Origin of the sequence: Paenibacillus sp. FSL H8-0259, assembly GCF_037963255.1 — a bacterium.
GTDB lineage: Bacteria > Bacillota > Bacilli > Paenibacillales > Paenibacillaceae > Paenibacillus_AQ > Paenibacillus_AQ phytohabitans.
This window is the reverse complement of the sequence record NZ_CP150147.1, coordinates 230,686-692,058: the sequence shown is the minus strand read 5'-3', so window position 1 is coordinate 692,058 and position 461,373 is coordinate 230,686. Positions and strand designations below refer to the sequence as shown.

373 protein-coding genes, 2 tRNA genes, 1 pseudogene and 6 riboswitches (2 of these 382 cut by a window edge) are annotated in these 461,373 nt (G+C 51.0%); of the genes and pseudogenes, 133 read left to right on the top strand and 243 right to left on the bottom strand.

Features of this window, described 5'->3' with window-relative positions; genetic code table 11:
- From NSU01_RS02965 to NSU01_RS02940, 6 genes are all read right to left on the bottom strand, one after another.
- A protein-coding gene (locus NSU01_RS02965) for an extracellular solute-binding protein (protein ID WP_052421646.1) crosses the window boundary here: on the bottom strand, nt 1–283 show its beginning. The gene continues 1,049 nt to the left of window position 1, outside the view; the window shows 283 of its 1,332 coding nt (coding positions 1–283); the start codon lies at nt 281–283; its stop codon lies beyond the left edge, outside the window.
- Nucleotides 284–408: 125 nt separating this feature from the next.
- The gene (locus NSU01_RS02960; RefSeq protein WP_042133259.1) at nt 409–876 is read right to left on the bottom strand and encodes a hypothetical protein; all 468 of its coding nucleotides are present in this window, start codon (nt 874–876) and stop codon (nt 409–411) included.
- Nucleotides 877–886: 10 nt separating this feature from the next.
- Nucleotides 887–1,198 carry a hypothetical protein gene (locus NSU01_RS02955; RefSeq protein WP_076246188.1) on the bottom strand — a complete coding sequence of 104 codons (312 nt, stop codon included), beginning with the start codon at nt 1,196–1,198 and terminating at the stop codon, nt 887–889.
- Nucleotides 1,198–1,500, bottom strand: a complete 303-nt coding sequence (locus NSU01_RS02950; protein WP_076246186.1) for a hypothetical protein — start codon at nt 1,498–1,500, stop codon at nt 1,198–1,200. Before NSU01_RS02950 ends, NSU01_RS02955 begins: the two co-directional genes overlap by 1 nt.
- Before the next feature lie 8 nt (nt 1,501–1,508).
- Nucleotides 1,509–1,742, bottom strand: coding sequence for a hypothetical protein (locus NSU01_RS02945; protein ID WP_144026146.1), 234 nt, complete (start codon nt 1,740–1,742; stop codon nt 1,509–1,511).
- Between the two features lie 184 nt (nt 1,743–1,926).
- Nucleotides 1,927–3,276 (bottom strand): extracellular solute-binding protein, encoded by a 1,350-nt coding sequence (locus tag NSU01_RS02940; RefSeq protein WP_076246181.1) that lies wholly within the window; start codon nt 3,274–3,276, stop codon nt 1,927–1,929.
- Nucleotides 3,277–3,481: 205 nt separating this feature from the next.
- On the opposite strand from NSU01_RS02940, the gene NSU01_RS02935 reads away from it, so the two are divergent.
- The 7 genes from NSU01_RS02935 to NSU01_RS02905 all read left to right on the top strand — a co-directional run bounded on the left by NSU01_RS02935 (nt 3,482) and on the right by NSU01_RS02905 (nt 11,190).
- A complete protein-coding gene (locus NSU01_RS02935; RefSeq protein WP_076246179.1) occupies nt 3,482–4,195 on the top strand; it encodes a response regulator transcription factor in 714 nt (237 codons plus the stop codon).
- Between the two features lie 40 nt (nt 4,196–4,235).
- On the top strand, nt 4,236–6,113 hold the full coding sequence (locus NSU01_RS02930; protein ID WP_076246177.1) for an ATP-binding protein: 1,878 nt from the start codon (nt 4,236–4,238) through the stop codon (nt 6,111–6,113).
- 107 nt (nt 6,114–6,220) lie between these two features.
- On the top strand, nt 6,221–6,904 hold the full coding sequence (locus tag NSU01_RS02925) for a response regulator transcription factor (protein WP_042133247.1): 684 nt from the start codon (nt 6,221–6,223) through the stop codon (nt 6,902–6,904).
- Nucleotides 6,905–7,254: 350 nt separating this feature from the next.
- The gene (locus NSU01_RS02920) at nt 7,255–7,965 is read left to right on the top strand and encodes an ATP-binding protein (protein ID WP_256703954.1); all 711 of its coding nucleotides are present in this window, start codon (nt 7,255–7,257) and stop codon (nt 7,963–7,965) included.
- Between the two features lie 139 nt (nt 7,966–8,104).
- Nucleotides 8,105–8,890, top strand: coding sequence for an ABC transporter ATP-binding protein (locus NSU01_RS02915; protein WP_076246172.1), 786 nt, complete (start codon nt 8,105–8,107; stop codon nt 8,888–8,890).
- A complete protein-coding gene (locus tag NSU01_RS02910) occupies nt 8,877–10,808 on the top strand; it encodes an FtsX-like permease family protein (RefSeq protein WP_076246170.1) in 1,932 nt (643 codons plus the stop codon). The genes NSU01_RS02915 and NSU01_RS02910 overlap by 14 nt, the downstream gene beginning before the upstream one ends.
- Before the next feature lie 25 nt (nt 10,809–10,833).
- Entirely contained in the window at nt 10,834–11,190 is a 357-nt protein-coding gene (locus NSU01_RS02905) for a YxeA family protein (RefSeq protein ID WP_076246167.1), read from the top strand.
- 82 nt (nt 11,191–11,272) lie between these two features.
- On the opposite strand, the gene NSU01_RS02900 is transcribed toward NSU01_RS02905, so the two are convergent.
- Nucleotides 11,273–11,464 (bottom strand): hypothetical protein, encoded by a 192-nt coding sequence (locus NSU01_RS02900; protein WP_076246165.1) that lies wholly within the window; start codon nt 11,462–11,464, stop codon nt 11,273–11,275.
- Nucleotides 11,465–12,661: 1,197 nt separating this feature from the next.
- Between NSU01_RS02900 and NSU01_RS02895 the strand changes: the two genes are divergently transcribed.
- Complete coding sequence (locus tag NSU01_RS02895) at nt 12,662–13,369, top strand: hypothetical protein (RefSeq protein WP_076246162.1); 708 nt, start codon at nt 12,662–12,664, stop codon at nt 13,367–13,369.
- Nucleotides 13,370–13,913: 544 nt separating this feature from the next.
- Here NSU01_RS02895 and NSU01_RS02890 read toward each other — a convergent pair.
- A complete protein-coding gene (locus NSU01_RS02890) occupies nt 13,914–14,753 on the bottom strand; it encodes a hypothetical protein (RefSeq protein ID WP_076246160.1) in 840 nt (279 codons plus the stop codon).
- The gene (locus tag NSU01_RS02885) at nt 14,750–16,876 is read right to left on the bottom strand and encodes an AAA family ATPase (protein ID WP_076246157.1); all 2,127 of its coding nucleotides are present in this window, start codon (nt 16,874–16,876) and stop codon (nt 14,750–14,752) included. Before NSU01_RS02885 ends, NSU01_RS02890 begins: the two co-directional genes overlap by 4 nt.
- A 192-nt stretch (nt 16,877–17,068) precedes the next feature.
- Between NSU01_RS02885 and tcmP the strand changes: the two genes are divergently transcribed.
- Both tcmP and NSU01_RS02875 read left to right on the top strand, forming a co-directional pair.
- The gene (gene tcmP, locus NSU01_RS02880; RefSeq protein WP_076246155.1) at nt 17,069–18,349 is read left to right on the top strand and encodes a three-Cys-motif partner protein TcmP; all 1,281 of its coding nucleotides are present in this window, start codon (nt 17,069–17,071) and stop codon (nt 18,347–18,349) included.
- 52 nt (nt 18,350–18,401) lie between these two features.
- A complete protein-coding gene (locus tag NSU01_RS02875; protein ID WP_076246152.1) occupies nt 18,402–19,145 on the top strand; it encodes a phage Gp37/Gp68 family protein in 744 nt (247 codons plus the stop codon).
- Nucleotides 19,146–19,389: 244 nt separating this feature from the next.
- Here the strand turns inward: NSU01_RS02875 and NSU01_RS02870 are convergent, their stop codons facing one another.
- The 4 genes from NSU01_RS02870 to NSU01_RS02855 are packed head-to-tail and all read right to left on the bottom strand — an operon-like array spanning nt 19,390 to nt 25,148.
- A complete protein-coding gene (locus tag NSU01_RS02870; RefSeq protein ID WP_076246150.1) occupies nt 19,390–21,363 on the bottom strand; it encodes a TniQ family protein in 1,974 nt (657 codons plus the stop codon).
- A 34-nt stretch (nt 21,364–21,397) separates the two neighbouring features.
- Nucleotides 21,398–22,324 (bottom strand): TniB family NTP-binding protein, encoded by a 927-nt coding sequence (locus NSU01_RS02865; RefSeq protein ID WP_179093575.1) that lies wholly within the window; start codon nt 22,322–22,324, stop codon nt 21,398–21,400.
- Nucleotides 22,325–22,330: 6 nt separating this feature from the next.
- Entirely contained in the window at nt 22,331–24,391 is a 2,061-nt protein-coding gene (locus NSU01_RS02860; RefSeq protein WP_076246144.1) for a Mu transposase C-terminal domain-containing protein, read from the bottom strand.
- Nucleotides 24,378–25,148, bottom strand: coding sequence for a TnsA endonuclease N-terminal domain-containing protein (locus NSU01_RS02855; RefSeq protein ID WP_076246142.1), 771 nt, complete (start codon nt 25,146–25,148; stop codon nt 24,378–24,380). The genes NSU01_RS02860 and NSU01_RS02855 overlap by 14 nt, the downstream gene beginning before the upstream one ends.
- 184 nt (nt 25,149–25,332) lie before the next feature.
- Between NSU01_RS02855 and NSU01_RS02850 the strand changes: the two genes are divergently transcribed.
- On the top strand, nt 25,333–25,848 hold the full coding sequence (locus NSU01_RS02850) for a helix-turn-helix transcriptional regulator (RefSeq protein WP_076246139.1): 516 nt from the start codon (nt 25,333–25,335) through the stop codon (nt 25,846–25,848).
- 92 nt (nt 25,849–25,940) lie between these two features.
- Here NSU01_RS02850 and NSU01_RS02845 read toward each other — a convergent pair whose 3' ends face one another.
- From NSU01_RS02845 to NSU01_RS02805, 9 genes are all read right to left on the bottom strand, one after another.
- Nucleotides 25,941–27,245 (bottom strand): TniQ family protein, encoded by a 1,305-nt coding sequence (locus NSU01_RS02845; RefSeq protein WP_076246137.1) that lies wholly within the window; start codon nt 27,243–27,245, stop codon nt 25,941–25,943.
- Nucleotides 27,246–27,447: 202 nt separating this feature from the next.
- On the bottom strand, nt 27,448–27,705 hold the full coding sequence (locus tag NSU01_RS02840) for a hypothetical protein (protein WP_076246134.1): 258 nt from the start codon (nt 27,703–27,705) through the stop codon (nt 27,448–27,450).
- Between the two features lie 1,089 nt (nt 27,706–28,794).
- The gene (locus tag NSU01_RS02835) at nt 28,795–29,805 is read right to left on the bottom strand and encodes a hypothetical protein (RefSeq protein ID WP_076246131.1); all 1,011 of its coding nucleotides are present in this window, start codon (nt 29,803–29,805) and stop codon (nt 28,795–28,797) included.
- 200 nt (nt 29,806–30,005) lie between these two features.
- Nucleotides 30,006–30,356: a hypothetical protein gene (locus NSU01_RS02830; protein WP_144026144.1), complete on the bottom strand. Its 351-nt coding sequence runs from the start codon at nt 30,354–30,356 to the stop codon at nt 30,006–30,008.
- A gap of 301 nt (nt 30,357–30,657) precedes the next feature.
- Entirely contained in the window at nt 30,658–31,239 is a 582-nt protein-coding gene (locus NSU01_RS02825; RefSeq protein ID WP_144026143.1) for a hypothetical protein, read from the bottom strand.
- Between the two features lie 400 nt (nt 31,240–31,639).
- Nucleotides 31,640–34,798: a type I restriction endonuclease subunit R gene (locus NSU01_RS02820; RefSeq protein WP_076246121.1), complete on the bottom strand. Its 3,159-nt coding sequence runs from the start codon at nt 34,796–34,798 to the stop codon at nt 31,640–31,642.
- Between the two features lie 13 nt (nt 34,799–34,811).
- Nucleotides 34,812–36,944 (bottom strand): type I restriction-modification system subunit M, encoded by a 2,133-nt coding sequence (locus NSU01_RS02815; RefSeq protein WP_083705636.1) that lies wholly within the window; start codon nt 36,942–36,944, stop codon nt 34,812–34,814.
- Complete coding sequence (locus NSU01_RS02810; protein WP_256703958.1) at nt 36,937–37,137, bottom strand: helix-turn-helix domain-containing protein; 201 nt, start codon at nt 37,135–37,137, stop codon at nt 36,937–36,939. The genes NSU01_RS02815 and NSU01_RS02810 overlap by 8 nt, the downstream gene beginning before the upstream one ends.
- A 48-nt stretch (nt 37,138–37,185) precedes the next feature.
- Entirely contained in the window at nt 37,186–39,525 is a 2,340-nt protein-coding gene (locus NSU01_RS02805; RefSeq protein WP_083705635.1) for an NACHT domain-containing protein, read from the bottom strand.
- Nucleotides 39,526–40,232: 707 nt separating this feature from the next.
- On the opposite strand from NSU01_RS02805, the gene NSU01_RS02800 reads away from it, so the two are divergent.
- Nucleotides 40,233–40,781, top strand: coding sequence for a colicin E3/pyocin S6 family cytotoxin (locus tag NSU01_RS02800; RefSeq protein ID WP_076246115.1), 549 nt, complete (start codon nt 40,233–40,235; stop codon nt 40,779–40,781).
- Nucleotides 40,782–40,797: 16 nt separating this feature from the next.
- On the opposite strand, the gene NSU01_RS02795 is transcribed toward NSU01_RS02800, so the two are convergent.
- The 5 genes from NSU01_RS02795 to NSU01_RS02775 all read right to left on the bottom strand — a co-directional run bounded on the left by NSU01_RS02795 (nt 40,798) and on the right by NSU01_RS02775 (nt 52,204).
- Complete coding sequence (locus tag NSU01_RS02795; RefSeq protein ID WP_339302491.1) at nt 40,798–41,109, bottom strand: hypothetical protein; 312 nt, start codon at nt 41,107–41,109, stop codon at nt 40,798–40,800.
- Nucleotides 41,110–42,390: 1,281 nt separating this feature from the next.
- Nucleotides 42,391–45,105, bottom strand: coding sequence for a DUF262 domain-containing protein (locus tag NSU01_RS02790; RefSeq protein ID WP_076246113.1), 2,715 nt, complete (start codon nt 45,103–45,105; stop codon nt 42,391–42,393).
- 4 nt (nt 45,106–45,109) lie between these two features.
- On the bottom strand, nt 45,110–47,830 hold the full coding sequence (locus NSU01_RS02785; protein ID WP_076246110.1) for a DUF262 domain-containing protein: 2,721 nt from the start codon (nt 47,828–47,830) through the stop codon (nt 45,110–45,112).
- A 406-nt stretch (nt 47,831–48,236) separates the two neighbouring features.
- On the bottom strand, nt 48,237–50,117 hold the full coding sequence (locus tag NSU01_RS02780; RefSeq protein WP_076246105.1) for an ATP-dependent helicase: 1,881 nt from the start codon (nt 50,115–50,117) through the stop codon (nt 48,237–48,239).
- Nucleotides 50,114–52,204 (bottom strand): AAA family ATPase, encoded by a 2,091-nt coding sequence (locus tag NSU01_RS02775; protein ID WP_076246102.1) that lies wholly within the window; start codon nt 52,202–52,204, stop codon nt 50,114–50,116. Before NSU01_RS02775 ends, NSU01_RS02780 begins: the two co-directional genes overlap by 4 nt.
- Between NSU01_RS02775 and NSU01_RS02770 the strand changes: the two genes are divergently transcribed.
- A complete protein-coding gene (locus tag NSU01_RS02770) occupies nt 52,119–52,382 on the top strand; it encodes an IS3 family transposase (protein ID WP_144026142.1) in 264 nt (87 codons plus the stop codon). The two genes, NSU01_RS02775 and NSU01_RS02770, sit on opposite strands and share 86 nt — an antisense overlap.
- Nucleotides 52,383–52,542: 160 nt before the next feature.
- Here the strand turns inward: NSU01_RS02770 and NSU01_RS02765 are convergent, their stop codons facing one another.
- The 7 genes from NSU01_RS02765 to NSU01_RS02735 form a co-directional block, all read right to left on the bottom strand.
- Nucleotides 52,543–52,740 carry a hypothetical protein gene (locus NSU01_RS02765; protein WP_076246100.1) on the bottom strand — a complete coding sequence of 66 codons (198 nt, stop codon included), beginning with the start codon at nt 52,738–52,740 and terminating at the stop codon, nt 52,543–52,545.
- A gap of 30 nt (nt 52,741–52,770) precedes the next feature.
- A complete protein-coding gene (locus NSU01_RS02760) occupies nt 52,771–53,115 on the bottom strand; it encodes a helix-turn-helix transcriptional regulator (RefSeq protein ID WP_179093571.1) in 345 nt (114 codons plus the stop codon).
- A 244-nt stretch (nt 53,116–53,359) separates the two neighbouring features.
- On the bottom strand, nt 53,360–54,649 hold the full coding sequence (locus tag NSU01_RS02755; RefSeq protein ID WP_042133235.1) for an ABC transporter permease: 1,290 nt from the start codon (nt 54,647–54,649) through the stop codon (nt 53,360–53,362).
- A complete protein-coding gene (locus tag NSU01_RS02750) occupies nt 54,642–55,544 on the bottom strand; it encodes an ATP-binding cassette domain-containing protein (RefSeq protein ID WP_039306699.1) in 903 nt (300 codons plus the stop codon). Before NSU01_RS02750 ends, NSU01_RS02755 begins: the two co-directional genes overlap by 8 nt.
- Nucleotides 55,545–55,547: 3 nt before the next feature.
- A complete protein-coding gene (locus NSU01_RS02745) occupies nt 55,548–56,477 on the bottom strand; it encodes an ABC transporter ATP-binding protein (RefSeq protein ID WP_042140701.1) in 930 nt (309 codons plus the stop codon).
- Between the two features lie 14 nt (nt 56,478–56,491).
- A complete protein-coding gene (locus NSU01_RS02740; RefSeq protein WP_039306744.1) occupies nt 56,492–56,887 on the bottom strand; it encodes a GntR family transcriptional regulator in 396 nt (131 codons plus the stop codon).
- 54 nt (nt 56,888–56,941) lie between these two features.
- The gene (locus NSU01_RS02735; RefSeq protein ID WP_042133233.1) at nt 56,942–57,670 is read right to left on the bottom strand and encodes a hypothetical protein; all 729 of its coding nucleotides are present in this window, start codon (nt 57,668–57,670) and stop codon (nt 56,942–56,944) included.
- A gap of 394 nt (nt 57,671–58,064) precedes the next feature.
- On the opposite strand from NSU01_RS02735, the gene NSU01_RS02730 reads away from it, so the two are divergent.
- Complete coding sequence (locus tag NSU01_RS02730) at nt 58,065–58,856, top strand: MBL fold metallo-hydrolase (protein WP_144026148.1); 792 nt, start codon at nt 58,065–58,067, stop codon at nt 58,854–58,856.
- Nucleotides 58,857–58,952: 96 nt separating this feature from the next.
- On the opposite strand, the gene NSU01_RS02725 is transcribed toward NSU01_RS02730, so the two are convergent.
- From NSU01_RS02725 to NSU01_RS02695, 7 genes are all read right to left on the bottom strand, one after another.
- A complete protein-coding gene (locus NSU01_RS02725; RefSeq protein WP_042133229.1) occupies nt 58,953–59,417 on the bottom strand; it encodes a DUF420 domain-containing protein in 465 nt (154 codons plus the stop codon).
- Nucleotides 59,418–59,435: 18 nt separating this feature from the next.
- Nucleotides 59,436–60,362 (bottom strand): cytochrome c oxidase assembly factor CtaG, encoded by a 927-nt coding sequence (gene ctaG / locus NSU01_RS02720; protein WP_076246324.1) that lies wholly within the window; start codon nt 60,360–60,362, stop codon nt 59,436–59,438.
- 27 nt (nt 60,363–60,389) lie between these two features.
- Nucleotides 60,390–60,713, bottom strand: coding sequence for a cytochrome C oxidase subunit IV family protein (locus NSU01_RS02715; protein ID WP_039306707.1), 324 nt, complete (start codon nt 60,711–60,713; stop codon nt 60,390–60,392).
- A gap of 4 nt (nt 60,714–60,717) precedes the next feature.
- Nucleotides 60,718–61,344, bottom strand: coding sequence for a cytochrome (ubi)quinol oxidase subunit III (locus NSU01_RS02710; protein ID WP_042232206.1), 627 nt, complete (start codon nt 61,342–61,344; stop codon nt 60,718–60,720).
- A 6-nt stretch (nt 61,345–61,350) separates the two neighbouring features.
- Complete coding sequence (ctaD, locus tag NSU01_RS02705) at nt 61,351–63,189, bottom strand: cytochrome c oxidase subunit I (protein ID WP_042140700.1); 1,839 nt, start codon at nt 63,187–63,189, stop codon at nt 61,351–61,353.
- 137 nt (nt 63,190–63,326) lie between these two features.
- Nucleotides 63,327–64,376 carry a cytochrome c oxidase subunit II gene (coxB, locus tag NSU01_RS02700; protein ID WP_042133221.1) on the bottom strand — a complete coding sequence of 350 codons (1,050 nt, stop codon included), beginning with the start codon at nt 64,374–64,376 and terminating at the stop codon, nt 63,327–63,329.
- A 407-nt stretch (nt 64,377–64,783) separates the two neighbouring features.
- Nucleotides 64,784–64,972: a hypothetical protein gene (locus NSU01_RS02695; protein WP_019913840.1), complete on the bottom strand. Its 189-nt coding sequence runs from the start codon at nt 64,970–64,972 to the stop codon at nt 64,784–64,786.
- A gap of 627 nt (nt 64,973–65,599) precedes the next feature.
- Here NSU01_RS02695 and NSU01_RS02690 point away from each other — a divergent pair.
- Nucleotides 65,600–65,938: a hypothetical protein gene (locus tag NSU01_RS02690; RefSeq protein WP_076246096.1), complete on the top strand. Its 339-nt coding sequence runs from the start codon at nt 65,600–65,602 to the stop codon at nt 65,936–65,938.
- Between the two features lie 86 nt (nt 65,939–66,024).
- Nucleotides 66,025–66,996 carry a diacylglycerol kinase family protein gene (locus NSU01_RS02685; RefSeq protein ID WP_339302483.1) on the top strand — a complete coding sequence of 324 codons (972 nt, stop codon included), beginning with the start codon at nt 66,025–66,027 and terminating at the stop codon, nt 66,994–66,996.
- Between the two features lie 830 nt (nt 66,997–67,826).
- Here NSU01_RS02685 and NSU01_RS02680 read toward each other — a convergent pair.
- The 4 genes from NSU01_RS02680 to NSU01_RS02665 are packed head-to-tail and all read right to left on the bottom strand — an operon-like array spanning nt 67,827 to nt 70,448.
- Nucleotides 67,827–68,402, bottom strand: coding sequence for a xanthine phosphoribosyltransferase (locus NSU01_RS02680; RefSeq protein ID WP_042133215.1), 576 nt, complete (start codon nt 68,400–68,402; stop codon nt 67,827–67,829).
- A gap of 42 nt (nt 68,403–68,444) precedes the next feature.
- Nucleotides 68,445–68,750: a hypothetical protein gene (locus NSU01_RS02675; protein ID WP_042133213.1), complete on the bottom strand. Its 306-nt coding sequence runs from the start codon at nt 68,748–68,750 to the stop codon at nt 68,445–68,447.
- A 42-nt stretch (nt 68,751–68,792) separates the two neighbouring features.
- Nucleotides 68,793–69,611, bottom strand: a complete 819-nt coding sequence (locus NSU01_RS02670) for a TrmB family transcriptional regulator (RefSeq protein WP_042133210.1) — start codon at nt 69,609–69,611, stop codon at nt 68,793–68,795.
- Between the two features lie 36 nt (nt 69,612–69,647).
- Complete coding sequence (locus NSU01_RS02665; RefSeq protein WP_042133207.1) at nt 69,648–70,448, bottom strand: zinc ribbon domain-containing protein; 801 nt, start codon at nt 70,446–70,448, stop codon at nt 69,648–69,650.
- A 190-nt stretch (nt 70,449–70,638) separates the two neighbouring features.
- Here NSU01_RS02665 and NSU01_RS02660 point away from each other — a divergent pair, with 190 nt between their 5' ends.
- Entirely contained in the window at nt 70,639–71,013 is a 375-nt protein-coding gene (locus NSU01_RS02660) for a hypothetical protein (protein ID WP_076246089.1), read from the top strand.
- A 304-nt stretch (nt 71,014–71,317) separates the two neighbouring features.
- The gene (locus NSU01_RS02655) at nt 71,318–71,989 is read left to right on the top strand and encodes a GTP pyrophosphokinase family protein (protein ID WP_042140699.1); all 672 of its coding nucleotides are present in this window, start codon (nt 71,318–71,320) and stop codon (nt 71,987–71,989) included.
- 75 nt (nt 71,990–72,064) lie between these two features.
- On the opposite strand, the gene NSU01_RS02650 is transcribed toward NSU01_RS02655, so the two are convergent.
- The 3 genes from NSU01_RS02650 to NSU01_RS02640 form a co-directional block, all read right to left on the bottom strand.
- Nucleotides 72,065–72,853: a hypothetical protein gene (locus tag NSU01_RS02650; RefSeq protein WP_052421645.1), complete on the bottom strand. Its 789-nt coding sequence runs from the start codon at nt 72,851–72,853 to the stop codon at nt 72,065–72,067.
- Nucleotides 72,854–72,887: 34 nt separating this feature from the next.
- Nucleotides 72,888–75,977 (bottom strand): DEAD/DEAH box helicase, encoded by a 3,090-nt coding sequence (locus tag NSU01_RS02645; protein WP_042133205.1) that lies wholly within the window; start codon nt 75,975–75,977, stop codon nt 72,888–72,890.
- 1,332 nt (nt 75,978–77,309) lie between these two features.
- Nucleotides 77,310–79,757: a TIM-barrel domain-containing protein gene (locus NSU01_RS02640; protein WP_042133203.1), complete on the bottom strand. Its 2,448-nt coding sequence runs from the start codon at nt 79,755–79,757 to the stop codon at nt 77,310–77,312.
- Between the two features lie 227 nt (nt 79,758–79,984).
- Here NSU01_RS02640 and NSU01_RS02635 point away from each other — a divergent pair, with 227 nt between their 5' ends.
- Nucleotides 79,985–80,749, top strand: a complete 765-nt coding sequence (locus NSU01_RS02635; RefSeq protein WP_076246086.1) for a tryptophan-rich sensory protein — start codon at nt 79,985–79,987, stop codon at nt 80,747–80,749.
- 181 nt (nt 80,750–80,930) lie between these two features.
- Here NSU01_RS02635 and NSU01_RS02630 read toward each other — a convergent pair whose 3' ends face one another.
- The 6 genes from NSU01_RS02630 to NSU01_RS02605 form a co-directional block, all read right to left on the bottom strand.
- Nucleotides 80,931–81,311, bottom strand: a complete 381-nt coding sequence (locus tag NSU01_RS02630; protein WP_042133197.1) for a RidA family protein — start codon at nt 81,309–81,311, stop codon at nt 80,931–80,933.
- Nucleotides 81,312–81,419: 108 nt separating this feature from the next.
- Entirely contained in the window at nt 81,420–82,082 is a 663-nt protein-coding gene (locus tag NSU01_RS02625) for an oxidoreductase (RefSeq protein ID WP_042133196.1), read from the bottom strand.
- Between the two features lie 32 nt (nt 82,083–82,114).
- Entirely contained in the window at nt 82,115–83,380 is a 1,266-nt protein-coding gene (locus tag NSU01_RS02620) for an MFS transporter (RefSeq protein ID WP_231575388.1), read from the bottom strand.
- A 126-nt stretch (nt 83,381–83,506) separates the two neighbouring features.
- Complete coding sequence (locus tag NSU01_RS02615; protein ID WP_042133193.1) at nt 83,507–84,904, bottom strand: ATP-binding protein; 1,398 nt, start codon at nt 84,902–84,904, stop codon at nt 83,507–83,509.
- 159 nt (nt 84,905–85,063) lie between these two features.
- Entirely contained in the window at nt 85,064–85,336 is a 273-nt protein-coding gene (locus NSU01_RS02610) for a hypothetical protein (protein ID WP_144026140.1), read from the bottom strand.
- Nucleotides 85,337–85,391: 55 nt separating this feature from the next.
- A complete protein-coding gene (locus NSU01_RS02605) occupies nt 85,392–85,595 on the bottom strand; it encodes a CsbD family protein (protein ID WP_042133189.1) in 204 nt (67 codons plus the stop codon).
- Nucleotides 85,596–86,077: 482 nt separating this feature from the next.
- On the opposite strand from NSU01_RS02605, the gene NSU01_RS02600 reads away from it, so the two are divergent.
- The 4 genes from NSU01_RS02600 to NSU01_RS02585 all read left to right on the top strand — a co-directional run bounded on the left by NSU01_RS02600 (nt 86,078) and on the right by NSU01_RS02585 (nt 90,612).
- Entirely contained in the window at nt 86,078–86,998 is a 921-nt protein-coding gene (locus tag NSU01_RS02600; protein WP_042133188.1) for a hypothetical protein, read from the top strand.
- Between the two features lie 49 nt (nt 86,999–87,047).
- Nucleotides 87,048–88,925, top strand: coding sequence for an FAD-dependent oxidoreductase (locus tag NSU01_RS02595; protein ID WP_039309805.1), 1,878 nt, complete (start codon nt 87,048–87,050; stop codon nt 88,923–88,925).
- Between the two features lie 238 nt (nt 88,926–89,163).
- Entirely contained in the window at nt 89,164–89,613 is a 450-nt protein-coding gene (locus tag NSU01_RS02590; protein ID WP_039309806.1) for a hypothetical protein, read from the top strand.
- Nucleotides 89,614–89,631: 18 nt separating this feature from the next.
- Nucleotides 89,632–90,612, top strand: coding sequence for a polyprenyl synthetase family protein (locus NSU01_RS02585; protein WP_042133185.1), 981 nt, complete (start codon nt 89,632–89,634; stop codon nt 90,610–90,612).
- 995 nt (nt 90,613–91,607) lie between these two features.
- Here the strand turns inward: NSU01_RS02585 and NSU01_RS02580 are convergent.
- The 12 genes from NSU01_RS02580 to NSU01_RS02525 form a co-directional block, all read right to left on the bottom strand.
- Nucleotides 91,608–92,492 carry a UbiA-like polyprenyltransferase gene (locus NSU01_RS02580; RefSeq protein ID WP_042133181.1) on the bottom strand — a complete coding sequence of 295 codons (885 nt, stop codon included), beginning with the start codon at nt 92,490–92,492 and terminating at the stop codon, nt 91,608–91,610.
- An 18-nt stretch (nt 92,493–92,510) separates the two neighbouring features.
- Nucleotides 92,511–93,806 carry an aspartate aminotransferase family protein gene (locus NSU01_RS02575; RefSeq protein ID WP_076246082.1) on the bottom strand — a complete coding sequence of 432 codons (1,296 nt, stop codon included), beginning with the start codon at nt 93,804–93,806 and terminating at the stop codon, nt 92,511–92,513.
- Between the two features lie 160 nt (nt 93,807–93,966).
- A complete protein-coding gene (locus NSU01_RS02570) occupies nt 93,967–95,892 on the bottom strand; it encodes a U32 family peptidase (RefSeq protein WP_076246080.1) in 1,926 nt (641 codons plus the stop codon).
- 21 nt (nt 95,893–95,913) lie between these two features.
- Complete coding sequence (locus NSU01_RS02565; RefSeq protein ID WP_076246078.1) at nt 95,914–96,705, bottom strand: energy-coupling factor transporter transmembrane component T; 792 nt, start codon at nt 96,703–96,705, stop codon at nt 95,914–95,916.
- Nucleotides 96,698–97,600, bottom strand: coding sequence for an energy-coupling factor transporter ATPase (locus NSU01_RS02560; protein WP_042133171.1), 903 nt, complete (start codon nt 97,598–97,600; stop codon nt 96,698–96,700). The genes NSU01_RS02565 and NSU01_RS02560 overlap by 8 nt, the downstream gene beginning before the upstream one ends.
- Nucleotides 97,576–98,442 (bottom strand): ATP-binding cassette domain-containing protein, encoded by an 867-nt coding sequence (locus tag NSU01_RS02555; RefSeq protein WP_052421644.1) that lies wholly within the window; start codon nt 98,440–98,442, stop codon nt 97,576–97,578. The genes NSU01_RS02560 and NSU01_RS02555 overlap by 25 nt, the downstream gene beginning before the upstream one ends.
- Before the next feature lie 19 nt (nt 98,443–98,461).
- Nucleotides 98,462–99,025 carry a Gx transporter family protein gene (locus NSU01_RS02550; protein ID WP_042133170.1) on the bottom strand — a complete coding sequence of 188 codons (564 nt, stop codon included), beginning with the start codon at nt 99,023–99,025 and terminating at the stop codon, nt 98,462–98,464.
- Entirely contained in the window at nt 99,009–99,398 is a 390-nt protein-coding gene (locus tag NSU01_RS02545) for a NusG domain II-containing protein (RefSeq protein ID WP_039309813.1), read from the bottom strand. The genes NSU01_RS02550 and NSU01_RS02545 overlap by 17 nt, the downstream gene beginning before the upstream one ends.
- Before the next feature lie 207 nt (nt 99,399–99,605).
- Entirely contained in the window at nt 99,606–101,120 is a 1,515-nt protein-coding gene (locus NSU01_RS02540) for an HD domain-containing phosphohydrolase (RefSeq protein ID WP_305954220.1), read from the bottom strand.
- Nucleotides 101,121–101,635: 515 nt separating this feature from the next.
- Complete coding sequence (locus NSU01_RS02535; protein WP_076246076.1) at nt 101,636–102,601, bottom strand: alpha/beta hydrolase; 966 nt, start codon at nt 102,599–102,601, stop codon at nt 101,636–101,638.
- A 212-nt stretch (nt 102,602–102,813) separates the two neighbouring features.
- On the bottom strand, nt 102,814–103,935 hold the full coding sequence (gene tnpB / locus NSU01_RS02530; protein ID WP_042138791.1) for an IS200/IS605 family element RNA-guided endonuclease TnpB: 1,122 nt from the start codon (nt 103,933–103,935) through the stop codon (nt 102,814–102,816).
- Between the two features lie 304 nt (nt 103,936–104,239).
- Nucleotides 104,240–106,165, bottom strand: a complete 1,926-nt coding sequence (locus NSU01_RS02525; RefSeq protein WP_083705633.1) for a choice-of-anchor A family protein — start codon at nt 106,163–106,165, stop codon at nt 104,240–104,242.
- Nucleotides 106,166–106,246: 81 nt separating this feature from the next.
- Nucleotides 106,247–106,336, bottom strand: a riboswitch (cyclic di-GMP riboswitch).
- Between the two features lie 869 nt (nt 106,337–107,205).
- On the opposite strand from NSU01_RS02525, the gene NSU01_RS02520 reads away from it, so the two are divergent.
- Complete coding sequence (locus NSU01_RS02520; RefSeq protein ID WP_339302473.1) at nt 107,206–110,022, top strand: hypothetical protein; 2,817 nt, start codon at nt 107,206–107,208, stop codon at nt 110,020–110,022.
- Nucleotides 110,023–110,892: 870 nt separating this feature from the next.
- Nucleotides 110,893–110,985: riboswitch (cyclic di-GMP riboswitch) on the bottom strand.
- An 848-nt stretch (nt 110,986–111,833) separates the two neighbouring features.
- Nucleotides 111,834–112,208, top strand: coding sequence for a hypothetical protein (locus NSU01_RS02515; RefSeq protein ID WP_042133162.1), 375 nt, complete (start codon nt 111,834–111,836; stop codon nt 112,206–112,208).
- A 466-nt stretch (nt 112,209–112,674) separates the two neighbouring features.
- Here NSU01_RS02515 and NSU01_RS02510 read toward each other — a convergent pair whose 3' ends face one another.
- Together NSU01_RS02510 and NSU01_RS02505 are read right to left on the bottom strand one after the other, a co-directional pair.
- Entirely contained in the window at nt 112,675–113,097 is a 423-nt protein-coding gene (locus tag NSU01_RS02510; protein ID WP_042133160.1) for an ASCH domain-containing protein, read from the bottom strand.
- A gap of 47 nt (nt 113,098–113,144) precedes the next feature.
- Nucleotides 113,145–114,023 (bottom strand): hypothetical protein, encoded by an 879-nt coding sequence (locus NSU01_RS02505; RefSeq protein ID WP_042133158.1) that lies wholly within the window; start codon nt 114,021–114,023, stop codon nt 113,145–113,147.
- 132 nt (nt 114,024–114,155) lie between these two features.
- On the opposite strand from NSU01_RS02505, the gene NSU01_RS02500 reads away from it, so the two are divergent.
- Both NSU01_RS02500 and NSU01_RS02495 read left to right on the top strand, forming a co-directional pair.
- Complete coding sequence (locus NSU01_RS02500; RefSeq protein ID WP_042133156.1) at nt 114,156–115,088, top strand: zinc-binding dehydrogenase; 933 nt, start codon at nt 114,156–114,158, stop codon at nt 115,086–115,088.
- Nucleotides 115,089–115,293: 205 nt separating this feature from the next.
- Nucleotides 115,294–115,545 carry an Atu4866 domain-containing protein gene (locus NSU01_RS02495; RefSeq protein WP_042133155.1) on the top strand — a complete coding sequence of 84 codons (252 nt, stop codon included), beginning with the start codon at nt 115,294–115,296 and terminating at the stop codon, nt 115,543–115,545.
- 76 nt (nt 115,546–115,621) lie between these two features.
- Here the strand turns inward: NSU01_RS02495 and NSU01_RS02490 are convergent, their stop codons facing one another.
- The gene (locus NSU01_RS02490) at nt 115,622–116,497 is read right to left on the bottom strand and encodes an AraC family transcriptional regulator (protein WP_231575271.1); all 876 of its coding nucleotides are present in this window, start codon (nt 116,495–116,497) and stop codon (nt 115,622–115,624) included.
- Nucleotides 116,498–116,657: 160 nt separating this feature from the next.
- Between NSU01_RS02490 and NSU01_RS02485 the strand changes: the two genes are divergently transcribed.
- On the top strand, nt 116,658–117,395 hold the full coding sequence (locus NSU01_RS02485; protein ID WP_042133152.1) for an SDR family oxidoreductase: 738 nt from the start codon (nt 116,658–116,660) through the stop codon (nt 117,393–117,395).
- A 160-nt stretch (nt 117,396–117,555) separates the two neighbouring features.
- Here the strand turns inward: NSU01_RS02485 and NSU01_RS02480 are convergent.
- From NSU01_RS02480 to NSU01_RS02465, 4 genes are all read right to left on the bottom strand, one after another.
- Nucleotides 117,556–117,627 (bottom strand) — tRNA-Thr (locus tag NSU01_RS02480).
- Nucleotides 117,628–117,710: 83 nt separating this feature from the next.
- Complete coding sequence (locus tag NSU01_RS02475) at nt 117,711–118,490, bottom strand: sugar phosphate isomerase/epimerase (protein WP_076248833.1); 780 nt, start codon at nt 118,488–118,490, stop codon at nt 117,711–117,713.
- A 50-nt stretch (nt 118,491–118,540) separates the two neighbouring features.
- On the bottom strand, nt 118,541–118,849 hold the full coding sequence (locus tag NSU01_RS02470) for an MTH1187 family thiamine-binding protein (protein ID WP_042133148.1): 309 nt from the start codon (nt 118,847–118,849) through the stop codon (nt 118,541–118,543).
- 340 nt (nt 118,850–119,189) lie between these two features.
- Nucleotides 119,190–119,421: riboswitch (cobalamin riboswitch) on the top strand.
- A gap of 115 nt (nt 119,422–119,536) precedes the next feature.
- On the bottom strand, nt 119,537–119,662 hold the full coding sequence (locus NSU01_RS02465; RefSeq protein WP_256704072.1) for a hypothetical protein: 126 nt from the start codon (nt 119,660–119,662) through the stop codon (nt 119,537–119,539).
- Nucleotides 119,663–119,758: 96 nt separating this feature from the next.
- On the opposite strand from NSU01_RS02465, the gene NSU01_RS02460 reads away from it, so the two are divergent.
- Together NSU01_RS02460 and nrdG are read left to right on the top strand one after the other, a co-directional pair.
- The gene (locus NSU01_RS02460) at nt 119,759–121,744 is read left to right on the top strand and encodes an anaerobic ribonucleoside triphosphate reductase (RefSeq protein WP_042133144.1); all 1,986 of its coding nucleotides are present in this window, start codon (nt 119,759–119,761) and stop codon (nt 121,742–121,744) included.
- Complete coding sequence (nrdG, locus tag NSU01_RS02455; protein ID WP_076248837.1) at nt 121,741–122,268, top strand: anaerobic ribonucleoside-triphosphate reductase activating protein; 528 nt, start codon at nt 121,741–121,743, stop codon at nt 122,266–122,268. Before NSU01_RS02460 ends, nrdG begins: the two co-directional genes overlap by 4 nt.
- A 105-nt stretch (nt 122,269–122,373) precedes the next feature.
- Here nrdG and ssuE read toward each other — a convergent pair whose 3' ends face one another.
- Nucleotides 122,374–122,928, bottom strand: coding sequence for an NADPH-dependent FMN reductase (gene ssuE, locus NSU01_RS02450; RefSeq protein ID WP_076248839.1), 555 nt, complete (start codon nt 122,926–122,928; stop codon nt 122,374–122,376).
- 406 nt (nt 122,929–123,334) lie between these two features.
- Here ssuE and serS point away from each other — a divergent pair, with 406 nt between their 5' ends.
- Together serS and NSU01_RS02440 are read left to right on the top strand one after the other, a co-directional pair.
- Nucleotides 123,335–124,612, top strand: a complete 1,278-nt coding sequence (serS, locus tag NSU01_RS02445) for a serine--tRNA ligase (RefSeq protein ID WP_076248842.1) — start codon at nt 123,335–123,337, stop codon at nt 124,610–124,612.
- Between the two features lie 307 nt (nt 124,613–124,919).
- The gene (locus tag NSU01_RS02440) at nt 124,920–130,328 is read left to right on the top strand and encodes an S-layer homology domain-containing protein (RefSeq protein WP_179093661.1); all 5,409 of its coding nucleotides are present in this window, start codon (nt 124,920–124,922) and stop codon (nt 130,326–130,328) included.
- Nucleotides 130,329–130,412: 84 nt separating this feature from the next.
- On the opposite strand, the gene NSU01_RS02435 is transcribed toward NSU01_RS02440, so the two are convergent.
- Nucleotides 130,413–131,552 (bottom strand): DUF4179 domain-containing protein, encoded by a 1,140-nt coding sequence (locus NSU01_RS02435; protein WP_076248846.1) that lies wholly within the window; start codon nt 131,550–131,552, stop codon nt 130,413–130,415.
- Nucleotides 131,539–132,141 (bottom strand): sigma-70 family RNA polymerase sigma factor, encoded by a 603-nt coding sequence (locus tag NSU01_RS02430; protein ID WP_256704073.1) that lies wholly within the window; start codon nt 132,139–132,141, stop codon nt 131,539–131,541. The genes NSU01_RS02435 and NSU01_RS02430 overlap by 14 nt, the downstream gene beginning before the upstream one ends.
- 221 nt (nt 132,142–132,362) lie before the next feature.
- Between NSU01_RS02430 and NSU01_RS02425 the strand changes: the two genes are divergently transcribed.
- Nucleotides 132,363–133,268: a winged helix-turn-helix domain-containing protein gene (locus NSU01_RS02425; protein ID WP_076248848.1), complete on the top strand. Its 906-nt coding sequence runs from the start codon at nt 132,363–132,365 to the stop codon at nt 133,266–133,268.
- 5 nt (nt 133,269–133,273) lie between these two features.
- Complete coding sequence (locus NSU01_RS02420) at nt 133,274–134,524, top strand: MFS transporter (protein WP_076248850.1); 1,251 nt, start codon at nt 133,274–133,276, stop codon at nt 134,522–134,524.
- A 452-nt stretch (nt 134,525–134,976) separates the two neighbouring features.
- Here the strand turns inward: NSU01_RS02420 and NSU01_RS02415 are convergent, their stop codons facing one another.
- From NSU01_RS02415 to NSU01_RS02360, 12 genes are all read right to left on the bottom strand, one after another.
- Nucleotides 134,977–135,615, bottom strand: coding sequence for a histidine phosphatase family protein (locus NSU01_RS02415; protein WP_076248852.1), 639 nt, complete (start codon nt 135,613–135,615; stop codon nt 134,977–134,979).
- Nucleotides 135,616–135,683: 68 nt separating this feature from the next.
- Nucleotides 135,684–136,487 carry an AAC(3) family N-acetyltransferase gene (locus NSU01_RS02410; RefSeq protein ID WP_076248854.1) on the bottom strand — a complete coding sequence of 268 codons (804 nt, stop codon included), beginning with the start codon at nt 136,485–136,487 and terminating at the stop codon, nt 135,684–135,686.
- A 39-nt stretch (nt 136,488–136,526) separates the two neighbouring features.
- Nucleotides 136,527–138,110 (bottom strand): response regulator, encoded by a 1,584-nt coding sequence (locus NSU01_RS02405; protein ID WP_076248856.1) that lies wholly within the window; start codon nt 138,108–138,110, stop codon nt 136,527–136,529.
- Nucleotides 138,111–138,112: 2 nt separating this feature from the next.
- Complete coding sequence (locus tag NSU01_RS02400; protein WP_042133126.1) at nt 138,113–140,005, bottom strand: sensor histidine kinase; 1,893 nt, start codon at nt 140,003–140,005, stop codon at nt 138,113–138,115.
- Between the two features lie 99 nt (nt 140,006–140,104).
- Entirely contained in the window at nt 140,105–141,802 is a 1,698-nt protein-coding gene (locus NSU01_RS02395) for an extracellular solute-binding protein (RefSeq protein WP_042133124.1), read from the bottom strand.
- Between the two features lie 100 nt (nt 141,803–141,902).
- A complete protein-coding gene (locus tag NSU01_RS02390) occupies nt 141,903–142,793 on the bottom strand; it encodes a carbohydrate ABC transporter permease (protein WP_042133123.1) in 891 nt (296 codons plus the stop codon).
- A gap of 18 nt (nt 142,794–142,811) precedes the next feature.
- On the bottom strand, nt 142,812–143,801 hold the full coding sequence (locus NSU01_RS02385; protein ID WP_039309713.1) for an ABC transporter permease subunit: 990 nt from the start codon (nt 143,799–143,801) through the stop codon (nt 142,812–142,814).
- A gap of 139 nt (nt 143,802–143,940) precedes the next feature.
- Nucleotides 143,941–144,075 (bottom strand): hypothetical protein, encoded by a 135-nt coding sequence (locus tag NSU01_RS02380; protein WP_256704074.1) that lies wholly within the window; start codon nt 144,073–144,075, stop codon nt 143,941–143,943.
- 1,238 nt (nt 144,076–145,313) lie between these two features.
- On the bottom strand, nt 145,314–148,541 hold the full coding sequence (locus NSU01_RS02375) for a cellobiose phosphorylase (RefSeq protein WP_076243564.1): 3,228 nt from the start codon (nt 148,539–148,541) through the stop codon (nt 145,314–145,316).
- Between the two features lie 327 nt (nt 148,542–148,868).
- Nucleotides 148,869–150,212, bottom strand: coding sequence for a glycoside hydrolase family 30 protein (locus NSU01_RS02370; RefSeq protein ID WP_042133113.1), 1,344 nt, complete (start codon nt 150,210–150,212; stop codon nt 148,869–148,871).
- Between the two features lie 102 nt (nt 150,213–150,314).
- Nucleotides 150,315–151,331 (bottom strand): LacI family DNA-binding transcriptional regulator, encoded by a 1,017-nt coding sequence (locus NSU01_RS02365; RefSeq protein ID WP_076243580.1) that lies wholly within the window; start codon nt 151,329–151,331, stop codon nt 150,315–150,317.
- A gap of 53 nt (nt 151,332–151,384) precedes the next feature.
- Nucleotides 151,385–151,867 carry a hypothetical protein gene (locus NSU01_RS02360; protein ID WP_042133111.1) on the bottom strand — a complete coding sequence of 161 codons (483 nt, stop codon included), beginning with the start codon at nt 151,865–151,867 and terminating at the stop codon, nt 151,385–151,387.
- Between the two features lie 291 nt (nt 151,868–152,158).
- Here NSU01_RS02360 and NSU01_RS02355 point away from each other — a divergent pair, with 291 nt between their 5' ends.
- Nucleotides 152,159–152,962: an HNH endonuclease gene (locus tag NSU01_RS02355; protein WP_076243579.1), complete on the top strand. Its 804-nt coding sequence runs from the start codon at nt 152,159–152,161 to the stop codon at nt 152,960–152,962.
- Nucleotides 152,963–153,072: 110 nt separating this feature from the next.
- Here the strand turns inward: NSU01_RS02355 and NSU01_RS02350 are convergent, their stop codons facing one another.
- Nucleotides 153,073–153,267, bottom strand: coding sequence for a YwbE family protein (locus NSU01_RS02350; RefSeq protein WP_042133109.1), 195 nt, complete (start codon nt 153,265–153,267; stop codon nt 153,073–153,075).
- 79 nt (nt 153,268–153,346) lie between these two features.
- Here NSU01_RS02350 and NSU01_RS02345 point away from each other — a divergent pair, with 79 nt between their 5' ends.
- Nucleotides 153,347–153,649 (top strand): hypothetical protein, encoded by a 303-nt coding sequence (locus NSU01_RS02345; RefSeq protein ID WP_039310552.1) that lies wholly within the window; start codon nt 153,347–153,349, stop codon nt 153,647–153,649.
- A gap of 38 nt (nt 153,650–153,687) precedes the next feature.
- Here NSU01_RS02345 and sdaAA read toward each other — a convergent pair whose 3' ends face one another.
- The 3 genes from sdaAA to NSU01_RS02330 form a co-directional block, all read right to left on the bottom strand.
- Complete coding sequence (sdaAA, locus tag NSU01_RS02340) at nt 153,688–154,566, bottom strand: L-serine ammonia-lyase, iron-sulfur-dependent, subunit alpha (protein WP_042133107.1); 879 nt, start codon at nt 154,564–154,566, stop codon at nt 153,688–153,690.
- Nucleotides 154,563–155,273, bottom strand: a complete 711-nt coding sequence (sdaAB, locus tag NSU01_RS02335; RefSeq protein ID WP_042133105.1) for an L-serine ammonia-lyase, iron-sulfur-dependent subunit beta — start codon at nt 155,271–155,273, stop codon at nt 154,563–154,565. The genes sdaAA and sdaAB overlap by 4 nt, the downstream gene beginning before the upstream one ends.
- Nucleotides 155,274–155,396: 123 nt before the next feature.
- Complete coding sequence (locus tag NSU01_RS02330; RefSeq protein ID WP_076243563.1) at nt 155,397–155,813, bottom strand: GNAT family N-acetyltransferase; 417 nt, start codon at nt 155,811–155,813, stop codon at nt 155,397–155,399.
- Between the two features lie 146 nt (nt 155,814–155,959).
- Here NSU01_RS02330 and NSU01_RS02325 point away from each other — a divergent pair, with 146 nt between their 5' ends.
- Both NSU01_RS02325 and NSU01_RS02320 read left to right on the top strand, forming a co-directional pair.
- On the top strand, nt 155,960–156,856 hold the full coding sequence (locus NSU01_RS02325; RefSeq protein WP_042133103.1) for an SDR family oxidoreductase: 897 nt from the start codon (nt 155,960–155,962) through the stop codon (nt 156,854–156,856).
- 67 nt (nt 156,857–156,923) lie between these two features.
- Entirely contained in the window at nt 156,924–157,379 is a 456-nt protein-coding gene (locus NSU01_RS02320; RefSeq protein WP_039310540.1) for a hypothetical protein, read from the top strand.
- Between the two features lie 146 nt (nt 157,380–157,525).
- Here NSU01_RS02320 and NSU01_RS02315 read toward each other — a convergent pair whose 3' ends face one another.
- The 3 genes from NSU01_RS02315 to NSU01_RS02305 form a co-directional block, all read right to left on the bottom strand.
- Nucleotides 157,526–159,508, bottom strand: coding sequence for an NAD(P)H-hydrate dehydratase (locus tag NSU01_RS02315; protein ID WP_339302459.1), 1,983 nt, complete (start codon nt 159,506–159,508; stop codon nt 157,526–157,528).
- A gap of 202 nt (nt 159,509–159,710) precedes the next feature.
- Nucleotides 159,711–160,343 (bottom strand): NAD(P)H-binding protein, encoded by a 633-nt coding sequence (locus tag NSU01_RS02310; protein WP_076243561.1) that lies wholly within the window; start codon nt 160,341–160,343, stop codon nt 159,711–159,713.
- 51 nt (nt 160,344–160,394) lie between these two features.
- Nucleotides 160,395–160,811: a GNAT family N-acetyltransferase gene (locus tag NSU01_RS02305; RefSeq protein ID WP_042133096.1), complete on the bottom strand. Its 417-nt coding sequence runs from the start codon at nt 160,809–160,811 to the stop codon at nt 160,395–160,397.
- Between the two features lie 271 nt (nt 160,812–161,082).
- On the opposite strand from NSU01_RS02305, the gene NSU01_RS02300 reads away from it, so the two are divergent.
- Nucleotides 161,083–161,391: a hypothetical protein gene (locus NSU01_RS02300; RefSeq protein WP_042232103.1), complete on the top strand. Its 309-nt coding sequence runs from the start codon at nt 161,083–161,085 to the stop codon at nt 161,389–161,391.
- Between the two features lie 127 nt (nt 161,392–161,518).
- Here the strand turns inward: NSU01_RS02300 and NSU01_RS02295 are convergent, their stop codons facing one another.
- The 4 genes from NSU01_RS02295 to NSU01_RS02280 form a co-directional block, all read right to left on the bottom strand.
- Nucleotides 161,519–161,740 (bottom strand): YezD family protein, encoded by a 222-nt coding sequence (locus tag NSU01_RS02295; protein ID WP_039299580.1) that lies wholly within the window; start codon nt 161,738–161,740, stop codon nt 161,519–161,521.
- A 110-nt stretch (nt 161,741–161,850) separates the two neighbouring features.
- Nucleotides 161,851–162,714 (bottom strand): sulfate ABC transporter permease subunit CysW, encoded by an 864-nt coding sequence (cysW, locus tag NSU01_RS02290; protein ID WP_076243560.1) that lies wholly within the window; start codon nt 162,712–162,714, stop codon nt 161,851–161,853.
- A gap of 137 nt (nt 162,715–162,851) precedes the next feature.
- Nucleotides 162,852–163,703 (bottom strand): sulfate ABC transporter permease subunit CysT, encoded by an 852-nt coding sequence (cysT, locus tag NSU01_RS02285; RefSeq protein WP_076243559.1) that lies wholly within the window; start codon nt 163,701–163,703, stop codon nt 162,852–162,854.
- 114 nt (nt 163,704–163,817) lie between these two features.
- Nucleotides 163,818–164,939 carry a sulfate ABC transporter substrate-binding protein gene (locus NSU01_RS02280; protein WP_076243558.1) on the bottom strand — a complete coding sequence of 374 codons (1,122 nt, stop codon included), beginning with the start codon at nt 164,937–164,939 and terminating at the stop codon, nt 163,818–163,820.
- A gap of 461 nt (nt 164,940–165,400) precedes the next feature.
- On the opposite strand from NSU01_RS02280, the gene NSU01_RS02275 reads away from it, so the two are divergent.
- Entirely contained in the window at nt 165,401–167,740 is a 2,340-nt protein-coding gene (locus tag NSU01_RS02275) for a hypothetical protein (RefSeq protein WP_076243557.1), read from the top strand.
- A gap of 241 nt (nt 167,741–167,981) precedes the next feature.
- On the opposite strand, the gene NSU01_RS02270 is transcribed toward NSU01_RS02275, so the two are convergent.
- Nucleotides 167,982–169,031: a lactonase family protein gene (locus NSU01_RS02270; RefSeq protein WP_076243556.1), complete on the bottom strand. Its 1,050-nt coding sequence runs from the start codon at nt 169,029–169,031 to the stop codon at nt 167,982–167,984.
- A 254-nt stretch (nt 169,032–169,285) separates the two neighbouring features.
- Here NSU01_RS02270 and NSU01_RS02265 point away from each other — a divergent pair, with 254 nt between their 5' ends.
- From NSU01_RS02265 to NSU01_RS02255, 3 genes are all read left to right on the top strand, one after another.
- A complete protein-coding gene (locus tag NSU01_RS02265; RefSeq protein ID WP_036732764.1) occupies nt 169,286–169,546 on the top strand; it encodes a GlsB/YeaQ/YmgE family stress response membrane protein in 261 nt (86 codons plus the stop codon).
- A gap of 198 nt (nt 169,547–169,744) precedes the next feature.
- A complete protein-coding gene (locus tag NSU01_RS02260; protein WP_042133080.1) occupies nt 169,745–170,251 on the top strand; it encodes a cytochrome c biogenesis protein CcdC in 507 nt (168 codons plus the stop codon).
- Between the two features lie 409 nt (nt 170,252–170,660).
- A complete protein-coding gene (locus NSU01_RS02255) occupies nt 170,661–171,623 on the top strand; it encodes an L-lactate dehydrogenase (protein WP_042133078.1) in 963 nt (320 codons plus the stop codon).
- A 106-nt stretch (nt 171,624–171,729) separates the two neighbouring features.
- Here the strand turns inward: NSU01_RS02255 and NSU01_RS02250 are convergent, their stop codons facing one another.
- Both NSU01_RS02250 and NSU01_RS02245 read right to left on the bottom strand, forming a co-directional pair.
- Nucleotides 171,730–173,622, bottom strand: a complete 1,893-nt coding sequence (locus NSU01_RS02250) for a methyl-accepting chemotaxis protein (protein ID WP_231575270.1) — start codon at nt 173,620–173,622, stop codon at nt 171,730–171,732.
- A gap of 353 nt (nt 173,623–173,975) precedes the next feature.
- The gene (locus tag NSU01_RS02245) at nt 173,976–176,300 is read right to left on the bottom strand and encodes a heavy metal translocating P-type ATPase (RefSeq protein ID WP_076243555.1); all 2,325 of its coding nucleotides are present in this window, start codon (nt 176,298–176,300) and stop codon (nt 173,976–173,978) included.
- A gap of 576 nt (nt 176,301–176,876) precedes the next feature.
- On the opposite strand from NSU01_RS02245, the gene NSU01_RS02240 reads away from it, so the two are divergent.
- Entirely contained in the window at nt 176,877–177,869 is a 993-nt protein-coding gene (locus NSU01_RS02240) for a cation diffusion facilitator family transporter (RefSeq protein ID WP_076243578.1), read from the top strand.
- Nucleotides 177,870–178,182: 313 nt separating this feature from the next.
- Here NSU01_RS02240 and NSU01_RS02235 read toward each other — a convergent pair whose 3' ends face one another.
- From NSU01_RS02235 to NSU01_RS02200, 8 genes are all read right to left on the bottom strand, one after another.
- The gene (locus NSU01_RS02235) at nt 178,183–178,548 is read right to left on the bottom strand and encodes a metalloregulator ArsR/SmtB family transcription factor (RefSeq protein WP_039299548.1); all 366 of its coding nucleotides are present in this window, start codon (nt 178,546–178,548) and stop codon (nt 178,183–178,185) included.
- A gap of 217 nt (nt 178,549–178,765) precedes the next feature.
- Nucleotides 178,766–179,503 carry an ABC transporter permease gene (locus NSU01_RS02230; protein WP_042133074.1) on the bottom strand — a complete coding sequence of 246 codons (738 nt, stop codon included), beginning with the start codon at nt 179,501–179,503 and terminating at the stop codon, nt 178,766–178,768.
- 2 nt (nt 179,504–179,505) lie between these two features.
- Entirely contained in the window at nt 179,506–180,222 is a 717-nt protein-coding gene (locus NSU01_RS02225; RefSeq protein ID WP_076243554.1) for an ABC transporter permease, read from the bottom strand.
- Complete coding sequence (locus NSU01_RS02220) at nt 180,219–181,130, bottom strand: ABC transporter ATP-binding protein (RefSeq protein WP_042133070.1); 912 nt, start codon at nt 181,128–181,130, stop codon at nt 180,219–180,221. Before NSU01_RS02220 ends, NSU01_RS02225 begins: the two co-directional genes overlap by 4 nt.
- 70 nt (nt 181,131–181,200) lie before the next feature.
- Entirely contained in the window at nt 181,201–182,634 is a 1,434-nt protein-coding gene (locus NSU01_RS02215) for a HAMP domain-containing sensor histidine kinase (RefSeq protein ID WP_076243553.1), read from the bottom strand.
- A complete protein-coding gene (locus NSU01_RS02210; protein ID WP_042133066.1) occupies nt 182,631–183,305 on the bottom strand; it encodes a response regulator transcription factor in 675 nt (224 codons plus the stop codon). Before NSU01_RS02210 ends, NSU01_RS02215 begins: the two co-directional genes overlap by 4 nt.
- A gap of 97 nt (nt 183,306–183,402) precedes the next feature.
- Complete coding sequence (locus NSU01_RS02205) at nt 183,403–184,440, bottom strand: EAL domain-containing protein (protein ID WP_076243552.1); 1,038 nt, start codon at nt 184,438–184,440, stop codon at nt 183,403–183,405.
- A 297-nt stretch (nt 184,441–184,737) separates the two neighbouring features.
- Entirely contained in the window at nt 184,738–185,175 is a 438-nt protein-coding gene (locus NSU01_RS02200) for a pyridoxamine 5'-phosphate oxidase family protein (protein WP_042133062.1), read from the bottom strand.
- Nucleotides 185,176–185,337: 162 nt separating this feature from the next.
- On the opposite strand from NSU01_RS02200, the gene NSU01_RS02195 reads away from it, so the two are divergent.
- The 8 genes from NSU01_RS02195 (at nt 185,338) to NSU01_RS02160 (ending at nt 193,616) form a co-directional block, all read left to right on the top strand.
- Nucleotides 185,338–186,546 carry an MFS transporter gene (locus NSU01_RS02195; protein WP_076243551.1) on the top strand — a complete coding sequence of 403 codons (1,209 nt, stop codon included), beginning with the start codon at nt 185,338–185,340 and terminating at the stop codon, nt 186,544–186,546.
- A 46-nt stretch (nt 186,547–186,592) separates the two neighbouring features.
- Complete coding sequence (locus NSU01_RS02190) at nt 186,593–188,053, top strand: hypothetical protein (RefSeq protein WP_076243550.1); 1,461 nt, start codon at nt 186,593–186,595, stop codon at nt 188,051–188,053.
- A 135-nt stretch (nt 188,054–188,188) separates the two neighbouring features.
- Nucleotides 188,189–188,782 carry a sigma-70 family RNA polymerase sigma factor gene (locus tag NSU01_RS02185; protein WP_042133057.1) on the top strand — a complete coding sequence of 198 codons (594 nt, stop codon included), beginning with the start codon at nt 188,189–188,191 and terminating at the stop codon, nt 188,780–188,782.
- A complete protein-coding gene (locus NSU01_RS02180; RefSeq protein ID WP_042133055.1) occupies nt 188,776–190,176 on the top strand; it encodes a hypothetical protein in 1,401 nt (466 codons plus the stop codon). Before NSU01_RS02185 ends, NSU01_RS02180 begins: the two co-directional genes overlap by 7 nt.
- 72 nt (nt 190,177–190,248) lie before the next feature.
- A riboswitch (TPP riboswitch) is annotated at nt 190,249–190,359 on the top strand.
- Nucleotides 190,360–190,490: 131 nt separating this feature from the next.
- Nucleotides 190,491–191,576 (top strand): ABC transporter substrate-binding protein, encoded by a 1,086-nt coding sequence (locus NSU01_RS02175; protein WP_076243549.1) that lies wholly within the window; start codon nt 190,491–190,493, stop codon nt 191,574–191,576.
- A 53-nt stretch (nt 191,577–191,629) separates the two neighbouring features.
- On the top strand, nt 191,630–191,923 hold the full coding sequence (locus tag NSU01_RS02170) for an MTH1187 family thiamine-binding protein (protein WP_042133050.1): 294 nt from the start codon (nt 191,630–191,632) through the stop codon (nt 191,921–191,923).
- The gene (locus NSU01_RS02165) at nt 191,920–192,681 is read left to right on the top strand and encodes an ABC transporter permease (RefSeq protein WP_039299509.1); all 762 of its coding nucleotides are present in this window, start codon (nt 191,920–191,922) and stop codon (nt 192,679–192,681) included. The genes NSU01_RS02170 and NSU01_RS02165 overlap by 4 nt, the downstream gene beginning before the upstream one ends.
- A gap of 89 nt (nt 192,682–192,770) precedes the next feature.
- Nucleotides 192,771–193,616: an ABC transporter ATP-binding protein gene (locus NSU01_RS02160; protein ID WP_081969800.1), complete on the top strand. Its 846-nt coding sequence runs from the start codon at nt 192,771–192,773 to the stop codon at nt 193,614–193,616.
- Between the two features lie 622 nt (nt 193,617–194,238).
- Here NSU01_RS02160 and NSU01_RS02155 read toward each other — a convergent pair.
- Genes NSU01_RS02155 through NSU01_RS02140 form a run of 4 tightly spaced genes read right to left on the bottom strand, consistent with a single transcriptional unit; the run spans nt 194,239 to nt 197,689 of the window.
- Nucleotides 194,239–194,841 carry a response regulator transcription factor gene (locus NSU01_RS02155; protein WP_042133048.1) on the bottom strand — a complete coding sequence of 201 codons (603 nt, stop codon included), beginning with the start codon at nt 194,839–194,841 and terminating at the stop codon, nt 194,239–194,241.
- The gene (locus NSU01_RS02150; RefSeq protein WP_076243548.1) at nt 194,838–196,034 is read right to left on the bottom strand and encodes a sensor histidine kinase; all 1,197 of its coding nucleotides are present in this window, start codon (nt 196,032–196,034) and stop codon (nt 194,838–194,840) included. Before NSU01_RS02150 ends, NSU01_RS02155 begins: the two co-directional genes overlap by 4 nt.
- Nucleotides 196,035–196,040: 6 nt before the next feature.
- Entirely contained in the window at nt 196,041–196,778 is a 738-nt protein-coding gene (locus NSU01_RS02145; protein ID WP_042140683.1) for an ABC transporter permease, read from the bottom strand.
- Nucleotides 196,779–196,780: 2 nt separating this feature from the next.
- Entirely contained in the window at nt 196,781–197,689 is a 909-nt protein-coding gene (locus NSU01_RS02140; RefSeq protein WP_042133046.1) for an ABC transporter ATP-binding protein, read from the bottom strand.
- Nucleotides 197,690–197,911: 222 nt separating this feature from the next.
- Between NSU01_RS02140 and NSU01_RS02135 the strand changes: the two genes are divergently transcribed.
- Nucleotides 197,912–199,411, top strand: coding sequence for a glycoside hydrolase family 30 beta sandwich domain-containing protein (locus NSU01_RS02135; RefSeq protein ID WP_076243547.1), 1,500 nt, complete (start codon nt 197,912–197,914; stop codon nt 199,409–199,411).
- Between the two features lie 102 nt (nt 199,412–199,513).
- Here NSU01_RS02135 and nfsA read toward each other — a convergent pair whose 3' ends face one another.
- Together nfsA and NSU01_RS02125 are read right to left on the bottom strand one after the other, a co-directional pair.
- Nucleotides 199,514–200,266: an oxygen-insensitive NADPH nitroreductase gene (gene nfsA, locus NSU01_RS02130; RefSeq protein ID WP_042133043.1), complete on the bottom strand. Its 753-nt coding sequence runs from the start codon at nt 200,264–200,266 to the stop codon at nt 199,514–199,516.
- An 82-nt stretch (nt 200,267–200,348) separates the two neighbouring features.
- Nucleotides 200,349–201,692 (bottom strand): PLP-dependent aminotransferase family protein, encoded by a 1,344-nt coding sequence (locus NSU01_RS02125; protein ID WP_042133041.1) that lies wholly within the window; start codon nt 201,690–201,692, stop codon nt 200,349–200,351.
- A gap of 207 nt (nt 201,693–201,899) precedes the next feature.
- Here NSU01_RS02125 and NSU01_RS02120 point away from each other — a divergent pair, with 207 nt between their 5' ends.
- Entirely contained in the window at nt 201,900–202,844 is a 945-nt protein-coding gene (locus tag NSU01_RS02120) for a DMT family transporter (RefSeq protein ID WP_339302445.1), read from the top strand.
- Between the two features lie 624 nt (nt 202,845–203,468).
- Here the strand turns inward: NSU01_RS02120 and NSU01_RS02115 are convergent.
- From NSU01_RS02115 to NSU01_RS02105, 3 genes are all read right to left on the bottom strand, one after another.
- Complete coding sequence (locus NSU01_RS02115) at nt 203,469–205,922, bottom strand: heavy metal translocating P-type ATPase (RefSeq protein ID WP_076243546.1); 2,454 nt, start codon at nt 205,920–205,922, stop codon at nt 203,469–203,471.
- Nucleotides 205,923–206,042: 120 nt separating this feature from the next.
- The gene (locus NSU01_RS02110; RefSeq protein WP_039299488.1) at nt 206,043–206,243 is read right to left on the bottom strand and encodes a copper ion binding protein; all 201 of its coding nucleotides are present in this window, start codon (nt 206,241–206,243) and stop codon (nt 206,043–206,045) included.
- Between the two features lie 355 nt (nt 206,244–206,598).
- Nucleotides 206,599–206,946 (bottom strand): metal-sensitive transcriptional regulator, encoded by a 348-nt coding sequence (locus NSU01_RS02105; RefSeq protein WP_144026055.1) that lies wholly within the window; start codon nt 206,944–206,946, stop codon nt 206,599–206,601.
- 208 nt (nt 206,947–207,154) lie between these two features.
- Between NSU01_RS02105 and NSU01_RS02100 the strand changes: the two genes are divergently transcribed.
- From NSU01_RS02100 to NSU01_RS02055, 10 genes are all read left to right on the top strand, one after another.
- Nucleotides 207,155–208,972 carry a diguanylate cyclase gene (locus tag NSU01_RS02100; RefSeq protein ID WP_076243577.1) on the top strand — a complete coding sequence of 606 codons (1,818 nt, stop codon included), beginning with the start codon at nt 207,155–207,157 and terminating at the stop codon, nt 208,970–208,972.
- 209 nt (nt 208,973–209,181) lie between these two features.
- Nucleotides 209,182–210,708, top strand: coding sequence for an MDR family MFS transporter (locus NSU01_RS02095; protein ID WP_076243545.1), 1,527 nt, complete (start codon nt 209,182–209,184; stop codon nt 210,706–210,708).
- A 5-nt stretch (nt 210,709–210,713) separates the two neighbouring features.
- Nucleotides 210,714–211,277, top strand: a complete 564-nt coding sequence (locus NSU01_RS02090) for a PadR family transcriptional regulator (RefSeq protein WP_076243544.1) — start codon at nt 210,714–210,716, stop codon at nt 211,275–211,277.
- Nucleotides 211,278–211,509: 232 nt separating this feature from the next.
- Nucleotides 211,510–211,728: a hypothetical protein gene (locus NSU01_RS02085; RefSeq protein ID WP_076243543.1), complete on the top strand. Its 219-nt coding sequence runs from the start codon at nt 211,510–211,512 to the stop codon at nt 211,726–211,728.
- Nucleotides 211,729–211,783: 55 nt separating this feature from the next.
- Nucleotides 211,784–212,761, top strand: a complete 978-nt coding sequence (locus NSU01_RS02080) for an aldo/keto reductase (protein ID WP_076243542.1) — start codon at nt 211,784–211,786, stop codon at nt 212,759–212,761.
- A 282-nt stretch (nt 212,762–213,043) separates the two neighbouring features.
- The gene (locus tag NSU01_RS02075; protein ID WP_076243541.1) at nt 213,044–214,333 is read left to right on the top strand and encodes a hypothetical protein; all 1,290 of its coding nucleotides are present in this window, start codon (nt 213,044–213,046) and stop codon (nt 214,331–214,333) included.
- A gap of 1 nt (nt 214,334) precedes the next feature.
- On the top strand, nt 214,335–214,931 hold the full coding sequence (locus tag NSU01_RS02070; protein ID WP_076243540.1) for a signal peptidase I: 597 nt from the start codon (nt 214,335–214,337) through the stop codon (nt 214,929–214,931).
- 99 nt (nt 214,932–215,030) lie between these two features.
- Entirely contained in the window at nt 215,031–215,627 is a 597-nt protein-coding gene (locus tag NSU01_RS02065) for a TasA family protein (RefSeq protein WP_042133025.1), read from the top strand.
- Nucleotides 215,628–215,696: 69 nt separating this feature from the next.
- The gene (locus NSU01_RS02060; RefSeq protein ID WP_042133023.1) at nt 215,697–216,287 is read left to right on the top strand and encodes a TasA family protein; all 591 of its coding nucleotides are present in this window, start codon (nt 215,697–215,699) and stop codon (nt 216,285–216,287) included.
- Between the two features lie 172 nt (nt 216,288–216,459).
- Complete coding sequence (locus NSU01_RS02055; RefSeq protein ID WP_042140681.1) at nt 216,460–216,792, top strand: helix-turn-helix domain-containing protein; 333 nt, start codon at nt 216,460–216,462, stop codon at nt 216,790–216,792.
- Between the two features lie 148 nt (nt 216,793–216,940).
- Here NSU01_RS02055 and NSU01_RS02050 read toward each other — a convergent pair whose 3' ends face one another.
- Nucleotides 216,941–217,090, bottom strand: coding sequence for an anti-repressor SinI family protein (locus NSU01_RS02050; RefSeq protein WP_083442555.1), 150 nt, complete (start codon nt 217,088–217,090; stop codon nt 216,941–216,943).
- 28 nt (nt 217,091–217,118) lie between these two features.
- Nucleotides 217,119–217,203: riboswitch (cyclic di-GMP riboswitch) on the bottom strand.
- Between the two features lie 518 nt (nt 217,204–217,721).
- Here NSU01_RS02050 and NSU01_RS02045 point away from each other — a divergent pair.
- The gene (locus tag NSU01_RS02045) at nt 217,722–220,589 is read left to right on the top strand and encodes a 2-oxoglutarate dehydrogenase E1 component (RefSeq protein WP_076243539.1); all 2,868 of its coding nucleotides are present in this window, start codon (nt 217,722–217,724) and stop codon (nt 220,587–220,589) included.
- Between the two features lie 58 nt (nt 220,590–220,647).
- The gene (gene odhB, locus NSU01_RS02040; protein ID WP_076243538.1) at nt 220,648–221,994 is read left to right on the top strand and encodes a 2-oxoglutarate dehydrogenase complex dihydrolipoyllysine-residue succinyltransferase; all 1,347 of its coding nucleotides are present in this window, start codon (nt 220,648–220,650) and stop codon (nt 221,992–221,994) included.
- Nucleotides 221,995–222,457: 463 nt separating this feature from the next.
- On the opposite strand, the gene NSU01_RS02035 is transcribed toward odhB, so the two are convergent.
- The 5 genes from NSU01_RS02035 to NSU01_RS02015 all read right to left on the bottom strand — a co-directional run bounded on the left by NSU01_RS02035 (nt 222,458) and on the right by NSU01_RS02015 (nt 228,312).
- Complete coding sequence (locus NSU01_RS02035; protein WP_144026053.1) at nt 222,458–223,441, bottom strand: hypothetical protein; 984 nt, start codon at nt 223,439–223,441, stop codon at nt 222,458–222,460.
- The gene (locus NSU01_RS02030; protein WP_076243576.1) at nt 223,402–223,983 is read right to left on the bottom strand and encodes a sigma-70 family RNA polymerase sigma factor; all 582 of its coding nucleotides are present in this window, start codon (nt 223,981–223,983) and stop codon (nt 223,402–223,404) included. Before NSU01_RS02030 ends, NSU01_RS02035 begins: the two co-directional genes overlap by 40 nt.
- 535 nt (nt 223,984–224,518) lie before the next feature.
- A complete protein-coding gene (locus tag NSU01_RS02025; RefSeq protein ID WP_076243536.1) occupies nt 224,519–225,787 on the bottom strand; it encodes an OFA family MFS transporter in 1,269 nt (422 codons plus the stop codon).
- A gap of 135 nt (nt 225,788–225,922) precedes the next feature.
- Nucleotides 225,923–226,654: a LytTR family DNA-binding domain-containing protein gene (locus NSU01_RS02020; protein ID WP_076243535.1), complete on the bottom strand. Its 732-nt coding sequence runs from the start codon at nt 226,652–226,654 to the stop codon at nt 225,923–225,925.
- On the bottom strand, nt 226,651–228,312 hold the full coding sequence (locus tag NSU01_RS02015) for a sensor histidine kinase (RefSeq protein WP_305954197.1): 1,662 nt from the start codon (nt 228,310–228,312) through the stop codon (nt 226,651–226,653). The genes NSU01_RS02020 and NSU01_RS02015 overlap by 4 nt, the downstream gene beginning before the upstream one ends.
- 149 nt (nt 228,313–228,461) lie before the next feature.
- Here NSU01_RS02015 and NSU01_RS02010 point away from each other — a divergent pair, with 149 nt between their 5' ends.
- A complete protein-coding gene (locus NSU01_RS02010; protein WP_076243534.1) occupies nt 228,462–229,040 on the top strand; it encodes a nucleotidyltransferase family protein in 579 nt (192 codons plus the stop codon).
- A gap of 138 nt (nt 229,041–229,178) precedes the next feature.
- Here the strand turns inward: NSU01_RS02010 and NSU01_RS02005 are convergent, their stop codons facing one another.
- Nucleotides 229,179–230,696 (bottom strand): methyl-accepting chemotaxis protein, encoded by a 1,518-nt coding sequence (locus NSU01_RS02005; RefSeq protein ID WP_076243533.1) that lies wholly within the window; start codon nt 230,694–230,696, stop codon nt 229,179–229,181.
- Nucleotides 230,697–231,254: 558 nt separating this feature from the next.
- On the bottom strand, nt 231,255–232,718 hold the full coding sequence (locus NSU01_RS02000; RefSeq protein ID WP_076243532.1) for an NAD(P)/FAD-dependent oxidoreductase: 1,464 nt from the start codon (nt 232,716–232,718) through the stop codon (nt 231,255–231,257).
- 123 nt (nt 232,719–232,841) lie between these two features.
- Nucleotides 232,842–232,941: riboswitch (purine riboswitch) on the bottom strand.
- Nucleotides 232,942–233,156: 215 nt separating this feature from the next.
- Here NSU01_RS02000 and NSU01_RS01995 point away from each other — a divergent pair.
- Nucleotides 233,157–234,251: a GGDEF domain-containing protein gene (locus NSU01_RS01995; RefSeq protein WP_042133009.1), complete on the top strand. Its 1,095-nt coding sequence runs from the start codon at nt 233,157–233,159 to the stop codon at nt 234,249–234,251.
- Between the two features lie 96 nt (nt 234,252–234,347).
- Here NSU01_RS01995 and NSU01_RS01990 read toward each other — a convergent pair whose 3' ends face one another.
- The gene (locus NSU01_RS01990; RefSeq protein WP_076243531.1) at nt 234,348–237,488 is read right to left on the bottom strand and encodes an EAL domain-containing protein; all 3,141 of its coding nucleotides are present in this window, start codon (nt 237,486–237,488) and stop codon (nt 234,348–234,350) included.
- Nucleotides 237,489–237,834: 346 nt separating this feature from the next.
- Between NSU01_RS01990 and NSU01_RS01985 the strand changes: the two genes are divergently transcribed.
- The gene (locus NSU01_RS01985; protein WP_171720322.1) at nt 237,835–237,978 is read left to right on the top strand and encodes a hypothetical protein; all 144 of its coding nucleotides are present in this window, start codon (nt 237,835–237,837) and stop codon (nt 237,976–237,978) included.
- Nucleotides 237,979–238,207: 229 nt separating this feature from the next.
- Nucleotides 238,208–240,529: a TPM domain-containing protein gene (locus NSU01_RS01980; RefSeq protein ID WP_076243530.1), complete on the top strand. Its 2,322-nt coding sequence runs from the start codon at nt 238,208–238,210 to the stop codon at nt 240,527–240,529.
- A gap of 130 nt (nt 240,530–240,659) precedes the next feature.
- Here the strand turns inward: NSU01_RS01980 and NSU01_RS01975 are convergent, their stop codons facing one another.
- Nucleotides 240,660–241,541 (bottom strand): LysR family transcriptional regulator, encoded by an 882-nt coding sequence (locus NSU01_RS01975; RefSeq protein ID WP_076243529.1) that lies wholly within the window; start codon nt 241,539–241,541, stop codon nt 240,660–240,662.
- Nucleotides 241,542–241,659: 118 nt separating this feature from the next.
- Between NSU01_RS01975 and NSU01_RS01970 the strand changes: the two genes are divergently transcribed.
- Complete coding sequence (locus NSU01_RS01970; RefSeq protein ID WP_076243528.1) at nt 241,660–242,112, top strand: rhodanese-like domain-containing protein; 453 nt, start codon at nt 241,660–241,662, stop codon at nt 242,110–242,112.
- A gap of 136 nt (nt 242,113–242,248) precedes the next feature.
- Here the strand turns inward: NSU01_RS01970 and NSU01_RS01965 are convergent, their stop codons facing one another.
- From NSU01_RS01965 to NSU01_RS01825, 29 genes are all read right to left on the bottom strand, one after another.
- A complete protein-coding gene (locus tag NSU01_RS01965; RefSeq protein ID WP_076243527.1) occupies nt 242,249–247,588 on the bottom strand; it encodes a glycoside hydrolase domain-containing protein in 5,340 nt (1,779 codons plus the stop codon).
- 25 nt (nt 247,589–247,613) lie between these two features.
- Nucleotides 247,614–249,470, bottom strand: coding sequence for an S-layer homology domain-containing protein (locus NSU01_RS01960; RefSeq protein WP_076243526.1), 1,857 nt, complete (start codon nt 249,468–249,470; stop codon nt 247,614–247,616).
- A gap of 23 nt (nt 249,471–249,493) precedes the next feature.
- Nucleotides 249,494–253,138, bottom strand: a complete 3,645-nt coding sequence (locus tag NSU01_RS01955; protein WP_076243525.1) for a PA14 domain-containing protein — start codon at nt 253,136–253,138, stop codon at nt 249,494–249,496.
- Nucleotides 253,139–253,546: 408 nt separating this feature from the next.
- Nucleotides 253,547–254,335, bottom strand: a complete 789-nt coding sequence (locus tag NSU01_RS01950) for a formate/nitrite transporter family protein (RefSeq protein ID WP_039299406.1) — start codon at nt 254,333–254,335, stop codon at nt 253,547–253,549.
- A 408-nt stretch (nt 254,336–254,743) separates the two neighbouring features.
- The gene (locus NSU01_RS01945) at nt 254,744–255,838 is read right to left on the bottom strand and encodes a toxic anion resistance protein (RefSeq protein WP_039299403.1); all 1,095 of its coding nucleotides are present in this window, start codon (nt 255,836–255,838) and stop codon (nt 254,744–254,746) included.
- A gap of 13 nt (nt 255,839–255,851) precedes the next feature.
- A complete protein-coding gene (locus NSU01_RS01940; protein ID WP_042132999.1) occupies nt 255,852–256,577 on the bottom strand; it encodes a hypothetical protein in 726 nt (241 codons plus the stop codon).
- 36 nt (nt 256,578–256,613) lie between these two features.
- Complete coding sequence (locus NSU01_RS01935) at nt 256,614–257,669, bottom strand: ATP-grasp domain-containing protein (protein ID WP_076243524.1); 1,056 nt, start codon at nt 257,667–257,669, stop codon at nt 256,614–256,616.
- Entirely contained in the window at nt 257,666–258,499 is an 834-nt protein-coding gene (locus NSU01_RS01930) for an HAD family hydrolase (protein WP_042132998.1), read from the bottom strand. The genes NSU01_RS01935 and NSU01_RS01930 overlap by 4 nt, the downstream gene beginning before the upstream one ends.
- On the bottom strand, nt 258,496–259,650 hold the full coding sequence (locus tag NSU01_RS01925; RefSeq protein WP_076243523.1) for a cysteine protease StiP family protein: 1,155 nt from the start codon (nt 259,648–259,650) through the stop codon (nt 258,496–258,498). The genes NSU01_RS01930 and NSU01_RS01925 overlap by 4 nt, the downstream gene beginning before the upstream one ends.
- Nucleotides 259,647–260,939, bottom strand: a complete 1,293-nt coding sequence (locus tag NSU01_RS01920) for a phosphoribosyltransferase family protein (RefSeq protein WP_042132994.1) — start codon at nt 260,937–260,939, stop codon at nt 259,647–259,649. Before NSU01_RS01920 ends, NSU01_RS01925 begins: the two co-directional genes overlap by 4 nt.
- A gap of 76 nt (nt 260,940–261,015) precedes the next feature.
- Nucleotides 261,016–262,224 (bottom strand): HpcH/HpaI aldolase/citrate lyase family protein, encoded by a 1,209-nt coding sequence (locus NSU01_RS01915; protein WP_042132993.1) that lies wholly within the window; start codon nt 262,222–262,224, stop codon nt 261,016–261,018.
- Nucleotides 262,225–262,456: 232 nt separating this feature from the next.
- Complete coding sequence (locus NSU01_RS01910) at nt 262,457–263,200, bottom strand: TerC family protein (RefSeq protein ID WP_042132991.1); 744 nt, start codon at nt 263,198–263,200, stop codon at nt 262,457–262,459.
- 27 nt (nt 263,201–263,227) lie between these two features.
- Nucleotides 263,228–264,550, bottom strand: coding sequence for a TerD family protein (locus NSU01_RS01905; protein ID WP_076243522.1), 1,323 nt, complete (start codon nt 264,548–264,550; stop codon nt 263,228–263,230).
- A gap of 93 nt (nt 264,551–264,643) precedes the next feature.
- Nucleotides 264,644–265,225: a TerD family protein gene (locus NSU01_RS01900; protein ID WP_042132987.1), complete on the bottom strand. Its 582-nt coding sequence runs from the start codon at nt 265,223–265,225 to the stop codon at nt 264,644–264,646.
- 51 nt (nt 265,226–265,276) lie between these two features.
- Nucleotides 265,277–265,852, bottom strand: a complete 576-nt coding sequence (locus tag NSU01_RS01895) for a TerD family protein (RefSeq protein WP_042132985.1) — start codon at nt 265,850–265,852, stop codon at nt 265,277–265,279.
- Between the two features lie 29 nt (nt 265,853–265,881).
- Entirely contained in the window at nt 265,882–266,478 is a 597-nt protein-coding gene (locus NSU01_RS01890) for a TerD family protein (protein WP_042132983.1), read from the bottom strand.
- Between the two features lie 123 nt (nt 266,479–266,601).
- On the bottom strand, nt 266,602–267,048 hold the full coding sequence (locus tag NSU01_RS01885; protein ID WP_042132981.1) for a tellurite resistance TerB family protein: 447 nt from the start codon (nt 267,046–267,048) through the stop codon (nt 266,602–266,604).
- A 256-nt stretch (nt 267,049–267,304) separates the two neighbouring features.
- Nucleotides 267,305–268,027: an amino acid ABC transporter ATP-binding protein gene (locus NSU01_RS01880; RefSeq protein ID WP_042140674.1), complete on the bottom strand. Its 723-nt coding sequence runs from the start codon at nt 268,025–268,027 to the stop codon at nt 267,305–267,307.
- 15 nt (nt 268,028–268,042) lie between these two features.
- Nucleotides 268,043–268,690 (bottom strand): amino acid ABC transporter permease, encoded by a 648-nt coding sequence (locus tag NSU01_RS01875; protein ID WP_039299378.1) that lies wholly within the window; start codon nt 268,688–268,690, stop codon nt 268,043–268,045.
- A gap of 110 nt (nt 268,691–268,800) precedes the next feature.
- Nucleotides 268,801–269,616, bottom strand: coding sequence for a transporter substrate-binding domain-containing protein (locus tag NSU01_RS01870; RefSeq protein ID WP_081969796.1), 816 nt, complete (start codon nt 269,614–269,616; stop codon nt 268,801–268,803).
- Between the two features lie 260 nt (nt 269,617–269,876).
- Nucleotides 269,877–270,752 (bottom strand): N-carbamoylputrescine amidase, encoded by an 876-nt coding sequence (gene aguB / locus NSU01_RS01865; protein WP_076243521.1) that lies wholly within the window; start codon nt 270,750–270,752, stop codon nt 269,877–269,879.
- Nucleotides 270,753–270,912: 160 nt separating this feature from the next.
- Nucleotides 270,913–271,944: an agmatine deiminase family protein gene (locus tag NSU01_RS01860; RefSeq protein WP_042132976.1), complete on the bottom strand. Its 1,032-nt coding sequence runs from the start codon at nt 271,942–271,944 to the stop codon at nt 270,913–270,915.
- 147 nt (nt 271,945–272,091) lie between these two features.
- Complete coding sequence (gene yfcE / locus NSU01_RS01855; protein WP_042132974.1) at nt 272,092–272,634, bottom strand: phosphodiesterase; 543 nt, start codon at nt 272,632–272,634, stop codon at nt 272,092–272,094.
- Between the two features lie 473 nt (nt 272,635–273,107).
- Entirely contained in the window at nt 273,108–274,592 is a 1,485-nt protein-coding gene (locus tag NSU01_RS01850) for a glutamate synthase subunit beta (protein ID WP_076243520.1), read from the bottom strand.
- 282 nt (nt 274,593–274,874) lie between these two features.
- A complete protein-coding gene (locus NSU01_RS01845) occupies nt 274,875–275,849 on the bottom strand; it encodes a permease prefix domain 1-containing protein (RefSeq protein ID WP_076243574.1) in 975 nt (324 codons plus the stop codon).
- A gap of 5 nt (nt 275,850–275,854) precedes the next feature.
- A complete protein-coding gene (locus NSU01_RS01840) occupies nt 275,855–276,181 on the bottom strand; it encodes a PadR family transcriptional regulator (protein ID WP_076243519.1) in 327 nt (108 codons plus the stop codon).
- Between the two features lie 156 nt (nt 276,182–276,337).
- Nucleotides 276,338–278,293 carry a type I pullulanase gene (gene pulA / locus NSU01_RS01835; RefSeq protein WP_076243518.1) on the bottom strand — a complete coding sequence of 652 codons (1,956 nt, stop codon included), beginning with the start codon at nt 278,291–278,293 and terminating at the stop codon, nt 276,338–276,340.
- 199 nt (nt 278,294–278,492) lie between these two features.
- On the bottom strand, nt 278,493–279,119 hold the full coding sequence (locus tag NSU01_RS01830; RefSeq protein ID WP_076243517.1) for a C39 family peptidase: 627 nt from the start codon (nt 279,117–279,119) through the stop codon (nt 278,493–278,495).
- Nucleotides 279,116–282,670: a PAS domain-containing hybrid sensor histidine kinase/response regulator gene (locus tag NSU01_RS01825; RefSeq protein WP_076243516.1), complete on the bottom strand. Its 3,555-nt coding sequence runs from the start codon at nt 282,668–282,670 to the stop codon at nt 279,116–279,118. The genes NSU01_RS01830 and NSU01_RS01825 overlap by 4 nt, the downstream gene beginning before the upstream one ends.
- Nucleotides 282,671–282,973: 303 nt before the next feature.
- Here NSU01_RS01825 and NSU01_RS01820 point away from each other — a divergent pair, with 303 nt between their 5' ends.
- From NSU01_RS01820 to NSU01_RS01810, 3 genes are all read left to right on the top strand, one after another.
- Entirely contained in the window at nt 282,974–283,795 is an 822-nt protein-coding gene (locus NSU01_RS01820; RefSeq protein ID WP_076243515.1) for a hypothetical protein, read from the top strand.
- 89 nt (nt 283,796–283,884) lie between these two features.
- Nucleotides 283,885–284,988 carry a glycosyltransferase family 4 protein gene (locus tag NSU01_RS01815; protein ID WP_076243514.1) on the top strand — a complete coding sequence of 368 codons (1,104 nt, stop codon included), beginning with the start codon at nt 283,885–283,887 and terminating at the stop codon, nt 284,986–284,988.
- Nucleotides 284,989–285,228: 240 nt separating this feature from the next.
- Nucleotides 285,229–285,555 carry a P-II family nitrogen regulator gene (locus tag NSU01_RS01810; RefSeq protein ID WP_039300108.1) on the top strand — a complete coding sequence of 109 codons (327 nt, stop codon included), beginning with the start codon at nt 285,229–285,231 and terminating at the stop codon, nt 285,553–285,555.
- 135 nt (nt 285,556–285,690) lie between these two features.
- On the opposite strand, the gene NSU01_RS01805 is transcribed toward NSU01_RS01810, so the two are convergent.
- Nucleotides 285,691–286,932 (bottom strand): DUF445 domain-containing protein, encoded by a 1,242-nt coding sequence (locus tag NSU01_RS01805; RefSeq protein ID WP_076243513.1) that lies wholly within the window; start codon nt 286,930–286,932, stop codon nt 285,691–285,693.
- A gap of 312 nt (nt 286,933–287,244) precedes the next feature.
- Between NSU01_RS01805 and NSU01_RS01800 the strand changes: the two genes are divergently transcribed.
- A complete protein-coding gene (locus NSU01_RS01800; RefSeq protein ID WP_042132957.1) occupies nt 287,245–288,108 on the top strand; it encodes a Cof-type HAD-IIB family hydrolase in 864 nt (287 codons plus the stop codon).
- Nucleotides 288,109–288,432: 324 nt separating this feature from the next.
- Here NSU01_RS01800 and NSU01_RS01795 read toward each other — a convergent pair whose 3' ends face one another.
- Complete coding sequence (locus NSU01_RS01795; RefSeq protein ID WP_076243512.1) at nt 288,433–288,600, bottom strand: aspartyl-phosphate phosphatase Spo0E family protein; 168 nt, start codon at nt 288,598–288,600, stop codon at nt 288,433–288,435.
- Between the two features lie 161 nt (nt 288,601–288,761).
- On the opposite strand from NSU01_RS01795, the gene NSU01_RS01790 reads away from it, so the two are divergent.
- Nucleotides 288,762–289,217: an Imm30 family immunity protein gene (locus tag NSU01_RS01790; RefSeq protein WP_042132955.1), complete on the top strand. Its 456-nt coding sequence runs from the start codon at nt 288,762–288,764 to the stop codon at nt 289,215–289,217.
- A gap of 483 nt (nt 289,218–289,700) precedes the next feature.
- Nucleotides 289,701–292,037, top strand: a complete 2,337-nt coding sequence (locus tag NSU01_RS01785; protein ID WP_042132954.1) for a UvrD-helicase domain-containing protein — start codon at nt 289,701–289,703, stop codon at nt 292,035–292,037.
- Nucleotides 292,038–292,124: 87 nt separating this feature from the next.
- Here NSU01_RS01785 and NSU01_RS01780 read toward each other — a convergent pair whose 3' ends face one another.
- Both NSU01_RS01780 and NSU01_RS01775 read right to left on the bottom strand, forming a co-directional pair.
- A complete protein-coding gene (locus tag NSU01_RS01780; protein ID WP_076243511.1) occupies nt 292,125–293,453 on the bottom strand; it encodes a 6-phospho-beta-glucosidase in 1,329 nt (442 codons plus the stop codon).
- The gene (locus tag NSU01_RS01775; protein ID WP_076243510.1) at nt 293,450–294,430 is read right to left on the bottom strand and encodes a BadF/BadG/BcrA/BcrD ATPase family protein; all 981 of its coding nucleotides are present in this window, start codon (nt 294,428–294,430) and stop codon (nt 293,450–293,452) included. The genes NSU01_RS01780 and NSU01_RS01775 overlap by 4 nt, the downstream gene beginning before the upstream one ends.
- Before the next feature lie 285 nt (nt 294,431–294,715).
- On the opposite strand from NSU01_RS01775, the gene NSU01_RS01770 reads away from it, so the two are divergent.
- Nucleotides 294,716–295,432 carry a GntR family transcriptional regulator gene (locus NSU01_RS01770; RefSeq protein WP_042132950.1) on the top strand — a complete coding sequence of 239 codons (717 nt, stop codon included), beginning with the start codon at nt 294,716–294,718 and terminating at the stop codon, nt 295,430–295,432.
- 84 nt (nt 295,433–295,516) lie between these two features.
- Here NSU01_RS01770 and NSU01_RS01765 read toward each other — a convergent pair whose 3' ends face one another.
- Together NSU01_RS01765 and NSU01_RS01760 are read right to left on the bottom strand one after the other, a co-directional pair.
- Nucleotides 295,517–298,060: a hypothetical protein gene (locus NSU01_RS01765; RefSeq protein WP_144026051.1), complete on the bottom strand. Its 2,544-nt coding sequence runs from the start codon at nt 298,058–298,060 to the stop codon at nt 295,517–295,519.
- A gap of 23 nt (nt 298,061–298,083) precedes the next feature.
- On the bottom strand, nt 298,084–300,060 hold the full coding sequence (locus tag NSU01_RS01760; RefSeq protein WP_083705465.1) for an S-layer homology domain-containing protein: 1,977 nt from the start codon (nt 300,058–300,060) through the stop codon (nt 298,084–298,086).
- Between the two features lie 730 nt (nt 300,061–300,790).
- Between NSU01_RS01760 and NSU01_RS01755 the strand changes: the two genes are divergently transcribed.
- The 3 genes from NSU01_RS01755 to NSU01_RS01745 all read left to right on the top strand — a co-directional run bounded on the left by NSU01_RS01755 (nt 300,791) and on the right by NSU01_RS01745 (nt 304,049).
- Nucleotides 300,791–302,086: an extracellular solute-binding protein gene (locus NSU01_RS01755; protein ID WP_076243508.1), complete on the top strand. Its 1,296-nt coding sequence runs from the start codon at nt 300,791–300,793 to the stop codon at nt 302,084–302,086.
- 93 nt (nt 302,087–302,179) lie between these two features.
- Nucleotides 302,180–303,064, top strand: coding sequence for a sugar ABC transporter permease (locus NSU01_RS01750; RefSeq protein WP_042132944.1), 885 nt, complete (start codon nt 302,180–302,182; stop codon nt 303,062–303,064).
- A 106-nt stretch (nt 303,065–303,170) separates the two neighbouring features.
- The gene (locus tag NSU01_RS01745; protein WP_218639442.1) at nt 303,171–304,049 is read left to right on the top strand and encodes a carbohydrate ABC transporter permease; all 879 of its coding nucleotides are present in this window, start codon (nt 303,171–303,173) and stop codon (nt 304,047–304,049) included.
- A 129-nt stretch (nt 304,050–304,178) separates the two neighbouring features.
- Here the strand turns inward: NSU01_RS01745 and NSU01_RS01740 are convergent, their stop codons facing one another.
- The 3 genes from NSU01_RS01740 to NSU01_RS01730 all read right to left on the bottom strand — a co-directional run bounded on the left by NSU01_RS01740 (nt 304,179) and on the right by NSU01_RS01730 (nt 306,060).
- Entirely contained in the window at nt 304,179–304,766 is a 588-nt protein-coding gene (locus NSU01_RS01740; RefSeq protein ID WP_042132942.1) for a 50S ribosomal protein L25, read from the bottom strand.
- 84 nt (nt 304,767–304,850) lie between these two features.
- Nucleotides 304,851–305,798, bottom strand: a complete 948-nt coding sequence (locus tag NSU01_RS01735) for a DUF1861 family protein (RefSeq protein WP_042132938.1) — start codon at nt 305,796–305,798, stop codon at nt 304,851–304,853.
- Nucleotides 305,764–306,060, bottom strand: coding sequence for a helix-turn-helix transcriptional regulator (locus tag NSU01_RS01730; RefSeq protein ID WP_042132936.1), 297 nt, complete (start codon nt 306,058–306,060; stop codon nt 305,764–305,766). The genes NSU01_RS01735 and NSU01_RS01730 overlap by 35 nt, the downstream gene beginning before the upstream one ends.
- A gap of 199 nt (nt 306,061–306,259) precedes the next feature.
- Here NSU01_RS01730 and NSU01_RS01725 point away from each other — a divergent pair, with 199 nt between their 5' ends.
- From NSU01_RS01725 to NSU01_RS01715, 3 genes are read left to right on the top strand one after another with little or no spacing between them, the layout of a single operon-like run.
- Nucleotides 306,260–307,441: a glycosyltransferase family 4 protein gene (locus NSU01_RS01725; protein WP_042132935.1), complete on the top strand. Its 1,182-nt coding sequence runs from the start codon at nt 306,260–306,262 to the stop codon at nt 307,439–307,441.
- On the top strand, nt 307,441–308,547 hold the full coding sequence (locus tag NSU01_RS01720; RefSeq protein WP_076243507.1) for a glycosyltransferase: 1,107 nt from the start codon (nt 307,441–307,443) through the stop codon (nt 308,545–308,547). The genes NSU01_RS01725 and NSU01_RS01720 overlap by 1 nt, the downstream gene beginning before the upstream one ends.
- Entirely contained in the window at nt 308,540–309,622 is a 1,083-nt protein-coding gene (locus NSU01_RS01715) for a mannose-1-phosphate guanylyltransferase (RefSeq protein WP_042132931.1), read from the top strand. The genes NSU01_RS01720 and NSU01_RS01715 overlap by 8 nt, the downstream gene beginning before the upstream one ends.
- A 193-nt stretch (nt 309,623–309,815) precedes the next feature.
- On the opposite strand, the gene NSU01_RS01710 is transcribed toward NSU01_RS01715, so the two are convergent.
- Nucleotides 309,816–310,052, bottom strand: a complete 237-nt coding sequence (locus tag NSU01_RS01710) for a hypothetical protein (protein ID WP_039300082.1) — start codon at nt 310,050–310,052, stop codon at nt 309,816–309,818.
- Nucleotides 310,053–310,233: 181 nt separating this feature from the next.
- Between NSU01_RS01710 and NSU01_RS01705 the strand changes: the two genes are divergently transcribed.
- Complete coding sequence (locus tag NSU01_RS01705) at nt 310,234–311,142, top strand: copper amine oxidase N-terminal domain-containing protein (RefSeq protein WP_083705464.1); 909 nt, start codon at nt 310,234–310,236, stop codon at nt 311,140–311,142.
- Between the two features lie 101 nt (nt 311,143–311,243).
- Here NSU01_RS01705 and NSU01_RS01700 read toward each other — a convergent pair whose 3' ends face one another.
- From NSU01_RS01700 to NSU01_RS01665, 8 genes are all read right to left on the bottom strand, one after another.
- Nucleotides 311,244–312,023 carry an ABC transporter permease gene (locus NSU01_RS01700; protein WP_076243506.1) on the bottom strand — a complete coding sequence of 260 codons (780 nt, stop codon included), beginning with the start codon at nt 312,021–312,023 and terminating at the stop codon, nt 311,244–311,246.
- A 16-nt stretch (nt 312,024–312,039) separates the two neighbouring features.
- Nucleotides 312,040–312,816, bottom strand: a complete 777-nt coding sequence (locus tag NSU01_RS01695; protein ID WP_042132928.1) for an ABC transporter ATP-binding protein — start codon at nt 312,814–312,816, stop codon at nt 312,040–312,042.
- A gap of 41 nt (nt 312,817–312,857) precedes the next feature.
- Nucleotides 312,858–313,886: an ABC transporter substrate-binding protein gene (locus tag NSU01_RS01690; protein ID WP_076243505.1), complete on the bottom strand. Its 1,029-nt coding sequence runs from the start codon at nt 313,884–313,886 to the stop codon at nt 312,858–312,860.
- A gap of 47 nt (nt 313,887–313,933) precedes the next feature.
- The gene (locus NSU01_RS01685) at nt 313,934–315,388 is read right to left on the bottom strand and encodes an aryl-sulfate sulfotransferase (protein WP_076243504.1); all 1,455 of its coding nucleotides are present in this window, start codon (nt 315,386–315,388) and stop codon (nt 313,934–313,936) included.
- 104 nt (nt 315,389–315,492) lie between these two features.
- Nucleotides 315,493–316,035: a MarR family transcriptional regulator gene (locus NSU01_RS01680; RefSeq protein ID WP_039300070.1), complete on the bottom strand. Its 543-nt coding sequence runs from the start codon at nt 316,033–316,035 to the stop codon at nt 315,493–315,495.
- 572 nt (nt 316,036–316,607) lie between these two features.
- A complete protein-coding gene (locus NSU01_RS01675; protein WP_076243503.1) occupies nt 316,608–317,729 on the bottom strand; it encodes a PD40 domain-containing protein in 1,122 nt (373 codons plus the stop codon).
- Nucleotides 317,730–317,822: 93 nt separating this feature from the next.
- Entirely contained in the window at nt 317,823–319,289 is a 1,467-nt protein-coding gene (locus tag NSU01_RS01670) for a HAMP domain-containing sensor histidine kinase (RefSeq protein ID WP_076243502.1), read from the bottom strand.
- Nucleotides 319,286–319,978, bottom strand: a complete 693-nt coding sequence (locus tag NSU01_RS01665; protein ID WP_042132918.1) for a response regulator transcription factor — start codon at nt 319,976–319,978, stop codon at nt 319,286–319,288. Before NSU01_RS01665 ends, NSU01_RS01670 begins: the two co-directional genes overlap by 4 nt.
- A 334-nt stretch (nt 319,979–320,312) precedes the next feature.
- On the opposite strand from NSU01_RS01665, the gene NSU01_RS01660 reads away from it, so the two are divergent.
- Nucleotides 320,313–320,723: a hypothetical protein gene (locus tag NSU01_RS01660; RefSeq protein WP_231575269.1), complete on the top strand. Its 411-nt coding sequence runs from the start codon at nt 320,313–320,315 to the stop codon at nt 320,721–320,723.
- Between the two features lie 613 nt (nt 320,724–321,336).
- Here the strand turns inward: NSU01_RS01660 and tnpB (NSU01_RS01655) are convergent.
- From tnpB (NSU01_RS01655) to NSU01_RS01630, 6 genes are all read right to left on the bottom strand, one after another.
- Nucleotides 321,337–321,684, bottom strand: a complete 348-nt coding sequence (gene tnpB, locus NSU01_RS01655; protein ID WP_076243501.1) for an IS66 family insertion sequence element accessory protein TnpB — start codon at nt 321,682–321,684, stop codon at nt 321,337–321,339.
- Between the two features lie 568 nt (nt 321,685–322,252).
- Entirely contained in the window at nt 322,253–322,447 is a 195-nt protein-coding gene (locus NSU01_RS01650) for a DUF4177 domain-containing protein (protein ID WP_042132911.1), read from the bottom strand.
- 3 nt (nt 322,448–322,450) lie between these two features.
- Nucleotides 322,451–323,806, bottom strand: coding sequence for a S8 family serine peptidase (locus NSU01_RS01645; RefSeq protein ID WP_081969794.1), 1,356 nt, complete (start codon nt 323,804–323,806; stop codon nt 322,451–322,453).
- The gene (locus NSU01_RS01640) at nt 323,803–325,968 is read right to left on the bottom strand and encodes a peptidase domain-containing ABC transporter (protein WP_256703814.1); all 2,166 of its coding nucleotides are present in this window, start codon (nt 325,966–325,968) and stop codon (nt 323,803–323,805) included. The genes NSU01_RS01645 and NSU01_RS01640 overlap by 4 nt, the downstream gene beginning before the upstream one ends.
- Nucleotides 325,965–329,078: a type 2 lanthipeptide synthetase LanM family protein gene (locus tag NSU01_RS01635; protein WP_081969793.1), complete on the bottom strand. Its 3,114-nt coding sequence runs from the start codon at nt 329,076–329,078 to the stop codon at nt 325,965–325,967. The genes NSU01_RS01640 and NSU01_RS01635 overlap by 4 nt, the downstream gene beginning before the upstream one ends.
- Nucleotides 329,079–329,304: 226 nt before the next feature.
- A complete protein-coding gene (locus NSU01_RS01630) occupies nt 329,305–329,517 on the bottom strand; it encodes a class II lanthipeptide, LchA2/BrtA2 family (RefSeq protein WP_076243499.1) in 213 nt (70 codons plus the stop codon).
- 137 nt (nt 329,518–329,654) lie between these two features.
- Here NSU01_RS01630 and NSU01_RS01625 point away from each other — a divergent pair, with 137 nt between their 5' ends.
- Entirely contained in the window at nt 329,655–329,900 is a 246-nt protein-coding gene (locus tag NSU01_RS01625) for a plantaricin C family lantibiotic (protein WP_042132907.1), read from the top strand.
- Between the two features lie 119 nt (nt 329,901–330,019).
- Entirely contained in the window at nt 330,020–333,163 is a 3,144-nt protein-coding gene (locus NSU01_RS01620; protein ID WP_042132906.1) for a type 2 lanthipeptide synthetase LanM family protein, read from the top strand.
- Nucleotides 333,164–333,266: 103 nt separating this feature from the next.
- On the opposite strand, the gene NSU01_RS01615 is transcribed toward NSU01_RS01620, so the two are convergent.
- The 5 genes and pseudogenes from NSU01_RS01615 to NSU01_RS01595 form a co-directional block, all read right to left on the bottom strand.
- Nucleotides 333,267–334,211 carry an ABC transporter permease subunit gene (locus tag NSU01_RS01615; protein WP_042132904.1) on the bottom strand — a complete coding sequence of 315 codons (945 nt, stop codon included), beginning with the start codon at nt 334,209–334,211 and terminating at the stop codon, nt 333,267–333,269.
- A complete protein-coding gene (locus NSU01_RS01610; protein ID WP_231575267.1) occupies nt 334,211–335,128 on the bottom strand; it encodes an ABC transporter ATP-binding protein in 918 nt (305 codons plus the stop codon). Before NSU01_RS01610 ends, NSU01_RS01615 begins: the two co-directional genes overlap by 1 nt.
- A 329-nt stretch (nt 335,129–335,457) precedes the next feature.
- Nucleotides 335,458–335,679 carry a helix-turn-helix transcriptional regulator gene (locus tag NSU01_RS01605; RefSeq protein WP_052421632.1) on the bottom strand — a complete coding sequence of 74 codons (222 nt, stop codon included), beginning with the start codon at nt 335,677–335,679 and terminating at the stop codon, nt 335,458–335,460.
- 150 nt (nt 335,680–335,829) lie between these two features.
- Nucleotides 335,830–336,773, bottom strand: a pseudogene (locus NSU01_RS01600) (5-methyltetrahydropteroyltriglutamate--homocysteine methyltransferase).
- Nucleotides 336,716–337,384, bottom strand: a complete 669-nt coding sequence (locus NSU01_RS01595; protein WP_156118511.1) for a hypothetical protein — start codon at nt 337,382–337,384, stop codon at nt 336,716–336,718. The pseudogene NSU01_RS01600 and the gene NSU01_RS01595 overlap by 58 nt, the downstream one beginning before the upstream one ends.
- A 116-nt stretch (nt 337,385–337,500) precedes the next feature.
- Between NSU01_RS01595 and NSU01_RS01590 the strand changes: the two genes are divergently transcribed.
- The gene (locus NSU01_RS01590) at nt 337,501–337,776 is read left to right on the top strand and encodes an IS3 family transposase (RefSeq protein ID WP_052421631.1); all 276 of its coding nucleotides are present in this window, start codon (nt 337,501–337,503) and stop codon (nt 337,774–337,776) included.
- A gap of 306 nt (nt 337,777–338,082) precedes the next feature.
- On the opposite strand, the gene NSU01_RS01585 is transcribed toward NSU01_RS01590, so the two are convergent.
- From NSU01_RS01585 to NSU01_RS01575, 3 genes are all read right to left on the bottom strand, one after another.
- A complete protein-coding gene (locus NSU01_RS01585; protein ID WP_256703813.1) occupies nt 338,083–338,205 on the bottom strand; it encodes a hypothetical protein in 123 nt (40 codons plus the stop codon).
- A gap of 651 nt (nt 338,206–338,856) precedes the next feature.
- Nucleotides 338,857–339,873, bottom strand: coding sequence for a S66 peptidase family protein (locus tag NSU01_RS01580; protein WP_042132899.1), 1,017 nt, complete (start codon nt 339,871–339,873; stop codon nt 338,857–338,859).
- 153 nt (nt 339,874–340,026) lie between these two features.
- Nucleotides 340,027–341,055 carry an AI-2E family transporter gene (locus NSU01_RS01575; protein ID WP_042132898.1) on the bottom strand — a complete coding sequence of 343 codons (1,029 nt, stop codon included), beginning with the start codon at nt 341,053–341,055 and terminating at the stop codon, nt 340,027–340,029.
- Between the two features lie 217 nt (nt 341,056–341,272).
- On the opposite strand from NSU01_RS01575, the gene NSU01_RS01570 reads away from it, so the two are divergent.
- Nucleotides 341,273–342,112: an SDR family oxidoreductase gene (locus NSU01_RS01570; protein WP_039300021.1), complete on the top strand. Its 840-nt coding sequence runs from the start codon at nt 341,273–341,275 to the stop codon at nt 342,110–342,112.
- An 8-nt stretch (nt 342,113–342,120) separates the two neighbouring features.
- Here NSU01_RS01570 and NSU01_RS01565 read toward each other — a convergent pair whose 3' ends face one another.
- Nucleotides 342,121–342,954, bottom strand: coding sequence for an MBL fold metallo-hydrolase (locus NSU01_RS01565; protein WP_076243498.1), 834 nt, complete (start codon nt 342,952–342,954; stop codon nt 342,121–342,123).
- A 435-nt stretch (nt 342,955–343,389) separates the two neighbouring features.
- Here NSU01_RS01565 and NSU01_RS01560 point away from each other — a divergent pair, with 435 nt between their 5' ends.
- The 3 genes from NSU01_RS01560 (at nt 343,390) to NSU01_RS01550 (ending at nt 344,810) form a co-directional block, all read left to right on the top strand.
- Nucleotides 343,390–343,698, top strand: a complete 309-nt coding sequence (locus NSU01_RS01560) for a hypothetical protein (protein ID WP_144026049.1) — start codon at nt 343,390–343,392, stop codon at nt 343,696–343,698.
- A 72-nt stretch (nt 343,699–343,770) separates the two neighbouring features.
- Entirely contained in the window at nt 343,771–343,953 is a 183-nt protein-coding gene (locus tag NSU01_RS01555; RefSeq protein WP_144026048.1) for a hypothetical protein, read from the top strand.
- A gap of 704 nt (nt 343,954–344,657) precedes the next feature.
- Complete coding sequence (locus NSU01_RS01550; protein WP_156118509.1) at nt 344,658–344,810, top strand: hypothetical protein; 153 nt, start codon at nt 344,658–344,660, stop codon at nt 344,808–344,810.
- Here the strand turns inward: NSU01_RS01550 and NSU01_RS01545 are convergent.
- The 9 genes from NSU01_RS01545 to NSU01_RS01505 all read right to left on the bottom strand — a co-directional run bounded on the left by NSU01_RS01545 (nt 344,807) and on the right by NSU01_RS01505 (nt 351,808).
- On the bottom strand, nt 344,807–344,971 hold the full coding sequence (locus tag NSU01_RS01545; protein ID WP_156118508.1) for a hypothetical protein: 165 nt from the start codon (nt 344,969–344,971) through the stop codon (nt 344,807–344,809). The genes NSU01_RS01550 and NSU01_RS01545 overlap by 4 nt on opposite strands.
- A gap of 87 nt (nt 344,972–345,058) precedes the next feature.
- Nucleotides 345,059–345,508 carry a hypothetical protein gene (locus NSU01_RS01540; RefSeq protein WP_042132890.1) on the bottom strand — a complete coding sequence of 150 codons (450 nt, stop codon included), beginning with the start codon at nt 345,506–345,508 and terminating at the stop codon, nt 345,059–345,061.
- Between the two features lie 71 nt (nt 345,509–345,579).
- Nucleotides 345,580–346,497, bottom strand: coding sequence for an ATP-binding cassette domain-containing protein (locus tag NSU01_RS01535; protein ID WP_076243497.1), 918 nt, complete (start codon nt 346,495–346,497; stop codon nt 345,580–345,582).
- Nucleotides 346,490–347,503 carry an ABC transporter ATP-binding protein gene (locus NSU01_RS01530; protein ID WP_042132887.1) on the bottom strand — a complete coding sequence of 338 codons (1,014 nt, stop codon included), beginning with the start codon at nt 347,501–347,503 and terminating at the stop codon, nt 346,490–346,492. Before NSU01_RS01530 ends, NSU01_RS01535 begins: the two co-directional genes overlap by 8 nt.
- Before the next feature lie 14 nt (nt 347,504–347,517).
- Nucleotides 347,518–348,363, bottom strand: coding sequence for an ABC transporter permease (locus NSU01_RS01525; RefSeq protein WP_039300005.1), 846 nt, complete (start codon nt 348,361–348,363; stop codon nt 347,518–347,520).
- A 4-nt stretch (nt 348,364–348,367) separates the two neighbouring features.
- A complete protein-coding gene (locus NSU01_RS01520) occupies nt 348,368–349,318 on the bottom strand; it encodes an ABC transporter permease (RefSeq protein WP_076243496.1) in 951 nt (316 codons plus the stop codon).
- A gap of 87 nt (nt 349,319–349,405) precedes the next feature.
- Nucleotides 349,406–351,025 carry an ABC transporter substrate-binding protein gene (locus NSU01_RS01515; RefSeq protein WP_076243495.1) on the bottom strand — a complete coding sequence of 540 codons (1,620 nt, stop codon included), beginning with the start codon at nt 351,023–351,025 and terminating at the stop codon, nt 349,406–349,408.
- 121 nt (nt 351,026–351,146) lie between these two features.
- On the bottom strand, nt 351,147–351,593 hold the full coding sequence (locus NSU01_RS01510; protein ID WP_042132882.1) for a peptidylprolyl isomerase: 447 nt from the start codon (nt 351,591–351,593) through the stop codon (nt 351,147–351,149).
- On the bottom strand, nt 351,590–351,808 hold the full coding sequence (locus tag NSU01_RS01505; RefSeq protein ID WP_042132881.1) for a hypothetical protein: 219 nt from the start codon (nt 351,806–351,808) through the stop codon (nt 351,590–351,592). The genes NSU01_RS01510 and NSU01_RS01505 overlap by 4 nt, the downstream gene beginning before the upstream one ends.
- A gap of 235 nt (nt 351,809–352,043) precedes the next feature.
- Here NSU01_RS01505 and NSU01_RS01500 point away from each other — a divergent pair, with 235 nt between their 5' ends.
- Nucleotides 352,044–354,206, top strand: coding sequence for a glycosyltransferase (locus NSU01_RS01500; protein WP_076243494.1), 2,163 nt, complete (start codon nt 352,044–352,046; stop codon nt 354,204–354,206).
- Between the two features lie 454 nt (nt 354,207–354,660).
- Here NSU01_RS01500 and clpB read toward each other — a convergent pair whose 3' ends face one another.
- The 4 genes from clpB to NSU01_RS01480 all read right to left on the bottom strand — a co-directional run bounded on the left by clpB (nt 354,661) and on the right by NSU01_RS01480 (nt 359,251).
- Nucleotides 354,661–357,303 carry an ATP-dependent chaperone ClpB gene (gene clpB / locus NSU01_RS01495; protein ID WP_076243493.1) on the bottom strand — a complete coding sequence of 881 codons (2,643 nt, stop codon included), beginning with the start codon at nt 357,301–357,303 and terminating at the stop codon, nt 354,661–354,663.
- A gap of 96 nt (nt 357,304–357,399) precedes the next feature.
- The gene (locus tag NSU01_RS01490) at nt 357,400–358,407 is read right to left on the bottom strand and encodes a DnaJ C-terminal domain-containing protein (RefSeq protein ID WP_052421629.1); all 1,008 of its coding nucleotides are present in this window, start codon (nt 358,405–358,407) and stop codon (nt 357,400–357,402) included.
- 162 nt (nt 358,408–358,569) lie between these two features.
- A complete protein-coding gene (locus NSU01_RS01485; protein WP_042231823.1) occupies nt 358,570–358,815 on the bottom strand; it encodes a hypothetical protein in 246 nt (81 codons plus the stop codon).
- On the bottom strand, nt 358,781–359,251 hold the full coding sequence (locus NSU01_RS01480) for an Hsp20/alpha crystallin family protein (RefSeq protein ID WP_042231820.1): 471 nt from the start codon (nt 359,249–359,251) through the stop codon (nt 358,781–358,783). The genes NSU01_RS01485 and NSU01_RS01480 overlap by 35 nt, the downstream gene beginning before the upstream one ends.
- Before the next feature lie 364 nt (nt 359,252–359,615).
- On the opposite strand from NSU01_RS01480, the gene NSU01_RS01475 reads away from it, so the two are divergent.
- A complete protein-coding gene (locus NSU01_RS01475) occupies nt 359,616–360,323 on the top strand; it encodes a DUF2569 domain-containing protein (RefSeq protein WP_042132875.1) in 708 nt (235 codons plus the stop codon).
- Nucleotides 360,324–360,403: 80 nt separating this feature from the next.
- Here the strand turns inward: NSU01_RS01475 and NSU01_RS01470 are convergent, their stop codons facing one another.
- The gene (locus NSU01_RS01470) at nt 360,404–360,958 is read right to left on the bottom strand and encodes a GNAT family protein (RefSeq protein WP_076243492.1); all 555 of its coding nucleotides are present in this window, start codon (nt 360,956–360,958) and stop codon (nt 360,404–360,406) included.
- A 104-nt stretch (nt 360,959–361,062) separates the two neighbouring features.
- Between NSU01_RS01470 and NSU01_RS01465 the strand changes: the two genes are divergently transcribed.
- Together NSU01_RS01465 and NSU01_RS01460 are read left to right on the top strand one after the other, a co-directional pair.
- On the top strand, nt 361,063–362,484 hold the full coding sequence (locus NSU01_RS01465; RefSeq protein ID WP_305954196.1) for a PLP-dependent aminotransferase family protein: 1,422 nt from the start codon (nt 361,063–361,065) through the stop codon (nt 362,482–362,484).
- A 43-nt stretch (nt 362,485–362,527) separates the two neighbouring features.
- On the top strand, nt 362,528–363,064 hold the full coding sequence (locus NSU01_RS01460) for a hypothetical protein (RefSeq protein WP_076243490.1): 537 nt from the start codon (nt 362,528–362,530) through the stop codon (nt 363,062–363,064).
- Between the two features lie 74 nt (nt 363,065–363,138).
- Here NSU01_RS01460 and NSU01_RS01455 read toward each other — a convergent pair whose 3' ends face one another.
- The gene (locus NSU01_RS01455) at nt 363,139–364,098 is read right to left on the bottom strand and encodes a YafY family protein (RefSeq protein WP_076243489.1); all 960 of its coding nucleotides are present in this window, start codon (nt 364,096–364,098) and stop codon (nt 363,139–363,141) included.
- 114 nt (nt 364,099–364,212) lie between these two features.
- On the opposite strand from NSU01_RS01455, the gene NSU01_RS01450 reads away from it, so the two are divergent.
- Complete coding sequence (locus tag NSU01_RS01450; protein ID WP_076243488.1) at nt 364,213–364,638, top strand: VOC family protein; 426 nt, start codon at nt 364,213–364,215, stop codon at nt 364,636–364,638.
- 113 nt (nt 364,639–364,751) lie between these two features.
- On the opposite strand, the gene NSU01_RS01445 is transcribed toward NSU01_RS01450, so the two are convergent.
- From NSU01_RS01445 to NSU01_RS01435, 3 genes are read right to left on the bottom strand one after another with little or no spacing between them, the layout of a single operon-like run.
- Nucleotides 364,752–365,651 carry a DNA-3-methyladenine glycosylase gene (locus NSU01_RS01445; protein ID WP_042132866.1) on the bottom strand — a complete coding sequence of 300 codons (900 nt, stop codon included), beginning with the start codon at nt 365,649–365,651 and terminating at the stop codon, nt 364,752–364,754.
- Nucleotides 365,632–366,210, bottom strand: coding sequence for a methylated-DNA--[protein]-cysteine S-methyltransferase (locus NSU01_RS01440; protein WP_256703812.1), 579 nt, complete (start codon nt 366,208–366,210; stop codon nt 365,632–365,634). Before NSU01_RS01440 ends, NSU01_RS01445 begins: the two co-directional genes overlap by 20 nt.
- A gap of 1 nt (nt 366,211) precedes the next feature.
- Nucleotides 366,212–366,781: an Ada metal-binding domain-containing protein gene (locus NSU01_RS01435; RefSeq protein ID WP_042132865.1), complete on the bottom strand. Its 570-nt coding sequence runs from the start codon at nt 366,779–366,781 to the stop codon at nt 366,212–366,214.
- A gap of 546 nt (nt 366,782–367,327) precedes the next feature.
- On the opposite strand from NSU01_RS01435, the gene NSU01_RS01430 reads away from it, so the two are divergent.
- From NSU01_RS01430 to NSU01_RS01410, 5 genes are all read left to right on the top strand, one after another.
- Nucleotides 367,328–368,185 (top strand): GNAT family N-acetyltransferase, encoded by an 858-nt coding sequence (locus NSU01_RS01430; RefSeq protein WP_076243487.1) that lies wholly within the window; start codon nt 367,328–367,330, stop codon nt 368,183–368,185.
- Nucleotides 368,186–368,340: 155 nt separating this feature from the next.
- Complete coding sequence (locus NSU01_RS01425) at nt 368,341–368,736, top strand: VOC family protein (protein WP_076243486.1); 396 nt, start codon at nt 368,341–368,343, stop codon at nt 368,734–368,736.
- A 273-nt stretch (nt 368,737–369,009) separates the two neighbouring features.
- Entirely contained in the window at nt 369,010–370,515 is a 1,506-nt protein-coding gene (locus NSU01_RS01420; RefSeq protein ID WP_076243485.1) for a patatin-like phospholipase family protein, read from the top strand.
- A gap of 647 nt (nt 370,516–371,162) precedes the next feature.
- Complete coding sequence (locus NSU01_RS01415) at nt 371,163–372,041, top strand: AraC family transcriptional regulator (RefSeq protein ID WP_042132859.1); 879 nt, start codon at nt 371,163–371,165, stop codon at nt 372,039–372,041.
- Between the two features lie 130 nt (nt 372,042–372,171).
- Nucleotides 372,172–373,158 carry a phosphotransferase gene (locus NSU01_RS01410; RefSeq protein WP_076243484.1) on the top strand — a complete coding sequence of 329 codons (987 nt, stop codon included), beginning with the start codon at nt 372,172–372,174 and terminating at the stop codon, nt 373,156–373,158.
- A gap of 380 nt (nt 373,159–373,538) precedes the next feature.
- Here the strand turns inward: NSU01_RS01410 and kdgT are convergent, their stop codons facing one another.
- From kdgT to NSU01_RS01395, 3 genes are all read right to left on the bottom strand, one after another.
- Nucleotides 373,539–374,543 (bottom strand): 2-keto-3-deoxygluconate transporter, encoded by a 1,005-nt coding sequence (kdgT, locus tag NSU01_RS01405; protein WP_042132857.1) that lies wholly within the window; start codon nt 374,541–374,543, stop codon nt 373,539–373,541.
- A 182-nt stretch (nt 374,544–374,725) separates the two neighbouring features.
- The gene (locus tag NSU01_RS01400; RefSeq protein ID WP_076243483.1) at nt 374,726–375,739 is read right to left on the bottom strand and encodes a tripartite tricarboxylate transporter substrate binding protein; all 1,014 of its coding nucleotides are present in this window, start codon (nt 375,737–375,739) and stop codon (nt 374,726–374,728) included.
- Nucleotides 375,740–375,910: 171 nt separating this feature from the next.
- Nucleotides 375,911–378,229, bottom strand: a complete 2,319-nt coding sequence (locus tag NSU01_RS01395) for a helix-turn-helix domain-containing protein (RefSeq protein ID WP_076243482.1) — start codon at nt 378,227–378,229, stop codon at nt 375,911–375,913.
- Between the two features lie 231 nt (nt 378,230–378,460).
- Between NSU01_RS01395 and NSU01_RS01390 the strand changes: the two genes are divergently transcribed.
- Both NSU01_RS01390 and NSU01_RS01385 read left to right on the top strand, forming a co-directional pair.
- Nucleotides 378,461–380,098 (top strand): SWIM zinc finger family protein, encoded by a 1,638-nt coding sequence (locus NSU01_RS01390; RefSeq protein WP_076243481.1) that lies wholly within the window; start codon nt 378,461–378,463, stop codon nt 380,096–380,098.
- Nucleotides 380,095–383,127 (top strand): DEAD/DEAH box helicase, encoded by a 3,033-nt coding sequence (locus tag NSU01_RS01385; RefSeq protein WP_076243480.1) that lies wholly within the window; start codon nt 380,095–380,097, stop codon nt 383,125–383,127. The genes NSU01_RS01390 and NSU01_RS01385 overlap by 4 nt, the downstream gene beginning before the upstream one ends.
- A 6-nt stretch (nt 383,128–383,133) precedes the next feature.
- Here the strand turns inward: NSU01_RS01385 and NSU01_RS01380 are convergent, their stop codons facing one another.
- Nucleotides 383,134–383,928: a hypothetical protein gene (locus NSU01_RS01380; RefSeq protein WP_042132852.1), complete on the bottom strand. Its 795-nt coding sequence runs from the start codon at nt 383,926–383,928 to the stop codon at nt 383,134–383,136.
- Nucleotides 383,929–384,588: 660 nt separating this feature from the next.
- Between NSU01_RS01380 and hflX the strand changes: the two genes are divergently transcribed.
- Nucleotides 384,589–385,866: a GTPase HflX gene (gene hflX, locus NSU01_RS01375; protein WP_076243479.1), complete on the top strand. Its 1,278-nt coding sequence runs from the start codon at nt 384,589–384,591 to the stop codon at nt 385,864–385,866.
- Nucleotides 385,867–386,007: 141 nt separating this feature from the next.
- On the opposite strand, the gene NSU01_RS01370 is transcribed toward hflX, so the two are convergent.
- The 10 genes from NSU01_RS01370 to NSU01_RS01325 all read right to left on the bottom strand — a co-directional run bounded on the left by NSU01_RS01370 (nt 386,008) and on the right by NSU01_RS01325 (nt 403,634).
- A complete protein-coding gene (locus NSU01_RS01370) occupies nt 386,008–387,738 on the bottom strand; it encodes a hypothetical protein (protein WP_144026047.1) in 1,731 nt (576 codons plus the stop codon).
- A gap of 11 nt (nt 387,739–387,749) precedes the next feature.
- On the bottom strand, nt 387,750–388,844 hold the full coding sequence (locus NSU01_RS01365; RefSeq protein WP_231575265.1) for a glycoside hydrolase family 88 protein: 1,095 nt from the start codon (nt 388,842–388,844) through the stop codon (nt 387,750–387,752).
- Nucleotides 388,841–390,562 carry a glycoside hydrolase family 3 N-terminal domain-containing protein gene (locus tag NSU01_RS01360; RefSeq protein WP_076243478.1) on the bottom strand — a complete coding sequence of 574 codons (1,722 nt, stop codon included), beginning with the start codon at nt 390,560–390,562 and terminating at the stop codon, nt 388,841–388,843. Before NSU01_RS01360 ends, NSU01_RS01365 begins: the two co-directional genes overlap by 4 nt.
- 361 nt (nt 390,563–390,923) lie before the next feature.
- On the bottom strand, nt 390,924–391,895 hold the full coding sequence (locus tag NSU01_RS01355) for a hypothetical protein (RefSeq protein WP_339302397.1): 972 nt from the start codon (nt 391,893–391,895) through the stop codon (nt 390,924–390,926).
- A gap of 218 nt (nt 391,896–392,113) precedes the next feature.
- Nucleotides 392,114–395,623 (bottom strand): carbohydrate-binding domain-containing protein, encoded by a 3,510-nt coding sequence (locus NSU01_RS01350; RefSeq protein WP_076243476.1) that lies wholly within the window; start codon nt 395,621–395,623, stop codon nt 392,114–392,116.
- A 134-nt stretch (nt 395,624–395,757) separates the two neighbouring features.
- Nucleotides 395,758–397,320, bottom strand: coding sequence for an ABC transporter substrate-binding protein (locus NSU01_RS01345; protein WP_076243475.1), 1,563 nt, complete (start codon nt 397,318–397,320; stop codon nt 395,758–395,760).
- A 54-nt stretch (nt 397,321–397,374) separates the two neighbouring features.
- Nucleotides 397,375–398,268 carry a carbohydrate ABC transporter permease gene (locus NSU01_RS01340; RefSeq protein WP_042132846.1) on the bottom strand — a complete coding sequence of 298 codons (894 nt, stop codon included), beginning with the start codon at nt 398,266–398,268 and terminating at the stop codon, nt 397,375–397,377.
- 16 nt (nt 398,269–398,284) lie between these two features.
- On the bottom strand, nt 398,285–399,271 hold the full coding sequence (locus NSU01_RS01335; protein ID WP_042132845.1) for an ABC transporter permease subunit: 987 nt from the start codon (nt 399,269–399,271) through the stop codon (nt 398,285–398,287).
- A gap of 224 nt (nt 399,272–399,495) precedes the next feature.
- Complete coding sequence (locus NSU01_RS01330) at nt 399,496–401,832, bottom strand: collagen-like protein (protein ID WP_339302394.1); 2,337 nt, start codon at nt 401,830–401,832, stop codon at nt 399,496–399,498.
- A 329-nt stretch (nt 401,833–402,161) separates the two neighbouring features.
- The gene (locus NSU01_RS01325; protein ID WP_076243474.1) at nt 402,162–403,634 is read right to left on the bottom strand and encodes an extracellular solute-binding protein; all 1,473 of its coding nucleotides are present in this window, start codon (nt 403,632–403,634) and stop codon (nt 402,162–402,164) included.
- A 129-nt stretch (nt 403,635–403,763) separates the two neighbouring features.
- Here NSU01_RS01325 and NSU01_RS01320 point away from each other — a divergent pair, with 129 nt between their 5' ends.
- Together NSU01_RS01320 and NSU01_RS01315 are read left to right on the top strand one after the other, a co-directional pair.
- Nucleotides 403,764–405,620 carry a sensor histidine kinase gene (locus NSU01_RS01320; protein ID WP_076243473.1) on the top strand — a complete coding sequence of 619 codons (1,857 nt, stop codon included), beginning with the start codon at nt 403,764–403,766 and terminating at the stop codon, nt 405,618–405,620.
- A complete protein-coding gene (locus NSU01_RS01315; RefSeq protein WP_076243472.1) occupies nt 405,595–407,214 on the top strand; it encodes a response regulator in 1,620 nt (539 codons plus the stop codon). The genes NSU01_RS01320 and NSU01_RS01315 overlap by 26 nt, the downstream gene beginning before the upstream one ends.
- 9 nt (nt 407,215–407,223) lie before the next feature.
- Here the strand turns inward: NSU01_RS01315 and NSU01_RS01310 are convergent, their stop codons facing one another.
- Both NSU01_RS01310 and NSU01_RS01305 read right to left on the bottom strand, forming a co-directional pair.
- Nucleotides 407,224–407,949 carry a protein-glutamine gamma-glutamyltransferase gene (locus NSU01_RS01310; RefSeq protein ID WP_076243471.1) on the bottom strand — a complete coding sequence of 242 codons (726 nt, stop codon included), beginning with the start codon at nt 407,947–407,949 and terminating at the stop codon, nt 407,224–407,226.
- 133 nt (nt 407,950–408,082) lie between these two features.
- The gene (locus NSU01_RS01305) at nt 408,083–409,804 is read right to left on the bottom strand and encodes a DUF4127 family protein (protein ID WP_076243470.1); all 1,722 of its coding nucleotides are present in this window, start codon (nt 409,802–409,804) and stop codon (nt 408,083–408,085) included.
- 238 nt (nt 409,805–410,042) lie between these two features.
- Here NSU01_RS01305 and NSU01_RS01300 point away from each other — a divergent pair, with 238 nt between their 5' ends.
- Nucleotides 410,043–410,387, top strand: coding sequence for a sigma-70 family RNA polymerase sigma factor (locus NSU01_RS01300; RefSeq protein WP_076243469.1), 345 nt, complete (start codon nt 410,043–410,045; stop codon nt 410,385–410,387).
- The gene (locus NSU01_RS01295; protein ID WP_144026044.1) at nt 410,333–410,560 is read left to right on the top strand and encodes a helix-turn-helix domain-containing protein; all 228 of its coding nucleotides are present in this window, start codon (nt 410,333–410,335) and stop codon (nt 410,558–410,560) included. The genes NSU01_RS01300 and NSU01_RS01295 overlap by 55 nt, the downstream gene beginning before the upstream one ends.
- Before the next feature lie 1,131 nt (nt 410,561–411,691).
- On the opposite strand, the gene NSU01_RS01290 is transcribed toward NSU01_RS01295, so the two are convergent.
- Together NSU01_RS01290 and ald are read right to left on the bottom strand one after the other, a co-directional pair.
- Nucleotides 411,692–412,960: a helix-turn-helix domain-containing protein gene (locus NSU01_RS01290; protein ID WP_052421626.1), complete on the bottom strand. Its 1,269-nt coding sequence runs from the start codon at nt 412,958–412,960 to the stop codon at nt 411,692–411,694.
- A 222-nt stretch (nt 412,961–413,182) separates the two neighbouring features.
- Nucleotides 413,183–414,316: an alanine dehydrogenase gene (gene ald / locus NSU01_RS01285; RefSeq protein WP_076243467.1), complete on the bottom strand. Its 1,134-nt coding sequence runs from the start codon at nt 414,314–414,316 to the stop codon at nt 413,183–413,185.
- 289 nt (nt 414,317–414,605) lie between these two features.
- Here ald and NSU01_RS01280 point away from each other — a divergent pair, with 289 nt between their 5' ends.
- The 5 genes from NSU01_RS01280 to NSU01_RS01260 all read left to right on the top strand — a co-directional run bounded on the left by NSU01_RS01280 (nt 414,606) and on the right by NSU01_RS01260 (nt 420,756).
- On the top strand, nt 414,606–415,937 hold the full coding sequence (locus tag NSU01_RS01280; protein WP_256703811.1) for an extracellular solute-binding protein: 1,332 nt from the start codon (nt 414,606–414,608) through the stop codon (nt 415,935–415,937).
- 262 nt (nt 415,938–416,199) lie between these two features.
- Nucleotides 416,200–417,972, top strand: a complete 1,773-nt coding sequence (locus NSU01_RS01275; RefSeq protein WP_144026043.1) for a sensor histidine kinase — start codon at nt 416,200–416,202, stop codon at nt 417,970–417,972.
- A gap of 27 nt (nt 417,973–417,999) precedes the next feature.
- Nucleotides 418,000–418,800, top strand: coding sequence for a response regulator (locus NSU01_RS01270; RefSeq protein WP_042132836.1), 801 nt, complete (start codon nt 418,000–418,002; stop codon nt 418,798–418,800).
- Nucleotides 418,801–419,034: 234 nt separating this feature from the next.
- Nucleotides 419,035–419,916, top strand: a complete 882-nt coding sequence (locus tag NSU01_RS01265; RefSeq protein WP_042132835.1) for a sugar ABC transporter permease — start codon at nt 419,035–419,037, stop codon at nt 419,914–419,916.
- A gap of 12 nt (nt 419,917–419,928) precedes the next feature.
- The gene (locus NSU01_RS01260) at nt 419,929–420,756 is read left to right on the top strand and encodes a carbohydrate ABC transporter permease (RefSeq protein ID WP_042132834.1); all 828 of its coding nucleotides are present in this window, start codon (nt 419,929–419,931) and stop codon (nt 420,754–420,756) included.
- 71 nt (nt 420,757–420,827) lie between these two features.
- Here the strand turns inward: NSU01_RS01260 and NSU01_RS01255 are convergent, their stop codons facing one another.
- Complete coding sequence (locus tag NSU01_RS01255; RefSeq protein WP_042132833.1) at nt 420,828–421,307, bottom strand: carboxymuconolactone decarboxylase family protein; 480 nt, start codon at nt 421,305–421,307, stop codon at nt 420,828–420,830.
- Nucleotides 421,308–421,600: 293 nt separating this feature from the next.
- On the opposite strand from NSU01_RS01255, the gene sigJ reads away from it, so the two are divergent.
- A complete protein-coding gene (gene sigJ, locus NSU01_RS01250; protein WP_076243466.1) occupies nt 421,601–422,464 on the top strand; it encodes an RNA polymerase sigma factor SigJ in 864 nt (287 codons plus the stop codon).
- A 157-nt stretch (nt 422,465–422,621) separates the two neighbouring features.
- Here sigJ and NSU01_RS01245 read toward each other — a convergent pair whose 3' ends face one another.
- The 6 genes from NSU01_RS01245 to NSU01_RS01220 all read right to left on the bottom strand — a co-directional run bounded on the left by NSU01_RS01245 (nt 422,622) and on the right by NSU01_RS01220 (nt 431,562).
- Nucleotides 422,622–423,752 (bottom strand): glycoside hydrolase family 88 protein, encoded by a 1,131-nt coding sequence (locus NSU01_RS01245; RefSeq protein WP_076243465.1) that lies wholly within the window; start codon nt 423,750–423,752, stop codon nt 422,622–422,624.
- Between the two features lie 18 nt (nt 423,753–423,770).
- On the bottom strand, nt 423,771–426,104 hold the full coding sequence (locus NSU01_RS01240) for a helix-turn-helix domain-containing protein (protein ID WP_076243464.1): 2,334 nt from the start codon (nt 426,102–426,104) through the stop codon (nt 423,771–423,773).
- A 52-nt stretch (nt 426,105–426,156) separates the two neighbouring features.
- Nucleotides 426,157–427,041 (bottom strand): carbohydrate ABC transporter permease, encoded by an 885-nt coding sequence (locus tag NSU01_RS01235; RefSeq protein WP_042132829.1) that lies wholly within the window; start codon nt 427,039–427,041, stop codon nt 426,157–426,159.
- Nucleotides 427,042–427,077: 36 nt separating this feature from the next.
- Nucleotides 427,078–427,995 (bottom strand): ABC transporter permease subunit, encoded by a 918-nt coding sequence (locus NSU01_RS01230; RefSeq protein WP_076243463.1) that lies wholly within the window; start codon nt 427,993–427,995, stop codon nt 427,078–427,080.
- Between the two features lie 82 nt (nt 427,996–428,077).
- Nucleotides 428,078–429,661 (bottom strand): extracellular solute-binding protein, encoded by a 1,584-nt coding sequence (locus tag NSU01_RS01225; RefSeq protein ID WP_076243462.1) that lies wholly within the window; start codon nt 429,659–429,661, stop codon nt 428,078–428,080.
- Nucleotides 429,662–430,332: 671 nt separating this feature from the next.
- Nucleotides 430,333–431,562 (bottom strand): Zn-dependent hydrolase, encoded by a 1,230-nt coding sequence (locus tag NSU01_RS01220; RefSeq protein ID WP_076243461.1) that lies wholly within the window; start codon nt 431,560–431,562, stop codon nt 430,333–430,335.
- Nucleotides 431,563–431,753: 191 nt separating this feature from the next.
- Here NSU01_RS01220 and NSU01_RS01215 point away from each other — a divergent pair, with 191 nt between their 5' ends.
- From NSU01_RS01215 to NSU01_RS01190, 6 genes are all read left to right on the top strand, one after another.
- Nucleotides 431,754–432,629, top strand: coding sequence for an aldose 1-epimerase family protein (locus NSU01_RS01215; protein ID WP_076243460.1), 876 nt, complete (start codon nt 431,754–431,756; stop codon nt 432,627–432,629).
- Nucleotides 432,630–432,824: 195 nt separating this feature from the next.
- Complete coding sequence (locus NSU01_RS01210) at nt 432,825–433,760, top strand: glycosyltransferase family 2 protein (protein ID WP_305954195.1); 936 nt, start codon at nt 432,825–432,827, stop codon at nt 433,758–433,760.
- A 30-nt stretch (nt 433,761–433,790) separates the two neighbouring features.
- Nucleotides 433,791–434,846 carry a glycosyltransferase family A protein gene (locus NSU01_RS01205; protein WP_076243459.1) on the top strand — a complete coding sequence of 352 codons (1,056 nt, stop codon included), beginning with the start codon at nt 433,791–433,793 and terminating at the stop codon, nt 434,844–434,846.
- Entirely contained in the window at nt 434,843–435,976 is a 1,134-nt protein-coding gene (locus tag NSU01_RS01200) for a polysaccharide pyruvyl transferase family protein (RefSeq protein ID WP_076243458.1), read from the top strand. Before NSU01_RS01205 ends, NSU01_RS01200 begins: the two co-directional genes overlap by 4 nt.
- Nucleotides 435,966–437,504, top strand: a complete 1,539-nt coding sequence (locus tag NSU01_RS01195; RefSeq protein WP_076243457.1) for a sugar isomerase — start codon at nt 435,966–435,968, stop codon at nt 437,502–437,504. Before NSU01_RS01200 ends, NSU01_RS01195 begins: the two co-directional genes overlap by 11 nt.
- 497 nt (nt 437,505–438,001) lie before the next feature.
- On the top strand, nt 438,002–439,321 hold the full coding sequence (locus NSU01_RS01190; protein WP_076243456.1) for a glycosyltransferase family A protein: 1,320 nt from the start codon (nt 438,002–438,004) through the stop codon (nt 439,319–439,321).
- 89 nt (nt 439,322–439,410) lie between these two features.
- Here the strand turns inward: NSU01_RS01190 and NSU01_RS01185 are convergent, their stop codons facing one another.
- Nucleotides 439,411–440,502: a beta-eliminating lyase-related protein gene (locus NSU01_RS01185; protein ID WP_076243455.1), complete on the bottom strand. Its 1,092-nt coding sequence runs from the start codon at nt 440,500–440,502 to the stop codon at nt 439,411–439,413.
- 192 nt (nt 440,503–440,694) lie between these two features.
- On the opposite strand from NSU01_RS01185, the gene udk reads away from it, so the two are divergent.
- The 8 genes from udk to NSU01_RS01145 all read left to right on the top strand — a co-directional run bounded on the left by udk (nt 440,695) and on the right by NSU01_RS01145 (nt 449,485).
- On the top strand, nt 440,695–441,324 hold the full coding sequence (udk, locus tag NSU01_RS01180; protein ID WP_039296931.1) for a uridine kinase: 630 nt from the start codon (nt 440,695–440,697) through the stop codon (nt 441,322–441,324).
- Nucleotides 441,325–441,817: 493 nt separating this feature from the next.
- Complete coding sequence (locus NSU01_RS01175; protein WP_231575263.1) at nt 441,818–442,711, top strand: sugar ABC transporter permease; 894 nt, start codon at nt 441,818–441,820, stop codon at nt 442,709–442,711.
- The gene (locus NSU01_RS01170; RefSeq protein WP_052421623.1) at nt 442,708–443,586 is read left to right on the top strand and encodes a carbohydrate ABC transporter permease; all 879 of its coding nucleotides are present in this window, start codon (nt 442,708–442,710) and stop codon (nt 443,584–443,586) included. Before NSU01_RS01175 ends, NSU01_RS01170 begins: the two co-directional genes overlap by 4 nt.
- Nucleotides 443,587–443,626: 40 nt before the next feature.
- On the top strand, nt 443,627–445,015 hold the full coding sequence (locus NSU01_RS01165) for a sugar ABC transporter substrate-binding protein (protein WP_083705460.1): 1,389 nt from the start codon (nt 443,627–443,629) through the stop codon (nt 445,013–445,015).
- Between the two features lie 108 nt (nt 445,016–445,123).
- A complete protein-coding gene (locus NSU01_RS01160) occupies nt 445,124–446,113 on the top strand; it encodes a LacI family DNA-binding transcriptional regulator (protein ID WP_076243454.1) in 990 nt (329 codons plus the stop codon).
- A gap of 101 nt (nt 446,114–446,214) precedes the next feature.
- Entirely contained in the window at nt 446,215–447,210 is a 996-nt protein-coding gene (locus tag NSU01_RS01155) for a BadF/BadG/BcrA/BcrD ATPase family protein (protein ID WP_076243453.1), read from the top strand.
- A gap of 6 nt (nt 447,211–447,216) precedes the next feature.
- Nucleotides 447,217–448,566 carry a 6-phospho-beta-glucosidase gene (locus NSU01_RS01150; protein ID WP_042132819.1) on the top strand — a complete coding sequence of 450 codons (1,350 nt, stop codon included), beginning with the start codon at nt 447,217–447,219 and terminating at the stop codon, nt 448,564–448,566.
- A gap of 103 nt (nt 448,567–448,669) precedes the next feature.
- On the top strand, nt 448,670–449,485 hold the full coding sequence (locus tag NSU01_RS01145; RefSeq protein ID WP_042132818.1) for a DUF2935 domain-containing protein: 816 nt from the start codon (nt 448,670–448,672) through the stop codon (nt 449,483–449,485).
- Between the two features lie 117 nt (nt 449,486–449,602).
- On the opposite strand, the gene NSU01_RS01140 is transcribed toward NSU01_RS01145, so the two are convergent.
- Both NSU01_RS01140 and NSU01_RS01135 read right to left on the bottom strand, forming a co-directional pair.
- A complete protein-coding gene (locus NSU01_RS01140) occupies nt 449,603–449,998 on the bottom strand; it encodes an HIT domain-containing protein (RefSeq protein ID WP_231575262.1) in 396 nt (131 codons plus the stop codon).
- A gap of 152 nt (nt 449,999–450,150) precedes the next feature.
- Nucleotides 450,151–450,966 (bottom strand): AraC family transcriptional regulator, encoded by an 816-nt coding sequence (locus NSU01_RS01135; protein WP_256703810.1) that lies wholly within the window; start codon nt 450,964–450,966, stop codon nt 450,151–450,153.
- Nucleotides 450,967–451,093: 127 nt separating this feature from the next.
- Here NSU01_RS01135 and NSU01_RS01130 point away from each other — a divergent pair, with 127 nt between their 5' ends.
- A complete protein-coding gene (locus NSU01_RS01130; protein ID WP_076243451.1) occupies nt 451,094–452,380 on the top strand; it encodes a Gfo/Idh/MocA family oxidoreductase in 1,287 nt (428 codons plus the stop codon).
- A gap of 113 nt (nt 452,381–452,493) precedes the next feature.
- Here NSU01_RS01130 and NSU01_RS01125 read toward each other — a convergent pair whose 3' ends face one another.
- Nucleotides 452,494–453,882 carry an MATE family efflux transporter gene (locus NSU01_RS01125; RefSeq protein ID WP_076243450.1) on the bottom strand — a complete coding sequence of 463 codons (1,389 nt, stop codon included), beginning with the start codon at nt 453,880–453,882 and terminating at the stop codon, nt 452,494–452,496.
- Nucleotides 453,883–453,991: 109 nt separating this feature from the next.
- Nucleotides 453,992–454,075, bottom strand: a tRNA-Leu gene (locus tag NSU01_RS01120).
- A 296-nt stretch (nt 454,076–454,371) separates the two neighbouring features.
- Here NSU01_RS01120 and NSU01_RS01115 point away from each other — a divergent pair.
- The gene (locus NSU01_RS01115; RefSeq protein WP_076243449.1) at nt 454,372–456,168 is read left to right on the top strand and encodes a helix-turn-helix transcriptional regulator; all 1,797 of its coding nucleotides are present in this window, start codon (nt 454,372–454,374) and stop codon (nt 456,166–456,168) included.
- 61 nt (nt 456,169–456,229) lie between these two features.
- On the opposite strand, the gene NSU01_RS01110 is transcribed toward NSU01_RS01115, so the two are convergent.
- Nucleotides 456,230–457,135: an AraC family transcriptional regulator gene (locus tag NSU01_RS01110; protein WP_076243448.1), complete on the bottom strand. Its 906-nt coding sequence runs from the start codon at nt 457,133–457,135 to the stop codon at nt 456,230–456,232.
- Nucleotides 457,136–457,208: 73 nt separating this feature from the next.
- Nucleotides 457,209–458,105 carry a GNAT family N-acetyltransferase gene (locus tag NSU01_RS01105; RefSeq protein WP_076243447.1) on the bottom strand — a complete coding sequence of 299 codons (897 nt, stop codon included), beginning with the start codon at nt 458,103–458,105 and terminating at the stop codon, nt 457,209–457,211.
- Between the two features lie 188 nt (nt 458,106–458,293).
- Here NSU01_RS01105 and NSU01_RS01100 point away from each other — a divergent pair, with 188 nt between their 5' ends.
- Entirely contained in the window at nt 458,294–458,677 is a 384-nt protein-coding gene (locus NSU01_RS01100) for a hypothetical protein (RefSeq protein WP_039296898.1), read from the top strand.
- Between the two features lie 113 nt (nt 458,678–458,790).
- Here NSU01_RS01100 and NSU01_RS01095 read toward each other — a convergent pair whose 3' ends face one another.
- Nucleotides 458,791–460,077, bottom strand: a complete 1,287-nt coding sequence (locus NSU01_RS01095; RefSeq protein WP_076243446.1) for a glycoside hydrolase family 18 protein — start codon at nt 460,075–460,077, stop codon at nt 458,791–458,793.
- Nucleotides 460,078–460,190: 113 nt separating this feature from the next.
- Nucleotides 460,191–461,373, bottom strand: partial view of a glycoside hydrolase family 3 C-terminal domain-containing protein gene (locus tag NSU01_RS01090; RefSeq protein WP_076243445.1) — the end only. The gene runs 1,604 nt beyond the window's last position; the window shows 1,183 of its 2,787 coding nt (coding positions 1,605–2,787); the start codon falls outside the window, past its right edge; its stop codon occupies nt 460,191–460,193.

The window sequence follows — 461,373 nt, the reverse complement described above, 5'->3', positions numbered from 1 at the left end:
TCAACATGACAACATCTGGCGATTGCTTGGCGATAAAAGCTTTTAAGTCTGATTTCCCATCCCATTTCACTTCCTGAATCTGAGTATCGGGAAATTGCGCTTTGAACAAGTTCTCATCGAAATAATATTTGTCTTCGTACAGCACCTTTAGAGTTTGTTTCGTGTTAACCTGGGTGTTTGAATTAGCAGAAGCTTTTGGGTCTTGGCTAAAGCCTGCTGAAATAGCCAATAGCATAAAGCTCAAACTAACGATTACTGACTTTTTTAAAATAGTTCTCTTCAAAATAATACCTCCACTCCTTTATTGTTAAAACGATTATCTGTTTGTACTGAGCTAAGTATATAAGAGAAAACTTATCAGCCAGCTACCGAAATCCTTATCATTTCCTTAAAGCCTCCATATCAACCTTAGGGTTGATATGGAGGGACTTCCATTACCTTTAATCTACCGTCAACTCTTTTAACTGTGTAGGTGAACTTATCAGTGATTGTGTCGAACTCCTGTGTCTGGAACAAGGTTCCGTCTTCATGCTTTAACGTAATCACGAATTTACATTCATCCTTGCTTACCTCGGTCTGATCAACAATCTCTTTAAGGGAGATGTCAGGAATCAGCTCCAGATACTGATTGAATAATTCTTGCTCATCGTCAGGATCTGTTTCAGGAGATAAATTCATGAGCCCCTGGTAGCTGCCGCCGTATAACTCGACCAAAGTTTCAGCATCTTTATTAGCGATGGCCCGCATGTATTGCTCCAACGTATGTTGCAGATTCTCATCGGGACTTATTTTATCTGGGTTCGCCTCATTATTGCTGCTACATCCCACAAGGAAGAAAGCACAGATGACGCATGCGAATATAATTTTCTTCATCATTCATTTCCTCCTATTCTCCCGGCGGTATTATAAAATACCTCGGTAGATGCCTTTCCATATCAAGCAACATGGTCTCGGCATCCTTTAAATATTCCAGATAGCCAAAAGGCCCCATCATGTTGTAATTCGGGTCAGAGACGATGAACTGGACATGGTTTCCTAACTTCCAGTAGCCCTTGATCATAGACGAGTGTCCCTCTGGAATGTCCAGTTCCCTAAACATGACATATAAGATATTCCCTTTATCCAAATGATCTAACATCTTATCCAAATCAACTGTAGTATCAAAAGCATCAGTGAACTCCAAGCCATACTGCAGCATTACATTCTCGGCAACCACATCAGGGCGGCCAGTGCAGCTACAACCGAACCATACGGTGCCTTAGACTCTTGCAGCTTCATATCTGACCGAAGAGTAGCGTCATAAACAATCGCCGGCATAAAAGACCAATCATCCCAGTTGCCGGTTTTTCCAGGCTCAAAGTTCCCAGACTCCGACCAGAAGAAAAATCCGCTCGATTTCCATGCATTGATATCTTCCGTATCCTTTGGCTTGGAGGCTGGAACCGTTTGTATTTCTCCAAATATAGCTTCATAAGCCGATACTAACATTTCAGCTGCCATCAGCCTAGTCAGTCGCTGATCCGATGCCGCTTCACCTTCCAGCTATCAGGTGGCAAATCAGGAAGCTCAAGACCCTTTTGTCTTAAATAATCTACTTCCTTTTCAAAAGCTGTTGTCTTCAGAACACCCTTTTCCAACTCCGCCAGATTGTCCGAGTCTGGTGTCTGTTCCTTCGGCAAATTACAAGCAGTGGAACCAAGAACAAGTGCCGCTACACTAATAAATATAAGTACTTTTTTCATATACATAGCAACCTTATACTTCAAGATTCCACCCCCGCTTCGTTCTTCTAAGAACAACATTACAGTCCAAACAACATAGAGGGGCACTTGCTTTCCGCAGGAGCCCCCCTCAGATACCGTGCATTCTTTGACACCCAAAAGGCTTATAAAAATATCCTTTTCATATCTCCATGATTCTTTATCTCTATCTCTTTGTCTTTTGAGCCTTTGCCAGTTTATCAGCATCAGCTTGAGTGCTTGATTGAATAGCAGCAGTTGCTTTGTCCAATGTTTTCTTCCCGTTTACTACCTGTGCCAGTTCTTTAAATAGAACTGACCGGAAATTTAATTCAAAATTTGCTGACTTGTTCATGAGAGCATAACTTGTACTAGCTGAATCCAAATTAGGTTTTAATTTATAGTACGCATCCAGCTTGTAACCAGAGTACTCCTTAACCATGCGGGACAGAGGAGCACCTATATTATTACCAGTGGTATTAGGTTTATAGTATTCGTTAGCGTAGTCATCCCCATTGAAATATTTGATGTAATCCCAAGCGGCATCCACATTCGATGCACCTGCCGGAATCGCGAATATTTCAGTAATACGTACGTCTCCTGTTGACTTCCGGTCCTTAGAATCCGAAGGGCCGGCAGCCATACCAAGCGTAAACGGTTTATAATTCTTTACATTATTTTTTGCTTTTTGCAAGGACTGCAGCTGACTGATAGAGGCTACTATCATAGCGGATCGTCCCATAATGAACGGGCTGCTCTCCAAATAACTTTTACCCGGCAGAGTGATCCTTTCGTCAAGCACCCCCGACTTCGTGGCCTCGCTCGCTATACGATAGGCATTTTTCCACGCAGCTGTATTCGCAGTAGCCTTAAGAGTATTTGGATCGATATATATTAATCCTTCCGTTTTTGCAATATCCATTACCAAATTGCTGGATCCGGAGGCGCTTAGGCCCCAAATTCGGGTATTCTTATCCCCTTTAGTAGGGAATTTCTTAGCAAGCTTCAATATTTCTTCCCACGTCATTCCGTCACTTGGTGCTTTAACCTTGTGCTTTTTAAATAAATCAGCATTATACAAAAGAGCATACGACTCCGTTTTTGGGCTTAACCCGTAAAGTTTACCGCCGCCTTGTTCCTTTAATTCGGCAAGCAAGCCTGGGTATACTGTTGTCATGTTATACTGATCCCGTTTAATTAACGGTTCTAAATCTGTCAGCTTTTTATCTTTAGACATTTCTTTGTACTGGTATGGGGGCAGCAATACAAGATCTGGTGAATACTTTTGGATAGCTCCGTTGTAATCCGTAATCGCACTCGAACCTGTAGGTGTAACTACTTGGATGTCTGTATCCGGGTACTTCTTACTGAACAGATTCCCATACGTCCTATTGAAATCGTCTGCGTTCCAGTACAATACTTTTAAGGTATCTTTGGTATTTGACTGGCTGTCCGAATTTGCAGAGGCTGCTGAAGTACCGAATAGCATCACACTGAGACTAGCCAGCATGACCTTCTGCAATAAATTGTGTATCAAAAATAAAACCTCCACTCATTTGTTATTTCAAACGGTTATTCACTTGTATTGACCCAAGTATAGAAGAGAAAGCTTATCAGCCAGCTACCGAAATCCTTATCATTTCCTTAAATATGGCTAGCGTTATTCATTGCATTAGAAATATCGCTTATAATTATTGTTCTACTCTCTATCTAAGAAAAATAAGAGAACTAAGGGAGGATCTATGGCGGAAAGCACGATTTTGATGGTGGATGACGAAACGGAAATTATCCAATTGATGAATATTTATTTCAATAACGAAGGATACAAGCTCCTGCAGGCGTCGAATGGACTGGAGGCACTGGAGATTCTGCAGTCGGAGCAAGTCGATTTGATTGTACTGGATCTAATGATGCCCGAGATGGACGGGTTGCAGGCTTGTATGAAAATACGGGAAACGAATCCTATTCCCATCATCATGCTCTCGGCTAAAAGTCAAGATATCGATAAAATATCAGGCCTCAGTATCGGCGCCGACGACTACGTAACCAAACCGTTCAACCCGCTTGAGCTGATTGCACGCATCAAGTCACAGCTTCGGAGGATGAACCAATTTAACTCCACTGCGGCTAACGCAAACGAAATACGTATCGAAAACGTCGTTATTAATGAAGCATCCCATACGGTAACGGTCGATCAGCAGGAGATCAAGCTGACTCCCCGTGAATTCGCGCTCCTTCACATGCTGGCAGTCAATCGAGGGACGGTGCTGAGCATGGACCGCATCTACGAGGAGGTCTGGAACGAGCCTTTTATGGAGTCGAAGAATAGTGTTATGGTTCATATCCGAAAGCTTCGTGAGAAGATAGAAGCTAATCCGCGCGAACCGCGGATAATCAAAACCGTGTGGGGGATTGGATACAAAATCGAAGGCGTTCTAAAAGCAAGGGGTGAGTAGGATACAACTACAGTGGCTGTATACAATTCGTTGGAGATTAATGCTGATCATGATTGGAAGCCTGGCCCTAACAGGCGCAGTTATTTCTTTTGGTTTTTTCATGGCCGGGGAACTGCAAAAAATCGAATACGTGGCTGCTCCGATCAATTGGAGCATTGAGCATGCCGGATCCGTTCGCGTGATGATCATCACTGGTATCATTCTCTTTCCCGTCACTTTCTTCCTGGCCAGCTTCCGTTTGGTTCAGGATTTGCGCGAAATCAACGCAGGGCTGCAGGAGTTATCGGCAGGTCGGTTCGGGCGTGTAATAACGGTCAAGGGCAAGGATGAGTTAAGCGTTGCAGCGGAGAGTATGAATCAACTCAGCAGCGAATGGGATCAATATCTGGCGGAAATTACGCGCGGTTTGAAGGAGATTTCCAATGGGCAGTTCGACCATCAGATTCCGGAAATTGCCGGTAACCAACTGGGCGAAGTCGCGCATAGCATCAACCAAATGAGTACGCAGTTGAAGCATTCGATAGCGGAGGAGCGCAAAGCGGAAAAGACCAAAAATGACTTAATTACCGGTGTATCGCATGACCTGCGCACTCCACTGACCTCGATTCTCGGTTTTCTCGAAGTGATTGAGGAGGATCGGTATCAGGATGAACTAGAGATGCGCTATTACATCAACATCGCGTATGAGAAATCCTTGTCGCTTCGGCGCCTGATCGACGAGCTGTTCGAATATACGCGTATTAACAACGGCATGCCTCTGGAACTGAGCGAGCTCGATATCGCCGGGCTGATCCGTCAGCTGGAAGAGGAATTCGTACCGGTTACGGAGAACGTAGGCATGGAAATCAGGTTGAACATGCATGAAGGAGAATTCAAGATCCAAGCAGACGGAGGGCTGCTGGTACGGGCGTACGAGAATATTATCTCCAATGCCATACAATACGGGAAGGCGGGCAGATATATAGATATCGATATTGCTAAGGATGGAGATGTACTGGTCGTGCGGATCCAAAACTATGGAGACCCCATTCCGGAACGGGATTTGCCTTTTATTTTTGACCGCTTTTACCGGGTGGAGCGCTCCAGGTCGAAGCAGACCGGAGGCACAGGTCTCGGACTGGCCATCGCAAAAAGCATTATCGATGTACACGGAGGGAGTATCACTGTACACAGTAGCAAGAAGGCAACTATATTTGAGACACGGCTCCCGGATTCCGGCATCCATCAGGCGCAAGCGGCTGTTCCGGAAGAAGTTCATAATGAAATTAAACGGGTACCGACCGTGATTCCCAAGCGGGGCCTGACGCCGAAACAAAGAATATCCCCCCGGAAACGGGGCTTATTCCAATCCAGGGTACCTGCAGTATCGATGATCGTGCTGCTCATTTGTGCAGTGGTACTATTCAGCGTTAAGAATTCATTTACCTCCCCGCTCATGGTAAAGCTGGATGCAAATAGCGATCCAGCGCTGATGACAGCAAGCGAAAATGACATGACGACTTCTATAGGCGGTAAATCAGACCAAGGCTATACACTTCTCATTCATCGTTATATGTACGACAGCCAGAACCTAATTCTCCAATACTCAATCAAAAATTTTAACGAGATATCGCAGTCACAATGGGCGAAACAATCAGTCAAGCCGACTTTTAAATTGGACCCTTCAACGATACAGGCAGTGCCCGGCATCGCCACAGATCCAGGTGTAACGTTGGCCAAAAACGGCACCATCAATTATTCTTTTAACGGAACCACACCTCCAGACAAGTTCATGTTGAAAGTCAGCGTAAAAGAGTTAATTCTCTCGGATGACACTGCTCAGCAGCTTACACTCGCCGGAAACTGGAGCTTCGAAATTCCTGTTAAAAAAAATTATATACGAAAAGCCAATGGTCAAAGTTCACCGTTGTTGAATTAAACCTAGATGAAGCCTCCATATCAACCCTAAATGCAGCACAAACTCCATTTTATTCATTTAGAGTACTATGAACTAAATACATTACAAAAGGGAGAAAAGTTCATTCTATGGAATTTAATATATTTATAGTTGAAGATGATACGGCATTATTCGAAGCGCTGCAAACCGGACTGGAAGCTTGGGCGTTCCGGGTTACGAAACCGGATGATTTTGATGAGGTTATGCGTTCGTTTCTTGATCAGCAGCCTCATCTTGTAATCATGGATATCACGCTGCCTAAATTTGACGGTTTTCATTGGTGCAGGGAAATTCGCTCTGTATCCGAAATCCCCATCATTTTCTTATCTTCCCGCGATCACCCGTTAGATATGGTTATGGCGCTTAATATGGGTGCGGATGATTTTGTCCAGAAGCCTTTTCATACGGATGTGCTGTATGCCAAAATTCAAGCGATTCTTCGACGGACGTACGCTTATGGTGAAACCCAGGCAGATACACTCGAATGGAACGGTGCCTTGATTGATTTAAAGCGGGGGGTTATCCGAAAATCAGCCGAGGAAGTAGACTTGACCAAAAACGAATTTTTCTTACTGATTGCGCTGGTGAAGTTCAACAACTCTGTCATTTCACGTCATGACCTGATTCGTAAGCTATGGGAAGATGAGCAGTTCGTAAATGATAATACACTTACAGCCAATATCACCCGCTTGCGGCAGAAGTTAGAACCGCTTGGGCTTTCAGACGCTATTGTGACAAAGAAAGGAATGGGTTATATGGCAGTGACTTTATAGGAGGAAAAGTTGATATGTTAGTCCGTTACGTTATTGCCAGAAAAAGCTGGATCCTGCTTTTTATCAGTTTGCTGGGTGTTACTGACCTGCTAATATTACTCGATCAGGGAGTAAGTGTTGGACCCACCTCTTTCATATACTTAAATTCGTTGTATATTATTCTGTTTGTTGTATTTTTCATTTGGCGGTACAGGAAAGAAACCAGGTATCTGGCAGCGGTTGCCAAACTGCAGGAAGTCATGCCCGCTGACTGGATTGAGAGTCTTCCCGAACCTGACAATGAATTGGATAGGATCACGGGCCATGTATTAAGAGAGGCTTCTTCCCATTTCAAACGGAAGCTTTCTGGGATGAAGGAAGCCCAACTGGTTGAGAATGATTTTATTGCCTCCTGGATTCATGAAATCAAGACTCCTCTTACCGCTATGAAACTGATTATGGCCACACGCCAAAGTGATCCGGATATCCGCAAAATGGAAACAGAATGGCTGCGGATTCACCTGCTTGTAGACCGTCAGCTATATATGACACGCCTTCCTGCCCTGGAATCGGACTATGTTCTTGAACAAGTGTCGGTACAACGTCTTGCGGCAGAAGAAGTCCGGGAACTGGCTGCCTGGTGTATGGAGAAAAACCTGGCAGTCAGTATTGAAGGCAATGATGCCACCGTCGTTACAGACCGTAAATGGTGCCGTTTTATCATTAGGCAGTTATTGACCAATGCCATCAAATACAGTCCTACAGGCACGTCACTCACGTTCAGGACAAATGTTACGGAACAAGAGAATGTCTTTCTGGATTTAATAGACGAGGGTCCGGGTATTCAGCCTCATGACCTTCCGCGTATATTTGACAAAGGATTTACCGGCGGGAATGGAAGGATTCATAATGCTTCTACAGGCCTCGGCCTCTATCTTGCCCAAACCGTTGCAGCCAAAATTGGGATTACGCTTCAAGTCCATTCCATCCAGCCGCAAGGTACGACAATGCGGATGACTTTTACAGATTCTAATGCATTCGAGACCGTTAGAAGAGGACAAGCAGACAATATCCCATTATGAACAGCCAAGGTCATCTTGGCTGTTTTTGTGTTAACCTGACGAATTTGTCACCTACCGCTTCAACTCGTCACCAGAAACGTGCGACACCCGGGATATATACGCGTAAGCTTAACCTATAATCGAATTTGGGAGGTTCACTATGAATGAAATAAATGAACAAGATACAGTATTACACGCCCGGAATGTTCACAAAGCATATGGCTCAAGAGGCAGTACGCAACATGTTCTGAAAGGCATTGATTTACGCGTTCTTCATAAAGAATTCGTCGGCATCATGGGTCCCTCCGGTTCCGGTAAGACCACCCTGCTAAACGTACTTGCGACGATTGACCGGACCACTGACGGTACGATATTAATCGATAATGAAGATATATCCGCCATGAACAACGCCTCCCTTTCTGCATTCCGCCGTAACAAGCTTGGCTTCATCTTCCAGGATTACAATCTGCTTGATACGTTGACGGTAAAGGAAAATATCCTTCTGCCGGTATCGCTTAACAAGCTAAGTAAAAAACACGCTGAAAGAGAGTTTACAGCGATTGCAGATGTACTGGGCATTCGGGAATTGTCGGAGAAATACCCCTTCGAAATATCAGGAGGACAAAAACAGCGCACTGCGGCCGGACGGGCTTTGATCCATCAGCCTTCCATCATCTTTGCAGACGAGCCAACGGGTGCCTTGGATTCTAAGTCCGCATCATCGCTGTTGTCCGTAATGGATGAGGTTAACCGGACAAGAGAGGTCACGATTATCATGGTCACGCACGACCCGGTCGCATCCAGCTATTGTAACCGCGTGGTCTTTCTGAAAGACGGAAAAATTTATTCCGAATTGTACCGGGGGGAGAAATCCAGACAGTCGTTCTTCAAGGAAATCATTGATGTGCAGGCTGTATTAGGGGGAGATAATATTGACGGTATTTGATCTGGCACTCCGCAGTATGCGGCAAAATGTAAAGCATTACTATCTGTATTTTTTCGCCCTGATTTTCAGTATGAGCCTGTTCTTCGTCTTTGCATCACTCAAGTATGATCAGCAGGTACAGAACATGCTGGATTCAAGTGTTAATATCACGACAGCCTTTCAGTCCGCTGCAGTCCTGCTTGTGGTAATCATAGGAATTTTCGCAGTTTCCTCTAACAGCATTTTCTTACGCAGACGCAGCCGGGAATTTGGATTATACCAGCTCATAGGCCTTTCCAAAGGTTGGATTATCCGTTATTTAATCATTGAGAATATCTTGCTGGGTTTAGGTGCTTTACTAGCAGGGATCATCTCCGGAGCGCTGGTGTCCCGTCTGTTTGTCCTGATTTTAATGAAACTGCTTAACTTGGACGGCCTGCCTTCAATAGATTTTTCTGTGCCGGCAGCCTTAGAAACGGCATTAGTGTTTATTCTTATCATCTTTATTACTTCCATTCAGATGATATTTATGATCAGCCGCAGAACCCTGCTCGGCTTATTCCAGGCAGATAGGCAGCCTGATCTTGTCAGCAAGCGGCCCTCTATTCTTACGGCTATATTAGCTATATTTGGTGTTATAATGATCGGCTATGGCTATGAATTATCGGGACGTATGATAGATGAGCAACTAGCTGTTAATGCGCTGTTGGTAATGGCATCTACAATAACAGGAACCTATATCTTATTCCGGGTGACGATCAGATGGTGTCTTTACTGGTTCCGCAAGCGTAAAAAAGGACACCTGGGCTTTTACAACAGCCTTTCACTTGCTCCGCTGATGCACCGTATGAAAGCCAATGCCAATTCGCTCACTTTAATTACTGTGCTCTCAGCTTTAACCCTTACACTTGTTACCATCGCGTATTCTTTATATTACTCTGTAGAACAAGTCACCCGCAATGAATATCCTTATGATTTTGCAATTGAGAATAACAAGCGGGATGCAGCTGCATTTACAGCCGAGCTCGAGAGCGGAGGTGTTCATCACAAACACCAAACCATCGATACATTCCGGTCTAACGGTATTATCCTGGATCCGTTGACTGAATCCGGGTATAGAGAAGGCATGTTATTATGGCTTCCGGCTGAACAGCTGCAACAATCCGGCAGAGATATCTCTGTACCTGATTATGGCGAGGCAGTAGAATATAACGCTTCTGCGCTGAGCTTGTATGATGACATTGATCTCTCCAAACGTTATCCAACCATGATTGAACTGCGCTCAGACAAACAGACCAAGAGTTATCCCTTGAATGAAATATTCTTGGAAAACATCGTGAATGCCGGAATATCAGGCAGACAAATGCTAGTGTCTGAAGAAACCTTGGAAGAAGTTGAGCGGAGAATGTCCGGTACAGACAGTTTTGAGCGGGTTCAGATAGATATATTCCAAGTCCCGGATAATAAGGAGCTTGCGCTGGCTTCCTCTCTCTACCAGAAATATAAAACGGATGACTTTTATTCGGCCGACTTTTATTCCCGTTACACAAGTCTGCTTCAACAATCTGGATTATTAATTTTTATAGCCGCCTTTCTGGGACTTGCTTTTCTTGCTTCTACCGGCAGCATTCTGTACTTCAAACAGATGAGTGAAGCCGAACAGGAGAAACAAAGTTTTAGAACATTGCGTCAGCTTGGTTTTGATGAAAAGATGATCATGAAAGGCATCTTGAGGAAGCAGATGCTGGTGTTCCTGCTTCCGCTGTTCATTGGAATATTACATTCAATCTATGCAGTCAGGGCGAGTTACTTCATAACTCTTGCCGACGATACGATCCCTGCGATGATTGCGATGGGAGCTTATGCCGCCATTTACTTCATGTTCGCTTTCTTCACACTTGGGTATTACAAAAAAGTCGTTAAAAACGCTATGTTATAACAACTACTGCTGGAGGTAATTAAGCATGAAAAAAACTGTGATTTTCATTTCGATCGCACTGGTTGTGTGCTCGGTCCTGTATTTTACATTCAAACGGGAGTTGGATCAGTTCAACCCATTGTATAAGGAACAATATGTATACGCAGAAATCAATAAACCAGCCGGAAAGGAAGGTAAAAATGAATGGATTCGCTACAGATACAATCTGACAGGTTACACAAGTGAAGGAGAGAAGAAAAAGATCACTTTCTCTTCAGGCAAAGAACAGAAAGCGGAAAGCTATGTCAGGGTGCTTGCTAAGGGAGCCTATACGAAAGACTGGATTATAGTCGAGGAGAAAGTGATTCCGGAGAAAGTCTTAAACCAGTTACGTTCCCATTGAACACATGATGCCTGAACATATACACACTAAAAAAGCCCAGCCAACATCGGATGAGCTTTTTTCCACCTGTTATAAGTTCGTACTATTGACTGCGCTTATTATATCTTCCAATGGTTAGGATGACCAGCAACATCCCCGCAATTCCAATCCCTGCTAACATCCCTTGCGTGAAATCCATTAGGTTGCTACCGTTTGACTGAATGATTTGGCTAGCGCCAATCGATGTGGAAGAAGCCAAGAACAGCATTGCTACAGTTTGTTTTTTTTTATCCACTCTACCCACTCCCTAGTAAATTCAACTCTTCACCTTTAGCTCTAAAAAACATGAAAAGTAACGATATGTCCGATTTATAAATGCTCGCCTTCTTTGTATCGCCTGATGTCTTCCCTCGCAACAACGGGTTTTACATAAGACTACATTTAAAATGGAAAACCCTTGATTTATCTACGTTTTCTTTAAATCAAGGGTTCGATTTGTCTCAAACATGTGCGGCGAATCTGCCCGGTTTATTATGATAAACAGCCCGGACTATAATGGCTCACACATTAACTGTGGGTAACACTTAATGTTGTCACTAAAAGGTTCGGAAAAACACCTGATTTCTATCATAAAACGGCACTTTGAGTACAATGGTTTAGCACTTTCCCGTAAATCAGGAAGTTAGAATGGCACTTTCTAAAATGGCTCAATCGTTCAGCTGTCAAGTGCAGTAAACCTGCGAAACTGATTTTACTGGGTCTATAGAAACATGTGATCAACACGAAAAATCAATTCGCATTTCCTTGTGTATAATAACTTCTTAACATTCGTTGAAGATACAGTAGTTATCGGTTGCACCTTTCGTATTTGGGTAACAAAAGCTCCTAAAAAATTATAAAACTCCACCACACTAATACTTTAAATAAGATTTACTTCTGCAATATAATTCCACATTTTTCCTCAAATCAATTCCTAAACTTTGTTGTTATTATATTTTATTCGGAACATTATGTATATTAATTCCATATCGCAGTAAATACATTTTTTCCGAATGTATCCCGCACCCCACCACTGCTGACAGGGTGTGGGGAATTCAAGTTTGCACTAATAAGTAAACATCATGGTGTTTCTGTAGCACTGTAGCTTCTATTCTGACAGAATAATGTTCCAAATGTGTGCAACTCACATTACAACTCACACGAGCTACCTTGTTGAATATCCCTATGCTTTAACGTATGCTCTACGTTCTCACAGCCCTAAATTGTAAATACATACTGTTATTCGTTAACATCCATAATGACCTTATCCCCTACACATTTCGCAAAAATAGTTGCGATTTTTCTTAATAGACCTACCCATAAGTTGTTTTGGAACCTATAACGTGTATATGTAACAAAGGATAAAAGATTTTGTTATGAAAAAATTTTTCCCCATCTGAAAAGAAACCAAATTTATTCCGTAAATATTATATATAGAAATGGAGGAGATTGGATGTTCACTATGTTAAGCTGGATTATGATTCTCTTGGGGCTTGCTTTGCCAGTCATTGCAGTAAAATACACACCAAAGTATGAAGTTTTCTTTATGATGTTTTTGGTATTTCTTTTAACCTCGGTGTCCCTCATGGTAATGGGAACATATTTAAATCCTTGGGTAAGTTATCACGAAGAATTTTGGAAAATAATTTTCTATATTTGCTTGACTGAAATCACACTATCATCCCTTTACTATATATATTTCACTTGCAAACGAGGAATTCAATTCATCATATCAACTAATCCATGGGATGTCTTGGGCATTAAATTCTCATTATTTATCCGTATCTTTCTTATTCCATTATTTCTACTATTACCAAGTTTAATTTTCTCCTGTCTCTACGCCTTCTGGAATATCCTATCAGAGAATAGTATTTCAATAGGGGCTGGTGATGCATTCTATTATGGTTTAACTGTTGTATTTGCTATTCCCCAAACCGGATTATTCCAAGAATTTCAACATTCCGTCAACAGTGATATCATCCTTAGGATCATACAGGTTACTCATGTGGTAATTTCAAAATTCATTGAATTTATTGTTATTGGATTTATCATTGGTCAAATTAGAGATATGATTAAAACTAATGAATCCAACAAAAGTGACAATAAGGTCAACCGAAGAGCACAACATTTTAGAAATAGAAGACATAGAATTAGATATTAAATAAATAGTGAAAATTATAGATGCATTTTGATAAAAAACCTATATAGATTGAACTTAGAAACTTGAGGTAGGAAGAAGGAGTGATAAAGGGGGAATTCGGAAATGGAAGGAGCGAGGCGACCGCCTTTGTCAACGGATTTCTACCGCAAACAGCGGCCAAGTCAAAATTTTCACCGCTGTAGCAACTGATTCTTTACTTTAAAGTCTTAAGTTCAATCTATATAGTTTCCAAGAAGCAAGAAAAAGGAAAGCATACAGCTACATGACCTTGTCGATTAGTGGTCATTAATAAATAGCAATTTAAGCAGTAGCGAGCCACCGGAAGGTCTGTCGGTGACTCGCTGCTGCTTGAGGTTATAGACACAACTACGGTTTTGGGTAACTGCTGAAGTCTAAGTTCATCCATGATAGCTACTGCCTTTTTGTAATTGGTATTATAGCTGCAAACCCTATTCCATTTATTATTTTATTTATCTTTCACGCTTTTAATTCTATAATACAAAAACGATAGTTCAGTCCAAATAATCTATTGTCCTACAATTAATTAATTAATTAATGGCCTAGTTGCAGCTAAAAAATCCGGTTCATCGAAAGCCAGACGATATTCACTTATCAAATGACGTGTCATTCCTGAATACTGAAAATTACTTTTTCTGAACGTTTTCAAACCTTTAACTTTCAGCTTGATCTTCTCTTGTATTCGATCACAAGTGATTTGGCTTTGCCCAGTTGCCACTGCCTCTCGTAGCTCTATTACGGAACCTTTTAAATCATTTAAATAGTCTCTAACAATTTTCGCAAACTTTCTTCTCTCCACAAGAAGATCCTGACGATTCAGTCCATATATTTTTATGGATGTTCTTCCTTCGGTAGTGATCCCTTTAATCCCACCACTTCTACTATACGTAAAATGACGGGTAGGATCCGTTTCTATGCATGGATTGAGTAACAACGGAAGTTCATTTCCAAGGTTATCTATGCTTTGATACGCATAATTTGATCCTCTTCTAATAGGAAAGTGATTACCTTTATGTGATTTACCGTTACAAACGCTACAAGCCAAAAGCAAATTGTCCCACTCAGACGCAAGCCAATAATAACCTTTATGATTCGGCTGGCCCGTTACTCCACCTTTTGGGCGCCAATGCTCGACGTGCGGATAACTAACATGGCTAATAATACTTTCGCAGTAAGCGCATTTTTTTTGAAATAGAAGCTTCAGTGTCGACTTAACCGAATTGTCACGGTAAATCTTAAAATCAACCTCCTGCCCTACGTTTCCTTCAAAAAAATTAATTGCTTTTTGTTTTTCGCCATCCGCATTTGCATTGTTATTCGTTAGAACAACAGGATCTGGAAATCTACTCTTGTCAACGTATATCATAGGCCATCCTCATCTGATTCCCATATTCGAAGTAATTCTAATCTTGTTTCCTCATCTAATTCATTATAAGTGAGGTTTTTCTTCTTGCGATTCGCAATAAATCCGTCGATCGCCTGATACATTAATCGTTCTCGATCAGTGTAACCCAAATATCGAATCGAAGGATCATCTAACTCCTTTTCGATTGCCTCTAACTCTTCAAAATCCATAGGATTCAAATCATCTTTATTAAGAAGCACTTGATATTGGGTAATGAGACGATCGGTTTTTGGTGCTAAAGTCGAATTAAGGTTGAAGAATTCAGAGGTCAGGATTTGATCCACCCGCATTCCTTCATGATCAGGTAAATCTTTCATTACCACTACTTTGTCACTAGTCCTTTTCATCACAGCTATTTCTCCGTAATGTGTTCCACGCAAGCACAACGGATCATGACTCGTTACAATAAACTGGATTCTCGGAAAGGCAGTCCTTAGTTTATCTACAATACTTAATTTCCAGCTAGGATGAAGATGCGCATCGATTTCATCTATCAGCACTAAGCCTTCAGCAAATTTGCTTATCCCTGAGGTTTGATGCATAGTCCGGGCAATGTCCGTGATTAAAGCAATGATACTTTGGTAGCCGCTACTCAACTCATGAAGCGGTATTCTGTGACCGTTACGTTCGATATATGCCTTTCCCCTTAAAACAATCATGTCTACTTCTTCTTGCTCATCAAAAGGAAGTACATCTAAAATCATTCTCGCAATATCGCGCAGAAGTAAATCTTGGTCGTCGAGCCATTCACTCGGATGGTTCACAAAGTAACCTTTAACACCATTGGCAAAAAGATTGCGAATATTATGCCAATTTGAAGACCGGTGTGTCGAACGGAGAAATCTGCTCGGAATTAGTCTTACTGCACCATAAGCCACGAGAGGCAAAGGTGGAGGGTAGTTGCGATGGGTTACATCTTTACGATTAATTAGCACCTCTATAGGCTCAGCAGACCCTTCAAGTTTGACGATTATTTCAGCATCTTCTCCAGAAGTTAAAAACGAAGACTTTTTGAACCCCAATCCTTTCCAGCTTGCCGTAAGTGCCATTGCGACAGCCTTTAACACAGTTGTTTTTCCTGTACCATTCTCACCTAATAACATTAACCATGATTCGTTTTTCTCATGTCGATTGAATGTGTGCTCAAATGTGATTCCCCTAATGTTTCGAATTTTTATGTAATCAATGCGCTTTCCTTTATATGTCGGCTGTTGCCCCGGGCGATAATCGGCGTTATTGATATTGGAATATGGATAAATTTTGTCCATCAACTGCTTGGTTGTTCCATAACGCCCATACAATCTATTAAATATTTTGTTCCAATGAGAAGAGCTAATGATCGATAATAGTCGCTCTTCTTTGAGATTTGTGACCCATTCCGCAACAAACTGTCTGACTAGCGATTCGGAAAAAGTCACATCATCTAATTCATTAATTTCTCCGGTATTAGTATCATCTAATATCTTTTGAATCCTAACTATTTGATCTTTGCGCTTAATAACTAGCTCCAACCGATTTAAATCTAATAATTCAATCGTGGTTTCACCTCTTATTGATTTGGCAAACAAATACCCTTCTGAGTCGTAAAAAAGATGTTCTTCAGGTTTGTCCTTACAAGGATCAAGCATTAAATTGGATTCATGGCGAACATCCCCAAATATCTTTGCGCGTCTACCAAGCACTGGGAAATGGTTTCCTTTTCTGTAGTTGCATTCGGAGCAAGAAAGAACTAAGTTGCTCCATTGATAGGCTAACCAGATATAGTAATAGTCAGTGTCCCTTGATAGGTTACTATCGATAACTCCATCTACTGGACGGAAATAGGCTGCAATTCCACTTGTCCCAATATATGATTCACAATATGCGCATTTATCATTAAACTGCATGCAAAGTGCACGATGCCAAAACTCATCTAGTTCCCGGATGCCTAAAAATTTATAGCTTCTAGTTACTCGAAGGGTGCGTTGGATGTCTCTTATCTGCAAATGATCGCGGATTTTTTCAATATGTTCTGCTAATTTACTCTTTTCGGATAGCAGGCCATCGCGAGCGCCTGGTTCCGGTCTTCTTTTTATAAAGATCAAAAGTGTCCCTCCATTAATTTATTCTACTTAGCTATCAAAATCATGTTTGCATATCAACAAGAAATTCTAATATGAACAACTTCTTAATTAAGAGTAATACGTAAATAAGCTCTTAATCAACACATATTTTATATACCTAGGACATTTATCCATGGTATAATCTGTGAAATTAGACCCATTGAGGTGAACTTAATGTCTAAAAAAGGTAATAATCATTTTAACCATAAAGATATCCAAACACATTTAAAACATATCCTCTTGGAAGATTATTTAAAGAATTGGAGTCAGGTCTTTGCAAATGCAAATTACGGAAAAAACATTAAAACTGTAAATTTCGTAGATGGTTTTGCTGGCCGTGGTTATTTCGATGACGGCAAGATGGGTTCTCCCCAAATTGCTATTAACCGCCTGCTTAATTTCCAAAATATTTTACAATCGGAATATAGAAATGATCTGAGATTTAAATTTTATAATGTAGAATACAATCCAGAATATTATCAAGAACTTGAGAAAATAAGACTTCGCTCCCAATACCCCCATCAAATCCAAAATCTTTTAGGTAAATTCGAGGATCATTTGGATACTCTAATCAATTTTACACAAGGTAAGCCCACGTTCTATTTCATTGACCCTTTTGGATATAAAGGGGTTAATATGAATGATATACACCGAATTGTGAAACAACCATCTAATGAGCTATTAATCAATGTTATGAGCTATTCCCTTGTACGAAATATTACGATTAAATCCAGTGAGATTGAACTGTGCAAATTTTTTGGTGTGAACACTCTCCCAAGAGATATTTCAGACTACCTTAATCTGCGAAAGAATTCCGGCGTTAGTTATTCTATACCTTTGATGCAAGATCTACTAAAACTCGAAGATAACATTATTGAATTATACAAAACCCAAATCAAATCAGGTACTTCTAATGTCTACACACTTAGCAAAAGAATACATAGTCAAATTAATAACAATATTTATTTCCACTTGGTATTTGTTACTCGAGACCGCAAAGGCTTGATTGAGATGAAAAAGTCGATGGTCCAGTTCGAAGAGCTACGAACAATAGCTGAGAATAATTATATTATTCATAATCAACTCAATGCTTTACCTTTTCAAGGTGAATTGTTTTCAGATACTAATCGTCATATCTCTTATGGGTATAAGGAATTCGTTCAAGATTTTATGCTTCATTTTAACAAGAAGGACCATGTTACTTACGCAAAGGTCATTGACTTTTTTCTTCAATATTCTCCATTACCATTTGATTCCATTGACGAGAAATCTATTTCTGATTACGCTAAAACGTTATTTTCTACAAACAAAAATTTGATTAAAACCAACAATATTGCATTTAAAGATTATCGTGAACGCGCAGAATGCAATACAATCAATGCTGGGTTGCCTCCTTCTACTTTGTCCAGAATAGAGAACCAACCTAAAAAAATTGAACAAATAGAGTGGTTCTAATCGCACCCTATTTTAATGCCTATGCTATACTTGGGCCAGGAGGGATCAATTAATGTCAACATCATCCAGTATTGAATGGACGGAAGCAACTTGGAATCCCGTCACTGGTTGCACGAAAATTTCTGAAGGCTGCCGCCATTGCTATGCTGCAACGATGGCAAAAAGACTTCATGCAATGGGCAATCCCAGGTATGAGAATGAGTTCAAGCTAACCTTGCATCCCGATCTAATTGAATTACCGCTATCGTGGAAGAAGCCGAGACGCATATTTGTTAATTCTATGTCCGATCTTTTTCATAAAGATGTCCCCTTTGAATTTATCCAAAAAGTTTTTGCAGTTATGGAACAAGCATCATGGCATACCTTTCAAATATTAACAAAACGTTCGGAGCGCCTTATGGAACTTGCTCCATATCTACCATGGCCACCTAACATATGGCAAGGTGTAAGCGTTGAAAACCAAAAAGTGACCTCTCGTATTGACCATCTAAGAAATACACCTGCCCTCATTAAGTTTCTTTCCGTAGAGCCTTTAATCGGTCCCATAGAGAACCTAAATCTTGATGGTATTCACTGGACTATCGTTGGTGGAGAATCCGGATATGGTGCTAGGATAATGGAAGAAGAGTGGGTGGTATCCATTAAAGAGCAGTGTGTCGCACAGAATGTAGCGTTTTTTTTCAAACAATGGGGTGGGGTTCAGAAACACCGCACGGGGCGATTACTCCAGGGAAGAACATGGGATGAGTATCCCACACCACAACAACCGGCTAATACGGAAATTATGATAAAATAGGAATTTTCACAGGCTTTATGGGGCATTGCCGATTACCTTTCAAAAACATATACAATTTACCCACACTTTCATAACAGAATATAAACATATAGAACCCTGACAGTATATTCTTACATTGGAACTAGTTGATCTTGCATTTGACTAACATTAGTTTCAAGTGAGTATTCCCTACTAAAAAGAAATCCCACATCGATTTATCGATACAGGATTTCTTTTCATGCCTTATTGGTTTAACCAGTTATTATCAGGAATTCATATTCAATAATGATCCTATATATGATAGCAGATCAGGCCAACTTCTAGAGACTTTACGATACTTATATCCTATTTTTTCACAAATAATTTTCTTTGTTAGAACATAATCCCCTGTATTTCTCAATTCTTCTACAGCTTGTTCTGCTCTTTTCTTTAGTGTGTTTAACTTGTTCTCGCTTATAATTTGATTTGAAGCTATATGTTGCTGATCGATATAATTATGTAAATTCCAATGCTTATGCTTTAATTCTATTCGAAGGATGCCTAAATACTCATACATTTCATTTTTTAACCAGTGATGATTTTCCTCCAATCTTTTTCGTATAAACTCTCTAGCTTGTATAGTTAAATTTCTTCCTTCCTTATCACGAATCTTATCTCTCACTCTTTTATTATTTGAAGATATCACCTTATTCAATCCAATTTTCCAAAGATGATGCTTAGATAAACCTAGCGTTATAGCTACCTCGTCAATATTAAACACTTTATCTATATTAGAATAATAATTGAACAACTCCTTTTCTTCTTTTGATTCACTTTTTCCAACTTTTCCTATTTTTCTATAATGTTGCGAATCAAAGTATAGTAAATGTTTTACTTCTCTCATAGAATAGGCGTTGTAATAATCTATACAATTCCACCCATATAGCCTTCTAGCTTTTTCATTTTGCGCAGAACCTCTTTGAGTTAATAATTCATTGAAATATTTCACTGCATCTGTTGGGGTTATTTGAGTTTTTAAATAAAAATGTGTTCCTATATAATAGTCTGAGTAACATAACGCTTCAAAAACTTTTGTACGACCTATTCCAAGCCTTTTTTTTATCGCAGTATTACTAAACAATTCTTTTTTGAGATTTTGAACTTCTTGTATAATTCTTATTGCTTCCCCCGTATTCTTCCACTCTCCTGTTACTTTAGAATAACCATATTCCATATAGCAACCAGTACATACTGAACATTCATTGTAGGAACTGCGATCAATAAACCAATGAGGATTACTTACTCTTAACATCTGTTCATTTGTCGAATACGATGAACACCACGGCGCTAAACAAACACCTAGTGGTATAAACTTTCTTTTTGGAAAATTATTAATATCTTCAATCGTTTCATCTGATAATTTAATTTTGTCTATTTCGCATAAAGACTTTTTGGAAAGCTCGACAACATTAAACGCTGTTAATAAAGTAATATTTTTTTTGCCTGTATTAACTGCTGTTTTAAGTCCGTAATACCACCTTATTGTATTGATTCTTTCAATATTTGAATTCTGAGTAGCAAACATGAGTTTAAGTCCTAATAAAGAACCTATCGAATATTGATTTTGATTATCGCATTTTTTGTTTGAAAGTAGCCACTTCCACGAAAGATCATAGAGATTGTTATTTTTAAGAATGGATAAACCCTTATCTTCAATTTGTTCGGTAGTTAGCACGTTTTGACAATGGGAGCAACTTCCTTCTAAAACACTGCCATCTGAGTATTCAAATTGGCTTTTACAGTCAGGACAACTATCGATTAACATGCATTTATGCTTTTCACAATATTCTATGCCTTTAATATTCCAGATTAATTTATGCCCTTCTCCTTGGGCAATACATTCAGAGCAAATTTTTCTTGAATTTCGATGAATATATTGTTGGCCCTCAAATGATAGAGAGCGTAAAGTAGCTTTATTCATTTCTCTAGTAATTAATTTGCGCCAAACCAATAAGCATGTTAGTGATTCCAACACCTCTTCCGACTGTCCTGTTAGATAGGCTGCTTTTTTTATATCAAGTTGTAAGTAGGGGTTTATATCCCATGAATATACTGCTCTCCTTTTAATTCCTTCTGTCTTACTTAAACAAATTAATCGCCATAAACCTTCTAATGTCATACTATTCACTTGGCAACAACGAAGAAGATAGCTACTTAAAGATTCCCCATCCTGAGGCTTCAACCGTATAGTAAATCTCATTATTTCCCCTCCACTATTTATTAAAAAAGCTTCTTCATTTAGAAGAAGCGGCTTTCTCTACCAGTAATGTCTCCAGTTCATCCTCGATTAAATCGCCATAAATGTTGTTTTTTGCTGCTTCAAGATCTTCAATCTTCAAGATAGGACATTTCTCTACAGTCAAGTCAAACAATCCCGCTAGTCGATATGCCTCAATTAATATTTGAACAACCAGGCCAATAACTCCCTTACTCCAATTATGGAAAAGTTGGGGCAGGTAAGAATCTGGATCGCCTAATCCTATTGGTTCGGGTGGTTGCAAATTTCGTTCCATTTCTTGCATAAATTCAATAAACGTTTCATCACACTCTTTGTATCTATTTAAGCGCATCACAGGATAACGGCGTAAATACTGAAAATCAGAAGTTCTTAAGCTATCGATTACTGGCGTTCCTACACATACTAGAGAAACATGAGCTGAATTCGCAACGTGCTTAATGTGCTCCATGGCTTCATCACCTCGCATGGAGCGACCTTTTACAATATAATTCATCTCGTCTAAAATGATCATCTCTACCTTTTGCTGCTCAATTAAGGTAAAAGCTTGGCGCTTAACATCCCCGATTGTCTTTTTACCCATTAATGTAGGTGCCCCAAGTGCCCTGACCATGCTTTGATAGAATTCCATCACTGTAAAGGGGTTGGGCAATTCCATAACGATTACAGGCTTAATATCTATTTCTGTCCCGTCCTCGTACGTTTGTGTATAGCCGGCGTTTGCATCCATATACTTGTTAATCAAATGGGATTTCCCTATACCGGAATGTCCGATTAGAAACAGATGTCTGGGATACCGCTTTTTATCTCCAATTTTCTGATGCGCCCTCATTGAATCGAAAATTTCCCAGGTTTTTTTTACGGATGGAGATTCAACATGCAATTTCTTTAGTCTTTCAGCAAACTCTTCTTTAGTAGTATTCATGAACATTTACCCCTCTCTATTGTTTCTTGCTTGTTTTGCTAATGCTAAAATGTCACTTGCTTTTGGTTTAATTGCAATACCAGCCTTAGGCTGAGCATAGTCTACGGACACATCCAATTTCATCTTTTGTGCTTTCTTTCTGGCACTTCTATTTTTCCTGTATTTTTCTGTAAGCTCTCCTCTCAATTTTCCACGTAGGCGTTGAACGTCTTCATTACTTGGTAATCCCTTTGCTTTTTCCTCCGATTCATTCTTCCACCTCACCCTAAGTGCCTTGTACACATGAAGGTTCATCCCATCAAGCAAATCAACTGCAGGTTGCTGTGCGTAGACCTCGATGTATTGTTGTAGTTCGGGATGCAAAAAGTATATTTTGGAGATGTCATCCGGATCATATTTGATTTTGTATTTGGTTTCTCTAGGTCCAATGAACAGGTTGAGACTGTCCGATTTATACGATACATTGTTCAATACCACTCCATCCTTCGTGTAAGGCTTCATATACGTTGGGAGCAGTTCCATTCGATAATCTTCTTCATCCTTGTCAAGAACAAAACGTGGAAGGCCGAACTCTTTACACCCTTCGGTAAACCGAACCATTGGCTTATTTTCATCAAGAGGCAGCCCGCCATGTGTTTCATAGTGGTAGATATCGACAATATGCTGAGTAATAAAATTTTGTAATTCATCTAAGGTAAGTACAGCTTCTTCTTCCGATTTGTATTCACCTTTATCTGCAACATTCGACTTCCTGGTCCCATCCAATTGATGAATAAGATCGTCATTTAGCCTTTTGAAGAAGCGTTCGATAACGCCGGAATAATGAGGTGTTTTTTTGGGTCTAAACATTAAATGTGATTTCATAACTTCATTAACAACGCGCTCAAACTCAATACTGCGGAAGTCCTTACCGTTATCAACCATAATATTGTATGGAATTCCATGGACTACCCATTCACTTTCAGTACCATTGCGTTCTTTCGATTTCTTAAGAAACATCCCCTGCAGGAGAGCCTTTCGTAATACATTTGAAGAAGGATCTTCAAATGAAATATACAAACACCAGATACACCTGGAGTATAAATCGATTCCGACAGTAATGAATGGTCTGCCAATTTCACATCCCGTCTTACCATCGATGACGTCAACATCAAGCTGTGTATGGTCGATAGCAACAATATGTAAAGGAAACATCGCTTCTTCGTTAGTAAATCCTCGCTGCACCGGTTCATATTCCCTCACGGCCTTTGCCCCTTCACGCATGCGATCTCGTATTTGGGGGTCAATGCGATCTAAGAGTTTGTAAATCGTACTCCTAGCGGGTTTTTCAAGCCCTTCCCGCAAACATCTGTCTTCAATACTGTGATATGTCTCTTTTTTTGAAATCTTTTTGAGCTTAAGATATTCCTGCTCAATAACATCTTTGAGGACTGGGTGAGTTTCAGGAGGAAGTCTAGTTGTGATAATATCAAGGACCAGATCTTTTTTTGAAGGATGACATATTTGAAGCGTGTAGTTGTCTTTACGCTGCAGATGTCCTTTTCCATACTCCGGTATTAACCCCAACTCTCCTCGGCTCTCCAATTGTTCAGCTCTTCGGTAACCGGCAAGATATCTTTTAATCGTTCTTTTGTTTAGTCGGTGCTGATCTGCAATTCGCGTAATTAACGTTTCTTGATGCACACCTTCAAGTGTTTCACTCTCTTTAATAAGGTTCGAGTATTTTTCCAGAAAGAATAATCTCGCTTTTACATTTTTTCGAACCTTGTAATCTTCCAGGACTATAATAGGGCGAATGATTTCAAAGCGTTTTGAAACCGTACTCTGAAATTGCTCCGTGATTATATCCAGTAAATGCTTTCGTTTAGGGTCTTTATTCTTCTGAATCTCACTTCCTTCTGCAGCAAACATTGGATGGCTAATCAGCTTATAGTAATCCATTTCAAAAGTTTCCCCATCCCCTTCTGTTCGTTTTAAAACCACATTTGGGGGAGTTATAGAAATGACCGTATGCTTTCTACCGAATACACTAATTTCACTATTAACTTTAAGCTCAAAGGAATGCATCTGAACTACCTCCTTTCTCAAGGTATTTAGAAATCCCCGTCGCTCCTGCATTATTAATAGTTACTACACTCATAGAGGTAATGGGCACTGATAAATCTGTCGACAAAATACTTTTTGCAATCATATGGAAAATCACTGGTTTTGCCTGATATGGTTGATAGTCTGGCTGATAGAATTCTGATAATTCAAGAATCGAAGCACTTCGTCGATAATGCAAAAAAGATTGAATGCGATTCACGAGATCTACGGGGATAATGTCTAAGTGAAGAAAGTTAACCAAGAACTTAATATTTTTCTGTAGGTGAATCGGAATGTTCTTAGGATATAGGACACTATACTCCCACCCCTTTGATTGAGCATAATCCTTGCAGATTTCTTGAAGTTTTAAAAAAGAGACATCCTCCAGCAACTTTGGATCTGGTTCTTTAATCTGTATAAGCCAGGGAACATGATTTTCTCTAAAAACTAAAACATCCGGAACATGGACACTCTCTTTAATGACCCCATGCTCACTTAGGAACCGAACCGGTATTTCTACGGGCTGCTCATAAAACCGGATACCCTCTGGGGCCAGGTCTAGCAAAAAGAAAAATAGCTTCTCGTTGTTAGATTCGTAACGCATCCCTCTTTGCATTTTGTAGCCTTGATAGACGCCAAACATATGACGATGATAAAAGCTATTTTTGTTATCTACTTTCCGTTTAGCTTGGTACTCCTGATCTTCCATTTCCCAACTTCCCTTATCAGACCAATCCATAATGCACCTCCGTAACATATTGTTTTACAAATAAATATATTTATGTAACATAAAAATTGACAAGTCCTTTGAAGCCATATTAAACCCACTTCGTGTTACAGTCAACATTTTTTAGGTAAAGCAAAACGTGATTTACAGTTTTTTATATGCTAAAATTATATTAGTCAATGAAATGAGGGATATTATGATACATTTTGGTAATCGGTTAAGAGAATTACGTACTAGCTGTGACTGGAGCCAACAGGACTTAGCAGATCGGTTAGAAATATCAAAACAAGCTATCTCTAACTGGGAACGGGACGCTGCTAAACCCGACATAAATCAGCTTGTTCGACTTGCTGAGGTCTTTAATATTTCAGCTGATTCCTTACTTGGCATGGATAAAAACCCCTCCTATTTCCATCCACAGGGCCGAAGCCAGCTTATCCTAGCTCGTTCGAAGCACTGGGATTGGATTTTCCAAGATTCATATGATTTAATCGATGTCCTTCAATCTGGATATCAATTTCATGTTGGCAACCGGCCTTTATCTACGGATGAGTTGAACGTGTATTGTGAATTAATTAAAGTGACAGAAAGAGCATTAGCAAAAAAAGAAACTGCGCATCAGTGGGAAATTGATGAAATAGTATCTGAGGTAGAAGAAAAAAGTGAACTAAAAGCCGATATAAATGGATCAGGAAAAGTCAGTTTTCAATAAAACTAAATCTATTCATTAATTCAGCCTCTCTCTCATTTTCACGAAATCCGAAATCCGAAATCCGATATTTAGAAACAAAAAAATAATGAATGTTAAAAAAATCTTTGAGTTGCTCGGATATCGGAACGAATTTCTTGAATTAAAGCTATAAGATTCGGTGCAATCTTTCGAATTACAGCTGGTTTTACTCCGATATATTCATATATATCATTTGTATGAATATCACCTGCTTCTTCCTCCAAGAATAAGTTGATACGCCTCTCCCATTCTACTTCCATTTCTTTGTACTCACGCTGCTTAACTGCTTTTTTGCAATCTTCTATAGTATGTAACATCCCCCATTTGCGAAGGGTATTGTCACTGATCCCTATTTGTTTTACTACTTTCAAGTTAGTGATCTTGCCCCCTTTCAGATGGATATCAGTGCAGATATCTTCAATTTGTTTAGAAACAGCATTGTTATATTTCCTTGGAGGTTGAACCACTTTACGCTTAATAGGCGGAGGGCTACTTACCATTTTCAGTTGTAAATGACCTGTTAGCCGGACAGTAAACGTACCAGGTACTTTCAGCTGTATAAAATCATCAATCGACCATTTGTTTATAAATAATAAATCAAATATCTGTAGAAGATGAACTCGTCTTAGGGAGCTTCCTCTTGCCTGCTGTAATAAGTATTCTGCGCAAGCCCTTCCTCCCATTTGGTTTTTTAGTTGCACATTATCGATTGGTTGATCCTTATCCACCAGCATATAAATTAATTTCTGTGCTACCTGCTGAGTATTCATGTATGGTATTGATTCATCTTGAAGTCTAGTGAACGAATCCCGGATAAAGCTTTCATATATATCGTCCTTATTCACTTTTCGCTCTTTCGCCTCTCCCCCCAGGTATCCCCTGCAATACGGACAAAGCGAACAATCCCGTAGATGTGTAAATTTAATTGGTTTTCTACAATGAGTACATACTTCATTTAGATGCAGATTATGATCAGGACAATAGGATATAACTTTCAAGTTCCACATAAGCTTCCTGTATTTATGCTCATATATACATTGTGGGCAATATGCATAATCTATACGTATCATTTCTCTCATTATCTTTGTTGAAGAGATCTCACCATCGTCTACAAAATGATTGATGGTGGACCATAAAGAGTGCTGTTTGAGCTTACTTGAGCTCACTCCTATATACTGCTCCATGCTTTTGAAATTCAATATATTTTTAGGAATGCAGTCAATTCTAGCAATGTCTGCTTGCTTCAACGTCTTTTTTGAAGGATGTAGAAAACAGTATAATAATGAGAACATTGAATGCCCATTTCGATCGGCTAATCGCTGGAGAAACCCTCCTAATGCCTCCCCATCATAAGGTGTTAATCTCACTCCTAAGTTCATCTTTTCCCTCCCTTATATATCAGATCATATCTATCATTATTTATCCGAAATCCGATATTTATACTATGAGAAAAAAGTTTTACATAGCTTCCTAGTCTTGGTCAAGGAATAAAAACGCCTATAACTCGTAAGTACTTACGAGTTATAGGCGTTTTTAACAAATATACATAAACAATTAAATACCCAATGCCTTTCCTTGTCCTCAAATTAATCCCCTTAGGTGGCCAATGAATATCTGATTAGAATCTGTCGGATCATATTTTCTATGGACTGCCTTGTTTAGCTCATGTACTAACATTGCAAACTCTCTTGCATTGAGATAGAAGCCATATGTTCTTTTAATAGATCGATAAAATTGAATTAATAAATCTTTTGCTTTACCGGGTTCGTAACCAAGACTTTGCAAGTGCTCTAATATATCTTGAATATATGGCCGATCCAACATATGAGTGTTATGCAATTATTGACCTCCTCAAATTTCATCAATAAAATGATATCTAACACGATAATTAGTTTTATCCATTACACTCCCGGTTCAGCATCATTAAATACTCCTCTTGAGAAATATTGATCTGCGCAGCTCTTCACAAGGACTTCTCGATTTTCCTCATAAATTTTTAGCAGCTGATTTATGACGAAAATTCGTTGAACATTATCTTCTGCAAACATGAATAGTTGCCGTTTATAATAATTGATTTGACTTTGATCTGTGCCGGAATACTTGGTGTTTTTTTCATAAATACTGAGAAGTTGTAGATGCAACTCATAAACATTTTTATACTCCACCTCTTACACCCTTTCTGAAAGTACAGCGATTAATAAACCATTATCCCCTCCTTACTAATTATTACTCTCATCTTTATTGATAAATTTTGATTCATCTTAATTTAAAAGGCCCCTGCTTGATATGATTGGTATGACATTTTCTCGACAGTATTATCTACTAATATGAATCGTTGAAGAGACTTATCAAGTAAAAAAACGTATTAGTCCCAGTCAGCAATCGCGTACCACCTATATCTTGATGATGCTTTGCAAGAATAAGTAAACCTGCATCTAGAAAAATAGTAGGAAAATAGTACATTAGAGAAGCCATCGCTTCAAATACATCTGAATTTCCACCTACAGCATTAACAAATTTAAGGATAGGCTCTCTCCCAAGAGCAATATCTTGATTAACAAAGTCAATCTTTTGCCATGGGTGACCTAAATGAATGTTTCCCGGCTCAGGTCGATACTTTCGTAATGATAAAGAATACCTTCCTTCGGTTCATATGTCCGAGGTTGACCGCTGTTGTCGTTTTGCCCACTCCGCCTTTCTGATTGGCCAGGACGATTACTTAGGACATGTTATAATCCCCTTTCGTGCAAAACCCGGTTGCTCTGGGGTTCAGCAACCCGCTTTTCGAAAAATATCTATATAAAAAGAGAATGCCCAACTAAGGACACTCTCTTGGATGATATCTATATAGGCAACATTAGAATATTACCTATCAATCTATTGAAATTTTACATTTCAAATTTGAGATCTATGTAACTATCGAAACCCTTATTCATTTTTATATATTTCGTTGTACATCTCGCTTAACTTATCTTTAAGTCCCACTAATATAAGATCAATCATGCTTAGCTTTTCTAATGATTGATGCGCTGTCTCTATTAATTGGAACAAGAGATATTCCTGAGCAGCTAGTTCAACCCCATCATTAAGTTTTTGAACATGTATAATAAGCAAGGTAGCACATAAATATTCAATAAAATAATCATAATACTTTAAAAATTGTTCCTCTGGCATTGAAGAAAGAGAAAGAACTGTGGAACTGAAAGTATATCCCTTTTCAAGAACATCTAGTTCTGTTAAGTGCGATAACTCACTAAAATCGTGATGCAGCTTGTTAAATATATGTTCTCTCAAAATAGTATAAATTCTTGATTTGGGATTTAACCAAAACTCCTCAACAGCTTCGTCTTTTCTTACTTGGTATTCTCCGGCTTCTATTTTCCTACTTAATTCACTAAGGGCCGCTTCAAAATTAACCTGGATCCTCTTGCTTATTTTTTGCTCTCTCGTTAGTTTGTAGTACCTTTCTTTCTTATCCTCAGAATTACTGTACCCTTCAAAATATTGCTTACTAAACTCAGTGTCTAATAAACAAAGTAAAAATAACCTGGATTGCTCCATAAAGGATCTCATCATGATATATGATTGTCCTTCAAGATTAGTTCCTATGCCCCTTCTAATAAACTGTAATGAATGTATAAGCATCTTGTTTATTAGTGATAATTTATAGTGATTTTCCGATCTAATTTCCTGATTTCTATATTCAGCTTGAAACTGAACAATCAAACCTGCCAAACAAATATCCAATATAAAGAGCCTCTCATTATCTGTATAAATTTCATTTGGGTCCTGATAAGTAGTTCTCAAACTATCACAAACAAATCGCTTAATAGAACTTTTGTCTAAACAATCCTCATTGTCACAATTTTGATTGTATTTATATATTAACCCTGCATTAAACTCTTCATAATCAATTGGTAGCACAGGAGATACTTTCATAACATTACCCCTCACAAATTTATATAAAATCAATATATCTTATGATAGCATAAATTTGCGAGTATATTGGTAAATATTACAAATATCTACCCAAAGACGCTCTTTACATTTACAACATATCTACACACCAGCCATCCAAATCTAAGTCAAAACGATCAAAACCTCAGCTTTGTCATTGAACAGCTAATTTCTGAGAACAGCTAATTTCTTAAGTTGTTACCCTCTGCCCCAATCATCATGAATCGCGCAAAGTATTGAAAAAAAATGATTTCTACAAATCGTTGAATTCCTATTACACGCTCATCCAGGTTCGTGTGCCGTCCGGCATACGGAACACGACGACCTTGCGGTACTTGAAGATTTGGAAGATAGCGGCGGTTGTAGGCTTGCACATCATGAGCAAAACCCGATCCATGCATCGGGTTTTGCTCAGTGATGTGCTGTCGAATGCGTCGCTGGAAGACAATGTAAACGGTGAGCGCGAGCAAGAACAAGTACCCCAGCACCTTCACGCGCTCCGGCTTCTTCAGGTAGATCTCATCGGTGTACAATGGATCCTTCAAAAAAGAGAAATTCATTTCGATGTGAATCTATCCTTTATACAAACCGAGCAACGCCGTCCCATCCATCGTTTCGTCTCGCCACTCGAACGGTAAGGTGGTGGCCAGCACAAAGCGGGAAGCTCGCCTTGCTTTGGACGCCCGCGCTTTTTGCGAACGACTTCCTGCGGCCGAACGGTCACGTTCACCTGATGAAACCGGGATAACTGCCCCGCCCGGAAGGCTTCGGCGGCTTGTTCCGCATCCGTCTGGCAGTGGAACGGTGTTTGGGTGGCATCCTTTGCTGCCTGCATTAGCCGTCGAACTCGTCTTCCCGTTCGCGGGTTAGCGTGTTTTCCTTTTTCTTGTCCAGCGCGATGGACTCCACGACGATCAGGCGAAGTGAATGACCTTCGTGCTCGGACTCAGTGGCCAGCCAGCGGTATGTGGCCCCTTTCTTGGACGAAACGAACGACACCTTCTCCGACCAAGGTGCATCCGGTGCATCGGCAGACGCCAGCGCGGCTTTAACGATCTTCAGTTGGTTGGGAGCCCGGGTCAATAGATAGGTGCCCGCGGCTTTTGCTGCGTCCAAAGTGGCTTTTCTCATGGCGGCAGAGTCGGCGACGTAGACAAAATCCTCTAGCTTCACCGCCGCGCACTGCGTATGAAGTTTCTCCAACACGTCCGGATTCCAGTTTTTGTCCGAGGTGTTCCCTTCATGCACATCTCCATAAAGGGGGATGCCGTCGGCGTTGTCGATCAAACCGAACTGGATTTGCTTGGCACCTCGCCGGTTGCAGCTGTAGCCTTCCACTATGTTTAGCATCTTAAACGGGTTGGTGTACGCGCCGCAGACGGACATGCTCGTCGTATCGCCGTGAAAAACACCCATCGGGATGCGTTCGTGTTAATACACGTGCAGTTGGAACGTGGAGTAGACCTGATGGATATCCGCTTCGTACAGCCTGTCCAGGTGGCATCCGAGTTCGTCGTCGTTGAACCAGGACGCCTGCAAGCCGGGACGGAGCAGTTGATCCAAATCTTGCTCCGCTGCCCATTTGTCCACATTCATCAAGGCATTTCGGCCGCTCATATTGTCAAAAAACGGTCGAGGGCGTTCCCTCTACCATCAGTTTCATTTTCGAGGTCAATTCGGACCCTTCTTTCAAAAAATTCGAAATAAAAAAACGCAGCACTAAACTCGAAATAGAGCTTAGTGCTGCGTCAATTTATTAAAGGCCCCTCTTATGTACGAATCGAGTCGAGGATCATTTTGTGCCTCCGATGTTGCATTACTTTGTAAAATTAGCAGATCCACCGACTCCGAAATATTTCTCAAAGAAAGTTTTCAACTTCTCGATAACCGTTTGCTTTTTCTTTGTACGGTTTCCACCGCCGAAACGGCTCACCGGCGGCATGATTTTGTCAATAGCAGTGCCTACTGTCTTTATCTCGCCTTCTCGAAATGAGTTTTCCAAGAAAATACGAGTTTCTTCTGGTTTCAAATTCTCATCCTGAATGAGTGCGACAAGGTCATTCTCTCGCTGCTGGGCAACGAAGCCATTCCATTCGTTCATAACATCGTCCACATCATTAATTCCAGCAATAAAAGTTTCAATCAATTGTTTTTTACTACGTAGTTCCGGACTTGCGTCGATGGCTTTCTTTATGGTGATCAGAACTTCCTTGTCCTCGCCATGCGTATCATGATACCTTTTCACAAGCAGGAGGATATAGTCGATGTTAATTTCAATTTGTTTAATGAGTTCAACCTCGAACACGATATCGTCAACAATATCGGTTCTTTCGCCGTTTTCGCGTTTTCGTTTCCACTCGTCTCTCAAATCCTGATATCTACCAAGATAATCCTGCAGATCTCGCTCGGTAATAATCTCTTTCCCAGCAAATTCATCAAAGGAAGATAGTAGATTACGCATGCGCAAAATTGCACCGAACAAAGAGATAAAGTCTTTCTGGTTTTGCTCACCGATAATCTGCGACTCAGATATTGGAAACTTTATGGAGAGATCCTCAATCATATCAACATACCCCGGCACATGCTTATCATCAGAGATATATCCCTCATAGTAGTCTTTAAAGCTCCGCAGCAGGACAATGCCACCTGCATTTTCATCTCCGAACCGAGAAATGGCGACATCAACACGTTTTTGCAGGTTACGGAAACACACAATATTTCCAAATGTCTTAATACTGTTCAAAATGCGATTTGTGCGGCTGAAGGCTTGTATCAATCCGTGCATTTTTAGGTTCTTATCCACCCAGAGTGTGTTTAAGGTTGTTGCGTCAAAACCTGTTAGGTACATATTGACCACAATCAGGAGGTCGAGTTCCTTATTCTTCATGCGAAGAGATACGTCCTTATAATAATTCTGGAACTTGTCCGAAGAAGTGTCATATGCCGTATGGAACATCGTGTTATAGTCAAGAATTGCTTCTTCTAGGAAATCACGCGAACTCTTGTCCAGAGCAGAAGTATCCTCCGGATTCTCCTCATCTATAATGCCATCGGCTTCTTCTTCATTTGGGGCATAGCTGAAGATAACTGCAATCTTTAGTTGCTTGGCTGGGTCTTCGCCCATCTGTTTGCGAAACTCATCATAGTACAACTTTGCCATCGGAACAGAAGCAACTGCAAATATCGAATTGAATCCACTAATACGTTGCTTTTGCTTTATTTCTTCGACAGCACCTCTCTTAGCAGACGCAACATCAGAAATGTTTGTCAGTTGACTAAATACGTAGGATTTGTCTCCACGGTAAGTCTTTTTATCAAAGTGATCTAAAATGTATTTGGTGACAAGAGAAATGCGCTGTGGTGCCATAAATGCCTTGTCGCGATCAATATCCCAAACCTGCTCGTCATAGATATCTCGATCAGTATCCATTGTTTTAACATAGTCCACGCGGAACGGCAAAACATTCTTATCATTGATTGCGTTCACAATAGTATATGTGTGGAGTTTATCACCAAAGGTATGCTCAGTAGTCAAAAATTTTCCGTTTTTAAACGTGCCTGGGTCGGGAAAGATCGGCGTTCCGGTAAAACCAAACATATAATATTTCTGGAAAGCACCCTTCTTCTTATTTCCATCTTTATCAACGCCACCGGCAATGGCGTTATGCATGTCTCCAAACTGACTGCGATGACATTCATCAAAGATAATGACGACTTGCTTGTTATATACAGGATGCTCTTTGTTTTTCTTGATGAAAGTAGACAGCTTTTGAATAGTTGTAATAATGACTTTTGATTTCTTATCGCCCAGCTGTTTTGCCAGAATGGCTGTTGAGCTGTTGCTGTTGGCAGCCCCTTTTTCAAAGCGGTCATATTCCTTCATTGTCTGATAGTCGAGATCCTTGCGGTCAACCACGAACAGCACCTTATCAATGTATGGTAGTTGAGAGGCAAGTCTTGCCGTCTTGAATGAAGTTAGGGTTTTTCCCGAACCAGTTGTGTGCCAAATATAACCACCACCAGCGATATCGCCGTATTTCTTATAGTTATGGGCGATTTGAATTCGATTTAGTATTTCCTCTGTCGCTGTAATCTGATATGGACGCATAACCATCAACATGTTCTCAGTGGTAAAAACGCAATACTTTGTTAAAATGTTTAAGATAGTGTGCTTGGCAAAAAACGTCTTTGTAAAATCGATTAAATCAGAAATGACTTTGTTTTTTGCATCAGCCCAAAAAGAGGTAAACTCAAAGCTATTACTGGTTTTACTCTTTTTTGCCTTGCCGGTGTTAGCATCCTTAATAGCGTTGAAGCGTGTGCTATTGGAGTAATACTTGGTGTTCGTTCCATTGGAAATGACAAAAATTTGCACGTATTCAAAGAGACCGCATCCTGCCCAGATTGAATCACGCTGATAGCGATTTATTTGATTAAAGGCTTCACGGATGGCATTGCCTCTGCGTTTCAGCTCGATATGAACCAATGGGAGTCCGTTTACAAGAATGGTCACATCATAGCGATTGTCATATTTTGCGCCATCTCCCTTGCCAATGACATATTGATTGATAACCTGGAGCCTGTTGTTATGTTTATTTTTTTTATCAATCAACATTATGTTCTTTGAGAGAGCGTCATCTCGTTTCAGAACCTGAACGTAGTCATCCTGGATTTTTCGAGATTTATCTACAATACCGTCGTTTTTATTGGCAATGCAGTCGGCGAAGAAACGCTCCCATTCGGTATCGGAAAATTGGTAGTTATTCAGCTCTTCCAGCTTTTTGCGGAGGTTGGCAATCAAGTCCGCCTCTGTATGGATTTGCAGATATTCATAGCCTTGCTCACAAAGTAGGCGAACAAACTCTTTTTCTAACGCCTCTTCACTCTGGTAGCTGTCCGAGTGAGCATTTTCCGGTGTATATTCCGTAACAACGGTGTTTTCAGATGTCTCAGCTACGATATTGAAATAGGACACACGATTCACCTCCTTAGGACAACTCTTTGAAGGTAAGTAGTTTATCTCGATAGAATTCGTATTGATTTTGTCGAGCAGCGATTTCGGCAGGGAGACCTATGGAGATATTGTTGCAAAGAGCATCAAAACGATCGAGGAATTCTACCACTTTTCGCTGTTGCTCAAGACTTGGAACAGAAGCAACTAAATTCTGAATATTTCCAACAGCTAATCCAGGTTGGGCTCCTTGGGATTTATATTGGTTTAGATTCATAGCTGTAAGTAAGTAGAACAGATAACGCTGTTCGTATTCACCTAAGGACTCAACAACTACAGCATGCTCCGTAGCGTAAAACGTGCCCGTTGCATAATTAACATTTCCGCAGAGAGCTCCCTGTCTGCCAATAATCGGATAATCTCCTCGGTGACTTGGCTCTGCAATATAACCTCGAATACCATTTCCACCAAAACAAGGATACGGGTGTTCTGCATCTTTCACTGCGGATAGCATCACAGACTTAATTGCTTTGCCTGATTTCATACTGCAAGTATCTCCAAGCCTTTTCATTGGTGCATCAGTGCCGTTTGAGAACAAAGCCTCATACCCCACCTCAATTTCTGCTATTACAGCATCAATTTCAGCACGGAGCACTTCACTTCTTGCAACTATGCGTTTAATTTCATCGTTAAGCACTTTAATGTTAATAACCTCACGCTTATCCTCTTGCTCAACATAGGTGGAAACTGAAAGGTTATAATCATTCTTGACTACTTCGTCATAGCTTGCAAGGTGTGAAAAATGCTTGATTTCTTCACGGTTAGCAAAGGTGGTTACAATACGCTCAATGTTAACTGAAGTTAATTTATTGTTGTTAGTGACCTTAATACATTCGTTACTTGCATCAATAAACAGGATCTTGTTATCGTTCTTGTTTTTCTTCATTACCATAATGCAGGTGGCAATACTTGTCCCAAAAAACAGGTTACTCGGCAATTGAATGACGCAGTCAACATAGTTGTTATCAATTAAATATTGACGGATTTTTTGTTCTGCGCCACCACGAAACATAATGCCAGGGAAACAAACAATTGCAGCTGTGCCGTTCGATGCAAGCCAAGATAGTGAATGCATAATAAAAGCAAGGTCTGCTTTGCTCTTAGGTGCCAGAACTCCCGCAGGAGAAAAGCGGGGGTCATTGATAAGCAGAGGGTTTTCGTCACCGGCCCACTTGATGGAATAGGGAGGATTTGAAACGATAAGTTCAAACGGCTCATCATCCCAGTGTTGGGGGTTGGTCAGCGTATCCTCACACTCTAAATCAAACTTATCAAATCCAATATCATGCAGGAACATATTGATACGGCAAAGGTTGTAGGTGGTAATATTAATCTCCTGACCATAAAACCCGGTGGTAACGGCACCCTTACCGAGAAGTTTCACAGCCTTGAGAAGCAGCGAACCAGAGCCACAAGCCGGATCATATACCTTGTTGATGGTTTTCTTGCCAACCGTTCCAAGGCGTGTGAGCAGTTCTGAGACGTCCGCAGGAGTAAAGAATTCGCCGCCGGATTTGCCCGCATTCGATGCATACATAGTCATCAAGTATTCATATGCGTCTCCAAAAGCATCAAAATCGTGGTCCTTAACAGAGCCAAGATTCATCGCTGCGACACCATCGAGAAGCTTTGCAAGTCTTTCATTTCTCTTTGCAACAGTGCTACCGAGCTTGTTGCTATTGACATCGAAGTCATCAAAAAGACCAGCAAAACTATTTTCAGACTCTCTGCCCTTTGCAGACTCTTCGATGTTATTGAATACACGCTCTAGTGTTTCATTCAGATTGTCATCAAGCATCGCCTTAGCTCTGACATTGCAGAAGAGTTCGCTTGGTAATATAAAGAACCCCTTTTCATGCACCAAGTCAGCACGCGCTTCTTCGGCTTCTTTATCTGAAAGTATTGCATAATCAATGTTGGTGTTTCCTGCCTCAATCTCGCCCTCATTGATATAAGCAGTCAGATTTTCCGAAATATATCGGTAGAACATAGTCCCAAGCACATAATTCTTAAAATCCCATCCGTCTACTGCTCCACGTAGATCATCCGCGATTGCCCAAATGGCACGGTGTAATTCCTCGCGCTCTTTCTCTTTTTTCATATCATTCATGGTTTGTGCCCTCCAATATATTTTTCTTATCTGCGTCGGCGCTAGCGCCACTCTCAATCCAAAAGTCAACTTCTGAAATCCTGAATTTATACTGTCTCCCGACTTTGTGGAAGGGAATTTTATCCTTTTTTATCCATACCCTAATGGTATCCTTGCTACAGCCCACGTGCTTTGATATTTCCTCAAGGCTCAACCACCGTTCTGTGTCATTTAGTCTGTTATTTATCAATAAGCTCCCTCCCTAAGAATCAGCACCATATTTTTTAATTAGCTCTTCATAATATCCTTTTACTTTGGAGTAAGCTTTCCAAATATTTTCTTCCGGCGTTTTTAAGATATTGATTAAAGCGCTGTAGGTTTCCGGTGCTTCAAGTACTCTATCAAAGTCAACTTTATATTCGTATCCAAAGCATACGAGATGCTGATCATCATCACGAACATAATTCTCCACCGCATGCGTTCTCTCATATGCTTGCAAATCGTTTGTATCCTGCCGCAGCAATCTACGAGGAATGATTTTCTTTTTCCCATCAAGCGAGTCGAAATAATGCTCTCCAAATACCCCTGCTGTCATAAATTCTGGATAGTCAAGTGCATATTCAAGGACAGCCAAACACAAAAGTCCGGAAATATCCAGCTGCAGTAGCAGTATTGAAAAAATTATACTTGATGGTTCTGTGATAATGGGTTTCAAAGGAATCCACTCAGCGTTATTTTTTGATGCATGTAGGGCAACCATATCAGTATCAATCACCTGGTATACAAACTCTCTATACCCATATCGTAGGAAAGATACAAATTCGACAATTTCAGATTTGCTATTGAAAATATTATGTAGGTATGGTTTGAGAAAATATCTCTCAAACTTTTCGGATGCAAATTCGTATAGCATTTCAAAAGCATCATATCCATTAAAATCAATTACGGACATATCCCAGAGAGTGCGTCCGAGGTTTTCCAATTCTTTAGGAGCGGCCGGAAAATAATGCTGAGCAAATAGGTATTCCTGAAAGCCAGGATCAATGTAGAAAAGTTTTGTATCTTCCTCATACATCATGCATGCTGTTGCGCAAGCATCATGGATGAAATTCTTACTGGTCATAATTTTCGGATTCTCAAGAGTACCCCTAGTAACCAGATTTTTAAAGTACTCATCAAATGTGTCGCGGTCGAACTCCACTTCATGCTTTATGTATGTGACCGCACAAAATTCCCTAAATACCTCTGTGAACTCCTCAGCATTCTGTGCACTCCTAAATACTCGCGAATAACCTTTCTTCTCATCATCATGGCCACATACAATCGCATCATACACGGTTCTGTAGAATACTCTCTTTTTTCCTTGAAAGGGATCTACTATCGGATATTTCATGATGACGAAAGTCAACAGCATTGGATTTGAAGAAAAAACCTTATGCTTTTGGAGGTATTCACCCTCCATGTAATTTGTGATTTCATTCCTTATGGTCACGTCTTCAGAATCCGCCAAAAGTTTATTAATTAAGATAGACGACTGTTCTCTGTCAAATGGGCGAAGGTATAGTTTAGAGAATCCCTTGACACCCTTTATTATGTCGCACTCTCTCGATGCTACGACAAACTGGTTATAAGGATATCTATCAACAAGTTCAGCAATTTGTCGTTGAAAGGCATTCACATCCGAAGGGTCAATCTCATCGGCACCATCCATCAAGATTTGGCATTTACCAGATGACATCAGTTCTTCTACCTTTTCACTAGTCAGATTTCTATCAAATGTCCCAGCTTTCTTGACAATATAATCGTTAAATAGATCGTTGTTTTCACTGAAATCACGAAGTTCGATCATGATAGGGAGCAGACCTGTTTGCAGATGCTTATGGATCGATTCAAGGAATAGATGCTGAAGCATTATTGATTTACCCATTCCTCCATTTGCAACAAGAATGACTTTCTTTGAGTACTCTGAAATCAAGTCAAGATTCGCGTTCTGGATAGTTTTTTCTTGAGTTCTACTGTGTCTATTCCTCGTGGCTGCAAGTCGACTGCTTAATATATTACAAACATAAACATCTTCTAATAAACGCTCTCCTCCATCCGAGAAGGGCGTTTCTGTTTTTTCATACTTTGATTTTGTTCTATTTGCATAATCCGGGAAAGAAATTATATGGGCGTCTGGCTTGTAAAAACGCTCGGCTACATCATCAGCATTACCGTTACCCTGGGCAATCGCATAAAACTGTTTAGCAATAGCATAGGCAAAGAGACGTTTATCTGGGTCTTCTCCTTCTCGCAATTCAATCTTGAAGCTGATCATGACATTACGCAGTACGCTATCGTTCAGGTCCTTTGAAATTTTATCAATAAAACCATCTTCGTTAAAGCGGGAGACAATTATGCCCCAAAGCCCATTTTCCGGGTTCCGTGTACCATCAAACCATTTACCGTAAGTACTACTCGATGTTGGTAAGTGTTCATAGCTATCCTCAAGCAGTGCAGCTCTCATGAAGTATTCCGGTATCTTTTCTTTGGATTTATGCCCAATGATGCCACAAGAGTTTCTACTTATATAAAATTTTGAGAAAAAATCCGTATATCTCAATCTAACATCCCTCTCATATCCGTTGAATATGCTTGTCCGAATTGTCGGAGTAATGTCCGAGTCTGTCCGTATAATGTCCAAACCCCAGTCGACGAAGATAGAAACCTAATTTTCTATACTTAGCTTGTAAGGGAGGACAAGAACTGTAGCATTCGACAAGCAATCTCGAGCTCACACTGAACTTGATTCAGTTCAATTTATTCATACTTAATCACACTCAATTATACAAGACGCCTACAACTTTACAAGACTAACTAAAATGGCGCCTATCAAATGCAATAAGCCTACAGCTTTTCATTTGGACAAGACTACATGTGAAAAGGATAATCACCCGGTTAATTCCCGGTTGATATAAATGGTCCGCAATTGACCTGAAGACTACGAGAATATCAATGCCTTTAGGGCAACTGATATTGCCATACTCTCAGAACCCCAAAACCTCACAAGGCAAGGGACAACCAGTCCGTAAGAGCCGCGGATTATATGGCTCTGAAAATATATCACATCGCTGAGATGGCCATGAGGCGGTGGAGGTTACATAGAGGTTTCGTGAGCGGTGATAAAGACCGTTTCCGAAGCTCCGATGTGCTACCACCTTAGTTTCGTGCGCCCATTTTCGGCGAAACAGGGTCTGTGTCCATCGGATGCAGACCCTTCTTTTGTTTCCTCCGCCGCTGAAGTCTCAGCAAATTCCAGGAGGAAATCAAATGAAAAGCAATGATAATCAGCAGACAAGCGTTCAACGTTACATCGAAATCGAAGGCCAGCTAGTCCCTGCTTCTGAAGAAGTCTACCGTGCTTACAAACGTCCGGCTTGGGCAGAACGTAAGCGCAAGGAGCGAGAAATCCGCTGCTTATATGAAAAAGGGACGCGCTGCACCAAAAGTTGTCGTGCTTGCGAATTAGAAATAGCAAAAAAAGGGTTAGTCCTTTCATTGGACAAGCTCACGGAAGATGGCTTTGAAGTAGCCAATGCCCTCGACATCACTGAACTAGCAACGGCAAAAACAGATTGGAGGTATATTCCTTTTTCAGAATATCCGGTAGTAAAGAGATTAGAGCTTAAACCAACCAACAGAAGGTGGAAGAAGGAAAGAATATATACGGATGGTGATAATTTTTACCATAAGGATTCTCTACATGGGGAGGTTGAGATGTACAACAGTCGTAAAAAGCATATCGGCGTTCTTACGCCAGAAGGCGATATACATCCTAAAAAAGGCACGGTCAAGGGCCGAGTATTAAAAGATAAATAATTCGGCCTCAAAGTTCTCAACACAAACAAACCGCTGGACGAACCTTCTTCGCATCGGGAAAGTCAGCTTCAAGTACTTCTTTCATCTGCAAGGCCCAATCGACTTTGGTCCGACGCTCGCTGGCTTGCACACGACGCCAGCCAAACAAGGGTTCTGTAAACAGGAATACACTGCAACTTCCCTTACGAACGTACTCGTAGTCTACTCGACGTACTTGTCCTGGCTTCATCGGAGCGGGTGGACGGGAGTCGTCCAAAAGCTGGATCAGCTGTTCATCCATACAAATCAATGGTATTTCGGGATCATAGGGTAAGGCATAGGTCTCCATACATCTTCCATACATGCCACAAATTCAGCACTTTTTTTGGCAGGGATACACCATTGTTTCTTAAGGTGAGGTTTATGTTTCGTTTTTTTAACGTCATTCGAATGGTCTCCCGACCAACGGATTCCATGATATTGAGTTCAATAACACAACGCGTTAACAAACGAACCGTCCAGCGGGCATAGCCCTCGGGTGGCTCTGAACAAGCCAGTGCGATGATTCTGGCCTAAAGTTCTCCTGTAATAATGGGAGGCGTCCCAGGCTCCGATCGTTTGCGATAGCAGCCTCCTGACCAAGCGTACAGTAACTTTTCACGGTATGATGAATCGTGACATCATTGCCCCCTACACGCTGATCGATTTCCATTTGCTTGGGAATCGGTCCTTGACTTTAGTCCATCATGATGATAAGGTAGCGATTCCGGATTCCACGCGAAGTTCTCTCCATGTAGAGAATCTCTTGAATGCGTGCGGGTTCCTGCTCAGTCAACTCAACTACGTATTTTTTGTTCATCTTAAGCTCTCCCGTTTAATGCTATATAGAGAGTTTAAAGGTAATTTTTTTCCACGTCTGAGGTACTAGGTAACATCAATTCCCTTGTGCTGCGGAGCATTTTTTTTGCAAAGTCACTTCAATGCCTATTCAGGTTGCTTGTCTATCATTCCTATACTTGACTGATAATTGGTAATTTGAGACAAGATATGCTCTATTTATCAGCTTCGTATATCACGTGAAAATCAGGTGCGTATATCTTTTTCAGCATATAATGTCTAAACCCAATGCAATTGCATTGGGTTTTTTCTTTGTCGGGAATAGAATAAAGATTTCGGCAACCCACAGCTTCGAACTAACCTGCCCATTACCGTGATAAAGCCGCTAATCACAGCGGCAGCTATCACGAGGACGGATACTCTCTTTGTAGGTAAAAAATCGCTCGTCATTTCTACCCATTTCAAACAAAACATCCATAACCCTTATCGTATTTCTCGACACCTTGTTCTTATAGTCACTCTCATCCTACGCAAAGGAGAAATACTTCGCCGAGTACTGGAATAAATATAGACTTCTAGGTATCGACTTGACATATCCCACCACGCAATGCACATGTGTCGTATTGGGAATAGGAATATAATCCACACCTTTCATTTAATTGGAACTTTTTTTGATTTAGTCACTGTGTAGGAGCGGGCTTGGCTTCTATTTTTAATCGCTGTATATCGTACCAATGCAATCACTTCAATTATCGTTTTCAACCTGAAATTGGTGAACTCTTATCGGCTTTCTCTAATATTCATCATTTTCTTCATTTTGCTTAAACAATTCGGCACCAATTTCCTTGTTCAAACCTGAACGATATAAATATTTTTCTATTTTTCCGTTCCTGTAGTATTGCTTCTCGAGACTGTAATTCTCATTTATGTCTTCTTGCATTTTAATAAGTGCATCATGATGCGCATTATTTCCATCTGATTCCTTAATGCTTTTCTGTGTTTCAAGTTTCCAATATTCTATGTATCTGTTCCAAATCTTATCCCTGTACTCCTTTTCATTTTTTATATTCATCTTAATTGATTCTAAATCGCTACTTAAATCATATACAAATTCTTTATAGTCAGAATAATTAAAGATTTTTTTAATGATTTTATCTCCATCCAGAGCTATCAACGTATCAGCATCTCCAGCTACCCTGATGGTTTGCTTAATATAGAAGAAGCTCCTGCTGTCGAGTTGCAATTCTCTCTGATCTTCCCAAATTAGGTTAAGCTCAACCGCGTTTATTACCCTATTTCTATGTAGATCTCCAACATCGATGAATCTTTCAAACGTTGAAGTATCTCTTACATTAGTACTATACAGATCGTAAACAGGAGACTCGTATTGGTTAACAACCCATCCCTCTTTAGATTTTTCTTGTTCAAGCAAGTATACAAATGCAAAGAAATTGACAAAATTACTCTCTATCCTATAATCACTCTTTCTTAGCTTTGGTTTTATCCTCACTTTATTATTTTCAAATGTCATCGTCTGCAATAATAGTGATTCAATATCATTATTATATGCATACCTTAACCAACAATCTTTGTAGTTATCAGCATTTAACTCTTTTTCTAGCTCTGGCAATTTAGTAACATATAAATCATATGCCAGTTTTAATATACTCAGCTTCTTTTTTCTAGGCTCTTTATTTGTTTCCTGCATATCATCTTCTATAAAATAAAATGAATCATTCCAATGATGTGGATTAGATCGAACATTTCTATTGATCTTGTCCGAGCAAAGCAAACGTTCATTTTCCACATCATAATATGCCGCTAATGCAAATATTTTTCTTAATTTTAAAGACGCTCCCTTTTTAAACAACTCTTTCGCTGTCTTTAAATACTCTTCTAATTCTAGAAGAACCGCTTTACATTTCTCATCAGAATCATCACTCCATACACCGACAAAATCCAGAAGAAAGTAAATGCTTCTTTTTTCCGGAAATATTTTCTCCAATTCGTCAAAGTAATTATATGGCAAGTTATTTACCCCACAGAGCTTGGCCTTTACTTTCTGTTCTTTTATTTTAATAGCTACATCTTTTATCTTGGTCCGTATATCGTTTACATTAGCCTTATAATCCCCTAAGTGCAGATCATCAGCTATTTCTGACTCAGTTTTCATTTGGAAATATTCAATTATACTATTGAAGTCTGAGATTTTTTTTGAGAAATGATTTATAATTTCCAGCCCTTGCTTATCCCCTTGTTGACTCCATAGTTGATTCCATTTCGGGTAGGCCATATTATCTAAAACGTAATTAAATTTTTGATTTGCTTCTTTATTTACAAACTCTCCCTGCTTTAAATAATATTCATGATAGTAGATTAATCTAGCAATCTCTTTCTTTTCATCAGAAAAGGAGTTGGTGATATTTAGTAATTGTTCGTAAACTTGAAGCCCCTCTCTATTGTCATCTAACTGAACAATACTGCTCAGTGCATTATTTACAAATGCCAAATAGCTCTCCAAAAACGTATGTTTATTTTCACTAATCGCACCACATTCCTCACTTAGCGTTTTATACAGTTTAACCCAGGAATCCACGCCCCCTTGCTTTTTATCATTTAATAATAATCCCATTAGATTATAAGAATTAATCATAAACTTTAAGGTAGCATCATTCATGTCCTTAGTAATTTGCTCTAAAGACTTATTATCAGATTTATATACTTTATAAAAATAATCGCTATATATTTTATCGTATTTATATACAAAACGATCCTCATTGCTAATTTCCAGCTGCTTCTCAATCGTCGATACAATGGCTTTAATATTCTCAAACCATTCTAATTCTTTGCCTCGCGAATTCAATCTTACGTAATCGGTAATGGATGATTTTTTCGCACTTTCACTATCAATTGCATACAAATCAAAGGTTACTTTTTCTTCTCCCAGCTTTAGATAATAATTCTCCGCCTGTTCCTTAGAAATTTTTCTTTCTTTTAATTCCGACATTACATTAATTATAGATAAAACCGTAACGTCGCTAAGCCATTCACTTTTAAACCATTTGCTTTGAACCATACTATCAATCAATAATTTGTCAGAATTCAACATATCCTTATACGCTGATATTTTATCCGGGTTAACCAATTCTCTGAAAAAACTACCCGTAGCACTCCTTATCTCATACACAATCGGCTTATCTTGAAAAAATGGCTTAGCACTTTTATCCGCTTGATTCCATAAAAACCAATGTACAATAAATAAAGTTGTTATTCGTTGCTGACCATCCACCGGATAAAACGTGCCGTTTTTTGTATATCCATAAATGATATTCGTTTTTAACGTTTTTTCAGAATCATCACTTTCAAGAACTTCAAATATGTCATCAAGAAAACGTTTGCGTACTGCGTTGCTTTTTTCCTCATAAAAACCTTGCACATATTCTCTCTGAATAGCAGGAATACAGATATTGTAGCTCTCATACAAAGAAATCAAGGTGTTTTTTTTCATAAAATCAATCTCCTGATAATATATAATTATGTATATTATTTACTATGTCATCAAAATACTTGTCTCTAGAAGACGGCAACCATTGTAATCTTTCACCACTGAATACTGCGTCCAGATTAAAATAACGGTCGGTAAAAACCAAAAGGGTTGTATAAGGAATAGCAGTTCCTCTTGATAAAAACTCATTGACTTTTTCTTTCTTTTCAATAAAATTATTGGCTAGAATTCTATTCTCTTTGCTTCTTAATAAGGTCAAATTCCGTATTGAATCATCATTTAATAAATCTGTATGGTCATTAAGGAAGTAATGATCCACCTCACTTATATAAATGGACCGCAAAATTTCACTATTCATATCTGAGTGATGTTCTTTAAATTTTCTTATTGCTGCTGTTCGTACAAACTCTTTAACTTTTGCGTAATTATTTTCAGCTGACTCTGTTTGGCCTGCATAGTCCTCCGTATGAACATCAACACCCTTTTCATTCAGAACGATGTAATCAAAATATAAATGTAATTCTTCTAGCCCAAAAGCCTGTTCGACCCCAATTGCTGCACGTTGCTTATCATTCTTTTCGCTAAATAACTTTTTGATAAAATCATCGTATGAAAGAGTTTCCTTCGTATTTCTCTTTATCATTTCATTAAGGATTACATCTTCCCGCGCATCTATAATATCGTTCTCAACAAGCTGTTTCCATTCGGAATCTTTACAACATCCACCTATTTCATCTATATGTTTTGTTAATCTATATACTTTTTTTATTCGTTCAATACCATTTGAATCTGAATCTTTTGCTTGTTGTACTGAATCGTAGTACTCACACAAACTTTCTAAAACGATTTTCCTCATTGCAAAGGCTTTTTCGGTTGATATTATTTTTTTATAATTATTTAATTTTCCTTTTAATTTTTCTTTTTCTTTCTCAATCTTGTTCTTTAAGCTTCTATTTATATTATCGCTTATAACTTTTTTGTTTGACTCTGGAGCCTCTTCAAGTTGGGTTTTCTTGCTTTCGACAAATGACTTCAATTGATCATGATGTTGGAATTGCTGTGCGTCAAGGTCTTGTATTTTATTATTTTCAAAAGTACAAAGCTCCTGAAGTTTATTAACTATTTTCTCCTTTTTCGCATTAAGTTCATCATCACCTGAAATCCGGCTTTCTTGTTGAGAAAAAATATGTTCTATTCCCCAGTACCTATGATTTAAAAAGTCATACCTATTACTTAATCCTGAATTTTTGTCCAATAAAATAAAATTAAACAGCATTAAAAGATTTTTGATTTTTTTGTTTTTATCTTTTCTTTCATCATGAGTGTCATCTTCGCTTTTTTGATCTGTTTTATATTTCATTAAGCTAAGCTTTTCCCTAAAGTTGTCTCCGTTCTTTAATTCTTCTGAACTGAGCCCAGTAATCTCCTCCAATATCGATTGAATAGTTTTTCTTATCGTACTTCTTCTTTCCTGTCTGTTGGTTTCGATTATCTTTAATAGTACCTCTCCAACCGAAATCTCTGACTTTTCCAGCGTTATTGAATATGAATATATAATGTAGGCGACTAAATTATAAAGCGAACCTTCTTTATAGTCTTTTTTTTGTGTTTCAAAATACTTTTGATATAGTGTTTCTCTGCCATCGGAATTATACAAATCGACTATTTCTAAATACAACCGTTCTATAGTTTCCCATATCATAGTTATATTTTGATTTTGTAATTGCTCATTCATCCATTGAGTCAACTTATTATAAAGAAAATATCTATCACTCGCAGCATACGTATCTATTGTCGGGTTTTCTGGCAGACTTGTAATAAACAATTGAAATATTTCATCAATTCTTGGAAGGAAAATATTTCGTTCCTCATAGCTATTTTCTATATTACTCCAAATTCCGTACTGATTTTTATGAGGAATAAATGCCCAAAGCTCAGGGTTTCGCAGCTCTTTTTCAATAGAATTCCATTTCTCAGCAAGCAACGCAATTCTTTTATCGTGTGCTTCATCTTCAGAATCTCTCGGCTTCATAAATTCAGATTTGATAAGATCAGAATTGGTTAAACTTAACTTGCCCATATTCACTTTATAAAACTGTTCTTCTTCTTTAATACTCGGAGCTACCGAATACCATAGAAAAAAACATTTATTTAATATGTATTCGAATAGTTTTTCATAGGGCATTTTAATTTCATATAATGTGTTCGCAGAGACAATAAAAGCTTCTAGCATAAAACGGAAGTCGATGTTTTCATCGTGACAGCTCTCGCCCAAGTGGTTGCAATATTGCGTCCATATAGATTCCCAGCTCAAATCAGCTAGTTCCTTCGGTGTAAAGAGCAGAAAATGGAGGAACTTCTCGCTGTCCCCTCTCGTTTCATACTTTAAATTTAACGTTAAATCAGCCGTGCTTACTTGATTACATATTCCCGATAATGAATTCAGCACCCCCATAATAATCAGTATTGTCGTCAACCTCTGCTGGCCATCAATTATATGAAACTCTTTTTCTTGCTCAGACACGATTAGCGTTTGTAAGCAATAATCCCCCTTAAGATTGTTATAGCCTTCAAGTATATCTTCGATGATTTGCACAACATGTATAGCGCTCCATCTATATCCTCTTTGATAAGCCGGAATATTTAAACCCTTTCCTAGCCTAAATATATCACTTACTGTTTTCCTAATTTCACTTATTGTTTTTTCAGTATCAATTGTCTCTATCATTGTGCACCTCCAGAATAGCACTTCTCTGCTTTTTGTCTAACATGCCTATCATGACGTTCAAATTTTTGAAAGCCGATTCCGGGAGATGATCCCCATATACGGAGTTCAGAGACGCATTGATCAATCTGTAGTAATCCTCACAACGAATAAAATATTGCAGCACATTCTTTAACTCAGTGGACATATCCAGCCTCCAATCAGATCTTGTGTCGCAGCCGGTACGCCTCCAATCGCATCTAGTCACAGCACCGTTTACGATTGAAGCAACTGGCCTGCCTACAAAATCCTAAGGAAGTGCAAAATGCTCTGGATGCTGGCAGCCCGTCCTCGCTTCCTTGATACAAATCTTAATCACGGATAGTATTTCAGATCACTTTAGTTTATTGCCTACCAAAAACCTTATATATTACTCACCAAAGTACTTCTTTTTCTCCTCATTGAAGTTACTTGTAAAAGATACGATCTTGCCAATACCAGACGTTCTCCAAGAATCGAAAAAAGGATACACTTTCACAAAGGTCTGTGTATCATTAAATCTATATTTGCACCTTGTCATGTAGAAATGTTCAATAGCTCTAGAAACTGCAACAAAAAAAGTACATAGTTCTTCATCAATATCATCTCCAAAAAAAGCATCATCCTCTAGCCCAAGAAGGAATACGGCTTTATATTCAAGCCCTTTACTCTTATGGATTGACATTATCGGTATGGACTGCTCGCCCTTAAGTCTATTTATAGAGATACTCCAATCATTACACAGCTTAAACTCATTCCATAACAATTTTACAAAATCATGCTTCAATGCTTCTATATATTCATAATTATATTGCTTGTAAAACCCAATCAATTTAGCTGAATCGAAAAAGTTTAGAACTTTATCAATTACTGCAAATAATTCGCTCTCGGTAGAGATCAACTCTAATTCATTCTTAACAGAAAACAAATACACGGATAGCCTATTATCTACATCAAGCAATAGCTGTATTGGAGTTCTCGATGTATAGCCATTCAGCTGTTTTAGGATATCAATTAGAAGTTGCCAATCTCGTGGAGCTTTTTTATTATTTACAAGGCTAAATACAGACAGGAGTATCTTTATTAGGTCTTCCTTCAAGAGACTTTGGTAATTCTCCTCTATTCTTGACTCAATTCCCAATTCACTCAATTTGGCTATTAAGTGCTCGCTGTAACGAGCAGGAAGTTTTCTTGTAAGGATGCAAATATCTTTGGGTTCTATATGGTTTATTAATATCATTTCACTTATTTTTTGACTTACGATTACAGTCTCATCTTGTTCATTTAAAAAACCCCATATTTCAGATGCTCCTTCGTCTCCCTGCCATCTCTCATTAGGTGTAATAGCAATCTCCTGACCTGTCATTAGTTTAACTATTGGTTGTTGAATCATTAATAATTTTGGAGCCGAGCGGTGATTGACAAGCAATGTCTCTGTTCCACTGCCAAATTCAAGTGTAAATTGTTCAAATACATTCTTAATCGCTCCTGCCCAAATCATCACCCGCTGTTTGCTGTCTCCAACAGCTGTAATTATACTACTTGAACCAAGAAATGCGGTTTTTATTAAATCATAATGATGCAAAGGGGTATCTTGAAACTCATCTAAAAAGATATGTCCATATGTGATCTGAAGAGATTTACGTACATTTATGTTCCGACTAATAATATGCTCTGCAAGCCGGGCAATCATTTTATACGTGAGTTTCGGTTGGAGTTCATCTCTTCCCTTCAAAAGAATTGGCCAAACATCCCTTGCAATACTCCCATAATCATTATCGTTATGGGGAAGCTTATACTCACCTAAGTATGTTCTTAAATAGAAGTTTCTACTTTCAAAAAATGTCTTTCGATGACCAGCTTTCAAATAAGCCGCTTTAATGTCTGATTCCTTAGCAATTCCATAATTTTTAGCCGGCTTAAGATCCTCGGGCAGCAAATTTATAAATTGATCTAAAATTCTCCTAGCAAATGCATCATAAGTTCTTGAGTTGAATCTGCCCGATAGCTGCTCGCCGCATCTTATTTTGACACGCTCATCTAGATTTTTGGCAGCGTCTACTTTGTAGCTTAAAGCTAAAATTCTTCGTGGATACACTAGACTATTGGTCTGAAGTAAGTATGCAGCTTTTTGTGCCAGCAATTCTGTTTTTCCAGCACCAGGACCCGCAGCAACCAAGGTATTCGAATTAGATTTAACAATTTTAAGACTATTGACATCAAGAGTTATTTGATTTTGAGGTTTCCACTCTTCTTTAGGTACATAAATCATGATTCTACCTTTTCCTTTATCTTTAATTTTGTAATGATCTTCTTCTGCATATTATTAAATACCTCTGGTAGCTTCTCTTTCATCTGTTTTGGGTCGCTCTCTGATAAAAGTCTCATATGAGTAGATGGCTTTCCACGGTACAGAAAGAAATATCGATACCAAATCATCAATTCTCTTTGAAAATCATTGTATTCGTTTCCTTCCTTGCTTACTCCCGTTTTCCCTTCTTTTAGGGTCGCTGATACATCAGATGAGATACGCTTTGTGTACTCTTCACTTGCTTTATCTTCAGAAGTTAAGTCCAATACTTTTTTATTGTCTTCACCTATGGTTATTTCTGGACCTTCATGTTGGCTTAAAAGCGATATGTACTGATCTGAGAATGCCTCAAGCATTAAGAAATCGATATCAAGAGGCGCACTGAAATAAATATCATATTTAGCTAGATAAACAACCCATTTGTCCAATGATTCCCTCTCTGTCCATGTGTGCATCTTGCTAAATTCTTCATCACTAAGGACTCTACCACCTTGTACTTCAAGTATTACATTTTTATCAAACCCATTTTTCAGAAGTTGATCAAGGCAGTATTTAATTCTCCCCCAACCTCCGCCCCCACGTTCAAGGTCCAAATCAAGTAGGGTAATGAAGGGGATATCAAGTTGATATAGTAGTCTCCAAAAATGATTTACATGTCTACCGCCAAGAGGCACTACTGCTACTTCATGAGTACTGATTCGATCATCCAGCAGATCCATAACATGAGGAATGATGATTTCTTCACTGTCTCCTTCCCCCAGGATAACTAGACTTGAAAAATAGATTTCTGGATAGGCTCTAACCGCTTCTTTAACATATTTATAGGCTTCTTCCGTTTTATCTGGCAGTGTAATCGTACGAGTTAGGGTAGCTCGTTTAGTTTTACAGGACCGGAAATGACGTATTTCTTGCGGATCTATCCTTTTAACTATCGCGGGGCTATGTGAAGAAAGAATAACTTGTGCATTATCATTATTAGAGATATCGCGTAAATTTTTAATGATTTTTCCCAATAAATGAGGAGCTACATGATTTTCAGGCTCTTCCACACAAACTATTGTTAAGCATGGGGGAATGATACTAAACATACGTTCATCAATTGACTTCTCCGGATTCTCAAACATCTCTTTTAGAGTAAGCTCTTCCGTTTTAAGTAGTGCCCCCACTAAAGAAAGATAAAATAAGGAGCGTAAACCGTCACCCAACAAATCAACCGTATACCCGTTCTCAATTTCTGTTGGTGAAAAAAACGGATCTATCTTTTTTAAGATATTCTCCATATCTTGTGTATTAAAGTGTAGGTCGAGTTGAGAATACCTATCATCACCGTGATAATTATTCCACTGTTCCCCAATTATCTGTTTAATCTTTGTTATTCCTTCATGTTCACTTAGCGTATCCTTAACTCCTTGCATTTTCAGGCTGATTTCTGATTTAAAAGAATTATCAAAATTAATACGTCTAATTAAGCGCCACAATAATGTACCGGAAACCATTTTCAATTGAGCAGAAGGATCTCGAAGTGCAGGGACGTATGTTACTTTTATTTGGGAAAGATATGTTTGGGAAATAGACATTCTATTCTCAGAGTCGGGGAGTTCATTCTCAGGAGCGATAATAAAAAAGATGTTTGTATCAACTATCCCTTCAGGCTGATTACTTCTTTGCCAAGTAGACTCTAAACGAATTCGTATGTATGGCGGGACACCTTCCTCTAAATCAACTGTAAAGTTATTAAAGAAAGAAGGTACTGTATATTGCTCAATTCCATTATGTTCAGTAACTTCTGGAAACTCAAAAATAGCCTCAATGAACAAGTTACTTTGATTAATGCTGTCCGGATTTACGTCAGGAGGCAAATGGAAATCAGCCCGTGTTATTTCTCTTTCTTTTTGATTGTCCCCGAATAACCGCAGAAGCGCATTAAAAAAAGTCGTTTTTCCGCAACTATTACCACCTATAATGGCGGTTAAGTCATTAAAGGTTATTGTTTCTTCCGTTTCGCCAAAAGAACGGAAATTACTTAGTTTTATTTTTTTAAGTTTCATTTGTCGACTCCTCTCAGCATATGTATTATTACGAATTCGACATGTTATTCAGTTCACCTTTACTCATGTTTTGAATTACCTAATGAAGAAATACATTCAATTTTACAACCGAAGACGACCGCAGCGTAAATTAAATAAACTGACGCCGGTAGAGTACCGACGCCAGTTTGCTGCCTAGGTGTTTTTTCAATGTCTACTAAATGGGGGCTTGACCAATTTGGATGGGCTTTTTTTCTGTTAAAAGTTCGCACCATTGACTGCCCACCCCACCGGTGATTGAGCCTTAATGCTGACACTTGACTATTCGTAAGTGCTTCCTACTGCAGTGCAGGACAGGATTATTTCTTACTTTTGAACCCGTTATTCTTGCGGAACATCCAGAGCGCCAGCAGCATGATGCCAATTCCCCCGCCAGTCATGATGCCCTGCACAATATCGCGCAGCATAGATCCCTCGGATGAGGTGATTAGACTTGCCGCTATGAGCAACCAACCGAAAAACATTAGCAGCGCGAACTCCTGTTTTTTCTTTTCCATCACCAACACTCCTCAACAGTTTATTAGGTTTCATTCCCGAATCTTTTTATGTTTATAATTAGCATAGTCAAGGATATCAGATAGTGCTTCGGGGGAAAGAACCTTTATGATTTCAATAAGCTCTTCTGCATCATTTCTTCTATCTTTCAAATGTAACTTCGCCGATTGAACATCCTCAGATCCTTTTAGAATTAAGTCTAAACTAACCCCGTATTGTTCATGTATAGATAGGACCGTTTCAACAGATGGATTGCAGTGACCTTGTTCAATATCACTCAAAGTACCCTGTGAGATGCCAATCTGTTTGGAAAAATCAGTTTGGGTTAACCGCATTCTTTTTCTTAATAAACGAACGTTTTCTCCAATTTTGTACATAACTCCCCCAAATTTCTGATTCGGAAAGTGCCATTCCATATTCAATTATTGAGATCTTCAATCTTATGAAAAGACACTTTCCGAATACTTGAAATCCAAAGCAATAACTACCGAAATCCCTTCATATATCAGCATTTATCTAGAATTCAGTTGTGATTTCTATGACAAATCTTCAGATTATCTATGACAGTAGTACGTCCCGCGTGTGACAACATTACGTATTACCCACATTAACTCCCACTCCTTAGATCTTATAAGCCTTCATCGCTTTTCTAATCTCCTTGATGCTAGGACGCTTGCCGTACATCAGGACGCCGGTGCGGTAGATCTTGGCGGCGAGCCAGCCGAAGACGAAGGTTGTTGCCAGCAGGATTGCCAGCGAGACCATGATCTCCCAGAAGGCCACATGGCCAACGCCGATCCGCAGCAGCAAGCTGAGTGAAGAGGTGAATGGAACGAAGCTCGCTACCTTAACCAGCAGGGTATCCGGGTTCGAGATGCTGAACAGCGGCAGGTAGAAGCTGACGAAGCCCACCATCATCACAGGCATAACTGCCTGTCCCAGATCCTCTGTCCGGCTGACAATCGAACCGACAGCTGCATACATCAGAGCGTACAGGAAGTAACCCAGGATATACAGGATAAATCCATACACCAGAATGCTGGCATTCAGCTGTCCCAGATCCAGGTTGAAATCAGATAGGATGCCGGAATTGTGCGGCAGCATCAGGTTGACAGCAATGCTGGCAGATATAATCGCGATCTGCAGCAGGCCGACGAGGAAGATCCCGATGACCTTGCCGAACATCTGTGTTAATGGTGATGCGCTGGTGATCAGAATCTCCATGATACGCGAGCTTTTCTCCGAGGTAATCTCAGCGGCGATCATGTTGCCGGTCATCATCACCGACATGAAGAATAGCATCAGCAGGACGTAGACGACAACATAGTTAATGACCGGCTTGGCATCCCCTTCTTCTGAACCCGAGGCTGCTGCATCTGCATTCAGCTGCTCTGTACCAATTGAAACTGGAGCGAATATCGCTGCTACCTGGCTCTCCGTCAGCTTATCGCCGACAATAAGTCCGGTATTCACCTGCTGCAAAGCAGTTTGAAGATAACTCTGCACTTTGTCGCTGATATCCCCGTCTTTGCTGTGATACGTTACCGGCGGTACCCCCTCACTGCCCTCTGGAGCAAAGGTGAGATAACCCTCAATCTTCTCGTCCTCCAGCCCTTGCTTCAGCGCAGCATCATCTGCGGAGGTATAAGCTGTGAATTCGACTTGAGCATCCGTATCAGCCGGTGGTGTGTACGCCAGAAGCAGTTCGGCAGGCCGGAAGCCCTGCTCGGCAACCACTCCGATTTGCGTAGCTTCCTTAGCACCGTCTTCTCCCTTAAACACCTTGATCAGATAAGGAACATTCATCCCGATACTCAGCAGGAGCACCAGAATTAATGTTGTAATCATGAAGGACTTGGTTCTTACCTTGTTCTTGAATGTGAAGTTGATAATGCTCCCCATCTTATTCATTAGATTCACCCACCGCTCTGATAAAGATTTGGTTTAGCGTCGGTTCCTTAATCTCGAAATGCTCTACCTCGCCCTGGGCCATGGCCAGCTGCAGAATGCGCTGCGCTGCGCCAATCTCGCTGATGGACAGCAGATATCCGCGTTCCTGGCGCTCCACTGCAGTAACTCCGGCAATCTCCGCAAGCCCGTTCACTTCCCCCGCTGTACGCAGGACGACTGCTTCCCGCGGATACCCCTTCTTGATCTCACGGATATCCCCCTGAACTACGGTGTTCGAGCGGTCGAGAATCGTAATATTGCGGCATAACTCCTCCACATGCTCCATCCGGTGGGTGGAGAAAAGAATACTCGTGCCCTGATCCCGCATCTCTCTGACTGTATCCTTCAGCAGCTCCACATTCACCGGATCGAGGCCGCTGAAGGCTTCATCCAGAATCAGAATCTTCGGCTTATGGACAACGGCAGCAACGAAGCCCATCTTCTGCTGATTGCCCTTGGACAATTCTTCAATCTTCTTATTGTAGTATTCCGGAACGTCGAACCGGTCCAGCCAGTAACGCAGGCTCTTATCCGCCTCACTTGCCGGCATGCCGCGAAGCCGGGCCAGATAGATAATCTGATCGCTTACTTTGACCTTCGGGTAGAGCCCCCGCTCCTCTGGAAGATAACCCATCAGATGCTGAAGCTCCGTACTATACGGCTTGCCGTTATAAAGAATCCGGCCTTCATCTGGATAGATCAGACCCAGCACCATGCGCATAGTCGTCGTTTTGCCGGCGCCGTTTGCACCCAGCAGACCGTAAATTTCGCCTTGTTCTACCTTCAGACTGATTCCGTTGACTGCTGTCTTATCACCGTACTGCTTCACTACCTGTTCCAAATGCAAAGCTTCCATTCCTTATTCCCCTCTCTTCTGGTCAATCAGAACCGGACGATGTCCCCGGCTCCATAAGCTTAGGATTTCATCAAGCTCCAGGCTGCGGCTCTTGATAACCTTTACGCCCAAATCATGAATGCGTTTCTCATATTGATAGATTTGCTGGGTCAAAAATGAAGCCACTCCCGGCGTCTCCAGCTTAAGCTCCAGCGCCTGCGGCAGCTCTGCTGCCAGTTCCTCCAGCGCCTGTCCGCCTTCTGCCTGAACCCATATTTCACTCCAGGAGCCGAACAAGCTGTCCTTCTCGGCCATTCCCAGCAGCTGCCCCTGATGCATCAGGACAATGTAATCCGCCAGCCGCCGTACCTCTTCCACAATGTGGGTCGAGATCACGATGGTAGCCTCATGCTCATCCATATACCTCTGGAGAGTCTCAATCATAATCTTCCAGGCAAAAGGGTCAAGGCCGGAAGACGGCTCATCCAGCAGCAGCAGCCGGGGCTTCGCAGCCAGGGCCGCGGCAATCTCGAATTTGCGGCGTTCACCCTTGGACATCTTGCCCAGCCTGGCATTCTCCGGCACCTCCAGCTTCAGGAGCAGCTCCTCGTAATAGCCTTGGTCCCAGGCAGGATACCAGTGTCGGCGGAATCCGGCAGCCTCGCTGGCTGTCCAGAGATTCTCTTCATTCTGCGAGATCTCCGGTACATAAGCGATAGTCTGGCGGAGCTGCAGCGGCAGCCCGTCACGATAGGCTTCCTCAAACCAGCGGATCTCGCCTTCCTCTGGAAAAGTCAGCTGCAGCAGCATGTGCAGCAGCGTGCTTTTGCCGGAGCCGTTCTGGCCCACCAGCGCAGTAATGTATCCCTGCGGCAGATTAACATTCAGCGGCCCTACCGTCTTGCCCCTCCGCTTCTTGCACACATTCCGTAGTTCTATGGCTTGCTGTACCATGAGATCCCCGTCCTTCATTTCTGTTTCCCGTATTTGTCCTGCACAATTTCCTTGAACAGCTGTGTCAGCTCATCTTCACTGCAATGTACGGACAGCCCCACATCCACTGCACTCTCCAGCGCTTTGCGGATGGCGTCCTGCTTATAGCCTGCCATGGTTCCGTCTCCTACATGGGAGACGAAGGTGCCCGTTCCCTGTCTTGTGCGCAGCAGCCCTTCATTCTCCAGATCCTGATAGACCCGCCGGACGGTGATCACACTGCACTTCAGGTCACCCGCAAATTCACGGATGGAAGGAAGCAGGGTGCCCTCCGTGATCGTGCCAGAGATAATCAGCGATTTCAGCTGGGTTTCGATCTGATGATACAGCGGCTCTGCACTGTTCTCATTAATTTGTATGGGTATCCACATGATACGCACCTGCCTTCCACGCTCCGGCATGCCGGACTAACACTTTGCCCCGTTTCATACGAGATCACGGCTCTTCAGCCGGTGAATCGTCCACCTGGAGAACAGCTGCACCGATACAATGCCGAGCAGCAGCGAACCCCACATCAGAGGAGACAACAGCCCCCACTCCTTGGAGACAGCCACACTTGCAATCAGCAGATTCCCTCCGGCCAGATAGACCAGTCCAGCAATACCCATGGACAGAAATATGACGATGATCATAATCAGGAAATATGCTTTGCCGCTGAACGAGAACTCGATAAAAATGTATATTCCGGCAATAACCAGACCGCATCCAATCCAGGTAAGGGCAAATGCGAGATACGCGGTGACCGGCAGTTCGCTGCGTATATTGGCGCCGATCGTATAGATTAAACCAAAGTACAGTGTGCTGTTCAGGATAAAGGCAAACAGCGTATTCAGTTTTCTTTTGCAGAGAATGACCTCAGCAGGTACCGGCAGGGACCGCATATAAGCCAGCATTCGGGTATAGGTATCCTCCGCCAAATACTTCATATTTCTCCGGGAGAAGGTAATGCCCAGCATAGAAATAATAGTGACCAGCAAAACATCGCTCAGCAGCCTCCCCTCGCCCCGGTCCATCGCATCATCCAATACCATTCCGGCCAGTGCGGCCATATACCCCATGAATACGACGGCGAACAGCAGTGCCCACAGCAGCTTCAGCCTGTCACCGCGGAAATCGCTGCGCACGATGAACCATGCATTCTTTAATGTTGTCATAACCGTTAACCTCGCTTTGTGATTTCATCATCGGCAGTCGGCAGCAGATTCACACAGTTCAGTGTGCTTCTCTCTGTGCTTACTGTATATATCTATATACACAGTATATGACCTGTATTTTCCAGTGTCAAGGGTTTTCAACAAAAGTAATTGGGCGCATTATTATAGAGCCCGGAAACACGCCTTCCCGGTTCACTGTGCTATTATGGAATAATATGGGCCCGCTGCCGCACATGCACCTGCTTCCTGCGGATCAGTAAGAACTCAGCATAATTAACGGATCACCGGGAAATATCGCACAAGGCATGGTGTGGAATTCAAATCCGATAGGGGAATTGGAGCATTGTGGTTAATGTATTGGATGTTTATATATTGGAGGTGCGTATAGTTGGATCTGCATAGATTGGATGATCCTTGGTTTACTGTAGAGTCTATAGATGAAACCACCTTCGCCATCAGCGAATACGGGCATTGGGAGCAGGTACATTCCTTCCTGCTAATCGGGGAAGACCGGGCGGCGCTGATTGATACGGGGCTAGGCATCGGCAATATCCGCAGCATAACCGGCCAGCTGACGAATCTCCCGGTTGATGTGCTTACCACTCATGTGCATACCGACCATATCGGCAGCCATGGGCAATTCGAACGGATCTATGTACATGAAGGTGACCGGGACTGGCTGGTCCACGGTATTCAGGGTTTGACTCTGGAGCAGATCCGGCGGGATATCGGCAGGGACATTACGCGCAAGGTTCCGGAGGGATTCGATCCGGCGGCCTATACTCCTTATCAGGGGGAACCGGCGGGGCTGCTCAGGGATGGAGATCTGTTTGATCTGGGCGGAGGACGGATAATAACCGTGTATCATACTCCCGGGCACTCACCGGGCCATTTATGCTTCGGGGACGACAGCCGGGGATTCCTGTTCACCGGTGATCTGCTCTACGACACAACGCCAGTCTATGCGTTCTATCCTTCGACAAGTCCTGCCGGCCTGGTGCGTTCACTGGCAAGGATTGCACAAATTAACGGCATCCGCAAAGTGTACGGCTCGCATAATACACTGGGGCTCGATCCGGAGATTCTCCGGGAAGCCGGGCGGGCGGCCCAATATCTGCAGGAACAGGAGCTGGATCATTTTGGAACGGGGATACATAGGTTTAAGGGGTTCAGCGTGCAGTTCTGAGCCCCCGCTCCCCACTCCTGCACCACAAACAAAAAGCCTATACACCCGCCCCGCATAAGCGGAACAGCAGATGTACAGGCTTGTCTTCAATTACAGCTAACCGCCCATAATGACTTTCCAGACCGGCAGCGTATGTCCGCCCGGATAGAAGATGTACAGCAGCACATAAACGGCAACACCCGTAATAGCGGTGACAAACCAGATCATAGCCGTCACTCTTCCCCACTTGCGGTGTTTGGCATACTTGGCCTTGAAGCCCAGCGTCAGCGTAGTGATGCCGAATACAGCAGCTACGGTAGCCAGCACAATGTGGAAGATCAGGAAGACATGGTACAGCGTCGACAGATCATCCGGTCCGCCCCAGGTCGTATTCCCCACGAATATCGTTCTTGACGAGTACACCAGGAAAAAGAGAATTGCCGCCACAGCAGCTGCAATCATTGTTTTCTTGTGCGCTTCGCGTTTGCCCTGAATGATTTGTCTCCAGCCGATAGCCACCAGCACCGCGCTAATGACGATGAACGATGTACTGATCGTTGGAAACAATGTGAAAATATCCATGATTATCCCCCTCGGCACTTACCAGCCCTTATAGTTCAGACCCTCCTCCGCAAGTTCAGAGGCAGGCGCGGACAACTCCGTGTCCTCTTGTCCGTTCTCTTTTTTATACCAATGATAGAACACATAAGCAAGCATCGAGGCAAAAATAAATTCCTGAATGAACTTCATCACGATGCCGCCGACCTGCTGATCTACCTTGGGGGACAGAGATCCGAAGAAGCCGGGACCGCCAAAAGCCTGCAGCAAAGCAGCCGGACTCTGCGGTACACAGTAGCCCATGGCCATCGCCCAGGTATTGGGGTCACTATACGTAGCATACAGGGGAGAACCGGCAAAAATAATCAGCCCGCAGGCCGGTGTCAGCAGGACCATGTTCAGAAAGATGAACCCCACCTGACCTAGGCCGCCCAGCGCCCGGTATTCCGGCAGGGGATTAATCAGATTCCACCACATGAGCCCTGAAGTCAGGAATAATACGGCATAATACAGGCGATGAACCGCGAAATGCAGCATGACATAATCATGAATCGCCGGGATATGGTAGAGCGAGAATAATCCGTTGAAGAGCAGTGCGGCAACGATGGGCTTAGCCAGAAAAGCAAGGCCGCGCAGCGGATTCACCCGGAGCAGCGCATGCCAGCACCAGTCAGGAATCCCCAGCATAATCAGCGGAACTGCGACAAGATAAGACAAGGCCATACTGACCATATGGAACGAAAAAAGGATATGCCCCAGCAGACTGACAGGACCGCCCTGCGCCAGATAGAGGGCCAGCATTCCGCATAAGAACAGCCCCCTCCGCCAGAAGGGGACTGCAGTACTGCCTTCAAACCGGGAGGCCAGCGGACCGATCAGCACAAAATATCCGGCGGTCAGCAGGAGCATCAGGGCCAGAAACAGCGGACTCCACAGTTCAGTAAAGCTGAAGTATTGTAATCCCGGCATCATGGCAAGCCCTCCCCCCGTACAGTATTAATCCCACCATACCCAGTAGAGCGACATTATAATGCAAGTGCCCGCGATAAAAAATCCGCCCAGCATGAAGATAATCGGCATCATATGCCCTTTGTCCTTCAGATGCATCCAGAAGCCCATCTGCAGGATCACCTGCAGCACAGCCATCACCAGCAGCAGAATAACGGCAAAGGTGGCATTCACCCCTCCGGCGGCCACTGCGGCAAAGGCGATCAGCGTCAGGACAATGGAGAAGACAAAGACAACAATATGCCGCTGCGGTCCTTCCGGGCGGTGCCGGTGCTTCACCGGAGAGTCCGGAGAATGCTGCTTCGTCGCCATGGCTTCATCCCACCTTTCCAAGGAGGTATACTACCGTGAAGATAAAGACCCACACCACATCAATGAAATGCCAGTACATCGCCGACACATAAATCTTCGGTGCGGTTACCACCGTCAGCCCCTTATGCAGTAACTGGCCAATCAGTACTGATATCCACAGGATACCGAAGGCCACATGGGCACCGTGAAAGCCGACCAGGGTATAAAAAGCCGAGCTGAATGCACTGGTGGTCATTCCGAATTCCTCATGCCTGATGTATACGCTGAATTCGTAAATCTCCAGAACCAGGAAGCATAGTCCGAGCAGTACCGTGACCAGCAGCCAGTTCCGCAGCATGGTGACGCGGCCCCGGTGCATCGCCTGGATCGCGAAGACACTGGTCAGACTGCTGACCAGCAGGAGAAAGGTTGCCGCCGCGACCAGCGGAAGATGAAACAGCTCATTCGCAGACGGGCCTTCATTGGTCTGATTGCGCAGCGCCAGGAAGGTTGCGAAGAGGGTGCCGAAGAGCACCGCTTCCCCACCAAGGAACAGCCAGAAGGCCAGCACCTTGTTGCGCCCTTCGAGTGTTGCTTTTTCCGGTTCATGCGGGAGAGTCCCATTCGCTGCTTCAGCATGTGCTGTAGTCATATCCGCTCACCTTCCTTCCAGCTCTTCGGGTTCAATATGCCAGCCCGGATCATCGAACAGCGACCGCATCAGCATGGAACCGAAGGTAATAAGCAGTCCCAGTGCCGTAACGATATAGTTATTGAACAGAAAGCTCATTATACTGCTGCTGAACTCATCACGGCTGAACATGAAGCCCAGTCCCGCTATGAAAATACCGACCGACATCAGGAACGGCAGGATCGTTGCTGAAGGCATATGAATCGAGCCCACCGGTTCGGACGGGGTCATCCCCTTGTGTCCGGCCATTTTTTCCTTCCAGAAGGCATCCAGGCCCCGCACCAGCGGCGTCTGCTTGAAGTTATATTCCGGCGGCGGTGAAGGGATCGTCCATTCGAGTGTCCGGCCGTCTTCCCACGGATCGTCGGCTGCATCAGCCGGCCGTCTCGAGGTCAGGAAGATATTCGTGAGGAAGATCAGCATGCCGACCCCCATCAGCATCGCACCAATAGTGCTGACCAGGTTAAGCAGATCAAACTGCTGATTCGGCAAATAGGTGAATACACGGCGCTGCATGCCCATCAGTCCCAGGAAATGCTGCACGAAGAACGTCAGGTGGAAGCCGATAATGAACGTCCAGAAGGTCCACTTGCCTAACGTCTCACTGAGCATCCGCCCGAACATCTTCGGCCACCAGTAATGCAGTCCGGCAAACAGCCCGAGCACCAGACCGCCGACAATAACATAGTGGAAATGCGCCACTACGAAGTAAGTATCGTGGAACTGGAAGTCCGCAGGCGCAGAGGCCAGCATGACCCCCGTTACCCCGCCCATGGTGAAGGTTGGGATGAAGCCGGCTGCGAACAGATTAGGGGTGGTGAAGCGTACCTGTCCGCCCCACATGGTGAACAGCCAGTTGAAGATCTTGATCCCGGTCGGAACGGCGATCAGCATGGTGGAGACTGAGAACAACGCATTCGCTACCGGACCGAGGCCGGTGGTGAACATATGATGCGCCCAGACCATGAAGCCCAGGAAGGCGATCAGAATCGTTGCGAACACCATGGAGCTATACCCGAACAGCCGCTTGCGCGAGAAGGTCGGAATAACCTCAGAGATGACGCCGAAGGCCGGAAGAATCAGAATGTATACTTCGGGATGGCCGAAGATCCAGAAGATATGCTGCCACAGCACCGGATTGCCGCCTCCGGCAACATTGAAGAAGTTGGCTTCCAGTATCCGGTCGAAAGTAAGCAGGACAAGGCCTACAGTAATAGCAGGGAAAGCGAATAGAATAATGGCTGAAGTAATAAAAGTGGTCCAGGCGAACATCGGCATCCGCATGAAGGACATCCCCGGTGCGCGCATCGTGATGATGGTGGCCAGGAAGTTAATGCCGCCAATCAGTGTGCCAAGGCCTGCAATCTGCAGTCCGATGGTATAAAAGTCCACCCCGTGCGTGGGGCTGTAGCCCGTGCTGGAGAGCGGGGTATATGCGGTCCAGCCCGCATCAGGCGCACCGCCCATTACCCAGCTGAGGTTGAGCAGAATTCCGCCGAACAGGAAGGTCCAGAATCCGAGCGCATTGAGAAAAGGAAAGGCTACGTCACGTGCACCAATCTGCAGCGGTATGACTGCATTCATCAGTGCGAAGATGACAGGCATCACGCCAAGAAAGATCATCGTCGTGCCATGCATGGTAATCAGTTCATTGAAGGTCTGGGCATCCAGAAAGGTATTCATCGGCTTGATCAGCTGAATACGGATCAGAATCGCTTCCAGTCCGCCGATGCCGAAGAAGATGCCTCCAGCCCACAGGTAGAGAATCGCGATCTTCTTATGATCGACGGTGGTGATCCAGTCCATTAGCCCGGTATGCCGTTTAACGCTGTGGCCATGCTTCAAGGGCTGGGAGGGATGCAAGGATTGCGCTGCTTCGGCCAAGGTACGTACCCCCTTTTTCAAATATGCTGCTTCCGCTTCGGGCTATAGGCTATCCGGCTTCAGTCCAGCGTGTAACCGGCCAGAAACTCGGCAATTCCGTCAATTTCTTCATCGCTTAAGCCCAGGTCCTTGGGATCCGGCATCTTGTTGCCCGGCTTCACGCTCTGGGGATCATGCAGCCACGTCTTCAGATTCTCTTCTACCGGTGCCCCGTCCACGCGAGTGTCGTCATTAAGCAGAATGCCGGCCACCGATTCGCGGGAGCCGATTCCGGTCAGATTGGGAGCCTGGGAAAGATCCTGCATACTTCCAGTCGCATGGCAGGTCAGGCACTGGGATTTGAAGGTCTCCGCGAGCGCCGGATCATCCGGCAACACGGAATCAGGAGCCTTCATCGAAGCTAACCACTCCTCAAAGGCCGTACTACTGACTGACTTTACCTTAAACTCCATGAAGCCGTGGGAAGGCCCGCACAGCTCCGCACATTTGCCGCGGTAAACGCCTTCATTCGGCGCACTGAAGCTGAAGCGGTTGACCGTTCCGTCGGGGTTGGTGTCCATTTTGCCGGAGAGCGAAGGTACCCAGAAGGAGTGCAGGACATCCTTGGTGCTTAGCTCAAAAGCGATATCCTTGCCGGCGGGAATCACCAGATCCTGTGCTGTTGTCACCCCGTAATCCGTATATTCAAACTCCCACCAGTATTGATGGCCGGTCACTTTGACCTTAATGGCATCCTTATCATCCGAATGATCATTGCCGGCAGCGAACACCGCCTTCACTGTAGGAACCGCCAGCACAACTACGAGAATAAGCGGGATGACCGTCCACAGCACTTCGAGCCTGAAGCTGCCTTCCACCTGCTTGGGAATCTCGTTCTGATCCGGTTTCCGGCGGAAACGGATCCATACATAAGCCGCAATGGAGAAGACGACCAAAAGCACCACGATCATGATTGAGATCGACAGCTTCATAAGTGCAAACGAGCTTTCCGCTGCGGGTCCCTGCGGTCTGAGTACCGACAAGTCTTCCCGCCCGCATCCGGCAAGAATGAGTCCAAGCGCTGCGGTCATGGGAAGAAGCCGCTTTCCAGCCTGCCACGTTTTCATCATTGATCTACCCCGCTTTTCCCGAATTCGTAGATTAGAGTATTTTCCTGTCAATTATAACAATCACTATTAATATAAGTTCGCCCCACTGTTTTGTCAATCGTTCACAACAATTTCACATAATCATTTTGAAAAAGAAAAAAGCTTGTCCTTACTGATTTTAAAAGCGCTTTCAAAATAAGGTGAAAACTGTTAAACTACTTTTAAAGCGTATTCATATGTATTTGTGTCTATTAATTCATTTGACTAATTATAGAGACCTGTATCCGGTAAACCGGGCAGACAAAAAAAACCGATTCCAGCGGCAGCAGGCTGCCCGGGCACGGTTTATGAGAATCCTCATGGATGTTATAGCGCAAAATGTTGTCATCAAAAAGCAGAAGCAGAAGCAGAACAATTCTATCTGTTGTTTAAGAAACGGACGAATTCATTCTTACCAGTTCATGCTCCACAACCATGGTCAGCTCTTCTTCATAGCCTCCCGTGATCCGATACTTCCGGACGTACTCCTTCACAAATTTCTTGGGATCTTTGGGCCGGAAAATGCGTGTCATTTCCCGTAGACTTTCCTTGACTTCGTTATGACCTTTACTTGCCATGATCAGTTCCCTCCCAAAACATTGAAAATGAATGCTCCGTTGTAGAGAATGCATGATGAAAAGTCCGCCGTAACCTTGAAATGCAAGTTAAGAAACCATTACACATACGTGGCTTGCATTATCCGCCTTGACCATCCTTCCGGTATTCCGGAAATCCGCCTTGCCGGTGAAGCAGGTTCGTCGTGATTTGGGCTGAGAGTAAGGATGTCTCAGAGTAAAGACACCTTGACACTTTAGTTACCCGAAGAGCCACTTGCTGAATCACTCCTTTCGGGCCTTATCGTTATATTGTATCATATTCCAGTCCAAGTTCCACCTTTCCTTGTAAAATATGCGAATGGAAATTTTTTATACTTCTTTAGCTTCCACGCTAAGTAAGCTCCTCATTTTCCGCTACAACCGCTACTCCTGACCTGACCTCAGCAACGCGTCCGGCCCCCTGTGGCTAAAATATATAGTATGTCTTCCGCCAGCTTCGGGAACCTGATATTAGTCTAACCAATGCTGCAGAAAATATTGGACATATCCCCTGTGCAGTTCATACTTTAACGTGATTCTTCATAGGCTTGTAGGGAGGAAGGTTGATTATCCGTGCCTTTCTTCTTCAAACCAAGGAGAGTGAGCCCTTTGTCCCCTTTCAGATCTTCCACCGGATTGCCCGATAATATTGCCGCCGCCTTGTGTTACTTCTTCCCGTTCATTGGTGCCATTGTGTTCCTCGCGCTGGAGAAGCGCAGCCGGTTCGTCCTGTTCCACTCGCTGCAATCCCTGATTACCTTCGGGGTGCTGATGGTAGCCCATGTACTGAGCGGCTTCATCCCTTTTCTCGGTCCTGTCGTGGCCGCCCTTCTCTCCCTGCTGGGCTTCGCCGTATGGCTGCTGATGATCTACCACGCACTGGGCGGAAGATGGTATAAGCTGCCCTGGGCAGGAGCAATTGCCGAGAGTCAGCTGCGGCAGCTGTAACCGGTAAAAAAGATTCCCTTTTGCCTGTCCTCTCCGTACAATGGAATCAGGACTTACAGGAATCTTTACAGGCTGGGGGAACAACCATGTATTTATTGATCATAAATTCCCGCTCGGGCGGCGGAGCGGGGCTGCGGACTTGGCATACCGTTGAAGCCATGCTCAAGGCACGCGCCATTGCGCATGAAGCACTGTTCACGCAAAGCGCAGACAGCGCGGAGAATCAGGTGCTGCACGCCCTTGCACGCCGCGAGGACTGGCGCGCCGCCATCGTTATCGGCGGCGACGGCACGATCCACAGCGTGCTGGGCGCACTGCGGCGCAGAGGGGTGCCGCTCGGCGTAATCCCCGCCGGCTCCGGCAACGACACCGCGCGGGGCTTCGGCATCCCGCTCACTCCGGAGGCAGCGCTGGATAACGCGCTGCAGGACCGCTGTCTCGAAGCTGATCTGCTCTCGGGCGCGGACGGGCTCACCCTGACCGCCGTAGCCAGCGGCTTCGATGCCCAGGTAGCCGTCAATGTGAACAACAGCCGCTACAAACGGCTGTGCAATGCCATCGGCGCCGGCCGCCTGGCTTATATCATCGGCATTCTGCATACGCTGATTACCTTCAAGTCCTGCCGGGTCAGCGTGACCTGCGACGGCAGGGAGCAGACCTTCGACCGGGCGTGGCTGGTCTCGGTCTGCAATCTGCCCAGCTACGGCGGCGGGCTGCTGATCTGCCCGCAGGCGGAGTCAGGCGACGGCCTGCTCGACGTCTGCGTCGTCCACGGGATCAGCCGCGGGCAGTTGCTGCGGCTGTTCCCGACGGTGGTGAAGGGCAAGCACGTTGCGCTGCCCTACGTCACCATGCTGCGCGGACGCAGCGTAGCCGTCCACTTCGCGCAGCCGCGCCATGCCATCGGCGACGGTGAGGGCCTCGGCACCGCGCCGCTGGCCGTGCGCTGCGAGCCGGGGCGCTGCGCGTGCTCTCGCCGCTGGCGGCGGCCGGCGCGCAGGGCGCGGCCGGGCCGTGCCACGCGAGCGGCTAGGCGGGGCGCGGGCAGCGGCGGCTAGGGAGCCGGGGCGTGGACGGCGGGAGGCACGGCCGGTTGGCCGAGCACGGGCAGCCGGTTGAGCCTGCTTCCACCAACGACGTTCCGGCGATCTAGCCACTATGTACCCCTTGCGGACTGAGAGGACCTTAATCTCTCCGGCAAGGGGTTTTTAGTTGACTTGCAGACTGAGATTCCGCTATGCCCCACAAATTGATTGATCTGATGCACCAAATGAACAAATAAGCGCACTGGAGTCCGCTGGCAGCAAAAACACGCCAAATTTCCCAAATAAGCGCATTTCAGTCCGCGTAGTATATTGCACATTCCTATCCCCCGCCTGAATCCAGTTACTCACAAACCAGCTCGCACATACCCTCCCGCTCCCGCACAACATCTGCATTACTCACACTAGCTTCTACAATGCACACTCCCAATCTCCCCGTAATCCCATCATCCCTTGCTCCCATCAATTCACACTTCGGCCCGCCGTAACTCCATCACCCCTTGCTCCCCTCAACTCACTCTTCCGCCCGCTTATGCCCCATGTTACTCACAAACTAGCTCGCTCATCCCTTCAGCTTCAGTCCAGCAGATTCGTCTCAGCTCCTCTCCCGCATTACTCAGCAGGCCAAACCAGCGCCTGACCGAAGCACTGGAGGCGTATGACTGGCCACACACTGAAGGCGTTAGCCGTGAGCTTCGTCCCTGCTCTCTAAGGCTACAACCCAGCACTCCCCTCAGCCGCACTAACTATGCCCGCCTTCAAACACAAACAGGCAGGCCCACGGATAACCTCCGGGGGCCTGCCTGTTATTTACGTCTGCCGCAAAAGTCCACCCGGCAGTTCTCCTACTCTTCCACGAAGCCAACAACGCCGTCATCCAGCGAAGCGATCCGCACCAGCGACTCCACGCGGTAGCCGGCTTCCTTCAGCAGCCGGTTGCCGGGCTGGAAAGCTTTTTCGATCACAATCCCAATCCCGGCAACACTGCCGCCCGCCTGTTCAACAATCCGCGCCAGCCCGAAGGCCGCTTCACCATTCGCCAGGAAATCATCGACGATCAGCACGCGCTCACCGGGTGCGATGAACTTTCGGGAGACGGTAATTTCATTGGTTTCCTTCTTCGTGAAGGAGTAGACCTTCTCCACATAAATATCTTCCGTCAGCGTCAGCGACTTCTGCTTGCGGGCAAAAATCATCGGGACCTCAAGCTCCAGCGCCGTCATAATGCCGGGGGCAATCCCCGAGGATTCGATGGTCAGCACCTTGGTGATTCCTTCCCCGGCGAAACGGCGGGTAAACTCGCGCCCTACTTCACGCATCAGGAAAGGGTCCATCTGGTGATTCAGAAAAGAATCAACCTTGAGCACACCAGGGCCGAGAACAATACCTTCGTTAATGACCTTTTGTCTCAATAACTCCATCCGTGCTCCTCCTCTATCCTCAAATGGACCCTGCTTCGTCTGCTACAGACCCGTAGGTTTCTGGGGCAGCAGGTTACCGACAATCGACTTCAGCTCGTTATCCTGCTTACTGTTCTTTTTGCCGTTGTCAAAGCTCGTAATCCGAATCTCTGAATACTTCTCTCCAGGTGCCACAGGTTTGAACACTAACTTCTCCCGGTCCTCAAGCCGGACATTAAAATTCATGTCCTTAAACATGCCGATTAGATCCTGCTCTCCCGGGGTCTTCCCTTCGTCCAAAAACAGCAATCCGCGTAACGGCTTCACGCCTTCCGAATGCTGCACATCAAAATGAACAATACACTCCACGCTTGTCACCTCCCTAGCTTAGTACCCTCTGCATCCCAGGAGCTACTCCGCCTGTTCTTCCCCGGCTTCATCCTGGTCATGCAGTACATATTTACTGTAAATCCGGCCATAGCGTTCCCCGTACCGCTTCTGCAGCTCAGGCCCCATATCTTCTTCAAGCTCGAACAATACCATTTCCTGTGTAAAATGATTCAGCAGCAGCTCCACGAGCACCGGATGCTCGGTAACCACCGCCTGCGCGGTTCCGTCCTCATAACGCATGCCGAGCATACACCAGGAACGGTCGATGACAAAAGAAAACTTCCGCCCCCCGCTGCGCTGTGGCTTACCGTCCAGCGGCGGCCATATCGGGTATGGCGCAGAGGCCGCGTTGCCGCCGTCAAAAGCCCACAGCAGCTTCACTCCGCGCAGCTCTGCCTGCTCCAGCTCGCTGCGCAGCAGCGAGGCTTCCTCCCGCCATACATCGACCACGATCTCCTGAGCCGCGAGATTCAGCTGGCGGATCAGCGCTCCCGTTACGTTGCGGTCACCTTCCACGTTATAGAATGAAGGGCTGACCGGGCCTCCGCGCGGCATTTCACTTTCCATATACGCCAGCGATGCCTGTACCCGGCCGGATATCATCGTCGCCAGCTCTTCAGGGTCCAGCACGCTGTAGCGGGCCGGCTCCCCTTCCCCGCAGCGTACGTAGCCTTGTTGCGTCAGGCGCTGAAGCGCCGCGTATACATTCGATCTTGATACTCCTAGCTGCTTTGCCACTTCGTAGCCCGAAGCCTGGCCCTTGGTGGCCAGCTCAACCATAATTTTGGATTCCATCTCTGTGAAACCCAAATTGCGCAGATGCAGCAGCAACTGTTCCATCTATGTTGTCCCCCTAAGCTGTCTGTCTAACCCTGTCTAAATTTGCTCCGACCCGCAGCGCGGGCACCACATTGAGCCTTTCGGCAGATCGGCGCGGCAAATCTGGCATTTCACAATATCCCGTGTACCCGATTCGCTGACGGCAGTCTCTTCTGCAGGCTCACTGGCTTTCCAGTCGCGGATCCGGCGGTCCAGCTCCAGCTGGCGCTCACGTTCACGCTCCAGTTCATCGGCCTCACGGCGGCCCCGTTCTGTATCCGGAAGAACCCGTTCATACTCTTCAGGCTCCGGTTCAACTTCAATTTCCGGCAAGGCTTCGGCGTACTGGACAGGTTGTTCAGGTCTCTTAGCGAGTTCCCGCTCCGCTTCTGTCAATTCTTCCTCACCGTAGTATTGATCTTCCTCATCTTCGTGCTCATGTACGGTATGTACCGTAACGGTAGGCGCCGGGTCCTTGCGCAGCACCGGTTCCTTGCGCAGTGGCAGCTCCTCAAGCTTGCGTCCGCAGTGCGGGCAGAAGTTGGCATCCAGTGCTACGATCTGGCCGCAGGCACAGAGCCGTTCATTCTTCAGTTCGGCAATTCTTGAGCGCACACCCTCAATCTGCTCCTGAAGCTTGTTACAGCCGCGCGCCAGCTCGATCATCTGCCCCTCTGCCACCGACATATCTCTGGAACGATATCCTTCGTAGAAAAGCTTTCCCATTTTCAAAAATTCAAGTTGCATCTCATGTTCGATATCAGAAATTTGCCCGTTCAGCTTGCCTACTTCCACCGAGCTTTGCGCTTTTTCACTCACCCGGCTGGCACCGTCTTTAATGCGTTGCAGAAAATTCATTGTAGTTCCTCCTTCTCCAGAGTGAGAATAGGCTGATTCGCAGCCGCAAAATAACCCTATACATCCTTATCGCTCCGTATAGCAGTGGAAACGTGACTCTATCATACCAAAAGTCCCTGACAGATTCATTATTTGTCGTCAGGTGTTAAATACTACATGACGAACATTATCGAATAATGGAGGGATAACATTGCCTGACGATAACCATAAACGATATTTCGTATCCGTGAATCATGGCCTGATTCAGGATGTGCGTAACGACTCGAACGAATTTGAGGTTCTGCTCTCGGATGAAGAGCTTACCGTGCTCCAGGATCTTCTGAAAGGTCTGGCCGGTGAGGACGACTATGCCTTCCGGCGTGCTTTTGTCCCCTATAAATCAGCCGATCATGATGATGCTGCTGAGCAGTTTGACGATGCCACCATTCATCTGTTCCAGTATTTGCATGACCACGGCACAGACGAAACGCGCCGGCTCATTGATAAAATGAATGTTCTGCAGAGGCTCGGAAATACCGGCTACCAGGATGAAGGTTACGGCGGCGGTTCTCCGACTAACAAGTAGACACGGCTCTGCCGCCCTAATCTGGATCGTAAAGCCCCGTCCCGTCTGACAGATAGGCCTATTGTGAGCTAATACGCTGCTGCGGGAAGAATGTTTCTCTTCTGCTTCATCCGGCTTTGTTTTGCTTCCGGGGCTGTACTTCGGTTAAAATAGAATCACATAAACTGCAGCGCATTTTATGCGAACGCCGTAGTCATCCGTTCATGGTCTACAGTCACAAATAACGAATACCGGGAGAGTTTCAGTGGAAGAATACGATAGTACACAGGTTACACTACACAAGTTGCAGGTCCATGTGAAGGATATGCAGAAGTGGCAGGTACACGAAGATTTTGCCAAGCAGGTTGAGAATTTCAAAGCTTTGCCGGCGCTTTACCGACATGCTCTGAATGAGCTTGAGAATAAAATTGATGTCATCCGTACAGAATGGCAGGTACGCGACGGCTTCAGCCCCATCGAGCATGTGAAGTCACGCATTAAGGAACCGAAGAGCATTGTACAGAAGATGGAACGCAAAGGCCATGATTTCACGCTGGAAAATATGGAGCAGCACATTCACGATATTGCAGGTATGCGGATCGTCTGTGCTTTTGTGAAGGATATTTACCGGCTGGTGGATCACCTGTGCGCGCGCGAGGACATCCGTGTACTGGAAATTAAGGATTACATCGCCCATCCGAAGCCTAACGGCTATCAGAGTCTGCATCTTATCGTCGCCATCCCCCTTGTGCTGCTGGAAGGAACCCGCTGGGTCAAAGCCGAAATTCAGCTCCGCACACTCGCTATGGATTTCTGGGCCAGCATGGAGCATATTCTCTACTATAAATTTGACAAACAGCTGCCGCCGCATGTGGCTGAGGAATTGAAGGAGGCTGCGCGTGCCGCTGATGAACTGGATCAGAAGATGCTCCGCCTGCGCCGGGAGATCCTCGAACTGTCAGAAGCGGAAGGCAGCAGTAATGAACCCTTAGTATAAGTATATTTGTATACAATCAAGGCAGTACTTTAACAGCTAGGATGTTAAAGTACTGCCTTGATTTGCGTTGTCCGCTTACAATTTATTCAAGCGAGCCGCACGTTTGGCGGCGGCTTCTGATACCCGGCGCATCAGCAGGGCAAGTCCTTCCCGGGCCTTGGGCGTCTGCGGCAGCAGCGCGCTCCAGTCCTCTTCCGGTTCAATGACATCAGGCATAGCCGGAAATGGCCGGGCAGAGATCTCATGAAACAGCGGCCCCGGCTGATGAAGCGAGCCCTCCGCAGCCGCCTCGGCCAGCCATTCTCCCGAGGACACTGCCGGACCTTTACGTTCCAGCCGGGCCAGCTCGGACGCAAGCGTTACAGGTGCAGGCATCCCTTCTTCGGTAACCCGCTCATTCTCCTGCTCCGCCCAGAGAGCAAACACCCCGGAGAGCAGCTCCTCCTTGGACAGGCCGCGCAGGGCAAAAGCCAGCAGCGGCTCCTTCGCCAGCTGCTGCTTCACCCGAAGCCGCAGCTCCCCGGCGGGCAGCAAGCCTGTGCCCTGTTCATTGGCCGCCTGTTCGAGCTCAGCATCAGCAGGCAGCACCTCAAGAGCAGCAAGTCCGCCTTCCAGGCTGCCCTGGAGCAGCTCATACAATTCACCCGGATGCGCAGAGAGCTGTAGCAGCACCTCATTCTTCCGGGCGGCCGTCCATTCCGGAATATGCAAAGTGAAGACCGCGCGCTGCGCTTGTTCCTCTGCAACTGCGCCGGATTTGCCGTTCCGTCTGCCTGCACCTTCCGCAGCAGCGGTTCCCAGGCTCCCGGTGGCTTTGATCTTTCCCGGCAGCACCTCCAGCTTCAACTCCAGCAGTTCACTCATGGATGTCCCCCTCTTTCTGCAATACAGCTATCATTTACATCCAGTCCTGTCCTTGCAGCTCGATCAGCTCCTTCAGCTCATGGTTGGACATTTCGGTCAACCAATTCTCGCCGGAGCCGACTACCTGCTCGGACAGACTTTTTTTACGCTCAATCAGTTCATCGATCCGTTCCTCCAGCGTTCCCTGGCAGATCAGCTTATGCACCTGAACATTCTTGTGCTGCCCGATCCGGAATGCCCGGTCCGTAGCCTGGTTCTCCACTGCCGGGTTCCACCAGCGGTCATAATGCAGCACATGATTGGCCCTGGTCAGATTGAGGCCTACGCCCCCGGCTTTGAGGGACAGGACGAAGAATGCAGGACCTTCCCCCTCCTGAAAAGCATGCACCATCTCGTCGCGCTCACGCTTCGGAATACCGCCATGCAGGAAGAGCGGTGTCTGCCCGTATCTTCTGGCCAGCCGGCTGACGAGCAGCTCGCCCATCGCCACATACTGCGTGAAGATCAGTGCGGACTCCCCAAGCTCGGAGATGCTGTCCAGCACCTCGAACATCACATCCATTTTGCCGGAAGGCTCACTGCGCAGGCTCCGACCGTCATCCTTGCGGAACAGCTGCGGATGATCACAGATCTGCTTCAGCTTGGTCAGCGAGGACAGCACCAGCCCCCGCCGGGCCATGCCCGACCGCTCACCGATTACGCCGAGCATCTCATCCACAACGCCCTGATACAGGGCTGCCTGCGTTTCTGTTAGCGGACAATACGACTTCAGCTCGATCTTCTCGGGAAGATCCTTCGAAATATCGGGATCACTCTTCAGGCGCCGCAGCAGGAATGGCGATACGAGGCGGTGAAGCTCACGCAGCCGTTCCCCGCCTTCGCCGGATACATACCGCTGGCGGAAGGAATGATAGGTTCCGAGATACCCCGGATTCAAGAAATGAAAGATCGACCACAGCTCGCCGAGCCGGTTCTCTACCGGGGTACCGGTCATCGCAATCCGGTGCGGCGCGTTCAGCTTCATGACACTCTGCGCCTGTTTGGTGCGGTGGTTCTTAATATACTGCGCCTCATCCAGCACAACGGTTGACCAGCGCACCCCGGCTAGATCCTCACTGTCCCGGCCTGCCAGATGATACGTAGTCAGTACAATCTCATGGCTGGCGGCAAGCTCGGTGAATCCTTCTCCGCGTACCCGCCGGCCGCCATGATGGATATGCACACTAAGCGAAGGTGCAAACCGCTGCAGTTCCCGCTGCCAGTTCCCCAGCAGTGAGGTCGGGCAGAGAATAAGCACAGGCTCCTGCTTCTCTCCCGGCGGCGCATTCAGCGCACGGTCCAGCAGGCAGGTGATCACCTGCACGGTTTTGCCAAGCCCCATATCATCGGCCAGACAGACCCCGAAGCCAAGGCCGCTAAGCGCCGTAAGCCATTGATATCCCCGCTCCTGATAAGGCCGCAGGGTACCATTCAGATCATCCGGCACCGGACGCATGGGTAGCCCGCGCAGCACATCGCCATGCATAAGGGAGGCCAGCAAACCGGAGGTCTCCATGCCCGTGACCGACATGCCCTTCCATAGCCGTTCTTCGCCATCCTCGGCTTCCAGGCGCATCCAGTCTGCTGCCGTCATCTCTCCGCTCTCGTTGCGCTTCATATATCTCAGGACCTGACGGACCTCCTTCGGGTCCACTTCGATCCATTCGCCCCGGAAACGTACAAATGGCACTCCGGCTTCAACCAGAGCATTCAGTTCATCCTCGCTGATCTCCGAATCGCCCAGGGAGGCCTCGATGCGGAAGGAGATCAGCTCCTCCATGCCTAGCGCTGCTTGTACAGGGCCGTCCACTCCGCCTGGCGGCGGCTGCATCTTCATTCTCATCCCGATCCGCCGCCGTCCTTCGCGGCTCCAGCGTGAAGGCATCTGCACCGTAATTCCCCGTTCACGCAGCTGCTGTACACTCTCCTTCAGGAAAAAATACAGCCGCTCCGGAAGCAGCTCTACCCCGCGCGGCGCCGGTTCGGCCAGCGCACGCTGAATGTCCGGCGAGATTTTGGCTGCCCGCCCCAGCGCAGCAAGCAGCTGCTGCTGAATGTTGCGGTAGCGCTTGCCCCACAGCGTGAATTCCCGTTCCCGGCTGCTCCAGACCGCTTCAGCCGGAATCCAGAATTCACCTTCCTCCCGGCTCTCCGCCCAGAACGTCAGCCGCCACAGCTCACTGTCGTCTGCAGGCGGCTCCAGCCGCAGGCCCAGGCTGAGCTGTCCGCTGCGTGCCTCCTCAGTCTCGAAATGCGGAACCTCGTTGCCTGCCGTCTCACTCACGGCAGCCAGTAGCTCGGTCACTTCAGCCGGAGTTCCCTGAACAGGGATATCCCGGCTGCCGGTCAGCAGACTGTTCCACCACAGCTCTGTAAGCGGCGAGTAGCCGCGGCGGTAGTTCGCTTTGAATGGACTCAGCGCACTCTCGTTGGCCGCGACCACATTCTTGATCTCCGCCGTCATCACAGCCTGCAGGAACGAATAGAGCACGTACCCGCCTGCTTCCTCACGCGAGGACAGATCCCCCTCCTCGGCTACGTGAGTGCCGAGTGCAAGCACCGGCATGGAAGCCGCCATCTGCAGGAAGAAATCCTTATCCGCCTCTTCCCGGAAAGCCGGCGACCAGCATACCGCTGCCGCCTGCTCGCCTCCGCGGCGGCGTGAGCCCACCTTGCGCGGCGGCTGAGCGCCGGGGACAATCCCGCCTTTGCCCATCAGTTCCAGCGCAAACCGGGCAGCAGCCGACCAGTAGCGCAGTTCTCCACCAGGCTCTATGCCCTGGGCGCGGCTTGCCTGTTCATCCCAGGCAAGGAGCAGCTCAAAAGCGTCCTTGGGCGACAGGGCCAGCCCTTCGAGGGTGCGCCCCGGCATTCCGCGCCGCGCCGTCTTCCCTTCCACGGCGGCGGCGGCAGGATACTTCACTTCCGCCAGCCGCAGCGCAGCACCCGCAAAAGGACGCCAGCCGCTCCGAAATTCCAGCCGTTTAATCACACGTGTCCACGCGTCCACCTTCGGCTCAGAAGTTTCACCCGAGAAGCAAAATAATACGTCCCCTAACCATATTGCATACAGATGCTTAATCATTGATGATCTCCATTCTTTTAAGCAAACAGAAAGAGCCAGTCCGTCCCAGCGGGAAGACTGTTTCCTTCTCTGCGAGAAATATATTATGAAGCTGTACTAGCAGCAGTAACTGTACAGCCATCCCATTGTGGTTATCACTGCAACTTTTTTCTTCATCCCTTCATCTTATACGAAAAAGTCTATATTTAAAAACTTTTCTGCACGTTTTCTGCAGAAAATCTGCAGATTTTTTTGCAAATCTGCCCCATTCGCAGTTCCGTCAGCATTCCGGAGGGGTCCTCAGACCCAATCGGGCTGCTTGAAGCTTGAAGCTTGAAGCTTGAAGTCATTTGACTCGCCTCGCCATTGGACTAAGCCCTTGGTACCTCCTACGCTAATCATTAACCCAATTGTCAGATATCCCACACCATCGGCACAGCAAAACTGGCAGCCGCAAGCATCGGCCTAACGCCAATAGGATTATTGTGCAACCAGTATGTCTTTCGGGGACCTCAACAGCACTGTACGGGACTCGCAGGCAATTCAGGAAACTTAATGGCATATGGGGAACTCCATAGCACCTTGGGAACTCAATAGCACCTTGAGAACTCCATGGCACCTTGAGAATCATTGTACCCCACCTTATAAGCTGCACTTAACTCTGATAGCCGTATTTAAGTATTTAAGACTAATTGTAAACACGCAACCGCTCAATCGGCGGTGGTCAGATCAAATAAATCCAAAATGTTGTATGTATTACAACCTTGATCCCATAATACGAAGGCTTCCGAAAGGAATGTTGTATGAAATGCAAGAATTATCTCCGAACGTCGCTTGAATGAGAGAAAATGCTGCATTCCTTACAACAATTTCCGATTCCGCTAGATTTCGTGGTAGGAATGTTGTATTTTGTGCAGGATTAAAATTTTCAATCAATTCAAAGCAGTGTTTCAGCAACTTGTTCAAATTTGATCCTTCGCCCGATAGCCCCACACGCAAAGGTAACAGCCAAGGTGCAAACTCATGTTCAGTCCTTACAAAGGACATCAATAGAATATTAAGTGGAATAATGTAACTTAATTCGGCTATTTTAAGTGATTTTCATCAAAGAAGTGGATAAACGCTACTTAATTTCGTCCATTACTTCTAGCTTGGCTCACATGTAGAAATTTAAGTGCTTTTTTTCCAACTGTTGTTTATCAGGGAGCCCTTCATCTGCCAGCAGGTGGAGAAAATCCAACTAATCGGTCCTTTGCATCATCCGTACCCGGCAAAACTGTTTTTTTCAGGCAGCACAAAGAACCGTCCTCCCCTCTAAGCAGGGGGAAGCCGGCTCTTTATAAACTAAAAGAGTTACTTGTCCGCCTGAATCCGCAGCTCCCCGCCGTCTGCAGCATCCGCTACCTGTACAATAATCGCACCCTTCTTGCCGTTATAAACCCAGCCCTCTTTGCCTTCATTCAGCTGTTCCAGGGTGATCTCCTCAAGGCCGTCCACCGCAGCCACGGTGAAGAACGGATAACAGAGCGCAAACCGCAGCATCTCCCGGCGCGGCTTATAATCATGCACGCCATATACCCATTGCAGCACCAAACCGCCTTCAGTCCCCGTAGCTTGCACAGCAAGCTCCGTATATTGACCTTTTCGGTAACCGAAGCTGTGCCCGTCATCCTCATACAGCTTGAAGGCCGCCGAGAATCCTTTGGCAGCTTCCGCCCCGTATAGATGGAAGATGACCGTCTCTTCCGTGTCCTCCAGCGCATACTGCTTCAGCGGACCTTCGGCCGTGAAGCTGCCCGCCTTCACATACATCGGCATAATATGCAGCGGTGCAGCAGCAAGAATATGACGGCCGCCTTCGTGAATCTCCCCATCCCAATAGTCAATCCAGCAGCCTTCGGGCAGGTAGACCGAGCGGTGATCTGTATCCGGGCGGTAGACGGGAGCAATCAGCACATTCTCGCCAAGCAGGAACTGATCGCACAGATTGGTCACATGCGGGTCACGCGGATATTCAAGGATAAGCGGACGGATCACAGGCAGCCCGCACATTTCCGCCTCATGAAACAGATTGTACAAATGCGGCATCCAGCGGTACCTCAGTCCGATGAATTCGCGCAGAATCCCCTCCACTTCTTCCCCGAAGGACCAGGGCTCCTGACGCAGCGTTCCGATGGAGGAATGATTGCGGCAGTATGGGAAAAACACGCCCATTTGCGTCCAGCGCACCAGCAGCTGTGCAGACGTATGATGGGCGAACCCGCCGATATCCGGCCCGGAGAACGCCAGTCCCGACAGTCCCATATTGAGCACCATCGGCATGGCCATCGCCATATGCTCCCAGAAGCTGCGGTTATCCCCGGTCCATACGGCTGCATACCGCTGAATACCCGCATAACCGGCCCGGGTCAGCACAAAAGGCCGCTCGCCCCCCATATGCTCGGCAAGTCCCTCATACGTGGCTTTGGACATCATCATCCCGTACAGATTGTGGTATTCCTCATGGGTAACCGGGCGGCCGTTGTTAAAATGCATTACATCGAGGTCCATCGTCTTGGTCTCATTGAAGACCGCCGGCTCGTTCATATCATTCCAGATCCCCTGGATGCCCAGGTCCGTGTAATACTTGTGCAGGTCGCCCCACCACTCGGCGGTCCGGCTGTCGCTGAAATCGGGAAATGCGCTGATCCCCGGCCAGACCTCGCCGAAGAAGATATCGCCCTCCAGACGGCGGCAGAAATGCTTTTCCAGCACACCTTGCTTGTAGACGTTGTATTTGGGGTCTTTTTTGACTCCGGGATCCACAATGGGCACGATCCGCACACCCAGCTCCCCGAGCTCTGAGATCATTTTCTGCGGATCCGGGAAGTTGACGGGGTCAAAGGTGAATACGCGGTACTCATCCATATAATGGATATCCAGATAAATGACGTCGCACGGAATATCCTTCTCACGGAAGGTACGTGCCAGCTGCAGCACCTCCTGCTGGTTCATATAACTGTAGCGCGACTGGTGGTAGCCGATCGCCCATTTGGGAGGAAGCGCAATCCGGCCGGTGAGCGAGGTGTATCTTTTGACCACATCCTTCATCTCGGGCCCGTTAATGAAATAAATGTCGTATTCTCCCGTAGAACAGCCAATGGTAAAAGCAACGCCATGCGAGCGCATGTCGAAATCACTCCGGCCCGTATTGTCCAGAAATAATCCATAGGAGAGATCGCCGTGCATGTGAATGAGCAGCGGAATCGATTCGTAGAGTGCCTCAATCTCCGGCAGATGCGGGGCAAAAACATCGGTATTCCAGTTCGTATAACGCTCCCCGCGTTTATCGAGGAAGCTCGACTTCTCACCCAGTCCGTAAAAATGTGAATCCGGCTGCATATCATACTCCGCATGGCTTGCGCCGCGCGGGTTCCAGCTGGTCAGATTCTGCTGCATAATCACCTTGCCCGAGGTATTCTCCACACGGAGAAGAAACGATGATTTCTCGATAATCAGCCGGATGGCGCTCGTTGTGAAGATCAGCTGCTCCTCCGTCTCATCCACAGGAAACAGATGCGGGATACAGCTCTCATTCATCACCGCCTCCGATGTGGTCAGGTCAGGAACCTCACCATGGAAGACTTTCATCCGGAACATATCATCGCTCAAAAAGATAAAGACAACCCCAGCGCATTCTCCGCGGCAGATATAGACATTCTCCGACCGTTCCCAGGAAACCACGCTTCCCGGAGTGTTCCAGGTCTCCTTCATTACGAGTGGTCCCATCTTCTCGGGGCGTATCGCCTCGCTGCTCTCCATGCCTCATGTCCCCCTTCGGCTATTACCTGCTTGATCTTAATCGTTCCCGTATTAGCTCTTCTTCTCTACATATTACCCCGAGCTTACGGAAAGCTATCCGTTAATTTCATGACCTGTTGGTCATTTTTTTGCCGGAGATAGTCTTAATTGCTGTTAAAGCGGGTATATTCAATGTAGGCCAAGGATAGGCAAGTACTAAATAACCTAACTTAGGGAGTGATAAGAACATGAGAAGAAGCAACCCTTATAAGTGGTGGAATCTGCTGCTGTACCTCGGCGTGCTTGCCGTCAATACGCTGTCGGTGACGCTGCCGCTTGGCGGGAACAGTACCGGAGAAATTTCAGACAGATATCATACTTACCTTACACCGGCCGGCTACGCATTCTCCATCTGGTCTCTGATCTACCTGCTGCTTGCCGGGTTCATTATTTATCAGTTCCGCAGTGATACCGGAGGCAGAGATTCCGTGCAGCGTATAGGCATCTGGTTCATGCTCAGCTGTATATTTAATATGGGCTGGCTGTTCCTCTGGCATTATTTGTACATCGAGCTGTCGCTGGTTGTCATGGTGCTTATGCTGGTTTCACTGATCGTAATCTACCGCCGTACCCGCAGCATCCCGGACCCCACCTCCGGCGAGAAATGGCTGGTTAGACTGCCCTTCAGCATTTATCTCGGCTGGATCTCTGTAGCTACCATCGTTAATGTCAGCATCGTGCTGGAGAAGAACAACTGGGACGGCTTCGGGCTAAGCGATTCACTCTGGGCTGTAATTATCCTCTGTGTAGGTGCAGTGCTGGCTGTTATTGTAAGCTTCCCTCACCGGGACAGCATTTATCCGCTCGTCTTCGTCTGGGCCTTCATTGCCATTGCTATCGAACAGAAGGATACAGATAATATTTTCTTCACCGGGCTGATTGCCGCAGGACTTCTGCTGCTCTACAGCATCTGGCTGCTGCTCACCCCGCCGCGTACCCGCAGCAGATATTAACGATACCGGTGAAAAGACATAAGGCTGCCCCGCTCCTGCAAAGGGACGGGGCAGCCTTTATCATTACCTGCTTACCGGCCGATTTCATTATTCCACACTAATCCGCAGCAAAAATCCCACGCACCTGCAAAGAGGTACATGGGATTCAGCCCGGCATTTCGGGTTCTATCTTCAGTAAAGCTTATTTCTTGCGTGCTACCGCTTCGATCTCAACAAGTGCATCCTTCGGCAGACGCGCCACTTCGACTGCGCTGCGGGCCGGATAAGGCTCAGTAAAGAAAGTGGCGTATACTTCATTAACGGCTGCGAAATCATTCATATCCTTCAGATATACCGTTGTTTTGACTACATGCTCCATGGATGCGCCGGCCTCTTCAAGAATGGCCTTCACATTGTTAAGTGACTGGCGCGCCTGTTCCTGCACATTGTCCGCCAATGCGGCCGTTTCCGGGTCCATGCCAAGCTGGCCGGAGGTGTATACCCAGTTGCCGGCAATAATTGCCTGGCTGTACGGTCCAATGGCCCCCGGGGCTTTGCTTGTTGCTACCTGCTTTTTACTCATGTCTCGCTCCTCCTGCTTGCTGTACGCGGCCAGCGGGCCGTTATGTACACATCATTTTAAGTCTCATTGTAAGTCCTGAGGTCTGCTTATTGCAAACCCTCTGAAGTTCTAGTGCTTGCCGATCACATGAATTACTTCATTGGTATAAATATGCACACCGCCTGTATCGGCAAGGGCAATATTCCTCATCGCCCGCGCCACCTTGGCAGCGGGGATTGCCCGGTACTTCGCAGCTTTGCCGACCATAGCGAAATCCAGCGCCTTCATGATTACGGAAGCGGTACGTTCTCCCAGCCTGAATTCTTCGCGGTCACCGAGCAGCAGCGAAGGCCGGAACAGATGTAAGCCGTGGAATCCGGCAGCAATCAGCCCGTCCTCTGCCCGTCCCTTGGTCCGGCTATAGAAGTTGCGTGATTTTGCGTTCGCTCCCATAGAGGACACTGCCAGGAACTGCTTCACACCATAGTCCTTGGCTAGAGCCGCAGCAGCAAGCGGATAGTCCAGATCCACCTTCTCGAATTGCTCCTGTGAACCCGCCTGCTTAATCGTGGTTCCCAGACAGCAGAATACCGCATACACTCCTGCGAACTGCTCCTTATATTGCCCAAGCTGATCCCAGTCGATCTGGATCTGCCGAAGCTTCGCATGCTGCAGCTTCAGCGGCCGGCGGACAAGCACGCGGACTTCATCCCAGTCACCATTCAGTAAATCCTCTGTCAGGGCACTGCCCACCAGACCCGTAGCTCCCAGTACTAACGCAATTCTTGTCACCCTGATTGCCTCCCTTTCAGCAGATCCTCTTATTACTCATCCCGCAAAATACGCCGGCCCAGCAGCAGCGCCAAAGTGATCATCAGCGTCCCTACCACAAGCTGCATGCCGTACACCTGCGTCCATTCGGGCCAATTCTTAATCCATTCGTAGATGCGGCCGCCCAGCAGCGGACCGAAAAAGGCTGCCAGACCCGTGAGTGCCGCATACATAGCCATATACATCGGCCGTTCCTTCTTCGGCGTATCCCCGATAATGAAGTTGAAGGCCAGCTGGTTGAAGCCCCCCACGCCCATGCCAAATACAATATGCGCGGCAAACAGAACCGGCAGCATCGGCAATACGGACAGCAGGCCCCACATCAGCGAGGAGACTGCGATAATCGGCAGCGTCCAGAGCAGCAGCCGTTTGTTGCTGTACTTGGCGTTCAGATTCCCCCACACATAGAAGCTGCCCATCATGAAGATCGTCTGCGATACATTCAGCAGCGACAGCTTCTCATAATTGATATGAAGCAGCTGCAGCATCACATAGGAATACAGCGGCACGGTCAAATTCTGCAGCAGCAGCCATGCGGCCAGGAACAGCGTAGACTTCATAAACAGCTTATCGTGAAGCGGCTTCTTAAACATCGGCAGAAACTCTGTCTCTTCTGATTTCTCGAACGGGACATCAGGGTAGAAGAAGAACACAATAACATTGGAAAGCGAGAAAATCCATACGATAATATACAGGATAAGAAACCCGTGTCCGCCCGGATAACGGTCCAGAATAATGCCGCCTCCGTACATCACCAGGCTTCCAAGCGCATTAAGCAATGTATTACGGATGCCGAAATACCGGCCTCTGACCCGCGCTGGAACCAGGTCACTAATGACGGAGCTCCACAGCACGCCGCCTGCCGTATTGGCAATGAAAGCGATTGTATACATAACTATGAAAGCGGTAACCCAATACTCTTGCGGAAAAATGAACGGCACAAGACCGGTAGATCCCCAGAGCAGTCTGTGCAGGCCAATAAAAGTAACCATAGCCCATTTACGGCTCGGCAGCTTCTGGATCAGGAAAGCTACACCAATCTGTGCCACATTCACCAGGGTGGTAAGCGCCAGAACGAATCCGATCTGGCTGGAGCTCGCCCCTAAATATAACAGAAAGCCTGTCAGGAACTGCCCTTGCAGCAGCACCTGAAATATTGTGGCTGGTATCCCCTCAAAGGTAGCGATCTGCAGATTCTTACGATGTATCGAGGCCTTGCGGACTTCCTTGGAACGGTTCCGCAGGGGCCGGTTTCTCATGATGTTCATGGGGTGATAACACTCCTTTGATGCGGCTTTTGCTTCATTCTACTCCGCATCAATCTCCTGTCAATACACCGAAATCACAAATAAAGTTGGAGCCCGGAATCTGCCCATTCTCTGGGGTTAAAGCGGCAAATACAGGGAGAATAAGCTTCCCTGTCCCTCGCGGCTGTTCAAAGTAATGAACCCGCCAAGCAGTCTGGCCAGATCATTGCTGATTGACAAGCCCAGCCCTGTTCCGCCGTACTTGCGGCCGATGTTTGTATCCGCCTGCTCAAATGCCTCGAAGATCAGATCATGCTTCTCCGGCGGAATACCAATCCCGGTATCCTGCACCTCAAAGGCGACCCATTTCCGCGAGGAGAGCCCCTCTTGCCGTTCCACTACGCGGACATTCACCGATACACCGCCTGTCATAGTGAATTTGAAGGCATTTGAGAGCAGATTGCGGAGAATTTGCTGCACCCGCTGGGGATCCGTATGGATAACCCCCGGCATGTCTGCATCCAGTGAAATATCGAAGTCCAGCTGTTTCTGTTTGGCTACCACACTGAACTGCTGAAGGAGCAGATCAGGGATCTCACTGACATTGAAGTCTTCATTAATAATATCCAGCTTCCCGGCTTCTACCTTGGACAAGTCCAGAATATCATTAATAAGCGAGAGAAGGTCTTCACCCGAGCGGTGAATGATCCCGCCGTATTCTGCCAGCTCTTCCACACTCAGTTCATCTTCGCTTTCTTCAATTAGCTGGGACAGGTTAATGATACTGTTAAGCGGTGTTCTCAGTTCATGGGACATATTGGCCAGGAACTCCGACTTGAACTGCGAGGCAAGCATCAGCTGTTTGGCCCGCTCCTCCAGCACGATTTTATTCTTATGAAGCTCCTCCGTCTGCTCTGACAAAAGCTCATTCGCTCTAACAATCTGTCCGGTGCGCATCAGATCCAGCTGGAAGTCGCGGATAATCAGCGCAAACAGCACACTGAGAGCAAAGCCTGCCGGGAACGTGACCGGCAGAATATCCGTTATGTATTCCTGCGCCGGGATAACTCCAAATACCGTAATATTCAACGCATTCACTACATTTACCACCAGGACAGCAATCAGTCCCTTTTGGATCACAGAGGCAGAAGAACGCTGCATCCAGAGGCTCAGGCCGGCGCAGACAAAGCCGAGGATAGATAAATTCAGCACGCCTACCACAGCTGCTTCGGTAACCCCGAAGGTCAACCGCGTAAGCCCGGTGCCGACACCAATAATGATAAGAACCAGAGGCTGGGGATAAGCCAGTGTAGAAATAATAAGTGGCACAAACCGCAGGTCAAAAATCACATGCTCGTCCAGCCTGTATCCGAAAATTGTACTTACCCACCCGGCGAAGATCGCGAGCAGGACCCAGCTTACTTTTTTCACAGGTTCAGAAGCATAGGTCACCGTATGTTTGTATATTAAGTTTGCCAGATAAGACAATGTAATCAGCAAAGCGGTATTCACAAAAAATATTTTTACATATTCCATAGCCTCACTCCTGCAGCCAAAAATGATATAACAGCGATTATTATTTATACTATCATAGAGGAATGAAATCATGAAGCCACAGTGCTATGGCATATGTATAAGAGGTAGTCTTTCTAAACGCAGTCTCCCTTGTGCCTGTCCGCAGAAGAAGAGCGCAAATCAGATACGATTTGCGCTCTTCTTCTGCGGTGTGAACCAGGGCATCATTGCCTTCCAGCGCCTTTTGGGTACGGAAGCTCCGTCATTGCCGCCAAGCTGTATAACAGGTGCCTCATCCAGATCAACTTCGGCCGGTGTCCACGTCTCTGCTTCCGGCAGTATATAGTACCGGGGGTGGTAGGTGCTGATGGTATCTCCTTGCTGTGTCAGCACCCGGTCAGCATGTATCTCAATAATCCGGCCTGTAACGACGAGGGAATTATTCATAGACATCCGCCTCTCCCTGCATTTGTGATGATCTGATCTGAGGCCTGGCTATATTCTTCGTTTAGCTGCGGATCGACTGCTCCCAGTTGCGGTATTCCGCCTCTGCATCATCCTTGGAATGCCCGTAACGCTCCTGAAGCTTACCTACCAGTTTATCTTTTTCGCCGTCTATTACATCGAGGTCATCATCCGTCAGTTGGCCCCATTGCTTCTTGGCTTCACCTTTGATCTGTAACCATTTACCTTTTAGCACATTGTTGTCCATTACAAGCTCATCTCCTTAGCTGTCGGTTATTGTTGGCACAAGCTAATAATTCTCAGTGAATTATTACCCGTTGGCCCTTTGTGTGAATCCAAACCCCCGGGACAGGCCCCCATAATGGAACTGCAGCGCAAACCGCAAATAAAGTCATAGTTTGTCACATAATAGTCTTTTAAAAAGCTGTTCATATATTTTAAAATTTGATATACTTCAGAAGTAAATTTATTTATCATTTAAGTGATTATTTTCACATGAGTATTTCCCAGCTTGTGCTAGAATGCCATCGAACAAGAAACGAGATAATTAAATTTTTTCTTATTACCTGCCGATATATGTCGTATGCCTGCTACAAAAAGGGACCTTAGACCGATTCCAAAGTGACAAATGTCATTTATAAAGTGATTTTTATCACTTCCAATTACTATTAAAATGTTTTACATTTTAATATATATATTTTAAACTATTTTCTTGGAGGTCATATCAAAATGAAAAAAGCTTCTGTAATCTTGTCGAGCGCCCTGGTACTTGGCACTTTACTCGCGGGTTGTGGTAACAACAACAATGCGGGCAACGCTGCTGCAACTAATGCACCTGCTGCTGCGACCACTGCTCCTGCTGCTGACGCAACAAATGCTCCTGCAGCTAACGCTGGAACAGAAACAGGCAAATACCAAGACGGCACCTACTACGGAACAGTTGATGTTGATGCAGAAACTGGCTGGCAGACTTTCGTTCTGCTTACTGTAGAAGGCGGCAAAATCACCAAAGCTGACTGGAATGCTTTCAATACCAAAACAGCTGGCGATCTGAAGAAAAAAGTATCTGAAGACGGCAACTACGGTTTGGTTAAAATTGGCGGTGCTCAATCCGAATGGCATGAACAAGCAGCTAAAGCTGAAGCTTTCCTGATTGAAAAACAAGATCCGGCAGCACTCGCTTTCGATGCTGAAGGACATACTGACGCTGTATCCGGCGTATCTGTACATGTTAGTGACTTCGTAGGCGCTGCTCAAGCTGCTCTTGCTGCTGGTCCAGTACAAGTGGGTCCTTACAAAGACGGCGGTTACAAAGCTGAAGGCGAAATGGATGCTGAATCCGGCTGGAAATCCACTGTAGCTGTATCCGTTGCCGGCGGTAACGTTGTAGCTGTTAATTTCAGCGGCGTGAATGCTGCAGGCGATGATAAGAAACAATATTCTGTAGACGGTAAGTATGGAATGAAAGCTGGCGGCGCTTCTGCTGAATGGCACGAAGAAATCGCTCTTGCTGAGAAATACTTCCTTGAAAATAAAGGCGCAGCTCCTACCCTGGATGCTGAAGGCAAAACAGATGCAATTTCCGGCGTATCTATCCACGTTGGTGAATATTTCACACTGGCACAAAAAGCACTTGAAGGCGCGAAATAATTATTCGCTATCCTTTTGCAGCTAATCAGACGAATGAGGTGAGTTTCTCTTGAAGAAAATAGTCATTTTGGGCGGCGGCTACGGCGGCGTACTCACGGCTAAGAAACTGGCAAAGAAATTTAAGAACGACAAAGATGTAGAAATCAAACTGATCGACCGAAATCCATACCACACTCTCTTGACTGAGCTGCATGAGGTTTCTGCGAATCGCGCACCTGAGGATTCGATCAAAATTGACTTGAAGAAAATCTTTGCCGGCCTGAAAGTGGATGTTGTTCTCGACGAAATCAGCAACATTGATTTCAAGAACAAGAAGCTGAAATCCGACAAAGCTACCTATGCTTATGATTACCTGGTAATCGGCACAGGAAGTAAACCAACCTTCTTCGGAATTCCCGGAGCTGAAGAGAATACCTTCTCCTTCTGGTCTTATGACGATGCAGTTGCCCTGAAGCGTCAAATCCGCGACATGTACACCAAAGCTGCGAAGGAAAAGAATGCGGCAGTACGCCGTTCCATGCTGACCTTCGTAATCATCGGTGCCGGCTTCACTGGCGTCGAGCTGGTTGGTGAAATGGCTGAGCAACGTGAAGAACTGTGTAAGGAATTCTTCATTGATCCTTCCGAAGTAAGATTGATTGTAGCTGATATGGCTCCGAAGATTCTGCCTATCCTTCCAGAGAAGCTGATTCAGAAAGCCGAAGCCCGCCTGCGTAAGATGAATGTAGAAATTGTTACCGGCGCCAAAATCACCGAGGTAGGCACAGGTTCTGTAGCCCTCGGCGAAAAGAACATCGTGGATGCTCAGACTATCGTCTGGACGGCCGGTGTTGAAGGCTCCGAAATCGTTGGCAGTCTTGATGTTCAGCAACAAGGCCGCAAACGTATTGTTACGAATGAACACCTTGAAAGTGTTGACCATAAGAACGTATACGTTGTAGGGGATAACATCTTCTTCATCCCTGAAGGCGAAGAACGTCCAGTTCCACAAATGGTTGAGAATGCTGAACAAGCTGCACCTGTTATCGCGGGCAATATTACTGCCGATATCAAGGGCACGCCTAAAAAAGCTTACAAACCAGGATTCCATGGCACCATGGTTTCGATCGGCAGCCGCTACGGTGTAGCGAACGTTGGTCTTCCGGGCAAATTCTTCATGCTGACCGGCTTCATGGCTATGCTGTCCAAACATTTCATCAATATGTTCTACCTGTCCCAGGTTGTGGGTTTCAACAAAGTATGGACTTACATGATGCACGAGTTCTTCCATGTTGAGAACCGCAAGAGCTTTGTCGGCGGATACTTCTCCAAGCGCTCGCCGAACTTCTGGCTCGTTCCGCTCCGTATGCTTTTGGGTGGTATGTGGCTATATGAAGGTATAGAGAAGATCAGAAAAATCTGGGTTGATCCCAATAAAATCTTCCTGATTCCTGCAGCTCCTTATGCAGATGCTACTTCTGCAGCCAGCGTGGCTGTGGATGCCGTTAAAGACACCGTAGATGCCCAATCTGCAGCTTCCGCAGTATCCACTGCCAAAGAAGCAGTATCGGCTTTGCCGGTTCCAGGTTTCATCTATGATATTTCTAACTGGTTCATGGATCTTATGTTCTACAACCCGGACGGTTCTTACACCTTCCTGGCTAAATGGTTCCAAATCGGCATGGTTTGTGCCGAAATCGTCTTCGGTGTTATGCTTATCGTTGGTTTGTTCACGGCTATTTCTTCCTTGGCTACTATAGGTATGGCGGTCATGATCTGGACCACCAAGATGGCAGCTACAGAAATGCTCTGGTACGTTGCGGCGGCTATTGCCTGCATCGGCGGATCCGGCAGCGTGTTCGGTCTGGATTACTATGTTCTTCCTTGGCTCAAGAAGCAGTGGAAGAGGATTCCACTCGTCCGGCGCTGGTATCTGTTTACCGACTGATCATACGGGTAACTTCTTAGTAAGTGTATAACTTAAATACAGTAGCGGCGTACGCACATGCTGCGCTGCTGCAAGCTGAATATGATGTTCTTAAGAGTAATGTGTCCCTAGGACACATTACTCTCCTTGTTTAACAAGGGGAAAGCACATATCTGCATAAAGATGTACAGAATGGTTTTGTAGGGATAATCAGGGCTGTGGTTTCTTCCGGCAAAACCGACAAGAAGGAGAGAATCTTGTGAACAAAAAACTCATTGAAGATACATTCCGGATGCTTCAGGCTGAAATGTCCCCGATCGCCGGAATTCAGTTGTATCTCTCTCCGGCAGAATGCGAGCAATTGCTCTCGGTACTGGAACGCCATGATCTGGAATATGACCGCAAAGTCCATTTGCTAGGTATTTATACCATTCTTACCGTGGCTGCACAGCGCCATATGGAATGTGTCCCACATCATCCTGACCTGACCCGCAGCATTTTGGATGGAGATTACCTATACAGCTTTTACCTGCAGTTTGCAGTGAAATGCCGAGAGTTGGATCTGGTTGCTTATTTGGCTCCCTCAATCAAAAAAATGCAAATTGGACGGTCAAATGGAGATTTCACGGAACAGGATCCGGCCCAGGGGTTTGATGAATTCCTCATTCAGGAGCGCAGACAGCGAAGCCGCACAAGCAAAGCCATTTGACAGGTGGGAACACAAAAGATGAAGCTGCACGAAGCCTTGCATATTGATCTCAATGAAATTAACCGTGAAATTAAGAATTTAGTGACCCGCGATAAGGATGTTCCCAAAAAGTCGCTGCTGGCGCAGAGTATTCTTGAACTGACCGGCTCCGGCGGCAAACGGCTACGCCCGCTGATGGTCATAGTCGGCAGCCGGTTCGGACGCAAGCCGGCCGGACGCAGAACCCTGCAATTATCCGCAGCCGCTGAATTCATCCACGCCGCCTCATTGATTCATGATGATATTATTGACGACGCCGAACTGCGGCGGGGCGAGCCTGCGCTGCATACCAAGACCGGCATCCTATCCGCTGTGCATATCGGAAATTATATGTCCGCCCGCGTCATCGAGCTGCTAAGCAAGTATTCAGGTGATAAGAACCGTTACGTTCACGATCTGTCTTCTGTGGCCACTGCCCAGTTATGTCTGGGGGAATACCAGCAAATGGAGCATGCCTTTGATTACAACCTGACACTTGAGCAATACCTGGAGAAGTCCCGTAACAAAACAGCGCTGCTGATGGCTACCTGCCTGCGGGTAGGTGCACTATCCACAGAAAGCACCGAAGAAGTCGCCGATCTTCTCTATAATTTCGGCGAATCGCTCGGCATGTCATTCCAGATTCAGGATGACATCCTCGACTTCACCCAGTCGGCGGATGTGCTCGGCAAGCCCGCAGGTAGCGACCTGCGCCATGGCCAGGTTACCTTGCCTGTACTTTTCGCCCTGCAGGACCCTGAGCTTGCCCCAGTGATCCGCCGGATTGGCCCCTCTTCTTCTTCCGAAGAGGTTGCGCATGTCTTGGAGCTGGTAAAGAACAGCGACGCTCTGGCCCGCACAGAAGCTGTCAGCCAGGACTACCTGTCCAAGGCCGCAGCGATCGTGCAGCAGCTCTCCAGCTTCCCGGCACATGCCGATCTGGAGATCCTGCTGCAGTATTTCGCCGGACGTGACCGGTGAGCCTGAGCAGCCGTGCAGCAGGTTAACCACTGCACGCCATATCAATTTCTAAGTAAACGAGTCCTTTGGGGCTCGTTTTTTTGCTTTATGCGAACCCCCGCCTATATCCCAGCGATTTTTATGAAAATCCTGCACAGAATACAACATTTCCCTCATAAACCTGACTCAAATCCAAAATTGTTGTACAAAAGGCAACATTTCTCCTCTTCCGAGCCGCTTAACGGAACAATTGTTGTATTTCATACAACAATCCGTTCGAATACCCTACTATTAATGAATCAGAGTTGTAATACGTACAACATTATGCCCTTTCAGAGTTACTCAGGTACTTTATAGAGACCTAAACTATACAAGAACCCAGTAGGGTAGGATTCATTCGTGTTTTTTTGATGGATTATACTGTACGGTGCGCAGCAGAAATAGTTAAGCTGGGCATTAATTCTACCTGTATGATGTTGCTAAACAAGTGAACGCAGCAACGCGAACGTGAGCGTGTTTAGCTTAGTGGTTTTGCTTTTAGGTTTGCTTTTTAGGTTTGCTCTTGGGGGTTGTCTCTTGGGGTTATCCTTGTGGGTTGTCCCTTGGGGGTTGTCCTTGTGTGTTTTCTCTCGGGGGTTATCCTTGTGGGTTGTCCCTTGGGGGTTGTCTCACGGAGGCAAAAAGAAAAGCGCGAAGCCTAAGCTTATCGCGCTCTTTGCCGCCCGCCCCGCTGGGTAGGCTTGTTGTCTTTTTGAAGTTAATCTTGCCTGGGGAGAGGTTAGGACGGAACGGAGAGGAATTTTGGAACTGGAGAAGCGTCAGCGTTCGCCTGAAAGCTTTCCGTAGGAAAGCTCGCATCGGAAGCATACGCTAAGCTCGGATTCCTACCGCAAACAGCGGTTCAAATCAGGGAATCCGAAGTTAACAGCGATCGGAGGTCCAAATATTCATCGCAGTGCAGCATCCCAACCTCTACCGCGCGGCCGGCAGCCAGCCGCCAGCCGCGCCTCCGCAAACTAATTAACGTAAAAATAATCAATCAACGTACACAGCAATATCACCATACTGATCACCTGGTTCAAATTATAAGAAGCCACCTTCATCATCTTGCGGTTCGAAGGTTTGATGATCTTGTGCTCTGTCATCAGCAGTAATGTAGCAATCCCGATGCCCACTAGATACATCCAGCCAAGATCACGCCAGAGGTACAGGAACAGCAGCAGCATAATCATAATGAAATGCAGCCCCTTGGAGATCCGCAGCGCGTTCTCCAGTCCAAAGAAGCTCGGAATGGACCATAAGCCATTTTTCCGGTCGAAATCGATGTCCTGGGTCCCGTAGATGATGTCAAAGCCGGCAATCCAGAGCATGACCACCGTCCCGATAACGAATGGAGTGAATGCAATATTCCCCGTTACAGCAAACCAGGCACCGATCGGCGCTGAAGCAATCACGAAGCCCAGATACAGATGGCTCAGGAAGGTAAAACGCTTCGTGTACGAATAGCTCGAGATCAGCACGATGGCCACCGGAGACAGCAGCAGGCAGAGCAGATTCAGCATCCCGGATGCGACAATAAACAGCGCATAGTTGATGATGATGAACAGGATGACTTCCTTCTCAGCGATCAGACGCTGCGGCAGATGCCGGTGTGCGGTACGCGGATTATTGCCGTCAAAGGTACGGTCCACCAAACGGTTGAACGCATTGGCCCCGTTACGCGCGCCGATTAGAGCGATCAGCCCCCACAGCATCATATGGCCGGAAGGCCAGCCTCCCGCCGCCCATACCATCGAGATGATGGCAAAAGGCAGGGAAAAGAGCGTATGGGAGAACATGACCAGCTCGCTGAACATTTTCAATTTAAGTGCCGTATGCTTAAAAGCATTAATGATAACCATAATGTTGTGCCTCTTTCTTCAATGAATCGCTTGCTTGACCAGGGACAGCACTTCATCCAAGGCAGCAAGCATAGTATCAATATTCTCTGCGGTGACGACCAGCGGCGGCTGGAAGGCGAGAACATTGCGGCCTATGCCGTTTTTGCCGATCAGGTAGCCGCGGTCCTTCATCTCTTCGAGCACATGGTCTGTCCGCTCCGCCGCCCCCTCAGCTTCGGAACCGGCAAGCTCGGCACCCAGCATGAATCCGGTCCCCCGCACATCGGTGATTAGCGCAGGATGACGCTCCTGAAGCCAAAGCAGGCCTTCCTTCAAACGTCCGCCCAGCTCAGCCGCACGTTCCGGCAGCCGTTCACTCTGGATATAATCCAGCACAGCCAGCGCCGTAGCCGCGGATACAGGGTTGCCCCCGAACGTCGAGGCCGAAGGCTTGTTCAGTGAAGCGGCAATCTCATCTGTAGTCGAAAATGCGGCGACAGGTACGCCGTTGCCCAGTGCCTTAGCCATGCTGATGATGTCCGGAACTACGCCGAAATGCTCAATGGCAAACATAGCTCCCGTACGGCCATAGCCGGTCTGAATCTCATCGTCGATCAGCAGGACACCGTATTGCTCAAGCAGCACCTTCACCTCGCGGAAATAAGACAGGGCTGGCATAATCATGCCGCCATTCCCCTGAATCGGTTCAACGATCATGGCGGCGATAGTATCACCTTTCTCGGCGAGAACACGCTTCAGGCTCTGAATCGACTGCGCAGCAGCTTCTTCCAGCGTCATCTCCGGATGATACGGACGCTCAATGAACGTCACTTCTTCATCCAGGTAAGCGTCTGTCCGCCACATTTGCAGGCCGGTCACGCTCATTGTAAGATTGGTCCGTCCATGCAGTCCGGCTTCCAGGGCAATGAACCCTTTGCGTCCGGTATGCATCCGGGCCAGCAGGAGTGCCCCTTCATTCGCTTCCGAGCCGCTGTTAACGAAGAAGGTCCGGCGCAACGCGCCTGGCAGCAGACCCTCCAGACGCTCGGCCAAATCTACATTCGGCTGGGTCAGATAGACGGTCGAGGTATGCTGCAGCTGCTGCAGCTGTGCTATCGTACGGGAGGTAATCGCCGGATTGCAGTGGCCGCAGGCGACAACCGATACCCCGGCGAAGAAATCCGTATATTCTTTGCCGTTCTCATCGTACACGTACTGCATGCTTCCGCGTACCAGTTGCGGGGCATCCCGGTAAAAATGTGCAGTGCACGGGTAGAAATACTGCTTTCTTTTGACGGCTACCGCATCTCTTCCAATGATGTTGCTCTGTTCCATGAAGGTTCCCTCGCTTTCAGCTGCTGATAATCCAAGATGATGGCCATAATGTGGATACGAAGTATAAATCAGCTTATTAGTTTGTGAAAATAATAACTTATCAGTACACCACTTACCGTTATTATACTCGCCCTAGCGTTATTTTAAAATTGAATTATTATTAATTAAATTGCAGTGAGCCCAGTGTGTAGCCCGCGTATACCGGCTTAAGTCCTCCCAGCAGATCATCGCCCAGCTTCGGTCCGTTAAGCGCAGCCTGGTAAGCAGCAATAATCGTGCGCAGTTCATCTGTGCTGTAAGTAGCCCCTTCAATCCGGAAGCTCGCAATCCCAAGTCCGTTCATCTCATCCAGCATCGGCAGATAACACAGCTCTTTGGCGAACAGCAGGTGGCAGCGGCCATATTGGTCGCGGTAGACCGGATTCTCACCTTTGTCGGTTTTGAGCACCAGCACATCATTGCTGACAAACTGGTTGTCTTCCTCACCAATCGGCTCCATCACTTCCGTATTCTCGAACAGATCATGCTCCATATACATCAGTGCAGGCGTTCCGTGAACCACAACTTCCAGCGGTAAATCGCTGCGCGAGATGAAGGAGGCAAAGTGCTCCAACGTCATTTCCGGTGAAACTGTAAGCTTCGTAAGGCCGAGTCCGGTATACAGTCCGGCAGACAGGTGGTTGTAGACATTCAGGTTGGCATCGCCAATCATCGGGTAGCCGGTCCCACGGTAGCGGCGGATCGCTCCGAGGTTCGTAATCATCAAGCCGTCAATCGGCAGCTTCTCCCCGTTCAGCAAGTGGTCATATTGATCAAAATGCAGCTCCGTCATCATCCGAGGCATTCCGAGGTACAGCTTGGTCCGGCCTTTGATGGCTCCAAGCTCCTTAATATCCTGCTTCGTGAACGGACGGTCCGGCTCAAACACATCACCCGGAATATATAAGCTCTCTACACCCATCTCCAGCACGACGCGCGCCTGTTCCATATTATTCACCCGCACAGCCAGCTCCGGCTTCGTCTGCTTACTGCGTTTATCTTCGGCCATCCGTTCGCGCAGCTGCATTACCCGTGCTTCGGACAGCTCGCGCTCTGCAGTCGGTGTACTGAATACTTTGCCAGTGCTATAGAACTTGCCTGTACCTTCATAGCGGCGGTTGATATTCGTTAGTCCCGGTTTGCCAAAAGCGTACGCGGTGGAAAAATCACGTTTGCGGTTCTTGTACAGCTCTTTGGAATCCACCGTACGGTCAAAGCCCAGCGGATCATCGATATAGCGGTCAATCGCATCGCCATAGCTGTTGGCCAGGTTCACCATAAACTCCTGGTCGCGCATGCGGCCTTCAATTTTGAAGGAAGTAATACCGGACTCAATCAGCTCCGGAAGATGCTCATACATGAACATATCCTTCACGGCCAGCGGGTATTCCGCAGGGAAGACATAGCCGTCACGTTTGATCCGGTAATCCCAGCGGCAAGGCTTCATGCATTTGCCCCGGTTGCTGCTCATCCCGAACACCTGGGAACTGAAATAGCAGTTCGCTCCGTGCACGGAACACATATCGCCATGGATGAAATATTCCAGCTCTACACCGCTTCTGCTTCCCAGCAGCTTCGCTGTCTGCAGATCCATCTCACGGGAGGTAACGACCCGGCTGACGCCAAGCTCCTTCAGTGCGTGAATCATCTCCAGATTATGCACATTCATCATGACCGAAGCGTGAACCGGAACGGTAAGCTCCATCTCACGGATCAGCTCCAGCACAGCCATATCCTGAACGATCAGCGCATCCGGACGGGCGCCATCCAGAAACTTCAGGTACTCTCGGGCTTCTTCCACGTCTTCTTCGCTAAACAGATTATTTACGGTGACGTATACTTTTTTATCCAGCTTGTGGGCGATCGACACGGCTTCAATTATTTCCTCATGACTTAAGTTATAGCCCTTGCGCATCATTCTCATATTCAGCACCGGACCGCCGAAATACACGGCATCACACTTCGATTCAATCACAGCCTTGAAAATCTCAAACGTTCCGGCAGGTGCCAACAATTCAATCTCTTTACCATTAAAATAACGTGCCATTCTTGTTTCCTCCTAAACTTCCTACAATAATGCTACTGCAACTCCTAAGACAACGAACATAGCAACAAACAGCGTATCAGCGACGCCCCACCTGAGGCGGTGATACCGGCTGCGCGGCGCATCCATACGGAAGCCCCGGGCTTCCATCGAATACACCAGGTCCTGGGCACGCCGGAAAGCACTGGCGATGACCGGAACCAGCAGGGAAACTAGCATCCGCGCCTTCTCTTTCAAAGGGAGCTCCTTCAGATCCGCGCCGCGCGAGGCCTGCGCCTTCAGAATAATCTGCGCTTCATCAAGAATCGTCGGGATAAAGCGCAGCGCGATGCTGATCATCAGCGTGATCCGGTCCGGTGACAGGCCGAGCTTCTTAAACGGAGCGAGCACACCTTCAAGGCCCTGGTTCAGCTTGCCGGGCGTTGTCGTAAAGGTCAGCAGTGCCGTGAAGGTCAGCAGGAAGAGCATGCGGATGACTGAGAACGCCCCCAGCCGCAGGCCTCCCTCATGCAGAGAGAAGGAGCCCAGCGACCACAGGACATCCCCTTCCTTCACGGACAGGGACTGCACAATGAAGATGAATAACATCAGATAACGCAAAGGCTTCGCAGCCTTAATGAAATATTTTAGCGGGATGCGGGTGGTTGCCATAACAATGATGGAGAACAGGGCTATGAGCCCAATCGCCATCCACGAATTGGACAGCAGGATAATCACTACGTAGAGCAGCATGCCCGTAATTTTGGACCGGGCATCCAGCTTATGGACCCATGAGCCCGTATCAATGCTCCGTCCCAGCAGCAGGCGTTCATTCATGGCCATTCCCCTTTTCTTCCATGCCGGCGGCGTTCTTGCGCTCTGCGAGCAGGGCGGCGATCCGTTCCGCGAGGGCCTCCGCCGTAAGGAGCGGCTTCTCGCCGGCCAGGCCGAAGCGCTGGGCGACGGCCTGCCAGTACCGGAGCGACTGCGGAACCGTCAGTCCGCAGCGCTCCAGGATCGCCGGATCAGCGGCCAGCTCCTGGCCGCTGCCCTGGAAGGCGAGCCCGCCGTCCTTAAGCAGGGCCCAGCTGTCGGCATACGGCAGCAGCTCATCCATCCGGTGCGTCACGATGATGATCGTCCGGCCCTGCTCGCGGCACAGCCGCTCCAGCAGCGCAATCAGCTCGGCGCGGCTTACCGGGTCCAGCGTCGCTGTCGGCTCATCCAGCACGACAATGTCCGGGTCCATCGCCAGCACCGAGGCGATGGCCGCCTTGCGCATCTGTCCGCCGCTCAGACGGAACGGATTGCGCTCAAGCAGGGCCAGATCCAGGCCCATGTCCGTCATCGCTTTGCGTGCCCGCTCCTTGGCCTCCTCCGGACTCACGCCGAAGTTAAGCGGCCCGAAGCAGAGGTCCTTCTCCACCGTATCTTCGAACATCTGCTGCTCCGGGAATTGAAAGACCAGTCCGACCCGGCGGCGCAGCGGAAACAGCTTCGGCGACTTCTCTCCTGCAGTGATAGTCACATCAAGCACCTGCACCGTACCATCTGTCGGTTTCAGAATCCCGTTGAACAGCTGGAGCAGTGTGGATTTACCGGAGCCCGTTGCCCCGGCAATCCCGGTCAGTGACCCCTGGGCAATATTCAGATTAATCCCATGCAGCGCCGTCTGCTTCCACATACTGCGGTCAGCATACGTATAGCTTACTTCCTGAAGTTGTATGGCCATAGTGTGTCTATAAGCTCCTTTTCGCTGGCGGGTACATCCACCGTAATCCCCCTGCTCTGCAGTTCACGGGCAAGACGCCAAGGGTAGGGTTCCCGCAAATGGCATTTCTCCAGCAGGTCTTCATTACGGAACAGCTCCGCAGGCGGCACATCCGCCGCTATGCTTCCGCCATGCAGCGCAAGCACACGGTCCGAAGCCAGGATTTCATCCGGATCATGTGTAATCAGCAGTATCGTGTACGCCCCTTCTGCCTGCATGTCCCGCAGAATGCCCATAAGCTCATCACGGCTGCCTTCGTCCAACATAGAAGAGGCCTCGTCAAGGATGACGATGCCTGGCTTCATGGCAAGAATCGAAGCAAGCGCGACACGCTGCTTCTGTCCGCCCGACAGCTCTCCGGGATGCTTGGACAGCAGATGATCAATGCCCATCTTCACGGTATAGAGATCAAGCCGCTGCTTCATCTCTTCGTAGGGCAGACACAGGCCTTCCAGGCCGAAGAGGATATCTTCCTCTACCGTCTGTCCGATGAACTGGTTATCCGGATTCTGGAACACCATCCCGATGCATTGCCGGATGTCTCCAATTGTCTCTTCCTGCAGCGTATGTCCGCAGACAGTAATCTCCCCGGCACTCTTAGGCAGCAGTGCATTCAGAAGCTTGACGAGCGTAGATTTCCCGCAGCCGTTGGGTCCTACTATGCTTACCCATTGGCCCTGCGGGATAGACACGTTAATATCATGGAGAATCGGATGCTCCGGATCATATCCGAAGGAGACCCCCGCTAGCGTAATAACGGCCGGTTCCTCACCGGCCTCTGTATCATTGTACGATTGATTCATGTTAGTCATCCTTCCGCAGCTAGTGACCCGGTCCGTTCAGGAACTCTTCAAACAAGGATATCTTGGATAGCGAGTCTACGACATACCGCACGGCGAAGCCGACAGCAATCCCTGTCACGATTCCCATAATCAGCAGAACCGGCAAGTAGTATAAAATACTCATTGATTTGAATACAATCGCTGCCGCCAGCAGTTGTCCGGTATTATGGGCTAGTCCGCCGGCAATGCTGATTCCGATTACACTGAACTTCTTGCCCCCCAGCTTAACCAGCGCGAACATGACCACAAAGCTGAACAACGAGCCGAACAGGCTGAAGAGCAGACTGGACAGTGTGCCGAGCAGAAATGCGGTCAGCAGCGTCTTCAGAATGACCAGCACGAATACATCTCGTCCACGCAAAAAGTAAATACAGGTCAAAATCATAATATTGGCGAAACCCAGCTTGGCTCCGGGCATCAGCCCCATTCCCGCAAGCGGAATCTGAGCCTCGACAATACTCAGCACTACGGCAACGGCCGCGAAAATCGCAATAATGACCGTCCGCTTCAGCGCTGTAGCCGATTCACTACTGGACATAGGCATCTACTTCATCCTCCCCCGACCCGCTTGCAATTTCAACTAATACCCGGTGCGGAAGGCATACTATGGTCTGCTTGGGCAGCGTGATAAATCCAAAGCCGAGACATACCTGATCGGGACAATCCGCATCGTACATCTCAATCCCGTAATCATGCACCTTCAAAATGTTATAGCCCCGATCTGTACGGATATCAATGGTTTGCTCTTCTTTGGTAAGCGTTACTGTTTTGAACAGCTTGCCGTCTACCGTTATATTGGCCGTAAGTTCCTTGCCCGGCCCACCTTTATCAGCATCATTTGACAGCCATCTCGGCACCAGAAAAGCAAGCGCAGCAATCAAAACGATAGAAATCAGCAGCACATCTGCGCGTTTCATAGAAATCTCCCTTATTTTTTAATTAAAATCCAGACTTAATAATTATAACGGTCCGCCCGCAATCCTTCAATGAATGTAGTCGTTAATTGTCGCATTTCAATGGCAGTTCACAAAATAGGCACGCAAAGCAGAAGCGGAACCCTCCACAAACTGGATGGCATCCGCTTCTGCAAGAAATATAAGGATAACCGGAAGAACGCTGCATCCTTATCCTGTTTTGACGGGATAGCCTGTTTGAAGAGGTTCCGGCTTCCGTCCAAAGTAAGACAGAAACAAGCCGGCGAATTCCGGGTCCCATTGAGTGCCCCTTCCCTGCTCCAGAATAGCCAGCGCCCGGTCGTGATCCATCCCTTTGCGGTACGGGCGGTTAGAGGTCATGGCATCATAGGCATCCGCCACAGCGATAATCCGGCCATGTAAAGGAATATCCGTACCGGCAAGGCCATCCGGATATCCTTTACCGTCATAACGTTCATGATGGGAACGGACGCCGCCCAGATAGGGTGCCATCTTTTCTACCGGTTCAATCTGCCGCAGAATATTCTCTCCAAGCACCGAATGGCTCTTGATCTGGTCAAACTCCTCATCGGTAAGGGCTTCTTCCTTGAACAGGATGCTGTCCCTCACCCCAATTTTGCCAATATCATGCAGCAGGGCCGTCTTGCGCAGATCGTCCAGCTGCTGCCCGGTAAGTCCGGCCAGCTGGCCGATAATGACAGAGTATTCCGCGACACGCAGGGAATGCCCTGCCGTGTAAGGATCACGGGCATCCAGTGCCACAGCCAGTGTAGTGAAGTAGCTGCCCAGCAGCTGCCGGCTCTGTTGCTCCCGGGCCTGCAGCCCCCGGACCATCATATTAAACCCCGCTACCAGCTTAGAGAATTCATCGGAGTACTCATCCTGCACCTGAATCATATTGCCGTCTTTCACATGATTCATTGCCTGATACAGCTCATTAATAGGGTGCTGCACACTATTGGTCAGCAGCCATGCCGCAATAGAGGAGAAGAGCGTGCCGATCAGCAGCACCATACTCGCCCAGGCCCAGTAACTTTGAAGCCCCACCACAACTACAGGACTCTCATGACCATTCAGACGAATATGGGTAGCCATGATAAACAGGAACAGCGGAAAGGTGCCGATCAGCATGCAGCTCACCAGAAATTTGGGACGGATAGGTACAAATACATGTCCTTCCAGGGAAAAGTCGACGCCATACTGCTCCAGCGCCCGGTTCCTGAATTCTTTGATCAGCGGAATAATGGCCGTACAGGTCAGAAAAAATTCAATCAGCGCATGCATACACGCCACAAGAACAGCGCCGCACATAGCCAGAATCAGATAAAAATAAGGAATAGTAATCCAGCCGTTGTAGATCATCCAGAATGTCATCAGGACAGCCGGGAGGGACAAGCCCAGAAGGTGAGGCCCCATAATCCGCTGAACCGCGCGTTTCGGCAATTGATGTGTATGCAGATACGCCTCTTCCAGCATAGACAAAGTAAGGTTATCTTCATACAGCGCAGTGCGTACCGGTCTGATCTGATTGATAAAAACCCCGATCTCCATGACCGCCATAATCACGAATGACAAGGCGAGCACAAGCAAGAGCCTGAAGTATTCGATGCTGCTAATCTCCAGAGAGGAGAGCAGGATCAAACTCCCTACCGCCAGCACCGCTACTGCTGAGCCGAATATATAATTCCGGATCTGATTTTTCAAAAATCTTCTGTATAATCTCATCTGTCCCATCATCCGTCCCGGCCTCAGCCCAATATCCGCTTGCATTTCTATATATCGCATGTTATAATAATATAATATTTGTTTTCGTGTATGATTATCCCCATCAAGAAGATGTCAGGCCGGTGAATTACTTGTCTTTATTATCGGCAGTTTGGACACAAAATCTTACGTTTTCTTGCAGTACTTTTCCTTTTTATGAGATTAAATTCGAACATAGCATTCCGATTCGCACTGGCGCGGCCACGGAGCCGCAAGGACAAAAGAGAGGTAGGGCTTTTGTCGTATTGGAAGGATTTCTCTCGCCACACGGCTGCTGGAAATAACAAGGAACAACGACACCCGTTTCGCTCACAAACGGCGGGGGATTCATATACCGATAAGACATGGCTGGCTGCTTCCCTGACACAGGGAAGGGCCCCATGTGTGGAACATAATAAGCGCCCGATACCCGCTGTTTGCGGATATCGGGCGCGTCTACGTTCCGGGGACTTTTTTTAGACCCAATCAGCCGCTGCCGGGCTGTGTACATAACGTTCCACGAAGTCGCCTACTGTGCGGATATACTCCCTTTTATCCGTATCATAGGCAAGACCATGCCCCGCTCCATGCACCACCAGCTTCTCCTTCGGACTCTTGCAGGCACCATACAGCTCATCCATCATCGCATAAGGCACAAACTTATCCGCATCTCCATGGATAAACAGAATCGGCACCCGGGCTTTACGCACCTGATCCAGCGCTGACGCTTCACCGAAATAATAGCCTGCCTTCATCCGCGTTACCAGGCTGGCAATCTGCACAAAGGGAAAGCCCGGCAGATGATACATCCGCCACAGCTGGTAAGTCAGCTGCGCTTTGACTGAGGTGTAGCCGCAATCAGCGACAACGGCTTTGACCTGCGGAGGAAGCTGTTCACCGGCGGTCATTAGCACTGTCGATCCGCCCATAGATACGCCATGCAGCACAATTTGCGCCTCCGGCCCGGTCTCCTGCAGAATAAATCCGATCCACTGCAGATAATCACGGCGCTCCGGCCAACCGAAGCCAATATAGTCCCCTTCGCTCTTCCCGTGACCTCTGGCGTCGGGCAGCAGCACATTATATCCCAGGTTGTCATAATAGTTTTTGGCGGTTGCCCCCATGTCCTTAGCCTTGCCGGAATAACCGTGGGCGATAATTACGGTACGGCCCGCAGCACGCTCCGAAGCCAGATAGTAGCCCTGCAGCTTCAGTCCATCTTCCGAGACCAGCTCCACTTCCCGGAAGTTCTGCCGCGCCACCCATTCCGCCCCTTCCCCCCACGAAGCTCCGGCTACCGGCGGGTCCACCTTCAGATCCGGCGTCTTGCCCAGGAATTCCTTGGGCGCCCGCTTAATAGCCACTCCATAAAAGTAAAATCCGGCATAAGCCAAAATCCCCGCGATTACAACCAGCAACACTAGCAGGTATATACTCCACATAACGTTCACCCTTTCAGTAAGCAACCATCCCTTTGAGGAAATGTGTATTCTTGCTTTTGAATTCTCCCCCACTTAGCTAACGCTTGAAGTGGCGGATTCTTGCGAACAGAAGAGTACCCTCTTCTTATGGAGCAAGCGATCCCTGCGTTCCCGCAGTTTTACATTTTTGACGCAAGTGAAATGTTGAATTCTATCGTTTGGTTAGGTGGCGGTTAAACCGCTACTTGTTCAATATTGTGAGCGGCGTTTTCGTCACGGTCATGGATCGTCCCGCAGGCCGTGCATGTCCATTCCCGAACGGACAGGTTCTTCACCTCGGGGTGGATCGTGCCACACACATGGCAACGCTGACTGGTCGGCTCAAACGTGTCGGCGATCCGAAGATTTCGTCCATACCATTTCGCTTTATACGTCAGCTGTCGCACCCACTCGCCCCAAGACGCATCAGCAATGGATTTTGAAAGCTTGGGGTTCTGAATCATATTCGCCACACGCAGATGTTCGATACTAATCGTTTGGTTTTCACGAATCAGTCTCGTGGTCAGCTTGTGGAGGAAGTCATTTCGTTTATTGGCAATGCGTTCGTGAATACGAGCGATATGCTGCCTTGCTTTCTTCCAGTTGGAGCCGCCCGGAGTACGCCGAGCCATCCGCCGCTGCCAAAGCGCCAGCTTGTTCTCGTATTGACGGTAAAAGCGAGGATTGGCGATATGTTCCCCGTTTGAGCATACTGCATATTCTTTCAAGCCTAAGTCGATGCCAATAGGTGTATCCACTTGGGGCAGAGGGTTCTTTTGAACTTCGCAAACGAGCGAAACGAAAAATTTCCCGCTGGCGTTTTTACGAACGGTAGCGGACAATATCCGGCCTTCCAGCTTCCGGGAGTTTGCAAAACGTATCCAGCCGAGTTTTGGGAGCTTCAAGCGACTGCCCTCCATGGCGATATTCCCGTTGGTGAATTTGGTCGTGTAACTTTGAATCGGATGCTTTCGGCTCTTGAAGCGTGGCGCTTGATTTTGCTTCTTGAAAAAACGATCAAAGCTATCCGCCACATGACGAGCAGCCGACTGCAAAGCGATGCTATCGACTTCTTTCAGCCAGTCGTATTGTGCTTTTAAACCGGGGAGTTGTGTTGCACAAGCGTGATAAGACAAGCCTTTTCCCGTTTCCACATACCTTTGATTCCAAGCTTCCAAGAAGTAATTGAACACAAAACGGCAGCAGCCAAACATTCGACGAATGAGTTGCTTTTGCTCTGTATTGGGGTAGATCCGATATTTATAGGCTTGATGAACCAGGGGTTTCGAAGAAACCTCCTGCGCAGACACGAGCATGTGCAACACCTCCTTTTAGTGATCTCATTCATATTATAGCACATATGTTCGTCTTGAAATCGAAAACTGCTGATTCATCCCCACCCTATCGAGGGTGGAGTATTCTCAGCTTTTTTAGATAAATAATTTGAGCATAGTATAGCATGGTATCCGTCCAACTAAAAACACTGCCGTCAGTCTGCGCTGCCTGGTGTGTGTAAGTAGTGAGCTACGAATTGAATGCGCTCCCCGTATACAAAAAGACTGCTTCCCGGAGAATCTCTCCGGCAGCCCCCCTCATCCAAACACAGCGGCTTAATCATAATCATTTGCGCTTGTTCACTCTGGCAGTTCTTCTAAGAAGCAGGCCCAGACCGGCAAGAACAACACCCGTAATATAGTACGGCGCAGGACTTGATTCACCCGTCTGCGGCAGGGTTTGCTCTGCAGTCACACTGCCCAGAGGAATCTCGTCATCGATAATGATTTCTTCAGGTGCCGGTCCTGCTACAGGTGAAGGTCCAGGTGCAGGAACCTCCACAACTGGCTGTAGCGCTGTTGTTGTCAGCACCGTCACAACCGGTGATGCTGCCGGCCCGAGAGGAACCGGGTCATCAATAATAGTCGTGTCAGTATCAGTCACAATAGTCCCAATCACTGTCGGAGCGGTTGATGTCGGAAATACGAAGCTTGGGACAAAGACGCTCGTGCTGGTTGCTGTCGGTGCTGTTGTCGGTACAGCGGTCGGCACTGTTGTTGGTGCCGCTGCCGGTGTTGCCGTTGGCACTGTTGTCGGCGTTGCCGTTGGTGCCGCTGTCGGTGTTGCCGTTGGTGCCGCTGTCGGCGTTGCCGTTGGCGCTGTTGTTGGCGTTGCCGTTGGTGTCGGCGTTGGCGCTGTTGTCGGCGTTGCCGTTGGTGCCACTGTCGGTGTTGCCGTTGGTGCCGCTGTCGGTGTTGCTGTTGGCGTCGCTGCCGGTGTTGCCGTTGGCGTCGCTGCCGGTGTTGCCGTTGGCGTCGCTGCCGGTGTTGCCGTTGGCGTTGGCGTCGCTGCTGGCGTTGCCGTTGGCGTCGGCGTCGCTGCCGGTGTTGCCGTTGCCGTTGGTGCCACTGTCGGTGTTGCCGTTGGTGCCGCTGTCGGTGTTGGCGTCGCTGCCGGTGTTGCCGTTGGCGTTGGTGTTGGCGTCGCTGCCGGTGTTGCCGTTGGCGTTGGCGTTGCTGTTGGCGTCGGCGTCGCTGCCGGTGTTGGCGTCGGCGTCGCTGCTGGCGTCGGCGTCGCTGCCGGTGTTGCCGTCGGTGTCGCTGCTGGTGTTGCTGTTGGCGTCGGCGTCGTTGCCGGTGGCGTCGGCGTTGCCGTTGGCGGATCTTGGCCTTTATAAGGTATATGGTGGGATTCTCCCGATCCTGAGAGCGAAGCTCCGATCAGATTCCCGTTGATTTGACCATTATTAAATTGAATAGAGGCATATGGAGCCAGCACAGATCCCAGAACTCCGATACCTTCGATTTGAAGACTGGTCGCTTGACTGAAGTTATATAACACTTTACTGTTCATAGCGTTATCCTTATTTCCGTTACCATTAATTCCAGTCCCCATATTCTTCATAGTTACTGAAGTACCGGAGATATTAACTATAGCTGTTGAGCCATCGGGAATCTTAATTCTCAACTCATTTGCACTAGACAGCTTGCTGCCGTCTACAGTAAATATGTTAACATCCGAATTTGTACCTTCCAAAAAGAAATTACCGGAGTTGGCAGTGGTAACCCCATTAACAGGCAGAGAAGCAAGCTGCTGAGATTTCTCACGGAGCAAACTGAACTCGGCTGCAAAGTCCACAACATTTACTTGTTGTTGTAAGCTTCCTGTTCCCCCGCGCGGGCCGCCGCTGCCGCTATAACTCCCCCCGTAGACTACATCACCCACGGTTTCTCCCTGGGAATAATACAGATTACCACCGGCGATGAGAGAGTAGGCTTCCTTCGTTTCCTCACTAGTAAGACTATGTCCCACAGAATAATTAACATTTAAATTCACGTTTCCGCCGGCAGCTAATCTACCTTCAATATCACTATGTTTAACATCAACATCTCCCAAGATGAACACATTATACTTGGATGCATTGCCCGGCAAAGAGTTGCCCTCGGCTTTAACTGAGGTGCTCCCCAGTGAAATAATTCCGCCGCTTCCTACAATCAGAACTGCTATAAGTCCGAACACCGTAAGACGTTTGAATTTTTTTAATTGGAACATACAGCTCACCTCACAGTTAATATAGATATAGGCCACATTTATATAACAAAAAAAGACCGCCGGAAAGAGGATTGCTCTCTTTACGGCAGTCGGACGATCATTGCGCTCCATCGCGCTTTAGACTCCTGGACTTTGCGTCCCGTCCTTTCGAACGGTTTGCGTTTATACGTCAGTGGAAGATTAGGTTGTGAAATTATGTACTAAATCAAACTTTTATACTAATGTCTATGACATTCGTTACTTTGGAACTATTTTTAGTTTATCCGCTATCAAGGCTGATTGTCAATGAAATCCTTTGAAACATCTGGTAATAGATTATATCTGCTAATTCATTCCAAAGCACTGTTACAAAAGGTTTTTTTAAAGAATCTATAGCTTTTTCACCTAAATCCCGATCCTCTCATCGCCCTCGATGGCACCTACAAGAATATTTTGGAACCATGTATAAAGAACTAATTTTAATATTGCAAATTTTAATATAAACATGAGGGCCCATGATCTTAAAGACGCACCTCTTTCTCCTTAGCACATTTTCTTTTAAGAGGAAACATAATAACAAATGTATATCCCATATGAAAAAGGCTGCTTTCAGGAGAACGTCTTCTCCCAAAGCAGCCTTTTCCCGATTTAGCGGTGATATCGCCAGCCTTTCGGAAAGGATCTTACGGATTGCATTTATTTACGTTTATCTGTTCTGGATCTTCTGCCGAGGAATATTCCCAATCCTGCAAGGGCTAGACCGACTAAGTAATAAGGAGCCGGACTGGACTCACCAGTCTTCGGGAGCGCGGCATCCGCAGGTACATTGCCTAACGGAATCTCTTCATCAATGATTGTCACAATCGGCGTTGAACTTGGTGTTGCGCTTGGGCTTGGCGTTAGGGTTGGACTTGGTGTCACCACTAACGGCCGAGGTGTTGCTGTTGCCACAGGGCCCAAAGGCAGCGGATCATCAATGATTATGGTATCCGGATTTACAATATAGCCGATTATTGGAGTCGGCGTTGGCACTACATTAATAAAGACGGGCGGTGCAGACGATGGCACTGGTGTCGGTGGTAATGTCGGTGCTGGTGTTGCCGTTGGTGTCGGTGTCGGTGTCGGTGTCGGTGTCGGTGTCGGTGTCGGTGTTGGCTCTGCCGTTGGCGTTGGTGTCGGCTCTACCGTTGGTGTTGGTGTTGGATCTGCTGTTGGTGTTGGCGTCGGTGCTGCTGTCGGTGTTGGTGTCGGTGCTGCTGTCGGTGTTGGTGTCGGTTCTGCCGTTGGTGTTGGTGTCGGTGTCGGTGTTGGCTCTGTTGTTGGTGTTGGTGTTGGTGTTGGTGTTGGTGTTGGTGTTGGTGTTGGTGTTGGTTCAGCCGTTGGTGTTGGTACTGGTGTTGCCGTTGGTGTCGGTGTTGGCTCTACTGTTGGTGTTGGTGTTGGTGTTGGTGTTGGTGTTGGTGTTGGTGTTGGTGTTGGTGTTGGTGTTGGTGTTGGTGTTGGTGTTGGTGTTGGTGTTGGTGTTGGTGTTGGTGTTGGTGTTGGTGTTGGTGTTGGTGTTGGTGTCGGCTCTGACGTTGGTGTTGGTGTTGGTGTTGGTGTCGGTGTCGGTGTCGGTGTCGGTGTTGGCTCTGCCGTTGGCGTTGGTGTCGGCTCTACCGTTGGTGTTGGTGTTGGATCTGCTGTTGGTGTTGGCGTCGGTGCTGCTGTCGGTGTTGGTGTCGGTGCTGCTGTCGGTGTTGGTGTCGGTTCTGCCGTTGGTGTTGGTGTCGGTTCTGCCGTTGGTGTCGGTGTTGGCTCTGCCGTTGGCGTTGGTGTCGGTGCTGCTGTTGGTGTCGGTGTTGGTTCTGTTGTTGGTGTCGGTGTTGGTTCTGTTGTTGGTGTTGATGTCGGTGTTGGTGTCGGTGTTGGTGTCGGTGTTGATGTTGGTGTTGGTGTCGGTGTTGGCTCTGTTGTTGGTGTTGGTGTTGGTTCAGCCGTTGGTGTTGGTACTGGTGTTGCCGTTGGTGTTGCCGTTGGTGTCGGTGTCGGTGTTGGCTCTACTGTTGGTGTTGGTGTTGGAGTTGGCGTTGGCGTCGGTGCTACTGTTGGCGTTGGCGTCGGTTCTGCCGTTGGCGTTGGTGTTGGCTCTACCGTTGGTGTTGGTGTCGGTTCTGCCGTTGGTGTTGGTGTCGGTTCTGCCGTTGGTGTTGGTGTCGGTTCTGCCGTTGGCGTTGGTGTTGGCTCTACCGTTGGTGTTGGTGTCGGTTCTGCTGTCGGTGTTGGTGTCGGTTCTGCCGTTGGCGTTGGTGTTGGCTCTACCGTTGGTGTTGGTGTCGGTGCTGCCGTTGGCGTCGGTGTCGGTTCTGCCGTTGGCGTTGGTGTTGGCTCTACCGTTGGTGTTTGTCGGTGCTGCCGTTGGCGTCGGTGTCGGTGCTGCTGTCGGCGTTGGTGTTGGCGTTGGTGTTGATGTCGGTGCTGCCGTCGGTGTTGGGGTCGGCGCTACCGTTGGTGTTGGTGTCGGTGCTGCCGTTGGCGTTGGTGTCGGTGCTGCCGTTGGTGTCGGTGTTGGTGCTGCCGTTGGTGTCGGTGTTGGTGCTGCCGTTGGTGTCGGTGTTGGTGTTGGATCTGCCGTTGGCGTCGGTGTCGGTGTTGGTGTTGGATCTGCCGTTGGCGTCGGTGTCGGTGCTGCCGTTGGCGTTGGTGTCACCGTTGGCGTTGGTGTCGGTGCTGCCGTCGGCGTTGGTGTCGGTGCTGCCGTTGGTGTCGGTGCCGCCGTTGGCGTTGGCGTTGGTGTTGGTGCTGCCGTTGGCGTTGGTGTCGGTGCCGCTGTTGGTGTTGGTGTTGGTGCTGCCGTTGGCGTTGATGTTGGTGCTGCCGTCGGCGTTGGTGTCGGTGCTGCCGTTGGCGTTGGTGTCGGTGCCGCTGTTGGCGTTGGTGTCGGTGCAGCCGTTGGCGTTGGTGTAGGTGTCGGTGCCGCTGTTGGTGTTGGTGCTGCCGTTGGCGTTGGTGTCGGTGCCGCCGTTGCCGTCGGCGTTGGTGTCGGTGCTGCCGTTGGCGTTGGTGTCGGTTTCACTGTCGGCGTTGGCTTCACTGTCGGCGTTGGCTTCACTGTTGGTGTCGGTTTCACTGTCGGCGTTGGCTTCACTGTCGGTGTTGGTTTCACTGTCGGCGTTGGCTTCACTGTCGGCGTTGGCTTCACTGTCGGTGTTGGCTTCACTGTCGGCGTTGGCTTCACTGTCGGTGTTGGCTTCACTGTCGGTGTTGGCTTCACTGTCGGTGTTGGTTTCACTGTCGGTGTCGGCTTCACTGTCGGTGTTGGTTTCACTGTCGGCGTCGGCTTCACTGTCGGCGTTGGTTTCACTGTTGGTGTCGGTTTCACTGTCGGTGTTGGCTTCACTGTCGGTGTTGGCTTCACTGTCGGTGTCGGCTTCACTGTCGGTGTTGGCGTCGGAGTGCACTTAGGTGTCGGCGTCGGCTTCACTGTCGGCGTTGGCTTTACCGTTGGTGTCGGCGTCGGCTTCACTGTCGGCGTTGGCTTTACCGTTGGTGTCGGCGTCGGCTTTACCGTTGGTGTTGGTGTCGGCTTCACTGTCGGTGTTGGCGTCGGAGTGCACTTAGGTGTTGGCGTTGGTTTTACCGTGGGTGTCGGTTTCACCGTTGCTGTCGGTGTTGGTGTCGGTGTTGGAGTTGGTTTCACCGTCGCCGTCGCCGTCGGCGTTGGCGTTGCGGTCGGTTTCACTGTTGGTGTCGGGCTTGGTGTTGCGGTTGGTGTTGGCGATGGGCTGGGTGTTGGTGTTGCGGTCGGTGTCGGACTTGGCGGCGGTCCATCTCCCTCGTATGTTCCAAGGTGCATTTCTACTCCGCCGCTAAAAGACTTGGCAATTAGCGTTCCGTAAAGCTCTGCACCGGAATAATTGACATCCGCCTTAGGCGCCAGTATCGTTCCCAAAAAGGTCGTATACGCAATATTCACCTTGGTCGCTTCGTAGAAATTGAACAACACTTGACTTGCTCTACCGTTATTCATTGCGAAACTTGGTACATTGACCGTAGCTCCACTTATGTTAATAATTAACGTGGCATTCTGGGCAATGTTGAATTGAATATTGTTTGTATTCGCCAGCGTTGCCGCATCCAGATGAACTACGTTGAAAAGATCCGGCGCACTTATTGTAAGTGTTCCATAATTATTACCAATTTCTTTCGTAGCGGACAATGCCCCGTATGCTGCAGAACGCGAGATCAGATACTGCTTCTCAGCCGGGAAATCAATCGGGCTTCCCTGCTTCTTCGCGCCTATAATGTTCACACTAGGCTCATTGGCTTCAAAGGTGTCCCCATACACAACGTTTCCGTAGATTTCTCCGCTGCCCGAATGTTTAAACTTCTTGCCGGCAACGAGTACGTCGGTGGCTGAAGAATTCCTGTAGGCCCTGGCTACCCCGTAACCTCCAGAGAGAGTAATATTCCCCCCCGCTGCAAGACGGCCTTCAATTTGATCATTGCCTTGTGTGAAATCGTCAAAGATAAAAGCATTAAAATTCCCGGCAATCCCCAAGACCGGCGTTGGATTGTAAGGCACACCAGATGTTGCCCTTACCTCCGTCCCCCAAGTGAAGGCGCTACTTACGGTCAGTACGCCCGCCAGAATAAAGGCGGCCGCTTTTCGCATTTTTCTTCTCAATAATCTACACCTCCTATTCAACTATTCTATGAAATCGCCGCAAAACTATAACAAAAAAAAGACCGCCACGAAGGGTTAGCTTCACGGCGGCCGGACGACCATAGCCCGGACTTAAGGGGCATCAGATTCCTGACTTTGCGTCCCGCTCTTTCGAAACGGTTTGCGTTTGTACATGATTGATATGAAATTGGAAAAGCTTATGTAATACCCAAGTGAAATCTGTGATATTTGTTACTTTAGAACTAACTCCAGTTTAGATGCCGACTGGCATATTGTCAATATATTTCCAATTCATTTCACAGCTATTTTTTTGAAGAAAAAAGATTAAAAAAACCTTTATATATAAGGATTTATACAAGATGAGAATATAACTTCCTGACGAAAAAGGTCGATAATTCCGCTAATTCGCCGCAGTATTTTTCCCTTTTCACAGAGCTATTTCTTACAATTTTAAATATTAAAATTTAGTATTTTAGTCCTATTCCTTCTCCCTTCCCCCAACTCATCTCCGCTAAAGCAACCTCACCATGGTAAACGCGAAGAAACGGGCGCCATCCCCTTTAAGGATACCGCCCGTTTTCCGTTCATACCGGAGAGCTCTTTTATAGTAAAGGCCCTATGATATTCATATATTTTCACAAAAACTGGCGCCTAAGCAAACCCTGGCAGCAGTCTTTAATCGACATTTCTAGGGAGTTTGCGTAGAGGGCTGAAAATCTGCACACGCAGGAATCCATTTTTAGAGCAGCTGAATCCAGCCAATCATTGACACCCAGAGCGGAACGCTAAGGAATAACCCGAATAATAAACCGCGGCGGAGATTTCCTTCATGACTCATTGCCATTCTCCTTTTAAACTGATTTATTTTTAATCTTTATTATTTCAATTTTAATATAAAATAATTTTTCCTATTTTATTGTGAATTATGTCACATTAATAGCCTTCTTTTTTAAATACCATTGATTTTTTTTGAACTTCGGGTTAAATTACGAATATACGTTCTCATTAGAGGGGGTGAGATTGATGCACAGAGCAGAGAGCCAGGACAATATGCTGGTGAAATCGTATATCTTGCTGCCGCTCATTTTATCCGCCTTTGAACGCGATGCTTCCATCCTATCTGCAGAGCTGCGTACACCCGCTCCTTACCTGGAGGTTGTCCGGACAGCGGCGGGTGCAGCCATAGCCGATCTGCGGAATGTCCGCACCGAGATGAGAGCCCGTGGTCTGAAGGTCTATGCACAGCAGCAGCTGGAAGTTGGCATTGAAGCCAAATTTGTCTGCAGGGGTTATCATGAACGGATGCTGCTGCTGGATGATGTCATTACCGCCCAGTCTACTATCCGCATGCGCAGATATCTGGGTCTTGGCACTCCGGACTCAACCGCCTTGAGATGAACAGCATTCTGGCGATGTTAATTCTCAGCGTTTCTCCCCTCATAAAAAAGAGGCCCGCCATGATCGGCAAGACCTCAGGGTACCATATTACACCGGGGGATGTTTGGTAACCCCAATATACAACCCTTACCTGAAAATAAGCTGATACCCAGATAAAGATTACATTAAAATCGTCCAATACCCAAGCGTGCCGCAGATAACCACAGCCGCTACGGGATACAGGATCTTCCGGCTTACCTGATCCTTAAACACAATAAACAAACAAAGCATACAAAGCCATGCGATAAGAAGGCTGCCCATCTCTTATGCATACGCTCCTTCCCGGCAATTCTGCCCTGGCTCCTGCAGCATACCGCCGCAGAGTCCGCTTTCCATATATATAAGAAGATTACCCGCTGAATATCCCTATCATACCCGCTGACAGCTGATCTGCATGAAATTTTTATTTATTTGGCCACAAACGGATTCACCACTCCTGCTCAAGAACGGGATATTCCCAGAAACCTAAGCGCCCCTTGGCAGCTATAGGATGAGCCAGCGCAACTACCCCCTCCAGCTTCCAGGCGTACCGGCCTTCTGCATAATCGCCGAACACATATTCATTCCCGCCCGGCCAGCTCTGCTGCGCCTGCTGAGGCGTAACCCCACAGCAACCGGCCAGCCGGCTGGTCGCAAGGATTACTCCGGAGGGCAGATTATCCGCGGTGTAGCCGTGCCGGGCAAGCACTGATTGATACGGCTCCGTCTTGCATATGGCCTTATCTACCTGCATACCGGCATGGATGGCTAAATCCCCCCGGTAAGACGTCGGCCAGGAACGGGTCTCGATCTGTTTTTCACCCAGCGCAATTAAGGTGGCCCAAGGCTGGCGAATCGTCAGACACTTCATACAAGGCTTGCCTCCATTCCAGAAAACACATAATGTCCAGTTTACACTCAGCTTCCCAGTTGTTCAAAAACTGTATGCGCAGCTTCATCGACCGGTAAGTAGGCCTCAATTCTTGGATATAGATGATGGCCCGCGGAAATATGAATTTGCTTGTACCGGATAGGAACCAACTTATCTGAGGCACCCATTCTGGCTAAGATCATTTTGTGCTGACCAGGCTCGGTACCTGTGTTATCAGGCCGCTTATTCCAGTACTTATTGAAATCACTGTATTGCCGGAGTCTTTCGAGGCTATGCGTATACCATGGCTCCTGTCTGGAGCCGGTGTGTATTTTTTGATAAGCATGTATACCCTCCACTGCATGAGATTCCCATAATTCAAAGGATGCGGCATTGAAGGTCGAGCGGGAGCGCACAGGATAATCCGCATTGAAGTGAAGATCTGCCATATTCAAGTCTTTATAGAAAGCTTGATGTGCAGGCAACTCAAATAACCGGCTAAACCGTTCATTCACCGCCTTGATATTTAACATGTGGTTCACAATCATTGCCGGCAGCGGCAGGCTGCTCAGGATCTGCCTCACTTCTTCCAGCGCCTGCTCCATAGCTGCTCCTTCAAGAGCCGGATAGACCGGGAGATAACCGGCAGCCAGCAGCAGAGCATTCCGTTCAACGGCTGTACACTCCAGATATTCAGCAATACAGATAATCATCCGGCGATCCGGCACGCGGTGTGAGCGTCCCATTAATAGGTTTTTATACGTAGGGCAAGCCATATCGTTAAGCTCCTGCTGAGTAAACCGTTTCAACAACGGATGGGGTTGATTAGCATAATCCAGTTGACGTGTTACGCGAAGATTCTCAATTTCAGCGATTACCCCCTTCAACGTCTCATCCTGAACGTCCCTATCCTTACGCATAGTCATCAGGCTCACCGCCTTTACCATATTGAGGTGTAGTTCTACTCTTGGTACAAGCCAATTCCTACAGTATACTCCACTATGAAAACAGGGCGCAATTTCCATTACGCTTCTAATTATATTTATGGAGGAGATCCTATGAATCGTGCAATTGTTACAGACTCACCGGCTCATGGATATTTGACCGTCAAGGAAGTCGCCGCACCGGAGGCCCAGCCCGGGGAGGCAATCGTTAGAGTGCATGCTTTCTCCCTTAACCGGGGTGAAGTTGTTGATGCAAGGAAGGAGGCTGAGGGATTCCGGCCGGGCTGGGATTTTGCAGGAACTGTTGTCCAGCAAGCCCGGAATGGCACCGGACCCAGAGAAGGAAGCCGTGTCACCGGGCTTCTCCCGATGGGGGCATGGGCAGAGCGGGTGGCTGCACCCGCTTCGTTCCTGGCAGAGATACCGGATAACATAACCTTCGCCCAAGCCGCCACTTTGCCTGTAGCAGGCCTGTCCGCACTTTACACCCTTAGAAAGGGCGGAATGCTGCTCGGCAAGAAAATATTGATCACCGGCTCCACTGGAGGCGTGGGAATCATGGCTCATCAGTTAGCCGCACAGTCCGGGGCATTTACAGTAGGTGTAGCAAGAACAAAGGAAAAAGCCCAGGTTGCCCGGGAAGCCGGCGCTAATGAGGTTGTGGTTGGAGAAGCTGCGATATCTCAGGCAATTCCTTTTGGGCCTTATCATCTAATCGTGGATTCGGTGGGCGGTGATACACTGGCTGCTTTGATGCCTCAGCTGGAACCGGGAGGGACCCTAGTCTCGATGGGACATTCAGCCTCTCCTTACTCCACACTTGATGTCAGAGGCTTAGGCGGCAGAACCTTGTACAGCTTCTTTCTTGGAGAAGAAGTTAGCCGTTACTCCGTAGCCGACGATCTCAAACTGCTGGCCGGCCTCCTCTCAACAGGCCAATTAACCCCCCGCATTGAAGTGGAAGCGTCATGGGAGAAGATAGCGGAGGTATCCGAGGCGCTGCTGGAACGCAGATATTCCGGTAAGGCCGTGCTGTTGACCGAATAATTCTGATATAAAAAGCGCCTGTAAAGCACGCACGACAGATATGGCAGACCCGTTTCACCACAAAAGAGGTTAAATTGGTCATAATGTTCTCAATCTCTTAAATGGAGGATTAGGCAACAATCTCAATGAATCAGGCTACCCCCCATTGTATTGAAGGAGGATAATAAACATGCAGAACTAAATAAAGAAAGAAAGGATGAATATAATGGAAGATAGCATTAACCCCTTCCATCCTTATATTGGAATGTGGGTAACCGCAGATGGTTATATAAGGCATGAATTGCTGCCTAACGGCCGCTATGCTGAAGCACGCGGAAGCAGAAAAAGCGCTTATCAAGGAAGTTATTCTATTACAGGTGATCATATTGAATATGTAGATGATACCGGCTTCACCGCCGATGGTGATTTTCGCGATTCGGTGCTCTATCACGGAGGCATGGTCTTGTATCGGGAGTAAACCAAGTTTCCACATAACAGGAATAACAAAAACACCGCATTCTCAGGAGAATTGGCGGTGTTTTTGTGTGATGCAACTATATCGTTTCCCGGAACCGATGTACATCCCGAATAGGCGGCTGGCCGAACAAGCGGGCATACTCACGATTGAACTGCGTGGCGCTCTCATAGCCAACCTGATAAGCGACACTTGTCGCATCGCTCGTTGTCGCCAGGAGAATTTTCCGAGCTTCTGTCAGCCGCAGGCGTTTCTGATACTGGAGGGGGGTCATTGCCGTCACTTCTTTGAAACAGGCAAAAAAAGATGACTTGCTCATTCCGGCTGCTTGCGCGAGCTTCTCCACCCGCATGGGTTCCGCATAGTGGAGATTCATCCCTTCAATCACGTGGGCAATTTGATGGGCACGGCTGCCCAAGAGAGCGAACTGCCGTATAGAGTCCCCTTGCTCAGTCTGCAGCATACGGTAAAGAATCTCGCGCACTGCATAAGGAGCCAGCACCGGTAGATCATCCGGCGTATCCAGCAAACGGATTAGATGCATGACAGCCTCATGAAGCGGATCGCTCATCCGGCTGATAACCAAAGCGCGGGGAGGTTCTTGTCCTGTGTTTTCTGTGACATTGGATTGTTGAATCACATCCAAAATCTGATCCATATCAAACTGTAGCTGAAGGGACAAGTACGGGGTCTCTGGAGAGGCTTCAATGACTTGTCCGGTAATTGGCAGGTGCACGGAAGCGGCCAGATAGCTTCCGTGATTATAACAATAGCTTTCCGGCCCCAGCATTACCCGCTTGGCACCTTGAGCAATCACACACAGGGATGGCTTGTATACCGCAGGCACTGGCGCGGATATGTCGGAAGAACGAATAAAAGAAAGAGCAGGATAGGCGGTAACGATGGTCCCATCTTGTACGGCAATACGTTCGATTCGTTCGGTCAATTCAGTCAAGCGTATTCCTCCATTCTGCGACTATTACAATTTACTTTATTGCATTTTGGAGGATTAGGCAATCTCTTCACAGTATCCGGCTACCGCAAGCTTTGAAGTCGGCAGCATAATGAACATGTAACACCTAAGCGTATTTCATTCATAAAAGGAGCGGTGTGGCATGTCGACATTAAAAGATAAAGTAGTGCTTATTACCGGTGCCAGTAGCGGCATTGGAGAAGCGACCGCCAAATGGCTCGCTAAGCGTGGAGCACAGGTGGTGCTCGGTGCAAGACGGACGGACAGGCTAGAAAAGCTGGCGGAGGAGATCAGAAACGCGGGCGGGATTGCTGAATACCATTCCCTCGACGTAACGGATTTTGAGCAAATGAAATCAATCGTCCAATTTACAGTTCATCAATTCGGACGCCTTGATGCCCTTGTAAATAACGCAGGTGTGATGCCGTTATCGCCACTTGATGCATTAAAGATCGAGGAGTGGAACCGTATGATTGATGTCAATATTCGCGGTGTGCTGCACGGGATCGGAGCTGCTATTCCCGTAATGAAGGAACAGAATTCCGGCCACATCATCAATGTTGCCTCCGTTGGCGCATATACTGTCTTTCCGAAATCATCGGTTTATTGTGCCACCAAGTTCGCGGTCCGGGCGATTACAGAGGGCCTGCGTCAGGAGTTGGGAGCAACAATCCGTACGACGGTTATTTCTCCAGGCGTAACCGAATCCGAACTGGCTGATACCATCACTGATGAGTCAGCCCTCGAGATGATGAAATCCTTCCGGGCCAATGCTTTGCCCTCTTCCGGTATTGCCCGCGCCATTGCCTATGCCCTTGAGCAGCCTGCGGAAGTGGATGTAAATGAATTGATCGTGCGCCCAATGGGGCATCCGGCTTAAACCGCTAAGCAGATTAGGAAATAAGACTTGACGGCTACCAAAAGTGAATTCCGTTACTTCACTCGAATATGGTAGAAGAATGGTAGAGGTTTATGGTGGTACAGAAAAAAGCGCGGCCTCCGAAATCCCCGGAGGCCGCGCTGCATATGAATTCAAAAGATGCTGGTGAAGGGAATTGAACCCCCGGCCTACGCATTACGAGTGCGTTGCTCTACCCCTGAGCTACACCAGCTTAAAGGATAGTCTGCCTGCCAAACAAAAAATATTATAACTCTTTCAGCAGAAAACGCAACCCTTTTTGATCATTCGCGCTGCCTAGTCCTGCATTAGCCCCAGCCCGCGGAAATATTCCAGTGCCTCCTTAGCACTTTCCAACGAGGACACGGCATAAGCCTCTTGCTCTACTATATAGTACAGAATCCCGCTCTCCTCTGCCTTGTCGAAGACGCTCCGGAAATCAACCTGCCCTTTCCCGAGGTCAGTCTCTTCATTATTTGCCCCGAAATCCTTAATGTGAACCAGCGGAACACGGCCGGCATAACGGGCGACATAGTCAATAGGACGTGCTCCGCCCCTGTGTACCCAGCCCAGATCGAACTCTGCAAACATATGCTCCGCAGGAATCTGTTCCAGCCATATATCGATGACTGCTTTGCCGTCTACCTCCGCAAATTCATAATCATGGTTGTGATACCCGTACTGCAGGCCTGCTGCACGGACCATCGCGGAGGCCTTCTCCAGGAAGGGAATCACCGCCGTCACATCCTCCATTGAGGGGTTTTGCGGAAGCGGTGCCGAAGGGGTGATCATATATTGTAATCCAAGTTCCTTCGCATATTCAATTTCTTTGGCTAACGCCCGTTCCATGTTATCCAGACTGCTGAAATCCAGGCCCACATGCGCCGAAGGCGCAGCAAGACCCAACCGGTCCAATGTACGGCGCAGTTCTCCTGCAGACACGCCGAAATAACCGGCGAATTCTACCGCCTGATATCCCATCTCCGCAACTTTGCCCAGTGTACCCAGGAAATCGCGCTCCGTCTGGTCACGCAGTGTGTACATTTGAATCCCGATCTGCTGTGAGGCTTTTGCCATGAAAGATCCGCTCCTTATAGGTTGAATCTGATTACAACTACAGGTACTCTTTACTCTCCTTGCAGCTTGCGTTCCACGGATTCCAGCTTGCTGCGGCTCGTAGAAGGCTTGTCACGACGGTCATCAATCTTAAGCGAGGTGGAAACCCGCTGTGCTCCTGACGTAAACGGCGACTCATGCAGCGCTTCTACCGCAGCAAGAATCCGTGCAACCGGTCCTTCAATAATAGTCCCCATCGAAGTAAGCTCATAGGTAATCCCCTCCACGGTCTGCAGCACACGCTGCATATCGGCCACATAGCTGCTGAGACTGGTACTGCCAGTGCCAATCGGAATAACGGTCACTTCGCCAATCGCCATTATGAAATCCCTCCTGCAAGTTTGATGAGTCTGTTCTGTCCTTACTCCTTAATTGTAACCCTTCAGCGCCGCTCCCACAAATACCCATAGCCCCCCCTCTCTATTACTATCTCCCCAGTAAAACTACTAGGATTAGACGCACTCTATTTATGGAGTCTTTGTGGCATCTTTTGGGACAATTTATGACTCATTTAAGGCCATATCCACAGGAAAGTTGTGGATTACCTGTGGACTAACTGTGGATCATCTGTGAGTAAACCTGCGGAACCCGCTCCCCGCGCGGATTCGCAAAAAAATGTTTACAAACACAATATATTGAGTTACTTTTATTTAACAACAACAAAATATAGTAGAAACAGGTGTTTCGCCCTCTTGCTAGGGTTGAAGCTTAATAGGGAAACACGGTGCAAATCCGCTGCGGTCCCGCCACTGTAACCGGATGTTCCAGCTGCCAGACGCCGCTGGAGCAGCATCCTCCGACAACAAGCCACTAAGGGGCTGCGAGGCCCCTCGGGAAGGCGCCGGAGGGCATGCCGGAAGCCAGGAGACCTGCCTGTTTCTGTGGCACCGGTTAGACTCCTGCGAGGAACAGGCGAGGTGCCCGCATGCGGCCTGCACGAGCAGAGTTAGCCTTTCCGTTAATCGGGCCAGAGGCTGCCGATACCTGAGGACGATAGAGTATCGTCCTCAGGTATCGGCTTCTGCGGAAGGTACAAGAACAGGTTCCAGAACAGGACAAGCCCTGTGCCCGTTCGTATTTTCCACATAGACCACCGGCAAATGTCCGCTGTTTCGGATATTTGCAATACGCATTCGGGCATTTCCCGCCTCCCGGCTGGAGATGCCTTTTTACTGATGTCATGGAGCACATGCTTCACGCTTACGATACCGAGAGGAGAGAGCTATACAATGACGCTGCTGGAGAAACGATATAACGAAGGACAAGCTGCACAGGAAGTTCTTTTGGAAGAAGTTATTCATTTGGGACGGGATATTATCGACAGCCGGGATTTGGATCTGCTGCGCGAGAATGCCAACTTGAACGGGGAGAGCTTCTCCGGCAAGATGAGCAAATTCGGCAGTGAATATTCCAAGTGGTACGCCCGCAATTTCACGATGCCGCCACAGCTCGTGCAGGCTATTGAAGATAATGTTGTATATGTACACGACCTGGACCAATATGCCATTGGAACAACCAACTGCATCTTCATCCCGTTTGAACGTCTTCTCCGCGAAGGCTTCAATACCGGCAACGGCAGCGTCCGCCCTCCGAATTCGATTATGACGGCTATGTCGCTGGTGGCGATTATTTTCCAGTCCCAGCAGAATGCCCAGTACGGCGGCGTATCCGCCAACAAGCTGGATTACGATCTGGCGCCTTATGTCACTAAATCCTTCGCTAAGCTGTTCCGCAAAGGAATGGAATATTTCGAGGAAGGTGCAGCCGGCGAAGCACTCGGCGAGGTCACTATGACCCGCAGCGATCTGGAAGAGAAGTATCCGCGTGCCTTCCGTTTCGCCCTGAAAGAGACAGAAATTGAAACCCTTCAGGCTGCGGAGAGCATGGTACATAACCTGAATACCATGTCCAGCCGCTCAGGCGGCCAGATTCCTTTTACCAGCATCAACTACGGAACCTGCACCTCTCCGGAGGGCCAGCTCGTGATTAGCTCCCTCTTAACTGCTACTATGAACGGACTTGGCAGCGGAGAAACACCGGTGTTCCCGATTCAGATCTTCAAGTGCAAACAGGGTGTCAACCAGCAGCCTGGTGATCCTAACTATGAGCTGTTCCTGAAAGCGGCAGAGTGCTCTGCACGCCGGCTGTATCCGAACTTCGCCAATCTGGATGCTCCGCTGAATATGCAGTACTACGATCCAACCGATCCGGATACTGAATTTGCTACGATGGGCTGCCGGACACGTGTTCTGGGCGACCGCTTCGGGCGCAATCACTGCTCGGGCAAAGGCAACCTTTCATTCAATACGCTTAACCTTGTACGTCTTGGTCTGGCTTACGGCACAGTAACTGGCCGCCGCCTTGCCGCTGACGAGGAAGGCTTCTTCGAAGATCTTAATCATTATATGGACGTTGCGCTGGACGGCCTGCTGCACCGGTTCCGCATTCAGGCTTCCCAGAAAGCCAAAGCCTCCGATTTCATGATGCGTGAAGGCGTCTGGGAAGGCGGCGAACAGCTTGCACCGGAAGACAGCGTAGGTGAACTGCTGAAGCACGGCAGCCTGTCCCTTGGTTTCATCGGTATGGCCGAGTGCATGAAGGCTATGTACGGCAAACACCATGGCGAAGATATGGAGGTCCATGCCAAGGCAGTGGCCATTGTCCGCCACATGCGTGAATACTGCGACCGCAAGAGCGAAGAGCTGGATCTGAACATTACTCTATTCGCTACGCCTGCCGAAGGTCTCTCCGGCAAATTCACCAAGATAGACCGCAAGGTTCTCGGTTCCATCCCGGGTGTAACGGACCGTGAATACTATACGAATTCATTCCACATTCCGGTCTATTACGACCTGAGCGCAGCCAAGAAGATCAGCCTGGAAGCTCCATTCCATGAATATTGCAACGCTGGAGCGATCTCTTATGTAGAGCTGAACGGCAACGCCCGCAGCAACCCTGCAGCATTCGTCAAAATCATCAAATACGCGCTGGAGCAGGACATCAGCTATTTCAGCATCAACCACCCGATCGACCGCTGCTCCGGCTGCGGCCACGAAGGTGTAATCGGCACGAATTGCCCATCCTGCGGCGCTCATGAAGATACAACGCATATCCGCCGGCTGCGCCGGGTAACCGGATATCTGACCGGCGACTATCAGACCCGCTTCAATGCCGCCAAGCAAGCCGAAGTACGGGACCGCGTTAAGCATCTATGAACATCTGCGGATATTATCCGGAGTCGATCAATGAAGGAGAGGGATTGCGGGCGGTCCTCTTCTTCAGCGGATGCCGCCACCGCTGCCCCGGATGCTTCAACCCTAAGACCTGGAACTTCAATTATGGAGAGGTCTTCACTCCGGAGCGCAGGCGCGAGATTATCACCGAGATAGCAGACAATCCGCTGCTGGACGGCTTGACGCTGGCAGGCGGGGACCCTTTTTTCTCGGCAGAGGGAGCGGCTGACTTCATCCATGAGCTCCGCGCCGAGCTGCCGGGCTTCCCGGTCTGGATCTATACCGGTTATACGTACGAGGAGCTGACGGCTTCCCCCGGTTCGCCGGAATGGAAGCTGCTGGCCTTGTGCCAGGTGGTCATCGACGGACGATTTGTAGAGGAACTCAAAGACACTACTCTCCCCTACCGGGGAAGCAGCAACCAGCGGATTATAGATATCCCGGCAAGCCTTGCCGGAGATACGGTTATACATTGGGAGCCTGCGCTAAGCTTTCAAAGGGCATAAATCACGGTAAAAGCCGGGCTTACACCCAGCAAAAAGGGCACTAAACCACCGCATTCCGGTGGTTTAGCGCCCTTTTATGTTCCTCAGGAGGGTGATATCTTACGCCTACTCTCCCGACTTACGTGCCGCCTTATGCGCTGTCTCGTCCGCCAGCTCCTCCAGCACGCTGTTCAGCCGCAGCTTCAGCTCCTCGGCCAGCTCAACGACACCCTGGTCGTTGCGCACAGCCTGCGAGTCTACCGCGTAGACTCCGCCAAGAATATGCCGGGCGCCCAGCACAGACAGCACCGGCTTCAGCGCATAGTCGATCGCGAGCAGATGGGCCAGACTACCGCCCATGAAGAGCGGCAGCACGATTTTGCCGGCCAGCCCTTTTTGCGGAACCAGATCCAGGAAGGTCTTCAGCACTCCCGTATAGGAAGCTTTGTACACCGGACTGACGACGATCACCGCATCCGCTTCAGCCACCAGACCATTCGCTTTGACGATGGCTTCGCTCTCGAACCTGGTATGAATCAGATCCTCCGCCGGAAGCTCCGCTACATTAATCCGTTCCACTTCAAACCCGCGTTCCCGCAGATCCCCCTCCGCATATTCGATCACCGCATTGATTCGGGATACCAGGGATGGCGTACCGTTAATTACCACTATTTTGGCCACTTCCGCACCTCTTCCGTCCGCTTTTATAAGATATGCCGGGCTGCCGTGCCGGACACAAATACTTTAAATTAGTAATAATCCTAGCAGAGTACAGGGAATATTGTCAAACCTCAAATGTGCTTGCAACCCGGCCCTTCTCTGGTTATAATAAACGGCAAACCTATATCCCGACCAGGCCAATGACCGGCATCCAACCGCGAGGCGTCTGCGACCGGAGCAGTTCTCCTGTTCCCTAAGTTTACCGGGTTTCGCCCGTTACCGCGAAGACCAAAGAGGGCCTTATTCCGCGCTTTACAGCTATTTATCGGAATTAGGTCAACCTGGGTGGCACCGCGAGCTGACGCTCCTCGTCCCATGGATGAGGGCGTTTTTTGCATTTTTTTAACACAAAAGGAGCGATAGCGGCATGCTGGACATGAACTGGATCAGGGAGAATGCGGACATTGTACGGAAGACAGCGGAGTGGAAAAAGGTAGCGTTCCCGCTTGCGGAGCTGCTGGAATGGGATGACCGGCGGCGGGTTGCCCGCCGGGAAACAGAGCAGCGCCGGGCGGACCGGAACGCGCTGACCAAAGAGGTTGAGCGGCTGCTGCGCCAGGGCGACGCTGCAGGCGGAGAACAAGCGAAAGAGCAGGTGCGGGAGATCAACGCCCAGCTGACCACGCTGGAGGCGGAGTTGTTGGAGGCGGAGCGCCGCTGCGGCGAGCTGCTGCTGCTCGCGCCGAACCCCATATCGGCCGATACGCCGATCGGGCCGGATGACAGCGCGAATGTAGAGCTGCGGCGGCATGGCGCGCCGCCGGTGTTCGGCTTCAGCGCGCGTGACCATGTCGAGCTCGGAGAACTGCACGGCATCCTAGACATCCCGCGCGGCGTCAAAGCCGGCGGACCCCGCAGCTATGTGCTGAAGGGGGCCGGGCTGCTCCTGCATCTGGCCGTACAGCGGCTGGCGCTGGATGTGCTGATGCAGCGCGGCTTCACCGTGATGGATGTGCCGGTAATCGTCCGGCCGGAAGCGCTGGAGCGGACCGGGTTCTTCCCGGGCGGCATGGATCAGACCTATGAGCTGACGGGTGAAAAGCGCTGGCTCGCCGGCACCTCGGAGGTGTCGCTGGTCTCGCTGTACAGCGATGAGATTCTCGATCTTGAAACGCCGCTGCGGCTTGCCGGAATGTCGGCCTGCTTCCGCCGCGAGGTAGGCTCGGCAGGCCGCGATGTACGCGGGCTGTACCGTGTGCACCAGTTCTCGAAGATCGAACAGGTGGTGATGTGCCGGAACGATCCCGGAGAGTCGGAGCGGATGCTGCAGGAGATTCTCGGCAATGCCGAGCATATTCTCCAGCTGCTGGAGCTGCCTTACCGGGTAGTAGCCGTCTGCAGCGGCGACATGGCGATGAAGACACATAAGCAATATGACATTGAGACCTGGATGCCCAGCAGGGAAGCCTTCGGCGAGACCCACTCGGCCTCGAATCTGCTCGACTTCCAGGCCCGCCGCTCAGGTATCCGCTACCGCGATGAAGACGGGCGGCTGCAGTACTGCCATACCCTGAACAACACGGCGGTAGCTACGCCGCGCATTCTGATTCCATTGCTGGAGAATCATCAGCAGGAAGATGGATCGGTCTATATCCCGCAGGCACTGCGGCCTTATATGGGCGGCAAGGATAAGCTGATGTTATAGAAATAAGCGGAAACGGCTTTGCCGTCCTTATAAGGACGGTATCATTTACGGCCTCGCCGTCCTTCAATGGGCAGCGGGGCCGTTTCTACTATCTTTCATACTTTACATTGCATTAACATTAAGTTTACATAGTTTTCAGGAAATTCAGCTGTATTCCTCATAATTTTCCTTAAATATTAAAATATTTTAGGAATTCTTCCTATTAATTTATGCACTATTAACAAATTTTGACGAAAAATTGCTTTGGAAACCTATTATCTCTATTATATTTAAGTGGAAATGATATTTTATGGGGAGGTATACTTACATGAAACTTTCTTCACAATGCAGGAGACCGTTTAGTCTATTCCTAGCGGTTGCACTGCTCTTGACCGGGATATTCCCGGGATTATCGTTAGGCTCCGGTATGGCTTCCGCAGATGCTCCATTAACTGTAACAGCTGCTATTGCAAAGTCACCTAGCGAAGCTATCGTAGTCACAGGTTATGTAGTAGGGTATACCTCAAACGGTCCTTCATATTCTTCTACGGACCTTGCCGCTGACACAAATTTGGCTATAGCAGATCAGCCGGGAGAAACGGATAGTTCCAAAATCATGCCGGTCCAGCTCCCGAATACACCTGCCTACATCCGGTCAGAATTCGGTTTGAAATCGAATCCTTCGCTGATTGGAACGCAGATTGTGGTTACAGGAACAAGAGACACTTACTTCAACGTTCCCGGAGTTAGAAACACTTCCAGTGTTACCCTCTACAGTGAGAACCAGGCTCCGCCTGTTACTGCCTCCCCTGCCTCCGGCTCCAAGATAGGCATAGGCTCTGCTATTACATTAAGTACTTCAGTAACGGCAAGCGTATACTACAGCGTGTATGCTAACGACAGTACTATCGCAGAGATTGATAATAAATTATATGATGCGCCTATCCCTGTAAGTTCCAGCTATAATACTCTCACCATTAAAGCCTACTCTTCATTACCCGATTTAGAGAATGGTCCAACAGCAACTTTTAAATACACTGTATCTGCTGTACTGGACAATCTGAAGATCAGCCAGATTCAAGGCGCAGGGCATACATCCCCTTACCTTGACGGCCTCGTTAGTAATGTCAAAGGTATTGTCACTTACATTAAAGATGCGGATAGTTTCTATATTCAATCCGCTGCAGCCGATATGGATGCGGATGTTTCCACCTCGGAAGCGATCCTAATCTATCAAAAGGGAGGCAGCAGCACTGTTAAAGTAGGCGACTCCGTTACAGTAGACGGCATAGTCCAGGAATATGGCTTCTCCGGACAATTGACGACTACGGAAATCGCCGCCAGCAAGACTACTGTTCTCAGCAGCGGCAATCAGCTTCCGGCAGTAACTCTTCTTGGTACTGGCGGACGAGTGGTACCGACTACGGTTATCGATGATGATAAGTTCGCCAAATTCGACCCGACCACGGATGCCATCGACTTCTACGAAAGTCTGGAAGGCATGCGTCTGGAGCTTACCAAACCAACCACTGTGGGCCCTGCTGTCTATTATGCTTCCAGCAGCACGTTCGAAATCCCTGTGGTTACAGTTAACGGAACAGCCAACACGACTGAAGTCACTTCTGCTGCGGGCGGCTTGGTGCTGACTGGTGCGGACTTCAATCCCCAGCGCCTGATCCTCTCCGTGAAATCTGCACCGGTGCTCACCACAGGCCAGCAGTTCACAAGCAACATTACCGGTATTATGAACTATGATTACGGCAAATTCCTGATTTCCACGGAAACTGGCGGCCTGCCAGATGTCTCACCCAGCAAACTACAAAGGGAAGTGACTTCTCTCTCTTCCAATGCAGAAGGCAAACTAAATATTGCTTCCTTTAATATTGAGAACTTCTCTAAACTTAACGATCCCAAGAAGATCGAAAATGTAGCCAAGGATATCGTAAACAATCTCAAAACGCCGGACATTATCGGCCTGACCGAAGTGCAGGATAATAATGGTACGGGCACTGGCGTTACCGAGGCTAATGAGAGCTTCGAAGCACTGATTACTGCCATTGAAGACATCGATGGCGGTACATCCGCTTATGCCTACACCGACATCGCTCCGGTTAACAATCAGGACGGCGGCGTTCCGGAAGGCAATATCCGTTCAGGCTTCCTGTACAATACGAACCGCGTTGCACTGAAATCAGGCACACCCGGTTCTGCCACTGAATCCGTCACCTACAGCAAGACCTCCGGTCTTAGTGTAAATCCCGGACGCATCGATCCGACGAACGAAGCCTTCATTGACTCGCGTAAGCCGGTGGCTGCGGAGTTTACTTTCGAAGGCAACGATGTGATCGTGATCGCCAACCATTTCAATTCCAAAAGCAGCGACAATTACCTCTTCGGCTCCGTTCAGCCGCCAGTCTTCACAACGGAAGTCCAGCGGGCCAAGATCGCCAAGGTCGTCAACGGTTTCATTGAGGATGTGCTTCAAGAGAATGCGGATGCCAATATCGTCGTTCTCGGCGATTTGAATGACTTCCAGTTCTCCAATACGCTGAACATTCTCAAAGGCAGCGCGCTTACGAATCTCGTAAATACCCTGCCGCTGAACGAACGTTATTCCTACGTATTCCAAGGAAATTCACAGACTCTGGATCATATCCTCGTCAACAATCGCCTGGCATCGGACACTACACTCGACATCGTGCATATCAACTCGGACTTTGCTGATCCAGGAGATTATCCTACAGGCACTGAATTCCCGGCCGATATCCGGATCAGTGACCATGATCCGCTGCTCGCACAAATTGACTTTGCTACGGAGGATTTCAATCTGCGGGTACTGCATACCAATGATACTCACGGTCATTTAGAGAATGTGGCGAAGCGCACTTCAGCTACCAGCAGCGAACGGACAGGCAATACTGTACTGCTGGATGCAGGTGACGTCTTTTCCGGAACCTTATATTTCAATCAGTTCAAGGGCCAGGCAGATATCAAGTTCATGAATAACATCGGCTATGATGTGATGACCTTCGGTAACCATGAATTCGATATGAACAAGGAACAACCGGAAGTGCTGAAGAATTTCGTAACGGCCGCCCGGTTCCCGTTTGCCAGCTCCAATATCGACTTCACCACGAATAACAGTGAGCTTGCGGATCTCTATCATGAGATGACCGGAACACTTGAAACCGATGAGGCCCAGAGTACGGCCAAGGACGGAAACATCTATCCATCGGTCATCAAGGATGTCTACGGCGAAAAGATTGGTATCTTCGGCCTGACTACCGAGGACACGGTCGGATTATCTTCGCCAGGTGATAAGATCATTTTCAAGAATCATATAGAAAGTGCAAAAAAGACAGTTGAGGCCCTGGAGGCGCAAGGGATCAACAAGATTATCGCGGTCACCCATCTGGGTTACACCGTTGATCAGGAACTGGCCAAGGCCGTTCCGGGTATTGATATCATCGTCGGCGGACATTCACATACGAAGGTGGATAATCCTCCAACACCAATCGTCAATGTAGGCACCGGCAAGAATGTACTGATTGTGCAGACCGGTGAGTACAGTCAGTTCCTCGGTGAGCTTGACGTCACCTTCGACAAAGACGGTGAAATCAAGACTTACAAAGGCAAATTGCTGGACGTTAACCTGTTTGGTCCAGACGCTGCGGCTAGCGCACTCCTTGCTCCATACGATGCCGAATTAGCAACTGTCCGGAGTACGGTTGTAGGCTACACCAATGTCGATCTCTACACTTACCGCATGATCAATGGCAAATCGACACGTGTTGTACGCAGTGAAGAAACACCCATCGGGAATATGATTGCCGACAGCATCGCGGAGAAAGTCACAGAACTCCTGCCGAGCTTCGTTTCGGCCAGCGACCGCGCCTCCATCAAGGGTGTTGTTGCTATCCAGAACGGCGGCGGCATACGTGAGGCCATCAATGTTGGTGACATTACAATGGGCGAGGTGCTGACCACATTGCCTTTCGGTAACGGTCTTGCCGCACTTAAAGTGACAGGTGCTGAAATCATCTCTTCACTGGAGAATGCGGTCAGCGGAATCAGCTCCGACCAGGGCCGGTTCGCACACGTCTCCGGTATGAGATACACCTATGATTCGACCAAAAAGCCGGAGATTGTAGATTCATTAACCAACAAAGTAACTCAGGCTGGCGAAAGAATTGTTTCCGTTGATATTAAGCAGGCGGACGGTTCCTACTTGCCTGTTGATCCGGCAGCCTACTACATCCTGTCCACGAACTCCTTCATGGCAGGAGGCGGCGACTTCTACCGTGCGCTGGCTTCAGCCAAAGCAGACGGACGGTATTATGAGCTGGGTCTACCAGACTTCGAAGTCCTGTTAGCCTACCTGAAGAGCCATAATCCGGTGACTTCCAGCATTGAAGGACGCATCACAGACCTGAAAGGTGCGACACCGACTCCGACTCCTACACCGGCACCGACTTCAGGTTCAGGTGGAGGTCCGGGAACAACGGTACCAACTGCAACACCATCACCTAGTCCAACAGCTGCTGCCACAGCAGCAGTGCAGCCGCAGGTAACAACGATTTCCGCAGCTGATCTGACTGCACAGCTCGCAGCCCTGCCTGCCGGCACCAGTGAGCTGATCATCCCGCTTACGGCTTCAGCGGGCGGTGCTCAAGTTGTACTGCCGGGCAGTGTGCTGGTTCAGCAGGCTGCTGCTAAACCAAATACAGTGCTGACTTTCACCTCTACCGGCGGAGCATCCTATTCGCTGCCGCTGAGCCTTATTAACGGAACGGCACTGGCTGCCCAGCTTGGTACCAGTGACTTTACGGTTACAGTTTCTCTGCTCCAGGCGGCTACCGCCACGCTCGACAGTCTGAACAAGGCTATCGCAGCACAGGCTGGCTCCGTCACTCTGGCCGCACCGGTCATTGAATTCTCGGTTACCGCTGAGGCCGGCAATACAAGTGTGCCGCTGAACAGCTTCGGCAGCACCTACGTGAAGCGGACTATTACTGCGACGGGAGCGTTGAGTTCTCAAGGGGCAACAGCCGTTTCCTATGACCCGGCTACCGGCAAGCTGTCCTTCGTACCTTCGATCTTCGCCGGCATCTCAGACGGAGATACTGAAGTGACGATCAAACGCAACAGCAACAGCTACTATACGGTTGTGAAGTCCACCAAGACCTTCGGTGATACTACAGGGCACTGGGCGCAATCATCCATTGAGCTGCTGGCTTCCAAGCTGATTATTACCGGCACCAGCAGTACCGCCTTCTCGCCTTCGCTGTCTATCACGCGGGCAGAATTCGCGGCACTGATTACCCGCTCTCTCGGACTCGCATCCGCAAGCGGAGGAACCACCTTCAGTGATGTCAGCACAGGCGCATGGTATGCTGATGCCGTACAGACAGCAGCCGCAGCTGGTCTGATTACCGGATATACGGATGGCAGCTTCAAGCCGGGCAATCCGATCAGCCGCCAGGAAATGGCTGCGGTCTTGTCCAAAGCCATCAAGTACACCGGCAAAACCCTGACTGCCGATCCGGCAGTGCTGGCTAAATTCAGTGATGCTGCAGGCATCCCGGACTGGTCCAGAGCAGCAGTAGCAGAAATAGCTGCCGAAGGCATCATTCAGGGGACACCTGACGGCGCGTTCGCTCCGGCGAAGCTGGCTACCCGTGCGGAAGCCGCTACGATGCTGGAGAAGACCTTGAAGTCACTTCAATTCATTAACTGACCAGGCTCAAAGTTAGACATTGAAAAGGCGGTACCCGCGGCGCATCATGCGCTGCGGGTGCCGCCTTTTTCTATACGGGTATGATTACTTCGCCAGCGCTGATACCGGCACCTGTACCTCCACCTCAAATTCAGGGATATACTCCTTCTCCTGGTTCCCCTCCGGGTCTATGGACAATATCCGGAAGGGCCTTACCGTAATATGCTCCGTCTTATTCTGGAGCGGTTCGAATAGTGCAGCAGCGATCAGCACATTGCCCCCTGTGGCATTCCAGCCGGTAGACCCGTTGATCTCCCGCAATACATGGCCCTGATCATCCACAAGATCATAGCCCAAGAAATCCTTATGATCGACAGGCTGACCCGCAGGCTGTTCAAGCCGGGTGGTGATCCTCGTTGTAATCGGAGTAAGCTCAACAGTATCGAGTGTGAAAATCATACCGGAGCTCTGGCGGATTAACGGCTCCGCAATGATGCTGTGATAGGTCTTCTTTTGCACCGGCAGCTTAATTACAAAGGGCTCCTGGATCCCCTGTACTTCTATGGTAAGCGTGAGCTCAAAATCATCCGGGAAAGCCCGCCCCCCCTGATTCTGCAAATCCGTGAATTGAATGATCCTTGAATCCGCATCCTTCCCGCGAAGCAAGAACGGGCCAAACGAACCGCCGCCGCTGCTGCCAAGCGGACCATAGGTATTGATATCCTCACCGTTGATCGACAGCTTAATAGCTGTCATGAGATCACTAACATCACCCTGCCGGAACTCCAACACATCCGTTTGGCGCCCGATCCCCAGTGATACGCGAATTCCATCGTACAGCACTTCAGGTACAATAAGCTTTAGTCCGTCATGGGTATCGCTCAGCTCAGGTTTCTGTACTGCCGCCAGCCCCTGCTGATCCGCATTCCGCAGCCCCAGATCCCCGGCCAGTCTGAAGATCGACTCCATCCCCGGAATCTGCTTAATGGACGCGGCCAGCGTCGGAGAGATAAACTCTGTCCCCGTGATCAGCAGCAGCAGCACCGCAGCCACTATGCCTGCACCTCTTCGAAGTACACTGCCTCGTCTTCTGCTTAGTCCGACTGGTTCTGTCCTCGTTCCCCGCTGCTGCCCGTCCACGTACCGGTTCATTATGCGTTCTTCCAGATCTACCTGAACCGGTGTATCACGGACCATCCGACCGATCCGCTCCAGTTCTTCTTCCTCCCTGTTAGCGTGGTTCATGAGCGATCATCCCTCCACTGTTTTGACGGCGTCCGAGTTTTTTGCGCATCCGTTCATATTTTTTGCGGACCGCCCCGGGGTTCAAGTCCATAATCGTTCCGATTTCCTCAAAGCTATGCTCCTCCAGTGCCCTCAGCAGCAGAATTTGCCGTTCTTCCATACTCAGCATCTCCAGCAGTTCATGAACAACCTCCGTATATCGTGAACCTTCGGCGCACTCCGCCTGCTGCTGATGGCTCCTGTAGATGGAGAGCAGCCTGAAGCCTTTGTTTCTCTGTTTAATCCGGTCCAGGCAATGGTTGCGTGCAATGGTGTACAGCCAGGCCGAGAAAGAGACCTTTGCCGAGTACTGCCCCACCCGCTCCAGGGCTCTGATAAAAATCTCCTGAGCCGCATCCTCCGCCTCTTCCCGGTTACCCAGCAGGTAATAGCAGTACAGGTAAATCGGCCGCTGAAAATGTCTGATGATCCAAGTGAAGGCCTGTATATCTCCCAGCTGAACCTTCTCGACCCTTTGCTCCACGGTCAGCTCTGCCGCCTGCTCCTGTTCTGCGTCTCTATTCGTCCGGCAGATTTCCGTTTCATCCACAGCTCCCCCTCCTCTCTGCCTGTATAACTGTCAAAATCCTGATTTTGTGACACGCGCTCTAAAAAATCTTGGAGACTTGTGAAGTCAGCCCTTGCAAACACAAATATGTTCGTTTATTATAAAACTAACAGTCAGTTCTATATTTATAGAACTAATCAAAAATAGTTACTACTTGTTCATCTCTGCCGTAATATCACTTCTCCAGAAAGCAGGTACCCCCTATGGATTACAAGGTAACAGTCGATTTCGCGCCAATCTATGAGTGCATCTCCAGCTTAAATGCTTTTATCGGGAAGCAGAACCACAATGCTATGGACGCTGGAATCTCCTGGATCCGCGAGGTGCAGACCCGGTTCGCCCCCGTAATGCTCCAGAAAATGAAAGAAGTAATGAAGCTCACCGATAACTTCAGTCTGTCTCCTTACATATGGAGCTGTCCGGAAGAGCGCACGGTCAAGAAGTTCCTGGGCTGGTTCGAAGTCCTCTCCCCGGGTGAGCTGTATGAGATTGCCGGCCGCTTCGGGCAGACCGTCCCCTCCAACCTGGCCGAGCTGCGAAGCTCTGCCGCTGAAGTCATCAGAGCTTGGGATACGGGGTACTTCAGCAGCATTGATCCGGCCATCATGGAAGGGCTGCAGCAGGAGGCTGGTGCAAGGGCAGCGCTGCTGACCGGCACGAATGATATGGAGGTGTACGAAGCGGCTACAGCAGGTATGCGGCTATACCCTTCAGAAACCCTGAAGCAGGTCATTATTACACCGCAATATCATGCCCGGCCTCTCGTAACCTCCACGCTTTTTGATGAATTTGTATTCACCAGCTACTCCTGCGATGTTCTTCCTCCGGAAGATGGGCGGCCCGCACCGGCTCTGCTGCGGCTTACCCGGGCGCTGTCGGATGAGACGCGGCTCTACATTCTTCGCCTGCTGACCGGCAGGCAGCTGAATTTCACTGAGATTGTGAAGGAGGTCGGCCTGTCCAAAAGCACGATCCACTACCATCTGATCGCACTGCGGGCGGCGGGCCTGGTCATTGTTCATACTACCAGCAAAAACACGTCCTACAGCCTGCGCCTTGAGGCGCTGAACGGCCTGCCCGGACGAATCGGGGAATATCTGGAGGGGTGAGTTCTATGCAGAAACGCAGCTATTACGGGTTATTATCCACAATTTCCTTGAGTGCCTTCGGCGATGCCTTTGGACTGCTGGCAATGGAATGGCTTGTCTATGAGCTGACTGGCTCCAAGCTGGCTATGGGTGCACTTGCCCTCAGCTCCATGATTCCGGAACAGGCGCTCCGCCTGCTCGGCTCACCCTTGTCCGACCGGCTGCCCCGCGTCCGGTTCATGGCCTGCCTCGCGTCGCTGCGTCTGCTGGCCCTCCTGCTGCCGCTGGGCATGGGGCTGGCCGGCCACCTGCAGCTGTGGCATTTGTTCGCTGCCGCCAGTCTCAGCGGAGCCTGCTCCGCCTTGTTCATGCCAACCGCAATGGCCGTGATTCCCGGCATCGCAAGCACCAGCAAGCTGATGCGCGCCTTTGCAATCATCGACGGCTGCAAGGGTGCCGCCGCACTTCTCGGCCCGGCCCTCGCCGGCGTGTTGACCGCAGCCAGCGGGGCCTTGCCGGCGCTCGGCATCAATGCAGTTTGTTATACGGCAGCGATAGCCACTCTGCTACTGCTGCCCCGCATGGGTAAGCCGGCAGCAGCCCCCGCCGGCAGCTTCTCGACAGCCCTCTATCTGCGGGAGGTAGCCGAAGGCTTCTCGTTCTACCGGCAGTTCCCCGCCATGCTGACGATTATGATGATGGCCGCCGTCAGCAATCTGAGCTCCATTGCCGTATGGACCATGATGGTCCCTTATGTCCGCGAGGTGCTGCACCGGGATGCAGCAGCGGTAGGCTCGCTGTCTACGGCCTCTGCGCTCGGATACTTAGCCGGGCTGGGCGTGATCTCCCTGATGGGCGAGATCACGAAGCGGCGCATCGTGATGCTCGGCAGCCTGGGCTTATCGGGTATCGTCACTATGGTGTGGGGGTTCATCCCCAGCTATTTCTTTGCCCTATTTGCGGTATTCGCCGCCGGACTGCTGGGACCTTTCTTCGGTTCCTTAAGCTCCTCCCTGCATGGACGGCTGGTTCCCGGCCACCTGCAGGGGCGGGTGAACTCGGTCCGGTTCCTGATTGGCGGGAGCCTGTCACCGCTCGGCGCCCTGGCAGGAGGAGCGGTCGCTGAGCTCTATGGGGTGCCTGCTCTTTTGCTGGCCGCAGGAATTCTTCCTGCCCTGTATGCTGGAGTGGCGCTGCGCTTGCCGGGACTGAAGGCGCTGGACGGGGACTTATCCGTGCTGGAACAGAGCACGCGGCAGAAAAGTGAAGTTGCCTAGACAGGCAATACACCTGTATAGACTGAACTCTGTTTTCCATAATTTTGGGCTAGGCCACGCTCGAAACTCCGTGAAATGTCTGGACTTCCGGCGGGCATTACAATTTTTGCTGGCTAGAAGTTGAATGTTGTACTTTCTGCAGAATTTTCGCACAGAAGGGGCCTTCCAGGGCGCATTGTTGTACTTTTTGCAGGATTTTTGCCGATTTCGTGCTGGTCAGAGCTCGATTGTTGCACTTTCTGCAAGATTATTGCAGATTCGCTGCCTACCAGAAGCAAATTGTTGTAATTTGTACAGCAATTCATCAGTCTGGACGGAGCTACGGACGGGGCAGCGCAACCAGCTGCTGCTTCACCTGCGAAGCCGCAGGAAGCGGCCGGCGCAACACGTCAAACAGGGCGATGCCGTCATGCACATCGCCCTGTTATTCTTAAGAAGTCCGTGCTGCAGAATCAGGATTCCATCCCGCCCTCAGTGGTCTCATAATGACTGGTATCGCCGTGAAGCACAATCTCGGGCACACCGTCCGTGATATCGATTCTGCACAGACAGGTAGGATAGATGTAGGGCAGATCCCAGAGCTTGTTCATGGCTCTGCTCTCGAAATAAGCCATAAGCACCTTAATCACAACCGTATGCGTCACAATGAGCACCGAGCCGCCTGCGTGGAGGTCTGCGATCTCCCGCAGCTTGCCCAGCGCACGCTCCTGCACCGCTGCAAAGGTCTCACTGCCCTCTACACTGAACTGCTCCGGGTCGCTCCAGAAGAACTGATGCTGCTCCGGATACTGAACCTGCAGCTCTGCGGAATCACGGCCTTCCCAGACTCCCATGCCGATCTCCTTGAATTCATCGCAGGCCGTAAGCGGCAAGTCCCGCTCTCCCATGATAATCTCCGCCGTCCGCAGCGCCCGGGGACTAGAGCTCGCGTACACCGCGTCCAGCTCCACTTGCTGCATGCTCCGGCTTAGCCATTCTGCCTGCTGGACGCCCAGCGGCGTAAGCTCTGAATCCTGATGGCCCTGCATCCGCTTCTGCACATTCCATTCGGTCTGCCCGTGCCGGGTAATGTACACCGTTGTTGTAGTCATGAAACTTTGCTCCCCTCAAGCCGATAGCTCTCTTGCTCTATCCATAATCAATTACGCCTCCGCACCTCTTACGTGCGCTTGCGTTCCAGCCACTTCACCGCGTAATCCACAATCTCCCGCTGCGGAATCAGCTGTGCCGCCGATGCGGCCACCAAACCGCTGGCAATAAGTCCGGTCTCCCGGCCAAAGTCCACGCCCAGCTCCGTGAAATCATCCGAGTTCCAGTTGTAATCACTGAATTCCGTCCATCGTCTGACTCCGTCCACCATCATCGGCGCTGCAGCCATGACTTCCTGTTTCCCGGCATAGTCTGCCCGGTATTCCGCCAGATGCAGTGAGGTATTATTAAGATTGTCTACGCCAAGCAGCAGCACGCTTCCTCCCAGCTCATAGATCCGGGCCAGCGGAGACTGCTCACCGAAGGCGTACTCCAGGCTATGCCCGTCGATAATGACATCCCGGTGCTTCCCCCAGGCGGCAAAAGAATCGATCGGATGACTGCTGCGCCGGACGCCCTGCTGCTTGCGGAAGCAGTCGGGAATCACGCCCATCCCTCTAAGCGGAGTCAAGTCCGGGTCATATGCAGGCATATGCTCCCGGATGCCGGGCCACCAGGCCTCCGGCACCGGCGGTTTGCTCCAGCCTGACGGATCGGTCAGATCCGAGGATTGCGTAGGCATAACGAGCGTCCCTTCTTCACCCAGTACCTTCTCCAGCGCCAGGATAACGGCAACCGGACCACCAGCCACCCATTGTCCCAGTGATTTAAAGGAAGAATGCAGCAGCAGTGTCATTCCTTCATGCACGCCTAGCTTACGGAAGTCGGCGGCAAGTGTATCTACGGTAATCAGTGTTCCTTGTACTTCTTCCATTCCATTGCCTCCAGCCTCTAGCCATCCGTTGTTCATATCTTAAAATTCCTTATCCTCCGTCTGCCCCGAATAACGCTCCATCAGCTGCTTCGCCCGGTATTCACCGGGAGAGATACCCTCCAGCTCCTTAAAGACACGCGCGAATTGCTTGCTGTTCTCAAAACCTACAGCCTCAGAGACCCCAGCCAGCTTGACGGAATGATCAGCCAGCAGCTCCTTGGCGTGGCGGATGCGGACTTTTTTGAGATACAGCACAAAGCTCTCCCCGGTGTACGCCTTGAAGGCTTCACTGAAATATGAATAATTGAGCGAGACATAATTGCTGACCATAGCCATATTCAGCGGACGCGCATAATCCGCTTCGATATACGCCAGCGCTTCTTCCATATCCGCATGCTCGGTATGCGCAGATCTTATACCTATAATATAATCGTTCACACTAAGGAGCAAATGCTCCAGTGCCCGGTAATAGTCATGGAAATTGCTGAAATTATACAAGTTGCCGACCGCTCGGTACAGCTTCAGCACTTCCACCGAAGCCTCTCCATGCACACGGAACACTTCATCCAGCACCCGTTCATTAATACTCCGCCCTACATTCTCCAGGTAATCCAAATCCAGATGCAGCAAATGATCCGTCTGAAAAATAACACCAAGCAGCGTCTTAATCTCCTTCTCCCGCTCGGTTCCCAGCATATTAAGCAGCTTGCGCAGCTCCTCCTCCGGAGAAGGGAAGCTCAGGCGGCCGGCGCGGATATCCTTATAGTCGACAAAACTGGCCTGCGGGGACAAAAAAGTATACTGCAGCGCCCGGTACGCCTCCATGTAACAGGCACGGAACTGCTCCGGACTCCGGCTCTCACTGCTGATGCCGATGAGCAGCCGCTTAAGTTCTTTGGCCTCAGCCTTACCGGACAGCTCCAGGAAGCTCTCCATATTCCCCACAAGTACAAGCTTCCCGTCCCAATCGGTCAGAATTTCCGTGAATTTATGTTCCAGCGGTCCGATCAGCCGCTCCAGCACGCCCTGGACCTCTCCGTGATTCATCCGCGCGCCGTCCCGGTGATAATAATTGACCACGCCTACTGTAAAAGGAATCTGCAGCGTCGACAGCTCCTCCAGCTGTGCCGCCGATGCTTCTGTCTCCCGCTGCATCAAAAGCCCCCGCAGGCGGGCAATCCGCAGCTCGCGGCGGTAGCCTTCCGCCTCCTGCTTCTGCCGCAGGCTGCTCGACTGGCGGTCCATTCCCTCCTTGTCAATCCGTTCGAGAATCTCGAACAGCTCTTCGCGGCGGATCGGCTTCAGCAGATAATCCTTCACGCGGTAGCGGATCGCGCTTTTGGCATATTCGAAATCATCATGGCCGCTTAAAATAATGACAGCAGGCGGCTCCTCCTTGCCTGCTTCCACCGACAAACGTTCCAGCAGCGTGATCCCGTCCATAATCGGCATCCGGATATCCGTAATAATGACATCCTTCCGCTCCTGCTTGTACAGCTCCAGCGCTTCCGCACCGTTGCCCGCCATCGTGATGCTGTAGACAGACGGATATTCCCGTTCGATCATCGCCTTCAGACCTTGACGGATCATTTTTTCATCATCCACGATCAGCAGATTGGTCATAGCTAGTTATCCCCCGTCAATAGAACTTTGGGCAGTGACATGAACACAGTTGTCCATTTCCCTGCTTCACTCTGCACTTCCAGCCCGTAGGCTTCACCATAGAACAGCTGCAGACGCTGATGCACATTGCGCAGTCCGACGCCTCCCGACTTATACCCGCCGCTGCTGGTTCCCGAAGGGTCAGCCCCCGGTTCCTCCTTGGCATAAATCGCCTCATGCAGCTGGGTCAGCTGCTGCGGCGTCAGCCCGAGGCCATTATCGCGCAGCGAGATGAAGATATCCCCCTCGGCCTCCGTAATATCGATCCGCACAACACGGTCCGTGAGCTCTATCCCGTCCGCATTCCACGCATGCTTTACACTGTTCTCAACAATCGGCTGCAGCGACATTTTGAGCACCTCCACTTCCAGATAAGCGCTGTCAATATTAAGCTCCAGCCTAATGGTATGCTCGAATCTTATATTCATAACCTCTATATAGTTCTGGATATGGCGGATCTCGTCTTTCAGCTTCACGTATTCACCCGTCCATTTGAAATTATAGCGCATCATGCCGCCAAGCCGGGTAAGCGCATCCGAGATCGTCCGCTGATTCTCAATCTCCGCCAGCATTTTGATATTCTCCAGTGTATTGTAGAGGAAGTGGGCATCGATCTGATTATGCAGCGTCCGCAGCTCAGCTTCCTTCGACAGCGCCTGTTTATGGACAGCCTGAGCCACCAGCGTATTAATTGTGTTCATCAGCTTGGAGAAGTGATGGGCAAGCTCGCCGACCTCGCCGCCTCCGCTGACGCGGATACTTCCATACGGCTCTCCCCGGCGGACTCTCTTCATCGTTTCGGTCAGCCGGCGGAGATTCTTCAGGATGAATGCATTCAGCACGTAAGCAATGGCAGTGACCAGGAAGATGAAGCCGATATTGACCCCAATAATCAGATTACGGGTACGCGAAATATCCATCATCACACCTTTCATCGAGACCACAGTGACCAGAGAAGCATTGATCTGCTCCAGCGGCGCCTGAATCAGCATGAAGGAATTCCCGTTCTCCTTATAATCCATCACCCATTTACCGGTCTTTCCGAACTCTGCCAGCCGGTCTTTGATTGCCGCAGTCAGCCCCTTATTATTCTCCAGAAAAGAGTTGTCTGTCCGGGTGAACAGGTTCAGCTCATCATCCGCAAGAATCATCTGGGATTCATTATCCTGCACGGAGGTATACGTCTTGGGTGTGAATTTACTCAGCAGCATATCTACCTGAACCATCCCGATGTGATTGCCCGCCGGAATGCTGATCTCCCGCAGCACCGATACCTTCGGTTGCCCCTGCTCTGTTTCCCCCGAGAAGCGCTTCATCAGGTCGATATCCGAGTTCTGAAAGGACCACAGATTCCGCAATCCTTCCAGCTCCAATGCCTTCTGAAACCAGGGCTCCATGGAGACCCGGGACTCACGGAAAATAACCGGCCACATCTCATATACATTTTTGCTGCTGGAATACAGGTACAAATGCTCAATATTCGGATTATTGAACTGGATCTGGCTGAGGTTCATGAAGCTGGTTGTGTTGTAATCAATCAGCTCTCCGAGTGTAGGATCACTTTCGCTGATCAGATACTCCCGGGTGATTTTATCACTATACGCCATCTGGAGCGCCCGCTCCATCGCCTCAATCTGATTGAGTACATGCAGCTTCTCCATCTGCAGCAGATAGTCGTTTTTCTCGATCGCATCCTGCATATACGTATTGTTAATGGCCTTGTACGAATAGAAGGACACCAGCAGACTGGGTCCCAGAATAATAAAGATATAAGCCACAACCAGCCGGCTTTGCAGTGATCTCCGTCCGAGCCAATAACGGAAGGAATTCCATAATGCTCCTGTTCGTTTGCGCATATTCACCTCTCCGTTAATAGCTGGAGCCTTGTAGATCCCGTTACTAGAAAATAACCCAAAAGCCCGCGGTTAGCGGGCAATTGGGTCTTATATTGGAGACTACATTCCGAGTTTTTTCTTGTTCTCTTCATATTTAGTCTGGCGGTATGCATCGAAGGTCGCTTGACCTTCCTTCTCTTTTTTGGTGAGATATTCAGACCAGATCTTATCGAATTCCGCATCGGATTCAGCCATCAGTAGCTTCGGCATGGTTTTGCCGCGCAGCTGTTTCAGCTTGGTCGCGATGATGCCCTCCGGCGAGTTACCGCTAGGATCAATCAGCTGGAATTCCGAAGTATTAATAGATTTCCCGCGGGTCCAGTCTTCCAGTTGTTTGAACGGCTCAACGGATTTTGGTGCCCATTGGTCAGTAATATTCGTATTTTGCATCATCCAGAAGGTGAACGAAGAGCCGTATTGCTTATCAAATGCTGCACGGTCCGAGTTCATCAGCTTAAGGGCTTCAGGGAGGAATTGATCCTTGCCCTCAATTGTATCATAGCTGACCCCTTTTTCGCCCAGGAAAAGATCCTTTTGGCCTTCTTCACTGTTCAGGTAGCTGAGGAATTTAATTGCGCGTGCTTTATCCTTAACATCCTTCGAGATCAGGGTAACGGTCCAGCCGGAGATCCCAGGGCCATTCAGTGTAGGCTGATCCAGTTTGGTGTTGGCTGGTCCATCTACAGCAATGTAGACCATCTCAGGATTTTTCTGGAAAATAGTTCCTTGCTGGGAAGCAAAGTCTGTACGTTGATACAGCATTGCGAAGTAGCGTCCCTGTACGATTTTTTCTTCCATTTGTGCCCGTTTGTCAATGAAGATATCTTTTGCCAGCAATCCGTCCTGGTTAGCCTGGCGGAGTGTTTTCATCCAGCGTACATATTCAGGATCGGTTTCACGGTCATATACCTTGCCGTCTTTTTCCCAAGGAATCGCCAGGAAGTTCTGAATGTAGCCTTCCAGCGAGTCGTTGCCGTTCTCAGTGAACTCATGCAGACCCAGCGGAATCAGCGGCTGGCCGTTGACTTCAGGGAATTTCTCCTGTGCAGTCTTCAGCGCAGCGAGGAAGCCTTCAGGGGTACGCATATCCGGACTGCCGATGGCTTCATAAATATCCTTGCGGACTGCGAACGTCTGGTTCGATACATAGGTATCGCCATATTTTTCATAGTCGGCAGGAGAAGAGGAGGAGTTAGGATAGCCGTATACATTGCCGTCCGGCTGAGTGTACCAGCCAAGCTTATCTTTATCGGAAACTTTGTAGAAGTACGGGTCGTATTCATCAGCCAGCTTGTTCAGCGGAAGCACCAATTCGCCTTCTACCATTTTTTTGATGGCATCTTCCCAGTAGCCGAGGGTGATGAAGTCAGGCAGCTTGCCGGAAGCAATCAGCGTGTTCAGCTTCTCATTCTCATTCCCTGCAGGCACGATAAAGTTAACATTAACGCCGGTCTTCTTCGAAACATATTGCGAAGTTGGATCTACGCCCCATTTGTTGGCAAACCAGGCAAAGTTCAGATACCAGTCGAAGGTGATTGGTGAAGTGTCGCTCATCCAGCCTGGCTCATCGCCTGTTGCTGCCGGAGCTGTCGTTTCTGTTGCATTGGTTGCCGGTGCCTCTGTAGCTTCAGCCGGCTTCTCCGTTGCTGTATTTCCGTTTGCGGCATTATTATTGCTTGAACAACCCGCTGCAGAGAATGTCAGCATTAGTCCCAAGAGCAGCAGGACCATTTTCTTTGGCTTATGTTTCATGCCCATGCTTGTTTACCCCTTTTCTAGAAAATAGTAATTATAAGCTCAACCCCGCTGCCCGCAAGACAATGGGCTCCGGAGGAGTTACCTTGTGGTTCGCAGATGCTCAGCCTTTGATGGAGCCGATCATCATGCCTTTAACGAAATAGCGCTGCAGGAACGGATAGACGAACACGATTGGCAGCGTTGTGACAACCATGGTTGCCAGCTTGATGGACTGGGAGGTTACCGATCTTGTGGCCGCGCTGCCCTGGACAGCAACCATCATCGTATTCGAGCTGGACTGGGCCACAACCCGGAACAGATAGGTCTGAATCGGCTGCAGGTCCACATTGTTCACATAGATGATGCCGGCAAAATAATCATTCCATTGATACACGCCGTGGAACAGCGCGATGGTGGCAATAACCGGCATGGAGACCGGAAGCACGATCCGCAGTAAGATGGACCAGTCATTGGCTCCGTCAATCCGCGCTGCTTCTTCCAGACCCTCGGGGATCTCCCGGAAGAAGGTCATGAAGATAATAAGATCGAAGAAGCTGAACATGACAGGAATGATAAAGACCATGAAGTTATCGAGTAAATGCAGATCACGCATCAGCAGGAAGGTTGGGATCAGGCCGCCGTTAAAGAATAATGTAATGGTGCCGATCAGAATGTAGAGCTTGCCGCCAACCAGATCCTTGCGGGACAAGGCATAAGCTACCATCGCTGTAAAGAATACATGCAGAGCCACACCAAGGACTGTCTTGAGTACGGTAACCCCCATCGCCAGCATAATCCCCGGACTTGCAAATACTGCATCGAAGTTCTTCAGTGTGAACATCCGCGGCCACCAGTAAATCCCGCCCAGCATGGCGTCATTACCGTCATTGAAAGCGTTGACGAGCACATACCAGATCGGATACAGCGTCAGGAAGCAGACGCAGAGCATAACCAGATTGTTGACGATATCGAAAATTGCTTCGCCTTTGGTTTTACGTTTAAGAGCAAACATATATAGGTCCTCCTTGTCCTAGAACAGCGACGTGTCGTTGATTTTTTTGGATACCTGATTGGCAATCAGCAGCAGAATCAGTGCAATGACCGCTTTGACCAGGGTGACCGCCGCAGAATAGGAGAAGCGGTTGGAGACAATACCTGTCTGATAGATATAGTAATCAATTACATTGGAAGTGCTGTCGTTAAGCGAATTCCGCAGCACCAGAATCTGGTCGAAGTTCGAGTTCAGTACACCGCTGACTGCCAGAACGAACAGGATGCTAATCGTGGCCCGGATGGCCGGCAGAGTGACAAACCACATTTTCTGGAAACGTCCTGCGCCGTCTATCGTTGCTGCCTCATACATTTCCGGAGACACGCCGGCGATCGCCGCGAGGTAGATAATCGCTGACCAGCCAAGCTCCTTCCAAATGTCGGAAGTGATGATTATCGTCCAGAAGTAACTCGGTTCAGCCAGGTAAGTGATCGGTTTGTCAATCAGATTGAGGGCAAGCAGAATATTATTGATAATCCCTATATCCGCGAGCCAGGTGGCCAGAATGCCGCCAAGCACAACCCAGGAGAGGAAATGCGGCAGATAGGAGATCGTCTGAATTGTCTTCTTGAATCTGATGGAACGGACCTCATTGAGGAACAGGGCGAATATGATCGGCAGCGGGAACCCGATAAGCAGCTTGATCAAGCTGATCCCCAGCGTGTTGCGGATAACATTCGGCAGATCCTCATCTGCGAACAGTTCCCTGAAATGCTCCAGGCCCACCCAAGGGGCTTCAGCGATCGACTTGACGATATTATATTCCTTGAAGGAAATAATCAAGCCGTAGATCGGGATGTAGTTGAATATGATCATCCACACTACACCAAGCAGTGCCATGGTCTGCAGATGACGCTGGGCTACAAATTTCCTCCAGAGCGTATTTTTGCGAACTGAACCGGTTTCGATTGACGCCGGAATGAGCGGCCCCATTACCGGATTTGGTTTGGTGCTTTGTTTGTTCTCCATCGTATGGACCTCCAAAATCCCCAACTTTAATGTGTGAAGCGTTTTCATCTCTATGTATTTATTGTATGCGTTTTAGTATTTGGGCGTAAGGTCCCAGATTTCGTATTTGGGGGCTCATTTTTCGGCTTGGCTCAAAAACTCAACCGCCATCGGAGATCGGCTGCCGGAAGCCCTGAACTTCCGGCAGCCATTGTCTCTTCCCGATCGAAACCCCTTCCGCGCTTGCATGGGTGAGTGCTACTCTGCCCGTTTGGGACAAATTCAAAGCTGCCAATCCCTCGGGGCTGCTGGTTTTGCCTACTTTTAGAGGAATGAGGGGCACTTCTGCTCCTCATTCCTCCCTATCGCCCACTTCCGGCGGATTCAGGGGCACTTCTGCCCCTCATTCTACCCTATCGCCTACTTCCGGCGGATTCAGGGGCACTAGTGCTCCTCATTCCTCCATATCGCCTACTTCCGGCAGATTCAGGGGCACTTCTGCTCCTCATTCTAACCCTATCGCCGACTTCTGGCGGATTCAGGGGCACTTCTGCCCCTCATTCCAACATTCCGCCGACTTCCGGCGGATTCAGGGGCACTTCTGCCCCTCATTTCACCCTGTCGCCGACTTCCGGCGGATTCAGGGGCACTTCTGCTCCTCATTTCACCCTACCGCCTACTTCTGGCGGATTCAGGGGCACTTCTGCTCCTCATTCTACCCTATCGCCGACTTCTGGCGGATTCAGGGGCACTTCTGCCCCTCATTCCAACATTCCGCCGACTTCCGGCGGATTCAGGGGCACTTCTGCTCCTCATTTCACCCTACCGCCTACTTCTGGCGGATTCAGGGGCACTTCTGCTCCTCATTTCACCCTATCGCCTACTTCTGGCGGGTTTAGAGGGATTTATCCCTTTAATTTGCTCATTCCGCCTGTTTCCGGCGGATTTAGAGGGATTTATCCCTTTAATTTGCTCATTCCGCCTACTTCCGGGGGATTTAGAGGGATTTATCCCTTTAATTTGCTCATTCCGCCTACTTCCGGCGGGTTTAGAGGGATTTATCCCTTTAATTTGCTCATTCCGCCTGCTTCCGGCGGATTTAGAGGGATTTATCCCTTTGATTTGCTCATTCCGCCCACTTACGGCGGATTTAGAGGGATTTATCCCTCTAATTTGCTCATTCCGCCCACTTACGGCGGATTTAGAGGGATTTATCCCTCTAATTTGCTCATTCCGCCTACTTCCGGCGGAATCAGAGGGCTTAAGAGCTTCTGCTCCTCATTCCCCGTATCGCCGACAACTGGCGGATTCAAGAGTATTCACCTTTAATCCACCTAACCCCGGGCAATTAAAAGGAGGCCCAACCGGGCTTCCTTCCTGTACCTTTATCAACTTGAATGAATATATAGATTGAACTTGTATTTTTGCTATTATGGGATTGCCGTGGCTCCAAAGAATATTTGGCCCTCCAGCCGCTGTTGTCTACAAATTTCTTGAATTTAACCCGCTGTTTCGCGGTGGAAATCCGCCTGATTATTCCATTACCGCACGGATGGCGGCAATCTCTCCGCGCCGCAATGCCTCGGCATCCCCGCCGCGCAGCAGGCCGCCGGCAATCAGGCGTTCCTCGCCGCTGCGGAATTGCAGCGTCAGATTCTGAATGACCGCCTTGCTGCCGCCGAAGGTATCGGCATGACGCGGATTATAATACGTTACTTCCGTACTTCCCAGCAACGTGAAGGATACATGCCCCTGCTCATCGAACAGCCAGCCGGGAAGGGCCGGATTCAGCTGCAGGGTTAACTCGCCGTCTTCCACAGAGAACAGCCGGCTGCCGGCCATCATCGTTCTCCACATGCTCAGGAACTCCGCCGTAGAGCCGCTCAGCCGGGCAACAAACCCCCTGCCATGCGTTGCAGGATCGGGATTGCCGCCTGTTGAGATGAACGAGGAATTCTCCAGTGTACTGCGACCGTAGACCTCAGGGTCAAGGAACGGAATCAGCGAGGTTTTCAGCTCGCTGTAGAATTCTTCGTACAGCCCCGCCTTCAGCAGCTCAAGCAAATATTTGTACGACATGTGCAAGAAGTTGGACTCCCGCTCCTGCCAGCCCGGTGTGAAGGCACGGATGCGGCCGATCTCATGCGATTCTTCTTCCAGCGACACTGAAGTCCGGTACATCGATGTAACCGGATCAAAAAGCCCGCTCTGTTTCACTTTGCTGTAGATTCCCTTGGCGGTTCCCTTGCTGTCCAGCGTTTTGAGCCAGCGGGCAGGGCCTTCCAGGAAATACGGCAGGGCAGCAGCTTCGAACTCTTCGACCAGAGCCTTCGGCAGCCCGTAGCCGCTGATGACCGGCTCTCCGGCTTCATCCGTTACAGGCTGGAAACGTGTTGCCTCGAAGCGGAAATAGGTCGGAACCAGTCCGCCGCCAATCCCTACCGCGCGCTCAATACCCTGATCCACCTTACGCAGCCATTTGCCCAGTGCCTCGCGGATGACCGCAAGGGAGATTTCGGCGGTCTCGCCTGTAATTCCGAAGCGGATCTCTGCCCGGTAAGCCTCGCGCGCCGAAGCTACGCGGTCCCAATACGGGAATTGGGCCAGTGAACCGTCAAGCACTTCAGTTACAGCACGGTTCACCTGCTCAAGCAGCGAAGCCATCTCTAACGGAAGCGCTACTGTTGAAGGAATATCCGCGCCGCTCTCCAGCGCTTCCAGCATGAACACAAGCATCCGCTTGAGTTCAAAGGTCTCGCTCATTCCGGAGCCGACCAGTCCCGGCAGACCGTTCATAGCATCATTCCAGCCCGGCTTGTTGCCTTCCATCTCTACACCCATCCCGTAAGGATCAAGCGTGGCAAATTTGTTCATGGCAAGCGACAGCATCTTCACAAACAGGCTGGTCCGGTAGATCTCCCCGTGCCCGCCTTGTGTGCGCAGCCACTGGGTATCGCTGGCCTTGCGCTTCAGCTTGTGCAGCTTCTCCTCATCCTCCAGCAGCGCTCCGAATTGCCGCACCTGCCCGCCGCTGATTACATATTTCTCGCTGCGCGGCAGCACATAAGCCGGGCTGTCATAGAACGTATAAGTCTCGTCCCCGAACAGCAGCGCCTCCTGCCGTTCCGGATAAATATCCAGATAACCTTCCACCAGATCAAGATTGTAGGTCCAGTGATCGGACCAGAAGCCTTCTCCGAAGGCGGCTTCAATGTTCTGCTGCGACAGGGCAAGCACACCGCTGAGGAATTCCTGCTCACTGATGTTCAAAGCAAGATTGTGATCCGCAATGTAGTTAATCAGGCTGCCTGGTGTGAAGCGTCGGGCCAGTAGCCGCTCAAATCCGGCATGATGCTCCACAAGCGCCCCGGTAACCCATGCTTTAAGCTTCTCTCCCTCACCCGGCAGAATTTCAAAGCTGGTACCCTGCACGCTAAGCGGATTGTAGCCGTCAGCCTGAATCAGACTGTAGAACATCTTGATGTTGAAGCTGCCCACCTTCGGGTGGAAAAACACATCGCTGCGCCGGTTCTGGTTCATATCTCGGAAATTGCCGTTGCCCTGCGAATAATATTCAGGCGCCAGCGAGAAGAAGTTGTAATCCCGTTCCATATCACCATGCTTGCGCGAGTATAGATGTACAACAAAGCCTTCACCGCCGTTATCAAAAATAAACGGATAGCCCCCGCGCAGAAAATTGTCGAGATAAGACTGGCGGCAATAAGCATCGAACAGCGGCGAGGAGGTATGCGTAGCAATATCAGCCGTTAAATCCTCGGTCAAACTGGCCGCTTCCTGTGCCTTGGCGGTAAAATAATCTTCCCGGCAGAGCTCAGCCGCCCGATGATTGATTCTGGCAATATCATTTACATGCCCAATGATTGTATTCAGCTTCAGCGAAGTTCCCGGTGCAAGTGTTCTGGATACGCCGCTGAAGCCGCACGGCACCTTGTTGGTTGGGTATTGGGCCTGTGCAAGCAGCTCCGCCAGCGGAAGCTCCGCGAAGCGGTCGGGATACGTCAGCGAAGTATTGCCGCCGAAGATTACTTCATAATCTACGACCGGATACAGCTGTTCTCCTTCCGCTGTGGAGGAGAGATAGAAGTGCCCGCTCTCAATCAGGCTCATTTCCGCATCGTCATTCGTGCTGGAGCGCAGCTTGTAGAACGGAATTCCGTTCTCCAGGTTATAAACATCCATCCAGCTGCGCAGCAGGTTGCCCATCTCTTTGTAGCCCCCGTTCGCTACGCCGAAGGGAAGAACCTCCGGAAGACCGTCGAGCAGCTCCAGCTCCAGCTCTGTCCCGCTGATATTCTCGATCTCCACCTGCCGGATCAGCGCGGCATAATCATCACCCGGCAGGTTGAAGTAGTGGACCGTCGTCTTCAGCCCATGTCCTGCATGTGACTCCTCAATGGTCAGTCCGTTCGGCAGGATCGTCATGATCCGCTTGGCCGCCGGGTCAGGGCGTGCCGACTGGAACGGCTCATAGACTTCTGCTGTACCCTTCAGCTTGATGAAGGTGCGGAATCCGGTGGAGGCTACATTCTTATACGAAATATTGGCCGGAGAGAACTCCATAATCGGCGAATTTTTGTCCCGTACTCCGAAGCTGCTGATTCCTTGACCCCGGTTCACGTAGAACGTCCACATCGGGATCCCCTTCAATCCGGCAAGTCCGGGCAGGAAGCTGGCGAACGGTTTGCCTTCGTGGAACTGCTCTATGACAAATTTACCTGAATCGAAATAATAATGGCTCATGCTTAAGTCCTCCTAAAAGTTTGTTGATATATGCTTTTGTTGCTCTGTTGCGGCAAGTTTGCTCAAGGCAGCCTCTGCTTCCTATGCAGTTCCTGAATGATTGCACTTCCTGCATTAGAAATTGCTTTATTATGCCCTGAACATCATTCTGTTGTATTTCATACATTTGATTTCCGTTTTTTTGCGGCGGATTTAGGCGACATCTGCTGTAGATAGTACAATAGACGGCCTCAAGCAAGAGTGTCTCAACTCGCGCTGAATCAGCCTTTGAATCGATCCCATCCGCTTCGTTTCTGTTCATCTTCTTCATGTCTGCTGCCAGCTGGCTTAACCTTGCGAAATCAGATGTGTGGCAATGGAATGTGCAGGCAATGTGCACTCAGCGATTTCGCCGCCGAGGCCAAGCGTCAGGGAGCGTTCTGCTTCGCCTTCGTTCATCAATACAACAGCGATGCTGCCGTCCGGATTGCGGAACGCCGCTGACAGCACGCCTTCCGCAGCCGACTGCAGCCCGATCCGCACAGCACCCGGTGCAATGAATTTGCTGAAATGCCCGATGTAATAATACGAGCTGTTATAGTGAACCTCGTCCGTAGCCGTATCCGCAATCACCGGAGCATCGCAGAGATTCCCCACATGATTCGGTCCGCCCGTCTCATCCAGCACCAGATTCCAGTCCAGATAGCCCTCTGTCCAGGCATTCAGATCGCCGATCATATTCCGGCCGTAGCGCTCACCCGTGAACCATTCCCCCAGACGCACGCCGCCTTCCTGGCAGCCTTCGGTGAAGAGCACATGCTTATCCGGGAAAAGCTCATGCACCTTCTCCACCTTGTCGAACTCCTCACCGCCGTACCAGTGGATTCCGGTTCCCCATACATACTGCGCTGCTTCCGGATCGGATAGAATCGGTGTCACGCGTTCGATCATAATATCCCGGTTGTGATCCCAGATGACGATGTTCACATCCTCCATTCCGGCCTCGCGCATCACCGGGCCGAGGTGGTTTTTGACGAAATCGCGTTCTTCTTCAGCAGTGTATACACAGGAGTCCCAAGTCTGGACTGCCGCCGGCTCATTCTGCACCGATACCGCCCAGACCGGAACGCCCTCTTTACGGTAAGCCTCGATGAATTTGGTATAATAGCGCGCCCAGACTGCAGCATATTCCGGCTTCAGCGAACCGCCGTTATTCATCTCCCCGTTCGTTTTCATCCAGGCCGGCGGGCTCCAAGGCGAAGCCAGCATCGTGAAAGGCCCGCCTTTGACCTCCATAGCATCCTTAATGAGCGGCAGGACCCACTGGTGATCATGCGAGATATCAAAGGTCGTAAGCTCCGTATCCTCATCCTGTACATAGGTATAGTTGCCGAGCGCGAAGTCACAGCTATGAATATGCACGCGGCCCATACTGTAATTCAGCCCGTCCACCGGGTGAAAATAACGCCGGATGACCTCTGCCCGTTTCTCCGGACTCATCCGGGACAAGGTATACGCAGCCGCTTCAGTGAAAGCGCCGCCAAAACCAATGATTGTTTGATACTCCTGCTCCGGCTGCAGCAGTATATCTGCTGTGGTACCGGGAATTCCCGCCTTGAACTGAATACCTTCCCTGGAGCTCAGACGATCTGCTGTATCTTTGGCGGTTACTACGGTTTGAACGGTTGGCATGTGGGTTCACTCCTTCATCATTTGAATTCGAAATAAAACGAAAGAAATCGAAACCGGTTTCGATTTTGCTGAAAAAAAATGCATTCCCGGTTGAACGCACTTTTATCTCTTGACCGGCGGTGCACAGGAATCTCTGACGATGATCTCTACAGGCAGAACCAGCGCCTCCTGATTTGTACGCGGCCCGTTCATCGAAGCCAGTAAAAGCTCCGCCGCCCGGGTACCCAGCAGCTCCGTGTTCTGGCGGACGGTGGTAAGCGCAGGGGTAACATATCCCGCAAGCTCAATATCATCATAACCCATGACTGAAATATCCTCCGGTACAGACAGGCCCTGATCCTTGGCAGCCATTACGGCACCCAGTGCAAGCAAGTCACCTGAAGCAAACACAGCAGTTGGCCGTTCCGGCAGCTCCAGCAAAGACTTCATTGCGCCGTAACCGTTCTCCAGAGAGTAGAATGCTCCCTCGGCAACATATTCGTCCGGCACCTCAAGACCCTGCTGCTCCATCGCCGCTCTGTACCCCAGCTCCCGCTGTTGTCCCGGATATGTATTCCCGCCTCCCGAAATATGGGCAATTCTGCGGTGTCCGAGCGATACCAGATATTCCACTGCCTGCAGTGCACCGGTCATATTATCCGAGCAGACCGTATGCGACAACGCCGTTTCGAAATCGAGAACCACTGTAGGAATATCACTCTCCAGAAGCTCCCGGAAATAAGGATCCTCATAATCGGAAAGGAACACTACAACCCCATCGACTCCGCGAATCCGGCAGTTCTCCAGATATCCGCTCTGCTTGCCGCCGACATCCTTCGAGATAAACATGAGGGCGTAACCCTTGGCTACGGCAACCTGCTTGAAGCTCTCAATAACCGCACTGAAGAAAGGATGGCGGATACCCGCTCCCGTGTTCTCCACAAACAGCACACCGATCGTCCAGGATTTCTTGGTCGTCAGTGTACGCGCATGCGCATTAGGAAGATATCCCATTTCCTGGGCGGTACGCAGTATTTCCTGCCGCGTCTTCTCCCGCACGTCAGAGTAGTTATTGAACGCCTTGGATACCGTGGTTGGTGAATAGCCGGTTCTTTTGGCAATATCGTATATGGTAGTCACTTCCGGTTCACTCCCGCGGCCCAAATGAAAGCCCTTTTATGTTCACTGTCATTCTAACTTCTTTCAGAACGGCCGTCCAGCATAAAATATCTCTGTACCGCAGGCAGCAGCGTAACGATCTGAACCAGCATGCCCAGAGACATGTAGAAAACATGAACAATACTGACTGTATCCATCATATACGTCTGCACCATAATCCAGATAATCTGGCCAAAGCCGATATAAAGCGAGAAGCTCCATGCTGCATGCAGCGCCTTAAACGGAGTGAGCGAATAGCCCCAAGACCACTCAGGCTGCTTAAAAAGACCATAGAGCACCATTAGCGGCAGCAGCCCAAAAATGACCAGCAGCAGAATGCCGGGAATTGCATAACTGTCAAAGGGCGATCTTTCCAGTATGGACGCCGGCATTCCAATCATTTCACCACTGGGATCGGCGAGCAGGACCAGCCCTCCGGCGACAGCTCCAAGGCCTAAGAATGCCTGAAGCACAAATAGCAGTCTTACGGCCCCGGGCTTTTTTTCACTAACGGTCATTCAGCTTCCTCCTCTCTGGTTCATAATTATTGTATTCCTATACAAGCCTCATCATCGATTTACGGCCTTACTTTGCGAGTTTACGGGTTTTTCCTCAAGACTGCGAAGAAGGATGTCACAGCCCTGGAGATTTGCGGCTTTTGGCGCATGCTGTGTGAATACCTGTGCTTTACGCTATACTATTATCAAATCGATGAAATCACATGGCGGTATACCGTAAATAAGTTTCTATTTCAAAATACAGAAGGGATTGGACAGTTGCGGCTGAGGGCCGTCCTGCCAAGTATACTTATGACTGAAACTATTCTTCCTCCATCCAAACAATGTGCCTATTGCCATCAGCTTAAGCCGCTCTCCGAATTCCGCAGACGTACAGGCAAGCGCTCCAAGGGTATCTCCCGGCGCGGAGCCTGCCGGGAATGCCGCAAGCTACGTGAAGCAGGGGCTGCGGCTGCGCCGCCGCGTGCAAGCGCGGCACCCGCACTGCCGGAGCGTCCGCCCGGCACAGGGACTGCCAAGCGGGATAAGACACTGGTCTCGATCTCTGCAGCGGGCTCCGGAGCTGCCAAACCGCCTGCTGCCTTGGGCCGTCAGCCTTCCTTGCCCGAACGTGCCAAGGAAGGCCGCGGCAGCGCGGGTACCTCCGGCCTCAAGGGCAAGTCCCGTCCGCGCAGTGCGGAAACGGGACGCACGATCCCCCAGCAGCGCGGACCGAAGCCCGATCCCCAGGATGCCTCTGCGCTCATCCCTTCAGGCAAGGGTATGATTCTGATGCGCGGGCACAGCGACAAAGGCCGGCGCTGGCATCAGGAGATTGATCTTGCGCTTGCGGTAACGCTTGTCCGGGAGCATGCCGCAGTTGTCGTGAACCGCCGTACAATCCGCCGCTTATACAGCAATAAGGATTTCCGCGCCTATATTCTGACCCGGGACCAGTATATCTGCTATTTCTGCGGCTTATACGGGGATACCATTGACCATCTGCTGCCCCGTGCCAAGGGCGGGCACACTACGCCGGACAACTGTGTCTGCGCCTGCAATTTATGTAATCAGACCAAGGCCGACCAGTATGTAGAGGAGTTCATGGGCCGTTAAGCAGGCTCATGATCCTGTACGCAAATCAAAAGGCGCCTCTTACCCCGGCGGCTGCCCAAGGGACACAGCCGCCCCGGCTCGCGGCGCTTCTTCATTCTTCTGTATACTGCTTAACCTGTAATGTTCTTGACCCGTCCTACCTGTCCGTCAGTCAGCCGCACTTTGATTCCGTGCGGATGGCGGGGCGAATTGGTCAGAATGTCTTTAACCGCGCCATGTGTGAGTTTGCCGGTCGCCTGATCCTGCTTCAGTACAATATCAACCTGAAGTCCGGGGCGGATATCCGCTCTAACTTGCCCGTTCATGTTCTTCTCCCCTTTCCGGAAATATCTTATATTCTTGTATTTAATCAATTCACTATGATCAATAAGGATGATGACAGCTATGGCCTTTGGCATTAACAGAGCAGAACTAGCCCGCTGGAAACAAGCGGTCTCCGCTGGTGAAATCGCGTTCCTTACGCATTACTGGCTGGACAAGCGTTTTCCTGACATCACCACAGTGACCAAGGTCGGGTGCAGTGATCTCCCCCGCCTGAGGGAGTGGTGCAGGAAGAACGGTCTTCCGCCGCAATATATTCATAACCGCCAGCCGTTCCCCCACTTCGACCTGATGGGACCGAAGCAGGAGGAAATCCTCCGGCGTGAGGGGCTGTGGGATCAGCTTGAACGGTTCCGTATGCTATAGCCCCGCAAAAATGGCTGACGTCCGAAAGCTCCCGCAGCTTATTTCTTGTTCCGTAAATCCTTCATAATCCGGCGGCCGGTTGGCGTCTGCGCCAGTCCGCCCCCCGCCGTCTCGCGGTGCTTCTCGGGCATGGCGGAGCCTACCTCCAGCATGACCTTGATCACTTCATCGGACGGTATCACACTGCGGACACCGGCCAGTGCCATATCGGCCGCAGCAAGTGCCGTGACGGCACCGAAGCCGTTACGGACAATACATGGAATCTCCACAAGTCCGCCTACCGGATCACAGATCAGCCCCAGTGTATTCTTCAGTGCCAGCCCTACGGCATGCACGGCTTGCGCCGGTGTGCCGCCGCGCATTTCAGTCAAGGCCCCTGCCGCCATCCCGATGGCTGAGCCGACCTCGGCCTGACAGCCGCCTTCCGCTCCCGATACAAAGGAATTGTTGGCAATAACATACCCGATGGCTCCAGCCGCGAACAGGCCGGTAACCATATAGTCATCATCCCAGCCGAAGCGCTCCTGACAGCTCAGGAACACCCCGGGAATGATTCCGCAGGAGCCTGCGGTCGGCGTAGCGATAATCCGCCCCATGGAAGCATTCACTTCCGAAACCGCAAGAGCATACGCCATGGCCTGGCCGGCAGGACCGCCAAGGCAAGGTTCATCCGCTGCATTGTAAGCAGCCACACGCTGGGCGTCAAGTCCTGTCAGGCCGCTGCGCGAGGTGGTGTCTTCATGCATGCCGCGGTGCACCGCTTCCTTCATTACGCCGTAATACTGGCTCATGGTAGCGAACTCCTGCTCCTTGGAACGTCCAGACTCCGCGCTCTGCTCCTCAAGCATCAGAGCGCCGATTCCCAGACCCCGCTCTTCACATAATACAGCCAGCTGGCTGAGTGTTTGAAAATTCATGATGTAATGTCCTTTCCTTTCTGCTCATGTGCCTGTTCATTCAAATCGACGACTTTCACGGACTTCACAGCCGGCAGCGCCCGCAAATTCCGCAGCAGCTCCGGTGTAGCGGCTTCATCCAGCTCCAGCACCGTCAAGGCTGCTCCGCTGCGGTTCTTGCGGTCCAGCGACATATGTCCAATATTGCACTGGCCCTGCCGCATTACATCCGTAACGCTGGCCAGTACGCCCAGATAGTCCATATGATTAATCAGCACAGTTGGATACATGCCGGTAAGCTTCACGCCAAATCCGTCAATATCAACAATTTCGATATTGCCGCCGCCGATCGAAATCCCGGTAAGCATCAGCTCTGTGCCGCTCTCGCTGCCGGTAAGCCGCAAGCGGACCGTATTGGGATGGGGGAACAAGCCCGTCCCCTGACCGAAGGAAACCTCCATTCCGGCTTCGGCAGCAAGCTCTATGGAATCCGGCAGCCGGTGGTCATCGGTCGTAAAGTCCAGCAGACCTCCGGCGATAGCCCGGTCTGTTCCATGTCCCTGATACGTGGCCGCAAAAGAACCGAAGAACGTGACTTCTGCCGTACGCGGCAATTCACCGAGCACCTGGCGTGCCGCTCTGCCGATCCGCGCCGCCCCCGCTGTATGCGAACTGGAAGGTCCGACCATCGCCGGACCGATAATTGAGAATACATCTTTAAACCGCATCGCTCAGGTCTCCCGCTATCAAAATTCGACATTGCACATAGAATAGTGCAAGTCATTTGTAAAGCTCCTATATATTATACTGCGTCCGGACAAAAGCTACACTATTACATTGTTTGTGACCTATCAGCTGTTCCGCGAGAACAGTACAAGGCCATCCCGCTCCTGCCAGCCGGTGCCTGACCAGAAGCTGCGGCCCAGAGCGTTATGCCCGATGACCATCAGATGGCATTTACTGATGCCTTCCTCCCGCAGTCTCTCCAGGCAGCGTGTGACCATCTCACGCCCGGCACCCTTACCCCGGCTGCTGCTGCTGACAGCCACATGATACATATATCCTCTGCGTCCGTCATGTCCGCACACCGCTGTACCCGCAAGTGTACCGTCCTCATCCACACACACCTGGCTGATTCCCGGATTACGCTCCAGATAACGGATAATTTCCCCGCGCGAGTCCGCTTCACTAAGACCCATCCCGTCCGTATTCTTCCATAATTGATAAGCTGCCTCGTAATCATCGGCTGTCATTGTTCTGTATAGCATTAGTTATTCTCTCCATTTCTAAGTTTTTAGTATGTAAAGTTAAGAGCGTCTTAAGGATCACCCAGAAGAGGACTGCGGCGCACGCTTTTCTGGGCGCATGCATACCAATATACGGAGAGCCAACAGGCAAGGAGGAGTATCACCCGATGAATCCCGTTTACCCCTATTACGGAGAAAAGACGGTATGCCGCGTGCAGCCTATCGCCTTCCCCCCACAGCATCAGGACCGCCAGCCGGGGCTGGAGAGTCTGATGAATCCGCGTCCGATCAGCGAGAACCCCGAGAGCAGCAGCGGCAGGCTCAAAGGAAAGGTTGCCCTGATTACCGGCGGAGACAGCGGCATTGGAAGAGCAGCCGCCATCGCTTTTGCCAAAGAAGGGGCAGATATTGCCATCGCTTACTTGGACGAAGCTTCTGATGCCGCAGCTACGCAGCACCGGATAGAAGAGCTTGGACGCCGCTGCCTGCGGATTGAGACGGATCTGCGCTATAAAGAGTGCTGCTTCGAAGCGGTGGAGCACACCGTGCGGACCTTCGGCAAGCTCGACATTCTGGTGAATAACCACGCCGTCCAATATCCGCAGAAGAGCATTCTGGATATCACAGAGGAGCAGCTGTACCAGACCTACCGCACCAATATCTTCCCTTTCTTCTTCCTGACCCAGGCCGCACTCCCGCATCTGCACAAAGGAAGCTGCATTATTAACACCGCCTCCATTACCGCTTACCAGGGCAACAAGGAGCTCATTGACTATTCCTCCACCAAAGGCGCCGTTGTCTCGTTCACCCGCTCTCTGGCTCTTTCACTGGCGGACAGCGGCATCCGCGTCAACAGTGTAGCTCCCGGTCCGGTATGGACACCGCTGATTCCTTCCAGCTATTCCGCTGAAGAGGTCAGTGTATTCGGCACAGACACCCCGTTCAAGCGGGCGGCACAGCCCTATGAGCTGGCAGGAGCCTATGTCTATCTGGCCAGCCCTGATGCTTCCTATGTAACAGGCACCTGTATTCATGTTAACGGAGGGGACATGGTTACAAGCTGATTCATGCGCCGGATTCGTCCGGTCATTCCGGCCGTGCTCTTCACCCACCCCGAAAGGATGTTAAGCGATGACCACACATAAGGATTATGATCTGCCTTCTGTCCGCCTGACTGCGGGCATGTACGCACTGACCAAGCTGTCGGCCGCCGGACTGACCTTTATTCTCGTTTCCCTGTTTATGCTCGGCCATGGCTACGAAGGCGGAGTGCCGGATGGCTGGCCGGTATCGGTGCCGTATGCCATCTACGCTTACGGCTTACCGGCAGCGATACTTGCCGATGCCCTGCTGCGCATGTTCCGGTCCACTTCGCTCAGTCCGGCCCTGGTGTTATACGCCGTAGCCGGCTTTGGAGCCGGCCTGTGGCTGGCTTCTGAGCAAGGCGGCGATGCAATGACCAGCGGTCTTGCCGGACTTGTAGTGCTGCTGTTGTTCCGGTTCGCCCAGATTGCCGGCGAACGCTACCCGCTCCTGCTTCCCTTCTTCGCCTTGTTTATTCCGCTGCTCTGCCTGGTCTTGTTCTGATACAGTGCTTCCGCAGGCAGAGCTGTAACACTAATCCATTCAGGGCAGAGCAGTGCTACCCTTAGACTCGCACTGGCGCAGCAGAAGCGGCAGGATCACGGGTATGGTGTATAGATAATGAGCCGCAGCAGCTCCGGAGTTACGATTCACAGCGCCTCAATAATATCCCCGGCGATCAAGGCCGCCGGGTTATCCCGTTTCCGGGCGGCACGTTCTCCCGCCAGCCCGTGGAGATAGACCCCAAAGGCTGCCGCCTGTGCAGTATCCAGGCCCTGGGCCAGCAGGCCGGAGATGATTCCGGTCAGCACATCCCCCGCGCCGCCGGTTCCCATACCCGGATGACCCGTGATGTTCACATAAGCCTGTCCTTCGGGCGTTGCTATGACTGTATGGGCTCCCTTAAGCACCAGGATCACGCCGTGCGCTGCGGCATAAGACAGCGCCAGTCCGATCCGGTCACGCTGCACCCGGGCCGTTGAAGTCCCTGCCAGCCGGGCCATCTCCCCGGGATGCGGGGTCAGAATTACCGGATGGCGGCGGGTCCAGGACCCGTAATCGGCATCCGCCAGTATATTCAGCGCATCCGCATCGAGAATCAGGGGAGACTCCGTCTCCTCCCAAAGCCTGCGGAGCCAATCCGTATCTCCTTCGAACCGGCCAAGACCGGGACCGACAGCCATACAATCGCGGCTTCCGCTTAGCTGCAGCACTTCAGCCGCCGTACCGGCATTCCATTCCCCGTCGCCGCCGGATACCGGGGCCAGCATCAGCTCAGGTGCGCAGCCGATCACATAGGGCAGCAGCTTATCCGGCAGCGCCCACGTCACCAGCCCGCAGCCGGCGCGCAGCGCAGCGCGGGCGCACAGCAGGCCGGCGCCGCTCATGCGCAGGCTTCCTGCTGCCAGCAGGACATGCCCGTAAGTGCCCTTGTGGCCTTCGGGCGAACGGCGGCGCGACACGTCGACCTGCAGACGTGTCCGCAGCACTTCCGGCGTCAGCAGGCTGACCGGGACGCCGCTCTCACGCGCCAGGGCAGCGGGGATGCCGATGGAGCGGACCACCACCTGCCCGGCTGCTCCGGCGCCGGGATACTGCAGCAGCCCGCGTTTGAGGAACGCGAGGCAGACGGTCACCGTCGCATGAATGCAGGGCTCATGCGTCTCGCCCGTGTCCGCGTCCAGCCCGCTGGGGATGTCCGCGGATACAATAGGCCTGCCGCTGGCGTTCGCAGCGGCAATCAGCTCCGCATAGGCACCGCGCGGGGCGCCCGCGCTGCCTGTGCCGAGCAGCGCATCTACGATGCCGCTGCATGCGGCAAGGTCCACAGCATCCCTGCCGTAGACTGCGGCAGGGATGCCCATGGCTGCAGCGGCATCCCGCTGCAGCGCGGCTTCGCCGGCCAGCGACTCCGGCGCGGCCGCGTACACCAGCGTGACGGCGATGCCGGCCTCACGCAGGTGCCTGGCGGCGGCGAGCCCGTCGCCGCCGTTGTTGCCTTTGCCGGCGAGGACGAGCCAGTGCTCGCCGCCGGCAGCGGTAAGCGTCAGCGCCGGGTCGGCGCTGACAGAGAAGCCCGGCGGCTGGATCGCCGGCCCGCCGGCCGCATAGCTCTGCGTTCCTTCGCCTCCGCCGCCCACCGTGCCCGCTCCATAGCTCTGCGTTCCTCCTCTTCCACCGCCCGCGCTGCCCACGGATCCTGCCCCGTAGCATCGCCCCTCTGCATCCGTGCTCCCTATGCCGCCGCCCACGCCTGCCGCATAGCTCTGCGTTCCTTCGCTTTCACCACCGGCCAGGCCCGCTCCATAGCTCTGCGTTCCTCTGCCTCCGCCGCCCACCGCGCCCGCTCCATAGCTCTGCGTTCCTCTGCCTCCGCCGCCCACCGCGCCCGCTCCATAGCTCTGCGTTCCTCTGCCCACGCCGCCCACGGCTCCTGCACCGAAGCTTCGCTCCTCTGCGTCTGCACTCCCTGTGCCACCGCCCGCGCCTGCCCCCCGCCGCCGGCACAATGCGATGACCTCCTCGGCAATCGCCCGCCCGGCGTTCTCCATCAGCGCGATGGCCGGAATTCCCAGCCGCTCAATCGTTTCGCGGTCGAATGCCCGCATCTCCTCCGCAGTTACCACATCCATAGCCAAGCCCCCCTTTAGTTGCTTCGATTGTACCCAGTACTATAGAATCAGGCAAATTGCAGACTTTGACACATCCTCATCCGGCTAAGGTGCCCGGAATGACAGCAAAAAGCCCTCCTGAGCGTTCAAGAGGACGGGCTTTAAGCTTACGAAGCCTGCATTCTAGGCCGCTTTATTTCCTGACAAGCTTAATCTGCATCTATTAATACCCCACTGTAAAACGGGTCTTGCTGAAATTGCCTTCCTCCAGCTCATCGATAACCGCTACCGCGAAATCCTGGATGCTGATGCTGCTCCGCCCGTTCTCGTCCACAATTAGACGGTCCAGACCAATCCGGAACTGGCCGGTCCGGCGTCCGGCGATAATGGCAGCAGGCGGACTCAGGTACGTGTAATCCATCTCTGACCCTCTGTAGATTTCATAGGCATTGGCGTGAGCCGACGCAAGCGGACGGAAGTTCTCCGGGAAATCAGCCGTGTCCATCAGCCACTCCCCCGTTTCCGTCTTCAGGCTGCCTGCCCCGCCGATAACGATCAGGCGCTGGAGCCCGGCGGCACGCATCCCTGTCAGCAGGGAATCCGCCGCCTGCAGCAGATCATTCTCATGCCCCGGCGCCGGTCCGAATGCGCTGATAACCTCTTCATGTCCGTGCAGAGCTGCCGTTACCGTGGCGGGGTCCAGCAGGTCGGCTGCAACAACCTTAAGCCGGTCATGCTGAATACTGAAGGCTTCCGGTTTGCGGACGGCAGCGGTAACCTCATGTTTTCTTTTTAACGCTTCTTCTACAATCGCACTTCCGATCTTACCCGATGCACCAAATACTACGATATCCATTCTCTTGTTGCCTCACTTTCGTATTTGTTTGCAGCCCTGATCCTCTTTTCATCATGAACGCCGCAGGAACATCCCCTGAGAATCCGGCAGGACCGGTGCGAATCCATATTGGGCATACAGCCTTGAGGCTTCCCCGTCAGCAATGAGACTAATATACGCCTTGTCCGGCACGGTATCCAGAAACCGGCGGATTTCCCGCATAATTATTTTCCCCAGACCCTGCCCCTGAAAGGAAGGCTTCACGGCAATATCGGTCACCTGAAAAAAACAGCCCCCGTCCCCGATTACCCGTCCCATTCCAGCCAATATATCTCCTTCATACAAGGTTACAGCAAACGCGGAGCGGGGCAGCCCGATTCCGGCTCCCTCCACACTCATGGGACTAAGCCCGGCTTCCAGCCGCAGGGCCAGGTATTGCTCCACTGTTGGCAGCTCATGCCGGATATCCGGCTGCAATGTCTTGTCCATACATTATCCCCTCTTGTCATGATTATCCGCCTGCACGCGGACACTCCTGTTAACCTGTTACCAATATATATGACTGCAAGGTTTCGAGGCAAGGCAGCGCCTATCTTATCCGGAAAAATGAAACGTCCCGCCTCCCCCCGGCGTACAATTACTCAGAAATACAAACGGTTCTGCATCTGTTGCCGGCACAGGGTTATTCTTAGCCCGTATCCTTGGGTAAACTGTGGAATAGGATCTTTATAAGACTACTTGGAAGGCTGGTGGAGTTATTATGTCTCCGATAGGGAAATTATTCAAATGGGGAACTTTCGCTTATGAGGCTTTTCTGGCACTGCCGTTCATCGGCGGGGCATTTGTCGTAGCCAATGCCTGGGTACCGCTGGGGGTTGCTTTTCTGCTCCATGCCGTAGCTGTAATTATTCTGCTGAGAGAACGCGGATCTATCATCGGTAACGCAGTTGGTATCGTCACCTCGGTGGTCGGTTTGATTCCTTTTGTCGGCTGGATTATGCATGCCATCACTGCCCTCATCCTGCTGGTGGAGGGAATCAGCGGATCACGGCGCAACACACGCTACTAAAGTAAAGCTTACACTAATGTCCCGGCATACAAAAGGGGTACCTCATTCAGCCATTTCCAGGCTTGTGAGATACCCCTTTTTTCTGTTCACGGAAATGTATGATCATTTATCAGTGCACTACAGATTGCTATCCTCGTCCCGCAGAACGGGAATCGGTCCGCCGGCTTCCGGTTTCTCCACTATAACGTGCATTTGCTGTGCTGTTCTCGAAACGTTTGCGCTCTGTGCGCTCCATCTGTACGATTTGACCTTCATGCACCACAATATGCAATGAGCCGAACTCCATATCGTCGAGAAGTTCCGTTATCCGCGCAAGCCATACCTCATCCACTTTCAGTGGTTTAGCCATTCTCCAGCCTCCCTTTCCCCGGACAGGGGAGTATCTCCGCCTAAATCCCGTTATTCCGTAATTACCACCTTGTATACTATGAATTAACTTAGCACGGACCCCAAGGACTGTCAATGAGCATTTTTACGTAAAAGCAGGCTCTTGACCATCATCGTCACCAGGGCCAGCAGGAGCAACAGGGAGGCAACGGCGAAGGATGCCGAAAATTGATATTCGTTGTACAGAATCTCGACATGAAGCGGTAGGGTATTCGTCTCTCCCCGGATATGCCCGGATACCACGGATACCGCGCCGAACTCCCCCATTGCCCGTGCATTACAGAGAATAATGCCGTACAGCAGACCCCACTTGATATTGGGCAGCGTCACGCGCCAGAAAATCTGCCAGCCGTGCGCACCTAGCGTAATGGCCGCTTCCTCCTCCTGTGTGCCCTGCTCCTCCATCAGCGGAATCAGCTCGCGCGCCACAAAAGGGAAGGTGATAAACAGCGTAGCCAGCACAATACCCGGCAAAGCAAAAACAATCTTGATATCGTGATTGCTCAGCCAAGGACCGAACCAGCCATGCGAGCCGAATACCAGAATAAAGATCAACCCGCCAATTACCGGCGATACGGCAAATGGCAGATCGATCAGCGTAATCAGAAAGCCCTTGCCGCGAAAACGGAACTTGGTCACTGCCCACGCCGCCGTTACACCAAAGATCGTATTCAGCGGAACGGTAATGGCCGCGACCAGCAGGGTCAGCTTCAGCGCCGAGGCGGCATCCGGATCGGTCAGCGCAGCCCAGTAGACATCCAGCCCCCGCTTCAGCGACTCCACCAGCACGATAATCAGCGGCAGGGCAATCAGCCAGAGCAATACAAGTCCGGCAAGGGAAATGAGCACCCATTTCACCGCTTTGGATTCAGTCGTCCGGGGGGACGACACGCTTTTTCGCGGTGCGGGGACATGTAAGGGAACCGTACCGGCCATTTTTATTCCTCCTAAAAGTTTTATGAAGCTCCGCTCCTCGATAAACATCGCAATAAAACTCGCTTCGGAAGCATTCACTTAAGTTTTGTTAGCATAGGCATCTTGAATGGCCGCCGTTGTCCAGATTTCCTGAATCCTTAACGCGAGCTCTTCCGCGCCCAGTGCTGGAGGCTGTTGATGACCAGCAGCATCAGGAAGGAGATTAGCAGCAGCAGCAGCGCCACCGCTGTTGCTCCGGCATAATCGAACTGCTCCAGCTTGGACATGATGAGAAGCGGAGCAATCTCCGTACGCATTGGCATATTGCCGGAGATAAATACAACGGAGCCGTATTCGCCGATGCCCCGGGCAAAAGCCAATGCAAAGCCCGTAAGCAGCGGCGGGAACAGCTCCGGCATAACGATCCGCACGAAGGTCCGCCAGCGTCCCGCTCCCAGTGTGGCCGATGCCTCTTCCATATCCCTGTCCAGATCCTCCAGCACGGGCTGAACCGTGCGGACCACAAAGGGAATGCCGATAAACATCAGCGCCAGCGTAATGCCAAGCGGCGTGAAGGCTACCCGGAGGCCCAGCGGCTCCAGCAGGGAGCCGATCCAGCCGTTCTGGGAATAAAGTGCGGTCAGTGACACACCCGCTACAGCTGTAGGGAGCGCGAACGGCAGATCGATCAGGGCGTCGAATAGCCTATTGCCCGGAAATTCATAGCGTACCAGCACCCAGGCCAGCAGCAGCCCCAGAACAGCATCGATCAGGGCTGCTGCTGCCGCTGTACTCAGACTGACCCGATAGGAGGCCAGGACACGGGCATCCGTAGCCACATCCCAGAACTTAGCCCAGCTGAGTCCCGTCGAATTGAAGAGCAGCGCTGACAGCGGCAGCAGAACGACAAGACTCAGATACAATACGCTGAACCCCATCGTAATTCCGAAACCCGGCAGAAGCCTGCGCCGTGACACAGCCCCCGCAGCAGCTTTAGTGGTGACATTCATTTGCCCATTCATCCTTTCCTGCCTTCGGCTCGTTGGCCGATCAGCAACCGGGCGGGACCCCGCCTGCAAAATTCGCCTTACCTGTTCTGCTCAGCTCCATCCCGGAACTGGCTATCAGCTGCCCGGCACGTAGATTTTGTCGAAGATTCCGCCATCATTAAAGTGCTTCTCCTGGGTTTCCTTCCAGGTTCCGAATTTGTCCGCCAGTGTGAACAGCTTGATCTCAGGGAATTGGTCCTTGTACTGTTCCTTCACACTTTCCAGAGTCGGGCGGTAATAGTTCTCGGCGGCGATTTCCTGGCCTTCCTCGGTGTACAGGTATTTCAGATAAGCATCTGCGACCTCACGGGTGCCTCTCTTGTCGACAACTTTATCCACCACGGCTACCGGCGGCTCGGCCAGAATGCTCTCCGACGGATTTACAATCTCGAATTTATCCGGACCCAGCTCCTTGATCGACAGGTAGGCTTCATTCTCCCAGGCGATCAGCACGTCACCGATTCCGCGTTCCACGAAGGTAGTTGTAGAGCCGCGCGCCCCGGTGTCCAGTACGGGTACATTTTTGAACAGCTTCTGTACGAACTCCTGAGCCTTGGCTTCATCGTTATTATTCTGGTCAAGCGCATATCCCCAGGCTGCCAGGTAGTTCCAGCGCGCACCGCCGGAAGTCTTAGGGTTCGGAGTGATCACTTCTACATCGTCCTTGAGCAGATCCGGCCAGTCCTTGATGCCTTTCGGGTTGCCTTTACGCACAAGGAATACGATGGTGGAAGTATACGGGGAGCTGTTATGCTCATATTTACTCTGCCAGTCCGCGCCGATAAGACCCGTTTCCTGAAGAGCATCAATGTCATATCCGAGCGCCAGCGTAACTACATCTGCTTCCAGACCGTCGAGTACAGCCCGGCTCTGCTTGCCTGATCCGCCATGCGATTGCTTGATCGTAACCTTCTGGCCTGTCTCCTGCTCCCAGTAAGCGGCGAATGCCTTGTTATAATTCTCATATAGTTCACGTGTAGGGTCGTAGGACACATTCAGCAGCTCGACCGGATCTTTGGCTGGAGCCTTTGTTGCCTCCGGTGTAGCCGCCGTATTCGCAGCCGCCTCTGTTGCCGCAGGAGCCTCTGTTGCTGCGCCCGCACTGTTACCTGCATTGTTGTTGCCGCAAGCAGTAAGCCCTGCCGTCAATAATAGTGTGAAACCGGCGATAAGCCCCTTCTTGATCCCTTTCTTCATCACAAACCACTCCCCCATAATGTTCTTGTAATTGCATTATCATTGTGAATTTCTTGTTGGTTGGATTTCCGTCAAAAAAAGACGCAGGAAAGCCCACTTGCGGCTGGTCAAACCGGTCCTATGGACGCGTATCTGCGAGCCTGAAGCAGGCGTTCCTCCGTCTGTACGGTAAGAACTTATTTGATTATTCCTACCCATTTAGTAGGTTATACAGACATAATACTGAATGCCCTGCGCGCTGTCAAACCTTTTTTTCAATTTGGATGAAAGATGGCTCTATTCCGCCCGGCGGCAGCAAGTGGCGGCCGTTCCTGTAAGACCCACTTGTTATTGATGTCTTAAAGTAATATTATTGCTACATCTTATAGGTCGAATTACTAGATATAAGTTGAATTACTAGAGATGAGTTCTGCCGGATTTCTGCAGCCTCTATTTGCCACAAATTGTCGGGGGAAACTATTATGGGAATGGATTTGGAGTATGTACCCGCACAGCAGGGACCACGCCTGCACAGGCGCATACTCAGGGAAATGGGAAGACGCAGCTTAGAAACGTACCGGTATGATACAGCATTATGGAGGATTGCACTCTGCGGTCCTTGGATTCTATGCATTCTGGCCTTTACTATAGCGGTTATGGGCATTCCTACAGGGCTTGGGAGCGCAGCGGATATTATACTGGCTGCCGGTGCGGGAACCCTTGTAATGGCGCTGGCCGGCAACCTGCTGGCTCTACTGCTCTCATTAACCGGACTGCGCATTCCGCGGCTGTTCACGGGCTCTTGGCTCAGTGCACTGAGCGCCGTGCTGCTTATTCTGTATTACGCCGATCTGGAGCTTGAGGCTGCAGCAGCCATCGCTGGTATCACAGCTGTGGCCGGGGGGCTGGGAGGTCTTGCAGCCGGTCTGCTGCGGACGCGGAGAACCCTCACCGGCGGGCTTCTGGCAGCGGTTCTTGTCCTGACCCCCTTGGCATTGGCCTATGGGACGGGAAGCAGCCCTGCTCCCTCCCCATCGGTTAAGACATTGGCTGCGGATGGAGAGGTTCTTCCTGCGGCGGCGGCTGATCCCGGACAGCCGGGGGACTATACGTTCCACAGCTTCACCTATGGGAGCGGCCAGGACCTGCACCGTACAGAGTATGGCGCGGATGCCGCGCTCCTCTCTGCTTCTGTGGATGCTACGGAATTCATCAAATCATGGCCTGCGCTGCGTACCTTATTCTGGGGATTCGATCCCGGAGCGCTTCCTCTGAATGCCCGGGTCTGGATGCCTGACGGTGACGGGCCTTATCCCCTCGTGCTTATGGTGCATGGCAACCATATGATGGAGGATTATTCCGAGGGCGGATACGCCTATCTCGGGGAACTGCTGGCCAGCCGGGGATTTATCGCCGTCTCGCTGGATGAGAACTTCCTGAATTATTCTGCGTGGTCCGGCATTCCGGATAATGACTTCCAGGTGCGGACCTGGATGATTCTGAAGCATCTGCAGCAGATCGCAAGCTTCGCGGAGCAATCCGGCACACCCTTCTATCAGAAGGTCGATTATGACCAGACTGCATTGCTGGGCCATAGCCGCGGCGGTCAGGCTGTAGCCATGGCTGCGGATGCCTCGCGCTGGTTCACCGGTGATCCGGCACTGGCGGCAACGAAGCAGTTCAACATCACTTCCGTTATTGCGCTGGCTCCTACGGATAAAGCCATTGACAGCAAACAGGCCAGTCTGGTGGATGTGAACTATCTGACGCTGCAGGGCGCCCGTGACGGCGATGTGCATGACTTCTACGGGGACCGGCAGTATATGCGTGCTTCCTACACCGGCAGCACTCCGGCTTTCAAAAGCTCGCTCTACATTGCCGATGCCAATCACAGCCAGTTCAACACAGACTGGGGGCTGTTTGACCAGGCACTGCCGACGGGGCTGTTCCTGAAACGTACAGATATAATGGATGGTGGTGACCAGCGGCAGATTGCCAAGATCTATGTCTCTGCATTTCTGGAGACTACGCTGCACGGGAAGAAGGAATATCAGCAATTGTTCCGTGATTACCGCAGCGGTGCGCAGTGGCTGCCGAATACCGCCTATTATAACCGGTTCCAGAGCGGGACTTACCTTACGGTAGCGAACTACGAGGAAGACCGCAAAAGAAATACGGTGAAGGGCGGCACTGCCACTGCTGAAGGCCTCACCTGGAGCGAAGAAGCAGCCAAGGACCGCGAGTCCAAGAATAAACCTTCATACGGTATTCTGCTGGAGCGCGGCAGCACCGCTCAGAACCAGGCTGGAGCTGGTGATGCGGATGCTGGTGCGGATGCGGTTGAAGCCTCCTACAAGATTAAGCTTAGTGAATCACTCACCCGTAATCTTGCCGCTTCCGCCGCAGAGGGCTTAGCCTTCTCCTTGGCTAACCTTAATTCCGACGCTGATGACGCAGAGGATGCGGCTGCACCCTCTGCGGGCGCTCTCTCCCCCGATGTGGAGGTGGAGCTGACCGACAGCAATGAGGTCACGGCACGGCTGCCCCTGGATGAGGTAATGGAGATTCTGCCATTGCCCCAGACCGAATTCACGATCAGCCCATGGCTGGAGGAGCGGATCAGCGACGGCAAGTTCGGCGACCGCTCGGAAGCCGTCTTCCAGACCTATGAGCTGCCCTTTGAGCTGTTCCTTGAAGAAGAGCCAGCGCTTGATCCGGACAAGCTGACCGAAATCACCTTCTACCTGCAAGGGGAAGATGACAAGATTATGCTGGATGACATCGGCTTCTATGAGCGTGATGACCAGCTGGGGATGCAGTAAAGAGCATGCTCAGATGATAAAATTACTGTTCCGTGTGACTTGTGCCACAAGGGTATATAATGAGCCCAAACGAAGAACGTCCCAGACTGCCAGCGGGCAGAGGGACGTTCTTTTGGCGTGAACCCGGAAAAGGCAAATCCTTATTCTTATTCTTAAGCCCACTTTCTATAGATAAGTCCATTGGCTTAAATGTTGTATGAATTACAACTTAGATCCACAGATGGCGGCGTAATCCGCTCTATCAAACAGCCACTACACAGACCGGAGACGGAATCTCCAGTTCATTACCTGTAGGAATCAGCCGGCCGCTCTCACTGTCGATCCTGAAGGATACGATATTGCCGCTGTTCTGGTTAGCAGCGAGCAGCATGCCGCTGATAATGGCGAAATTCCGCGGTGTCCGGCCGCCGGAGATGACCCAATCCTCCGCTTCCAGCAGACCTGTCGCATTATCAATATGGAACAGGGCGATGCTGTCATGTCCCCGGTTCGATACGTACAGGTATCTTCCGCATGGGGAGACGTGAATATCCGCCGCTGTATCATCACTTCCGGCCGTGTAATGCTCAGGAAGCGAGCTGACATTCTGCAGGATCTTGAGGTTGCCCTGCTGCTCGTCATCCGCAAATACGGTAACCGTATTATTCAATTCATTCACCAGATAGATCCATTGCCGTGAAGGATGTACAGCCAGATGACGCGGCCCCGAGCCCGGCGGCAGATCCACTTCGCGGTGGGTGACCAGCTTGCCCTCCTCCACGCGGTAGAACACAATCTGATCCAGTCCGAGATCGCAGACCAGCACATGATCCCCGGTTTTATCGGGAATAACGGAATGCGGATGAGGCGCATCCTGACGGTCTGCACGGATTCCTGAACCTTCATGCTTAACCTGGGAGGACATGTCCTGCAGCGAGCCGTCACTGTTCAGCGGGAATACATTCACATTTCCTCCCGTATAATTAGATACGAATATGTAATCTCCTTGCGGAGCCACGGAAACATAACACGGCGCACCGCCTCCGGTAGCTCTGCTGCCCAGCGGGCGCAGCGCTTTGCTGCCGGATTCAATGGCGTAGGCGTGCACCTGGCCTTCATCCTGTTCACTTACCGCATATAATACGGTTCCCGCTGCATTTACAGCCAGATAGGAGGGATTCTCAATTCCGCGGGTGCCGCCCATAATTCTCATTTCGCCCGTTTCCTTATCCAGCGCCCCCAACAGGATGGCTTCTTCCTTCTCACTACTATAGGTTCCGATATAGAACAACACTTCATTAGGCTGGTGCATAGCAACGGCTCCTTTATTGTATAGTGTACAAATATATAACCTGCACAGCGGTGTTTTCACTCAGCTGATCTCCGCAAAATTTACTATAACATGTTTATGTACCCAAGACATTACCAGGCTTAAACAGCATAAATATGGATACAATAGAATACTAATTCTAAGTGTGCAAGCAATATTTGACACTTGGTTTAAACGTCTTGCAGAAGGTTAATAGTAACCATCGAAGATAACAAACACAAAGGAGCTGAAGAATAATGAGTTTATTATGGATGTTGATTGTTGGTGGCGTGATTGGTTGGCTGGCTGGCCTGATTATGGGCAGAGATATTCCGGGTGGCATTATCGGCAACATTATCGCCGGTATTCTGGGTTCATGGCTCGGCGGCATGCTGCTGGGAAGCTGGGGACCTAAGATCAGCGACTACTATGTCTTCCCTTCATTGATTGGTGCCGTAGTTCTGATCTTCATCGTCAGCCTGATCCTGCGTTCGGTTGGCGGACGTAGCCGTTCTTAAGCCCTATGGCAGCATTCATAGCTGAAGCTGCTGAAATACACTTATCAAGCAAACCCGCCAGGGTTAACCCTGGCGGGTTTGCTGTGTGGGCCATCCAGGGGCCGCCTTCACCACGGCCGGTGATCCATTCTGAATTGGATCTTTTTTCTGCTATAATGAAGAAATAAGTGACCCAAATCACAGAGAGGAAAGTGAATCATGGGCAATATCAACCCCTCACTTCTGCATGTGGGCTCCACGCTGGGAGCCGTGTTCATGGCGCTGATGGTTATTTTTATCCGCCTGAAGGCTAGTGCCCGTCCGGTAACCGTCCGCAAAATATGGATTCCGCCGCTTGGCATGTCCACCGGATTCGCCATGTTTGTAGTCCCGGAAGTCAGATTTCCCTGGTGGTGGGCTGTTGCAGCTTTCCTGGTCGGCTGGTTTATCTTCGCCTATCCGCTAATGCGCAGCACCCGGTTCGAGGAACGGGAAGGACAGATTTATGCCCAGCGCTCCAAGAGCTTCGCCTTCATTCTGCTTGGACTGCTGCTGATCCGCACCCTTCTCCATGAGTTTATCAATCAATATGTATCCGTCCCGCAATCCGGCGGATTATTCTTTATTCTGGCCTTTGGCATGATTCTCCACTGGAGAGTGTTCATGTATAAGCACTACACCCGGATGCTGCCTGCAGAGGCCCAAATACCACAGACCAGAGGGTAAGCAGGATACATACATCCTGGACAGCAGGGTGGAAACGGCTTTGCCGTCTTGTTCAAAGAGCGGTCACGTTTCAGCGGGAAGTATAAGGATGATTCGTGGAATGACACTTATACATCCTTATATTCACAAACAGGGGGTGTCTCAAACAGCCATGATCATGACTGCTTGGGACATCCCCTTTCATATTTAATAGGCGCCGGGCTTTCTGCATGGTTCTTAACAGCCCGGATCACATAATAATTATAGCAGTGAAGCAGTATAAGGCTAGACCGCCATATTTCTAACCTCCGATGTCAATTGTGTCGAAAAACGGGCAGGCGACGCATGACTTTTTCAACTTCATGTCAGGTAACTTCCGATAAGATCAGTTAGAATAAAAGCATACTTCTAGAGAGTGGGGACAAGGCAATTGAAAAGTAAATCGAGAAAAGTGGCAATCGTCGGCTCTGGTATGGTAGGTTCCAGCTGCGCCTACTCCATGGTTAATCAGGCCATCTGCGATGAGATCATGATGATCGACCGCACCTACGACCGTGCCATGGCACAAGCGCTTGACCTCTCGCACTGCATGGATTTCACCGGAACACGTACTAAGGTGTACGCAGGCACCTCCAGCGATTGCGCCGGGATGGATGTCGTCATTCTGACGGCAGGCGCCAATCCCAAACCAGGGCAGACCCGGCTGGATGTGCTGGATGCCGCCGCTGTTATTACCAGGGAGATTGTTACCGAAATTATGGCTGGAGGTTTCGACGGTATCTTTGTCGTAGCCGCGAACCCCGTTGATATTGTCACCTATATGGTATGGAAAATATCCGGCCTGCCGCGGCACCGGATCATCGGCACCGGTACCTCGATTGATTCTTCCCGCCTGAAGACGCTGCTGTCCGAGGTATTCACCATCGATCCGCGCAGCGTCAACGGATACGCACTCGGCGAGCACGGGGAATCCCAGTTCGTGGCCTGGTCTCATGTAACGATCGGCGGCAAGCCGCTTCTGCAGATCATGGAACAGCACCGCGAGCGTTTCAGCAGCCTGGACCTTGAGGATATCGCCCGCAAGACGAAGGATGCCGGCTGGGAGATCTTCACCCGCAAAGGCTCCACGCATTTCGGGATCGGCAGTGCACTGGCCTACATCACGCGCTCCATTCTGAATGATGAGCACAAAATCATCGCCGTTTCGGCGATTCTGGACGGCGAGTACGGGCAAAGCGGCGTCTGCGCAGGTGCACCGGCCATTATTGGCAGCGGCGGTATCCAGGAACTGCTGGAGCTGAACCTCAGCGATGCTGAAATGGCGAAATTCGCAGCCTCATGCAGCATTATCCGCGGCGGAATTGAGAGTCTGCAGCTGGAAGAAAAGCTGTAAGCCTGACCTTGCGTCTGCGGATTGATTCATTAAACAGCAAACACCCTTCTGCTTCACACACGGTAACCCGTGCGGCAGAGGGGTGTTTTTTTATTGCAACCAGCCCTTAATGGAACTTCTCAATCTCGCTCCGCAATTCGGACATCAGCCCATTTAGAGATTCAGCCGAGGTTACAACCTTACCCATCAGATTCCGCTGTTCAGTTGAAGCCTCTGCAACCATCTCGGCACTTTCCGCAGAATCCCTTGCAATGATCAGCATATCAGAGATGGAAGCCGTAATCTCTTCCGTCCCGGCCGACATTTGCTCGTTGATGGCAGATACATCCTGAATCTGCAAGGAAACCTCGCGGATGGAAGAACGGATATGGTTGAACGATTCGCCCACATTTTTCATTTTCCCCATACCGTCACCGATTTCAACTACGCTCTTCTCCATAGAGACCGCAGCATTCTTGGTGGATTCTTGAATCTGGCGGATCAGTTCAACAATGTTCACGATGGCTCCGCCCGTGCGCTCAGCCAGCTTCTTCACTTCGTTCGCTACAACTCCGAAGCCGCGCCCGTGCTCGCCTGCTCTGGCAGCTTCAATAGAAGCATTAAGCGATAATAACCCCGTCTGATTGGAGATTTCCGAGATCACATCCACGATCTGTCCAATCTGCTCTGATTGACCGGTCAGGTTGTTGATCAGCTCTGAAGTCTTCCCCGCAGTAGTGCTGATTACTGTCATCTGCTCAAGTGTAGCCTGGATCTCCAGATAACCGTTCTCTACCTCGGTACTGACCGTTTCCGCCTGATCTGATACACTGACCGAGGATTCGGCAATTCTCTGCAGTCCGATAGCCATCTCTTCTGTGGCTCTTGCCGCCTGCTCCGAACCTCTGAATTGCTCCTCCATGCCCCTTGCTACTTCCTGGACCACGGTCTCGATCTCCGCCGAAGTATTGGAGGTCTGATTGGCATACTTCAGCACACCTTCTCCAGAGACAGCCACTTGGGCGACTGTAGCATCGATTTTGCCGACAATTCCGGCCAGGCTTGCAATCATATCATTGATGCTCTGGCTCATCTGGCCAATCTCATCCCCGGAACGCACTGCCACCCGATCACTCAGATGACCCTCTGCCACCCGTCTCATTACACCGGAGATCGCTACTATCGGCTTCACAATCAAGCGGGTAAGATATAGGGAAATACCGATAACAACGAGCATAACTATAACAACGAATATCAGGGAGATGGTCTGGGCCGAAGTTACTTTGGCTGTAATCTCACTCTTTGGAACGCTGATCAGCAGCTTCCAGTCTGTGCTGGGGATCGTACGGAAATAGGTGATGACCTGCTTCCCGTCTTCGCCCTTGTAGGTCTCCGAACCCTTGTCGTTTGCCAGTATATTCTTGTAGGCTTCCTTCATTTCCGGCGTTCCGGCATAGTCCGCAATGTTCTTCCCGATCCGGTCCGGATCCGAAGAGGTATAATAATTACCTTGTCCTGAAATCACATATCCATAACCGGTTTCGGCTACATGGATGTTCTTGCTCATCTCCGTCAGAATATCAGGTGTTACCGAGAAGGCGATGCCTCCGGCGAATTGATTGTCTTTGTCCACTGCCGGAACGAAGACCGGAATGATATTTTTATTCAGCTGCTCCAAAAAAGACATATCGGCTACAGCCGGTGCATGGCTCGTCTTGGCTTCCTGGAAATACGCCTCTCCGCTGACATCGGCGGTAAGATTAAGGGAATTCGACAATATCCCTTCCTTATTAATGACACTGTAGCCTTCGGACTGTCTGTCGCTGTCTTCCAGCACCTTGACTACCGGGAATATAGTGGCCGGCTGTGCAGTGTCGAATTCAGGATGCATGGCCATCAGTTCCTGTACCGCAGATGTTTTGGAGTTTATCCATTCATCGATCCGTGTAGTATTCATCTCCAGGATACTCTCAGCCAGCTCCTCACTGTCCGCCCGGGTCACGCCCCCAAAGTATTGCATGAAAAAGAGGGTCGCTCCCAGCAGAGGTACAATGGCCACTGCTAAAATGACCAACGACCACTTTTTCTGCAGAGAACCAGTTTTTCCATTGTTTGCATTCATTTTCATTTTTGACCACAAGCCTGCCTTCTTCACCGAATGTCCCCCCAGAAAACCGTTGTAATCTTCCATATGCTGTAAATATATAATGATATATCGGCATAAATAGACAAAAAACATTATACATCCAATAAAAAATAAGCCTCAGGACCCAAAATTTAGGATCATGATGACTTATTTTTTCATAATTATTTCGTAATTTATAAATCAGAATCCGGCAATAGTAGTGAATTTATAAATATGGCAGCTGAGCATTATCCTGATTTCGGAGGCTGCAATGCACGCATACTGTTGAGCACGGCAAGCACGGTTACCCCGACATCGGAGAATACGGCCTCCCACATGGTGGCAATTCCGAACGCTCCCAGCAGCAGGAAGACGGCCTTGACCCCTAGCGCAAAAATAATATTCTGCCACACAATGGTCCGCGTGCGCTTGGCAATGCCGATAGCGGCGGCAATCTTCGAGGGTTCATCCGTCATTATTACAATGTCTGCCGCTTCAATGGCCGCATCGGAGCCAAGTCCGCCCATGGCGATCCCGACATCGGCTCTAGCCAGCACCGGAGTATCATTAATCCCGTCTCCGACAAAAATAATCTTCTCCTTCGGTCCCTTCTCCCGCTCCAGCCGTTCAATCGCTTCGACCTTATCTCCGGGCAGCAGCTCCGCATGAATCTCCTGAATGCCCAGCTGTCTGCCGACGGACTCGGCTACAGATGCAGCATCGCCGGTCAGCATGACGGTCTTGCGGATTCCCAGCGCGCTCAGCTCCTGGATGGCCCGCTGTGCATCCTCTTTCACTTCATCCGCAATAACGATATAACCTGCATACTGCTTATCGACAGCAATATGAACCACTGTGCCGCTCTGCTGCGGGATAGGGCTTGCAATCCCCTCCCGTTCCATCAGCCTTGCATTCCCGGCGAGTACTGCCTTGCCTTCGACTGTGACAGCAATGCCGTGGCCGGAAATTTCATTATAGTCCGTGATGGCTTCTCCAGGGATTACCTCCCCGTAAGCAGAGCGGATCGATTCGGCAATCGGATGACTGGAATGGCTCTCGGCATAAGCGGCAATCCGCAGCAATTCCTGCGGGGTGAATCCTTCCGCCGGATAATTCCCGGTCACGCTGAATTGCCCTTTGGTCAAGGTTCCCGTCTTATCAAATACAACAACCTTCACATCATTTAATGCTTCCAGGAAATTGCTGCCCTTGACCAGAATCCCGTTCCGCGAAGCGGCCCCGATACCGCCGAAGAATCCGAGCGGGATCGATACCACAAGCGCACAGGGACAAGAAATAACAAGAAAGACGAGCGCACGGTATATCCAGTCCGAGAACGTGGCTCCGCTGAGTACCAGCGGTGGAACCACCGCCAGCAGCAGGGCTGTTATCACTACTACCGGCGTATAGGCACGGGCGAATTTCGTGATGAAGTTCTCTGTCTTCGCTTTATTATTGGTCGCATTCTGCACCAGCTCCAGAATCTGCGAGACTGCCGATTCGCCGAAATCCTTGGTCACCTCAATGGTAACCACACCATTGCGGTTAATGAATCCGCTCAGCACCTGGCTGCCCGGCTGGGTTGACCGGGGTACGGATTCACCGGTCAGCGCCGAGGTATCCATCATCGCGCTGCCTTCCAGAATGATGCCATCCAGCGGTACCTTCTCGCCCGGCTTAACCACGATGCTGTCTCCAACTGCTACCTCTTCCGGCGAGACCTTGCGCAGATTACCGCCTTCCTTCAAGTAGGCAAATTCCGGCCGGATATCCATCAGCGCTGTAATCGAACGGCGTGAACGGTTCACCGCCATCCCCTGGAACAGCTCACCTACCTGATAGAAGAGCATAACCGCAACGCCTTCCGGATACTCTCCGATGGCAAAAGCCCCGATGGTCGCCAGCGCCATCAGGAAATTCTCATCAAACACCTGGCCGCGGATAATATTCCGCGCGGCAGACCAGACTACCTCACCGCCCACGATAAGATACGCTGCCAGGAAGATTAACAGTTCCGCGATTCCACTGACCGGGAGGAACATCCCGGCAGCAGCCAGAACGGCTCCACCGGCCAAACGCAGCAGGATTCTGCGCGTACCGCCTTCCCCGTGCTCATGGCTGTGGCCGTGACTGTGGTCATGACCGTGCTCAGCGGCAGAGGGATGACTATGGGTATGCTCCGCAGCCGCATGGGCATGACCGTGTATGTCATCCTGGGCATGACTATGCGGCTCTCCGCCCGGATGGTCATGCTCTTGACCCTGAGTAGCTACGCGGCGTACCTGGCCTGGGCTGCCAGCAGCCAGCGGCTTCTTGACCGCCCGCGAAGCGGTGACTTCACGCAGCTTCACATGCGGTTCAAGTGCAGTGACAGTATGCTGCGCCTGTTCAGCTACTTCTTCTGCAGCAGAAGCAGCGGTCTCCAGCGTCATGGTCTTCATCGCAAAGTTCACGGAACAGGAAGATACCCCTTCGATCTTCTTGACCTTATTCTCAATCTTCATGGCGCAATTCGCGCAGTCCAGACCCTCGAGTACCCATTTACGCTTCACATTACCTTGTACCGTATTCAAATGACTCATCTCCCTTGGTAAAACCTATATATGAGTATTTGTTCATATGTTAACTTACACATATTATATTCCCCTGAAACTTACAGTGTCAATGCACCTCGCGCATAGTTTTTGGCTTTTTCATGAAAAATAACAATTCAAACAACGTTAAATAAAACTTATATAGCTTGAATTGGAGAAGATGCGGCATACCTGTAATTGAAGCGATAGGGATTTATTGCGACAACTAGCTCTGAAACGAAAATAAACTTGCTGCAAACCCTTGTAAATTACCTTCAGCCGTCATAATATTAACATATGAGCAATCATTCATATGTTAACTGAAAAGAGGTTTTACCCATGAATCATTCTAAAAATTCCGGCACGACAACGCAGAATGGGGCACCTGATGGTAAGGATGCGGGGCATTCGGGGCATTCGGGGCATTCGGGGCATTCGGGGCATTCGGGGCATTCGGGGCATTCAACCCACTCAAACTACTCAGATCAATCAGAGCAGCATCAGCACAGTGAGCATGGAAATGGCGGACAGCTGCACAATGGACATCAGCACAGTGAGCATGAGAACGGCGGAGACCTGCACAACGGGCATCAGCACAGCGAGCATTGGAACGGCAAAGACCCGCACAACGGGCACAAGGCTGCGGATCATTCCCATTCACACTCACACTCACACTCACACTCACACTCTCATTCTCATGCACCGGATAATAAGAAAGGTCTGCTGATCGCCTTAATTATCACCGGCGGCATTATGTTTCTCGAATTCTTCGGCGGCCTTGTCACCGGCAGTCTGGCCCTGTTATCTGACTCCGGGCATATGCTTAGCGATACCGCCTCGCTGGCACTGAGTCTGGTTGCGATGATTATTGCCGCGAAGCCGCCGTCATCGAAGAACTCCTACGGGTTCTTCCGGTTTGAGATTATGGCAGCCTTGTTCAACGGGGTGACACTGTTTGTTATCGCCGGCTTTATTATGTGGGAGGCGTACCAGCGCTTCTTCTCGCCTCCGGCTGTTGCCAGCGGAACCATGATGGTGATTGCCGCTGTCGGACTGCTGGCCAATCTCATCAGCGCCTGGTCGCTGATGCGCAAGAGCGAAGCTAAAGACAACATCAATATCCGGAGCGCTTATCTGCATATTATGGGCGATGCCCTCGGCTCCGTCGGCGCCCTGATTGCCGGCCTTATCATGAATCTGTTCTCCTGGTACGTCGCAGATCCTATCATCAGCGTGCTGGTTGCCCTTCTCATCCTGCGCAGCGCCTGGGGCGTTATCAGACAGGCCTTTCATATTCTTATGGAAGGTACTCCGCTCACGGTGAATATACGTGATGTGCAGGAAACATTGCTGGGAATCGAAGGGGTCACTGATGTGCATGATCTGCATATCTGGACGATTACCTCCGGACTGGATGCACTCAGCGGCCATCTGCTGATCGGGGATCATACTGACCACCAGCAGGTGCTGCAGCAGGCACTTAAGGTTGTGGAAGACAAATTCGGCATTCACCACACTACCCTGCAGATTGAGAATTCTTCCTTGAAGCATTGGGAGCTTCCTGTGTAATTGTGAGGCTTTTGCCGGACAAGGCATAATTGTTGTACGTATTGCAACTTGGGTTCATAGATACCAGGGTGTAGGGGAGGAATGTTGTATGAAATGCAAGAATATTCCTGCTAATCCGCCTGGAAGAGGAAGAATCCTGCATTATGTACAACAATTTTCAATTAGCGCCGTTTTACTGAGCGGAATGTTGTATTTCGTACAGGATTTTAGCTCGAACCAGTTAATTCATTCACCCCGTAATACAAAAAGGGAATGTCCCCGAACAGCCTATTCACAGCTGCCGGGACATTCCCTTGTTCATGTTCAGGGTCATCTATTCATGCCGGATATGCTCATGGGTCTGCAGGAAGATCTGCTCCACATGTGCATCATTCAGCGAGTAAAATACAGTCTTGCCTTCCTTGCGGCGTTTCACAATCCGCAAATTGCGCAAGTAACGGAGCTGGTGGGAAACAGCGGACTGTCCCATATCCAGGATCGACGACAAGTCATGCACACATAACTCTTGTTGGGATAAAGCGTAAATGAGCCGTACTCTGGTCGGATCGCCGAGTGCCTTGAACATCTCCGCCATCTTGTCTGTAGTCCCGCGGTCAGGCAGGATCAATGCCATAGATTCCGGTTCCAGCTCGGAACCATTGCATGTGTTGTCGCATTCTTCAAGTGCCGCTGGCTCCATGCTCTCGCCCTCCTCCATATGCTTATCCGGCTACACCGGGCGTTAATAGTTACTTCTACGATTAATTATAGAAAAAACTGCGGTCAATGTCCATGGAGAGAAATGTAGAACAGGAGAGACAGCACATAACTGGTATAAGCAAAGCAAACTATAAGTTAGAAATATCAGCATACTCACACGCACAAATATTATATCCTACTCCGCAATAACCCGGGCTTTATACCGCTTTACGCCAAAAGAAGAACAAACCCGCTCCCAGGAATAACGCCAGGCTCCCGGACACTACAATCATCAGGCTCTCCACAGGCAGGTTGAACGCGCCGAACCGGTCCTCCCCGAAAGGCGACATGGCAAGCATCGGCTGCACCCATGGATAATACGGCCCGTATGTTGCTGAGTTCGCGATCAGGATATTGGGGATGGTGAAGCAGACATTCAGTGCAAGCGGAGCGCCAAAGCTGCTCCAGCCCTGGGATACGGCCAGCTGCAGCGCAGCCAGCGGCAGGCAGGCGAACCAGCCGCCGAACAGGCTGGTCAGCAACAGTTCCCAGGGAATCGCTCCTTCTGCACCGCGGTACAATCCCATCCCTAGCAGAGCTGCAAGAAACAACAGCTGCACAGCAGCCAGGAGCGCCATAACCATTGTATATTTGGCCAGGTATACCGAGGTCCGTCTAACCGGCAAGGCAAGCAGCAGCTTCCAGCCGCCGTCACTATGCTCATTACGGCAGATCAGAGCCGCAAAGATGCCCGAGAGCACCGGAAGGAATAACATGGCGTGAATAACCGACATGGCACTGAGCAACACCTGCCAGGTGAATACCCCGTCCGGCTGCCGGTCTGCGACAGCCCCGACGGCCAAAGCGATCAGCGGGCTGATCAGCACCAGCAGCCAGACCCAGGACCCCGACATCTTCAGCCGCTCCGCAGACATAATCCGCAAGAATGGTCTCATCTTCAGGCCACATCCTTTCGGGCGAAATGCAGGGCTCCCGGCAGCAGCACTATGACTCCAAGGAGCAGGCCTGCTCCGCTGAATAACCAAGGGTGCTTAGCATTCCAGGCCAGGGAAGGCCAGGATAACGGAATCCACTCGGAGAGGAATACCGAGAACAGGCTGAGCAGCGACAATGTCATACCCAGAGATACAGGAAGCGTCTGGTTACGGCTGGACAAGGACAGCCACAGCTGCAGCACAATGACAGGCATAGCCGCTGCGTAAGAAGCAAATCCTATCCGCAGGACATCCGTATAAGGAATGGGCTGCATACTGAATCCGAGCAGCAGACCCAGGAAGACGGTCCCTGCCGACAGCAGGAGACAAGACACCACAAGCAGCATCAGGCAGATCAGCAGCTTGGACATGAACACAGCCGTACGCGAGACAGGCAACGCCAGCAGCTGCTTCCACGAACTCGTCTGATGCTCGATATTTGCAATCAGCGAGCAGACCAGTGTCCCGCCGAGATACAAGGCTACCGGTACGAAATCGGAGACATTGCGAAGCAGGCCTCCCCACAAATCCGCCTGGTATTGTTCCCGCAGATAATCATAGCGGAGCCCGAAATTCACTCCCTGCATGGCAATCAGGCCGATCGGTCCGAGGAACACCAGGAACCATAAGCCTTTGCCGCGGATCTTGAGCCAGTCCGCCGACAGCGCACGCCACATCATGATTGCCCTCCCCCCACCACCTGCAGGAAGAATTCCTCCAGCGATTGTCTGTGCTCTTCCACTCTGTAGACCGCATGGCCGTCTTCGACCAGCTCTTTGACCAGGAGCGATACTCTGGCATCACTCATCCGGGGCAGGATCAGCCTTCCCTCCTGCAGCTCACCGCCGCACCCGCGCCGCAGTGCAGTCACCAGCGCAGCTTCCGGCTCCGATACCGCCAGGCTCAGATTGCCTGCCGCCTGCTCCTGCAGATGGGCAATCGTATCCTGATAGACCATCTGCCCCTCACGGATAATGCCGACGGTTCCGGCCATTTGCTCGATTTCGCTCAGCAGATGGCTGGATACCAGGACCGTAATTCCCTGCTCTTCCGGCAACCGCTTAATCAGTGAGCGGATTTCCTGAATGCCCGACGGGTCCAGCCCGTTGGTCGGTTCATCCAGAATCAGCAGCTCCGGACTGCCGAGCAGCGCAGCGGCAATGCCCAGCCGCTGCTTCATGCCCAGCGAGAAGCCTTTGACCGGCCGTTTCTCTTCCCCGGTAAGCGAGACAATATCCAGCACCTCGGCAATGCGCGGCTTCGGCACATCCAGAATCCGGCGGATTGCCTCCAGGTTGTCCAGGGCACTCAGATGCCCGTAATAGGAAGGGGACTCCACCAGAGAGCCTACTTTGCGCAGGATTTGCAGTTTGTTCCGGCGCAGCTCCCGGCCAAAAATTTCGATACTGCCGGAGGTCGGCTTAATCAGACCCAGCAGCATACGGATCGTTGTTGTTTTGCCGGCGCCGTTCGGACCGAGGAATCCATAGATTTCCCCTTGTCTGATATTCAGATTCAGTTCCTTCACGGCCGCACGGCCACGGTATTCCTTAAGCAGAGCTCTTGTTTCTATTACTGTATCCTTCATTCTCTTCACCTCGGTATTCAGCATAACGTCCCAAGGTTAAAAGCGCGGAAGCAGCAAGTTTAAATTTTGTTTAAATTTTCCGGTCCGGCAGCCGCTTCCAGATTGTAATCTCGGTGCCCTGCCCCGTACTCTCCATACTCCATTCCAGCTCCATCCGCTTCAGCAGCAGATCAACAATGGACAGGCCAAGGCCCGCTCCTTTGGAATCGGTACTCCCGTCCAGGCCGCCGCCATGGTCCGAGATTACAAGGACACGGTTACCGCCACGGATTTCCGTAAATATCCCTACATACAGACCGCTGCGCGCATGACGCAGAATATTCTGGAACAGGTTATCCAGCACCCTGCGGAACCAGCTGACATCAACATTCCAGTAGAGCGGCGCTGCCTCCAGATCAATCTCAATCTGATACCCCTCCTTCTCCCAGAGCGGATACCAGGCCGCAGCGCTCTCACGCAGCAGTCTAAGCACATCCTTCTGCTCCAGCTGGAGCGTCATCCGTCCGCTGTTCAGCAGATTATAGGCCAGCAGATTGTCAATCAGCCCTCCGAGACTCTCGATCCGCTGATCCATCAGCTCAAGGGATTCCTGGCCGCGAGCCGATAAATCCTCCTTGCCCAGCACATGCAGGTGGCTGCGGATCACGGTGAGCGGAGTCCGCAGATCATGTGACAGGTCGGCAACCAGGCGCTTGCGCAGGCCCTCTTCTTCCGTCTCTCTGGAGCGGCTGGCGGCAAGCTCTGTCACCATCGTATTGAATGCCTCTTCAAGCCGCCCGATTTCATCAGGCTTGCCCGGAATAACCACCTTAGGAAGACCTTCACGTCCGGTAAAAACCATAGCGGTCTGCAGCCGCAGCAGTCTTCTGCGGATCATAATGAAGAAGAACCAGGAGCTGACGACGAAGACGATCAAGAATACCAGCATCGTAATCGAATACCACCTATCCAGCCCTGGGGCATATTTCCCATTCCTGATTTCTTCCGGAATCTGCATGACCATGAAGCCTTCTCCGGCTTCAGCCTGATCCCCTACAAAAGCAACAATCGCCAGTGGTTTAAGCGCCATGCTGTCCTTCATGAAGGATATTGCCTCGACGGCGCCCCAATAAGCAGGGATATCCCGTGCCGCCTGTCCATCCTGCAGCAGCTGAGGACCCGAGGGCTCTGTAACCAGCTGTGTTCTGCCCTCGTTATCTACCCAGAATATTCTGGCCAGATGGTAGGTTTCACTGAGTGTCCGGAGCCGCTGAGTGATACCCTTAGGCGGCTGGTCAAGGAGCCTGCGCGCTTCCTCATGCCACATGATCTCCAGCTTATCGACACTGGAATACAGCGCATACTCCTTGGGAGGCGCTTCATGGGTGAGTCCGCCAAAGATACTGTACAGCATAACAGTCAATGGAACGATAACGGGGATAAACAACAACGCGGCCAAAAGAATGAGCAGATACCGGAAGAGCAGGGAACGGCGCAGAGATTGGAAACGCCCCGCCCTCTTCATCCTCTCACCCGGTAACCGATACCCCTGACCGTCTCAATAATCTCCGGCGCAGCCGGATCAAGCTCCAGCTTCTCGCGCAGATAACGGATATGTACCATAAGTGTCTTGTCGCCTTCAATATAACTCTCTCCCCAGACCGCTTCATAGATCTGCTCCTTGGTCAGAACCTGCCCAAGATGCCGCAGCAGGTAAGAGAAGATCTGGAACTGCTTGCCTGTAAGCATAATCTCCCGCCCGCTCGCAGCTTCCATAACCACACTGCTGCCCGGCCTGACCACCAGATGCTTAAGCATCATGGGAGCAGGTGCAGCAGTGCCGCTTCTTCTTAACAGGACCTCCATTCTGGCTGCCAGCTCATCGGGATGAAACGGCTTGGTCAGATAATCATCGGCGAAATCCAGTCCTTGTAGCTTATCGTCAATGGAGGTGCGTGCAGAGAGCATCAGGATCGGCGTCTCCGGATAGGCCCGCTTCAGCCGTTGACCGACGGTGAACCCGTCAAGTCCCGGCAGCATCACATCCAGTATCACCAGCTGGCAGCCCTCAGCTGCTTCCAGTGCGCCTTCTCCGCTCTCCAGCCAGCGGACAGCATACTCCCGTTCCCGCAGATCCGCAGATACTGCGTTGCCAATCTCACGGTCATCTTCTACATATAGTACTGTAACACCCATGCAGAGCTTCTCCCCTCTCTCCTTCAAATAACATAACAAATCCCCGGAAACAGGCAGTGTTCAAGGCTGCGCTCCGGGGAGAATGGATCTTGCTGATTCAGGCACTGAATCCGAAATGTGCCGGCGGCTTCTCTTCCGGCTTCCCGAAGAGATACCCCTGCCCCAGATCCATGCCGAGGTCACGGCAGAAGAGAAACTCCTCCCGGCGCTCGATTCCCTCGGCGAGCACCTTTGCACCGAAATCCCCTGCCCGGGAGATAATATCCCGCAGAACGTTCTGCTTGTCCTTATTCTGATCGCAGAAGCTGATCAAATCACGGTCGATTTTGACATAATCGGGCTGCAGGCTGGACATCACTTCTACAGTCGAATACCCCGCTCCGACATCATCCAGCGCAACCAGCATACCCTGCTGGCGGTATTCGGCAAAAATGGCGCGGAGATGCGGCATATCGTTTATTTTTTCCGTTTCCACCACTTCAAATACATAATCCTCCGGATTCTGATCCAGCCGCTGAATCGTCTCGAACGTATGCGTGAGACAATACTTGGGATTATAAATAGAGGAGGGCAGGAAGTTAATGAACCGCTTGATGCCCTTCGGCAGCATTCTTGTACTTGTCTCAATGGCTGAAATCCTGGCTGCGCGGTCAAGAAAGGAATGGAATCCTGTACGCCGGGCAATCTCAAACAGCTCATACGGCTGAAAATGATTCCCTTGCGGCAGCGGCCGCAGCAGCATTTCAAAGCCAATGATCTCTTCGGAGAAATTCACAATCGGCTGCATGTGGCTGCAGAAATCATGGCTCATAATAATCGAAACCAGATTCCCGCTGGAAAAGCGGACCTTCAGCTGCTCAAGAGTCAGCCAGCGCTCCAGAGAAATGCGGGCTCCTCTGCCCTTAATACACAAAGACAAGGAGATCTGCTGCTGCTCCTCGAATACCTCCAGCTGTCCTAACAGCTCCAGCAAATCTTCTTTGCAGCGGTAGGGAATGATACAGGTCCTGCTTGTCCCGAATACTTCATATCCTGCATTCCTTACCGCAGCGGCAAGCGGAACAGAATAGGGGCGCAGCTTCAGCTCCCCTTCATCTTCAATCGGGTCTATGTCAGCGCAGTCAACACAATTCATGGCAATCGCCTCCGCCTCAGGATGTCAAAATACTGAGGCAAGTATAGCATGATTTCCCATGTTCCATCTATTATTTACGGACATGCACAAGTGGAAACGCCTTTGCCGTCCTTTTTAAAGGACGGTACCGTTTCAGCGGGAAATAGAAGGATAAGTTGTCGTGTGAAACCTGTAACTTCTTATATTTGCACAACGCGGCAAGGCCCTTCCCGAACCCTAAGGCTCAGGAAAGGCCTGATCATAAACATTACCTCTATTATTATTAATGGACTGGGTCCTTTCAGTACCGCTGCTTACTTACTTGGATACCGCAGCAGCCCCCTGCCATACTCCGTGTTCCTTATTTTTGCCCATATATTCAATCCGTGTCGGGGAGAGCTCCAGGATTACATAATCGGGATCATCCGGTCCCTTGAACCATTGCTCCAAGGAAGTGTTCCATACTTTCGAACGCAAACCCTCATCTTTGGTGACAGCTACTGTAGCCTCAATCTCCAGCACATCCTTGCCGCCGCCCTGCTCGTAACCCAGCAGCAGACAAGCATTCGGATTATCCTTAAGCTCCTCTACCTTATGGGTCTTGCGGTTCGTAGCCAGATAAATGTTCAATCCGTCATGAAATACCGCCATATAACGCACCTTAGGTTTGTTGCCGGCTTCTATCGTGCCGAAGGACCCGAACTTGTTGTCATCCAGCACCTGTATGATCGTTTTCTCCAGCTCTTTGTTATCCATTGACGAGAAAGCTCCTTTCGAATTCATGTGAATATAAGTTTATATATTCACATCCGCAGTTTGGATTTATTATAAAAACTGTGCTTATTATAGTGTACCCGTTCGGTTCATAATGAATCCCGGACTATGTTCATAAATTCACCCAGAAGGAGTCTTCTCCCCTTGAAAAAATTAATCTGGATCGGCTGTCTCTCCTATTTCGTCATCGGCCTTGCCCATGTGGTGCTGGGCTCTATTCTGCCTGTGCTGCTCCAGCATTATGACCGCAGCTACAGTGCCGGGGGCGAGCTGATCTTCAGCCAGTTCGGCGGCTTCCTCGCCGGTGTGCTGGTCTCGCCGCTGCTGAACCGCCGCTTCGGCAAACGCGGCGGCATCCTGATCGCCACCGGGCTGCTGGTCTGCGCCGAAACGGCGTACGCCTTCCTCCCGCCCTGGGGCTGGATGTACGTGATTGCGGTTGCCGCAGGCTTCGGCTTCGGCATGATCGAAGCCGTCATCGGCACGATTATTATCGCCGCGATCACCGAAGGGACGGCAATTGCCATGAGCCGGCTGGAGGTGCTGTTCGGTGTAGGCGCGCTGCTCATGCCACTGGCCGCAAGTCCGCTGATTGCCGCCGGCAGCTGGAGGCTGGCTTTTCTGATCGTTGCCGCCTTTTCTCTGGTTTCACTGCTCTTCTGGGCGAAGAGCAGCTTCGGTCCGCTCCAGCATGTGCTGGATGAGCAGCCGTCTGGCCCTGCCGCTGCCGCGGCCCCCGCAGACGCAACAGCAACCGCAACAGTACCCGCCGCCGGCAAATCCGGACGTCTGCCTTACAAGGGTAAACAGTGGGTATTGCTTGGCCTGTTCATCGTCTTCTTCTTTCTCTATGTAGGTACCGAGATGAGTCTGGTCAATTTCATGCCGGCGATCTTCATCGCCAAGCTCGGCATGAGCGAAGCGGCGGCAGCGCTGACGGTCACCTTCTTCTGGCTGGCTATGTCGGCGGGCAGACTATTCGCCGGTGTGGTTGCCGAGCGGATTTCCTACCGCATCTATGTGCTCATCAGTTGCTTCGCCGCTCTGCTGCTGCTGGTTATTTTCCCGTTCGCAGAGCACCGGATTGCCGCATTCACCGTCATTCTGCTGCTCGGGCTGTTCATGTCCGGCATCTTCTCCATCGCCCTGGTCTTCGCAAGCAAGCTGCTGCCCGGTGCGGAGGAATCCACGCCAAGCATCATGATCGCCTCGGGCGGAATCGGCGGCGCGGTGCTGCCGCTGCTGACCGGCTGGTCCATGGATCATATGCAGGTGGCCCAGACATCGGGGCTTCTGGCCGCTTTTGCCGCCGTATTATTCCTGCTTAGCGTGGCCGCCTGGAAAATCGGGTAATATAGCAACGAGATTAATATCCTGTGAATAAGGACGGAACCCCTATATGGCTGAGCTGCACTCCGAGAGACCCGAACCCACACTGCATACTGCATTACTGCAATTCATTTTCCCCTTCTCCATCAAGGCCGGGCAGGACAAAGAGCTGATCGGGCGTCTGCAGCAGGGCGGATTTACGCGTTTTTTTCTTGATAACAAGGATCTTGAGCATGCTTATTACGGGGAGGGCTACTGCGTGTCTCATGAGAAAATGGAGCGCAGCTACCTGCCGTTTGCCGCTCATGTTCTCTTTCCGCGTGAGAAGGATGCTGATTCCTTCCGCCGCTTTTCCCGGGTGAACAATCTGCAGTGCCAGCTTGAAATGCCGTTTCAATCCGTGAATTTCCGCGTGCTGTCCACGGATGTGTTCCTGTGCCCGTTTGAGCTGGGCTTCCTGACTGTACGAGTAGCCATAGAGGAGGAGCACCTCACCTACAGCACTGCGCTGGAATTCGCTGACCGCTTCCGTACGCTGGAGGATGTGTCTTATCAGGATAAACAGACTTATATCCATTGTCATAAGAAGTCTTTCGGTCAAGTGGAGGATTTCGTGTTCAAGAATCTGGTTGCCGGGCTGGAGCCGTTTCTCGACCCTGCGGAGATCGATGGTGCGTATTTCGAGACTTTGCCTTTTTTCGTGGACGAACGGATGCTGGTCCAGGCTTTCTACGGCTTCAACCGCGGGGAAGAATCGGATGAGATCAGTATCGAGCTGCGCTACCGTGCCTCCCAGCTGGATGGGCTGAATATGGAGGGTAAACCTTATACCAGTGCCAGCGATCCCGAATATATCGAACAGTATACCTCTGAGCATTGCTACAGCCGTTGGGGGCCGGACACCTATTATATGACCAATGAGCAGACCTTCTGCTGCCTGAGCCGGGCCGAAACTGACATCGCCACCCAACTGATTAACCAGATGTACGGGGAGTATTATTACGGGCTGCTGCTGAGTATTTTTCATAAAATCGTGCTGTTGAAGCTGGCCAATCTGCATTCCCGGCTGCGCATCAACCACGATTATGACGAGATCGAGAATCTGATCTTCCTGATTAATAAGTTCTCGGCCAAATTCTACTTTCTGGAGCTGATTTCGCAGTCGCAGGGACGGGAGATCTTCTTCCAGCTGCGCAAGGTTTACGGCAACGACGCCCTGTTCGATGAAGTGAAGATGACCTTGAATGACCTGTTCCAGTATCAGGATAAATTTCAGGCCAAACGCCGGGATACGCTGCTGATGGTCCTGACTGTATTTACGGTAATAAGCGGGATTTACGGGATGAATCAGGTCATTGAGGACTTGAAGGCACCCATCGATTGGAGCAAAATGCTGGAGTACTCTGGGTTTGAGTACCTGGCGCTGTTCCTCACCTTCTCCGGGATCGCAGTCAGTCTGGGCCTGACGCTGAGGGAGGCGTGGAACGGATTACGAAGCCGCCGTAAGAAGCGGTTCTATGATAAGGATTGAGGGGCTGCCGGTGACGGCGGCTTTTTTTATTATTCACTTCACAAATCTTCTGAGTGATCTTCCCGCAGGCATGCGTAGTAATACATATACGACTTATTAGTGGGTAACTCATGAAAAGAAATGCCGGAGGTTCCTATGACGCGTAATGATCATGACAGCCTGGACTGGCCCGGCCGGTTCAGAACTAAAGATAAGCAAGCTCTCGCGGATGCCATCGACTTCTACGGACCCGATGTGCACAGACTGGTCCGGCGTATTCTGGCCGGCTGCGGGAGTGCAGAGGATGCCGAGGAATGTGTCAGCGATGTGTTTCTGGCGGCCTGGAACAATATCGGACGTTACGACCCGTCACGCGCTTCCTTCCGCACCTGGATATTCCTGCTCGCAAAATACAAGGCGCTGGATCTGAGGCGTAAATTGCAGCCGGGACTTGGCAGGACGCTGAACGAAGCAGCACTTAACATGCAGAGCGGGACCAACACCGAACAGGAATTTCTACAACGTGAGGCAACGGGGGAATTGCTCCGCTATATCGGGCAGCTCCGTGAACCGGACCGCAGCCTGTTTCTGCGCAGGTATTACCTATACGAGAGTCTGGATGAACTGGCTGCGGCCTTTGGCTTCAGTAAAAAAGCTGTCGAGAGCCGTCTGTACCGCTGCCGGACAATGCTGAAGCAGGCTATACATCTGACTGGCGAAGATGGAAAGGGGGAACTCGGGTCATGGTAAAGGATATGAACAGCGGCGAGAAAAGCATATTTGATCAGCTCGATCTTCTGGAATTCAGCGAGGCTGAACTTGCACTGGACGGATTACTGTCGGAGCCTGAGTCAAGCCCCGTACCCGGGTCTAAAGAAGAGATTGCTTCGCTTGAGCGGATCAAGAGCCGTACCCTCGACCTTATTCAGACTGAACCGGCGCCTGAACTGCCTGCTGCTGTCCGCAAGCCGCGGCGGCGGGCAGCTATTGGAGCGGCGGCGGCCGCGATCCTTATGGCCGCAGGCCTGCTGGCGTTCTCCCCTGACGTCCAGGCAGGTCTAAAGCAAGCCCTTAGCTTCCTGCCCGGCTTCGGTACGGTTCTGGAGAGCAGCCCGGGCAGTCAGCTTTATGTTCTGGAGAAGCCCTACACTGCTTCCATAGGCAAGGGAAAGCTGACAGTCAATGCCGTACTTCTGCAGGAGAACAGCGGGACCATTACGCTGCGTGGACAGCAGACTCCCGTCATTACTGAATTTCAGGCAGACATTGGAGGGGACCGTTATACCTTTACTTCCAATATGCGGTCTTCTGCATCCGGAGACTGGTATGCAAGCTACAGTGCTGCACTTCCCGGAAATTTGGAGCTTGAAACCGCTGAACCGGTTACTCTGTATATCAATGCAGCAGCAGTCGGGCCACTGGTGCTTCAAGCACCGGTGACCGCCGATGATCTGCAGCATTTAGGTGCAAGCGATGTGCACCAGGATGTGCGGATTACGGCTTTTCCGGTTCGTCTGGATGACGGACTTGTCCGCGTTGAATTAGTTCCGGCCCTTTCAGATTCGTTCTCTGCCGTCCATTCTTATTCATTGGAGCCGCTGGTATCCTGGAATGGCCTGTATGTCGAGAATGCAGAGGGAGTCAAAGCAAAGGTTGAACCTCCTTCAACCATGGTCTACCCGTCGGAGTTCTCGTTCCGGGAATTGGCATCAGCTGAAGAACAGTCTTACAGGGTCGTCATCCCTTACATCGAAATAGCGGAACGAAAGGCACTCTCCCGGGAGGTCGTTCTGCCGCTGCCCGCCAGCGGGGAGAGTGCGCCCCTTCATATTACCGCTGAAATTGCCGGTTTCCCGGTAGAATTCACCCGCATTGAACGCAGCAGCGAAACGGCTGTCAGTGTAGATGTGGATGTGAAATTTGACCCGGGAGCGGCAAAGTCACTGACGCATTTCTTCATCCGCTATCCGGGTTCTGGGGACAAATATTCATACGGCTGGCAGGATACCGAGACATTCCCAAGAATCTTGAAGACTCTTCTTCTGGATGCAGAGCCCGGCGCGGATACGCTGCGTTTTAGAATGTCGGAGCCTCTATTCCTGCTCAAAGGCCCCTGGATTCTGCCGCTAAAGCTTGAAGATTAGGACGGGGAGACTGGACAACCGCAAGAGCGGCGTCTATAATACACCGTAAGAACATAGCAATACCCGTGAACTTCATAGAACCAGGGGTGCTGGAATTGGCCGGCTGAGATTGTATCCCACAAGATACTGACCCTTATACCTGATCTGGATAATGCCAGCGTAGGAATCTTCATTCAACCCCGAGCCCCTTCATGGGCCTGAAGTTGAACTCACCTTGCGCAAGTAACTGGCGTCCCGGTCTCCGGGGCGCTTTTTGGTATGGGTTACTCTGAATTTTGGAAGACTAGGGATTGCTGGAAGGAGAGAGAAGAGAAATGGGAGTCAAAAAAGTATTACCGCTGCTGCTCAGCTCTATGCTTGTGCTCGTGATGGCCGGATGCGGCAACGGGAACGTCAACCCGGGCAGCAATGCCGGAGGCAGCACACCTGCCGCCGGGAACAGCACCGCTGCACCTGAAGCAACCGCAGCCGCCAGTACCACCGACGCGCCTAAAGAATTGACCCCGGTTAAGATTGCGCTGGACTGGACGCCGAACACGAATCACACCGGCCTGTATACCGCCAAGGAGCTGGGATATTACGCGGAGGAAGGTCTTGACGTGGAGATCGTGCAGCCGGGTGCTGCCGGATCTGACGCCATGGTTACTTCCGGTGAAGCCCAGTTTGGCATCAGTGCACAGGAGGCGCTCACCCTGGCCCGCCTGCAGGATGTGCCGCTCGTCTCCATCGCCGCTATCATTCAGCATAATACCTCCGGCTTTGCCGCTCCGAAGGACCGCAACATTAAGACGCCGAAAGACTTCGAAGGCAAAACCTACGGAGGCTGGGGCTCTCCAGCGGAAGAAGCAGCTATGAAAGCCATCATGGACCCCGATGGCGGAGACGTCTCCAAAGTGAAATTGGTGAATATCGGCGAAGCTGACTTCTTCACTGCGGTGAAACGCGATATCGACTTTGCCTGGATCTTCTACGCCTGGACCGGGATCGAAGCCGAGCTGCGCGGCGAGCCGCTGGATATGCTGTACCTGAAGGATTATGCGCCGCAGCTGGATTACTACACACCGGTGCTGACCACCAGTGAGAAGGAAATCGCCGAGCATCCGGAAGTGGTGAAGGCTTTCCTCAAAGCTACGTCGAAAGGTTACCAATACGCGATCGACCATCCGGAAGAAGCGGCCACGGTCCTGTCTGATGCCGTGCCTGATCTTGATCCCGAGCTGGTGCTGGCCAGCCAGAAATGGCTCAGCCCGAAATACAAGGACGATGCCGCCCGCTGGGGTGAGCAGAAGCTAGAAATCTGGCAGAATTATGCCGAGTGGATGTACGGCCTGAAGCTGCTGGACAAACCGCTCGATGCCGCAAGTACATTTACGAATGAATTTTTGCCGGAAGGCCCATAAACACCGGTTGGAATAGTAATGACACTAGCTCACATGAGAGGAATGAATAATAAATGGCTAATACACTGCTTAGCATTCAGGTAATTCCCAAGGCTCCAAACAATGAGGATTCGATCCCTTACGTGGACACTGCGATTGAGGTAATTCAGAAGTCGGGGGTTAAACACCAGGTGAATCCGCTTGATACCACCATGGAAGGCGAGCTCACGGAGCTGCTGGAAGTTGTACGTCAGATGCATGAGGCACTGATTGCCTCCGGCAGCCCGAGCGTGATCTCCCAGATCAAGATCGCCCATAATCCCAGCGGCATCAGCATGGACAAGCTGACGGAGAAATACCGGCCGTGAGAAGCACCTGGAGACAAATCTGGCCGCCCCTTGTGGCGGTCATCTTTTTTCTGGGCGCATGGCAAATTGCGGTATCGGTGTTCCATATCCCGGCCTGGCAGCTGCCCAGCCCGTCCGATATCGCGCGTGAATCACGCGGCAATGCCTCCGGGATCTGGGCGCATACGGCCGCAACGCTGCGGCTGACCCTGATCGGCTTCCCGGTCGGCACCGGCATCGGCCTCATTGTGGCTCTGCTGCTCCATCTGCTGCCCTGGCTTAAGCGAGCGCTCTACCCGCTGCTGATCCTCAGCCAGAATGTGCCCTCCATTGCCCTTGGACCGCTGCTGATTATCTGGTTCGGCTTCGGCCTGCTGCCCAAAATCGTCCTGATCACCCTCGTCTGCTTCTTCCCGGTTGCCGTAGCGGCCATGGGCGGGCTGGCGCAAAGCGACAGGGTAATGTTGAACTATATGAAAATGGCCGGTGCAAGCAACTGGCAGATCTTCACCAAGCTGGAGCTACCCGGCTCCCTGCCCTCCCTGTTCTCAGGGCTCAAAATCTCCGCGACCTATGCCGTCATGGGCGCAGTGGTTGCCGAGTGGATTGGCGCGGACAAAGGGATCGGCTATTATATGCTGCTGCAGAAGGCCTCTTACCGCACGGACCGGATGTTCGTGGCCATTGTCATTATTGTGCTGCTGAGTCTGGTGCTGTTTGCACTGATTGCCTTGCTGGAGAAATGGCTCGTGCGCTGGAAACCGCGCAAGGAAGCTTAACACGTACAGGGTAACAATACACGCTATACTGAGCACGTTTGAGATAAAGCCTTAAGTACAAAAATTCTATATAGAAGGAGCTGACCGAAGTGTCTCCACTCACGAATACTGTACAGCTCAAGAAGGACGTCCCCGGCAGCAGCCTTGACGAGCCCAGAAGCGCACCGCCTGCACTTGAAGTCAGCAGCGTCTCCAAATCGTTCACGCACCGCCGCCGGGAGACGCCTGTGCTGGATCAGGTGTCGCTGACGGTAGAGCCGCAGGAATTCGTCTCGATTGTCGGTCCTTCCGGCTGCGGCAAAAGCACCCTGTTCCACATTATCGGCGGCCTGACGCTGCCGGACGCCGGAACCGTCAGCATGGACGGCATCCCGGTTACCGGGCAGCGCGGCAAGATCAGCTATATGCCGCAGCAGCCCGCGCTGTTCCCGTGGCGCAGCACACTGGACAATGTCCTGCTCGGTGCCGAGCTGCAGGGCGCGCCGCAAGCGGAGGCGCGCGAAGCCGCGCGCCACTGGCTGGCCAAGGTCGGCCTGGGCGGATTCGAGCGCGCTTATCCGCATATGCTGTCCGGCGGCATGCAGCAGCGGGCCGCCTTCCTGCGGGCCATGCTCGCTCCGCAGGAGCTGATGCTGCTCGACGAGCCGTTCAGCGCGCTCGATGCGCTGACGCGCGAGCAGATGCAGCGCTGGCTGCTGGAGCTGTGGGAGGAGAACCGCCGCTCCGTGCTTTTCATCACCCACAACATCGAAGAAGCGCTGCTGCTCTCCAGCCGCATCTATGTTTTCTCCGGACGTCCCGGCTCCGTCCTGCATACCGTAGATGTGCCGTTCCCGCGTCCGCGCCGCGATGAAATCACCGATGCGCCGGAGTTCCTGCAGCTCAAGCGCCAGCTCTCGCTGTGGATGCGCGAGGAGCAGGCCAAGAGCCTCTGACGTGAGTCGCCGCTATTTGGCCCATGTATGCTTAACCTAGCTATTCACATTTCCCGATGACCTGCCGTCTGCGATGGGGAGTCACATTTCCCGGAAATCCGGAGAAATCCTGCACTAAATACAACATTCCTCTCCTAATCCCCGCCTCTGATCCAAGATTGTTGTACAAAAGGCAGCATTTCTCCTTCTCCAAGCCTCTTAGCGGGAGAATTGCTGTATTTCGTACAACAATTCTCCCAAACACCCTATTAAAGGGGTACCAGAGTTGCACTACGTACAACATATTGCCTATTCAGCGTGAGCTTAAGATGCTCAATTGTCCCAGTGATTGCATTTGGTGCAACAGAATTCCCAATATTCTGAGATAAATCCCATTCTGCTGTATTTCGTACAACAGATTTCTGAATATTCGTCCAAAAACTCCATCTTTGCAGAGTTCTGCTGTACAAAGTACAACAGAACTGGCAGTAAATCCGGCTCCACCGTTCATCCAGGACATCTACATTTAACCCGTTACATCCAGTACCTACCTGCACCAGTGCCCCATCCTACATCTAGTACCCACCTACCTCCAGTAACCCGTCCTGCATCCGTTGCCCCCGCCTTCATCCAATGCCCCGGCCTACATCCAGCCCTTCTCCTCAGCCAGCCGCACCGCCTCAATCCGGCTCTTCACTTCCAGCTTGCCGAGAATCTCCGAGATGTAATTGCGGACGGTACCATAGGAGAGATGCAGCGCCGAGGCGATCTCCCCGGCACTCCGGCCCGCGCCGGCCAGCTTCAGAATCTCCCGCTCCCGTTCCGACAGCGGGTTCTCTTCCCGCAGGCTGCCGAAGACCAGCTCGGGGGACACCTCCCGGTACCCGTCCATCACCCGGCGGATCGCCTCCGCCAGCTTGTCCACCGGCTCATCCTTCAGCAGATAGCCCTGAATCCCGGCCTTCACGCCCCGCTCGAAATAGCCGGGCCGGGCGAAGGTGGTCAGGATGATGATTTTGGTGGCACAGCCCCGCGATTTCAGGATCTCCGCAACCTCCAGACCGCTCATCAGCGGCATCTCAATATCCATCAGACATACATCCGGCTGAAGACGTTCAATCAGCGCCAGTGCCTCTGCCCCGTCTCCGGCTTCCCCGGCCATCTCGATATCATCCTCCAAATCGAGCAGTGAAGCCATCGCTCCGCGCAGCAGCCGCTGATCCTCGGCAATTACGATGCTGATCATGCCGTTTCCCCGTCCTTTCTATCCTTGACTACTCTTGGCGTCACCACAGTTAACAATGTTCCTGCCCCTGTCCCAGTTCCTGTTCCTGACCCTATGCCACTGCCCGTTCCCGGGCCCAGGGTCAGAGAACCGTCAATCAGGGCCAGCCGCTCCGCCATCCCTTTCATTCCGTTGCCGTCCCGGCGCTGCGCCGCCCCCTCAGCTCCCCGGTCCTGCAGCCCGGCGCCAACTCCGTTATCCTCCACCGTGATCCGTACCTCCCCAGCCGTCATCCCGATGCCAATCCGGCACAGGTTCGCACCGCTGTGCTTCACAATATTCGTGATGGCCTCCTTGATGCAGAGGCTGAGAATATTCTGCGTCAGATCAGATACGCCCGGAAGCGCTGCATCTCCGTCCACTTCAAGCCGAATCTCCGCGCTGCGCAGCATCTCCCCGGCCTCGGCCAGCTCTTCGGCAACAGAGACCGCGCGCATCTCCGAGACCAGCTCCCGCACCTGCCGCAGCGCAGCCCGTGAAGTGCGCTGGATCTCCCGCGCTTCCGCCTGCGCCCGTTCGGGATTCTTGACGGCCAGCTTCTCGACCAGCTGGCTTTTCAGCGTAATCAGCGACAGCGTATGCCCCATCGTGTCATGCAGATCACGGGCGATACGCATCCGCTCCTCGCGTTTGACCATCTCCTTGATGACCTCATTCGCCTGGTCCAGCTCCTTCTCCAGCATCCGCCGGCGGTTCATGGAGCGGATGCCAAAGGGGGAAATCAGCATCATCAGCACAAAGGGAAAGAGGAATATGCCTTCCGTACCGTACATTTTGGCCAAAGACAGCAGCGCCAGCCCGATTATCATCACTGTAAACACAATAAAAGCCTGTTTGAACCTGCGCAGCTCGGTATACCAGCCGATAAAGTTGCTGGCGAAGAAGCCCATATATAAGTTGTAAGGACTGTAGACGATGCATAACACGGCAATCAGCAGCATTTGCAATCCCAGCCAGGCCGAGTAGGTCTTGCCCTCCGACCAGTAGAGCTGGCGGTAGGTAACCACAAACAGCCCCACCAGTACATAACCCGCCAACAATTTGTATCCGCTGTATCCCTTAAGATTTAAGATCGGAAATACCAGATAGATCAGCCAAATATACGGGTAGAACCCAAATCTGCGCGGAAATAACCGGAACTGCTCACATGCCATTGTACATTACACCGCTTCCTGTTTTTTTCGGATATAGACCGATAATAGCATAAAAACTGCCAGGTATCCGAGCAATAGCAGCGCGGAATTCCACTGCGGAACCCCTCCGCCCACAATCTCCCAGGCACCGTCTCCGTAATTATAGGAAGGCAGCCAGCGGCCGATCCGCTGCATTACATCCGGCATAATATCCAGGGGCATCCACATCCCTCCGGCCACCGCCAGCGCCATATAAAGCACATTGCTCACCCCGCTCGCCGTATCCACCCGCTTCATTGAGCCGATAATCGTACCCAGCGCCAGAAAAGGCAGCGAGCCCGCGAGCAGCCACAGGCCGCTAAGCAGCCATTGTCCCGCCGTCAGCGATATCCCGTTGATCAGATATCCCGCAGCAAAGATACACAGCACCGAGAACAGATGCATCACCGCCATGCCAAACATTTTACCCAGAAAATAAACAGTACCCGGCAGCGGAGTGATACGGATGAACGTATTCCAGCCCTGGGTGCGCTCCTGCACCAGCCGGATGCCGAGGGTCATGATCGCCGAGCCCATTACGCTGAAGGCGGCCATCGACATCAGGTAATGCGCCTGCCACTCCTGCGTATCGTCTGTTCCCGTATTAACCACTCTTGTGAAGATGAAATAGAACATAATCGGCATCAGCAGCGACCAGAACACGTAATAGGGATTGCGGATAATCCGCAGCAGCTCCGCTTTGCACTGGGCCATCATTTGTTTCATCATCATACCGCCGCCTCCTGGCTCATAGTCAACTGCTCGAACGCTTCATCCAGCTTCCCCTGATCAATCACAACATCCTTCACCGCAAGTCCGCCTGTAAAAATAGCCCGCAGCGCCTCATCCGTATTCTCCGTCGTTACATGCAGCCGCCCGTTCTTCTCGTAGCAGGCTTCGACCACAGGCAGCTCCAGCAGTTGACCGCGCAGCACCGCCGGATCGCCGAGCGGCAGGAAGGACACTGACTTACTCACGATTCTGGCCTTAATCTCCTCCGGGCTGCCGTCTGCCACAAGGGCGCCGCGGCTGAACAGCAGAATCCGGTCTGCGGTATCCTCCGCCTCCTGCAGATAGTGGGTGGTGAACAGAATCGTCTTGCCCTGCTCAGCCAGTCCCCGGATCTTCTCCCAGAAATGGCGGCGGGCAGTGATATCGAGCCCCACCGTCGGTTCGTCAAAAACCAGCAGATCGGGGTTACCCGCCAGCGCCAGCGCTAAGCTGAGACTGCGCTTCTGCCCGCCGGAGAGCTTCTCGGCATAGCGGTTCAGATCGGCCGGGGCAAGCCCCGTGGCCTGAAGCAGCACCTCCATCTCCATCGGCCGCGGATAATAGCTGCGGATCAGGGACAGAATCTCTCTGACCTTTAACCGGTCCATCACACTCACCTCCTGCAGCATCGCTCCCGTACGCTCCCGGACCCTGGCGTCTTTGGGCGGAAGCCCAAACACCTGTACACTTCCTTCTGTGGGCTCAAGCAGCCCCAGAAGCATGGACAAGGTAGTTGTTTTACCTGCTCCGTTAGGCCCGAGCACTGCTGTAATGGAACCTCTGTTAATGGTGAAGCTGACGCGATCCACCGCTTTTTTATCCTGGAAGCTTCTGCTGACATTTTTCATTTCGATCACATGATCCATCCTGTATCCCTCCGTATCCATATGCCCTCCGGCTATATTTCTATAGTACAGGAGGCCGAAAGCGAACATCAGTATGGACTGTCATTCGTTCAAGGTGACAACTGTCACCCGGATAAATAACTTTTTGAGGAAATTATTGGTTTTTATGGAGGATTGAATTAAGATATTTCTGCCATAAAAGTAAGCGATTACAATTCTGCATAATCGAGAGGAGTATAATGTATGTTCAAAAGAATTGGACTGGCAGCGCTGATCGCCACGCTGCTTGCGGGCAGCGGAGGCATTGCACCGCAACCGGTTTCGGCTGCAGGGGAAACGGCAGAGGTATGGATATCCACCTCGGATCCGAATACGGAGCCGGCTGTCGGATTAAGCACTGGTGCCCGCTTGACCCGCATCGGAGACAAGAGCTTCAGCTCCGCCACCGGAAGCAGCGATTATACAATTACCGTTAACGAAGGCACCAGCTATCAGCAAATGGACGGATTCGGCGTTTCCCTGACCGACTCCTCCGCCTGGCTGCTCAATTACAAGCTGAATGCCGCCAAGCGGGCTGAGGTGATGGAGAAGCTGTTTGGCAACACCGGTATTGGCTTGAGTGTGCTGCGGCAGCCGATGGGCAGCTCGGACTTCACCTGGTCGGCCTACACGTATGATGACACGGCTGGGGACACCTCACTCGGCCAGTTCACGATCAGCCGTGATCTGCCTTATATCGTTCCAATGGTCAAAGCGGCGATTGCCAAGAACCCCGGCATTAAGGTATTTGCTTCACCGTGGAGCGCCCCGGCCTGGATGAAGTACTCCGGGACCCTGAACGGCGGCAAGCTCAAAGCTGAGTACTATCAGACCTACGCCGATTATTTTAAAAGATACATTCAGGCCTATCAGGCCCAGGGGATTCCCATTTATGCCGTCACCGTACAGAACGAGCCTATGTATGAAACCGGAGCGTACCCCTCGATGGGCATGAACGAGCAGGATGAGACCGGCTTCATCGGAGACTACCTGGGCCCAACCTTGCAGAATGCCGGGATTAATACCAAGATCATTGCTTTTGACCATAATTATCTGAACTGGAGCTTCCCGAATACGGTCGTTCAGAATCTGAAAAACTCCGGCAAAGCAAGCTATATCGCCGGCAGCGCCTTCCATCACTACGACAGCGGTGACGGCTCGCAGATGACCTCCATGCATAATGCCCATCCCGATAAAGACATCTGGTTCACAGAGGGCGGGTTCGGCACCTGGAATGATCCGCAGAACGGCACAAGCCAGGGCTTCGACAACATGATCACTGAATTCATTAATATTACACGTAACTGGTCCAAATCGGTTATTCTCTGGAACGCCGCACTTGATCAGAAGGACGGTCCTGCCCTGCTGTCCGCCTACAATACCAACCGGGGCATGGTCACCATTCAAAACTCTGACAATTCAAACAGTAATCCGGAGAACAATGTCACTTATACCAAGCAATATTATCTGCTGGGCCACTTCAGCAAATTTGTCGTTCCGGGTGCTTACCGCATCCAGAGCAACACCAGCAATGATCTGAAGAATGTGGCCTTCAAGAATCCCGACGGCTCCAAGGTAGTTGTCGCTTATAATCCGCAGACCTCGGCCAAGAACGTCAAGATACAATGGGGCAGCCAGTCGTTTATCGTAAATGTGCCTGCCAAGTCAGTGATGACATATAAGTGGTACGGCAATCCGTCTTAGAGCGGGCTGAATCCTGTAAACAGCAAGAAGGCTTCGCCCTTTCTTTAAGGGGGAAGCCTTCTTGCTGCTATCCATATAGCTTCAGTTACACACTTTAACGTGTTATCTCTGCATGAACCCTTTGCCCAGCAGGAATTCCTTCATATGCATTCTTGACGGCTGAGCCTGGCGCTTCGCCATGATCTCCGACCACGAGGCCTCACTCTGGCCGCCGGTCCGCTCGCGCATATAATCGCGTGAGATCCCGTCATACACCCCGGCCTGCTGCAATGCGGCTTCGGCATTATAGCCGTTATGATGCAGCACGGCCTGCAGCGGCAGACGCGGCCGCACTCCATTCACGGCGGCGGGATAACCAAGGCACATGCCGAATACCGGATAGACCAGCTCAGGCAGGCCCAGCAGCTCAGACAGCGCGGCAATATTATTGCGGACGCCGCCGATATACACGATGCCTAGACCGAGTGATTCGGCGGCAACCGCAGCATTCTGCGCGGCGAGCGCAACATCGACGGTGGCAACGATCAGATTCTCTGTACTGTCCTCATAGGATGGCGCCCCCTGCAGATGGGGAGCCGCCGCCTCACGCAGCCGGTACAGGTCGGCACACCAGACCAGGAAGACCGGGCACTGCTCGATATACGCCTGATTGCCGGATAAGGCGGAGAGCTGCGCTTTAAGTGCAGGCTCCGTTACGGCAATTACGCTATAAGCCTGCACATTGCTGGAGGTAGAGGCCATCTGGCCCGCCCCGATAATGGCAGCGAGCAGCTCGTCACTGACCGGCTTGTCCTGAAACTGGCGGACGGAGGTATGACGGTTCAACAGCTCAAGAGTTTCATTTACGGGTTTCACAGTAGGTTCGCCTCTCTTTTCACAGTTATATAGGAATATTATGAACACAATTTAGTATCCAGACAACAGGAGGGCCTTCGCGCTACCATCCGCCCCCCCGCTTCACCTCCTGGACTATGCCCCTGATCCCCTCATCAATCTGGTCCAGCCCGGCGCGGGAAATACTGATGCGTATAAACTTGTCCCGGGTCCGGTAATCGGATAAATAGAATCCATTGCCGGATACGACGCAGATCTTCCGCTCTCCCAGCCGCTTGACCAGCCGTTCCAGATTCACGGTTACCGGCAATTTGAATTGCATGTAGACGCCGGAGCTGTCCGCAGATGCTTCAATTAAACCTTCCGTATTATACCGCCGGAGCGCCTCATACACCGCCTGGATTCTTTTGGCGTACATCGCTTTTATTTTGTGCCTGTGGTGCTCATACATGCCGTTCTTGATATATACCTCAAGCGCTGCCTGGGATAACAGGGAGGTGTCCGTGTATCCTTTATAGGCGCGGAAGGTCACAAGCAACGGCTCCGGCAGCACAACCGCCCCCAGCCTGAGGCCGGGGAAGATGATTTTGGAGAAGCTTTTCAAATAAATCACATGTGAAGTCTGGTCATACGCGTATACAGGATCAAATTGCCGTCCGGCACCCAGATCAGCCATGTAATCATCCTCAACGACATACACATCGTATTTGCCGGCCAGTCTGGCAATGGCCTGCCGCTCTGCTGTGCTGTAAGATGTTCCGAGCGGATTATGATACCTGGGCATGGTATAGAACAATTTAAACCTGCCGCTTGCGAACCGCTCCTCCAGCTCCCGCAGGTTAATCCCGGCTGCGGAGCGGCCGATTCCGCTGACAGGCAGTCCCTCCGCCTCCAAATACCTCAAATAAATATCATACCCCGGCTGTTCAACGAGGATCTCCGTCCTGCCGCTGGGGAACGGCATTCTGGCCAAAATCTCCAATGCCTGCTGGATTCCCGAAGTAAGGATAATCCGCTCTGCCTTGGCAAAAACCTGATACTCCGCCAGATGAGACACCAGCGTGCGGCGCAGCGAATCCAGTCCCTGCGCATCCCCGTAAGTGAACAGGTTGTATTTGTAATGGTCAATCGCCTTGTTAAGGCAATGCTGGAAATCCAGATACGGAAATACGTTCAGATCGGGCGATGCCGAAGCGAAGTCGATTGTTCCGCTGCCCCCGGCAGGTCCGGGTTCTTCCGTCTTCTCCACCATATAATAGCCGCTCTGCGGAATCGAATATATGGCATGTGTTCTCTCCAGCTCCCCGTAGGCCCGCAGAATGGTGCTGACACTACAGCCGTAGAATGCTGCGGCGCTGCGCACGGAAGGCAGCTTTTCCCCAGGACGGTACTGTCCTTCCTTCATCCGCTTCTCTATCTCCGATACAACCGAATGATACTTTTTCACGCTGCCCCGCCTCCCATCGCCTTCATTCCACGGCCTGCTGTTCATGATACCTCTATTATCCTTCAATTATTATACAGGAAACAACGAACTGTACCGGTACAGTAGCGGAAAGGCGGTATTGTTCTGCTGCTGAATTCCCTTTAATTTTAAAGTAACACATACGATGTTCACAGCATCCAGTCTTACTCACACAAAGGAGATGTACCTATGCAGCAGCAAGGACTCAAGTTGGCTTATAGCTTTGCCGTACTCAATGCGGTAATTATCGGATTCTCATTCCTGTTCACTAAGGTGGCTCTCGGCCATGCCGGACCGCTCGATACACTAACCTACCGTTTCGCTGCTTCGTTTGTTGTGATGTCGGTCCCGGTCGCCTTCGGCTGGGTCAAAATCTCCTACCGCGGCAAGCCGGTTGGCCGGGCACTGCTGCTGGCAGCGATGTATCCGCTGGGATTCTTCACCCTTCAGGTATTCGGACTTCAGCGTGCAACCTCTGCCGAGGGCGGAATTCTCTATTCGTTCACTCCGGTCGTGACGATGATCATCGCTTCTATTTTCTTGAAGGAGAAGACCTCTCTGCTGCAAAAGCTGTGTATTTTCCTGTCGGTATTTGGCGTTGTGTTTATCTTTGTCATGAAGGGAAGCAGCATTCAGCTGTCCAATATGACCGGGATTGTGCTGTTGTTCCTGACTTGTCTCGCGTTTGCCGGATACAGCGTGCTGGCCCGGTCACTCTCCAGGCATTTCAGCCCCGCTGAACTCAGCTACCTCATGATGGGGATCGGCTTCGCAACCTTCCTGATCATTTCGCTCACCGGACATGCAGCCAGCGGAACCTTCAGCGAATTCCTAAGCCCGCTCACGAGCGGCACCTTTATCCTGTCTGCAGTATATCTGGGAGTCATAGCCTCGCTGGTGACTACCCTGACTTCAACTTATATCTTGTCCAAAATCGAAGCTTCACTCATGAGTGTGTTCACCAATCTCTCAACCATCGTCTCCATTGCAGCCGGAGCATTTTTCCTGGGGGAAGAGATTACAGTGTACCATTGGATCGGATCTCTTTTGATCATAGCCGGGGTAATCGGCACCAACCGGCTCGGACGGAACAAGCCTTGCGTGCAGGTTGCCGGCCGGAGCGAGTCTGTGTAAGCAGGTAGTGCGCTGTTCCACATTGCTCTATTCAGACTACTTCTAGGGAGGCACATTGTATTCGTTTTTTCGCATACATTTGGTCCGGTTACCTTCGCAGAAGCACATTGTATTCGTTTTTTCGCATACATTGGGTCCGGATCCCTTCGCGGAGGCACATTGTATTCGATTTTTCGCATACATTGGGTCCGGTTGCCTTCGCAGAAGCACATTGTATTCGTTTTTTCGCATACATTGGGTCCGGATCCCTTCGCGGAGGCACATTGTATTCGATTTTCCACATACATTGGGTCCGGTTACCTTCGCGGAGGCACATTGTATTCGGTTTTTCGCATACATTGGATCCGGATCCCTTCGCGGAGGCACATTGTATTCGGTTTTTCGCATACATTGGGTCCGGTTGCCTTCGCGGAGGCACATTGTATTCGATTTTTCGCATACATTGGGTCCGGTTACCCCTTAGCACACTTTCGGTGGAATCAGGGGCACTAGTGCCCCTCATTTCCTCCCTTGGCCCGCCTTCGGCGGCAACACAAAGAACCGCCGGACATTAACGCTCCGGCGGTTCTTTGGTTATCGGCGCTCAAGTCCGGATCGCTCCGTCTGCAGCAGAAGCAGTGAACATTACAGCTTGACCCGCTGCAGCCGCAGCGCATTCAGCAAAACGGATACAGAGCTGAAGGCCATTGCTGCACCGGCCAGCCATGGAGCCAGGAAGCCCAGGGCGGCAACCGGAATGCCGATCGTATTGTAGGCAAGCGCCCAGAACAAATTCTGCTTGATATTGCGCATCGTCTTGCGGCTCATCAGAATGGCATCCGGAATGCTCAGCAGATCGCCGCGCATGAGCGTAATATCCGCCGCCTCCATCGCCACATCCGTGCCGGTGCCGATGGCCATACCGGTGTCTGCCGTTGCCAGTGCCGGCGCATCGTTGATGCCATCGCCAACCATGGCAACCTTGACTCCGCCGCTCTGCAGCCTGCGGATCTCGGCTGCCTTGCCTTCCGGCAGCACCTCTGCCAGCACCGTGCGGATGCCCGCCTGCTCGGCAATGGCCTGAGCCGTAATCTTGTTGTCCCCGGTGATCATAACGACCTCGATGCCCATCTCGTGTAGTCTGGATACCGCAGCGCGCGAGGTTTCCTTAATCGTATCCGCCACCGCTACGACACCGGCAATTTCGCCGTCAACAGCTACCAGCATCGCTGTTTTGCCTTCATGCTCAAGCCGGGTCATGATTGCTGTCCACGGCCCGATATCAAGGCCGCTCTCCTCCATCATCCGCCGTGTGCCCACGCTTACCTTCTGGCCTGCCACTACAGCAGATACGCCGCGGCCCGGCACAGCCTCGAACTGCCCGGCAGACGGAAGCTCAATGCTTCTGCTCTGCGCGCCCGCTACAATGGCATCCGCCAGCGGATGCTCCGAGAGCTTCTCCGCTGCCGCTGTAATCGACAGCAGCCGGTTCTCGGCAAGCACCTTGCCCTGTGCTACAATGCCGGTACTGGTTACAATGTCGGTCAGCACCGGCTTGCCGTTGGTCACGGTTCCGGTCTTATCCACTACAACAACCTTAATGCCCTGTGCAGCTTCCAGATGCTCCCCGCCCTTGAACAGGATGCCGAACTCGGCTGCCCGGCCGGACCCCGCCATTATGGAAGTCGGTGTCGCCAGTCCCAGTGCACACGGGCAGGCGATTACGAGCACCGCGATGGCTTTCTCCAGCGCATCCGCGAACTGCCCGGGTGCGCCCCAGATATACCAGATTACAAAGGTTACAGCTGCAATCCCCACCACAATCGGTACAAAGATCCCGGAAATCACATCGGCGATCCGCTGAATCGGTGCCTTCGAGCCCTGCGCCTCTTCTACCACTCGAATAATCTGCGCCAGCGCCGTATCCCGGCCGACCTTGCGGGCTTTGATCCGCAGCATGCCGTTCTTGTTCAGCGTGGCTCCTATAACCGAATCACCCGGCTTCTTCTCCACCGGCATACTCTCGCCAGTCAGCATGGATTCATCGACGGAGGACAGCCCCTCGACCACTTCACCGTCTACAGGCACCTTGGTTCCCGGCTTCACCAGCACGAGATCTCCGATAACGACATCCTCTACGGGAATGCTCAGCTCAACCCCATCGCGCATCACCAGCGCGGTCTTGGCCTGCAGCCCCATCAGGCTGCGTATCGCGTCTGAGGAACGCCCTTTGGCCAATGCCTCGGACCATTTGCCTACAAGAATCAGCGTAATCAGAACTGCGCTCGTCTCGTAATACATATCCACGGTATGGTTCATCCCGCTCATCTTCAGGGAATCAATCGTCAGGTACAGACTGTAGAAATAGGCTGCCGAGGTGCCCAGCACCACCAGCACATCCATATTGGCACTGCCGTTCTTCAGCGCTTTGTAGGCATTGACATAGAACTGCCAGCCGATCAGGAACTGCACGGGAGTCGCCAGCACCAGCTGGAACCAGGGATTCATCAGCAGCTCCGGTGTCCAGATCCAGGAAGTGAAAGAGAAATGGCCCGCCATGGCCCAGAGCAGCGGCAGTGACAATATAGCAGAGATCATCCACTTGTTCCGTTTATGCGTGATTTCCTCCCCGCGCTGGCTGGCAATATCCTTGCGGTCCTGCTTCAGCGCCGCCTTGTAGCCGATGCTGCTCACCTTATCCATAATCTCGGCTGTACTGATATTGCCCGGCGAATATTCCACATGTGCTGTCTCCAGCGCCAGATTCACATTCACTGCGGCAATCCCGGGCATCCGTCCCAGCACCTTCTCAATTCTGGCCGAGCATGCCGCACAGGTCATGCCCGTAATATCGAAATCCGCCGATTCCTTCAGCGTATCATAGCCGAGAGAACGGATCTTCTCCTCAATCTGCGGCACGCCAGCGACCTTCGGATCAAATCCCACCGTCGCCTGCTCCAGCGCCAGATTGACATTCGCCCGGGATACCCCCTCCATGCGGGACAATCCCTTCTCGATCCGCGCCGCACAAGCGGAGCAGGTCATCCCGGTAATCTGCAGCGTAGCCTGCTGCTGGACCGGTTCTGCACTCTTTTCCATGATTCACGCACCTCCCCATACCCCCAAGGGGTATATTTATCTTTAAAAGAAAAGGCATTGGCGCCCGGCCCTATTGCTCTAGGGTTCCCGGCTCCAAGCCCTTACATTACAATCCTTCACTTAAACTACGTCGTAGCCCTGATCCTCGATAGCCGCCTTGATTGCATCCAGGCTTACAGTGTTCTCGTCAAATTCAACCGCTACCGTCTTCGCCGGAAGATCTACCTTCGCCGCAGCCCCAACGCCGCTCACAGCTTTCTCTACAGCACTTACACAGTGACCACAAGACATTCCTTCTACATTCAATGTTACGTTCGACATTTGATTACCCTCCTAATGGTTTGAATAGCATACGCCTCCTGATCAGCCTCGAAAGCATACGCTTAATTTGGTTAGCATCCGCTTAATTGCCAGCGAATGCTTGGTTTGACGGCTCCCCGCATTGCCTGCAGAGTTTGATCTTGAGAAAAAATAATCCCAGATGAAAGTAACGGAGGGGAATTTTGAAACTGTAGGAGCGCCAGCGACCGCCTTTGTCCACGGATTTCTACCGCAAATAGCGGTTTAAATCAAAGAAATCCGGGGACAACAGCGGCCGAAAGTTCAAACATTCACCGCAGTTACGACCTCCATCAATAATTAGGACTTCTCCATTCAAACTCCCCAGGCCCAATCTCTATTTCATCAGCTTATTCACCGTAATCAGCAGCTCATCGATAACCTCATGCTCGCCGGCTTCGATCCGTTCGATAATGCAGCTCTTCATATGGCCTTCAAGCAGCAGCTTGCCGACACTGTTCAGTGCCGCCTGCACCGCCGCCAGCTGATTAAGCACATCATCACAGTAGGTATCCCGTTCAATCATGCCTTTGACGCCGCGGATCTGTCCCTCAATCCGGTTAAGCCGGGTGGTCAGTCCACTCTTGAATTCCGGGGAATGATGGCTCTTGCGGACACCGGAAGCAGAAGAATGGCAATCCTCGCCGCAGTCATGCCCGGCATGCTCCTTCTCATTTGTTGACACAGGAATCAGCCTCCTCAAGTAACAATATAATATACCCCCCATGGGTATGTCAAGGCCTCACTGCAACTTATCTCCTTTATCCTGTAACACATGCGTATTTGTCATGATTTAGCAGGAGAATTCCCGTTTGAACGCGAATCTCCTAGAATAAAACATCTACAACTACGTGAATGGAGGAGGAGCAGTGCTCAAATCAATCATCAGCCAGATGCATCGCCGCAGGAGCTATTTGTACTCCTTTATCATATGCATTGCCGGGCTGGGCTTGTTCATTTATCAAACGGAACCGCAAATTCTTCAGCTCTCCTCATCCGGCTGGGGCTGGGTTACCGCCATGTCAGGCGCGGCCGTCCTGCTCACCGTCTTCACCTTCCAGCTGCCTCCGCAGGGGAACGGGCTGTCACTGGATTCTTCCATCTATCTGGCCTGTATCTTTATCTTCGGCGCCCCATCCGCCCTTCTGGTTCTCCTGCTCTGCTCCATCGTACTGCTGTTCATCGAATGGGGAAGCACTCCGCTCTGGAAGCATCTCAATAATTTCGCCGTGTACTGTATCATGATCACTTCCGCAGCCTTTATCTTCTCGTGGTCCGGGGGCCGGCAGGGACCGCTTCTCAGCAGCTATCTGGCAGCATACCTCAGCGCTATGGCCATATATTTCATCCTGAACCTGCTGCTTGTCGGCTTCTTCTACTACATAATTTTCCATGAGAATCTCTACAATACACTCAAAGCAATGCTGACAGACGCCGTACTGGCCTATTTGTGCACGCTGGTGCTCTCCCTGGTGCTGACCGTTCTGCTCTTCTATAACGGAATTACCGGCCTGGCCTTATTCCTGGGCCTCAGTGTACTGATCTCCTATTCCTTCAAACGGCTGTTCAGCATGTACCGTGACATTGAAGAGCGGGCTAACCGCGATCAGCGTACCGGACTGTTTAACCACAGCTATTTCGAAGCGGCGCTAGAAGAGGAAATGCGCAGATCGCAGGCAGGCGGCAGCGCACTCTCCCTGGCCATGATTGATATCGATGATTTCAAGAAATACAATGATCACTTCGGCCATCTTAAGGGGGACGGGCTTATTGTTTTTCTGGCTGAGCTACTGAAGAAGGAAACCGGGTCCACCGATATTATTGTCTCCAGATATGGCGGTGAAGAATTCACCCTGCTGATGCCGGGCTACGATGCCGTGACGGCCAGGCAATTCATCGAAAAGATGCGCAAAACGCTCAACAATTCTATTTTTGAAGGCAGCGAGATCTTCCCGCAGGGCTGTCTGGCGTTCTCCGCAGGCGTAGCCGGATACCGGCCCGATGTCCACTTCAAGTCAGAGCTGGTCGACCATGCCGATCAGGCGCTGTACTATGCCAAAAAACAGGGCAAGAACATGGTCCACGTCTACGGCAACCAGTCTCTCTTGGAGCGCGACATCGATTTCAGTCAGGATGTGCGCGATATTGAGCAGCAGCTTAATCTTTTTATGTACAAGGATCTGGAGACCTTCAAGCATTCCAAACGCGTATTCCGCTATGCCATGGACATCAGCGAGCTGCTGGCGCTGGACAATCTCTCCAAACGGCAGTTCACGCTCGGCGCACTGATCCACGATATCGGCAAGCTGGAGATTCCCTGGGGCATACTTAACAAGAAGGATAAGCTCGCGCCGGAGGAATGGGAGATGGTCAAATGGCATGTCACCTGGGGCAAAGAGATGGCACTTACCAACGATAAATACAAGGATCTCGCCCCTTATATCGAGCTGCACCACGAACGGTATGACGGCAAAGGGTATCCGTACGGCTTCAAGGGAGAAGAGATTCCCCGGCTATGCCGGATGCTGACCATTATCGACTCGTTCGATGCCATGACCACGGAGCGTCCGTACCAGCCGACCAAATCGTTCGCAGAAGCTATTGTGGAGCTGCGGGCCTGCGCGGGAAGCCAGTTTGACCCGGAGCTGACTGAGCTGTTCATCAGGTACATAGAAGCCCGGGAGCTGCGTTCAAGCGATGCGGCCATGTAGGAAGAAGCATCTACCCCCGCTGCGGATAAAGGTCCGCCTGCGAGGGAATACCATACATAGAAGTCCTGCCGTTCTTGTTGTACAAGGGCGGCTTATTTGCGTCCACAGCATTATTTAATATTTAATTTTGAAAAAAAGGATTGCCACCCTATTCAAATTTGAATATAATAAGATTTGCCATTGAATACTGAACGTAAAGGAGTCTGTAAATGCATACTAAAGAAAGCAATCTTAAGCTCGTCGTTGCCGGCCTGCTGCTCGGTATTCTGATGTCTGCCATGGATAATACGATTGTGGCCTCAGCTATGGGCACCATCGTCTCCGACCTCGGGGGACTTGATAAAATCGTCTGGGTAACCTCTGCTTATATGGTCATGGTTATGGCCGGAACCCCCATCTTCGGCAAATTGTCCGATATGTACGGACGCAAGCGCTTCTTCATCTTCGGACTGATCGTGTTCCTGATCGGCTCCGCCCTGTGCGGAACGGCGGCCAGCATCACACAGCTCAGTATTTACCGGGCGATCCAAGGGATTGGCGGCGGTGCGCTGATGCCGATCGCCTTCACGATTGTATTTGATATTTTCCCGCCGCAAAAAAGAGGCAAGCTCACCGGATTATTCGGTGCTGTCTTCGGGATCTCCAGCGTAATCGGCCCTCTGCTGGGCGCTTATATCACTGATTACGTCGGCTGGAACTGGATTTTCTATATTAATGTACCGATTGGTATCGTCTCCTTCTTCCTGATTATGACGTCCTACAAGGAATCCGTCTCCCATGCCAAACAGCGGATTGACTGGGGCGGCGCCTTCACGCTGGTGGCAGGAATTATCTGCCTGATGTTCGCGCTTGAGCTTGGCGGCAATCAGTATGCCTGGGATTCAGCAACGATTCTCGGACTGTTCGCCGGCTTCGCCGTATTCCTGATTGCCTTCATCTTCATTGAGCAGAATGCGGCAGAGCCGGTCATCTCGTTCAACATGTTCCGGGGGCGCCTGTTTGCCACCAGCAGTCTGCTCGGCTTGTTCTACGGCTCGGCGTTTATCGTAGCTACGGTATACATTCCGATCTATGTCCAGGGGGTATACGGCGGCTCCGCCACCAACTCCGGTCTGATCCTGATGCCGATGATGATTGGTACGGTAATCGGCAGCCAGTCCGGCGGTCTGCTCACCACCAAGACGAGCTTCCGCAACATCATGCTGCTGTCCGCAGTGTGTTTCGTTGCCGGTATCTTCTCACTCAGCACACTGACACCGGATACTTCCCGTCTGCTGCTGAATGCGTTCATGGCGCTGACCGGCTTCGGGGTAGGGTTCTCCTTCTCCGTACTCAGCATGTCATCCATTCACCATTTCGATATGCGCCAGCGCGGTTCAGCTACCTCCACCAGCACCTTCCTGCGCTCGCTCGGGATGACGCTGGGGATTACCATCTTCGGTATTATCCAGCGCAACAGCTTCACTTCGGAGCTTAGCACGGCCTTCGGAGACGGCGGCCAGGCGTCTTCCTTCGGCGATCCGCGTTCTGCGCTGACCCCTGAGGCCCGTGCACAGATTCCGGCACCGGTGCTGGAGAAGATCACAAATTCACTGTCTACCTCGATCGCACATACCTTCATGTGGGCTATCGTGCCAGCGGTGCTTGCCGTTATCTTTGTCCTGCTAATGCCCAAAGACCGGCTGACGATTCAGCCTAAGGAATCCCAGCCAGCTCCGGCTTCCGGGCAGAGGTAAGCACCATGTCCATGAAGCTGCTGATTCTGGGGCTGCTGCTGGAACGGGATATGCATCCTTATGAGATTACTCTCGTTATGAAGGAACGCACGATGGACCAGTTCATTAAGCTGCAGATGGGCTCATTATATTATGCAGTCGACAAGCTGGCCGAGGGCGGTCATATCGAAGCTGTGGAGATCATCCGCAGCGCGGACCGGCCGGATAAAACCATCTACCGGATTACGGATAAAGGCAAGGAGTTAATGGAACAGCTCATTCTGCAGCAGATCAAGAAGAGCGACCCCCTGTATCATCCGCAGTACATGGCCTTGGCACTCTCGCGCTACATTGACCAGGAGAAGGTGGAGATACTACTGGAGGAACGCATCCGCGAAGCGGAGCACCAGGTGAACTTCGCCTACCAGGTATACGAGGAGCATATCTCCATTGTGCCGCGTTCGGCGCTGCATCTGATGTACGGCCGGTATGAGCATAGCCTGACAGAGCTGAAATGGCTGAAGCGGCTCCATGAGGATGTCGCCGCCCGCAGGCTGAGTGACAAAGGCAGCCCGATTATTCCGCAATAAGTATAGCATTTCAGGAGGATTGTTCCGCCGCCGTTACAGGCAGCCGGGGCAGTCCTCCATTTCATTTCCAAAGCCTGTTCACACAGGAATCTGCGGTTTATCACAGGTCCCTGTGTTTAATTAGCCCGAATTGTGTTTATTAGGGAGCAAACTGCCGGCAAGGCTCAGGAGAATTGTCTAGCACATTTCCATCCTTGCCCTGCAAATATTCCGAAAGGGAAGTGAACTTAAGATGAGCCATAGTGACGATAAGAAGCCGATAAGAGACGAACGCGACCACCCTGAGCAATACCCGACCAACAAGCCAAGCTTATTCGACCTTGATGAAAGCGAACAGAATGTAGATCCGATTCCGGTCGAGGATCTGACACTCGAGAAGCAGGAGGAGAAGGATAAGGAAGGCACGAAACACCGCTCCTCCAGCGACAAAAAACACCATACCGGATTCTAAAGGTGTACACTTAATTTTAGAGCATTCAAAAGTTATAGCTTATGGAGGGATACAATTGCTGAAAGCGTTACCACTTAACAATCGCGGAATTCCCGCCAGCCGCATTGCTCTGGGCTGTATGGGGCTTGGCGGAGGCTGGGACCATGAACCGGTTACAGCGGAGAACATAAAGCAGGGGCATGAGGCGCTGGATGCGGCGCTGTCGATCGGCATCAATTTTTTTGACCATGCGGATATCTATACCCGGGGCAAGGCGGAGAAGGTGTTCGGACAGATCTTCAGGGAGCGTCCGGGTCTGCGTGAGGAGATCATCCTGCAGTCGAAATGCGGTATCAGGCTGATGGAGCCGGGTGATATCACCAATATGTTCGACTTCTCCAAGGAGCATATTCTGTCCAGTGTAGACGGAACGCTCTCCCGGCTGGGCACTGAGTATATTGATATTCTGCTGCTGCACCGCCCCGACCCGCTGATGGACCCCGAGGAAGTCGCCGAAGCACTGCGCCTGCTTAAGGCAGCCGGCAAGGTGCGCCACTACGGTGTCTCCAATATGAGTGCTGCCCAGATCAAACTGCTGGAGACCTATTGTGACGAGCCCTTCATCGTCAATCAGCTGCATATGAGCCTGGCCAAGATCAGCTGGGTCGATGCCGTACTCAGCGTGAACCGGGAACAGTGGAAAGACCTTACGTTTCCTGAGGGTACAATAGAGTATTGCCGTGCGGGGAACATCCAGCTTCAGGCCTGGGGCCCGCTGGCCCAGGGGCTGTTCAGCGGACGGCCGCTTGAAGGACAGCCGGAGAACGTGGTGAATACAGCGGCCAGAGTACAGGCGCTTGCCGATGAGAAGAATACAACACCTGAGGCCATCGTCCTGGCCTGGCTGATGACGCATCCAGCAGCCATCCAGCCTGTAATCGGCACCGTCAATCCGCTGCGCATCGCAGCCTGCGGAGGGGCGGATAAGATTGAGCTCTCCCGCAAGGAGTGGTACGAGCTGTACGTCAGCTCACGCGGAGAGAAGCTTCCTTAAGGAGCGGACTTCACTACAAATGGAAAGGTTATGCCATCCGTATTTGTTATGCGGATAGCATAACCTTTTTTCGTTCTCAATAAAGAACATTTGTGAAAAACAGTGATATATCAAGTAAATTAAAGATAACCAGATGCATCTGTGCTTTATTGCGAACAATTCGCTGAAATTGACATTTTTCTTTTCCCGGGTGCGCAGTGTATGATTTCATTACGAAGACGTTCTTAATAAAGAACGAATATAACGAATATCAATCAGTAAGCCATGAGAGGGGGCCTACCTTTGTACCCCAGATCCGCCAAACGGCGTAAACGGAAATACACGAAACTCGGTCTTCGGATCCTGCAATCCGGTGTGGCTGTATCTGTTCTTATAATGTATACCTCCAATCAGATTGGCAGTACTTACGGAGAGTATAACACTTTCCAGGAACAGAACACCTCTATCGGGCTCTGCTCCGTATTTCCGGGCCAGATCGAACAGCTGCTGTCAGATTTCAGCGGACATGTCCGCACAATTACCCAGCTGAAGTCTTCTCTTGGCAGCCACATTACGAGCGGGAACTATAACACTCCCCCGGTCTCTGAAGAACTGTCAGCGGAGGAACTGGATCAGATCTCCAGTGAGATCTCAGAACAAATCCGGCTGGCAAGCGATACAGTTAGCGCACTGGATACACAGCTGAGCCTCAATGCAGGTATCTGGCAGCAAATTCTGCAGGAAATTGGCAGTGCAGCAGCCATTCTGCATCAACTCGGAGGATATATGGTTAATCTCGAACCCAATTGCCTAGAAATCCGTGACGCCCGGTTCTTCGAACAGCTGCAGGAAGGTCTCCATCAAAGCGGGGTGCTGTCGGAATCCCTGACGGATACATTAACGGGCATTGTGCATTATCTGAATACGATTCATGATTTCGGCGGCTCGCTGCCGACCGGTAATCCTGACCGGGTGCTTCTCCGGCAAGAAAGCTTCGGCTTCCCTGCCGAGGAACCGATTTTCTCACTCATGGCCAGAGCCTACAATGCAGACCCCAATGTATCTCCCGCCTTACAGTCAAGCTACGATCAGTTAAGTGCAGAATTAACAGCCTCCAGAGACAACCTATCGTCCACAATCTCCACGCTGCAGGAACAGCAGGTACACATTGCTGAAGCGAAGGCGGCGCTGGAGGAGAAAGCCAAGGCTGAAGAAGCGGAACGGCTGGCGCTTGAGAAAGCCAAGGCTGAGGAAGCGGAACGGGATGCACTGGAGAAGCAGAAACAAGAGAACGATCAAACCAAGAATAATCCGCCCGCAGCCAGCATTCCTGGAGAAGATAAGACCATCGATGAACCTGCTATAGAAGCTCCTGAGGGAGAAAAACCGGCTCCTGCACCCTCACCGGATGCAGAGGTTACCGCTCCGCCTGCCACACCGGCACCGGAAGCCAATCTTCCGGAGGCGACTCCAGCGGCAGACTCACCTGGGGAGCTCCCGGATAGCGGTACAGATACCGCGCAGCCAACAGCTACAGTTACACCTACAGCTACACCTGCTCCACAATCGGATACCAGCAAAGGCGGGGAATAATATGCGCATTAAAAAGATAGTCAGCACCACATTGTCCACACTGATATTTATGATTTTCCTGGTGCTGGTAACAGCAGTAGTCATCTCCAAAGCCTCCGGAGGCGAACCTTCCTTCTTCGGCTATCAGATCAAGACGGTGTTATCCGGTTCCATGGAGCCGGGCATCCAGACCGGATCTATAGTAGCGATTAAGCCGGGCGGGGATATGACCCGTTTTCAAAAAGGCGATGTGATTACTTTCATGAATTCCGATAACCTCCTGATTACACACCGTGTGGTCGATGCTTCAATAAACAGTGCCATAGGTGAAGCCAGCTATACCACCAAAGGGGACAATAACGATGCAGCCGATACCTCAGCGGTCAGCTCAACAAATGTGGTAGGCCAATATACCGGCGTCACCGTCCCTTATGTAGGATATACCATGAATTTTGCGGTCTCCAAAGCCGGAAGCGTAATGCTGATGATTATCCCCGGGTTGCTCCTGCTCCTCTACGCACTGTATTCCTCCTGGAAAGCCGTAGCGGCACTGGAGAAGAAGAATGCAGGGCCAGCGGTGACCGGCGGACCGGATACCCTTCCAGACATTGTGCAATAAACCGATTGTCCTCTCCCGTTTACGAAACGCGGAGCAACAATAAATTTTCCCCGAAGACAGGTAAAGACAAAAAAAGAACGATGAGAGAGGGATGAACAAATGAACGTTAAAAAAACATTAGGTCTCGGCGTTGTATCGGCAGCACTCGGATTAACCCTGGTCGGCGGAGGAACCTTCGCTTACTTCAGCAGTACCTCCACCACTGCAGCTTCTTTTAACAACGGAACTTTATTACTTAATTCGGACCCCTCCGTTATTGTCAATCTCAGCAATCTTAAACCGGGGGATACGATCCTAAGAGATTTTAAATTGAAAAATGACGGAACGCTCAATATTCCCAAAGTTGTTCTGCGTACCTCATCTGTCATTACAGATGCCCAGGGAGATAACGGCGCCCATAATCTCAAAGACGATATTATTGTGACGTTCCTAGTTAACAAGGATAAGGTAACATCACCTGTTCTGGTCGTTTCACTGGCCGAACTTGAGCAGCAAAGTCCGGATCTTGTAGCCAAGGGAATTCTCGGCGGAATCTTTGGTGTAGAGAATGGGGGCATCAAAGCAGGCACCTCAGATAAACTGAGCGTACAGTTTGCCTTCAAGGAAACCTTCCAGCCGCAAAACTACTATCAAGGCGATACACTGGCCCTGACCCTGAACTTCGAAGCCAACCAGGAAAAAGGCGCCCTCAAATAATCTATCTGTATATGCATTCCTGATCACCGATCTTAAAAAAACATAATATACTCGAGGAGGAAATTAATTATGGGTATCAAAAAAACATTGGGTCTTGGCGTAGCATCGGCAGCACTGGGATTGTCTTTAATCGGAGGGGGCACCTTCGCTTACTTCAGCTCCACAGCAACCAGCACGGCAACCTTCGCGGCAGGCACGCTGAAGCTCGGCTCTTCCTTTAATACACCTGTTGCCCTGACCAATCTGAAACCGGGTGATTACACCGTACGCACGTTCACCTTGTCCAATGACGGCACCCTGGATATCAAACTCCTAACGCTGGCCACCAGCTACACTGTAACTGATGCGAAGGGCGATAATGCCGGCCAGGATCTTGGAGATCACTTCAAAATCAAACTTCTCGACAGCTCTTATACCAGCGGTCCGCTTGCCGGCCATGTGCTGTCCGAGATCTCCCTGAAGGACCTGAAGAACACTTCCAGCTATGATCTCGTAACGGCGGGTGTACTGCCGGGAGGCATCGCCGCTACCCAAACCAAAACCTTCAAGATTGCTTTCGAATTCGTTGACAATACCCAGGATCAGAATATCTTCCAGGGTGACGGCTTGGCGCTGAACTGGACATTCAATGCTACGCAAGGTTTGGGAGAAGCCAAATAAGGCTATTAAATTATATACACAAAACGGCATATCCTCCCTCATCCGGGCTGGATATGCCGTTTTGTCTCTCCCCGCCAGCTTCTGGCAGGAACAAGGGTTTTTGTCCGTTTTGCGAATTTTTGTTATACTGATAACAAAAAGTACGGAGGGCGTTGTAATCGTGTCAGATAATATGGGAAGCCGCATCCATAGGCTCCGGCTGGAGAAGGGTTATTCTTTATCCGAGCTTGCGGATAAGGCTGACGTGGCGAAATCATACTTAAGTAATGTCGAACGGAATATCCAATCCAACCCCTCCATTCAATTTATCGAAAAAATTGCCGATGCACTCCAAGTATCCATTCACGTATTACTGTATGGCGGAATTGCAGAAACTGCAGAGCCGGTTCTCGATGGAGAATGGTTCAGGCTGGTTCAGGATGCGATGGCCTCTGGTATAAGCAAACGTGAATTCAAGGAGTTTCTCGATTATCAGAAATGGCGGCTGGAGCAGAAGGATAACTGAAATACCCCACAAAGTGAGGCAGCAGCCTCGATGATTACCCAGGTACTTTGCGGGGACCCCGAAACAACATGTAAATTCCAACAGAAGAGGGCACAGCGTGTACACCGCTGTGCCCTCTTCTGTATGTATCCGTACAATGCTGAATGCCCTACATCGCCTGGAGTGCTTTTTCAGTAAAAAAACGCCGAATCTCGTCTGCCTGGATGCCAGCCTGCTTAGCAGACATTAGCAAATGCACCCATTCTAAATCCAGATCAACTGCCTGCAGTTCGTCATTCCCCTGGTTGGACTTATCCAAGAAATCTCCTCCTAGAATTTTCGCGTCCCCAGGCAGTCCGGCCATCATAGTATTTCTACTTTAGATCCGAGACTTTGTGCCCCTGTCTTTCGGCAGGTTTACCCTTTACTGGACCCTTTACATGAAAGGATCTGAAAAGAATCGATGAAACCGTTCTCCGCAATAACATTATACAAGATCTTACATGAAAAGTGTGTCGTTTTCTGGAATTTTTTTATGTTAAATCGTGAAGACCCTTAGCTAAAATTGCCAATAGCTTGTATAAATAATTCCAATTCATCTTCAATCGGTCCAAATTAGTTTAAATATACTAAATAGATATTAATCCCGTAACACAATATAGAAACAATTACCCATTCCTATGATTTACAACCACCTAAATCCCTTAATTTTTTATTAATTTTAACGATATTTTATTTTTCCGGCTTCACCCGGGAAATTTATGATTGTTCCGTATGAATCCCCTGCTGAATCATACCGTTTTGCGAACGGATTGCACGAAAGTATGAATTGATTACCCTGCCGGAAAGTAGCACAATAAGATGAGAATGAAACCGCAAACATCGCAGCTCCGCTAAGCGGTGTTCCTAATATACCGCATGTGGAGTTTATCCGTTAGGAGGACCTACTCATGGCCGTCAAAGAGCCCTATAACGAATCTGTCTGGAGCAAGTATTACGGTCCCAATCTGGGCTACATTCAGGAGAAATACGAGCAGTTTGTCAAGGACCCCACTTCCGTAGAGCATCATTACCGCGACCTCTTCACAGTATCCGGCCCGCCTCCCCTGGCTCCGGATGCCGTCAAGACGCCTCCCCCCGCCATCTCAGGAGATACAGAGTGGCTCAGGAAAGCCGTTAAAGCTTCCAAGCTAATGGCTAACATCCGAATATACGGCCATATGGCTGCCGATATCGATCCGCTGGAGCGGAGCACCAACCCGATGGCGAAATGGCTGGAGATCGAGACCTATGAGCTGACGCGCGAAGATCTGAATGCCCTGCCGGCTTCATTGATCTGGGAGAATGCCCCTGAGGGCGTGCATACCGCTATGGATGCCGTTCACAGAATGCGCCAGGCCTACACACAGACCATTGCCTATGAATTCGGGCATGTGCATGACGAGCGTGAGCTGCGCTGGCTCAACAGCCAGGCGGAATCCACAACGTCGCCTGCTCCACTGAACCATGCGGAACGCAAAGAGCTGCTGAAACGCCTGATTCAGGTAGAGCAGTTCGAGACCTTCCTGCATAAGACCTTCGTCGGCCAGAAGCGCTTCAGCCTGGAGGGCAATGATGCCCTCGTGCCTATGCTGGATGAAATTGTCCGCGCTGCCGCACATGACGGCGCAGAGCATATCCTGATGGGTATGGCCCACCGCGGAAGACTTAATGTGCTTGCCCACATTCTGGGCAAACCTTATGATATTATTTTCTCGGAATTCCATCATTCGCCGAACAAGGAGCTCTTCCCGTCCGAAGGCTCCATGGGTGTCACCTATGGCTGGAGCGGGGATGTGAAATACCATCTAGGCGCCGACCGCGCCGTCCGCGAAGGCGAAACTGTGCGTACCCGCATCACGCTTGCGAACAACCCGAGCCATCTCGAGTTCGTGAATCCGGTCGTTGAAGGCTTCACGCGTGCAGCCCAGGAGGAACGGGGCACCCCAGGCCTGCCTAAGCTGAATACGGACAAAGCCATGGCCGTGCTTATGCATGGCGATGCCGCCTTCCCTGGTGAAGGCATTGTTGCGGAAACACTTAATATCGGCAAATTGCAAGGTTATCAGAATGGCGGCACTGTGCATATTATCGTCAATAACCGGATCGGCTTCACCACCGAAAGTGAAGATTCCCGCTCCACGCATTACGCCAGTGATCTGGCGAAGGGCTATGAGATCCCGGTAGTGCATGTCAATGCCGACGACCCCGAAGCCTGTATTGCTGCCGTCCGTATGGCCAGCGCTTACCGCCATTTGTTCAAGAAGGATTTCCTGATTGATCTGATCGGGTACCGCCGGCACGGCCATAATGAGATGGATGATCCGGAAACCACCCAGCCGGTGGTTTATGGCAAGGTCCGCAACCACCCTACCGTCTACCGCGTTTATGCGGAACGCCTGCAGCGCGAGAAGGTCGTTACAGCCGATGAGGTGAAGAACATGATTGCCGAGGCCGAGAATGTGCTGCAGCAGGCCTTCGAGCAGATGAAGGAAGGGAAACAGAAGAACGCCGAGGCCAAGACTTCGGTCGTCCTGGATACGGGAACACCGGTGCACCGCCCTACAGCGGTTCCGCTGGCCAGCCTCCAGGAGATTAACCGTGAGCTGCTGAGCGTACCGGCCGGCTTCACAGTCTATCCGAAGCTGGAGCGGATTCTGCAGCGGCGCAAGGATGCGCTGAATGACGGTGAACGGGTAGACTGGGCGCTGGCCGAAACCCTGGCCTTCGCTACCATTCTGAAGGACGGCACGCCGATCCGCCTCAGCGGACAGGATTCACAGCGCGGCACCTTCGCTCACCGCCACCTTGTCCTGCATGACAGTGAGAGCGGGGAGCTCTTCTCCCCTCTTCACCAGCTTAAGGATTCCCGCGCCTCCTTCGGCGTCTACAACAGCCCGCTGTCAGAAGCCTCTGTACTCGGCTATGAATACGGCTATAATGTGTTCGCACCGGAGACCTTCGTGCTCTGGGAAGCGCAATACGGCGATTTCGCCAATGCCGCCCAGGTCATTATCGACCAGTTCATCTCTGCCGGACGCGCCAAGTGGACACAGCGCAGCAATCTTGCGATTCTGCTGCCGCATGGATATGAAGGCCAGGGACCGGAACACTCCAGCGGCAGGCTGGAACGTTATCTGCAGCTCTCCGCCGAGGAGAACTGGACCGTAGCGAATCTGACCTGCGCGGCCCAATATTTCCATCTGCTGCGCCGTCAGGCTGCACTCTGCGGACAGCCCGACGCCCGGCCGCTGGTAATCATGGCACCGAAGAGCCTGATCCGCAATCCGCGCAGTACCTCGGCCGGTGCTGATCTCGCCTCGGGTAGCTTCCAGCCCGTGCTTCCGGAACCGCTGCTCGGCAGCAAGCCCGAAGAGGTCAAGCGCCTGGTGGTATGCAGCGGCAAGGTCGCCATCGACCTGCAGACTGAGCTGGAAGCCGCCCGCGGACAGGACTTCTCCTGGCTGCATATTCTCCGCCTGGAGCAGCTGTATCCGTTCCCGGAACGTGAGCTTGGCGCACATCTCAGTTCGTTCCGTTCCCTGCAGGAAATCATCTGGGTGCAGGAGGAACCGAAGAATATGGGCGGCTGGAGCTACGCCGAACCCCGGCTGCGCGCCATTGCCCCGCAGAATGTTACCGTCCAGTATATCGGACGTCCGGATCGCTCCAGCCCGGCCAGCGGTTATGCGGATGTGCACAGCTTCGAGCAGCGGCGCATCGTTAGAGAAGCCCTGAAACTAAACGCTCAAGTACAAGCACCTGTACCGTCTTCCTGACAACAGCAAGGCGGTCTCTCGATAACGTAAACTACTATATTTGGGGAGGTAACGGCCTGTGTCCGAAATTAAAGTACCCGATTTGGGCGAATCCATTTCCGAAGGAACGATCTACAAATGGCTGGTTAAAGAGGGCGACACTGTCGGCCAGGGCGATGTGCTCGCGGAGCTTGAGACCGACAAGGTCAACCTGGAGATCAGTGCGGAGGAGGATGGTGTCATCTCCTCCATCCTGCGCCAGGCGGGCGAGAACGTTGCTGTTGGCGAAGCTATCGGCATTATCGGCAGCGCCGACGGTGCGGCAGTAGCCGGAGGCGGCAAGCCGGAAGCAGCAAGCGCAGCGACGGGCAGCAGCGCCCCTGACGGCGGCAAGCCGGAAGCGGCAAGCGCAGCGACGGGCAGCAGCGCCTCTGACGGCGGTAAGCCGGAAGCGGCAATTGCTCCTGCCGCCTCCGAAGGTGTGGCGGCGGGCTCTGCGGCCCTGGCTTCGCCGGGGGCGCGCAAGCTGGCCCGGGAGCGGGGCATCGACCTCGGCGAGGTCAGTGCCCGCGACCCCATCGGCCGGATCGGCCAGGCCGATGTGAACGGCCATGGCGCAGCCGTGCCGGAGGCCGCTGCGCCTGCAGCTCCGGCGGCGGCGGCGCGGCCGGAGCCGGTGAAGCCGCCCGCGCCGGCGGGCAAGGCGCCGCATGCCGAGGACGGCAAAGCGACCGAGCGCAAGCGCATGTCGCGCAGACGGCTGACGATTGCCAGCCGCCTGGTCGAAGCGCAGCAGACGGCTGCCATGCTGACCACCTTCAACGAGGTGGACATGACCGCTATTCTCGACATCCGCAAACGCCGCAAGGATGCCTTCAAAGAGAAGCATGAGGTAGGACTCGGCTTCATGTCCTTCTTCACCAAAGCCGTGATCGGCGCACTCAAGGCTTATCCGCTGCTGAATGCCGAGATCGACGGTGAGGATCTCCTGCTGAAGAAATACTATGACATCGGCATTGCCGTAGCTGCCAAGGAAGGCTTGGTCGTGCCGGTCGTCCGCGATGCCGACCGGCTTAGCTTCCCGGAAATCGAGCGCAAGATCGGCGAGCTCGCCTCCAAAGCGCGCGCCAACACGCTCAGTCTGCCGGAGCTGCAGGGCGGTACCTTCACGATCACCAACGGTGGTGTATTCGGTTCTCTGCTGTCTACGCCGATCCTCAATACGCCGCAGGTCGGCATCCTCGGCATGCATAAGATCCAGCTTCGTCCGATCGCCTTGGATGAAGAGCGGACAGCCAACCGTCCGATGATGTATGTCGCCTTATCGTACGATCACCGGATTGTGGACGGTTCAGAGGCGGTAGGCTTCCTTGTTAAGGTCAAGGAATTACTGGAAGATCCAGAGGCGCTGCTGTTGGAGGGCTAAGCCCTCCTCCCGCGGCATCCTTCATTCCTCATACGTATGAACACCAAAGGCATCCGCAGAGCGTATTCGCTCTACGGATGCCTTTTTGGATTCCTTTTTGAATACCTTTTAATACCTAAATTGAATTCAATCTATTCACTTAAGCTGCTGGCTGCTCAACGATGAATATTTGGACTTCCGGCTGCTGTTTAAGCAAGAGTTGCCCGATTCATCCTTTGCACATGGAGTGCTTATTAAAATCCTGCACAGAATACAACATTTCCCTCAATAACACGGCCTAAATCTATAATTGTTGTACAAAAGGCAGCAATTCCCTCGTTCCAGGCCGATTAACGAAGCTATTGTTGTATTTCATACAACAATCCTACTGAACAGCCGGTATTTATGAACCAATGTTGCAGTACGTACAACATTTATGCCTGTATAGACTGAACTTAACAAAATCACTCACCAGAACCGCCGCCTACAGCCCGCCCCGGATCAATTCACCCGCCAAATCCAGCAGCTGCTCCTTGGTCAGCTTCCGGTCACCGTAGGTGGTGACAATATAATACGCATCCTGCTGCTCGTTGTACCAGTTCAGGTAATGGTAGCTTATATCCGGCCGTACCTCTGGCTTGTCGGCGTGATTGTATACGATCTCACGGCCCTCTACCTCCAGCTTCTCTGCGGCCACCTCCGGTCTTAGCATGACCTGCACATTGCCTCCATGCAGCAGGGTAGCCCCTATTTCGATGACCGCCCCTTCTCTGGTATACTTGCCGCCAATAGAAGCCGCTTCGGTCCACGGGATCGCCTTCATGAACAGATTGCGGCCGGTATTCTGCTTAGCCTCAGCCATCAGTTCGTCAAGAGTCTGACGGTAAAGCGGATTTTCATCGCGTTCCGCAGCTAAGGGTGAGCCGGGGTGTATCGTGCCATACTTAAATTCATAACCTCCGGCTTCCTTGGGCAATACAGGCGTCTTCAATTTATTCATCTCTCCAAGGAAAGCCGGGTAATCGGTCAGACGCAGCTCCTTGCCTGCAAACTGCAGTGCCGATTCCGCCCCTTCAGGAAGCTTCTCTCCTCTAACGAAATAGGCGATCAGTTCCCCCGGTTTGGCAAAATCCATCAGCTTCCATGCGTATTTGTTATACGCAGCCGGCGGTCCCGGATTGGGGTTCTCTGCCTGATGCTGTACCTTCACCTCGCCTGCCTTATTCCGGATCTGAATATACTCCGAGGCAGCGTAGGCTGTTACAGTGATCAGCAGCAGCATAACCAGCATCCCTGTGAACGCAGCCGTTTTACCGGCGAATCTGATCCCGCGCGGACTCCGCTTCTGTTCAGTCCCCCGCACACGGGCCATAACTCTATCAGTAACCTCAATCACGGATAGCTGCTCTTCACGGACTGCAGCGTCTCTTATATCTTGGTACTCATTGCCGATTCCTGCCCGTTCCATGATATCCCCTCCTCCGCTTGCATCGTTTCCCGCACTTTTCGTTTGATCCGCTCCATCCTTTTATGCAGCGCATTAGGCGTAATATTCAGAATTGCGCTGATCTCCAGAAAGGTCTGCTCTTCAAATACCCGCAGAACAAGCAAATTCCGTTCCTCCAGCGATAACCGTCCAAGTGCAGTCTCCAGCGCCGGACTGTATAGCCGCTCTTCCAGCGTCTGCTCCGGACCGGCCGCTGCCGCCGTATCGGGACGGAACACCCGCAGGAAGTGCCCCTGCATCCGCCGCCGGCGCAGCAGATTCAGACAATGATTGCCGGCAATCCGGTACAGCCAGGCTGAGAAGCTGACGGTGGGCTTGTACCCCCTAATGGATTGATAGGCTTTGACCAGTACATCCTGCACCGCATCCTCGGCATCCTGCCTGTTCCCCAGCATCCGGCAGCAATACCGGTAAACCGGCTGCTGAAAAGCATCTACAATGAACGCAAAGGATTCCTGCTCCCCTTGTTGAACCCTGATAATGGCCGCCTCTACCTGCCGCATATCCGGCATATTATCCTGTGACGTTGCCCTCACCTCCTTGCTTGTATATCTCTATAACACCTGACTTTTGCAAAAAGTGCCTACCGGCACAACTTTATTCGAGTAAAAACGGTTGTACGGGTTTCATCCTATGTAGTCTTTCAATCAAATATAATATAACTTTAGCAGATTTATCGAAGGCCTATTTATTGCTCCTTACGTCACTTTCCCCACCTAACCCGGCTAGCCCACTTTAAGCAAAATCAAATGCACTTTCCACCTCTCATCCGGCCCCCTCCGGACTCTTACTCCTCACCACAGAACAAAAAAGAGACATCCCCCTCCGCTCACGCGGAAGTATGGACATCTCTTCTCCGAAACCAGCCTCTTGGTCTTCAGCACTCTTTTTTACAGCACTCTTTTTTACAGTACTCTTTCTCTACAACACTCGTTGCCCGTCATTCTCTTACTTTACAGCACTCTTGGTCTGCCATTCTCTTTCTCTACGACACTCTTTGTCTCTGTTTCTTTCAAGCCAACATCAATCTCTATATGGTTAAGCCGTATGCCGTGAAGGCTTCAGGCTCATTCCCTGTACTTTTGCCTGCCCTGCTACCGGAGGCTTCAGGGAAACCGCCAGGATGCAGGCCAGGATACACAGCAGACCAATCACGATGAACGTAGGCTTGAACCCGCCCAGGAACGCGGCGATGAACGAGCCGGACAACGCGCCGATGCCGAAGCCCTGATAGACAATGCCATAGTTCTTGCTGTGGTTCTTCAGGCCGAAGAAGTCGCTGACAATCGCCGGGAATACGGTAATATTACCTCCGAAGCAGAAGGCAATCGCCGCCACACAGGTGAAGAATATGCCGTAGCTCAGGGTGGCGTAGCTGAGAGTAAACATCGCTACAGCCGTAACAGCCAGCGTTACACTAATCAGCTTCAAGCGGCTCATGCGGTCGGATAATGCACCCAGAATCAGGCGCCCGGCCGTATTGAAGATGGCGATCATCGCTACAGCATTCGCTGCTGCCGCAACATCCAGTCCGGCCAGCTGCACACCGATATCCTTCACGATGCCGATCAGATAGAGGCCGCTCATGCAGGCGGTGAAGAAGATTACGAACAGCAGGTATGCTTCCTTCGTGCGGAGCATTTCTTTAACAGTGTAATCTTTCGGCACAATAATGGCTCCAGCGGCAGCCTTCACCCGATTCCCGGCAGCCATAGCCGCCGATGCCGGGGCCGCCACTGGCGCTTCCCGGACCAGCATTGAGCCGATTACGATCATAATCATCACCATGAAGCCCCAGTACAGAAAAGCATTCGACACGCCCGCCGACTCAATCAGGCTGCCGTTGATATATTTGAAGATTAGACTGCCCGTGCCGTAAGCACCCACGGATACACCGGAGATCAGTCCCTTATTCTTCGGGAACCACTTAATCAGGTTGGAGAGTGAAGTAATATATGCCGTTCCGTCCGCGTACCCGACAATTACGCCGGCCAGCAGGTAGAACATCGGGAGGGAGCTGGCCTGCGAACTTAGAATCAGACCAAGCCCCAGCATAATTCCGGCAGCAGCGGTCAGTCTGCGGAGGCCGAACCGGTCCTGCAGTTTCCCCGCGAATAGTGTCGCGAAGGCCAGGGCAAAGCTGGTGATGGAAAAAGTTATCGAAACAGAGCTGAGCTCCCAGCCGAACTTGCTGACAAGATGGGCATTGAACAGGCTCCAGGTGTAGATCGTACCCAGTCCCATTTGCATAATCACTGTACCTAGCACGATGAGCCAACGCTTGCTGCCTGGCGTAGTCGTAGTCATGGGTGATTCCCTCTTTCTCTCTAATATCGCTTCCAAAGTCGCTTCAAGGCTTGCTTTGCCTCTTCATTGTAGCGAAAAGATGCTGACTTAAGAGAAATCCGGAATGAGATGACGCAAACGGGGAATGAACTGCCGCTAGAGGCGCATGATCTGCCTGAATTCCTTCACCTTGCCGCGGCTGACCGGCACCTCGAAGTCCAAATCACGCAGCCGGAGCAGATAGGTGTTGTTGAACCAGGGGATGATTTCCTTGATCTTGGACAGATTGACGAGATACGAACGGTGGCAGCGGAAGAACTGCTCCTGCGGCAGGCGGCTATGGAATTCGCTGATGCTTAAGGCCATGCTGTACTCCCCGTCTTTGGTAATGACGCTCGTTGTTTTCTCCTGCGCCGAAGCATAGTAGATCTCGTCCGTATCGACGACGATGATCTTTTCATTTTTCCACAGATTGACCTTACCGCTGCTGAGCTTGACCGGCTCTTCTTCCCCCTGGCGGCTCCTGGTCGCAATGGCCCCCTCCAGCTTCTGCAGCATCGCTTTGATCCGCGTCTCACTGTAAGGCTTCAGGATATAGTCGAACGCTTCGATCTCGAACGCCTCGGCGGCATGCTCCTTATAGGCTGTGATGAACACAATATAGGGCTTGACCGCGAAACGGCTAATATTATGGGCCAGCAGCACGCCGTCAACCGAAGGAATATTGATATCCAGAAAAATCACATCCACCGTATCCGTCTGCAGATACTTCAGCGCATCCAGCCCGTCTTCGAACTCGGCGGCAATCTTGAAACTGCTGTGTGCCTGTATCAGAAAAGCAAGCTCCTGCCTCGCCAGCACTTCATCCTCGACAATTATCGCTCTCATCGCTGCTCCTTTATCACATCAAAGTAAATTTCCGTACCCTTGGCAAGCCGGCGGATCGTCAGACCCGTGCCATAGATCAGCTTCACCCGCTGGTGCACGTTGTACAGTCCGATTTTGTTCCCTTCCATGCTGCCGCTGTAGACCTTGGCAATCGTCTCTTCACTAATTCCCGCTCCGGTGTCGGCAATTCTCACCCTTACGCTGTCCCCGTAGTCTTTGACTGAAATATCCACAGTGCCATTGCCCTTCTCTTTCAAAATCCCGTGGACAATCGCGTTCTCCACCAGCGGCTGAATAATCAGGCTTGGAATACGCACCGCCACCTCATCAATATCGTACAGAACGGTCAGGCGGCTGCCGAAGCGGGCCTTCTCAATCTCCACATAATGCTGGACCTGCTGCAGCTCCCGGTGGATATCAATGGACTCATCGGTCAGCTCCAGATTATATCTCATATACCCCGACAGGTTGACGATCAGCTCGCGCGCCTTGTCCGGATCGATCCGGATCGAGGAGATAATGGCATTCAGCGCATTGAACAGAAAATGGGGGTTGATGCTCGTCTGCAGCGCCTTCAGCTCAGCCTTGTTGGCCATCTCCTTGATCCCCTCCACCCGCGAAACCTCCATTAGTGTAGAGATGATTTGTGACAGCCCGACTGCCATTGCCTGAAGGGAATAGGTGATTTTATGCGCATTGGTATAGTAAATCTTGAGCGCCCCCGTCACTTCACCCTTCTCCTTCAGCGGAATAATGATCAGCGAGCGGATGCCACGGTTCATGTACTCGGTATCGTCATCGCGGATGGTGATCTCCCCGCTCTTCAGCGTCTGCTTGGTCTCTTCACTGATAATCTCATTGGCCTCGGCATAATACTCTTCACCGACACCGACATAGGCCAGAATGAACCGCGTATCGGTAATCGCCACCGCATCCGCTCCGATATCCTCCTTGATAATCCCGCAGATGGTACGCAGCGACTCTGGATTAATATTGCGGAAATACGGAAGCGTCTTGTTGGCAATATCCAGCGCAAGCTTGGACTGCTTGGCCGCAATCCGTTCCTTCTCCCCCTCGACACTCTGCACGAGCGTAACAATTAGCCCGACACTGATCTGACCGATAATCATCGGAAAAGCAATCTTCGACACAATATCCACACCCAGCGAATAAGGGTCCGCCATGATCAGAATCAGCGCCATCGTCAGCGCCTCACAGGCCATTCCGGCCGCGATACCGGCGATCCAGCGTCGTTCCGGTGAGGTGCGCCGGTAGATGATCCCCGATACAAGCCCTGCTGTGATGCTTGTAATCAGACACGGAAGCGAGGTGACCCCGCCGATATCAATCAGGAAACGGTGCACTCCCGAGATGATCCCGGTAATCAGCCCGACCCAGGGGCCGAAGAGAATCCCTCCGGCCATAATGGCGATAATCCGTACATTAACCAGCGACCCTTCCACATTAATCCCGCTGTAGGTTCCAAAGATGGCGAACAGGCTGAAGATCACTGTTACAATCGCCAGCTCCTGCGGCGCATAGACCCCTTTGGCAAAAATCTCTTTAAAGCGTGGCAGCCGGGTCAGTACGAACAGACACATCAGCAGCAGCGCCGCCCGCTCAAACAATTGCAGCAGAATACTCAGGTTATGTTGCACATTCAGGCCCCCATCGGACAATCTATCGGTCCATTATAAAGCCTTATTTTTCAGAAAAAAAGGCCTTCTGCGAAGCATACACTTTCCGCTCCATCCGGGCTATAATGGATTATTGTCTTCATTTCAGCAGAGAAAGAAGAGATTATACAATGATAATAACCAGTGAAGCAGACATTCTCCGGCGGGTGATGGGAGATGCCTGGATGATGGATATTCTGAAGGCTGCCGGAACTTTGCAATTACCGGACTGGTGGGTCTGCGCCGGATTTGTGCGGTCGAAGATCTGGGATGTGCAGCATGGTTTTACGGAGAGGACACCCCTCGCGGATATTGATGTGATCTATTATGACCCCGGCGACCTGCGGGAGGAAGTGGAGAAATCCTGGGAAGCCCAGCTGAAGCGCCGGTATCCCGGAATCCCCTGGTCAGTCAAGAATCAGGCCAGGATGCATACCGTCAATAACCTGCCGCCCTATTACTCGTCCACAGACGGCATGTCCAAATTCCCCGAGACGGCAACGGCACTTGGACTCTCCCTGGACGGGAATGGGGAAGTAATTCTGGCCGCACCTCATGGAATTTCGGATGTCATTCAGCTGGTATTGCGGCCCTCGCCTTACTTCGCCGCCCATCCGCATCTGCTGCCTATTTATGAGAAGCGGATTGCAGGCAAGAACTGGCATAGCATCTGGAGCGGGCTGCGCAGCCTCCCGGCTGACGCTACCTAGTCCGGGCTGAGACCCGGTACAACCGCAAAGAGCAGCAGGTACTCCCTGACCGGGGCAGCCTGCTGCTCTTTTTTACAAGACAATGTTATCTGCTTCGTACAGTTATTCTTCCTCAGCTATCCCGCCGGAACACTCTAGTTACACCGCCAGATCTATCCCCACCACACCTACAATCTCTCCGCGGCCATCCTTAATCGCTCTGGAGAGCGTAATGCAGGAACGTTTGGTAATCGCCGAAACATACGGCTGCGAGACGTACTGGCCTTCATTCATAGCCCCGTTCCACCAGTCACGGCGTTTGGCATTCAGGAGTCCTGCCGCAGGCTCGGAGTAAATGAACGTGCCATCCGTCCGGTTGGACCAGATCGCCTGCACATCCGGAGCCTTACGGATACAGGAAGCAAGGACGCTGCTATGGCTGTCCGCATCCGGTGAATACAGCTCCTGCTTAGCTGAGAGCTCCTCCAGCAATACCTGCATTTCCTGCAGCCGTCCCTCGTACCCGCTCATCTCAATCACCCCGCGCGCCGCAATTGCATTCACTGATTGCTGCAGGGATTGCGACTCCATGAGCAGGCTGGCGCTGATATTATTCAGCTGGCCGATCTGGGACCGCTGCCGGGTGACCTGCTCCAGCGTCAGGTCCACACCTGCGATGGTCTCGTTGACAATACCCACTGCACCGCTGAGTTCGGCTGTCACCTCATCAATCAGTCTGCTCTGCCGCGCAGCCGCAGCGACTGATTCAGCTACCGCCGTCCCCACCTCTTCTATTCTGTCCGAGATATCGCCGAGACGCCGCTTCACGGTTGCTACTTCATTCACACCGTGCTCAACTGCCGACTGCTCTTTCGTAACCGACTCCAGCACCTGCCGCACTCCGTTATTGATATCGAGCAGCACCTCCGTGGAGCGGTCTACCGAACTCCGGCTCTGGTCGGCTAACTGCCTGATCCGGCTGGCCACTACCGCGAAGCCCCGCCCCTGTTCACCCGCCCGCGCAGCTTCAATAGAAGCATTGAGCGCCAGCAGCGAGGTTTCGTTGACAATGCCGACAATCAGCGAGTTAATCTCCTCCACCATGGCAATATGGCCGCTAAGCGTCGTGAATTTGTTCAGCATATCTCCGCTCTGCTCCTGCAGCTCCTCCATGACCTCATCTGTATTCTTCAGTGAATCCACCATCTCGGCCATTCCCGAGCGGGTCGCCTGCATGGTCGCCCCCAGCTTCCCGGTCAGCTCCTCTATATGCTGCGTCACCGCCGCTACTCCGCCCATGGTGGCAAAAGCACCCTCAATATTGGCCTTAGCCTCATTACTGCGCGTCTGCAAATCCACTTCGTATGCATGTGAATAGTCTGCCGTCTGCTGCAGCCCTTCCGTATGGCGGCTAATTTCCTCGAGCGCCCCATGCAGCCGGTCCGAGGTGACAACAATCTCATTGCCGAGCAGCTCCACCTTGCCCCGGGATTCCGCCAATTGCCGGTCCTTGAGGACTCCGCCGTGATAGCTGTCCAGCGCAAGTCCGCCGAGCGCCGCCACTAGCAGCAGATAGATCACCTTATGCATCCAGTACATATCAACCCATAAGCTGTACACACCTACAAGCAGCAGTAAAACAACGACTAGAACGGCCTTCCCCCGGCGAATACCCATCTTCAACGTTCACTCCACTCTATCATGTTATGTATTCTAACATTATATCAGCAGAGTAAAATTAAGGAAACCATTTCTATACCCATCCTCCACTTACGGCGTTCCGCTCCACTCCACCCCCCGCCTGCCACAACAAGTGGATAAACGTATCTTAATTTGACCGTTTCTTACGAATGAACGGAAGCAAGTAGATTAACAGCACCTATTTATGTTAGTTTTCGCTACTTTGGCTGAATAGGGGTAATTTAAGTGTTCTTTTTCCAACTATTGGTTTGGCAGCACCTTTTCGCGCATCAGCAAGTGGAGGAAATCCATCTATTTCTGCTCCGCTAGCTTCAAGCTAACTAGCACCAACTTTTCCCGCTCCCGCATATTCTTCAGACTCGACAAACCGGTAAAACAGTTGAAAACGAGGAGTATTGGGTTGGGTTGGGTTGGGTTGGGTTGGGCGCCCGGGGAGGTTCAGACTCCAACATATAACCTCCCAAAAAAAGGACAGCCGTGTACACCGCAGCTTCTGCGTGTAAGGCTGTCCTTCCGGTATTCACCCGGGCGGTTCTATAGAACTGCCGGTTGCATGTTGCCCTCTTGTTTAATCTTAGCCATCATTCCCCGGGCGATCCATACTCCGGCCGCTCCGGCCTGTGCAAGGCCGCGGGTAATGCCTGCACCGTCGCCGCCGCAGTAGAGCCCGGAGATCTCGGTCTCGAATTGCTCTGTCAGCTTAGGCCGGGCAGAATAGAACTTCGCCTCAACTCCGTAGAACAGCGTATGCTCGGAGGCAATACCCGGTGTAACCTTCTCCAGCGCCTCGACCATTTCAATCAGGCTCTTCATCGTGATGTACGGCAGGACCAGACCCAGATCGCCAGGCACCGCTTCCTTCAGCGTAGGCTCGAGGAACCCTTCCTTGATCCGTGTCTCCGTGGAACGGCGGCCGCGCAGGATATCGCCGTACTTCTGCACGATCACGCCCCCGCTGGACAGATCATTGGCCCGCTTACAGATTTCCCGGGCATATTCATTCGGTTTATCGAACGGCTCGGTGAAGGTATGGGAGACCAGGAGGGCAAAATTGGTATTCTTGGAGCCAAGCGCCGGGTCCTTGTAGGAGTGTCCGTTCGCTGCCATCACGCCGCTGTGATTCTCCACGACAACATGTCCTGAAGGGTTGCTGCAGAAGGTGCGGACCCGTGTCCCCACAGATGTATTGAAGACGAATTTCCCCTCATAGAGATGCTCGTTGATCTCACGCATCACCACATCAGAGGTTTCCACACGCACCCCAACATCCACCTGGTTGTTGTACATTTTGAGCCGGCGTTTCTTCAGCACCGCAGTCAGCCAGGCAGATCCGTCACGTCCCGGAGCAATCATTACCTGATCCGCCTCATGGCTCTCACCGTTCTTCAAGGTAATGCCCGTAATGCGATGTGCACCGTTCTCCTTGACGGTAACAATATCCTCTACTTCAGTCTTGTACAGCATATCAATGCGCGTCTTCAAATATTCGTATATGGATTTCAGGATTTCCAGGTTTTGTTCTGTTCCCAGATGGCGGACCTGCGCACGCAGCAGCTTAAGCCCTGCCGCATACCCCCGCTGCTCAATCCCGCGGATGCTCTCGGTAGTCGGATCGGTAATAACCGGCGTGGCCCCGTGCTCCAGGTTGATGCTGTCAACATATTCAATCAGCTCCATCACCCTGGAAGGAGGCAGATAATCGGTCATCCAGCCGCCGAACTCGGTCGTGATGTTGAATTTGCCGTCACTATACGCACCCGCACCGCCAAAGCCTGCAGTAATCGAACAGGCCGGCAGACACCCGGCGAATTCCTTACGGCCCGAAGCCGGAGGGCAGAGCTTGATTTTCTCCTCGAGAATCGGGCAATTCCGGCGGTAGATATCATGGCCCTTGTCCACCAGCAGGATCTTCAGCTCCGGTGCTTTAAGTGTCAATTCATAGCAGGCGAATATTCCGGCCGGACCGGCTCCAACAACAATCACATCATATTTACTCATAGGTTCTCTGTTCCTCCCAGGATGAAACGGCTGCCCTGCAGTGGATAAGGGCTGCTCTGTTTCTGCGATAAATATAAATTCACTTACGCAAACAGCACAAAAATCCCGACCTCTTCATAGGTATGCAAAATGCACCCTATTCGTAGCCAGGAATTTACGGTCCCCTGTAGAAACCCCCAAACCTTATCATTGAGGATATACGAACAGCTTAGCTCATTATTGTGAGCCAATTGGAATTCTACAGAAATTATGCGAATGTGTCAAGGATATATCGCATTAATAATTCGTGTTTGCATCATTATATCAGCATTAGTAGCTATAAATACCTAGTGTTAATCACCAAAACACGAACAATGATCACAGTATCGGATTAGGGAGGAAAATCGGGGTAATTGTCGAATATATAAGTATATTGCCACTGGAAAAGAGGAACATCTTATGCACATCCCACCGCCAACTCCTCGCCAAATGTACTGGAACCGTGTCCTCCTCAATACCTTTTGGATGGTCCTGTTTGTTTATCTGGCAAGCCAGCTATTTGTTGCCTTATCCATGTGGGGCCACCGGCCTGAGCTCTCAGGCGGGCAATATTTCATTAACCACATATTGATCCCCGACTCCATACTGCTCGTCTTGCTTCTGATTCTCGAGGTTGTACATAAATGGAAACCGCTGATGTCCGAGTTCTCAATTATTGTCGCAAGCCATCTGTACGGCATTCTGATGATCATGAATCTGAGCACGGAGTTTCATGTGAAGCCGCTGATTATGCTGCTTCCGCTGCTGGTATCCATGATCTATCTGAAGGACAATTATCTGAAGGCTTCCTCGGTTATTTGCCTGATCTATATCATTATGCTGTTCCTCAACACAGCCACCTATGACTATACCCTGCGCATCCAGAACATTATTATCACCCTTATCTTCGCAGGAACTTCACTGGCCGGGTTCGGCGTCATTGCACGGGGACGGGATCTAATGCAGTCACTGGAGAATTCGGTGAAGTCGGAGCAGGATCTGCGCATTCAGAATATTATTATGGACAGGCTGTCCAAGATTGACCCCTTGACCGACTTGTACAATCACAAGACCTTTCATGAATATCTGGGCTGGCTGATTGAGCATCAGCAGAACAATCCTTTCCCCCTGCAGCTGGCGGTTCTCGATATCGACAATTTCAAAAAAGTAAACGACCAGTATGGCCACTGGGTTGGCGATATTGTACTGAAGCAGGTAGCTGCAGTTATGCTGCAGCATATCGGATCGGATGACTTCGCCGCCCGGTACGGGGGTGAAGAGTTCGTTATCATTCTGACCGCCAAGCCGCTGGAGGATTCTGTGCGGATTATGGACAAGATCCTAACCGGAATTGCCGGCCTGCCCATTAATGAAATGGAGAATAAATCGGTTACGGTCAGCATCGGCATGCATGATTATGATGGAACCGATTCGAAGAGCTCCACTTTTCAGCAGGCAGACGATGCCCTGTATGAAGCCAAAAAAACAGGCAAGAACAAAATCGTTATCTTCTAGCTGCGAATAAACATTTTTATAGTTCAAAAAAAGCGGGTCCACAGGCGTATTATCCATGCCCGGGACCCGCTTTTATTATGTAATAATCTATAAGCTCTAATTCAGATGATCTACTTCATAACGCTTCTGCGGCACGAGCAGTTCAATTACTTTGCGCTGCGGCACCGGCCGGCTGATCAGGTAACCCTGAACCTTGTCGCAATTCGATTCCTTGAGGAAGGCCAGCTGGCTGGAGTCCTCCACGCCCTCGGCTACAACATCCAGGCCCATCTTATGGCCCAATATAATGATCGTCTGAACGAAGGACTCGCTATAGGCTTTATCCGCAAGGGAATCAATGAAAATTTTGTCCATTTTGAGTGTCGAAATCGGCAGCTGCTGAAGATAGCTTAAGGAGGAGTACCCCGTCCCGAAATCATCCAGCGCAATCCGGATGCCGCGTGACTTCAGGAATTCCAGCTTGCTGACGGTGCTCTCGAACGATTCCATGAATATGGATTCCGTAATCTCCAGCTCCAGACTGCTCGGCTCAAGACCGCTCTCTTCCAGACTATCCAGCACAATCTCCACGAAATCATCCTGCAGCAGCTGAATAATGGAGATATTCACTGATATTTTATAAGAGATTCCGGTAAGCTGGTGAATGCTGTTCATGAATTTGCAGGCTTCCCGCAGCACCCATTCCCCGATATAAATTATCAGCCTGGAATCCTCGGCAATCTTGATGAAGGAGAGCGGAGAGACAAAACCGAGCACCGGACTGTTCCAGCGGATCAAAGCCTCGAATCCCGAGATCAGTCCCGTATCGATCTGCACCTGCGGCTGATAATGCAGCTCAAATTCATTATTGTTCATGGCACTCCGCAGATGCTTCTCAATGTTCATCCGTTCATTAAATGCCGTATGCATTGATTTGTCATAAACCACATAAGTGCTTTTTCCTTCTTCTTTGGCCCGGTACATCGCTACATCAGCATTCTTCAGAATCTCCTCCGTCGTCTCCCCGTCCTCCGGGTAGAAGGAGATCCCGATGCTGCAGGAGACGTACAGGTTGCTCTCGCCGATGAGGAAGGATTTGCGGAAGGAGCGCATAATGTCCTCGGCCAGATTCAGCACATCCACGCGGCTCTCTATGTCTTTGAGAAACACTACAAATTCGTCGCCGCCAAGCCGGGAGAGCATGTCCCCTTCCCGGACTACCGACTGCAGGCGCTCGCTGGCCTTGCGGATCAGAATGTCGCCGGATTTATGTCCTAGCGTATCATTAATATACTTGAAGTTGTCTGTGTCTACGAACAGAAGCGCTGCTCTCCCCCCAGGCCGGCGGAAATAATTCTCCATCGTCTCCAGCAGACAGATCCGGTTGGGCAGATTGCTGAGCGAATCCACATAAGCCAGGCGGTGCATGTTCTTCTGATTCTCCAGCAGCATCTCATATTGCCCTACAAGCTCCTGCTGCGTAGCCGTAAGCTGCTCATAGGTCGCTTCAAGCTCCTGATAGCTGTTATTCAGATTGAACTCCGCCTGCTTCCGCTTGCTGATATCAATCAGCGAGCCAAGGAACAGTACGATTTGGTCTCTCGGGTCCACAATCGCCTTCCCTCTAACCTCAAACCAGACGTAGACGTCATCTTTGGTCTTCATCCGGTACTCGGTTTCGTAGATCGGAGTCAGCCCGGTAAGATGCTCCTGTCTGGCTTTGCGTGCAGATTCCTGATCATCCGGATGAATGATGCTGAGCACGCCGCCTTCGAAGGCGTTAATCTCTTCCTCGGTGTAGCCCATGACCTCATACCAGCGGTCCGAGAGCTTGTAGAAGCCGCTATCCCAGTCGAGCTCCCACATATAGGCACCTGAGCCTTCGGAGGCCAGACGGAAACGCCGTTCACTGACGCCCAGCCGGTTGAACTGGTCCTGCAGCTCAACTTCAGTTGCCGCAAGCTCCTCATAGGTAGATTCCAGTTCCTCGTAACTCATCTGCAGCTTAAGTTCGTTCTGTTTGCGTTCATCGATATCAAGCCCGACCAGGACAAATATATCCTCCGCCTGATCATCCATCCCCTTGATCAGGGTAGTGCGGATGGAGAAATAATGCGCAGCCGGAGAATGCTCCGGAAGCTTCAGCTCCACATTAGTCACATAATCGAGATAAACCGCTTTGGTAAGGAGATCCCGCAACACTGCCGCTCCGCCCTCAAGACCAGGCAGGTCATCGATACTCACGCCGAGCACATCCTTCTCTGAAAGCCCGGTCATTGTCTCGGCATATTGATTGAAGCGCACGCTCCGCTTGTCTCCATGAACCGCCCATATGATCATCCCGGTATTCTCGATCACATCCTCGAAGAATTCCTGTTCAGAGTGAATTGTCCGGCGCAGACGCCGGATATATATCCGGAGCAGCACAGCGCCGAATACCAGCAGGATAGCCCCTATGGCCACTCCTGATATGATTCTGTTACGGATCATCGACTGATGATAATCCGAGTGAGCGAAAAAATATTGCTGATACAGCTCTTCGAATGCCCCGGAGCGTTCCAGCCGCTCAAGTCTGGCATTCACATAAGACACCAGCTCCGGCTTGGTCTTGCTGATGCCATAAGCGACATCCTGAGGATAAAGATTGTTCATTTTGCGGACAATCGTTCCGGTCAGTCCCTGTTCAACAATCAGATAATCCACAACCCCCTGATTCTCGAACAGCAGATCAATCTCGCCCTTGCGCAGAGCCTTCACTGCTTCAGGTACGGTTGCATATTCTATGTATTGTGTGGATGAGATTCCCACCTTATTCTGCAGAACAGTTTCCGAATACTGTCCCTTACCTACACCGATTTTGTAATTTTTCAACGTGCTCAGCTTCACTTCTTCACTAAGCTCCTGGCGGGAATAGACGGAAATGTAGCTCCTTAGCACAGGTCTGGAGAACAAGGTATCCTGCTTTCTCTCCTCGGTTACGGCCATGAGGCCGGTCGTGTCGATCTTGCCCTCAGTCAGCAGGCTGTATGTACTCTCCCATTCCCCGGTGCTGTATAGAATAAGATAATCCTTTTTCTCAAAAATCATACTCGTCAGATCAATATCAAAGCCTGTCAGATATCCGTTCTGTATGTACTTGTAAGGGGGATATTCCAGTTCTGCCTGGTACTTAATATCCTGTCTTTCGGCGTGAGCGGCAGCGGCGGGTGTAATCATGAGCACGATGCCAATTAGAAGCAAGAGTTTACACCGCTTCATCGCAATTCTCCTTTGTCCCATAAAAATCGGCTAAACGCATTTATATGAAGCTGTATTCGACAAAAAATGGTAAGGTTCCTGCTAGTTATGCTTCAGTTCTGATAAAATGTGCAAATTCTGCAGAATCGTTTATTTATTGTCGAAGAAGCACATGGAAGCAGCTTTGCCGTCCTTTTAAAGGACGGTACGGTTTCAGCGAGAATTTTAAAATAAGAAAATTTATATTTGTATTGCTTTTTGGGAGCAAAATGTGGATAATAACATAAAGGTTGATAATGATTATCATTATTGAATATCTATTATTCATTACTTGACTATATTTGAGTTAAAAGGAGACTGAACACCCATGAACGCAGCCACCACCCGGACCGCATTACAGGTTGACGATTATCTGGATCTGCTCAATCTTGCTGTAAAAGTCGGAGATATGAAATGGCAAAAAGAGATCAAGTCCAGATTGCAGTATATCCTCTGTCTGCAAACCCGATAGATTATTCCGCGCACACAACAGCTAAGCCTCCTGCCATTGGCAAGGACACAGTTGCTGTTAGTTATAGAAGAATGTATATAGCCGCATTTCCGTTACGGGAATGCGGCTTTTTTTGTAGTATACGGGGGCTAATTCCAGGGCGGCTGCATCTGAGGTCTCCGGAATGTTTAATGATATAATGATTAGCATAATATAACGAACAACAGCCCATAGATCGGAGTGTGCAGACTTGAGAAAAATCCTCGCCTTGGTCTTACTATTATCCTTGCTCCGGATCCCCGGCGTCTATGCTGCGGATATTCCTGTACAGCAGGGAGTTGTTACTGATGAAGCCGGCTTACTTACTGCCCAGGAAGCAGAAGCTATCACCCGGATTGCCGCAACGGACCGCTATACTCTCCATGTCCTGACAGTGGACTCTCTGGGCGGCGCGGATCCAGCCGATTATGCAGAGAAGGTATATCATACATGGAAGCTGAAGACCCGGGATATCCTGCTTCTGATCGCTTACGGAGACCAGCAGACGGAGATTAACTTCGATAATCCGGAGCTGCAGAACTCGCTCAATGCCTGGTCGCAGAACCTCGGCGGAGCTTCAGGCAGCGCGGCAATCACTAAGCTGCTGGAGACTTACTTCAATCCTTATGCCAGAGACGGTGATTTCGCCTTAGGAATCAGCTCTGTCATTAAGGAGCTGCAAGCCGTGGGCAGCGGACCGGGCAGTGCTGCCGGAGGAACTGCTGGAGGGGGTACAGGTGGTACTGCGGGTGGCGGATCAGGCGGCAACGGCGGGACAGCCGGAAGCAGCGGATCGGAGGCGGCCGAAACCGGCAGGGGCGGACTATCCTTCTTATCGCTCGCCGCTATTGTTGTGGGTGCCGCCTTACTGCTGCTCCTGCTGTACGTGCTGATTACAGGAATGCGCCGCCGCAGCGGGCTTGCCAATCAGCAGGAACTATTGTCTGACCTGCTGGTACGGGCGAATCGCGCTCTCGAATCCCTTCAGCCCTTCCAGGGAATCGTGCAGGGCAAGACCGGGGAACTGGTCGAGGGCATATCGAAGCGCCTGACCTCGCAGCTGGTCGAGATCTCAGCGCTGCAGACAACTGGGCAAGGTGCCCTGCCGCCCTTCTACCGCCTGTCCGCTCTCAAAGCAGCAACAGAACAGCTTCAGCAGACGGAAGGTACTTTCCGCACCTCGCTTGAAGAGGAGGAGAAGAATATTGCTGTCATCAGCGAGGCCGACCGGAACGTCAAGCAGCGGATCACCGAACTGAAGCAGGATGCGCCCGAGCTTGACGGACAATTGCAGCAAGCGGCCCAAGAGACCGGCTACCCACTGCAGGAAATCGCCGAAGACCTGCAGGAGCTGGCCGCAGAAACTGCCAAAGCTGACCAGCTGGAGCTGTTTGACCCGATTGCTGCACAGGATATTACCGCAGAGGCGCAGGAGCGCCAGGAGCAGATTGAGCGGGACCTGCAGGATGTAGATACTTTTGACGATAAGCTGAAGGCATTCCCCGGGGTTCTGGCCGCTGCCCGCAGCCGAATTGCCGGGCTGATTGAGCAGAACTCCCTGCACAATATGAAGGTTAAGCCCTATGACAGTCTGGAGCAGGCTTCCGCTGCCGCCGGGTCCCTGGAGGCGCCGCTGCGCAGCGGCGACATGGATGAGGTGCGGCGGATCGGTGCCGCGCTGGATGCGCTGCTGGCTGAAGCCGTCGCCATGACGGAACGCCAGGCCATGATCCGGCAGAGCAACCGCGCAGATCTGGAGACGGTGCGCAGCAAGTGGGGGAGCTTGACCCAGCGGCGCAATGAGCTGCAGAGCAAGCTCACCGAGGCGGGGAACCAGTTCGCCCGCCAGCATCTGGACGGTCTGGAGAAGACGCTTGAGGAGACAGGCGCCGCACTGCGGCAGGGCGCAGGCGAAGTGCCGCAGATAGAGACCTGGACCAGCGATGCACGCGGTGAATATGAGAATGCGCGCAGCGGGCTCGACCGGCTGCTAACGCTGCAGGACGAGACTGAAGGCAAATTCAGCAGTATCGACAGCAGTCTGAGCTCTCTGTACGAACGTCTGGACAGCCTGAGAAGGCTGTTCACGGAAGGACAGAGCCGGGTCGATGCGGCACAGAGTCTGCTGCATAGCAGAGGGATTGCTGCACAGAGCCGCTTCCAGCTGTCCCTGCTGCCGGAATATGCCGAGCTGGAGCAGCGCCTGTCCGCCCGTCCATACAATCTGGATGAACTGGAGAGTACAGGCCGTGCTTATGCTTCGCAGATTTCCAGCTTCGTGGAAGAAGCGAACCGGCTTGTCCGCCAGAAGGAAGAGGCAGAGCGGGCGGCCCGCCTGGCAATGATGCGGGAACAGCAGCGCAGAGAGCAGGCCCGCAAGCGGATGTCCTCCGGGCCGCCCTCCTCGGGCGGATTCGGCGGCGGACGTTCCTCCGGCGGCTCCTCCTGGGGCGGCGGAGGCCGGTCGTCGGGCGGCTCTTCCTGGGGCGGCGGCAAGTCCGGCAGGAATTCTTCCGGCGGCTCCAAGTGGTAGACGGCGAATCACCGGGAGCGGCATAGACATATTGAAGAAGGCTTCAGCCAGGGTTTATGGCTGAAGCCTTCTTTTTCTGAAGAACCTGTATAAGTCTCGGGGGTGGCTGATGCTGAGAATGTAAGATGTGTTATACAGGCTCCTGCAGCTGCATATGGGCAATGAACTCCATGAATACAGGGGATAGCCGCTGCTCCTTGCGGTAGATAAGCTGAATATAGAACGGCTCAAGCTGCCCGGCCAGGGGAATTCCGGTTAACACGCCGGTGCACAGCTCCTCTTCTACCGCATACCGCGGCAGAAAGGCCGTCCCCCAGCTGTGCTTCACGGCCTGCTTGATCCCCTCGAGATTCCCGAACTCCATATCTACACGCGCAGTTATACCGGATTCCCTGAGCACATGCAGCAGCTGCTTCCGGTACGTGCAGGTACTCTCTGTCAGCACCAGCGGTTCCCCCTCCAGATGCTCCGGGGTAACAGCCTTTTCGGCTGCCAAGGGATGCTCCGGATGGGTGATCACATACAGCTGCTCCTCCCGCAGCGGCAAAGTGACCAGTTCCCCCGACGCATACGGAACATCGAAGATCAGACCGAAATGGGCGATTTTATCTTTGACTGCGGCGATGATATCTTCTTCAGAGCCGGGCTGTACCCGCAGCTGCATTCCGGTATGCTGCTCCCGGTACCGGTGCAGCCGGTGAGGCAGATAATAAGCGGCCAGCGTCTCAATGGCTCCAATATTCAGCACTCCCTGATCACCGCCGGAGATTATTCCTTTAGCTTCCACACTCAGCGCCAACATTTGCCGGGCATACGGGAGCAGATTGCTGCCGGCGAAGGTTGGAATCATCCCCCTGCCCGATCGCTCCAGCAGAATGGCTCCGTACAGCTCCTCCAGCTTGGCAATCTGCGCCGTTACACTCGATTGTGCGTAACCCAGCACTTCTGCCGCCCGGGTATAACTTCCGTGGTCCGCCACTGTACAAAAGGTCCGTAAATAGGTTAATTCCATACACAGTTCTCCTGAATTATCAATATTTTCGATATTTGCTATCACAGACTATAGATAACTCCAATTATAGATCCCTTATATAATAAAACCAACCCATTTAACCAAGGAGGACTCCGCAATGAAACTACAGGCGAAATCTCAAGTACTGGCTGCTCCGGCAGCGCCCTCCGCGGATGCGGTACGCTATTTCACAGCCAAAGCAGCATTCGAGACCGATGTGGCCGATGTGGCTTACGATCTGCGTGAAGGGATCACCGGCTTTCAGCTGGTCGATGTCCGCGATGCCCGTTCTTATGAAGAGGCTCATCTGCCGGGAGCCCTCTCCCTGCCCTCCGGGCGGATAAACCATACTTCTCCGGAGCTGCCCACAGAAGATGTTCTAATTCTGTATTGCTGGGGCCCTGCCTGCAATGGGGCCAGTAAAGCTGCAGCCAGACTAGCGGAACAGGGCTACCTCGTTAAGGAGATGCTCGGCGGTATCGAGTATTGGCGCAAAGAAGGGGGCAGACTGGAGGGCACCCTGCAGGAGGAAGCGCCGCTGTACTATAGCATGCCTGACGGATCGCAATAATACGGAGCCTTTCCCCTAAGCGGATATTTCCGTGAGAGACGCAGCTTTTTATCATTTTATGAAATTAAGAAAATCAGCAGCAAAGAAGGCCCATAGGAGACAAGTCTCCTATTGGCCTTCTGCAGCAATCACTCCATCATTTCTTCGTGAAGATTAGTTTATCGAGGTTGCCCACATAGTTCAGACTCGAAGTAGTCGAGCCCTTCAGTGAGACATACAGATGCTGCTTGCCGGTCAGTGTCTGACTGAGCAGAGCGCCTGCAGTCTTGTAGTTCCCCCAGGCTCCGCCTGTATTGGGCAGACTGAACGTACCGATTACGGTACCGTCTTTGCCGCTCAGCCGGATCTCAGCTGTGATGTCAGCCGGGGCACGATTGGTCGGCGCATCGTACTGGATGGACACGTAGTTCTTGCCCTGTACGCCGAAATCAACATTCTCAAAGGAGAACCAGGCTCCGGTAAATGTATTAGCCACTACAGTTCCGCCGTTGTTGCCCTCAGTTTTGAGCGGATTGCTGTTGAAGGTATTTTTGGCATCAGACCACACGGTCTTGTTCTCAAATTCCACAAGAACATCCGGTTCAGCTGCGGCCAGAGAGAAGGACGCATTGTCAAAATTACCGATATACTTGAAGGTTGAATCCGTTGTGCCCCTAAACACCAGGTAGATGTCCTGCATGCCGGTAAGATTCTTGCTCAGCGCGCCGGACACAGTCTTGTACGTCCCCCAGGCATTTGCAGTCGGCGGTGCTGACAGAGTGCCTGCAAGCTCACCGTCCACTCCGCCCAGACGGACTTCAACGGATGAATCTGCGGCCGTATTCGTTGAATTGCCTGTATACTCCAGCGACCACTGATTCACGCCCGTGCTGCCGAAGTTCATTCCCTTGTATGCCAGCCAGGCTCCGCTAAAGGTATTGGCAACCTGCTTGCCGCTGGTACCGTTCTCGGTCTTCAGCGGACCGCCGTTGGCCGGATTATTATCCGTGGACCAGGCATCATAGCTCTCCAGCTCCAGCTTGGTGTAGTCGGTCCGGATCGCCTGGTAGTCCCACATGAACTTGTCCAGATTGGCGATATACGGACGATTGCTGTCTGTACTGCCCTTCAGCACGAAGAACAGGCTCTGCTTGCCGGTCAGTGTACGATTCAGGATTGCTGCCGCCGCCTTATATTGCGTCCACCCTGCACCGGTATTCTTAAGCTCCACATTGCCGAGAAGCTCGCCGTCTACAGCCCCAAGCCGCAGCTCAAGCACCGCATCCGCCGGTGTCCGGTCAGAGTTTGCATTATACTCGACCGTAATCCGGTTTGTCCCTTTGGTTCCGAAATCGATATCCGCAAAGGATAACCACGCGCCAGTGAAGGTATTGGCGACCACCGAACCGTTATTGCCGTCTTCAGTTTTCAGTTTATTGTTGTTGAACGTATTGACCGCATCCGACCAGGCCGTGCGGTTCTCAAATTCTACCGTCCCCGTATCCACTACCGGTGGCTGCGGTTCTTCCGCCGGATCAGGTATAACCGGAGTCTTCACCGGTACCGGCAGCGGTTCAGGCAACGGAACTTCCCCGCCCGGCTGCTCTCCTCCCGGTTCGCCTGGTTCACTTGGTTCACCAGGGTTCTGCGGTGCCGGCTCCGGCTGCGATTCAATAGGATCAGCCAGCCACAATGAGTCGTAGATGTTGCCGTTATAGCTGTCCACCAGGTAGACATTCACCTGATACTTACTGGAGTTCACACTGAAGTTCTGCGTCAGCTCGAAGCCTCCGGACTGGACCGGTACGGCACTGGACAGCAGTGCCTGCTCTCCGCCGTCCATCAGCTGAATTACAGCAACCGCCGAGTCTACATAATCTCCTTTGAGAGTTCCTGATACCTCCACGGTCATATTGCCTGTGCGCTTCACGTCTGCCTTCAGATCGTATACATCCCATAGGATGTCCGAGGTGTACGGGACATTAGAAACCAAGGCATCGCTTGTCATGACATTCCGGTCTTCATTTGCTTGGATGCGTACTTGTACAGCGCCCGCCGCAAAGGCCTGCGGTCCGACCGTCTGCGGATTCGCTGCAGCCGTCTTCCAGCTCACACCGCCGTTGGTACTGTATTCATAGTCGGCCGGGCTTGTGAAGCCCTGTACCGCCGTCCAGCCGAAGGTATTGGCCGTATCGTCCACCAGCGGAGCTGTTGGCGCGTCAGGCTTCATCATTTGCTTGACCGTCTCCAGACTGAGATCAAATGCGATATCTGAGCTGCTGAAGTTTACCTGATGCACTTCTGCGGCGAGCACGTTGATGCCTTCCTGCAGATAATCCGGATTGATCTCATAACGGTTCCAGTCACGTTCGTCGCCGACTGTAGCATTGGCATTGGTATCATAAGCCGCAGCCCCGTCCGGCATGTTCGTCCGGATAATCTCATGTCCGTTCAGATAGACTATGGCGCCGTCATCACGGATCAGACCGGCATCCAGCTCCAGTATGTCCTTCAGCTCAGATGCATTGAATGTTGTGCGGAAGTAGGACGTCGTATATTTCTTGCTTGCATCCGGGCCGTAGCCGATCACGGTTCTGGCATATCCCTTGTTGTCGTAGCCGAGCGGTGCCTGCCCGGAGGACCAGCTGCTGTCATTGAAGCCCGCTAATGTCCAGCCATTCGCCGGGGCTTTGCCTTTATCATAATATTTCCACTCTGAACCTTCGCTGATCAATGAATTCCGGGAGAGTGTGTTCTCAATGTCAGCATCATAATCTGCTGTAGGAGGTGCCGATTTGGCCGAAGCTCCCCAAGCATAATTAGGCGTATCTCCCATATCAAATTCCAGCGTGCCCCCGTTCATCAGATCATCATAGCCGATCCAGGCCTGATCAAACGATTGACCGTTCAGGGTGGCGGATTGGATGAACCGGTTGGCGGAGGAGACATTGTCCGCTTTAATAGTGAAGGTCTTGCCATTATCCAGATGGAGGGTCAGCTCCGAGAAAACAGGTGAGCCGATCAGGAAATTGGCGTCTCCCGGATTGCCGGGAAAAAGGCCCATTGCGCTGTATACATACCAGGAGGACATTCCCCCGGCATCGTCGTCCATAGAAGGCAGATAACCTTCAGGATCAGCACGGTAGACCCGCGATTGGATCGGGAAAGCATACGGCCCGTGGTTGTGGTATTTCTGAGTAACCACCTCGGTAGTATATTCTCTGGCATAATATTGGGTCAGATAAGGATAACCCAGATAGTTGAACAGATAGGGTACATCGATGTCCGGCTCGTTGATAGCCATATACTCATTCCGGGCAAAGAAATCCTGCAGCTGCTTCGCCATTGCTGTCTTGCCGCCCATCAGCTTGGCCAAACCATTGATGTCCTGTGTAGCGGACCAGCGGTATGTCCAAAGATTGCCTTGATAGGCATACTTGTCCACTGCGGTTACATCCCCCTTGGCTACCGTTGTACCATTCGGGGTAAAGAATCCGGTCTTAACACCGTTCTCGTCGACCTGATTCTCATTCCACAGACTCTGATAGGAGAGTGCTAGTTTCTTATATTTCTCATATGTGCTCTTATCGCCCAGCAGCGCAGCAAGCTTCATCGGAAAATAGGCACTTTTCGCCTTCTCCAGCTTGCCGGAAATTTCGCCGTCCGAGATCGAGAAGTTGTCCGCATCGACTGCCATTCCTTTTAGCGCCGTGTACACGTCATAGTCCGTGAAGCCTTTCGCATAGGCATCGAGAATAACGGCACCGTTGAATTCATTGCGCACCGTCGGGCTTGGCCAATAACCGTCCCCCCATTGCGTGTAGGTCCCTCTGGTCTTGTAAAGGTCAACCAGCGACTTCACCATGTTGTTATACTTCTGCGGCTCCAGCACAGAGAACAGGGAGTATTTGCGGAAATCATCCCAGGTCGTCCAGCCGTTATAGTATTCAAAATCCTCACCAAGCCCGGACGCTTGGCGCACCGTATTCTCATCCCTGCCCGCCTTGAACGTTCCGGCTGAGCTGGTTACGTTCTTCGGATGCAGGTACGTATGGTACATTTGCGTATAAAATACTTGCTTATTCTCTTCATCTTCATCCTTGATTTCCACTTTGCCCAAAACATCGCTCCAGGTGCTGCGGATCTTGGCATGCTGGGCATCGAAATCCCAGTCAGCAATATCCTGTTTCACCTCGGCTCTGGCCTGTTCCACACTTACCGCCGACAGACCGACCTTAGCCTGGATCACTTTGCCGCCATTCGTATCGAAATTAACCCAGACTCCGCTGTTCGCCCCGGTACGGACTGCTTCCGTTCCGGTTGTATCGCCCTGCCAGGAGGTGTAGGAATCGAAATCATGGTCAAACAGGATGGAATAATAGAGCTTATAATACCCGTTGCCGCATACGTTCTTGGATTGGATCATGCCCGTAATTTCATTGCTGCCTTCCACCTTCAGGTTGGCATCAAGCATTCCGGCATAGGAATTGGAGAGATCCACGAGTACAGAACCCGTCTTCGCGGATGCCGGGAATGTATAGCGCTGGAAGCCGACATTGTCCGATGCCGTCAATTCTACGCCGATTCCTGATGCCAGCGTAACACCGTAGTACCCGGCAGAAGCCTGCTCACTGCTTTTATCGTACAGCTGCTTATATTCATTCACATTCTTCGTGAACGAACGCGTCTCAGGCATCATCAGGATGTTGCCGCCTGCCCCACTGCAGCCTACACCGCTGAAACGTACCTGCGAGAAGCCTTTCAGGTATTTATCCTGATAATAATAGCCGCTGAACGCCCCGCCGTCGCTGTCAGGTCCCAGGGAGACGAGTCCGAACGGCGTCGACGGTCCCGGATTCGTCTGACCGTTATCTCCCAGGGTGTTGATAAGCGGATCAACATAATCCACCGGGTCCAGATTTACTGCAGGATAGGCCGGATATTTCCCGGCATCTACCCCATATACCTGCAGCTCATACAGCCGGACAGTATCGCCGCTCGCTGCAGCTTTGCTTACATAGAACCGGAGATAGCGGGCTGTCACCGGCTGGGGCAGATACCGGTCAACGACCGTCTGCACGTTACCCTGCACAACATCCACATCGCTCCAGCTCTGGCCGTCCTCGCTCTTCTGCAGCCGGAAATTCTGTGTATTCCAGAACGGGCTGTTCGAGCTCTCATTGATACCGGCGTTGTAAACCGTCCATTGGTTAATCGTGTAATCCTTACCAAGGTCGAGCTTCATCCATTTGATCTTGGCGGTTGTATTATCGCACCACTTCGTGTCGTTCTTGCCGTCTACAGCAAATTGCGGCCGTTCATTCACATTGCATTGACCTGAGGCCGTAACTTGTGCATTCAGTGCAACATTCTTCGCCGGGACTACTTCTATACCGGCTTCCGCGGCGGATACCGTAACCGTAAAGGCAGTCACTGAATCCAGCAAGCCAAGCAGCATCAGAACCGACATCAGAATGGAGAACAGTTGTTTACGCATGAGATTCCAATCCCTCGCTTTCATCTTATAGTGAAGAGCCGGTCTGAACCAGACGGCCTACCATTACAGCCACCTCAGCGCGGGTGACCTGCTTCTTCGGCTGGAATGCGGTGCCGTCTCCCTGCATTAGCCCGCTCGCTCCCGCCTCGGCCACACTGGCCGTCGCCCAAGAGGCAATTTCCCGCGCATCAGTATAAGCCTTACCTGCCTGGACGCCTGCCCCAAGCTTGAAGTACTTCGAAGCGTTAACCAGTGCTACCGCCGCTTCCTCGCGGGTGATCCGGTCATTTGGCCGGAAGGACCCGTCGTAGCCGTTCATTATACCCGTCGCTGCGGCCTCCGCCGCCTGCTTAGCGTAATAAGCATTTGAAGGCACATCAGCGAACGGTGCTGCAGCAACTTCAGCCGGCACGTTTCCCGTACGCTCTGCAGCCCGCATCAGCAGGGCGGCGAACTCAGCGCGGGTAATGCCGCGGGCCGGTTCATAATGTGCAGCGTCCACACCGTTCACCAGGTGCTTGGCGGCAAGAGATTTCACGGCTGCTTCAGCCCAGTGTCCGGTCATATCCGCGAAATTCTTGTCATAGACAAGCAGTGCATATGCAGAGAAATGGGTCGCCTTGAAGGCTACCGTTCCAGCCGTCAACGTGCCAGCTACATATTCAGCACTGTTGCCGTCCACGTAATAAATGCCGGCGAGTTCCGTCTTCATCGAGGCAATCTGCGCTGGCGCCAGCTTGAGGCTAACCTCTGCCGGCTGAGTCAGCTGATGGATCTCAGTAACATTGCTGCCGTTTAGCGTCTGAATGACCAGCGACAGTAATACGCCAGTCGAAGCATAAGCGGCATCACTGCGGACAGACCCGCTAACCAGTGACTGGGCTTCCTTATTCCAGCTGGCATTCAGAACAATCCGCAACCGGGTCTGATTATCACCCGAGGTCTTCATTGCACCTGCGGGAAAAGAAATCGTCCTTACTCCATCCGTCAGTACAAGGCCTGTATTCCCTGCATTAAGCAGATTCAGCGATTGTTGCGGGAGCTCAAGTGCCACTCCAGCTTCTCCAGCCGTGGCCGGCAGCTCAATTGTGATCTGGCCAGCAGCTTGCTGCATAGCCTGCGCCAGCGTATCTGTACCAATCAGATAACGCCCGTCCCCGGACAGCTCCGGCTTGATACGTGCTGAGCTGGCTTCCCCAGCTCCGGCAGGAATCAAGCCGTCCGGAGAAGTCTGGCCGCTGCCCGTTCCAGCAGGCTGTGGCGTACCCGGATTACTTGGCGTTCCAGAATCAGGAGTTCCTGGAGTCGGACTCGGTGTCGCCATTGGTGTCGGTGATACCGTTGCTGTCGGCGACACTGTTGCTGTCGGCGACACTGTCGCTGTCGGTGAGACTGTCGCTGTCGGTGCCACTGTCGCTGTCGGTGCCACTGTCGCTGTCGGTGCCACTGTCGCTGTCGGTGCCACTGTCGCTATCGGCGTTGGCGTTGGCGTTCCAGTACCCGGATTACCCGGTGTTCCCCCGCCCGGCTCCTCTTCTCCCGGAATCATGAATGGTTGGCTCAGGGTTGTTCCGCCGGAACCGGCAACCACGTTATAGCTTCCGGATGGAGCCAATAGCTGGCTTGCCGGAATTGACACCCGCTGGGTATAGGCTCCGTCTACAGCTTTCAAGACATCAATATAGAACACTGTTCCGGCCGGGCTGACGATTTTGACAACAACCTGGTCACCCGGGCCCGGTGTCGTTCCAGACAGTGTGATGCTGCCGCCGCGCTCAGCCTCCTTTCCGCTCAAATGGAGCGTGAAGGAGTTAGCAGCGAAGACTGCAGCAGGTGAACACAGGAACAATAAGACCATAATGGCCGCTACAACTTTTTTCACCTTCGGATTCCTCTCTTTCCTGATCACTGAAGTTCTACCGGTTTCGCAAGCTGTCCAGGCACTTCAAGGTTGTTGTTGAACTGGTCAAATACAAAAACCTTGACCCGGTAGTTTTCACCTTTCACATTGTAGTACTGGGACATCGTCAGATGGCTGCTCGTAAGCGGGATAGCGTTAATCAGCAGCGGAGTATCGCCGTCCATCAGTTCGAAGACAACATAAGCGCTGCCGGTATACTCCGCGAGACGATCCAGTGAGACCTCCACCTGAAGCTGATTATCGCGCTTAAGCACACCTTTTATCTCGTACGTATCGGTATAATCATTTGGCGTGAACGGCTTGTCCGAGAGCAGTGCTGTTCCTGCTGGAGTACCGGCTGCCATATCACCTTTGATGCGCACCTGCACCATGCCTGCTGCGTAGCTGCCGTCATGGATCGGCTGCGGGTTCACCGTGACCGGCTGCCAGGTTTCGCCTCCGTCCAAGCTATATTCATAGTCAGCTGCTTCAGGGTAGCCAGGTACGAGTGTCCAGCCGAAGGTGTTGCGGGCATCGTCAATGACCGGAGCGGTCGGTGCCGCCGGATGCTCACCGCCGGAGAACACGGTAGCTTCCGAGGAATTGTCCCGCTTGTCTACGGCTTTGACTACAAACTCATAATCCACAGCCGGATTAGTTCCCGTTACCTTATATTCATACTGGCTCCGCGCTTCTTCCACGGGTACATAAACACTCCAGTTCGTCCCGAGTTTACCGTTCTTCTCATAAATCCGGAAGCCTCTGACGGCATCAGCGTCACTCTTGTCGGCTGGTCTTACCCAGGTAAGTACGGCCGCCTTGTCCTCTGTCCTGCCAGCTGCCAGCTCCTTCACCGGTTCGGGCTTGCTGTCATCGCGGACAATGGTGTACGTATCGAATGGAGCTGCATCGCCCGATTTGTACGAATTGATAGTGAAGCTGTCTTCCGTCATCGTGATGCCGGAGTAGATCGGTACTTTAGGCTGCTGATATACATTGGCATAATACGGATTTACACCCTTTTGGATATCGTAATATTTCGTACCGGCGGAATTATTGATCATGTACAGCGTACCGTCAGGGTTCAGCGGATTGCCGTCGCCGTTTTTTTGAATATCCGTTACCGCTTTGTCCTCATACATCTGGTACGAGCGCATGAAGGTATGGTCATGACCCTGCAGTACCACATCGATACCCAGCTCATCGAACACCGGAACCATCTTCTCTCTCAGCGCCAGAATATCACTGTCCAGTGCATGGTTCCCGAGCGAATAGACCGCCTTGTGGAAAGCAACCACTTTCCATTTCTTGTCCGTTACAGCTACCTCACGCTTCAGCCAATCAACCTGCTGTTCGAAGGAATTACGCTGACGCTCGTCCCAGCCCATGTCCATCGTGTTCAGCACCATGATATGGGCATCGCCGTAGTCGTAGGAATAGACACTGCCTGGAGGAAGCGGATCATCGATTGAATCATTCGGATAGTTGAAATGATAATAATAGTTATCGTTATACGGCCCTTCATGATTGCCGACAGCCGCCATCAGCGGAAGCTTCATCAGCATGTTCTGCGGCTTGCCGAAATAGTCCAGCCACTGTGACTCCAGCGATCCGGCATCGACCTGATCCCCGGTCATTACCAGGAACTTGGCATCCGGATAATCATCCAGCCCGTTCTTCAGTGTTTTGGCCCATACCTCATAGTCGTTGGTATTTGCACCTTGGGAGTCAGTCATATAGAGGAAGTTGTATGCCTTTTCGTTCTCCCCCTCAGTCATGAAGCTGCCTGCGGCGCTCCAGTTTCCGTCACTGCCCACACGGTATTTATAAGCAGTTCCGGGAACAAGTCCGGTAGCAATCGCTTTATGGCTGATAAAAGCACCTTTTGTCGAGCTAGTGATATTCAGATTAAGCGCCCTGGTGTCAGCAGGATCTCCAACAAAGCGCTGCTTCACTGGGGAGTCAAAGTCCTGGTCTGCCGGCACGATCTCTACAATGCTGTCCATAATCCCCGCTGGTGCGCTGTCGGGTCTTTCATAGCTTGTATACCAGGCGAAGGACCGGTTGGTCTTCGCTTCATTCTGGAAGGACATTGCAATCGCAATCGGTGAGTAATCCACGGCCTCTGACATATTATCAGGACTATAAACGAAACTGCCCGCAGATGTACCGTCTGTAAACTTCAGTCCTGCCTGCCCGTCATAGGAGATGTTCACAATTTGCCCAGGCTTCACGATGGAGCCAAGTGTCAGTGTAAGCTGATCAGGAGCACTGCCTTGAACCGCATTCAGGAGCGGAATCACAGCTGTGTCCGTCTTGACTGTCAGATGGCTGGCCAACTCGGACGAAACCTGCTGCAGATCACCCGTGAGCTGCAGCGCTACACTGGTACCACCAGAATCTACGCTGCCGTAGACAGGGCCATTGTAATCAACCGGAAGGTAAAGGGCAGAGGCAGGTATAATCTGCTTCGTTATCCCCGGACCCGACCAGCGCAGATACAGGTTCGATCCGCCGAAATCCTCGAAATATTCTACTTTAAAGTTGTGCTTCACTCCGCCTTGCAGTGTAATCGGAGTGCTGGTCTGTTCCACATCCCAGTCGTTAGTCCAGTGGTCGATCACAAGCTGGTCGTCAAGCCACATCCGGAAACCATTGTCGCCGATCATATAGAAGGTATAGTCGCCGGACTCCGGCGCCATGATCTGGCCTGTCCAGCGGATATTTGCATCATCCGAGCGTCCGGTCCATGTCTGGAGAACGGGGTCCAGATTGCTGAAGTTAATCTGGGAATCAATTCGTGTGGACTTATAATCACCGAACTCAAAGGTCTCGGTACCGGTGTAATATTGACCAAGTAATCCGTGGTCTTTCGAGGCGGATACCCCTGCAGAAGCGTTGAGTTCGAGGGAGAAAAACGTATCGGAGCTGCCGCCCCTGTCCTGATGTACCTCGGCGGCAATTACATTTGTGCCCTTCAGTAACAGAGCCGGATCGATATTGAAGTTATTATCGAGCCGCTCGTCGCCGATGGCCGAAGAAGCATAAGTATTATAGAGAATCGTACCCGTCGGCAGGTTCGTGCGGTAGACTTCCTGACCGTTCAGATACACAACTGCGCCGTCATCCCGGACCAGCGTAGCCGCGAGCTTAAGGATAGCTGCCGGGTCGTCAATCTGAAATTCCTTGCGGTAATACGATGTTGTATATTTTTGGCTTGAATCCGTGCCGTAACCGATCCAGGTGTTCAGATCCAGCCCTTTGCCGCTGCCGGCATAGCCGAGCGGGGCTTGTCCCTGCTTCCAGCTGCTGTCATCGAAATAGACATCCTGCCAGACCGTAGCCTGATCAGAACCGTCATCCAGATACACCCATCCACTGTCCTTGGCGATCAATGTTCCCTCTGCAGCAGCAGCTGACATGGGAGCATCCTCACCGGCAACAAGAGATATTTCTCCGTCTGCACCGCTGGCGGCAGGCTCTGCAGCAGATGCTGATCCTGAGTTATCCGTTCCCTCAGCCGGATTAGCACCTGTGTCTGCAGGCTCTGCACTGGCCGGTAGTAACGGCACATAACCAGCGGTGAACAATGAAGCCGTCAGCAATGCAGCTGCAAGCATTCGGCTTAGCAGCTTAAACCTCTTCTTCACTTCTTTTCCCCCCAAATGAAAGTTATGATCATTTGGAAATGATACGTTTACCGGGCGAACTGTTCAATGCATGCTTGGTAAAACCGGGATGAGTTTTATGTAAAATTTGAAGAAATATATCTGGGAATTAATTCATTATAATCTATAATTATTCACGATCTTCCAAATCGCCTCCCTTACCCGCTACTGCCAAATAATCTGTGTCCCTTATAAGGAGCCGACGAAGCAGGGCTAGTTGTAATTCCGGCATTCTAAAAGGAAATGTAATCGGGAGGTTAAAACAGCTATGAAATTTACTATGAATTCCAGCAGGAACAAACAGCTTTTGTGTATATTTATCTCAACAAAAAGCAGAAAAGCGTTCCTCCATAACCGGAGAAACGCTTTTTGGTTTATTTGGCAGCCGCTTTAATGAGACTCCTCATCCAGAAACGGCTTATTCACATAGTAATACATCACGCCCATCAGCACCCCGCCGCCAATGAGATTCCCGAGCGTAACCGGGACAAGATTATGCACAACGCCTCCCCATGATATGGTGCCGGGGTGATCCAGCACGAGCGCAATTGCGAAGGTACACATGTTGGCAATACTGTGCTCATAGCCGGAGATGAAGAAACAGAAGACGAATAGAACCATGGCGAACATTTTGGCTCCGTCGCTTTTCATCGACATCGGGACGAAGAAGGCCAGACAGACGAGCCAGTTACAGAGAATAGCCCGGAAGAACAGCTGCAGCGCCGGGGCTTCCATCTTGTGAGCCACCACATTCAGCAGAAACCCGTTCACAGAGGAATCATAGAATAATCCGGTCAGAAAAATCAGCAGGGCGAACGCCGTAGCCCCAAGGATATTACCGATGTAGCTCACTACCCACATCCGCACTACCTCAGTCCATGCCATCTTGCGTCTCAAGGCCGCGTAGGTGTAATAGAAGGTATCTCCGGTAAATAAATCTCCCCCGCCGTAAGAAATGAGGATGATGGCTGCGCCGAACGTAATCGCAGCCATCGGATAGGTCATCGGCGATTGTTCCATATAGAAGAAGTTGCCGGTCTTAAACGCTACGATAACGCCGAATCCGATAAACATGCTGGCGAGCATGGCTCTGGCAATATACCGCAATATGCTTTGCCGGAAGATCTTCTGTTTCTTCAGTGCCAGCTTCTCAACCTGCAGCAGTGCCTCGTTCTCCATTTGACCTCCGTCTTAGCTTCGTATTTTCAGTGATTGTAGAGGCTGCTGTACAGCCTCCGGGTTATTATACCCAATAAACCGCTGGAAATTGCTTGAACCACAGAGCGTCAATATTTATGGAGCCCGCACACCTTCCGGACCTGCCTTACAGGCCTCTATCATCCGGGTCATTCAGCCTGGCAATAGCTTCCGCTTTCTCACTGCTGGCTACGACGATAAGCACAACTATCAAACATCCCAGAATCATCCGCTTATCCCCTCTTTCTCCACAGGTCGCCTTAGTGACAACTTATGTGGGAGAGCGGAGCATTATGAATGCTGATTATCATGACAAAAAAAGCCCGCTGATCCCCATCAGCAGGCTTATTGCAATCCTTCGTATGTGCTTACGGGCCGCAGATCAAATCATCAGTTCAAAAAGCTGCTCAGCCCATTCTCCGCCTGCTTCAGAGCCTGCGGCTGCGAGCCCTCATTAAGCCCGAGCCGGTTGTTCAGCTGGGTGTTGATGGTCGTCATTTTGGACGTATAATCCTGGCAGCTCTCGATAATCCGCCGGTTGGACTGCTCCGAGGTATCCAGAGCACTTAGCAGATCGCCTATTGCCTGATTCACAGCTTCGAGTGACATGGACGGCTTGGAGAGCAGCTCCGTGGTCTTCTCGGTAGTTGTACGCAGCAACCGTGCGTTCTCCTTGAACTGATCCTCGATCGTCTTGTTGGTGGCTTCCACAGCGTTAATGACATTCTCCTGATCAGCCAGGGACATGGCAATCATCGCCGACACGGTGATCAGGTTAGAAGTCTTATCAATCGCGTTGTTTACGGAATCGATCAGCTTATCATTGTTGTCATTGATGATATCCGTTGCCGCAATCGCCTGATTGTAGAGCAGAATCATTTCGGTCATGGACTGAATCCGTACCATTACCTTGCGCAGTCCCCGTTCCAGATACGCCTTGCGGAACTCGTTCTCCGGCTTGGCGATTTCTACCTCGAACAGCTCCTTCAGCTTGTTGCCGAAGGCAATTTTGGTCTGCAGGTTATAAATCTCCTCCATCGAGGTGCGCTTCAGCTGGCGCATGTTGACGATGCTCTCTTCCAGCGTATCGCGGCCGTCGCGCAGACCGGTAATGATGGCATCAATATTGGTGCGGACGGACTGATATTTATAGACATAATTTTTGAGCGGACTCTTGCGCAGCATTTTGCCGAAAAAGCTGACATTCTTGCTCTGCTGCAGCGTCTCGCACTCATTACGCAGCTTCATAATCATATTCGGCACTTCCACCCGTTTGCCGCTCATCAGGTCATTGACCGGACGATCCAGCAGCTTAAGGGTTTGTCCCGCTTTTTCCTGCGTCTTCACGCCAAGCTTGCCGATATCATCCATCAGGGAATCCAGGGCTACCGTATCGGTCTTGGACACCTTCTCAATTAACTGGGAAGCTTCCTCCACTACCTTCTGTTCATCTTCTTTTCTCAGCTCGATCAACTGCGTGGACATGGTTTTCCTCCTCCTATAGTTCGGAACTGCTGTAACGCTGATGAATCAGTTCCGCCTTGGTCTGAAGTTCCATCAGGTCTTTATGTTCGATCGTAGACGCAATATCGGATATTTTGGTATCGACATCACGCAGACCGTTCAGCAGCATTCTCCGGTTTCTCGTCTTGGCTTCGCCGCCCAGCCTCAGGAACGGATTGATCACACCGTTGAGATCCTTCAGCACCAGTCTGCGGACGGTGTGGTTGATCTCGCCATTGCCCAGTTCCTGCAGCAGAGGAATCACACGCTGCAGTCTGGCGAACAGCGCCAGTGACTTCTCGACGATCTCATTATCCAGCGTATCCTTCTGCCCTTCAGATATAATCATATCCTCCAGAATGCTAAGATACTCCACTACCGGAGCGAATTCCGCTCCGATGGTAATCTCCCCTCTGGTCTCAGCTCCCGCTTTGACCGCAGAAGCCTGTCCCGCAGCCGGGAGTGGGCCTGCGGCCGGGGCGCCGCCAGCCGGGGACTGAAGCGCCCCGGCTGAAGCTGCAGGAGCCGCTGCCGGCTCTTGGCCGGCGGGAATAACCTCCACCGGGAGATTCACTCTTGTGCGCCTGAAGCCCGGCACCGCAAGGGCGGCCCCGGCAACCGGAAGCAGCAGCGAGATCAGCTCGGGCAGGAACCCGCTGGTCAATACAGCCACAACATAGCCGGCCCCGGCGTATACCAGTACTTTGAATTTAGCTTGCATTCCTTCTCACCTCTTATGAGCGTGAATGCTCCACACTCAATTCACGGAATCCGTAACCACGGATTCTCCGTTTATTTTCATGATCAGCGGCTGCTCAACATGGCTTGCCAAGACATTGTGCGCGAATTCTACAGGCTGAACTTCGCCGCCCAGGGCGCTTTTGACTGCCAGATAAGGGAAGTTAATTCCGGACAGACACGAGATATGCAGGCCCCCGGACATCCGCGGATTAATCTCAAGCAGCTTGGGTACATCGCCGCTGTATTTCATCTGGACATTGAAATTATAAGGAATCCGGTAGGTCTCGGCCACCCTGCGGGCAACCTCTTCCAGCTCCGGAATATGCTCCATCAGCCGCAGCCGTCCGCCCGCCTTACGGCGCGGGACAGCGGCAAGCAGATTGCCATCCGCATCTGCCAGACAATCAATACTATATTCATATCCCTCCAGCAGCTCCATAACCATCAGATTAGGAAAACTCTCCGCTCCGGAAAGAATACGGTAAGCATCCTCGAAGGAAATTAACGGCGTTACATGTCCAAACAGCTCTTCCAGCGGGCTGCGGTTATTGTCTATAATCCGGAATCCGAGACCGCCCTCTGTTTCGGTCGGCTTGAAGCAGACCTTATGTCCCTTGGAGACGAGTTCTTCATAGGCTTCCTTGAACTGCTCTGCATTACTTACGACATGATAATCTGGAATCGTCATGATTCCGTTAGACTTCACACTTTCGTAGAACTTGCCTTTATCCATAATCATTTCCAGCAGATCCTGATCGCGGCAGACCAGCACCTTCGTCCCGATGGCATCGAACAAGGACACATGCCGGGCGATATCCAGCATATGCAGCCGCGGAATGAAAATATCAATCTCATTGCGGCGGCAGAAATCAACGCAGAACTGCACGTATTCGATTCCCGTAAGCTCAGGCTCGGCCCCTGCAACATCAGCGCCCTGCAGCGACATATGGCGGATATCCGGGTGGGTGGCGAATATTCGAACCGGGATGCCGTCTTCATTGTTCCGGATGAGATTCATGTAATGAAAAGCCACGGAAAACCAGCGATTGAAATAAATATTTACCTTTTTCATTGTGGCCCAACTCCCAATGCTGTCAAATTATTATAAATCGTTTGAACATACTGCATAATCTCATCCCCGGCAAATACACCCGATTGCTTCGTGAAAGGATACTCTAAGTTTACTAGACCCGCCTGCTGCTCGGCAAATATTTCTCCGTGACAGGGGGCAATGGCATAGTCCGCAGCCGCCAGCAGACTCTTGTCCAGCAGGGAATCGCCTGAAGCGACCATCGGCTCTGACCGGACGGTACGGCGGACATGAAGGATCGCGTCACTTTTGTTCACGGCCTCCGGCACAATGTAGAGCTTGCGCCCCTGCAGCGATACCTTCCAGCCCAGTCCATCCAGCCGCTCAGCCATACGGGTAATCTCATCCAGCGGCAGAGAATCACGGTGCACTACGAAGGTGTAGAACAGCTCGTCACAATACCGCTCACTGGTAATCCATTCTGCCCGCACTACAGAGCGGACAATCCTTCCGGCTTCCTCAGCCGGCACGGACCCGCGTTCCACCAGCCGCCCGACAGCCGCCCGCCATTCCTGGTCCACTACCCCGTTCACGAGAATGTTGCCTCCATTACTGGTAACGGCATAATCCGGAATAACGGTCTCCTGGAACAGGTTGATCCGCCGGTACTGTGCGATAGTGCGCGTAGTGACCGGCATGAAGATGATCTTCGCCGCAAGCTCTTTCAGCATATCCAGAGCCTGCTGCGATATATACGAGACCGTTCTGCCGTCAATCACTTCGGCCGGCACCAGACCGGGGGCATCCCCGGGAACCCCGATGGCATTCAGAGAGTAGATCAGCGTACGGTCCAGATCACTGGCGTAGATCATTCACTCTCCCCTTTCAGCGGCTTAATGATCCCGCAGCAGGAATACGTCAGTCCGGGGAATACCTCCACAGGTACACCACGGTCTTCGGCCAGCAGCAGAATATGCCGCAGGTTGGGATTGTCCAGCCGATCAACGAGGATTCTCCAGGGCACTCTGCGCAGCAGCACACGCGTGGTCTCGCCAACCCCCGGCTTCACCAGATTGATATTATCAATGCCGAAGGTCTCCTGGATACTGCGGATATCAGCCAGCCCCTGCCAGGTAATCTCCGGAGGATCCGCCTGCATCTCTTCAGCAAGCTTCAGCCCCTCCGCAGCCACCTCACGGAAATAAGGAGTCACAGCTTCCACGAATACATTAGACAGATCACTATCCAGCCATTCCTTATAGAATTTGGCACCATGGAACTCCTCCGGTCCGATCAGATCGTCGCGGAGCACGGTACGGCTCATCAGACCGGATACCGTAGAGTTCAGGCAAGCGCTTGGGATCAGATAATCTTCCCTTGTGCCGAAGGTTCCCGAACAGTATCCGGGATCGGCAAGCACCGCCAGATCATCATTCAGGGTAATCCCATATTTGCTGTACATGCTCCCGCAGGCCTCGATCAGCACCTGGCGGATAGCCCCTTTGCCGGTCCAGCCGTCAATGAACTGCAGCTCCGCATCGCTTCCGTGCTGCTGCAGCATATATAGCACAGCGTTCTCATCGATACCTTTACCCCGGATAATCGAAATACTGTAATGCGGCAGATCCGCTTCATAGCGCTCCAGAATATACCTTCTGATCAGCACGCCTATCGGGGTACCTGCTCTTGCCAGTGAGACCAGAACCGTATTCGCCGTTCCCCGCTGAGCCACAATCATCTCAGATACGGCAGCTACAGCAAGCGCCACCTTCCTCGCGGTATGCTGCAATGTCTCATGGAACAATTCGATATACTGCTCCGTCGGCTGGTATTCTACAGGGAGCATCTCTGAGTAATGCACGCCCGACTGGATTGCTTCCTCCCGTTCGGCTGTTCCCCGCTCCAGGGATACATCGCTGAGGTCCTTGAGCAGAAACGTAACATCGGAGGCAGGGTAGCTGCCCAGCGGAACCGGAGGGGATATTCTTCTGTTCATTATCTCTTCCATTTCGATTCCCTTCATATCCGCGAGCCTCCAGTTTCAGGTTCAGAGGCCAGTATAATAAGATGCACCTTATTGCCTGCCAGCCTCTGCAAAATATCCGTCATCGGTTCAATCCGCTGCCGCGGCACATCCCGCTCAAGCAGCACAAAGATATCATCATACTGGCCGGGATCCACATTATAGATGAAATTGGTGATCTCTGTGTCGCCTGCGGACGGATACGCTGCTGCACTGTGCACACCGTAATCGGCACGGCGCTGCGGATGGATCGGACTGCGGGTAGAGGATTGATAGGACACGCCCTCACCCATCTCCGCGGCAATCCGCATCGGCAGATACATGAACTCGCCTACGCCCATCACCAAAGTGCGGGAGCCTTCCCGTAAGTCACGGAGCTTCCCGGCCACCCTGCTGACGCCTTCGTCAATCCGCCGGTTATCTGCAGATTCCAGACCAAAACGGCCGCTGTATTTCAAATAGGGGGAGAGATTCACAACACCCTGCGCATCCGCAGAGGACACCTGCAGCCGCTCTAACCCGTCCTGTATATACGTGGTCACTAGCTCTGCAACTGCTGCGGATGGTTCTGCGCTTCCGGCTTGCGGCTTCAGCAGAGGGGTTCCAGTCACCTCAATGCTGCCCTGCAGCAAAGATAAGGCGGTGATTCTAATTCCCAGCTCCTGCTCCAGATCACGGTAAGCCTGAATATTCGCGGTGCTCCGCCAATCCAGAAGTGAAGCCACTACATACTCGCGGCGCGGGAATTTGGACTGGATATCACGAATGGTATTGATCGCCGTATTGCCGGTCGTAATCTCATCATCTACCAGCACAATCGGCTCTGTTCCCGATAACAGCTTGGGATTCAGGGCGTAACAGAGATGATCTACAGCATGGGAATGCTCCTCTTCGAAGGTGACTACGGATTCCAGTTCAGGAATATTCTCACGGGTCGTATGAATATATGAGGCTCCCCCGGCAAACATGTTGTACATGCTGTGACCCAGGGCGGTAGCGGTTTCGGCAAAGCCGATAAATAGGGCAGGCTGAGGCAGCACCAGACGTGCAGCAAGCAGATCATGATAGGCCTCTTCCGCGAATTCAGGATGAATCAGGCCATGAACCGCCTGGCTCATCAGCTTGTCCATGATCTCCCGTTCAGCGCTATCCGCACTCATCTCTAAGTACAGGAGAAGGGCAAGTGCCGCTCCGCTAAGCAGAGGGGTATAGGGACCTACAGGAATATGTTTGCCAAGCACTTTGCTGACGAATAGAAAAGAGCGTTTCTTGTTGATACGGGCGGCCATGGAGAATAAGGCTTCCACGGGCATATGAAAGGGGTTGGAGGTTTCCGTTACCGTAACCTGCAGATTTTCGACGATATTAAACGTGTGTATATTCGTTCTCGGGTAGTAATCCGACAAAATGCTGTTGTTCATGTAACACCCCGTATATTTGAGATCGTAGTAAAATACGTCTAGCCCAGTTCAAATGCGGCTTAATTTCATTCATCTTGTTGTAATATTCGCTCTTGAACACTCCGCGGCTGCCATCATTGCTCTCCACAATACTTAAAGCGTCCACATATTCTTCATGCATTACTGTATACATCGCCTGCACGGGTCTGAGATGGGAAGGATGAATGATCGTTTTGCCCACAATACCGTTTTCCTTGTCCAAAATCACTTCACGGATCAGGCCATCCATCGAGCTGGAAATGTATTTATTCCGCATCTCACGGCCATGTTTGCCATAGGTATCTTCAAAAGGAGTCTCGCGAAGCTGAGGACGCAGAACCCGGTGTCCTTTGCTGGCGAAGTATTCCCACACAGGTCCCGAGATGACATACCCTTCTTCCACACGGCCAAATATATTAATAATATCCGACATGCAGTCGCGGATCGGCGTCAGGTCATAGATGCTGATATCGGGACTGCGCCGCAGTCCAAACAGGCTGGAGAAATCCGTTGCTCCAATTCTGACATTGAGCACATATTCGCGGTATTGCCCCAGCAGATCACGGATGGCCAGCAGGCTGTCCAGCCGGCTCTCCCGGTAGATGATCGGAGCATTCTCCAGAATCGGCATTCCGTACAGCACAGGGGCTGAATAAGTACGCGTGTTATTGTAGTCGGCAATGGCCTCAAAAAATTCCACACCGTTCAGGACAGAAAACTTGGGAAACACAAAACCGGTCAGCATCGTTATTAAAGAACCCAGCCGGAAAATCAGATCCTGCAGCTGCTCCGGATTGCGTACACGGATGAACAGCAGCGGCAGACTGCCTCTGGGCTCCGGATCATTCTCGGCGTAAGCGGACAGGAAGGCGAGATGCCGCACAACGGATTCTTCAGCATAATCCACCTCGCCATCCCCTATGGCATCCTCCAGATCTATGATTACCGTAACGAGCCCCGAGGCTCTCAGCTTAATAATATCTTCGGCAACACTGGACCTTGTAGCAGGCATATAAAGGGCAGCTCCGACGGCATAAGCCAGTAAATCCTTGCTGGTTGTATGATCAAATGAAACCGGCGGAACATGAAATAATGAAGTTTCCTGTTCTTGCGTAAGGTAATCGAAATATCTCAAGGCCTTTCCCCCTTAATGTTGTGCCAAGCACAAAACGAATAGCCTCTCCATATAGAGACAAGCAGAACCGGCTATGCCGTCCTCTCGGGGACGGCATCCGGCTTTCTCAAATACAAGCAAAGGCCATGCTATAACATATAACGATTACCCGGAAGCACGCCGGAGTCCACCCTTCCCGTGAACTCCCCGGCTTCCTGTACAGCTATGAATCTAAAGCTATCCATCAGGGGAATCAGGCTTTGCGGTTCGCCTCTTTTTTGCGTTTACTGGCGCTGTACACAATGGTACCCACAAACACTGCAATCAGAACCGTGAAGAAGATCACATGCGGCATCTCATACCCGAACGCACCAGCAAGCATTTTACCGGCAATAAGTGCAATGAGCAGGAAGGCTGACTGTTCCAGTTCAGGGTATTTAGCAATCAGCTTGAGGAATACCTGTGCCACGCCGCGCATCATCAGCACGCCGAGGATACCCCCCAGGAATAGCACCCAGACTTGATTACTAAGACCGAATGCAGCAACTACACTGTCAATACTGAAGGCAATATCCATTAATTCAACCAGGAGCACCGTCCTCCAGAAAGAGGTGCCTTTGTTCTTCGTCTCCCCTTCTTCTCCGCCACTCTTAAACAGACCTTTATAGGCAATGTAGAAGAGATACAGAGCACCTAGAGCCTTAACCTCCCAGAATCCAATCAGGAAGGTACCCAGACCAATCGCCAGGAATCTGAATAAATAAGCGCCGAGTATCCCGTAAAACAGTGCCTTACGCTGCTGCTCTTTCGGTAAATGCTTAACCATTACCGCCAGCACGAGCGCGTTATCTGCGGAGAGCAGGCCCTCCAGCAGAACCAGACTCCCTATAATCCCCCAGCTGACAGGATCGGAGAGCGTCGCTACAACATCACTCCAGGAGAAGAAATGCCCATAATTCTCACTGATACTCCTAAAAAAATCACTGAACCAGTCCATTCCACTTGCGCCTCCGGTAAAATAAAATTATTTGCTGCCTGCTACCCAGCGAAGCCCCCAGCCATAGGCCTCATCCATCTCCTTATGACCGCTGAAATATTGCACAAGCCGTTCAATACTGAAGGTCTCGTTGCCTACATTCCGGATCAGCGCGATGGCGCACATGCCCTTACGGTTGTTATGCTCGTCCAGATTAACGACAATATCCGGTCCTCCATCCTGCTTCAGGGTAACCACCCCATCCGCCTCAGACCAATTGGTAACTCCCTTGTAAATAAAAGAAAACACTAAAATTCTTTCGATTTGTGCAACCTTACTTCCGTTTATACGCAGATTCTCGCCGGATGTTACGGAGCCTGTCCGGTCATCCCCATCCAGCATGATGTACGGCGGCTGCTGCAGGTTGCCGAACGCATTACCCAGTGCCTGCACAACTCCTTTGCTGCCGTTCTTGAGTTCATACAGGCAGGCAAGATCGAGATCCACGCCGCCCTTGTTACGGCTGAACAGTCCACCACCCTGCTTCTGGTTCCAGTTCAGGTTGATGACGAGTTCACCGAGACCGGAGGCTGATTTCTTCAGGTTGATGGAATCGCCCTTCTTCTTCAGCTCAATCTTCTTCAGATTGAGATTCAGCGGCGGTGCGGGAGCTTCCGTCTGCTTCGGCGCAGGCGGAGGAGGAATTACTATAGCAGGTCTGGCTTGCTCCACCTTCGGTGGCGGCACCTGAAGCGGCGTGCGTTCCGGCGGTGCCGTCTTCTTCTCAGGCTGCGGTGCAGCCGCCGGAGCAGGCTCATCCTCCACTTCTATGCCATAGTTGCCGCACAGCGCTTTGAGTCCGCCGGAGAAGCCTGCAACGATCGCACTGAATTTCCATTCTTCGCCGTATCTATATAATTCTCCTACCACAACAGCTGTTTCCACAGAGAAATGATTTCCCAGGTTACACCGCAGAATTTCCGCCCCTGTCGCCTGATCCAGGATCCGGCACTGGGCCTCGCTCATCTGTCCGAACATTTGCTTGCGGTTCTCGCCATCATACAGGGTAAGGGTAAAGGCTATCTTCGCGATACCTGCAGGAATCTTGTCCAGTCCCACCTCGAACTGCTTAAGTCCCCCCGAAGCTGCACCCGGCACATCCTTATATCTGATATAAGGCGTAGACGGGTTATTATAAAAGATCAGATCATCGTCACTATTTACTTTGCCTTGCGCCCCGAGCAGGAACGCAGAGGCGTCAATATCCATGGAAGATGGAGCCTTCCACCCGATCTCTACAATGATATTGCGGATTCCCGGGTTTCCTTTGGTCAGGTCTGCTTTCTGCCCTTTAACTACTTCAGTACTCATTCTTACGCCACCTTTATAAATGGATAAGAGTGCAACTTATACACTTTTGTCTATAAAAAGGGCAGGATCGATGATGATCCCGCCTTTGAAGCATTATTGTGCATCCAGTCCATAATTCTTGCATAGAGCGCTGAGCCCGCCGGCAAACCCGCTGCCGATCGCCTGGAACTTCCAGTCCGCCCCATGGCGGTAGAATTCACAGAAGACAACAGCTGTCTCGGTGGAGAAATCCTCACCCAGGTCAAACCGCAGAATCTCGCGGTCGCTGGAAGCATCTACAACACGAACAAATGCGTTCGATACCTGTCCAAAGTTCTGCACCCGCGTCTCATAATCATAGATCGTCACTGTAATCCCAATGCGCTGAATATTCGCCGGCACCAGGCTGAAATCTACAAGAATCTGCTCATCGTCCCCGTCGCCTTCACCTGTACGGTTATCGCCTGTATGGGTTACAGAGCCTGTCCCGCCGCTTGGGTTGTTATAGAATACAAAGTCGTCTTCGCCTTTGGCTTTGCCGTCCTCATGCAGCAGAAATGCTGAAGCATCCAGGTCGAAATCCTTGCCGCCGCTATACTTGTTTGTATCCCAGCCAAGTCCTACAACTACCTTCGTCAGGCCCGGATTGGTCTTGGTAAGATCAATCCGCTGTCCTTTGGAAAGACTGATCGTCACTGGCAAAAACCTTCTTTCCTCAAAGATTTAATTCCCGGAGTCATCAGGGTCTTATTGCAGACCGTAATCACGGGTCAGTCCGGAGAGGCCGTCTTTGTAGCCGCTGCCGATGGCATTGAATTTCCACTCTGCACCATTGCGGTACAATTCGCCGACAACAACGCCCGTTTCAACGGAGAAATCTTCGCCCAGGTCAAAACGGATCAATTCTTCACTGTTCGCATCATTCACGATACGCACATAAGAACGGGAGACTTGTCCAAAGTTCTGGCTTCTGGCTTCCGCTTCGTAGATTGTAATGGTGAACGCAATTTTATCAACATCCGCAGGAACATTGAGCAAATCAACCTGAACCTGCTCATCGTCTCCGTCGCCTTCACCTGTGCGGTTGTCGCCGGTGTGAACAACGGAAGCGTTCTCGTTCTGCTTGTTGTTGAAGAAGATGAAGTTTGTTTCTTTATCCACTTTGCCGTTAGCATTGGTCAGGAACACAGACACGTCGAGGTCGAAGTCCTTACCGCCATCGTATTTATTCGTATCCCATCCGAGGCCGACTGTAATTTTGGACAAGCCCGGATTAGTTTTGGTCAAATCGATTTTTTGTCCCTTGGATAAGTTAATAGCCATGAATAGAACCCTCTTTTCTCAAATTGGAATTAGATATAACGTTCAGCCAGTTGATTGATATGTGCTGCGTGCGCGCCTTCACCGATGGCTGCGAATTTCCACTCTTCGCCATGGCGGTACAGCTCGCCGCAGATCAGTGCCGTGAAGCCTGTGTAATTGTCCGTCAGATTAAACTTGATCAGCTCGCCGTTCCCGGCCGCGTTGATAATCCGGATATATGCCGATTTGATCATCCCGAAATCCTGCTTGCGGTTCACCGCATCGTAGATGTTAACCACAACCAGAACCTTATGGACATCGGCAGGAATCGACTTCAGATTCACCATGATCTGCTCGTCGTCGCCGTCTCCTTCACCCGTCAGGTTATCTCCCGAGTGAACTACAGAGTTGTTCGTATTCTGTTTGTTGTGAAAGCAGACGAGGTTCAGCTTATTGGTCAGCTTGCCATTCTCATTCAGCAGCAGAGCGGAAGCATCGCAGTCCACATTCGCCTGTTTCTTGACACCAAAGAAGCCTCTTGCCGGTTCGGCAGGGTCCCAGCCCAGTCCTACGATTACGTTAGACAGTCCGGCATTCCCTTTAGTTAAATCGATCTTCTGACCTTTTACCAGATTGATTCCAGCCAACTTTACGTACCTCCGTTTCCAGTAGTAATCACTGCCTGTAAGTCCTTCTTGCGGGTGTTATATCAGTGATACGATGAAGAAACGCCTAAGTTTCATCCAATTGCGGATGCCCCCCGGCCTGTATTACAGGCTGAATTCGCTTGGGCTCAGTCCCAGCACACTGCAGATATTCCGGACAACCGCTTTCTCATGCTCATCGAAGTCGCCGTCAGCCGCACCGATCGCGGAGCATACGCCCACAATGACACGTCCGATCTCCGGTTTGCCGCTGAATTTCGCGATCGATTTGAGCGCTTCCTGCTTGCCGATTTCCGGCGAGAACTCGAAGTTGCTTACATAGAAGTTGAACTGGTTGATGACATCTCTCATGTCAAATACCTTCAATTCATTGCTGAGGTTCATATATCCGGCCATTTTGTTCTTCTCGGATTCCTCAATCTTGCCGTCAGCCGCAGCAACCAGTGCGCAGCCTGCAACTACCGCGTTCATAAAGTCTTTATTTTTAAACTTCTTAACTTGTTCTGTCAGTCCGGTTTTTGTCGTATTTAGCCAATTTTTAAATGTGCTCATCGTATTCTCCTTCTATCATTCTGAATTATGACCAGTAGAACGGGCTGTGCCGTACTATAAGCACCATATCCGCTTCTGCCGGAAATATAAGGATAAATTATTATGCGTAGCCCATAAATCCTTATACTTTAAAAAAAGATATCCCCGAGCCTCCTCCCCGCCATTCCGGGCAGATATTCAACCGATGGTCCCATTGCCTAATTCTTACTCTTCTAATATAACCGATTAAATAACAATATTCTACTTTGACAGATTCTCACAGTACCTTGGACAGGAATTCCCGGGTGCGCTCATGTGACGGATTTCCGAACAACTGCTCGGGTACCCCCTGCTCCACTACAATTCCCTGTTCCATAAAGAGGACACGGTCTCCCACTTCACGGGCAAAGCCCATCTCATGCGTTACTACAACCATAGTCATTCCTTCACTGGCCAAATCCTTCATGACCGCGAGCACCTCGCCCACCATCTCGGGGTCCAGTGCAGAAGTCGGTTCATCAAACAGCATGATCTTCGGCTCCATCGCCAGCGCGCGCGCAATCGCCACACGCTGGGCTTGACCGCCCGAGAGCGAGGATGGATACATCTCCGCCTTCTCGCTCAGTCCCACCTTTTGCAGCAGCTCCAGCGCTTTTTGACGGGCTTTGTCAGCCGGCCATTTGCGGACCTGCATCGGGGCCAGCATAATATTCTCGATCACTTTTTTGTGCGGGAACAGATTGAACTGCTGAAAGACCATGCCTACTTCGGTACGGATATCGTTAATCCTTGTGCTTTTGGCCATCAAGGAAGTGCCTTCAATTATAATATCGCCTTCCTGCGGCTGCTCCAGCAGATTGAGGCAGCGCAGAAAGGTCGATTTGCCCGAACCCGAAGGTCCGATGACCACCACAACCTCCCGGCTGTGAATGTCGACGCTGATATCGGTCAGTACCTTATGGGCACCGAAGGATTTATGCAGATGCTTCACTGAGATAATAGGCTCCATATAGGGTTACACCTTCCGTTCGATATAATTAAGCAGCTTGCTGAGGGAGTAGGTCAGAATGAAATAGATCAGTGCAGCGGTCAGATAAGGCTCCCAGATCCGCAGATATTGGCCTTTCATGGTATTGCTCCAGTACATAATCTCCGGTGCGGCAATCAGCGCCAGCAGCGAGGAATCCTTAACGAGGACGATGAATTCATTCCCGAACGCCGGAACCATCCGTTTGATGGCCTGAGGCAGAATAATGAAGCGCATCGCCTGGAGTTTGGTCATCCCGAGTGACAGGGCGGCTTCCCGTTGTCCGGGGTCAATTGACTGGATGCCGGCACGGAAAATTTCTGCGGAATACGCCGCGGAATTGAGCGAGAGCGCCACAAATGCGCTCATCAGCGCATAGGTTTTACCATAGAACAAGGGAATCAGCCCGAAATGGACGATCAGAATCTGGACGTACAGCGGTGTTCCGCGGAAGATGTTGATATACGCATGAAACGGCCAGCGGAAATACCATCTGGGCGCCATTTTGCCGAACCCGATAACCAGTCCCAGAATGGACCCGCACAGGATCGAAACCAGCGATACACCTATGGTGAACAGGGTCCCCTTAAGTAAAACCGGTAAATAATGAACGATGATGTCAAATCTGAAATCCATAGAACTCTTCCCTTCTCTTCTGCTTATAGCTTTCTCTATGTTTCTCTTGTGTTTCAAAAAAAGAAGCATGCGCAATAGCAATCATTACGCATGCTTAATTGTTACTCCGCTTACTCTGCGCTCAAAAGTGTGGCCGTATCCGGCTCATCGCCGAACCATTCTTTGTAGATTTCCGCATATTTGCCGTTCTCGATGATCTTCTTGATCGCCGGGTCCAGCTTGGCTTTCCATTCACTGCCCTTAGGATAGAGGATACCGTAATATTCGGAACCGAAGTTCTCCTTGTCGATGATACCGGTCAGCTTCTCATTCGGATTGTTCTTGATGTATTCGTTCACGATGGCGATATCCGCAACCACCGCATCCGCTCCGCCGCCGTTCAGCTCCATCAGGGCTACGGCATTGCTGTCATAACGCTTCAGATTGCCGTTGTCGATCCCCATAATGCCGCTCATGAGATCATCCGCAGTTGTTGCTGCCTGAACGGCAACCTTCTTATCCTTCAAATCAAGAGCAGACTTGATATCGCTGCCTTCCTTAACCATGATCATGTTCGTGGATTCGAAATAAGGAATGGAGTAGTCATAGGTTTCCTTGCGCTCATCTGTAATGGATACCGAAGATAGCCCCGCCTGATATTCAGTGCCTTGCTGAACACTGGTCAGCATCGTATCCCAGCCTGTGTTCGTCACGGTGTAATCGATACCCGCTTCCTCCATAACCGCTTTAATGAAATCAATGTCAAAACCCTTGATAGTGTCTGTATCCATATACTCCATAGGTGCATAACTGGCATCGCTGGCGAACTTGATGCTCTCTCCGGCCGCATTGCCGCTGCCTGCGTTATTATCCGAACCACAGCCGACCATTGCCAGGACCAGGAATGCCACCATACCTGACATTGCCCATTTTTTTCTGATTCCCATGCTCCAATCCCCCTACTTATTTATAAAATAACTTAAAGAGATTTTATCAGATTAAAGCGATGGTGACAATTAACTTTTCCTGTGTATGTTATATAACATGACATAATATCGATGTATTGTAACATTTACAGCTGCCTAATCTTAGAATTCAGGTCTATCTTCATATAAAAAGCAGCCAGGAGGCTGTCCGGAGAGTGATATCCCCGGCAGCGTCCTGGCTGCTTGCTATCATAACTGTTATTCACTTCATTCATTTCCAATCAGAACGTCAGGTCCCCGTCATATGAAGCAATCAGCCGGTACAGCTCCGGACGGCGGTCGCGGAAGATTCCCCATTCGATCCGGCCAACCTCAAGCGCATCAAGGTCGAATTCACTGACCAGTACACCCTGCTCATCGCGCCCGGCTTCGGCAATCTTGTTGCCCTGCGGGCCGGCAATGAACGAAGAGCCGTAGAAGTTAATGCTGGAATCCTCGTCAATCTCCTCACCGATCCGGTTGGAGGCGACGACAGGAATCAGGTTAGCGGCTGCATGACCCAGCATGCAGGTCTGCCAGTGATCCTTGGAATCGATCGAGCCGTCCTGCGGCTCCGAGCCGATAGCTGTAGGGTAGAACAGAATCTCCGCCCCCATCAGACTCATTACCCGCGCTGCTTCCGGATACCATTGATCCCAGCAGACGCCGACACCGATTTTGGCATAACGGGTATTCCACACCTTGAAGCCGGTATCGCCCGGGTTGAAGTAGAACTTCTCTTCATAGCCGGGGCCGTCAGGAATATGGCTCTTGCGGTATTTGCCCATCACCGTTCCGTCGGCATCAATCACGGCCAGCGAGTTATAACGCGCGTAGTTCTTTTTCTCATAAAAGCTGATCGGCAGCACCACTTCGAGTTCTTTGGCTATCGCCTTGAAATGGTTCACAGCCTTGTTGTGCTCTAGCTCGGTGGCATAGGCGTAATAATCGGATTTCTCCTTCTGGCAGAAATACGGTGTCTCAAACAGCTCCTGCAGCAGAATAATCTGCGCGCCCTGGGCTGCCGCTTCTCTGACCAGCGTCTCGGCCTTGCGGATATTCTCATCAATGTCGCCGGAACAGCTCATTTGTGTTGCGGCCACTTTTACTTTTCTCACAGTTGTTCCTCCCATTATGAACTTTAAATTCCCATCTGGGCGAAGTGTAACTGCGTTGAATGTTTGGACTTCCGGCCGCTTTCGCTCCTTCCGGTTCCAAAATTCCCCTCCGTTACTTTTGCCCTTTATGTTGTTAGTAAGTTCAACTTCAAGTTACAGCTTAGTTCACAGCAGGCATCTGTTGGGTGGTGCAGTGCACGTTCCCGCCTTCACCAATTACGGCCATTCCGTTCACTGTGCGAATTCTGCGTTCCGGGAACAGTCCGGCAAGCGTCTCTTCGGCAAGCCTGTCTGTCTCTGCCGCCGTACCGCCGAATACCGGCAGTATAATCCCGCCGTTTACAAAATAGAAATTCAGATAGCTCAGGGTCAACCGGCTGCCTTCATAATCTACACGGGGCGGCTGCTGAATGCGGATAATCTCCAGCTTCCGTCCCTTGGCATCGGTAGCCTGCTCCAGAATACGCAGGTTCTCCTCCGAAATGGCATAGTTCTCATCCTGCGGGTCCCCGCAGACCTGGATGATCACCTTGCCCGGCGCGGCAAAGCAGGCGATGTTATCGACATGACCGTCCGTCTCGTCCCCGCTGAGGCCGCGCTTCAGCCAGATGATCGACTCAGTTCCCGTATATTGCTTCACTAAGCCGGCAATCTCTTCCCGGTTCAGCTCAGGATTGCGGTTCGTGTTCAGCAGGCATTCTTCGGTAGTCAGCAGTGTGCCTTCGCCGTCGGTATGAATCGATCCGCCCTCCATGACAAGCGGTGCATCGAAGCTGCTGATCTCAAGCTGCTCCAGAATTTGCGGAGCTACCTTATCGTCAAGATCCCATGGCGAATATTTGCCGCCCCAGGCATTGAACTTCCAGTTCACACCGGCAAGCTTGCCTTCAGCATTCACTACAAAGGTCGGTCCGTTATCGCGCAGCCAGGCATCATTGTGCTTGATAGGCAGCAGCGTCACATTAGCCCCAAGTCCGAGCTGTTCTACTGTCTCCATATCATCAGGGTTCACAATCACCGTTACCGGCTCGAACTCGGCAATGGCTCTGATAATCTCGGCATAACCCGCACTTACCGCCGCATGGTTGTCCGGATATACCATAGAGTCCTGCACCGGCCAGGAGATGAAGGTCCGTTCATGCTCGGCCCATTCCGCCGGCATTGTATAGTTTAAATCTTTGGGATACGTCATTTAGTTACCTCTGCCGTTTATATTTGAAGCTGCCCTGTTAGCCGCAAGCTCCTCACCCATCATACAATAATATGCCTGTGTGCTCAATTGCCGGACCGCAATAATCCCCCTGGAAATATCCAGAGGGATTAGCGTTATGCTGCTATTTTACAGTGTAATATGCTTAATGACATTGCCCGCAAAATCCTTGATGCTGAATTCACCATTGTCCAGGATTCCGTAAGAATTGGGATTGTTCTCTTTGGGCAGGGAGATCGATCCGGGGTTAAGCACAACAATACCCTCCTTCACATCCGCCACCGGCAGATGCGTATGTCCCTGGATGAACACATCCTGCGGGGACAGCGCCGGCAAGTTATCGATGCTGAATCCATGCCCGTGCGTAGCGTAAATCTTCCGGCCCTCATGGAGAATCATTACGTAGTCGCCCATCATTGGGAACTGCAGGAGCATCTGGTCTACTTCAGCATCACAGTTACCTCTCACGGCAACCAGCGATTTACCATAAGCATTCAGCCTGTCAGCAACGCCCTGGGGATTATAACCCTCCGGCAGCGGATTTCTCGGCCCGTGATACAGGAAGTCTCCCAGAATAACCAGCGTGTGCGGCTGCTCCTCCTCCGCCTTGGCCAATGCCTGCTCCAGCCAGTGCAGCGACCCGTGAATATCGGAAATAAACATTAGTTTCATCTTTGTTCTTCCTCTCCGTTATATAGCTTTAGCTTAATGATGTCCGGGTAATTTTTTGAAATCCCAGCCTCTGCTGCCACAGGAATTTTGGACTACCCACTGTTAGTGGTGGAATCCTGCACGAAATACAACATTCTCCTCACAATATCGGGCGTAATCGGAAATTGTTGTACTAAATACAGCAACTCTCCTTCTCCAGGCGGGTTTGCGGGACAATTGCTGTATTTCATACAACAATCCTCCCAAACACCCCGGTATCACCCAATTAAAGTTGCAATACGTACAACAATTATGCCTGTGCAATGTGAACTTAAGAATCTCCGGTTCTGGTTCTGCCAGCAACGAATCAAACAGGAGGAATGGGGTAAATCCATGCATCCATTGTAAACGCCCCCGCCCGGTTAACGCAAAGCAAGACGCCCCGGCGGGGCGCCCTGCTGTTAACTCCGCTTACTCGTATATCTAAAAGCTCCTCATGGCAGGTTGGACGAGCCCATCAGGAAGCGGTCCACTTCACGGGCGGCCTGACGGCCCTCGTTAATTGCCCAGACCACAAGACTCTGGCCGCGCCGCATGTCGCCGGCCGTGAAGACACCCGCCACACTCGTGGCCTGCGCGCCAAATTCAGCCTTAACATTGGAACGCTCATCGCGTTCTACACCAAGCTGTCCAAGTACCGTTTCCTCCGGTCCGGTGAAGCCCAGCGCCAGCAGCACCAGCTGCGCCTGGATAACCTCTTCACTGCCCGGAACTTCAACCGGTACCATCCGGCCGTCCTCCGTACGCTTCCATTCAATGCGCACGGTGTGCAGCTCCTGCACATGTCCGTTCTCATCGCCGGCGAAGCGCTTAGTGTTCACAAGATAGCGGCGCGGATCTTCTTCATATAGGGAAGCGGCCTCCTGCTGCCCGTAGTCCACCTTCAGCACCTTCGGCCACTCCGGCCAAGGATTGCCCGGCTGGCGGGTTAGCGGTGACTGCGGCATAATTTCGAGCTGGATAACGCTTCGACAACCATGGCGGATAGAGGTAGCTACACAGTCTGTACCTGTATCGCCTCCGCCGATAACAACAACATCCTTGCCCGCCGCCGACAGATACTCACCGTCAGCCAGCCCGGAATCCAGCAGGCTCTTCGTATTCAGGGTCAGGAACTCCATCGCCTGATGGATGCCCTGCAGCTCCCGGCCTTCCAGCGGAAGCTCCCGCGCCTTGGTAGATCCGCCGCAGAGAACTACGGCATCATGCTCCTCCAGCAGCTGGGCTGCAGGGATATCCCGGCCGATCTCGGTCCGGGTTACGAAGGTAATCCCTTCCGCTGTCAGCAGATCCACCCGGCGCTGAACCTTCTTCTTATCCAGCTTCATGTTCGGAATGCCGTAGGTCAACAGACCGCCAATCCGGTCCGCCCGCTCATATACCGTCACCGTGTGTCCCGCCTTGTTAAGCTGCGCTGCACAGGCAAGCCCCGCAGGTCCGGAACCGACGACCGCAACCTTTTTACCCGTACGGGTAAGCGGCGGCTCAGGTACAATCCAGCCTTCGGCAAAACCTTTATCTACAATCGACTTCTCAATGGATTTAATCGTTACCGGATCGCCATTCTTACCAACGGTACAAGCGCCTTCACAAGGCGCAGGACAGACGCGTCCTGTAAATTCAGGGAAGTTATTCGTCTTATGCAGCCGTTTCAGCGCTACCTCCCAGTTACCGCGGTATACCATGTCATTCCATTCCGGAATGAGGTTGTGCAGCGGGCAGCCGCTGGCCATTCCGCTCAGCAGACGTCCTACATGACAGAACGGTGTTCCGCAATCCATGCAGCGGGCACCTTGCTCCCGCAGCTGGTCTTCCTCCAGCGGCACCGAAAACTCATTCCAATTCTTAATCCGTTCCAAAGGCTCGCACTCCGCAGGCGTACGCCGCTGATATTCTAAAAATCCGGTTGCTTTACCCATTCCTGTCTCCTCCGAGTCTCTCTGATTGGCCGCCGAAACTATAAAAAGCGGCATTCATGCCCACATTTGGCTCCAAAAAGAAACCTACTCTTCTGTCGCCAGCCGTCATTCTGTCACTGTAAAGCAGCGAAGCAAGAGGCTGCACAGGGGTATGGAATCACCCCGGTACAGGCTCTTGCACGGTTGTAATAAGGGGAATAAATGCCTTCATATTAACATCTATCCGCTAAGCGCGAACATGAGCAATGTCACCTTTTACAGCAAACGGTTCGGCACCGGAACTCAGGCTGCGTCTTTCCTCTTAAGAATATTGTAGGCGGAGCTGAATACCCCGAACAGAATCCCTGTTACAGGAAACACGATCCAGTTGATGTGCCACTGATCGTACACAAACCCGCTGACCAGAAAGACGCAGGTAACCAGCGGCCAGACGATGGAGGCTACTGCACCGATGACCCGGTCCTCTTCCTTCTTTTCTTTACTGAAATCCCCGGTCTTCAGCAGCATCTGATACGCTCCCCGGATATTTCCGTAATAGACAAAGAGGAATACAGCTACAGCCACAACGGCCAGCAGCACCACAACCCCATACGAGGAGGCATCATCCCCAAAGGCTGAAGCTACAAAAATAGCAATTGGCGATAATACGCACAAGCTGACTCCCATGATGAGCGACAGCATATACGTTGCGGCAAAACCGGACTGCCTCTGCTGAATATCCGCTTCCAGATGGTAAGGCAGATGAAACCCGGACTCCAAATATTTATACTTTTCCATTCGCATGCCGCTGTAAATAAACATCGCAATAGCCGGAACCAGCAGAACTAACAGAAAGCCTACCCCGATCATGCTCATCGCATCCTCCGAAAAGACAGAGCTCATAAACCCGTTCTCCCCAAGACTCGCAATCAGAATGAGCAGGCCGGCGCCCACCATAATCAGCCCTGTGCCAAGACCTATAAGCAGCCCTGATCTCCTTTTGGCAGCGATGAATTCCTCCGTCTCCATTTCAGTAAGCATTGGAAGCAGCTCTTCCTTAGGGTGCTCCCCGATCCCCAGCTCGCTGACCAGCTCATCAATGTTGCCGAATTCGGAAATGACGATGCCCACCGCCTCATTCTCCGACTTCCCGTCATCCTTCAGTTCGTGATACTTCTCCTCCATGTTGCCAAGCAGCTCCTGCTTCAGCTTATACATCTGTTCCGTTCTGGGCAGAGAAGCGAACATATTGTTCAGATAACCTACGATTGTATCCAAGTTCATCACAGCTCCTTTATGAATTTGTTGATGACTTCTTGCGTGACTTGCCATTCCTCGCATTTGGTGCGGTAATAGGCCAGGCCCTGCGGGGTGATACGGTAATAAGTACGTCTTTTCCCAAAAGTCTCATCCAGATAAAATGAATCGATATATCCGTTCTTCTCCAGCCGGGTGAATGCGGAATAGAGCGTAGTTTCCTTCATAATGTATTTCTCTTCCGAAAGCTTCCGTATATTCTTGGAAATCTCATAGCCATAAGACTCCCCGTCCAGAAGCATGTAGAGGATCATCGTATCGTTGTATCCCCGGATAACGTCACTGCTGATCAATTGCCTGCCTCCTATACTTCATCTGTCGTAGTAATTAGGTTCATTGTAGCATAATTACTACGACAGATGAAGTAGTTTTTATCCCGGGAAAAGGTTTATTTATAACAGGCAAAAAAAACAGGCTGCCCGGGCAGCCTGTTCTGTCTTTCAGGTATATTACAGCACAGCCAGTACAACCATCCCAATGCCTCTGGCCGCTAAAATTCCGTTGTCCAGCTGTCCCGCATGCTCCCCGCCGAACAGAACCGTCCATTCCCCCAGCATAGGCAGCTCAAGAACGGCTCCATCCGGATTGGCATTGTACAGGACGTAGAGATGCTGTGCGGAATCTCCCCCGGCATGATCTCTTAGCGAGAAGGCAACCGAATGCGCCGGAGACTCCTCGAAGACCAGATGGTCACGGATTTCATCGGCGGTCCGCAGCCGGAAGGCGGGACGTGCCGCGCGCAGCGCAATCAGCCGCTTCATGTAATCTATAGATTCCGCATGGGCGGCGCAGCGTTCCCAGTCCAGCCAGTTGTATTCCACTGGCGATTTATAGCTGTTCTCGATCCCGTCCTTGGTCCGCATGAACTCCTGTCCGGCATGGATGAAGGGAATCCCCTGGCTGGTCAGGATCATCGCTGAGGCCAAGTGGTGCATGGCGCGGCGCTGTTCATCCGTTATCCCTCCGGTGGACAGCAGAAGCTTATCCCATAACGTGTGGTTGTCATGGCACTCCACATAGTTAACACTTTGCTGGGGCTCCTGGGCGTATTGCCCGAGGCCCGGCCCGTAGTAGATCCCTCCGGCAATCCCAGCCTTCACATTCCGTTCAAAGCCGCTACCGCCGCTAATGAAGCCTTTCTGGTCATGCAGAAAAATATTGCCTTTGACCGCATCGCGGTAACCGTCATTGAAATGTCCGATGCCCGGCAGCTCATTCGCATGGCGCTGGTTGGCGCGGAGATCCTCTGCCAGCTCCGTATCCATCACCCAGCCCTCCCCTATTGTCATCAGGGAAGGATCAAGCTCATCGAGCCGGCGGCGGATTTCTGTCATGGTGCCAATATCAAGCAAGCCCATCAGATCGAAGCGGAAGCCGTCGATATGATATTCCTCCGCCCAGTAGACTACCGACTCCACGATGAAACGTGACATCATCTTCCGCTCTGAAGCGGTGTCGTTACCGCAGCCGGAGCCGTTGGACAGCCGGCCATCCTCTTTATAGCGCAGATAATAGCCGGGAACCAGCTTGGTAAAATTCACGCGGAACCCGTCATAGACATGATTGTAGACAACATCCATAATGACACGCAGGCCGCGGTCATGCAGCGCCTGTATCATAGTCTTCAGCTCCTTGATGCGCAGGCCCGGCACATACGGGTCTGTAGCATAGGAGCCTTCAGGCACATTATAGTTCTTGGGATCATATCCCCAGTTATAATGCGGCTGATCCAGCCGGGTCTCATCCACGCTCTCCGTAGCATAATCGTAGACAGGGAGCAGCTGCACATGAGTCACCCCAAGGGCGGCAATATGGTCAAGGCCGGTCGGAATCCCTTCAGGGCCGCGCGTCCCGGCTTCTGCCAGGCCTAAATATTGTCCTTTATGCGTAATCCCGCTGGCGGGATGCATTGACAGGTCGCGCAGATGAAGCTCATAGATCACCGCATCAACCGGATCCTCCAGCGGCGGCTGCTCCTGCGTCCAATGCTCAGGATCTGTCTTACGCATATCAAGAATTGCACCTCTGTCACCATTCACACCGACAGCACGGGCGTAGGGATCTGCTGCTTCATTCCACAAATCGCCCAGCCGCACACGATAGGTGTAGAATTTCCCGTTCAGATCACCGGGAACGGTGATTCTCCAGGTTCCCCGGACATCCCGGATCATAGGAATATGCTGTCCGGCTGCCTCCTGCCATGATTCATAGAGCACAAGCTCTGCCTCCTGGGCGGTAGGCGCCCATAAACAGAACGCCGAGCCGGTCACTGAATAGCTCAAGCCAAGATCGCTTCCGTCGTAGCTGAACAGTTCATCAAATTCCCGGTCAAACACGGATATACCGCTGGTAGCCGCCGGATCACCATAATAGATCGGCTCCTTCATTTCCTTTTGTACGGACAAGGCCCCCGCCTCCTTTACCCTTTATTAAAATATACGTCTGCTTATACTGGGAGTTACACTAAATCCATTCTTCATAAATGGAATTTTATCCTAGTCTTACGTTTTGTGCAAACGTTTGTATTATGCAGTACCGGAAGGCCGGACCTCTCTGCTGTCCCGTCATGCACTCCAGCCGGCAGGTTAGCCCTTCCTTATGCGGTTAAGGTGCCTCTGAGGATTCCGCTATGTTAAGCGCCACCATTGTAAGGATTGCCTGATTCGCTGGATATGAAATGCGCCGCTCCCGGCCGGGAATATACCCGCGGCCCGGATGCCGTACCCCATTGTCATGGACAACCAGCGTACATGTGCCATCAGCGTTATCCTCATAACCGATTCCAAGCACCCAATGATAATCATAGACATAACTTCCCCGCCAGCGGAGGCTGAACCATTTATCAAATTTAAGGGCTACAGGCCGCAAGGCATCGATCTCGGCTTTGTATCTTGCGATATCATTAAATACGGAAACCGTAAGCAGTCTGGAGCTATCCTTCCCGCGCGGAGCAGCATGGCTGATGTAGGCCCGGAGACCTTTGGCGAAGCTGCGCACACTCATTCCCCAAGGTGTTCCGCCATGATGAGTGTATATGTAATTGATATGTGCTGCCTTGGAATCAAAATGACCGGCCCCCGGAATAAACAGCCTGCCCATACGCGTGTGCCAATATTCCATAAGCGCGGCCATAGTTGCCGGACCGCAGGCTGAGGCGGGAGAGGCTACTCCCGTTTCCCACTGCGTATACGGTTCCGCCTTCAACTGCCGGCTGGACGGCTGTCCGCTCATAGGGATACCCTATTCCGGCAATGCTGCAATACGCGTTCAATATCTGTGGTCAGGTACGGCTTGCTGACAAAGTCATCCATACCGACCGAGAAGCAGCGTTCCCTGTCCTCATCCCTGGCATAGGCTGTCACTGCCGTGATATAAGGCTGATGATCCGGAGGAGCCTGCTGACGGATTCTGGCCGTTGCCGTCAGGCCGCTCATCACCGGCATTTGCACATCCATAAATACAAGATCATACGGCTTGCGGAGCACAGCCTGCAGTGCCCCGCTGCCGTTGTCTACGAGGTCAGCAGTATATCCTCTTGTGCGGAGCATGGTCAGCAGCAGCTTCTGATTGACCGGATGATCCTCCGCGATCAGAATGCGCATAGGTCCGAAGTTGGCAGCAGGCAGGCCCCCTTGCGCAGGAAGCAGCAGTTCCTTGCCGTCAGCCTCAGGCGCAAGGCTGCTTCCGGCTGATCCCCCTTGATCTGCCGGGGTAACCGGTACAGATACATGCTGATTGGATTCAGCAGAATCGGCTGATTCCGCCCACCCTTCATCAGGATCGATGTCAATATCTATAGGCAATGTGAAATAGAAATCCGAGCCTTCTCCTTCAACGCTCTCCACGGTGATCGCTCCGCCCATCAGCTCAACCAGCCGTTTGCAGATCGCGAGGCCCAGTCCGGTCCCCCCGTATTTGCGGTTAATTGACGGATGAAGCTGGGAGAAGGACTGGAACAGCAGCGGCTGTTTCTCCGGCGGGATTCCGATTCCTGTATCCAGCACACTGAATTTCAATATCAGCTTCCTGCGGTCCCGGCAGTATTCCGTACCAAGACGGATAGAGACTTGGCCCTCCTCCGTGAATTTGACCGCATTGCTGACGAGGTTCACCAGCACCTGGCGCAGGCGGGCGGCATCGCCCATAATCAGCTCCGGCACATCAGGAGCCTTATGACAGGAGAGTTCAATGCCCTTCTCCCGGGCTTTGGGCGCGAACAACTCCGTTACGTTTTCAAGCAGTCCTTCCAGGCTGACCGGCTCATGAGTAAGCGTCATTTTACCGGCTTCTATTTTGCTGAAATCCAGAATTTCATTAAGAATATATAACAGGGACGCGCTGCTGTCGCTAATGATCTCAGCATATCCGCGCTGCTCCTCATTAAGCTCCGTCTCCATGAGCAGATCTGTCATCCCCATAATTCCGTTCATCGGCGTACGCAGTTCATGGCTCATGATGGCGAGGAATTCCGATTTGGCCTGGTCTGCTTTCTCTGCCAGCTCCTTCGCTCTAATAATCTCCTTCTCATCGGTAATGTCACGGAAAACAACGACCGCTCCCTTGCGCTCGCCCTTGTCAAACAGAGGGGTAACCTGATATTCGGCCAGAAAGCTGGAGCCGTCCTTGCGCCACAGCACCGCATCTTTGCTCTGATGAGATTCCCCTGCCCGCACCGCCCGCATCAGCGGAGATTCCTCCGGCCGGTAATGAATGCCGTCCAGCGCCGTCTGTTGAAGGTGATCCAGGTAAGGATGGCCCGTGATCTCTCCATATTCAAAGCCCAGCATCTGTGCCCCGGCGGGATTAATAAAGGTTACTTTCCCCTCGGTATCCAGACCGAATATTCCTTCGGAGACCGCATTCAGGATCAGAGTGTAGTCATTGCCCAGCTTCTCAATCTGCTCGGTGTAACGGATACGGTCCGTAATGTCGCGCGATATTCCATATACACCCACAACCTGCTTGTCCACAATAATAGGAATATTGATCGTGTTAATCTCCACCAGACGGCCATCCTTATGAATCAGCGTAAGGTCATAGCTCTGGGGAATGCCTTGGGTAGCCAGAGTGAAATGATGCATCGTCTTCCCGATATCCTTGTCCGCCACGAGCGGTCCGAAATAATTACCCAGCAATTCATCCAGCGAGTACCCGCTAAGCTCCTCCAAATAGGGATTAGCCGTGAGATATTCACCCTGCAGATTCATGGAATATACCGCGGAAGGATTATACTCGAACAACGATTTGTAGCGCTGCTCGCTCTCCTGCAGCTTCGAGTCGAACTCTTTGCGTTCTGTAATATTCCGGCCGACGGCAATAATCTCCACCGCTTGACCCTGCTCATCAAAAATATAACGGCTGTTCGTCTCAAACCAGATGTAGCTGCCGTTCTTATGACGATAGCGGTAGGAAACCGGCCGGATAAACCCGGAGATTTCGCTTTCAGCCATAATCGCTCTCATCATCTCCAGATCATCCGGATGCAAATAATGATAAGCGCTGGTACCGATCATCTCTTCAGGCTCATAACCTAGTAATGATTGGCTGGCCGGTGAGCAGTACAGGAAGATGCTGTCCTTGATGGCGTGGCGGGAAATCAGATCGAGCGAATTCTCCGACATCAGGCGGTAATTGCGTTCGCTCTCCCGCAGCAGCCGCTCCATCTGCATCCGCTCGGTAATATCCTGCATCATGCCGATCAGCTGAACCGGCTGGCCGCCCGGTCCGAAGGTTACATCCCACTGGATGTGTACAGCCAGGATATCTCCATTCGGCAGAATCAGCCGGTAAGACGTGTCCCCGGACTCGCCCTTGATTACAGCACGCTCTACAGCAGCCTGCAGGAGAGAGAAATCCTCCGGATGAACCAGAGCCATAAAAGCTTCGTAATCCACATTGTCATTCCCGACAGCATTCTGCAGAATACGCCGCACCTCTTCCGAGAATGACAGCTTTCCCTTGGTCAAATCCCAGCCCCACGAGCCAATTCTGGCTACCCTCTGGGCGATGGCGAGCGCTTCCTCGCTCTGCTTACGCCGGGTCACATTACGCCCGATTCCCATAATTCGCGTAATTTCGCCGTTCTCGTCCCGGATTTCATGAAAAGACATCTCAAACCATAAATAATGCCCTTCCTTGTGACGCAGCCGGCGGCTGTAAGTATCATTCTTCAACAGGCCGTTGGAGCTGCTGATCCCGTCAAAATCATCCGGATGATAGAATTCTGCCCGGTTTCTTCCAACCATCTCCTCCGGCAGATATCCAATTTGCGGGAAGGAGGAGGGGGAAATAAAGCTTAACGTCCCGTCCGGCAGCGAGAAGGAAATCATGCTCTGATCATCTTTTATAAATAAGTTGTACAGATCGCGGCTGTCTACTGTCAGCTGGTCAGCAATCTTGCGGTCCGTAACATCCTGTGCATATACAATAATATTCCGGTCCATCCGGCCTGCTTCTGCCGGAACAAACGTAAGGGAGAGCCAGAGCTTCCTCCCGCCGCTGCCAGGGAAACGCAGCTCTTTCACAAGGGGCTGCCCGTTGGTCTGCGACAGCTCCTTCATGATTTCGGGTAAAGAGAATCCCCGCTGCTCTTCCAGCCGGACCCGGCCTGTCCCGGATAAAGCGCCCGCGAGAAATTCCGGTTCACTGCAGCCAAGCATCGTGCAAAAAGCAGGGTTAACCATGACCCAGCGGTCCCCTTCAGAAGACAGCACAGCCATCCCCACTGGAGACATCAGGAATGCTTGATCCAGAATGGTTCTATTCTCTGCCAAGTTATCCATTAAACAAGGCCTCCTTCATCTCGAGCCGGCGCTTCTGCAGACTCTCTGTTGTCTTCGCTTGTCCTTCTATATCTCACAGTATACGATAAGAGCAGCAGGGAATGAAACGTGCAGCCCCCATTGAATCCGGAAAATTTAAATTGTAAATATTGACTTTTCCAGAAGTGCGCCCTATATTAAAAGGTAATTATATAGTCGTGACTCATTACGCTGGAAGCACCCGTAATAGAGGCCTATTGGCCTTTACTGCGGGTGCTTTTTTGCGTGTATTATCGGGACACGGAAACAAGAGGAGGAATATTAATGAGGAATTTGTGCAGGAACGCTGCCATAACGCTGCTCTCCCTGCTGATTGCCCTGGCCACCCTGGCCGGGTCTGCTTCTGCATCTCCGACGGTAATAACCGCATCGATTCAGGCGTCTTTTGATCTTACTGCGGCAGCGGCAGATAGTACTATCCGCGTCCGGCTGAAGAGCCAGTACAGTGAATTAACCCTCCTGTCAGCCCAATATGACAGCCGGGAGATACAGATTAGAGCGCTTCATGATCAGAATGCAGAGTCGCTGATTGTTGTCCGCGAGGCTATCAAGAATATAGACCAGGCTTCCGTAGCCCGGCTTACCGCAGCTGTCAGCAGCGCCAAGGAACGCTACCAGCCGCTGTTCGATCAATACAGTGCGCTCAACAAACGGATTTCCCTGCTCAAAGGGCTGAAGGACAAGACGCTGAATTCCGTACTGAAGGCCCAGTCCGAGGCTATGAAGCTCCTTGTACAGTTGGCCCGACAGGAGATACGCGACAAGGAAGCCCTGCTCAAGGCTGCCAAGGATACACGCACCAAGCGGGTTGCCGCTGCCCGCAAGATTCTGGCCGGAATGGATAACGCGCAAATTTCAATGAAATCCCAGAAGAGTGCAGCCTCCGCATTGAACAAACGGCTTACCGCAGACTGGAGCGATTTCAAAGCTGCGGTCCGCAAGCAGAACTCCGTCCTGGCCGGCCAATCCTTATCCTCAATGGTCTCCGGCTACCGGCAAATTGCAGCCGGCAAGCTGAAGATTATTGAGCTGGAGCAGAAGATCGCAGCCATTATTACCGCTACCCATAAGCAAATCGGCACTTGAACCTCTATCTGTCCTGTATCTTCCAACCGTAAGGGCGCATATGGTAGTTAAAGAAGACCATCATCATGCGGCGGGAGGAGGCATTCACTATGCGTATCTGCATCATTGCACCCGAACAGTTCCCGGTTCCAGGGGATGGCTCTGTAGAGATCTGCATCTGGAATATTGCCCGGCGGCTTGCCCGAAGGCACAAGGTAACTATAGTGAGCCGGAGATCGCCTGGACTCCCGGACATTGACGAAATAGAGCAGGTCAGGTTCATCCGCCTTCCTTCCGGCACCCCTGCCCGGTACCGCAGTTCGGTTCTCGGATATCTGGAGGCGGCAGAAGCCTTTGAACTGATTCAGATCGATAACCGGCCGCTGCTGCTGGCCGCTGTCAAACGGCGGCACCCCGGCACTCCTGTGCTGCTGTTCCTGCATTCTCTGACCTTCGTGCCTCCGGAATCCAGAATCGCCCGCAGCCTCGCCCTGGCGGACGCTGTCGCGGCTAACAGCCGCTCCCTGCAGCAGCGGCTCGTGCGGCGGTTCCCCGGTATCCCGGGCAAGCTCCGCGTTGTTCCGCTGGGAGCGGACCTGTCCCGCTTCGTCCCCGTGCCGGCGCAGGAGAAGGCACGACTGCGCGCGCTGTACGGCCTGGCCCCCGGCTTCACCGTCTTGTTCGTGGGCCGGGTAATCCCGCGCAAGGGAGTGCCTGTGCTGATCCGGGCCATGCACCGGCTGAACAGGCATATGCCCGCCCGGCTAGTGATCGCCGGAGACGGCAAGCCGGCTTATCTCCGGCAGCTTAAGGTACTCGCGCGCCGGCTGGGTGTGCGCGTGTCTTTCCTGGGGAATATCCCGCATGAGGATATTCACAGCCTGTATCAGGCCGCAGACTGCTTCATCTGTCCTTCCCAGCGGCATGAATCCTTCGGCCTCGTGAATGTAGAGGCCATGGCCACGGGACTTCCGGTGATCGCCTCGCGAAACGGCGGAATCCGGGAGATTATTGATTCCGGCCATAACGGATATCTGGTGGGGAGATACCGGGACCCTGCTCCTTTCGCCAAGCGAATGCTGATGATCGGCCGCAATCCTGTGCTCGCGGCAAGGATCGGAATGCAGGGGCGGAGCGATGCGCTGCAGATGTTCGAATGGCAGCATACTGTAGAGCTGCTGGAGAATCTCTACCTGAAGCTGGTACCGCAATAACCGGAGGAGACGGGTCCGTGCACCTCCTCCGGGATGCGATACAGCAGCCCCTTTGACGCTCCCCGGCAATGCGACATTGTGTCATACGAATTTTGTGATCCTTCTCGCAGGATACGGCTGCAGTTAATATTATACTCATATTGTAAGCGTTGCCATTAAGCGAATGCACTGCACAGTAAGCCAACAAGACATTGGCAACCCCCTACAACACAATATTCGCTGTAGAAAGGGTGCATCATTATGTTAATGATCAAAGCTATAGTACGGCCGGAGAAAGCGGATGAGGTCATGGCTGAATTACTGCTTGCCGGCTTCCCCTCCATCAGCAAAATGGACCTGCTCGGACGCGGTAAGCAAAAGGGAATCCAGGTCGGAACCAACCATTACAATCAAATTTCCAAGAAGCTTCTGATGATCGTAATTCAGGATGATGAGAAGGATGACGTCATCAGCATTATTATGCGCACAGCAAGAACCGGTGAGCATGGCTCATTCGGCGACGGCAAAATTTTTGTCCTGCCCGTACAGGAGGTCTTCACCATCAGCAACGGTAAAAACCAGCTCTAAACTTCCCGGTCTTCCTTATGACCCGCTTTCCTGTAGCGCATATGAAAGAGGCAGCCAAACGTTCCGCCAGTCTCCGTCTTCACGGACGGTCCGGGAACGCCTTGCTGCCTCTGCCTGTTCTTGCTCATGCTACTGTCAGATCATCTGGATAACTGTAAGCACCAGCCCTACAACAAAACCGCACACAGCTCCATTAACGCGAATCCACTGCAGATCCTTGCCCACCTTCTCCTCCAGCATGTTCACGAGCGAGGCGTCATCCATTTGATCAAGGTTCTCCTTGACCAGCTGGCCGATCCGGTAATGATTCGATTCCACGAAGGCGATCAGCGTGCCGCGGATCCGCTCCTCGGAAGCCTGAATCCATTCCTGCTCCTTGCCGATCCGCCGGACCAGCATAGCATACAGCCAGAACAGCTTGCGGCCGCCGCGTACCCGGTCTTCCTCAAGCAGCGCAACCGCCTTAACGCGCAGTCCTTCCAGCTGCTGCTGCACGAAAGCCGTAGCAGCCTCCCCTTGCAGCTCATTCAGCGCCCAATCCTTCAGCGAGGAGATCTGCTCCTCATTGCTCAACAGCTGGAACAGAGCGACACGGATCTCCCGGATGACCTCCTCACGGTACGGGCTGTCCTCTTCCTTGAAATCACGGATAGTGGACTGCACCATGCCCTGCAGCATTTCACCCAGCATATCGGCATCAACGAATCCGACAAAAGCCTGAAAAGCCATCCCCTTCAGCCCGCCAAGCTTCACCTCAGCCAGCTTCTCGCTGGCGATCTTGCCCAGCATCGCACGGGTTTCCGGACGCCCGCTCCAGGAGGAGATCCCTTCCAGCGCATAATCAAGAGCGGCAATATCCTTGCCGTCATTCATCAGGCTGGTAGCGATTTTATCGGCGGCAACGCCAAGCTCAGCTTCACGCAGATAGCCTGCTGCTGCAGATTGAAGATACGGAACCGCCTGCTCTACCGGAAGCCGCAGTACGAATTCTTTAATCTGCTCCAGCATTTCCGTTCTTGCTTTCTTTCTGGAGAAGAACCGTGTCAGCATGCCGGCGCCCAGAGAGATGATGTTGATTTTGCGCAGCTTGTTCTCAATGCTCTCCTTGTTCAGCAGTTCATTCTCCATCGCGGAGATTAGAGACTGTATAAGCTTATCCCGGTTCTTCAGCAGCAGCGAAGTATGCGGAATTCTAAGCCCCAGAGGATGGCGGAACAACGCGGTCACTGCAAACCAGTCGGCAATCCCTCCGACAAGACCGGCCTCGAAGCCCCCTCTCAGCAGAATAACAGCCAGGTTCTCCGGCAGAAATAAGGTGAACAGGAAACCGCATGCCATGATGGCAAGAGATATGGTAGCTAAATTTCTGGATTTCATGTGTTTATTATCCCCCTTACATAACGACCCCAAGCCATCTTTTGCCCGAAAAAATTGCTTTGCAGACAACAGCAGACATTCCCGTTACAAGATTGCAGGTCTACATTCAATTGTACCACGAGAAGACTCTTTTCTGAAAATCCGGCAAGAAACGCAGCTTAAATATACGTACCCCGGACTATATATGGATGAAAATGTGATTTTTAAATTTCAGGGAAATAATGATAAGATACAGAAAGATAAGTTATCGCGTGAAATTCAGAGCCCTTGAAGGGGCACCTACAACTATAGATGGAATAGGAGAACTGCAACATGCTAATTGCACTGGATATGGACGGAACACTGCTGAACGAGGATGGTGAGATAAGCAGGGAGAACAAGGAAGCCATACTGCACGCACAGCGCCTGGGGCATACCGTGATCATAGCCACCGGACGTTCTTACATGGATGCGGAGCGTCAGCTGCGGCTGGCAGATCTGGAGTGTCCTGTAGTGAGTCTGAACGGCGCTGTTGTCACACTGCCTGACGGAACGCTGGCCGCGAGTACACCGCTGAACAAGGAGGATATCATCCCCGCGCTGCGCTGGATGAACGAGATTCCTGAATTGTACTATGAGGTATACACAGAGGATAACGTATATGTAGAGCTTGATAAGCGGGTACGGCTGGAGAAGCTGTCGGCACTGAAGGAAGATGAGGTTCCCGAAGAGGTAGGCTGGCTGCTTAAGGCGATGATCGACCAGCAGTTTCAGCAGGCGGCTGTAACCTATGTGGAGAGCATGGAGGACATCTGGAGCAAAGAGGAGAATCTGATCTACAAGACACTCGCCTTCTCGCTGAACCGTGAACTGCTGAAGGAAGCCTCTACACGGTTCGCTGCGATTCCCGGGCTGATTATTACGGCATCGCATGTCAACAATATTGAAATTAATCATAAAGATGCTAATAAAGGCAACGGCGTGAAGCTGATGGCGGAGCATTACGGCATCCCGGCAGCGCAAATCGCAGTTATGGGTGACAGCTATAATGATCTGCCGATGTTCGAGATCGCCGGCTACCGGATTGCAATGGAGAATGCCGCACCCATCCTCAAGGAAACCGCCGATTTCATTACGCTAAGCAACTCGGAGCATGGTGTTGCTGCGGGTCTGCGGCATCTTTTGGATAAGCAGTAACTCTGGCTTCATAGCACAAGTGGAAACGGCTTTGCCACTCCTTATGTAAGGACGGTACTGTTTCAGCGAGAAATAGAAGGATAAATTATCGTGTGAAACATATAAATTCTTATATTTCAAAGAAAAAACAGCCCTCACAGGAAGGCTGCTCTTCTTCAGCGGCGGCCGGCTCCAGAGCGGTGAAGAAAGCAGACAGATATTGCACCCAGATTTAATGCGAGAAATATGATGACAGTTAACCGCTGGGCGGTAGTCAAAGCCAACAGAACGGGAATAAACACGACATCCCTCCAAATCTCACCTTTTATTTGTGAATCTATCCAATCAGCTAATCCTTTGCGGATAGCTATACTGATTAAGCAAATGATCCAGGGCAACCGATTGTTCAACTACTTTGGGATGTGTCAAAATACCGTATCTCTGCTGCGTCTGGTACAACTTCTGTCTGGCTTTCTCTACCTGCAGCAAAAATGTACGATCATTGGTCTGCATGACACTTCCTCCTTTGTTCAATATATTAATCTCAGCTGTCAAAAATTGGACCTTAAGATAAATGGCGTGAACTATTCTTACATAACCCGCCGCAAGCTGTACTCTGCCCGGCATAAACACCTGGCAGCTTCAGCTGCAAGGTGAATTAGGAGGAATCTCAGATGAACCTGTACCCGGGGATTGCCCGGCTATATGAGAACCGGCTGCTGCGTACCGAGCTGGAATGTGAGCAATTTGATCTTGCGCTGGAAGGCCTGGCTGGTGATACGGAGGATGCCGTGATTCATCAGATCTTCAAGGTATTCGATGATGATACGGAACAGGAGGAGGTCATGTTCAGCCTCGTCCATTTCGTGGAGAGCGTTCAAATGGAGATGTACCTGACCCAGCTGCTCGAGTCACTGCCGGACATGATGGAGCATGCACGCAACTGGGCCATTGTGCTGAATACAAGAATCCTGAATGACGATAATTACCGCAAAGATTACGCAGAGATCGCCGCTCTCATGCCGGTGAAGGTCAAGAGATGCCTGGCTTTTCTGCTGGAGGAAATTAAGGAAGACAATCCCCGGCTGTTCGAGCGCAAGGCTAATTACATTCTCGCTAAACTGAAGTAACTAATCTATCCATACTTCGCAGCCCCGCTAGCAGAATGCCCAAAGGTATTGCCGGACCCTCCTGAAGAATATCCAGAATCACATGTCTTGGTTCCAGTCCCTTAAACCCTTGATGGGCTGGTTCTGCCTATTATCCCGCTCCTCTTATTCACTAGACTTCCATGCAGGGGAACGGGCAAAATGGTATATTGTATACTGGTCAAAATGTTGTACATATTGCAACTTGGATTCATAGATACCAGGAAATTCAAAGAATTGTTGCATGAAATACAGCAATTGTCTGGATTATCCGCTTAAATGAGGTGGAACGCTGCATTTTATACAACAATTTTGGGATTAGGCGGGATTTAAAGAGGGAAATGTTGTATTTCGTGCAGGATTTAGAGCTGGTGCAGTGATAATCTACGCCTGAAAGTCCCCCACCGGTAAACCCGCAGCATAACTTGCACATAAGCTTATATAGAACAAACGAAGGTGAATCTAATGAACAAGCTTTTATTTCATAATATACCGCTGGGCGCTACCGGCGAGAAAATCCCCCAGGCGAAGGTTGCCTCCGCCCGGACGAGCAGGGAGACCGTGAAGCCCGGAGACAGCGACGCGGCTTACTTCCGCAGGCTGGAGGAAGGCGGCATTCTGCTCAATCCTCCGCAAATCTCAGCGGTGCGGCATCATCTCGGGCCGCTGCTGACGCTGGCGGGAGCAGGCTCCGGCAAAACCTCGGTGCTGATCTGCAGAACCGGGTATTTGCTGTCTGTGCGCGGCATCGCCCCGGGCCGGCTGCTGCTGCTCACGTTCTCCAGCAAGGCAGCGGCAGAGATGCGCGAGCGGATTGCACTGCTGCCGGGTGTGGATGCGGGCGATGCCGCCCGCCTGCAGGCCCGCACGTTCCACTCGTTCTTCCTTTATTTCCTGCGCCGGCAGGGACTGCGGCAGGATATATTCCATGAAACCCGGCGCCAGCACATTCTGCTGAAGCAGATCATGCGTCAGCTCGGGCTGCCGAAGGATGCCTATCCTCCAGAGAATCTGCTCACCCTGCTCTCCTCCTGCAAGATGAATATGGGCTTGCCCGAGGATATGCCGGAAACGACGGAAGCGGAGAAGGAAATGAAGGCCATTCTCGCCTTGTACGAGCAGTGGAAGACCGATAATTTCAAAATTGATTTCGACGACGTGCTGCTGATCGCTTACCGGATGCTCCGGGAGCAGCCGGCACTTCTGCTGGAGCTGCAGCAGAAATACCAATATGTAATGGTCGACGAATTCCAGGATACAAATGCGCTGCAATATGAGCTGGTCAAAATGATCGCCCATCCGCAGGACAACCTGATGGTGGTCGGAGACGATGATCAGACCATCTATTCCTTCAACGGGGCGCGCAGCGAGTTCATCCTGGAGTTCGAGAAGCTGTATCCCAATGCCAAGGTGATCACCCTTGATATCAATTACCGCTCCGGACCGGCCATTATCGGGCTCGGGAACGGGATTATCCGCCACAATTCACGGCGCCGGGCCAAGACGCTGCAAGCTGCCAAAAGCAGCGGCAATCCGCCCCGCTATCTGCGTCCGCAGACGGCGGATGAAGAAGCCGAGCAGATTGTAGAGCATATCGAGCGTGAGATCGGCAGCGGAGCAAGAGAATACCGCGATTACGCCCTGTTATACCGCGCCACCAGCAGTAACCGGGCAATCCTGGAGCTGCTGCTGATGCGCGATATCCCTTATGTAGACTACGGCGAAGGCCAGCTGCTCTACGAGCATTGGCTGATCTCCCCTGTGCTGGATCATCTGCGCCTGTCTGTTAACCGCCGGAACTTCGCCGCGATGGAGAATATTCTGCCGACCCTCTACATGAGCCGGGAAAAAGGGATGGAGCATATCCGCCGCATGGAGGCCGTGCAGGCGAAGCAGGGCCCGCTGATTCACCTCCTGTCCATGCCGGGCATGGAGGATTTCAAAGGTACCAAGCTGCGCGAGCGGTTGGATCTGATCCGCGGGCTGAGCGGGCTGACACCGGTGCAGGCCATCCGCCAGATCCGCACTGTTTTCTATGACTATTTCATAGAAGCCAATGAGCGGCATCAGGCTACCCTGCACCGGGAGACGCTTAAGGAAATGCTCGATGAGCTGGAGGCATCCGCAGAGCGGTTCGGCACGATTCCGCTGTTCCTCGAATTCATAGATAATGTAACCGAGCGCAACGAGCAGAGCCGCCAGCCGGGGCTTAAAGAGCAAGGCAACCGGATTGCCCTGATGACTATCCATAAATCCAAAGGACTGGAGTTCCCCGTTGTCTTCCTTATCGGGGCTTCCGAGGGCATTCTGCCGCATAGCTCCGCACTGGAGGAGGGCCGGCTGAAGGACCGCAAGCCGGCGAAGGCAAGCGTTACTGTGGTCGGCAGTGCTGCCGCCAGAGCCGCAGCCGAGGCAGGAATAGCTGCACTCGAAGAGGAACGCAGACTCGCCTATGTAGCCGTTACCCGGGCCCGCGAGGAGCTGTTCATCAGCTCGCCCGCAAGGCACCGGGGCAAGAAGGCAGAGGTCTCGCGCTTCATGCTCTCCGCCTTCCGCACTGCGGCACCGCCTCAGGCAACTGCACCGGCCGCCGGAAACAGAAGCACTATAGTGCGCAGCAGCTATTCGTCCGGGTCCTCCGCAGCCAGAATGCATACAGTTCCCGTCTGGAGCTGTTCCGGCAAGTCCTGCCCGGGCTGGACCCGGATGAAGGCGGGCGGAGCCGAGGATCACCTTGTCTCGAAGCCCTGTCCGCTCTGCAAATCCGCCATGCAAAAGAGCACCCGGGAAGTCCCTGTATAACGGGACGCACGGCCTCCTGTACACAACCATCAGCCCCATTCAGCAGCTAACCGGCGCTGAATGGGGCTGATGGTGTTATTCCCGGGTTTATCTTGCCCGCACCTGGAATTGGGGCAGATAATCGGCATTCTGCTCAAGAATATCGGCCAGAACCTCCTTGGCGATCCGCTCGTCTCCTACCAGCGGGTGGATCGTCAGCGCCTGCAGCGCAGAGGCATAATCCCCTTTAACCGCTGCTTCAATCGTCAGCTCTTCATAAGCCTTCACCACCTGCAGCAGACCTCTGATCTGGGGAGGAAGCGGCTTGCTCGGGGCAAGCGCATGCGGCCCGTCCGATTTGATAACACAGTTGATCTCAATGGAGACATCGCCCGGAAGATCAGGGATGATCCCCTGATTACGCACATTGACCGTCTGAATGTCGCCGGTATCATTATAGATGGACTTCATCAATTGAACAGCCGCTTCCGAATAGTAGGCACCGCCGCGTTTCTCCAATTGAGCCGGCTTACTGTTCACTTCTGGCTGCTTATAAATCTCGAACAGCTCGGCTTCTACTTCTTTTACCTCATCGGCACGGGTCTTTCCGGTCTCTTGATAATGCCCGGAGATCTCCCGGTACATCTCTTCCTTCATATAATAATACCGGTGGTAGGGGCAAGGAAGTGCTCCCACGGACTGAATGAATTCGGAATCCCACTCCAGATCGGGTATATTGGCCATCGAAGGCCCTTTGGCTCCGGACAGCTTGTTCAGGAAATCCTCCGTCACGTCCTCTCCTTCAATCAGCACCCGGGTCGTCCAGTTGAGGTGATTGATCCCGACAATCTCAATGAACATATCCGATTGCGGAACCCCGTAGAGCTCAGCGATCTGCATCTTCGTGCTTATCGGGAGATTGCACAGCCCGACAGATTTGACAGTGGAATGCTTCGAGACAGCTTCCGTAATAATACCGGCCGGGTTGGTGAAGTTGATCATGAACGCACCCGGGGCCAGTTCCTCAATATCCCGGCAAATGTCCAGAATTATCGGAATGGTGCGAAGCGCTTTGGCGAATCCGCCCGCGCCCGTTGTCTCCTGGCCGATTAAATGATGGGCCAGCGGTATCTTCTCATCTCTTGAGCGGGCATCCAGCATGCCCACACGGATCTGCGTAGCGACAAAATCCGCACCGCGAATCGCTTCGCGCCGGTCCAGCGTCGTATGAAGCTTGATAGGTTTGCCGCTTGCATCAATCATACGCTGCGCCAGTTCGCCTATGATTCTCAGCTTGTCCGCTCCGGCCTCGATATCTGCCAGATACAGCTCAGCAACCGGGAATTCATCATAATACCGGATCAGGCCCTCTACAAGCTCCGGCGTATAGGAGGAACCTCCTCCGATTACAGCGATTTTCAAGTGGCTCTTCTTCATTTGCGATTCCCTCCGTCTCTCTTGAAATTCTCTATTATTGCCGGGGTTACGGGCAGGCCAAGCCGGTCCATGGCAAGCATCACTGCACCGAATACAGGCGGCAGCTCCGGGATTACAAGCGTGCAAAGGGGATGCTCCGCCTTCACCTCTTGAAGCAGCGCATCCAGCAGCAACGGGTTTCTGCCGGATTGAAGGATGCTCCCGGTAAGGATGACCGGCACCGCCTCCTCTTCAAAGCCGCCCAGTTTGCGGATTACAGCCGACGCAGAAATCCCCAGCTCTCTGCCCATATCTGCAAGCAGCTGGCGGGAGAGCCAATCGCCCGAGTCTGCCGATTCGTGAACAATCAGCGACAGCTCCAGCGGCGCCGCAGTGATCTCGTCATCGAGATACCGGTTCAGCATCTCCCCGAAGCTTGTAAACCCAAGCCTCAGAGGTATCCGCTCGACCAGATCACTGTAGGGTTCCCTGCCTTCCCAGCAACGCACCGCCCTGCCGAGTGCCTGTGCAGCGAGATAAAAGCCGCCGGCCCGGTCACCGAACAAAGTATCAAATCCGCCTACCTGCACCGTTTGCCCGAGCCGGTTGCGGCCCGCCGCGTTCGTATTGCTTCCACAGACAAGCACCACTCCCGTGTTATCCCGGCTCCCGACACGGAGTCCCTCCAGCGTATCGCAGACCATATTCCAGCTCCGCAAGTCCAATTGCCTGCTGATTTCCGGAGAAAGCCTGTCCATATCAATACTGCGATCAGCACCCGCAAGACCGAACTGTACAAAATCCAGCTGATCCATGGCAATTCCTGCCTGCGCAAGCGCGCCAAACAGCGCTCCGCGAATATTGAGCACAGCCGCCTGGACTCCAATGATTTGATGGTTGCCGCAGCCTGTCACTGCGGATCCCAGCACGTTGCCGTAATGATCAGCTATAATGGCAATGGTTTTGCTTCCGCCGCCGTCTACACCCGCGAAGTACATAGCTTTCACTCCTGATTGGTATATTGAGTTTATTTATAGTAACATTTTTAAATATTGTTCCTACAAATATATTTCCTTTTTCATGCGTCCTTATAGTCAGAAAACTCCCTTACAGAAAAATACAATAGATAAATCTCTTTACCAGGCATAGAGTGAACAAAGTTGTAATTCCAATTTTAGGAATTACATAATCCCGGAACCCCGGATTCTTCTCTTTTCTATTAGGTTTCTCCTGCTCTTTTTCCGTGATATAATATAACAAATTGGCATCGGAGGAAACTTGTAATGACAAAGAGAACAAATAATACTTTATATTTCAATATTAAAGAACAACTGCTCAAACAGATTCAATCCGGGTTCTATGCCGTCGGAGAGAAACTTCCTACCGAAGCCGCATTATGCGAGATGTTCTCCGCCAGCCGGACTACAATCCGCCTCGCGCTCAGCGAGCTTGAGGTTCAGGATATTCTTGAGCGGCATCAGGGTAAGGGCACCTTCGTCAAACGCAAGGAGCTCCAGCTTAACCAGAAACGCAGCTTCACAGAAGATGTGCTGATGAGCGGCAAAGAGCCGACCAGTAAAATCATCGAAGCCAAAGTGATGCCTGCGGAAATACCGCTTAATGAATTCCTTAATATCTCGGTGAAAGCTCCAGTGAACCAGCTTTTGCGGATCCGCTACGCGGATAATGAACCCCTTCTATATGAAACTACTTATATTGCCTGGGATCTTGCCCCGGGGCTCATCAATGAATATAAAGACGGCTCCCTCTTCTCCTTCCTGGAATCAGAATACAGCCTGAAGGCTTACCGCTCTGTCGAGCAGCTGAAGCCTGTACTGGCGGACAAGCTGGCCAGCAGATTGCTTGGCGTCAAAGAAGGCTCCCCTTGTCTGCAAGTACGAACTTTTACGTATCTGGCCGACGGCTCCCCGCTGGAATACAGCTTCGGCGTATTCCGGGGTGATTTCCCCAGCTACACTATCGAGAGGCAATTTGGATAACAGAAGGTTAGAACAAAATCAGAGCAGAGAGCATGCGGAGCACCCCTAATGGGTGCTCCGTTGCTTTTAATTCATTAAGCTCCGCTACTCTTTAATGATTTCAAAATAACGCCCCAGCCAGTATGGCAATGTGAAAACCGACCCCGCTTCAATGCTGCCTGAACGGTAGTTATACCCGGGATTGGCGCCTGTTGTCTGGCTGTCATTCTCAAACGGATTCGAGTTATGCTTAATGATGCGCCGCTCATCCGGTGCAAGCGCGTAGTTCGTCTGCTTGTAATCGTCGCGGTCACCCGGTTCAATATAGAGCACATCCTGACGGTCCCATTGCACCGGGAATTCAATCTGGAATTCAGGGAAACGGTACAGGAACCGGACAGCAGATTGCAGATCGACATCGGTTTTATCCGGATGCGCAAGCTGGTAGAGGAAGGTGTAGAACGGATTCTCCTCCCGAACCTCATTGGAATACCACTGATCATAGGCTGCTACAATCTGTGCATGTCTGCCTGCATCCTGCTCAAGGGTGACAAGCACGAATACCGGGAACCAGCCCAGCTCTTCATCCGAGTAATTGATATACTGGGTCCAGTCATTATGAATCGTCGCATTGGTATTCGTGCCATCCCCTGCATTCTCCATGGTTACGGCCTGGTTATCGTTCTCGCTGTAAGCGTTGGTAGCCTGACGCACAAGTCTCCGCTCAATATAATCAAGTGCCATATCCATATAGCCCTGACCGTTGATATACGGTTCCTCCTTGCTGTAGCTGCCGGCAAAAGCCTGCTCATAGGCCAGCTCATATTTCGCCGAATCGGCCGGATAGCTCTCTGCGACAATATAGCTCGCCGACTTCAGCGCAGCCATGACCTGCAGTGCGTTGAGCGGACCGTCTTCGTAGCCGTAGGACAGCGCGTCGTCTCCGTTCTCGTCAACGCCAATCTTGGACTGCCACTGTACCTGCTGCTCCATAACGCCAAGGCTGTCGTTGAAATATTTGGCGAACCATCTGGACCACTGTGTTGATTTGCCGGTAGCATCCTCAATGTAATAATGGTCATCCTTCAAGATCAGCTCTGTCATGCGGTGCGTTGTTTCTTCAATGAGGGATTTCAGCTCAAGAAGTTCAGGATCGGTGCTGTCACCGACCAGATATTTATAAGCTGTGTAGAACATGGCGTAGTGCCCATCCACTTCATCAGCGGAGGTATCTGCCTTATACACAATCTGATTCATGTCGATATGGCCGTCCACAATGGCGCTATCCGGGAACAAATCATTGAAGAAATCCGGAATCTGCTCATAGACGGGAGCCGTCAGCTGAAACAGCGGCTTATTATTCTCACCCGTTGTTTTGTCTTCCTTCGCATCATTATTGTTAGTGGCGGCCGTAATGACAGGCAGCACCTGATATACCGCACCTGTTGCGGTAGTTCCTACCCGTGTCTTAATATCAATTCCCAGCTTCTGTCCTTCAGGACGTGTCAGGTTGAGCTCGTCAATGGCAGCTTGACTAAGCCCAAGTCCGTTGTAGTTGAGCACATCCGTGCCTCCGCTCGGGAACAGCGTGGAGCCTTTTTTGTTCTCTGCGTCCTTGGTTACCCTAACCATGGAATAGCCAATCGGCTCTGTCCCGTCGTTACGCTGCATGCTTGGAATAATCCCATTGGGGTTAATCATGTCCGGCCCGACGAAGTTCTGGAACCAGAACCCGTTCGTAGACTGGTAGCCATACACTGAGTTGCCCACTGTAGCCGCAGTGGCTTCGCTGGTCAGCATATAGGAACGTGCCGGGAACCCGTTTCCGCGTCCGGATACATAATCGAGCAGCAGCACAGCCTTGGTTGCTCTAAGCGCTGCCGCTCTGGCATCGGCGATTTCTGCCTGCTCTCCAGAGGCCGGACTGGTCCCGTACTGCTCCTGTAGCGCTTTATAGCGGAATACCTCACCCATTGCATACATCGCGGTCCATAAGCCATCATTATCGCTGGTGGTAGGCGTTGATGTGAACAGTCCGGTCGCAGAGTTGTAATTGACCGCGTCCAGCGTGCCGTCTGTCTCCGTAAAGTTAAATCCTGCGCCATGAACCATGCCGCGCCGGTCAAGAATTGATTCCACGAGATCCTCATAGATAAATGATTTGTCATGCAGCGTCTTCTCCGGCATCGCGATGTGAGTGACACCGCTTGCCGTCCGGACCCAAATGCCGTTCTCCCCGTCGCTGGCAAGACCCGTCACATGATCATCCCCGCCATACAGATACCTTGGTCCAGCCATATACTGAACGATGTCCTTGGTATCGCTTGCGCCGAAATCAACCCGCTGCAGGCCGGTCTCCGTTCCAATCCAGTAGACGCCCCCGTCCAGAACAACACTGGTTACATCGCCGATCACCGACAGCGGCAGAAATTTGAGTGCAGCAGTATCGGTAACCCATTCGATGCCACCCGGGATGGACACCGATCCGGTTTTGTAATAGGTCATTTCTTTGGTCTGCACGGCTTCCAGCTGAACAGGAGAGTAGCTCGCACCAGGCAGCTTGTCTGCGAATACAGGTGCCGCCGGCAGGACAGACAACGTCAAGGCAAGCAGGGCACCCGTAATCTTCAGGCCATTCTTCTTCATCATGTACATGGTAAACTCCCCTTTCCTTATTGGTAGATATGCGATACGCCGGTTTGTGTTATAACCAGTACGCCCGTACTTCCATCCGATAGCAGCAGAAGTACTTTATCATCGTACAATTCCTTGCCTTGTGCAGAATAACTGGTCATTTCATTCGTTTTGAGATTGATTTTTGTTACTCCGCTGTTTGTTCCGATCCACAAATAAGTACGGGTTTTGTCCAGAATGGATGTGTTAACCCCCCGCAGGGAAGCGAATAGAGATGGTTTGACATTAAATTCATAGTTAACAAAGGTTATTGCATTCACAAGGTTCGGCATGGTCACATCCGGATTGGCTATCGAAGGAGTGTATGAAGGGTCCTGGAGGAAGGTCAGGTATTGCTTGGCCAAGCCTTCTGCTCCCGTCGAGCTGAACGAGCTTAAGGCTTCGGCATAGGAATACCGCTCGGGAGTTTTGGTCGTTGGTGTTGGTGTTGGCGTTGGTGTCGGCGTTGGTGTCGGCTTTGGCGTTGGTGTTGGTGTTGGCGTTGGTGTCGGCGTTGGTGTTGGTGTTGGTGTTGGTGTCGGTGTCGGTGTTGGTGTTGGTGTTGAAGTCGGGGTTGGTGTCGGACTTCCCGTATCCGGGCTAGGGCTTGGAGCAGGAGTGGATGTTGAGCTTCCCGTGCCGCCGCTTGAACCCGTTCCTCCCAAGTTGCCGGTTGTTGAAGCGATCAGATTGCCTGAAGCATCATAATCTTGTCCGCCTATGCTTACCTTTGAAGCATTAATCGTCAGCTTGTCCGGCTTGACAGAGAACGACACGCCTTCTACATTAACTACCGCTTCTATGATTGCCCCTTCGCCAGTTACGGCAGCTGCACTGCCTAAAGTCATTTTCCTGACGGTTCCGCCCTTGTTCAATTTAATAGCTGAGCCGCCTGCTTTGGATGAGACATTAAAGCTGCCAACCTGGCCGCTTTCCAGCGTGAACCCTGTCTTTGCAACCACATTCAGCTCATTTACATCCCCTGCCAGGGAAACAGCATCTGAAGCTCCCGTAAACACATTAACGATATTTACTGCCTGCCCCGATTCATTAACAATCCGGGCACCGGAGGTCACATCAATCTCCGTAGCTGTTGTCTTTCCCTTCAGCAGAACCCTTACAGGAGCGGCGGGCTTGCTGACTACAATCCGGTTCACTTTACTGTCCGTTAGGGTGATGCTGTGTATACCGCCGCCGTTTATGTAAACGACGCCTCCAATAGTCGTGTTGACCAGACTCAGATTACCTTCGCCAACACCAGGCGTAATATATAAATTCCCCGAGAAGTTCAGATCGGACAGGGTGCCTCCAGCCGTATTAACAATCAGATTTCTGCCGGATATTCCTGAATGATCCCCGCCGTCGGCAATCAGGAGGCCCATGGCGTTATTAATCATCTTCACAGCCTCGGCCCGCGTCAGTGCTTTTTTGGGCTGGAACAAGCCTTGCGGTGTGCCCTCCACATAACCGGCTTCCTTCATAGCATATACGGCTTCCTTGGACCAGCCGGCAATCACAGCATCATCTGTAAATGGGGAGATGGCATTCCCGGAAGCTGCAACATTGAATACTCTGCTGAGAATAAGGGCCGCCTGCTCACGGGTCAGAACCTCAAGCGGGCCGATCTCGCCTTCTCCGCTGCCAATAAGGGCACCAGCTGCAACTGCTTTGCTGATTTCAGTGGCATACCATGCCGTCCGGGGGACATCGGTAAAGCTCTGGGCACTTTCTTCACTGAAATTAAAGATCCGGTTAATCAGGGCTGCGAATTCTGTTTTTCTGATTCCGTCATTCGGCAGAACAAGGCCATCCTCGTTGCCTTTGAGCAATCCCATTTCCTTCCACGAGGCAATTTCCTCTGCGGCCCATACAGGAATCTTCTCTGTTGTTTCTGCAGATGCTGCGGACACGCCGGTAAACGCCACGGATGACACCACGGCGAATACTCCAAGCGTCTGCTTCCATTTGAACTTCATATGCGTTCCTCCTAAAGTTTAGATTGCGTCTGCTTCACCCGAAAACCCTCTTACACACCCCGGTTTGGATCTTACTTCTAATGGCGCTCCTGACTTTCGAACCCTCTTACCCGAAACAAATCTTCAGGGGTTACATCCTTTTCAGGTTATCTTATTGATTAATCCGTTTCTGTTATGTCACCTCCATGTCATATCATCAATGTTATTGTAGTAACATTTACCCACATTCTATTTTTAATCATAACAAATTGTCAACACATTTCTTTAACAGGCATATATTTCTCCTTTCTTTTCCACATACTCCCATAACATCGTAAAATTCCATATAAATTCAACGTTGTTTGCGCTTACATAAAATCGGTGACTGAAAATAATTATTCGTCCTTTCCGGAACAAAATGAATTTTATAAGTTTTTTTGCATGAAAAACAATTGACAGGGGCCTTGGTATAATTAATAATGAAAACTATATTGTTACTACAAATCCCCTTTAACGTATCAATTTCATTTGCCGTCCAGCATTATCTCACTCAAACACGTCATGTAAAGTTACATAACGAGACGAAAGTTCGAGGAAAAGGCAAAAGCCAAGGTTAAAAAGATTCTTTTAACATCACATTATTTACCATTCCAATTTGAAAGGGAGGAACTGCCGCTAACCACTCTGCCTGCGGGCAATCTCTACGGTCAACCAATATAACCCCATTCCATATTAAGGGAGCGATTAACTAATGAAAAAGTGGATGATTGCACTGATCTCAACGATGCTGGTTACCGCCATAACGGGCTGCTCTTCTGCAGATCCAAATAACAGCTCGGCAAATAACGGCAGCTCTGATGCCAAACCGGAAACACTCCGTATCGCCATGGGTTCACCGGGAGAAGGGCTGATTAAGGTCTGGGAAACCATCGGCAAAGAGTTCGAGGAACAGCATCAGGGCATCAAAGTTGAATTCAGCTATCAGGACGATGACACCTATCAAACGATCGGACTGCCGAATCTGCTTAACGGCAAAAACGCTCCCGATCTATACTTCGAATGGGCCGGGCAGCGCCTGCAGACCAGAGTAACAGACGGTTATGCCGCGGATATTACAGAGCAGCTTCAAAGCTCGGGGCTGAAGGACATGTTCGCCGAAGGCACCTTCAATGGCATGGTAATTGACGGCAAGACCTATATGATTCCCACTGCGGGCGATGTGACGAACGTTATCTTTTACAATAAAGCGGTGTTCAATGATCTGGGGCTGCAGCCTCCAACCACCTGGGAGGAGTTCCTTCAGGTATGCGATACGATTAAGCAGGCAGGCATCACTCCACTCGTGATCGGCAACTCCGATCTGTGGACGGCAGGCAACTGGGTGGCCCATATCATTTCCCGTGTCGTGGGGGAGGACGCCTACAGCGAGGCTATGCAGCTGAAGCAGCCGTTCAATACCCCGGATTTTGTCAAAGCCTACGGTTATGTACAGGAGCTATGGGACAAAGGATATATTAACGAGAATGTAACTGCCTCCAGTGACAGTGAAGCGGATATGCTGTTCCTGAACGGCAGCGGTGCCATGCATCCGATCGGCAGCTGGCTGGCCCCGACCGCAGTGGAAGAAACACCGGATCTTGAGCTTGGCTACTTCAATACTCCTGCCATACCGGACGGGAAGGGCAATCAGGACAGTGTGGTCGGCGTGCTGAATGGAATGGTCGTCAATAAAAATTCCAGGCTAATCGATGAGGCCATTGAATTCATGAAGCTCTACAGCTCTGCCGAATCCTCCAAGAAGCTCACTGACGCCGGCGCCGTGCCGATTACCAAGGACGGAATCGATAAGGAAACTATGCTTCCGCTCTCACTTGATTTGAATGATCTGATGGAGAATGCGCCAGTGCTGGTGTCCCCGCCTGATACGGGCTATTCCATCGAGGTAGCCAATGCGCTTAACATGGCCACCTCCGAGGTCATTGGAGGCGCCAAATCACCTGAAGACGCCCTCGCCGAACTGGAGACAACCATCGCCCCTCTGAAGTAACGAAGAGATCACGCGCACAGCAGCCCTTTCATAAGTTGAAGCTATCTGCGGACCCTGTGCTTAGATTGATATCCTGAAGTGGAGGTGGACCCATTGTCCGGCAAAAGCAATAAACTCTCTCCCTACCTGTTCATCTCGCCAGCCCTTCTGCTGTTTGCCTTTGTTGTGCTTATTCCGGTCCTCATGACATTCGTATTCAGCTTCTACGACTGGAACGGGATCGGCCAGATGAAATTCACCGGCTTTGACAATTACATCCGGGCTTTTCAAGACCGCATCTATATTAATTCCTATGGACACACACTGATTTATATTGTAGCCACGGTCGTTGTTGAAGTCCTTGTCGGACTGGGACTCGCAGGCTTAATCACGATGGGCCGCAAGGGCAGCGGAATATTCCGGCTGGCATTCTTCGTGCCCGTTATGCTGCCGATGATTGTCGTATCCTACTTATGGAAATTCGTCTACAATTCTGATTTTGGTCTCATCAATATCCTGCTGGAGAAGATCGGCCTGGAGAGCTGGACCCGCGTCTGGCTAGGCAACCCTGATACCGCACTTTATGCCATCTGTATCGTATCCGGCTGGGTCTACGCAGGGTTCTATATGACCATCTTTTATTCCGGAATCCAGCGCATTTCCAAAGAAGTCTATGAATCCGCCTATCTGGACGGCGCCGGAGAAGGACAAATATTCTTCAAGATCAAAGTGCCGATGATCCGCAATCTGGTAGAGACCGGTGTCATGCTGTGTGTGCTTACCGGCTTCCAGTCCTTCGATCTGTTCTATGTAATGACCAACGGCGGGCCGTATAATTCTACTGAAATCGTTACGACCTATCTTGTAAAAGTAGTCTTTACCCACATGAGCATCGGCTACGGGTCTGCGCTTGCCGTCATCATGACAATCGTGATCGCGGTCATCGGGCTTGTTGCCGGCAGACTGAATAAGAAAGACTCCGGTGTGCTGGAGTATTAAAATAACCCCACAAAGTGGGGCTTTGGCGTAGATAGATGACTCAGGTACTTTGCGGGGACCCCGAAACATGTAAACTCTGATAGTATGAGAAAGCGAGGTGTTCTCCTTGACGACCACAGTCCTAGATATCAAGAAAGACGCTTACAGCGGAGGGGAGGCGGCAAACCGCAGACCGTTCTCACATATTCTGTATTATCTGTTCATGATCTTCATTTCCTGCTTCTATTTCTATCCGATCCTCTGGCTTATTCTCTCCTCATTCCGTGAGAACCGGGAAATATTCTCCGCCCCGTTCGCGCTGCCGGAACAGGTTAATCTGCAGAACTGGTCCAAAGCTTGGACTGTCGGCAATATGAGCACTTATGCCGGCAACAGCGTAATCGTCACCTCGGCTACCGTAGCAGGCATTCTGCTCTTCGCCAGCCTTGCAGCCTTTGCCTTCAGTAAGCTGCGCTTCCGCGGCAGCGGCTTCCTGATGCTGATGTTCGTATTCGGACTGTTCATGCCGCTGCAATCCTTTTTCATTGCCCAGAGCTATATTTTCGAGCAGCTGAATTTGAAGGATTCCTATATGGGGTTAATTCTTCCTTATATAGGAACAGGACATCCGCTGGCTATCTTTCTGCTCAAGGCGTACTTGGACTCCGTACCAAAAGAACTGCTGGAAGCTGCCCGCATGGACGGCTGTAATGACTGGGTGATGTACAGCAGAATTATCCTTCCGCTGCTTGTTCCAAACATGGCTACCGTGGGGATCTTCTCGGCGCTGAATGCATGGAATGAGCTGCTGCTGGCCATGCTGTACATCCAGAATGATGCACTGAAGACCATCCCGGTCGGCCTGCTGGCCTTCTCCAGCCGATATATGACCGACTATAAGCTGCTTTTCTCCGCACTGGCGATTATTACGCTCCCGATGATTGTCGTATACCTCTTCTTCCACCGCTATATCGTTGCCGGCCTGACAGAGGGAGCACTGAAGTAGCTGCTTCCCGGCAATATGCCTGTTAGAACAGCAAATAGCCCCTTCCAGCAGACGTAGCCGGAATCATGACATTATCATGAGTTTCCAAGTACGCTCTGCCCGAAGGGGCTATATTCGTCAATCCTCTATTTAAGCCGGAGTAGCTGCTACTGCCGGTTCTTCAGCTTCTTCATGCACAGTCTTGATCTGAATCATTACTGTACTTGGATCAGTCAGCACTTCAATACCATCCTGGAAAATCAGATCAGATACAAGTAATTGGTCACCGATAGCAAGGCCGCTGATATCCACTTCCATGGAAGTCGGCAGATCGCCCGGCATACAGCGGACTTCTACTTCATAGATTTCTACCTGCAGAACGCCGCCTTCTTTGACCCCTGCAGCTTCGCCTGCAAAATGAATCGTAACTTTACTGTCCATGCTGATGCTCATGTTCACATGCTGAAAATCAATATGCAGCACTTTACCGGACATAGACTGCTTCTGAATGCTCTGAACTACCACCGGAACGGTTGTACCATCAGACAATTTCGCTTGCAGGATTGCACGCGGATTGGTTCTCAGCATTTCCAGCAGTTCCTTCTCACTCACTTCAAGACTAAGAGTATCTTTACCAATTCCGTACAGTACTGCCGGGATGCGGCCTTGCTTTCTTGCCACATTCAGGTTGGACTTTGTGTCAGACGTACGATTGCTTAGTTGAATAAATTTACTCATTGCTTAATTCCCGCTCTCTTCGACCATAAATTCTTGTCACCTTAAGTTTAACATGACCATAGAATCTAGTCAAACCTGCAGATATCAGACTTCATATTCAATAAAAGGATCGGGGATCTCAATTCTGTAGGCTTCCGCATCGCTGACGCCTACAGACAGTACCGCCCGGCCGTCCTTACCGCGCACCAGCCCGCCGCTGAAGATAACATCCTGCAGCTCGGGGCGTTTGCCCGGACCGATGGGGAAATCGCTTCTGGCGGCAATGATTTTGATCGGGGTAGTTTCGAAGGTGCCCGGATTAAGCGAGAAGACCATAGCGTAATAATGCTTCTGCCCCATACGGTCGAAGCAGGCGATATGCCCGAGCACACCGATATGGCCGTTGCTCAGCAGAGTGGCCTCATTGGCTCCACCCCACTCCTCCTGCACGAACTGGTTATGCAGAATCTCCGCTTCCAGGAAGGTCTGTTCATTCAGCTCATCCAGTGAATCAATAATGGTGAAGCCAATCTGTCCTCTGCCGCCCCGGTCTCCCTGCGGTCTGGTCAATACGCCGATTCTTCCGTCCTGAAGCTCGATCAGCCGGATATCCTTCATCGTGCCCGGCCCCGAGGAGAAATGGCGCATGGAATCAATCCGGTACCCCCGGTAGAACTGAGTGACCCACGAAACGATTCTCTGCGGGTTATCCCCGGCCGTGATCACTTCAACTCCGCCGACAATCAGCTCACCCTTAATGCGGGTCACGCAAGGGTCCTGCAGATTATAGGTATGGGTGTGCTCCCGGGGAATCCAGACGCCATCCTCCCGGAATGTAAAAAAGAAGACTTGAGAGAACTCACTATCCCGTTCCTCAACTCTTCCCAAGATGACTTCCTCCCCGTCATGCTGAAACGGAGCCGTTATATTGTATACATCACGTCCGCCCACACCGGAGAAGACCAGCTTCTCCACGTGTACGGTACGGAGATTGGCATAAAAGGTATCCAGCAGTTCGTTACAGGTTGCAATCTTGGCCGGGCTCCTTGTCATTGCCTTCCTCCTCATATTCATGTGCCTTATCTATTGCCCAATCGTTCTCATCTGATTCCATCCGGATCAATTCTCCGGGCTGAATATTGAAGTAAGTACACAGCTTCAGCAGCAGATCCCGGGGGTACTGCACCATCTCGTCTTTGTACATCCGCCGGACGGAATCGAAATGGTAATTAATGTCTTTCGCTAGCTTGCGGATCGATAATTTCGGGTCATGCTTCTCCATAACCTCACTCAATTTGCTGCGTATGACTGGCATCCATACACCTCCTACATCACTATATCTGGAGATTTCAGGGGAGTCAATAAATTGACAAGATTAAATGGTCATGTTATAGTCGGAGCAGGAAATAATTTGCAGATCACAAATTTTATACCACTTATCCCCGGAAAATAAAGTCCTCTTTATTTTCTTTTTTTGTCCCCAAAAGTACGATAATCAATAGGAGGCTCTTATTATGAACCACAGCAACCGCAATAAAAACATTGTTTTCCTGTCCACCAGCCTGCCTAGAGAATGCGGAATTGCTACCTTCACCCAGGATCTGCTGGATGAGTTCACCAAGCTCCAGGGCTTCAACAAACCGCGGATCATCGCTATGAACAACAACGGAAATTACCGGTACACAGACCAGGTCATGCGGGAAATTAACCAGCATCAGCTATCTGATTATATAGATGCCGCCGAAGAAATCAACCAGTCAAACACCGATCTGCTCGTCATTCAGCATGAATTCGGTATCTACGGCGGAGAAAGCGGCGAATATCTGCTGCAGTTCACTGAGCGGCTTCATGTGCCTTATGTGGCGATTTTCCATACTGTATTAACCAACCCCTCGCCGAAACAGCATGAGATTATCACCCGCATAGCTGCAGGAAGCGTAAAGGTTGTCACGATGGCCCAATCCACAGTAGATGATCTCATCTCTGTCTATCATATTAACGCCGCCAAAATTGCTTTTATTCACCACGGTGTGCCTTTTGTCAAAACTTCTACCCGCGCGGAGCTGAAGACCCAGTATAAGTTCGGAGAACGCAAAATCCTCTCCACCTTCGGCTTCCTGAGTCCCGGCAAAGGTATTGAGTATGCTATTGAAGCTATGAGCGGAGTAGTGAAGCAGCATCCGGATGCGCTCTACATCATTTGGGGCAAGACCCATCCGGTCGTCAAACAGGAGACAGGTGAAGTATACCGTCAAAAGCTGACCAGTCTTGTGCATGAATTAGGCCTGGTCAATAATGTGCTGTTCGTCGACAAGCTCCTGACCCAGGAAGAGGTCATTGAGTCCCTGGTGATGTCGGATATCTATATGACCCCTTATCTGGGCAAGGATCAGGCAGTCAGCGGCACACTCGCTTATGGAGTAGGCTATGGCAGAGTAATCATCTCTACGCCTTACCGCTACGCTCAAGAGATGCTGGCCGATGGCCGTGGCCTGCTGGCGGAATTCCGTGACTCGGCTTCGCTGGAAGCCTGCATCCTGGAGCTGCTGGATGATCCGGCCAAAGTTGAGGACATGGAGCAGCGTACCCAGGCGCTTGGCAGTACGATGATGTGGAGTGAGGTTGCAAAAACCTATGCCGCCATCTTTCAGGACAAAATAGCCCTCTCCAAACCGGCTGGCCGGAGTGTGATTTGATGCAGACATCTGCGGTATTGCAGTTCAAAACCGGTTATATGCGCCAGATCACTGATGATACGGGGATTTTCCAGCATACGAAGTTCGGCGTGCCCGATCGTGCCAAAGGCTACACCACTGATGATAATGCGCGGGCTTTGATCGCAGCCGTGTTAATGTATAACAACAGCAGGGATACAGCTGCACTCGATCTGATCCATACGTACCTCTCGTTCGTCCACCATGCACAGAATGAAGAGGGGAACTTCCGGAATTTCATGGACTACAACCGTTCCTTCCTGGAGGAGCGCGGCTCCGAGGATTGCCAGGGACGCACACTCTGGGCGCTGGGCTTCGTGCTCTCCTACTCTTCCATTCTGCCGGATAATCTGCTGAATACCTGCCGGTATCTGATCAACCAGGCGCTGCCGCATATCGGAGGCCTGCGCTCTCCCCGGGCCTTGGGCTATGCCGTCATCGGCCTCAGCTATTTACTTGAGACTCCCGGAGCGCTCACCTACTCCTTCCCTTATCCGCATATACCAAGTACAGAAGAGGAGCTGGCCTTCCTGCCGGAAGCCTTCATTAAAGAGCTTATCGAATCCGTCACTATCCGGCTGCATAACCAGTATAACCTTACCAAAGGGGAAGACTGGTACTGGTATGAAGACAGCCTGACGTACGGGAACTCCATGCTGCCTTGGGCACTGCTTAAGGCTTTCACGATTACCGGCAATCCGGCGCTTCGTGTAACAGCCAAAGAAAGTCTCGATTTCCTGATCTCCCGGACCTTCGCACCGGAAGGCTATTACAGACCTGTCGGCAGCCACGGCTGGCTGCTGCGCGGCGGTACGCCTGCACTCTATGACGAACAGCCGATTGAAGCCTGTGAAATGCTGCTCGCCTGCCGGGAGGCTGCCGTAGTGCTGCAGGACCCGTCTTATCTGCAGCAGGCTGAACTATGCTATGCCTGGTATACAGGGAACAACTCCTTGCAGCTCTCCCTGATCGATCCCCAGACCGGGGCTTGCTACGACGGGATTCACAGCTCGGGGCTGAACCTCAATCAGGGATCGGAGAGCATCATCTCCTTCTCGATTGCCCATCTGGTGACTCATCATGGATAAATTCGCAACCATACTCGCAGGCGGAGGCGGCACCCGCTTCTGGCCGCTGTCCAGACAGGAAATCCCCAAGCAGCTGCTGAACATCAGCGGCAACGATATTATGCTGAACGATACGATTGAACGCTTCAAGGGCATCATCCCGCAGGAGAATACCGTCATTGTAACGAACCGTACCCAGGCGGTACTGCTGGAGAGTATTATGCACAGCAGTGTGCAGAAGAGCAATATTCTGATCGAGCCTGTGGCCCGGAATACCTCAGCAAGCATCCTGTTCGCCGCCTTCTCCATCCAGCAGATGAGTGAAGGGGATTCCTTAATGGTTGTCCTGCCTTCCGATCACTATATTACCGATGAGCCGCAGTTCCGGCTTACGCTGGACGAAGCCTGCACCGTGGCGATGGAGAGTGATGCCATTGTCACGATCGGGATCAAACCTACCTTCCCTTCCACCGGCTACGGCTACATCGCTTATGACAAAGAGCCGATCGCAGTCAATCCGGTTGCCGTATACGATGTAGCTGAATTCGTGGAGAAGCCGGATTTCAAAAAGGCACAGGGATATCTGGCCTCAGGCAATTATCTCTGGAACAGCGGGATTTTCATCTGGAAGACCTCGGTCATTATCGATAACTTCAAGCGGTATCTGCCGCGGCTATATAATACGATGCTGCCGATCAGTGAAGCGCTCGGTACAGATCAGGAGCAGGAGACGATTAACCGGATCTATCCGCTGCTGCAGAATATCTCGATTGACTACGGCATCCTCGAACGTTCTGATGAGGTAGTGGTACTGTCCGGCCAGTTCGGCTGGAATGACATCGGCAGCTGGGATGCGCTTGGTGCCATCTTCCCGCCTGATGATGAAGGCAACATTATCAAGGCCAATCATGTCGGCATCGATACCCGCAACTCCATTATCTATGGCAACGGGCGGCTGATTACCACCATCGGCGTAGACGGCTTCATCATCGCTGACACCGGGGATGCGGTCATGATCTGCCCCAAGGATAAAGCCCAGTCAGTCAAAGACATTGTCGATCTGCTCAAGGAGAAAGGCATGCTGGAATATGTATAGGCTATGACGATTATGTAATAACAAAGGGAGCACTGCTATTACAGCAATGCTCCCTTTGTTAAAATATAAGAATTTCTATGTTTCACATGATAATTTATCCTTCTATTTCTCGCTGAAACGAATGCCGTCCTATCAAGGACGGCGTAGCCGTTTCTGCTTGTGTTCTTATGGTTCTCCTATGCCGAGTCAGTCCTCAGGTCCAGGCCCACAGGAACCCGTCGCGGTCCCAGGCAATCCGGCCGCCGTGCAGCTTGCGGAACGCCTTCTTCACTTCTTTGGACAGCGATGCATTTCCATTCTCATTCACAAAGACAAATTGTTCGCCGAAATTCGCCTTCACATATTCAATCGCTGCGGTCTGGTGCAGGGTTCCTGTAAATTTGATTTCCTTGACCATCCATTCCGCCACTTCCTGTGCGGTTACTTCCATGGGGTAGTGCTCCTTCCTGCTTATCCTGCTTGTAGATTTCCCCATTATAGCATGAATACAACGGCTTCCAACGAATCAGTTCCTGAAACAATCCGGAGTTTATTAGAAACATAATAGAGAGAGCAGCGTCTATATATGGAAACTTATTCTATTTAATTCCAACAAAACAGAAAGGAGATTAATGATGAATCTGTATAAAAGAATACTGCCCGCTTGTCTGCTGCTCCTTCTACTGCTGCAAAGCTTCACCTCGGCCGCCTCAGCCGCTTCCCTTGCCCCGGCAGCTGCGCCAGCCCGTCCGATTAACGTCAATATCAACGGAACTTTTATTGTCACAGACAGCAGCCCCTTTATTGAGTCTGGCAGAATCAAAATATCTGTCCGGACGCTCGCCTCACTCGGACTGACTTATTCCTGGGATACAGCAACCCGCACCGCTACAATCACTAATCCGGCCAAGGATACATTCCGTTTGATCCAGGGACAGCTGACAGCCTACAAAAACGGCCAGCCTGTCCAGTTGGATAGTGAGGCAGGTAATTATAACGGCCGGATGATGGTTCCGGCCCGCTTCGTCAGTGAAGCCTTCGGATATAGTGTGTACTATGAGCGAACGCGCAGCATACTCTTCATTACCAGCAAGGATTATGTCCCGGATACCGCTGCCCTGCTCTCCAGTGACTTGGCAGCAGCCCGTCTCGCAGCCATCTCCCTGCCTATCCAGTACAACTTCACGCCTGTTCCCGCAGCGGAGAGCGGGCAATCACGGAATTATACGTACAGATTTGCCGCAAATGACGCTACGCGCTATGTCTATGAGAACGCGCTTGTCTCAACCGTCGTTGAGATTAAGGACGGAGCCGCCCATGCCGTCTGGCAATACGGCACGAATGGTATTCCCGGCTATGATCTGTACACTACACTGGGAGGACAGCAGCCCGGATATATGGCTGAGATGTCTCATGATCATTTCCGCAATTTTGGCGGAGGCTACCGGGCTTCCTACCAGACAGCAGCGGATGGCTCCTATCAGTCCTTTCCTTATTTTACCCGGAACTACGGTGAGATCATCCAGCCTATCCCTGAATAACTGAGTAGAACCAGACCAGACCACTGTCCATGATTGATGGGCAGTGGTTTGTGTACTGTAAGTCGCCTTAGTGTTATTGCCAAGCCGGGTAAGTCCAGCCTCTACTTTCTCCGCGCAGCCACATTGACCACACCATAGCGGTAGAGTACCTTCTTCCCGAACCAGCCGAACAGCCTGTCGGTGAAGAAGCCCATGAAGCCGAGGCAGAACAGCCCGACGAATATCCAGTCCGTACGGAAGAACAGCCGCGAATTCCAAATCAGATAACCGACACCTTCGTTGGAAGCAATCATTTCTGCCCCGATAATAGCCATGTAGGAGGTTCCCATTGCCAGCCGTACACCGGTGAAGATATATGGAATCGTAGCCGGCACAATCACGTGCAGCAGAATCTGCCATTCATTTGCCCCCATGCTGCGGGCCGAGCGGACCTTATCCTCCTCTACCGACATTACACCGGTCAAGGTGTTCAGCACAACAATGAAGAAGGTAGCGTACATAATCAGGGCAATCTTCGACTGCTCCCCGATGCCGAACCAGACCAGAAAAAGTGTGATGAAGGCAATCGGCGGGATAAAGCGGATGAAATTCAGGAACGGCTCGGCAAATATGCGGATGACGTTTACTTTTCCGATGATCAGCCCTGCCGGAATAGCCAGCAGACTGCCGAGTACCCAGCCGACAAGCACGCGGTAAAAGCTGATACCGATATACTGCATCAAGGTGCCATCTTGGACCAGTTCCCGCCCTCCCTTAAGCGTGGCCCATGGCCCGGGGATGACATCCGGACCATACACCCATGCGCCCAGCTGCCAGATGCAGAGTGCGGCAATCCATAGCAGGGAGACCGAGACCCATTTTTTCTCCACCCATTTCAACATGTACTGCCCCCCGATCCTATTCTTCAAAATGGCTCTGAATTTGATTGTACAGCGAGTAGAACTCCGGCGAGGCCACATCCCGCGGAAACGGCAGCGCATTGTCGTATATATCGGTGATATTGGAGGAAGGCCCCACGGACATGATGCCGATGCGCTCACCCAGCAGCAGTGCTTCCTGAATATCGTGCGTTACGAATATAACTGTCTTATGCGTCTCACGCCATATTTGCACCAGTTCCTTCTGCATCGTCCGCCGGGTCATGGCATCCAGCGCGCCAAAGGGCTCATCCATCAGCAGAATCGCCGGATCATTCGCCAGTACCCGGGCCAGCTGTACCCGCTGCTTCATCCCTCCCGACAATTCCTTCGGGAATTTATCCTCATGCCCGTTCAGCCCGACTAGCGTGATATACCGGTCTGATATCGTCCGGCGCTCTGCCTTGGCCGTCTTCTTCATCCGCAGTCCGAACTCTACATTCTCCCGCACCGTGAGCCAGGGGAACAGGGAAGAGTCTGCCTGCTGAAATACAACCGCCCGGTCCCGGCCCGGCTTATCCACCTCGACGTTGTCCACCCGCAGATTGCCGCCCGATTTGGAGACAAACCCGGCGATCATGTTGAGCAGCGTTGATTTGCCGCAGCCGCTCGGACCGAGCAATACGAAGAACTCACCGCCTTTGATCACCAGGTTCACATCCTTGATAATGTAATGAACGTCCCCGGCCGCAGGCTCGCTGTAGCTCTTGCGCAGCTGCTCGATATGGATGGCATGCTGTTTGGCAGGTAAAGACATGAGGCACCTCCAGAAAGTTAAGTTATTTCGTGTAAGCTAAGCTACTTGGCAAAAGTCACTTTATCCGGCAAAGCCTGCTTCAGCGGGTCCAGACTGAGCTTGCTGTCCAGATCAAAATCCTGTTCAATGATTCCTGTACCGACCATATACTTTTTCTGTCCGGCAAGACTGTCATACGCAGCCTGGGTAAAGCCCACCTTCCACGGATTCGTCGGCAAGTCCTTCAGCGTTGCTTCCTTCGGCTGCTTCAGTTCCTTGAACATCAGATCGGCCACCTCCTCGGGATGCTCCTGGGCATAAGCCGCAGCCTCGTCCACTGCCGCCAGGAATTCGCCAATCCCCTCAGGATTCGCCTGCACAAAAGCATTCCCTGCGACAATCCCCATCCCCAGGCGCACTGGGGTCTTCGACATATCCGTCAGCTCATGTACACCCTCAAGCGCAGCCAGCTTATCCGTCAGCGCTGAACCGCTGAACCAGCCAGCATCCACATCGCCCTGCTTCAGTGCAATGAAGGCTTCGTCGAACGCACCCTGTCCTGTCAGCTTCACGTCGCTTAGCGCAATGCCCTGCTCCTTCAGGTATTCATCCCACAGATACGGCAGAAACGTACCGCGCATGAAGCTTAGGTTCTTGCCTTTCAGATCCGCAGCAGACTTGATCTCGTCCCTTACGTAAAGCTTCCATACTGCCGCTGCCTGATCCGTGGCCTGGCCGGCGGAAGCAATAATGGAATAGTCGCCCTTGGAGACGGCATTGAGCACCGGGAAATCAGCACCGAAGGCCACGTCTACCTGCTTGATGAATAGCGCATTCACTCCCTCAGCCGGAGTACCGAAGTTGATGATTTCTGCATCGATGCCGTGGTTGGCGAAGATGCCTTTATCGACTGCTACCCGGAAGGTAGGATTCGTATTGATGTCGGCAATTCTAATCTTCAGAGTCTTCTGCTGGCCGCCGGCCGTTCCTGTGGAAGCCGCCGCGTCTCCCTTGGAGCTGCAGCCGGACAGAACCAGTACCAGAGATAAGGATAAGAGCAGGAAGGCTGAGCCGTACCATGATTTTTTCAAAACTACGCACCTCTTCGTCTATAAATTTCTATAGCTTATCTTATTATCTAACTGGTTCTCCGGACGCTGCCTTCTTCCGCAGTAGCCACGCAAGCGGCCCCCTCTGTAAACGGAAGTGTGGTCGCTACACTCACTACCGAAGCCGATCCCTTCGGCGCAGCTCCCGGCACTCTGAAGCTGGTCACATCGATGGGCTCGATGGCAATCTCCTGCGGCTTCGCCAGCTGCGGCACCCAGGCATAGGGTACACGGTAGGAACGGTAGACCATATTCGTATTGCGGCGGTCGGTGTAAGGGGAGATATACTCCCAGACCAGCTCATGCTCCGCCGTCACCTCGAACAGGCGACCGTTCGAACCCTCGGTAATCAGCGTGTTGCCGTTCGGGAGCCGCTGCGCCGAGCTGATATACGGACTGTAGAACTTATAGGAATCGGTCGGAACGGAGAACCCGGCCTCCGCCGAGGTATACTGCCACTCGATATCCAGTGTCACCGGATTAATCTCCAGCACACGGGAATGGTCACGCAACGCATTCTTCTGTCCAAAAGGTGAAGAGGGATTCGGCAGCCCATATCCGCCCCAGCCGCCGTTATCGAATACGAGCAGATTGCCTTCGCCCGGCAGTCCCTTCGGAATGATGTGGGCGTGATGCTGGCCGATAATCCAGTCGATATGCTTCACTTCAGGCAGAGAGTAGTCCGGTCCCAGCCGCCAGACGATAGCCCCGCTGCGCTTGTCAGTGATGGCGATGATATTCGCCTCGCGCGCATCCCAGATAATATTGTCCGGGTGGAAACGCTCATCTCCGTTATCATAGAATTTGTTCGGCCCTACGTAGGAAGCGGAGTTGATATGCAGCCAGTCGCCTACGCCGCCGCCCAGATCTCCGAAGGAGCGGGTGTTGGGATCGCGGAAGAGAACATTTCGCGCCGCCTGATCAAATCCAAGCTCCGCGAAATGATCGCTGGCCGCCCACTCCCAGATCACATTGCCTTCCCAGTCCACCTCAATGATCGTGTCATCCAGCAGCTGCTTATCGGAAATCTCAGGATTGTGCAGATTCTTATGCGCTAAGATCAGCGTTGTCCCGCTGTTAGCTGAAGGTTCAAGCCCGGGAGCGTAGTATCCGACCGGATTGCCCTCCCGCTGATAGTCGTGATGCTGGCGGGCGTACCACAGCGGCTCATACCCAGGGTCCTCGATATGCTCGTAGCTGTTGTATCTCCAGACCACATTGCCGTCCCAATCGACCTGAACCAGATCGACATTATCCTGAATGCCGAATTTGGGATCTCTTCTGCCCGTGCTGCCCAGGACGTAGCCGCCCGGGAGGATTTTGGCAGGGAAGCCGATCAGCCCTTGCCACAGATGCACTTCCTTGCCGCTCATATCGATCAGCACGACTCCCTCATCGCCCGCCTGAAATACAGTGTAGCCGCTCCATGCCTTGGACGGGTTATATACCGTCGCCCCTGTCGGATAAATTGTTGAATGTCCCATGATCATCTCTCCTTAAAGTTTTGTTAGGATAAGCTTCATTGATTCACTTCGCAAAACTCGCTTCGGAAGCACACGCTTAAGTTGTGTTAGCGGAAACTTCATTTTCAATAGCTGAGATAGTTCTTCTTCACCTCTGCACGCGGCTTCTGTTCAGGCTCTTGAGGTACGGGAATTTCAGCATTTTGCTGTGCCAGCTTCAGCAGCGTATCCGAGAACCCTTCCAGATTGCCGATGATCCGTTCATAGAAGCGGCTCTGCTGCTCAAGCTCCTCATCCGTAAAGCCCTCGAACAGAAGCGTAATACATCGGGCACCGATGTTGCCGTTGCGCTCCACCATCTCCCGGCCCTTGGCCGTAATATCAAGCAGGACGGTTCTGCGGTCATCTTCCTTGCGTCTGCGCACCGTATATCCGCCTGCCTCCAGCTTGTCACTCAGCGCCGTTATAGCGCCCGAAGTGAAATCGAGCTGCTCTGCCAGATCGCCCAGCCGCTGCTCACCATCACGGATAATCTTTTGCAGAATCAGCATGCCGGGCAAGGAAATCCCCTCCACGCTTACGCGGTCACGTTCCTTGACGAATCTGCGTACCATTTTGCGGAACAGGTGGTCTGCCTCCTCCAGCCGCTCCCACGGGTTATCTTCCACGCTATCTCTCCTCTGCTGTCTATCCAAAGGAACCCAAAAAGGCCCCCGGAAAATCCCCTGTACGGGAATATTTGCGGGAGCCTTTGGTGGTCCAATCAGCTCAAATATGATGGTCGTATTTATTATTTCACTGTTCATTTAATTAGTAGTGAACTATTGCTGCTATCATATACCCCTTAAACCCACCTGTCAAGTATGAATATATTCGATGAATGTTAAAGGGCCTCCGGGGTGCTCTTACGGGCGGATGGAGGGTTCATGGTACTGTAGGCGTATTATTGTTGCATTATTTACAACTTTGGTTCATGGATAGCTGCGTGTCCGGGAGGATTGTTGTATGAAATACAAGAATTATCTTATTCATCTGCTTGGAAGCGAAGAGATGCTGCATTTCCTGCAACAATTTTGGATTTAGGCCGATTTTAGGAGGGGAATATTGTATTTGATGCAGGATTTTAAGGCGCTTACCCGGCAAAAAACGAAAATGATCGATGTTGTCAGCCGGAAAACCTCCGGCCGACCTTCTTGTGCGAAGATTCCAAGTGCTGGCGCCAAGCTGCTGATCCGGAGCATTAAGACAAACTGACCACGTAGGTGAGGAACTGATAGACGTTGTCCTTCAGCACAGTTGCTGTGGCCAGAAGCTTCTTGCCCGAGGGACTCCAGTGCAGCTGGTCAGACACGCGGATATCATTCAGCACCGGCGTCTGCTCTCCGGTCTCCACCTCGGTAATGAACAGGTCTTCCTGGTCATCAGCAGAACCTGCTGCAGTGACTGCATAGGCCAGCTTGCTGCCGTCCGGCGACCAGCTGGTACCGAAGATCTGCTGGCCTGCAGCAAGCTGGGACTGTTCATTGCCTTCACTGTCACAGAGCTTCAGCACCATCTCGCCCGGTCCCTTACGTTCGACAATTGCGAGCGTGCTTCCGTCCGGTGACGGAACAACCCACATTACATTTTTCCCCAACACCTTGGCCTGCTTCGTGTCGATATCGTAAGCGCTCAGCTGGCTGTCTTCACCCGTAATATACAGAATACGGCTGACACTCTGCATGACCTCATGTACATAAGGGATGCCGGTCTTCAGCACTGTCTCCTGCTTGCCGTTCACACCCGTGCTCATGATATTGCCTTCCATATCAGGGTAAATCACATGCTCATTATCCGCCCATCTTCCTTCTTCGTTTCTGAACTCCGCATCACTCATTTTCACAGAAACGCCTGTGGCCAGATCCATAATATAGCCAAGTCCAGTAGCTTCATACAGCTCTTTGTAGAATACATGCGTCTTGTCCGGAGACATTTGCGGTGAACCATAATTCAGCTCCCCCTCCTGCAGCGGAGTTTCATCACCCGTAGAGAGTGTATGCAGATAGAGATTCAGCGGATATCTTTCCTGGCCTTCGATCACCTGCGCAGGGAGATTACGGTTTTCTTTGGTCACAACCATGACGTCCTCACTGACGAAATCCGTGCCCCGCACACCCTCCACCTTATCAATTCCTTCCAGCTTCAACTGGGTATAGACGGATTCGCTAATGTTATCGAGGACCGTAATTTTTTGGCCGGATTTCTCGACCACCTGCCTCGTTTCAGTATTCTCCGCAGCGCAGCCTGTCACGGACAGCAGAACCGCACCACATAGCAGAATTGCCCGCACCTTGCCCTGACTTCTTTTGTTCTCAGCATTCATTAGGCTTCCCTCCAGCTTGTGTTACTCCCAGCATACCGGATGCTTATTTCCAAACCGCATATAGAATGTTTCCAAGTTGTAAACTAAGTCCCCTCAGGACACTAAGGGAAAAGACAGCTCAAACGCTGCCCCCTCGCCTGAGCTTTCCAGCAGCACAATGGTTCCGTTCTGCTTCTCCACCAGGTTACGGACCAACGAGAGTCCAAGCCCCGTGCCTCCCGAGGCTCTCGAGCGGTCACGGTTAACCGTATAGAACGGCTCGAAGATCTTGTCCCGCGACTCTTCAGGAATGCCGATACCGGAATCGCGGATTGTAATCCATACCCGCCCGTCCCTGACCTCGCTCCGTATATGAATGCTTCCCTGCGGAACATTATATTTGATCGCATTGTCGAGCAGATTGATGAAAATATGCATGAAGCTCTCTTTATCGATCCAGATATGCGCCGGCTTGACGTCAAGCGATACCGTAAGGCCATAACGCTCGGCTTTGCCTTTCATCCGGCCGCATATATCCCGCAGCATGCCCTCGACCTCCAGCAGCTCTGCCTGGGATTCGAAATCATATTTCTCCAGCGCGGTCAGCTGCAGCACCTTCTCCACCATCTCATACAGCCGGTCTGTCTCCTTGGCAATGCTGAGCTTGGCATCATGCAGCAGCTCGGGGTCATCGTCATACATGTTCAGCAGATCAACATACGCCTTGATTGAAGTCAGCGGTGTCTTGAACTCATGGCTGATATTCCCGATGTACTGCTTCTGCTGCTGCTCCAGCGCCTGCAGCTTCTCCACAGCGAGCTGCAGCTTGCGCCGCTCCTCGTCCTTCGCGGCAATGCTGCTCTCGATCTCCCGGCTCATGAAGTAGATGCCTTCCGCCAGCTCGCCAAGCTCATCCTTGCGCTTCACAGGCGGAGCCGAGATGTAATCGGCACGGCGGATGTCCTCCGCCGATTTCTTCAAGCGGCCGATCGCTGCCGCAGCGCGGTTGAAGTACAGGTACCCGATGATGAAGCTGAGCCCCAGCACCGCGCCTCCTGTCGTCAGGAACAGATTCAGCAGCGTCTGCTGGAAGCTCCGGGCGTCCTGCAGCGAGTACTGCAGCTGCACCACACCCATCTGCTCCTCCGGCCCCTGCAGCGGAGCCAGATACAGCAGCTTGTCGCCTTCACTCTGATAGGCGACTTTATTATTCAGCGCGTAGTCCAGTGCCGTGCTGACATCCGGCCTGCCCGGCCCCGGCTCACCCTGCGCCGAGGTTCCCACCTGCTGACCCTGGCTGTCGTACAGGGTCACCTCCAGGCCGGTGTACCCGGCCAGCTCGGCGGCCAGCGCCCGGCCCCGCTGCTGCATGAAGGCCTGCGGCGTGAGGCGCACGCCGGTATAGTAAGTCTGCTTCACGCGCAGATTGACGGTTGTAACATGCTGGGCCAGATAGCTCTCCGTCTGCCCCTGCTGATTCCGCTCCACACCGCGCAGCACGAAATAGCTCAGCACGCTGAGCGCAAGAATAAGCAGCAGAGCCAGGAACAGGCTGAACTTCAGCTTGATGCTGACTCTCATGGGTAGCTCCCCGCAGGCACAGCCTTATAGCCGACGCCATAGACGGTCTGCAGGATGTTCTGGTAGGGCTCGCCCAGTTTTTTGCGAAGCCGCTGAATATGGATATCCACCGTACGCGTTCCCCCGGCGTAGTCCATATCCCACACCTGCTCCAGCAGCTCCTCGCGCATATACACCCGCTGCGGGTGGGAGAGCAGCAGCAGCAGCAGATCGAATTCCTTCGGAGTCAGCTCAAGGCTCTCCTCCCCAAGCTCGGCGCTGCGCCGGTCGGGATGCACCCGCAGAATGCCGTATTCGATCAGCTCGCTTTTAACCTCGGCCGTATTCTTCTCCAGCCTGCGCAGCAGTGCCTTGACCCGGGCCAGCAGCTCACGGATCTCGAACGGCTTGGTCATATAATCGTCTGCACCTAGCTCCAGGCCGACAATTTTATCGACAATATCATTTTTGACGGTCAGCAGAATAATTCCGATATCATCACGGTTCTCAAGCTTGCGGCACACATCATACCCGCTCAGCTTCGGCATCATTACATCCAGTACCAGCACGTTCGGGTGGAAGGTGTTCGTCTTGCTCAGCGCTTCCTCCCCGTCACCGGCAGTATCGACCTCATAGCCTTCACGCCGCAGCGCGTAGGCAATCGCACTCACAATGGCCGGTTCATCATCGACGACCAGTATTTTTTTCATAGGAGGTTCATCCTTCCGTTTCCACTTGCTTTGGTAAGGGTAAGTATATTTCTGTGTCCATTCAAGGATAACGCAGATGAAGAAGCAGGATCAAGGAAATGCAGGCTTCGCCGGTATTTACTACTAGAATCACCGTCCGGGCCTGCTGGCAAACACCGGTTAGGCAAATGCTTTTAGAACGAACCAGGGCTTCCAAAACATTTAGGTTATCTTTAAGAAGACTTAAGCTTCATTTCAGTATTGACGGGTAAACTGTACTTAGCTGAAGTTCACTAGCCGCCGCAAACCACTAACCCTGAACGATATAACCAATTATGAAAAGAGGATAACAGATATGAACATAAAACGAATGAATATTAAGCGGGTAATGATTGTCGGAACGATGATTGTAGCCATGTCCTTCGGAGGAACTGCCTGGGGCAAGCCAGCATTACATACCCTTCCCGTTGCCAAATGGTCCACATCTGATGTGGCCGATACCGATGAGCTGCTGGACGCCCTGAACCTGAGCCAGTCCTCCGATGAAGAGCTGTACGACGCCCTATATGACGGCAAATCCCTGCGCACCATTGCAGAAGAGAACGGCGGGAATATCAATAATGTTATCAACCTGCAGGTCAAACAGCTGACCCAGCAGCTGGAAGCAAGACTGGCGGGCGGAAGCATCAATCAGCAGCAATACACCGCACAGAAGGCTGAACTGAGAGAGATCGTGACGCAGAGTGTGCTGACTTCGTTTGGCTGAGTAAGAATCACCTGGCTGACGGGAACTGTCCTCTAATACTTAGCATAACAGAAACGGTACCGCCCTCAGGGCGGTACCGTTTCTGTTATAAATGATGGTTAATATAGCATAGCACGGAACCTTCCGGTCCCGAGGCCTTTCATTACTAGACGGATGATTGTATTAAGGCTGACCGATAGCCGGGCCCTCTACCGCAGGTTTGCCAGGCAGCGCGAGCTGTCCAGCAAGCAGCAGCGGCAGGCATCCTAAAGAAATATACCTAACATGAACCAGCCTAACGTCGAAGCAGGGTCCGTCCATTTGTACAGCATAACCAGGATTCCCACACTGGATATCCGCCCCACACTGAGTGCGCATTCCCGCCATACTACAAGCTCTGTGCTAATTCTGCCGCCTTGATTGAATTGGCTGACATAATTGTAAGTCAGCGTATTAAAAGGTGTATCAAAAACCGGCCTGCTAACTGCATCCATAATTCCGAAGAGCAGTAATGTGCTTGGATTCATCTGAATTGTAATACCAACAATAGACAGGTTGAATAGCGCAGTGCCTGCGGCCATCAATCTGCGATGATGATTTCCCTTCTCCCCAATTCTAATAAAACAAAAAAACGTTAAACGACGATCTGAGCCTTAACCTGCTTGTGATCCTGCCGCCGGTGAAGGGAAAGCCCATCCAAGAGCCAGCGAAGTTCGCGAAAGGAAAGTGCAACCGGCGAGTCGTCAGGGCCCGGCCACTGGAAGCTTCCGCGTTCCAGGCGGCGGTACAGCAGCCAGAAGCCATTATGTTCCCAATAGAGCATTTTGAGTTTGTCGCGCTGATGGTTACAAAATACAAACAGACAGGGCGCGAACGGATCGAGCTGAAATCGCTCCTGAGCCAGGGCGGCCAGGCCGTCGATGGATTTGCGTAGATCCGTGCTGCCGCCGGCTAAATAAACCCTTTCGGGTAGCGTCAACATAAGTGCTCAAGGCCTGAACCACTTGACGAAGCAGTTCAGGAGAAAAACCTGCCTGCACGTCAAGAGAGGCCGGACCGATATGAAGAGTCAAGGCGGAAGGCGAGGATCGCGGAGAAACGGTCACCGGAATAAAGGAAGGGGAGGAAGAGCGAGGCTGGCTGGAATCGATTTTGCGAAGCCAATATTTCAATTGATGTAGGGTCAAGCCCTGTGCTTCGCACCAGGCAGACATGGTGAGGCCACTGGCTCGATAGTCCCTGATGCGTGCTGTCCACTCATACTGGCGTTGTTCGGCATTGGTCATCTGGCAGATCTCCTTGATTTAAGATATGCCTATGATCTCATGACTGGCATAGGTTTCACAGGTGGGCTAGGTTCGACGCTTACCAGAATTCCGGCAGATGTTGCGGCGCAAGCAGGGTTAGCGGATGTTTTTACCGGGGCATATAAAAAAGACGGCCTTACTCCAACGAAACGCTGGGTTAAGACCGTTCTTTTCATGGTGCCGGAATAGCAGGAAGTATTGAAGAGCCCTCACCTTGACATCATGATAGGGATCAATAACAGATTATTCTTTTATGCGTTCAAATATGAGCTCCAGCGTAGATGCTTGTCCACCAGCCAGTAAAGGCATAGGAACAATACTATGCAGTTTCCACCCATCCGCTGCATAACGGTCAATCACTACCTTGAAGTCCTCCTTTACTTTACCGCTCATTATTCCTACAGAAATTGACACATAATTATATTCGTACTTGTCCATCCTTTATTCCCCCTCCGTCTTAGTATTTTTCTTTACAAGAGCCTTGTTTACAAGAATCTGTCCATAACCATATTGATCATCCCGGCCCGGATCACCAAGGTCGACAACACTTTTCTCCAGAAGATTAAGAATTTTATCTGATTTTGGAAATTTATGATGCTTGTCATAATAGTTAGAAATTAGCAATGCTGCTGTAGCTGATACCTGCGGAGCGGCCAAACTTGTTCCATATGAAAGAGAGTAACCTTGTGGAATATTTAATATGCTGTCCAGTGGTGTATTCGGCAATTGGCCGGGAAATGCGGTTAACATCAGATCCGTTACATTAATCTCTCCGGCCGTATCGAAGTTATCCCCAAAATAACCGCCATATGCAACATAATCAATATACGGTCCATAATTAGAATAGGGAGCCAATCTGTTGCTCTTTGTTACCGCCCCCACACTAATCACATTCTCAAGCATACTGGGAACATGTATCTCATTAGAAGCATTGTCATAATCTGCATTGGAACCGCGGTTTCCGGCCGATGCAACAACAATCACCTGATTTTTATCTGCATAATCAATCGCACGTTGATAAGCTTCTTGCAGGATATATCCTGCTTCGTCCAACTGAATGTAACTTCCGGCACTGATATTAATTACTTGATTTTTGTCATTGGTTGCCTGTACTACAGCACTGAGAAGATCAAAGCTGTTTCCTCCATTGTTATTCATAATTTTATATGGAACAATACTGATCTCCGGAGCCAGCAGATTCATTATCCCTGCAACTTGAGTACCATGCCCGTTTTGATCCTGAACGTTATTGTTGCCGTCTACATAATTCCAGCTATTTGCTGTAACAATTGTTTGTCCAAAATTCTCATTTGACAGATCCACACCGCTATCCAGAAGAGCTATCTTAACCTCGGGGTTACCCTCCTGGATTTTATATGTTTCATAATTGTTAGTCTGCGATTCCGCATACCACAGATATTCATTCAGTTCTTCTATCCCGTGTAAATCCCAGGAAATTTTGTTATGGAACAGCTTGGCTTCTGATGATTCTATAGGCTCTTTATACCAGGAAGCATCTACAGCAGCCGAGATATCCTGTAAACAGCTATTCAGTTGGCCGATATTTCCCTTTAATTGCAAGAAACCAATCTCCTGAATTTTTTTGACATTTATCTGGTTTTTAATAAGTATAGAGTCAATCTTCTTTATTTGCTTTGGTTTATCCAGTAGTACATATACAGTCTCTGTCAGGCCCTCTTGCTCATCGGCGGCGTATGCCAATTTTATAGGATTTAGCAAAGAGCATATAAGCAGTAAGCATAATATAAGGGCTGCTTGGTTCTTACATGTTCTCAAATTGCACTTCCCCTTTCTTCAAATGGAAGATATGCACTTTCTTGAAATTTATCATAAAATTCTTTGTAAAATTCACTTGTTTTAAGCAGTTCCTGATGCGTACCACGGGCCACAATTCCCCCGTCCTCCATCACTATAATAAGGTCTGAGTCCATTATAGTGGTGAGCTTGTGTGCGATGACGATCCGGGTACATTGTAGCTTCCTGAGAAAAAGATCAATACGTTTTTCATTCTGATGATCCAATGAACTAGTGGCTTCATCCAACAACATGAGAGACGGTTTATTAAGCAACGCCCTTGCCAAGGCAATCCGCTGCCGTTGTCCTCCAGAAATATTCATTCCGAGTTCTGAAATCATTGTATTAAAACCCATGGGCATCCGGACAATATCCTCATATATTTCCGACATTTTGGTAACATCTTCAATATTTTCCATGCTGACATTCTCATTGTATACGGCAATATTATCTTTAATGCTCCTATTAAACAGCGAAGCATCCTGCGGTACAACACCAATCTGCTTGCGTAGAGCGCTTAAATTCAGTTCACGGATATCTTTTCTATCAAAGAGAATAGATCCCTCCGAAGGCATATACAAGCCAAGAATCAGTTTAGCTAGTGTACTCTTACCAGCCCCGGATTGCCCGACAATTGCTATTTTCTGTCCCGAAGAAATATCCAGATTGATATCTTTTACCACCAGCTCACTGTGCTCACTGTAGCGGAATGATACATTCTGCAAGAGAATATTCCCCTGAAAATCTTCAATAATCTCTTTATCATCGTCTGTATGCTCGAGCGGCTCATCCAATACATCCTGCACACGCTCAAGATACGCTCCAGTAAGTAAAAATGCATTGATCGTTTGCACAATAGAGCTGCTCATCCCGAAGAAATTATTTGAAAGCGAATAAAACGCGATTAATTCACCTAACGAAAGCTGCTTGTTGAAAACCTGTGTAGCTCCAATCCATAACACCAGCAGCGGCGAGATCATTTGAAGAGTCCCTGAAATAGAAGCAATCAAATTCATGAATCCTTCCTTATTCCTGTAGGCATGAATCAGTTGATCAAGGAACGAGGACCAACGGCTATACGTTTCCTTCTCGATGCCCGCTGTTTTGATTCCAAAAATGCCGTATAAAAACTCTGTCTGATAGCTCTGGAGCTGGGATGTCTTTTGAATTTCGTTCTGATTGACCTCTTTCAGCCGGCGCTTTGTAAGAATCAATACCAGTAAATTTAACAGTGATAGGCCTATCACTGTTAATGTAAGAATTAGAGACTTGTTGAGCATATAAATTGTAATAAACGTAATTGCACTGATATCAAGGAGACCAAGTACGAGCCGCGAAGAAAGCATTTCTCTGATAACTCGGAGACTACTGGAGCGAAATAATAAATCACCGAACGATCTTAACTGAAAGAACTGATACGGAAGCTGCAGGATGTGGGAAAAGAAGTGCTGCATCATCCTTTTATCGAGCATATTATTGAGGACTATAATGAATTTCCCCCGGAAAAATTGAACACTCCCCTGTACAATTGTCAATAGAATGACGCTCAGCATAAATACGGACAACAATTGAACTTTATTAGCCGTAATAATATTGTCAATCAGATACTGGACCAAGATGGGCATGCCCAGAGTTCCTAGCTGATAGATAATAGCCATCACGAGGACAAGAGCCACATTTTTGGGTATCTCCATTAAATAATTAAGAAACTTACCCCATACCGATGCTTTTTTCTGCGGAACTACCTGCTCTGTTGGTATCATTTCCAATACGACGGAGTTATAGCTCTTCTGAAATTGTTCAAAGGACATCGTACATCTGCCCACGGCCGGGTCAATAATTTTCACACTGTTCTTGCCTATTTTATCGACAACTACATAATGATTTTCTTCCCAGTGGACAATTACTGGTAATTGCAGCCCAACGAGCTGGTGCAATTCAGCCCGGAATACCTTGGCTTCAAAGCCTAACCGCGTGGCCATACTTCGCATTGTATACATTGTGACACCATCGCGGCCTATACCTGCCATGTTACGCAATTCCCTCAGAGTCTTGTGTACCTTGTATTTTCCGGCCACCATAGAAATACAGCATACGCCACACTCCGTCTGTAGCATTTGCTCCACAAACGGTGTCTTCATCATGAACATATAACTTCCTCATATTTCGGAATATCTAATGAGAGAATCGATGGGATCTTGGGATCAAGAAATCTGAGCAAGCCTAAGCCAATTCCGCTGAGCCCGGTAAATAAACCAAGCGACTCAATATCAGGGTGCATTCCCGTTTGCCAAAGCTGTCCGGGTATCCGGTTGAACTGTGCCACGTTCTCTGTATCGACAGGTTCCCGCCCTGAAACCAGACTTCGAACATCCATAATTATGTTGCGGTTACCTACTTCACCATGACACATAGAGTGTCCGATAGGTCCGCTTTGTTCTTCTAGTACATCTTCCATTAAACGATCAATAAGCAGAAGCTCAGTCGGTACATCGGGCAGCAAAGATCCAATATGAGCCCGAGCCAACAAGATGCCATAAGAACCATGACACCAGTAATTGGATGCTAATGCGTGCTTATTCTCCCGCAAATCCAACCATTTCCGGCTGGCTTCTACATAAAATTCGTTCTCTATGCGTAGTAATTCTATAACTGTCTGCTCAATTGCATGTGACGAAAGCACACTCTGGACATGCGCCAAGGAAAAGACAATCCCGCTAAGACCATGGGCAAACCCGGCAGAACGCATGCTATCCTCTTGAAGGACTGTATTTCCCAGTTCCGACAGGAACTGATCTGTCAGACTCTGAAGCACTCTCTTAACTTCATCATTTGGATAGGCTTGATAAAGGTTAGTTAACACCTTAAGCAAGCCGGCATGTCCTCTGATAATATCAATATCTTTTTCTAACGGAAGAAGCTTTTCGATGGCGGGTAATGTATTGACAGCCCGCTCAAGCAGTGTGGCATCCCCCCACAAACAGCCTAGGTATGAATACAGATATACAAAAGTGCCAATACCAAAAAAGGCAGAAGTTGAATCCATATTGGCAAGCCAGTATGGTTCGTCATTTATCAACTCGTTCAAAATAGATCTTGCTGCTTTCTCATACTCCGCCGAGCCCAAGGTAACCCCCAACTGCGCGTAAAAAATTGCCAAGCCTCCTAATCCGTCATACACACCCGGCGGAAGCGGTGACAGATAGATAGCATCTTCATCACCAACATTGGTGCTAATCCAAACCGGCCCTCTGCCTTTTTCATCATACAATGCAGTAGACAATATTCCGTCGGCTATAGCTTGGACCTCTTCTTCCAGCGAAACAGACATGAGCTTTTGGGCCGGTTGCTCCAGATTCCCCTTCCATACATTGTCGATCAGCGTTGCCATTGAAAGAGAGATGTACCTCTCTTGCTTTAGACAATCGGCTTTAGAGAAGGAACGGATACGGGCCTTGACTAAGGCTATACTGCTTTCATTGTAGAAATTTTCAAACTCTTCACCTGCTGCATTATAAAGGTTCCTGTTGCCTGCGCGGAAAGTAAAATAAGGAACATCATGATTCACTAAATCATTAATCTCAGAACTTACAAATAAATGAGCACGATCGGACCATTCAGTAAGAGACCACATGTAGTCAAATAAACCCTCTCGGTCAATCCCTCTTTGCAAATATTTGGGATGTATGCTGGCATCCAGAAATTTACCGTACACATTGGTCGGTCTGAAGACATGCCGTATTTCATCATTACTAAAGATATCCATCAAAGACTCAAATTCATTCTTGTGCATTTCAATAGAATGATAGGTATCACGGAACCCTTCAAGCAAATATTGTTTATAGCTAAAAATATCAATTTCATGGCCATTAATGGCTGGAACATTAAGCTTATTCTGTGTTAACAATTCCTTTTCAGCAAAAAACATCGCATCTGTGCCAAAGTTAGTTATACCATAGCCCTTATTCTTCTTGGATTTCTGCCCTCCCCTCCCTGCAATGCCACTTAAATCATAGTCGAGCATCTGATCATGCTTAAATTTGATAGGCAGCATCAATGAGGACAGCACAGAATTCTTCAGCTCCAGCACGGTAACATGAAGTTCATTCTGGCTTTTAAATAAATCAAGGTGATTGTCAAACAACGTTTCCAAATCAATTAGAATGGGATACTCGCCAGAAGCGATTAAATTCTCATTATGAAAGTCGACCGAACGAAAAGCATAAAGCAATGCTACATTCATCCCTTGTCTGTAAAAAAACCGCTGAACCTGTGCTTCGTCAGTACAATCGTTGTAGGGAATAAACTCCTGCCATCCATATTTCTTGCGATCCAGCACCTTGGCTGTACGTAAAGGGTATTTCACACCGCTGTTATTCAGCCAGTTCACAACCTCAGTGAAATGAGCATCAACCATGAGTGAACGCGGCTTATAGACCAATTTACCCGCAGATGTCTCAATGATCTCAACACTGCTTCCTTTCTTGTGAGAATCCCCCAGATCCCCTTCGACTCCAATCAGGCAAGGCGTATGAAAACCAAATATAGCTTCAATGATTGCATAGTCTTGTATAAAACGGTTTACAAGCAATTTATGTATATCTATTAATTGAACGATACGCTCACAAAGAATTCTGCCCAGTACCGGATAGACCTCAAAAATTTCAGCAAAGTTTCTAGGATCGCCGAAATACTGTTCTACAAAATAAATATACCTGTCCTCTCCGGTGTTACCCTCCAACCTTCCTTCAAGTCTTGCTATATTCAGCTCCGCAATCAACATCTTAGTTGACAGCTTATCAATCTCGCCATGGATGATGGCAATAACACTGCTCATGTATTGATGGGTATCGATCTTATTCTCCATTAGAGGGGTTAATTGGGATAAGGCTTCAAAAAACACTTCAAACTCATGCTGAACGTACAAAATAAATGGAGTGAAATACGTAATAAAGGATTTATGGGGAAGCTCATATTTTATATCCGAGACAGCTTTTGGATCAAAGGCTGTAACTTCTTGAATAATCCGGACCCAATCCGGTGAATGGTTCTCCAGCAGTTCCTCATAATGATAAATTCCATATTCATAGTCTTGTTTGGTCATTTGGAGAGCACATAATTTATTGTTCAAGGCCTTGTCAGAGATGGTGTAATCAATTTCTTCTCCCCCATTGTCAAGTTGTCCTTTATGAAATGGAGTTAGTTCATGCAGGTATGCACTTTGCTTAAACGCGGTTTGAAGCTCAATCATCATAATTACCCCTTACTCATGAATTAATAAGAAGGCTGCCATAAAGACTAGCTTTACAGCAGCCGCGTTGCACATTCAATTGAGTTCATTATGTCCACAAGTTGACAGATTGACGATTACTCCAACTCTCACCTGCAGTTTCTTACCATGTTGTAATCCCCTAGATTCTTACATGAAAGGGTAGCCATTTATCTTAGCTTTTTAATTTAATTTGTATTGATAATTACTATTAGCACTTGCTGGTACATTTAGTAGTTGGGCAAAGATTAGCAGAAATATCTACTGCCCCAATGACGCAAGGCCATGATGATGTTGTAAGCGGAGTCGTTTCTGGATTCACGTCACCTGCTCCCCCGGTGAGCATTCTCAGTTCTTCCTCACTAACTACACCAACTGCATTGCTGGTTCTCAAAAACTCATTGCGGATTTGGGAATTTTTCATAATATAATCTCCTCTTTCCAATTATTTAACAATATGTAAGAATTGGGGTTGACTATCCTTTCCAAAAAATAATATACTATATTTGGAATTCCAAGTCTACCATTATTTTACCATTATTCAAAAAGGAGAGATTTATTATGTTTTTTAGCAAAGAGATGGTATCCGCATGGAAAAACCCGGTGGCAAGAAGAAACCTCGGTGATGTACCTCACCCTTCCGGTGATGTAATGGCAGAACTGAAAGATGAAGACCTTCAGAACTTCGCCGGCGGGTGGGATACAAACACCTTGACCACAAGTACAAGTATCTTTATCAGCCGTGGACTCGGCAACGATGGCTGGGTATGCACATGGAGCAAAGAGTGTATGCCAAGCTGTAATTAATCAGATCGTCTGAAGCTGCGGATGGGCGCCTAATTGCCCATCCGCTTTCTTTTCTTACACTTTTAAACAACTCATTTGCTATTCTTTATAACAAATACTTAATAGGTGTGTGCCAACTCATGACTAATAAATATTTTGTCTATAATGAAAGAAAGCCTGTTGCAGAAACTATCAGTAATGCGGAGATTCAGGAAAAGTCTGCTTATTGGCGGACATTGTTTAATGACGATCAGGACTGGCTTAACAAATCCATTTCAATCTTCACCGGCGACAGTGTGGAATTACTCGCTAAGTCCTCTTTAACCCCCTTTATTGAATGGAATACCGGCAAAGCATATCACTATGATCACTGGATGAATGTAAAAGACCTTTTTTTCGCCACTTATAACCAGCCTCAATCCACGAATGTAATGCATCACAGCTCACTTATTTTTGATGCTCTGCTAACACGCTTCGCTTATGTAGCCGATTCCCAGTTTGCTTCTTATAATGTGTTGCTTCCTGCCTCCGTTAAAGAAAAGACTCTGTATCATTTAAAAGAAACCCTGTTGGAAATATCCTATCAAACCCTAATTCTTGAACTGAACGTATTACGGGTGCATGAGCAACTGGCTGGCGAAACGTCTGAAGAAAGGTATTTAAACTTCAATGACTCTTTCCTTAATGATCGCTCTTATATCCTATCCTTTTTTGAAGAATATCCGGTGCTGCTCCGAATCCTATGTACTAAAACGGCTTATTGGATAAACAACGTCGCGGAATTGTTACAGCGCCTCGGAACAGACGCCGAACAAATCAAAGACTATTTTGGCGTAAGCGGAGAACTTACCGATTTGGATCTTGGTCTTGGAGACTCCCATGACAAAGGGAAAATGGTGGCAATCCTTACTTTTGGAAACAAAAAGGTTGTATACAAACCCCGAAGCCATGAAGTTGATCTCAAGTTCCAGCAAATCCTAAGTTGGATAAATCATAGACAGCCGCTAAAGCAATTAGCCACTAACGCTATACTTAATTGTGGGACCTATGGTTGGTCTAATTTTGTTATGTACCGGGAATGTGACTCATTGGAGCAGTTGAATGACTACTATATTCGGCTGGGTCAACTGCTGGCCATTCTGTATAGTATTGATGCTGTTGACTTTCATCATGAGAATATTATTGCCTGCGGGGATCACCCGGTGCTAATTGACTTGGAATCTCTGTTTCATCAGAGCAAATACATTGAAATCTCTATGGATACTGCTATTGCCAAAGCACGATACATACTGACCCGTTCGGTTAATTCAACCGGAATTCTTCCTTTTAACGCCTATTATGAGAAGAAAGATAGCAATAAGGTGCTCGACTTAAGCGGACTTAGCGGGAAAGAAGCCCAAAAAGCACCGTTTGAGGCATATCAGCTTAAGCAGTCTTTTCGTGATGACATGCATTTGGCCAAGGATTCTTTTGAAATTCAAGAGGCGCTGAATGTGCCAAAGCTGGAGGGTAAGCCTGTTGAAATTGTTGATTATCTAGCTTCCATTATGGACGGCTTCCGGCAGGTGTACCGACTTATTTATCAAGACAGATCCTCCTACATTGCACTTTTAACAATATTTGAGGCTTGTCCTGTGAGAACCATTATCCGGCCGACAGCCGTCTATGCCCTGTTACTTAAACGAAGCTACCATCCTGACTTCCTGCGGGATGCGGTTGACCGGGAAGTATTCATGAGTAGACTAGAGAAGCCTGTGAATGAAAACACGAATGCCGATGTCGTAAAAAGTGAACTGCTTGATCTTTTGGACGGGGATATTCCCTATTTCTTATCCTCTCCTTCCAGCACACACTTGGAATTGACGAATCAAACACTGGTCATGGATTATTTTGAGAAGTCGGCGTTAGACCGAGTAAGAGATAAAATTCATTCCCTGTCAGAAACTGACCTTAGTGAGCAAATTCATGTTATACGTATGTCCATCCTGGCCTCCTTCAATGCAAAGCATCATAAAGATTCACTGGCTTTAAGCAAAGAAACCGGGCACATTGCAGTTGAAGAAGCGAACGGAATCAACATTCTAGATAGCTCAAAGAGAGTTGGTCGATATGTTGTGGAACAATCCATTACTGCCGAAGGCAGTGAGGATATTAGCTGGATTAGCACAATGATTAAAGGTATTGATGAAATTTCCTGGACGATATCTCCTGTCAACCTGGATTTATATAACGGTGTAGCCGGTATTGGCTTCTACCTTAGCTATCTCGGCAAGCTAATTCCTGAGGATAGACAGTTTGAGGATGCTACAGTGCGATGCGTAAATACTGTTATTGATTCACTGCACGAGCTGCAGAAACAAGATATAGATTGGACACCTTATGTAGAATTGGGCGGATTCACTGGAATTACAAGCTATCTATACTTCCTGCAGCACGCATCGGTTAACCAACGGCGTCCCGAATGGTTCCAGGCTGCACTGCAATTTCTACCGCTGATTGGAGAATCGATTGAGAAGGATACTCAATTTGATATTACCGGAGGAGCTGCGGGTGCCTTAATGGTGCTTCTATCCCTTTATGAGCAGCAAAAAGAACAGGAAATCCTTGTGCTTGCGAAGCGATGTGTGCGTCATTTACAGTCTAGTGCAACAGCAATGCCCGTTGGCATCGCCTGGCGCGATCCTTATCACCAGAAGTTCTATACCGGCTTTGCACATGGCTCCTCAGGAATTTTGGCCGCACTCGCAAAATACAATAAACTGATGGAAGATCCTACGGTCCGGCGTACGATTGAGGAAGGCTTGTTATTTGAGAGAAGTATGTACGTAACTGATGAAAAGAATTGGAGATCTATTGGAAGAGATCAGCTTTCCGTTGCCTGGTGCCACGGAGCCCCCGGCATCCTGCTCTCCCGTCACATTTTACGCGAAAGCGGTTATCACGATGCTATGCTGGAATCAGAAATTGAAGCCGGGATTGAGACTACGCTCAGATTAGGTCTGGATAATAATAGATCCTTCTGCCACGGAGATTTTGGGCAGCTTGAGATCCTAAGAAATTTCTCAGACCAATATCCTGCTGTAAAGACAGCAGTATCTGACCTTTCCGGAAGGCTCCTGGAGTATTACAGTAAGTATAGAATGAATGGAGGTGTGTCACGCGGAGTGGAGGCTGTCGGCCTAATGCTTGGATGGAGCGGGGTAGGCTTTGGACTGCTCAAAGAAGCTTTTCCTGGTAAACTGCCGCAGATTCTTCATCTAGCCCCACCCAATGATTTTAACTAGTTCTGATCAGTCAATCTAAGCGCGTCGAGGTACTCAGAATCACTTCTCTGATAACCTCACGCGCTTTTTTCTGCATACCGGCAACGGCTGATAAGGAATACTATTAAACGGTGATATCCCTTTTGGTAAAAGTGAGATAGGAGATTCCCATAAACGCAACAAAGTAGACTATCATGATAATCACTGAAAAAGAAAGGTTCATTCCCTCTATCACTGGCGTGCCATCTAAATATGTAGATAAGTCGTAATTGGTAAAAATCAAATATTTGGTCCAATCATATTTCGTTGCAAAAAATTGCGTCAGCGTAGTTCCAGTGAAATATAGCAGCAAGGAGACACTCACTGAAAGTAACGCATTTCTGAACAACACGGATATAGCAAAGGCTAAGGTTGCCATCATTATAATAGTCAAAAGCGTTGCCAAATACTTTAGACACAGATAGACTGTCATCGACATCTTTATGACCTCGCCATTCTGATAAGCAAGATAATAATTGTTTCCACCTGTTCCCAGCCCCACATACCCCAATAATGATGCAAATATCAGGAATGTCACAAACAACAGGATAATATTTATTACTGTAGATATATATTTCAGCAGAAGGAAACTTCCTCTGCGAATCGGTGAGGTTATTACAAATTTAATAGTTCCTTTTGAATATTCAGCGGAAATGGCATTAGCAGCAAAGACAATAGCCACCAAGGTAATCAGTGTGGTCAATGGTCTTAGTTCGTTGATCAGTGTCAATACGTCATATTTGGTCGAAGGGGCAAGATCCTGATCAAGCCTGTATTGATTCACTATGATTTGTTCGGAGAGGAAACGGTGCATAGGCATGCTTGGCTGAAGAATAGCGATCTGTTTCTGATCTTCCTTGATTTGATTCTCGATCCCGGATCTCCAGTTTGTATTCCCATTTGTAATGTCTGAGCTGCTGAAACCAATTAAAACTGCATATCCTACAGTAATGATGAATAGCATTATGGTGATCAACCATGTGTTACGGTTATTATAAAATCGATATAGTTCATTTCTAAGTAACCGCATCAGCTTACCCCCTTATCACTTTTCAATAATTCAATAAAATCTTCTTCCAGTGTCTTTCTGCCCTGTTTCATATTCAGCACGTCAATATCATGCTGCCTCAACATGTGGATTACACTCATAATTTGTTCTTCAGGTAACAAAAATGCCAGATCATTCGCTCCGTTGTTATTCTCCACTTTATGGCCGGCTTTTATTAACAGCTGTTTAGCTTGTTCTACATGTAACCGCTCGAATGAAAGAGTATAGCGGAACTCATTAATCATTCTGAGATTCTCTTTAATTTCCACTATTTCTCCGTTATTCATAACACCATAGTAGTCACACAACATCTCCACCTCGGATAATAAATGACTGGAGAGAAAGACTGTTTTCCCTCGCTTCTCAGCAAGCTCTCTGAGTATTTTACGTAGATCAATAATACCTTGAGGGTCCAATCCGTTAGTCGGCTCATCCAAAATGACCAGATCAGGATTATGCAGCAGCGAAACCGCCAGACCCAGGCGCTGTTTCATACCTAACGAATACTTCTTGACCCGTTTGTTCGCACTCTCATTCAATCCAAATGCCTTAAGCTGGCGTACGATGTCTTCCTTGCCCAGCTTTTTACGAAAGGCTGATATATAGCGCAAGTTCTGGAATCCTGTCATTTCTTCGTAAAATGACGGGTTCTCTATCACAGCACCCGTTCTTTCTATAGCATTTTTATAATCAGATTGAATGGAACTGCCCCCGATGCGGACATCACCCGAACTCATCTTCATCATACCCACCATGATCTTGATTAAGGTTGTCTTTCCGGCTCCGTTCGGTCCAAGCAGTCCGAATATTTTCCCTTTCGGAACTGACAAACTAACATTCTTTAGTATATCCTTGCTCCCCATTTTTTTAGAGATTTGATCAATAATTAAAAAGTCCAATTTGTAATCCTCCCAAGACGGATGCTGTATCCGTCATTTAATTCTGTTTCCATAAACCAATCCAGATAAAAAAACCAGTTATGATGGACAATGAAAACAGTATTGTGACCATATTTCTATACTGATCATAACTCAGGTCTACCCAAGAACTAATGAATATGATCAGTGAAAAGCTGCTGCATAAGACAAGAAACATAACTTTAAAAAATTTGTTTAAAATGTAGATTCCCCGCTCATCTCGGATCTTGGAAACACAAATTACGATTCCTATAAATGCCATAAACCCTGCTACTGCAAGGATGGAGTTCATAAGAGAAAGAGAGCTCATTTTAATCCCCCCCTTCATAATCAAACACATCATAGATGCTTTTCTGAAAAACTTCAGCAATGCGGAAAGCCAGCTTTAGGGATGGCATATATTTGTTTTTCTCAATAGAAATTACCGTCTGCCGGCTAACCTGCAGGGCATCTGCCAATTGCTGCTGCGTCCAGCTCCTCTCATTACGCAACTCAATAATATGATTTTTTAGATAAGAATCACCAACTCCCATATTTACCATTCCTTGTTATATATTCTTTTTAATATCATAGTTCCATTTTATTCAAATGTAAAGAGTCCTTTACTTTTTTTTTATAAATACCCTTTTTCCAAAATAAAAAAGCCTATTCCTCCTTATGGATGGAATAGGCCTTTTCATTACCTATACAGACTGGGTCTGCCAATATTGCTTGGCAATCCGCTGTCCTTGATTGATTTTCGCCCATTGCTCATCTTCTGCCAGCTCATTACCACCGTCGCAGGAGGCAAATCCGCATTGATGAGAGAGAAACAGCAGGCCTTTATCAATAATCGTCGCTGCTTCATTCAGCAGTCTGACTACGCGCTCTTCATCATCCAGCGTATTGGTCTTGGAGGACAGCAGGCTGAGTACAATCTCGGTATCCGGCGATCCTTGAAGACAGCGAGAGGCTCAAGCGAACCCGCACGCTCATCATCCCACTCCAGGAAAAAGCGGTCATACTTCAGCTGCCTCAGAAACAGGTTGGCAATCTTAACGTACGAGCCCCCGCCCATGTTACGGGAATCATAATTCCCGGGGGAGTTCGGGTTATCGTCTGCAAAAGCCCCCATAGGCAGTCGTCGAACTGAATGATTTTGCCGCCAAGATCAGCGAATTCCCCCACAAATTCCTTATAGGCCTTAACGAGGCCGGCTTTCAGCTCCTGTCTGTTCTTGTAAATGGCATCCTTGCCGCCAATGTTGTCAGACCAGGAGAGCTCTCCAAAAATATGCGACGGTGATGGAACACACAGCTTCGTTTCACGGTCACCGGCATGCTCGTGGAACTCCTTGAATTTTTTGATAAAATGATGGTTCTTCCCGCTCAGCTCCTTCAAAGCCCCATACAAAATCCAGATGCCACATCGATTTCGAATACTCACCGTCCGTTATTACCGACAGACCGTGCTCAATTTCCTTGTTCACTACATCCTTAATTGACTCAGCCTCGCAAGTCTCATAACCCGCAAAATCCTCATAAAACGGATAGCTGATACCATCCCGGTGCTCGATCTGCATTTTATATTTTAACAGTTCCGACGGCCGTAACAGGCTGCCCACAATTTGAAATTTAAAGGAGGGCAAGTATGAAACGATTGTATAAGGCTGAGCTCCGGTTCTCGCGTAGGTTTGGAGTCTGTTTCTCGCGCTCGTAATGTTATCGGGCATAGGGTTAGGTTCAGGCAGCAGCGACTACTGTATCGTCCATGGCTTATTTCTCGGCGGCAGACGGGCCGGTCATCTCCAAATAAGGTGTAGGACAAGCCAGCTACGGGTTTGTTATGCCAATATTCAATGGCGGTGCAGCAACCTGGAATGATGTATTTTACTTTCTGATGCAATTCTTTTAGCTTTCTATTTCTATCCCCTTCTACCTTCTCTTCAGTCTCCACCCTATTGTAGTATTTTTTTAATAATTCATAAGGTAAATATGAACTTGATTTGGTAATACATTCATCAAGTGATGTCGATATTATATTTCCCTGTAATATTTTCCGAATCGTTACTTCAAGCTCAGAATATACTTCTATTGCTTTCTCTGTTTTTCCTATTGTACTTTTTTGATTCTCAATTAAATATGCCCGGAACTGTTTGTACATCCAAATGGCTACAAGGGATAGTACAATATAAAACATTGCTAACGGCGAGTTTTGAAAGAATGCCTTTATCGCAGATACTAAAAAACTTTCATTCATTTTGATCCCCCTTACATAATTTTCATTTGCGTATCATTACGTATACTGAAATTAGACTGAGTAGTAGACACAGAATATATTGAAAGGAGCGGCCTTAGAAAAGGAGATTGTGTCATATGAAAAGGCATAAGGCAACAACCTATTCCAAACATACGTTACCTGCTCAGGACAACGTTCTTAACCGCGAGTTTCAAGCTACGAAGCCAGAAGAGAAATGGGTAACTGACATTACCTACATCTGGACGAGAGAAGGCTGGTTGTATCTGGCTAGCGTCATGGATCTGTACTCCCGTAAGATTGTGGGATGGCAAATGGGTGAGCGGATGACGAAAGAGCTCGTAATAAGCGCTCTACAGCAGGCCTATGGCCGAGGACGTCCAGACCCTGCATAGTGTATTCAAAAAGGAATTGATCTACCTAAATCGCTATGAAACTAGGGAACAGGCGAAGCAGAGTATTTTCGAGTACATTGAGTTTTTCTACAATACTCGGCGTATTCATTTCTCCATTGATTACCATACTCCCACGGAGTATGAACAGCTTCATCTATACCAGGCTGCTTAATGATCTGTGTCTACTATCTTGACAGAGGTCCAGACAGTGTTCTATAGTTTCAGAGCACTATTAGTTAAAAATCAACATTTTTTTGAGAATATAAAGAAAAGAAGAGGGGTTACAGCTCCCTCTTCCCTTCAACCTTATTGAAACAGCTTATGAATGAGAGCAATGATTAATTCAGCAGTTACGCTGATCACTACGCCCGTTATTAGTTGCTCCAATAAGCTATTCTTTTTGTTTTTGTTCTTCTTACCTTTTTTCATCCGCTACCTCCAGATAATGAAGGCACGTACCGAAACTAGGCAGAACACGTTTTTGTATTCCCTGCTTTAACAGGTTCTACTTTCTCTTGCGAATTATCGCCTTTTTAACTCTTCTTTTTAGATCGGTCCAATGGGGCGATCTTCTCCTCCGCACATAACGCGGCAATTTAAAATTCCTCCGAACTGCTAAGCTACGAGTACAATGCCCGTAGTAGGGAACAGTTTTCACCGCCCCGCTTTATTTTATCCTATATATCCCATATGTTCAACGTATTTCTATTCCTTTTTCATTCTATTATATCTGCCGCATAAAAATAAAGATAAAATACTAAATTCCATAGTTATGAGGAAATAATATCTTATCACATACTCTGTAGTACAAATAAACTCGCAAAAGAGCGTTTATGCACCGTTTCAACCGGAACGTGACCTCCCCTGCTCCTATGGCCCTCATGCTGTAAACACAGGCTCCTGCGAGTTTTTCTCCAAAAAACTTGCCCCTACTTATGGTACCGGTTCACCGCGGTAGCTGTGTAAAAGTACTTAACGCTAGCTATAATTATTCTTTAATTTGAAGTATTGGACAGGTTCATTCTCTCCTTGGCGATAATGTATTTCATTACGATTTGCCAAAAAGGAACTCCTCTACAATTACGCCCGGAAATACTGCTTCACAGTCCCTTTACCTGCTCCAGCCAACACCTCCGCAAAAGCCCCGTTCACCAGCGTAAGCTGCGGCGGCAGATGGCCGCAGTCGATATCGTAAATGACCGGCAGCTCCAGCTCCCCGGCCAGCTCCTCATAGACATCTTCCACGGTGTAATTCTCCATAGGACGGTTAGCTGCGCTCCGGCCGAACATCAGGCCGCTGCAATGGTCGAACCAGCCGGCCAGCTTCATCTGCAGCAGGGATCTGCGCAGATCCGTTACCGACAGCTCACAGTTCTCCAGGTACCACAGGATGGGCTCATTCTGGATGTAATGCTGCCGGAAATGCCGCACATCCCCATACGGCGTGCCGATGAGATGCCGGATTACATCAATACAGCCGCCGAGCAGCCGGCCCTGCATAGTTACGTTCTGATTACCTACAGTCTTCCAGTTGGTGATTTCGGTAAGATTGAACACATGGGGTGAAGGCTCACCGCCTCCCCATTCCAGCTGGTACTGCTGTGAGGAATGCTGAAGTACCGGTTCCCCGCTTGCTGTAGACAGCACGGATTCCCACATAGCTGTCACCGGGTCTGTCTCTTTTCCACGTAAATCAATAAAATTGGTGCCGTGAGCAGTGGCAATGCCTGTCCGGAGAGTAACGGCCAGCAGCAGCACACTGATATCAGAGTAACCGAGAATCCATTTGACCTTCATGTGATCGAAATCTACCTGCTCCAGAATCTCGATCAGCAGCTCCCCGCCCCAAGGCGGGATGATGAGCCCGATGCTGTCATCGGCCATCATGGCATTGAATTCAGCCGCACGCACGCTTGCCGGTGCAGACTTGGCCTTATCCTGCGTCCACGCCGTTGCTCCGCATACCACGCCATAACCCTGCTCCTGCAGCCGGCTGCAGGCTAGCTCGAGCAGTTCACGCAGTTCCTCCCCTACTCCCGATGAAGGAGCTGTCACACCTATAACTGCTTCTGCTTCTAATGACGGATATCTGATCATTTTTGCGTATCCTCCTTAATCCTAATAAAAAGTGATACCCAAACCATAAGCAGTTTGAATATCACCTATTATGAATATCTCTTATATGTTTGTGTATGTCATTTATCTATTGGATCGTGTATTTATCGTTGTTCCACCTTATATCCTTATCCCTCAGGTTCCCGGCTTATCACGGCTAATCTCCAGAATATCCAGGAAAAAGACGAAGATCGGAATGCCGAGAATCAGTCCCCATACGCCGATATAATGCTCGGAGAACAGCAGCACGATGAAGGTGTAGAACATTGGAAGGTTCATTTTGGAGGACATCAGCTTAGGGTTGAGGAAGTAGCCTTCCATGACATGCAGCACGGCAATCATAGCCAGTATGTAGATCGTCATCACCAGTCCGCCGGTATTGTAGCCGATGATGCATAGCGGAATAAGCGAAATGACAAAGCCGACCACTGGAATCAGGCTGAGCATGAAGATCATAATGGCGAGCGCAAAGAGATACGGGAAGGGTTCGAAAAAGAAACCCATGATCCATAACCCGACAACCGTGAACAAAGTATTGAACAGCGCAATCAGGATCTGGGCTTCAATGACTTTACCGAAGGAGGCTATGAATTTCCTGCCGAAATACTCAAGCTCTACATAGAACCAGGAGATCTTGCTGTCTCTCAGGCGGGAGGTGAAGCTGACAATTCTGTTCTTCTCCAGGATGAAGACAAGGCTCAGAATCGTTGACAGGACGAACGTAGTTCCCCAGTCACTGATTTTGAACACGTATTCAATGCCTTGATTCAAATAGCTCTGGTAGTTCAATTCCTTAACCATGCTGAATAAATACTGCATAATCTCGTTCTGTGGGATGTCGTCAGAGGTTAGTGTTCCGAGAAACGCGGTTAATTGCTTAATCTGCGAGAAGACCTTGGGCAGATATTTGACAAGGGCCAGTACGATCATAGTGATGAGCGCTAAGTATAAAATAATAATGATTACCTTGCTGTTCACCTTGACATATTTGCCGATTCTTTTGCTCAAAAGCACCTGAAAGCTGTTCATTACATAAGCAATCAGGAACGTAAGCAGCACCAGATTCAGCATGTCTCTAATACTGTACAGCAGCAGTCCAATCAGTGCCAGAATTAAAAAGCGGCGGACTGTTAAATTTGCAAAGTAACGCTTGAATACATCCATTGTTTCCTTGTTCCTCTCCATTCGCAGGCGATTAGGACCTTTAGTTATAGTGTACCGTAACGAAAACAATTATAGCAACTTCGGCAGAGTCAAAAATACGCGAAAAAACAAACTTTATGTCATCTTGCCAGAACATCGGCTGCTTTATGCTATAATGTGTGCGAAATCATGAAGGTAGAAGCAATTTAATTCCAAATCAATGGAGGCTGTATCCCTTATGGGCAAAATCATCTGCATCACCGGAGCATCATCCGGCATCGGCCTGGCGTCCGCGCTGAAGTTTGCACAGGAAGGCTGGACGGTCTACGCCGGCACCCGCCATCTGGAGCGCGATCAGGAATTGTACCGCAATGTGGACAATCTGCAGTTCGTAGAACTGGAGGTTACGCAGCCGGACAGCATTCAGCGGGTTATCGACCAGATTGACCAGGAGCACGGTACGCTGGATGTACTGTTCTGCAATGCCGGGTTCGGCTATCTCCGGGCGCTTGGACAAGCTCCATTCACTGATATCGAGCGCATATTCGATACTAATGTGTACGGGGTTATGCATACGATCCGGGCTGCACTGCCCCTGCTGCGCAAGACCGGCTACGGCCATATTGTGGCTACGTCCAGTGTCGGCGGGCTCATTGGACAACCGATGAACGAGATCTACTGCGCCAGTAAATTCGCGGTGGAGGGACTGCTTGAGAGTCTGGCTACCTATTACAAGCCGCAATTCAATATCGACATTACCCTGCTTGAGCCTGGCGCCATCGCTACAGAATTCAATAAGACCGTCCTTGGGCATGTAGCAGACACCGGCGGCATCCTTGACGATGAATACAAGCCGATTCTTGATGCCTACACAGGGACCTTCCTGAAAAGGAATGTAGAACCGCAGACTGCAGAGTCCGTAGCAGACGTTATGTGGGATCTGGTCCAGCTGGAGACCAAGCCGCTGCGCCTGCGCACCTCCGAACGGGCCGAAGAATTCGTCTCCCGCAAGGTCAGTACAGACCCTACCGGACTTGACGGTGTACTTCATATTCGAAAAATCCAGCTGGATATGTAACTGCAGCGTCAGTCTTCCGCTTCTCCGGCCAGCTCCTTCGCGATCAGCTCCTGATTGCTGCGGTGGAAGTTGGACATATTGCGCGGGAACGCACAGCCTTCGATCAGAGCATCAACCGTTTCCTGGATGCCTGAAGCTACAGCCGTACGCATGTTGTGGATATACTTCAGGCTCTCTTCCCTGCGCCGCTCCAGTTCTACGCTGCTGTCCGTTGCCTCCCCGTGTCCGGGGACCAGCAGCGTGAACGGGTGCCGGGCCAATATCTGCTCCAGCTTGCCGAGCGTTGCTTCGTAAGCCAGACTGCTGTCGTAGATATAGGGGAACTCCACGTCAGACAAGTAGTCTCCGGCAATGAACAGCCCGGCAGACTCCACTATAGTAAATAGCCCATCATCCGTATGGCCCGGCGCAGCATATCCCGTCAGCTTCAAATCCCCGAATACCAGCGTTTGCCCATCCTGCTCCATCACATGATCCACCAGCGGATACGTGATTTCATAGTCTCTCCTGAGATAATAACTATCTTCGAATGCCCGGATCTGTTCAAGAATATCTTCGCGTTCCCCGGCGCTTTTGTCCGCGAATGCCCTGCTTGCGATGACTTCAGCTTCCCTGAAGGCCCCATATCCGATAATATGATCGAAATCAGAATGAGTGAATAACAGGAACAGCCTTCTCGCGCCAAGGATGTTGTCTACATATCGCCGGATTTCCTCCACCTCACGGGGCAGCCAGCAGGGATCGGTTACCAGCACACAATCGTCCGTCTCCATAACAAGTGAATTCGTCATGTACAGATCACTTTGGAACAGAGTGACAGGGCCACGCTTCCATCTAAACATCAAATACCTCCCAAGGGTCGATACCCCCGCATTATAGTTTACGATTCTTATCCTACGACTATTCTACATCTAGTGTTTCGGTTGAAAAAGGGCGTTGTTACTCAACAAACGAAAGAAAAGTAGATGTATCCACCTTCTTTAGTACGCTTCGCATATCAATATTATGAAATCCTTATATTTCTTTACAATATATTTATTTACATTTTCCAGAAACTGGAGTAGTATACACCTGTACTTAAAATACCATTTTTTAGGAGTCAATTAATTTAAAGTGAAATCGATTTTTTTACCATTACTGTGTGGAGTGTTTTTCCTAACTAGCGCTACGGCTTCAATGGCCGCACCTGGTAACAATTCAGAAGGAAGTGTCGCAGCGAAAAATGCTCCATATGTATCCACAACCACCACTGAGTTAAAGACGGCGTATCGGGTCAGGTGACGGACACCAAAACTTATGTACTGCAGCCAGGGATGGAATCCTATGGTAAAATATACACAGATAATACAAAAACCGATGTCATCACAACGAAAACCGATGGAACTGTATATCTAAATAATGTTAAAATTGAAGACACGCAAATTAAAACAAGTCCAAGTTCAGGCGGAATTCAAATACTTGAAGCAGGGGGCGATAAGGGGTCTTGTTATTACGATAACTATTCTTCTACCGCTGGTGGTACTTTTTATGCAGCAACTTACCAACATTATGACTATGGTCCAACTGGAAGTAACGTAAGTAAGTAGTTTTCGCAATCTAATTCACAAGCATCGGACTATAAAATGTATGTTAATTCTTTTTCTGGATCTCTAAGCTCGTTGAAAGCTTTTCAGTATGCAGCTAAAGCGGCTGGAATTGCTGTAGTTATTTCTTTAGCTGCAATTCCAGGACTTATTGCATCGGCTCCAGCTTTTGCTGCTACAATTTGGGGGGTTTATAATTCAAACAAGGATTGTGACTCCGCTATAAATAATGCTTATCAAACATTATCGGCTATGTAATTGACCTAGAACCAGCGAAGTGACAATGAAGGGGGTTCGCCAAATTAGGTTCCACCTTCATTGGATTCTCCAATTGCTCTAACAGTTCCTGAATGGTATGCGCCGGAACTATACAAGCTTGGTGATAAACTAGCTAGTATAATTACAAAGCAGAAGGGAATTTTCGGTGGAACAAACGGTTTACTATGTGACTATTTTATGTGTTAATTCTGTTGGTTTGATTTATGTTATTTATAATTGGATTAAATATAGATTTACCAAAAAGAAAGATATAAACTCGTTTATGCTTTTTTTATTGAATTTTTTCACTCCAATGATTCCATGGGTAGTAAAACTTGAAGACGTAAATATGAATCTTTTGCTCCTGTTTATATTTTTAAATTTTTCCTTTTTCTTAATAAATCTCAAGATAAACAAAAATTAGAATAAAAAAGCACTTTATTGTTGCTCAAGTCTTTACGGTGAAATTTCACCGTAAACGACTTGAGCTTTTCATTTTGTATAAAAAATAGATAGCCTCATTCAAAAAAACAGTCGTGAAGGAACTGCGTGAATTCACTTCGCGATTTAACCAGTACTTTCATAATCGATATTTCGATTCAGTTTTGTACGAAGAAATGAAAACTTAACTAGTGCCCCTTCCGTGATCATAGTTGGGAAAACGGGTAATTATACGTAAATCCAACTCTCTCGAGGTGAGCGGCATGACTATTTTTGTTCGTGATTTAACTCAGGAAGAAGGCAACCGCCTTCTGCGGATTGCCCGCAAAGGAGCCGATCCGGTTCAGGTCCGTCGAGCTTTGCTTATTCTGGCCTCTGCTCAAAAAATGAAAGTCCCTGAAATCAGCCGGCTTTAACTGCTTTCCTCTTCCTTCACAGTTTGCGTCAACCATCCATCACAAACGGTTTTATCAAAACTTCTGTTTATATTCTTTGAAATCAAATTTCCCGGTTTCCCGATCAACAGCGACAGACCAGTATCTTTTATGAAATGCCCCACAGTTTCTGTATTCATCATGCAAAAAGCCCTCCGGCACAAAGCCGAAGGGCTAATTCTTAACATACACATAATTATGCAGCTTGTCTCTGCTGCTCAGCTCCGCTGTTACCGCTGGATCGGCTCGATCCGGTAAGTAGCGTTGCCGCCATCTGCGGCTGATCCGCCGCCGGTAATCTGCCAGCCGAAGGATAATACATCCTCCAGCCGTTGCTTCTGTGATTCCGATAACACCGCTTCGACTGCTTCGCGGCCTTCCTCCAGCTCCAGCTTCGGCTGGGTGCGGAGTGCAACGGCAATCCAGCTGCGGATGCCGCGGATCGTGTTGTATTTGATCTGGTAGCCTTCGGTCACGGCCTGACGGAACAGCTTCGGCTGTTCACCAGCCAGCGTAGACAGCTGCCCGTAATCGAACTCGTATTCACTCTCGTCGGCAGGCAGATCCCCTTCGGCAACCCGCCGCAGTAGTTCTTCATCGGACCAGCCCAGAGAACGCAGCGATTCCACCAGCAGGGCGTCCCATTGCGATAACTTTACCTTGTTCTTCGTTTCTGTCATTATAGATCCTCCTTATCCACATAAGTGCTCATATCCTGATCATTTGATCATTGCTCAGACATTACCTGAATTCAATCCGTAAAGTCACCAGCCACATAATGCCCCGGGCTCACTTCCCGCAGTATGGCGGCTGCTTCATCCCCGCGCGTTACCGAGTAGGCATCCAGCCGGATTCGCTGGCCGGCCTTCAGCGGGTCGGTCTCCAGGATGGAAGACAGCAGCGCCTTGGTATACGGATGCTGCGGATTGTCATACAGCTCATCGCTCTCCGCAACCTCAACGAGGCGGCCGCCGTACATCACGCCAATCCGGTCGGAGATATGCCGGACCATCGACAGGTCATGGGCAATGAACAGATAGGTCAGTCCGAATTCGGACTGCAGATCCTCCAGCATATTGACGACCTGGGCCTGCACGGAGACATCCAGCGCCGAGATTGGCTCGTCGCAGACGACGAACTCGGGCCGGACCGACAGCGCCCGGGCGATGGAGATCCGCTGGCGTTGCCCGCCGCTGAACTCATGCGGGAAGCGGAAGAGATGCTCTCTCTTCAGACCAACCTTCTCCAGCAGCTCCGCCACGGCTTCCTTGCGTTCTTCACCTGGGTAGAGTCCATGGATACGCATCGGCTCACTGATCAATTCCAGCACATTCAGGCTGGGGTTCAGTGAAGAGTACGGGTCCTGAAAAATCGACTGAATCCGTCTGCGGAACGGCTTCAGCCCTTTCTCGCCCAGCTTGCCCAGCGGCTGCCCGTCATAGAATACCTCGCCGTCCGTATAATCGTACAGGCGGAGCAGACAGCGGCCAACCGTTGACTTGCCGCTCCCGGATTCACCCACCAGTCCGAAGGTCTCGCCCTGGCGGATCTGGAAGCTGACGCCGTCCACGGCCTTAAGCACAGCCGTATCGCGCCCGCGTATATCCTTGCCCTTGGAGAAATGCTTCTTCAGATTGTTCACATCTACGAGCACCTTGCTCTCACTCACCGGAATCCCTCCCCACTGTAACTGCCGCCTGCTGCTCTGCGCCTTCGGCCAGCCAGCACATCGAGCGGTGGCCAGGTGCAAGTTCTACTACCGGCGGACGTTCACTGCAGCGGGCAAAAGCATGCGGGCAGCGGTCCATAAACGGGCAGCCGGGCGGCGGATTCAGCAGATCGGGCGGTGTGCCTTCAATCGGAATCAGCCGCTCCCGCGATCCGCCGCCGCGCTTCGGAATGGAACGCAGCAGCCCTTGCGTATACGGATGCTGGGGACGATAGAAGATGTCCTCCACCGTGCCCTCCTCCATAACAAGTCCGCCGTACATCACAATGACCCGTGTACAGACCTGAGCCACGACACCAAGGTCATGGGTGATCAGCGCTACCGCTGTATCCGACCGTTCTTTCAGCTCCTTGAACAGATCCAGAATCTGCGCCTGGATGGTTGCATCCAGCGCTGTGGTCGGCTCATCGGCAATCAGCAGCTCCGGCTGGCAGGAGAGCGCCATCGCGATCATGACCCGCTGGCGCATGCCTCCGCTGAATTCATGCGGATACTGCTTCAGGCGCTGCTCCGGATCACGTATGCCAACCTGGCGGAGGATTTCCGCCGCCTCGGCATACGCCTCCGCTTTATTGAGTCCGCGGTGTCTGCGGATAACTTCGGTTAATTGCTGGCCTATTCTTTTGACCGGATTCAGCGAGGTCATCGGGTCCTGAAAGACCATCGCGATCCGGTTCCCGCGCAGGGTCCGCCACTGCTTCTCCGTGAGTCCCTTCAGACTCTCGCCGCGAAACTCCAGTTTCCCGGCAGTCATGCGGCCCGGCGGCGTGATCAGGGACATGACCGCCTTGGCGGTAACGCTTTTGCCGCTGCCGGATTCTCCGACAATCCCCACCGTTTCACCGGCATCTATATGGAAGCTAACGCCGCGGACGGCCTGATTCTCGCCGTCCCGGGTAGCAAATGAAACCTGCAAATTCTCAACAGTCAGCAGCCGTTCAGTCATGATGTTCCACTCTCCTATCTCCGGATCAGCTTTGGTTCAAAGCCGACCCGCAAAATGTCACCCAGCACATTGAAGCTCAGAACGGTCAGCAGGATCATCAGCCCCGGGAACAGTGCCAGATAAGGCGCCTCTGCAATATACCCCTGCGCGCTGTTCAGCATGCTGCCCCAGGTAGCGTTCGGCGGCTGTACCCCGAAACCGAGGAAGCTCAGCGACGATTCCATCATAATGGCCGACGCAATATTATTCGTCGCGCCGACGATAATCACCGGCACCAGTCCCGGAAGGATATGCCGCCAGATCATACCGAAGGAGCTTTGGCCGGAAGCCTTGGCGTACAGCACATATTCGCGTTCCTTGATCGTAAGGGTCTCCGCGCGGACGACACGGGCTACGTTCATCCACATTAATAAGGCAATAATAATAATCAGGTTGCCGATGCTCGGCTTCAGGTAGACGCTGAGCAGCAGCAGGATCAGGAAGGACGGAATGGACATGATGATATCCAGCATCCGCATCAGCAGATTATCCAGCCAGCCGCCGAAGTATCCGCTGATCACACCAACCATCACACCCACGAAGGTAGCCACGATCATGGAAGCAAACCCGACCAGCAGCGAGACACGGCCGCCATATAGCGCTCTGGACAGATAATCGCGTCCATAGTCATCCGTTCCGAACAGATGTCCGGCGCCGGGCTTGGTGAGGCGGGCCATGGCATCCATGGCATTCGGATCATATCCGGACAGGAAGGCAAAGATGGCCCCCAGCGTAAAGATAGCCAATACAGCAAGAGCAGCGACACCCAGACCGTTCGTAAACAGCTCTGATTGTAGATTTTTCCATTTACTGCGATTCATGAGGTCACCCCTTTAATTTAATTCGCGGATCGACAAAGCTGTAGAGAATATCTGCCACCATATTACCGAGGATCAGCATTAAGGAAGAAAATAAGGTGATCCCCATAATGACGGGATAATCCATTCCCTTAACCGCCGTCATCCCCAGCGACCCGATGCCCGGCCAGGAGAATACCGTCTCGGTGACAATAGCACCGGCCACCAGATCCCCCATCGACATCCCCAGCAGGGTAATGACCGGCAGCAGCACATGCTTCAGGACATGACGGAACAGGATTGTCGATTTCTTCGAGCCAAAAGCGTACTGGATCTGCACATATTCCTCTTTCAGCTGACCAATGGTGCTGGAGCGGATATAACGCACATATCCGGCCAGGAAGCCGAAGGCCAGCACCGAGCAAGGCAAGATCCCGTGCTTCAGTACATCCAGCGGCGATTCCACGCCAATCGTGCGCATCCCCATACTCGGCAGCAGATGCAGCTTAATGGCGAACAGATACATCAGCAGGATCGCCAGCCAGAATAACGGAATGGAGATCCCTACATAGGAAATAAAGTTAATCAGCTTGTCTGCCCAGCGGTTGCGGTTCGCACCGGCCACGAGGCCTAGCGGAATCGCCAGAATCACCGCCAGCGCAATGGCGCTGCCCATCAGACCGGCTGTAGCCGGCAGACGTTCCAGAATCTGTCCCAGCACCGGCTGGTGATTGATCAGGGAATATCCGAAGTTGCCCTGCACCATTTCCTTGATCCAGATGAAATATTGAATATAGGCGGGCTTATCCAGCCCCAGATTATGGCGGATACGCTCAATATCATCGGCATGCATATTGGGCGTAACGAAAGACAGCACCGGGTCACCCGGAGCCAGCTTGATCATTGTAAAACACACTACGGATACAAAAAACAGCATCGGCAGTGTTTGCAGCAACCTTCGGACGATGAGTTGTCTCATACGCAGCTTCTCCCAGCTCTTGACAGGCAAAAAATAAGCTGGAGAACCCAGCTTATTTTTTTGCCGTGCTTTATTTTTTGGGGCAGATTATTTCTGGTAGATCTTGGACAGATCTTCGAAGATAACGACCGGCTTCAATACAGCTTCATCAATGCCGCCGTAGTTCTTCGATACAGCTACAACTGTTTTAGTATAAGCGATCGGGTAGATCGGTGCATCTTCAGCGACAAGCTCCTGCGCTTTCTTGTAGATCTCTGCGCGTTTTGCCGGATCAGCTTCGCCTGCACCGTCATTCATCAGCTTATCAACTTCGCTGTTCGAATAATGCGAGTAGTTGGAAGAGCTGCCCGATGTGAACAGGATACGGTAAGCATCGGGATCATATCCCATGATATAACCGGTCAATGCCAGTTCGTAGTCGGTAGATTTCAGATCAATGAACTTCTGCACCCAGGCCGAGGAGTCCATGTTCTGCAGTTCCACTTCCACGCCGACAGCCTTCAGCTTCTGCTGCACATACAGCGAGATTGCTTCCTGTGCCTTGTTACCGCTCTGTACAATGTAACGAAGCTTCAGGTTGCTCTCTCCGGCAGACGCCAGAAGTTCCTTAGCCTTAGCGGCATCATTGTCAAAACTAGTTACTTCATTCGTGAAATACAGCGCGTCCGGAGTCAGGAATGACTTCGCCGGGTCAGCATATTCACTGGAAGTGTACGCTGTCTGGATCAGCTCATCGCGGCTGAGGGCCAGGGACAGGGCTTGACGGACTTCTTTTTTGGCGAGGGCGCCGGTATCACTGTTCGCATTGAACATCAGATAAGCCAGACGGCCTTCGCTATAAGGCAGAATTTCGAAATTGTTCGTTGCCTGAATGGTAGCTACATCCTTAGGATCAAGATACTGCACGTTGATCTCGCCGTTCTGCAGGGCAAGGTTCGCAGCATTGGTATCCTTGGCAATCCGGTAAGTTACAGAATCCAGATGCGGTTTGCCGCCGAAGTAGTTATCGAAGCGTTCCAGTGTCAGGTACTCACCGGCTTTGTATTCTTTGAATTTGAAGGGACCGGAACCTACTGGAGAAGCGTTCTTGGTGCTCTTCTCAATGTCGGTTTCATTCTCAAAAATATGCTTTGGAATCGGGAATACCTGTACCAGTGTCGCTTCAAAAGCCGGGCTGACCTGCGGAAGCTGGAAGTCAACAGTCAGATCATCCACTTTAACCGCTTTGATGGCTTGGTCGCCGATCAGGAAGTTGGCTCTCAGGAAGCTGTTCTGCTTCTCGTCGAGAATGCTGTCAATGGTGAACACGATATCATCCGCCGTAAGCTTCTCTCCGTCATGCCAGGTAAGTCCATCCTTAAGCTTCAGTGTGTAAGTAAGATTATCCTCCGAAGGTGTCAGGCTCTCTGCCAGGTAGAAGGTCTTCTCCCCGTTATTCACCTGGAACAGCGGAGCATACAGTGCCTGGTCAATCGTCAGACTGACACGGTCACCCGCATAGTTCGGATTAAGTACAACCGGATCAGAAGCGACCCCTATAATCAAGCTTCCGCCATCCTTCGGTTCGCTGGCAGCAGGCTGCTGCGTTTCCGCCGGTGTCTGGCTTGCACCCGCATTTGTCGATGCCGCGTTATTTCCATTAGAGCATGCACTAATCATTAGTGTTAGTAGAACTAGAATGACAACCCCTGATATCCCTTTACGCATTATCTCTCTCCTCCATGTCTATGAGCAATCTCACTCGTTGTGAAAGTTATTATATATCGGAATAGTCGGGATTACAATGTATTAATTTACCACCTGTGAAAGATTGAACAACCGCCTGCTGTTACAGCTGAGGAATACCGGCATCCCATACGCTGATCTCCTGTATGATATCCCCGCGCCGCAAGGCATCCGCATGCTCCATCCCCTCTATTACTCTGCCGAACACCGTATGCCAGCCGTCAAGATAATCGAACGCATCGTAGCAGATAAAAAACTGGCAGGAGCCCGTGCCCGGCCCGAAATGGGCCATGGATAACGCCCCGCGCACATGTTTATGCGGATTGCCTTGCGTTTCACAGGCGATTTTGTCCGTGCCGCCCCGGCCGGTACCCTCCGGACAGCCTCCCTGGGCGACAAAGCCGCGGACAACGCGCTGAAAAGTCAGACCGTTGTAGAAGCCGCTGTTCGCGAGCTTTTCAAAATTGGCTACGGTTCCGGGGGCCTCCTGGTCAAATAATTCGAGCCGGATCTCTTGTCCTTGCTCCAGTCTTATTAGAGCCAGCTTCATAAGGTCTCCTCCGCCTCTCCGGCTGCAGTGCCTGCGGGAACGCCGATATGAGCCACGGTCTTGGCCGCTTGCTCAGGCGCATAGATCTCCTGTACATCCTCGTCCAGCAGCGGCCGGAGTTCTCCATCCGCAGTATGCAGAAAAACCCCGGCGCGCGGATTCATCGCCAGGAGCAGGTTGATTAATTGCTGTACTTTTAACGGTGACTTGTCCATCCTCTCACTCCTGTCCTGCAGTCTGCAGAATGTCTATACCTGTCTATGCGGTATTGTACAACAGCTCTCAGGCAGACACCAATCCATATATTTCCTCTCAGGTCTCTATTTTTTGAAAAACCGGGATTAGTCCCGTACTTCTCTAAATATATTGAATACATATAATTCATATCATCTATTTGCGAATCCAAGGGGATGTTCTATTAATGTTGATCTTATCCTGGAGTGGCCTGCTATGAATGAGACCCGAACCCGGGTTCTGCTGGGCAGCCCGATCCATCAAAAACCGGCTATTCTCGAGCAGTTTCTGAACTCTCTGCTGCGTCTGAACCTAACCAATATTGAGCTGCATTTCTATCTGATTGATGACAACCCGGACGAAGCTTCGAGTCAGCTGCTGCAGCAGTTCACCCAGAGCGGCAGAACGGTCTTCCTGCAATCCTCAGGGTTTCATGATGCTTATATCCGCGATGATACGACCCATTTCTGGAATTCCAATCTGGTCTGGAAGGTGGCCGGGTTCAAGAACCTGATGATCCGGCGGGCTGAAGCCTTCGGCTATGATTATCTGTTCCTGATCGACTCCGATCTAATCCTTCATCCGGATACGCTGCTGCATCTGATCCATACGGGCAAGGACATTATCTCCGAGGTGTTCTGGACCCAGTGGCAGCCGGGTACTCTGCTGCAGCCGCAGGTCTGGATGCATGACGAATACAACCAGTGGGAGGTGCTCCCGGGAGAGCAGCTCCCGCCTGAAGAGATCAACCGCCGCTTCCACGCCTTCCTGATGAAGATGCAGCAGCCGGGAATCTATGAAGTCGGCGGGCTCGGCGCCTGCACCCTGATCAGCAGCCGGGCCATCGCTTCCGGTGCCAGCTACGACCGGATTCACAACATCTCCTACTGGGGAGAAGACCGCCATTTCTGCATCCGTGCAGCGGCGCTTGGCATTCCGCTGTATGTCGACACCCACTACCCGGCGCTGCATCTCTACAGGGACAGCGACCTGCTCAAGGTGCCGGAGTTCATCCGGCAGACTTCGGGCGCGGAGGCTGGAGCTGGGCTGGAGTCGCCGGAGACGGGGCGATGTGACGGGGAATCGGAGCGGGATGCGCGGTATAGGGCGGAGCTTGAGCGGGAAGGGAAGGGCGAAGCGAACACAAGGCCGGATGGGTGGCACGAGGCGAAGCGGAGCGATGCCGAGTTAAATGAGGCAGAGCTAGGGCCCGAGGCGCGGAATGCGCCGGGGGCGGGACGGGGCGATGCGGAGACTGCGCGGGAATGGCGGAGTGACGCGGAGCTTGAGCGGGATCGACAGCTCGCGGCGGGCGCTCAGGCCGGCGGCGAGGAAACCGCTGCGCGCGAGGTTGCGCCTTCGGACAGCGGCGGCGCGGCGGACGGTTCAGACATGCAGAGCGCTGCCGATGCAGCGCCCGTGGATAAAAGAGCGCTGGATGCGAGCGCGGAGTGGGATGCGCTGTGGACCGAGGCGGAGGCCCGGCGGCGCTTGTCCAAGGAGCCGCTGCCAGAGGGCGGCGGCGAGATCCCGCTGCCGGGCGCCGGACTGGCGGCGGGCGCTGATGCGGCGGCGGACGGAGGCGCTGACGCGGCAGACGGTGCAGTTGCAGCAGGGCGGGGCGCTGAGCATGAAGCGGCGACCGGCTTCTCCGGAGCGGCGGCTAATTCAGCAGCTGTCCGGCGGCCCAAGCTGACGCTTACGATGATCGTCAAGAATGAGGGCTCGCGGTTTCTGCGGCAGGTTCTGCAGGAGCACCGCAAATATATCGATGAAGCTGTCGTTATCGACGACGGCAGCACGGATAACACAGCGGATATCTGCCGGGAGGTGCTTCAGGGCATTCCGCTGCATCTGATACGCAACAACGTCTCTAGATTCAGCAATGAATCCGAGCTGCGCCAGCAGCAGTGGGAGGCGGTCCTTCAGACGAATCCGGAGTGGATTCTGAGTCTGGATGCGGATGAGATTTTCGAGGCCGGATTCCCGGAAGAGGTGGATGCCTTGCTGCGTTCGGACAATTGCGACTTGTTCTGCTTCCGGCTCTACGATTTCTGGGACGATACTCATTACCGAGAGGATATGTACTGGCGGTCCCATCAGAGCTACCGGCCGTTCCTGCTCCGCTACCGGGAGGACTTCACTTATCTCTGGAACGATCTGCCGCAGCATTGCGGGCGGCTGCCGGAGAATATTTTCGAGCTGTCCCATCAGTTAAGCAATCTGCGGCTGAAGCATCTCGGCTGGTCGAAACCGGAATACCGGCTGGAGAAATATCTGCGCTATATGCTGCTGGACCCGGACGGCCAATACGGCTGGAAGGAACAATACCTGTCTATCCTCGACCAGCATCCCCATCTGATGCCCTGGAGCGAGTAGGCGGCGGGGATAGTAGAGCTTAGAGCTTCTATATAAACCACACTTAGGATTTCGGACAAACAAGTAACCAATAATCGCTTAACCGCTGCTGAGGCAGTGCTCCTGCCTTGCGGCTAATTGGACTTTGAAGTTCATTCTGTATGGGGCGGGTATACAGGTAACAGGTATAAATGTTGTAAATATTACAACCCGGATTCATAAATAACTGTTTATGCGGGAAGATTGTTGTATGAAATACAATAATCCTTTCAGTTAGCCGCTTGCAGAAGATGAAATGCTGCATTTCCTGCAACAATTCTCGATTTCGGCTGATTTATTGAAGAAAATGTTGTATTTTCTGCAGGATTTAAGTCGAACGTCACAAGAAAAGCGTCCAGCCTTAAGGCGGAACGCTTTTTTCTTTGCGGATTGCAGTTGGTGCCTTACGGAGGCATCGGCCGGGTCAGTTTACATTTTACAGCGAGCCAACCGTCTTCGCAGATTCCGGTTTCACTATAGTAACAGTCAGCTCACCCTCGGCTTCGTCAACCGTCATCACTGAGCCTTCCTCTGCTTCTCCGGCGATCAGCGCACGCGCCACCCGGGTCTCCAGGCTGCGCTGGATGAACCGCTTGAGCGGTCTTGCGCCGTACACGGAATCAAAGCCTTCCTCGGCAATGAAGCGGACGGCCTTGTCGCTCAGCGTAAGGCCGATGCCCCGCTCTGCCAGGCGCAGACGGAGACCGTTCACCAGCTTAACCACGATCTGCTGGGTTTCGCCTAGCGTCAGCGGTTTGAACATCACGATATCGTCCACCCGGTTAAGAAACTCTGGGCGGAAATGGCCGCTCAGCTCCTTCATCACCCGGTCCTTAACCGCTTCGGTCAGCTCACCGTTGTCATCGGTGCCCTGAATCAGATGCGGCGAGCCGATATTGGAGGTCATAATGATGATGGTGTTCTTGAAATCGACCACCCGGCCCTGCGAGTCGGTCAGCCGCCCGTCATCCAGCAGCTGCAGGAGAATGTTGAACACATCCGGATGGGCCTTCTCCACCTCGTCCAGCAGCACAACAGTGTATGGCTGGCGGCGCACCGCTTCGGTCAGCTGGCCGCCTTCTTCATAGCCGACATATCCCGGGGGAGCACCCACAAGGCGGGAGACACTGTGCTTCTCCATGTACTCCGACATGTCAATACGGATCATGCCGTCCTCGCGGTCAAACAGCGATACGGCCAGCGCTTTGGCCAGCTCGGTCTTACCGACACCGGTCGGCCCCAGGAACAGGAACGAACCGATGGGGCGGTTTGGGTCCTTGATGCCTGCTCTTGCCCGGAGCACAGCATCCGCCACCAGCCGGACGGCCTCATCCTGGCCGACTACCCGTTCATGCAGCGTATCCTCGAGCCGCAGCAGCTTATCCCGCTCGCCTTCCACGAGGCGGCTGACCGGGACGCCGGTCCAGCGCGAGACGATGTCGGCGATCTCCTCTTCCGTCACGGCCTCACGCAGCAGCCGGGTCTCCTGATCCTGCTGCGCGGCTTCCTCTGCGGCCTTCAGCTGCCGCTCCAGATCAGGAATTATGCCGTAGCTCAGCTCGGCGGACTTGTTCAGATCATAGATCTCCTGTGCATCGACCAGATCCTTGCGTGCCTGCTCTAACCGCTTCTTCAGCTCGCGGATGCCCTGGATCGCCGACTTTTCCTTCTCCCAGCGGACGGTCATGCCCAGATGCTTCTCCTTGAGGTCGGCCAGCTCCCGCTGCAGGATTTCCAGACGGCGCGCGCTGGCATCGTCGGTTTCCTTTTTGAGCGCGGCTTCTTCAATCTCCATCTGCATCAGGCGGCGGGTCACCTCATCCATCTCACCGGGCATGGAATCAATCTCCGTGCGGATCATCGCGCAGGCTTCATCCACCAGGTCAATCGCCTTATCCGGCAGGAACCGGTCCGTAATATAGCGGTTCGACAGGACACCGGCCGCGACGAGGGCGCTGTCATGGATCTTGACTCCGTGATGCACCTCGAAGCGTTCCTTGAGACCGCGCAGAATGGAGATGGTATCCTCGACATCCGGCTCGCTGACCAGCACCTGCTGGAAGCGGCGTTCCAGCGCCGGGTCCTTCTCGATATATTTGCGGTACTCATCCAGCGTCGTCGCCCCGATACAATGCAGCTCACCCCGGGCCAGCATCGGCTTCAGCATGTTGCCCGCGTCCATGGCCCCTTCGGTCTTACCGGCACCGACAATCGTATGCAGCTCATCAATGAACAGGATGATCCGGCCGTCACTTTCGCGGATTTCCTTCAGTACGGCCTGCAGCCGCTCCTCGAATTCCCCGCGGTATTTGGCTCCGGCAATCAGTGCGCTCATATCCAGCGAGAAAATCGTCTTGTCCTTCAGCCCCTCCGGCACATCCCGGCGGACAATCCGGTGGGCCAGCCCTTCCACAATCGCTGTTTTCCCTACACCGGGTTCGCCGATCAGTACGGGGTTGTTTTTGGTTTTGCGGGAGAGGATACGGATGACCCGGCGGATCTCCGCATCCCGTCCGATCACGGGATCAACCTTGCCCGCCCGCACCTCGGCCACCAGATCACGGCCGTATTTCTCCAGCACCTCATAGGTGGCCTCCGGCTCCCGGCTCGTCACCCGCTGGTGTCCGCGGATCTCGGCCAGCACCCCAAGCAGCTTCTCCCGGGTAACGCCCCGGCCCGTGAACAGCCCGCGCAGCTCGCGGTTCCCGCTGCCGGAGTCCGAGACCATCGCCAGCACAGCATGCTCTACGGCCACGAATTCGTCCTGCATCTTGGCCGCTTCCTTCTCGGCCTGCTCCAGCATGGCGATCAGCGCAGGCGAGGCATACCGCCGCATCGTGCCCGCTCCGCTTCCGCTTACGCTGGGCTTCCGCTGAAGCAGCACCTCCGTACCCTGCAGCAGCTCGGCTGCAGGAATATTCATCTTCTGCAGCAGCCGCGGCAGCAGGCCCTCATGCTGCTGAAGCAGTGCCTTCAGCAGATGAAGATTATCAATCTCCTGATGTCCGCTGGCCGCAGCCAGGGACTGGGCCTCTGCGACGGCTTCCTGCAGCTTCTGTGTAAGCTTGTTGAAATCCATAAGATCATCGCCTTTCCGTAAAATTATGCCGCTGCAGCCCCAGCTGCAGCATTCCATATGTCAGTCAGCCGGATAACCGACGTTATATATTCATCATTACCCCGTTGTCGCTCTGCGCCGCTGTGCCCCGCCGGGAGGCTGCCGTTTGGCTCCGGCCTGGAAGCTGCCGGAATCGGCCAGCTGGCGGTACAGCTTCTTCTCCGCTTCCGAGGTATCCGCCGGAATAACGATCTCGATCCGGAACAGGATGTCACCATTCGTTCCATTAGGACGCTTAAGCCCCTTGCCGGAGAGGCGCAGCGTTCGGCCGCCTGCCATACCTGCGGGGATCTTCAATTTCACCTGGCTGCCGTCCGGCAGGGCCACCTTGGCTTCTCCGCCAAGCACAGCCTGCCAGGGGGCAATCTCTACCGTGCCGAGTAAATCCCCGCCGCCGTCCGGTTCATAGATGTCATGGGGCAGGAGATGCAGCGAGACCAGCAGGTCGCCTCCCTGTCCCGCCCCGCTTCCGCCGCCGGGAACCCGGATCACCGTCCCTTCGGACGAGCGTGCCGGAATCTGCACACTCAGGTCTTTGCCTGCAGCCTGAACGCTGATATTTCCGCCTTTGTATGCCTGCTCCAGCGTAATCTCAAGCTGGGCCTGCATCGTACTGAACTCATCCGCCCAAGGGCTTCCCCCTTGGCGGACACCGCCGCTGCCGGAGAAGAAATCGAAGCCGGCGCGGTCCGCTGCCCCCCGGCTGCCGAAGAACATCCCGAACAGATCCTCTTCGGGAATACTGCTGCCGGAAGCAGCGCCGCTGCTCCAGCCCGCGCCAAAAGGCGATTCCCAGGACGCGGAGGAGGCTGCCCCGCTGCTCCGCGGACCCCTTGCCCCAGCGTAGCCGGCCCCGTAGCGCAGCTCCTCATCATAGATTTTCCGCTTCTCTTCATCACCCAGCACTTCGTACGCTTCGGCTGCTTCCTTGAATCTGGCTTCTGCCTCCGGGGCTTTGTTGACATCGGGATGCCACTTCTTAGCCAGCTTCTGATAAGCTTTTTTGATCTCCTGCTTCGAGGCCTGCCTGCCGACGCCCAGAGTCTCGTAATAATTTGCCGCCACTGGTACCTCCTCCTTTCGTATATTGGGAAGCTTATTCTATAGGTTATAGCATTCCGCCCTGTAACAAGCCTATTCCCGGTGCCGATGATTATTCACCAAGTCCCTTTCTCCGGGAAAAGACGCATCATAGCCGGTATCCCCACTACAATGCGCCCTGTATGATCATGCTATATGAAAAGCCCGGCGAAACCACTCTGCCGCAGGGGACCGGATAGGCCGGCGGCAGAAGCCGCTTAGCCCGGGAACCCCGCTGAACCCGGCTGCTTCAGCCAGACTTGGAAGTCCTGCTTCCTTCGCCTTCCTACATCCTTCCCCGGCGCTCCGGCTCTCCGCTTCCCCCGGAGACCGTTCACCAGTAAGCTGCACCTGCCGCTTACTGAAGCTGCGCGTCTGAAGAATGTCCGCCATCCTGAATTTCAATCCGTTTGCCCTGCGACTTCTGCCGTTTCGGCACTTCCAGGCTCAGCATCCCGTCTTTGAGTGAAGCGCGGATACCTTCCTCCGCAATATCCTGAACGTAGAAGCGGCGCACATACTCACCATACCGCCGTTCCCGGCGCACAGTCTGATGTTCCTTGTTCTCCTCGCTGTTCTCTTCTTTGCGTACTGCCTTGATCGTCAAGTAAGGGCTGGTATAATCGATGTCGATTTCTTCTTTTTTGAAGCCCGGAAGCTCGGCCTCAATCAGATACGCCCCTTCACTCTCGCGGATGTCTGTCCGGAAGGACAGCGTGGAGCTTGTCAGCGGTGCAAAGAAATCATCATTAAACACTTCGTTAAGCGACTTAGCCAGCACACCAAAAGCATCATCTCTGCGTTTACCAAAAGGAACCAAATCAAACATTATCCATTCTCCTCTCATTTGACTTTGAATTTGTTGTTGGTTTGACTTTGACTTTATTTGACCTATGGCTTTATTATAGTCGCCGGCTACACGGATGACAAAACTCATATAAGCCGAAAATCCCGTAAATCCCGGCGTTTCGGCTCGTTTTTTAGTATAAATTTTAACATTATTAATTATTTGACCTTATTTGACCTTGATACTTTATTTCACATGATTACTATCCACACCCTCACCGCCACAGTAAAAATAAAGAACTAGCGCCTAAAATATAACAAGTTAATTAAAGGAACTAGTGGGAATTGTCGATATAAACGTCATAGTAAAAATCCCGCAGCCAATGCGGATATGATGAGGTGATGAAGTGGCAAAAGCAGGACTGGGCATTATCTTCTTCGTCATAGGTTTTATTCTACATAGAACTTATGCAGCAGATCCTAACGTTATTATTTCTATTGTGATTGGAGGGCTTGGAGGAATTATCGGGTGGGCGACCGGCGGATTAATTAGGCCATTGCGCGTCAAGAAAGCTAGACCAGCTGATGATGAGGCCGCCGCTGCTTCCGAAGGGGTCCTGGAATCCTCAGACCAGCCCGCAGATGAATCAGAGCCTTCCGGCTCCGGAGGCTGGTTAGGACTTTTCGCAATAGGTATTGTTCTCTCACTCTTCGCGGGTGTGCGAATGCTTTATGGTAATTTCTCATTATTCGGCTCTGAAGGCCTTAAGCTTCTTACCGACCCTGACAGTAGCTACTACGTCGCTTCAATGCTTCCTAGTCTTGTGATAGAAACGGTATTAGTATGTATTCAGGTCGTAATGATCCTGTTCATTCTGTACCTGGGTCTCAAACATAAAAAATTATTCAAATACATATCTATATCTTTCATTGTATATAACATCTTACTTAATACCATAGATACCTTCATGTTCAGCCATGTACAGACTACTCTTTCCGGTATCATACCGGATGATACCTCTTATACGGATATCTTCCGGTCCTTCATTTATGCTGTGATCTGGATCCCCTATTTCCTGCGGTCAAAGAGAGTCAAGAATACGTTTATTTATTAACATTTTTGTACATAGTCTCTTCAATTCTTCCGGACCTGCGTTATTGTTGAATCAGCTTTCGCAGGTCCGCTTTACCCTCCCTATTTCACATACCGCTCACGGTATTCGCTATCCAGCATGCCCATCATAATCACATCATGGTACTCATGGTTATAATAGAGCGTCTGGCGCCGTACACCCTCACGGACAAAACCGATTGATTCATACACATGCGCAGCGCGGGCATTATAGCTATAGACCTCCAGCTCAATCCGGTGCAGATTCAGAATGCCGAAGCCGTAGTCCAGCATCAGCAGCAGTGCTTCCCGTCCATACCCTTGTCCTTGATGCCGCTCCTCACCGATGGCGATCCGCAGATTTGCACTGCGGTTGTCAGGGTCTATATCCTGAATGGCGATATCGCCGATCACCTCATCAGTCTCCCTAAGGGCGATAAGCAGCAGCACCGTACTGTCGTCCCCTGATTTGCGCGCGATATAATTCTCTATCTGCTCTTTGGTGATATGCTTTTTCGTACCTGTAAGTCTGCGGACTTCCGTGCCGTAGAACATATGGTAATACAATTCGGCGTCTTCCCCGTTAAGCGGGCGCAGATATACCTTTTTGCCTGTTACAAGCGCTGAATGTCTGGTCATTCCCGTCATCTCCCGACTGTTGTTATAGCTCTTATGGTAATGCAGATCTGCATACTATAAAATATACAAAAACGTCTAATTTCAAAGGACAGATTCGAAGGTGTATGATGCTGCTTGTCCCTACTCTGAATGAGCACAGCGAAATTCCTTACTATATACAGCTCTATGATTATTTTGCAAAAGAGATTATCGGCGGCGCTCTCCCCAGTGGTACACGCCTGCCTTCCATCCGCCGCCTGGCGGCATTATGCGGTATCAGCGCCACTCCTGTCGAGCTTGCCTACCAGCAGCTGCTTGCCGAGGGCTTCATCGCCAGCAAACCGCGCAGCGGTTACACTATCCTGCCAGTCCATAGGAATGGCAGCCCTGCAGAAGCCGAAGAGCGGCCACGTCCGGCTGTCCGTCCCATTACTCCGCGCGATTCGCGGCAATACGCATATGATTTCCACATGTCACGGAATGATTTCTCTTTATTTCCGCATAAAATATGGCGCAGCCTCTACCAGGAACAGCTCGCGAATCCGGACCTGCTCCAGTATGGTGATCCGCAGGGGGAGCCGGCGCTCCGCGGGAGCATTGCCGCCCATTTGCGGCAGTTCCGTGGGCTGCGCTGTACAGAGAAGCAAATTGTGGTCGGCGGCGACCAGTATACGCTGTGCTCTTTGTTATGCCTAATGCTTAAAGAACGGGTGACGCGGCTCGGAATAGAAGACCCGGGGTATCACCTGCTGCCCGCAGCATTCAAACGCGGTGGTTATGAGATTATGCCCATTCCGCTGGAGGAAGACGGGCTGATGATAGAGAAGCTGTACCGAAGCGGGGCTGACGCCGTATACATCTCCCCTTCCCATCAGTTTCCCAGAGGCATGGCGATGCCGGTAGCCAAACGCTTCGCCTTGCTGGATTGGGCCCGGTCAGCGGGCGGCTATATCATTGAAGATGATTATGACGGGGAGTTCCGCTATCATGGACGGCCCATTCCTGCGCTTCAGGGACTTGAAGCGGACAGTCCGGTAATCTATATGTGCAGCTTCGCGCAATCGGTAACTCCTGCCCTGTGCATTCACTATATGGTTCTGCCGGAGGAGCTGCTGCCGCTCTATCACAGCCTGAGAAGCGAGCTGTATCTGGAGCACTCGGCTTCGCGGCTGCATCAGATTGCGCTGCATTATTTTATGGAAAGAGGGCACTTCGAGAAACATCTGCGCAGGATGCGGCTGCTCTATCAGCGCAAGCATGACCTGCTTCTGCGCTCGGTCCAGCGCTATTTCGGCGATGCAGCAGCCGTCAGCGGACGGGATGCCGGATTTCATCTTCTCCTGACCCTGAAACCGCCCGCAGCGGGCAGTGCACGGGAGCTTGCTGCAGCAGCGGAAGCCGAAGGTATCCGTGTTACGCCTATGTCGTATACGTGGTGTGATACGCCGGACTGCGATGAACCGGAATTCATTCTGGGCTTCGGCGGGATTGCCGAGGATCTGATTGATGAGGGAATCCGCAGGCTGGCGGAAGTGTGGCTGGGATAGCATTTTAACGATGCATAATTACCTATGATGAGGTGGAATTACAATGACACTGGCACATTTCCTAGGAGCGGATTGGCCGCTGCCGACCGGATATTTCGGCTATCATTATTCGTACCAAAAGTACTCAGAAATTCACCTGACTGATGACAAGAACGCACTTCATAATATTATAGACTTATCTCATCTGAATGACACCAAGGTACAGGTGTATGAAACCGAACTGGATGCTGTAGGGCTAGAGATTGGAGAGTTCCTCTACCCGCCCTTCAGAGAGAACAAGATCATCACTAAGCCCTATGTCTACGGCTTCAATGGCGAGGCTTGCAATATCACTGAGGAAATCCGCGCGGGTTATCCTGAACTCTACCAACAAAACTTAAAGTGCCTAAACCTGCTGCTCTCCCTCATGGACGAACGTCTGTCTGAAGGAGAAAGTATAGAGATATACTCCTGCTGGGATAGTGAGACGTGGATGGAACGCAATGCATTGCTTGATCGGGCTCTTCATCTGCCATCCTTCGATCCGCTGACAGAGTCTATAGAATTTGTAGATAAACAGCTTATAACTATTACCAAATAAAGTGTAGACTCTATCTATCTTGTCCGCCCGGGGTCCATCCGGATACATAAATACTTAATCATCAGCCTGTCCCTCTACTTATATTGCGCCAGCATTCCCGCCAGCGTCCGCTTCACCTCCGCCACCAGCTCCGGCGGCTCCTGTACTGTGGCCTCATTGCAGAGGCCGATTACGAAACGCGCGAAGAAGCCCAGATCGCTCTGCGGGATATCCCCTTCCAGCCAGCCCGTGCCATCCCCGCGGATATGCAGCAGGGGTGAGGACCATACCTCGGCTTCGCAGGCTTGTACGCCTCCATTCCCCAGTTCAACGAACAGCCGGACAATGCTTTTATCACCCTGCTGAGTTTGACTGCTGTAATCATCCTTATTTCCCAAATGGACATGCTTCAGATCAAGCGCTTCCGGCCCCGATTCGCCGTATCCGGCAAACTGAATCCGGTCGCAGCGGAATACACGGATATCGCCGCGCAGGAAGCAATAGGCCGGGCAATACCACAAGCCATTATGGGCGTAGATGCCCACTGGCTGAATCCATCTCTCCTTACGCTGCCCCTTCGTTTCATAATCGATCAGCAGCACCTTTTGACCGGTGGCCGCTTCCAGCAACAGAGACAGATAGGGGAACTCCGCCTGTCTCGCCGGGGTGAGGAAATCAATCCGGTTCTTCATCTCGTCAATCCGGTCACGGACATCGCCGGACATATAGTTATAGAATTTATGCAGGGCAGCTAATGATTCCTCCTTGAAGGGGAGATACTTGTAGTGGCGCAGGGCATGGCTGGCGAAAAAAATCGCCACCGCCTCCTCCTCCGTGAACGCGATCGGCGGCAGAATTCTTTCGTTCAGCACCTGATAGCCTCCATGCGGCCCCACTTCGGAATAGAGCGGAACGCCTAACTCCCCCAGCTCCTGCAAATCCCTGAGGATGGTCCGGGAGGATACATTGAATTCGTCGGCCAGCTCTTTGACGGTGAATTTCCGCTTGCGGTTGACGGTCATCATCAGGTCCAGCAGCCTTTTGGATTTAGACATCAGCATCACTCCATTTATTATTATATTCATGACAATACCTGTCACTATTATAGACTACACTATAATTAAAGCCGGTTAGTACAGGCAAATCAAATTCTAAGGAGCGATTTAGACATGACCCTGCAAGTAAATCCTTTTATTCTGGTGGACGGTACAGCAAGTGAGGCGATTGCCTTTTATCAGGAGGCGCTGGGTGCAACGCTGCTCTTCAAGCAAACTGTGGGCGAAGGCCCGCAGAACCCTGACTCCCCGATGACCGAACTGGAAAAAGCGCGTATAGCCCATTCCGTCCTGCTGGTGGATGAAACCAAGTTTTTCGTCGCAGATCAGGAAATTGGCCAGCCGCTGAGCCATGGCAATGGCATCACCATCTGTATCACAGCGGATACTGCGGAGGAAGCGCAGCAGCTGTATGACTCGCTCAAGGCAGGCGGAACGGTTGATATTGAGCTGGCTCCGGCTTATTTCAGCCCCGCCTTTGGCATGGTTACCGATAAGTACGGTGTATGCTTCCAGATCTTCACGAAGCGGGCGCATTAAAGCTCAAGCGGGCTGGGGTGAACCCTTCAGGCGCAGGATACAAAAAGCACTGTCTCCCGGAATCTCCGGTGAGACAGTGCTTTTGGCCGTCACGGCTCCGCACCAGCCGCGCGCTAATATAATGCCCGCCACAGATAAAATGTGGCGTATGCCTCCCAGCCCTGCCAGGGCTGGGCCAGGACGAGCAGCTCCGCTGGCGTCGGCTTGCGGTCCATACCGGTGAGGAACTTGATCACGTTCTGCAGGCCGACATCGCCGACGGGATATGAGGAGCTATCCCGCAAGCAGCGCATGCGTACATACTGGGAGGTCCACGGCCCGATCCCGCGGATCTGCAGCAGCCGCTGCTCGGCGGCGGCCGGAGACGGAAGCGCCAGCAGCTCTTCACGGCTCAGCTCTCCGCTTGCAATCAGCGAGGCTACTGTGAGGATTGTCTGTGCTTTGCTGCGGGTCAGCTGCAGGGCGCATAGTTCTTCGATCTGCACCTCCGAGAAGACCTCCGGTCCGGGGAACCGGTAGTAGGTCCGGCCTCCCCACTCCAGAGATTCTCCATACACTTCGGTCAGGCGCTGCTTCAGCCTGTAGGCAAAAGCCAGGTTCACCTGCTGGCCCAGAATCGCCCAGCATAACGCCTCGAACAGATCCGGGATGCCGATAATCCGCAGCCCCCGGTGCTGAATTGCCAGCGGCCGGAGCAGCGGGTCCGCTTCTGCAACCCGGTAGAACGGGGTAAGATCGCGGTCCAGATCGAACCACTCTACAATATAACGGGCCAGCCATTCCTGCTCCAGGACGCCGGGGACAGCGCCGTGCAGCCGGGTTACGCTCAGCCTGTTCCCTTCAGGCACACTTAACCGGATTAGGACCGGGCCATCCTCCAGCTTGAACATCCGGGTCACTCCCGAGTCATCCGTCTGGAACAGGCATTCCAGCGGCGAACGGTTCATGTACTCCAGACAGGCGTCCAGGTTGAAATCTTCCGGCAGCGGCAGCTCAAAAAGCAAATCGTTCATGGCCCGCCGCCTTCACATTTAGAATCCCTTCCAGTTGAAGCAGCTCCTGCTTCAGCTGCAATCCGCCCCGGTAACCGGTTAAGGTGCCGTTCGCACCGATCACCCGGTGGCAGGGCACAATGACCGGCAGCGGATTCTGCCCGTTAGCCGTGCCGACAGCCCGGACTGCCAGCGGTCTGCCAATCCGTGCGGCCAACTCCTTGTAGGTTGCAACCTCACCATGCGGGATCGTAAGCAGCCCCCGCCATACCTCCTGCTGAAACGGAGTGCCCCATAAATCAAGCGCAAGACTATTGAAATCGACCGTTTCTCCATCAAAATAACGGCGCAGCAGCTCTATAACCCCAAGCTGCTCAAACCGCCCGGCACCCTCCAGGAATTCATAGTCCGGAGCATACATCTTCAGCCAGGCGGCCGGCAGCTGCCCTCCATCCTGCGGATAGGACACGCGGATAAGTCCCTTGCTGCTGGCCCATAGGGTCCACTCCCGATTCCCGAGATTCAGGGTATGGTGATATATCGTGTGCCGGTTCGGACTCTGGTTTATATTCATATTCATCCTAATTTCCTCCCTCATTATGCTTACTGCGATATTCCGTAGGGGACAGACCGGATTTCTTGACGAACCAGGCTGCGAAGTGGGACGCGCTGCGGAATCCAACTGCCTTGCCTACATCGGCAATGCCTGTATCCGTCTCCGCCAGCAGCCTGCGGGCTTCGCCCGTGCGCAGTTCATCCAGTCTGGCAGCAGGCGACTGGCCGGTTACCCGCTTGTAGGTCCGCTGCAGATGGAACGGGCTGACCTTCAGCTGCTCCGCCATCGACTGCAGTGTCAGCTTGCTCCCGAACTGCCCGTCCATAATGGCATCCGCCTGCGACGCCAGCACGGCATCCGGCCGGAGGGTGCCGCCTTCTTCGGGGCGGCATCTTTTACAGGGCCGGAATCCCTCGCGGACAGCCTCCTGCAGGGAGCCGTAGAATACCACATTGGCTGCCTTCGGCGTTCTTGCCCGGCAGGAAGGCCTGCAGACAATACGTGTCGTCAGCACTGCTGTATAGTAAACACCGTCATAGGTCGGCTCACGCCGCACCACCGAATCGTAAATACGCTCAAATAATTGCGGCTCCATCCTGAATCACCTCTTACCGCCAGTATAAACGATTCGTTTTGGCTTATGCAGCATATTGGAATAGGAGAGCAAGATTACGACAGCGTGAAGGGGCAGCTGGAGATGCAGATGTGCCTGTAGATGCACGTTTGCTGGCCTGCTGAAGTTACAGTGTTAAACACTTCGATTAGATAGTGATTAGCGTATCTCTCCCTGCGGACTGAGATTCCGCTAATTCTCACAATCCGGGCTTTTTCCGCGCCACGCGGACTGTAAAGACCTTATTCCCTGCTGTAAGGGGTAATTTGAGGGGGAATACGGAAAATAAAGGATCTGTAGTCCGCGACAGCTGCCAGACTGATGATTTCAGCAAAATAACGGAACTGTAGTCCGCAAGCGGAGAACTACCCGGGCTTTTGTTCGCGGCGTGTCCAATCTGCAGCCCTCAATGTACAATTTGGTTGAAATACCCCTTATTCTATGCAATAATCACTGGCGGTAAATAGAATTAAATTCCATTGAAATGTATAAGCTACGTCTCAATTTAATAGGAGGACTCAGCGGCTAATGCACCTGTCAGATATCCGCTACGAACGCTTCAGTAACAAGGACTACTCTACCGCCAGAGAATTATTAACCCAGGATGCGGAGACTGGCGCAGACCTCCTCCGGTTGCTTGATGAAGAACCGGAAACGTTTATTTGCGCTTTTATTAAGGATACACTTGTTGCACTGGCTCAAATGGAAGCGCCTGCACATCAGTCACATTTACAAGTGTTCGTCGCTCCCCGGTATCGCAGACAAAGAATCGGCACGGCGATGGTGCAGGCTGCCGAGACACAGTTGCAGGCAGGCGGAACCCGCGCGGTCAGCACCTCCTTTCGTTCCGTGGCTCCAGCATCTCCCGGGTTTGCCCGTAAGCTCGGTTACGCTCCATATTACTCACTTGTTTATATGCAGCGGACCGGCGGTTTCTTTGCTCAGGAGGAGGCTCCCGTAAGGCTGTATACAGATGAGGACTTTCTTCCAGCCCACTCGCTCTATGCCACTGCATTTCATGAAATGCGCGTCCGTGTCGGCTGCTTCCCGGATTCTGTAGTTGCCCAGCCTAATAAGGGCAGACGAAACGCCTGGAGAGCGGACGCGGAAGACCGGTTTGTCTATGAGTTCAATGGGGAAATCGCCGCTTACAGCCACCTTCACGGGAATGAAATCAGCAGTGTCAGCGTACGTTCAGACCTTCAGGGACGCGGGATCGGACGAGAGTTTGTGAAGTACCTATGCAATGAGATCTATCAGCGCGGCCATGCAACCGTCGTTCTGTGCTGTGTCGTTGGGAATGAAGCCCGGCAGCTCTATGACAGCCTCGGGTTTCAGGAGACGCATATTACGGAGTATATGAGAAAACCGCTGGGAAGCGTGTAAAAGGTCTGCACCAATTAAGAGTCTACAAAAGCGTTCTGCAACGAAGTTCTAGAGACCAGCTGCGGACTAAACCCTCCGGAGGTCTGGTCGCTTGGCTAAATGAATGACCACAAGTTGTAATCCACAATCCAATAGAGAACGGAGAGGTAAACAGTATGAGTAACCTGGGATCACGGAATATCAGTGTGGTAACGTTGTTCGTTGAGGATCTGCCTGGCACCATGGCATTCTATCAGGAGGTTTTTGGTCTTGAAGAGGTGTACGCGGACGAGAATTCGGCCGTCTACGATTTCGGCAATATGAGCATCAATCTGCTGCACATCTCTGAAGCTCCCGGGCTGATTGAGCCCGCTGCCGTTGCCGGCCCCGCCTCCGGATCACGATTTCAGTTCACAATCCGCGTGGAGGATGTGGATGCGGTATGCACAGAATTAACTGCACGCGGCGTAAGCCTATTGAACGGACCCATGAACCGGCCTTGGGGCATCCGCACAGCCAGCTTCGCAGACCCGGCAGGACATATTTGGGAGGTTGCTCAGGAGCTGGTATAGCTACACAATGCATTGGAAAGAGTGTAACAAATACAACCTCTCCTTCATTTCACCAATAGCGGCAACAGTGGTATTAAAAAGCTTACGTAAAACCTAATGCGGTGTATTACCATAGAATCTTGGCTTACAAGACAGACCGCAAAATACAAAATTTGATTTCAATTTACATTTTATGCCCTAAAATAGTGTCAAGATATAAACATAATAGATATATAGGAAAATAAATAAGAGAATGGTAATAGGTTTGCACTATTGGGATGGGTGGTAATAAATGTGAAAAATGAATCGAATGAAACTGATGATTTTGATTTTGAAAACAAAAAGATAGGTCTGGCATTATCGGGCGGGGGATACCGCGCCTCATTTTTTCATTTAGGTGTTTTAGCTAACCTCGCCGAAAAAGATTTGTTAAAAAGAATTAGTGTAATCTCCACCGTTTCTGGTGGCTCCATTATAGGAGCTCTTTATTTTTTGAAACTAAGAGAAAGGTTTAACCAAAAAGGGCAGCTTAGTCATATCGACTATATAGAAATCGTACAAGAGCTTGAAAAAGATTTCAACCTTGGCGTTTCAAAAAACATCCGATCAAAAGTATTCCTTCATCCTTTAACTGAACTTCGGGCTGTCTTTCAATCCAGAGAAAAGATACTGGCCAAACTATACTGCAAGTACTTTTACAAGACTGATTTGAGAATGGACCAATTAAATGACAGCAGACTCCCCAAGTTAATTATAAATGCCACACTTCTTAGAAATGGAGGTCCATGGTATTTCTCTCAAAACGATATGGGGCAGTATGCGGACAGTAAAATCATAAATTCAGAAGGTCCAGTCTCATATTCTGATAATCCGATTTACTTGAAAGATGCTATTGCTGCTTCTTCGGCGGTACCAGGATTATTTAATTACGTGAAGATTCGTATCAACTCAGCGGCGCATAAGTTTGTAGATGGTGGGGCTTTCGATAATTTAGGATTATTTTCATTACAAAAAGAATCATGTGAATTCTTCATACTGAGCGATGGATCTAGGCAACTTGTAGAGGAGGAACTCATACCCAGAAAACGTATTTCTGTTCTGAAACGTAGCTATGATGCCAGCTTGGAATTAAATAAAAAAATGATGCTAGAAACTTGCGAAAACTATGTACATATTCATCTTAAAGATAACCACCCAGATATTGATCAAAAGGTTAGTGCAGCTTTATCCGAACTGAGAACGGATTTAAATAAGTTCTTACCATATGAAAGGAATTCATTAAGTTTCTTTGCTTACTCACTAGCTAACAAAATAAATTTTCAAAGTAATGTTAGCATAACACTACATGGAGATTTTGTATTTAAAGATAATGCTAATGCCACTCTCATGCAAACCCCTACAGAAAAATTTAAATATGCACTTAGGAATGGTCGAAAGCTAAATCATTCAAGCAGTAAAAGTTTTATACAAGCATTAATTGAGATGAAGCTTTTTATCACTACATTCTCTTTGATTTTTCTTTTATCAATCTGGTACGCTTTATTAGCCTCGTTTAAGGTTATACCTGGAAATGATCTTGTGATATTCAGTTATTTCCAAACCTCCATGATCATCATTTCTGCTATTTCTCTTTACTCCCTAGTTCTTACTGGGCTAAATGATTTCAAACATTATATTGATTTTGCCATAGGTAAATTATTTCATTTAGTACTGTCATTATTATATTTGCTCGCCATAACAACAGTTTTTGTTGTACTTCTTGGATTAATCATAATAGGGGCAATTAAAATATTCACCTAAATTTAGTAGAATGTAATACTCTGATGCATATTATGATCTACAATTTTCGTCGATTAAATTTAATATATCCCACATTCTTAATGAATATCAAAAAGAGTGCATTTGTTTGGGGACAGATAAAAAGATGTTATGGGTATAATAAGTTCATTTCAAGATACCTACAAGAGGAGACTTATTTTATAACCTTTATGCTATGAGCCTATGGAATAACTCTATCAGCACTTATAAAACTCCTTATTCAAAAGGAAGATGCAATCACAAAGTTACATGCCTGACTCTTATGAAAGCAACACAACTGATTATATCTTTTGAAGAAGCTTATCAAATACTTATCAAATATTTAGCTCAGGTATACTGAATTTAATAGAGAGGGAACAGATGTTAATAGCTCTCAAAAGAAAGAGTTGATAGAGATATTAGATATGGGATATTTTTACTAACAACGATATTAAAAATATATTTCTGTTCTGAGATACGCAAGAGAATATGCGAACTAAACCACTTAAAAAAATGATGTATGATCTAAACAAAGAACTGAGGATATATAGTAGTGAAGAATAGCATGCATATGGACAAATCAAAGCATTCCCGGTCAGGAACAGCTCTGCCGGTTTCTCTACAATGAAATTGAAAGGAGAGGTGAGGATTTGGAAACGATCCGATTGCTTCAGCAGGCGATTGATTATGTGGAGCAGAACTTGAGCTCCGCCATAGGAGTTGAGGATATCGCCGGAGCAGCGATGACTTCGAAATACCATTTTCAGCGCATGTTCCATGCCTTGACGGGCTTCACCGTTACTGAATATGTACGCAACAGACGGCTTACCTTAGCGGCGGAAGAGCTGGCCGGAACGGACAGCAAGGTGATCGATATCGCGCTTAAGTATGGTTATGAGACACCGGAGTCCTTCGCCAAAGCGTTCCAGAGAATGCATGGGGTAACCCCGCAAATGGCGAGAAAAAAGAACGTGAAGCTCAAGTCGTTCCCCCGAATCTCCTTTCAAATTCAGATCAAAGGAGAAACCGAAATGAATTACCGGATGGTGGAAGAGAAGGGTTGCCGCGTCATTGGAAAAGAGGTGATCGTTCATAAGGATGCTTACACAGAAATACCTGCATTCACGGAGAAAATCTGGAAGGACGGGACGCATGACCGGATTAACGAATTAGCCGGAAGACCCGCAGGTTCGCTGCTGTTCGGCTATTATTACGACTTCAGCGAGGACGGAACCAAACGTTATCTGATGGGAATCGAACTGCCGGAAGGACAAGAGGTCCCACAGGAGCTTGACACCCTGACTGTACCTGATCAGACTTATGCCGTATTCGATAGCCGTGATACTTTTCCGGATGACGCGGAGATAGGACTGGAGATTCTGAATGTGTGGCGGAGAATTTATTCCGAATGGTTCCCTTCGGCAGGCTTTGAGCAAGTGGAAGGACCGTGCATGGAGAGATACTACTGGACCGATGACAGCCATGAAGAATCGATCTGCGAGGTTTGGATTCCGGTGGCTAAGAAATAAAATGCTTTGGACTTGATTATTAGTATATTTGACAGAAAACTATAAGTCTATATTTCAGCGGGAAATGCTGTTAACCTGAGGGTGCACCCGGCCGGGAGACGCTAAAGCACGAGATGAGGTTAGGTTACGTATGGTCAGTCAAGAACTGCTGGTCCAAGCTGCAGACTCCTTTGGATTTGATGTGGAGACATTGGTCTTCATCAGCAACTCCTGTAATGAGGTATACCGGTTTACCCTAAACAATCAGCCTTACATCTTACGATTATCTGTGAAACCCCCTGCATATATGGCACAAATAAAAGCCGAAGTAGACTGGGTCTATTATCTGGCACAGAACGGTGTGCGCGCCTCCCTTCCTGTTCACACCTTGGATGGGCAGCTCACTGCTGTTTGCAGACATCAGGAACAGCGTTTTATTGCTACAGCCTTTCATATGGCACCCGGACGTTTTTTTGATAAAAGCAATCCGCAGCTGTGGGGCCCCCCGATATTCAGAAAATGGGGAGAAGCCATGGGGCAAATGCATCTGCTTACCAAGTCCTATCCTGCTGCAGACGTTGCCGAAAGAAGAGCTGACTGGGGAAAGTGGCATATTAATAATCCCAATCTGAACCAGGGTCGTTACCTGATCCTGCTGGATAAGTTGAAAGCCCTGGAGGATTCAATCTCCAATTTGCCCAAAGATGCTGCATCGTATGGATTGATCCACAATGATTTCCATCCATATAATTTCCACATCGATAATGGTGAAATTACGGTATTTGATTTCGATGACAGCATCTATGGCTGGTATGCGCTTGATATTGCCATTGCAGCAACTCATGCCGTATGGTGGGGCTCCCCGGCGGAAGACCGGCATTCCAAGCATGAGTTTGCTGAACAATTCTTAATGGAATTCCTGACGGGATACTCGAAACATAATGTTCTCACCTATAACTGGATTCAGCAGATCCCCATGTTCATGGACTACCGGAATATATGCTCCTATTTCTGGTGGCTGGGCGGCTGGGACGGGGATGAGAGCCGACTCTCCGAATCTCAGCAAGCTGCGATTACCCATGCCGTTACTCTTATTCAGAATGGCCAATCGTTCGATGGCTGCGATATCAAATTATAGCTTGGCAGAAGCCTGTTCACTGAGTTGTGATTAAGTGGAAAAACGTATCTTAATTTAGTTGTTTTAGCGGGTCCGCGGCAAATAAATGGATAAACGGCATTTAATTTCGAGCTTTCCTCGGCTTTGGCTTATATGAAGAAATTTAAGTGCTGTTTTTCCAACTGTTGTTTTAATAGGCGCTCTTCGATAATCAGCAAGTGGAGAAAATCCAACTGCTATTTCCGGACGATTCAATGTTCGCCCGTTCCCGTCTATACTTTAAAAAGACCCTCCGGAAACAGCCATAGCGGCGGTTTTCGGAGGGTCTTGCCAATGTGATTGCTGCGGCTTACGCATGCAGAAACTCCAATATATCTAATTATCGTTGTTATCCGATGTTATTATACCACTGCTTCCTGAATCTTAGCATCTATAGGACCCTCTGCTGCCGGCGGGTTCTTTTTCTTCATATAGTCGGAATAGTAGGCGGTTATGATTGGAACCAGAATGGACGTTACGATAACCGAGGCGGCTACCAGCGCCGTGGCTGTCTGGGCTGCGGGCAGGAACTCCGGCTTCATATTCGCGACCAGCATAGGGTTGGCGACAGCAGCTCCGGCAGTACTGGAGGCAGCAAGTCCGGCGGTGCCGTTACCGCGGCCGATGAATTTGTCGGCCAGGATCAGCGGAACGCCTGTAATAATGATAACCACTACGCCAAGCAGAATACCAAGCAGCCCAGTGTCAACGATAACGCCGAGGTCAATCGAGCTCCCCAGTGCGAAACCGAAGAACGGAATAAGGGTCTGGGTGGCTTTGCCGAAATAAGCACGCAGGTCATGATCCAGGTTACCCAGGATGAAGCCGATCAGGAACGGAAGCACAGCGCCGATGAAGAGATGCGGTTCGAATACGGCAACACCGGTGCTGCCCAGAATAAGCATCGTTACAAGCGGGCCGGATTCAAGTGACATCAGCACGAATGCTCCTGATTCTTCTTTGGTACCATACTGCTGCATGATGGAAGCGTACAGACCGCCGTTGGTCATATCCATGGCGGAGATGATGGCGAGGACTGATAATCCGGCGAAGAAGCCGGTTTGCACACCGCCCTCAGGCAGGAACTGGATCGCGATCATAGCTACAACCCATGCTACAGCAATCTTGGTTAATACAAGCGTACCCGATTTGCGGAGTACCGTTCCGGTTGCTCTTACATCAATCGCTGCGCCCATACAGAAGAACCATACGGCCAGAATCGGCACGGTTCCTGTCATCAGGCCTTTGGTGAAGCCTCCGAAATATTCGCCTGCATCAGGAAAAGCGGTGTGAATGATCGCTCCCAGGAACAGTGGAACCAGCATCATTCCGCCGGGAATCCGATCTAATGTCTTTTTGATTTTCATATGATTACCATACCTCTCTTACTCATAATGAGTTTATATAATATTGAATATCATGCTTATTGTTCCTTATGGAGGCGCAGCAAACCAGCCCCAGCAAATCCCCGTTCACTACAATCCTGCTAGTCAGCAAGCGGGTTTCCTGAGATCACTTTGCCTGATGGCGCTTTCACATTTCGTACAGGTTACCTGCGGCTTAGTCCGAGCTCCGGAATCATTTTGGCGAATAAATCATCGCTTTCCTTAAGCTGTTTCGAGAAGGCTTTGCCGTCCTTCACCAGCAGTCCAAGTCCGTTCGACTTCATATATTCGCGGAAAGCCCTGTCCTCGGTCCCTTTGATAAATGCCCCGGCCAACACTTCCGCAATGGCATCCTGCGTATCCTTCGGCACAGCAAGTCCTCTCCATGTACTGGTGAAGTTCACATGTATTCCGGTCTGCTCTTCCAGAGTCGGCACATCCGGCAGCGCCTCTGAGCGTTTATCGGCGTTAACCGCCAGTGTCCGCAGCTTGCCTTCATCTACATACTTCTTCACCTCGGCGGGACTGACCGGCACCGCGTCCACGAATCCGTCCATCAAAGCGGAAACGGCTGGCCCTGCGCCTTCAAAAGGAATATGTGCAAACTTCACACCTGTCTCCCGTTCCAAGGTTACGGCGGCCAAATGCCAAATGCTCCCCGTTCCTGCGTTTCCCATTTTGAGTTCCTCTGGATGCGCTTTCGCAAAGTCGAGAAATTCATTAACGTCTTGCCATGGCGCGTCCTGTCTTACGGTAATGGCGGAAGGATCAAAATTCGTCTGTGCGATGGGTTTGAACTTCTCATAGGTAATCGGCAATAGTCCCAGATGGGGAAGAATCGTCAGCTCGGCCGGCAAAAAAGTGACGGTATAGCCATCGCCCTTGGCGCCCGCGCCTTCCATAAGTCCTACTGAGCCTCCGCCGCCCGTCCGGTTGACCACAATAATCGGCTGGCCCAGCACCTTCTCTGTCGCTTTGGCGAGTGCTCTTGCCGTGGTATCAGTTCCTCCGCCTGCCGCATAGGGCACGATCAGTGTAATCGGCCGCCCGGGAAAACCGGTGCTGGCATTCTTCTGCTCCGCATCGCCCGTCAGTTGAATGAAGGTTCTAAGGATTAGCAGAACTGCGAGTACTGATGCTGCCCAGATTCCTATTTTGGTTGTCCGCTTCAAAACCATCCCTCTTCTCTATTAACAGTAATCGGGCAGCCTGCTGAATCTTATGCTGGCCCTGCGCCCGCTGCTTCACCCCCGAATTCTCTGAGCATCAGCCGCCCTTCCGGGGAGCTGTGAAAGTTTTCTCAAATAGAACTTTATCGCATTCGGGGGTGTTCCTTCAATCGCATAATCTTATTCTGAATCCTCAGAAACGCCGGAATGGCGCGGTTTTGGCCGATCTGCATACTCTTTGGAAGATTTGCTGTTCTCCCGGAACTTGCCCGGAGTCGTTGATTTAATCTTACGGAATACACGGATGAAGCTGTTCTCATTCTGGTAACCGACCTGCAGCGCAATATCGGCGATCCGCAGGGTGCTGTCCTGCAGCAATTCACAGGCTTTATCAATTCTGAGGTTGGTCAGATAGTCATACACGGTTGTTCCGGTCTCTTCCTTGAAGATCGTACTCACCGAGGACACCCCCATATTCACATGGGAGGCGATATCCTGAAGTCCGATATTGAACTGCAGATTCTCTTCCATATACTTGATGAGATTCTGTACAAGCAGGAATTCCTTCGATTGCCGGTGTGCTCCGAACGCACCGGCCATATGAACAGCAATGCTGCATAGCATGTCCTCAATCCCGTGAAGCTCCATCGTCGACACCTGATGCCAGGTGTAGTCAGCCAGCTCGGCAGGCAGCGGGTATCCCCCGGCCGCCGTTATATGCAGAATCTCCTCCAGAAGGTCATCGACGGTGCGGAATACTTTTTGCGGCTGAATTCCTTTCTTGCGGGTCTCAGCCGACCATCTGCGGATCCACTCCTGCGCAGCCTGGGCGTCGGAAGACTTCAGGGCACTCAGCATCTCCTGCTTCCAGGCATCATCAGCCGCCCCGCTGCTCTCTTCATATTTGTTCTCCGCATGTGAATACACACGGACATGGGCATAACCTTCATATAACCGGTAGGATAGAGCCAGCTGCGCCTCTGAATAGGAACGCGGCACCTGGGCAATCGCCCCGGCCTGCTCGCCGATGCCAATGGACACTGATATATTCAGCACTTCAAGAATAAGGTCGGCCAGCTTACGCGCATCTGTATATAACGGCTTCTCTTCGCCGCCTTTGGCCTGCAGCAGGATGACCAGACTGTCCTTCTGCGGTGCCGCGATGACGGACCGCCACGAAGCTTCGAAGTATTCGTGCACAATGTTGATCATTGCGTACTTGAGCAGCAGCTGATCTTCTTCTATGAACCCCGCCGCCCATTGGGTATGACGGTCAATAGACAAGGCGAGCGTCTCGAACGGACCTTCCGTCCAGCCGCCAAAATAATGTTCAAATTTCGTCTGCGTCTCCTGGGTGCCGATACTTCGCGTAATCAGGTCCTGCACGAACTTGGAACGCAGCTCCGGCAGGCTCCAGTCCGCAACCAGCGATTTGCTCTGGAAGTCACCGACCAGCTTGCCGATAACCGGCTCCAGATCATACAGACCGCCTTGCCCGGCCGCCTTCTGTTCGGGAAGCAGCAGCTTGTTAATCCGCTTGAGCGGCCGGAAGGCCGCAAAATTATAATAATAAATAGCGGATAGACCTACGGCGATCGAGATCAGGGACAGCATCAGCATCATATTGCGCGCAATCTTCACATTTTTCAGCAGCTGCTCCATCGGTACCAGCGAAATCAGCCGCCAGCCGGTCACATTCGAGAAGGTCTGGTTGGCCATATAGGCCTGTCCGCCGATCCGGACATGGGCAAACGGGCTGACATCAATATCCTCCAGTACATTCTGCATGTCCGCCAGCGGGAACGGAAGGTTCAGCTTGGGATAGATCAGCTCCCCCTCCAGGTTGTACACCAGCTGATAGTTCGAGAGATGGGTATACATTTTGGAGAAAAGCATATCGTAATCGAGATCGATCAGCACCGCGCCGGTCACTTCCCCGTTCTCTACAACCGGCCGGGCCAAAGACAGCAGCTCTGTTTCTCGGAGACGGGAGTCGGTGCCGGTGTACAGCCTTCTTTTGATCAGAAGCGGCTTCTCCTTAATCTCCCCGATCCAGGACTCCCAGGCATGCTCCGGCGCATGCTCCCAGGATGATACATAGCCGTAGCCGCTCGAGAGGACGGAATGATCCTTGAACTTGATCACGCTGATGGCATGCACATCCGGCTCTGTCGCCAGCGTCTTGAGATATTCCTGCGGCTCTGCGGCAATGCCGGCATTGTCCCCGGTAGCGGCTTCTATATATTTCAGTACAGCCGGGTGAAAGGATAAATCGACCGCTTTGTTATCGGATTCGCGGAAGGCCCGGTTCGTCACATCTACGTTAATCTGCAGCAATTCGACATTCGGTGTATTAAGCTCGGTATCCAGTGCGTTGCGGTACTCTCTATAGGAGAATAATCCGATCAAAGTGATCAGAAGTGATACTCCTGCCGTCAGCATCAGAATGAGCCGGTTTTGTTTGTTGTTCAGCAGATATTTCAATTTAAATCGCAGCATTGCCTTAGCTTCATCCTTCCGGCGTTCTCTCTTGGTCCAGACCTTAGAGTAGCATGTTCACCTATACTTCAATATGGAGCATGTCATACCCTTTAAGATTTTAAGCATTTACGGATAAAATACACAGAAATGATATAATGAAAGGAATGATTCAATCCGAAACGGCGCTGCCGTCCTGTTTGCAGGGGCAGTACTGTTTCAACACCAATCTGCCACAGGAGAACGATAGCGATGCAGCCAAATTATGCCATGGATGATGCCGGATGGGACAACCTTATCTCGGATGTGGCCCGGATTTTTGATGATCTGACCCTTAAACGGGGGTTTCAATATTATAAACAAAAACGCGTGCATGCCTTCCAGATGAGGACGGACAGGAAAATCATGTCCATCGTTGAAGGCCGGGAGGATTATATGGTTGCCGTTGAGCTGGAGCATCTGCTGGAGAGCCGCTGCGACTGTCCGGTATCCGGCCCGTGCAAGCATATGGCCGCTGTGCTGATGTACTACGCGGAGCTTCAGGGCAAACCTGTACATTCGATTGCCAATGCCAAGGCACTTGTGGACATTCCCAAGATCCCTTCTGCCCCTGCTCAAGGAGTTCCGGGACGGCGCGGGGAACAGCTGAAGAAGCTGGAGGCGCTTATTCCAGAGGCCACTGTGCAGCAGTGGCGTGAATATATGGCACTCCTCATAGAGCCCCTGGCCCATACCGTGCGAAATCCGCAGTATGCCGACCGGGCGCTGGCCGCCATCTCCGGGGTCCGCCCCAAGCTGTCTCCCGCTGCCGCCCAGCTGTTCAAGCTTCATACTCATCTCTGTGTGCTGGAAAGCTTAGTTAAGCCTGGAGGACAGCCGCTGGCGGCGAACCTCTCCTCACTAGGTTATTCTGTCGGCTACTATACTTCAATTGCGATTTCCGAGCTGCAAAAGCATATCACGGACATGATGAAGAAAGGCCTGCCGCTGGCGGAGGCCCCTGAAGAATGGCCCAGAGTATACGATACAATCGCCTATCTGCGGGGCGAGATGCTGACGGAAGCCCGCGACCGTTCGCGGGATCAGCCCTACTTCTCTTACTGCTATACCCTGCTGTGGACCAATTGGATTACGCCGAATCTAAGCGGACCGGAGCTGTATGCCGAAGAGCTGGAGCACCTGCGGACGGCCGGACAAGCTCTGGGGGCTGCAGCCTCACGCCATGCCCTGCTGCTGGCTGAGAGCCGGATGAATTATTCTCTGCATGATGATGCCGCCGCTATGGAACAGCTGCGCGCAGCAGCCGAGCGGCCCGGACTGCACCCGGAGGAGCTGATAAGCTTCCTGCCCCCGCTGGCCGAAGCCCGGCAGTGGACACGCCTCACGGCATGGCTGGCAGAGATTGGCCCGCTGCTCAGCAGCCGGCTGTACAATCTGCAGGAGTACGCCGGGTACTGGGATGAAGCGGTCCGTCATCTGCCCGAAGCCGAGCCCCGGATGTGGGATACGCTGGCCGGTATGCTGCCGCTGTCGCGCGAGATCTATGAAGAGCAGCTGCTGACCTACGGCAAATGGCAGGAATGGATGGATATGCAGTTATCGGCCGGGCGGCAGCCTGCCGACTTCCGGGTCAGCGACCTGCAGCCGGTGGAGAAGAATGCACCGGAGCTGCTCCTGCCGTTCTATCATCAGGCTGTGGAACGATTCGTGCTGGACAAAAACCGGCACAGCTACAAAGCAGCGGTGAAGCTGCTGAAACGTCTGTCCAAGCTGTACAAGAAGCTGAAACGCGAAGCACGCTGGGAGGAATTCCTCGAAGCCTTCACGGACCGGCACAGCCGGCTGCGCGCTCTTCAGGAGGAACTGCGGAAAGGAAAACTGATTCCATGAACACAATGATGCGCAATATTACGGTCCAGCTCGCCTTAAGCCAGTATGGCGACGCGCTGATCTACGGTGTTGATGACCGGGATGATTATGTACCCGGCGTCCAGTTGAAGCAGATGCTGTTCGCCTGGCATGAAGAATCCTTCTATGGAACGGAGCTTACTACTTCGAAGGCGGATGAGGTCGAGCTCGTGGTGCTTCCTGCCGAGCAGGTGATTCCGTTCTTCGCAAGCCTGCGGCTGCTCCGGCATGTCGGCTGGAGCTGGCAGGGCGATGCCCAGCTCTTGAAGCGGCTGGCCCCGCTGCTGGCAGGAATGCTGGATAACAAGCAGTATGCACCCAGCTTCTCCGCCTTCCGGGAAGGCCAGCTCCGCTGGGCCTGGGAGGAGAAGGCGCTGGCGGAAGCCGCCGAAGGCAACTGGGACGATGCGGCGGCGCTGCATAGTCTTGAGGGACGCAGCGGGTTCGCCGAAGGTCTGCGGGCCGCCTTCTCTGCGGCGGTCTTCCAGCGCTATTACGGCACCGATGCGGAAGCCGGTGACCTGCGCAGTGAGTTCCCGCTGCTGTTCAGCGCGAGCCCGGGCAGTGCGGCCGGGATGGACGAAGACAGCTGGCTGATGTCCATCGGCTGGAAGGCAGACACCGCGCCGTTCCGGCCGGTGCTGCAGCTGCTTGAACCGGACGAAGAGCTGCCGCACTGGCGGCTCCAGCTGCTCCTGCAGGACAAGCGCGACGAGTCCGCGCTTGTGCCGCTGCGGCTCACCGGGGACGGCGAGCCGCATGGCCTGTGGCCCGCATCGTGGACAGAGCATGTCCACGAGCGCGCGGCCGGGTGGCTGTCACGGCTGCGTGACAGCCTTCCCGAGCACATCGGGCGCGGCGCCGATGTGCTGGCTGAACCGCTTAGCGACGCGGTCGCGTGGCGGTTCCTCACGGCCGACAGCCGGCTCCTGCTGGAGGCCGGCTGGCAGGTGCTGCTGCCGGCGTGGTGGGAAGCCGCCAGCCGCAGGAAGCCGCGCCTGCGCGCGAAGATCAGCTCCGGCACCGCCGAGGGCCGCGGGCAGTCGCTGTTCGGCCTCGATGCGCTCGTCGACTTCGACTGGCGCATCTCCATCGGCGACGCCGATCTCTCCGAGGCGGAGTTCGCCGACCTCGTTGCGCGCGGGGAACGCCTCGTCCAGTTCCGCGGCAAGTGGATTCCGCTGGACCCTGCGCTGCTGGCGCAGATTCAGCGGGCCATGGCCGGGATGGACAAGTCGCAGGGCTTGTCCTTCCAGGATGTGCTGCAGCTGCACCTGCTGAATAGCGGTGCAGACGCAGACGCGGAGGAGGCCGAAGCGCAGCGCGCCGAGGAGGAAGCAGCCCGCGTCCGGCTGGAGGTCGAGCTGAACGAGCATCTGGTCGGAATCATCGGCCAGCTCGGACAGCGCAGCCAGTGGCCGAAGCCGGAGGTTCCGGCCGGCCTCCATGCCGAGCTTCGCAGCTACCAGCATGAAGGCTATGCCTGGCTGGTATTCCTGCGCCGCTTCGGCCTCGGCGCTTGTCTGGCCGATGATATGGGGCTCGGCAAGACGGTGCAACTGATCTCCTACCTGCTCCACATGAAGGAGCAGGAGGCGGAAGCGGAAGCTTCCGGCGCACCGGTGGCCCGGCGGCAGACAGAGCCGGCCGGCTGGCCCTCGCTGATCATCTGCCCGACCTCCGTGCTCGGCAACTGGCAGAAGGAGCTGCAGCGTTTCGCCCCTTCCCTGAACGTGATGCTTCATTATGGAAGCAGACGGCTGGATGCCGGATATTTCTACGGCGCTGCTTCGCAGGCCGATGTGGTCCTCACTTCCTATGCTACCGCCGCGCTGGACCAGGAGTTGCTGAAGCAGTTCACCTGGGCGGCTGTATGCCTCGATGAAGCGCAGAATATCAAGAACGCCGGAACGAAGCAATCGGCCGCAGTGCGCAGCTTCCCGGCCCTGCACCGGATCGCCCTGACGGGGACACCGATTGAGAACAGGCTGTCCGAGCTGTGGTCGATCTACGATTTCATCACACCGGGTTATCTCGGCACTCCGAAAGGATTCCAGGACCGGTTCGCTAACGCCATTGAGAAAGAGCGGAATGCCGAAAAAACCGCAGACTTGCAGCGGCTGGTCAAGCCGTTCATGCTGCGCCGCAAGAAGAAGGACCCGGCCATTCAGCTCGATCTACCGGATAAGAATGAAATGAAAACCTACATTAATCTGACAGCAGAGCAAGCGGCGCTCTACGACCAGAACGTGAACAGCCTGCTCGAACGGATGCAGAAGCTGGAGGGCATTGAACGCAAGGGTGCCATTCTGGCCGCCTTAACCAGCCTTAAGCAGCTGTGCGACCATCCAATGCTGCTGACCAAAGAGGCGCTGCCCGAGCCGGAGGCCGGAGGCGTTCTGAACACCAGCGCCTTGATTGAACGGTCTGCGAAGCTGGAACGGCTGCTGGCGATGGTCCGCGAGCTGCGCGAAGAGAATGAGCGCTGCCTGATCTTCACCCAGTATGTCGGCATGGGCAAGATGCTGCAGGCTGTGCTTCAGCAGGAGCTGCAGGAACCGGTGCTGTATCTGAATGGCAGCACCCCGAAGAGCACCCGTGACCGCATGATTGAACGGTTCCAGGCCCCCGCACTGCCTGCCGGTGAAGCCGATGCCGCCTCCGGGTACCAGCCGTCCGATCAGCCGAATGTATTTATCCTCTCGCTCAAAGCGGGCGGTGTCGGCCTCAATCTGACCGCCGCCAATCATGTCTTCCACTTCGACCGCTGGTGGAATCCGGCGGTGGAGAACCAGGCCACTGACCGTGCCTACCGCATGGGCCAGACCCGGGACGTGCAGGTGCATAAGTTCATCTCGCTCGGCACGCTGGAGGAGAAGATTGACGAGATGCTGGAGAGCAAGCAGCAGCTCAGCGACGATGTGATCTCCGGCTCCGAGGGCTGGATCACCGAGCTGTCTACGGACGCGCTGAAGGATCTGTTCACGCTGCGGAGGGAATGGGTCGGTTAACGGAGTTCACCACTGCTCTGACATTCTAAAGGTTGCAGCCAGATTGTCCTCCCCGGCCAGTGAGCTGACCACCAGCGTGATTGGCTCCTGCTGCATGTCGTAGAGCAGCTGCTGATTTACCAGATTCACGGCAACATTCTGGTACGCACCCGATATGCCGGAGCCGATTCCTTGAGTGATGACCCTTCCGCCAGTAACTGCAGTACATGTATAGTTCACTTGCAGCGCCGTTTCAGTTACGGGAATAGCTGTAGTCGGCGTAGGATAGTTCACAAAGGCTCCGTTTACGCTTCCGCCGGCGATCACTTTATAGCGGATGGGGGTAGAGGCCAGAATCTCCAGTCCATCCGTTTTGATCTCGGCAGTCACCGCTTCAGGAATGGTCACTAAGGCACTTCTCCGGAAGCTGATGGCCGCGAAATCGCTATCAGTAACGGTGATATTGTCACGGAATTCCGAAGTGATCCGGCCTACGGCAATCGGCAGCATAGGAACGGGAATCCAGACCCCGCTGCTGTCAATCAGGAACACACGGACACGGACCTGCTCCTGTGAGTACACTACATTGAATTGGAAAAACGTCTGTGTCACATTATAGGTTTTGGTTACGACTTCCCTGTAATTCAACTCGAACAGCTCCTGGGCGAACAGCGTCGCCGGACTTACATCATTATTCAGCCCGGTTAAATAGACCACTCCTCTGGGGGTTCCATTGTTCACTACCTTCACGACAGCTTGACTGATAGGCCCTGCTCCCAAGGTAGGGTTCTTTGTTAACATGTTGGTTGTCAATACAGGCACAGCTCATCACCCTCCTATTAAAGCTATTTCATATATCATATGCCGAGCAGATTAGAAGTTTCTGGTTAATTGACAGCGGGAGACACTCCACAGCCCTCAGACGCTTCCGTAACTGGGCGCAGTTGCCATTTTATATCCGCTGTGCTAAAATCAACTTAACTTTTTTAGAACGGAGGGCTCAGTGTGATAGACTATATCCGGATTCGTAACTTACGCGGCTAATTACAGCTTCATAGCGCGAAAGCTCTGCCTTGTGCAGAGGACTCAGGATAGGTCTATCCATTTTTAGAGGCAGCCCATAGCTTGAACTTATACGCGGGACAACAGGATAATTTATAGCGTGAAGTCTATAATTTCCCTTGTATCTGAACGGAGAACCGAGGTTGCTCCGCCCGGCCCGGCGTATGCCTTTAGGAATTGCATCCCCATAGTGAATATACTGAACCGCAGCCCATGCCTGGCTGGAATAGAGAACTATTCCTCCCTGACGCTGCCGGTTCTTGGCTTCATATTATCTACGGGAGTGCCATAGCTGTAGAACTGTTATTGGTGTAACGGCTCTACAGGACCCTATTCTGTTGATCCTCACAATCCTTTTAGCACAGGCAGACTGCCTGTGCTTTTTTATGTCCAAATTTAACAATGGAGGTTGAACTATATATGGAATCCGTACAACAAAAAGCAGTCATCGTCGGTGTACAGCTGCAGAATGACAATAACTTCGATTACGCCATGGAGGAGCTGCGCAATCTGGCAGCCGCCTGCGAGATTGAGGTCGTGGCTGAGCTCAGCCAGAAGTCCAGCCGGGTGAACCCCTCGCATTATATCGGAACCGGCAAAATCCAGGAGCTGGCGCTGCTGATGGAGCAGCATGATGCGCCCATCGTTATCTTTAATGATGAGCTGTCGCCGTCCCAGATCCGTAATCTGGAATCAACGCTTGACCATCAGGTCATTGACCGGACGATTCTGATTCTGAACATCTTCGCGCAGCGTGCCAAAACCAAGGAAGCCCAGCTGCAGGTGGAAGTAGCGCAGCTGCAGTACATGCTTCCCCGCCTGACGGGCTTGCGCGAATCTCTGGGCAGACAAGGCGGCGGAGGCGGAACCGGCCTGAAGAACAGAGGGGCCGGGGAGACGAAGCTGGAGCTGGACCGCAGAAGAATCGAGGAGCGTATCTCCGTCCTCCAGACAGAGCTGCAGGCACAGGTCTCAAGGCGCCAGATTCAGCGTAAGCAGCGCCACAAGAATGAGGTGCCTGTCGTTTGTCTCGTAGGCTACACCAATACCGGCAAGTCGAGCTTAATGAATACGCTGGTGGAGACCTATCATCCCGGCTCGGGCAAAGGGGTCTTCGCCAAGGATATGCTGTTCGCCACTCTCGAAACATCAGTGCGCAGTATCGATCTGCCCGATCACAAAACCTTCCTGCTCACAGATACCGTCGGGTTCGTCAGCCAGCTGCCCCATCATCTGGTCAAGGCCTTCCGCTCGACACTGGAAGAGGTCACGGAAGCGGATCTGCTGATCCATGTGGTCGACATTTCCGATCCGCAGCATGAGCAGCATATGGCTGTAACGGATGAGACCCTGAAGGCGCTGGGCGCTGACGGCATTCCCACCCTGTATGCCTACAACAAAGCTGATCTGACGGACCAGCCTTTTCCGCAGGTCCAGGAGAATTCTGTAACGCTCTCTGCGCTGAAGAACCGCGGAATTACCGAGCTTACGGCGCTGATCCGCAGCCGGATCTTTACCGATTATATTCAGTGTGAGATTCTGGTCCCGTTCGACCGGGGCAGCATTGTTTCTTACTTCAATGAGCATGCCGATGTGCAGTCCGTCAGCTATGAAGAGCAGGGCACACGTCTTAAGCTGGAGTGCCGGGCCGCCGATTATGAGCGGTTCCGGGGTGATTTTGTTGAGCTTTCGCAATAGAATCCTCTCTATGTAACAGGAGCAGGCCCCGGTAACTCTTACCGGGGCCTGCTCCTGCTGTTGTATATGGAAGCACCGGAAGCAGTGAATACTTCCAGCAGTAAACTCCTTAAAGACCCGCGGACAGCCGATCTGTCCGCCTTATTTTGCCGGACCGGGATTTAATTGAAGCAAGAACCCTCCGTCCCTTCCGCTGCTGCGGTTCACACGTAACCCGCCGTCATCTGTCATCTCCAGAAGCGGTTCAGCGTAAACCGCCTCTTCATGCTCCGGCTGTACCTCCAGTGAGAATACCAGCGCTGCCTGCTGTAAAGAGATGAAATCAATGCTTCTGCGCGGGCCTGTATAGAGAATCATATCGATATTTATGCTGTCTTCCGCGTTATGAATTTCCCACGCCCAGCTGCGCACCGCACCTGCATGCCCGCTGAATGCCGCGAACCAGGTCGTCAGGTTAAACGCAGTTCCCCCAATGATGATGCTCGCCCCTTCTTCCGTAGGCCCGGCGATGATCCCATCCAGGCACCCGCCAATCTCCAGCCGCAGCCGCAGATCTGCGGCCTCAATGATGCCGCCGGTCCGGTCGAGATTCGGATGAGTATCGCCGCCGTCCGTAATGAAATCTACACCGAACAGCAAATGTTCTGCTTCCTGCAGTGATTTGAAGCGTGCAGAGCAGTAGTCATAGCCGTCATGCAGGCAGCGGAGCCGGATATAGGCCGGCTGGCCATGATTGTCCGCATAGACCACCAGCGGCCGTCTTTGATTCCACAGATCACTATGTGTGAAGGAACCGATACTAAACTGCGGGGTCATATAGGTGACCGCCCATTTGCCGCCGTCCATTTGCCCCTCCCCTTCGCCTTCCAAGAGCTGCCTTACTTCCTTCGTCTCAGGAGACGTGAAGCCAGCCAGATAAGCAGGCGGGCAGTGGATGCCGCTCCTATACCATTCTTCCTCGTAGGGCAGCTCCTTCCAGGGGAAGAACTTCACCGCTCCTCCCGTCGCCATTTGCAGAAAAGCCTTGCTCTGCTCATTCAGCAGCGCCCCGTAACTGCGGGAATGCGGCCCGGACCACTGGGCCGTGGCCGGGTGATAATAGCCCGCGACGGTCTTCCAGGTCAGTTCAAGCAGTTCTCCGGTCAGTGCTTTGACCGTGCTGTCCGTGGTCTCGGACTGAAGCTTCGACAGCTCCAGAATGGCAATGTAGGTATAGACCGGACTGTTGTATTCCTGAAAAGCCCCATGCTCCATGGTATGGGCATGCAGCTTCCGAAGCCGCTCCAGACCGTATGCCGCATAATCCTCGCGTCCTAATTGCTCCCCGGCAATTCTCGTAACAAAAGCTCCGATAATCGCAATATTGGTATAGTCCGGACCCACATTCCGCCTGATAATCGCCTCGCAGGCATAATCAATGGAATGAATCATATCTTCCCGCAGGCCTTCCGGGAAGCGGTGGCCGTGGCGTGCGATCGCCTGAACCAGCCGGCTGCCGCAGAAATCGGCCCAGTTCCAGTCCGGAGGCGCCATCTGGTGCAGCGGCTCCTCATAGAACCAGGACCAGATCCCGAAGGTAGCATGGCTCCGGTCGGTATCCTGCAGGGAGATCACCTGCCGGATGATATCGAATGCCCGCTGTTCATAACGGGCCAGCTCCGTATCAAGCAGTCCGAGTGCATAGGAGAGTGAATCTCTGGTGGAATGGATGAACTCCGCCTGCTTCAGGGTCGTATGATAACCCGGGCTGCTGAACGGGGAACGCAGCATGCAGATGCCCGGATCATAACGGGACTCCAGTCCGGCCATTCTTTGAATCAGCAGCTGCAGATGGTTCATCTCTTTATTTACAGGCTCTGCGGTTTCCTTCACGGTCATCTTCCTCACTTTCCTTCAGAGTTCAGCGGAACCGTCTGCTGCGGGTGCTGCGGGTGCTGGTGATCCAGCGCCTCTGTCAACAGCTGCATCACCAGTCCCTGACCGTACAGCGCCGGATACCTCTCAATGGCGTTGTAAGCTTCTATTGAAGTCATTACCGGGGTGCCTCCCGAGACTCCCTGCACCTCACCGTCTTCACGGATAAGCGGCAGGATTCCTTCAAGCGCCTTTCCGGCACTCTCCAGAAAAGAGTCATCCAGCAGGCCGCCCTTAACCGCCTTGAGGAAACCGCAGGCGATGCCGGCGCTGGCTGACGTCTCCTGGTAATAATCCGGCCGGTCGAGCACAGTATGCCAAAGTCCATTATCTCCCTGAACCTGCCGCAGGGCGGAAGCGAGCGTACGGTAGCGGCTACTGAGCTCTTCCGGGACGGCAACTACGCGCCCGGTCTCTGCCACAATCTCGGGAACGGCCAGCGTAATCCAGGCGTTGGCCCGGGCCCAGCGGGCAGCCGACATATGGCTGCCGTCCCGGCAGTTCCAGCCGTGGAACAGCAGCCCCGTCGCCTGGTCCTGCAGCAGTCGCAGATGCAGCAGGGTCTGCTGCAGGGCGGCCTCTGCAAGCCCTCGGTCGCCGGTCAGCCCGGCAAGCCGTGCCAGGAACAGCACGGCCATATACACCGTATCCGCCCACACCTGCTCCGGGAAGTCTACAGCCTCCGTCACGGTATGCTCCAGCGCCCCTTCCCGGGTTCGCGGCGCAGTCTCCAGCATCCAAGCGGCAATTTCCTGAGACCTGCTCAGAAACCAGGTGTCCCCGGTCAGCCGGTACAGTCCAGGAAACAGCGCATATGGAGCCAGGGAGTTGATGACCCGAACCCCCTCTGCCTTACGCTTATTCCGGTTCACCCAGAGCAGCAGATAATCAATTACCTTGTCTGCGCCGGTGGCAGTTCCGTATTCCATCAAGGAGATTACACCGACACCGGGCACCCAGTCCCAGTGATGAATATCCATCCCCCAATTGCCCTGATGCCCGACGGAAATCATATATTCGAAGATAAGATCCAGCTTCTCTTCTAACTCCTGTTTTGTACTCAAAACGTCCGAAGCCTCCTTGAACCGTGATAATCCCCCTCGAAATCTGCTTTGACCGGAGAGTTGCCCTGAAACGGAATTTCGCCAAACAGCGCTTTGACCGTAAGCTCTACCGTATCCTCATGCAGCGAATAAGCATTCACCAGCGTATCGAGGAATGGAATATCCTGCAGCAAATACGGCGATGCAAAAGAAATGCCGACCGGCTTGATCGTCTCCGCATGCTGCATAGCCCAGATGGCCTTGGCCGCTTCGCCTACCGGACGGGCCGTATTCATCATGCCATGCAGCGGTAGGAAATACGGTGCAAAAGCAGCATCCCAAGATATCCCTGTCTGCTCCCATTGCTGCAGTGTAGTCAGCGGTTCGAATTCATCGAGGATATCGACCTGCAGCCCTCTGCCCTTAAGCTGCTCAACGAAGAGATTCATCCGCTCGTATTTGCGTCCCTCCGTCACCTTGTTCAGCATGATCACCAGCACCCGGCGGACCGTCTGCGGACTCAGGGGCAGCTGGCCGGTCCGGTTGCGGACCAGCGTAATGCAGCGCCCGGCAAGCGCCCGGCTTAATTGTCTAACCTGCCAGTCCAGCTCGGGCGGCAGCTTATCCTCCAGCAGCGGTAATGCCAGCCCGTCTTCTCCCGCAGCGCCGGTAAACTGCATTCCAAGCCGGGCTTTCATCTCCAGAATCCGCCGGACGCTGGCCTTCAGCCGTTCCCTGCTTACCCGCCCGTCCGCCACCGCCTGCTCCATCACCGCGAAGTATCTCACACCCGGCCAGAGCAGCACATCCGTGCCGCAATTGAAACAATCGATCATGCGCTTCTCATAATCTCCCCAGGCCAGAAACCCGCCCATATCCAGCGCATCCGACAGCACCACCCCATCGAAGCCCATTCGTTCCCGCAGCAGCTCCGTAGTGATGCGCTCCGATACGGTTGCAGGCACCGGCTTCACGGCAGTATCCCCGTCTTCGATCCAGGGAAGGGCAATATGGCCGGTCATATAGGACATCACGCCCTGATCGATGATTCTCTGAGCCACATGTCCATATGTGGAGAACCATTCCTCTTCAGATAAGCTGTTAATCGTAGTAATGATATGCTGATCCCTGTAATCCACCCCGTCGCCGGGAAAATGCTTGGCGCAAGCCGCGATGCCATAATCCTGCATCCCGCGCATGACGGCCGTAGACAGGCGTGCCGCCCGCCCGGCATCATCCCCGAGACAGCGAGTGGTAATGACGGGATTCATCCAGTTCAGCAGAAGATCAACCCCCGGTGCCAGCGCCCAGGTGAATCCGGCTGCCCGGCCTTCCATCGCTGTATATTTACCGTATTCATAAGCCAGCGCTTCATCGTCGGCTGCGGCAAGGGCGAGAAGGGGCGGGAAGGCTGTGAGGCTTTTGACTGCAGAGCCGGCCCCGAATTCCAGATCACCGGAGAACAGCAGCGGGAACTTGCTGATTCTCTGCAGCATCACGGTCCAGTCCCGGTAATCCTCCGCTCTGCCCGCAGCCTTCTGAATGACCTCTCCGCCGATAAAGAAGCTGCCCACCGGATATTGTGCCAGATACCCGCGAAGAGCGTCCTCGTCGTCCCCCTTGAACTGCAGTCTGCCTGCATGATCCTGCATCGTCTGCCCGATGAGCTCCCGCAAGCTCATAGCCCCCAGCGTGCGCTCTACCCAGTCCTGCTCTTCCTTGCTTAGCGGCCTCTGCATAGTCCCGATTCCTCCCGGTAATTTCTACTCCAAGTGTAACGAAAAGCCGGACCGCTCTAAATAAAGCCAACTATAATATAAGTTCAAAATTCTATAATCCCCCCACAAAGCGGGGTCTTAGCTTCGTTGATTACTCAGACATTTGGCCGGGACTCTTAAATAAATTCTTATGCAAAAATAAAATCACCCTAACGGTGAATCAAGCCGGAGGGTATGCGGGGTATGCGGGGTATGCGGGGTATGCGGGGTATGCGGGGTATGTGACCTGTACAGCTAATGTAGATATTAGGGCCACCACACAATGCTCCACTCACACTACTTCCGAAGCAGCCTCCGTTGTAATCAATAGTACTAATGCTCCTTATTCCCTCCTGCTGCCCACTTCCGCGGATTCAGAGGGATTTATCCCTTTAATTTTCCCATGCTGCTCATTTTCGGCGGATTCAGAGGGATTTATCCCTTTAATTTTCCCATGTCGCCCACTTTTGGCGGAATTAGAGGGATTTATCCCTTTAATTTCCCCGTACCGCCCACTTTTGGCGGGTTCATAGGGATTTATCCCTTTAATTTCCTCATGTCGCCCACTTTTGGCGGATTTAGAGGGATTTATCCCTTTAATTTCCCCGTACCGCCCACTTTTGGCGGGTTCATAGGGATTTATCCCTTTAACTTCCTCATGCCGCCCACCTTGGGCGGGTTCAGAGGGATTTTTCCCTTTAACTTCCTCATGCCGCCCACTTTGGGCGGGTTCAGAGGAATTTATCCCTTTAATTTCCCCATGCCGCCCACTTTTGGCGGAACCAGAGGGATTTATCCCTTTAATTTTCTCATGTCGCCCACATTCGGCGGATTCAGAGGGATTTATCCCTTTAATCTCCCCATGTCGCCCACTTTTGGCGGAATTAGAGGGATTTATCCCTTTAACTTCCTCATGCCGCCCACTTTGGGCGGGTTCAGAGGGATTTATCCCTTTAACTTCCTCATGCCGCCCACCTTGGGCGGGTTCAGAGGGATTTTTCCCTTTAATTTCCCCATGTCGCCCACTTTTGGCGGAATTAGAGGGATTTATCCCTTTAACTTCCTCATGCCGCCCACCTTGGGCGGGTTCAGAGGGATTTTTCCCTTTAATTTCCCCATGTCGCCCACTTTTGGCGGATTCAGAGGGATTTATCCCTTTAATTTCCCCATGTCGCCCACTTTTGGCGGAATTAGAGGGATTTATCCCTTTAATTTCCCCATGTCGCCCACTTTTGGCGGAATTAGAGGGATTTATCCCTTTAATTTCCTCATGTCGCCCACTTTTGGCGGAACCAGAGGCACTTTTGTTCCCCATTCCCCTCCTGTCGCCCACTTCAGGCGGATTCAGAGAGACCCCTGACACAGGACACATTCGTCCTTCAGACGAATCTGCTCCAATTCCAAAGAAGCCTATCCTCTGTAGACGAAATATAGTCATTCCCCAGAAATAGAAACTCCCCGCGGCTTCACACTTCAAAGCACGCGGGGAGCATAAGTCTTCATTCGTGAGCCCAAGCCTGTGTATTCCGCCCGTCAGGGCAGACTGATGAGCAGGGTCTCACTTAATTTGTTATTCTCCTTGTTCATCTCGGCATACCGCCAGATATCATTCACAAAGAAGCTGATGGTGAAGCTGCCAATGGTTGGCACTGTCCAGCGGGGTGTTCCCTGGGCGCTGCTGTTTGCTGTTAATGTGATCTCTTCACCCGGCTGGATCACGCTGGTGTTCGTGTCCGACCAGGATACAACCCCGCCATTTACCGAAAAGGCGCCGCCGGTGATCTGTCCGAGTCCGGTAGATGTGTTCAGCGGTGTAGGGCGGACGCCGATGTTCTTCACTTTGGCCCAGAAAATCAGCGAATCCCCCAGCTGCGGAGTGCTGTGCGCCGAAGGGCTGCCGTCGCTGTTCACGATATTCCAGCCGATATCCGTCACGGTCAGATCCGGCCCCGGCGCCGGCAATACCGATTCATAGCTCTGGAACTCCAGTCCGCTCACCATGACTTTTCCCTCGGTGCCTGTAATTTCAATCCGGTGCAGCCCGTACTCCAGGCCCGTCAGCTCGTAGACGATTTTATGATCCCCCTCAAGTCCGGCCTGCGGAATCACTATCGTCTCCATATATTCGCCGTCGACGTAGATGTCAGCACTGCCCATATCGCTTTTGATATCCGATCTCCAGCGGACGCCAGTGCCGTTAAAGCTAAACCCTGCCAAAGCATCCGGTCCATAGGTCACATGGGAGACCCCATTCGGCGCGGTCTCGAACCCGGTATAGTCGATGTAAGCATGGTTATGCGCAACCGGGTACCACGCGGAGACCGGAACATATAGCCCCTCTTCCAGCCTGAAATAATCGATATTCGCCCCGTTTCCTGCCGAGGTGAAGCTGATTGTGTTATAGCCCGCCTGGAGCGTGATCCCATACTGCCGCGCGGTTATATTGGCAGTCCAGCTTCCCGTAGAGGGCAGCGTAACCGTGGACTGTTTCACTCCGTTAACGAGGATATTTTTCTTCGATTCCTGATTGGAAGCGTATGCAATAGTTAAGGTGTAGCTGCCGCCGTTCGTGGAATAGAAGCCCTGAATGGCCAGACCCCCGCCATGTGTCTGCTCGACCACCTTCCCTCCCGAGGCGCTGCTGTTATTACTCACCTTCAGCGGCAGGGCAAACGAGGTGGCCTCCGCCTCGAATTTAGCCGGATCTCCCGTCACATGCGGCGTAACCGGCATGACCGGTGTGGTTGCGGATACGGCTGCAGTCAAAGGTGATACATTGCCGGAGTCATCCACAGCCTGCACCTTGTAGCTGTAGGTAGTCTGTGGCGCTACGGTATAGTCACTCCAGAAGGTAAGGCGTCCAGGAACATTAATTACAGGAGCCGTCCCGTTGTCACGGTACACGTTGTAGCTGACGACCGCATCATTATCTGTGGAGGCATTCCAGGTCAGCCTGATGTGCTCATGGCTTACGGCCAGTGCTGCCGGACTGGCCGGAGCGGATGGCAGAGTACTCTCCTGCTCATCCAGAATATACTGGACAGTCTCCCCGGCACCCAGCGAAACCGTAAGGGTAATATACGGTGTTGCTGTCAGCTGAACCCGGGAGTAGGCCGCAGCATAGGTATCTCCTGCACCGAAGCGTTCCCCCGTATACGTTCCGCTGGACGGCATCGCAACCTGCACCTGCATCGTTACTGGCGATTTCTCAAAGTTGACGAAATTAAGCAGAATTTTATCGGACGAAGCGCCTATGGCCGTAACCCCCAGCGCCGAGGTATCCACTGCGCGGAAATATGCCTTTTGCCCGGTTAATGCAGACGCATTGAGAACTTCGTAGCTGAGCGGGCTTCCATGGGTCGCATAGGCGGCGGCCAGTCTGCGGAACGTCTTCAGCCGGGTCTCCCCGGATTCATTGATATTGGCCGGCACGGCAGCTGTATCCTCATAGCGGTGCGTATTCCAGTTGATCGCGGAATCGAACAGCCCAAACTCCGTCCCGTCATTGAAGAAGGCGGCATGCTGCATAATATGATCTACATAGCCGATATCCCCCCGCAGCTCCCGGTCAAAAGCAGAGGCGAACCTGTACGCATACGTGCCATATTTCGTATTGTCGGAATGATTGTCGTTGCTGCCGGTCTCGCTCATCGCCATTTCTTTGCCGAAGCCCTCATCCGCTTCGCTATAGACACGCAAATTCTCATACAGGCTTCCGCCCGGCAATGGCTGAACCCCGGTGCCGCCATAGCTGTGTCCGTTGGTCACATCCGACAGCGCTTCAATCGCCTCCCGCTGGCTGGCATCCCGCTCCCAGCCGTCAGGCGTTCCGTTATACGGCCAGTACGCCCAGCCGGGGGCCACAATCTTCAGGTACGGCTGGCTATTGGTCTGCCGCTCCTCATCCATCAGCTCATGAAGCGCAAGCACAGCCTTCTGTGCCCAGCCGAATAATCCCGGCTCATTGCCCGTTTCCGCATACTGGTACAGATCACCGAATTTGCTGACGAACCCGGCATAATAGCTCCGCAGCGCTGAGCTGATGGTTCCGGCGGCCAGCTCACTATTGCTCTTCCAGTTCCCGCCGATGATATTGACCATCGGCTCCAGATTCAGGTCGCGCAGCGTCTCCAGATAAGTCCGCCCCAGCGGGTCCCAGCCTGCGCTGGTATCGGACCAGAAGGAGGTGCGCATCCAGTTGCCGCTGTAAGCAATGCCCAGCCACTTGGTCATTGGCGCCAGATGACGGATTGCATTCTCGTCATACCTGAAGGTGGATGCGGCAATTGTGCTTCCAAGATGAATATACCGCCCGTGTATGGGCTCGGCGGCCTGCTCCTCCAGCGCATCCAGCCTGAAATAATCCCACTCAAACCACAGATACCTGTCCCCGTCATAACCGGGAGACTGCGGATCTGCGTATAAACCCCGGTCAACGGTGAGCTTAAGCTCATTCTGTCCTATCTTCAGCTGTTCTTTGGGAATGTAGAGCTTATAGGTCTGCTTCCATGTGCGCGTAAGCGGGGTCTCTCCATCATTCAGGCCGGTAATCTGAATAAGCCCGCTGAAGCTGCCGTTTGCGAAGACGGCCAGCTGCGGAATTGCGGTGCTTGCATCTATAACTTTGAAGCTGAACTCCACGCCGTAGAGAGGGACTCCGGTTAAATTAAAGGTGAGATTCATGGTACCGTTGTGGTCTGCTTTCATGCCCTTGGAGAGGGTATTCCAGCTCATGGGATTTGCGGGGAGGGTAATATTCTCACTGTACACATCTTGAAATACCGTAAATTCTGCCGAGCTGTTATCCTGCTCCCCTACCTGCCAGAGCAGCGTGGGCGGCTGATAGGTATCCTCTGTGACTGTCCTGCCATAGGAAGAATCAGCGGCAGTTAGCGGCAGCACCGCAGGTGACTTCATTATTTCTTGCACAGCAGTCAGTGCCGCTGGCGGTCCGGCGGACAGAATTCGCCCGCCAGGCGCCAGAACGGACATCAGCACCAGAACAGTAATGAGCAACTTGCCTGTAATCTTCTGTTTTCGCACATTAACACCCTCTTCTTGAGAATAAGATAAGGGCTCCCCAAATGCTGGTTCAGCGAATGAGAATACCCGGTATCCGGCAAGCGGCCGCTGGGACTGCCTGCTATGAATACCGGGCGTGCTATGGCCTTAGCTGCTTATTTGGCGGCCAGGAAAGCATCCAGTTGCGTTTGAATTTCTGTAATCACAGCATCCAGGCCTGCGGCCTTCAGCTTGCTGTTCATTTCCTTCAGGACCGGCTCAGGGTCCTTTTCCCCGGAGTACAGGGTGTTCTTATATTGCTTCGTAATATTGATCAGTGCGCCGATCTGCGACTGCACCTTGGTCGAATCGAAGACAAAGCCGATGACCGGCGAAACGGCAGAGTTCTTGTTCCAGTCGGTGTACAGCTGAACGCGGTTCGGATCTTCGTCCTTGTTCAGGTAGTTCAGCAGCACATTGCCGATCATCCAGGAAGATACCGAGTTGTAGCCGCTGTCCGGGATGAACTCCACCGTGCTGTTCTCCAGCTTCTTGTAATGCTTGCCCTCAATGCCGAAGGTCAGCAGGTTATAGAGCACCGGATCGGTATGGATCAGGTTCATGAACATCATGGCCCGTTCAGGGTTTTTGGAGGTTCTGGAGATGGCGAGCATGGAGCCCTGCAGGCTCTTGGTGCTGACGCCAACCGGCAGCAGCGTCTTGATGATCATCGGCTTCTCGGCGAGCCGGGTCCAGTCATTGGTGGAGGTCGGATTCATATTGCCGTAGACGAACCAGGCTTTGCCGCTTTTTACCGCATCCTTCAGCTCAGTCTTGTCTGTGGCACCGTTCTTGTTAATATAGCCCGCTTCATACCAGCTGCGGATCAGCTTCAGCCGTTCCACAATTTCCGGCGTATCATATTCGTTAAATACCTTCATCGTCTTGTAATCGAGCAGCGTCGGGATTTCATTACTGCCGTCGAGGTCCTCACTTTCCGGATAAGCTGTGAACCAGTTCAGACTGTCCGTATGGTTCATGAACAGCGGGGAGAGAGTTGGTTCTTTCTCCTTAATCGTCTTCAGCATCGGTTCAATATCCTCCAGCTTCTTGATGCTGTTCACATCGAAGCCATATTTATCGACAATCGCTTTGTCAAAAGCAAACCCGACGGACTGGCCCAGCTCTTTCTCTGTGGGAATCGCATACAAATGTCCGTTAACAGTAGCCGCCTGCAGGTAAGCAGGATTGATCTGTGCCTTCGTTTCCTTGGCGTATTCCTCGATCAGCTCTTCCAGCGGCAGATACGCTCCCTTCGCGGCATTGGTCATGAAGTTCCAGGTATAGACCATGTCGAACACTTCGCCGGACTGGATCATCAGGTTGACCTTATCGGCCGGTTTATCCCAGCTCAGCTGGTTAATCTTGATCGTGGCATTTATTTTATCCTTCAGATACGCATTGATCTCCTGCTCTACAGAAGCCACATCCTTATCCGGCCCGCCGGGCAGATAGAGCGACAGCTCCACCGGTTCCAGCGCATCCGGCGCATCCGGCGCTTCCGTCCCGGCCGCCTCCGTTGCAGCAGCTTCCTTAGTGGCTGCCGGAGCCGTGGTGCTCTCCCCTGCCTTCTCCGTAGGAGCAGCGGTATTGTTGTTATTTCCGGAGCATCCGGCTAGGGTAAACCCAACCATAAGTACAAGCGACAGCAGTAGACCCGTGACTTTTTTACCTGCCATACTTTGTTTCCTCCCCTTGATTGAACAATATATGCTAATCGGTTGATTCCGAGGTTAGCCTTTAATCGAGCCAAGCGTCAAGCCTTTGATGAAATACCGCTGAAAGAACGGGTAGGCCAGCACGATCGGGCCAATGCCAATCAGCGCCATCGCCATGCGGATCGTTTCCCCCGGTAATTTGGCCAGCTCGGTGGCCGAGCCCTGAATGAGCGCCCCGTTGCGGCTCAGGTAATCCGCCTGGGAGATCATTTTGTACATCAGATATTGCAGGGAATAGAGGTCTGTATCGGTAATGAAGATCATGCTGTTGAACCAGTCATTCCAGTAATGCAGCGTGTTGAACAGTCCAATCGTGGCGAATACCGGCAGGGACAGCGGGAAAACAATCTGGAAAAACGTCCGCAGCTCCCCGGCCCCGTCGATTGTAGAGGCTTCGATCAGCGCAGGCGGTACACTCATCTGGAAATACGTTTTCATGATCAGCACATTGAACGGCGACAGCAGCATCGGCACGATGAGCGCCCAGATGGAGTTCTTGAGATCAAGCACCTGCGTATAGACCATATACCAGGGCACCAGCCCGCCGCCGAACAGCATGGTGAAGAAGATCAGGAAGGCGAAGAATCCCCGGTATCTGAAATCGGTCCGTGAGATCGGATACGCATACAGTGAAGAGATGAATACACTGACCAGCGTTCCGGTGATGGTGACGAAGAAGGACACGCCGTACGCTTTTAATACCACGCTGTAATCCTTGAAGATATACGCATAGGCTTCCAGGCTGAGCTTCTCCGGGATAAATTGATAGCCGTTCAGCACGATGTAATCATAGTCGGTAATGGAAATCATGAAGACGAGTACAATCGGCAGCAGGCAGGTAATGGACAGGATGATAAAAATAACATGGAGAATGATGTTGGTAAATCTGGATATTTCGTTATTAGCCACGGATTTCCACTCCTTTTTAGAATACCGCCTGATCCTTGTCGACCTTGCGCACGATCCAGTTCGAGCCGAGGACCAGGAAGAAGCCGACCACCGATTGATACAATCCCGCTGCTGCGGACATGCCCAGGTTCCCCATATTAATCAGTGCGTTATAGACGTAGGTGTCGATGACCAGCGTTGTCGGGTACAGTGCTCCGGAATTCAGCGTGGTCTGGTAGAACAGCCCGAAGTCGGAGCGGAAAATCCCGCCGATGGCCAGAATCGTTGTGATGATAATGACCGGACGGATCAGCGGAATCGTGATATGCAGGATCTGCTTCCACTTGCTGGCACCGTCGATCAGGGCAGCTTCATAATACTCATTGTCAATGCCGATGATGGCCGCCAGATAGATGACACAGCCATAGCCCACTCCTTTCCAGAGGTTGATCAGCGGAAGAATGAACGGCCAATATTTCGGCTCGGAATACCAGTTCAGCTCATCCAGCCCGAACAGGGCGAAGATCCCTTTATTGATGAAACCGTATTCAACATTCAGAAAGGCGAACACCAGATAACTCACCACAACCATCGACAGGAAGTACGGGAAGAACATGATGCTCTGATAAAATTTGGCGGCCAGCTTATTCTTCAGCTCATTCAGGGCAATCGCGATCGATACGGCAATCACCAGGTTGAGAATAATAAACACAAAGTTGTAGAGCACCGTATTGCGGGTAATAATCCAGGCATCCGAGGTTGCGAACAGGAATCTGAAGTTATCCAGCCCCACCCACGGACTGCCGAGAATACCGTCGACATAGTTAATATTCTTGAAGGCAATAATGATCCCGAACATCGGCAGATAATTATTGACCAGCAAAAAAAGCACACCCGGCAGCAGCATCAGCAGCAGAACTTTGTGCTTCAGCAGATGTCTCAGCATGGCTCCACGCTTCGTGCTCCTGTGTACCGGCAGGCTGGCTCCTGCTTCGGCTACGCTTTTCTTCTCTTGAGTAATCATTCCTTCCGCCTCCTGATTCCTTCAGCAGTCTCTCTCTCTCCCATGACTTAAGTGTAGCCGGAGAACGGCTGATGCTAAATAAGGCCATCTATAATAAAAGTTCAAAATCCTACGGAGTTTAGAATTGTGGATTTGTAGTCATACAAAAAAGGCGCTCCACAATGATAGCTGTGGGGCGCCCCTTTTTAGTTAAGCTGACTCGTAGTTCAGTATCGTCTCATTGCTTACGTCAGTCTATGCACAGACCACACAACGCCCGAGGAGGAACCGCCAAGGTCCAGCGGAATTGTTAATCCATCTGCTGCGTAGAACAGTCCGATTACGTCGCCTGCCGTCAGTTCAAACTCACCCGTTAATGTCACTGTACCGTTCCCTAATATCGTCCGGAGTGACAACAGCAGTGCGATGTTAACATTCAGCAGAGGGAAGAGTCCGGTTACCAAATCTGTTACCGTAGGGGATGTTCTCCGCACTACAAAAGCCGGGTTCACTCCCGCACCCAACGCAACTGAAATCGCAGCCGTAGTACTGTAGTTAATAGTCGCCTCAAACGAATATCTGCCTGTGGCCGGGATCGTGTAGTTACCCGTTGTTTCGTTAAAAGTCGCGCTGTCGTAATAAGGCGTCGTCACCGTCCACCCTGTAAGCTGTGTGCTGGCTGCCGCCGAGAACGAAGGCAGGAATGCCGAGAAGCCTTCCGTTGAGATATTGGGGCCTGTCGCACCGGTGGTTCCGGTTAAGCCCGTGGTTCCGGTGACTCCAGTCACGCCGGTCACACCGGTTGCACCTGTCACGCCTGTTGCTCCCGTAAGCCCAGTCGCTCCAGTCACTCCCACTCCTGTCGCACCGGTAACCCCGGTTGCACCTGTCACGCCTGCGTCTCCTGTTGCTCCCGTTACCCCAGTCGCTCCAGTCACACCTACTCCTGTCGCTCCGGTAACCCCGGTTGCACCCGTCACGCCTGCGTCTCCTGTTGCTCCCGTTACTCCAGTCGCTCCGGTCACACCTACTCCTGTCGCTCCGGTGACCCCGGTTGCACCTGTCGCGCCTGCGTCTCCTGTTGCTCCCGTTACTCCAGTCGCTCCGGTCACGCCAGCTCCCGTAGCTCCTGTAACCCCGGTCGCCCCGGTCACTCCCGCTTCGCCAGTCGCTCCGGTCACGCCCGCTTCGCCCGTTGCACCAGTCACGCCCGCTTCGCCCGTCGCCCCAGTCACGCCCGCTTCGCCCGTTGCACCAGTCACTCCAGCTTCGCCCGTCGCCCCGGTCACTCCAGCTTCGCCCGTCGCCCCGGTCACGCCCGCTTCGCCCGTTGCACCAGTCACTCCAGCTTCCCCTGTCGCTCCAGTCACGCCCGCTTCGCCCGTCGCTCCAGTCACGCCCGCTTCGCCCGTCGCTCCAGTCACGCCAGCTTCGCCCGTCGCTCCAGTCACGCCAGCTCCCGTAGCTCCTGTAACCCCGGTCGCCCCGGTCACTCCCGCTTCGCCCGTCGCTCCGGTCACGCCCGCTTCGCCCGTCGCCCCAGTCACGCCTGCTTCGCCCGTCGCCCCAGTCACTCCCGCTTCGCCCGTCGCCCCGGTCACGCCCGCTTCGCCCGTCGCCCCGGTCACTCCAGCTTCGCCCGTTGCTCCCGTCACGCCCGCTTCGCCCGTCGCCCCGGTCACGCCCGCTTCGCCCGTCGCTCCAGTCACGCCCGCTTCGCCCGTCGCTCCAGTCACGCCCGCTTCGCCCGTCGCTCCAGTCACGCCCGCTTCGCCCGTCGCTCCAGTCACGCCCGCTTCGCCCGTTGCACCAGTCACTCCAGCTTCGCCCGTCGCACCAGTCACGCCCACTTCGCCCGTTGCACCAGTCACTCCAGATTCGCCCGTCGCTCCGGTCACGCCCGCTTCGCCCGTTGCACCAGTCACTCCAGATTCGCCCGTTGCCCCAGTCACGCCCGCTTCGCCCGTCGCACCAGTCACGCCAGCTTCCCCTGTCGCCCCGGTCACGCCCGCTTCGCCCGTCGCCCCAGTCACGCCAGCTTCGCCCGTCGCACCAGTCACGCCAGCTTCGCCCGTCGCCCCAGTCACACCAGTGGCTCCGGTCACTCCTGCGTTACCTGTTGCTCCCGTAACCCCAGTCGCTCCAGTCACTCCAGCTCCCGTTGCACCCGTAACCCCGGTTGCTCCAGCCACGCCAGCTTCGCCTGTCGCCCCGGTAATCCCCGTGGTTTCACCTAACAACTCAGCAGATACCAGCCGGTGGGCTGTTACCAGCTGTCCGGTGCTGCTCTTGCCCCACAGTGAAATCTGGATAGGGTCGTCCGTCATATCCTGGGTGACAAACAGAAATTCAAAAGCATCCAGATCCGCATAATAAGTGTTTGTTATCACTTCGTTTGCAGCCACATTCAGCGACTCGCTGACATACACGTTTCTTATTCCCCCGAGCATGTAATAACCCTGTACCAATACCGTAGAAGCTGAAGTACTGCTGCGGTTATCGATTCTGACCGTAACCTGCGTGGTCGGTCTAACACCTCCAACCATATTATTTTCCAGCGGTCCCGTTGATAAGAAGCTCATTTCCCAGTCTCCTTTAATTGCAGATTTAATTGTCCCATACTCTACTTCCTACTCCTGCTGAATCTATCTTTTCCCTCATAGAAGCTATATAGATTGAACTTGAAATGATTCCAATGGGGATGTTGTTGTCCTCCTTGGCTCAAGCTATATAGTACTGAAACTAGCAGTACAAAGATTGATTTATATAGTATTATTCCGGCACTCCCCTTACGGTGTGGACGTTAACGCTCCAATCCGGTACACATCCAGCACAAATGAATAAGCAGACAAAAAGGGACTTTCCCGAAGCCGCCACGGCCCGGTTAAGTCCCTGATTCATAATGGCTATTCTATTCCTGTCCCTTACTCAGCTGGCTCTCCAGACTCTCTGCATTTAGGGGATTATGCGGATCAAAGTCAGGATAGATATACTCCTCGCGCTGAAAAGAGTACCCCGTATCCGCAATGTCGAGCATCTGATTCAGCCGCTCCGTTTCGCTGCGGAGCCCCTCGTCAAGCGGCCTCTCTCCCGAGAGAATCTGCAGATACAGCTGCATCCTCGGACGGTCCCCCGAGTCACGCGGTTCCATGGATACCGAGCTTGGATCATATTGATCCATAATCTGCGGCGAGAGCGGATATATAGACTCAGCGGCATTCGGAACAAATTCCTTGAAGTGCCCCAGCCCCGGTGCAAGACCCGGAACATCGAGAATACCGTCCACCACCGGCAGGGCCAGCGCCTGCTGGAACAGAATGGTCAGGAATTCCCCGGACTGCAGGAATTTCCACACTTTAACCGCCGCCTCCCGGCTTGGAGCTGAACTATTCACAACCAGCGGAGAGTGCGGGATCATCATGAGCGCTCCGCCGCCCTGCTTGGAGGAGTCCGCCACGGGAGGCATTGCAACTCCCCAATCGTCCTTCGGCATATATTCCTGCAGCTTTACATAATCTTTGCTGGTGGCGTACATCATGCCGATATTGCCGTCCGCGAACTGCCGCAGGGCACTGTCACGCTTAAGCAGTGCCTCACCCGGATACAGACTCCCCTCACGCTTCATGTCCAGCACCATTTGCAGCCACAATCTGTATACACTCAGCTCATAACGCCCGGTCTGGTAATTATAAAGATAGTAACCGCTGGAGGTATTGGAGATTTCAAGACCGGTCTGCAGGCTATCCTGGCTGTCTCCGGCAGGAAGCGCGAAGCCGTATTTATTCACGCCCTCTCCTGCCTGGCTGATCCGGGCAGCAGCCTCTTTCACCGCTCCGAAGGTAAGCGGCGGGCGCTCCGGGTCAAGTCCGGCATCGCGGAACAGCTGCTTGTTGTAGAGGAGACGCACGGTATCAACACTGGAGGGCATGAAGTAGATCCCCCCTCTGAACAAAGAACTGTGTGCATAATTCCTGGCCCATGCCGGGAATCTGCTTAAGTCAGCAGTGTTCAATTCAGCAGACATATTAGCCAAATACCCTTTGTTGACATAGGTAGCCAGCCAGGTATTGTCGACACTGAACACATCCGGACCCTGTCCCGAGGTCATCAGCATATTTAAGGTGTCATCGTAGACATCTGCAGCGATATCCATAACGTTAATCTCGATATGATCCGGGTTGGTTTTGTTATATTGACTGATGGCATTCTTCACTTCCAGGTTCTCCGTCCAGTCATACAGGGCGATCTTTACCCGGATGGGCTGCACCGGTGCTTCCGCAGGACCCGGACTGAAGTCCACCAGCAGCGGGCGGTCATAAGCAATGGCATACGCTGCAGTCCCGCATAATAGTAAGGCAAGGATATAGAACAGGAACCGTTTCATCTTGCACCTCCTGCGTTGACATCAAGACTCGTTGCGTTTTACAATGTATACCAGCTATTGATTGGTATTTTCCAACAATACCCGATAAATGGCAAGCCGCAAATATCGGGATGCCGGGGGAGGGCTCCAATGAGGAAGCTGTTTGATACGTTGTCGCGGACCCTCTTCTTGTATAATTTCAGCATCCGCAGCCGGCTGATTCTCTACTTCCTGTTCCTCGTCCTGCTTCCGACAACCATTATATCGGTGACGGTATATAACAAATCAGCCGATATTATCACCCGCAATGTTAATACATCCATTGAGAACAACTTCAATCTCGTTCAGGACAATCTGGCCCAGCGGTTCGAGGCCGCCAATAAATCCATGGTATCGCTCTATCTTAATTCAGAATTTGCTGACCTCATCTCCTCTAACCGGCCCACGGACAGCAGCGGAATCATTAATGAGCTGGCTGCCCTGAGCAAAATTCTCGAGAATTTCCCCGCGAACGGTACGTCTGGAAGCAGCTTTGTCCCTATGCTCTATATGCTGAACCGCCCGGAATATACCCAATATAACTTCTCCAGACGTGTATTCAATATCGATCTCATCTCTCTGAAGCCCTGGTATCTCGGCATTCCGGCCCAATCCGATTTCACTGTCGTCGGACTCAGCTCTCTGGATTCCAAGTACACTCTTAAATTCGCAAGGCGCCTGTTCGGCATCCGGCATGCACAGCTGCCCTTTGTCGGACTGCTCACCATCGATATTCCTGTAGCTGAATTCAGCACACTGCTGGAGCATTACAAGCCTACGCCCGGCAGCAAGGTCTATATCGCAGACGGAACCGGTACGATCGCCATCAGTCCGGAGCCGGCCCTGATCGGGCAGAACATCAACACACAGGACTACTACAGCAAGATGAACGCTCCGGCTGACGGTTCTGCGGGTCTGCATTCTTTTCACCAGATGATCGGCGGTGAGAATATGCTTGTCTCCTACCGGACCATCGACAACACCGGCTGGACCATTCTCTCGTTCTCGCCTGTCCGTGAGCTTAACGGAGAATTAGCCGCCTTCCGCCGGGTGATGTATATCGTGATCGGCATCTGTATGCTGGTCTCGCTTATGATGGCCCTGCTGCTGTCAGAGAATATCTCAGCGCCGATCCGCAAGTTCATCCAGTCGATGTCGCATGCCGAAAGCGGAAATTTCAACATTACCATCCGCTACAGGCGCAAGGATGAATTCGCCTACTTGTTCAACCGCTATAACAAGCTGCTCCAGCAGATTAAGGCGCTGATTGACAAGCTCTATGTGACCGAGCTGCGCAAGAAAGAAGCCGAGCTCCAGACCCTGCAGGCCCAGATCAACCCGCATTTTCTCTACAACACCCTGGATTCGATCAACTGGATCGCCATTAATCACGATATTCCCGAGATCAGCAACATGGTTACCTCCCTCTCGGATTTCTTCAGGTACAGCCTGAGCAAGGGACGGAATATCATCCCGCTCCACGATGAGCTGCGGCAGGTGGAGAGCTATCTGGAGATTCAGCAGTTCCGTTTCCGGGATAGGCTGGAATATGAACTCGAGGAGACGGACCCCAAGCTGCTGGAGGAATGCCTGGTGGTCAAGCTCAGCCTGCAGCCGCTGGTTGAGAATGCCCTGATTCATGGCATTCAGCAGCGCCGGGGTCAAGGCAGAATCCGCATCAGAGTCGACACTTCACAGGGGATTCTCAGCGTTTCGGTATTTGACGACGGCGTGGGGGCAGACCCGGAGCGGCTGAACCTGCTGCTAACCCATCCGCAGCCGGGCAACCAGTCCTATGGTATCCGTAATGTGCATATGAGAATTCAGCAGTTTTTTGGAGAGTCTTACGGAATCCGTTATTACGCTAATACCGAGGATGGCTGCGGCCTGCTTGCGGTGATCCGGTTTCCGGTGGTGACTATATGGGATGAGGTGAGTGAAGATGTTAACGATGATCGTAGCGGATGATGAGCCGTTTATCCGCAGCAGCCTGATCCACGTGTTCAAATGGCAGGAGGAATTCGGAATTGAGATTATAGGGGAGGCGTCTGACGGGCTGGAGGCCTATGAATTATGCCTGAAGCTTGCACCGGATATTCTGTTCACCGATATTATGATGCCGCTGATGGGCGGTCTGCAGGTGGCCGAGAAGCTGCGGGAAGCAGGCAGTCCTACCAAAATCATTATCATCAGCGGCGCCCAGGACTTCTCCTATGCCCGGGACGCGCTGAAGGTGAATGCCGAGGGATATATTCTGAAGCCGGTGAAATTACCCGAGGTCCGGGAGGTCTTCCATCAGGTTGTCGCTAAGCTTAAGGGAGAACGTGAGCATCAGATGGATGTAGAGCAGCTGAGGAAGCAGCTGCAGGACAGCATGCCGGTGATCCGCGACAAGTTCCTGCAGAATCTGATTGCCGGCCTATACCGGAACGAGGATGAAATTTGGCAGAAAATCGATTATTTCGCCCTCCCCTTCAAGCGGGGGACAGCTTTGACAGCCTGTGTACTGCAGCTGGATGAATACCAGAGCGCAGTGGACAAATTCTCGGAGGAATACAAGCAGCTGCTCTATTTTTCCATTCAAAATATTATCAATGAGTGTCTGGTCAGCCACCCGTGCTCCATCAGCTTCGTCGCCAGCGAGAACGAGTTCATTATGCTTTTCTGCCCGGCAGACGATCCCTCGCCCTCTTCCATCTCAGAAGTATGCGGGCAGATCATCAGTAATATCCGCAAGTATCTGCGGCTGGATGCCTCGGCCGGCATTGGCAGAGCTTGTCCCCTGGCCGGCCAGCTGGAGGACTCGTACAAGGATGCGCTGGCCGCGCTGGTATACACATTCTATACCGGGCACGGCTCTGTCCTCTACATTAAGGATATCCAGCCGGAAACGGAGACACTGGAGAGCACTTTCTTCTATAAATTCCAGGCCCGGCTCATGAATGAACTGAAGGCAGGCCATACGGGCACCGTCATGGAGCTGATGGAGCAGCTGTTCACCAGACTGGCCGGACCCAAGCTGCAGATCGGATATGTGCAGAGTATTTGTGCCGAGATGATTTTCACCTCTGCCAGGGCCCTGTATGAGATTGATGAGGATACCCGGCTGGTACAGAGTGACCGGATTACAATTATGGATAAGCTGTACCTTCAGAAGAATATTACCGGCCTGAAGGCGTATATGCTGTCGCTTTTTCATGACTTAAGTGCGTATGTAGCAGGCAAGAACACCTCCAAGAACAGCCGGATCATCAGCAAAATCCATTCTATTATCCAGGAAGGCTACGCCTCTGAGCTCTCCATTTCCAGAATTGCCGAGGAGGTATTCCTGACGCCTAACTATATCAGTCTGATCTTCAAGAAGGAGACCGGTGAGACGATTACCGACTATATCACCCGGATCCGTATAGGCAAAGCGAAGGAGCTGCTGACAAGCACAGACCTCAAAGTAATGGAGATTTCCGAACTCGTGGGCTATGAGAATCCCCATTACTTCAGTACGGTTTTCAAAAAAACCGTTGGCCTGCACCCGCTTAAATACCGCTCTGAACAAAATCAGTGATGCTGATCTCTATCTGATGATATAGGATCTGACGCCTATTCTGGAGTAGATGGCCGTGCTGGCTCCACGTTTACCGGATAACGGCAGGCCGGAACGTGTTGTTAATGTAGCTATATAGGCAAAGTCCGGGTGAAGTCCCTCATCCGCCAGGTATGCCGAGGTCCGGCTGCCCGGCACTCTTTCCCTGTTGAGTGAAGTGATCATCTCAGATGCGCTCTTAATTCCCAGCCCGTGTCCGTAGAAGCGGTCATTCGACAGCATAATCGCGTTCTCCCCCTGCCACTCCGGCTTATCCGGATCATGATCGGGATTCTTGAAGTAGACTACATCCCCCGGCTGTAATTCCGACGGATTGAAGGTGGTGATCATCTTCAGATTGCTGTCATAGTTCCAGTCCCACAGGTACAGATCGGTGAAGTAGCGGTCGAAGGCATTCTCACCGATCATACTGATGGTCGCTCTATATAGAATCATTACCATCGCCATTGCGCATTCGAAGGCATACAGCTGTCCATTTACAAAAATATCATTGATTGCTGCAGAAGGGCTAACCCCTGCCTTCAATTCAAAACCGCCGCCCGCCGTACGATTCCAATATCTTGGATTGCAGCGGGAGTTCTTGAATGTCGAGAAGTCCGTCCCCCCGGCGTTCATCGCTCTGGCTGCAGCGATAATCTCCCCCCGCATTTTAATCTCGAATGCCGGATTCGCAGGAGCCGTGTATCCATACCCCATCCTGCTTCCCCCCTTCATCTTCTTGTCATGAAATATAGGTTATTGTACGTGTCGGGCCTCCTATTGGTGCGTGGGACTTTGCGCCCAGCACTAAATAACCCCACAGAGTGGGGTCTTATCTTCAATAATTATATTAATTCTTGCGCTTCTTGTGTAAGGTTAGGCTAGGCTTCAAAGTAATTTCAAAAGCACGGCCCCAAATATAACCGGGATCATGGTAATGAAGTGCCGCACTGGAATATTCCGCAAATGACCAGGCAGCTCCGCTAATCTGACGGATACTGCAGGCTGGTTCAGGACTCCCGATAAGGAATGCATTTTTTCCGGCAAGGGTGGCCGTATGTGTCTGCATCCGCTCTCTCAGCAGAGCTTGTAAATGAGAATAGTCTTCCGGACTATTAAACAAAAGCATATTTTGATCTGCAATCGCAGCGACATTCACATATAACGAATGGGCTCTTGAATATTCCCGGATTTCACCAATAGCCAGCCTTTTGTAATAGTAATCTTTCAAGAAGCGTTTGAATAAAAGCGACCCGTGAGCGTTAACAGCAGAGCTAAGCGCCGCCGCATCTGTCTCGGTAACCAACAATGCATACCGGGCCTGGCCCATGCCCAGCGCTATCCCGATTTTGTTACCCGGCGTATTCCAGCCGCTATATCCTAATATACTTCCGGTATGCCGGCTGCCCAGCAGGCTTTCAGTTACCGCAGCATCCGCTGCACCGCTGCCGACAAAATCAATCACTACAGACAGAACACCATTGGCGTGGTTAGCCGCAAGGCGGTCAACCGCAGCCGGCGTCTGATCCGCAGCGGTAACCGCGATAATCTCCAAGGCAGCTGAACCGCCCACAGACTCAGACGCTGCACCCACAATGTCCACATGACGCAGAATGTTCTGATGTACATCCATATATTCATACGGACTCGTAATGGTAGAGCCATGGGGTCCGAAGTATTGAACGGCACACTCCGTCTTCGCCCCGTTACGATAGAGCTGATTCGCCATACGCGCCAATAACGCCTGTCCCAGTCCGTCTGCATCCGGCAGAATGATTGCACGCTCCGGATTTTGACCATTCATGCCGCCGAGCCAGCCATTAATGCACTCTTCTACAAAGTGAATCTCGTTAATCTGCACCCCTTGAGTATTGGCATCATCCACACCTACCGCAAGAAAATCAATATATCCCTCCTGCGCCAGCTTCTCCAGAATGTAATGGTTCGTTTTGAACTTATGCTGTCTCGTATTGTAATACTGTTCTTTATCGAAAGTAGCCGTGCTGCCATAGGAACCCGTTGGAGACAGGTTATATCCGCTGAGAATATCTTCAAACTGCGTAAAGCTTCTTCGCGGCTGAAGCATGAAATTGCGTGATTCTGTATAGGCTGCCAAGTCCAGACCTTCTGCAAAAGACGTTGTCGCCAGCCTCATAATCGTATCCAGCACATACACCGGCTTGTCCGGATAAGACTGCTTCACTAAACGGATCACATCCAGCAGGTTCGTGATCTCAGGATCATAGGCCGGATAAGCTCCCCCCGCGTCCGCCCGGAGACGGCGGCTTCCAATCAGGCCCCCGTAGGCGAGCATATCAGTAGAGATTATAAAGCCGTCTGCAGACGCTGCATGATGAAGAATAAATTTCCGGATGCGGGCGGTGTCTCCATATGCCGGTGAAGATGTCGTTAGTAAGGTGGTCCCCGATGATGTCTTGTGCGAATCCAGACGGTTTCTAAGATCATTTACATGCGGGGTGATTACATGGATTCCTGCCGATTTCCCTTGAGTCATAACATCGTCCAGATTGACGGGTCTGTCATCCAATGGTACGTATAGCACCTTCTTCATTTGTATCAAGCTCCCTCTAGTAGCAGATAGGCCCGGATGCCTTCACTTATAAGGTAAATTAGGCAGCTAAAATACAACCTGAAAATAAAAAAATATTAAATTTCCCAATATTGGCATCCATCTATTCAACTATGATACAATAAAACGGAACATATGTTCCTATTTATTCATCGATAATCATCATACACGCCCATATATACATATTATTATTTTTATTTCCAGAAAGGGGTAATCCGCTTTGGATAGAGCACAAACGGTATATGAACGCTACCGGAATGAACTCTGCCGGATAGGTTGGAGAGTACAGTATAGGGCTAAAAAGGCCGGACGGCTGGAATCTCCGCTTTTTGACAATATACAGGCTGGAACAAACTTTACTCAAGCTTCCGAGAACAAAATAATGATTGAGCAGCTCACGGAAGGCCTGCCTGCTTTTGAAAAATCCATCTTATATAACCTCTATCTGGAAGGGTACAGCGAAGCGGAGGTCGCCAAGCAATTCAATATGAGCCAACAGGCGGTGAGCAAATGGAAAAAGAAGATCATCCACCAGCTATCTCAGACAACGAAATTACAAGACTGATCCAAGCGGCCAAAAATAAAGAAGCCGCAGCGATGCTGCAGCTCCTTGAATTATTCCAGCCAGATATACAGAAGTTGAGCCAGTATGCCCGGTTACCCGATGAAGAGGCCGCCTCAGAAATTATCGTGGAGTTTCTTGAATTTATATCTGCACATGAAGAGACTACTCCTTGAACCCGGGCGCCTCCTGGAACCAGCCATTCACCTGCGCAGTCTCCTCGGTCAGAATATCGAGATAAATGGATGTACGGTAATCCGGTTCAGCCGGTACATTAATGTGTTGGTATGGATATGCAGAGCTTTGGTCAAGACTTTTACCATTAAGCTGAGGGAGCGGGCTGATCATGCGCTGTTTGGTGGATATGAGGAATGCCGCATGAGTAAAGACGTTTTCGAGTTATAGAATCTTTTTGTGCATATATGCTTGGGAACACTTAAAGCATTATCCAAAGCTTTTGGATAAATTCAGCAGACCATTGCCCTCAATGATATATTCTGCAGACCCTAGGTTAAAAGCTTGATAAGCTAGATCTGTCAGTGAACTTAATGAAACAATCAAGAAGATTAAGGATTAAGCATAGTCGTCATTCAATAAAGAGCCAGCCTGTTCCATGATGTTCGATATCGGACTTCAATGATCAGGCTGCTTTGTATTGCTTGAATCCCTACTCAGAATAGACCGTTGGAGTGATTAATGTTATTATTTTACATAATTAGGCATTTAAAGAGAGGGTTGAAGCTTGATGAACGCCAGATTATTCCGAAATATAGCGGTAATTACATTTTGTGTGGCCGTTCTCCTGTTTATCATCGATACGGTTTTTGTTTTTGATGATTCCTGGTTCAACGGAACTGGTATAATATCCACTTTTGTACTACCTCCTGTGGGGATATTGTCTGGTGTGCTAGCTTACCGGAAAACTGAATCAAGAATTGACGGTTTACTTATATTTGCCAACATATCTGCCCTGTTTATCTATTTCGCCTTCATGTTTATCGGTACTCTATTGCTCGGCCCCTGACTGTAACACAAAGAAGCAAGGATAGGATGATAAGACATCCTGGTCCTTGCTTCTCTAGTTATATGGAGCTATTATGAGCAGGCACCGGCTACTTGAGCAGCGATGAAATAAGCTCTGACTGCGAAGGCAGCCCAGCCGCTCATACCATTCGTGCATTCGAGAACCTTGACATCACAGAAGCAACTGACAGAAAACAGGCGGAATGGATTGGTTTTTTTATATTTTCATAGATAATATGTTCTATTGTTCAATCTATATTTGTGAAAATGGGAAGCAGAGGCAGTTACTCCTTGAACCCGGGCGTCTCCTGGAACCAGCCATTCACCTGCGCGGTCTCCTCGGTCAGAATATCGAGATAAATGGATGTACGGTAATCCGTTTCCTTCAGGCTCCTGCCTGTAATCTCGGCGATCCGGTTCAGCCGGTACATTAATGTATTGGTATGGATATGCAGAAAGGCGGCCGATTCCTTCAGATTCCCGTTCATCGTCAGGTAGACGGCAATGGTCTTGAGGAAATCACTCTTATGCTCGCGGTCATGCTCCTTCAGCGGGTAGAGCAGAGCGCTGCGCCGTGTGCGGCTGCGCTTCTGCTCCAGAATGGCCGGAAGGTAGGCCCAGAAGCCAATCTCTTCATAGAGCAGCAGCTCACGGGCGTGATAAGGCAGCAGCTTCTTAATCTCCAGAATCTGCAGCGCTTCGCGGTAAGCGGCGGCCGCAGAAGTATATTCGCGGTAGCCCGGACTGCAGCCGGCCTTCAGCCTGCAGCCTTCGCTTGCGCCCATATCCCGGATCAGCTTCTGCACGAACGAGGACAGCCGCTCCGTCCCTTCCACCGGGAACACAAACGAGAACAGAATAATCAGCCGGTTCTGCTCGGCAGTCTGGAACAGCAGCCGCTGTCCGGCATAGGCATCCATAATCCGGCGGAAATTCTGCAGGAAATGCTCATCCACCGGCTTATCGCTCTCCAGTACCCCGATATAATAGCTCTCCGGCAGCAGAATGGACCCGGCCTCCGCCTCCTGGCGGATGCGCAGCTCGCTCTCATAATGCGAGGTCAGCAGCTTCCAGAAGAAATCCTCGAATGTCTTCTCCTGCTTCGTCTTCCAGCCCCGCTGCTTCAGCAGATAACGCCCGGCAATGCCTGCGGCTTTTTCGACAATCCGTTCGGCATGGCCTTCGGCGAGATTCCCGCGGTCCACCACCCAGATGTAGCCGAGAATCTCCTGCTGGTGTTTGATGCACATAGCCAAGCGGGGGCCCAGACCTACCTCCATGACTGCAGGAATGCGGATGGGGTGGCTGGTATTCTCCAGATCATGCATGACCCCTTTTTTGCGGAGGCCTATAATCACCGTATTCGGAACTCTTTTGCCGATAATGGTCGAGATACGGGCCGGATCGCTCTCAAACTGATGGGAGCTGTACCCGATCACATGATGGTTGCTGTCCTCAATCGTCACCTGCGACTGAAGCGATTCGCTGATGGTATCCGCGAGGGATTCCATGCTGTCAAAAAAACGGTCAAATGTATGCTCTGATTCTGTCAATGTGCCCACCCCAACCTGAAGAATAACAGAAGCTTTAATCAATTTCTCTGTAGAATTGATTACATTATATTACACCGCTTGGCAGTTGCCTATAGGAACATCCAAGAAACACGGAGGAAACCTAACATGGACATTCAGTCTGCATAAAAATAGCCCGGCGATTGCCCGCCGGACTGTAAGGTGGTACCCCTCTACTCTTGTGTGATCTGTAAGCTCTATATGCTAGATCAGAGTGAACTCTTGTTCTACTGCTTTCTCTACCGTGAAGTACTCTTCCCCAAGAGCTTCTGCCACGGCTTGGCAGGTGATCTTTCCGTTGGCTACGTTGACACCGCTCTTCAGGCCGGCATTGTCTTCGATCGCCTGGAACACGCCTTTATTTGCAATTTGCAGCGCATATGGAACCGTTACGTTGGTTAAAGCAATGGTCGAGGTTTTGGCCACGGCACCCGGCATATTTGCTACCGAGTAGTGCAGAACGCCGTGTTTCTCGAATACAGGATGATCATGTGTGGTGACACGGTCAATCGTTTCAACGATACCGCCCTGGTCAATGGCCACGTCTACAATGACGGAGCCAGGCTTCATGGTTTTGACCATTTCTTCAGTAACCAGCTTAGGAGCTTTAGCCCCCGGAATCAGCACTGCGCCTACCAGCAGGTCTGCTTCAGCAACAGCTTTGGCAATGTTATATGGGTTAGAGATCAGGGTGCTGATCTGAGAACCGAAGATATCATCCAGCTGACGCAGTCTGTCCGCGCTAAGGTCGACAATGGTAACCTCTGCGCCAAGGCCGATCGCCATTTTAGCTGCATTAGTACCTACCACGCCGCCGCCGATTATGCTAACCTTACCGCGGCTTACGCCGGGAACACCGGAGAGCAGAATGCCTTGTCCGCCGTAGTTCTTCTGCAGGAACTGTGCGCCGAGCTGCACGGACATGCGTCCGGCTACTTCGCTCATCGGTGTGAGCAGCGGCAGTGTACGTCCATCCACTACAGTTTCATAGCCGATGGCGAATACGCCTTTGTCTTTCAGGGCAGCTGCAAGGGCAGGCTCTGGAGCAAGGTGCAGGTAAGTGAAGAGAATGAGACCCGGACGGAAGTAACCATATTCGCTTTCGAGCGGCTCTTTAACTTTCATAACCATTTCAGCGGCAGCCCAGACCGCTGCGGCTTCTGCAATCAGTTCTGCTCCGGCTGTGGCATATTCCTCATTCAGGAATCCGCTGCCCGCGCCGGCTCCGGCTTCAACCAGTACTTTATGTCCATCGGCTACCAGACTTACCACTCCTGCAGGGGTAATCGCTACACGGTTTTCATTATTCTTAATTTCTTTAGGTACACCAATAATCATTGTTATTCGCTCCCGTCTTGTGTGGATCTCTTATGTAAAGAATCATAACATACGATTTCCTGCGGCATTTTGGGTAAAAAGAAAAACATTATCTGCCATGATTGTGTTTTTACACAATGGGATGATATAACCGTGAGATAGAACGTTTCCTTGCACAAGAGCAGTATCCAGCCGGTGAAATGTAAAGTTATGTTCCATATTCTCAGGTTTTTTGTTACTTCTGAGGCTTTTTGCGATCTGCTATTCTTGATTTGCAAGCCTATACAGTTATACAGGGAGGTTGTCGCTTTTGAAAAAAACACGCTGGATCGCCGGAATTACATCACTCGTTCTTATAATGGGCCTGGCTACAGGCTGTGGTAACAGCAGCAATTCATCTGCAGCCAATAATGAAAGCCCTGCCAAAGGCAATGGGGCAACATCTGCAAGCCCGGTAACCCTCAAAATGTGGGGCGGCGTTCCGCCGGAATCCGGACCGCAGGAGGTCATTGATAACTGGAACAAGGAGCATCCCGAAATTCAGGTGGAATATGTACGCTTTGTTAATGACGACGACGGGAACCTCAAGCTAGATACGGCCATGATCACCGGGCAGGATGTAGATTTATTCGTGAACTACACGATTTCCCATGCCTCCAAGCGGGTAGAATCGGGTCTGGCGCTGGATCTAAGTACCTTTACCGATTACAACATCGACGAGAAAATGGGCATTGACGCCGAGAGCTGGAAGATTGATGGCAAGTATTACGGCGTTCCCACTACCAAAAGCCCGTTCTTCATCGCTTTGAACAAGGAGGCTCTTGACGCGGCGAACCTGCCGGTTCCGAAGGAATGGACCTGGAATGAGCTGCGTGAATATGCGAAGAAGCTGAAGACCGGCGACCAGTACGGATTCATTCAGAATATGGAGCCGTTCGTGGACCCTATCGACTCCGTGCTCTCCCAGGAGGGCTACACTAAGGCTGACGGCACCTCCAATCTGGATCATCCGCTCGTCAAGCAATGGCTGGAAACGCTGAACGGAATGATGAAGGACGATAAGACCACACCGCCGCTTGGCGAGCAATTGACATCCAAAATGCCGGTCGAGCAGGTCTTCCTCAGTGGAGAGGTACCGATGCTCAATATCGGGGCGTGGCTGCTGCGCAGCTCGAATAACTTCACGGATTTCCCGCGTGATTTCACCATTGCCTTCGCGCCGGTACCCCGGCTTGCCGAAGCTGCAGATGATTATGTGTCCCGCGGGGGATTAGGTGATTATATCTCCATTAATGCCAAGTCCAAGAAGCAGGAAGCGGCTTGGGAATTCCTGAAATGGTATTCCGATGGCGGCATGTCACCGATGGCAGCAGGCGGAAGACTCCCGGCCTCGAAGGATGCCAATCAGGATGATGCGGTGAAAAGTCTCATTGGCGACAAAAGCGATTCCTACGATCTGGATTCCCTGATGTATGTCATGTTCGACAATCAGACTCCGACCTATGTACGCAGCCTGCCTCAGGAAGTGATGGATCTTCGCTCACAGGAATACGAGAAATACTTCCTCGACTCACAGTCGCTGGATCAGACGGTGCAGGCCATGGTAACCCGGCATAACGAATATTTGAAGCAGAACAAGTAGCGGCAGAAATTACAATTGTGAAAGCACATGTACAACCAGGGAGGATTGCCAGAGGATCAATGGCGCCTCCTTTTCTTTTTGTCAAGCAACAGTAATAGAACAAAACTATGTATTTATAGCAGGCAATCCGTGCCCGCTGGAACAAAACCATGCAATTTAAGGTATTGGCTGTGCTGCTTTTTTATTATGCTATAATCTAAACCATAGAGACCCTTATCCTCCCGGACCGGGCAGGTGCAATCGTGTTTGGAGGTGCAGCCGTGTGTCAAAGCTCATGCGAATTCTGATTCCCCAGAAATTGAAATACCGCCTGTTTACCGCCTTTGTATGTCTGATTCTGCTGCCCTTTGGCGCATTGAATATGTATAACTACCAGCGCATTGAGACGCTGGTCCAGAAGAAAATCAGCCAGCAAAGCCACTACCAGCTGGAGCAGATGTACCGCACGCTGGAGGATCAGATCAGCATTGCCTTCAAGACGCTGCTGTTCCTGAAGCAGGATGACACCGTCAAGTCCGTGCTGCTCCATCCCGGACAGCGTAATGAGCTGGAGAATAAACGGCTGATGGAGAATATTTTCAAGAACCTGAACAACAGCTTCTTCCTGTACAATCCTTCGGTCTATTTCATGATTCTGGACCTAACTGAAAGCGCATACACCTCGTATCCGCCTAAGGATTCTCTAGTTTACTCAGCACTAAAGGCTAATCCTGGGTTTGACCGGGGCCAGATGAATACCAGCTCTTATCACTGGGTGCCCAATGACACCAACTACGTGCTGCGCGATGTCTCCACCAGCGCCTACCTTCTATCCTTGTACGCATACCTGGAGGATGCCCGGAACAAGCCCTATGGGATGGCCCGGATCAGCATCGATTATACGTACTGGCTGCGCTCCATTCATAAGCAGTCGGATCTGGAGCAGCAGTATTTCCTGATCACCCGCTCGGGAGAAGATATCTCCCAGTCCGTTCCGGGCAGTCTTTTATCTGCGAAGGTGAAGGCAGGGTTCGCCGGGCAGCCTGGACAGCAGTATTTTATTGACAAGGATTCGAATTCGCTGATTAATTACATTTATGTGGAATCGCTGGACTGGTATATCGTCAACCGGATTCCGCTGTCTGTGCTATTCGTGGAGATCGAAGGGCTGAAGCAGCAGTACTTTATTACGTTCTTTGTCCTGACAAGCATCTTCCTGATGATGACCTTCGTGATTGCTACGACCATCACACGCCCCCTGTCCCATTTGCAGAACAAGATGAAGGCCGCCGTGCAGAAGAGCCTCAAAATCCGCCTGCCGGAGCATAAATTCAGCGGGGAGATCCTGGATCTGACCCGGACCTTCAATACCATGCTTGACGATACTCACCTGCTGATCCAGAAGCTGAAGGCCGAGGAGCGCCAGAAGGAGGCTGTACATTTTCAAATGCTGCTGGCCCAGACGAATCCCCACTTCCTGCTGAACACGCTGAATACAATTAAATGGATTGCCATCCGTGAGCATAATGAGGATATTACAAACATGACCCTGTCGCTCGGCAAGCTGCTGGAGGCCAGTCTGAATACCGATAAGGACCTGATCCACCTGAAGGATGAGATAGAGCTTGTAGAGGCCTATGTCCATATCCAGCAGGTCCGCTACGCCCACAAATTCGAATTAACCTGCCGCTACGACGAGGATGTTCTGTATGCGCTGGTTCCCAAGCTCAGCCTCCAGCCGCTGGTCGAGAACGCTATTATTCACGGGATCAGCAGACTGCCCGGCAACGGCCTGATTGAGCTGATCGTGCACCGCGAAGAGAACCGGCTGATTGTAGAGATCAGGGACAACGGCGTAGGCATGGAGCAGGCAGGTTTGAACAAGGTCCCGCGCAAGCGTCCGGGTATCGGGCTGAGCAATATTCAGGAGCGCCTGCGGCTGCTCTATCGCGAAGAGGGGACTTTGGAGGTTCTCTCCACCGGTGAAGGTGTCACCGTCCGCTTCACTATACCGCTTCTATTGTCTGCACCTTACGGCAACGAACATCCGGCTTAAGCGCATTTATACGGGAGGGAATCACATATGTGGAAAGTACTGCTGGTCGAGGATGAGGTTTTTGTACGGGAGAGCGTCCGCGAGATTATTGCCTGGGAAGAGCTCGGGTTCACTGTCAGCGGAGAAGCGGGCAATGGTGCAGAAGCGCTGGAGATGATCCGGCAGGATGCTCCCGATCTGGTGATTTCGGATATTGTCATGCCGGAGATGGATGGCGTCGAGCTGCTGCGCAGAACCCGTGAAGAGGGCTACGATTCCCGCTTCGTCATGCTTACCTGTATGAGCGATTTCGAGAATGTACGTCAGGCGATGGAATACGGGGCCTCCAACTATATCCTGAAGCTGTCCATGAGTGTGAATTCACTGCGCGACACACTGCGCAAGATCAATAATGAACTGGTGAAGAGCCAGGAGAACCGCAAGGCAAACGCGGGCCCGCCCGGTTCTGCTGTTCCCCTGCCGCTGCCTCATGAGGAGATCACCAGCCATCCCGAGATCCAGAAGATCCTCCAGTATCTGCACGCCCATTATGATGAGGATATTACCGTCAAGTCGATGTCCCAGTATGTCATGATGGCCGAGAATTATGTCAGCACCCTGTTCAAAAAGAAAACCGGCCAGACCCTGATCCATTATCTGCATCAGATAAGAGTGGACCAGGCCATCCGGCTCCTGATCCACTCCGATCTGCCGGTATACGAGATTGGCAACCGGGTCGGCTTCGTCAACGATAACTATTTCATCAAAATTTTCAAACGCCTCACTGCGCAGACGCCGAGCCAGTACCGGCATACTCAGCGGCATAATACAGAATCTGTAAGCATATAGCCTGGCTTCAATAAACGCTTAGCTCTACTAAACAGCGGCCTTCCTTCCGGGAATGCCGCTGTTTGCTGTGAACCGGGATAGAACAAAACTACGATCGGGCCGCCCGCCGATACGGGGCAAATGTATATTTCTGTAGCATGAAGTCGTTGGTTTTGTTCCTTAACCCCTCTTAGGCCGCTTGTTATGCTTGTAGTGTGATCAAAGTAATCAAAAGACCTAAAGGAGTGGGGCTATGTGAAGGCATCCTGGATGAAGCGGCAGCAGTACCTGGGCTATCTGTTTATCGGGCCAAATATGATTGGCGTGATTTTATTTTTCATCATACCTGCCGTCTATTCTTTCTATCTCATGTTTACAGACTATAAGTTTATGAGTCCCCATACCAAGTTTATTGGGCTGGCCAACATCCGGCGGATGCTTGGGGATGAGGTATTCTATATCGCTATCAAGAACACACTGCTGTTCCTGGTCTCTGTCCCGGTCTCGATCGGGCTGGCGTTCATCGTTGCCGTTGTGCTGAACCGGTCCGTGTATTTGAAAAAGCTGCTCCGCGCCCTGTACTTCATGCCTTATATTACAAGCGGAGTCGCTGTAGCCTTTGTCTGGATGCTGCTGTTCCATCCGAACAACGGGCCGATTAACGGTATTCTCCGCTCGGTCGGCATCGCGAATCCGCCCGGCTGGCTGTCCACCATGGAGACCTCCATGTATGCGATCGACATCATCTGGATCTGGTTCATGCTCGGCTATAACATGATTATCTATCTGGCCGCCCTGCAGGAAGTGTCAGGGGAGCTGCTGGAAGCCGCCAAAATCGACGGCGCCCGCACCTGGCAGACAGTCCGCAGTATCCTGTGGCCGCTGGTCAGTCCGACCACCTTCCTGCTGCTGATTACCGGACTGATCATGTCGATCAAGCAGTTCGGGATCATTCAGGCGATCACGCAGGGCGGACCGGGGAACAGCACCACCGTGTTATCTTTGTTCATCTATCAGAATGCCTTCCGCTATTACGAAATGGGCTATGCTTCAGCGGTCTCCTGGGCCCTGTTCCTGATCATTCTGATTTTCACCGTGATTCAATGGCTGGGCCAGAAACGCTGGGTTCACTACTAAGGAGCTGAGAACATGAATAAAGCCGTAGTTACCAAAAGCATTGCCACACTCATCATGCTGTTCTTCAGCATCGTCATGATTGTACCCTTCATCTGGATGATCAGCACTTCATTCAAGACACCTGCCGAGGTCTTTCAATATCCGGTCCAGTGGATTCCCAGCCATTTCAACTGGAGCCATCATGTTAAGGTCTGGACCGGTCAGGGCAGCTTCGTGCCTTACTATCTGAATTCCCTTAAGGTGGCTATTCTGAGCACTATAGGTGCCGTATCCCTGTCCGCCTTAGCCGCTTATGGGTTTGCCAGAATTGAGTTCAAAGGGCGGAACACCATGTTCATGGTTTATCTGTCCATGATGATGGTTCCCCCGCAGGTGCTGTTCGTGCCCAAATTCATCATGTTCGACTGGGCCGGCATCTACAACACCCACTGGGCGCTGATCCTGCCCGGAATGTTCACCATCTTCGGCGTATTCATGATGCGGCAGTTCTTCCTCTCCGTGCCTCATGAAATTTCAGAGGCCGCCTTCATCGACGGCGCAGGCCACTTCCGTATCTTCTCGCGCATTATCCTGCCGATGGCTAAGCCGTCGCTGGCCACGCTGGCCATCATCGACTTCTCCTGGCACTGGAATGACTATGAGAATGCGCTCGTCTTCCTGATTGACCATGATCTGTTCACCGTCCCGCTCGGGCTGCAGAATTTCATCCTGGAGAACAATGTCGACTACAACGGCATGATGGCCGCTGCAACAGCCGGAATCATTCCCATGATCCTCGTCTTCCTGCTCGGCCAGAAATACATTATTGAAGGTGTGGCCAGCTCAGCGGTCAAGGGCTGACCCCGCCTATAAATAAAGGAGCTATGCCACAGATCGTACGGTGGCATAGCTCCTTTTAAGTTTTTCTTCAGTTACGACAACCCTGCTTTGGTCAAGCCATATGCCGCATCAGATGAACCCGGTACGGTGGTAAAGCCTACGTTCACCCGGTTCCAGGCGTTGATCGCCATGATGGAGAAGGACAGATCGGAGATTTCCTGCTCGGACAGCTGTCCACGGACACGGTCATACAGCTCATCAGGCACGCCGTGCTCCGGCAGCTTGGTCAGTACCTCCGTCCAGGCGAGTGCAGCCCGTTCACGCGGAGAGAACAGTGTTGATTCCCGCCAGATAGAGATGTGATAGAGACGCAGTTCACTCTCGCCGTTAATCTTGGCCTGCTTCACATGCATGTCCAGGCAGAAGCCGCAGCCGTTCATCTGTGAAGCCCGGATGGACACCAGATCTTCAATTTTCTCCTCAATAGAGCTGTTCTTCAAGGCCATGCTGAAATCGAGAAACTTCTTGAAAAGCTCCGGGGACTGCTGCATATAATTCACACGTTGTGCCATAACTATACTCCTCCTATTGGGCTGGTTGTTGTAGTTAAGGTCCGGTCCAGACATTGTCTTCCGCCTGGCGTTTTCCGGCCTTGTTCCGCCCTTCGGACATATAACGAGACAGCTATTCGTTCTGTGACAATGCAGCAGCAGATTTTTTGTCCGGTCCAGTTTTCAGACGTACCTGCCATGAATAATAGGCACCTTCACGCATCCCCGCTCTCTCCTGTCACACATCTCCTCTTTATTTTGTCTACATTATAGCGGAGTTAGATTGACTATATATAAGGATTGGAAGTGGCGTTATGCAGGAGCTGTATGCCCAGTATAAGAACCTATTGTTTAAACTTGCCTACCAGTTAACCGGATCAGCCGCCGATGCCGAGGATGCGGTTCAGGACGTATTCCTGAAGGTGTATGATGTGCCGCCGGAGCGGCTGGCCGAACCGAAAGCCTATCTGTGTAAAATGGTCACGAACCGCTGCCGGGATCTGCACAAATCTGCGCGCAGACAGCGGGAGGAATATTTCGGCGAATGGCTGCCCGAGCCTCTTGCCGGTACAAACGGGGATTCCATGGACTCCGTAGTTCAGGATGATCTCTTATCCTATGCCATGCTTGTCCTGCTGGAGCGGCTGACCCCTGCCGAGCGGGCCGTATTTGTACTTCGTGAAGCGCTGGGCTTTGAATATCAGGAGATTGCCGGACTGGTTGACAAAAGCGAACCGAACTGCCGCAAGCTCTTCAGCCGGGCCAGTGCCAAGATGGGCCTTATCCCCGGGGAGCCTGTCCAGCCGGAGGCGGCTACAGAGGAATGGGTGCACGGGTTCCTGGCCGCCCTGAAGCAGGGCAACATGAACCAGATTCTGACGATGCTTGATCCGGCAGTCGAACTGATCTCCGACGGCGGAGGCAAAGTACGCGCTGCTGCCGAACCGGTAGTCACCCGCGAGCTTGTAGCCCGCTTCCTGCTGGGGCCCTTGCGCGGGGCAGCTACAATTAACGGCGAGGTGACTATTGAAACCGGCCTGATTAACGGACAGCCCGGCCTGATCCTCCGCTCGGACGAAGGTGTTCATACGATAGGCCTTCTGCATATCCGGGACAATCTGATCCGGAATTTATATATTGTCCGCAATCCGGACAAGCTGCAGTATGCCGGGAGTTAGGGCGGGTAACGGGTTTCCGGAAGTGTTGTTCATGTCACGGACTGTACGGTGCCTTCACAGCCACCCAGCCGTCAATCCTATGCGGTCTCTCATTACATCCCTCCGGTGTGGTAATCGGCTCTATGACCGGAACGCCATCCCGCATAGACGGGAGTTGTCAGGACCGCTCATACCAGTACCCCGGAATGTCCCGCTCCAGCCGCATTAGCGCCTCCAGATAATAATAATCGCCCCAGATCGTGTAATCATCCGGCGAATCTCCGGCCCTGACTGAATACGAGCCATGCTTCAGCAGGCCTTCCGCTTCCCCGCTGCCATGGGTGGAATAGTGCTCCGCCAGTGCTCTCACTGCTGCCTCCGCCGCTTCCCGGAAGAAGCGGTATTCCGGGTCTGCTTCGCCCAGCTGAGCGGCAATCTCCAGCAGTCCGCAGGCGGCAATCGCCGATGCCGAGCTGTCCCGCTTCGTGTCCGGTCCCACAGGAGCATCGAAATCCCAATACGCCACCCCATCCTCCGGCAGCTGTGACACGAAATAACGGCCCAGCTGCTTCGCCGTTTCCAGCATTTCCGCGCTCTGCAGATAACGGCTGATTAAGGCGAAGCCGTAGATGCCCCACGCCTGCCCGCGCGTCCAGGTCGAGCCGTCACCATAGCCCTGATGCGTTCCACCGCGGATCGCGTCTCCGGTAGCCGGGTCGAAGTAGAAGGTGTGATAGCTTGAGCCATCGCCGCGCACCAGGAAGCGGCGGGCTTTGCGGGCATGCAGCTCAGCCACCCGCCGGTAAGAGGCCACGCCTGTATGCTCATGCGCCCAGAGCAGCAGCGGCAGATTGAGCAGACAATCGATAATAATCCGGCCGCCATTAACGGAATCGCCCTCCGGCCCCCAGGCCTGAATTAAGCCGGCCGCTTCGCGCCAGCGCTTCATCAGCATATCCGCCGCCTCCAGCGTCAGCTGCGCCGCCCCGGTATCCTGCTCAATGATCCACTGGGCTTTGGAGGACAGGGAATAGAGGAAGCCTATATCATGATGATCAAAAATGATCCTATGGTCCATGCGGTGCCGGAAGCTACGGACGGTTCTTAGCGCCTGTTCGCGGTAGACCGGGTCCTCGCTGTATTCAGAGCACAGCCAGAGAATGCCGGACCAGAAGCCCGCCGTCCACTCCGTATTGTCATTCAGCGTGTAATGCTCACCATCGGTACTCACATGGGGAAACCGGTCCCCGAATCTCAGGATGTTCCGTTTGGTTACGCCAAGTGCGTCTTCAATCGCTTTTTGCCACATATCAGACATTGCTCCTCTTCATAGATTGCCCTGCTGGATCAGCCGGCTGTTCTGCTTATACTGGCCGGGAGTGATCCCTTCGTATTTCTTGAACACACGGATGAAGGAATTGCTGTTCAGGAAGCCGACCAGCTCGGATACCTCCTGCACGGTCAATTCATCCTGCTGCAGGATTTTCTTGGCTTCTTCTATCCGGTACTGGTTGATATAGTCTATAACATTGGTGCCGGTCTGCTCCTTGAAATACTTGGAGACATACGTAGGATGGAACCGGAACCGTTCGGATATATGGGTCAGCCCCAAATTAACATCAGCGTAATTCTCATGAATGAATTCCAGGAGCTGATCCTTCAGCTCGGTATTATGGGAACGCTTGCGTTCATGCACCATTTGGCAGACCGTCTCCAGAATCTGCAGCAGTCCGGCTTCAATCTCCTCAAAGGTCTCACAGGCAAACAGCTGGCGGACCAGTTCATTGCGCCCGGCCGGCTCCTTCAGGTCATCGGTCTTGAGCTGCTCCGTTGCCTTCAGCATGGTGCCGATCAGCTCGAACATCAGGCAGCGGGCCAGCTCTACAGACAAGGGCTCCCCGGCAAAGTTGGTCATCAGAATTTCGTTCATGACCTCAGTAGAGCGGGCATAATTACCTGTAGCGATATAATTGACAAGCTGACGCTCCAGATCAAGCGGATAATAGAGCTCTTCCTTGGGCTGCCGGATCCTGTACTGGTCAATAATCTGGCCGATGCCAAGAATCAGCCGGTACTCCAGCGCCTCCTCTGACTCCTGGAAGCAGGCCGAAATCTCAGCAATGGACTTGTGGACGCTGCTGACTCCGACCGAGAAATAGATGAGGAAGCGTGAATGGATGAAATGCTGCGCCTCCCCGGCGGCGTGGATCAGCTGCGGGACGGCCTCCCCTGCATCCCCCCGGATATTGACCAGGAAGGCGATCCGCCCGTCCATTTCAGCGGAATAGACGGGACCGGCCGAGCCCATCAGTTCCTCCAGCACATTGGACAGAATCAGGTGGACGAACTGGCGCTTCTTCTCCTTGTCCTCAGGTGCCCGGGTACGGAAAAGCCCTTCATAATTCTCGATGTGCACCAGCAATACGGCAAAGGAGTCGCTTTCAAAACAGATGCCAAGGCGGTCCAGCTCTGCAGCGAACCCAGCTCCCGGCTGCACCCGCCCTTTCAGCAGCCTTGCCAGGAAGCTGCTGCGCACCGTCATTTGCTGCTCCTTCAGCCTGCTGGCGAACTGATCCTGCTCTTCCCAGGCCCGGGTCAACACCGTTTGCAGAATACCGAATTCATCATCCGGCTGCTCCAGCTTCCCTTTGACTTTATCGGAAATAATACTCATAATCCGGCCAAGCGGGCGGTAATTACGCCGGGTGAACCACCAGGCAGCCACACTGCCCAGCAGCAGGACAGCTGCCACGCCGGTGAATGTGATGTTGCGGATCACCATCAGCTTCTTGGCATAAATGCGCGTGGGAACGATAGAGACATATTGCCAGTCCTGCACGTTAGAGGAGATCTGGGAGACCGTCACCGATTCCCCGTTCCAGTCTGCTGTTCCCGTCCGTCTTCCGCTATTCTTATTCTGCAGCAAATAGCTGTGTATCGTGTAAGGGGTTTCAACTGTCCCGGTAGAGAATAACGTACGCCCGTCCCGGTCGAGTATGAACACGATGCTCTCTTGTTCCAGACGCACATTGTTGATCGCCTGCTGAAACCGTTCCGGGTCCAGGGTAACCACAAAGGTGGCCGGACTGTTACCTGACAGCTGGATCGGAAAAGGCTGCAGGTAGACCAGCGTCTCCTCAATGCGGCGGTCCTCGCTGAAGACCTTCATTTTGCGGAATAGGCTCTCGTCCGAATCCTGCATCAGCCGGGTCCACTCCTGCTCGCTCACCCCGGTTCCCTCATAATAAATCTCATACAACAGGTTCTTGGAGACAAGCGATGAGGAGGACAGTGCCACATCTGCTGATTTCACGTAGATGTACAATTCACGAATCAATCCATTCCCGATCCGGATCGATTTGAGGTTCTTAATCAGCTCCAGTCCCATCAGCCGCCACCTGGCATCCTGTTCGGACGCGTGATTAATGAAGCTGCTCAGCTGGGAATCGGCCATCAGCTGGCTGCTGATGCTGCTGATATCTCCAATCTGGCTATCGATCGTCTCCTGTACCTGGGACAGCAGGACCCTGTTGGAGCGGCTGACCTCCTCCTCCAGCAGACTGCGGGACTCCGCAAATACGGCCGCACCGATGGTGACCGGAATGAGCAGGATGACCAGATAAGAGAGGCTCCAGGACAGCAGGATGCTTTTCTTCTTCATGGCTCTCCTCCTCTTGTTCATGATGATGGTGTAATCCGGATAGGGCCCCGGGTTATTCCTTGATCGCGCCAATCATGACGCCTTTCACAAAATACTTCTGTAAAAATGGATAGATAAAGAGAATCGGCAGCGTAGCCACCATTACCGTTGCGTATTTCACACTTTCTCCGATCGCTTCCTTATCCCCCATTGCCGCTGCGGTAGTCATTGAATCCGTGCTGTTCTGGATTAGAATTTCCCGCAATATCAGCTGAAGCGGGTACAGATTACGGTCGCGGATATACAGAATAGCGCTGAACCAGGAGTTCCAGTGGGACACTCCGTAGAATAGAATCATAACTGCAATTACCGGCATGGATAAGGGTACCACAATCCGCCAGAGAATTCGTACCTCTCCCGCACCATCAATTCTCGCTGATTCCAGCAGACTCTCGGAAATCTCCTGGAAGGCCGTACGCATAATGATCAGATTATAGCTGCTGACCAGTCCCGGTACAATCAGCGCCATCAGGTTGTTCCCCATGTGCAGCGTATTGTTAATCAGCAGATAGGTGGGAATAATCCCGCCGTTGAAGAACATGGTGAACACAATGGCCAGCATGATCGGATTGCGGAGCATGAAGCTTTTGCGGGACAGGGTATATGCACCCAGAATGGTGAACAGCAGATTGAGCGCCGTACCCAGCACCACGATCACAACCGTATTCCTGTAGCCGGAGAGAATGCTCGGATTGCTCAGCACCAGCTTGTAGCTGTCCAGATTGAACCCGTCCGGAAGAAGCAGCAGCCCGCTATGGGCCATCAGCCGGTTAGAGTCGCTTAACGATGCATTCAGCACATGCCACAGCGGATACAGGGTGATAATGATGAGAAGGAGCATGATCAGCGTATTGGCACTGTCAAACAGCCGTTCTCCTATGGTTCTTTTGATTTTCATGGGAATCCCTCACTTTGTCTTCCTGGTGAAGCGGCACTAGAACAGCTTGTTGTCAGATACCGCTTTGGACAGCCGGTTGGCGCCAATGAGCAGAATGAAGTTGACCACCGACTGAAACAGTCCGACGGCAGTAGTATAGCTGAACTCGGCACTCTCACTGATCCCTTTGCGGTAGACAAAGGTAGATATGACATCTGCCGTATCGTAGATATTCGGATTATAGAGCAGAATGACCTTCTCGAAGCCGATCTCCATCAGTCCGCCCACACGCAGAATCAGGAGAATAACAATCATCGGAATAATACCCGGCAGGGTGATATGCCATACCTGGCGCATCCGGCTGGCCCCGTCTACCTTAGAGGCGTCATAGAGTTCAGGATTAATACCGCTTAGCGCAGCCAGATAGATAATCGTCGAGAACCCCAGCTCCTGCCAGACCGAAGATGCAGTATAGATCGTACGGAAATTACCCGGATCACTCAGCAGTGCGCTGCTCTGCCCGCCAAAGAAAACAATTATGGAATTAAACAGCCCGTCGCGGGACGAGAAATCGACCACCATTCCGCAAATGACCACAATCGAGATAAAGTGGGGAATATAAGAGACGGTCTGCACCGTGCGCTTGAACATTTCATGCCTGAGCTCATTGAGCAGCAGCGCAAGCAGGATCGGAGCCGGGAATCCGAACAGCAGCTGATAGAAGCTTAAGACCAGCGTGTTTTTGAGAATCCGCCAGAAATAATAACTCTGGAAAAAATCGCGGAAATGCTGCAGCCCTACCCAATCACTGCCCCAAATTCCTTTGCCGACGGTAAATTCCTTAAAAGCGATCACCGCACCATACATCGGCAAATACTTAAATACCAGAAAATACAATACAACCGGGAGTGCCATCCAGTAGATCGCTTTGTTCTTTTTATAATTCATCCATACCAGAGATAACTTCTGCGGCATAGTCTCCCTCCTTTCCTCTTCTTCATTGCAGGTCCGCGGGGGTAAAATTCTCATTCACCGCCCCGCGGACAGCTCCTCTGTCTTATCTGGCGTTATAGCGGTCTAAGGCTGCCTGCTGAATTTTAATCGCCCGCTTCACATTGAACTTGTCAATCTGGGCGGTGAACTTGCCGAAGTTCTCTATCGGTTCCGCACCGATGACGAATTTGATGAACATCTCATCACGGTAAGTAGTAATATCGCTCATGATTTTGCTGTACTCCGTGGACTCCTCTGTAGTCAGGCTGACCGGGGGAAGACCGACCTTGAGTGTGTTATCGCTGTATTTGGAAAAGAGCGCAACCGCGTCCTTCTGCTGCTGATACTGGTAATACTGCTCGTTGTACCGGTCATCATCCTCACCGACAAACGGATAATTGGCAATGAAATGCTTCGCCATCGCCTGAACCACCGACAACCCGTCCGGATTCTTCAGAATCTCATCCGTGTATGTCGGATATCCGTCCTTCATCGTGTACGTTACACCCTCTACGCCGAAGTTCTTCAGCATATGGCCTTCTTCACTGAAGAAGTAGTCCAGCGCCTTCACGGTTTCCTCCGGGTTCTTGTTGCTCTTGGTAATCGTCGCGCCGGCACCGCTCCACTCCCAGGACCGGCCGGTGAACATCGGCTCATCCCCCTTGTTCACTACAGGGTACTGCACAGCGGTAAGGTTGGCCTCCGGCTCCTTCTCCTGCAGTGCAGGCAGATAACGTCCAATGCCGCCGCCAATGAAGGCAAAGAAGGCGCCGGCCTGACCGCCCAGAATCTTGGCATCATAGGTTTTCTGATCATTCGTGGCGAAGTCAGGATCAATCAGGCCCTCCTGATACCAGCGGTGGAACGTGGTCAGGAATTCTTTGAATTCCGGCTCTGTCGGCCCGTAGGCTACCTTACCGTCCTTCAGGAAGATCGTATTCGTGATCCCGTAGGCTTCGAGGAAGGTTGGGGCCGCCGGGCCCATCGTAGTCAGCTTAGGCGGTGCACCGAACAGGAGCGGAGCGGTGACCCCTTTCTTTTCCTTGAACGCCTTCAATACCGTCTCCCATTCAGCGAGCGTCTCCGGCTGCTGGAGATTCAATTCGTCCAGCCAGTCCTGGCGGATGAATGTGCCTCCGAACGTCTTATATTTGCCCAGCCGCAGATGGGGAATCGCGTAGATGTCTCCGTTATCCGCTTTCAATTGTTTCGCGACCTCGGGATTCTCGTCCAGAATCTTCTTCAGGTTGGGCGCGTACTGGTCAATCAGGTCGTTCAGCTTAATGATCGTGCCGTCCGTGTACAGCTTGGAATAATCCCCGTAGACGAACATCACATCCGGCAACTCATTCGAAGCCAGCATGACATTGAACTGCTCCGTCTCCGCACCGACGGCGGGATGCTGGAATTCCGTCTTAATGTTGGTCTTCTTCTCCCACTCCTGAATCGCCGTAATCTCACTCATGTTCTTCAGCGTAATTGACACATTCGTATTCAGTGACGCCCAGATCGAAATTGGGGTAGGCTCATCCGCTGCCGCTCCTCCGGCATTCCCGTTCCCGTTCCCGCCCGAGCAGCCTGCCAGTCCGCCTATAGCCAGCAGCAAGCTGGTGCCGAGCATCATCCGTTGTCTCCAAGATCTCTTCATCCCTTCACATCTCCCCCATGTGTTCTTAATAGAAAGGCCATCGCCGGAGGCACCTGTCCTGCAGTCTTGCCGTTTTGCGGTCCTGCCGAAGCTGCCTCCTGCTCCTCCAACTTAACGCCGTACGCCAGCCTTGACTATCTCCCATTCTTGCTGCGATATCGATATATTGATTAACGCCTGTCCATCACAGGAATTGCATACGGATGCTAAGAAATCGGGATTGATTTCGCCTGATATTCCAATCCGGGTTATTGCGAGTGGTGATTACGCTTTCATATTATATCAAACTGCAGCGTTGTCGCGGCATTGCACATACTCTCTCCCTGCACCGGAGTGGCAAATGTACTCGGTTTTTCATGTACATTTGGTTCGTCTAGCCTATCGTTGGCACATTGTACTCGGTTTTTCGCATACATCAGGCTCGTCTACCCTATCATTGGCACATTTTACTCGGTTTTTCGCATACATTCGGCCCGTCTACCCTATCGTTGGCACAATGTACTCGGTTTTTCGTGTACATTCGGCTCATCCCCGTACCGCCCACTTTCAGCGGAATTAGAGGGTTTCAGCGGGTACCAATAATTTCCTATATAAAGAAAAAAGACACCGGTTAAGTGTCTTAAAGTCTTTGACATCAATCTATGCAATTCGCCCAGCCTGCAAGCCATCCGTCAGGAACTCGCCAACACCGCCAGCACCGTTTCCAGCACCACATTCACGCCCATCTCGCACTCATCATAAGAAGTGAGCTCTTCCTCGCAGTGGCTTTTCCCCTTCACACTGGGTACAAAAATCATCGCCGACGGCAGGAATCCGGCCACGAACTGGGCATCATGCCCTGCTCCGCTGGCCATCTTCCGGCTGCTATAGCCCAGTTTCCGGGTAGCTTGCTCAACCAGGGCACAGACCTCCGTATCGAACCATACGGTATCGCGTCCCCACAGCTTCGTCTTCGACACACTACACTCCAGCAGTTCCTCAGGCAGACCGTTAATAATCGCCTCTACTTCACGGACAATATCCATATCCTTATGTCGGGCTTCCACGGTGAAGATCACCTTGTTCGGAATAACGGTATGAATATTAGGCAGCACGTTCATTCTCCCCATGGTATAGACCAGCTCGGAGTCCAGTACAGCCAGCTTCCGCCGCAGCTCCGTAATTATATCTGTAGCGGCAAAAAGCGCATCCCTACGCATATCCATCGGCGTGGTGCCCGCATGGTCCGATTCGCCTGTCACTTCAATCTCATAACAGGCCATCCCGACAACACAGTCGACCAGGCCGATCTTGAGATTCTCTCTCTCCAGCACAGGTCCCTGCTCGATATGCAGCTCCAGATAAGCCGTCGCTTCCTTGATCCGGTTCTCCGCATCGCCCGCATAGCCGCTGGCCTGCAGCGCTTCACCGAAGGTCGTACCCTCCGGGTCCTTCTTCTTCAGCATCTCCGCCTTGTCGAACTTGCCCGCCAAGACACCCGAAGCCATCATCGACGGCTCGAAGCGGGCACCTTCCTCGTTGGTGAAATTCATCACTGTTATTGGCAAGCGCGGCTTAATGCCATGGTCAACCAGGGTTCTTACCACTTCCAGACCGGCGATTACCCCGAGCACCCCATCGAATCTGCCGCCTTTCTTGACGGTATCCAGATGCGATCCGATCACTATGGGCGGACCTTCTTCACTGCCCGCAAGCGTAGCGTACATATTTCCCATATCATCGACTTTCACGGCCATTCCCAGCTCTTCTGCGCAGGAAGTGAAATAGCCTCGCACCCGCACATCCTGCTCCGACAGCGATAACCGGGTGACCCCGTTGTTGTCCGTCCGCCCGAAATCGGCGAATGACTCGATCGTATTCTTCAATCTCTCACCGTTCACGAATATCTGCTGCAGCTGCATGGCCCTATTCCTCCGTTTCGAACGCTCTTGGAATTATTGCTTTCTATATATGTTATACCATTCCGTATTATTTTCATTTTACAGACTGTAATAATATTTTTTGGTTTTGTTCACGTTATGTTATAACGCGATTAGGGAAGTCTGATAGAATATGAGCTGGTAGGAAGCATAATTTGAGAGGAGCTAAGCATATGAATACCCTTTTGCGCAGCGGCACAGCCGAAGCTGTGATCAGTTCACTCGGAGCCGAGCTGATCAGCTTCAGAAGAACAGATACGGAGACTGAATATATGTGGAGCGGGGATGCCGCCTATTGGACAGGCCGTTCACCAGTGCTGTTCCCGATTATCGGCGCAGCCATCCAAGGCGAGATCAAAGCGGACGGGCAAGCTTATAAGATTGCCAATCACGGCTTCGCCAGACGCAGTGAATTCACGCTGCAGGAGGCAAGCGATACCCAGGCGATCTTCCGGCTCTCGCATAGTGAGAGCACGTTGGCGGTCTACCCGTACAAATTCAACCTATTCCTCACCTATATCCTGAGCGGAAGCACCCTTGAGATCAGCTACCGTGTGGAGAATTCAGATGAACAGGAAATTTTCTTCCAGCTCGGCACCCACCCTGCATTCAATTGCCCGATTGCCGGAGAGGGCAGCTTCGCGGATTATTATCTTGAATTTGAGCAAAAGGAAACGTTAGACCGCCTGTTCCTGAATTCCACCGGCCAGTTGATTAACGGCCAGACCGATCCGCTCTTGCAAGAAGAGAACATTCTGCCGCTAAACCATGAGATGTTTGAGCATGACGCACTCGTCTTCAAGAATGTAAGCTCGCAGTCTGTAGCGCTGAAGAGCAAGCTGTCTGCCAAAAGCGTAAGCGTAGCTTACCATAACTTCCCTGATCTCGGGATCTGGCAGCCGAAGAACGCACCGTTCCTGTGCATTGAGCCCTGGCATGGTGTAGCAGACAGTGAAGACTTCACCGGGGACATCCGTGATAAAGCGGGAGCCATCTCCCTGCCGCCGGGCGGCCAGTCTACAAGCTCGCTTACGATTACGTTCAACTAACCGGTTGTTGCTCCACCGATTCCTGAAGAACAAGAAGGCCGCAGCCACCTAACGGTGGATGCGGCTTTTTGTGTCAAATTATAATCCATATCCTACGCTTGCGGCGGCAGGCCGTCCAATAAGTAAACTAAAGTAGTATATACAACCTTTTACTGCCAATAGTAAGCTTAAGGTAGTTAATTCACTACACATAGAATGGGAGAAATGGATAAGGGAGTGGAGTATATGCAAGGATTGTCAGTGGCTATCTGCACGAGGAACCGGGTACAGGACCTGACACGGTGCATTCATTCTATAACTAAACAAGACATAGGCAGGACATACCCCATTGAGGTCATACTTATAGATGACGGCGAAATACCAGCCCGTGTACTTACTGAATTTGAAGCTTTACTTACCGGATGCGGTTATCCTTTGACTTATTTCAGCAAGACGGACCGGGGATTATGGCTGTCCCGGATCAAGGCAGTGGAACTGTCCACCATGGACAAAATTCTCTTCCTGGATGATGACGTCGAAATCCCCGCTCACTACCTGTCTACCTTGATTCAAACCTACGATGATTATCCTAACTGCGCAGGAGTCGGCGGTATCGCCATTGGGATGCGGAACAGCTTCCTCGGAACCATCCGCTGCCTGCTGTCCTTCCAGCAATCCCTGTCGAGCGGCAAGCTCTCCTTAAGCGGTCAAGCCGGGTCCATGTACAACTGGCATAAAGCCCGGAAGATCTTCAAGACTGAATTCCAGCATGGCTGCAACATGTCCTTCAAAAAAGCGGCAATTCAGGACCTGAAGCCCGTTCCCTGGCTTACCAGCTACAGCGTCGGTGAAGATATTCTCATGTCCCGCATCGCCCGGAGCTCCGGCCCTTTGTATATCAATCCTGAGCTCAAGCTGCTGCATCATGAATCTCCGGCCTCCCGGGACAATCTCGAAGATGTCGCCTATACCCGGGTGCTGAATCATGTGCATTTGCTCAAGGATAAACGGTCGGGCCCCATCGGCTATCTCGCCCTGATGTGGACGACGCTCTACCTCATTCTCCGCGAGCAGCCCAAGAAGAATGTCGCCGCTATCAAGGGCTATAAGAAGGGGCTGAAGGAGATCTTCAACAGCCAGACCGCCGGGTAATCCGTCAAAACTCAGGAAGGGAGTGGAGTTATGAGTGTAAGCATTGTAGTTCCCATGTACAATTTAGAGCGTTATGTGGCTCCATTGCTGGATTCACTCCTGGACCAGAGCGAGAAGCGGTTCGAAGTGATTATGGTCGACGACGGCTCTACGGACCGTACGTACGAGGTGGCCGAAGCGATTCTGGCGCGGCATCCCATCCTGAGAGCCAAGCTGATCCGCACGGCCAATGCCGGAGTGAGCGCCGCCAGAAACACCGGGCTTGCAGCAGCCAGCGGCGACTATGTGCTGTTCCTGGACGGGGATGATTATATTGCCAGCGGACTGGTGCAGAGCATTGAAGCACATACCTGGAGCGCTGCTCCGGATATTCTCTGCTGGGGTTACAGTCTGGTCCGCGAAGACAAGTCCACGATTGTAAACTTCACTTCAGCGGCAAGCGACACTACGGGGAGCGAAGCGCTGAAGAATATTTTTGTGCATAAAAGCCTCAGAATCTGGACCGGCAGCATCGCCTTCAAACGGACCTTTCTGCTGGAGAACGGCATCCGCTACACCGAGCGCTGCGTGAACGGGGAAGATCAGGAATTCATCTACAAAGCGCTATCGCGGGCCTCGCGGGCCATATCCATTCCGGATGTGCTGTCCTTCTATCTGCAGAGAACATCCTCCATCTCCAATACGTATAACGTGAACAAATTCGACATGGTCGATGCTTTCAAGCGGGTAGCTGATTATTTCAGAGCCCATCCCTTTGACGGGACATCTGAGATATCCGAATTACTGCTGAACCGGGAGCTGACCGAGAACTACTTTTACAACCTGAAGACCTGTCTGAACGGCACTGCGGGAATGGATGTCAGGCGCCTGCTTCAGGATATGGACACCCGTTATCCCGGACTTCCCCAGGAGATGCGGCCGATCATACGAGAGTACCAGGGGGACGACCGCCAGCTCGCGCTGCAGATCAGAGCCTTCTTAATCTCCCCGTCCTTGTACGGAGCGCTGATTGTTATCGACAGAAACTGGGTCCAATTCAAACAGAAGCTCAAAACCGTGATGGGCAGAAAGGAAATCAAAGTATGAAGAAGACGATGATGATCAACGCATATACAGAGTTCAATTTGGGCGATGATTTGTTCATTAAAGTGTTATGTGAGCGATACCCCGGTACCCGGTTTATGCTGATTGCCCCGCAGCAATATAAGCTCGTCTTCAAAGACCTCCGTAATCTCAAGGTGTATGCCTCGGACTCCGTGCTGCTGCGGGGGATCAACTATATTTTCCGCAAATTAAAGCTTCATCCGAACTTCGTGCAGAAGCTGCTGACGGATCAGGGCGACGGAACCGTGCATATCGGCGGGTCTATTTTTATGCAAGGTGAACAGTGGGAAGAATATGTGGCTGGTGCTGAAGCCCTTCGCAATAAAAGCAAGCCCTACTACCTGATGGGTGCGAACTTCGGCCCGTACAAGGATGAGGCCTACTACCAGCAATATAGGGAAATCTTCCAGAATTATGCCGATGTCTCTTTCCGGGAGCAATATTCCTATGACCTGTTTAAGGATCTGGACAATGTGCGGCTTGCGCCGGATATTATTTTTCAGCTGAAATACAGCGGCGGTAGAGCTCCGGCTGTGGAGGGTAAGACCCTTGCCATTTCCGTGATCAAGCCCTCGTCCAAAGCTTTAGACGGTTTTGACAACCTCTATTATGAAAAAATGAAAGATGTTGCAATCTATTTCATTCAGCAGGGGTATGACGTGCATTTCATGTCCTTCTGTCAGCATGAAGGGGACCAGGAAGCGATCAGTCTGATCCTGAATCTGATTCCTGCGGAGCTTCAGGCCCACACCCACGCCCATCTCTACAAAACAGATATGGATGAGATTCTCGCCGTGCTGTCCGGTGCAAGCTGCATTGTCGCCTCCAGATTCCATGCGATGATCCTCGGCTGGGTGTTCGGCAAACCGGTGTTTCCCGTGGCTTACAGCAACAAGATGATCAACGTGATGCAGGATGCTTATTTCGGGGGGGCGTATACGGACTTTGCCCATCTGGCTGAGCTGACGCCCGAGCAGGTCTATGAGAGTATGGCTGGGGGTACGCTCGATGTAACGCTGCAGGCGAACCAGGCGGAGAAGCATTTCGAGCAATTGGATGCTTATCTGACACCCGAACCGCTGCTGGAAGGGAGAAGAAGCTATGAAAGCTAAACGGAGTATGCTGAACCTGGGCTTCGGGCTTACCAGCCAGGTGATTACCATTATCCTTGGCTTCTTCATCCCCCGCCTGATCATGGTTAACTACGGCTCGGAAGCGAACGGACTGATTGCCTCGATTGTGCAGATTATCAGTTATTTCGCCCTGCTTGAGGCAGGGGTTGGCGCGGCATCGCTGCAGGCACTCTATAAGCCGGTGGCCGGCAACGACCGGAGCCACATCAACTCCATTCTGGCCGCTACCTCCAGCTACTACAAAAAAACCGGGATCTACTATTTCATCTCAGTCGTGCTGCTGGCGGTTATCTATCCGCTGGTCATTCATTCAGAGATCAGCAGTATCAGCGTAGTGGCCATTATCCTGTTCTCCGGCCTCGGCGGAGCGATCAATTATTACTTTCAGGGCAAGTTCAGGGTCCTCCTGATTGCCGAGGGTAAAAGCTATATTGAGACCTCTATCGTCACTGTAGCGAACATTCTGAACAACGTGGTTCGTATCATCCTGCTGCTGCAGGGCGTGAACATCATCGCCGTCCAGGCCTCGTTCTTCGTGCTGACTCTGCTGCAGATTGTCGCGTTCTATATCTATGCGAAGCGGCATTACAAATGGATGGATCTCAGTATGACGCCTGATTTTGCCGCCATTGGACAAAAGAATTCCGTCATGGTGCATGAGATCTCCTATCTCATCTTCCGTAACACGGATGTGCTGATCCTGACGATCTTCACCAACCTGAAGATTGTCAGTATCTACGTGATGTACAATATGATCTTCACCATCGTCGACAACATCGTCCAGACCGTCAACGGCAGCGTCAAATCGGCGCTGGGGCAGAGCTATCATGAGGGCAAAGAGGCTTTTGTCAAATTCTATGATGCGTATGAGGTCTATTTCATGGGCCTGATCTTCTCCATTCTGACCGTGGTCTATATTCTGATTCTGCCGTTTATGCGGCTGTACACCGCCGGGGTCAACGATGTGAATTATATTAACTTCTGGCTGCCGATTCTGTTCGTGGTGATCAAGCTGCTGACCAATGCCCGTACATCGTCGAACAACCTGATCACCATTGCCGGCCATTTCCGCAACACACAGTTCCGTTCGATTCTGGAGTCGGCGATCAACCTCGGAGCTTCGATTGTGTTCGTAATCTTCTTCGGAATCTACGGTGTGCTAATGGGAACTATTGTTGCTCTTCTCTACCGTTCGATCGATATTGTGGTCTACGCCAGCAGAGTGCTGCTGGAGCGCAGCCCGTGGATCACCTTCCGCAGATGGCTTACGAACGTCGCAGTCTTCGCGGCAATCGTGTTCATTACGACCAAGCTGGATCTGAGCATCACCTCCTACACCGGCGTAATCCTCTGGGGTGCGCTGCTGGGTGTGATTATTCTGCCGATCTATTTCCTGGTCGGCTCTCTGATGGAACGCGAGGTCTTCCTCTATACCTGGAGCTACGCCAAGAAATTCAGAACGAAGCTCAAGCTTAAACGGAAAGTTGCGGCGGGGCAGACGCTGTAATGCTGGAAGTGGGGTAGCGCAGATTCCCATTCCAGCCGCATACAAGCTGCCGGAACACCTCCCCCCAGTTTTTCAAGTGGATTAACGTAGCTTAATTTACCGTTGTTCACTCTGTACGTGAATAGTTGGAAAAAAGACATTTACTTGCTGCCCTCCAGCCCGCTTCCCGCGAAATGTGCATTTTTAAGTGGAGTTTTTCCAACTAATTTTAGAATGATCTTCACAATCGGGAACATAAATGGAGAAAATCTAACTGCTATTTAAATTAAGCTGGTGATTTTCACCAAACTTAGCCCATGCTTCCGAAGCGAGTTTTATTACGAAGTAAACCAGGATGCATTGCTCCATAAAACTAAGCCTATGCTTCCGATGTTGTTTTGTTCGTAGGATATTCAATGGAGTATAGCTCACAAAATTTAGCCCATGCTTCCGAAGCGAGTTTTATTGCGAAGTGAGCCTGGAAGTATTGCTCCATAAAACTTTTAGGAGGACTGATTATGGATCACCGCGGGGACTTACATGAAGCAGGACTGCATCTGCTGCATCAGCTGAGTGACGATATTCATCATCCGCCCGCCGGGGGTCTGACCCGTGAGGAGCTTATCCGCCAGGCCAGGAATATCAGCAGCAGCGAGAGTGATGCCGGAATCAAAGAACATCTGGAGACGCTCATCGGTGTCCTGGATGCCTTTCTGGCAGGCCGGGCTTCGGATGACGCGCTCCAGTATTATGTCAGCACTCAATTCAATATTCAAATCGATGAGATAATCGGGTTCATGCAGGGGCTTGCCGCACTCAGCAGCAGCGGGCCTGATACGCAGGAGTCTACACTCAACCTTGGCGCCGATCCCGCAAGCCATCCGAAGGTTAGCGTAATTATCACTACTTATAATAGAAAAGATTTCCTGCAGCAGGCAGTGAACAGCATTCTGCGGCAGGATTATCCGCATACCGAAATTATCGTCATTGACGATTGCTCCAGCGACGGTACGCAGGAGATGATGAATGCCACCTTCGGAGCAGAGCCGCGCGTCATCTTCATGCAGAATGAGACCAACAGCGGCCCCGGCAACAACCGCCGCAGAGCGCTGGCCGCACATGGCGACGGGGAATTCATCCTGTTCCTGGACGATGATGACTATCTCATTGACCGCAGCTATTTCACCAAAGCCGTGAAGGTTCACCGGCTGCATCCGGAGCTGTCTTTTGTCGCCGCAAACGTATTCCTGGAGTATTCCCAGTCGCAGAAACTCACCATCTCCAGTCTGGGGCTGAGTCCCGTCACGGACAAACACGACTATTTCATGAACTTCGAGCGGAAGAACTATCCCAAGCCGGCATCAACCTTAACCGCCATATTCAAGCGCGAGGCACTGATGAGCATGGATATTCTGAATATGAGTATGGTCAACGATGCTTCCATATACCTGCGTGCGCTGCTGATCGGCGATGCCGGGTTTATTGATACGCTGGCGGGCGTGTACCGGATTCACGGCAACAATATCACCTTCAATCTCAGCCAGTCGTTCCTGATCGAGAATCTGGAGGAGAAGCGCAACATCCGCAATATGGCCATCGAGCGCTTCGGCTACAGCAAGGCGGAAATGAATGAGTGGTTCAACCATAACGTCTATGATACGATCTCTTACTACCTGATGAACTCCGCCAAAAGCCACAGCGACTTCAAGTTCATGTACAGCTGGGCGAGCAACCACTCTCCTCAGGCCTACAATCAACTGAAGCGCCAGTTCCGCACCAAGCTGATGAAAAAACAGCTGCTCCGCGTTTCCTTCGTACGGGCGCTGATGAACCGGTAACGGGACAGACCGGCTAGATGGAAGGTATAACTCTCCACATAAAAAGCAGCTTCCTTATTAGGGGAAGCTGCTTTTTCTTCTTGCCCGCCTTAGATTTCCTGCAGCAGCTTATCCAGCAGCCGGAGGGCTTCTTCCAGCGCAGGCTTGGACACTCCGCTGTAAAGATCCCCGATGTTCAGCTCATACGAGCATGAAGCTTCTCCTGTTTCTTTCAACCGCGGTGTCAGCCCGATTCCCGATTCCTTGTACACCTGAATCAATACCGGAGCAAGCTGCTCCCTGGATAACGCGAAATGTACATGGAACATGTTCGAGACCGGCACCTCCGGCAGCGTAGACACCTTATGGCAGCTGTTGAATAAGGCAGCCAGCTCCTTGGCCTGCTCATAATACCCGGCCATCCGGCCGATCCGCTGCCCGTAATAATATTTAGCGGTCAGGATATACGGATAGAGACTGATCAGGTCACCGCCATGGCGCCGTTTCCAGATCTTCGACTCCTCCGTGAATTCCCGGCTTCCGGCCAGGATCGCTCCGGCAATTCCGCCGATGCCTTTGTAGAAGGATATATATACACTGTCGAACAACCCGCAGACCTCGGCAGCTGTCTTGCCGTAGTATGGCAGCACTTCGAACAGCCGTGCCCCGTCCAGATGAAGAATGATTCCCTGCTCCCGGCAATAGGCCGAAATAGCTTCCAGCTCGGCATACTCCGGCAGCTGCCCGCCGATTTCCCGCTGGGGAAGCTCAAGCAGCAGACAAGCAATACCCGCCCCCATATTCTTCACATCATCCAGTGTGATCAGGCGGTCTTTATCTGCCAGCAGCAGCGGCTCCAGATGATGCAGCTCCTTCAGCCCGTCCTGCTCATGAATCTCCAGGTGGCATAGCGGGTGATAGGCCACTCTTCTGCTGCCTTTGCGGTCACTCCAGATCCGCAGGGCGATCTGCTGGGCCATCGTGCCGCTGGGGAAGAATACACTGCTTTCCTTGCCGAGCACCCCGGCCATCTCCGCCTGGAAATCCTCTATTACTGCGCCTGACCCATACAAGTCGGCAGCGAGATGATCCTCCACTCCTGCCAGTGCTTCTTTCAGCACGGATATCCCCCTTTTTCCATGGCCTGCCAGTTGCACTTCTGTCCCGTTAAAAGCTTCCAGTAAAGCATTCTGCTCATTCATTCCGCTAATCCGCTCCCTTTAAATATGCTCGATCTGTACGAATACTTGAAATTATATCATTTTTCGCTAAAATACCCGATTTATTTGAAAGTTCACATGATATTCCCCTGATCCAAGGTGAAATAAGTTGACCGCTGTGCTACAATATTGGAATTGCAAAGGCAATCGCTTAGGGAGGTTTATAAAAACACCATGCTTATTATTGGTATCGCCGGCGGGACCGGTTCCGGCAAAACGACGGTAGCGCGCTCCGTTATTGACCGTCTTGGATCTGACAAAGTGACGTTCATATCTCAGGATAACTACTATAAAGACCATTCTTACCTCAGCATGGCTGAACGCGGTGCGATCAATTACGATCACCCGCTGGCCTTTGATACGGAACTGCTGATAGAGCATTTAGATTGTCTGAAAGCCGGACAAGCCGCATTTGCCCCAGTGTATGATTTCACCGTGCATGCCCGCTCTACCGAGAAGACCGTTCGGCTTGCTCCGAACAATATCGTCATTCTTGAAGGGCTTCATGTCCTCTCCGACGAGAAGCTGCGCGAGCAGCTGAACATTAAGGTATTCGTGGATACCGACCCCGATGTACGTATCCTTCGCCGGGTACTGCGCGATATCGAGGAACGCGGCCGGACGATCCGTTCGATCCACACCCAATACCTGACCACGGTTAAGCCGATGCATGAAGCTTTTATCGAGCCGTCCAAGAAATATGCTGACCTGATTATTCCGGAAGGCGGACAGAATGAAGTAGGGATTCAGCTGCTGTCCGTATTGACCGAGAAATATCTGTCCGGCGATCATCAGTGGACTTAAGCAGAGCAGCCGCCTGCCCATACCTTAGTTGAATGAGAGCCGCCCGGCCATGCCGGGCGGCTTTTTGCTGTAGCCGGGCGGCCGGCGCACTTACTTTCCCGGAATCACCATCGATTCTTCCATGTGAAGAATACATCACATCACTTCCGGCAGACTTATGAAATATAGAGCTAACAGTCTCGGTTTTAATCTTCAAACCCTTATATGTGTAACTTTATCTAACACAATATCCATGATCGCAATGAAATTTTCTGCATTTTCAGCAACAAATCTCTTTAACTTGTTATATTTATTGACTGGTAGCGCTTTATTAAAGAAATAACTGTTGATTATTCCCGTTCCATCCACTATGATTAGTGCAAGAGGGCGACCTTAAAGTTAAAGCGGTTAAACTTATTAATTTTTTATTTCTATTAAAAAGGCAATTTTCGACTTTTATTTATCCTTAAAGTTAAAGCGCTTATACTTTTAAGAAAGAAAGGCTGGTGTGTTCGTGATTAAGAGTGAGAGCCGGCGGCAGACGTTCTACATGTATCTGTTCATTTCCCCATGGCTGGTTGGCTTCCTTATCTTCGCCCTCTATCCTATCTTGTCGTCGCTGTACTACAGCTTCACCGATTATGACATTATTCATCCGCCGAAGTTCATCGGTCTCGCCAACTACACGGAGATGTTCCATAACGAGCTGTTCTGGCGGTCCGTAAAAGTCACGCTAAGATATACCTTCATCAGCGTGCCGGTGCAATTACTGCTCGGTCTCGGGTTCGCCCTGCTGCTGCATCAGACCATTCCGTGGCGCGGTTTCTTCCGGACAGCGATGTATTTCCCGAGCATGGTCTCCGGCGTTGCGATGTCGCTCCTCTGGTACTGGATCTTCAACCCGCAGATCGGCCTATTCAACTATATGCTCTCCTGGTTCGGCATCCACGGCCCGGCCTGGCTGATGAATCCCGATACGGCGCTGTACGCCCTGATTATCATGTCCTTCTGGACAGCGGGCTCCGGCATGATCCTTTTCCTCGCCGGTTTGCAGGGGGTCCCGGCCAGCCTGATTGAAGCCGCTAACCTGGACGGGGCAGGACGCTTCCGCATTTTCATGAATATTACACTGCCGATGATCTCACCAGTCCTGCTGTTCCAGCTGATTATGGGTCTGATCGACTCTTTCCAGGTGTTCACGCAAGCCTTCGTCATGACCCAAGGGGGACCTAACTACTCCACCTGGTTCTACGTCTACAATCTGTATACCAGTGCCTTCAAGGAATACCGTGCTGGCTACTCTTCAGCCCTTGCCTGGATACTGCTGATTGTCGTCATGCTGTTCACGGCCGTCATTATGAAGCTGTCTAATCGCTATGTCCACTATGAAGGAGGCAGCCGCCGATGAGTACCGTTAAGGCCGCGAGCCCGCTTAGCCCGCCTTCCCGGCTGCGCCGGAGAGCTGATCCTGTTAAAATCGCCAGCTTCATCACACTGATAATCACTACATTCCTCATGCTGCTGCCGCTGTTCTTCATGGTCTCCACCTCGCTGAAGTCGAAACGGGAAATGCTGAAGTTTCCGCCGACCTTTCTGCCGGAGAGCTGGGCCTGGAGCAATTATACCGATATTTTTGAGACTCTCCAGTTCGGCACACTGTACAAGAACAGCCTGATTATCGCCGGCCTCTCCGTCTTCGGTACCCTGCTCTCTTCGGCGCTGGTCGCTTACGGGTTCGCCAGATACCGGGGGCGCGGCAACAACTTCTGGTTCATCCTGCTGCTGAGCACGATGATGCTGCCTTATCCGGCGATTATGATTCCGCAGTTCGTGCTGTTCTCCAAAATGCAGTGGATCGATACCTTCCTGCCGCTGATCGTGCCCGCCTTCTTCGGCTCGGCGTATAACATCTTCCTACTGCGGCAGTTCTTCTCTACACTGCCCGAGGAATTGTTCGACGCCGGACGGATTGACGGCTGCGGCGAGCTGCGGATGTGGCGGACCATCGCGCTTCCGCTGTCTGCACCGGCGCTGGCGACCGTTGCGATCTTTGCTTTTATCTACAGCTGGAATGATCTGCTGACCCCTGTGCTCTACTTAAGCTCGTCGGACAAATTCACGCTTCCGGTCGGCATGGCCTCGCTCACCTCATCACGTTTCCGCATTCCGCCGTGGCATCTGCTGATGGTCGCCTCGGTCCTGGCTATGGTTCCGATCGTCACTCTGTTCGCTATCGCCCAGAAGCAGTTTGTGGAGGGCATTGTGCTGACAGGCATTAAGTAATCCGGGTCCACAATACTTGAAATCATGGAGGGATTGGACAATGAACAAGATCATGAAGAGCAAGAGGCCGGCCGTCCTGCTTACAACAGTTCTGACAGCAATGGTAGCAATATCGGGCTGCGGCGGCGGCAAATCAGCAGGGAATGTCGCAGCAGGGGACAGCGGAGCAGGGAATTCCGGCGGGTCCGGTGAACAGGTGACAATATCCCACTATACGATTGACTCGGAGGACCGCACATTCATTGAGAAGCTGATTCCTGACTTCGAGAAAGAGCATCCGAATATCAAGGTTAAGGTGGAGAAAGCACCTTACGAGCAGTTTGACAGCAAGCTGCAGACGCTGATTGCCGGCGGCAATTCCCCGGATGTTACGAGCCACTACGGATACGGCGGCTTCGCCGAGTATTATAACAAAGACATGCTGCTCGACCTGACCGACCTCATTAAGGAAGACGGGTTCAAGGCCGAGGACTATAACATCCCGGAGAATCTGATGAAGATCTACACGGTGAACGGCCATACCTACGGCATACCGGTCAATATGTACGTCACCCTGATGCTCTACAACAAGGATATGTTCGATGCGGCAGGTGTCTCCTATCCGCCAAGCGATTATGAGGATAAGAGTTGGACTTTTGAGCGGATGGTTGAGGATGCCAAGAAGATGACGATCGTCTCTGACGATATCGCCAAAACGCAATACGGCGTAGACTTCACCTGGGCGGAACGGGATATGCGGCCGCTGTACTTCGGGGCAGAGCCTTACTCCGAGGATACCTGGACCAACGGCGGTGTTCCTTCCGAGACACACTTCGACTCCCCTGAGGTCATTGCCGCTTACCAGAAGCTGTTCGACCTTGTCTTCAAGGATAAGGTGTCCCCCACTTCCGAGTGGAGTAAAAGCGTAGCCGGACAGAACGGCGATCCGTTCGTTGCAGGCAAGATCGGCATGTCGATCGGCGGTTCCTGGAACCTCGCAGGGGCTAACGATTTTCCGTTCAAAATCGGCGTAGCCGCAGTGCCGTGGGGCGGCAATGAGCAGGTGCGCAGCACACTGTTCGTCGATCCGCTGCTGATTCTGAAGGATTCGAAGCATCCGAAGGAAGCTTTTGAATGGATCAAATACCTGATGACCACCGAGGTCCAGGAGAAGTCCATTGAGCTGAGCGGCGGCAATCCGCCGGTCAACACCGAAGCCGCTGAAGTCTATTACAAGCATTTCGACGGGATTGATCCGGAGGATGTGAAGAAGGTCTACGAGGGCGCAGTCAAATATGGTTATGAATCCTACAACCATCTGATTACCAACTACTCGCAGATCAACGACATGTTCATTAATGAGCTGCAGCCTGTCGAGACCGGACACAAGACGCTGGAAGAGGTGATGCCGGTGATTCAGAAGAAAGTAACGGAGATTATCAAAAGATAAGGCGGCTTCAGCCGCTGCGGCAATTATACGTTTAGCGGAACACCGGCGCTCCCTGTATACTGGAGACAGATACTAGCACCGGAAAATCCGCCGCAAGGAGCGTTTGAGATGAAAGTAAGTATTTTTGATGTAGCCAAAAAATCAGGGCTGTCCGTGGTCACCGTATCGCGGGTATTAAATGGTGCCGGGTCAGTGCGGGAGAACAACCGCCAGAAGGTGCTCGATGCAATCAAAGAGCTGGATTACCGCCCTAATGCAGCTGCACGCAGTCTGGCCAGCGGCAAGACCGGCATCATCGGCCTGATTGTAACGACGCTTCAGGATTCCTTCTTCGATGCGGTGGTCAAAGAGCTGAATGAGACGCTGGCCCTGCATGGTTATTTCCTGGCCATCTCCATCTCTACGGGCATCGGCTCGGACGAGAACCACTATCTGATTCAGGAAGACCGTGTAGACGGGCTTATCCTGCTCTCGCCGATGAAAGAAGACAATTATATCATGGAGCTGAAACGGCGGGGTATCCCCTATGTACTGATTGACAATCAGCTGCCGGAGAACGACACCTACTCGATTACCATTGATAACTTCAAAGGCGGATATGCCGCGGCCAGCCACCTGCTGGAGCTGGGGCATACCTCCATCGCCCATATCTGCGGGCAGGAAATGTTCCGCAGCACGCGGGAACGGCGCGCCGGCTTCCAGCAGGCACTGCAGGACCGGGGGATTACCCCGTTCGAAATCGTCTCCGGCGAATTCGAGATCGAGATGGGTTACAGCACGGCGAGACGCTGGCTGCAAGCGGGCAAGCTTCCGGCAGCCGTGTTCGCCGGGGATGACAATATCGCTCTCGGCGTCATCAACGCCCTGATGGAAGCGGGGGTGCGGGTGCCTGACGAAGTCGCAGTGGTCGGCTATGACGACCACTATATTGCTTCCCAGCTCCGGCCGCATCTGACCACCCTGCGCCAGCCGGCGGACAAGATCGGAGTGGCGGCAGCCGATATGCTGCTGCGCAGACTAAGCGGCGAGATGAAGCGCGGCTCGAACATCCGGATCGATCCGGAGCTGATCGTCCGGGAATCTACGCTGAAATCCTGATGATGAGATGCTATCAAAACTAAGCATATGCTTCCGAAGCGAGTTTTGCGAAGTGGGCATCGAAGAAGGTTAGGCTATCAAAACTTTAGGAGTGACGACCATTGGCTTACTACTTGGGGATCGATGGGGGAGGCAGCAAAACCTACGCCCTCCTAAGCGATGAACACGGCCATATCCTCGGCAAAGGCAGGAGCGGCAACGGTAATCACCAGACCGGAGCGCAGCAGGCGGCGGCAAGTATCCGCGAAGCAGCCTTGGCCGCTCTGGCTGAAGCCGGACTCCGGCTGGAGGATATCAGGCATACGTACCTGGGCCTTGCCGGGGCCGACCGCAAGACCGATTATGAGATCCTTCATCCGATGATCCGCGGCATCGGATTTACTGCATATACGATCAGCGGCGACCCGATGATCGGCCTGAGGGCGGGCACAGACCGCCCCTACGGGGTTGCCCTGATCTGCGGCACCGGCACTAACGCAGCCGGCCGCAACCCGCAGGGCCAGCACTTCCAGTGCGGCGGCTTCGATTATATGTACGGCGATTTCGGCGGCGGCGGCGCACTGAATATCGAGGTATTCCGCACGGTCATCCGCGCCTGGGACGGCCGGGAGTCTGCCACCCTGCTCACGGAGCCGCTACTGAAGCTGCTCGGCTATGAACGGGTGGAGGATATGTACAATGATTTCCTCGATCACAGCAAGCAGGTGCCGCTGGATGCCGCCCGCCTGCTCTTCCCGGCGGCTGCCGAAGGCGATGCTGCGGCGCTCGCCATCCTGCACCGTCAGGGCGTGGAACTGGGCAAGGCGGCAGCCGCCGTTATCCATAGATTAGGCATGGAGAACGATGATTTTGATGTAGTGCTGGCCGGAAGCCTGCTGACCCGGGGCGACCGCGGCTGGATCCGCGATCCGATCGAACAGGCTGTGCGTGAAGCGGCTCCGGGTGCGTCTATAGTGACTTTAACTACGGAGCCAGTCGTCGGCGCCCTCTGGTCGGCGCTGGAGAGTGACGGCATCACGATAAGCCATGAAATGTATGAGCAAATGCGTCCCTTTCAGGAATTTGAACATATCCCCACAACAACAAGACAGGAGTGATTCATCTTGGCAGTTAACCAAGGTCTTAAGATCGCCGTTATCGGCGGGGGTTCTTCCTATACCCCGGAACTCGTAGAAGGCTTCATCCTGCATTACAAGGAGCTTCCGGTCCGGGAGCTATGGCTTGTGGATATTGAAGCCGGCCTGCATAAACTGAACATCGTAGGCGCTCTGGCCAAGCGGATGGTCGAGAAATCCGGCCTTCCTATAGAGGTCTACCTCACCACCGACCGCCGCGAAGCCATTGCAGGTGCCGACTTCGTCAGCACCCAGATCCGCGTCGGGATGCTGGATGCCCGCGCCCGCGATGAATCCATTCCGCTGAAATACGGCGTGATCGGCCAGGAAACGACCGGCCCCGGCGGAATGTTGAAAGCGCTGCGCACGATCCCCGTCATCCTCGGCATCTGCCGTGATATCGAGGAGCTGGCTCCGGACGCCTGGCTGCTCAACTTCACCAATCCGGCAGGTATGGTGACCGAAGCGGTACTGAGGTATTCGAAGGTAAAGAGCATCGGCCTCTGCAATGCCCCGATTGGTCTGATTAAGCAGGTATCCGCTAAATATAATGCGGCCCCAGACCGGATCTATGCCGAGTTCGTCGGCCTCAATCACCTGCACTGGATCACCCGCATTGATGTCGAAGGTGAAGACAAGCTGGATGACATGCTGGCCGATACCGCCGGCTACAGCGCGAAGAATGTTCCGGCGCGCGAGTGGAATCCCGAGTTCCTGCAATCGCTGCATGCCCTCCCCTCTTATTATTTGAAATATTTCTATATGACGGATGCGATGCTTGAAGAACAGCAGGCCTCGGCCTCAAAAGGCGAGAACCGTGCAGAAGTCGTCAAGCGCGTGGAGGAAGAGCTGTTTGAAATCTACGGAAACCTGGAGCTTAGCGAGAAGCCGAAGCAGCTGGAGCAGCGCGGCGGGGCTTTCTATTCGGAGGCTGCCGTCAACCTGATGCGCTCGCTGTATAACGGCACCAATGACATTCAGACGCTGAATGTTGCGAACCGCGGCATCCTGGACTTCCTGCCGGATGATGCCAGCATCGAGGTCAACTGCGTTGTCACCAAGACTGGCCCACTGCCGCTGCCGCTGACCAAGATTCCGCCGATGGCCAAAGGGCTAATCCATGCGGTCAAGACCTACGAGCAGCTCGCCATCGACGCTGCCGTTACCGGAGACCGGAGCCTGGCTATTCAAGCTTTGGCACACCATCCGCTTGTCCCTTCTGTCGAAGTGGCTATCGCTATGCTGGATGAGATGCTGGAAGCGAATAAGGAGTATCTGCCGGCATTCTTCGGGCAAGAGCCCGCGTCTGTACCTGCCTTGTACTTCCCCCGGTCTTAGGTGACGTCAAATCATCAGGTGTACAAATTGGAAAAAGTTGTTATACGAGACCGGACGATTTCATATATCTAAAGCATGAGTTTGATAAAAGGGGGGAATAGGTTTGAATGCATTCGTTGCCCGCTCTTTAGATGAAATACGTTTCTGGTCCAGAATCATGAAGGAGCATTCGTTGTTTTTAAAACTTGGTTTCAGATGTGAAGATACTCAGTTAATTAGGGAAGCAGAGCAATTTTATGCCACATTTGAAGCCATAGAAAACAAAGCGAATACTTTTGACGTTGGGACAGATCCCCAGAACATTCAGCGGTTTAATTCTGAGGTTCATACTGCTGTGTCCCATATCTGGGCATTTAAAAGAAAGGTGCTTGGATTAATACTGCAATGCAAGCTGCCGGGCGGAAATAACTTCCCCTTATTGGTTGATCATGTAAGCAGAGAAGCTAATTATTTCCGAAACCGCTTGAATGAACTCAATTCAGGGCAACTAGAGCCCTTGCCTGATGCGATTATTGACGAGAATGTCTTCTTTCTTAAGATTATGGCTGACCACGCGAAATTTATCGGCCATTTGCTGGACCCCTCTGAAAGAAAATTGGTTGACCAGGCACGAGAATTCAGTAATGAATTTGATACGCTTTTGTTTCAAGCCATGGATTTAAGTCATATGCGGCCACAATCTCAAACCGTCCCTTTATTAAGCCAATTTGTTGATGAAAACAGGGTATCTGTGAAATCACTCCGTGATTTCAAAAAAACTGCACGTGATTTAATTGAGGAATGCCGAATTAAAAGCATCATTCATCCGTTACTGGCAGACCATGTATTTCGTGAAGCTGAACGTTTCCTTTTTATACTCGATATGTTTGATAAATCCTTGTCGGGTGTTAAGGTGAACAAGCGGGAAATCCTGTTTTAAACGAAGAATCGCACCTAAATGGATAAAGGCGAATTCCCACTCCCTTCCGGGTAAGAATTCGCCTTTGGTTCATGTATTTCTTATACGATGGCCACAGTTATAGGCCCAGGGTTATTATCATTGCAGATAAGCTCTAATCTTCCCGATCATCTCCTGAACCTCTTCATCCGTCAAATAGGTTTGGCCCGGATTCATCTGGAAGGTGGAACCATAATCCGCCTGCCCGTCGTACTTCGGAACGATGTGCATATGTAGATGATGCAGCTTGTCGCCGTAAGCGCCATAGTTGATTTTATCCGGCCCGAAGGCCTGGTCCACCGCTGCGGCTACCTGCGCAACATCATTCATGAACGCGGACAACTCGCCTGCGGTAAGCTGGAACAGCTCTTTTACATGATCGCGGTAGACCACATTGCATCTGCCCTTATACGTCTGCTCCTTGAACAGAAAGACTGTCGAAACCCCCAGCTCGCAGATTTCAATCATCAGGTTGTCCCGCCGTTCATCCTCCATACAATACATACACTCCTGATTCTTTTCCATATCTTCAGATCCTTTCCCCTCTGGATTACACTGCGATATCTTAGTACACGCTCTATACTGCTCCACAAATCTGCTGCCGACTATTAAAACGGTTACACTCTATCAAATTCCGATGCTCCTGGTTACGCCCGGTGCTGCTTGCGGTACTGCAGCGGAGAGCGCCCCGTAATTCCCTTGAACACCCGCCCGAAATGAGCGATGCTGTCGAAGCCCGTCGCTTCTGCGACCCGGGTGATCGGCCAATCTGTATCCGTCAGCAGCGCCTTCGTCTCGCGAATGCGGACATAATTCAGGTACTCGATAATCGTAAAGCCTGTCGTCCGCTTGAACGTCCGGCACAAATACGTGGAGCTAACGAAGAACTGCTCGGCAATCCCGCCAAGGGTAAGCTTCTCGCCGTAGTGGGCATCCAGATATTCAATAATACCGTACACCCGGCGCTGCCCCTCGCTTTGTTCGGGAGAGACCAGGGCGGGCTTCGCCTTGCGTATCCGCTCCAGCTGGATCAGCAGCTGCAGCAGCAGCGTCCTGGTATATTCACTGCCCCACAGCTTAGCCTCCTTCTGTTCACCCAGCATGGCGTAGAGCAAATCAGCAATCACTCCCTGTTCATGCGCAGTAGGCCGCAGCAGGAAGCTCTCCCCCTCAAAAATACTCATCCAGTTCGGCCCGGGAGCGGCCGGTTCCAGATACGAATCATCGAAGCTGACCAGGACCCGTTCATGCGGCTGGTGGTTTCCGCCCGTTGTGCGGTGCAGATGATTTTTGTTAATAAACACCAGGTCTCCGGCCTCCAGCGCGTAAATACGGTTGCGGATATAGTAATGCCGTTCCCCGGACAGCAGATAGTAAATCTCATAGAAATCATGGAAATGGTCAATGTCCATATTGAAGTATCCGCTCCGCTTGAGCTGCTCGATCTGAAAGATGGGCTCCACTCTGCACCAGGCCTCCTGTGAGGATAAGATATGCATACTTTCCGGTTAAATAGACTAAATACCGTTCACTTTCTGCATTTCCTATACTATAAAATAGAATCAAATCCAAGTAAATGGAGTGATCCCCTTGTCCAAAAAGAAATATGTAATCGTCGGTACCGGTGGCCGGGCCGAATTTTTCTACGGCGCTCTTGTTACCGTTTACAACGAGACGTCCGAGCTGGTCGCCATCTGTGATGTCAATCAGACGCGGATGAATTTCGCTAACCATATGCTGACTGATAAATACGGCTACCATGAGGTGCCTACCTACAAAGCCGAAGATTTCGACCGGATGATTGCCGAAACCAAGCCTGACTATGTACTGGTAACCACCATTGACCGCACGCATCACAAGTATATTATCCGCGCAATGGAGCTTGGCTGTGACGTCATTTCCGAGAAGCCGATGACGATTGACGAAGAGAAATGCCAGGAGATCTTCGATGCCATCGAGCGTACCGGCAAGAATCTGCGTGTCACCTTCAACTACCGCTATGCGCCGCATAACACGAAGATCCGCGAGGTCATTATGGACGGCGTGCTGGGCGAGATTCTGTCCGTCAATTTCGAATGGCTGCTGAACACCCAGCATGGAGCGGACTATTTCCGCAGATGGCACCGCGATAAGCGGAACAGCGGCGGCCTCTTGGTGCACAAATCGACGCATCACTTCGACCTGATGAACTTCTGGCTCGCTTCACAGCCGGATACAGTGTTCGCCATGGGCGATCTGCGCTTCTACGGCAAGGAGAATGCCGAGAAACGCGGCATCACCGAGTTCTACCAGCGCGCCTACGGCAGCAAAGCTGCCGAGAACGACCCGTTCGCGCTTCATCTGGACCGCAACGAGCACCTGAAGAGCATGTATCTGGATGCCGAGCATGAAGACGGCTACCAGCGCGACCAGAGCGTCTTCGGAGACAATATCAGCATCGAGGATACAATGAATGTTATGGTCAAATATAAGAACAAGACAGTCATGAACTATTCGCTTAACGCGTATATGCCGTGGGAAGGCTTCATCATCGTCTTCAACGGCACGCAGGGACGGATGGAGGTCCGCATTACCGAGCAGTCCTACGTCAATTCTGGCGGCAAAAAAGAGAACGAAGGCGCCCTGGAAGGCGTGAATATCATGATCTATCCGCACTTCAAAGAGCCTTACCGCGTGGAGTTCGAGAGCAGCGCAGGCGGACACGGCGGCGGCGATCCGGTGCTGTTGCGCGATATTTTTGACAAGAAGCAGGAAGACCGCTTCAACCGTGCAGCCTCGCACAAGGACGGCGCAATGTCGATCATGACCGGCATTGCCGCCAACCGCTCTATCAAGACCGGCCAGCCGGTGAAGGTTGACGATATCTGGAAGGCTTAGTTCACCGGCCGGCATCCGTTAAATTATGCAGCAGACCAAAGAACCCATCCTCCGCCTGAACGCGGAGAATGGGTTCTTGTTTATTTTCAGCGGATGCTCGGGACAGGTTTGGCTTAAATGACCTTGTGCTGCAGCCACTTCTCGCCGAGGAAACGCCGTATGAAGATGAAGCCGCGTATCCCCCATTCACAGTTCATTGCCAGCCATACCCCGATAATGCCCATGTTCAGCACAATCCCCAGAATATATCCGAGTACTACACGGAACAGCCACATTGAGAGCATGGAAACAATCGAGGTGAACTTGGAATCACCCGCTGCTCTGAGCGCCGAAGGGGTAATGAAGCTGATCGACCATAACGGAATCTGGGCCAGCGAGTTGATCAGGAAGACGATGAAGATATCCCGGACAATCTCCTGCGGCGGATGGAACATCGATACCAGCGGATTAAATAACGGGAAGATCAGCAGTCCCATCAGTATAAAAGAGGCCGAAGACAGCCACAGGAAGGACTTCACAAATTTGCGTGCATCTTTGACATTGCGGCTTCCTATGCATTGACCGACCACCGTAATCAGCGTCAGGGACAGTGCATTCGCCGGAATCTGCATTACTCCCGCCAGCGTAGAACTGATCGCATTGGTAGCAATCGCATAGGTACCCAGGCTGACGATGAAGATCTGCGTGAGAATTTTCCCGCCGTTGAAGAACATCTGCTCCGCCGCAAACGGCAGGCCGATCGACATGATTCTCCGGAGCATCGTCCAGTTCAGCACCAGCAGGTCACGGATCTTTACATGCAGACTGCTGTCCAGCCGGAAGAGATAGATCAGCGAGCAGGCGGCCGCAAGATACCGCGATATATTAATGGCAATGGTCATTCCGAACACACCCATATGCAGCCCGTTAATGAAGACAAAGTTCAGCAGCACATAGGAGAAATTCATGATCAGTGACAGTACGAGCGATGCCCTCGTCCGCCCGATGCCGCGCAGCGCGCCGCATACCGCCTCCATCACAGCAATCCCCAGATAGGATAAGCTGCTGCCGATCAGATACGTCCGGGCATTGGCCATCACCTCAGGCGAAGCCGCACCGAACAATAAATGCAGTAACGGACCATGGAACACAATTCCGAATAAGCCGATGCAAAAAGCCATCAAAGAAACGGAAGACACCGCTCCGGCGGTCGCCTTGGAGACCATAAGCTCGTTGCCGCTCCCTTTGTACTGGGCTACAACGACAGTACCCCCTGTAGATACGGCGATGAACACACTGATCAGAAAAATATTCAGCGAATCTATCATATTCACCGCACTGATTGCTGCTACCCCGGAGGAACTGATCATCGCTGTATTGACGAGATTCAGCCCGACCACGAAGGCCTGGTCCACCAGTACAGGGAGGAATAATGCTATGATCTGGCGATAGTCAATGGATTCTCCGGAGAAATGCTTCTCAAGGAATCGCTGGCTGGGCTTCATATTGCTGCTGGGCTCCATTACAAATTCACTTCTCTTATGTTTAGACTTGTTGCGGCAAACTTCCGCAAAAATAAAAAAAGGCTCTTCAGGAAGAAGAGCTTTCGCTTGCACTACGTATAAAGCTGTATGCGGTCAAGAGGACTCGAACCTCCACGATATTGCTATCACTGGCACCTGAAGCCAGCGCGTCTGCCAATTCCGCCATGACCGCAAAGAAAAGATTCAATGCAATGCAAGAATTAATATATCATGATTTTGCCGGAAGAACAAGAGTTTTTTTATTTTTTTGTTCAAGATAATTATCATAGGAAGATTCGCTGAATAAAGCGGAAATCAGGACAGAGTACTTTAACAGCAGCATCCGGCAGGCGTCCGGAAAAATCCTGTGCATCAACCTGCAGTTGATTTTTTCATCTCCGGGCCTATACTCCAATAAATGGTCATATCAGGAGTTCAGATTATAATAGAGTTACGACGTCGAAATCCATTATAGGAGTTGTACTTTGTATGGTTAGTAGCGAAAAGGTTGGACAAAGGATTGCCACGCTCCGGAGAACAAAAGGCTTGTCACAGGAACAATTAGCGGAACTGCTGCATGTCAGCGCCCAGGCGGTGTCCAAATGGGAAACCGGCAAATCCCTGCCGGAGACGGCGACCCTCCCCATGCTATCCGCTGCATTAAGCCACTCGATCGACAGCATTCTGCTGCCTCAAGAGCTTGTAGTGCTCTCAGCTATCTACACGGATGGCCGGCAGGAGCTGGATGTTACTCATTTCGTGAATCAATTTGTTACCTCGAACCGCCTAAGCTTAATTGCCGGGGATCAGATTTTTCCCCAATCTTTAGAGGGTGACCGTCTAAAGCTGCTGCTCGTTACCTATGAGACCCCAGCGGGAATCTATTCAACTTATGTGCTGAAGGACCAGCTTTTGGTGATAGATGTTCATTCTACCGGCTATGTCTCCGGCGGCAATGAGCTGCAGATTCTTGAAGCCAAATACGGTAATGAACAGGCGAACCGCAGCGTCTTACAGAAAATGAAGCATTATGAGCATTTCCGGTGGAATTCATTCACCGCCTCACATGAGCTGTTTCCGAGTCTGATTGACAATGAAGGCAATGACTACCTGCTGCTGGTGTACCTGAATGGTCATGGCATTCATGCTATTAGCTGTGCAGAAGGCGAACAGATTCATTACAGTCCGGACCGGGCCTCTCTCTGCCAAAGTGATCCTGCCGATCAGCAGTGCATTGTAGAGGGAGTCAGCCGGCTGGGATTCGGCCGGGGGATGGACTGCTCCTGGGCAGGAGCAATGACGCTCTCACTTGCCGCCAGAGGGATAGAGACAACCTATGAGCGGGTTATGGGCTATTCAGGAGCATGCTGGAGGGTCGCCTTTGAACCAGTGTGGGATTACAGCTCTGCGGATGCGCTAGTCGTCTATGACTACTCCGTGCCAGCCTGCACAGCTTATGGAATACACGCCATCCAGGCCAACCGGCTGGAACCGCAGCAGCGCGCAGCCGAGAAGCTGGCAATTCTCGAGGATATTCGTGCAGGCAGGCTGCCTATAGCCATTAATCTCAGGGTGGCACCTGAATGGGGAGTGATTACCGGATATTTGGAGGATGGCCTAACCCTGCTGTGCCGGAGTTATTTTGACGATGAGACCTTTGAAGCGCTTGAAGCAGACTCCGAATTCCAGATGTATATGGAGGTAAGCAAGGGTTACCTTCATGTCGATCATTGGCCCTATAAGATTATCCGTCTTGGCGAACAGACCATGCTCCCTTCTGCATTGGATAATCTGTATGCTTCCCTTCGGATTAAGCTCGATTCTATGCATATGGAGTCCGAAGGCAATAGCTGTTATACAGCCGGCTACAAGGCTCTGGAAGTATGGAGCGAGGGACTGCTGGACCATCAGTGGTATGCTGCAGCGGAGGATGAAGCGTACAGCCGCAGGCTCTCAGTCAACCACTTCTGCATGATGGCGCTGGCCGATGCCAGAAGAAGTGCCGCCGCCTATTTGCAGGAATCTCTGCCTCTGGTGCAGGATCCGCGTGAGCTGACAGCCTTGTCGGAAATGGCCGGGGTATATGCTGAAATGGCTGCTCTGCTCGAAGACTTTTATAAGAATCTTGCCGATCCTGCTGTAGTCCGGAAGACAGGAGCCTCACCCCGGTTTAGCTGGACGGCCCGGCAACGGGAAAAGCAGGCAGAGCTACTGACGCTGGTAGCGTCATTGGAGCGCCGGGGAGATACACTTGCAGAGACAGTGCTTGGCATAACAGAGGATTGACCTGAAATGGCTCAAGGAGAAGCGCTTAGCGCTTCTCCTTGTTTGGGCGGTAGCCCGCGGATTAAGCCAATTTACGGACCGGCCGCAGCACCGCATACCCGTACCCTTCGGGGAAATGGCGCTGATAGTCCTGCTTGACCTCTTCGTCCCATGCATAGTCCATGGCCGCCGGATCATAATTCCAGGCCACTTCCTCTACGATGCGCATCACCTGCCCATTGTCCTGCAAATAATCAAACGGCGGGTGAAAAAAGACCAGATACTCCGATTCCGGCACATCACGGCACTCCATGCCCTCCGGTATTTCACCATCATAGTCTGCTGCAACAGGAATGCCGTACAGGTAACCCTTGCGCCCATCCTGATAGAACCAGCCTGCGGTCTGGCCCAGCTGCCCTGGAAGTGTATGATGAGACATGCTCTCCAGCGTTCCGGAGACCTCATCGCAGTCATGCCCGTTCTCCCAGAACCCTCCGTAATTGTTCGAGTCGATATCCCGGATGCCGATGAATTTATGCGCCGGTATGAACTCAAGCTTGATCTCTGCTTCCTGCAAATGCACTTGTCTCATTCTATCCCGCTCCCTGATCAGATAATGATAAGGGGAGAACACCTCGGCCCGAATGGCGAGCGGAATCGGCCGCGGGGCTTTGCGGTAGGCATGGGGAGTAATCTTGAAGGCTCTAAGAAACGCCCGCGAGAATGCCTCCTGTGAAGAAAAGCCGAACTTCACGGCAATATCGAGTATCCGCGTATCCGTATCCCTCAGCTCCAGGGCCGCCCGGCCGATTCTGCGCTGCCAGATGTAATCCCGCAGCGTCATCCCGGTCAGAGCATGAAACTGCTTGGTGCAATAATACGGCGAATATCCCAGCTGTTCAGACATCTTCAGCAGCGTGGGCGAAGCCGCAAGGTCTTCTTCGATCCAGTCAATCATGAGCTGAACCATCTCGTTCCATTCGTACAATGATGTTCCCCTCCTTTCATCAAGAATCATAACAAAGAGCATTTCTCCATATTTGATCTGAATTGCACTGTCCTTACGCCAGCACCGCCGGCTCCATCCTCCCGTTAATAATGATATGCTTCATTACACTATCCCTGCTGAACCCGTTCTTGTCATAGAAGCGGACCGCTGCTTCATTCTCCTCGTTGACATCCAGCCCGATGCGCGTATAACCCAGACCTCTATAGGTCTCCGCCAGATAGGCAATCAACTTCCTGCCCGTTCCCCGGCTTCTCTCATCAGGGCGGATACAGATGTACTCCAGATGGAGGATACCGGTCAGAGCATTTCTTCTAACAATTATGTATCCTATGAAAGAACCCTCGTTAAGAACGGCGTAGATATCATAATCACTGTTGCCGCTATCCTCTATTTCCGCTGTGATATCCTCTTGTGTCAAAGTAGCTCCCTGGAAGCCTTGATTATGCAGTTCAATAATCTGATCCAGCCACTCCGACTCAGGCTCTGTGACGGGCACAATGGACAGGTCCCCGTAACTGCTGCTATTAAGTGGTAAATCAGCATCCATCGAATAATGATAATGGGTTCTTACCTTTTCGGTACGATAGCGGGCGGCATATTCAATCAGCGGAACATTATCCGCACGGGTGAACAAGTGGATATACCGGATCGCCGCTGAGTCCGCGGCTTCGCTCAGATACCTGAATAACAGCTGGAGTTCATCCTCAGGGCGGGCGGAATAAAAGGGTCCCCACACTTCTATATCCTCTTGTCCACCGCCTACGTCATAGGTGTCCAATATAATTGCACCCGTGATTTCTTCTCCCTCATACAACACGAGGCTTGCTTCTGCCATACCGTCACTCAGGTCATGAAGAATATCATCAAGTGCGCTGCCCACGTACCCGCATTGCTGGCTTTCAGTATTACGGGCACAGATAAATACCGCCAGATTCCGGATGTCGGTCAAATGCCTCTCCCCCTTGGATTAGAATATAGAAATGGCAGATTATACCACTGCATATTGATATTACGATATTTTTATGGAAAATACAGCACATGGTTGTTCAATTTATTCCGGAAAACTCCATACCCGCACAAGCCGCCTTCCAGGTTCTGAGTAAAATATAGTAAATAGAACAATGAGGTGAGTGACGAATGGCAAATTCAACAAAAATCCGCAAGCGGGCACAGCAGTTGAAAGGCCGGCCGGTCTGCATTACTTTACACGATGGACGTTCATATGTAGGTTGGATAACAGACCTTAATAAAGAAGCAGTTATCCTCTCCAGAACGAGCACGCATCATAAACCTAAACGGAAATCGTCTTCAGGTGCCCGGAAAGCAGATGTCTCCGGCTTCATGCCTTTACTCGGATCGTTCATGGGCGGGGCAGGCGGAGCTGCCGGTATCGGAGGTCTGGGGAAATTCATGGGAATGTTCGGAATGGTGCAGAAGGCGATGCCTGTCATGAAGATGGGCTACAATATGATTAAGTCGATCCGGCCCTTTTTGGGCGGTCTCAAGGGCTTAATGGGCTAACGCTGTAACGGTATAAGCAGCGGCATAAGCAGAAACGGCTGTGCACTCCTATTGAGGGCGCCAGCCGTTTCTTTTTCAGCTGCTTTTCTGCCAAAAAGGGGGACGTTGCCGGTTTATTTTTTGACCACAATGAAGTTATCTTCTATTAACAGCCAATTCTGCGGAAAAGGCAGACCAAGCTTCCAATAGCTGATGCCCCGGAGACCCAGCTCCTTGATCAAATCGAACTTGGCCTGAATCGAGCGGGCATCTTCGAACCATACCTTATGCTGCCGGCCTGCGTCATCGGTGTAATCGAAATGCGGAGCCTGGGCTTTATAGTCGTACTGAATGGCGGCATTCCTGTTCCTCGCCAGATCAATTGCCGCCTGCGGGCTAAGTGCTTTGGCATACTCTCCGCCAGCCACATAAGGCAAAGTCCAATCGTAGCCGTACAGATTCTGGCCCATCATAATTTTGCCGGGGGGAATTTCACTGGCCGCATACGTCAGCACCTGACGCACCGGTCCTATAGGCGAAACGGCCATCGGCGGGCCTCCGCTGTATCCCCATTCGTAGGTCATAATAATGACAAAATCAGCAACCTGGCCATGCACTTTATAGTCATGCGCCGTATACCAGGCCCCGGTTTGGGAGGCACTGGTTTTGGGAGCAAGTGCAGTCGACAGCAGGAAGCCCTCCTTGTGAATGATGTCCGCTGCCTTGCGCAAAAAGGCATTATACGCTTCGCGGTCCTCCGGCCGGAGGAATTCCAGGTCAAAGTGGATATCTCTGAAATTCAGCCGCTTCGCCTCTGTCACAATGTTCTCCAGCAGCCGGTCCTGCACCGCTACATCATTCAGTATAATCCGTCCCAGCTCCGAGCTGAACTGGGCATCCTCCAGATTCGTGACGACCAGCATCAGCGTGACCCGGTTCTGCGCCGCGATTGAAGCCAGATTATCCAGCGGCGGCGCCTGCAGCGAGCCGTCCCGCTTAATCCGGAAACTAAACGGAGCCAGATACGTAAGCTCAGGGGCAGCTTCTGCGGCAGCATTCTGCAGCGCCTGGGAGACCGCTTCCCCTCTCGGCTCAATATAGGCATTCACTTCTGCCTGCCGCCTTGGCACAGGAGGTATGTACAGGCGGAACCCGGCCTGCAGCGGCAGGTTCAGCGTCAGCCCGTTCACTTCTGCCAGATCGCTGGCCTTCAGGCCGAATCTCTTCGCGATACTATAGAAGCTATCCCCCTGTTGAACCCAATAATACTGGCCTACGATAGGAATCACCAGCGTTTGTCCAATGACCAGTCTCTCTGGCGCAGACAACTGATTCGCCTCAGTTATCGTATCCATGTTCACGCCATAAGCATCAGCGATCCCATACAGCGTCTGTCCCGGCTGCACAACATGTATTTGCATCTTTCCATGCTCACCCCTTCATAGTAGCAGTTATACCCCTATTTTATTCGGCAGTGCTGCAGGTATGCGGACGCAAAAAGACACCCCGGAGGGTGTCCTGAAATTAAAAGCTGTTACACCTGCTTGAATTCAATCCACTCAATTTCTAGACCCGGTTTGACGAAGTCCAGCTTCATTTCATACAGACCGGCCTCAAGTCCGATCTTGACCAGCTTCTGTCTGATCCATTTGCCTTCTGTCCCGTTCGTCTGAATGGTGGTCACTGGCTGTCCGTTCAGGGTCACGTTGCAGGCGCTTTGGGCAAGCTCAGGTTCCGGGGACATGATGCTGACGAAGATCCGGTACTCACCGGCTTCATCCGCCTGGATATAGGTTGGTCCAGACACACTAGGTGCAACCTGTGCGTTCTGGCTCAACACCTGAACCTGCTCAACCGCCAGGGAAGAGTCTGCCTTAAAGGTCTCGACAGCTTCTACAATCTCATGCTTTCTGGAGAAGACCGGTGCCTGCATGATGAATTCGCAAATGTTGATGGCCGAGCGCTGAAGCTCGCCGCGGGTAAGCGTTCCATTCTCCAATGATTCGAGCGTATTGTCATCATAGGCGTTGACTTCCGCACCATAATTGGATACTACCATGTACAGATCGTTCTGTGCCCGGACCATCCAGTTCGTGTTCTTGCGGTCCGCAGTCCCTCCATTCACGACATCATTCATGATTGCCCACCAGTCGGTCATTACAATCCCCCGGAAGCCCCATTCACCGCGCAGCAGCGTGGTATTCAGGTCATAGTTGGAAGCTGCCCAGTGTCCGTTGACCGGATTGTAGGAGGTCATGATTGAATTCGCACCGCCCTGCTTCACAGCGATTTCGAAGCCCTTCAGGTAAATCTCGCGCAGCGCGCGTTCGGATACGACAGCATCCACTTTGCTGCGGTGCTTCTCCTGATTGTTGCAGGCGAAATGCTTCAGCGTGGCATTGGAGCCGCCCTTCATAATACCGCGTGTGCACGCGGCAGCGAAGATCCCGGAGATCAGCGGGTCTTCAGAGAAATATTCGAAGTTACGCCCGTTCAGCGGACTGCGGCGGATATTAAGACCCGGTCCCAGCAAAGCATCCACCTGGTTGCGTAACAATTCCTGGCCTTCCATAACATACAGCTCTTCAACCAGTTCTGCATTCCATGTAGCAGCAAGCAGGGTGCCAATCGATACCTGGGTTGCCTTCTGTCCGCTGTCCATCCGGATACCGGACGGGCCGTCTGCTGTAGCGGCAACCGGAATACCGTAACTGAAC

Excerpts from the sequence above, each read along its gene's own strand:
- NSU01_RS01095 (WP_076243446.1), bottom strand. The coding sequence starts at position 460,077 with ATGCAAATACATGTTGTGCAGCCGGGACAGACGCTGTATGGGATCGCT.
- NSU01_RS01785 (WP_042132954.1), top strand. The coding sequence starts at position 289,701 with ATGAACAAGCTTTTATTTCATAATATACCGCTGGGCGCTACCGGCGAG.
- NSU01_RS02175 (WP_076243549.1), top strand. The coding sequence starts at position 190,491 with ATGGGAGTCAAAAAAGTATTACCGCTGCTGCTCAGCTCTATGCTTGTG.
- NSU01_RS02775 (WP_076246102.1), bottom strand. The coding sequence starts at position 52,204 with ATGAAACTTAAAAAAATAAAACTAAGTAATTTCCGTTCTTTTGGCGAA.
- NSU01_RS01970 (WP_076243528.1), top strand. The coding sequence starts at position 241,660 with ATGAAACTACAGGCGAAATCTCAAGTACTGGCTGCTCCGGCAGCGCCC.
- NSU01_RS01805 (WP_076243513.1), bottom strand. The coding sequence starts at position 286,932 with ATGAAATCCAGAAATTTAGCTACCATATCTCTTGCCATCATGGCATGC.
- NSU01_RS02320 (WP_039310540.1), top strand. The coding sequence starts at position 156,924 with ATGACCACACATAAGGATTATGATCTGCCTTCTGTCCGCCTGACTGCG.
- NSU01_RS02440 (WP_179093661.1), top strand. The coding sequence starts at position 124,920 with ATGAAACTTTCTTCACAATGCAGGAGACCGTTTAGTCTATTCCTAGCG.
- NSU01_RS01870 (WP_081969796.1), bottom strand. The coding sequence starts at position 269,616 with ATGGGAATCAGAAAAAAATGGGCAATGTCAGGTATGGTGGCATTCCTG.
- NSU01_RS01630 (WP_076243499.1), bottom strand. The coding sequence starts at position 329,517 with ATGAAAAATTCCCAAATCCGCAATGAGTTTTTGAGAACCAGCAATGCA.
- NSU01_RS01195 (WP_076243457.1), top strand. The coding sequence starts at position 435,966 with ATGAAAGCTAAACGGAGTATGCTGAACCTGGGCTTCGGGCTTACCAGC.
- NSU01_RS01205 (WP_076243459.1), top strand. The coding sequence starts at position 433,791 with ATGAGTGTAAGCATTGTAGTTCCCATGTACAATTTAGAGCGTTATGTG.
- NSU01_RS01255 (WP_042132833.1), bottom strand. The coding sequence starts at position 421,307 with ATGGCACAACGTGTGAATTATATGCAGCAGTCCCCGGAGCTTTTCAAG.
- NSU01_RS02615 (WP_042133193.1), bottom strand. The coding sequence starts at position 84,904 with ATGGAATATGTAAAAATATTTTTTGTGAATACCGCTTTGCTGATTACA.
- NSU01_RS01625 (WP_042132907.1), top strand. The coding sequence starts at position 329,655 with ATGTTTTTTAGCAAAGAGATGGTATCCGCATGGAAAAACCCGGTGGCA.
- NSU01_RS02090 (WP_076243544.1), top strand. The coding sequence starts at position 210,714 with ATGTCCATGAAGCTGCTGATTCTGGGGCTGCTGCTGGAACGGGATATG.
- NSU01_RS01810 (WP_039300108.1), top strand. The coding sequence starts at position 285,229 with ATGTTAATGATCAAAGCTATAGTACGGCCGGAGAAAGCGGATGAGGTC.
- NSU01_RS02905 (WP_076246167.1), top strand. The coding sequence starts at position 10,834 with ATGAAAAAAACTGTGATTTTCATTTCGATCGCACTGGTTGTGTGCTCG.
- NSU01_RS01570 (WP_039300021.1), top strand. The coding sequence starts at position 341,273 with ATGGGCAAAATCATCTGCATCACCGGAGCATCATCCGGCATCGGCCTG.
- NSU01_RS01450 (WP_076243488.1), top strand. The coding sequence starts at position 364,213 with ATGACCCTGCAAGTAAATCCTTTTATTCTGGTGGACGGTACAGCAAGT.
- sigJ (WP_076243466.1), top strand. The coding sequence starts at position 421,601 with ATGCAGGAGCTGTATGCCCAGTATAAGAACCTATTGTTTAAACTTGCC.
- NSU01_RS01500 (WP_076243494.1), top strand. The coding sequence starts at position 352,044 with ATGAATGAGACCCGAACCCGGGTTCTGCTGGGCAGCCCGATCCATCAA.
- NSU01_RS02085 (WP_076243543.1), top strand. The coding sequence starts at position 211,510 with ATGAGCCATAGTGACGATAAGAAGCCGATAAGAGACGAACGCGACCAC.
- NSU01_RS01925 (WP_076243523.1), bottom strand. The coding sequence starts at position 259,650 with ATGAAGGGAATCGAAATGGAAGAGATAATGAACAGAAGAATATCCCCT.
- NSU01_RS02425 (WP_076248848.1), top strand. The coding sequence starts at position 132,363 with ATGGATTACAAGGTAACAGTCGATTTCGCGCCAATCTATGAGTGCATC.
- ald (WP_076243467.1), bottom strand. The coding sequence starts at position 414,316 with ATGATTATTGGTGTACCTAAAGAAATTAAGAATAATGAAAACCGTGTA.
- NSU01_RS02580 (WP_042133181.1), bottom strand. The coding sequence starts at position 92,492 with ATGGTTATCATTAATGCTTTTAAGCATACGGCACTTAAATTGAAAATG.
- NSU01_RS01425 (WP_076243486.1), top strand. The coding sequence starts at position 368,341 with ATGAGTAACCTGGGATCACGGAATATCAGTGTGGTAACGTTGTTCGTT.
- NSU01_RS01515 (WP_076243495.1), bottom strand. The coding sequence starts at position 351,025 with ATGCGTAAAGGGATATCAGGGGTTGTCATTCTAGTTCTACTAACACTA.
- NSU01_RS02035 (WP_144026053.1), bottom strand. The coding sequence starts at position 223,441 with ATGGAACGGGCAGGAATCGGCAATGAGTACCAAGATATAAGAGACGCT.
- NSU01_RS01440 (WP_256703812.1), bottom strand. The coding sequence starts at position 366,210 with ATGAATATGAATATAAACCAGAGTCCGAACCGGCACACGATATATCAC.
- NSU01_RS01390 (WP_076243481.1), top strand. The coding sequence starts at position 378,461 with ATGCAGCCAAATTATGCCATGGATGATGCCGGATGGGACAACCTTATC.
- NSU01_RS02385 (WP_039309713.1), bottom strand. The coding sequence starts at position 143,801 with ATGGAGAACAAACAAAGCACCAAACCAAATCCGGTAATGGGGCCGCTC.
- NSU01_RS01975 (WP_076243529.1), bottom strand. The coding sequence starts at position 241,541 with ATGGAATTAACCTATTTACGGACCTTTTGTACAGTGGCGGACCACGGA.
- NSU01_RS02260 (WP_042133080.1), top strand. The coding sequence starts at position 169,745 with ATGGGCAATATCAACCCCTCACTTCTGCATGTGGGCTCCACGCTGGGA.
- NSU01_RS01715 (WP_042132931.1), top strand. The coding sequence starts at position 308,540 with ATGGATAAATTCGCAACCATACTCGCAGGCGGAGGCGGCACCCGCTTC.
- NSU01_RS01965 (WP_076243527.1), bottom strand. The coding sequence starts at position 247,588 with ATGCGTAAACAACTGTTCTCCATTCTGATGTCGGTTCTGATGCTGCTT.
- NSU01_RS02555 (WP_052421644.1), bottom strand. The coding sequence starts at position 98,442 with ATGAATCAATCGTACAATGATACAGAGGCCGGTGAGGAACCGGCCGTT.
- NSU01_RS02065 (WP_042133025.1), top strand. The coding sequence starts at position 215,031 with ATGAACGTTAAAAAAACATTAGGTCTCGGCGTTGTATCGGCAGCACTC.
- NSU01_RS02520 (WP_339302473.1), top strand. The coding sequence starts at position 107,206 with ATGGCACTGGTGTCGGTGGTAATGTCGGTGCTGGTGTTGCCGTTGGTG.
- NSU01_RS02845 (WP_076246137.1), bottom strand. The coding sequence starts at position 27,245 with ATGAACTTAGGAGTGAGATTAACACCTTATGATGGGGAGGCATTAGGA.
- NSU01_RS01385 (WP_076243480.1), top strand. The coding sequence starts at position 380,095 with ATGAACACAATGATGCGCAATATTACGGTCCAGCTCGCCTTAAGCCAG.
- NSU01_RS01990 (WP_076243531.1), bottom strand. The coding sequence starts at position 237,488 with ATGAAGCGGTGTAAACTCTTGCTTCTAATTGGCATCGTGCTCATGATT.
- NSU01_RS02460 (WP_042133144.1), top strand. The coding sequence starts at position 119,759 with ATGACGCTGCTGGAGAAACGATATAACGAAGGACAAGCTGCACAGGAA.
- NSU01_RS02305 (WP_042133096.1), bottom strand. The coding sequence starts at position 160,811 with ATGGACAAGACATTGCAGCCGGATATCCGGCATGAGCTGCCAACAGTG.
- NSU01_RS01320 (WP_076243473.1), top strand. The coding sequence starts at position 403,764 with ATGAGGAAGCTGTTTGATACGTTGTCGCGGACCCTCTTCTTGTATAAT.
- NSU01_RS02745 (WP_042140701.1), bottom strand. The coding sequence starts at position 56,477 with ATGGTACAGCAAGCCATAGAACTACGGAATGTGTGCAAGAAGCGGAGG.
- NSU01_RS02110 (WP_039299488.1), bottom strand. The coding sequence starts at position 206,243 with ATGTCGAACGTAACATTGAATGTAGAAGGAATGTCTTGTGGTCACTGT.
- NSU01_RS02325 (WP_042133103.1), top strand. The coding sequence starts at position 155,960 with ATGAATCCCGTTTACCCCTATTACGGAGAAAAGACGGTATGCCGCGTG.
- NSU01_RS01670 (WP_076243502.1), bottom strand. The coding sequence starts at position 319,289 with ATGAGAGTCAGCATCAAGCTGAAGTTCAGCCTGTTCCTGGCTCTGCTG.
- NSU01_RS02010 (WP_076243534.1), top strand. The coding sequence starts at position 228,462 with ATGATAATAACCAGTGAAGCAGACATTCTCCGGCGGGTGATGGGAGAT.
- NSU01_RS02645 (WP_042133205.1), bottom strand. The coding sequence starts at position 75,977 with ATGATTAAGCATCTGTATGCAATATGGTTAGGGGACGTATTATTTTGC.
- NSU01_RS02875 (WP_076246152.1), top strand. The coding sequence starts at position 18,402 with ATGTCAACATCATCCAGTATTGAATGGACGGAAGCAACTTGGAATCCC.
- NSU01_RS02920 (WP_256703954.1), top strand. The coding sequence starts at position 7,255 with ATGAAGGAAGCCCAACTGGTTGAGAATGATTTTATTGCCTCCTGGATT.
- NSU01_RS01310 (WP_076243471.1), bottom strand. The coding sequence starts at position 407,949 with ATGGGGTATGGATACACGGCTCCTGCGAATCCGGCATTCGAGATTAAA.
- NSU01_RS02235 (WP_039299548.1), bottom strand. The coding sequence starts at position 178,548 with ATGGAGCCAGCGGCACTTGAAGAATGCGACAACACATGCAATGGTTCC.
- NSU01_RS01725 (WP_042132935.1), top strand. The coding sequence starts at position 306,260 with ATGAACCACAGCAACCGCAATAAAAACATTGTTTTCCTGTCCACCAGC.
- NSU01_RS01615 (WP_042132904.1), bottom strand. The coding sequence starts at position 334,211 with ATGCGGTTACTTAGAAATGAACTATATCGATTTTATAATAACCGTAAC.
- NSU01_RS02605 (WP_042133189.1), bottom strand. The coding sequence starts at position 85,595 with ATGGACAACAATGTGCTAAAAGGTAAATGGTTACAGATCAAAGGTGAA.
- NSU01_RS02735 (WP_042133233.1), bottom strand. The coding sequence starts at position 57,670 with ATGACAACATTAAAGAATGCATGGTTCATCGTGCGCAGCGATTTCCGC.
- NSU01_RS02670 (WP_042133210.1), bottom strand. The coding sequence starts at position 69,611 with ATGGAACAGTTGCTGCTGCATCTGCGCAATTTGGGTTTCACAGAGATG.
- NSU01_RS02190 (WP_076243550.1), top strand. The coding sequence starts at position 186,593 with ATGGCTGAGCTGCACTCCGAGAGACCCGAACCCACACTGCATACTGCA.
- NSU01_RS01910 (WP_042132991.1), bottom strand. The coding sequence starts at position 263,200 with ATGGACTGGTTCAGTGATTTTTTTAGGAGTATCAGTGAGAATTATGGG.
- NSU01_RS01430 (WP_076243487.1), top strand. The coding sequence starts at position 367,328 with ATGCACCTGTCAGATATCCGCTACGAACGCTTCAGTAACAAGGACTAC.
- NSU01_RS01470 (WP_076243492.1), bottom strand. The coding sequence starts at position 360,958 with ATGACCAGACATTCAGCGCTTGTAACAGGCAAAAAGGTATATCTGCGC.
- NSU01_RS02400 (WP_042133126.1), bottom strand. The coding sequence starts at position 140,005 with ATGCGCAAACGAACAGGAGCATTATGGAATTCCTTCCGTTATTGGCTC.
- NSU01_RS01635 (WP_081969793.1), bottom strand. The coding sequence starts at position 329,078 with ATGATGATTGAGCTTCAAACCGCGTTTAAGCAAAGTGCATACCTGCAT.
- NSU01_RS02550 (WP_042133170.1), bottom strand. The coding sequence starts at position 99,025 with ATGCCTATGTCCAGTAGTGAATCGGCTACAGCGCTGAAGCGGACGGTC.
- NSU01_RS01360 (WP_076243478.1), bottom strand. The coding sequence starts at position 390,562 with ATGCAGAGGCCGCTAAGCAAGGAAGAGCAGGACTGGGTAGAGCGCACG.
- NSU01_RS01485 (WP_042231823.1), bottom strand. The coding sequence starts at position 358,815 with ATGGCGGACATTCTTCAGACGCGCAGCTTCAGTAAGCGGCAGGTGCAG.
- NSU01_RS01160 (WP_076243454.1), top strand. The coding sequence starts at position 445,124 with ATGAAAGTAAGTATTTTTGATGTAGCCAAAAAATCAGGGCTGTCCGTG.
- NSU01_RS02170 (WP_042133050.1), top strand. The coding sequence starts at position 191,630 with ATGGCTAATACACTGCTTAGCATTCAGGTAATTCCCAAGGCTCCAAAC.
- NSU01_RS02220 (WP_042133070.1), bottom strand. The coding sequence starts at position 181,130 with ATGAAGGATACAGTAATAGAAACAAGAGCTCTGCTTAAGGAATACCGT.
- NSU01_RS02000 (WP_076243532.1), bottom strand. The coding sequence starts at position 232,718 with ATGAGTAAATATGATGTGATTGTTGTTGGAGCCGGTCCGGCCGGAATA.
- NSU01_RS01825 (WP_076243516.1), bottom strand. The coding sequence starts at position 282,670 with ATGGATAACTTGGCAGAGAATAGAACCATTCTGGATCAAGCATTCCTG.
- NSU01_RS02395 (WP_042133124.1), bottom strand. The coding sequence starts at position 141,802 with ATGGGCATGAAACATAAGCCAAAGAAAATGGTCCTGCTGCTCTTGGGA.
- NSU01_RS02095 (WP_076243545.1), top strand. The coding sequence starts at position 209,182 with ATGCATACTAAAGAAAGCAATCTTAAGCTCGTCGTTGCCGGCCTGCTG.
- NSU01_RS02020 (WP_076243535.1), bottom strand. The coding sequence starts at position 226,654 with ATGAGAGCGATAATTGTCGAGGATGAAGTGCTGGCGAGGCAGGAGCTT.
- NSU01_RS01650 (WP_042132911.1), bottom strand. The coding sequence starts at position 322,447 with ATGGACAAGTACGAATATAATTATGTGTCAATTTCTGTAGGAATAATG.
- NSU01_RS02825 (WP_144026143.1), bottom strand. The coding sequence starts at position 31,239 with ATGGGTGTTTTTCACGGCGATACGACGAGCATGTCCGTCTGCGGCGCG.
- NSU01_RS01530 (WP_042132887.1), bottom strand. The coding sequence starts at position 347,503 with ATGACTGAACGGCTGCTGACTGTTGAGAATTTGCAGGTTTCATTTGCT.
- NSU01_RS02945 (WP_144026146.1), bottom strand. The coding sequence starts at position 1,742 with ATGAAAAAAGTACTTATATTTATTAGTGTAGCGGCACTTGTTCTTGGT.
- NSU01_RS02815 (WP_083705636.1), bottom strand. The coding sequence starts at position 36,944 with ATGAATGATATGAAAAAAGAGAAAGAGCGCGAGGAATTACACCGTGCC.
- NSU01_RS02295 (WP_039299580.1), bottom strand. The coding sequence starts at position 161,740 with ATGGCTAAACCACTGAAAGTGGATGAGGTATGGCTTGCGCGGATAACG.
- NSU01_RS01100 (WP_039296898.1), top strand. The coding sequence starts at position 458,294 with ATGGCAAATTCAACAAAAATCCGCAAGCGGGCACAGCAGTTGAAAGGC.
- NSU01_RS01480 (WP_042231820.1), bottom strand. The coding sequence starts at position 359,251 with ATGTTTGATTTGGTTCCTTTTGGTAAACGCAGAGATGATGCTTTTGGT.
- NSU01_RS01465 (WP_305954196.1), top strand. The coding sequence starts at position 361,063 with ATGATGCTGCTTGTCCCTACTCTGAATGAGCACAGCGAAATTCCTTAC.
- NSU01_RS02345 (WP_039310552.1), top strand. The coding sequence starts at position 153,347 with ATGGCCTTTGGCATTAACAGAGCAGAACTAGCCCGCTGGAAACAAGCG.
- NSU01_RS02600 (WP_042133188.1), top strand. The coding sequence starts at position 86,078 with ATGAAAAAAGCTTCTGTAATCTTGTCGAGCGCCCTGGTACTTGGCACT.
- NSU01_RS02795 (WP_339302491.1), bottom strand. The coding sequence starts at position 41,109 with ATGGAGACCTATGCCTTACCCTATGATCCCGAAATACCATTGATTTGT.
- udk (WP_039296931.1), top strand. The coding sequence starts at position 440,695 with ATGCTTATTATTGGTATCGCCGGCGGGACCGGTTCCGGCAAAACGACG.
- NSU01_RS01225 (WP_076243462.1), bottom strand. The coding sequence starts at position 429,661 with ATGAAGAGATCTTGGAGACAACGGATGATGCTCGGCACCAGCTTGCTG.
- NSU01_RS02275 (WP_076243557.1), top strand. The coding sequence starts at position 165,401 with ATGGGAATGGATTTGGAGTATGTACCCGCACAGCAGGGACCACGCCTG.
- NSU01_RS01245 (WP_076243465.1), bottom strand. The coding sequence starts at position 423,752 with ATGTGGCAAAAAGCGATTGAAGACGCACTTGGCGTAACCAAACGGAAC.
- NSU01_RS02870 (WP_076246150.1), bottom strand. The coding sequence starts at position 21,363 with ATGAGATTTACTATACGGTTGAAGCCTCAGGATGGGGAATCTTTAAGT.
- NSU01_RS02330 (WP_076243563.1), bottom strand. The coding sequence starts at position 155,813 with ATGCTATACAGAACAATGACAGCCGATGATTACGAGGCAGCTTATCAA.
- NSU01_RS01165 (WP_083705460.1), top strand. The coding sequence starts at position 443,627 with ATGAACAAGATCATGAAGAGCAAGAGGCCGGCCGTCCTGCTTACAACA.
- NSU01_RS02155 (WP_042133048.1), bottom strand. The coding sequence starts at position 194,841 with ATGATCAGCATCGTAATTGCCGAGGATCAGCGGCTGCTGCGCGGAGCG.
- NSU01_RS01210 (WP_305954195.1), top strand. The coding sequence starts at position 432,825 with ATGGGAGAAATGGATAAGGGAGTGGAGTATATGCAAGGATTGTCAGTG.
- NSU01_RS02750 (WP_039306699.1), bottom strand. The coding sequence starts at position 55,544 with ATGGAAGCTTTGCATTTGGAACAGGTAGTGAAGCAGTACGGTGATAAG.
- NSU01_RS01200 (WP_076243458.1), top strand. The coding sequence starts at position 434,843 with ATGAAGAAGACGATGATGATCAACGCATATACAGAGTTCAATTTGGGC.
- NSU01_RS02310 (WP_076243561.1), bottom strand. The coding sequence starts at position 160,343 with ATGGATATCGTAGTATTTGGTGCATCGGGTAAGATCGGAAGTGCGATT.
- NSU01_RS01215 (WP_076243460.1), top strand. The coding sequence starts at position 431,754 with ATGAATACCCTTTTGCGCAGCGGCACAGCCGAAGCTGTGATCAGTTCA.
- NSU01_RS01295 (WP_144026044.1), top strand. The coding sequence starts at position 410,333 with ATGGAAAAAGAAGATCATCCACCAGCTATCTCAGACAACGAAATTACA.
- NSU01_RS02790 (WP_076246113.1), bottom strand. The coding sequence starts at position 45,105 with ATGAAAAAAAACACCTTGATTTCTTTGTATGAGAGCTACAATATCTGT.
- NSU01_RS01575 (WP_042132898.1), bottom strand. The coding sequence starts at position 341,055 with ATGGATGTATTCAAGCGTTACTTTGCAAATTTAACAGTCCGCCGCTTT.
- NSU01_RS02585 (WP_042133185.1), top strand. The coding sequence starts at position 89,632 with ATGAAGCTGCACGAAGCCTTGCATATTGATCTCAATGAAATTAACCGT.
- NSU01_RS01115 (WP_076243449.1), top strand. The coding sequence starts at position 454,372 with ATGGTTAGTAGCGAAAAGGTTGGACAAAGGATTGCCACGCTCCGGAGA.
- NSU01_RS01795 (WP_076243512.1), bottom strand. The coding sequence starts at position 288,600 with ATGCAGACCAATGATCGTACATTTTTGCTGCAGGTAGAGAAAGCCAGA.
- NSU01_RS01740 (WP_042132942.1), bottom strand. The coding sequence starts at position 304,766 with ATGAGTAAATTTATTCAACTAAGCAATCGTACGTCTGACACAAAGTCC.
- hflX (WP_076243479.1), top strand. The coding sequence starts at position 384,589 with ATGGAATCCGTACAACAAAAAGCAGTCATCGTCGGTGTACAGCTGCAG.
- NSU01_RS01445 (WP_042132866.1), bottom strand. The coding sequence starts at position 365,651 with ATGAACGATTTGCTTTTTGAGCTGCCGCTGCCGGAAGATTTCAACCTG.
- NSU01_RS02500 (WP_042133156.1), top strand. The coding sequence starts at position 114,156 with ATGAATCGTGCAATTGTTACAGACTCACCGGCTCATGGATATTTGACC.
- NSU01_RS01700 (WP_076243506.1), bottom strand. The coding sequence starts at position 312,023 with ATGTTGAAATGGGTGGAGAAAAAATGGGTCTCGGTCTCCCTGCTATGG.
- NSU01_RS01730 (WP_042132936.1), bottom strand. The coding sequence starts at position 306,060 with ATGCCAGTCATACGCAGCAAATTGAGTGAGGTTATGGAGAAGCATGAC.
- NSU01_RS02120 (WP_339302445.1), top strand. The coding sequence starts at position 201,900 with ATGCAGCAGCAAGGACTCAAGTTGGCTTATAGCTTTGCCGTACTCAAT.
- NSU01_RS02270 (WP_076243556.1), bottom strand. The coding sequence starts at position 169,031 with ATGCACCAGCCTAATGAAGTGTTGTTCTATATCGGAACCTATAGTAGT.
- NSU01_RS01355 (WP_339302397.1), bottom strand. The coding sequence starts at position 391,895 with ATGGGGAACAAAAGTGCCTCTGGTTCCGCCAAAAGTGGGCGACATGAG.
- NSU01_RS01460 (WP_076243490.1), top strand. The coding sequence starts at position 362,528 with ATGACACTGGCACATTTCCTAGGAGCGGATTGGCCGCTGCCGACCGGA.
- NSU01_RS01665 (WP_042132918.1), bottom strand. The coding sequence starts at position 319,978 with ATGAAAAAAATACTGGTCGTCGATGATGAACCGGCCATTGTGAGTGCG.
- NSU01_RS01325 (WP_076243474.1), bottom strand. The coding sequence starts at position 403,634 with ATGAAACGGTTCCTGTTCTATATCCTTGCCTTACTATTATGCGGGACT.
- NSU01_RS02350 (WP_042133109.1), bottom strand. The coding sequence starts at position 153,267 with ATGAACGGGCAAGTTAGAGCGGATATCCGCCCCGGACTTCAGGTTGAT.
- NSU01_RS02715 (WP_039306707.1), bottom strand. The coding sequence starts at position 60,713 with ATGGCGACGAAGCAGCATTCTCCGGACTCTCCGGTGAAGCACCGGCAC.
- NSU01_RS01550 (WP_156118509.1), top strand. The coding sequence starts at position 344,658 with ATGACTATTTTTGTTCGTGATTTAACTCAGGAAGAAGGCAACCGCCTT.
- NSU01_RS02725 (WP_042133229.1), bottom strand. The coding sequence starts at position 59,417 with ATGGATATTTTCACATTGTTTCCAACGATCAGTACATCGTTCATCGTC.
- NSU01_RS01455 (WP_076243489.1), bottom strand. The coding sequence starts at position 364,098 with ATGTCTAAATCCAAAAGGCTGCTGGACCTGATGATGACCGTCAACCGC.
- ctaG (WP_076246324.1), bottom strand. The coding sequence starts at position 60,362 with ATGCCGGGATTACAATACTTCAGCTTTACTGAACTGTGGAGTCCGCTG.
- NSU01_RS02545 (WP_039309813.1), bottom strand. The coding sequence starts at position 99,398 with ATGAAACGCGCAGATGTGCTGCTGATTTCTATCGTTTTGATTGCTGCG.
- NSU01_RS02640 (WP_042133203.1), bottom strand. The coding sequence starts at position 79,757 with ATGGAGAGCAGCGAGGCGATACGCCCCGAGAAGATGGGACCACTCGTA.
- NSU01_RS02915 (WP_076246172.1), top strand. The coding sequence starts at position 8,105 with ATGAATGAAATAAATGAACAAGATACAGTATTACACGCCCGGAATGTT.
- NSU01_RS02230 (WP_042133074.1), bottom strand. The coding sequence starts at position 179,503 with ATGAGACCATTCTTGCGGATTATGTCTGCGGAGCGGCTGAAGATGTCG.
- tnpB (WP_042138791.1), bottom strand. The coding sequence starts at position 103,935 with ATGCTCGTGTCTGCGCAGGAGGTTTCTTCGAAACCCCTGGTTCATCAA.
- NSU01_RS01815 (WP_076243514.1), top strand. The coding sequence starts at position 283,885 with ATGCGTATCTGCATCATTGCACCCGAACAGTTCCCGGTTCCAGGGGAT.
- sdaAB (WP_042133105.1), bottom strand. The coding sequence starts at position 155,273 with ATGCGGTTTAAAGATGTATTCTCAATTATCGGTCCGGCGATGGTCGGA.
- NSU01_RS01395 (WP_076243482.1), bottom strand. The coding sequence starts at position 378,229 with ATGCTGCGATTTAAATTGAAATATCTGCTGAACAACAAACAAAACCGG.
- NSU01_RS02435 (WP_076248846.1), bottom strand. The coding sequence starts at position 131,552 with ATGAACCACGCTAACAGGGAGGAAGAAGAACTGGAGCGGATCGGTCGG.
- NSU01_RS01580 (WP_042132899.1), bottom strand. The coding sequence starts at position 339,873 with ATGATCAGATATCCGTCATTAGAAGCAGAAGCAGTTATAGGTGTGACA.
- NSU01_RS02575 (WP_076246082.1), bottom strand. The coding sequence starts at position 93,806 with ATGGAACAGAGCAACATCATTGGAAGAGATGCGGTAGCCGTCAAAAGA.
- yfcE (WP_042132974.1), bottom strand. The coding sequence starts at position 272,634 with ATGAAACTAATGTTTATTTCCGATATTCACGGGTCGCTGCACTGGCTG.
- NSU01_RS01410 (WP_076243484.1), top strand. The coding sequence starts at position 372,172 with ATGGTCAGTCAAGAACTGCTGGTCCAAGCTGCAGACTCCTTTGGATTT.
- NSU01_RS02800 (WP_076246115.1), top strand. The coding sequence starts at position 40,233 with ATGAAAAGCAATGATAATCAGCAGACAAGCGTTCAACGTTACATCGAA.
- NSU01_RS02180 (WP_042133055.1), top strand. The coding sequence starts at position 188,776 with ATGGTAAAGGATATGAACAGCGGCGAGAAAAGCATATTTGATCAGCTC.
- NSU01_RS02145 (WP_042140683.1), bottom strand. The coding sequence starts at position 196,778 with ATGAAACAAATGATGGCCCAGTGCAAAGCGGAGCTGCTGCGGATTATC.
- NSU01_RS01675 (WP_076243503.1), bottom strand. The coding sequence starts at position 317,729 with ATGAATGCTGAGAACAAAAGAAGTCAGGGCAAGGTGCGGGCAATTCTG.
- NSU01_RS02525 (WP_083705633.1), bottom strand. The coding sequence starts at position 106,165 with ATGTTCCAATTAAAAAAATTCAAACGTCTTACGGTGTTCGGACTTATA.
- sdaAA (WP_042133107.1), bottom strand. The coding sequence starts at position 154,566 with ATGAATTTTCAAACACTCAGCCAGCTGGCTGTATTATGTGAAGAGCGG.
- NSU01_RS01755 (WP_076243508.1), top strand. The coding sequence starts at position 300,791 with ATGAAAAAGTGGATGATTGCACTGATCTCAACGATGCTGGTTACCGCC.
- ctaD (WP_042140700.1), bottom strand. The coding sequence starts at position 63,189 with ATGGACTGGATCACCACCGTCGATCATAAGAAGATCGCGATTCTCTAC.
- clpB (WP_076243493.1), bottom strand. The coding sequence starts at position 357,303 with ATGGATTTCAACAAGCTTACACAGAAGCTGCAGGAAGCCGTCGCAGAG.
- NSU01_RS01525 (WP_039300005.1), bottom strand. The coding sequence starts at position 348,363 with ATGAATCGCAGTAAATGGAAAAATCTACAATCAGAGCTGTTTACGAAC.
- NSU01_RS01270 (WP_042132836.1), top strand. The coding sequence starts at position 418,000 with ATGTGGAAAGTACTGCTGGTCGAGGATGAGGTTTTTGTACGGGAGAGC.
- NSU01_RS01345 (WP_076243475.1), bottom strand. The coding sequence starts at position 397,320 with ATGGCAGGTAAAAAAGTCACGGGTCTACTGCTGTCGCTTGTACTTATG.
- NSU01_RS01710 (WP_039300082.1), bottom strand. The coding sequence starts at position 310,052 with ATGGAAGTAACCGCACAGGAAGTGGCGGAATGGATGGTCAAGGAAATC.
- NSU01_RS02740 (WP_039306744.1), bottom strand. The coding sequence starts at position 56,887 with ATGTGGATACCCATACAAATTAATGAGAACAGTGCAGAGCCGCTGTAT.
- NSU01_RS01620 (WP_042132906.1), top strand. The coding sequence starts at position 330,020 with ATGACTAATAAATATTTTGTCTATAATGAAAGAAAGCCTGTTGCAGAA.
- tnpB (WP_076243501.1), bottom strand. The coding sequence starts at position 321,684 with ATGTTGACGCTACCCGAAAGGGTTTATTTAGCCGGCGGCAGCACGGAT.
- NSU01_RS02415 (WP_076248852.1), bottom strand. The coding sequence starts at position 135,615 with ATGACTACAACAACGGTGTACATTACCCGGCACGGGCAGACCGAATGG.
- NSU01_RS02060 (WP_042133023.1), top strand. The coding sequence starts at position 215,697 with ATGGGTATCAAAAAAACATTGGGTCTTGGCGTAGCATCGGCAGCACTG.
- NSU01_RS02300 (WP_042232103.1), top strand. The coding sequence starts at position 161,083 with ATGTCTCCGATAGGGAAATTATTCAAATGGGGAACTTTCGCTTATGAG.
- NSU01_RS02865 (WP_179093575.1), bottom strand. The coding sequence starts at position 22,324 with ATGAATACTACTAAAGAAGAGTTTGCTGAAAGACTAAAGAAATTGCAT.
- NSU01_RS01895 (WP_042132985.1), bottom strand. The coding sequence starts at position 265,852 with ATGGCTATTAACTTATCCAAGGGACAAAAAATCGATTTGACCAAAACT.
- NSU01_RS02495 (WP_042133155.1), top strand. The coding sequence starts at position 115,294 with ATGGAAGATAGCATTAACCCCTTCCATCCTTATATTGGAATGTGGGTA.
- NSU01_RS02135 (WP_076243547.1), top strand. The coding sequence starts at position 197,912 with ATGTTCAAAAGAATTGGACTGGCAGCGCTGATCGCCACGCTGCTTGCG.
- NSU01_RS02360 (WP_042133111.1), bottom strand. The coding sequence starts at position 151,867 with ATGACCGTTAGTGAAAAAAAGCCCGGGGCCGTAAGACTGCTATTTGTG.
- NSU01_RS02355 (WP_076243579.1), top strand. The coding sequence starts at position 152,159 with ATGACTGAAACTATTCTTCCTCCATCCAAACAATGTGCCTATTGCCAT.
- NSU01_RS02200 (WP_042133062.1), bottom strand. The coding sequence starts at position 185,175 with ATGGATAACAAAGAGCTGGAGAAAACGATCATACAGGTGCTGGATGAC.
- NSU01_RS01605 (WP_052421632.1), bottom strand. The coding sequence starts at position 335,679 with ATGGGAGTTGGTGATTCTTATCTAAAAAATCATATTATTGAGTTGCGT.
- NSU01_RS01335 (WP_042132845.1), bottom strand. The coding sequence starts at position 399,271 with ATGATTACTCAAGAGAAGAAAAGCGTAGCCGAAGCAGGAGCCAGCCTG.
- NSU01_RS01125 (WP_076243450.1), bottom strand. The coding sequence starts at position 453,882 with ATGGAGCCCAGCAGCAATATGAAGCCCAGCCAGCGATTCCTTGAGAAG.
- NSU01_RS02420 (WP_076248850.1), top strand. The coding sequence starts at position 133,274 with ATGCAGAAACGCAGCTATTACGGGTTATTATCCACAATTTCCTTGAGT.
- NSU01_RS01590 (WP_052421631.1), top strand. The coding sequence starts at position 337,501 with ATGAAAAGGCATAAGGCAACAACCTATTCCAAACATACGTTACCTGCT.
- NSU01_RS01760 (WP_083705465.1), bottom strand. The coding sequence starts at position 300,060 with ATGAAGTTCAAATGGAAGCAGACGCTTGGAGTATTCGCCGTGGTGTCA.
- NSU01_RS01315 (WP_076243472.1), top strand. The coding sequence starts at position 405,595 with ATGTTAACGATGATCGTAGCGGATGATGAGCCGTTTATCCGCAGCAGC.
- NSU01_RS02070 (WP_076243540.1), top strand. The coding sequence starts at position 214,335 with ATGCGCATTAAAAAGATAGTCAGCACCACATTGTCCACACTGATATTT.
- NSU01_RS02100 (WP_076243577.1), top strand. The coding sequence starts at position 207,155 with ATGCATCGCCGCAGGAGCTATTTGTACTCCTTTATCATATGCATTGCC.
- NSU01_RS02665 (WP_042133207.1), bottom strand. The coding sequence starts at position 70,448 with ATGAATTTTCTGCAACGCATTAAAGACGGTGCCAGCCGGGTGAGTGAA.
- NSU01_RS02045 (WP_076243539.1), top strand. The coding sequence starts at position 217,722 with ATGGCCGTCAAAGAGCCCTATAACGAATCTGTCTGGAGCAAGTATTAC.
- NSU01_RS01685 (WP_076243504.1), bottom strand. The coding sequence starts at position 315,388 with ATGGGACATTCAACAATTTATCCGACAGGGGCGACGGTATATAACCCG.
- NSU01_RS01185 (WP_076243455.1), bottom strand. The coding sequence starts at position 440,502 with ATGAATGAGCAGAATGCTTTACTGGAAGCTTTTAACGGGACAGAAGTG.
- NSU01_RS02515 (WP_042133162.1), top strand. The coding sequence starts at position 111,834 with ATGCACAGAGCAGAGAGCCAGGACAATATGCTGGTGAAATCGTATATC.
- NSU01_RS01520 (WP_076243496.1), bottom strand. The coding sequence starts at position 349,318 with ATGAGACAACTCATCGTCCGAAGGTTGCTGCAAACACTGCCGATGCTG.
- NSU01_RS02755 (WP_042133235.1), bottom strand. The coding sequence starts at position 54,649 with ATGAATAAGATGGGGAGCATTATCAACTTCACATTCAAGAACAAGGTA.
- NSU01_RS02850 (WP_076246139.1), top strand. The coding sequence starts at position 25,333 with ATGATACATTTTGGTAATCGGTTAAGAGAATTACGTACTAGCTGTGAC.
- NSU01_RS02655 (WP_042140699.1), top strand. The coding sequence starts at position 71,318 with ATGCAGAAGTGGCAGGTACACGAAGATTTTGCCAAGCAGGTTGAGAAT.
- NSU01_RS02930 (WP_076246177.1), top strand. The coding sequence starts at position 4,236 with ATGCTGATCATGATTGGAAGCCTGGCCCTAACAGGCGCAGTTATTTCT.
- NSU01_RS02695 (WP_019913840.1), bottom strand. The coding sequence starts at position 64,972 with ATGGCAAGTAAAGGTCATAACGAAGTCAAGGAAAGTCTACGGGAAATG.
- NSU01_RS02475 (WP_076248833.1), bottom strand. The coding sequence starts at position 118,490 with ATGGCAAAAGCCTCACAGCAGATCGGGATTCAAATGTACACACTGCGT.
- NSU01_RS01800 (WP_042132957.1), top strand. The coding sequence starts at position 287,245 with ATGCTAATTGCACTGGATATGGACGGAACACTGCTGAACGAGGATGGT.
- NSU01_RS01820 (WP_076243515.1), top strand. The coding sequence starts at position 282,974 with ATGAGGAATTTGTGCAGGAACGCTGCCATAACGCTGCTCTCCCTGCTG.
- serS (WP_076248842.1), top strand. The coding sequence starts at position 123,335 with ATGCTGGACATGAACTGGATCAGGGAGAATGCGGACATTGTACGGAAG.
- NSU01_RS01775 (WP_076243510.1), bottom strand. The coding sequence starts at position 294,430 with ATGTACTTCGCGGGTGTAGACGGCGGCGGAAGCAAAACCATTGCCATT.
- NSU01_RS02140 (WP_042133046.1), bottom strand. The coding sequence starts at position 197,689 with ATGGATCATGTGATCGAAATGAAAAATGTCAGCAGAAGCTTCCAGGAT.
- NSU01_RS01585 (WP_256703813.1), bottom strand. The coding sequence starts at position 338,205 with ATGAAAAAAGGTAAGAAGAACAAAAACAAAAAGAATAGCTTATTGGAG.
- NSU01_RS01660 (WP_231575269.1), top strand. The coding sequence starts at position 320,313 with ATGAACATAAAACGAATGAATATTAAGCGGGTAATGATTGTCGGAACG.
- NSU01_RS02405 (WP_076248856.1), bottom strand. The coding sequence starts at position 138,110 with ATGACCAATCTGCTGATCGTGGATGATGAAAAAATGATCCGTCAAGGT.
- NSU01_RS02280 (WP_076243558.1), bottom strand. The coding sequence starts at position 164,939 with ATGAAGAAAGGGATCAAGAAGGGGCTTATCGCCGGTTTCACACTATTA.
- NSU01_RS02650 (WP_052421645.1), bottom strand. The coding sequence starts at position 72,853 with ATGAGTGAACTGCTGGAGTTGAAGCTGGAGGTGCTGCCGGGAAAGATC.
- NSU01_RS01305 (WP_076243470.1), bottom strand. The coding sequence starts at position 409,804 with ATGAAGAAGGTGCTATACGTACCATTGGATGACAGACCCGTCAATCTG.
- NSU01_RS01860 (WP_042132976.1), bottom strand. The coding sequence starts at position 271,944 with ATGACGTATCCCAAAGATTTAAACTATACAATGCCGGCGGAATGGGCC.
- NSU01_RS02225 (WP_076243554.1), bottom strand. The coding sequence starts at position 180,222 with ATGATGTGGCGTGCGCTGTCGGCGGACTGGCTCAAGATCCGCGGCAAA.
- NSU01_RS01170 (WP_052421623.1), top strand. The coding sequence starts at position 442,708 with ATGAGTACCGTTAAGGCCGCGAGCCCGCTTAGCCCGCCTTCCCGGCTG.
- NSU01_RS01695 (WP_042132928.1), bottom strand. The coding sequence starts at position 312,816 with ATGTCTTTACCTGCCAAACAGCATGCCATCCATATCGAGCAGCTGCGC.
- NSU01_RS02635 (WP_076246086.1), top strand. The coding sequence starts at position 79,985 with ATGAGAAGAAGCAACCCTTATAAGTGGTGGAATCTGCTGCTGTACCTC.
- tcmP (WP_076246155.1), top strand. The coding sequence starts at position 17,069 with ATGTCTAAAAAAGGTAATAATCATTTTAACCATAAAGATATCCAAACA.
- NSU01_RS02785 (WP_076246110.1), bottom strand. The coding sequence starts at position 47,830 with ATGATAGAGACAATTGATACTGAAAAAACAATAAGTGAAATTAGGAAA.
- NSU01_RS01940 (WP_042132999.1), bottom strand. The coding sequence starts at position 256,577 with ATGCAAGCTAAATTCAAAGTACTGGTATACGCCGGGGCCGGCTATGTT.
- NSU01_RS02855 (WP_076246142.1), bottom strand. The coding sequence starts at position 25,148 with ATGGATTGGTCTGATAAGGGAAGTTGGGAAATGGAAGATCAGGAGTAC.
- NSU01_RS02375 (WP_076243564.1), bottom strand. The coding sequence starts at position 148,541 with ATGAGCCATTATTATTTCGATTCAGGTAAATTTGTCATAGAGCAGTTC.
- NSU01_RS01735 (WP_042132938.1), bottom strand. The coding sequence starts at position 305,798 with ATGACAAGGAGCCCGGCCAAGATTGCAACCTGTAACGAACTGCTGGAT.
- NSU01_RS01875 (WP_039299378.1), bottom strand. The coding sequence starts at position 268,690 with ATGGATTTCAGATTTGACATCATCGTTCATTATTTACCGGTTTTACTT.
- NSU01_RS01920 (WP_042132994.1), bottom strand. The coding sequence starts at position 260,939 with ATGGCCGCCCGTATCAACAAGAAACGCTCTTTTCTATTCGTCAGCAAA.
- NSU01_RS02150 (WP_076243548.1), bottom strand. The coding sequence starts at position 196,034 with ATGGCATGTGAGCAGTTCCGGTTATTTCCGCGCAGATTTGGGTTCTAC.
- NSU01_RS02565 (WP_076246078.1), bottom strand. The coding sequence starts at position 96,705 with ATGAATGAACGCCTGCTGCTGGGACGGAGCATTGATACGGGCTCATGG.
- NSU01_RS02680 (WP_042133215.1), bottom strand. The coding sequence starts at position 68,402 with ATGGAGTTATTGAGACAAAAGGTCATTAACGAAGGTATTGTTCTCGGC.
- cysT (WP_076243559.1), bottom strand. The coding sequence starts at position 163,703 with ATGAATGTCACCACTAAAGCTGCTGCGGGGGCTGTGTCACGGCGCAGG.
- NSU01_RS02205 (WP_076243552.1), bottom strand. The coding sequence starts at position 184,440 with ATGAATTGTGTTGACTGCGCTGACATAGACCCGATTGAAGATGAAGGG.
- NSU01_RS02610 (WP_144026140.1), bottom strand. The coding sequence starts at position 85,336 with ATGTCTATGAATAATTCCCTCGTCGTTACAGGCCGGATTATTGAGATA.
- NSU01_RS01235 (WP_042132829.1), bottom strand. The coding sequence starts at position 427,041 with ATGAAAATCAAAAGAACCATAGGAGAACGGCTGTTTGACAGTGCCAAT.
- NSU01_RS01770 (WP_042132950.1), top strand. The coding sequence starts at position 294,716 with ATGACAAAGAGAACAAATAATACTTTATATTTCAATATTAAAGAACAA.
- NSU01_RS01930 (WP_042132998.1), bottom strand. The coding sequence starts at position 258,499 with ATGATCTACGCCAGTGATCTGGACCGTACGCTGATCTACTCTCTGAAT.
- NSU01_RS02890 (WP_076246160.1), bottom strand. The coding sequence starts at position 14,753 with ATGATATACGTTGACAAGAGTAGATTTCCAGATCCTGTTGTTCTAACG.
- NSU01_RS01705 (WP_083705464.1), top strand. The coding sequence starts at position 310,234 with ATGATGAATCTGTATAAAAGAATACTGCCCGCTTGTCTGCTGCTCCTT.
- NSU01_RS02055 (WP_042140681.1), top strand. The coding sequence starts at position 216,460 with ATGGGAAGCCGCATCCATAGGCTCCGGCTGGAGAAGGGTTATTCTTTA.
- NSU01_RS01945 (WP_039299403.1), bottom strand. The coding sequence starts at position 255,838 with ATGTCCACGCAGTTGATCGAGCTGAGAAAAGAAGATGAACAGAAGGTA.
- NSU01_RS02025 (WP_076243536.1), bottom strand. The coding sequence starts at position 225,787 with ATGACTACGACTACGCCAGGCAGCAAGCGTTGGCTCATCGTGCTAGGT.
- NSU01_RS02315 (WP_339302459.1), bottom strand. The coding sequence starts at position 159,508 with ATGGATGTGGTAACTGCGGAGGAGATGCGGGCATTCGACCGCGAAACG.
- NSU01_RS01240 (WP_076243464.1), bottom strand. The coding sequence starts at position 426,104 with ATGAAGAAGAAAAGCATCCTGCTGTCCTGGAGCCTCTCTTATCTGGTC.
- coxB (WP_042133221.1), bottom strand. The coding sequence starts at position 64,376 with ATGATGAAAACGTGGCAGGCTGGAAAGCGGCTTCTTCCCATGACCGCA.
- NSU01_RS01885 (WP_042132981.1), bottom strand. The coding sequence starts at position 267,048 with ATGAGCACATTTAAAAATTGGCTAAATACGACAAAAACCGGACTGACA.
- NSU01_RS02895 (WP_076246162.1), top strand. The coding sequence starts at position 12,662 with ATGTTCACTATGTTAAGCTGGATTATGATTCTCTTGGGGCTTGCTTTG.
- NSU01_RS02860 (WP_076246144.1), bottom strand. The coding sequence starts at position 24,391 with ATGCATTCCTTTGAGCTTAAAGTTAATAGTGAAATTAGTGTATTCGGT.
- NSU01_RS01985 (WP_171720322.1), top strand. The coding sequence starts at position 237,835 with ATGAACGCAGCCACCACCCGGACCGCATTACAGGTTGACGATTATCTG.
- NSU01_RS02115 (WP_076243546.1), bottom strand. The coding sequence starts at position 205,922 with ATGGAAAAGAGTGCAGAACCGGTCCAGCAGCAGGCTACGCTGCAGATT.
- NSU01_RS02185 (WP_042133057.1), top strand. The coding sequence starts at position 188,189 with ATGACGCGTAATGATCATGACAGCCTGGACTGGCCCGGCCGGTTCAGA.
- NSU01_RS01540 (WP_042132890.1), bottom strand. The coding sequence starts at position 345,508 with ATGACAGAAACGAAGAACAAGGTAAAGTTATCGCAATGGGACGCCCTG.
- kdgT (WP_042132857.1), bottom strand. The coding sequence starts at position 374,543 with ATGAAAATCAAAAAGACATTAGATCGGATTCCCGGCGGAATGATGCTG.
- NSU01_RS02535 (WP_076246076.1), bottom strand. The coding sequence starts at position 102,601 with ATGTGGAGTATATACCTGCTAGTGTTGCTGGTTGTAATCGCGGGGATT.
- NSU01_RS02370 (WP_042133113.1), bottom strand. The coding sequence starts at position 150,212 with ATGCCAACCGTTCAAACCGTAGTAACCGCCAAAGATACAGCAGATCGT.
- NSU01_RS01190 (WP_076243456.1), top strand. The coding sequence starts at position 438,002 with ATGGATCACCGCGGGGACTTACATGAAGCAGGACTGCATCTGCTGCAT.
- NSU01_RS01510 (WP_042132882.1), bottom strand. The coding sequence starts at position 351,593 with ATGAAGCTGGCTCTAATAAGACTGGAGCAAGGACAAGAGATCCGGCTC.
- NSU01_RS01780 (WP_076243511.1), bottom strand. The coding sequence starts at position 293,453 with ATGAAGAAGAGCCACTTGAAAATCGCTGTAATCGGAGGAGGTTCCTCC.
- NSU01_RS02265 (WP_036732764.1), top strand. The coding sequence starts at position 169,286 with ATGAGTTTATTATGGATGTTGATTGTTGGTGGCGTGATTGGTTGGCTG.
- NSU01_RS02410 (WP_076248854.1), bottom strand. The coding sequence starts at position 136,487 with ATGGAAGAAGTACAAGGAACACTGATTACCGTAGATACACTTGCCGCC.
- NSU01_RS02465 (WP_256704072.1), bottom strand. The coding sequence starts at position 119,662 with ATGCGTATTGCAAATATCCGAAACAGCGGACATTTGCCGGTGGTCTAT.
- cysW (WP_076243560.1), bottom strand. The coding sequence starts at position 162,714 with ATGGCCGGTACGGTTCCCTTACATGTCCCCGCACCGCGAAAAAGCGTG.
- NSU01_RS01545 (WP_156118508.1), bottom strand. The coding sequence starts at position 344,971 with ATGATGAATACAGAAACTGTGGGGCATTTCATAAAAGATACTGGTCTG.
- NSU01_RS01435 (WP_042132865.1), bottom strand. The coding sequence starts at position 366,781 with ATGGAGCCGCAATTATTTGAGCGTATTTACGATTCGGTGGTGCGGCGT.
- NSU01_RS02215 (WP_076243553.1), bottom strand. The coding sequence starts at position 182,634 with ATGAAGAGGGCGGGGCGTTTCCAATCTCTGCGCCGTTCCCTGCTCTTC.
- NSU01_RS02570 (WP_076246080.1), bottom strand. The coding sequence starts at position 95,892 with ATGGCACGTTATTTTAATGGTAAAGAGATTGAATTGTTGGCACCTGCC.
- NSU01_RS02210 (WP_042133066.1), bottom strand. The coding sequence starts at position 183,305 with ATGGGTGTTACAGTACTATATGTAGAAGATGACCGTGAGATTGGCAAC.
- NSU01_RS02470 (WP_042133148.1), bottom strand. The coding sequence starts at position 118,849 with ATGGCGATTGGCGAAGTGACCGTTATTCCGATTGGCACTGGCAGTACC.
- NSU01_RS01830 (WP_076243517.1), bottom strand. The coding sequence starts at position 279,119 with ATGAGCGGACAGCCGTCCAGCCGGCAGTTGAAGGCGGAACCGTATACG.
- NSU01_RS01505 (WP_042132881.1), bottom strand. The coding sequence starts at position 351,808 with ATGGACAAGTCACCGTTAAAAGTACAGCAATTAATCAACCTGCTCCTG.
- NSU01_RS01230 (WP_076243463.1), bottom strand. The coding sequence starts at position 427,995 with ATGCCGCAGAAGTTATCTCTGGTATGGATGAATTATAAAAAGAACAAA.
- NSU01_RS02390 (WP_042133123.1), bottom strand. The coding sequence starts at position 142,793 with ATGTTTGCTCTTAAACGTAAAACCAAAGGCGAAGCAATTTTCGATATC.
- NSU01_RS01565 (WP_076243498.1), bottom strand. The coding sequence starts at position 342,954 with ATGTTTAGATGGAAGCGTGGCCCTGTCACTCTGTTCCAAAGTGATCTG.
- NSU01_RS02925 (WP_042133247.1), top strand. The coding sequence starts at position 6,221 with ATGGAATTTAATATATTTATAGTTGAAGATGATACGGCATTATTCGAA.
- NSU01_RS01850 (WP_076243520.1), bottom strand. The coding sequence starts at position 274,592 with ATGGGTAAAGCAACCGGATTTTTAGAATATCAGCGGCGTACGCCTGCG.
- NSU01_RS02950 (WP_076246186.1), bottom strand. The coding sequence starts at position 1,500 with ATGGCAGCTGAAATGTTAGTATCGGCTTATGAAGCTATATTTGGAGAA.
- NSU01_RS01220 (WP_076243461.1), bottom strand. The coding sequence starts at position 431,562 with ATGCAGCTGCAGCAGATATTCGTGAACGGTGAGAGATTGAAGAATACG.
- NSU01_RS01935 (WP_076243524.1), bottom strand. The coding sequence starts at position 257,669 with ATGAAAAAGGTAAATATTTATTTCAATCGCTGGTTTTCCGTGGCTTTT.
- NSU01_RS01905 (WP_076243522.1), bottom strand. The coding sequence starts at position 264,550 with ATGAGTACTGAAGTAGTTAAAGGGCAGAAAGCAGACCTGACCAAAGGA.
- NSU01_RS01330 (WP_339302394.1), bottom strand. The coding sequence starts at position 401,832 with ATGAGCTTCTTATCAACGGGACCGCTGGAAAATAATATGGTTGGAGGT.
- NSU01_RS02505 (WP_042133158.1), bottom strand. The coding sequence starts at position 114,023 with ATGACTATGCGTAAGGATAGGGACGTTCAGGATGAGACGTTGAAGGGG.
- NSU01_RS02935 (WP_076246179.1), top strand. The coding sequence starts at position 3,482 with ATGGCGGAAAGCACGATTTTGATGGTGGATGACGAAACGGAAATTATC.
- NSU01_RS02770 (WP_144026142.1), top strand. The coding sequence starts at position 52,119 with ATGGCGGTTAAGTCATTAAAGGTTATTGTTTCTTCCGTTTCGCCAAAA.
- nrdG (WP_076248837.1), top strand. The coding sequence starts at position 121,741 with ATGAACATCTGCGGATATTATCCGGAGTCGATCAATGAAGGAGAGGGA.
- NSU01_RS02510 (WP_042133160.1), bottom strand. The coding sequence starts at position 113,097 with ATGAAGTGTCTGACGATTCGCCAGCCTTGGGCCACCTTAATTGCGCTG.
- NSU01_RS01400 (WP_076243483.1), bottom strand. The coding sequence starts at position 375,739 with ATGGTTTTGAAGCGGACAACCAAAATAGGAATCTGGGCAGCATCAGTA.
- NSU01_RS02955 (WP_076246188.1), bottom strand. The coding sequence starts at position 1,198 with ATGCTGCAGTATGGCTTGGAGTTCACTGATGCTTTTGATACTACAGTT.
- NSU01_RS02760 (WP_179093571.1), bottom strand. The coding sequence starts at position 53,115 with ATGTACAAAATTGGAGAAAACGTTCGTTTATTAAGAAAAAGAATGCGG.
- NSU01_RS02685 (WP_339302483.1), top strand. The coding sequence starts at position 66,025 with ATGTATTTATTGATCATAAATTCCCGCTCGGGCGGCGGAGCGGGGCTG.
- NSU01_RS01720 (WP_076243507.1), top strand. The coding sequence starts at position 307,441 with ATGCAGACATCTGCGGTATTGCAGTTCAAAACCGGTTATATGCGCCAG.
- NSU01_RS02005 (WP_076243533.1), bottom strand. The coding sequence starts at position 230,696 with ATGGGTATTCGCCGGGGGAAGGCCGTTCTAGTCGTTGTTTTACTGCTG.
- NSU01_RS01640 (WP_256703814.1), bottom strand. The coding sequence starts at position 325,968 with ATGATGAAGACACCGTTTGTGGAGCAAATGCTACAGACGGAGTGTGGC.
- NSU01_RS02780 (WP_076246105.1), bottom strand. The coding sequence starts at position 50,117 with ATGATTTATGTACCTAAAGAAGAGTGGAAACCTCAAAATCAAATAACT.
- NSU01_RS02630 (WP_042133197.1), bottom strand. The coding sequence starts at position 81,311 with ATGAGTAAAAAGCAGGTAGCAACAAGCAAAGCCCCGGGGGCCATTGGA.
- NSU01_RS02560 (WP_042133171.1), bottom strand. The coding sequence starts at position 97,600 with ATGGCCATACAACTTCAGGAAGTAAGCTATACGTATGCTGACCGCAGT.
- NSU01_RS02250 (WP_231575270.1), bottom strand. The coding sequence starts at position 173,622 with ATGCAATACTTTGGGGGCGTGACCCGGGCGGACAGTGAGGAGCTGGCT.
- NSU01_RS02710 (WP_042232206.1), bottom strand. The coding sequence starts at position 61,344 with ATGACTACAGCACATGCTGAAGCAGCGAATGGGACTCTCCCGCATGAA.
- NSU01_RS02765 (WP_076246100.1), bottom strand. The coding sequence starts at position 52,740 with ATGGAAAAGAAAAAACAGGAGTTCGCGCTGCTAATGTTTTTCGGTTGG.
- NSU01_RS02485 (WP_042133152.1), top strand. The coding sequence starts at position 116,658 with ATGTCGACATTAAAAGATAAAGTAGTGCTTATTACCGGTGCCAGTAGC.
- NSU01_RS01260 (WP_042132834.1), top strand. The coding sequence starts at position 419,929 with ATGAATAAAGCCGTAGTTACCAAAAGCATTGCCACACTCATCATGCTG.
- NSU01_RS02960 (WP_042133259.1), bottom strand. The coding sequence starts at position 876 with ATGATGAAGAAAATTATATTCGCATGCGTCATCTGTGCTTTCTTCCTT.
- NSU01_RS02030 (WP_076243576.1), bottom strand. The coding sequence starts at position 223,983 with ATGCGGCAGGTAGAGGCGGCCATTATCAGGGTTCAACAAGGGGAGCAG.
- NSU01_RS01790 (WP_042132955.1), top strand. The coding sequence starts at position 288,762 with ATGAACCTGTACCCGGGGATTGCCCGGCTATATGAGAACCGGCTGCTG.
- NSU01_RS02835 (WP_076246131.1), bottom strand. The coding sequence starts at position 29,805 with ATGAAAGTATCTCCTGTGCTACCAATTGATTATGAAGAGTTTAATGCA.
- NSU01_RS01995 (WP_042133009.1), top strand. The coding sequence starts at position 233,157 with ATGCACATCCCACCGCCAACTCCTCGCCAAATGTACTGGAACCGTGTC.
- NSU01_RS01765 (WP_144026051.1), bottom strand. The coding sequence starts at position 298,060 with ATGATGAAGAAGAATGGCCTGAAGATTACGGGTGCCCTGCTTGCCTTG.
- NSU01_RS01950 (WP_039299406.1), bottom strand. The coding sequence starts at position 254,335 with ATGGAGAACGAGGCACTGCTGCAGGTTGAGAAGCTGGCACTGAAGAAA.
- NSU01_RS01595 (WP_156118511.1), bottom strand. The coding sequence starts at position 337,384 with ATGAATGAAAGTTTTTTAGTATCTGCGATAAAGGCATTCTTTCAAAAC.
- NSU01_RS02620 (WP_231575388.1), bottom strand. The coding sequence starts at position 83,380 with ATGAGAAACCGGCCCCTGCGGAACCGTTCCAAGGAAGTCCGCAAGGCC.
- NSU01_RS01140 (WP_231575262.1), bottom strand. The coding sequence starts at position 449,998 with ATGGAGGATGAACGGCGGGACAACCTGATGATTGAAATCTGCGAGCTG.